Genomic DNA, 457,258 nt, shown 5'->3' with positions numbered 1-457,258 from the left:
GCGGCGGCGGCCCTGCTGGAGGCACTCGCGCCGGCGGAGGCGCTACGGCCCCTCCTGTCCCCCACCCCTGCCGAGGCGGTCGGCGCATGACCCTGGAAGCTCTCGCATACCGACGGATTCCGCAGGCCCGCGTGCAGGTCTTCGACTGGCCCGTGGTGCGCGTGCCGGATGGCTTCCGCGGCGGCCCGGTGCTGACCGAGGAGGCCGATGCGCCCCTGCGCCACACCCGCCGCCGCCGCCCGATCGACCAGTTCCGGCCCGACGAGACCTATGAGGAGACACTGCCCGGCCAATACGTCTATGCAGGACCGGTCTATGGCCATTTCGGCCACTTCATGGCCGAGTTCGTCCATCGCATCATCCCCGCCCGGCTGCGCGGCCTCCGCTTTCCGCTGCTCTTCGTCTCGACCCAGGGGTTCAACCCGCATCCGACCTATGGCGAATTCCCCGAGGTGATGAAGGAAGCGCTCGCCTTCCTGGAGGTCCGGCCCCAGGACGTGACGGTGGTCAACCGCAACACGGTGGTCGAGGTGCTGCACGTCGTCGAGGCCGGCTCCGACCTCGTGGGCGGACCGAAGCCGGGCTATGTCGAAGCGCTCGCCGCCTTCTGCGGCCCGAAGCTCGATGCGCGCCACGGCGCCACGGCGCGGCCGCGCAAGCTCTACGTCTCCCGTTCGGCCCTGCCGCCGCAGGGCATCGTGCTCGGCGAGACCTGGTTCGAACAGCATCTGGAACGCGCGGGCTTCACCGTCTTCCGGCCTGAGGAATGGCGCTTCACGCCGCAGCTCGATCACTACCGCAAGGCCGAGGCCGTGGTGTTCCCCGAGGGGTCCGCCTGCCACGGCACCGAACTGCTCGGCGCGGGCGCGATGGGGCACAGCGTCATCCTGCCGCGCCGCACCGGGCCGGAAGCGGCCAACCTCCAGCGCGTCGTCGAGCCCCGATCACGGGCCTTCACCATGCTCGCCGGCTGCACGGACTACCTCGGCAGCGCGGCCGCGCAGAAGGGCACTGGCCTGCCGCTCGCCCATCTCGGCGTGTCCTGGCTCAACCTCGATGCGACCGTTGCCGCCTTCCGCGCCCACGGGCTGGCGGAGTTGACCGGCGTCACGCTGCGCGACTACACGGCCGCGGCCGAGGCCGACTTCCAGCGCTACCTGGCATTCCTGTCGCGTCCCGGCGGACCTTTCGACGCCGGACACGCCCGGACGCTGGCGGAAGCGTTCGAAGCGCGCATGGCGGCGGGTCTCGTGGCGGGATCATGAACCAGGGCACGAGCATCCGGGCCATCCGGCCGCGTCGCGTCGCGTCGCAGGGCGGTTCGCGTGCGCGCCAGGCCGCCGCGCCCCGGCCGCGACGCCACGGCGGGGCCTCATGGGCGATCGGTGGCCCTGCCCTCCCCGGGCGCGGGCGGGCTGGCACGATCGGGCGTTGCGCGGGAGCGTCGGCATGAAGGTCCGCATCGGCCAGGACGACGTCCTGGCACTGGACTGCGTCCAGCCGCTCGGGGGCGGACACGTCTTCGTCCAGGGCTGGCTGTCCTGGCCGCGCGGGACGGCGACACCGGTGCTCGGGCTCCGGGCCGGGGACCTGCCGCTCGAGAGCCTGGCGCATGTCCTGTACGACCGGTCCGATCTGACGGGCGCGATGGATGACGGCCGCAACTCACGCGGCTTCATCCTTGTGGCCGGCCCGCCTGCCGGCACGCGCCTCGCCGGAGAGTTCCACTTCACCGTAGGGACCGACGAGGTCGCCATGCCGGCCACCCGCCTCGGCGCGCCGGTGGCCGAGTTGCTCGCGCGCCAGCCCTGGGGTGCGGTGTTCGACCTGATTGCCGCCGCGGCGGCGGATTCGCGGCTGCGCACCCTGCTCGTCCCTGAGGGTGGCGGGGCCGGTGCCCTTGACCGGTGGATTGCCTCGGTCCCGCGCCTGGCCACGCCGGTCGAGAACCAGGGCGGCCTCGCGCATGTCGAAGCGGCCGCGACGGCCCTGGGGGAATGCGTGGTGGCAGTCACCCTGCCCCGCCCGCTCGGCCCGCAGGAGGAGTTGCGCGTCGTCGCCCTCGCCGAGGACAGGGATCGCCGGCTGCCGGTCCGGCTGGAAGGCCCGCCGCCCCTGCGCGCGGAGCACGGGGTGAGGCTCTATGGCCGGCTGCCGGCGGGTTCCGGCCTGCCCGTCGCATCCTTCGACCTGCTGGTCGGGCTGCAGCATCCCGGGGGCGGCGCCTGGTTCCGTACCGCGCCGAGGCTGATCCCGGCGCCGGCATTCCTCGCGGCGTTGCAGCATCCGCATGGCGATGGCAACGCCGCGGACGGCTTCGCCTGGCTGCACGGGGTGCTGGAGATGCGGCGCGCGGCATTCGACGTGGCCTTCCACGCCGCACTGGCGAGCTGTGCCCCCCGCGGCATGCCCGGCGAGGCGCCGGTGGTGGCCGTGCTGCACGATATGGACGATCGCTTCGCCGCGCGACTGGTCTTCCTGGCCGCGGCAGAGATCGAGCGCCGCGCCGCCGAAGTCGTGGTGGTCGGCGCGCCGGGGCCGGCGGCGGAGGTGGCCGACGTCTTCCTCCAGCGCGGCCGCATCCCGGTGCGCGTCGGGCTCGACCTCCCGGGCGCGGTGCGCCGCGGCACCTATGCGCGCGCCCGCCTCGTCCCGATCGAGCCGGCGGCCCTGGCCGAAGCCCTGGAAACAGGCGGGCTGGACGCGCTGTTCGCCCGCGGGATCGACGGCGCGGCGCTGGCGCCCGTGCTGCGCCTCGCCGGCGCGGCGGGCTCGCTCGATGGCGGGGACGCCATCGCGCGGCTGGCGCGCCTCCTCGCCGGCCTCGAAGGCGGATCGGGCCTGCGGCACCGCGGCATGCCCCTGGTCGGCGCGGCAGGCCATCTCGTCACCGAGCACCTCGCCGCGCTATGGCGCGACGCGGCGCCGGCATTGCGCGCACGGGCATCGCATGAACCGCGCTGAATCGTCCTGGTCCCTGCTGCCGGCATCGCCCGAGGAATCGCGTGCGCCGGTATGCATCGTTGTCCATGCCCATCCCGACCTGTCGAAGGGCGGCGGGGAGACCGCGGCCTACCGCGAATTCCTCGCGCTGCGCGCGGCGGGCCACGAGGTCAGCCTCGTCGCCGCGGCCGAGTTCGGCGGGCCGGACCACATCCTGCCCCACGCGCCAGGCGAGTTCCTGTTCTCGACCGCAGGGATGGCCGAAGACCGGCTGTTCTGGGCGGACATCGCCGACCGGCGAGAGCTTGTCCGCTTCCTCGCACGCCAGCGTGCGCGCATCTTCCATTTCCACCATCTGTGGCGGATCGGTCTCGACCTCGTCGCCGAGTTGATGGAAGCGCGCCCCGACGCGCGCTTCGTCATCACGCTGCATGAGATGCTCGCCATCTGCGCCCATCACGGCCAGATGATCCGCACCCGTGGGCGCGAGCTATGTCGCGCCGCCGCGCCGACGCGGTGCAGCGCCTGCTTCCCCGAATGGCAGCCGCGGCACTTCGTGCTGCGCCGCGCCGCCTTCCTCGAGACGCTGCGGCGCTTCGAGGCCGTGGTCTATCCCTCGGACTTCATCCGTCAGCGCTATCGCGACTGGGGCCTTGCCCCGGCGCGGGACGTGGTGCTGGAGAACTACCTCGGCGACGCGCTCGCCGATGTGCCGCGCCGGCAGGCGGCCGACCCGGCGCTGGCCGGCCACTTCGCCTTCTTCGGCCAGCCGACGCCCTTCAAGGGGCTGGACGTGCTGCTGCGCGGCTTCGCGCTCGCCGTCGCCGCCGCGCCGGGGCTCACCCTCTCGGTCTTCGGCTGCGAGCGCGAGGAGGTGCTCGGCATGTTCCCCACCCTCGCCCCGGCGCTCGACCAGGCGGGCCCGGCGCTGTCCTTCTTCGGGCGCTACGACCAGGCCGACGTGATCCACCTGATGCAGGGCGCGGGCTGGGTCGTGGTGCCCTCGATCTGGTGGGAGAACTCGCCGGTGGTGATCCAGGAGGCGATGCGCGCCGGCACGCCGCTCATCGTCTCGGACATCGGCGGCATGGCCGAGAAGGTGCGCCCCGGGCTCGATGGGCTGCATTTCCGGCGCGGGTCGCCGCCCAACCTCGCCAGCGTGCTGCGCCAGGCCGCCGATCCCGTGCGCCATGCCACAATCAGCGCGAGCCTGAACGACAGTATTGCACGCGCCGAGTTTCTCGTTGGTCTTGAACGCGCCTTTGGGTTGATGCCCGCAGAAGCGGAGTAGATCACAGAATCGCGAACTCTCTTGTATTCAGCCTGGCTGGCGCTGGAGCCGATGAAAGGGATTTTGTAACGCTTCGGCTATACTGCTAGGTCGTGCATCGTTTCTGTCGTCCTTGAACCGTCGGGATTCGCCAGCCCCCCGGAGCTGCGCATCAGGAGAGTCAAAAGATGTCCATGCGCCTCCTGCTGGACGGGAACTTCAATCACTACTTCGACCCGCAGCGGACCAAGGGCGCGCTCTGGCTGTTCCAGCACGTCCCCAAGACCGCAGGCAGTTCGCTGCGCGAGGAGATTGCCGGCGCTCTGCGCGAGAACCGGCCCGCGACGAACATCCATGTCGACGGGATGGATCTGGCGATCCCCTTCCATGACCGGCTGGACCGCGCAGTGGAGGACTTCGCCACGCGTTGTGCCGACAACAGCTATCGCTTCGCGTCGGGGCACATCTTCGCCCGCCACGTCGCGCGCATCCGCGCCGCGGCGCCGCAGACGCGCCTGTTCACCTATCTGCGCGACCCGGTGTCGCGCTTCATCTCCGATTATCGCTACCAGCGTTCGCCCATGCATCCGGGCCATGAGGCGTTCCGGCGCGAGGTGCCGACCATCGAAGCCTTCCTCGCGCGCGGCTGGACCGCGAACCAGATGACTCAGTACCTGCTGCCGCTGGACCATCTTCTCGATACCTTCGAGTTCGTGGGGCTGCAGGACGACTACGACACCAGCTTCCGCATCCTGACGCGCCTCATCGGCATCCAGCGCGAGCCCAGCCTGCGCGAGCGGACCAACCCGCCGACGCAGGACAATCCCGCTGACATCGACCCGACATTGGCGGCACGGATCGAGGCAGCCCACGCCTTCGACCGGTCGCTGTTCGAGGAGCTGCGCCGGCGCCTCGACATGGTGAAGGACGACCTGGCCGCCTGGATCCTGCAACGCGCAGCGTGATGCAGGCTGGCCGGGGCCGCGATTCCCCGCGGCGCCAGGACGCGGGGCAGCGGGGCCGCATCAGGCCACGAGCGGCGCGACAATCGCCTTCAGCAAGGCGGCCGCGTCGCGCGGGCTCAATCGCACCTGCAGTCCGCGCTGGCCGCCATTGACATAGACGAAGTCCTCGGCGAGCGCCTGTTCCTCGATCGCCGTGCGCACCGGGCGCATCTGGCCGAAGGGGCTGATGCCGCCGACCTTGTAGCCGGTGACGCGCTCGGCCTCCGCCGGCTTCATCATCTGCGCCGACTTGCCACCGAAAGCCGCGGCCAGGCGCTTCATCGACACCTCATGGTCCGAGGGCACGATGACGCAGGCCGGCTTGCCGTCCACCAGCGCCATCAGCGTCTTGAGCACGCGGGAGGGGGCCTCCCCGAGCGCCTCGGCCGCCTGCAACCCGATGCTGTCGGCGTCGGGGTCGTAGTCGTAGCTGTGGATGGTGAAGGCCGCGCCGGCCTTGGTCAGAGCCACCGTGGCCCGCGTTGCCTTGGACACGCTCTCCGTCCCGCCTGGTTCATCGCGGACCCTTCCGCGGCGTCGATGCCGCGCATCATAGGCTACGCGGCGCGACCGCCCAGCCCTTCAGCCGGCCCGGAGGTTGGAGAGGTGGAACCGGAGAGGGGCGCCGCCCCTCTCCGGGCCTCTCCCCGCCAAAGGCCGAAGGGCCTTTGGAAACCTCGGCCTGGCGCCGTGCGCCGCTGTCAGGATGCGGGCCGAAACCCGCCCCTGCGCACGACACGCCCACGATGGGAATTGGGGTGCCCGCAAGGCCAAGCACCAGGTGACGGTTTCCAAAGGCCCTGTGGCCTTTGGCGGGGTGGCTTGGAGGGGCAGAGCCCCTCCAATAGCCCAACCACGCCGCAGTCGCGGCCGCTGATATGCAGCGCGTCCGCCTTACGCCGCTGCCGGGACCGACAGGTAGTCGATCGCGCACATCACCTGGAGCTTCAGCACAGCGATCGCCTCATCGATCGTGACGTGCTCATTGTCCGTGCCCATGCTGAGCGGCGACGGTCCGACGATCACCGCCGGGATGCCGCGCCAGCGCCAGTAGCGCGTGTCGGTGCCACCCAGGCTGCACACCGGCGGCGCCTCGATGCCGAGCAGCGCGCGCGTGTTGTCGCGCAGGATCAGGGCCATCTCGCCATCGGGCTCGGTGCCGCTGGCGGGGTAGCTGTGGTCCTCGTTGATCGTCAGGGTGCAGCCGAACTCCGCGGCGAGGCCCGGCAGTTCCGCGCGCACGCGATCGAGATCCGGGCCGTAGGGCACGCGGATGTCCACATGCACGGCGCAGTCGGTCGGGATCTGCGTCGCCTTGCGGCCGCCCTGGATGACGCCGGCATTGACGGTCATGCGCAGCGCATTGTCGGCCGCGCCCTTGCCCAGCAGGGCGTCGGCGGCGGCGATGCTCGCCGGGTCGCGCAGAACGGCGACGATCTCCTCGGGCATGTCCGCGAGACGCAGATGGTAGCGGTCGTAGAGCGCCTGCGTCGCGGCAACGACCTGCTGGATCGGATTGTTCGAGCGGTGCGGATAGCCACCATGCCCGCCCGGCCCGTTGGCCGAGAGTGAGAAGCGCAATGTGCCCTTCTCAAGGAAGCGGATATTGCCGAGGCCGCTCGGTTCGCCGTTCAGGCAGCAATCGCCGCTGATTTCGTCGGCACAGGTGTCGAAGAGGAACTTCGTGCCGTAGCGGCCGCCGGATTGCTCATCCGACACCACGGTCAGCGTCAGCTTGCCAAACAGCCGGTCGCGATACGGGTAGAGCAGCCCATAGGTGAGGATCGAAGCGAGCGTGCCGGTCTTCATGTCCGACGCACCGCGCGCGACGATGCGGTCGCCCTCGATCTCCGCGGCCCAGAGACGGTCGTCGGAGACGGGAAAGACATCCATGTGCCCGTTCAGCACCAGGTGCCGCCCCACCACCGGCGCATGCCAGCAGGAGATGATGTTGGGCATATCCTCCCGCGCCGCGACGGTGCGGTGTTCCAGGCCGAAACGATCGAGGATGCCGCGCACGAAATCTGCCGCCTCCCGCGTGTCGCCCGGCGGGTTGACCGAGCGGATGCGCAGGAAGTCCTGCAGCAGGGCGACGACGTCGTCGCGTCTTGCGTCGATGTGGCGGCAGAGCGAGGCCTTCAGGTCGGCAGCCGTCATCACTCCCACTCGATCGTGCCCGGCGGCTTCGAGGTGATGTCGTAGGTCACGCGATTGATGCCGCGCACCTCGTTGACGATGCGGTTCGCCACGCGGCTCAGGAATTCCATGGTGAACGGATAGACATCCGCCGTCATGCCGTCGGTGGACGTCACCGCGCGGAGCGCGCAGGCCTGGTCGTAGGTCCGGCCATCCCCCATCACGCCCACGGTGCGCACCGGCAGCAGCACCGCGAAGGCCTGCCAGATCGCGTCATACAGGCCGGCCGCGCGGATCTCCTCCAGGTAGATCACATCCACCTTGCGCAGCAGGTCCGCCTTCTCTCGCGTCACCTCGCCGGGGATGCGGATGGCGAGGCCCGGCCCCGGGAAGGGATGGCGCCCGACGATCTCCTCCGGGATACCGAGTTCGCGGCCGAGCGCGCGCACCTCGTCCTTGAACAGGTCGCGCAGCGGCTCGACGAGCTTCATGCGCATGCCTTCGGGCAGGCCGCCGACATTGTGGTGCGACTTGATCGTCACCGACGGCCCGCCGGTCGCGGACACGCTCTCGATCACATCCGGATACAGCGTGCCCTGGGCGAGGAAATCCGCGCCGCCGATCTTGGTCTGCTCTTCCTCGAAGACCTCGATGAACAGGCGTCCGATGGTCTTGCGCTTCACCTCCGGGTCCGTAACGCCGGAGAGCTGGCCGAGGAACAGGTCGCTCGCGTCGCGATGGACGAGATGGATGTTGAAGCGGTCGCGGAAGGTGGAGACCACCTGCTCGGACTCGTTCGCCCGCATCAGCCCATGATCGACATAGATGCAGGTGAGCTGGTCGCCGATCGCCTCATGGATCAGCACGGCGGCGACCGAGGAATCCACACCGCCCGACAGCCCGCAGACCACGCGGCCCTTGCCGACCTGGGCGCGGATCTTCTCGACCATCTCGGCGCGGAAGGCACCCATGGTCCAATCGCCGGAACAGCCACAGACCAGATTGGTGAAGTTCTTCAGCAGCGCGGCGCCATGCGGCGTGTGCACCACCTCGGGGTGGAACATCGTGCCGTAGTAGTGGCGGGCATCATCCGCGATCACCGCGAAGGGCGCGCCCTCGCTGGATGCCACCACGCGGAAGCCCGGCGGCAGTTCGGTGATGCGGTCGCCATGCGACATCCAGACCTGCTCGCGCGCGCCCTTGGCCCAGATGCCCTGGGTGATGGCGCAGTCGCCGGTGACATCGATGAAGGCGCGGCCAAACTCGGCGGTATGCCCGCTCTCGACCGTGCCGCCGAGCTGCTGGGCCATGGTCTGCTGCCCGTAGCAGATGCCCAGGATCGGCAGCCCGGAGGCGAAGGCATAGTCCGGCGCCCGGGGGCTTTCGCCTTCGGTCACGGAAGCGGGACCGCCCGAGAAGATGATCCCCCTCGGCGCGAAGGCGCGGATGCGGTCTTCCGGGGCGTTGTTGAAGGGCCAGACCTCGCAATAGACCCCGGCTTCGCGGAGGCGGCGCGCGATGAGCTGCGTCACCTGGCTGCCGAAGTCGAGGATCAGGATCCGGTCGTGGCGGGGGGCGGAATCAGGAATCGGGTCGGCCATGGCGGCGTGAAGCACACCCATGCGCGCGGGGCAAGATGCCCTCGGTCAACGCTCCCCTGCGGGCGCAGTCGCGGCGAGCAGCACTTCGATCGGATCCCACAGAAAGGCCGCCTGGCGCACCGTCTGCCCGCCGACGCGGATTTCCTCGTGCGCGACCTCGCGCCCGCCCAGGTGGCGGTAGAACCAGCGCGTCGGATTGTCGTGCAGCACCCACAGCATGGCCGACCGGCAGCCCACGGCGCGAAGATGCGCCCCCATGGCGCGCATCAGCCGCCGCCCGGCCCCGCGCTCCCGCCAATCCTCCAGCAGATACAGCGTCTCGACCTCGCCATCGGCGATGCCCGTCCGCCGTGCCCGACCGCCCGAGGCGAAGCCGACGACGCCCTGGTCCCCCGCCGCGGCGACGAAGACCGCGTGCCCTTCCCGCCGGTCCAGCACGGCGCGCTGGTAGAACCCGGCGAGCCGATGCGGCGACAGCCCCGCCAGATAGGCATCGGGCAGGATGCCGGCATAGGTCGACCGCCACACCGCGGCATGGATCTCGCCGATCGCCTGGGCATCGCCCGGGCGCGCGCGCCGGATGCTGATCACGGCACGCGCTCCAGCACCGCGCAGAAGAAGCCGTCCGTGCCGTTCGCCCCGGGCGACAGGCTCATCCACGGCCCGGCGCAGGGGACCCCCACCCCGGGCAGCAGCGCCGTCCAGAGCCGTTCCAGCGGAACCGGAACAAAACCAGGGGCACGCGCCAGGAAGCGGTCCATCTGCTCTTCATTCTCCTGCGGCAGGAGTGAACAGGTAGCGTAGACCAGCCTTCCCCCCGGGCGCACCAGTTCCGAGGCCCTCGCGAGAATCTCATCCTGCACGGCAACAAGCTCGGCGAGGTCCTCGGGCCGCGTGCGCAGCCGCGCATCGGGGTTGCGCCGCCAGGTCCCGGTGCCGGTGCAGGGCGCATCGACCAGCACGCGGTCGAAGGACCCGGCGCGCCGCTTGGCCCAGCGGTCACCGGGTGCCAGCAGATGCCGTTCGGCATTGTCGACACCCGCCCGGCGGAGGCGCTTCGCCGCCCCCTCCAGCCGCGGCGCGGAGGTGTCGCAGGCGGTGATTCGCCCGCGATTGCCCATGGTCGCCGCCATGGCGAGGGTCTTGCCCGCCGCCCCGGCGCAGTAATCCGCCACCCGCATGCCGGGCCCGGCCTCCGCCAGCAGGGCGATGAGCTGGCTGCCCTCGTCCTGCACCTCGATCATCCCCTCGCGATAGGCGGCGGTGCCGGTCACCGGGCGGCGGGACGGCAGGCGCAGCCCCCAGGGGGACAGGGGCGTCGGCTCGGTCGGGACGCCCTCGGCCGCGAGGGTCCGTGCCGCCGTGGCACGGTCGGTCTTGAGCAGGTTCACGCGCAGGTCGAGCGGCGCCTCGGTCTCCAGCGCCGCCGCTTCCTCCGCCAGCCGCGGCCCGAACCGCGCGGACAGCGCCGGCAGCACCCAATCCGGCAGGTTCAGCCGGGGCCCGTCCGGCATGGCCGGGTCGATGAGCGGCCGCCCGTCCAGCGCCGCCGCCACCCGCCGTTCCCCGGCATCGAGCGCCGCCGGCCCGTAATGCGACCCGTCGAAGACGGCCTCGACCGCCTGGCGCCCGCGCCCATGGTCCTCGGCGCGGCCCAGCAGCATCTGGGCCAGCAGCAGCAGGCGCGGCGTCGGCGCCACCCCCAGCCGCGCCAGGTGCCAGTCGAGCCGCAGCCGCTGCCGGACCACGTCCCAGGCGCGTTCCGAGACCTCCCGCCGGTCGCCCCCGCCGATGAAGCGGCGGGCACGGAAGAAGTCGCTCGCCACGGCATCGGCCGGGCGACGGCGCGCCGCGGGCGCGAAGCATTGTTCCTCAAGCGCCGCGAGCAGGCTGATCGCGGCGGCAATCCGGGCAGAAGGGGTCACGATAGAAGGTCAGCCAGTCCTGAAAGGTTGGGCAGGGAGGGTACGCCGGCATCCGCCAGCCCGTATTCGTCCGGCGCGTCGCGGCGGTTCACGCGCACGACCCGCATGCCGAAGGCATAGGCCGCCTGCCCATCCCAGGCATTGCCCGACACGAAGACGAGCTGGTCCGAGGAACAGCCGAACTGCCGGGTCGCCAGGCGATAGACCCGCGGGTCGGGTTTGAAGATTCCAACGGATTCCACGCTCAGCACCTCATCCAGCAGCGGGGTGAGGCCGGCTGCCTCCACCGCATCCGCCAGCATGCTTGGCGTCCCGTTCGACAATATGGCGGTGGCGATGCCCTGCGCACGAAGTGCCCGCAGCATGTCCGGCACCTCGGGATAGGCCGGCAGGACGCGATAGGCCTCCATCAGGTCCCTTTCCAGCGCCGCATCCGCAATGCCATGCCGGGCACAGACGAAGGCGAGGGCATCGCGGGTGCAGAGCCAGAAATCCTCGTGATGCGACGGGCCGGTCAGGCTGCGGACCCAGCTGTATTCAAGCTGCTTGTTCCGCCATTCGGCCGACAGGGCCGCCCAGCGGTCGCCGAGCCGCGCGGCATGCGCCGCCATGGCACCATCGATGTCGAGCAGCGTGCCATAGGCGTCGAAAATGACGGCTTCAGGCTTGGACATGGCGTTCAGCTCCATTGGAGAGGCGAAACCTCCCCGCCAGGAGGCAGTATTGGCGCCGCGCGCACAGGTTGCACCAGCCCCGCGATGCGTATGGCCGCGGGTGGGCGGGCGATTCAGGCGTCCGGTCGCGCTTGTTCTTCCGATGCGGGAATTGGAGGGGCTTTGCCCCTCCAAACCACCCCACCAAAGGCCGAAAGGCCTTTGGAAACCGTCACTTGGCGCAGGGCAGCGCGGGCAGGACCAGTGCCGTAATCCGCATCGGCGCAGGGAAGGCGCCGAGAGGGCGAGGAATGGCCGACGGGCCGAACGCCAGGTGCCGGCGGTCCAGGCCATCCATGGCCTGGGTTCCCATTGACGTTGCCCTGCAACGTCAATGGGAACCCAGGCGGGGTGAGGTTTGGAGAGGGTCGGCGCCCCTCTCCAATGCTTGTCCCCGCATCAATGGGGCAAAGCCCCATCCCATTCTCACCCGCGCATCAGGGTCCCACCAAGGCTTTGCGACCTTGGCGCGCTCAGCGGCACGGTCCGTGAAGGTCAAAGTCCCCCGCGGCCCGGCCCTCAGCCCTCCGCCCGGTAGTTCGGCGCTTCCCGCGTGATTGCCACGTCATGCACATGGCTCTCGCGCAGCCCGGCCCCGGTGATCCGCCGGAAGCGGCCGTTCACCTGCAGGTCCGGAATGGTCGCGCAGCCCGTGTAGCCCATCGCCGCGCGCAGCCCGCCGACCATCTGGTGCACCACGGTGCCGACCGGGCCCTTGTAGCCGACGCGGCCCTCGATGCCTTCCGGCACCAGCTTCAGCGTGTCCTGCACCTCGGCCTGGAAGTAGCGGTCGGCCGATCCCCGCGCCATCGCACCCAGCGAGCCCATGCCGCGATACGACTTGTACGACCGGCCCTGGTAGAGGAAGACCTCGCCCGGGGCCTCGTCGGTGCCGGCGAAGACGCTGCCCATCATGGCGCAATCCGCCCCGCCGGCGATCGCCTTGGCCAGGTCGCCCGAGGTGCGAATGCCGCCATCGGCGATGGACGGCACGCCCTTCTCCCGCGCAGCGGCGGAACTTTCCATCACGGCGGTGAGCTGCGGCACGCCGACGCCGGCGACGATGCGGGTCGTGCAGATGGACCCCGGACCGATGCCGATCTTCACGGCGTCCGCCCCGGCCTCGATCAGCGCCAGCGCGCCCTCCGGCGTCGCGATGTTGCCGGCGACGACCTGGACGGAATTGGACAGGCGCTTGATGCGCTCCACCGCCTTCATCACGCCGCCCGAATGGCCATGGGCGGTGTCCACCACGATCACGTCCACCTCGGCCGCGACCAGCAGTTCGGCGCGATGATAGCCGTCCTCGCCCACCCCCGTCGCCGCGGCGACGCGCAGCCGGCCCATCGCGTCCTTCACCGCGTTCGGGTTCGCCTGCGCCTTGTCCATGTCCTTCACGGTGACGAGGCCGACGCAGCGATAGGCGTCGTCCACCACCAGCAGCTTCTCGATGCGGTGCTTGTGCAACAGGGTGCGGGCTTCGTCCGCGGTCACCTCGGGGGAGGCGGTGATCAGGTTCTCCCGCGTCATCAGCTCATAGACGCGCAGGTTCGGGTCGGTCGCGAAGCGGACGTCGCGGTTGGTGATGATGCCGACAAGGCGCCCCGACCCGCGCTCGACCACCGGAATGCCGCTGATGCGGTAGCGGTCCTGCAACGCGCGGACCTCGGCGAGCGTCTGATCGGGATGCACGGTGAGCGGATTCACCACCATGCCCGATTCGAACTTCTTCACCTGCCGGACCTGGGCAGCCTGCTCCTCGGGGGTGAGGTTCTTGTGGATGACGCCGATGCCGCCGGTCTGGGCCATGGCGATGGCCATGTTGCCCTCGGTGACCGTGTCCATCGCGGCGGAAATCAGCGGAATGTTGAGCGTGATCTCCCGCGTCATCCGCGTGCGCGTGTCGGTCTGCGACGGCAGCACGGTGGAATAGGAAGGCACCAGCAGCACGTCGTCGAAGGCATAGGCCTCCTCGATCATGCGGATGCCGCGACGGGGGAGCTGTTCAGGCGAGTTGTCGGGAGCCATGGGGGACCTTTCGCGATCCGAACCTTGGCGGCCCCACTTAGTGCGATGCGCGCGCGGGGGCAAGCACATGCCCGCGGCAGTTGCGTGTCAGACCCCGATCAGGGCCGGGTCGAGCGCCACCGGACGCGGCAGGATGCCAGGCATCGGGCCCCGCCGGCGCCGGATGCGGCTGCCCTGGCCGCGCATCAGCACCACGCCCATCGCATGCGCCACCAGACTGCCGGTCCTGCCGGATTCCGGCATCGCGACGCTCGGCACCGTGCCCACGCCCCGCTCCGGTCGGGGCCCCGGGGCATGCCGGGGGTGTGCTCGGCCGGCCGATGCGCGGGGGGCCGGTCCCCTCGCCGCGCTCCGCAATCGCAGCCCCGCGGTGTCCCGGGGCGGGATTTGCGTCGGCCCGGCCAGGAAGACCCGGGCGATGCGGCGAGGCGGCACGGCCTCCCGCCCCGCGGCATCCCGCAGCCGGCGCGCGTCCCGGGCCAGCGCCGGCGCGGCGTTCAGCCCCACCGGCGCCGCCCGGCGCGAGACCGACCCTGGCCTCAGGCTGTCTCTTCGGGGGTGAAATCCAGCGCCACGCCGTTGATGCAGTAGCGCAGGCCGGTCGGAGGCGGCCCGTCCTCGAAGACATGACCGAGATGGCTGCCGCAGCGGCTGCAATGCACCTCGGTCCGCACCATGCCGTAGCTGCGATCGGTGGTGGTCTCGACCGCGTCGGGCTCCGGCGTGTCGAAGCTCGGCCAGCCCGTGCCGCTCTCGAATTTGCGGCCGGACCGGAACAGCGCCTGGCCGCAGCCGGCGCAGGCGAAGACGCCGCGGCGCTTCTCCCGCAGCAGGGCGCAGCTTCCCGGGCGTTCGGTGCCGTGGGCCCGCATCACCTGGTACTGCTCGGGCGTCAGCAGCGCGCGCCATTCGGCCTCGCTGCGGGTGATGGGGAAGGTCTTCTCGGCTGTCGTCATTCTCGATCCCTTCGCGGCCCTGCCGCACCCGACGGTTACGGCGTCCATGTCCCGATGGTTACGGCGTCCATGTGGGGTGCCGGCGCCAGGATGACGACATCCGGGCCCCGATTGCCAGCCCGTCGCGCGCCTCGTTATAGTCCAAGAAATATATCGCGGCCATGCGGCCCGACACTAGGAGGAGAGCGAGATGCAGCATGAGACCGAGCACTATGTGAACGGCGCCTGGGTCGCCCCGCTGGAACCCCGGCTGATCGACGTGGTGAATCCCTCGACCGAGGAGGCCTTCACGCAGATCGCGGTGGGCGGCCCGAAGGACGTGGACCGTGCCGTGGCCGCCGCGCGCGCGGCCTTTCCCGCCTTCGCGCAGACCTCGCGCCAGGACCGGGTCGACCTGCTGCGCGCCATCCTGTCCGAATACCAGAAGCGCCGCGAGGACATCGCCGCCGCCCTGTCGCAGGAGATGGGCGCGCCGCTGAAATTCGCCCTGGAGCGCCAGGCGGCGACCGGCACCGCGCATCTGACGCGCATGATCCAGGTGCTGCAGGACTATGCCTTCGAGGAGGTGCAGGGCACGACGCTGATCGCGCGCGAACCGATCGGCGTGGTCGGCCTCATCACGCCGTGGAACTGGCCGATCAACCAGATCGTCTGCAAGGTCGCGCCGGGCATCGCCGCCGGCTGCACCATGGTGCTGAAGCCCTCGGAGGTCGCGCCGCTCAACGCCATCATCTGGTCCGAGGTGATGCATGCCGCCGGCGTGCCGGCCGGCGTCTACAACATGGTGCAGGGCGAAGGGGCGGTGGTCGGCAACGCCATGTCGGCGCATCCCGACATCGACATGATGTCCTTCACCGGATCGACGCGCGCCGGCATCCTGGTGGCGCAGACCGCGGCGACGACGGTCAAGCGCGTGGCGCAGGAGCTCGGCGGCAAGTCGGCGAACATCCTGCTGCCCGACGTGGATTTCCAGGTCGCGGTGACCAAGGGCGTGCTGGGCATGATGGGCAACAGCGGCCAGTCCTGCAACGCGCCGACCCGCATGTTCGTCCCCGCCGACCGGCAGGAGGAAGTGAAGGCCATCGCCAAGGCGGCGGCGGACAGCGTCGTCGTCGGCCCGGTGGACGATCCCCGCACCACCATCGGCCCGGTGGTCAGCGAGGTGCAGTTCGCCAAGATCCAGCGCCTGATCGAGGCCGGAATCAGGGAGGGCGCGGAACTCGTGGCTGGCGGCCCGGGCCGGCCGGAGAACCTCAACCGCGGCTATTTCGTGCGCCCGACCGTCTTCGCCAATGTCCGCAACGACATGACCATCGCGCGGGAGGAGATCTTCGGACCCGTCCTGTCCATCCTGCCCTATCGCGACGAGGCGCATGCCATCGAGATGGCCAATGACACGGTCTATGGCCTCGCCGCCTACGTGCAGTCGCCGGACATCGCGCGGGCGCGGCGCGTCTCGGCGCAGATGCGCGCGGGCAATGTCTTCATGAACTATCCGGTCGGCGACACGGCCGCGCCCTTCGGCGGCTACAAGCAGTCGGGCAACGGGCGCGAATACGGGAAGTGGGCGCTCGACGACTTCACCGAGATCAAGGCCGTCATCGGCTACGAGGCCGCCTGAGCATCGACGGCCTCATGCGCAGCCGCATATGACGGACCATCGCAACGGAAGGACCAACGCCATGAAGCTCTCGGCCCGCAACCAGTTCGCCGGCACGATCCTCGAGGTCCACAAGGGGGCCACCACCACCCATGTGCGCATCGAGATCGCGCCGGGGATCGTCTTCACCGCCTCCATCACCAACGAAGCCGCCGAGGAGCTCGGGCTGAAGCAGGGCGGCAAGGCCTATGCGGTGGTGAAGGCGTCGGATGTGATGGTCGGCGTGGAGTGACCTCGGCGGGGCCCCTGCCCCGCCGAACCTGCCCCGCCAGAGGCGGGCGGCCTGGTCCGGAAGGCCGGACCGGGCCACTACGCCCCGAAGCCGAGTTCCGTGAGCCGCCGGCGCAGTGCCGGGCTCTCCAGCGCCGCCAGGAAGGCCGCCACCGGCGGCCGCCCGGCCCGGGCCTCGGGCAGGAAGAAGTCGTAATGCTCATCGGCCAGCGGCAGGAAGCCGAGGCCATAGGCGCCCGCCACCGGCGCGATCGCGACGCCCCAATCCGCCCGTCCCTGCGCCACCGCCGCCGCCACCGCATTGTGCGATTTCGGCTGGTTCGCATACCCCGCCGGCCGCGCGCCGCCGAGCAGCCCATCCAGCAACATGCGCGTCCCCGACCCCGCATTGCGGTTCACCAGCAGCAGCGCGGGGTCTGCCGCGGCACGGCGCACCGCCTCGGGTCCGTCCAGTCCTTCGAAGCGCGCATCGCCGGGGCGGAACACCACGCCCTGCAAGCGCCGCCAGCCCGGCACCAGCCGCAGCCCGGGGGCCAGGAATGGCGCGTTGTAGGCCCCGCTCTTCGGATCGAGCAGATGCGCCGGCGCCAGGTCGCATTCCCCACGCTTCGCCGCCGCCAGCCCGCCGAGGCTGCCCACCGCCAGGCTGCGCGCCGCGATGCCCTGCGCCGCCAGCACGTCCAGTACGGCGTCGAGCCCCGTGCAGTGGCTGCCGATGATGACCAGGTCCGGCGGCCGCAGCGCGCCGCCGATCAGCCGCACGCGGACCGGCGCGCCGGCCTCGGCCCCGGCATCCAGCGCCGGGATGGCGAAGACGCCATCGGCCTGGGAGAAGGCGGTGACGCTGCCCGACCCCTTTCCGAGGGGGAAGGCCCGCAGCCCGCCCTCCGCCTCGGCCAGCGAGACCATGACGTATTCGGTGCGGCCGAGTTCGCTCGGCATCCGCACGGCAAGCGTCGCGGCGACTTCCGTCTCCTCGCGCGGTGGCAGGCCCGCCAGCGCGCGGATCACCGGCACGACGAATTCCTGGAAGGTGAAGACCGCGCTGGTCGGGAAGCCCGGCAGCACCACGACCGGCGTCGTCCCGACCGCGGCGAGGCAGAGCGGCTTGCCCGGCTTCAGCGCCACGCCATGCACCAGCACGCCGGGTTCGCCCATGCCGGCAAGGATGCGATGGGACACATCCCCCGCCCCCTTGCTGGTGCCGCCCGACATGACGACGAGATCGGCCCGCGCCAGGGCATCCCGCAACGCTGCGGCGAGCACCGCCTCATCATCCGGAAAGATGCCGAGCGGGACGGGCTCCCCGCCATGCTCCGCGACCGCGGCGCAGAGGATCGCAGCATTGCTGTCCGGGATGCCGCCGGGCGGCAGGGCCCTGCCGGGCGGGTGCAGCTCGTCGCCGGTCGACAACACGGCGACGCGCGGCCGCCGCACCACCGGAACACTGTCATGGCCGGCGGCGGCGAGCATGCCGATCTCGCGGCTGGTCACGATGGCGCCCGCGCGCAGCAGCGCCTCGCCGCGTGCGATGTCGCTGCCGGCAAAGCCAATGAATTGCCCCGCCGCGACGGCGCGGTTCAGCAGCATGGCGGGACCGTCCGGGGCATCATCCAGCGCCGTCCATTCGATCATCGCCACCGCATCGGCCCCGCGCGGGATCATCCCGCCCGTCGCGATCGCCGTGGCCGTGCCGGGTGCCAGCGCGATGCCCGGCGCGACGCCGCAGGCCAACACTTCCGCATTCAGCCGCAGCCTCCGCGGCGCGCCGTCCCGCGCGCCTTCGGTATCCGCCGCGCGCACCGCGAAACCATCCACCGAGGCCCGGTCGAAGGGCGGCGCATCCGCCGCCGCCGCGACGGGTTCGGCCACTACGCGCCCCAGCGCCGCAGCAAGCGTCACCCGCTCCGCCGGCAAGGGCCGCAAATCCAGCGCGGCGCGGAAGCGGGCCATCGCCTCCTCGGCCGACAGGATGGCGAGGAATTGTTCCTGCCGCGCCGCACGGCGGATGCGGTCGAGCAAGGGGTCGTCGGTCAGGGTCTCGGTCACAGCACTATGATGGGGACGGTGGTGCCGGCCTCGTAGCCCTCGGAGGAGGCGGGCACCACCAGCAGGGCATCGGCGGCGGCGAGCGCGGCCAGCGGCAACGCCCCGATGGCGAGCGGTTCCTCCCCGCCTTCCGCATCCCGCCGCAACGGAACGATCTCGGCGAGACCCACGACCGAGGCGACCTTCCGCGCCAGCCGCGCCGTCTCCGGCGGCGCCGTGCCGCGCCCGGCCAGGGCGGCGATGGCCGGCCGGGCCAACAGGAACCAGGCCGCCAGCGCCTCCTCGACCGGGTCGGGCAGCAGCAGCGCCGGCCGGCCGTCGACACGGCCGAAACCCACCGTCATGCCGGGCCGCGCTCCCAGGCCGCGCACCGACAGCCCGCCAGGGTCGTGTCGCAACAGCACGAGGTCCGCCGTCGCCGCGCATTCCTGCAACGCCGCACCTTCGGTGGTGGCCAGCGCGGCGAGCGCCGGCATCAGCGGGTCCGCCGCCATGGCGAGGCGCGGGATGCGCACCGCCACCTCCCGCACATCGAGCGCGGCCAGTGCCGGCAGGTCCTGCGGACGCAGCGCCTCGCCCACCGCCCGCAGCACGGTCCCGGCAGCGATGTCCGCGCCCGGCTGGCGCACGCCCTCCCCGGGCGCGACGGCGTCCAGCACCTGCGCGAAGGGACCGTCGCGATCCACCGCAAAGCCCGGCAGCACGGCGTCGGTACCCGGCGGCAAGGCCTCGCCCGGCCGGACCCAGGCGGGGACGGCGGCCAGGGGAACGGGCGCATAGGGGCCGGCACCCATCGTCTCGGCGGCGGCCACCGCCCAGCCGGCCGCGAGCGCCGTCACGACGGGCGGCACCGGCCCGGCGGCGATGACAGGTTCGGCCAGCACGCGGCCCACCGCCTCCCCCACCGGCAGCCGGCAGGGCGCGACCGGCCCTGGCAACAGGGCCAGCCAGGCCGCTCGGGCATCGTCCAACTCCGTCAGGCGCAGCGGGGCATCGTCCATCGCCCCAGCATCCCACAGCCGCGCCGACTTGGCGCGGGCCGGTCCCGCACCTTGACCTCGGTCTGCTTCGATATATTCAATGAAATACAACGAAGACCCAGGGGAACATCGCCATGGCGACCTATCCGACGCTGAAGCTCCGCATCGCCGGCGACTGGCGCCAGCGCCCCGGCGCCCCGGTGCACAACCCCCTGGACGACAGCGTGATCGGGGAGGTCCCCTACGCGACGCGTGCCGACCTTGACGACGCCCTCGCCGCCGCGGTGGAAGGCCAGCGCATCTGGCGCCGTACCGCCCCCGCCAGGCGTGCCGGGATCATGCGCGAGGCGACCCGCCTGCTGCGCGATCGCGCGGACGCCATCGCCGCCGCCGTCACCCTCGAACAGGGCAAGCCGCGCGCCCAGGCGAAGGTCGAGGTCCTGCGCGCCTGCGACATCATCGAATGGGACGCCGAGGAAGGCCGCCGCGCCTATGGCCGCGTCATCCCCGCCGAGCCCGGCATGCGCCACATCGTCCTGCGCGAGCCGATCGGTCTCGTCGCCGGCTTCGCGCCGTGGAACTTCCCGGTCAGCTCGCCGACGCGCAAGGTCGCCGGCGCGCTCGCCGCGGGCTGCGCCATCATCCTCAAGGCGTCGGAGGAAACGCCCGCCGGTGCCATGCACCTGGTCGAGGCCTTCATCGATGCCGGCGTGCCCAGGGGCGTGCTGCAGCTCGTCTTCGGCGTGCCGTCGGAGATCTCGGAATACCTGATCCCGCAGCCCGATGTGCGGCTGGTGACCTTCACGGGCTCGGTCCCGGTGGGCAAGCGCCTCTCCGCCCTGGCCGGCGCGCATATGAAGCCGGCTATCATGGAACTCGGCGGCCATGCGCCGGTGATCGTCTGCGACGATGTGGACGTGGAATCCGCCGCCGCGCTCTCCGCCACGGTGAAGTCCCGCAATGCCGGCCAGGTCTGCGTCGCGCCGACGCGCTTCTACGTCGACGACGCCGTGCATGACCGCTTCGCCGATGCCTTCGGCGAGACGGCCCGCGCCGTGCGGGTCGGCGACGGCCTCGACCCCGCGACGCAGATGGGCCCCGTCGCGAATCCGCGGCGGCTGGAGGCGATGCAGCGCCTGGTCGCCGATGCCGTCGCCCGCGGCGCGCGCGTGCTGGCGGGCGGCGAGCGCATCGGCAACCGCGGCTGCCTCTTCCCGCTGACCGTGCTCGCCGACGTGCCCGACGACGCGCTGGCGATGCATGAGGAACCCTTCGGCCCGCTCGCCCTCATCAGCCGCACGCGCGACCTTGGCGAGGCCATCGCCAAGGCCAATGCCCTGCCCTTCGGCCTCGCCGGCTACGCCTTCACCCATTCCGCCCCGCGCGTGGAACGGCTCAGCGAGGAGCTCGAAGTCGGCAACCTGTCGATCAACCACCTCGTCGCCTCGGTCCCCGAGACGCCCTTCGGCGGCGTCAAAGACAGCGGCTATGGACGCGAAGGCGGCAGCGAGGGCCTCGCCTGCTACACGGTGACGAAGAACGTCTCCCACCTGGTCGGCAGCGCATGATCACCGCCGCGCGGGCTTGAGGTCCACCAGCGGCGTGCCGTCCATGCAGTCGAGGCTGCGCACCGTCAGCGCATCCTCGGCGACGGCGGTGACGGTGACCTCGGACGTCGCGATCGGGTTCGGCCGGTTCGGCGAGCGCAGGGCAAAGGTGCCGAGCGGCGCCGGCCGCCCCTTCGGCGCCTGCACCAGCAGATCCCGCCGCGCCAGGTGCATCCAGTAGAGCACCTCGACGCGATCCCCCGGCGCGATGCCATGCAGCGCGGGCCGCCAGGGTTCGTCGATCTCGATGCGGCATTCCGGGCCATCCGGCGCGGCGCGATGCGGGCAATCCGCGCGGGTCGCATAGGGCGTGCGGATGCGGCCGATAAAGGTCAGCGTCGCATCGGCGCGGTCAGGGGTACCGCCTTCGACTTCACCGGGGCGGGTGGCGTGCCAGTCCATGGAATCCTCAGGGCGAAGGGGATGTCATGATAGGCGGGAGAGGAGCATCGCGCCTCTCCCCCCCCTCCTCCCGTCAGCGCCCTCCTGATGACTGGGGTGGAGGCGAGAGGCGGTGAGCATCGGAGACGCAAAGCGCCACGCGCGAAGATTGTGTGGATGGCGGATCGGGAAGGGCTCTGCCCTCCCCCGAACCCCCACCCGCCAAAGGCCATAGGGCCTTTGGATGCCGTCACTTGGCGCCATGCATCGAGGCAGACAGCCATGACGGATGGCGCGATCGGCACGGCGCGCGTGTGGGCGCCGAGAGAAGCTCCCGGCTCAGCACAGGGTATCGGCTTCCAAAGGCCCTGTGGCCTTTTGGGGGGGTGAGGCCGGAAGAGAGGCACAGAGCCCCCCTCCATTGTCCTCAGCGCTTCATCGTCGCGCGTATGGAGCCCTGCCCCTCCTCAATCCCAGCCGACCGCGCCCGGCATCTCCTTCACCGGCGCCGCCGCCTTCAAGGCAGCCAGGTCCGGCACCGGCCGGCGCAGCGTGGCGTCGCCCGCGAAGGCCTCCTCGATCGCCGCCGCCACGCGCAGCACCAGCGCGTCGCCGCCGCGCGGACCGACGATCTGCAGGCCGAAGGGCATGCCCAGCGCATCGACGCCCATGGGCAGCGAGATCGCCGGATGCCCGCACAGCGTCACGTAATAGGCGCAGGCGAGCCAGTGGAAGTAGGTCCGGGTGGGCTTTCCGTCGATCTCGGCCGGGTAGAGTTCCTTCCACGGACGGGGCGAGACGGCGATCGCCGGTGTAATCAGGATGTCGTGGCGGGCGAAGAAATGCTGCCAGGCACGGTAGATGCGCGTCTGCGCCGCCGCGGCGTTCGCCCCATCCTCGAGGCTGTAGCGCAGCCCTTCCTCGACATTGGCGCGGACATTGGGGCCGACCATGTCGGGCGTCTCGCGCACCTTCTGCGCATGGGCAGTGACGAACATCATGGAGCGCAGGACCTCGAAGGCCTCGTCGCCGCCGCGGCAATCCGGGTCGGCCTCCTCGGCCGCGCCGAACAGCGGTGCGATCGCCTTGGCCCGGATGGCGAAGGCGTCGCGGACCAGCTTCTCGACCGGCGCCTGGCCGAAATCGACGCTGACGGCGAGCCGCAGCGAGGCCAGATCCACGGGCTTCACCGGATGATACCGCCAGCCGAGGCCGCGCACCGGCTCGCCCGGCAGCGTATAGGCCAGCGGATCCCGCGCATCGTCGGAGGCCATGGCCGCGAACATCAGCGCCGTATCGGTCGCGGTACGCGCCATCGGCCCCAGCACCGGCAGGCCCGACCAGCCATGCGGGCGCCGTTCGGACGGCACCACGCCCGGCGAGGGCCGGAAGCCGACGATGCCGTTGAACGCTGCCGGGTTGCGGAGCGACCCCCCGGTATCCGACCCGGTGCAGATCGGCGCCATGCCGCAGGCGAGTGCCACGCCCGAACCGCCCGAGGAGCCGGCCGCGGATTTCGTCGGATCGAACGGATTGCCCGTCACGCCATGGACGGCGTTGCGGGTATTCGCCCCGGCGCCGAATTCCGGCGTGTTGGTCTTGCCCACCACCACCGCGCCGGCGGCGCGCAGGTTGCCGACTGCAATCGAATCAGCCTGGGCGACATTGTCCTTGAACAGCGGGCTGCCGAAGGTGGTCGGCAGGCCCTTCGCGTCGTCGAGGTCCTTCACGCCAAGCGGCAGGCCATGCAGCAGGCCAAGCTTCTCGCCCTTCATCACGGCGGCCTCGGCGGCCTTGGCGGTGGCGCGGGCGGCAGGCTCGTCCATTGCGACCATGGCGTTGACGGCGTGGTTCACCTCGCCGATGCGCTTCAGGCAGGACTCCAGCAGTTCCACCGGCGAGAGCGCCTTGCGCCCGATCAGGCGACGCGCCTCGAGGGCTGTCAGGTCGCAGGGTTCGGTCATGCGCCGAGTTCCTTCTCGTACAAGGCAAGCGTGTGCTCGTCGAAGCAGGCGAAGGTCACCGCGACCCCGCCATGGCGCGCACCATCCTCCCGCACGGTGGCGACGGCAATCCGCGTCGCCTGATCCACCGGGTAGCCGAAGATGCCGGTCGAGATGGCCGGGAAGGCGATGGACCGCCCGCCAGCCTGGCGCAGCAGGGCGAGGCTTGCGCGGTAGCAGCCGGCGAGCAGGTCCGGCTCCCCCGACCCGCCACCATGCCAGACGGGACCGACGGCATGAATGATGTGCCGCGCCGGCAGCGCGAAGCCCGGCGTGATGCGCGCCTCCCCGGTCGGGCAGGGCGCGACCTTGGCGCAGGCGGCGGCAAGGTCCTCTGCGCCGGCGGCACGGAAGATGGCGCCGCAGACGCCGCCGCCCATCAGCAGGCGGTCATTCGCGGCGTTGACGATGGCATCGACGGCGAGGGTGGTGATGTCGGCCTGGATGGCGTGCAGGGTCATGGCGGCTGCTGCACGCAAAGGTCAGGCGTGATGCCGAGTTCCATAGCCGTCTCCGGCGCTCCGTGACCCAACACCAGGATGCAACATATAGTCTGAAGCCGGCTCAGGATGTCTGGGTGCGTCCCACGGGGAAAGCCTATCCCTTCCCAGAATGCGATGAGCTTGGGGTGCATCTCCATCAGGACAGGATCGTCGTCTTCCTCGCGGGGCTCGAACGTCCGCGCGGCCAGTTCCCGCATGAGGTCGGGGCGCATCCCGGCCAATGCCTCGATCTTGCGAAGGGCGAGGTCATGATCCTCGGCGTATGGCGTCTTGCAGACCAGCGGCTTCGCTACAGGAATGCGTGGTGGCCGTTCCTCTAGGGTACGAAGAAGCTCGACATCCGACAAAGAGCTTCCTGTTGCGCGGATGCATTCTCGACGAAGGCCCGTGCCGACACCAGGATCTTCCATCGCGTCCACGAAGCGCCAGAAGGGTACGCGTCGCGCAAACAGGCCTTCCCAAGTGCGTGGGTGCGGCCTGGGATCAAGCAAGGCGGCCATTGCCTCGCGGCCGTGCTGCCGCAGATAGGCATCCACGACGCGTTCGATGACCGGGCCGAGCGGCTCGGCCGCGGTCATCGATTCCGGCGATGACGGATGCAGCGCCGCCCTCAATACCCCATCGCGCAGCCATCCTTGCGCGGGTCGGACCCGCCGACGAGGCAGCCCTTTTCCCGGTCGATGTAGATCGCCTGGCCGCCACCATGCGGCTTGTCGATCAGGGTGCAGTCATGGCCGAGGCGGTTCAGCCGATCGACCACCTGGCCCGGGATGCCGCGCTCGATCTGCACCTTGCCGTCCTGCGGCATCAGGCGCGGGAAGTCGATCGCCTCCTGCACATCCATGCCGAACTCGAAGTGGTTCGCCAGGAACAGCGTCTGGCCGGTCGGCTGGAAGCGTCCGCCCATCACGCCATACGGCATGATCGCCTGGCCATCCTTCATCACCATGCCGGGGATGATGGTGTGCAGCGGCCGCTTGCGGGGCGCGATGCAGTTCGGGTGCCCGTCCTCGATGCGGAAGCCGAAGCCGCGATTCTGCAGCATCACCCCCGCGCCCTCGGCGAGGATGCCCGAGCCGAAGCCTTCGAAGAGGGAGTTGATGAAGGAGACGGCGTTGCCATCCTTGTCGACGACGCAGAGGTAGACCGTGTCCTTGTGCTTCGCGAGGTCGCTCTCGCCGGCCGGCGGCAGTTCCGGCATGGCGCGCTCGTCGTCGATCAGCGCCGCGAGGCGGCCGAGATACTCATCCGACAGCAGCTTCTCGACCGGCACATCCACCATCGACGGATCGGCGAGGAAAGCATCGCGGTCGCGATAGGCCAGCCGCGCCGCCTCGATATGGCGATGGAAGCGCTCGGCGGAGAGCGGCCCCTGTTCCGGCGTCGGCAGCTTGCCGATCATGCCGAGGATCTGGAGAACATGCATGCCCGACCCGTTGGGCGGGCACTGGAAGACCTCGACATCGCGCCACTTGATCGAGATCGGGTCGACGAATTCCGCGACATCGGCGCCGAGGGCGAAATCCTCCTCGGTGTGCAGGCCCCCGGCGGCGCGCAGCGTCGCGACGATGTCGGCCGCGACCTCGCCTTCATAAAAGGCCTTCTTGCCGTGCGCGGCGATGGCGCGCAGCGTCTTCGCAAGTTCCGGCTGCACGAAGCGGGTGCCGAGCTTCGGCGCTTCCCCGTCGCGCAGGAAGCGCCGCGCCGAGGCTGGATTCTTCGACAGCTTGCCGACCGACCCTTCCCAGTCCCACGCCACACGGGGGGAGATGGCGAAGCCCTCCTCCGCATAGCGGATCGCGGCCTGGAGGATACGGTCGAGGCCGAGCTTGCCATGGGTCCGGTTCAGCAGGTCCCAGGCACTGACCGCGCCGGGGATGGTCACCGAATGGGCCGAGGTATTGACCATCTTCGTCAGGCCGGCGGCGCGCAGCGCCTCCGGCGTCGCGGCGATCGGCGCGCGGCCCGACCCGTTCAGCGCGATGACCTTGGACGATCCCGCCGGCACGTAGAGGCAGAAATTGTCGCCGCCGATGCCGGTCGAGGCCGGCTCGATCACGCATTGCACGGCGCAGGCGGCGATGGCGGCGTCCATCGCATTGCCCCCGGCGCGCAGGATGTCGAGTGCGACGAGCGTCGCCTGCGGCATGGAGGTCGCGGCCATGCCGTTGGTGCCATAGGCGGCGCTGCGGCCGGGCAGGTGGAAGTCGCGCATTCGGCAGGTCCGTTTCCGTGAGGTGCTATCCCCTTCCATGCAACGGGACGGGGAGCTTGGAAAGGCGGCGGGACGCATGGCCTGCCCCCATGCGGGGCATGACCGCGCCCCGGCCGTCCCGCGCCGCGCACGACAATGTGCCGGACGCGAAAGAGCGCGGCGCTCCAACAACCATTGCGTTCATGATACAGCATTGCTCCCGTGAGACGATCAAGGGGAGCGGAATGATGGTTCAGGGCGAACAGGACTCCGCCTTGGCCGGCAGCGCCGTGCCGAAGCATCTCCTGGTCTGGCGGGAAGACGACGTCGACCCGCGGCAGAGGTTGCGCGTGGCCTTGCGCCTGCACCCGGCGTGCGGGGATGACACGTTGCTGCAGGCCGCGATGCGGATCGGCGCGCAGCCCCTTGCCGCGCGGCGCCATCTCGCCCGCGCGGAGCTGGCGGAACACTACGGCCCGGCCCCAGGGGCGATGGCCGGCGTCACCGCCTTCTGCGCGCAGCACGGCCTCACGGTGGAAGGCACGGCTCTCGGCGGGCTGATCGTCACCCTCGCCGGCCAGGCGGGCGATTTCGCCGCGGCGTTCGGCGTCACGCTGGGCCGCTACACCATGGGCGGGCTGTCGCTGCGCGCCTATGACGGTGCGCTGACCCTGCCCGCCGGCCTCGCCCCCTTCGTCGCCGCGGTGCTCGGGGTCGATGAGGTGTCCCGCCTCGCCGCGACACGGTCCGCGGCAATGGAATACAGTGAACCGTCCTCGATCGAGGGCAACCTGCCGACCACCGTCGCCTTCGACTATTACCAATACCCGCGGGGCGCGACCGGCGCCGGCACGGTCGTCGCCTTCATCGAGAGCGACCTTGTCGTCGATCTCGATGACATCCAGGCCTTCTTCACCTCCCTCGGGCTGCCGGAGGTGTCGATCGTCCTGGAACTGCCGCAAGGCCCGCCAACAGGGGATCCGGAGATCAATGGCGAGGCGACGATGGACCTCAAGCTTGTCGGGGCCGTCGCGCCGGGCGCGACGCTGGTGGGCTATACGCAGGGGCAGTCCTATGGCTATTCAGACGATCCCTGGATCGACTCGCTGACGGCGGCGCTGGCCAACGAAACCTATGCGTGCAGCGTGATGTCGATCAGCCTCGGCATGCCGGAATCGAACTGGCCGCCGCAGACCGCCTTCACGGTGCATTTCCTCTTCGCCATCGCCGCCCTGCTCGGCGTGACCGTCTGCATCGCGTCGGGCGACTTCGGCGCCCCGGGCGATCCTGACGGCGCCTACAGGCAGAACTGCGCCTTCCCCGCCTCCTCCTCGTTCTGCCTTGCCTGCGGCGGGACCGAGCTGGTGCTCGAGCAGCAGGGCGATGCGCGCATCCTGATAAACGAGGTCGCGTGGAACGAGATGGAAGCGCCAGGTCAGAAACGTGCGACCGGCGGGGGCATCAGCACCTTCTTCGCCGTCCCGGACTACCAGCAGGACCTCATCCTGCCGGCGCCCTTCAATCCAGACCAGGGACCCGGCCGCGGACTGCCCGACGTTGCGAGCAACGCTGCCATAAAGAGCGGCTACGGGCTGCTGCCGGGCGGGCTGGGCGATTACTTCGGCACCAGCGCCGCCGCCCCCATGTGGGCCGGGCTCGCGGCGTTGCTGGTGGAATTGCACGCCGGGCAGCCGGTGGGATTCCTGACGCCCCTGCTCTACCGGTTGCAGCTCGGCGGCACCGCCTGCTGCACGCCCATCGTCGAGGGCAACAACGGGCCGCCGCCGGGCATCGACGGGCCCGTGATGCCGGAGGCGTGCTACCCGACCGGGGCTCCGTGGAATGCCTGCTGCGGGCTCGGTTCGCCGCTCGGCGGAAACATCGCCGCGGCGCTGGGCCTCGGGACGGGGACGCAAGCCGCGCCCGCGAACCGCGGATAGCGCCGCGGCCCAGGGGCCGGTTTCCACGAACACGCCGGCCAGGACGGGTGCGCACCGCGGATAGGGCCTCCGGCGGAACGGGGGCGACTGGCCTGCCTTGCAGTGCTGGAATGGCAGCGGGAACGTCGCAGGAGAGTCGCCCCCGTCATGCCGCTGCCTCGTCGTCTGGTGCTGACCGCTGCCCTCGCCTTCCCGGCCCTGGCCCGGGCGCGCGATACCATCCCCCCCGAAGCGCGACCCGTCCCGGCGCGGCTGCTGCCCGTGCCCGGCACGGTCAGCCCCGAGCTGCAACGGCTCATCGCCGCACCCTATCCGGTCGGCTGGAACGTGACGCCCACGGATGCCGCCGGCTGGCGGCAGGTGCAGGTCGCGAGCTCCGCCGCGATCGAGCCGCACATGGCCGCCCTGGCCGCCTCCCTGCGCGTGCGGGTGGAGCCGTCGAGCATCGCCGGCGTGCCGGTCTTCATCGTCACGCCCGAGACCCTGCCCGCCGCCAACCGAGACCGCCTGCTGCTGCATCTGCATGGCGGCGGCTACGTGCTCTATCCGGGCCTGGTCGGCGTCGGGGAGGCGATGCTGATGGCAAGCCATGGCGGCTTCAGCTGCGTCTCGGTCGATTACCGCATGCCCCCCGACCACCCCTTCCCCGCCGCGCTGAACGACGCCATCGCCGTCTGGCGTGCCCTGACCGCGGAGCGCGACCCACGCCGGATGGCGATCTTCGGCAGTTCGGCAGGGGGCGGGCTGACGCTCGCGACGCTGCTGCGCGCACGGCAGGACGACCTCCCCTTCCCCGCCGCCATCGCGCCCGGCACGCCCTGGTGCGACCTGACGGATGCGGGCGACAGTCTCCGTGCCAATGCCTATGTCGACAACGTGCTGGTCGCGCCCACGGGGTGGCTGGGCGGTGCGGCGAGGCTCTATGCGGCGGAGCGCGACCTGGCGGACCCGCTGATCTCCCCGATCTTCGGCGACTTCACGGGCTTTCCGCCGGCCATCCTGACCTCCGGCACGCGCGACCTGCTGCTGAGCGACACGGTCCGGGCGCATCGCAAGCTGCGCCGGGCGGGGGTGACGGCGGCACTCCAGGTCTTCGAAGGGCAGAGCCACGCGCAATTCATCAGCCCGGGCGTGCCGGAGACGGCGGAAGCGTTCGGGGAGATCGCGGGGTTCCTGGGGCGGCACCTGGCGTGAGGCCCGGGAGGGGCACCGGCCCATCGCACGAAGATGGGTCGCATCGGCGCCTCCGCAGCCTCGGCAAAGGCCGAGAGGTCTTCCTGATGGCTCCGATACTTCCGCCGTCGCTGTTGGAGGGGCGCCGCCCCTCCAAACCACCCCGCCAAGTGCTTGGAGCACTTGGAACGCACTCCTTTGGCACCGGGCAGGTTTGAGGGAAGACTCCCGCGAAAGCGCGCTTCGTGCGCAAAGGCGGGTCTCAGCGTCGTTCTGCCCGTGTTGCGGGGCGCCGGGTGACGGTTTCCAAAGATCCCGGGCCTCTGACGGGGAGAGTCCTGAGAGGGGGACGCCCCTCTCGACCCCACAGCGGAAATATCAGGATCATCAGAAGGGATAATTCGCCCTCCCCCGCGCCTTGGATGCCCTCACGCCTCCACGACGACATAGGCCTCCTCGACCCGCACCGGGATCGTCTCGGCCGTATAGGGGCCTTCCACCAGTTCGGACCCTTCCGCGACACCTGCCGGGAAGGGCCGCACCTTGGTCCGCCGCGGGTCGAACCAGGACTTGCCGGTACGGATGTCGAACTCCCACTGGTGCCAGGGGCAGCGGACGAATTCTCCGGCGCGGGAGAAGCGGTAGTGCCCCGGCTCGTCCGACTGCGTCAGGCCGCAGAGGATGCCCCCGGAAAGCTGGCTGCCCTGGTGCGGGCAGCGGTCGAGCAGCGCGAAGAACTCGCCATCGAGGTTGAAGACGACGATGCGCTTGCCCGCGGCTTCCACGACCTTGCGGCCACCGGGCGGGATTTCGCTGACCGGAGCGACGACGTGGCGGCTCATCGGAAGCGGTAGATCCTGTTCGCGTTGCCACCATAGATCGCCGCGCGCTTCTCCTCCGGGATGAAGGAGGGAATGGCCATGCGCGGATCGTCGAAATCCCAGTGCGGATAATCGGAGGCGAACAGGATCCGGTCCCACCCGATCCATTCCATGGCGTCGAGCAGATGCTCGGGCCGCTCCGGCTCCTCGATCGGCTGGGTCGAGACGAAGACGTGCTCGCGCATGATCTCGGACGGCGCGCGCGTCAGGTGCGGCACCTCATCCCGCAGCCGCTTCCAGGCACCGTCCAGTCGCCAGGCGAGCGAAGGCATCCAGCCGAAGCCGCATTCGATCATGACGACGTTCAGCCCCGGGAAGCGCTCGAAGACGCCCTCGACCACCATCGACGCCACCTGCGCCTGGGCCGAGGTGGCATGCTCCTGCACCTCCTCGACATAGAAGGAGGGCCAGCCCGTGCTGGTCATGGCATGGCCGGAATAGCCGAAGGCGTGGATGCCGACCGGCAGGCCGACCTCGGCCGCGGCCTCGTAGATCGGCCAATAGCGCCGGCGGCCGAGCGGCTCGCAGGTCCGGCTCAGCAGGAAGACCTGGCAGAAGCGCGGGTCGCCGGCGCGCTTGCGGATCTCGGCGGCCGCGGCGGGCCCGTCCTCATAGGGCACGACGATCGAACCGCGCAGGCGCGGTTCGTGACGCAGCCAGTGTTCGATCTGCCAGTCATTCACCGCCGAGGTCAGCGCGATGGACAGCCCGTCATTCACATCCCCCTGCCCCGAGGGCTGCAACGGGTTCAGCACCCCGACATCGAGCCCGTAGCGATCGAGCAACTGCTCCTGCAGGAAGGGCAGGTCCGAGGCAGGCGGCCCGCCGCCCGGCGGCCAGGCATCGCGCCGGCAGGCGAGCGGCGCCGCCTTCGGAAACGGATACCCCTTCGCGAAACCATGCCGCGCATGGATGCCGTAGGTCGTCAGGCGGTGCCAGTCGGCGTCCGAGACGAAGGGCCGGAACTCCGACAGGTCGCGCACCCGCGGATGGATATCGACATCCACCAGGCCGAGCGTCGCCGCGGCGGGCTTGCCATAGGAGGCGATGGGACGGACGAGGTTCATGCGCTCACTCCCTCCGCGAGGCGCGCATAGGTCGCGCGCGGATTGTCCACCATGATCTTCGTGAGCAGCCCTTCCGGCAGGCCGGGCGGAACGGTGTCGTCGCCATCGAAATGCGCGTGCGGCCAGTCGGTCGCCCAGAGCAGCAACTCATCGGACCGCAGATGATCGAGCAGCCGTTTCATCTGCTCCGCATCCTCCGGCCCGTCGAAGGGGCGCACGGTCAGGCGGACATGGTCGCGCACGATCTCGGCGGGCGGGCGGTCGATCCAGGGGATCTCGAAGCGCACGCCCTTCCAGGACTTGGTCAGCCGCCACAGGAAGGCCGGCAGCCAGGACACGCCGGATTCCACCAGCACGACCTTCAGGCCCGGGAATTTCGCGAAGACGCCCTCGGTGACCAGGGAGGCGAGGGTCGCCTGGAAGCCATAGATGTTCGAGGTGTATTCCTCGACATGCCAGGACGGCCAGCCGACCGAGGTCGGCGGGTGCCGCCAGGCGCTGCCGGCATGGATGGCGAGCGGCAGCCCGTGCTTCTCCAGCGCCGCGTGCAGCGGCCACCATTCCCGACGGCCGATCGGCGTCTCCCCCATGCAGAGCACCATCGCCTGCACGAAGCGGCGATCCGGGGCGAGACGCTCGATCTCGGCGAGCGCGTCCTCCAGCCCGTTGGGCAGCAGGATCGAGGCGCGCAACCGATCATCGCGGTCCAGCCACTCGGCGCGGATCCAGTCGTTCACCGCGCGGGCCATCGCCGCCGACATGTCGCGGCTGAAGGGAAGCTGCACGGGGAACAGCGGGTTGAGGATGCCGAAGGCCGCCCCCCAGCGATCCAGCGCCTGGGTCTGCAACTCGCCCACCGTCGAAGGCGCGCGCCCCTTCGGTCCGCGCCAGTCGGCGCGCACCGAGGTCGGCGCATTGGGCGGGTAGGAAGCGCTCTCCAGCACCTCGATGCCGCGCTCGACCAGGGTGTGGCGCCAGTATTCGTCCATGTAGGGCAGCAGCGTCGCCACGCTGGGCACGCCGGGATGCAGATCGCAATCGATGGCGGATGCAGTCACGTTCCCTCCGCGCCGTTTCCCGGCGTCAGGCGGACAGGTTCCACCCTTCGGGCAGGGAGGGCAATGGCCCGCGAAGCACTTCATCGCGCGCCGGACCGGTCAGGATGAGGCTTCTCCCGTCGCCCCGCTTGGACCCGCCCGATGGCTCAGCTCTTCATTGTCGACCGCCGCGCCCCGCGCGCCCAGTGGATGCTCGAGTTCATGACCATCCGCGGCTATCCGGTCGTCGATGTCCATGACATCGAGGATCTCGCCTCCGTCTCCGCCCGCGCCATCGCGCGGCTGCGCGGGGAACGGATCAACCGCCTGACCTTCGTCGCCCATGGCTATCCGGGGCAATTGCAACTCGGCCAGGGGCTGACGGAACACAGCGCTCACGACCTGGCGCCCCTGCGGCGCCACATGCGCGGCGGGCCGCTCGGCAGCGTCTGGTGCTTCGCCTGCATGGCCGGCGCGGGCGCCGGGCCGGACGCCGATCATCCGGATGCCGTGCTGCACAGCGGCTGGAACGCCGCGGGGTCGACGGCGAGCATCACCCTCGGACCCGGCTATCGCCTGTTGCGCGCGCTGGCCGGCACGCTGGACTGCCAGGCGCATGCACCGGTCCAGACGCAGTATCTGCGCCCGGTGCACGACTATGACCGGCTGCTGCTCGGCGAGGCCTTCCAGGGACCGCTGCTCGCGGTGGGGCCGACCGGCGCCTTCCATCTGGACTATCCGGACGGATCCACGCGGCTCTGGTGAGCGGAGGGCGCTTGCCGCCCCCGGATCACCGCGCGACGTCCCGTCAGTCGATGAACTGCGCCAGCCGCACCGCCGTATGTCCGCGATGGACGATCGGCGTCGGCATGATCAGCAGGCAGTTGTCATGCGGGGTGCGGATCTCCTCCTCCCCATCCATGGCGATCAGCGTGTTGCGCAGGGGGATCACCTCGCCGCCGCGGAAGTCGCGCAGGAAGGCGAAGGACCGGCTGCGCACCGTCACCGTGCGCGTGACCCGGGCCCGGCGCGGCCGCGGCAGATCACCATCCTCGACCAGCTCCTGGCCGGGCATCGCCATGCCCGCATGACGCAGCAGCCGGGCCGCGGCGAGTTCCATGCGCGCGACGGTGCTCGGCTCCCAATGCAGCCCGGCCTCGATCAGCACCGCCGCGCGTGCCGTGGCCCGATCGGAGAAGAGCTCATGGTCGATCATCCGGCGCCCGCCGACATGGCCGGCATCCGACACCACCAGCGGCGGCACGCCGACCGCCATGCCGAGCCGCGCCGCCTTCTCCGTCTCGCCCGCCAGGATCAGCGGATCGGAATCCCACAGCATGGAATGCAGGTCGCCGAGCAGATCCACCGTCTCAAGGAAGGGTAGCAGCTCCCGCGCCCGGCGCAGTTCCGAGGATCGCCGCTTGCCCTCCAGCGTATCGACGTCCCAGAGCCGGTTCATGTCCTCGTCCAGGAAGCGCGACGCCGTCGGATTCGCGGGATCGAACTGCGCAAAGGCATCAAGGTTCACGAAGACCAGGCTCAGTGTTCCGCGGGCCGGGCGGATGCCGGCGCGCAGCCAGCGGTCCAGCACGGTGGCCCCGGCGATCTCATTGCCATGCACGATGGCGCTGATCGCGAGATGCGGGCCGGGCTGCGCCGCCGCAAAGGTCCAGATGCCCGGGATCCCGCTATTGCCGGCGAGCCAGGGCGCGAGGTCCGGGACGGGGATGTTCACCGGGACGATCGGCGGCGTGATGGACCAGGGCCAGACGCCCGACCCGCCGCTCATGCGATGACCCTGCGCGACGCCGTCGCGCGGTGCAGCAGATGAGAGCAACGATCAAACATGTGCGCCACGGTTGCAGTCTATACGGCTGCTGCCCCGCGTCCAATCCGACGTCCTGCACCGGTTTCGATACCGCTCGGTCAATCCTCCCCCGCGCGGCTTGGCGGGTGGCCAGGATCCCGCCGCGCCGCGGCACGCCCCGCCACGCCGGTCACGGCGCGAGCGGCGCCGGCCCGGTCACCGCGGCGACGTAGCGCGCGACGCTCGCACGCATCGCCGCCTTGCCGCCGGTCGCCATCACGCGGTCCCACCAGCCGCCATAGATGGCATCGAATGCCAGCGCATCGAGCCGCGCGCCCATGCGCGTCACTTCGGCGGCCGGCAGCGGCACCCAGTTGGGAAAGGACCACATGAAGGAGACGTGCTTGCGGTCCGGCGCGACCGAAGCGATGTCGCCGGTCAGGATCGCGCCCGCGCCCTCGGCACGATGCAGGATGGTGCCGCCGGCGAAATGCCCGCCCAGGCGATGCAGCGTGATGCCGGGCAGGACGTCATGCGTCTCGCCCTCCCAGAATCGGATCGCGGGGTCGGGCCGCATCACCCAGCGCCGGTCGTCGGCATGCAGCAGCACGGGGCAGTCGAAGGCCCGCGCCCAGTCGACCATGCTGGTGTAGAAATGCGGGTGGCTGATCGCGATCGCCGTCAGCCCGCCCAGCGCCTTGACCAGCGTGACCGTCGCGGGGTCGAGCAGCGCGACGCAATCCCACAGCACATTGCCCGCCGGCGTGCGGACCAGCAGCGCGCGCTGCCCGATCGCGAAATCGGGGAAGACGCCGAGGCCGAGCAGCCCCGGCGCGACCTCCCGCCAGCCGATGGCGTGGCGGCGCGCCAAGGCCTCCATTGTCGTCCAGGCCTGGCCCGCGGCCGGCACCCATTGCCGCGGATCCTCGCAGATCAGGCAGGCGGCGGGCGGTGCCGCCGAGGGCGCGTGCTGCGTGCCGCAGGTGGCGCAGATGAAGGCCGTTCCGCTCATCCCCGGCGTTGCCGTTCCTCCGCGATGATCTGTTCGAGCTGCGCGACCGGCACAGCACCCGGTATCAGCGTATCACCGACGACGAGCGCCGGCGTGCCCTCGATGCGCAATGTGCGGGCCAGCGCAATGTTGGCATCGAGCCGGCGCTGGATCTCCGGGTCGTCCTTCTCGCGCCACATGCGGTCCACATCGATGCCGACCCGCCCCGCCTCGGCGCGGATCACGGCATCGGTCGGCTCGCCGCGCAGGCTCATCAGCGCGTCATAGAGCTCGGGATACTTGCCCTGGCGCTGCGCCGCGAGCAGCGCGCGGGAGGCGACGACGCTCTGCGGCCCCAGGATGGGCAGGTCCTTCATCACGACACGGATGTTCCGGTCGCGCTGGAGCAGCGGCTTCATCTCGGCATGCAGCCGCTTGCAGTAGGGGCAGCGCGCGTCGAAGAACTCGACGATGGTCACATCTCCGCGCGGATTGCCGCGGACGGGGTCGGTGGCGACGCCGAACAGCTCCTGCCGGTGGGCGGCGATGGCGCCGCGCTGAGCGTCCTCGCGGTCGCGCTCCTCGGCAGCCTGCAGGGCGCCGAAGGCCTCGCGCAGGATGGTCGGGTCGCGGCGCAGGGCATCGCGCAGGATCTCGACGATCTCGGCACGCTGGGCCTCGGTGAAGGCCTGGGCCATGGCGCGGCCCGCGAACAGGGTGCCGGCCGCGGCCAGCAGGAAGGAACGACGCATGCAGCACTCCCGGCGCGAAACCGCCGCCGCGCCACCATGCGCGCGGCCGGGGCCCGGCTCAACATTCGCCGCAGCAGATGGACCCGGTTACGCCCGGGGTCGAGCCCCATGCGCGTGAGGACCAGGGCCCTGAAGGGAATGCGGATCCGCCCGCAGGCGCCAGGATATGGCGGATGGCGGGAATGGAGAGGGGCCCTGCCCCCCTCCAAACCTCACCCCGCCAAAGGCCACAGGGCCTTTGGAAACCGTCACCTGCCGCCCTGCGCGGGGGTCCGGCCGCCGTGAAACGCCCGCTTCGTGCCCGGCGTCGCGAATCATGCCGGCACCATGCGCTGCGCGCCCTTCGATATCCCGAAACGAACGCCGCGCCCGGCGCCAGGTATCGGCTTCCAAAGGCCCTGTGGCCTTTGGCGGGTGGGGGTCCGGGGGAGGGCAGAGCCCTTCCCCGCTCCGCGCGCGCCATAATCGCGCCCCCTGGCGTCCCGACCCGCCATTCCGGCCATGATGCGGTTGCCGGCCGTGGCGAAGGCGTCTATGGCCCCGCCCTTGGGATGCGTGATGCGGAATGCGGTCCCTGTGGCCGCGGAGCAGAGGATGTGAGCGACACCGGCATGAAGACCAGCACTCCGAGGACCGTCAGCGCCCCTTGCCAGCCCGCAGCGGGCCGGCCGCGCCGCCGCGCCGCCTGGCTGCTGGCCGCCACGGCGATGTTGTCCGGCTGCTCCTGGTTCGGCGGCAGCCGGACCCCGACGGTGCCGATCGGCACGCCGGGCTATGTCACCGGCTTCCTCGGCGGCGCCGTAGCCGACGAGCCCCGCGCCGCGCTGGTGGCGCGCGAGATCCTGTCCTCCGGCGGCACGGCGGTCGATGCGGCCGTGGCCGGGGCCTTCGCCATGTCGGTCACCCTGCCCTCCCGTGCCGGGATCGGTGGTGGTGGAGCCTGCCTCGTCTACAACCAGAGGCTGCGGCAGGTCGTCGCCGTCTCCTTCCCCGCCGGCGGACGCAGCGCGGCGCTGCCCCCAGGCACCGACCGGCCGGCGGCGATTCCGCTCATGGCGCGCGGGCTGTTCCTGCTGCACACCCGCGGGGGCCGGCTGCGCTTCGAACAGCTCATCCGCCCCGCCGAGGATCTCGCGCGCTTCGGCACCGAGGTCAGCGCCGCGCTGGCCGAGGACCTCGCCGTCGTTGCCGCCCCGCTGCTGAACGACCCGCAGGCGCGCCGCGTCTTCGGCGCCCCGGGCGGCGGGCCGCTGCGCGGCGGCGAGCGGCTGACGCAACTCGACCTCGGCGCGACGCTCGCGCAGATGCGCTCGGGCGGAGTCGGCGAACTCTATCAGGGCGGGCTGTCCCAGCGGCTCGAGGAAGCGTCCCTTCTGGCCGGCGGCGGGTTGACCGACGCCGAGATGCGCGCCGCGCTGGCCGAGGTCCAGGACCCGGTGCGCGTGCCGGTCGGCACCGACATCGCCTTCTTCCTGCCCGCGGGCGCCGATGGGTCCGCGGGCACCGCAGCCGCCTTCCAGGCCATCCAGGCGGGCGGCGCGCCAGGCGGCGGCGCCATGATGTCGGGTGCGAGCGCCGGGCTGCTGACGATGGATTCCGCGGGCGATGCGGTGGCCTGCACCTTCTCGATGAACAACCTGTTCGGCACGGGCCGGGTGGTCGAGGGCACCGGCGTGCTGCTCGCCGCCGCGCCGAACATGGGCACGGTGCCGCCGGCGCCGCTCGCCGTGGGCATGGTGACGAATCGCGACCTGCGCAGCTTCCGCATGGCCTCGGCGGGCACGGGGCAGCAGGCGGCGGGCATTGCCGCGGCGACGATGCTGGCGACGGCGCTGCGCCGGCAGCCCTTTGACAGCGGCTTCGCCGCCATCCCCGAACCGGGCCGCGGCCTGGTGCTGTCCTGCCCCGCCTACATGCCCGGCGGGAACCAGAGCTGCGTCGCGGCCGCCGATCCGCGCGGCGGCGGCGTCGCCGCGGGTTCCTTCGCGCCATGAAGGTCGGCCGGGCGGGCGACGCCCCGCCCTTCCTGGTGATGGACGTGATCGCGGCTGCCAATGCGCGCGCCGCGTCCCTGCCGCAGGGCGCGCCCGGCATCCTGCGCATGGAGGTCGGCCAGCCCGGTACCGGCGCTCCGCGCGGCGCGGCCGAGGCTGCGATCCGCGCCCTGCAGGCCGGTGCGCCGATGGGCTACACGGAGGCCTTCGGCCTGCGGTCGCTGCGCGGACGCATCGCCCGGCACTATCGCGAACGCTACGGCGTGACGGTGGACGAAGCGCGCATCGCCGTGACGGTCGGCGCCTCCGGGGCCTTCCCGCTGGCCTTCCTCGCTGCCTTCGATCCGGGCGACCGGGTCGCAATGGCCGCGCCCTTCTACCCGCCCTACGCCAATATCCTGACCGCGCTCGGCATGCAGCCGGTGCTGCTGCCCTGCGATGCCACGACGCGCTTCCAGCCCACCATCGCGATGCTGGAGAAGATGGACCCGCGCCCGCAGGGCCTGATCGTCGCGAGCCCCTGCAACCCGGCGGGCACCATGCTCTCGCCGGAGGAACTTGCCGCCATCGCGCGCTGGTGCCACGCCAACGACGTGCGCCTGATCAGCGACGAGATCTATCACGGCCTGACCTGGGGCAGCGTCGCGGAGAGTTCCGCCGCCGGCTTCAGCGACAGCGCGGTGGTGGTGAATTCCTTCTCGAAATACTGGTCCATGACGGGCTGGCGCATCGGCTGGCTGCTGCTGCCCGAGGATATGGTCCGCCCGGTCGAATGCCTGGCGCAGAACATGTTCATCAGCGCCCCGCACATCGCCCAGGTCGCCGCCGAGGCCGCGATGGACTGCGTGGAGGAGCTGGAAGCCAACAAGGCCGCCTATGCCCGCAGCCGCGCCGCGCTCCTCGAAGGGCTGCCCAAGGCGGGCTTCACCAACATCGCCGCGGCGGATGGTGCTTTCTATTTGTGGTGCGATGTCGGCCACCTGACCAACGACAGCGCCGCCTTCTGCGCCGAGATGCTCGACAAGGCCGGCATCGCCGCAACGACGGGCCTCGACTTCGACCGGGATCGCGGCACGCGGTTCCTGCGCTTCTCCTATTGCGGGCCGGAAGCGCAGATGGTCGCGGCGCCGGAGCGACTGCGGCGCTGGCTGGCGCGGTGACGCCGGGGAGGAGCGCCGCCCCTCCCGCCCCGCTTTATGCCGGCAGACCGGTCGGCTGACCGGTCCAAGGCCGCGGTGGGTTCCCCGTCAATTTTCTCCTCAATCTGACTGGTGCCCCGGAATGCGGCCTGCCAGCAGTCCGGCGTCACGCCGGAGGCGTGCCTGCGGCAGGACGGCAAGCAAGCTGGAGGTTTGCGCCCCGCGTCCGAGGGCATGAAAAAGCGGATACCGGCGGCCCGGATCGGGCCGTTGGTATCACGGCGCGGCAGCCGGCATCCGGTCCGCTCGGAAATGCGGGGCTCACGCGCCGGCGCTGCGGCCAATCTCCGTGGCCGATCGCGCCTCCCTGCCTGCCTTGCATGCAGGGCTTGCGCATAACATAAGACTTAGATTATATAGAAAGTCCTTATCCAAGGGAACGCAACGCATGGACCCGGTCATGTCCCCAGAGGCCGTTGCGGCCTTGCGGGACAAGGCGGCGGATGCGGCGCGGCTGCTTGCGCTGCTCGGCAACGAAAACCGCCTCGTCCTGCTCTGCCACCTCGTCCAGGCGGGGGAGATGGGCGTGGGCGCACTGGCCGAGGCAGTCGGCCTCTCCCAGCCCGCCCTGTCCCAGCACCTCGCCAGACTGCGCGAGGATGGCCTCGTCGCGACCCGGCGCAAGGCGCAGACGGTGCATTACCGCCTGGCCGATCCCCGCGTCGCCGCGGTCATGCTCCTGCTCCGCGACCTGTTCTGCTCCCTGCCGGGCGATACGACGCCATCAAGGACCAACGCATGCTGAAGACCGTCACCCCCGAACACGCTGCCCGACTGATCCGCGACGAAGGCGCGCTGCTCGTCGATGTCCGCGAGGCCGACGAGTTCGCCCGCGAACGCATTCCCGGCGCGCAGAACCTGCCGCTGTCGCGTCTCGATCCGGCGGAGCTGGCGCAGCACGAAGGCGGCAAGCTGCTGTTCCATTGCCGGTCGGGGGCGCGCACCACGGGTCACGTCGCGCGGCTCGCCGCCTGCGCCGGACCGATCGAGGCCTATGTCGTGGCGGGCGGGCTCGACGCGTGGAAGCGCGCCGGTCTGCCCACCGCCGAGAACCGCCGGCAGCCGCTCGAACTGATGCGCCAGGTGCAGATCACCGCGGGGTCGATGATCGCGCTGGGCGTGGTACTCGGGGCGACCGTCTCGCCATTGTTCTACGCGGTGTCGGGATTCATGGGGGCCGGGCTCGTCTTCGCTGGCCTGACCGGCCTCTGCCCCCTGGCGCGACTGCTGCGCGCCATGCCGTGGAACCGGGCGGCATCACTGAACGCGGCGGCATAGGGCGCGCCCGGGGTCTCCGCCCCGCACATGTCGACCGGGGAAGGGCCCTGGCCCTCCCCGCCAAAGACCACGCCCCGCCCCGGGCGGGAGATCCCTTGCCATGCATACCCTGTCCGCCTTGCAGATGATCCTCGGCGCCGGTTCCGGCGGCCTGGTCGGCTTCACTCTCGGCCTGGTGGGCGGGGGCGGGTCGATCCTGGCGGTGCCGTTGCTCGTCTATCTCGTCGGCGTGCCGCTGCCGCATGTCGCGATCGGTACCAGCGCCGTGGCGGTGGCGGCGAATGCCGCGGCGGGGCTCGCCACCCATGCGCGAGTGGGCAATGTGCGCTGGCCCTGCGCCGCGGCCTTTTCGGCAGCCGGGCTGCTGGGGGCGCTGGTGGGCGCGCAGCTCGGCAAGATGGCGGATGGACAGGCGCTGCTGACCGCCTTCGCCGTGATGATGGCGGTGGTCGCAGTGCTGATGCTGCGCCGGCGTGAACCGGGCGAGGATCGCCAGGTGCGCCTGAACCGGCAGAACGCGCCGCGGCTCATCGCCACCGGCCTCGCCGTCGGTGGAATGTCCGGCTTCTTCGGCATCGGCGGCGGCTTCCTGATCGTGCCGGGGCTGATCCTGGCCACGGGCATGCCGATGCTCCAGGCGGTGGGCACCTCGCTGGTGGCGGTGACGACCTTCGGCCTGGCGACGGCGGGCAGCTACGCCTCGGCGGGGCTGGTGGACTGGTCGCTCGCGGCGATGTTCATCGTGGGCGGCGTGGCGGGCAGCCTGCTCGGCACGCGGGCCGGGCGGGCGCTGGCCGCGCGGCGCGGCGCGCTGACCAAGGTGTTCGGCGGGCTGATCCTGGCCGTCGCGGCCTATGTGCTGGTGCGCAGCCTCGGCGTGATCGGCTGACCCGTCACAGGCCCCAGGCCGCGTTACTGTCCGCGGGCGCCTGGTCGCGCCGTTCGGTCATGCCGTAGTCGCGCAACACGCCGGCGACGCGCAGGCGATAGGCGGCGAAGACCCCTCCCCGCCCCGCCTTCTGCGCCCCGCGATGGGCTTCCTGGCAGCGCCAGCCCCGCACCGCTTCCTCACTTTCCCAGAAGGACAGCGACAGCAGCTTCGCCGGCTGGGTGATGCTGCGGAAGCGCTCGACCGAGACGAAGCCCGGTTGGCGCTCCAGTTCTGAGCGCAGCGCCCCGGCGATGGCGAGGTAGTCGCCCTCATGCCCTTCCGCCGGCTCGACTTCGAAGATGACGGCGATCATCGGTGCCTCCCCTGTCGCGGGCCTTGTCGCAGCTTGCGGGCCGGCGCGCTTCGCCGGTGACCGAAGCATCGCCGCGCGCCCTGCGCTACTATCCTTCGCCATGACCGACCCGACCGCGCCCGGACCGCTCGCCGCCACCGCCGCGCTCATGGCCGACCCGGCCCGCGCGCGGATGCTCGCCGCGCTGATGGGCGGCGAGGCCATGACCGCCGGGGAGCTCGCCCGCATCGCCGGCGTGGTGCCGGCGACGGCGAGCGGCCATCTCGCCCGCCTGGCCGAGGGTGGCCTCATCATCGTCCACGCCCAGGGCCGACACCGCTACCACCGCCTGGCGTCCGAGGAAGTCGCCGCGGTGATCGAGACGCTGGGTGGCCTGTCTGCCCGTATCGCCCCGCCGCGCCCCTGGAAGCATGGCGAGACGGCCCGCCAGGCGCGGCTGTGCTGGAACCACCTGGCCGGGCGGCTGGGCGTCGCCCTGCATGAACGACTGACCGGCGTGGGGTGGCTGACCCCGAGCCCTGGCGGATGGGACGCGTCGATGGAAGGCCGGACGCGGCTCGCGGCGACGGGCGTGGACCTCGACCGTGCCGGAAAGGCGCCGCGCTTCGCCTGCGACTGCATGGATTGGTCGGAACGCCGGCCGCACCTCGCCGGGGGCCTGGGGAAGGAGATCGCGCGCGCCTGGTTCGACCGCGGCTGGCTACGGCGCGTGCCGGCGGAATGCGAGAGCGACGTGCTGGCGAAGCGGCGCGTGTCGGTGACGCCGGAGGGCGCCCGGGGAATGAAGGACGCGCTGGGGTTCGACGCATGACCCGGCGGCGTCCTGCCCCACAGGCGCGATGATGGATCGGCCCGCTGATCAGCTCGTCCAGAATCTCCGGACCCGCCCCGCGCGCATGACGATGGGGCCATGACGGAACCGGAGCACGGCTGCCCCGGTTCGCCGGCCCGACGCCGGGGCACATCGTTCCAGGACAGGCTCGATCATCCCGCCGGGCTTCCTTCTCCCCTGCGCCATCGCGCCTGACATACCACCGGCGCCGGACGCCGCTGGCTAGGCGTGCAAGGGGGACAGAGCCCCTTCGCTTTCCCCCGGCCCCGGGGCTTGCGCATCTCCCCATCCCGCGCTTGCGTGGCGCCGAAGCATGTCTTCTTGGGGGAACGTCATGGCCGGCCTGAAACTCATCACCTTCGCCGATGCGGCGGGCAGTCGCGTGGGCGTGCTGCTGGATGGCGCGCGGGTGCTCGACCTGGGCGCGGCCATGCCGCCGGCGCGCGGCATGATCGCGCTGATCGAGGCCGGATCGGCTGCGCTCGCCACGGTGCGGGCGCTCGCGGCGAATCCGCCGGCCGCCGCGGTGCTCCCGCTGTCCTCGGTGGCGCTGCAGGCGCCGATTCCCCAGCCGCGTCGCAATGTGTTCTGCGTCGGGCGCAACTACATGGACCATGTCGCGGAGGGCGACCGCACCCGCGGCATCACCAATTCCGAGGTGCCCAAGTATCCGCAGTTCTTCACCAAGGCGGCGGATACGGTGATCGCGCCCGGCGCGTCCGTGCCCTCCCATGCCGGCGTGACGCAGTGGCTGGACTATGAGGTCGAGCTGGTCGCGGTGATCGGCACCGCCGGGCGCGACATCCCGAAGGAGAAGGCGCTCGACCACGTCTTCGGCTGGACCATCGGCAATGACGTGACGGGGCGCGATCTGCAGCGGCGCCATGGGCAGTGGTTCAAGGGCAAGTCGCTCGACCGGTCCTGCCCGATGGGGCCGGTGATCGTCCCGCGCGAGGATCTCGATGCCTCCGATCTCGCGATCGGCCTGAAGATCAACGGCGAGCAGCGGCAATCCTCGCGCACCAGCAAGATGATCTTCGACGTGACGGAGATCATCCACCAGCTTTCCGCCGGCTTCACCCTGCTGCCGGGCGACGTGATCATGACCGGCACGCCGGAAGGCGTGGGCTATGCCATGCAGCCGCCGCAGACGATGAAGACCGGCGACGTGATGGAGTTGGAGATCGAGGGCATCGGCACGCTGACCAACGCGATCGGCGATTGACCGCGCCATGGTCGGGGTCTGCCTGACCTTCGACAACGGGCCGGAGCCAGGGGTGACGCCCGGCGTGCTGGATGTCCTGGCACGCCGGCGCATCGCCGCGACCTTCTTCCTCGTCGGCGAGAAGCTGCGTGACCCCGCCGCGCGCGCCTGCGCCGAGCGCGCGAAGGCCGAGGGCCATGCGATCGGCAACCACACGCTGACGCATGGCGAACCGCTCGGGCGACGCGGCGCGGAGGAGGCTGTGGCGGAGATCGCGGAGACCGATGCGCTGCTCGGTGCCCTGCACGGGCCGGACCGGCTGTTCCGGCCGAATGGCGGGGGTGGGCGGCTCGGGCCGCATCTGCTGAACCGTGCGGCGGCCGATCACCTGGTCGCGCACCGGCATACGGTGTGGCTGTGGAACGCCGTGCCGGGCGACTTCCGTGACCCGGAAGGCTGGGTGGCGACGGCGCTCGCCATGCTGCGCGCACAGCGGGAGACGACGCTGCTGGTGCTGCACGACCTCCCGAACGGGGCGATGCGGCACCTCGACCGCTTCCTCGGCGAAGCGGCGGATGCCGGCGCCGTGTTCGGCGCGCCGCCGCCGGAGGATTGCGTGCCTCTGCGTCGCGGCGTGCCGCAGCCCGGCTTCGAGAGGTTCGTCAGCGAAGCCTGACCGGGTCAGGCGCGGAAGGGCACCAGGCCATATTCCAGGCTGCGCGCGATCCGGCGCGCGCGGTCCAGCATGTGCTCCGCGCCGGCAGGGGTGAAATGGTCGCGTGCCGTCGCCTCGAACAGCGACAGCCAGCGGGTGAAATGCGCCGGGGTCAGCGTCAGATGCGCGTGCGCACGCATCGGCTGGCCGTGATACTCGCCCGTCATCAGGGCCACCGAGCCCCAGAAACGCTTCAGCGTGGCGATATGCGCCTCCCAATCCTTCACCGTGGCGAAGGCCGGGGCGAGCAGCGCATCGACGCGCATCGCGCCGTAGAAGGCACGCAGGAAACGCTCGATGGCCTCGGGGGACAGGCCGGTGCGGTCCATCACCTCGGCCGTCAGGGCGGCGCGGCGCTCGGGGCCTTCGGGGATGGGCGGGGAGGGCTGCATTGTGGTATCTCCAATACCAATTTCCTGCGCCGGCCCGCCGGCGCCGTCAAGACCCCGGCCGTGGAGCCCCTGCCTTGCGCCTTCTCGCCGCCACCGATGCCGCGCTGCGCGTGCTGATGCGCCTGGGCACCGACCCCGATCGCCGGCGCAGCACGGAAGACCTCGCCCAGTCGGTCGGCGTGCCGCGCAACCATGTGCAGAAGATCGTGCAGGACCTGGCCGAGGCCGGGTTGGTGCACACGCAGCGCGGGGCCGGCGGCGGCGTCGTGCTGGCCGTGCCGCCGGCCGCGATCCGCCTGGGCGCGGTGGTGCGCCGCTTCGAGGCCGGCCAGGCGTTGGTCGAATGCTTCCGCGCGGATGGCGGCGCCTGCTGCCTGTCGCCCGATTGCCGCCTACGCGGCGTGCTGGCGGCAGCGCGGGAGGCGTTCCTCGCGCGGCTCGACGCGACCACGCTCGCCGATTGCCTGGCCCCGTCTGCCGCCTGATCCCACACCGTGCTATCGCGGCTGCCGAGGATGGAGGAACGCATGGCCGGAGTGCTGACAGGCAAGGTCGCCCTGGTGACGGGCGCAGGAAAGAACATCGGGCGCGCCATTGCGCTGACCCTCGCGCGGGATGGCGCGACGGTGGTGGTGAACGGGCGGTCCGACGCCGCCGCGATCGAGGCCGTCGCATCCGAGATCCGCGCCGCCGGCGGGACCGCGACGGCACTGCTCGGCGACGTGTCGGTCGAGGAGGAGGTGACCGGCCTCGCGAACCGCATCGCGGAGCGGCATGGCGGCGTCGACATCCTGGTCTGCAATGCCGGCCTGCGGCGGCAGACGGCCTTCCTCGACATGCCCTATGCCGAGTGGCGGGAGATCCTGTCGGTGGCACTCGATGGCGCCTTCCTGCTGTCGCGCGCCTTCGCGCCGCAGATGATCGCGCGCGGCGGCGGGTCGATCGTCGCGCTGTCGGGCATTTCCACCCATGTCGGCACGCCGAACCGCGCGCATGTCTCGGCGTCGAAATCGGGATTGGAAGGGCTGATGCGGGCGCTGGCGGTGGAACTCGCCCCGCAGGGCATCCGCGCGAATTGCGTCGCACCCGGCGCGGTGGATACGCAGCGCGGCGCGAGCGCGGGGGCCATGCCGCAGACGCTCGGCCGCGACGACGGCATCCCGCTGCGCCGCAAGGCGAGCGTGCGGGAGATCGCGGATGTCGTGCGCATGCTGGCCGGACCGGAGGGCGGCTACGTCACCGGCCAGACGATCCATGTGAATGGCGGGGCATTCCTGACCTGAAGCATCGGTCGCAGGACGGCTGCCGGACCGGGAGGGGCGCTGCCCGTCTCAGGCTCGCCCCGCCCAAAGGGCCTGCCTGATGACAGGCCCGCTTCCGCCGCTGACGTTGGAGGGGCGCTGCCCCTCCAAACCACCCCGCCAAGTGCTTGGAGCACTTGGAACGCAATCTTCTGGTGCGGTGCACGGCACCCTTGCTGCCCCCTCCAACCGCCCTTCGTGCGCGAGAGCGGCTTTCGGCGCCATTCCGGCAGCGGCGCAAAGTGCCACGCTGAGGTCTGCAATGGCCTTCGATGGGGAGAGGCCGAGAAGGACGCAGCCCTTTCGATCCCCCAGCAGAAGGCGGCATGTCATCGGAAGGCCTTCGAAAATGCCAGGCATCAGTGGCCGAAACATGGAGCGGCGCGCTCTCTGCGCCGCGCCGGAAGGCATACCGATCCACAGGGCACCGGGCAGGCGCCGGCATTGCGCCATGACCGTCCCGCTCGGCGCCAAGTGACGGTTTCCAAAGGCCTTTCGGCCTTTGGTGGGGTGAGGCTTGGAGAGGGGCAAAGCCCCTCTCCAATCCACCGCCCGGCCAGGACTGCCGGCCGTCCGCGGGCGCGGCTCAACGTGACGCGGCCTTTGGCCACCGCAGCCGCCGCGCTATCCGTGCTCGTCCCCTCCCCCGTCATCGCGAGTCCCATGCCGCCCACCGCCGCCATGCGCCGTCCCCGCCCCGACCTGGCGCTGGAAGCCGGCGCCGGACGCGTCGCCGGCGTGGACGAGGCCGGGCGCGGACCGCTTGCGGGACCGGTGGTGGCGGGCGCGGTGATCTTCCTGTGCCCCCCCTCGCCCGCGCTCGCGGCGCTGATCGACGATTCGAAGAAGCTGAAGGAGGCCCAGCGCGCTGCCGCCTTCGCCGCCCTGCGGCAGGCGGCCCGCGAGGGCGTCCTCGAATTCGGCATCGGCGCCGCCTCGGCGGCGGAGATCGGCACGGTGAACATCCTGCGCGCGACGCATCTCGCCATGGCGCGCGCGGTGTCGCGGCTGCGCGCGCCGCCCGACCTCGCGCTGGTGGACGGCAACCAGCCGCCGCGCCTGCCCTGCCCGGTGCGCTGCGTCATCGGCGGCGATGCGCTGTCGCTGTCGATCGCCGCGGCGTCGATCCTCGCCAAGGTCGTGCGCGACCGCGCCATGACGCGGCTCGACCCGCGCTGGCCGGGATATGGCTTCGCGCGCCATGCCGGATACCCCACGGCGGCGCATCTCGCCGCGCTCGAACGGCTCGGACCGAGCCCGCATCACCGCCGCGGTTTTCGTCCCGTCGACCAGGCCGCCTTCCGCTTCGCTTGACCTGCCGAGTCGCACAAGCGATTCTGCGCGCTTCGCGTCGGGGGACGAGGTTCACGAGTGGGTACGCAGATTGACACGCCGCTCGACCAGGTGCTGGTCGGGGACTGCATCGCGTGGCTGCGGCATCTGCCGCCGGCCTCGGTCCATGCCATCTTTGCGGACCCGCCCTACAATCTGCAGCTCAAGGGCACGCTGCGCCGGCCGGATGATTCGCTGGTCGATGGCGTCGATGACGAATGGGACCGCTTCGCCGATCTCGGCGCCTACGATTCCTTCACGCGCGAATGGCTGACCGAATGCCGTCGCGTGCTGCGCAAGGACGGCACCATCTGGGTCATGGGCGCCTACCACAACGTCTTCCGGCTCGGCTCGGCGTTGCAGGACCTCGGTTACTGGATCCTGAACGACGTGATCTGGCGGAAGTCGAACCCAATGCCGAACTTCCGTGGCCGCCGCTTCACCAATGCGCATGAGACGCTGGTCTGGGCGTCACGTGGCCCCGAATCGCGCTACCGCTTCAACTACGCGGCCATGAAATCGCTCAACGACGACCTGCAGATGCGCAGCGACTGGTTCATCCCGCTCTGCACGGGCGGCGAACGCCTGCGCGACGACAAGGGCGACAAGCTGCACCCGACCCAGAAGCCCGAGGCGCTGCTGCATCGCGTCATCCTGTCGTGCACGAATCCGGGCGAGGTGATCCTCGATCCCTTCTTCGGCTCGGGCACCACCGGGGCGGTCGCGAAGCGGCTCGGCCGCCGCTTCATCGGCATCGAGCGCGAGCAGGCCTATGCCGACGCCGCCCGCGCCCGCATCGAGGCGATCGAGCCCGCCCCGGAGGACGCCGCCGCCGCCCTGCCCTCGAAGAAGGAACAGAAGCGCATTCCCTTCGGCACGCTGGTCGAACGCGGCCTGGTGCCGCCCGGGACGAAGCTGTTCGACCGCCAGAAGCGATTCGAGGCGGTGGTCGGCGTCGACGGCACGCTGCGCTGCGGCCTCGCCACGGGGTCGATCCACAAGGTCGGCTCGGCGGTGCAGGAAGCGCCGTCCTGCAATGGCTGGCTGTTCTGGCACATCGAAAGCCGCGACGGCCGCCTGCACGTGCTCGACGAGCTGCGCGAGACCATCGCGCGCGAGAACGGATAAGGTCGCGTCCATGAGCGAGACCATCCCCCCGACCGTGCCCCCCGCCCCCGTCGCCCCGCCGCCTGCCGCCGTGCCCGAGGGCCGGTCCTGGCTGCGCGTGGTGCTCGAGGAATCGCCCTACCTCATCATGCTCTTCGCCGGCTTCTTCGGCGTCTCGGTGTCGGGCGGCGACATGCCGAACCTGCTCTATTGGCAGGTGCTGACGCCGATCTTCGGGGTTCTGTGCATCGCCGCCGGATGGAAGTCCGCGTCGAACCGCGGCATGCGGATGCGCCTGATCTGGACGCAGGCAGCACATTGGGCAGCCTTCCTCGCCGCCATGCTGCTGATGTTCCTGCCCTCGGTGCGCGGCGTGGTGAACGACAACGGCACGGAGATCGCGCTGCTGCTGCTGCTCGGCCTCGGCACTTTCGTGGCCGGCGTGCATGCGGGGTCGTGGCGGATCGTGCTGGTGGGGGCCGTGCTCGGGGCGTCGGTGCCGACGGTGGCGACGCTGCAGCAATCCGCGCTGCTACTGACCGTGGCGGCGCTGATCGTGGCGGGCATCGCGGCGGCCTTCGTCTTCGCCCGCGCCCGCGGCAGCTCCGCAGCGGCCTGATCGCGCCGACGATCCGGTATCCACCAGCCTGGGGCGCCACCGTCGTCGGGCGCGCTCGCTTGCGCGGCCGCACATGACGCCCCGTCCCTGCAGCCGACCCGCGCGGCGATCAGGCCATCGTCACCAAGCCGATGACGATGCAGAGGAGACCGAAGACAACAAGGCCGACTGCGAGGACCAGGCCGCCGCGCGGCCGCGAATCCTCCCGTTCCGCGCCGGACGGCGCCCGGCGGCGCGGCCGGAGGTCAGGCGCTGGCGCCATGGCTCAGACAGGGGAACGGGGGCACGGCTTCAGCTCCTCGCGACAGTCCAGGGTCGCGGCAAGCCGTAGGGGAAGGCCCCGCAAAGGCGCCATGTGAAATTGCCGCCCGCCGCGTATCGCGCGCGCAAAGGCCCTGCCTCCTGCATTTTTGCGTTCTGTTTACGGGCGGCCGCCACATTCGGCATGGAGCCTTTTCGCCCCGCCGTCGCACCTTCCGCGCCATCCGCACACCGCGGAAAGGCGAAGGAGGGAGCGACCGTCCCGTCGGCCGCATGCCAGCATGAGAGTCCACGGACTGACATTCCACCGCCCTGGAGGCCTGGCCCCCACCGGGGCCGAGGCCCTGCCAGGCAGGGCGGGCCTGCGCCCCGGCAGCATGTCACCGGCCCTCATCGTCGGAAGCGGCTTCTGCGCGGCGCTCCTCTGGGCCCTCGTCGGATCTCTCCTGTTCGGTCTGGGCCTTCGTCCGATCCCCCGGGGCATGGCGCTCGCCTGGCTCGCCGGTGAACTTGCGATCGGCGCCGCGGTGTTCATCGCCCTGATGCTTGGGGCGCCTTCGGGACCGCCGGCCGACGAGGCGCCTCACCCCTGCCGCACCGGTCCGCCACGGGCAGGCGCGTGGCCCGCCCCGCAGCCTGTCCCAACACACTCTCAGGAGGCGAGCCGCAGGCTTGCCGCATCGACATGACCTCCCTCCCCATCCTCATCGCCGATCTCGGCCCGGTCTGGCACACGGTGCTGGCCGCCCTTGTCATCGGGTCCTGGCTCGTGGCCCTGCGCCGCGTCGTCCGCGACTTTCGCCGGGATGCGCGCGCATCGCATCGCCCTGCCGGCCACGGGCCGGCCCGGGCGGTCGCGTGCGCGGCCCTGCCGATGGCGCCGGCATCACGCAGGGCACCGCGGCGTGCGCCCCGGATGCCACCAGCCCCGTCAGTCGCCGTCGCGCAGCGCGGCGATCACGCCACCGCCTCCATCAATTCCAACAAGCGCCGCATCACGGTGGGCACCGCGGCGCGCGCGGCGGCCGGGGCCAGCCATTCGCCCTCCGGTGCCACGGCCGGGCCCACGGCCGCCGCATAGAGCACCATCTCCAGCTGGAAATGCGTGAAGCCGTGCCGCGCGATGCCCGGCACACGCTGCCACCGCGCGATGGCCGGCGCGTGCGCCATCGCCTCGCCTTCCCAGGGCGCATCGCGCCAGGGCGTGCCCGGCACTTCCAGCATGCCGCCAAGCAACCCCTTCGCCGGCCGCCGGCGCAGCAGGATGCGGCCCTCGTGGTCGGTCAGCAGGAAATGCACGCCATGGCGCAGCGGGCGCGCCGCCTTCGGCGTCTTGCGCGGCAGGTCCGCCGCAATGCCGGCCCGCTGCGCCGCGCAACCGCCGCGCCAGGGGCACAGCCCGCAGGCCGGGCTGCGCGGCGTGCAGATGGTGGCGCCGAGATCGAACAGCGCCTGCGCGAAGTCGCCGGGCCGGGCGCGCGCGGCGGGGTCGTGCATGAACCCTTCGGCCAGCGCCACCAGCCGCGGCTTGGACCCCGGCAGCGGCTCCTCAACCGCCTTCAGCCGGGCGATGACGCGCTCGACATTACCATCCACCGGCAGCACCGGCTCGTCGAAGGCGATCGCCCCGACCGCCGCGGCCGTATAGCGCCCGATCCCCGGCAGGTCCTGCAGTCCCGCAGCGTCGCGCGGAAAGCTGCCGCGCATCGCCACAGCCTTGGCGCAGGCATGCAGGTTCCGCGCCCTCGCATAGTAGCCGAGCCCCGCCCATTCCTCCGCCACCTCGGCCCAATCCGCGGCCGCCAGGGCCGTCACGGTCGGGAAGCGCGCCAGGAACCGGGCATAGCGCGGCCCTACCGTTGCCACCGTGGTCTGCTGCAACATCACCTCGGACAGCCAGACGCGGTATGGATCGCGCGCCTCGCCCGGCCCGGCGCGCCAGGGCAGGATGCGCCGGTGCCGGTCGTACCAGGCGAGGAGTTCGGCAGCGGAGGGCAGCGCGGATGTCACGGGATGACGAGCATAGAAGGTTCCTGGGCGGGCCGAGGCCGGTCGGTGCCCTGGTCCCAGCGCTCACACGCCCGGCCTTCAAGCGCAAGAGTCCCGCGGGCGCCCAGATCATGGCCGACTGGCCCGCCCTGGTCGGCCCGGCCATCGCGGCCGTCACGCAACCCATGCGCCTGACCCAGGGCACGCTGACGCTGGCCTGTTCCGGCCCCGTGGCGATGGAAATGCAGCACCTCGCCCCCCAATTGGCGGGGCGGATCAATGCGGCTCTGGGCCGGGTGGCGGTGGAGCGGTTCCGATTCGTGCAACGCGCCCCCGCCGGTGCTCCGGTGCGGAAGCCGCGCGAATCGGCCCCGAAACCCCTCCCGGAGCGGGTCGAATCGGCGCTGGAAGGGGTCTCCTCCCCCGAACTGCGCGAGGCGCTGGCAAGATTGGCCCGCGGCGTCTATCGGGGTCGCTGATCCGTCGATCAACCTTGGCCTCCCCCGGGGCTTCGCACCGGCCGGGTGGCCCGATACCGAAACGGGAACCATCGATGCCCATCGACCGTCGCGTCGTCCTCGCCGCCGCCTCCGGCCTTCTCGCCGCCGGGGGGCTGGTGCGCCCCGCCGCCGCCCAGGCCGACAACCCGAAGCTGTCCGAGCGCTCGATGGGCGACGGCCCGCTGGTGGTGCAGGAATTCTTCTCCCTCACCTGTTCCCATTGCGGCGATTTCGGCCGCAGCACCTGGCCGCAGGTGAAGGCGGAGCTGGTGCAGACCGGCAAGATCCGCTTCGTCTGGCGCGACTTCCCGCTCGACCAGATCGCGCTGCGCGCCGCCGTCGTGGCCCGCTACCTGCCGATCCCGGCCTATGAGCCCTTCATCGAGACGCTGTTCCAGACCCAGGACCGCTGGGCCTTCGCCCGCGGCGTCGATCACAAGACCGAGATCGGCAAGATCGCGGTGCTCGCCGGCATGCCCCAGGCGATGTTCGAGACGGCCTGGGCCGACGACGCCACCGCCCGCGGCATCCTCGAACTGCGCCAGCAGGGCGAGCGCCAGTACAATATCCAGGCCACGCCGACCTTCGTCTTCGGCAGCCGCACCGTCTCCGGCGCCATCCCCTTCGACCGCTTCGCCCAGGAAGTGGCGCGGGGCTGAGTGATGGATGACGGGCAGGCGAATCCTCCGACCCCGCCGGAGGAGGAGGATGACGGCACGCCGCGCAGCGAGGCCCAGCGCCTTGCCGCCGTGCGCGCCACGCTTGCCCGCATCCGCATCGCCGGCTTCAAATCCTTCGCCGAGGCCACGACGGTCGAGGTCCTGCCCGGCCTGACCGGCATCGTCGGCCCCAATGGCTGCGGCAAGTCCAACGTCGTCGAGGCGCTGCGCTGGGCGATGGGCGAGACCTCGGCCAAGGCCATGCGCGGCGGGGAGATGGACGACGTCATCTTCGCCGGCACGGCCACCCGGGCGGGCCGCAACCTCGCGGAAGTGACGCTGCAACTGGAAGAGGCAGAGGGCCTCGCCCCGCCGCCCAACCAGGACCAGGCGGAACTCGAGATCATCCGCCGCATCACCCGCGGCCAGGGCAGCGCCTTTCGGGTGAACGGCAAGGAGGTCCGCGCGCGCGACGTGCAGACCATGTTCGCCGATATCGGCTCCGGCGCCCGGGCCTCGGCCATGGTCAGCCAGGGCCGGGTCTCGACCATGATCCAGGCCAAGCCCGAGGATCGCCGCCAGGTGCTGGAGGAGGCCGCCGGCATCGCCGGCCTGCGCGCCCGCCGCCATGAGGCGGAACTGAAGCTGCGACAGGCTGAGACCAACCTGACGCGGGCCGAGGACACGCTCGGCCAGCTCGATTCCCAGCGCCAGAATTTGCAGCGCCAGGCGCGGCAGGCGAACCGCTACCGGAACCTGTCCGGGCTGGTGCGGCAGGCGGAAGGCGAATGGCTGGCGATCCTCGCCGCCCGCGCCGAGACCGCCGCGCGCGTGGCCAAGACCCAGTTCGATGAGGCCCGCGCCGCCGTCCGCGCCGCCGAGGCCGAGGCCGAGCGCGCCACCATCGCCGCCTTCGAGGCCGACAAGGCCATCCCCGGTCCGCGCGAGGCCGAGGCCATCGCCCGTACCGCGCTGGAACGCCGCCGCGTCGAATCCGAAGGCCTGGAAGCCGAGGAACGCCGCGCCCGCGAGGCACTGGACGCCGCCGAGGCCCGGCTGTCGCAGTTGCAGCGCGACCTGACGCATGCGGAAGGCGTGCTGCGCGACGCCGACGCCGCGCGCGAACGCCTCGCCCAGGAGGCCGAGGCGCTACGCGCCGTCGAAACCTCGCTACCGGCGCGCCAGCAGGCCGCCGAGGCCGCGCTGGCCGAGGCTGAGCAGGCCGCCCAGGCCGCCGAACAGGCCACCCAGGCCGCCACCGAACAGGCCGCCGAGGCCGCCGCCCGCGTCCAATCCGCCGCCGAGGCCCGCGCCGCCGCCGAGGCCCGGTTGAAGCGTGCGCAGGACGGCCATGCCCGCCTCGCTGCCGAGCGCGAGACCGCCGCCCGTGCCCGCGTCCCGCAGGAAGCCCGCGCCGAGGCCGCCGCCGAGGTCGCCGCCGCCGATGCGGCGTTGGAAGCGGCGCGCGTCGCGCTGGAAGAGGCCGAAGCCGCCCGCGCCGCCGCCGCCGCCCGCCACGCCGAGGCGCGGCGTGCGGCATCCGAGGCCGCCGCCATTGCGCAGCGCGTCGGTTCCGAACGCACCGCCGCGCAGGACCGGCTGGCCCGCATCACCGCCCAGCATGCGGCGATGCAGAAGGACCGCGACGCTGCCGCGGCCGAACACATCCCGCCCGCCGAGCGCGAGGCCGCCGCCGCCGCGCTCGCCGCCGCCGACGCCGCCGTCGCCGAGGCCCGCGCCGCGCTGGAGAAGGCCGAGGGCCTGCGGAGCTGGGCCGCCGCCGCCCATGCCGAGGCAGGCCGCGCCGCCACCGCCGCCGGCGGCGAACGCGCCCGCGCCGCTGCCGAAGTCGATGCGTTGAAGGCCGTCCTGGCCTCGCGCGAACCCGGCGCTGCGGCGCCGATCCTGGACCAGGTTGGCGTTCCGGCCGGCCTGGAAGCCGCGCTCGGCGCCGCGCTGGGCGAAGCGCTGGAAAGCCCCTCCGACGAAGCCGCCCCGCGCCACTGGCGCACCCTGCCGCCACTCGACGTCAACGCGCCGCTGCCGGACGGCGCGGTGCCGCTGTCGCGACTGGTGGAAGCCCCGGCTGCCCTGTCACGCGCTTTGGCCCAGATCGGCTTGCTGCCGCGCGGCATCGATGGCGCCGCCTTGCAGGCCGCGCTGAAGCCCGGCCAGTCGCTGGTGACGGAAGAAGGCGCGCTGTGGCGTTGGGACGGCCATACCACCCGCGCCGGTGCGCCGACGCCGGGCGCGGTGCGCCTCGCCCAGCGCAACGCCCTGCGTGCGGCGGAAGCCCGGCTCGACAAGGCCGAGGCCGAGGCCGCCACCACCGATGCCGCCCGCGCCGAGGCCGCGAAGCAGGAAGAAGACGCCCGCCGCGCCGAATCCGCCGCCCGCGACGCCCGCGCCCGCGCCGAGGCCGCGCTGGGCGAGGCGCGCCAGGCCGAGGCCGCACTGGCCGCCCGCCATGCCCGCGCGGAAAGCCGCCTGGCCGCGATCGAGCCTCAGTTGGCCCGCCTCGCCGCGGACCGCGCCGAGGCGGAGACGCTGCTGGACGCCGCCGCCCAGGCCTTCGCCGCCCTGCCCGACCTGCCCGGCCTGCGCGCCCAGGCCGAGGAAGCCGGCCGCGCCGAGACCCGCGCCCAGGCCGCCGAACACGCCGCCCGCGAGGCCCGCCGCACCGCCGAGGCCAACGCCAAGGGCGCGCGGCAGCATGAATCGACCCTCGCCGCCCGCGCGGCCGAGGCGGAAAGCCGGCTGGCAGCGCTGGAACCGCAAGTGGCACGTCTCGCGGCCGAACTGGCCGAGGCAGAGGCCGCCCATGCGGAGACCCTTGCCGCCGAGGCCGCCCTGCCCGACCTGGAGGCGATGCGCGCCGCCGTGGCGCAAGCCCGCGATGCGTTGACCGCCGCGCGCGCGGCGGAAGTCCAGGCGCGCAGCGATATCGGCGCTCTGGCGAATGAAGGCGCGCGCGTCACCGCACGCCTCGGCGCGGTCGCCGAGGAAGCCGCGCTGTGGACCACCCGCGGCAGCGATGCCGAGGCGCGGGTGGTCGAACTGCGGCGCCGGGGCGCCGAGGCGCAGACCGAACGGGACGCCCTGTCCGAGGCGCCCGACGATGCGGCGGGACGCCGCCAGCAGGCCGGCCGCCTGCTCGCCGAATGCGAGGCGACTCACCAAGCCGCAGCCGCCGCCCTGACCGCGGCGGAAACCGCCCTGCGCGACACCGCCGAGGCCCGCCGCCGCGCCGACGCCGCCTTCGCCGCCGCGCGCGAAGGCCAGGTCCGCGCCGAAGCCGCCGCCGAGGCCGCCGCCACCGCCGAGGACGCCGTCGCCGCCCGCATCGCCGAGCGTCTCGGCGAGGATGCCGACCTGCCCCCGCCGCCCGAGGAACTCTCCGACGCCGCCGAGGAGAAGGCCCGCCGCAAGGTCGAGCGCCTGTCGCGCGAACGCGAGGAGATGGGCCCGGTCAACCTCCGCGCCGAGATCGAGGTCGCCGAGATCGAGGAACGCATCGGCCAGATCGGCACCGACCGCGACGAGGTGACGGCGGCGATCGCCAAGCTGCGCGGGTCGATCGGCCACCTCAACCGCGAGGGCCGCGAGCGCCTGCGCGAGGTCTTCGACCGCGTCGATGCGGAATTCCGCAACCTGTTCTCCCGCCTGTTCGGCGGCGGGCGGGCGCATCTCGCCCTGGTCGGCTCCGACGATCCGCTGGAAGCCGGGCTGGAGATCTACGCCGAGCCGCCGGGCAAGAAGCTGGCGACCCTGTCGCTGCTCTCGGGCGGCGAGCAGGCGCTGACCGCGCTGTCTCTGATCTTCGCCGTCTTCCGCTGCCAGCCCGCCCCGGTCTGCGTGCTGGACGAGGTGGACGCGCCGCTGGACGACGCGAATGTGGAACGGCTCTGCGACCTGCTGGCGGCCATGGCGGCGGAAGCCGGCACGCGCTTCCTCGTCGTCACCCACCACCCGCTGACCATGGCGCGGATGCATCGGCTCTATGGCGTGACCATGCAGGAACGCGGCGTGTCACGGCTGCTGAGCGTGGATCTGGGCCAGGCTGTGGAAATGGCGGAAGGGCCGGTCGCGGCCTGACGGCCCCAGGATCGGAGCCGGGAGAGCGGCCTCGCCACTGTCGGGCTCTCCCCGGCGGGCGTTGCCGATGGCACGCTTGCGGTCGCCGGAAAGGACCGGAGGGGCTCTGCCCCTCCGAACCACCCCACCAGGGGCTTGGAGCCCCTGGACCGCAAACTTCTGGTGTCGGGCGGCCGGGTCATTCCATGCCCTCCCGGTGCGTTTCGGGCGCAAGGGCGGGCGCCGGGATCCCCGTCCACCAGTGGCGCAGGGCGCCAAATGGAGGTTTCCAAAGGCCTTCCGGCACCTGGCAGGTCCAGGGCAGAGCCCTGGTGGGGTCCGGGGCGAGGCCCCGGGTCGCTCCTACAGTTCGAGAATCCGCTCCGGCGTAGCGCGCCCGCGGATCAGGTCCCACACCCCGATCATGTTCCCGCGGAACCGCCCCCAGCGATCCGCCCAGGGTTCCGGCTTCAGCGACCGCACGAGGTTCGCCAGGCAATGCCGTGCCGCGGAGGGAATGGCGTGGTTCCAGGGGAACGACCCCTTCCGCGCCAGGTAGATGGGATTCACCACCTGGGAATAGCCCAGGCGCAATTGCTTCACGCGGCCCGACTTCGCCCCCAGATGCACGCCCCGCGCGCCGAGCAGGCGCAGGATGGTGCCGTGCTCGCCGAGGCGTCGCGTGACGTCGATGTCCTCGTACCAGGCATACAGCGGCAGGCGCTCGTCCACGCGGATGCCGTGGGCGCGCACCGTCGCCATGCGGAAGGCCATGTTGCAGCCATAGCCGTTGAAGGCGGGCTCGACGGCGGCTTTGTCGGCGGGCGGCGTGTCGGCGGCGAGAAATCCGAAGCCCTCGTCCAGCGAATAGCCGGGGCCCTTTGCGCCGTCGGCAATGACGAGGCCGGTGGCCACCACCATGTCCGGATGCGCGAGGAAGGCGGCCTCGACCACGGCGAGGAAATCCGGCGCGCAGAGGAAGTCATCGTCCAGGAACAGCACCACGTCGCAATCCACCGCCGCGTCCAGGATGGCATTGCGCTGGCGCGGCAGCCCGGCGGCGGCGGTGAGGAACTCGGCGCCGGCGCAGTCCGTGATGTCGTCGGGGGTGACGTGGCAGACGATGGTGCGGTCGGCGCGGCGAGTCTGGCGTTGCAGGTCCGCCAACACACCGGCGAGGATCGCGGGTCGTCCACGCGTGGCGATGCCGATGGCGATGCGCATCACCCGGCCTCCGTCAGCGCGGGCACCGTCGAGGGCTGGCGGGCCTCGCGCGCCAGCATGCCGGCCAGACGGCCACGGAAGGTCATGAAGTAGTAGCCGGCGTCATGCAGCCGGCCGCGCAGCAGGCTGGCCGCCACGCCACCGAGCGGTCGGACCAGGAAGGTCCCGCGCACGGATAGCGGCGCGCCGTTGCGCCTCAGCGCGAAGCCCAGGCCGCGGCCGTAGCGTTCGGCGCGTTCGACGGCGACGTCGGACAGGCGCTTGTCGGGATGGATGATGCGCAGATCGGCGTCGTAGCGGGCGGCAAGACCCTTCGCCATGGCGCGGCAGACCAGGTCGTTGCCTTCGGCGGAGCCGAACGGGCTGCCGGGCCCCATGGATTCGTCGAAGCCGCCGAGCGCCAGCGCGGTCTGGCGGCGCAGGAACAGGTTGAACTCGATGACGCTGGTCCAGACGTTGGACAGGTCGATCGGGCCGCTGTCCAGGCGCCAGCGCCCCGATCCCAGCCCGCCTTCGGGCGAGGCTGCGGGGCCGGTCAGCACATGCAGCGCCGGCGCTGCACGGAAGGCTTGATCGACTTGATCCAGCACGCCGGGCGGATAGAGGCAGTCATCGTCGGGGAAGGTGATGATCTCTCCGCGCGCGTGGCGCAGGCCGAGGTTGCGCGCGTGGTTGGCGCTGCGCACGGACGACCGCAGGCGCTTCAGCGTCATGCGCGGGGCATAGCTTGCCTCGATGGGGCCAAGCCGGTCGTCGTCGTTCTGATCGACGATGATGACCTCGACATCGCTGCGGCCCTGGGCCAGCAGGCTGTCGAGCAGCGCGCCGACGTCCGTATCGCGGCCGAGCGTCGCGACGACGAGGGTGAACCTCATCGCATCGCCTCCTCGACGACACGACGCATGGCGGCGCGGAAGGCGCCGTGGCTGAAGCGTTCGGCATTGGCACGGCAGGCGGCAGGGGCGATGGACAGCGTGTCGAAGGATTCGACCGCGGCGATGATCGCGTCGGCCGATTGCGTGTCGAAGAAGCTGCCGGTCTGGCCGGGGATGACGATGTCGCGCGCGCCGCCCTTGCCGAAGGCGATGACGGGGGTGCCGCAGGCCTGGGCCTCGACGGTCGCGATGCCGAAATCCTCCTCGGCGGCGAAGACGCAGGCGCAGGCATCCTGGGTCAGCCGCACCAGCTCCGCCGTGCCGACGCGGCCGCGGAACTCGATATTGGGAGCGCCGGCGGCGGCCTCACGCACCATGGGTGCGTTGGTGCCGTCGCCCACCACCACCAGGCGGCGGCCGGGCATGCGGCGGAAGGCCTCGGCGATCAGCTCGATGCGCTTGTAGGGCACCATGCGGGAGGCGACGAGGAAGAAGTCCTGCTTGTCTTCCTTCAGCGCGAAGCGGTCGACATCGACCGGCGGATGCACGGTGATGCTGTCGCGCCGCCACGCCTTGCGGATGCGCTCGCCGATATAGGTGGAGTTCGCGACCACCACGTCGGGGTTCATCGCGCTGGCGCGGTCCCAGATGCGCAGCTTGTGCAGCAGGTGGCGGGTGTAGGCGCCCTTCAGCCCGTGCTCCATCTTGGCTTCGCGCAGATACTGGTGCTGCAGGTCCCAGGCATAGCGCATCGGGCTGTGCACGTAGCTGACATGGAGCTGGCCCGGGCCGGTCAGCACGCCCTTGGCGACGGCGTGCGAGGAGGACAGCACGAGGTCGTAGCCCGACATGTCGAACTGCTCGATCGCGATCGGCATCAGGCCGAGATACTTGCGGAAGTGCTTTCGCGCGAAGGGCAGGCGCTGGATGAAGCTGGTCTTCACGGGCTTGCCGCGCAGGAAGCCGCGCTCGGCCTCCGGCATGAAGTCGCAGATCACGAAGAGATCCGCCTCGGGCCATTCGGCGAGGAGCTGTTCCACGACGCGCTCGGACCCCGCATAGGAATCGAGCCATTCATGGACGATGGCGACCTTCATGCGCGGCGGCCCTCGATCAGGGAGAGGAGCGTCCGCGCGGCGCGCTCCCAGGTGAAGCTCCGCGCGCGGTCGAGCCCGGCGCGGATCATGCCCTCGCGCAGGCCGTCCTCCTCGACGAGGCGGGAGACGGTGTCCTGCAACGTCGCCGGCTGCGCGGGGTCGAACCACAGCGCGGCCTCGCCGCAGACTTCCGGCACCGCGCCGGCATGGGCGGCGAGCACCGGGCAGCCGCAGACCATGGCTTCGAGTGGCGGCAGGCCGAAGCCCTCGTAGCGGGAGGGGAAGATGAGGCAGAGCGCGTTCTCGTACAGCGCGCGCAGCTCGGCATCCGACACGCGACCGAGCAGCTTCGCGCTGTCCGCCGCGACGCCGCCGCCGGCGCGGAACACCGCCGGATCGGCGGCGCCGGCCACGGCAAGCGTCAGCCCATGGGCACCGAGCGTCTCGGCAGCCGCGGTCAGCGCGGCGAGGTTCTTGTGCGCGGCGGGATTGCCCACCACCAGCGCGAAGCGGCCGCGTTCCAGGCCATGCTTCGCGATGATCGCGGTGTCGGCCGGCGTGCGCAGCACATGCTCCCCGCCTTCGGGAATGACGCCGGCATCGACGCCGAGCGCGGCCTGGATCCGCGCGCGGGAGAATTCCGAGACCGTCAGGATCATCGCCCCGCTGCGCGCGAGGCGTTTCTGCATCAGCCGATACCAGGTCCGGAAGGCGAAGGAATAGGATTCGGGCGTGTCGAAGGCGCCGGCGTCGTGGATCACCACCGCCTGGCGCGCGCCCAGCATCAGCGGGGCGGTATTGCCCAGGCTGACCAGCATGTCGCCGCGCAGCGCGCGCGGCAGGTCGATCTGCTCCCAGGCCTGGCCGGACCGCGATCCGACGGATTCGGCACGGAAGCTGCGCAGCCCGGCATCCCGCGCGCCGGCCGGATGCAACACCCGCGCGACCGGCCATTCGGACCGCGCGGCCAGCGCATCGGCGGCCGCGACGATCTCGGTCGCGAAGCGCTGCACGCCGGTCATGCCCTGGGTGAGATAACGCCCATTGATCGCGATGCCGGTCATGCCCGCGCCATCCCCACCCGCCGCAGCAGCGCCGCGCGATCGTCCTGCGGCGCGATGCGCCAGCCCATCGCCACGGCCAGGCCCAGCGTGACCGCGCCCAGCAGCATCGGCACGACGACGCCCGGGATCGCCGCCATCAGCACCAGCCCGGCGCCGCAGGCAGCCAGCAGAGGCAACAGCGCACGGCCGGCCTCCGCCGCCGGCGGATAGAAGCGCGCGGCCAGCAGGAAGCGCCCGGCGCAATCCGTCGCCGTGCGGGCGGCCCAGGCGATGGCCGCACCCTCGATACCGATCAGCAGCAGGAGGGCCGCGCCCAGCGGCAGGAAGATCGCGGCCTGGATCAGGGAAAAGGTCGCCGTCACTTCCGGCCGCCCGATCGCATCCAGCAGCGTCCCCGGGACGAAGGCGAGGCAGGAGAAGAAGATCCCGACCCCCAGGATGCGCAGCACCACCCCGCCGCCATCCGCGAAGGCCGCACCGAGCCACAGCCACAGCAGCCAATGGGCCAGCGCCACCAGCACGAGGCAGGCCGGCAGCACCATCCCGGCGACGATCAGCGCGCCGCGCCGCAGCAGCAGCGCCGTGCGCTCGGGCGCGGAGCGAAAGGAGGAGGCGATGGCCGGCAGCAAGGTCTGCGCCACCGCCACGGGCAGGATCCACATGCGCATGACGAGGTCGAGGGGTGTGGCATAGAAGGCCACCGCCGTCAGCCCGATCAGCGCGCCGATGATGAAGCGGTCGGCATAGAGCAGCATCTGGGTCAGCGCGCCGGACAGGCTCATCCACCCGCCCTGGCGCAACAGGGGCCGCAGCAGCGCGAATCGCGCACGGTCCAGGCCGAGCCGCGGCACGTCGCGCCAGGCGAGTGCCGCATAGGCGAGGCCGCTCGCCAGCCGCACCGCGACCAAAGCGAGCATCACGCCGACCAGGCTGTTCCACAGCCACAGGGCGATCACCGGACCCAGGTAGTAGAAGACGCTCACCGGCATGTTGACCAAATTGGCCGCCCGGAAGCGCTGCCACGCCGCCAGCACCCCCCACAGCGCCGCATTCAGCACCACCAGCGGCGCGGCCAGGGCCAGTACGCGGAAGGCGGCCAGCGCCTCGGCCTCGAGCCCCGGCGGGACGATCAGCACGCGCCCGATCAGCACCGGCATGAAGGCATAGGCGAGCCCCGCCATGATCGAGGACAGGCCGAGCAGCGCCCAGATCGTCGCCCCCACCAGCGCCGGGGCGTCGCGTCCGCGGCCCTCGCCGATCGCCTCGGAGACGGCGCGCGTCAGCGCCATGCCGAGCCCGAGGTCGAACACCCCGAAGATGCCGACCATGGCGAGGGCGAGGGTGAACAGCCCCCAGCGGTCGGTGCCCAGCAGATGGACCAGCACCGGGGTGATCCCCAGCGCGATGATCAGCGGGATTCCGCGCCCCAGCGCGTTCCACACCACCCCGGACACGAGCCGGCGTCCGCCGGCCCGGTCTTCGGGGCCCTCGGACGCCGTACCAGTCATCGAATGGGACCCTTGTTTCGCCCGCTGCTCAGTGCGCGCCGCGGCGGGAGAGTACCGCAACCGGGGTCTTCAGCAGAATGCGCAGATCGGCCAGCAGCGAGGGCTGCGAGACATAGGCCACGTCGAGCGCGACGCGCTGGTCGTAGGAGGTCTCGGACCGGCCCGACACCTGCCACAGGCCGGTGATGCCCGGGCGGACCGTCAGATAGTGGGCGGAGGCCGCACCATAGAAGCTGTCGAGCTCCGAGGCGGTGACCGGGCGGGGGCCGACGATCGCCATGTCGCCGCGCAGCACGTTGATGAGCTGCGGCAGCTCGTCCAGCGAGGTCGCGCGCAGGAAGCGGCCGATGCGGGTGATGCGCGGGTCGTTGCGCAGCTTGCGGGTGGTCTCCCACTCCTCGCGCGCCTCGGGGTCCGAGGCGAGCAGGGCTTCTAGCCGCGCCTGGCTGTCCACCACCATGGAGCGGAACTTCAGGCAGCCGAAGATGCGCCCGCCGCGGCCGACGCGATTGTGCGCGTAGAAGGCCGGGCCGCCATCGGCGCGCACCAGCAGCGACACCACCAGGAAGAAAGGCGCGGCCGCCACCAGCGCGGCGGCAGCGATGGCGATGTCCATCGCCCGCTTCGCCAGCGGGGTGAAACCGACCGTACGAATGCCGGTGACAACGCCGGCAACGGCGCTGTGCGGGGGGAGAGGACCAACCGGAACGCTGGACATCGGCGTCAGCAACCTTCTGGATGTCACCATCGCCGGCGGGGGCCGGCGACGGCCAAAGGGGTTCCTCGGACCCGGAGCCGGACCCGCCTGGGGCGGAACGGCGAACCAGTCCTTGGGTTGACCCGGAAGTTGATCCTTGGCGCTGTCGGATTTGGGACCTGCTTGCGGCGCAAATGTGGCGGCGCAGTATTCCGTGAGCGGATTTTTTCGTGGGGGATCAGGGGCTTCGGGGGTGCTGCGTCACTCCCGGACCCCGTTGCGGTTCACCCAGTTTCGCGGCATCCGGTTCGGAGCCATTGTTTTCCCAGGCAATCCTGATCCGACGTTCTCGCGGATTCGGGAGGTCGGACGAAACCGGAGTGCGCCCCCTGTCGCCCAGATCTGAAACTCTTCTGTCTTATGGCGTGGCGTTGCTGCTCGGCGTCGCATTGGTGCTGGCGATCTTCCCGGTCGATTTCCTGCTGCCTCATGCCGGCGGGCCCTGGGCACCGCAGGGCGATGCCGCGCAACACGCCATCGCGCAGCGCTACTTCATCGGCGATGCCTGGCGCTGGCCGCCACTGCTGGCCTTGAACCTGCTGCCGCCTGACGGGCTGAACATCGCCTTCGCCGACGGCATTCCGCTGCTTGCCCTGCCGCTGAAGGCGCTGCGCGCCGTCCTGCCCGAGGGCTTCCACGGCATCGGCCTGTGGTATGCCATCGCCTGGACGATGCAGCCGGTCGCCGCCGTCTGGTGCTTGCGCGGGACGGGTGAGCGGCGCCTGCTGCCGGCCGTGGCGATCGCGCTCGCGGCCTCGGCCATGCCGGCCTTCATCAACCGCTATGGCCACGCCGCGCTGACCGGGCATTTCACGCTGCTGGTCGCGCTGGGCCTCTATCTGCGGCTGGCGCGCGGGCAGTCGGCGGCGTTGTGGGGCGCGGCGGTGCTGGTCGCGGTCGCGACGCTGCTGGTGCATCCCTATCTCGCGGCGATGGTGCTCGCGCTGCTCGCCGCCGTGCCGGCGACGCTGCTGCTGCGCGGGGATCGCGGATGGTTCGCCGCCGGGCTGGGTCTGCTGGCCTGCGTCGTCGCGGTGGGCGCGGTGATGGCAGCCTTCGGCTATCTCGGCGCGCAGGGCGATGGAGGCTATGGCGATTTCGCGCTGAACCTGCTCTCGCCCGTCTGGCCCTGGCGATCCTGGTTCATCGGCGGGCTGGTGAACGCCGAGGTCGACGCGACCGGCCATGGCGGGTGGGAGGGCTACAACTGGCTCGGCCTCGGCCTGCTGGCCGGGCTGCTTGCCGTCGCGGTGCTGGCGCCGCGCGATTTGCTGCGCGCGCTGCGGCACCACGCCGGGCTGGCTCTGGTGCTGCTGGGGCTGACGCTGCTGGCCGTGTCCTTCCGCGTCGGGCTCGGGCGCGGCGTCGTGCTGGACCTCGGGGCGCCGCCTGGCTTCCTCGAGCAGTTCCGCGCCTCGGGCCGCTTCTTCTGGCCGGTCGGTGCGGCGCTTCTGGTGGGTTGCATCGCGCTGCTGGCGCGCCTGCCGCGCATCGGTCCCGTCGCGGTCCTGCTGCTCGGCGCGGTGCAGTTCCTCGACGCCGCGCCGAATCGCGCCGCGATTCACGCCTGGGCGGCGACGCGCATGCCCTGGAGCGTTGATGCGCCGACGCTGCGGCACCTGCTTGCCGGGGCGGACTCCGTCGCGGTCTTTCCCACCTGGCCCTGCGTGCCGAAGCCGGACACCTTCGGCGACCACACGCGACAGTTGCAGGTGTTGAGCCTCGCCGCCGAACGGCCAGTACCGGCGAACACCATGTATGTCGCACGCTGGCGCGGCGAGCGGCCGCGTTGCGACGATGAAGCGGCGATGGCGCGTCCGCTCGCGCCGGGGGAACTGCGCATCATCCTGCCGGGGGCGCGCAGCGGCCCGCCGCCCGCGGCGTGCCAGGAGGTCGGCGCACTCCTGGCCTGCCGCGGGCCGTAGCGGAGAGGCCCGACGCCTGCGCGCCACGCGGGAAGCGTGGAACGGAGAGGGGCTCCACCCCGGATACCGGATCCCTCCTCGAACCGCCGGAGAAGATAAGAATTCGGTTACTCGCGAACGGCTATCCAATCTGCCATCGGGTTGGAGCCGTTCCGTCATGTCGATTGCGCGCCGCGTGCTGCTCTCCGGCTTCGGCTTTCCTCTCGCCGCCGCCGCCGGGGACCTCGCCGTGCTTCAGGTCGCGGGCAGCATCGCACCGCCCTCACCCCGCCTGCTGGACCTCGCCGCGCTCGACGCAATCGGGCTGGAACCGCTCGTCACGCGCACGCCCTGGACGCAGGGGCCGCAACATTTCTCGGGTGTGACGCTGGCGCGCCTTCTCGCCTCGCTCGGTGCCTTCGGCGACACGCTGCGCGTCGTGGCGCTGAATGACTACGCGGCCGCCATGCCGATCGCCGAGGTGTTGGCGAGCGACGGCTTCCTCGCCACCCGCCAGGATGGCGAGCCGATCCCCATCCGGAATCGCGGGCCGTTCTGGATCCTCTTCCCCTGGTCGGAGCGCCCCGAATTGTTCACCCGGATCCACCGCCAGCGCGCAGTCTGGCAGGTCAAACGATTGGAGATCGCGTGAGCGGCCGCGGCCGGGCAATGGCCAGCTCCGGCCGTTGGTCGCGCTCCACCGTCCCTCTGCTGGCGATCACCGCGGCGGTGGTCGTCTTCATCGCCTCGCTGGCGACCTCGGGCCGGCAATTGGCACGCATGGCCGAGCTGCAGACGGAAGGCCACCGCATCGGCGTGTGGGAAAGCAGCCAAGCGCTGCTCGAGCTCTCGCGGCTGCACACCGATGTCGAGCGCCTGGCGGCCGGCCAGCCCGATGCGCCCCAGGACGTCGTGCTGCGCTTCGAGATCGTCTGGAGCCGCCTGGTCGCCTTGCAGGAAGGCGACGGCGAGACCCGGGTGCCGGTCGTCCTGCGGGAGATCCGCACCGGCCTGCCGGACCTCTTCGCCACCCTCGCCCCGATCGAGCGCCTGCCCGCGCGCTACGCGACCGGTGACGCGCAGGCGATCCCGGAGGCGCGCGACGCGCTGACGACTCTCGTCGCACGGCTCGGCGAGGCGAACCGCAATCTCTATTTCGAACAGCAGGTCGCCAAGGACGCCGCGGCCGCCGGCCTGCTCCGGCTGCACCACGCCTTCGCCGTCAGCGCCATCGGCCTGGTGGTCAGCGCGACGCTGCTCTCGGCTCTTCTCTATGTGTTGTGGCGCCGTACCACCGGCCTGCTGGAGCAGACCGAGGCGGCGAGCGCGCGCGCCGAGGATTCGGAACGCATGCTGCGCGTGGTGGTCGATGCGCTGCCGGTCATGGTCTCGGCCCATGATCCGCAGGGGCGATTCGTGCTGGCGAACGCCGCCCTCGCGGCCTTCCACGGCACCAGCGAGGCCGCGCTGCTCGGGCGCAACATCGCCGAGATCTCCGCCTCGGCCGAGGATGCCGCCGATCTCGCCGCGGCCCTGGCCGGCGGCCGCCAGCTTCCGTTCCGGGAGGTGACCGCGACCGGCCCGGATGGCACGGAACATACGTTGCTCAGCACCGCGGCCCCGGTGATGGCCCCGGGTGCCGCGCCCTCCTTCGTGGTGCGCATCGGCATCGACATCACCGCACGGAAAGCCGCCGAGGAACAGATCCGCTACATGGCGGAGCACGATTCCCTGACCGGCCTCGCCAACCGGCTGCTCTTCACCCGCCACCTCGACCGCTTGCTCGCCGAGGGCGGGATGGTGGCCCTGCACCTGATCGACCTCGACGACTTCAAGGATGTGAACGACACCATGGGCCATGCGGCGGGCGATGCGCTGCTGATGGCCGCGACCAGCCGCATGCGCTCCTGCCTCAGGCCCGCGGACATGCTGGCGCGGCTGGGGGGTGACGAATTCGCCGTGGTGCAGGCAGGCATCGCCGGACCGAAGGAGGCCGATGCGGCGGCCTCGCGCCTCATCCGCGCGCTGCGCGCGCCCTACGCGATCGACGGCACCAGCGTGACCGTGGGTGCGAGCATCGGCGTCGCCATCGGCCCGGTCGATGGCGTCGATGGGCCCGCCCTGCTGCAACGCGCCGACATTGCCCTGTACCGCGCCAAGGGGTCGGGGCGCGGCCAGGTACGGCGATTCTCGGCGGCCATGGCCGCCGCGCTGATCGACCAGCGGCGGCTCGAAGCCGATGTGCAGCGGGCGCTCGCGAAGCGGGAACTCCATTTCGCTTTCCAGCCCAAATTCCACCTCTCCGATCTGTCCTTCGCGGGCTGCGAGGCGCTGCTGCGCTGGAACCACCCGACGCGCGGTGCCATCCCGCCAAGCCTCTTCATCCCCGCCGCAGAACGCGCGGGGCTTTCGGTCGCGCTGGCCCGGGTGACGCTCGAACAGGCGCTGGTGCAGCAGCAGGAATGGCGCAAGGCCGGGCTCGACATCGCGATCGCGGTGAACCTCTCGGCACGCCATATCGTGACCGGCCAGGCCCCCGACCTGCTGCGGGAGGCGCTGGACGCCGTCGGCGGCCAGCCCGACCGGCTCGAGATCGAAGTGACCGAGGATGTCTTCATCCGCGACCCGGATGCCGCGGCGGCGACCCTCGCGCGGCTGAGGGAGACCGGGGTGCGGCTTGCGCTGGATGATTTCGGGACCGGATACGCCTCGCTCGGCTATCTGCAGCAACTGCCCTTCGACGTCATCAAGCTGGACCGGTCCTTCGTGGCCGGGCTCGGCACCAGCACCCGCACCGAGCGGATCGTGGACGCGGTGACGCGCATCGCCCATGGGCTCGGCGCCAGGCTGGTGGCGGAAGGGGTGGAAAGCGCCGTGCAGCTCGCCCGGCTGCGGGATTTCGGCTGCGACGAGGGCCAGGGATACCTGCTCGGCCGGCCCATGCCGCCCGAGGCGCTGGCCCGCCTGGTGCCGCCCTCGGCACGGAGCGCGACCAAGGCCCCGCTCATGCCGGTCGAGTAACCGCCCGCGGCCCGCGCGGCCAGCCTTACCAAACCCTTGCTGCGCCGCCACATCCGCTTGACAGCCGGGGGGCCTCACCCTAAAGCCCGGCTGCCTTCCGGCGGGGGCCCGCCAGGGAGCAAAGGTGAACGAGCGCGACGGTTTCGAGGAACGCTTGCGGCAGGCCAGATCCAAGCAGGGTCTGGATACGCCACCCGCCGGGCGCGGGAAGGCACCGCAGAGCCCCTGGGGGTTCGGCTTGCGCGCGGGGGTCGAGGTCGTCTCGGCCCTGGTTGTCGGCATCGGTCTCGGCTTCTGGCTGGACCGCTGGCTCGGCACCTGGCCTTGGCTCTTCCTGGTGTTCTTCGTCATGGGCAGTGCGGCCGGGGTCTTGAACGTCTATCGCCTGTTCAATCCGCGACCGCGCTCGCGCACACGCAGTGACTGATGGACGGGGGATCAGCCGTTGGCGACCGAAGGCAAGACGATCGACGCTCTCAGCCAGTTCGAGCTGTCGCCGATTCTCGGCGTGGTCGGCAAGGCGGTGTCCTTCAGCCAGTCCAACGTCTTCATGCTGGTGGCGCTACTGCTGTCGGCCGGGCTGATGCTGGGCTCCGCGCGCCGCGGCGCGCTGATCCCGGGGCGCTTCCAGGCGCTCGGTGAATCGGCCTACGAATTCATCGCCGGCATGGTCCGCGACCAGGTGGGCGACGAGGGCAAGAAGTACTTCCCCTTCGTCTTCTCGGTCTTCATGTTCGTGCTGTTCGGCAACCTGCTCGGCATGCTGCCCTACGCTTTCACCTTCACCTCCCACATCGCGGTGACGCTCGCCTTGGCGGTGGTGGTGTTCCTGACGGTGACGGTGATCGCGATCGCCCGCCACGGCTGGCACTTCTTCTCCTACTTCTTCCCCGAAGGCGCGCCGGTCTGGCTGGCGCCGATCATCATCCCGGTCGAAGTGATCTCCTACTTCTCCCGCGTGGTGTCCCTCTCGGTGCGTCTTTTCGCGAACATGGTCGCCGGCCACGTCATGCTGAAGGTCTTCGCCACCTTCGTCGTGCTGCTGGGTGGCCTTGGCGTGGTGGGCCCCTTCGTGGCCGCCCTGCCGCTCGCGGTGAACATTGCCCTGGTCGGCTTCGAATTCCTGGTCGCGTTCCTGCAGGCCTATGTCTTCGCCATCCTGACCAGCATCTACCTGCACGACGCGGTGCACCTGCACTGACCCGCCATGTGACCGGGGTGCCGGTGCACACGCGTACGTACAGAACCTCCATGGATTGACGGAAGGACGAGTAACATGGAAGTCGCCGCTGCGAAGGCCCTTGGGGCCGGTATCGCCGTGATCGCGCTGTTCGGCGTGGGTCTCGGCATCGGCAACATCTTCTCCTCGCTGATCACCAGCGTGGCGCGCAACCCGGGTGCCCGCGACGCGGTCTTCCCGATCGGCATTCTGGGCTTCGCCCTCACGGAAGCCGTCGCGCTCTTCGCGCTGCTGATCGCCTTCCTCATCCTGTTCGCCTGATTCCGCTGCCCCGCGCCCGGCAACGGGCCGCGGGGCACGGCGTCCGCCCGGGTTCGCCCCGGGATGTTGAGGTGATGGAGAGGATGGCGATGCGCCGAGTGACGATGCTGGCGGTCCTGGCCGCCACCCTGCCGGCGATGGCGTTCGCGGCCGAGACGGGCGTCGTGCCTGTCGATGGCATGCCGCAGCTCGCCTTCGGCCACCCCGAACAGGGCCCACTGCTGATCGGCCAGGTGGTCTGGCAGCTGATCATCTTCGGTGCGCTGGTCTACATCATGGCCCATGTCGCCCTGCCCAAGGTGGGCGCGGTGATCGAGGGCCGCCACAGCCGGATTGCGGCAGACCTCGAGGCAGCGCAGGCCGCCAAGACCGAGGCCGACGCCGCCATGGCCGCGCATCGCGCGGCGACCGAGCAGGCGCGCGCCGCGGCCCGCACCCAGGTCGCCACCGCCATGCAGGCCGCCCAGGCCGAGAGCGATGCCAAGGCCGCGGCGCTGGCTACGCGCCTGAACGCCCAGATCGCCGAGGCCGAAGCCAGCATCGAGGCCTCCCGCACCGCTGCCATGGGCGCGCTGCGCGGGGTCGCGACCGATACCACTGCGGCGCTGCTGACCAAGCTGGTCGGCCGGGCCGATGCCGCGGCGGTCGATGCCGCCGTGTCGCGCGAACTCGCCGCGCGCGGGAGGGCGTGATGCACCACTACGAACACTTCTGGCTCGACCCGAAGTTCTGGGTCGCGGTTTCCTTCGTCCTGTTCTTCCTGCTGCTCGGCAGGAAGCTGTGGGGCGCGATCGGCGGGGCGCTCGACGCCAAGGCCGCCGGGATCAAGCGTCAGCTCGATGAGGCGTCGCGCTTGCGCGCCGAGGCCGAACAGATGCTGAAGGATGCCGAGGCCGAGCGCGCCGCCGCCGCGAAGGAGGCGGAGGACCTGCTGGCCCGCGCCGCCGCCGAGGCGGACCGCGTCGCCGCCGCCGCGGCCGCCGAGGCCGAGGCCGCCGCGAAGCGCCGCGAGCGCATGGCGCTCGACCGCATCGCCGCCGCCGAGGCCAGCGCCGTCGCGGACGTCCGCAACGCCGCCGCCGAGATCGCCGGCGCGGCCGCCCGTTCGGTGCTGTCGGAGACGCTGGACGCCGCCGCCGACGCCGCCCTGGTGGACCAGAGCCTGAACGACCTGCCCAAGGCGTTGCGCGCGGCCTGATCGGTCGCCATCGCCCGATACCGGGGCGTCGGCCTTCGCGGCCGGCGCCCTTTTTTTATGCTTTTTCGGCAAGCACGCCGCCTTCCCCTCGGGCGCGTGATGGCGCAAGCATGCTGCCACTGACACGCTCGGGATGCATTGCCATGTCCTTACGCTTCACCCTTGCCGCCGCGCTGCTGGCCGGCAGCGCCATGACGGCGCAGGCAAACAATTTCCGTTGGGCCAATGACGGCGACGTCAACTCGATGGATCCCTACACGCGGCAGGAGACCTTCCTGCTGTCCTTCAACGCCAATATCTACGAGCCGCTGGTCCGCCGCGACGCGCAGATGCGCGTCGAACCCGCGCTGGCCGAGCGCTGGGAGAACCCCTCCCCCACCGTCTGGCGCTTCCATCTGCGCCAGGGCGTCCGCTTTTCGGATGGCACGCCATTCACCGCCGACGACGTGATCTTCAGCGCGGAACGCGCACGCGGGCCGGGGTCGAACATCCAGGGCGTGCTCGCCTCGGTGAAGGAGATCCGCAAGATCGACGACCATACGGTCGAATTCGAGACCACCGTCCCGAACCCGATCCTGCTGCAGGAAATCACCAACTGGGGCATGATGTCCCGCGCCTGGGCTGCGCAGCACAACGCGGAACGCCCCGTCGACCTGACCACCACGGGTGAGAACTTCGCCACCCGCAACGCGATGGGCACGGGCCCCTTCCTGCTGCAGTCGCGCGAGCCCGACCGCCGCACCGTGCTGGTGCCGAACCCGACCTGGTGGGACACCCCGCGCCATAACCTCACCCGCGCGGAGTTCAACGTCATCTCCAACGACGCGACGCGCGTCGCGGCCCTGCTCTCGGGCGAGATGGACTTCGTCTACACCGTGCCGCCGCAGGACGTGGAACGCATCCGCCGCTCGCCGGGCGTGTCCATCCTCCAGGGACCTGAGCTGCGCACCATCTACCTCGGCATGGACCAGATGCGGCCGCAGCTTCTGAAGTCCGACGTTCAGGGGAAGAACCCGTTCCAGGACGTGCGCGTGCGCCGGGCCATGCTGCTGGCCATCGACGTGAACGCCATCCAGCGCACCGTGATGCGCGGCCAGTCGCGGCCGACCAACCTGCTCTACGGGCCGGGCGTGAACGGCTTCCTTGAGGCCGACGACGTCCGCCCCGCGGTGAACGTCGCCGAGGGCCGCCGCCTCCTGACGGAAGCCGGCTACCCGAACGGCTTCGGCGTCACCCTCGACTGCCCGAACGACCGCTACGTCAATGACGAGGCCGTCTGCACCGCCATCACGGCCATGCTGGCGCGGGTCGGCATCCGCGTGACGCTCAACGCGCAGACCCGCGCGCGCTACTTCTCCGAGATCAACGGGCCGCGCTTCAACACCTCCTTCTACATGCTGGGTTGGACGCCCTCGACCGGTGATGCGCACAACGCCTTCTACAACCTCGCGGCGACGCGTACCGGCTCGCGCGGCGTGTTCAACAGCGCGGGCTATTCCAACCCGGCCTTCGACACGCTGGTGGACCGCATCGCGGTGGAAACCGACCCAGCGCAGCGTCAGCGGCTGATCTCGGAAGCCAGCCAGGTGCTGCGCGACGACGTCGCCTTCATCCCGCTCCACCAGCAGCAGATCGTCTGGGCGGTGCGCAATGGCTGGACCGTCGTGCAGACGGCGGACAACTACTTCCAGCTCCGGCATGTGCGGCACGGCCAGTAAGGCGCGCCGGAGAGGGGCTTGCCCCTCTCCGGACCTCACCTGGGCACGGGTACCCCTTCACGTTGCCTCGCAACGCGAATGGGAGCCCGCATCGGCCGAAAGACCTTTCTAGACCTCACCCCGGCGCCGGGCGCGACCGCCAGGATCAGTGCCGAGACCCGCATCGGCGCACCAAATGCGCTGTGAGGGCATCGCATGGCGTTGCTGCGCGGCGCCAGCTATCCGGCATTCCAAATGCTCTCAGCATTTGGCGGGGTGGTCCGGAGGGGCAGAGCCCCTCCGGTTCCTTTCTCCGGCCGGGCCTTTCCTCCCCTACCGCTGCACGACTGCCAGCGAGTTCGCGAAGCTGTCCTCGACCACCCGGAACCAGGTCTGCTGTTCCACGCGGTAGCGGTCCCACTGCGCGTGGATCTCCTTGAACCGCGCATTGCGGTTGCCGAGTTCGGCGTAGAGCTCCTGCGTCGTGCGGAAGCAGGCCGCGATGACGTCGCGCGGAAAGGCCTTGAGCTGCGTGCCGGACGCGATCAGCCGCCGCAGCGCCGGCGGATTCAGCGCGTCGTAGCGCCCCGTCATGTAGACATAGCCATCGCCGCAGGCCGTCTCGAGCGCCGCCTTGTAGGTCGGCGGCAGGCCCTCCCAGGCGGCCTTGTTCACCAGCATGGTGATGGACGGGCCGGGCTCCCACCAGCCGGGGTAGTAGTAGTATTGGGCGACGCGCTGGAAGCCGAGCTTCTCGTCGTCATAGGGCCCGACCCATTCGGCGCCGTCGATCACGCCGCGCTCCAGCGCGGGGTAGATGTCCGCCCCGCCAAGCTGCTGCGACACGGCGCCGAGCTTGTTCAGCACCTCGCCCGCATAGCCCGCGATGCGGAACTTCAGGCCGCGCAGGTCCTCGACGCTCTTGATCTCCTTGCGGAACCAGCCGCCCATCTGCGCACCGGTATTGCCGCCGAGCAGGCAGACCACGCCCTGGTCCGCGAAGACCGGCGCCATGAGGTCCTTGCCGCCGCCGTCATGCCACCAGGAATATTGCTGCCGGGCGTTCAGCCCGAAGGGCACGCAGGACCCGAAGGCGAGCGATGGGTCCTTGCCGGTGTAGTAGTAGGGGGCCGACCAGCCGATCTCGACCGACCCCTGCCCTGCGGCATCGAGCACCTGCAGCGCCGGGACCAGTTCGCCGGGTGCGAAAGGCTGGATCTGGAACGCCCCCTCGGTGATCTCGTTCACCCGGCGGCAGATGTGTTCCTGCGTGCCGTAGAGCGTATCGAGCGATTTCGGGAAGCTGCCCGGGCAGCGCCAGCGGATGCGGGGCTGGGCATTGGCGACATGCGGTGCGGCGACGGTCGCGACAGCTGCGCCCGCCGCCCCGCTCGCGATGAAGCGGCGACGATCCATTCTTGGCTTTCCTCCAATGCCGGAAACGCTCCGGCAGGGCCTCAGAATGGGCGGCACCGCCACCGCATGCAACGTGATGCTCTACCGTTCCGCAGGCGGCGCGAGTGCGGCACGGAAGAAGGCAATCGCATCCGCCCGGAAGGCCCGATGGAAGGCGGCGCGGTCGAAACCCGGGGGGTCGGCGCAGAGCCATGGCTCGGCCGCGCGGCGCTCGGGCCCGCAGGGCGGCGTGAAGACCCAGTGGTCGGCACCGGGCACCACGCTCGGCACGGGATGGCCCGGCAGCAGCGGGGCGATGGCCTCGGCGTGATTAGGCTCGGCGAGCAGCGAGTCGGCCTCGGCCCGCCACAGCCGCACCGCGGTCCCCGGCGGCACGCCGCGCATCCCGTCCCCGGCGAAGAGGAAGCCAAGCGCCGGCGCGGCCAGCATCGCGGCACGGAAGCGCGAATCGGGGGCCGTGAAGGCCGGCGCATCCGCTGCCGCCAAGGCGCTCTGCCCGAACGGCGAAAGGCAGAGCCGTTCCTGCGGCGCGACCTCGCACAGTGCCCGCCAGCGCGCCGGATCCGCGCGGCCGCCGATCAGCAGCATGGCCGCCGTCGCCCCGGCGGAATAGCCGAACACGCCCAGCCGCCCCGGATCGACGCGATCGCCCGCGCGCACCAGGACGGCGTCCAGCACCCGCGACGCCGTGCGCGCACGCGCCGCCATGCGCGCGAAAGCGTTCGGCGCGCTGCGATCGGCAACCTGCGTGAAGCCCGCCGCCGCGATGCCTGCCCCAGCCAGCGCGGCACCGAGCGGCGCGAGTTCCGACCAGCGACCTCCGGCGCCATGCAGCAGCAGGACCAGCGGCGCGCGGGTGGCACCGTCCGGCAGCCACAGCGCGGCTTCGAGAGGCGGCGTCCCGGAGACCTCGAACACCGTCTGCGCCACAGCGCCGCGGGCGAGCAGCGCCACCGAGACCAGAACCAGCGCGGCGACGCGGCGGATCACCCCTCCCCGCCCTCGGGCCCATAGAAGATCACCCAGGTCGCGAAGTCGGGCGAAAAATCCTCGAAACGATGCTCGGCATGAGCCGGGACCCAAAGCAGGTCGCCCGGCCCGAAGGGCGTCCGCATGCCGGCGCAGAAGAAGGTGCCGGTGCCGCGCACGACGACATAGGCCTCGTCACGCGTGTGAGGGGTTTGCGGGTCGGTGCCCTGGGGGGCGTACCAGCGGGCCTCGAAGGTCCCATGGCCGAAGATGCGCGCGGACAGGCGGCCGGGTTCGTTCGGCGCCGTGGCAGCCTCTGCGGCGGGGAAGGCATGGCGTGGCATGCGCGGATGCTGCGCGCGGCAGCGCGCCGGACGCAAGGGTGCAGCATCGATGCGGGCGCCGGCTCGGATGTCCGGGTTGCACCTGTCCGCTTGCAGAGGAGATTGGAGGGGCTTTGCCCCTCCAAACCACCCCGCCAAGTGCTTGGAGCACTTGGAACGCAGTCTGTTGGCGTTGGGCAGGATAGTCACCCTCCCTCCATCAAACGCCCGTCATGCGCGGGAGCGGGTGTGGGCTCCATTCCCCGGCGGGACATTTCCAAGGGCCCTGCCGATGCTCCCGATACTGCCGCAAAGGGGCCGAAACGGGCGCCGTGCGAACAATGCCGAGATCCGCCTCCGCGCACGAACGGCGCGTGGAGGGTACGGCATGCCTGTCCTGCCCAACGCCAACGGATTGCGGTCCAGGGGCTCCAAGCCCTTGGCGGGGTGAGGTTTGGAAGGGGCAGAGCCCCTCTCCAATCGCCATCTCACAAGATCAGAATGCGATCCGCCCCGCCGCCGCCAGCGCCAACAGCAGCGACGCGACATGCGTCGATTGCTGCACCGCCCCTTCGCGGATGATCCGCAGCACCTCGGGGACCGGGATCAGCTCGACGGCGATTTCCTCGCCATTGTCGAAGGACTGCACCCCGTCCGGCCGCGCCCCCAGCGCGAGTACCGTATGCACGCGGTTGGTATGCGTCGCCGGGTTGGGCCGCAGGCTCACCACGTGCCGCCACTCCGCGGCGGAATGCCCGGTCTCCTCGCGGAACTCGCGCTTCCCGGCCTCGACCGCATCGGCGTCAGCGGCATCCATCACGCCGCCAGGCAGTTCCAGATGCACCTCCTGCGCGCCGTGCCGGTACTGCCGGTTCATCACCAGGCGATCGTCATCGGTCAGCGCGACGACATGCACCCAATCCGCATATTCGAGCACGTAGAAGGGATCGACCACGTCGCCCGAGGGGGCGACGCAGCTATCGGCGCGCACGCGGATCCAGCGATCCGCGAGCACGATGCGGCTGGCCGTGACCTGCCAAGGCTTGAGCTGGCTCATTCCGCCGCGATCTGATGCGCCTGCGCATAGGCCTCGAGCGGCGCGCAGGAGCAGACCAGGTTGCGGTCGCCATAGACGTTGTCCACCCGCTTCACCGGCGGCCAGTATTTGCGCGCCTTCACGAAGGGCAGCGGGAAGGCCGCCTGTTCGCGGGTATAGGCGTGCGACCAGTCTTCCGCGGCGATCTCGGCCGCGGTGTGCGGCGCGTTCTTCAGCGGATTGTCGGCCTTGTCCATGCGGCCCTGCTCGACCGCACGGATCTCGGCGCGGATGGCGACCATCGCGTCGATGAAGCGATCCAGCTCGCCCTTGGGCTCGCTCTCGGTGGGTTCCACCATCAGCGTGCCGGCGACGGGCCAGGACATGGTCGGCGCATGGAAGCCGAAATCCTGCAGCCGCTTGGCGATGTCCTCGACCAGCACGCCGCCGCCCTGCTGGAAGCCGCGGCAGTCGAGGATGCATTCATGCGCGACCATGCCGTTCATGCCGCGATAGAGCACCGGGAAATGCGCTTCGAGCCGCTTCGCGATGTAGTTCGCGTTGAGGATCGCGACCTGCGTCGCGCGCTTCAGCGCCTCGGCCCCCATCATGCGGATATAGGCGTAGGAGATCGGCAGGATCGACGCCGACCCCCAGGGCGCGGCGGACACCACGATGTCCTTCGACCCGCCGCAATCCACCACCGGATGCCCGGGCAGGAAGGGGGCGAGTTCCCGCGTGACGCCGATCGGCCCCACGCCCGGCCCGCCGCCGCCATGCGGGATGCAGAAGGTCTTGTGCAGGTTCAGGTGGCAGACATCCGCGCCGATCGTCGCCGGCGAGGTCAGCCCCACCTGCGCGTTCATGTTGGCGCCGTCCATGTAGACCTTGCCGCCATGGGCGTGGATCAGGGCGCAGATCTCGCGGATCGTGCCCTCGAAGACGCCGTGCGTGGACGGATAGGTGATCATCAGCGCGGCGAGGTTCGCCGCGTGCTGTTCCGCCTTGGCCTTCAGGTCGGCGATGTCGACGGACCCGTCGCGATCCGTGCCGACCACCACCACGCGCATCCCCGCCATCGCGGCGGAAGCGGGATTGGTGCCATGCGCCGAGGCCGGGATCAGGCAGATGTCGCGATGCGTATCGCCGCGCGACAGGTGCCAGCCGCGGATCGCCAGCAGCCCCGCATATTCGCCCTGGCTGCCCGCGTTGGGCTGCAAGGACACCGCCGCGAAGCCGGTGATGCGGCACAGCCAGTCGGACAGGCGGTCGGTCAGCTCGCGATAGCCCTTCGCCTGGTCGACCGGCGCGAAGGGATGGATGACGCTGAAGCCCGGCAGGGTGACGGGCACCATCTCGGCCGTCGCGTTCAGCTTCATCGTGCAGGACCCCAGCGGGATCATGCTGCGGTTCAGCGCGACGTCCTTGTCCTCCAGCATCTTCAGGTAGCGGAGCATCGCGTGCTCCGAATGATGCGTGTTGAAGACGGACGCGGTCAGATAGGCGGAACGGCGTTCCAGCGCGGCCGGCAGGCCGCCTGCCGTCTCGCCCACCGCGACCGGCTTGCCGCCGGCCTCGGCCAGGACACCGACCAGCGCGTCGAGATCCTCGCGCGTCACCGTCTCGTCGAGCGCGATGCCGACGGTCGTCGCGTCGATACGCGCGAAGTTGAAGCCGCGCTTCAGCGCGGTCGCCATCAGCGCATCGGCCTTGGCGCCCGCGTCGAGCGCCACGGTGTCGAAGAAGGCATCATGCTTCAGCGCGAAGCCGGCCGCCTGCGCCGCGCCGGCGACGAGGCGCGCCAGCAGGTTCACCCGCGTCGCGATGCGCTTCAGCCCCTCCGGCCCGTGCCAGACGGCATAGAAACCGGCCATGACGGCCAGCAGCACCTGCGCGGTGCAGATGTTGGATGTCGCCTTCTCGCGGCGGATATGCTGCTCGCGCGTCTGCAGGGCGAGGCGCATCGCCGGCGCGCCCGCCGCATCCACCGACACGCCCACCAGGCGCCCCGGCATCAGCCGCTTATGCGCATCCTTCACAGCCATGTAGCCGGCATGCGGCCCGCCATAGCCCATCGGCACGCCGAAGCGCTGGGCCGAGCCCACCACGACATCGGCCCCCATCTCGCCCGGCGGCGTCAGCACGCAGAGCGACAGCGGATCGGCCGCGACGATGGCAAGCCCGCCGCCGGCCTGCACCGCCGCGATCTCGGGGGTCAGGTCGCGCACTTCGCCGGTCGTGCCCGGATACTGCACCACCAGGGCGAAGGGCTTCTCGGCCGTGACCTCGGCGACGATGGCCGCGACCGGCACGAACTTCACGCTGATGCCGAGCGGCGCGGCGCGCGTCGTCAGCACCGCCTTCGACTGCGGATGCAGGTCGTCGGCGGCGATCAGCAGATGCGACTTGCCGCGCGCGGCACCATGGGCGAGGTGCATCGCCTCGGCGATCGCCGTCGCCTCATCCAGCAGCGAGGCATTCGCCACCGGCAGGCCGGTCAGGTCGCTGATCATGGTCTGGAAGTTCACCAGGGCTTCCAGCCGCCCCTGCGCGATCTCGGCCTGGTATGGCGTATAGGCCGTGTACCAGCCGGGGCTCTCCAGCACGTTGCGCCGGATGACCAGCGGCGTATGCGTGCCGTGATACCCCATGCCGATCAGCGACTTGATGTCGGCGCGGTTGCGCAGCGCCATGGCGCGCAGCTCGGCGAGCAGTTCCAGCTCCGTCGCCGGTTCCGGCAGCCCCGCCATGTCCATGCCGAGGATCGCCGCCGGCACGGTCTTGGCGGCCAGGTCATCGAGGCTCGACGCGCCGACGACCTTCAGCATGGCCGCGATCTCGGACTCCGACGGTCCGATGTGGCGCGGGGCGAAGGCGTCGCCCGCCTCCAATGCCGCCAGCGTGTCGAGCGCCGTCATCAGAGCGTGTCCACATAGGCCGCATAGGCGGCTTCATCGAGCAGGGCAGCGATCTCGCCGGCATCGGCGGGTTCGATCTTGAAAAACCAGCCATCGGTGGTCGGCGCCGAATTGATGGTGCCGGGGTTGTCGGACAGCGCGCCGTTGACCTCGACGATCTTGCCCGCGATCGGGGCATAGACATCGGAGGCCGCCTTCACGCTCTCCACCACCGCGATGGCCTCGCCCGCGGTCACCTCGCGGCCGATTTCGGGCAGGTCCACGAAGACCACGTCGCCCAGCGCGTTCTGCGCATGGTCGGTGATGCCGACGGTGGCGATGCCACCATCCAGGCGCACCCATTCATGGTCCTTGGTGAATTTCGTCTCGGACATCGGGGCCGATCCTTCAGCGGGCGTAGCGGTGGGGAACGAAGGGCATGGGCGCGACGCGGGCGGGGATCGCCTTGCCGCGCACCATGAGGTCGAGGGCGGTGCCATCCGCGGCGTGGTCGCGCGCGACATAGCCCATGGCCATGGGGCCGTTCAGGGACGGGCCGAAGCCGCCCGAGGTGATCTCGCCGATGGCGGCACCGCCGGGCGCGTGGATGGGCGTGTGGCCGCGCGCGGGCTGGCGGCCGTCGGGCTTGATGCCGACGCGCAGGCGCTTCGTGCCGTTCGCGAGTTCCTCGCGCACGCGCTCCGCGCCCGGGAAGTTCCATTCGGTGCGGCGGCGCTTGCCGAGGGTCCAGGTCAGCGCGGCCTCGACCGGGCTCGTCGTCTCGTCGATGTCGTTGCCATAAAGGCAAAGCCCCGCTTCGAGCCGCAGCGAATCACGCGCCCCGAGGCCCGCCGGATGCACGCCCGGCAGTGCGAGCAGTGTGCGGGCGAAGCCCTCGGCAAGGTCCGCCGGGACCGAGATTTCGACCCCGTCCTCGCCCGTGTAGCCGGACCGCGAGACGAGCACGGGCACGCCCGCGATGTTGAACGATCCCACGCCCATGAAGCCGAGTTCCGCGATGCCCGGCGCCAGCGTCGCAATCGACGCGACCGCCTGCGGCCCCTGCAGCGCGATCAGCGCGCGGTCCGGCAGCGGCTTCAGCGTCACGCCGGCCGGCAGTACCGATTCGATGTAGGGCAGGTCGACATGCTTGCGGCTGGCATTGACCACCAGGAACAGCCGGTCGCCCAGGTTCGCGACCATGAAGTCGTCGAGGATGCCGCCGTCCGCCATGGTCAGCAGGCCGTACTTCTGGCGCCCGGGCTTGAGGATCTGCACATCGGCCGGCGTCACGCGCTCCAGCGCCGCGGCCGCCCCTTCGCCGACCAGTTCCGCCTGGCCCATATGGGAGACATCGAACAGCGCGGCCGTCTCGCGGCATTGCAGGTGCTCGGTCAGGATGCCGGCCGGGTACTGGACCGGCATGGCATAGCCCGCGAAGGGCACCATCCGTCCGCCCAGTTCGCGGTGCAGCGCCGCCAACGGCGTTTCGAGAAGCGTCTCGGTCGAATCGGCCACGGGTCCTCCCGCCGCATCGCGGCGTTCCGGGTTGAAAACCGTGGCCCCCCTCTGTCCATGGACCTGAGAGATTCGGCGGGGGCGCTTGCCTCGCCTTACTCCGTCGGTGCCGTGACCTTGCGGCCACGGGCTTTCCAGAGGCCCCTTCCCCGCGCGGCCCTCGATACCTGAGCGTTTCCGGGGGCCGGTTGCGCCTTCGGCGGGGACTCGCGTCCCTCTCTCCCGCGCGGGATCTGCGGGGTGGCCCTTCCTGACAGATCAGCCGGATCGGCGCAACGGCGTCGGGTGGGTGCGCCTACTCCGCCGCAGCCCGGCTGCGTGCGCGCGCCCGCGACCGGCACCAGAAATGCCGCACCACGAAGAAGGCCAGCGCCACGCCCGCCAGGACGCAGATCGACCAGAACAGCCGCTCCACCCCCAGCCAGGACCCGAGGAACCACCCCGCCGCGACGAAGCTCCCCGCCCAGATCCCGGCCGCGATGAAGTTCAGCACCACGAAGCGCGCCCAGTTGTATCCGGCCAGGCCGCAGACGAGCGACGCCACGTTGCGGATGCCATAGAGGAACCGGAAGGTCAGGATGAACAGCGTGCCGTATTGCTCGAGCAGCCGCGTCGCCGCCTCCACCCTCGGCTGGGATTTGGGAAACCGGCTCAGGATTCCCGGGCCGTAGCGGCGCCCCACATAGAACCAGGTCTGGTCGCCCAGATAGGAGCCGAGCCAGACGGAACCCAACAGGATCCACGGATCGACCATGCCGACCGTCGCCCCGATGGCGGCGGCAGCAAGGACGAAGGTTTCCCCTTCGAAAAATGCCCAGAGCGCGGCGCCCACATAGGCAAGCGCGCCCCATTCGGCCCAGAACTCGGCCAAGAGGAAGCCCCCGTGTTTCTTGCGGGACACAATGCCCGGTCGCGCCGTCCAAGGGAATGCCGAAGCATCACACCTCCGTCATCGGCCGGTCAAAACGTTGGATTTCCAGCGTATAGCCGGCCGGGTCCCGAAAGAATACGGATGTGACGCCATAGGCCGCGGCATGGAACGGCGGCCCCTGCACCGCCACGCCTGCCGCCAGCAGCCGCGCATGCCAGCCCTCGACGTCCGGATGCACCAGGCTGACCACGACACCGCCCTCCCGGCGGGGATCCTCGGTCGCGCGCGGCCCGCGCGCCCGGCAGACGCCCAGATACCCCTGCCCGCCCGCCACGGTCGCATAGATGCGGCAACTCCCCTGGTCGCGGACCAGCGTCAGGCCAAGCACCTCCTCATAGAAGCGCCAGCACGCCTCCGGCGCCTCGGCATAGAGGAAGGTCACCTGCTGGGCGAAGGGCACGGTCATGGCACGGACCATGGCGGCCCCGGCCCGCGCGCGCCAGCGCCAGATCCCCGCGCTGGCCACCCCATCCGAAAACCGGGATGATCCGCCCCTGCGGTCCGCCGAGGGCCGCGGAAATGCGCAGCGCAGGAGGGCCAGACCGCATGAGCGACCTCGCGAACAAGATCACCAGCCAGATCCCGCTGAAGGAGCCGGCCTGGCTCAAGGAATTCAAGGCCTTCATCATGCGCGGCAACGTCATCGACCTCGCCGTCGGCGTGGTCATCGGCGCCGCCTTCACCGCCATCGTCTCCTCGGTCGTCGAGGATCTGATCAACCCGATCGTCGGCATCCTGATGGGCGGGATCGACTTCTCGAACCTCTTCATCGTGCTGTTCGGCGAACGCCGCGCCTCGCTGGAAGCGACACGCCAGGGCGGCGCCTCGGTGATCGCGATCGGCTCCTTCCTCAACGCGGTGATCAAGTTCCTGATCGTCGGCTTCGCGGTGTTCTGGCTGGTGAAGATCCTGTCCAAGCTGCAGGCGTCGCAGGCGGTGGAAAAGGCGACAGCCAAGCCGGGACCGACGGCGACCGAGACGCTGCTGACGGAAATCCGCGACGAGCTGAAGGCGCAGCGCGGCGCGACACCGCCGGCGGGGTGAGAGACCGCGCCAACCCGGCTGCCGGCGCTGCCGGGAGGGGCTTCCCGATACTCTGAGGCCGGAGCCGGAGGGGCGCCGCCCCTCCGGACCACCCCGCCAGGCCACAGTGTGGCCTGGACCGCCGGTACCTGGCGCCGGGCGCGGCGTGCATGCTGCTCCTTCGCGGCACCCTTTGTGCGCACGGGCGTGTTTCGCCCCCAAACCTGACCGCAGGGCAAGGTTCTCGGCCGCCGATAGCGGGGTGACTTGGAGGGGGTCTCCGCCCCTCCAAGCGACGGCGGGGGCTACCGGGTCGTCAGGAAGGCCCTTGGCGCCCCTGACCGGACGCCGCGCGACTGCTCCGCGGAGCGCCAACAGGGTGCAGGCCCGGATGCCCGGCCCCCAAAGCCTCTCTGCGTCACGCGCCGAGGCGCAGTGCCCCTGACCCGACCAGCGCCGCGAGCCGCGCCGCCACCGCAACCTCCGCCGCCGCATCCAGGCCGAGCGCCGCCAGGATCGCCCGCGCCAGTTCCGCCTCCGTCAGCGCGCCGCGCCGCGCCAGCAGAGCCTCTGCCGTCGCCGCGATCTCGGCCGGCGGCACGGCGGCCGCGCGGCGCAAATGCGGCGCCGCGGCGCGCCGGTCGCGCGGCGTGACCTTGGTGTCGGCGGTCATCAGAAGGCCGGCGGCTTCAGCCACGCCATGCTGCGCCCTGGCGATGCCGATGGCTTGGCGGATCGCGTCCTTCTCCTTCGTCGTCAGGGAATCCCGCCCGGCGCAAAGCCGCAGCCGCTCGGCCAGGCTGTCCCCGGTGATCGGCGCCTCGACGCGCACCACCTCGGCAATGGCGGCGGCCAGTGTCGCGGCGGTCAGCGAATCAAGCGGTCCCTGCGCCAGGTCCGGCGCCGCCTCGCGATAAGGTTCGGCGAGACCGGGCTCCGACACCGGCGGCGGCGCGGCGGCTTCCGGTGCGACCACGGGCGCGGCGCCCAGTGCCGTCCGCACCTTCGCCGCCTCGGCCTCGGGCCGCGCATACCAGGCAAGCGACCACGCCCGGGCGAGCTTCCAGCCCATCATCTCCAGCGCCGCGGGCCGGCCGCGCTCGCGGTCGCGGGCGCAGCGCAGTGCCGCCCAATCGCCGGCATCGGCCTCGATGCCGAGTTCGTAGCCCTGCTCCCCCTTGGCCGCGACGTCCAGGAACAGCCCGGCCAGACCGACATGCGGCACGGCGTCCTTGCCGGCCGCGCGCACGGCTTCCGCGATCGCCTCGGTGATCGGGCTGCCCATGCGGTCGCTCCCGCCGCGCGGCGCCGCAGCCGGTCCGGCAGCGAAGGCGAGGAAGGTCTTGAGCGCCGCCACGCCGCGCCCCGAGGCGCGTTCGAGGTCGATGTCATCCGCCCCGATGCCGGAGAAGACGATGCAGCGCTTCTTCGCCCGCGTGATCAGCACGTTCAGCCGCCGCTCGCCGCCCTCGGCAGACAAGGGTCCGAAGCGCATGGCCAGCTTACCATCCTTGCCGCGCCCATAGCCGACCGAGATCAGGATCGCGTCGCGCTCATCGCCCTGCACGTTCTCGAGGTTCTTCACGAAGAAGGGCTCGTCGGCATGGTTGGCGAAGAAGGCATCGGCGGAGGGGTCCGCGCGTCGAGCCGCCTCGACCGCATCCGTGATCGCATCGCGCTGGCGGATGGAGAACGCCGCGACGCCGAGCGTATCCCCCGGCGTTTCCTTCGCATGCCGCATCACGGCCTGCGCGACCGCCTCGGCCTCGGCGCGGTTGACCCCCTCGCCCGTCTCCCAGGCGCCATCCACCCGCACCAGCGACAGGCCGAGCAGCGCCGAACGCGGGCGGGGGCTCGGCAGCACCAGCAGCCGGTTCTCGTAGAATTCAGCATTGCTGGTGGCGATCAGGCTCTCGTGCCGCGACCGGTAATGCCAGCGCAGCATCGCCGACGGCACGCCGCGCGCATTGCACAGGCCAAGGACGGATTCCACGTCGCGCGCCGCCACCGCCTCGGGCGCGTCTTCCGGGGCGACATCATCCTCCTCGCCCGTCATGCGCTGGAAGAACCGGGTCGGGGGCATCTGCTTGTCGTCGCCCACCACCACCACCTGGCGGCAGCGCGCGATCGCACCCAGCGCATCGACGGGTTCGACCTGCGATGCCTCGTCCATCACCATCAGGTCGAAGGTCAGGCCCGGCCGCAGCCCGTGCGGCGGGGCGAGGAACTGCGCGACCGAGAGCGGGCTCATCATGAAGATCGGCTTCGCCGCCTGCACGGCGGGGGAAGCGCGCAGCAGCAATTCGCGCACCGGCAGGTGACCGCGCTTCTTCTCCATCTCGCCGCGGATGACGGTCATGCCCGGCATGCCGTCGCGCACCTGCTTCACCCGGTCGGCATGGGCGCGCGCGGCCTCGGCGCGGGTCAGGGCGATGCGGGCGCGGTCGGCCTCGCGGAACTCCGCGACCAGCCGGTCGTATCCGGCGGCGTCGAAGGCGGCGAGGTCGGGATGCGTCGCCGTCGCCGCCCGCAGCAGCGATTCGTGCAGCGCATAGGCGAAGGCGTCCTCGGCCGCGTCCGGCGCCAGGCGGCCATCCTGCAACCGCTCCACCACCGCCCCCAGCCCCTGGGCCTGCGCCAGCGCCCGGCGCCAGCCCTGCCACAGCGGCAGCGCCTCCGGCCGCATCGCCCACTCGCCCAGGCGATCGGCCAGCGCCGCGAAGGGCGGATCGGCACTGCCGAAGGCCGCGACGGGATCGAGGCCGGTCGCCTGCTGCACCTCGGTCCAGGCCATGGCCGCGGCTTCAAGCAGCGCCGCATCGCCGGTCGGCGCATCAGCGGCCAGCGCCATCGCGGCCTCCGGCCCATGCTTCTGCCGCCACAGGATCAGGGCGGACATGGCGGAGGGATCGGTGTCCTCCCCCTTCCACAGGCTGCCGAAGGCCGCCGCGCCCAGTGCATTGCCGCCGCGCACCCGCGCCCGCGCCGCCTGTCCGGCGATGGCCGCGCTCAGCGCCGCGACCGGGTCGGCGCCATCCCGCGCGACGCGCGCGCCGACCTCCTGCGCCGACCGCCGCGCCGAATTCAGGAAGCCGAAGAAGCCGCCGGAGGAAGCCAGCGCCGCCCGCGCCTCCTCCAGACCCGGCACATCCAGCGCCCCGGGCCGCAGGCGCGGATCACGCTTCGCGATGGCGAGTTGCGCCACCGCCTCGGTCAGAGAGATCAGCGGCGCCGGATCGGCCCGCCAGGCCGCGCTGGCCATGGCGTGCTTGTCATGCGGCGGCGCCTCCCGCAGCGCCGCCGCCGCGCGCAGACGCGCAGCCACCGCCGCCGGTCCCGCCGTCCCGCCTGCCGAGGCCCCGGCGGCCGCGAAGGCGCGAATCCAGCCCGGCAGGCGCTGCATCAAGCGGTCAGCATCGGCCGGCCCCAGATCCGCCGTCACGCCGCGCCACGGATTGTGCGCGCCATCCGCTTCGGTCGCGCGGGCAGCAAGATCGCGCAGCGCATCGCGCTTCGTCGCGATCGTCGCACCGTCCCAACTTCCGGCTTCGAGCGTGAAGTCGGGCACCGCGACGCCGCGCCGACGCAGCCCGACCAGCGTGCCGATCACCTGGTGCAGCGGCATCCCCGATGCCCCCGCCGTGCCGCGCATCGCCGCCGCATGGCGGTTCAGCCTTCCGCGCAGCGTGGCCAGCCGTTCGATCACCGCGTCGCGGTTCGGCTTCGGCGGCGGCGGCAGGGCGAGCGTCGCACGCAGCTCATCCATCACGGCGCGCTTCGACTGCTTCTCCGAATGCAGTTCCAGGCAGGCGGCGCCGAGGCCGATCTGCTCCAGCCTTCGCTTCACCACTTCCAGCGCCGCGAGCTTCTCCGCGACGAACAGCACGGACCGACCATCCAGCACCGCCTGCGCGAGGATCGTCGCGATGGTCTGCGACTTGCCCGTCCCCGGCGGCCCCTGGATCACCACATGCCCGCCGCGCCGGACGGATTCCGCGGCCAATGCCTGCGACCCGTCCATGTCCATCACATGGTCCAGGCGCTCGACCGGGATCGCCTCATCCACATCGGCGTCGTCGGGAAAAGTCGGCGGCGCCGAAAGCGGTTCCCCACCCACCAGCGTTCGCACCAACGGATGGTCGCCGAGGCCGGGATTCTCCTCCGGCCCCAGGTCGCGCCACATCAGGAACTTGGCGAAGCTGAACAGCCCCAACGCCAGCGCATCCGGATCGACCGACCATTCCGCGCGATCCTTCACCGCGCCGGCCACGGCCTCCGCCCAGGCGGTCGGGTTGTAGGCCTCGGCGTCGAACTCCGGCAGGGCGGTGCCGAAATTGACCTTCAGCATTTCGCGCAGGGACAGGTTCTCGGCGACCTCGGTCGTGCCAGCGCGCAGCCGGAAGGTCTGCGACACACCCTCCCGTTCCAGCGTCACCGGCAGCAGGGCGAGCGGCGCGCGGCGTTCCGTCTCCGGTGTGCCGGGATCGCGCCAGGTCAGCGTGCCGAGGGCGAGGTTGAGCGTCGGCACGCCCGTCTCCTCCCGCGCCGTGCGCGCATCCGTCATCAGGTCGCGCAGGCGGCGGGCGAGGTCGGACGGCGGAAGCTGGACGCGCAGCTTGTCGTCGCGCTGGTGTTCCTCCCGCGTCGCGGTGCCGTCCGCGCGCGACACGCCCTCGGCCTTGGCCGCGGATTTCGAGCTGCGCCGCCGCCGTGGCTTCGCGCCCTCGGCGGACGGCGCGTCGGGCGCTTCCTCGCCGGCTGCCTCGAAGCCGAAGGCGCGGCCGGACCCAAGCGCGCCGATCACGAAATCCGCATCCTCATCGTCGAGGATCAGCACGCCGCGCGACCGCCCCGGCCGCGGCAGCGACAGCAGCCGGTTGCGCGTGGACAGGTCGAGCAGCGCGCGGCGCGCCTCCTCGAGGGCCTGACGAAGATCGGTCATGGCGTCCCTATACTCCGCTCAATGATCGGCGGCGCCCAGCAACCGCCGCAGGCGCAGCTCCTCGAGGTCCAGCTCCTCGGTCAGGCGACCCATCAGCTCCTCGTCCAGCCCGTCTTCCTCGCGATGGCGCAGCAGCCGGTCGCGGCCGGCGCGCAGCGCGTGCAGCCGGTGCTCCAGCCGCGCCGCCCGCTCGGCCGCGATCGCGCCCTGGTTCACCCCATCCAGCAGGCGCACCCGGTCGCGGTATTCGGGCAGCAGGTCCTGGGCGATGGCGCCGGCAAGCAGATCCTCCGCCCGCCGCTCCATCTCCCGCAGCGAGGCATGGGCGACGAGCGTCCGCGCGGCCGCTTCCTCGACCGACATGCCGGTGCGCCGGGTCTCCTCGACGCCGAGGCGCCGGATCACCCATTCCAGCGTGGTCCCCTGCAACACCAGCGTCGCGAGAATGGCGCAGAAGGACAGGAAGACCAGCAGGTCGCGCTCGGGGAAGGTCACCGGCAGCGACAGGGCTGCGGCCAGCGACACCACGCCCCGCATCCCCGCCCAGCACAGCACGGTGATGTGCCCCCAGGGCGGCATCGGATCGTGCCGGCGGATCGAGGGGAATTGCCGCGGCAGCCAGCTCGCCGGAAACACCCAGACGAAGCGCGAGACGATCAGCACCGCCGAGACCGTCCCCGCCAGCAGCGCCAGGTGCCACCCGTGATAGTCGTGCAGCCGGTCAAGGATGCCGTTGAGCTGCAAGCCGATCAGGATGAAGACCATGCTGTTCAGCACGAATTCGATGAAGGTCCAGACCGCGCGCGATTCGCTGCGGGTGCGGGCGGTGAAGCTGTGCTGCGCCCGCCCCAGCACCAGCCCTGCCGTCACCACGGCGATGACGCCGGACAAATGGAAGGCTTCCGCCGCGAAGAAGGCGGCGAAGCAGGCGATGAAGGAGGCCGCGGTCTCCAGCAGCGAGTCCTGCAACCGCCGACCCGCCAGGATGACGAGCCGCCCGATCGCCCAGCCCACCGCCACCCCGCCGACCGAGACGGTGATGAAGGTGATCCCGGCCTCGGACCAGGAGAAAGTGCCCGCCATCATGGCCACCACCGCGAAGCGGTAGAGCACCAGCGCCGTGGCGTCGTTGATCAGGCTTTCGCCTTCCAGCACGGTGACGAGCCGCCGCGGCAGGCGCAGCTTCTGCAACACGGCGCTCGCCGCCACGGCATCGGGCGGTGCGACGATGGCGCCGAGCGCGATCGCCGCCGCCCACGGAAAGCCCGGGATCAGCAGCTTCACCGCCGCGGCGATGCAGAAGGCGGTGAACAGCACCGCGCCGACCGCCAGCAGCAGGATGGGCCGGATGCTGGTCTTGAAGGCCGCCCAGTCGGTGCGGATCGCGCTGACCTGCAACAGCGGCGGCAGGAAGAAGGCGAGCGCGAATTGCGGGTCGAGCTCCACCTCCGGCATGCCCGGAATGAAGGCGATCGCCATCCCCCCCAGCACGAGCACCACCGGATAGGGCAGCCGGATGCGGCGCGCGAGCAGCGCGAAGCCGACGCAGGCCGCCATCAACGCCAGAAGAACCTGAAGGATCGCCATCGCGGCGAAACTGCCAAGACCGGGGACGCCTGGGAAGCGGGGCTTGGGAGTCGGGGCGAGGCTTCCCATTTTGGGAAGCATGCTCGACGCCCCCCTTCCCCCCACTGACGATCCCCTGCTGGACGCCTATTCCCGCGCCGTCACCTCGGCCGTGTCGCGGGTCGGCCCCGCCGTGGTGCATGTCGCCGCGCGCCACGAGGCCCGCGGCGGCACCGGCTCCGGCGTCGTCATCTCCCCTGATGGGCTGGTCCTGACCAATGCCCATGTCGTCGCCGGCGCCACGGCCCTCGAGGCCATGGCGCCGGATGGCCGCCGCTTCCCGGTCCGGCTGCTCGGCCAGGACCGCGCCACCGACATCGCCGTCCTCCGCGCCGAGGCGCAGGGCCCGTTGCCCGTCGCCGAGCTCGGCAGTTCGGCTGGGCTGCGGCCTGGCCAGGTGGCGATCGCCATCGGCAACCCGCTCGGCTTCGCCAATACGGTGACGGCCGGCATCGTCAGCGCCGTGGGCCGTGCCCTGCCCTCCCGTGGCGGTTGGCCGGTCGAGGATCTGATCCAGACCGACGCCGCGCTGAACCCGGGCAATTCGGGCGGGGCGCTCGCCGATTCCGCCGGCCGCGTGATCGGCATCGCGACGGCGGTGATCGCCGGCGCGCAGGGCCTCTGCTTCGCCGTCGCCGCGGACACCGCCCGGCTGGTGCTGAGCCAGGTGCTGCGCTTCGGGCGGGTGCGCCGTGCCGTGCTCGGCATCGCCGTGGAACGCGTCCCCGTGCCGCGTCGCCTTGCCCGCGCGGCGGGGCTGGAGGAGCAGACCTTCGGTGCCCGCATCGCCAAGCTGGTCCCGAACGGCCCCGCCGCGGCGGCCGGACTGCGCGAGGGCGACGTGATCCTCGCCATCGACGGCCTCGCCGCGACCGGCGCGGATGCGCTGCTGCGCGCGCTGCATGGCGAGCGCGTCGGCGTCCCGGCGGAGATCCTTGCCCTGCGCGGCGCCGAGGTGCTGCGCGTCACGGCAACGCCGGCGGAGCGTGAGACGACGGGCTGAAAGGCAAAGGAGTCCCGGGGAGAGTTCGTGCCCTCATGCGCGCAGAGATTGACGCTCGACTGATGCGGCGGAGAGGGGCTTCAGCCTCCCCACGAAAGGCCGAATGGCCTTCCTGACAGCCCCGGCACGCTCACTGTGGACGTTGGAGGGGCTTTGCCCCTCCAAACCACCCCAGCAAAGGCCGAAAGGCCTTTGCAAACCTCGACCTGGCGCCGCGCGCCACGGCCGGAAATGCTGCCGGAACCCGCCTTCGCGCACCAAACCCGCTGACCGCATGAGGCATCCCCGTTCCGCCCCGCCCCAGGTGTTGGTTTCCAAAGGCCCCGTGGCCTTTGGCGGGTGGGGGTGCGGGGGAGGGCAGAGCCCTTCCCCGCTCCGACCGCAGCATCCTCGGCCCTCGCGCGGCGCGGCGCCGTTCGATCCCTTGGCCGCCCTGCGCACCCAGCCGCGCTGCGGACCCTGCCTCGATCAACCTAGAGGCCTCACCGATACCCCATCCTGTCGAGATACGGCCCGAACGCCGCATCCAGCATGGCCCGCTCCGCCCCCTCCAATTCCCTCACATGCCGTTCGGGCAGCGCCTTGTTGCGGTGGGTGAAGGCGATGTGCCCGGCATAGAAGCGCACCAACCAGTTCGGTGTCCCCAGCCCCAGATGGGCCTTGATGGCGTCGATCGCCGCATCCATCCGGAAGGCGCAGGTCTCGTAGCGGACTTCGAGTACCCCCGGCAGCCCATGCCAGGCATCGAGGTCCGACAGGTATCCGCGCACGCGCGCGGCCGCGTCCTCAAGGGTCACGAACTCCGCGAAGGCCGCCTGCCCTTCCGCCCGCGCGGCACGCCCCGCGTCGCAGAGCGACAGGCAGATGTCGCGCGGATCGCGATGGTTCACGATGGCCTTCGCCGCCCCGCGCGTCGCCAGCGCGGCATACGCCGCGATCCACTCCGCACCTGGCCGGTCATGCGTCTTGATCACCAGGATGCGGTCGCCGGCCCGTCGCGCCGCGGCGTCCAGCAGCGCCGGATCCAGCACCTGGTGGAAATTCACCTTGTGGCCCGGCGAGGAGAGCGGCGCCGGCAGCAGCCGCTGCGAATGCCCGGCGAAGCGCGCCGCGGCGCGCGCGATCTGGAAGGCAAGGGTGCTGCCCGACTTCGGAATGCCGTAGCTGAAGACGAGCATCGCCCGGCGCTCAGCCGTCGGCGCGCGGAACCCAGGGGATGCGGCCGACCTCGATGCCCTCGTCCTTCAGCGCCTCGGCCTCGGCGTCGGAGGCCTCGCCGAAGATGCCCCGGGCATCGGCCTCGCCGCGATGGATGCGGCGCGCCTCCTCGGCGAAATCCTTGCCGACATAGTCGCAGTTCTTCTCGACCTCGGCCCGCAGCTTCTGGAGCATGGCGCGAAGCTGCGCCGGCATCGGCCCGGCGGCGGCCTGTGGCGCCTCGGCCGGCGCGGCGGCGGGGGGCGCTTCGGGAGCAGGCGCCGGCACCACGGCGTTGCGCGCCGGGCGGCCCTTCTTCGGGATGGCGGGCGCCATCAGGGCGCGTTCGACCTTGGTACCGCCGCAGACGGGACAGTCCACCAGACCAGCCTTGCTCAATGCCTCGAAGGCGCCGCTGTCCTTGTACCAGCCATCGAAGGCGTGTTCCTCGCCCGTGCTGGTGCAGCGCAACTGGTAGTGGATCATCGCTCCATCGTTCCCGGCGGGCCGTCCATCATGCCCTTGAACCTCATGTGGCACTCCGATGACGAGAGTGCCAGAGGCCGCGTCAGGCCGCCAGCAGAGGATCGAGCTTGCCCGCCCGGTCCAGCGCCGCGAGGTCATCCGACCCGCCGACCGCCTGCCCGTCGATGAAGATCTGCGGCACGGTGGTGCGCCCGCCGGACCGCTTCACCGCATCGGCCCGCGCGGCGGACCCGTTCGGAGCGTAGATCTCCTCGTAAGCGACGCCCTTGCGATCCAGCAGCGCCTTGGCGCGCGCGCAATAGGGGCAGAAGTCCTGAACGTAGATCTCGATCTTGGCCATGCCGCCAGAATTGGCGCAGCGCAGCAGGAGATCAAGCCGTCCCGAGACGCGGATCAGGCACGCGTGCCGCGGCGAGCACATCGACCCCCGCGGCCCCGGCGCCGAGCAGCGCGACCGCACAGGCCTCCGCAGTGGCGCCCGAGGTCATGACATCGTCCACCAGCAGCACCTGCCGACCCGCCAGCCGCCGCGCCCCGCTGCGGGACACGGCGAAGGCGCCCTCGACCGTCGCGGCGCGTTCGGCCGCGCTCTTGCCGCCCAGCGCCTCCGTGGCGCGGATCCGGCGCAGCATGTCCGGCACCACGGGGATGGCCGCGATGCGCCCGACCGCCTGGGCCAGCAGCGCCGCCTGGTCGTAGCGCCGCGCGACCAGCCGCCGCCAATGCACCGGGACCGGGACGATGATCTCGGCGCGCGCCAGCAGGGCCGCCCCGGCGCGTGCCATGTGCCGCGCCAGCGGCCGGGCGAGGTCCGTCCGGTCGCCATGCTTGAAGGGCAGAATCAGACGCCGGGCACCCTCCCCGTAGCGAAAGGCCGCCCGCGCCGTCCGGAAGGCCGGCGTCCGGTTCCGGCAGGCGCCGCAGAGCAACCCGCCTTCCCCTGCCTCGCCCTGCCCCTCATGGGCGAAGGGCACGCCGCAACGGGCGCAGAAGGGTGCCGTGACGGGCGTCAGCGCCGTGAAGCACGCGGCACAGAGCGTGCCGTGCTCCGCCACCTCCGCCTCGCAGGACAGGCAGCGCGGTGGCAGCAGCGCGTCGAGCAGCGCCGCCGAGGCCCGTCGCGCCCCATGGGCCAGGCGATGCAGCCCGGCCGGCACCTCAGGCCCAGGCGCCGAAGGGCGCGTCGCCGTCCTTCGCCACCTCATGCACCAGGTCGATCTCCCAGGAGAGGTATTCGCGCATCGCTTCCTCCACCCCGGAATTCCGGTCGTAGGGACGGAGGTAGAAGTCGGCGCAGTCCTCATCCGCCGGGTCGCGGCGGTCGGCGGCGAGCGGGAACCCCGCCGCGGCCCAGGCCTTGGTCCCGCCGGCGAGGATCTTCACCGGCGCCTTCGCGAACCCCTGCAATTCCGCGGCGGCGAGCCGCGCCTGCGCCTCCACCGGGGCAGCGACGACGATCTGCCGGTCCCCGGTGAGCCGGTCCGCCAGCCGCGCGAGCCGCGTGCGGATGCCCCACAGCGCGCCCGGCACATGCCCGTCGCGGAAATCGATCGACCGGGCGAGGTCCACCACCTGCGCCGCCCCCTCGGCCGCCAGCGCCGCCAGCTCGGCGGGCGCGACGTGCGGCACGCGGACCGCCTCGGCCTCGGGCACCTCCGGGACCGCGCCGCCCTGTTCCAGCCGCCCCTCCAGCCCGTCGGTCAGGACGTACACCTCCCAGCCCCCGAGCTCCCGTAGCCAGCCGCCGGTCATGCGCGCGCGCACGCCGGTATCGTCCACCAGCACGATCCGCGCCCCACGCACCGCGACCCATTGGTCGGTCGCCTGCACCAACTGCCCGCCCGGCGCCGAGCGGCTGCCCAGCAGATGCCCCGCCGCGAATTCCGCCGGATCGCGGACATCGAGCAGATAGGTCGTCCGGTGCCCCTCCAGCCGGTCCAGTTCCGCCCGGGTGATGAACCGCACGCCGTTCTTGCGCGCGAATCGGTCGGCGCGCGTGAAGGCCTGCTCCGACCCGGCAGGGAGGCGTTCCGGATACCGGTCCGAGCGCCCCCGGTCACAGGTGAAGCCCGCCAGTTCCCATCCCATCGTGCCGTTGCGCAGCGCCACCACCTTGTTCGGCACCCCCGCGCTGCGCAGCGATTCCGCCCCCAGGATCGACCGCGTCCGCCCCGCGCAATTCACCACGATGGTCGTGTCCGGCCGGGTGACAAACTCGCCGATGCGATAGACCAGCTCCCCGCCCGGCACGTTCACCGCGGTCGGGATGGTCATGCGGTGGAATTCGTCCATCGGCCGGCTGTCCAGCACCACCATGTCGGTGCCGCTGTCCATCATGGCCTTCAGCTCCGCCGGGTCGACCGACGGCGTCCCGTAGTGATGCTCCACCCATTCCCCGAAGGCCTTGGACGGCACGTTCACCCCGGAAAACGCCGTGTATCCCGCCGCGATCCAGCCCGGTGTGCCGCCGGCGAGCACCGACACATCGGTGCAGCCCATCCCGGCCAGATAATCCGCGAGACGCCCGGCATATCCTTCCCCGCCATCGACGCAGACCACGCGCACATCACGCCGCGGCAGCAGGCTGCGCGCCCGCATCTCCATCTTCGACAGGCCGCAGGGCACCGCCCAGAACAGGTGGGACCGGCCGAACTCCCCATCCTCCCGCGCATCCAGGATGGCGAGTTCGCCCCCATCCCGGATCCAGCCCTTCAGCGTGGCGGCGTCGATCGACTTCGGCATGCGGTCCCACTCCCTGGTCGAGGCGGACGCTACGGCGGAATCACCGCGCCGGGAACCTCTCGGGACCCGCTTGCCGCCGCGCCGCGCCGGGCGCATCTGTCCGCCATGGCCGACCCGACCGCCGTCTTCGACCGCCGCCTGGTGCGGCTCCGCCGCGACCGATCGGCCGCGACCCAGCACCGCGTCGCGCCGATCCTCGAGGAAGCGGCCGATCGCCTGCTGGACCGGCTGGACGACACGACGCGGCGCTTCACCCGCGCGCTCGAGATCGGCGGCCGCGGCCTGATCGCCCCGCGCCTCGCCGCGCGCGGGATCGGACACATCATCTCCGCCGACCTCTCTCCCGCGCTCGCCGCGCGCGGCGGCGGCGTCCCCGTCGCGTTGGACGAGGAATGGCTCCCCTTCGCCCCGGCCAGCTTCGATCTGGTCGTCGCCTTCCTCGACCTGCATTGGGTGAACGACCTGCCCGGCGCGCTGGTCCAGCTCCGTCGCGCCATGGTCCCCGACGGGCTGTTCCTCGCCCTGTTGCCCGGCCTGCCCACCCTGCAGGAGCTCCGCACCGCGACCATCTCGGCCGAGACGGAACTGCGCGGCGGCCTGTCCCCTCGCGTCTCCCCCTTTCCCGAACTGCGCGACGGCGCCGGCCTGCTGCAACGCGCCGGCTTCACCATGCCCGTCGCGGATGCCGAGGAGTTGCCCCTCCTCTACCGCGACCCCTTCGCCCTGTTCGCCGACCTGCGCGCCGCCGGCGAGACCAACGCGGTACTGACCCGCGACGGGCGCATACCGCCCCGCGCGCTGTTCCCGCTCGCCGCCGCGCACATGCCCCGCGATGCGCAGGGCACGCCCGCCACGCTGCGCCTGATCGCGCTGACCGGCTGGTCGCCCGGCGAAGGCCAACCCCAGCCCGCCCGGCCCGGCAGCGCGACGACGCGCCTCGCCGACGCCCTTGGTGCCAAGGAACACGGCACCGGAGAGAAGACCGGCCGCTGACGGGCCGTGTCCCGGCTGCTTCCGGGCTGAGGCGTTGGAGGGGCGCCGCCCCTCCAAACCACCCCGCCAAGTGCTTGGAGCACTTGGAACGCAATCCGTTTGGCACCGGGCGCGACGGGCATGCTGCCCCCGCAAGACGCGCTTGGTGCGCGAGAGCGGGTTTCGGCATCCATGCCGCCCGCGGTGCACGATGCCAAAGCGAGGTTTCCAAGGGCCCTCCGGCCTTTGGCGGGGTCAGGCGGAGCGAGGGCAGCGCCTCTCTCGGTTCCACGGCGGACGCATCGCGGTCATGAGGACGGCCTTCGCAAACCGTAGCTTGGCATCGTGCGCCGCCGACAGAATGGTTGCCGAAACCCGCTCTCGCGCACCAAGCGCGCTGGGAGGGTGCAGCATGAGTTCTCCGCCCGGCGCCAACAGATTGCGGTCCAGGGGCTCCAAGCCCCTGGCGGGGTGGTCCGGAGGGGCGGAGCCCCTCCGGCTTCTTCCCGCGGACCCAGCCGGATCATCGGAACACCCACTGGACGATCACCGTCCGGCGCATGCCTGCACCCGGCACCGGGCGCTGAGCCTCTCCTTGCAACCGGGGGTGCGCGGGAGCATCTTCGGCGCTCACGTCACGCAAGGTTTCTGGACAGTTTTGATGGAGCAGCACGGCGGCGAACCGCGTCGGATCATCATCCACCGCCCCGAGGATTTCGAGGGCATGCGCAAGGCCGGCCGCCTGGCCGCCGAGACGCTCGACATGATCGCGCCCCACATCCGCCCTGGCATCACGACGGGCGAGATCGACCGGCTGTGCCACGACTTCATGATCGCGCACCACGCCATCCCGGCGACGCTCGGCTATCGCGGCTACACCAAGTCGACCTGCACCTCGGTCAACCATGTGGTCTGCCACGGCATCCCGGGCGACCGCGTCCTGGCCGATGGCGACATCGTCAACATCGACGTCACCGTCATCCTCGATGGCTGGTATGGCGACAGCAGCCGCATGTACGTTGCGGGCACGCCGTCGACCAAGGCACGGCTGCTGATGGACGTGACCTATGAATCGATGATGCGCGGCATCGCAGCGGTGAAGCCGGGGGCGACGCTCGGCGATGTCGGCCACGCCATCCAGACCTATGTCGAGAAGCAGCGCTTCTCGGTGGTGCGCGACTTCTGCGGCCACGGCATTGGCCGCCACTTCCACGCGCCGCCCAACGTGCTGCATTTCGGCCGGCCCGGCGAAGGCCCCAAGCTGCGCCCGGGCATGTTCTTCACCATCGAACCCATGGTGAATGCCGGCCGGCCCGAGGTGAAGATCCTCGACGATGGCTGGACCGCCGTGACGCGCGATCGTTCGCTCTCGGCGCAGTACGAGCACATGGTCGGCGTGACCGAGACCGGGGTGGAGATCTTCACCCTCTCCCCCGCCGGCCTGCACAAGCCGCACCTGGCCGGCTGATCCCACGGGGCGTCAGTCGAGCGGTTTGATTTTCGGCGCCGATAATCTACCTTGGGTTGGGTATCCGCCGGGCGGTCCGGCGGCGCCCGCGGAGCCGGCATGGCGCGACCCAAGCATTTCGCCGAGGCCAGCCCCGGCCTGCTCGCCGACCTGGTCCCAGCCTCGACCGGCGACGCCGATCCCCCCGGCCATCTCGGCCATCGCGCCCGCATGCGCGGCAAGCTGCTGACCGCCGGCCCCGACGCGCTGCTCGACCACGAATTGCTGGAAATGGTGCTCTTCCTCGCCCTGCCGCGGCGGGACACCAAGCCGATCGCCCGCGCGCTGCTCGCCCGCTTCGGCTCCTTCGCCAATGCCCTCTCCGCCCCGCTGCAGGACCTGCGCGAGATCGAGGGCCTGGGCGAGGCCGGCGCCGCCGCCCTACGCACCGTCCAGGCCGCCGCCCTGCGTCTCGCCCGCGCGGAAGTCCTCGACCGCCCCGTCCTCAACAACTGGGACCGCCTGCTCGCCTACCTCACCGCCGCCCTGTCGCGCGAAAGGGTCGAGCAGTTCCGCGTCCTCTTTCTCGACACCCGCAACCGCCTGATCGCCGACGAGGCCCAGGCCCGCGGCACCGTGAACCACACCCCCGTCTATCCGCGCGAGGTCGTCCGCCGCGCCCTCGAACTCCAGGCGACGGCGCTGATCCTGGTCCACAACCACCCCTCGGGCGACCCCTCCCCCTCCCGCGCCGATCTCGACATGACGCAGGAAGTGAAGGCCGCCGCGGCGAGCCTTGGCATCGTGCTGCACGACCACCTGATCATCGGCAACGGACACCACCTCTCCTTCCGTCGCGAAGGCTTCCTCTGATCGGGGCATGCGCCGTCCGGCGCATGTTCGCCTCCGGCGCCGGCCCGCGTGCGATGACAGCATCCAAAATGGGCGGGCGCGCGCCGGTGCCGGACTGTCCGAACGATCACTGAAGGATTTCGCGCGGCGTGCGTCCGGTCACGCCGGACCCGTTGACCACCCAGGGGCCAACCCGGCACGCTCCGGTCCATGCGCTCCATCCTGCCGCTCGTCGCGTTCGCCGCCGCCTGCGCCGCGCTGCCGGCCCTCGCCCAGAAGCCGGGCCAGGGCTGGGGCGGCGGGTCACTCGGCAACCTCCCGCCCCCGCCCACGCAGCAGGGGCCGCAATTCACCCCACAGCCGCAACGCCCGCAGGCACGGCCGCAGATGGCGCTGCCGCGCGACAAGCCCCCGCCGCTCGGCGGCCAGCAGGCCTTCCCGCGGCCCCCGCAGCCCGGAGCTGGGCCCCGTCCCCCCAGCCAGATGGCCGCGCTGCCGCGCGACAAGCCGCCGCCGCTCGGTGGCGGCCGCGCACCCGGTCCGCAGGCAGGCCTCGGCCCCAGTCCAGGGCCACAGGCGGGGGGCCGACAGCCGCCGCGCCCGGTCTCCTCCGGCACCGGCTTCGTCGTGGCACCGCGCCAGGTCATGACGAACCACCATGTCGCCGCCGGCTGCACGGCCATGACCGCGCGTACCCAGGGCGGGCAGGACATCGCGGCCACCGTCATCGCCGTCGACGAGGAACGCGACCTCGCCCTGCTGCGCACCGACGCCGATGCCGGCCCGGTCCTGTCCTTCCGCCGCAGCACCGCCGTCCGCCGCGGCGAGAACGTCGTGACCTACGGCTTCCCGCTCGCCGGGCTGCTCTCCTCCGGTCCCACCCTGACCACGGGCGACGTATCCGCCCTCGCCGGGCTGGGTGACAACCCGCGCCAGATCCAGATCAGCGCGCCGGTGCAGCAGGGCAATTCCGGCGGGCCGCTGCTGGATCTGCACGGCCAGATCGTCGGCGTCATCGTCTCCAAGCTGAATGCCCAGCGCATCGCCCAGGCGACCGGCGACATCCCGCAGAACGTGAACTTCGCGGTGAAGCACACCGAGGCCATCGACTTCCTGCGCGAACACGGCGTGCAGCCGCAGATGGAAGAGCCGACCGGCGCGCTGCGCACCGCCGCCGAGATCGGCGAGGTCGCGCACGCCTCGACGCTGTTCCTGCGCTGCCTGCGCTGAAATCCGGCGGAGAATCGCGCGACGAAGGCCAGAGAGGGGCTTTGCCCCTCCCCGGAAATCGGAGGGGCGCTGCCCCTCCGAACCACCCTGCCGGTGCCTGGAGCACCTGGACCGTAATCTGCTGGCGCCAGGCAGGACGGACATGCTCGACCCGCTCAGCTTGCGTCCTGCGCAAATGCGGGTTTCGGCATCCATTTTAGCAGCGATGCCTGGCGCCACATGGAGGTTTGCAGAGGCCTTTCGGCCGATGCGGGCTCTCATTCGGGTCGCGAAGCACTGTGAATGAGTTCGCGTGCTGGGCTGGTCCGGAGGGGCAAAGCCCTCCAGCTTGCGCAACGGAAGTATCGGGGTAGTCAGGACGGCCTTTGCCGGGCTTGGCGGCACGGCCTCCAAGGTGCGGAGAAGGAGAGAACCCCCTCTCCAATCGAGCCCTACGACGCCCCGGCGCCCCGCACCGCCTGCAGCGCCGCCGCGGCAAACGCCGTCGGGTCAGCCTGTGCCGGCCGGCGTTCGGCCATCGTCACCTGGACCTTCACGAAGCGTCCCTGCGCCCCGCCGATGCAAACATGGCGGACCACGGGGGCGCGTCCGAAGGCGCCGGTCAACACCGCGCAGCGCAGGCCGGCCTCGGCCAGGGTCACCCGCTCCTGCTCGGCCAGCCGGCGTCCCGTCCTGCCCTGCGGCGCTTCCGACAATTCGGCGACCGCGGCGGTCAGCTCGCGATCAATGCCAGGCGCGGCCGGATCGCTCGGCGCCGGCGTCGCCCCGCCGAAGATCAGCACCGATCCCACGGCGCCACGGTTCGGCGTCGCATAGTCCAGCGACAGGGACGGCCCGGGCCGCCGCGCCGTCTCACCGAGCGTGAAGCCCGCGAGTTGCTGCGGCATGGCCTGGGCGATGGTGTCGAGGCTCGGCGCCTGGGCCTGGTTCAGCGCGGCACAACCGGCCGTGGCGAGGATGAGGCAGGGCACAAGACCGCTGATTCGCCGCCGCCCCCGGACCGCCCTATCTCGCCGTTGCGTCATCGCCTGCCCCCCAACTGCATCCGGCGCGCGGATGCGCGCCGGGCGGGGCGAAGAAACGCAGGCAATTTCGGCCAAAGCAAGACCGCCCCCGCCGCATTGCCGGCACGGGCCGGCCATGGGCGCGATCAGGCCGTCGCCCGCCGCCGGGTCGCGTCGCGCACGACCCCGGCCACCACGGTGATGATCGAGGAATAGATGATCATCTGCATCACCGTCGCCCCCACCCACAGCCAGACCGGGAAGACCCCCGAAATGGCCGGGACCAGGAAGCCTAGCGGCAGGAACAGGTAGGCATAGGCCTCCGGCACCGCCTCGGTGACCTGGTGGGTGCCCTCGTAGATCATGTTGCCGGCGACATAGAGGATGACGAGCAGGCCGACCCAGGCGATCCAGCGATGCTTGTTCAGCAGGTTCGCGATCAGCGAGGCCGCCACGCCCATCAGCACGACCGACACGGCCAGGCCGACGATCAGGACGTAAGGGTGGTCCTTCGACGCACCGGCCACGGCCAGCACGTTGTCGAGGCTCATGGAGATGTCGGCGACCAGGATCTGGGTGATGGCCTGGCGCAGCGTCTTGGTGGGCGCCCCGGGGGTCGCCGCGCCCTGGAGCGCCGCCGCCCCCTCATGCTGCTCGGTCGTGTCGGGATGGTCATGCCCGCCGTCGCGCAGTTCGCGATACATCTTCCAGCAGACCCAGAGCAGCAGCACGCCGCCCGCCAGCACGATGCCGACGATATTGAGCAGCTGCACCGTGATCGAGGCGAAGGCGATGCGCATGATCGTCGCCGCGATGATGCCCCAGAAGATCGCCTTCTTGCGCTGATCGGCCGGCAGGCCGGCGGCCGCCATGCCCACGACGATGGCGTTGTCGCCGGCGAGGACGACGTCGATGAACAGAACCGTGGCCAGTGGCTGAAGCCACACGGGCAGCATTTCCAGCATGTCAGTCGCCCCAGAACGCGTTGCAAGAAATTAATGCGCAGCGCAATACCGGGGGGCCGGCGGCGCCGCAAGCCCGCTTACCGTGGGCCGGCTTGCGCTGCGGCCCCGCACGGGCCAAACCGCGCCGGCATTTGATCCGGAGCCGCCAGCCATGGTCCCGCGCTATTCCCGTCCGCAGATGGAAGCCATCTGGTCGCCCGCCGAGCGTTACCGGATCTGGTTCGAGATCGAGGCGCTCGCCGCCGAGGCCATGGCGCAGTTCGGCACCATCCCGGCCGAGGCCGCCCGCGCCATCCGCGACAAGGGCGCCCCGCGGGCCGCCGCGATCGGCGAGGCCGAGGTCGCCCGCATCGACGAGATCGAGCGCGTCACCCGCCACGACGTCATCGCCTTCCTGACCTTCATGGCGGAGGGAATCGGCCCCGAGGCGCGCTTCATGCACCAGGGCATGACCTCGTCGGACGTGCTCGACACCTGCCTCGCCGTGCAGATGACCCGCGCGGCGGACCTGCTGATCGCGGACATGGACGCGCTGCTCGCCGCGCTGAAAACCCGCGCGCTCGAGCACAAGATGACGCCCACCATCGGGCGCAGCCACGGCATCCATGCCGAGCCCTCGACCTTCGGCCTGAAGCTCGCCGGCCACTACGCCGAATTCACCCGCGGGCGCGAACGCCTGGTCGCCGCGCGGCGCGAGATCGCGACCTGCGCCATCTCCGGCCCCGTCGGCACCTTCGCCTCGGTCGACCCCCGCGTGGAGGCCTTCGTCGCGGAGAAGCTCGGCCTGGCGGTCGAGCCGGTCAGCACCCAGGTCATCCCCCGAGACCGCCACGCCGCCTTCTTCTGCGCGCTGGCCGTGGTCGCCTCGGGCATCGAGCGCCTGGCGACCGAGGTCCGCCACCTGCAGCGGTCCGAGGTGCGCGAGGCGGAGGAGTATTTCCACCCCGGGCAGAAGGGCAGCTCCTCCATGCCCCACAAGCGCAACCCGGTGCTGAGCGAGAACATCACCGGCCTGGCGCGGCTGATCCGCGGCTATGCCGTGCCGGCGCTCGAGAACGTCGCGCTGTGGCATGAGCGCGACATCAGCCATTCGTCGGTGGAGCGGGTGATCGGCCCGGATGCGACCATCGCGCTCGACTTCGCGCTCGGCCGGCTGACCGGGATGATCGAGAAGCTCACCGTCTATCCGCAGCGCATGGCCGCGAACCTCGAATCGCTGGGCGGCGTGGTGCACAGCCAGAAGGTGCTGTTGGCCCTGACCCAGGCGGGGATGAGCCGCGAGGACGCCTATGCCGCCGTGCAGCGCGCGGCCATGGCGACCTGGACCGCGCTCGGCACGCCCGCGGCCCGCAACTTCCGCGCCAATCTCGAAGCCGATCCGGCGGTCTCCGCGCTGATGAGCCCGGCCGCGCTGGAAGCGGCGATGGATCCGAAGCGCGACTTCGTCCATGTCGACACGGTGTTCCGCCGGGTCTTCGGGGAAGCCTGAGAGCCTGTTGGAAGGTCCGGCACCGGCCTGCATGGACGTTCGAAAGACCGTCCTCATGCCCCCGGATGGTTCCGTTGGACGCGGGAGAAAGCCGAAGGGCTCCGTCACAACAGGCGGTCGATGCCGGCCGGCGGGCAAGGCTGCACCCCTCGAAGCGCCTTGCAGGCACAGGAGCGGGCTTCGGCACGCATGCCGTCCGTGGCGCCCGGCGCCAGGTTGAGGTTTCCAAAGGCCGTTCGGGCTTTGGCGGGGCGGTCTGGAGGGGCGAAGCCCGTGCAGCGCCACAGCGGGATGCGCAGGAAGGGCCCATCAACCCTTCCGCGGCGCGCGCTCCGAGGCGGGCCAAGGCCCTTCCGCGCGCGTCCCGAATGCCCCCATGCCCTCCGTAACGAACTGTCACAGCTTCGCGAGACCTGCGGAAAAATCATGGCAACGGCGCCGTTGTTCGGCCGTTCTGTGCGTTCAGAGTGCTGTCGTGAACAGGAGGGATCAGATGAAGCGTCTGTCCAGAATTCTGGCGGTGTTCGCCGTGGCGGGCGCTGCTGTTGCCGCCCTTCCCGCCCCGGCCCAGGCCGGTGGCGACCATTGGCGGGGCCATCCCGGCCGCGGCTGGGGTCCGCCCCCGGGCCGGGGCTGGGGTCCGCCGCCGCGGTACTATGCGCCGCGCCCGGTCTATGTGGCGCCGCGGCCGGTCTACGTAGCCCCGCGCTACTATGCGCCGCCGCCGGTCTACTACGCTCCGCCGCCGCGCGCTTATTACGCTCCGCCGCCGCCCGTCTACTACGCGCCGCCGGCCTATTACGCGCCGCCGGCCTATTACGTGCCGCCGCCGGGGATATCGCTGAACTTCCGGTTTTGAGTGTCGGTGCGCGGATCCCCGCCATGGCGCGACCGGCCGAAGTGCCGGCCGCGCCGCCTGACTTGGCTTGGCGGGTAGCCGCCGGGCGCGACGGGATCAGCGGCGCTTGGGGGCGGCATCGCCCCTTCGGCTTGTCCGTCGGCTCGCGACGTGCCGCCTGCGACTCCGGACCGGACATGATTCCGGCCACGCGATGCCCCGGCGGGTGAGAGCGCATGGCGATGCGCTACGTCGCCCGCGATGCGGCATGATCTTTGCGGGATCGCTGGTAGCGGGATCGTTGTAAACAGCCGCGAGAGCCAGCCTGCCGGAAGGGTTTCAACGATGTTCAGGCCCAAGATTCCGACGGCGCGTCAGAATTCCCGCTCACTCCCATGCGCGCAAAGGCGCCTGTCAACACGTACTGAAGGTTCCGCGGATGAAGGGCTCTGTGCCGCCTGACGAGGAAGCGAGGCTTGCCGCCCTGCATGGCCTTGGCGTGCTGGATAAAACACCCGAACCTGAGTTCGACCGCATCACGCGGTTGGCCGCGCACCTGCTGAATGCTCCCATAGCCCTGATGACGCTGGTCGGTCGCGATCAGCAATGGATCAAGTCGCATTTCGGGCTGGAGCCAAAGGAGGCCGCGCCTGGGCACGCCTTCTACCGCCACGCGATGCGGGACGACGATATCCTCGTCGTCAACGATGCGGCAGGCGATCCCCGCTTCGCGAACAATCCCCTTGTCACGGGCGAGCCCTCGATCCGCTTCTATGCGGGTGCCCCCCTCCGAACACCCGAGGGTGATGCCATCGGTGTCCTGTGCATCATCGATCGCTCGGCACGCGCGACATTCTCGCCCGAACAGCAGCAGATCCTGCGCTCCCTGGCCGGCGTGGTCATGGCGCAGATCGAGGCTCGCCGAGCGATGGGATATGTCGATCGCGTCACCGGCCTGCCGAACCGCTTCCGCCTGCTGCACGATGTCGGGCAACTTGCGACCGAGGCGGAGGCTTCAGGCCGCACCTTTGCCGTGGTCGTCATCAAGACAGCCTCGCCAGGCCAGTATGCCGAGCTTGTCAGGACGCTCGGGCACACCATCGCGGACTCGTTCGACATCGGCGCGGCGCAGACGGTCCGTGGCGTGCTTCCTGCGGAAATCGAGCCATACCATCTGATCGGCTCGCGATTTGCGTGCGTGGTCCGGGATGGCGACGAGGCCAAGGCAGAGGATCTGGCCCGGCATTTGGCGGCCGATCTGGCCAAGCCGATCCTGCTCGACGGCATTCCCTTCACCACCTCGAAGGGCATCGGCATCGCCGAATTCCCGAAACACGGCAGGAGCGCCGAGGAAATCGTGCGCGCCGCCACCAGCGCGGCACACCAGGCGCTGGAGGAGCGCGAGGCCTATCGCATTCACGGGCCGGCCTGGGACGAAGCGCGCAACAGGACCTTCACCCTGCTGAGGGACCTGACCGTTGCCACGGGCGAAGGCCGGCAACTCCGGGTCGAGTACCAGCCGAAGATTGATCTGCGCACGAACCGGTGCATCGGAGCGGAAGCGCTTCTCCGCTGGGACCACCCCCAGTTGGGACCGATTTCTCCCGGCGAATTCGTACCGCTGTTTGAACGGACGTCCAATATCCACAGGCTGACCCAGTACGCGATCGAAGACGTCCTGACTCAAGTCAGGAGATGGCGGACCGATGGGTTGGAGGTCTGCATATCCATCAACATTTCCGGTCTTGATCTGCTGGATGATGATTTTGACAATCGCCTGTCTTCTGCCCTGAAAAAACATAAAGTACAGCCAGATTGGATAGATATTGAATTAACCGAGACGGCCCGCATGGACGATCCCGCCAGTATCGGCATGAAAATCCAGAAATTGCGGGATATTGGCATTGATATCGGTATCGATGATTTTGGAACGGGGCAAAGCGCCCTCTCATATCTCAAATATATACCAGCATCATTCGTCAAGATTGACAGCATGTTCATACGAAGCCTGGAACAGGACGAAAACGACCGCATCATGGTCCGCTCGACCATCGACATGGCCCACGCCCTGCAGCGCCGCGTCGTCGCCGAAGGCATAGAAAGCCAGGTCATCCTCGACTGGCTGCGCGGCAATGGCTGCGACCACGGACAGGGCTTCGCGATATCCGCCCCTCTCCGGCCCGAGGCCTTCGCGCGATGGGTCCGGGACAGGACGTGACAGCCGCGACGCGGCACAGGCCCGAAACACTGCACCCTGCCGGGAGGCCGCCCTGAAACGGCCCGCACCCATCGTCCCGGGCGGGCTCTGAGAGCCCGTTCGGAAATGCGCCGATCGGCGCATGTCCAGGTCCGGTGCCGGAAATTTCAAACGATCTCTGAACGCAAGCGCCGGCCGGCCGACGACCATACGCTGAATGGCATAGCCGGGTTGGAGAGCGAGTCGGCGCCGGCCTCGGCATTACGCCATGCGACGCCTTTCCGGGCAGGCCGCCCGGACTGCACAACGGCCCCGACCCTTGGCAGGATACGCCGGTGTGCACCGTCATCGTCCTGAACCGCCCCGGCCATGCCTGGCCCCTGATCCTGGCCGCGAATCGCGACGAGAGGCTGGACCGCGCCTGGGACGCTCCGGCCGCCTGGTGGCCGGACCATCCGGGCCTCATCGGCGGCCGCGATCGCACGGCCGGCGGAAGCTGGATGGCCCTGGGGCCCGAAGGCGTCATCGCTGCCGTCCTGAACCGCCCCGGCAGCCTGGGCCCCGAGGCCGGCAAGCGGTCCCGCGGCGAGCTTCCGATCCTCGCCGCCGCCGCCCCTTCGGCCGAGGACGCCACCCGGCGCATCACCGCCCTGGAGGCGCGCAACTGGCGCCCCTTCAACATGGTCATCGCCGATTCGCAGCGGGCGTTCTTCCTGCGTGGCCTCGGCTCCGGCCAGGCCGATCTGCTGCCGCTGCCGGAGGGCCTGACCATGGTCACCGCCCACGACCCGAACGACCTGGCGAGTCCCCGCACCCGACGCCACCTGCCGCGTTTCCGCGCCGCCCCGGCACCCAACCCCGCCACGGGCGACTGGTCCGCCTGGGAAGCGCTGCTGTCCGACAGCGGCTTCGACCCGGCCATCGGCCGGGCCGAAACACTCAATGTCCCGCCGACCGGGGGTTTCGGCACGGTCTGCGCCAGCCTCCTCGCCCTTGGGGCCGATGGCAGCCGGGCATGGCGCTTCTGCCCGGGCCCGCCGGGTTCCGCCCCCTTCGCGCCCCTCGCCCTGCCCCTCCCTGCCTGACGCGCATCAGAACCCGCCCGAGGGCAATGGCCCTCCGGGGAATCGCTTGCTATACCGCGCCCCTCGACCGCCGGCCGCCCCCAGGCTGCGCGGCTGCAAGGATTCTGAAGCGATGGCGCGACGCCGACAACTCTACGAGGGCAAAGCCAAGATCCTGTTCGAGGGTCCCGAGCCCGGCACCCTGGTCCAGTACTTCAAGGACGACGCCACCGCCTTCAACGCGAAGAAGAAGGGCACCATCACCGGCAAGGGTGTCCTCAACAACCGCATCAGCGAATACCTGATGACGCGGCTCGCCGAGATCGGCGTGCCCACGCACTTCATCCGTCGCCTGAACATGCGCGAACAGCTGATCCGCGAAGTCGAGATCATCCCGCTCGAAGTGGTGGTCCGCAATGTCGCGGCCGGCTCGCTGTCGCAGCGCCTCGGCATCACCGAGGGCCAGCGCCTGCCCCGCTCGATCATCGAGTACTACTACAAGAACGACGCGCTGAATGACCCGATGGTGGCCGAGGAGCACATCACCTGCTTCGGCTGGGCCTCCACCCAGGACCTCGACGACATCGTCGCCCTGACCCTGCGCGTGAACGACTTCCTCAGCGGCCTGCTGCTCGGCGTCGGCATCACCCTCGTCGACTTCAAGCTGGAATTCGGCCGGCTGTGGGAAAATGACGAGATGCGCATCGTCCTCGCCGACGAGATCTCCCCCGACAATTGTCGCCTGTGGGATTCCAAGACCGGCGAGAAGATGGACAAGGACCGCTTCCGCCGCGACCTCGGCAAGGTCGAGGAAGGCTACCAGGAAGTCGCCCGCCGCCTCGGCATCCTGCCCGAGGCCGGCCCGCGCGACATGTCGGGCCCCGAGGTGATGCAGTGACATCCGGTCGTCGGGGTGCGTCGCGCGGAATGCGCGCCGGGCTGAAGGTGCGCGGAACGCGCGCCGGGCTCAAGGTGCGCGGAACGCGCGCCCGGCCCGGGATGGCGAGCAGCGGAGACGTGAATCGGATGTCCCGTCCATGAAGGCCCGTGTCTACGTGATGCCGAAGACCGGCGTCCTCGACCCCCAGGGCAAGGCCATCGGCCACGCCCTGGAAGGCCTCGGCTTCGCCGGCGTGAACGACGTCCGTGCCGGCAAGGTCATCGAGCTCGACCTCGCCGAGACCGACCCCGCCAAGGCCAAGGCCGCCGCCGAGGACATGGCCCGCAAGCTCCTCGCCAACACGGTCATCGAATCCTTCAGGGTCGAGATCCCCTGACATGATCCGCCTCAGCCTCTTCGCGATGGTGGCCCTGACCATCCTCATCGCGATGGGGCTGCGCTGGCGGGACGACCGCCTTGCCGCCCAGCGCCAGGCCGCGCGCCTCACCATGGTCGCCCGCGGCAAGCGCACCGTCCACCGCTGGGTCACTGCCGCGGCCTTCGCCGTGCTGACCACCATGATCGTCCTGGGCGGCCTGCACTGGCTGCGCATCTCCCTCGGCTGACCGGAGACCCCTGATGAAATCCGCCATCATCACCTTCCCCGGCACCAACCGCGAACGCGACATGCGCCTCGCGCTGAAGCGCGCCACCGGCCGCGAGCCGCTGATGCTCTTCCACCGGGATGAACTGCCGAAGGACCTCGACCTCGTCGTCCTCCCCGGCGGCTTCTCCTATGGCGACTACCTCCGCTGCGGCGCCATGGCCGCCCAATCGCCCATCATGAAGGACGTGAAGGCCTTCGCGGAAAAGGGCGGCCACATCCTCGGCGTCTGCAACGGCTTCCAGATCCTGATCGAGACCGGCCTTCTCCCCGGCGGCCTCCTCCGCAACGCCTCGCTCCGCTTCCTCTCCATGGACTGCCACATGCGCGTCGAGCGCGCCGGCACCGCCTTCACCTCCCGCTGGCAGAAGGGCGCGGTCTTCCGCAGCCCGATGGCCCATGGCGACGGCAACTACTTCGCCGATGACGCGACGCTCGACCGCCTGGAAGGCGAAGGCCTCGTCGCCTTCCGCTACACCAACGAGAACGGCGACGTCACCGAAGCCGCCAACCGCAACGGCAGCGCGCGCAACATCGCGGGCATCCTCTCCCCCAACCTGCGCATCTGCGGCCTGATGCCGCACCCCGAGGACTTGGTGGACCCGCTCATGGGCGGCACCGACGGCCTCCCCATGTTCGAAAGCCTCGCGGAAAGCCTCGTCTCCGCCTGACGCGCCTAGAGCAGATCCCGATCAGGTGGAATCGCCTGATCGGGTGAAGATGCCCGTGAAAACAAAGCTCTGGAGACATTGCCGTGCGCCAGGGCGAACGGGAACACCTTTAAAGCCGCGCGGACACACCCCGCCGCGGCACCGACAGCACCACCCCGTCCGGAGCGGACTCGACCGCATACCCGCGCCGCTCCGCGACAAGCCCCAGCCGCCCCGCCAACGTCCGGGCCAGCCCCTCGGCCGCATCCCGCCGCGCCGCCGGCTCGCCCGGGGGCAACAGCCACTCCAGCCGCACCCGCCGCCGCCCTTCCAGGCTGAGCCCGTAATGCGCATGGACCTGATCCCCGCGCAGCGACAAGTCGCTCACGCTCCGCCGCGGCCGGATGATTTCCATCCGCACCACCACGGCCCCGAATCGATCAAGCGGCACCCGCCGCGCCACCGCCAGCCCCAACACCCGCCGCGACACGACCACCTCGCCCCGCGACGGGTCGATCCGCACCTGCCGCGTCACCGCACAGCCCAGCGCGAACATGCCCAGCACCGGCCCCACGGCCAGCATCACCACCGGCGACCCGATCGCCGCCTGCACCGCGGCGACCACAACGAACGCCGCCCCCGCAATCCCGATCCCGATCCATCCGGCCCCGATGCGATCGCGCCCGAACACGAGCGACCCATCGCCGCCCCTGCCCTGCACCCTGCCCGTCGCCCGCGCCATGAGCGCCCCCGGCCGCCATCCCGGCACCAGGAACGGGCCTGGGGCCCCAACGACTACCGCGCGGCGACCGCGCCGCAAAGCACCGGGGTCACCGCACGGAACCCCTCAGGGCCGGTATGAGAACGGCCCGCACCCACACCCCGCCCCCCAACGACAGCATCCTGGTTGGGCAGCCGGGTGGCGGTGCGGGCCGGCATCGAGAACGCGCCGCAAGGCGCATTCTCAAACGGTCTCTCAGGCCGCCAGCTTCTTCGCGATCTCCGCGACATGCTTGCCCTGGAACCGCACCCCCGCCAGCTCATTTTCGCTCGGCTGCCGCGACCCGTCCCCATTCGCGATCGTGCTCGCGCCATAGGGTGACCCGCCCGTGATCTCGTCGTTCCGCATCTGCCCCTGGAAGGCATAGGGCAGCCCCACGATCACCATCCCATGATGCAGCAGCACCGTATGCGTCGACAGGATCGTGCTCTCCTGCCCGCCATGCTGCGTCGCGGTCGAGGTGAACACGCTGCCCACCTTCCCCACCAGCTTCCCGTTGAACCAAAGCCCCCCGGTCTGATCGAGGAAGTTCTTCATCTGCGCCGGCATGTTCCCGAACCGCGTCGGCACGCCCAGGATGATCGCGTCATACTCCGGCAGTTCCTCCACCGTCGCGATCGGCGCCGCCTGGTCGACCTTGAAATGGCTGGCCTTCGCGACCGCCTCCGGCACCAGCTCCGGCACCCGCTTCACCACGACCTCGGCGCCAGCCTCCCGCACACCCTCGGCGGCGGCATAGGCCATCTGCTCGACATGGCCGTAGCTGGAATAATACAGAACGAGAACCTTCGTCATCGGACCCAACCCTCTTGCATCAGGAGGTGAAAACCAGACCCGCACCCCACGGCGCGGCGTGAGAGGGTCTATGCGCCTTCACGAGCCCGTCTTTCCAAACCCGATGCCTGATGGCCGCCATCACGGTTCCCAATTGGCGCGGCCTCGGCGCGTGGAACGGGAGGGGCCCTGCCCCTCCCGAACCCTCCCCGCCAAAGGCCGAAGGGCCCTTGTAAACCTCGACTCCGCCCTCGCAGCCAGACAGCGCCCTACCGCGCCGGAGCCTCCATATTGTTCGGATTCAGCCCCAGCGCCTGCGCGGTCACAGGATTGATCTGCCCCGTCGCCTCGATGCCCCGGCCCCGCTGGAAGCGCTCCAGCGCCTCCTGCGTCCCGGCCCCCCACATCCCATCCACGCCACCGCGATAGAACCCCAGCGCCCGCAACCGCTGCTGCACATTCCGCACCGCTTGCGGGCTGAGCGCCGCCGCCGCCGGCACCACCGCTACCGGTTCCGCCGGCGGCAACAGCCGCGGCATCCCGACCCCAAGCGCCTGCGCCGTCGCCAGGTTCAGCGCCCCGGTCACCGCCAGCCCCCGCGCCTGCTGGAACCGGTCGAGCGCCTGCTGGCTCTCCGGCCCCCACACCCCATCCGCCACCCCGTCATAGACCCCAGCAGCCTTCAGCCTCTCCTGCACCACCGTCGTCGCCGACGGCGACAAGGGCTGCACGAAGGACAGAGGCGGCGCAGACTGCGCCACCGCAGCCCCGACACCCACCACCGCGGACAGCACGGCACCGGCAACCACGCGCGACAGGGTTCGCATGACCTGTAACTCCTCCAATGTTCGGAAAAGCAACGGGGCCAGGCACCCGCCAGTTTCACCAAACCCCTCCGCCCCGCCCCCTCCCGCCGCAACAAGCCGAATTTGGCCACTCATTTCGCTGGACGACCAAGCACTCCGCCTGGATGGTGCGCCGCCCTCGACCAGACGAGGCGCCGCACACGCAGCCGCCGCGCGCCACAGACTGCAGGAGACCTCGCGTGACCCTTTCCCGCCGCAACGCCATGACGGCCAGCCTCGCGCTGCTCGGCGCGGCCCCCACCGCCGCCCACGCCCAATTCGACGGCCCCGTCGCCCACCTCCTGGACGGCGCCGCCGACTTCGCCACCGCCATCGAGGCCTACACCTACGGCTACCCCCTCGTGACGATGGAAATGACCCGCCGCGTCATGACCAACGTCGCCGGCCCGGAAGCCATGCGCGCCCCCATGGGCAACTTCATCAAGGCGCGGAACTACCCCACCGCCGCCTTCCGCGATGTCACGGCGCCCAACGCCGACACGCTCTACACCGCGGCCTGGATCGACCTGTCGGCGGAACCCTGGATCCTCAGCCTGCCCGACTTCGCCGGCCGCTACTTCCTCTTCCCGATGCTCGACGCCTGGACCAACGTCTTCCAGGTGCCCGGCAGCCGTACCACCGGCACCGGCGCGCAGACCTACGCCATCACCGGCCCAGGCTGGCGCGGCACCCTTCCCGCCGGCGTCACCGAATACAAGGCGCCGACCAACATGGTCTGGATCCTCGGCCGCATCTATTGCACCGGCACGCCCGAGGACTACGCCGCCGTCCACGCCCTGCAGGACGCCTGCAAGCTCACCCCGCTCAGCGCCTACGGCCGCGCCTTCACCCCGCCGCCCGGCCGCGTCGACCCCGCGATCGACATGCGCATGGCCGTGCGCGACCAGGTCAACGCCCTGTCCCTGCCCGACTACTTCGCCCTGATGGCGGAGCTGATGAAGGCCAACCCCCCATCCGCCGCCGACGCCCCGATGGTCGCGAAAATGGCCGCCCTCGGCCTGGTCCCCGGGCAGAGCTTCGACCGCTCCAAGCTCAACGTCGACTTCGCCTCCCGCGTGCCGCGCCTGGCCTTCGACCGCATCATGCTGCACTTCCGCTTCAGCGGCGGCGACATCCAGCACATCAACGGCTGGGCCTTCACCACCAAGACCGGCATCTACGGCACCAACTACCTCCAGCGCGCCCTGATCACCGCCATCGGCCTCGGCGCCAACCGCCCGCAGGACGCGGTCTACCCGACCTCGACCGCCGACGCGGCCGGCGCGACCTATTCCGGCGCCAACCGCTACACCATCCGCTTCCCGGCCGGCCACCTGCCGCCCACCCGCGGCTTCTGGTCCGTCACCATGTATGACGAGAACTACTTCTTCGTCGCCAACCCGCTGAACCGCTACTCCATCAGCGCGCGCCAGGACCTCAAGCGCAACGCGGACGGATCGGTCGACCTGATCATCCAGAAGGACTCCCCCGGCGCCGAGCGCGAAAGCAACTGGCTGCCCGCCCCGGCCGGGAAGTTCGTGCTGATGCTGCGCATGTACTGGCCGGACGAAAGCGACCCGTCGATCCTCAACGGGTCCTGGACCATGCCGGGGGTGACGAAGGTCGGCTGAGGCCCACGGCTTCCTGCCGGGGAAGGTCGACGCAGGGGCTCTGCCCCTGCACCCCGGCAGGAAACTCAGTTTCCTGCACCTTCGATCGGTCTGTCTGTCGCGCGGGCAGACAGGCCGCGACCATCCGGCGGCGCGATCGGCCGCCAATCCCGACACAGGCGCAACAAACACATCAACGGCGTGAGTTCACACGCCGCGCTGTTCGATGCCACCATGCCGCGGCACCACGCCACCGCCGCCGACGACCCGATCCCGGTCAGCCAGCGGCCATCGTCGGACGACGGAAAGGACACCCATGGACAGCCTCACCCCCACCGCGCCTGACCTGCTGGAAGCCCAGCGCCGCCAGGCCCGCATCGACCTCGCGGCCGCCCACCGCCTCGCCGTCCTCGACGACTATCACGAGGCCATCGACAACCACTTCACCCTGCTCGTCCCCGGCCGCCCGGGCCGCTTCTACCTCAACGAATTCGGCCTGCACTGGAACGAGGTCACCGCCAGCAACCTCATCGAGGTCGCCTTCGACGGCACTGTCGTCGAAGGCACCGGCCCCGCCGACCGCAGCGCCATCTGCATCCACGCCCCCATCCACGAAGCCACCGGCGCCGCCTGCGTGCTCCATACCCACATGCCCTACGCGACGGCGCTGTCGCAGCTCGAGGACATGACCCTGGAGATGACCGGCCAGGGCGCCCTGCAATTCGAAGGCCGCATCGCCTACGACTACGACTACAACGGCTTCGCCCACGAACACGCCGAAGGCGAACGCATGGCCGCCCTGATGGGCGACAACATCGTGCTGATGATGGCCAACCACGGCGTCGTCGTGATCGGCGACACCGTGGCCCAGGCCTACCGCCGCCTCTACTTCCTCGAACGCTCCTGCCGCACGCAGCTCTTCGGCATGTGGACCGGCCAGCGCCGCCGCTTCGTCGCACCCGACGTGCTGGAGAAGATGCGCGAACAGGCCAGCTGGAAAGACCCGACCATGGCGATGAGCGGGTCCGACTACTACTTCGCCGCGATGAAGCGGATGCTGGACCGGACCCAGCCGGACTACGCGGAGTAGGGTGCTGTCGGACGGCGCTCGGCGGAGCGCACTGCCTCGCCGGGCGGCTTCGCAGGGGCTGTTCCCCTGCATCCCGGCAGGAAACGAAGGTTACTGCACCTTCGGTCTGCCGGACCCTCGCGCGCGCAGGATTGCATCGGTCTGCGACGTCAGTGGCCGCGCCTGTAAGATCGCTTCATCTGTGTCGAACTGGCGCGACTGGAAACAAGGCCCGTCGACGACCCGCCGTGCGTGGTTCACGTAGGCGGTGCTGACCCCGGGACGAAGCTGAGACCGATTCAGCCAAAGGGTATGGTCTCGGCGTACAAGGCTCTCCATCGATTCCGATCGATCACAAGCTGCGCGAACCATGTTCGACGGCAGTTTGGCCGGCGGAGGAGACCGGCGACCGAGGCGGCGCGGCCACGGCGCCGGCATCGGAGGTGGTGGTCGCGACCGCTGTCGTTCTGTTGTTCAGCGCCTCCTCGGCCGCGCGCCAGCCCCGGTTGAATCCGCGTTCCTCTGCTTCATCGAGCAACCTGGCCAGCGCCGCGCGTTCAGCCTCGGTTCGGTCACTGCCTGAATTGAACCACCACAAGGCGCCGCGCCAAACGGCGCGCGGCAGCGTCCACACGACAATCACCATCAACAGCGCACCGCCGGTCTGCAGGGCCTGCGAAACGACGCCGGGCCAGTTGATCCCGTCCAACATCCGGTGCTCCATCCAAATCAAGGCCAACCCGCCGCGCAACGACAACGGCCGGCGACGCGCATTCAGCTTGCGCTTGAGCCAATCCAGACAAACCTCTCGCGCACGTCAATCGGCCACCGCGCCCTCGGCATGCGCGCCCCGCCCCGAAAGACAGGACGGGCGCGCCGCGGAGCCGGGCGAGGGCGCGTGCAAATGCCGCGTTGGGCTGAGCCGAAGGCGAACGCATGGCCGCCCTCATGGACGACAACATCGTGCTGATGATGGCCAACCACGGCGTCGTCGTGATCGGCGACACCGTGGCCCAGGCCTACCGCCGGCTCTACTTCCTCGAACGCTCCTGCCGCACGCAGCTCTTCGGCATGTGGACCGGCCAGCGCCGCCGGTTCGTCGCACCCGGAGTGCTGGAGAAGATGCGCGAACAGGCCGGCTGGAAAGACCCGACCATGGCGATGAGCGGGTCCGACTACTACTTCGCCGCGATGAAGCGGATGCTGGACCGGACCCAGCCGGACTACGCGGAGTAGGGCGCTGTCGGACGACGCTCGGCGGGGGCACTTTCTCGCCGGGCGGCTTTGCAGGGGCTGTTCCCCTGCACCCCGGCAGGAAACGAAGGTTACTGCACCTTCGAGTCTTCTAATATCTCGGAGAAAATCCCTCGACTCGAATCATATTTGAATGCGATATGGATTGCATTTCCATTTCACGATCCTGAAATTTGATTAGATAAATCGTTGCTGGAACTGAAAGAAATATTATAAGTATGGCGATGTATTTCATCAAAACAAAAATATGCTCTCCACGCTTCACTCTTTTCCATTCAAATTTCAATAATTCTTGAGATTCGTCCAGAAATCTATCTTCTATCAATTTGATATTTTCTGGAGTCATCTTCTTATTGTCTGAAGCTAGACCCTCAAAGTCGCCCATAGTCTTCAATAATTTTGAAGCTGTTTTCTCCTTGTTATTTATTCTCAGCTTTATCCCATTACTTGCTTCGTTTAATGCCCTGTATCCCTCTAAAAGGCCATCTTTATCGTCATGAACACCAGCACTACGGAGCCTTATATTATCAGATACTGCGTTAATATTTACTAGGTAGTCCACAAAACATTTCCGCAATGCGTCAATCCACGCTTGACGGAACTCGGATACCTTCTGTTCTTTAGCGATAATTAGGCCTAGCAAAGATGCAAAACCTGCTATCGCTGCCGCGCCAACCGCCCCAACGCTGATATCGCCCATGCTTCTCGCTTCTTCCTAGCGCGTCGTGCTGCACTCAGCCTTGGTTGCAAGTTCACGTAAATTTGGTTCTATATTCAAATCATGCAAAGGTTGTAACGCCTTTGCAAGCTGGCGATTCGGTCAGGGGAGTGTGCGCACAGGTGCAAGAAACGCTAACTTTTCGCTTTGAAGGCGGTTTGGCCGACTCTCACAGAATGAATTTCTACGAGTCTGCGCGATTCCAATATGCCGCCGCAAGGTTGCTGGTAAAGTTAACACAGTTTCGCGATAGAGGTAGATTTACTCAGAAAATTACGGATGGCGTGAATTTTGATATCGAATTGACCGCTCATTCCGAAGGCTCCTTCAATATAAACATAGAAAACACAGAGCCGACTACTGAGAAAAAGCCATTTATGAACGCTGAATTAGGCGATATTTTGGCTTTTTTAGGTGAACGACTCGTTGAGAAAATCGACCAAGACGCTCTCACAGAAGCACAAAATCCTGGTCAGGACGTCCACCCTATCCGCAGCTCGGGGGGCACGGTATCTACTAAGAGATTAGATGAATTAACGCGGGAATATGTAAAATCGGGAGATCTAAATACTGCTTTGCCTGCTCCCATTGAGGATATGGTTAAGCGTCGTGCCGCCGAGCTCTATCGGGAAAGGAGGCTCAACGCCAAAAAAGCGGAGATTATGAAAATCGACAAGGAAAGTGCGCAAAAATTAATATCGATGTCCGCGCCCCTCCTCAAGGAAATGTCTGTCCCCTTGCGGAGGAGCGCCACCTCGCTCCAGGTTTTACCCAACGAAACAGCCCAAACTCAGCCAATTCTTTTTCTCGATCAGAAGTTAGCTCAATCCATCGAAACGGCGATCGTTGATGATTATACGGATATTATCCTCGGTAATATTACGCAGTTCAACAAGGATAATGGTTGGGGAAAAGTAAAAATTGAAAACAATACTAAAATATTGAGTTTCAATATACCTTCAGATATATTGCCCGTTATTAAGCAGAAATTAATAGACAAGATGAAGGTGGATCAGGTTTATCTTGAAGGGTACTTTGTAAGGGATCGCGGCGGCGAAGCGATTCGACTTATGGTGATTGGAATCCGCCACACACCGAAGTGATATTGTCGAGGTAGCAGTTCGTGTCGAGACGGGCATGTGCCAGATTATCGTTGCACTTTGCTCGGGAATATGTTCCTATTTCCCGATGCGCGCTCACCCCCTCACCCCCCTCCAATTTCACGCCCTCCTCCCCTTCATCCTCCCCCGTTCCCCCGCCGGCCGCCAGATCAGCGATCTCAAGGCCCGCATGAACGCCATATTCCACCTCGCCTGCACCACCGACCCCTGGCGCGCCCTCCCCCCGGAACACGGCAAGCCCGACACCGTCTCCCGCTACTTCCGCCGCCTGACCCATGCCGGCCTGTGGGAACGCCTCCTCGAAGCCATCAAGGAAAACGATCCCAAACACCCGCTGAATGAGATCGCCCCCCTCATCTTCCGCGCCTGCCGCCGCGCCATCCGCCTCCGCGGTCTCCGCTTCATCGTCCTCATCCGCCGCCTCGGCTTCCTCACCGCCCTGAACGGCCCGCCCTCCAAGCTCCCCAACCCCGATTTGTCCGAAAAGCTGAAGGCCATGCGCCTCCCGGCCATGCCCTCCACCCGCAAGCAGATCGCCGCCTATCTCGGCTACCTGAAGGCCCTCAAACACCTCCACCGCATGGCCGGCGGCATCAAGCACCTCACCCGAAAACAGCGCCTCGGCTGGTCATGACCAGCCCCGCGCACGCACCCACTGGACAGCGGCACGCGCGCTACCCACAACGCGCCCATGACCGCCGCCGCGCCCACGCCCCTCGACCCCGCCCGTGCCGCCCAGCTTGCCGCCGAATTCGGCCTCAAGCCGGACGAATACGACCGCGCCCTCGCCATCCTCGGCCGCACCCCCTCGCTGACCGAACTCGGCGTCTTCTCGGTGATGTGGTCGGAACACTGCTCCTACAAATCCAGCCGCGTCTGGCTGAAGGAACTCCCCACCAAGGCCCCCTGGGTCATCCAGGGCCCGGGGGAGAATGCCGGCGTCATTGCCATCGGGGATGGCCTGGCCGCCGTCTTCAAGATGGAATCCCACAACCACCCCAGTTGGATCGAGCCCTACAACGGCGCGGCCACCGGGGTCGGTGGCATCCTGCGCGATGTCTTCACCATGGGTGCCCGCCCCATCGCCAACCTCAACGCCCTGCGCTTCGGCGCCCCGGACGCGCCGCGGATGAAGCAGGTGATCGACGGCGTGGTCCGCGGCATCGGCGGCTACGGCAACTGCGTCGGCGTCCCGACGGTGGGCGGGGAGGTCAACTTCCACCCCGCCTACAACGGCAACCCGCTGGTCAACGCCATGACGGTCGGCATCGCCAAGGCCGACCGCATCTTCACCGCCGCCGCCACCGGCATCGGCAACCCCGTGGTCTATGTCGGTTCCAAGACCGGCCGCGACGGCATCCACGGTGCCACCATGTCCTCCGCGGAATTCTCCGCGGACTCCGAAGAAAAGCGCCCCACCGTCCAGATCGGCGACCCCTTCGCGGAAAAACTCCTCATCGAGGCCTGCCTGGAACTCATGGCCACCGACGCCATCGTCGCCATCCAGGACATGGGCGCCGCGGGCCTGACCAGCAGCGGTGTCGAGATGGCCGGCAAAGGTGGCATGGGCATCGACCTCACCCTCGACAACGTCCCCCAGCGCGAGGAGGGGATGACCGCCTACGAGATGATGCTCTCCGAGAGCCAGGAGCGCATGCTCATGGTCCTCAAGCCCGGCCGCGAGGCGATGGCCGAGGCCATCTTCACCAAGTGGGAGCTGGACTTCGCGGTGATCGGCCACCTCACCGACACCGGCCGCATCGTCATCCGCCACAAGGGGGAAATCGAGGCCGACATCCCCCTCGCCCCGCTGGAATCGGAATCCCCCCTCTACCGCCGCCCCACCGAGGACACCCCGAAGCAGCCTCTCCTGGCCCCGGCCTCGATCCCCGACCCGGTCGGCATCGAACAGGCCCTGCTGACCCTGGTCGCGACCCCGGACCTCTGCTCCCGCCGCTGGATCTGGGACCAGTACGACGCCCTGGTGAACGGCCAGACCGTCCACCGCCCCGGCGGCGCCGACGCGGCCATCGTGAAGATCGAGGATCACGACCGCGCCCTGGCCATGACCACCGACTGCACGCCCCGCTACGTCCTCGCGGACCCCGAGGCGGGCGGCGCCCAGGCGGTCGCCGAGGCCTGGCGCAACATCACCGCCACCGGCGCCCTGCCGCTCGCCATCACCGACAACATGAACTTCGGCAACCCCGAGAAGCCGCGGATCATGGGCCAGTTCGCCTCCGCGGTGCGCGGCATGGCCGCCGCCTGCACCGCACTCGACTTCCCGGTCGTGAGCGGCAACGTCTCCCTCTACAACGAGACCGAGGGCCGGGCGATCCTCCCCACCCCCGCCATCGGCGGCGTCGGTGTGATCGACGACGCGGCCGACGCCATCGGCCTCGGCATGCCGGCGAACGCGGAGCTGGTCCTGGTCGGCACCACCGCCGGCCACCTCGGCCAATCCCTCTGGCTGCGGGACATCGCCGGCCGCGAGGAAGGCGCCCCGCCCCCGGTGGACCTGGCCGCGGAGCGCCGCAACGGCGACTTCGTCCGCACCCAGATCCTCGCCGGCGATGTGCTGGCCTGCCACGACTGCGCCGATGGCGGCCTGCTGGTCGCCATCGCCGAGATGGCCATGGCGACCAACACCGGCGCGACCCTCGCCCCCGCCTGGGATGCCCTGCCCGCCCACGCCTTCTGGTTCGGCGAGGACCAGGCCCGTTACGTCCTTGCAGTCTCCGACGCCGCTGCCATCCTGGCCGAGGCCAAGCTGGCGGGTGTGCCCGCCTACCGGCTCGGCCGTTCCGGCGGGTCTGCCCTGGATTTGGGCGGCGGCCGGTCCATATCGGTGTCGACCCTGCGGGAGGCGAACGAAGCGACGCTCCCCGCCCTGATGGAAGGACGTGCCTGATGGCGATGCAACCGGCAGAGATCGAGGCGCTGATCAAATCCGCCCTCCCCGATGCCGAGGTCACCATCGAGGACCTGGCCGGTGACGGCGACCACTACGCCGCCAAGGTCGTCTCGGCGTCCTTCCGCGGCATCTCCCGCGTGAAGCAGCACCAGATCGTCTACGCCGCGCTGCAGGGCCGCATGGGCGGTGTCCTGCACGCGCTGGCCCTTCAGACCTCCGCTCCGGAATAGGACCCAGACCCGATGTCGAACCCCACCTTCGACCGCATCCAGGCCACCATCGACGAGACCCCCGTGGTGCTCTTCATGAAGGGCACGCCGGTCTTCCCGCAGTGCGGCTTCTCCGCGCGCGTCGTTCAGATCCTGACCCACATGGGCGTGCCCTTCTCGGGCGTGAACGTGCTCGAGGACATGGAGATCCGTGAGGGCATCAAGGCCTTCACCAACTGGCCGACCATCCCCCAGCTCTATGTGAAGGGCGAGTTCGTCGGCGGCTGCGACATCGTCATGGAGATGTTCCAGTCCGGCGAGCTGGCGACCCTGCTCGCCGAGAAGGAAGTCCCCCACAAGGCCGAGGCCTGATTGGCCCCGCCGGGGACCCGCCAAGCGGCGCGGTCCCCGGCGATCACCACCGCCCTGCCGGAACCCTCGTCGGCAACCCCTTCCGGCTGCGTTCAGGCGGCGACGGGGTGCCCATCTTGCGCCGCGCCGCTGGGCGGCACGGCCTCGTCCGGCGCCTCAGCGCCCCGCCAGCCGCGCCACGTTGATCGCACGGGCGTAGGCGAGCTTCGCGTCCGCCGGCGCGTCGCCCTGGACCTGCACCAGGATGCGGTTGTCCACCAGCATGCTGACATTGCCGTCATTGGCCTGGATGGCGCGCAGCTCGCCAACCCGCACGAGCCGCCCCATCGCCCCGGCCAGCATCGGATTGGCCAGCACCGCGGCAAGCTGAGCGATCATCGGGTTGTCGCTCATCACCTGGATCTCGACCGTCTGGTCCTGCGCGTTGCGATAGGTGCGCGACGCCATCGACCCACCGAACAGTCCGGCAGCCCCGGCAGCGTTCGACGTCGCCTCCTCGGCGGTCCAACCCGGCAGCGCATCGGGCAGCGCCGCGGCCAGGTTCGCCGCGCCGCGCTGCTGCAGCAGTTGCAGCGCCTCCTGCAACGCGGTCTGCGCCGCCTGGAACTGCCCGCCCTGATAGGCGCGCTGCGCCTCCCCGATCGCGTCGGAGATGTCGTCGGCCCGCGCCGGCGCGACGGCGATCATCGCCATCAGGGCAGCGGTCATCAGCATCGAACGGCGCATGTCGTGGTCCCCCTTCAATAAGCGGCGGCACCCTAGCGACGAACTTTCGCTTCGCCCATGCAATGCATCACAACGCATGCAGGCGCGGCGCGTTCAGCCTTCCTCGCGAATGATGCGGAGGATGTCGTCACCATAGCGCTCCACGCGCGACCGCCCCATCCCCGGCACCTCCAGCAGCGCATCGATGTTCCCGGGCCTCGCCGCCGCAATGCCGCCCAGCGTCCGGTCATCGGCCACGACATAGGCCGGCACCCCCTGCGCCTGCGCCACACCACGCCGCCACAGCCGCAGCGCATCGAACAGCGGATCGCCCGAGGAGACCGGCGGCGGGCCATGACCGGCCGACCGCCTCGGCGCCGACTGCACCGTGTCCTCGCGCAGCATCACCGGCTCCGCGCCGCGCAGGACGGGACGCGCCGCTTCGGTCGCGACCAGCTCGCCATGGTTCTCGACAACCACGTCGAGCGCTCCGCGCGCGACGAGCTGCCGCGCCACGCCACGCCAGGCGCTGTCGGAGAAATCCTTGCCCACCCCGAAGGTCGGCAGCTTGTCATGGGCGAATTGCGCCACCTTGTCGGTCAGCCGCCCGCGCAGCACGTCCACCACATGGCCAAGCCCGAAGCGCTGCCCGGTCCGCACCACGGCCGAGAGCATCTTCTGCGCCGCCACCGTCCCGTCGAACAGACGCGGCGGCGTCTTGCAGATGTCGCAGGCGCCGCATTCGGGAGTGGCAGGCTCCTCGCCAAAGCAGCGCAGCAGCAGGGCGCGACGGCAGGTCGCCGCCTCGGCGATGGCGATCATGGCATCGAGCCGGGAGCGTTCGACGCGCTTCTGCTCGTCGCTCGCCGGGCTCTCGGCGATGCGGTGCCGCGCGATCGCCATGTCGCCGGCACCGAACAGCAGCAGCGCGCGGGCGGGGTCGCCGTCGCGGCCGGCACGGCCGATCTCCTGGTACCAGCTCTCCGGGCTGCGCGGCAGGTCGAGATGCGCCACCCAGCGCACATCCGGGCGGTCGATGCCCATGCCGAAGGCGATCGTCGCCGCCATGATGACATCGTCGCCGCGGGCGAAGCGGCGATGGGCGTCGCGCTTGTCCGCCGCATCCATCCCGGCATGGAAGGCGAGCGCGTCGTGCCCGTCCGTGCGCAGCCACTCGGCGGTCGATTCCGCCTTGGCGCGGCTGCCGCAATAGACGATGCCGCAGCCGCCCACCTCGCGGATCAGGGCGCGAAGCTGGCCGCGCTCGCTCTCGCGCGGCGCCGCCGTGATGAATATGTTCGGCCGGTCGAAGGAGGCGCGGAAGACCGGCGCCTCGGTCAGGTCGAGCTGGACGCGAATGTCCTCGACCGTGCGCGGGTCGGCGGTCGCGGTCAGCGCAAGGCGAGGCACGCCCGGGAAGTTCCGCCCCAGCACGCCGAGGCCACGGTATTCCGGCCGGAAGTGATGCCCCCACTGGCTGACGCAATGCGCCTCATCCACGGCAAAGAGGGCGATGGGCAGTTCATCGAGACGCTGGAGCATGCCGTCCAGCGTCAGGCGCTCCGGCGAGACGTAAAGCAGCTTCAGCCGGCCCTGGTGCAGGTCGCGCAGCACGGTGCGCGCTTCCTCCGGCGGCAGGTCGGAATGCAGCGCGGCGGCGGCAACACCCTGCTGGCGCAGGGCGGCGACCTGGTCCTCCATCAGCGCGATCAGCGGCGAGACGACGATGCCGACGCCGTTGCGGCACAGGGCCGGCACCTGGAAGCAGAGGCTCTTGCCGCCGCCCGTCGGCATCAGCACCAGCCCGGAACCGCCCTCCGTCGCGTGGCGGACGATCTCCTCCTGCCGCCCGCGGAAATTCTCATAACCGAAGACGCGGCGGAGGACCTCGCTCGGGTCCTCCGGGGTGCGCATCAGGCGCCGATGCGGATCTCGACGCGCCGGCTCTCGGTCGCCACCGCCTCGAAGGGCACCGGGCCGCGCGGCACGATGCGGATGCGGTCCCGCGCGACGCCGAACTGCACCAGCAGGTCGGCGACATGCTGAGCGCGCGCCTCGGACAATGCGCGGTTATAGGCGACGCCGCCCGCCGGGCCGGCAAAGCCGAGCACCGACACGGGGCCCTGCATGGTCTTGGCGCGCTCGGCGACGCCCTTCACCACATCCTGTGCCTCGGGGCCGAGCTGCGCGCTGTCCTCGGTGAAGAAGACGGTGATCGCACGGCCCTGCGGTTCCTGGGTCGCACAGGCAGCGGCCAGCAGGACGGGAGCGGCGGCGAAGAAGGTGCGGCGGCGCATCTTGGAACGACTCCGGGTTGGAATGCCCCCTTGGTCGCGCGAAGCCGGCATGGCCGTCAACTGGCGCGCGATCAGCGCGAGCAGGCCGCGCCGCCGAGCACGCAGAATGTCGCGCAATGCGGGTGGTTCAGGGCCACCGGCCGCGCGGCCTCGGCCAGGGATTCGCCGAGTTCGAATTGCGGGTCGTAGGGCAGCAGCGTGCAGGCGACGACCGATGGCCGCGCGGCACCGCGGCGCTTCACCACCATCCGTGCCGAGGCACACATCAGGCTGTCGGGCGATTTGCGCAGGATGCCCCAGCAGGCGGTGGTGATCTCCGGCACGTCGGCGCCGGCATTCATCTCGGGGAAGAGCATCAGCGCCACGGGGTCGGCGGCATCGACCGGGATGCCAAGGGCGGCGAAGAGCGCGGCGTATCCGGCCCGCATCGCCGCCTCGGCCCCGACGCCGAAGCCGGCGCGGCCGGCGACATGGATGTGGAAGCCGTGGCGGGCGAGCCAGACCAGCCCATCAAGGGTCTTCGCAAAGCTGCCGTCCCCGCGTTCGGCGTCGTGCAGCACCGGATCGTGGTGGTCGAGGGAGACCCGCAGGGTCAGCCGATCGCCGAAGGCCTCGCGCAGGGCGAGCAGCGCCGACGCATGGTTCATCATCGGCTTCATGGCATTGGTCAGCACCAGGGCCGACAGCCCGCGCCCGAGCACGTCGCGCAGCATCGCCGGCAGGTCGCGGTTCAGGAAGGGCTCGCCGCCGGTGAAGCCGATCTCGGTGAGCGGCATGCCGAGGGCCGCAGCCTCGTCGAGATAGGCCGCCAGTTCGGCGGCGCCGAGATAGACGAGCGCATCGTTGGTCGGGCTGCTCTCGATGTAGCAATGCCGGCAGGTGATGTTGCACAGCGTGCCGGTATTCACCCAGAGGGTGCGCAGGCCGGTCAGCGGCACGCTCGCCCGGGGCTCGCCCTTGGCGGTGACGGCAGGATCGCGGAACTTCGCCGGGTCGAGCGGGCGGGGCAGTGTCTGCAACGACATGGTCACCAATGGCGCCCCACAGAGGTTGATCCAGGGCAAAGCACCTTCGGTGCCAGTGGCGCTACCCAGATCCCACTGGCCTGTGGGCCCTTCGACCGGCCCTGCCAGCGTGCAAGGAGGGAGAAAGCCATGAGTGCCCGTCTTCCAATGCCGCGCCCGGAAAACCCGTCCGACCTGTTCGGAACGTTACAGCGGGAGGTGAACCGGGTCTTCGATCAAATGTTCGGAGGCAGCCCTGCCTCGGTTACGGGCTTCGCACCCAAGATCGAGGTGAAGGAGACCGCCGAGGGCCTGACCGTCACCGCCGAGCTGCCGGGGATCGAGGAGAAGGATGTCGAGGTATCGCTGGACGGCGACATGCTGACCCTGTCCGGCGAGAAGCGCGCGGAGAAGACCGAGGATAAGGAGGGCCTTCACCTCGCCGAGCGGTCCTATGGCAGCTTCCGGCGCAGCCTCGCCCTGCCCTGGTCGCCCAACCCGGCCGATGCGACGGCCGCCTTCGACAAGGGCGTGCTGACCGTCACCCTGAAGCGGCCGCCCGAGGCCGAGGCGAAGGCCAACCGCATTCCGATCGGCAAGCCCGCCGCGGCCGGCTGATCCCGTCGAGAGGCCGCGTGGAAATGCGCCAATCGGCGCATTTGCTGTCCGGCACCGGCCCGCATCCCCAGCCGGCCATCCAACGTCAGTATGCTGAATGGGGTGGCCCGGCGGGGATGAGGGCTGGTGCCGGATTTTTCAAACGGTCTCTCAACCGGTGGCCGGGATCGCCCGGCCGCCGACCAGGCGCAGGATGCGCGTTGGCCGCTCGACGCCGATCAGCCGGTGCAGGATCAGGATGACGCTGCGGCCCGCCATCGCCTCGTCCAGCGTGGCGAGGAAGGCGCGCTCGGTATCGGCATCGAGACCGGCGGCCGGTTCATCCAGGATGAGCACCGAGGCGGGGGAGAGCAGCGTGCGGGCCAAGGCGAGGCGCCGGCCCTGGCCGCCGGAGAAGCGCGTGCCGCCTTCGCCGCACTGGGTTTCCAGCCCTTCGGGCAGACTGCGGATGAGGTCCCCGATCTGCGCGCGGTCGAGCGCCCGCCAGAGTTCGGCCTCGGTCGCCTCCGGCGCGGCGAGGCGCAGATTGGCGGCGATGCTGTCGTCGAACAGCCGCGCATCCTGGGTGAGCCAGGCGACCCGCCGGCGCAGATCGGCCGCGGCCAGCGTCGCGATGTCGATCCCGCCCAGCGTGATGCTGCCGGATTGCGGCGCCGCGAATTTCAGCAGCAGGGCGGCGAGCGTCGATTTGCCGGCGCCCGAGGGGCCCAGCAACGCGATGCGCGCGCCCTCGGGCACGTCCAGGTCGAGCCCGTCGAAGACGGCCGGGCGGTCGGGGGCCCAGGCAAAGGTGACGCCCGACAGGCGCAGCGCATGGCCCTTCGGCAGCGGCGCCGGCGCGGAAGGGTCGGGCACGGGTTCGGGGGTGTCGGCGGCTTCGAACAGCCGATGCGCGGCGGCGCCGGCCGCGGCGAGCGCGGCGCCGGCACGCGGCATCAGGCTGAGCGCCTCGGCGGCGGCGAAGGCAAGGAAGACCGCGAGCAGCCCGGTCGCGACAGCATGGTCCCGCGACGCCAGCGCCCAGGCGAGGCACCCGAGCAGCGCCACCTGGGTCAGCAGGGAGCCCATCGCGCCGCCCCAGGCCGCGCGGCGCGCGAGGCGCGTCTGCGCGGCGGCGAGGGTCGCGCCCTCGGCCGCCACGCGCGCGGCGGCGCGGGCCTCGCCATTGGCGGCGAGGGTGTCCTCGAGTCCCGTCAGCGGTTCGACGACGGCGCTGCGCAGCGCACCCTGGGCCTCGGCGACCTCGGCCCCGGCCCGCGCCGCGGCGGGGGCGAGCAGCATCGGCAGGACCAGCGCGGCGGCGAGCGGCAGGGCCAGGATGGCCGCGAGGCCTGGCGAGGCGGCGCCGACGACGAGCGCCATGGTGACCACCACGGCGAGCGCCGCCGCGGCGGGGACGATGACGCGCAGATAGAGCCCGTCCAGCGCCTCGACATCCGCGACCAGGCGGCCGAGCAGGTCGCCGGCGCGGCGCAGGCCGAGCCCGGCCGGCAGGCGCTGGGCCAGGCGGCCGAAGAACCACACCCGGGTCTGGGCCAGGGCGCGGAAGGTCGCCTCATGCGTCACCAGCCGTTCGAGGTACCGGGCGACGGGACGGAACAGCATCACCGGCCGCAGCCAGAGCAGGGCCGTGATCCCGAAGCCCACCACCAGCACGGGCGCGCCGCTGCCCTGCGCCACGGCGCCCGAGATGACGCGCGCGGCGAGCACCAGCAGCGCAACGCCCGACAGGGCGGAGAGCACCGCCATGGCAACGCCCGCCGTCAGCCATCCGGCATGGCCGCGCCACAGGCGGAGAACCCGGAAGACGTCGTGTCGCATCACTCACCTGCCATGCGGGGGGCGCCGGCGCGGCCCGCCTGCATCTCCAGCACGCGGCCGAAGGCGTTGCGCGCCACCCGCGCATGGGTGGCGACGATGGCGGTGCGGCCGATGCAGAGCCTGCGCAGCGCGTCGAGCACCACCGCCTCCGTGCCCGGGTCGAGATGCGCGGTCGGCTCGTCGAGCAGCACCAGCGGCGTGTCGCGCAGGAAGGCGCGGGCGACCGCGACGCGCTGGGCCTGGCCGCCGGACAGGCCGAAGCCGCCCTCGCCGACCGGCGTGTCGAGGCCCTGGGGCAGGTCGGCGGCGAATTCCATCACCTGGGCGGCGCGCGCTGCGGCCTCGACGGCGGCGTCATCGGCCTCGGGGCGGGCGAAGCGGATGTTCTCGCGGATCGTGTCGTGGAAGATGAAGGCGCGCTGGCCGACATAGGAGGAGAGGCGACGGAGCTCCGCCGGCCTCAGCAGCATCGCGTCGCGGCCGTTGATGGCGACGCGCCCGGCATCCGGGCGGCGGAAGCCCATGAGGATGCGCAGCACGCTGGTCTTGCCGGCGCCGGAGGGGCCGGTCAGCAGCACGGTTTCCCCCGGCATGGCGCGCAGGGACAGGCCGTCGAGCGCCGGCGGGCGATCGGGGGCGTAGGACAGCGTCACATCCTGGAAGGTGATGGTGACCTTGGGCGGGACTTCCTCGAGCAACAGGCCCTCGGGGTCCGGAGCGTCGAGCAGTGGGGCGAGGTCGGCGGCCGCGCCGCGCGCCGAGAGCTGTTCGTGATAGGCGGCGGAAAAGGCCCGCAGCGGCGCGAAGAAGGCCGGGACGAGCAGCAGGGTGAACAGCGCCGCGACGGGCTCCGGATGGCCGCCTCGGACCAGTGCGCCATGGTGGTAGGCAAGCGAGGCCAACGCGACGGCGATGAGCAGTTCCATCGCGCCGGCCGAGACGAAGGCGACGCGCAGCACCCGCATGGTGCGGCGGCGGAGCTCATCGGCCGCGGCGCCGAGGCGCGTCGCCTCGGCCTGCTGCTGGTTGAACAGCACCAGCACCGGCAGGCCGCGCATGCGGTCGAGGAAGCGGCCGGACAGGCGCTGCAGGGCGGCGAATTGCCGGCGGCTGGCCTGGGCGGCGCCGATGCCGGTGATGGCCTGGATGACCGGTACCAGCAGGCCGCAGCCGAGCAGGATCAGGCCGCTGCGCAGATCCATCACGGAGGTCGCGGCCGCGACCAGCAGCGGCCCGAGCAGCGCCAGCATCGCCGCGGGCAGGTAGCGCGCGAAGTAGCCTTCCATCGCCTCGATGCGTTCGACGACGAGGGCGCTCTTCTGGCCCACGGCGCGGTCATCGGCGGGGCCGGCGGCGAGCAGCCGGGCGAAGGCGGTGGCGCGCAGGCGGGACTTGGCGGCCTCGCCGGCCGCGAGCTGCGCGCGTTCCTGGGCGATGCCGAGGCCCGCCATGAGCAGGGCCAGCACCGCCGCGGCGGCGAGTTCCGCCCAGCCGGCATCGGCGCGGCCGAGCAGCGTCGCCAGAAGCCGCGCCAGAAGAAATGCCTGTGCGATGCCACAGGCGACGATCCCGAGTCCGATGAGGACAGGCGGGAGGAGGCGCGACCGCTCGGCCCGGGCCTCTCGCTTCAGCAGGGCAGCGGCGGCGTGCTCTGCTCGCGGTTCGGGGGATGCCATGGCGGCGTTCTAGCCGAGATGCGACGGGTCCGAAATCGGGATGCCACGACTTGCCGGCGCCGTGGCCCGGCGGCATCAGGACGGGCCAGGAGGTGCCCGATGCTGCCCACCCATGACCGCTACGACTACCATCCCTGGCCGGAGCGGAAGGCCTATGAGTGGCCGGGCGGGGCGAAGCTCGCGGTCTATCTCGGCGTGAACCTGGAGCATTTCGCGTTTGGCGAGGGGCTGGGAGCGGAGCTCGCGCCGGGCGGGCCGCAGCCGGACATCCTGAACTTCGCCTGGCGGGACTACGGCAACCGGGTGGGCGCCTGGCGGCTGATCGAATTGCTGGACGAGGTCGGCTTCCCCGCGACGGTGCTGCTCAACAGCGCGATGTATGCCTATGCGCCGTCGCTGGTCGCGGCGCATCGCCGGCGGGGGGACGAGATCGCCGGGCATGGGCGGACCAATTCCGAACGCCAGTCCGTGCTGCCGGAGGCCGAGGAACGCACACTGATCGCGGAGAGCACCGCGGCGATCGTCGCGCATGAAGGCAAGGCACCGCGCGGCTGGCTGTCCCCCTGGATCGCCGAGTCGCGGGTCACGCCCGACCTGCTGGCCGAGGCGGGCTATGCCTATTCGCTGAACTGGGCGGCGGATGACGCGCCGATCTGGAAGCGAACGCGGGCGGGCAGGCTGCTTGCCATCCCCTACCCGCAGGAGATCAACGACATCCCCTCCATCGTCGGGCGGAAGGATGGCGCGGCGCAGTTCGCCGACATGATCATCGACGATTTCGAGGAGCGGCTGCTCCAGACGCGGGACGGGTTGCCGCAGGTGATGGGGATCGCGCTGCATCCGTATCTCGTGGGCCAGCCCTATCGGCTGCGGCAATTGCGGCGGGCGCTGATGCATCTCGCGGCGCGGCGCGGCGTTGTCTGGGTCACGACCGCGGTCGGCATCCTCGACCATGTGACGGGGCTGCCGCCAGGCACCATTCCGGGAGAGTGAGATGCGCCGATTGCTGCCTGCCCTGGCCCTGCTGGCCGCCTGTTCGACGGAACCCGGTCCGGGCACGCCACGCACGGTGGGACAGGTCGACCTCGCCCGCTACGCAGGGCAGTGGTACGAAATCGCGCGCTTCCCGACCTCCTTCCAGGACAGCGCGCGCATCCGCTGCGAATACACGACCGCGACCTACACCCCGCGGCCTGACGGCAAGGTCAGCGTGGTGAACCGATGCCGCAACGGGCTGGCGGGCGGGGCGGAAAGCGTTGCGGAGGGCACGGCCTACAGCGCGTCACCCGGCAATGACCGGCTGCGCGTGACCTTCTTCTGGCCCTTCTACGGGGATTACTGGGTGATCGGGCTCGATCCCGACTATCGCTGGGCCGTGGTGGGGGCGCCGGGGCGCGACTACCTGTGGATCCTGTCGCGCACGCCGCAGATGGCGCCGGCCGACCGTGATGCGGCCATCGCCATCGCGCGGCGGGAGGGCTTCGACACCGCGAAGCTCCAGCCCACCCCGCAATAGCGCCGCCTCAGCGCCCGAGCAGCATGATCGTGCTGCGTGGCGGTTCATCCGCGCGGAAGGCCGGCCAGCGGGTCGCGGGATTGGCCCAGTTCGCGCCGGGCGTCGCACCGGGATGGGCCACGGCGGCGAGCAGCGTGCCATCCGCCGTCACGGCCGCGCCGGAGGCTGCCGCCCCGACCGGGACGGCCATGAGCAGGGAGGGCTGGCCGCGATCGGCGCCCTCGGTCGGGACGCGGTAGAAGGCCTCGGGCAGCGCACCCGGCCGGGCGCCGCGATCGGTGCCGACCAGCAGGGCGCCTGCGCCATCGAAGGCCAGCGAGGCCGGCGCCCAGGGCCAGGCCGGGACCGGCGTGGGCGCCTCGCCGCGCCGCGCAGGCGGCTGGGCCGGGGCCTCGCGGCCTTGCAGCAGCGTTTCGGCGATACCGGTCTCGGAGGCCAGGTCGCCCGCGGCGGCGCGAAGGGCGAACGCCTGGCCGGCGCCGCCGCGCGTTGCGACGCATAGCCTCTGCCGCTGCGCATCGAGGGCAACCGCCCAGGGCTGATCGAGCGCCGTCGCGCCCACCCCGCGCGCGGCGGCGAGGGGATCGCCTTCGGGCAGGGGCAGCCAGCGCAGGGACCCGCCCTCGAAGCGCGCGGCGGCCATGCGGCCGGCGTCGAGCGCCCGCGCTCCCGCCGTGTCGTTCGACAGGAAGCGATAGAGGTAGCCGCCCGGCCGGCCATCAACCATCCAGACCACGGCGCGGCCATCGGCCGCGAGGCCCGCCGCCGCGTCCACGGCGCCGAAGCGGCCCGGCGCGGCACGCTTCACGGGGACGGAAACGGGATCGGAGGGATCGACCTCCACCAGCATGCCGGTGGTGCTCGATTCGAGCCCGGGCAAGCGGCCGACCCAGGCGGCGGCACCGCCCTCGGCGAGCAGCACGCTGCCCCAGGGGGTGACGCAGCCGCCGGTGACGCCGACGATGCCGGCCGCCGGGCCGCCATCCGTGCCGATGCGGCACAGCGTCGCCGCCGTCAGGCGGCGGTTCTGGAAGCCGCCATCCACGACCACCCAGGTGCCGCCACGCCGCGCGACATTGACCAGGGTCGCACCCTGCATGGCGCCGGCGACGGCCGGGATGTCGCGGCCGCCGGGGAAGGCCATCGCCGCATCCACGGTCGGATGCGCGACCACCAGCACCGCGCGCGGCACGCCGTCGGAGGCCTCCGGCGAAGGGATCAGCGCCACGATGCGGGCATCCCACCCGAATTGCGCGGCGGCGGCCTCGGCGGTGGGGCGGGCAGGCGTCCAGTCCGGCGCGTCGAAGGTCACGCGGTCGCCCCAGCGGATCAGCACGCCCTCCCGCAGACCCGGCGCGACGAAGAGGTCCTGGCGCAGGGTGAACGACTGCGCGCGCAGCGCCGGCGCGGCGAGCAGCAGCGGTGCGGCGAGCAATCCCCGGCGGGCAATCATGCGGCGGTGTCCTCGATGCGCGGCGGCAGGTGGACGCGGACCGGGGGCAGGGCCTCGGTCCATTTCTCCACCTGCACCAGGCAGGATTGCGCGGAAGGCCCCTGCCCCAGGCGCGAGGTGCCGATATCCGGCGTCAGCACGTTCGGATTGCCATGCACGCAGAGGCTGCCCGGCACGCCGGGTTCCAGCGGGTCGAACCAGGCGCCGGTCGCCATCATGGCGACGCCGCGCATCAGCCCTGGATCGGTGCGCAGGCCACCCAGGCAGGCGCCGCGGTCGTTGAAGACGCGCACGATGTCGCCCGGATTCAGGCCGCGTTCGGCGGCGTCGTCGGGGTTCAGGGTGATGGGCTCGCGACCCGCGATCTTGTTGGTCGCGGCGACACGGCCAGGGTCGAGCTGGCCATGCAGCCGCGTGGCCGGCTGGTAGGACAGCAGGTGCAGCGGGAAGCGTTCCGCCTGCTTCGCGCCGAGCCATTCACGCGGTTCGATCCAGACCGGGTGGCCCGGCGCGTCGTCATAGCCGAAGGATGCGATGGTGGGGCTGAACAGCTCGACCTTGCCGGTCGCGGTGTCGAGCGGGTGTTCCTCGGGGTCCGCCGCGAAATCGGCGAATTGCGTGTATTCCTCGCCGCGCGCGGGGGCGTCCGCTTCCCAATAGCCCTTGGCCCAGAAGCTGTCGAAGTCGGGCGTGTCGACGCCGGTGCGGGCGCAATTCTGGCGCCACTGCTCGAAGAGGTGACGCAGCCAGGCCTCCTCGTTGCGCTGCTCGGTGAAGCGGTCGCGGAAGCCGAGTTCCTCGGCGATGTCGGCGAGCATGTCGTGGTCGTTGCGCGCCTGGCCGACCGGGTCGATCGCCTTGTGCATGGCGCGCAGGAAGCGGTCGCGGCCGGACGACGCGATGTCGTTGCGTTCCAGCGTCGTCGTCGCCGGCAGCACGATGTCGGCGTGGCGGGCGAGCGCGTTCCAGTGCTGGTCCTGCGCGATGATCGTCTCGGCATTCGCCCAGGCGCGCAGCATGCGGTTGAGGTCCTGGTGGTGGTGGAATGGGTTGCCGCCGGCCCACCAGATGATGCGCGTGTCGGGGTAGCGCTGTTCGCGGCCGTTGAAGTCGTAGGTCTCGCCGGGCTTTTCCAGCATGTCGGTGACGCGCGCGACGGGAATGAAGGCACCGGTCGGGTTGCGCGTGCCGGGCATGGAGAAGGAGGGGATTTCGCGGCGCGGATGACCCATGCCGCCGACGCTGCCATAGCCATAGGCCACGCCCTCGCCTGGCCTGCCGATCTTGCCGAGGATCGCGGCGAGGGCGGCCAGCATCCAATAGGGCTGCTCGCCATAGTCGGCGCGCTGGAGCGACCAGGTCGCGGTCAGCATGGCGGGCTGGTCGGCCAGTTCCGTCGCGAGGCGCCGGATGGTCGCGGCGGGAATGGTTGTGATGGGCTCGGCCCATTCGGGCGTCTTCGCGATACCGTCGGACTCGCCGGTGACGTAGGCCCGCAGGCGGTCCCAGCCGGTGCAGCGCGTGGCGAGGAAGTCGCGATCCTCGCGCCCGGCCGCGACGATAGCCTGCGCCATGGCGAGCAGCAGCGCGGTATCGGTGCCCGGACGGATCGGAATCCACTCGGCGTTGCACCAGTCGGGCACATCGGCGCGGTTGGGCGAGACCTGGACGAAGCGCAGCCCGGCTGCTGCCGCGGCGCGCAGGTTCATCTCATTGGCGTGGGCGCCCGAGGCGCCCGAGGTAACCAGCCCGTTGCGTAGCGGCAGCCCGCCCAGGCACAGCATCACCTTCGAATAGCGGATGATCGCCGCCCAATCGGTGGTGCGGCCCAACAGCACTTCGTTGGTGCCGAGGACATGCGGCAGCAGCGCCTGCGCCGCCGCGTAGGAATAGGCGTTGATCTGTCCCGTATAGCCGCCGCCGAGGCCCAGGAAGCGCTGCAACTGCGACCGCGCATGGTGGAAGCGGCCCGCCGAGGACCAGCCATAGGACCCGCCGAAGATGCTGGTCGGGCCGTGCTCGGCGCGGACGCGGCGGGTTTCCTCCGCCACCAGGCGCACGGCGCGATCCCAGGATACGGGAACGAAGGCATCCCCACCGCGCAGCGCGCCGCGCCGACGACCTTCGAGCCAGCCCTTGCGAACATAGGGGCGATCCACCCGAGAGGGGGCGTGGACGATGTCGGGCATCGCCTCGATCAGGCTTCCCGGGAAGGGGTCGCGATCGAAAGGCTGCACGCCCACCACGCGGCCGTCGCGCACAACGGCCTCGAAACTGCCCCAATGGGCGGCATGCGGCTTGATCTCGGTCATGTGCGGCTCCTTCGCCCGGGAAAGTGGCGTGGGCATGGCCGAAGGGCAACCGCAGCCCCTTGGGCGGCGCGACGTCCGGGCCTAATGTGCGGCCTTCTTTCGCCTGGAGAAGGCCTCTGCCATGACCCCGCCGCGCAATTCCAATGCCGCTCGCGACATCGCGAACGTGCTGCACCCCTATACGGACGCCAAGGCGTTCCAGCAGACGGGCCCGCTGGTCATCACCCGCGGCAAGGGCGTGAAGATCTACGACGAGCAGGGCAAGGAATACATCGAGGCGCTGGCCGGGCTGTGGTGCGCCTCGCTCGGCTTCGACAACGAACGCCTGGTGCAGGCCGCGACCAACCAGATGCGGAAGCTGCCCTTCTACCACTCGTTCACGTCGAAGTCGCACGAGCCGATGATCGACCTGGCCGAGATGCTGATCGAGCGCGCGCCGTCGCCGATGAGCAAGGTCTTCTTCGGCAACTCCGGCTCCGAGGCGAATGACTCGGCGCTGAAGATGGTCTGGTACATGAACAACGCCATCGGCAAGCCGAAGAAGAAGAAGGTCTTCGCCCGCATCAAGGCGTATCACGGCATCACGCTCGCCGCCGCCTCGCTGACCGGCCTGCCGGCGAACCACAAGCTGTTCGACGCGCCGATCGCCAATGGCCGCTTCATCCATGTCGGCACGCCGCACCACTACCATGAGGCGAAGCCGGGCGAGTCCGAGGAGGATTTCGCGACGCGCCTCGCCGAGGAGCTGGAAGCGAAGATCATCGCCGAGGGCGGCGCCGAGGAATGCGCGGCGTTCTGGGCCGAGCCGGTGATGGGTGCGGGCGGCGTGATCGTGCCGCCGAAGACCTACTTCGAGAAGGTGCAGGCCGTGCTGAAGAAGTACGACATGCTCTTCGTCGTCGATGAGGTCATCTGCGGCTTCGGGCGCACCGGCAGCTACTGGGGCAGCCAGACCTTCAACATCCAGCCGGACATCCTGGTCTGCGCGAAGGCGCTGTCGTCGTCCTACCTGCCGATCTCGGCGGTGATGGTGAACGAGGCGGTGTTCCAGGGCATCGCCGAGGGCTCCTCGGCCGTCGGCACCTGGGGCCATGGCTTCACCTATTCGGGCCACCCGGTCAGCGCCGCCGTCGCGATCGAGACGCTGAAGATCTACGACGAGACCAAGCTGGTCGATCACGCGGCGGAAGTCGGCGCGCATATGCAGGCGGAACTCCGCAAGCGCTTCGCCGACCATCCGATCGTCGGCGAAGTCCGCGGCGTCGGCCTGATCGGCGCGATCGAGCTGTCCGCCGACAAGGCGGCAAAGAAGCCCTTCGACCCGGCGAAGAAGGCCGGCCCGCGCCTGTGCAAGCTCGGCGAGGAGAATGGCGTGATCCTGCGCGCCATGGCCAATGACAGCATGGGCTTCTCCCCGCCGCTGGTCATCACCAAGGACGAGGTGACCGAGATGCTGAGCCGCGTGGAGAAGTCGCTGGACGCGCTGGCAGTGGAGCTGCGGCGGGAAAGCATCGCCGCGGTGTGAGTCGTCTTGGAGAGGGGCTTTGCCCCTCTCCAAACCTTTCCCCACCAAAGGCCACAGGGCCTTTGGAAACCGATACCTGGCGTCGGGCCATCAGGGCACGCCACGCTGTTGATGCCGCGTCGGGCCCGACGCAAGTTTCTCGTTCTATGCACCCTCCCCGCCCAGCACCAAGTTGAGGTGTCCAGAGGCCTTTCGGCCTTTGGCGGGGTGGTCCGGAGGGGCAGAGCCCCTCCGGTGACCGCGACATTCGGAACCGACCGTGACCGCGACATCCCCTGCCCTGCCCATTGCTGTCGCGCTCGCCATCGCGCCGCTGGCTGTGGTGCTGCAATCCAAGGCCATGGCGCCCATCGCGCTGATCGCGTTGGCGTTCAGCGTCGTCGCGGCATGGCGGCGCGACCACGCATTGCCTTGGGGCCCGTCTGCGGCGCTGCTCGCCGCGCTGGCCCTCGGCCTGTGGGGCACGGTCAGCGCCGCCTGGGCGATCGAGCCGGCACGCGCCTTCACGACCGGCCTGTCGATGGTCGGCATGGTGCTCCTTGCCGGCGGATCGGCGCAGGCGTTGAACGGCAGCGACGATGCGACGCGCGCGCACCTGGTGCTGGTGCTGGCCATCGGGCTCGCGGTCGGACTGGTCGCCGCGACGATCGACACGCTGACGGGCAATGCCATCCGCGCGGCGGTTCGCGGCCTGCGGGAGGTGCCGGTCACGCTGGCCTTCGGGCTGAAGCCGGCGGGGTCGGTGATGGCGCTGCTGCTGCCTCTGGCCGCCGCCCTGCCCTGGCCGGTGGTGCCGCGGATCGGTGCGCTGGTCGTGGGTGCGCTTGTGCTGATCCTGCTGCCCGGTGACACGGCGAAGATCGCCGCGGTGCTCGGTCTGGTTGCGGCGGGGGCGGCACAGCTTGCGCCGCGCGCGGTGCCGCGGCTGATCGGCGCGGCGCTCGGCGTTACCATCTTGGTCATGCCGCTGCTGGTCGCGCTGATCCCCGGCTTGCCGCTGGAGCGCTTTCCGCAATCCGCGCTGCACCGGATGCTGATCTGGGACTTCGCGGCCGAACGCATCGCGGAACGGCCGATCCTCGGCTGGGGCATGGAAGCGAGCCGCGAGATTCCGGGCGGCCGCAATCAGCCCTCCGCAGCAGCGCTGGACCGGATGCGCATCACCGATCCCGCCATGCGGCGCTGGTTCGGCGAACCGCATGTGAACATCCTGCCCCTGCATCCGCATAACGGCGCGTTGCAGTTGTGGCTGGAGCTCGGGGCGGTGGGCGCGGCGATGGCGGCGCTGCTGGCCTGGTTCCTCGGTGTGGCGGCGGCGCGAGCGCCCTCGCCGGCCGCGGCGACGGGGGCGCTGACCTCCGCCGCGATCACGGCCATGCTGTCCTTCGGGGCCTGGCAGGCCTGGTGGGTCGCGGCGATGCTGCTGGCCGCCGCAGCCTGCGCCGGGCTCCCCCGCGCCGGGGCCAGGGTTCGAGGCGTTCAGGAAACGCCGTAGGTCGTCTCTCGCGACATGGCCGCGAGGTGTTCGGAGACCGGCCCCGGGACCGTCCTACCGTGCGCGTTCGATGACGAAGGTGACGACGTCCGCGAGGGCGGTCTTCTCGGCGCTGTCGGGAAAGGACGCGAGCGCCGCGATCGCCTGTTCGCCATAGAGGCGCGCGCGTTCGATGGTGTCGTCGAGCGCGCCGTGCCGGCGCATCAGCGTCAGCGCGTGGGCGAGGTCTTCCTCGCCCTGGTCGCGCTCTTCCTGGGTGCGGCGCCAGAAGTCACGCTCCGCGTCGTCGCCGCGCTGGAAGGCGAGCAGCACGGGCAGGGTGATCTTGCCTTCTCGGAAATCGTCGCCGACCGTCTTGCCGAGCGCGGCCTGATCCGCGCTGTAGTCGAGCGCATCGTCGACGAGTTGGAAGGCGATGCCGAGCGTCATGCCGAAATCGCGCATGGCGGCCTGACGGGCAGAGGGCTGATCCGCGACGACGGCGCCGACCTCCGTCGCCGCGGCGAAGAGCGCGGCGGTCTTGCCCTCGATGACCTTGAGATACTGCGCCTCGGTCGTCGTGGTGTCGTTCTGGGTGATGAGTTGCAGAACCTCGCCTTCCGCAATGGTCGCGGACGCGGCGGAGAGGATGCGCAGCACTTCGAGGTTGCCGTCCTCGACCATCAGTTCGAAGGCGCGGGAAAAGAGGAAGTCGCCGACCAGCACCGACGCCTTGTTACCGAACAGCGCATTGGCCGAGGCCTGGCCACGGCGCAGCGCGCTCTCATCCACCACGTCGTCATGCAGCAGCGTGGCGGTGTGGATGAACTCGACGCAGGCGGCAAGCTTCACATGGCGCGCGCCGCGATAGCCGCAGAGCCGCGCGGCGGAGAGCGTCAGCAGCGGGCGCAGGCGCTTGCCGCCGGCCGCGATGAGATGAGCGGCAAGCTGCGGGATCAGCGAGACCTCGCTCTGCATGCGGTCGACGATGAGGCGGTTGCACGCCTCGAGGTCGTCGCGCACGAGCATGGTCAACGCGGTGAGCGCATCCTCACCCCGCTTCGCGGCTGCGGCATCCTGGCCCGCCGGACCGGCGTCGAGCGGCTTTGCGATGGCGCTCACCCTTGCACTTCTCCTGCTGCGGCGCGCACCATAGTCATGCCCCGCCCAGGCGGCAAGCAGCGGAAAAACAAGGGAAATGGACTTGCGATGCGCATCGTCGCCACCACCACGGACCCGGTGCGGCTGTCCTTCCTGCGCGCCCTGCTGGCCGATGCGGGGATCGATACGGTCGTGCTCGACGCGCATATCAGCGCCATGGAAGGGGGCATCGGAGCCTTCCCCCGTCGCTTGGCCGTGGCAACCGACGATGAGCGCCGTGCCCGTGCCGTGCTGACGGAGGCCGGCGAGGCCACGGCGTGACCGATACGACCGAGGATGCGTTGCTCGACGGCCGCGTGCGGCTGCGCCAGCCGGCGAAGGGATTCCGCGCCGGGCTGGATGCGGTGCTGCTGGCGGCCTTCGTGCCGGCACGGCCCGGCGAACATGTGCTGGAAGCGGGCTGCGGCAGCGGCGCGGCCTTCCTCTGCCTTGCGGCACGCGTGCCCGGCTTGCGCGTCGCAGCGGTGGAACGCGACCCGGCAATGGCGGCGCTTGCCGCCACGAATGCCAGGGCGAATGCCGTCGATGCACGGGTGACCGAGGGCGATGTCGTGGATCGGGTCCTCGCCCGCCGGCTGGCGCCCTGCGACCATGCCTTCGCCAACCCGCCCTACTGGCCGGACGGCACGCCGCCGCCGCAGGCGCTGCGCAGCGCGGCGACACATGAAGCCGGTACGGACCTGGACGCCTGGGCGGCCTTTTTGGCGGCCGCGCTGCGCGATCGCGGCACGGCGAGCCTGGTGCTGCCAGCCGCGCGCTTCGATGCCGGGGTCGCGGCCCTGCGAAGCGCGGGCTGCGGGTCGGTCACGCTACTGCCGATCGCGCCACGGGCAGGCGATGCCGCGAAGCGGGTGCTGATCCGGGCCCGCAAGGCCGGGCGCGCGCCGGCGCGGCTGTTGCCGCCCTTCGTGCTGCATGAGGCTGACGGCGCCTTCACCCCCGCCGCGGAGGCCGTGCTGCGCCTGGCCGCCCCGCTGGCCGCGGAATAGGACCTACTGGTCCTTCACTTCCGGGTGGCGCAGCAGCCAGAGACGCTCATGCGCCGCGACCAGGCTCTCGAGATTCTTGCGTCGGTTCGAATCCGGAGAGGCCGGGCGCCGCGTGAGCATCATTTCCAGAATGCGCAGCAGTTCCTCAGCAACCTCGAAATCGCCCTGATCGCAGGCGTGGTGAAAGGCAATCAGGATCTTGTCGGACAGGCGTCGCGTATGTCGCGGTGCTCCCGCGCCACCCCGCCCGCCATCGGCGCTCATCGCGCCGTCGTTGTCATCCAGCGACATGATGCCCCTCCACCGCCGTGCCCGCCCTGTTGATCGGGCCAGCCACCGTGGCTGCTGTAACATACCGCCGGAGGCGGCCTTGCGAAACCCTGTGTCTCACAGCGCGCGAAGCTGTGCGTTGACGGCGGCGGCGATCGCCTCCGGCGTGGTTTCTGGACGGAACAGGCTGCGCACGCGCCCATCCGGTCCGACGAAATAAATGAAGGAGGAATGGTCCATCAGGTAATCCGTGGAATCGCGCGGCTGGACCTTCGCGTAATAGACGCGATAGGCGCGCGCGGCCTGGGCCACCTGCTCGGCGCTGCCGGTCAGCCCGACCATGCGCGGATGGAAACGCGAGACGTAGTCGGCCATCGCCGCCGGCGTATCGCGTTCGGGATCGATGGAGATGAAGACCGGCGTCACGCGCTCCCCGGCCGGGCCCATGGCATCGAGCGCCGCGGCGATGGTGCCGAGCTCGGTCGGGCAGACATCGGGGCAATAGGTGAAGCCGAAATAGACCAGCAGCGGCTTGCCGGCGAAGTCGCGCTCGGTGACCGTACGGCCGGTCTGATCGACCAGCGTGAATGGCCCGCCCAGCGCGACGCCCTGCGCGAGCTGCACCCCACCGGGCGAGGGCGCCGGCATGTCGGCCCCCGTCATCTTGGCAAGATGCCGCAGGAAGGAATCCGCGACGGATTCGTCCGGGGCCCGGCCGAACCAGGCCGTGGCCCAGACACCTCCGAGCAGGACGACGAGAAGCAGGGCGAGTATGCGAATGGCGCGCAACATGATGCGGCGCAGTTAGGCCGCACCGAGGGGGGCACGCAAGGCCACCTCCGCGCGGTCCTGCTCTGCTCGCAGCCCGGTTGAGAATCCTCGCAGAAATCCGCGCACTCATCCGGCACGACGCGTGGCCGGATGCGGTGCGGGCCGATGCCGACAACGAGGGTGCGCCGGATGACGGATGCCCGGCGGCGCTCAGTGACGGACGCCCTCGATCGCGCCGTCCGGCTGCGGTGAGGTGAAGACGGAATCCGCGAAGGCTTCTTCCCAGGTGCCGGCGGTGCTGGCCTTGGAGTATTCCGTCGCGCGGTTCTCGAAGAAATTGGTGTGCTCGACCGCGTTCAGCATCTCATCGAGCCAGGGCAGCGGATTCTTCTCGATGTTGTAGAGCGGCTCGAGGCCGAGCTGCTGCAGGCGGCGATCGGCGATGAAGCGGATATACTCCTTAGTCTGCGCCGCATCGAGGCCCTGCACGCCGCCCAACTCGAAAGCGAGATCGATGAAGGCGTCCTCGTGCTCCACGATGGTGGCGCAGATCAGGGTGATGTCGCGCCGCAGCTCGGCGGTCCAGATCTCCGGGTTCTCCTGCACGAAGGTGCGGAACAACCGGATGACGGACAGGCAGTGCAGCGTCTCGTCGCGCACCGACCAGGTCACGATCTGGCCCATGCCCTTCATCTTGTTGAAGCGCGGGAAGTTCATGAGGATCGCGAAGGAAGCGAAGAGCTGCAGACCTTCCGTGAAGGCGCCGAAGGCGGCGAGCGTCTTGGCGATCTCGATCTTCGAATCGACCGAGAAGGTCTGCATGTAGTCGTACTTGTCCTTCATCTCCTTGTATTTGAGGAAGGCGGTGTACTCGATCTCGGGCATGCCGATGGTGTCGAGCAGGTGGCTGTAGGCCGCCACGTGGATGGTCTCGATGTTGCTGAAGGCGGACAGCATCATGAGCACTTCCGTCGGCTTGAACACCTGGGAGTAGTGCTTCATGTAGCAGTTGTTCACCTCGACATCGGCCTGGGTGAAGAAGCGGAAGATCTGGGTGAGCAGGTTGCGCTCGCCATCCGTCAGATTCTTCTGCCAGTCCTTGACGTCATCGGCCATCGGCACTTCTTCGGGCAGCCAATGCACGCGCTGCTGCATCAGCCAGGCATCATAGGCCCACGGGTAGCGGAACGGCTTGTAGACCGGATTCGAGGTGAGAAGATCGAACTTCACAGGAAGTTCGTCGGTCGAGACTCCGTCGGCCATGGGCCATCCCCCAGCAAGACTGCGCTGCGCTGATTCCTACCACGCTTTGTGGGAGCATCAAGAACACACCACAACATATTGTGGTGCCGCGAGTCGTGGCCGCGACTCGCGGCGGGCAGGTCACTCTACGCGGATGTTGGCGTCGCGCGCGATCACGGCGTTCTCGGCCACTTCGCGGCGGATGCGGGCGTCGAAGGCCTCCGGTCCCTCGGCGAGGATGACGCCGCCCGCATCGACGATGCGCCGCGCGATCGTCACGTCGCGCAGCAGGCCGAGCGTGTCATTCGCGATGCGGTCGACGATCGGGCGGGGGACGCTCTTCGGCCCGAGGAAGCCGTACCAGGGGCTCGTGTCGGGAATATCGAAGCCGACCTCCGCCAGGGTAGGAATGCCGGGCAGCACTTCCACGCGCACCGGTCCGCCGATCGCGAGCGCGCGCAACCCGCCATCCCGCACCAGGCCGATCGCGCCCGACAGGGTGCTGAAGGTGGCCGGCACGCGGCCGGACATTACCTCCTGAAGGGCCGGAGCACCGCCGCGGAAGGCAACATGCGTCACCTCGATGCCCGCCTTGCGACGGAAAATCTCCAGCGCGAAATGCCCGGAGGAGCCGTTGCCCGAGGAGGCGAAGGCCATGCCCGGGTCACGCTTCGCCGCCTCGACCAGCGCGCCGACGGTCCTGTAGGGTGAATCCTTCCCCACGAAGAGCACGGTCGGCGAGGCGTAGATGTTCACGATCGGGGTGAAGTCCGCGAGCGTGTCATAGGGCAGCCGCGCATAGACCGCGGCGTTGGACGCATGCGTGCTGGCGGCGAGGAAGATCGTGTAGCCATCGCCAGGGGAGCGGGCGACGGCCTCGCTCGCGATCACCTGGCTGGCGCCTGGCCGGTTCTCGATGACGATGGGCTGGCCCCAGAGGCGGCCGAGCGGATCCTGCAACAGGCGCCCGCCGAAATCGGTGGGACCACCTGCCGGATAGCCGATGATCATGCGGACAGGCTTGTCGGGCCAGGAACCCTGGGCGCGGGCCGGAGAGACAAGAGGTATCGCCGCGAGCGCAAGGCTCCGCCGGGTGAGCATGGTCGTTTCTCCCAAAGTGGTTTTGCGGAAGGCTAGCCACAGATGTGTCGCTTGGGAAAGCCGGGACCGCGGTTCGGGAAAGCCGGAGGGAAGATTGGAGAGTGGCGCCACCTCACAGGCGCGAAGATCGTGGTGATGGCGAACCGGGGAAGGGCTCTGCCCTCCCCCGAACCCCCACCCGCCAAAGGCCCGAGGCCTTTGGAAACCATGACCTGGCGCTCGGCATGAATGGGCTTCACACTCATTGAACGCGTGCCGTGCGCTGCTGCCCGAGAGATGCCGAGACCCGCCTTCGCGCATCGCGGGCGTTTGGAGTGGGCGGTGAGGGCGTTGTGTCCGGCACCAGAAGATTGCGTTCCGCGTGCTCCAGGCACGAGGAGCGCCCATTGGCGTCGCAAAGCAACGTCAATCGGGACCCTGGTGGTGGCGTGGTTTTGGAGGGGCTGCGCGCCCCAAGGAGCAGACCAACCCTCAGGAAGACCTTCCGGCCGGTCTTTGCTGCCTCCCCACGCTACCGCCGATCCGGATAGTCCCGCCCCGGCCTGGCCCGGTAGGTCGGCAGTGACCAGCCTGCCGTGATCGCCGCTGCCCGCGCTCCGAACCCGAGGGCAATGCCGCAGGAAATCGCCGCCGTGCGCCCCACCCCGAGATCGAGCAGCAGCACGAACCCCGCCGCGCCGAGTGCCGCCGCGGTGACGTAAATCTCCCGCCGCAGCACGAGCGGCACCTCGGCACAGATGATGTCGCGCAGCATGCCGCCGGCAGTCGCCGTGATGGTGCCCATCAGCACGGCCACCCAGGCGGTTGCGCCCGCGCGCTGCGCAGCCTCGGCACCCAGCACGGCGAAGAGACCGAGCCCGACCGCATCGGCCCAGAGCAGCAACACGAAGCGCCGTTCGACCAGATGCGCCATGAAGAAGACGACCAGCGCGAGGCTGGCGGCCAGCGCCACCATCCCCGGTACGCGCAGCCAGAAGACCGGCTGGTTGAGGATCACATCGCGCACCGTGCCCCCGCCGAAGGCACAGAGGCACGCGATCAGCATGAAGCCCACCGGATCGAGCTGCTTACGCGAGGCGCTGAGCGCCCCCGCAACGGCAAGCACCCCCACCGCCGCCCAGGTGAGCACGTCCAGCAGGTCATCGAAGACGATCACACGGGCGTGCCCCGGCCACGCGCCCCGGTCACTCGGCGGGGACGGCCGCCGCGGGCTTCCGACTGCGCGCCCCGGCTTGCGCTGAACCGGCGCAGAGCAACGACAGCCCGAGCAGCACAGCCACCACCGGCAGAACCAGAACCGGATATCCCATGTCGATCAGGAAGCCGAGCGGCACCGGCGTGATCGCGTTGCCGAGCGGCAGGCCGGAGGAGACGAAGCCAAAGACCTTGCCGATCTCGCCGGGTGGCGAGGCATCCTTCAACATCACGTCGCGCGGCGTGCGCGACGCGCCCATGGCGAGGCCACCGAGGAAGCCCACGATCGGCAGCAGGAGTTCCGGCATGGGCACCAGGCCGAGCGTCACGATCATCGCCATGGCGAAAACGGTCAGCACCACGACGAAGCCGATCAGGTTGCGCTTGGAGGTATCCGCGACCCAGCCGCCCACAAGCGTGCCCCCGGTCGCGCCGACCATGTAGCCGGTCAGCACCGTGGAGGCGACGGCGACCGGCGTGCCCCACAGCTTGCCGAGCACGGTGATGATCCAGGACTGGATGCCCGACCCGGCCATGGAGGAGAGCATGAAGAAGGCGAAGAACAACAGGATGGGACGCGAGAGCAGCAGCTCCCGGCCACTTGGCCCGCCCTCGGCCTTCCGCAGCTTGGGCTGGTCCTGCAGGATGCGGCTCTGCACCAGGATGGCGAGGACCACCGGCACCCCGAGCAGCCCGACCACCAGCAGCGACCAGCGCCAGCCCACGATGGCCGCGAGCAGCGCGATCACCGGCGGCGCCAGGGCAAAGCCGAGATTGCCGGTGAAGGTGTGCAGCGCGAAGGCGCGCCCCATGCGCGCCTTGTCGATCGACCCGGCGAGGATCGCGTAGTCCGCCGGGTGGATCACCGAATTGCCGATGCCCGACAGAATGGCGAGCAGCCAGATCGCCCAGATCCCCGGCGCGGCCGCCATAGCCGAGACGGACAGGGCCATCAGCAGCGTCCCACCGACCAGGAAGGGCCGCGCGCCGCGCCGATCCACCAAGAAGCCTACGGGGGTCTGGAGCAACGCCGTGGTACCGGACATCAGCGCGACGGCCAGGCCGAGCTCGGCGAAGGAGACGCCGAACTCCGCCCGCCAGAACAGGAAGAGCGGCGGCAGGGTCAGCATGTAGAAATGTGACAGGAAGTGCCCGGTGCCGATCAGCGTGATGATGCGCGCTTCCCGGCCGATGCCGGCGGGCTTGGACGTTTCGGCGGGCATGTCTGCACCCTGGCCTGTGACTATTGCCGTAACGCTGGGCGCGGTGCGGTCCCCCGTCAACGGGCGATTTTCCCGACATTCCATCCATGTCGGCGAGCCTGGCGGCCCGCCGCCGTTTGCGAGCCATTCGCAAGTACTTGAGCTGCACCGCAAAAGTCCCGCCGCGGATTTGACGCTGTCCCGCGCCGCACCATACAAGTGCCGGCACAAGGCCGTCCCCCGGCTCGGGGATCGGGGCAGGCGGCGCTTTGGAGTTTACGGACCATGTCCAAGATCACCGACGCGCGGGAGGCCCTGATGGTCGGCCGCCGGTCGGATGGCAGCCTCGTCCGCCGTCCGCTGTCGCCCCATCTGCAGGTCTACGACATGTTGCAGATGTCCTCCGCACTCTCCATCACCCACCGCATCACCGGCGCGCTCTGGTCGATCGGCATGGTCTTCCTGGTGTGGTGGCTGGTCGCCGCCGCCGCCGGCGAATCCGCCTATAATGGCGCGATGTGGTTCTTCGGGTCCTTCATCGGCGTGCTCGGCCTGATGGGCCTGACGGCGGTGGCCTGGTACCACACGCTGGCCGGCATCCGGCACCTCTACTGGGACAGCGGCCGTGGCTTCGAGATCCCGACCATGTACCTCACCGGCCGGGCGGTGCTGATCGGCACCGCGGCGCTCACCGCGCTGACCTGGCTCATCATGCTCATCACCTGGATCTGACGCCGATGGCCGCGCCGACAATCCGCTCCCTTCGCTCCCCGCTCGGCCGCGTGCGCGGCCTGGGCGCCGCCAAGGGCGGCACGCATCACTGGTGGATGCAGCGCGTCACCTCCATGGCGTTGCTGCCGCTGACCATCTGGCTGGTCTTCGCCCTGGCCCGCATGCCGGATGCCACCTGGCAGGAGGCGACGGCCTGGATCGGCCGCCCCTTCAACGCCGTGCTGCTGCTCGCCTTCCTCGCCGCCGCCTTCCACCACATGGCCTATGGCCTGCAGGAGTGGATCGAGGATTATGTGCGCGGCGAGCTCTGCAAGGTCGGCGCGCTGCTCGTGATCAAGGGCGCCTGCTTCCTGCTGTGGCTGTCGGCGACGCTCGCCGTGCTGCGCATCGCGGTCTGACCGAAGACGGTCAGGCCGCCCGATTTGACAAGCATCGCCCCCTGGCGGGCGCGAACGAGACGGATGCGATGAACGCGATCAGCAAGCCTTCGAACGGCGCCTACCGCATCGTCGATCACACCTATGACGTGGTGGTGGTCGGCGCGGGCGGCGCGGGTCTGCGCGCGACCTTCGGCATGGGTGCGGCGGGCCTCAGCACCGCCTGCATCACCAAGGTCTTCCCCACGCGCTCCCACACCGTGGCCGCGCAGGGGGGCGTCGGCGCCTCGCTCGGCAACATGGGCGAGGATGACTGGCGCTGGCACATGTACGACACCGTGAAGGGGTCGGACTGGCTCGGCGACCAGGACGCGATCGAATACATGTGCCGCGAGGCGGTGCCGGCGATCTACGAGCTGGAACACTTCGGCGTGCCGTTCAGCCGCACCGAGGACGGCAAGATCTACCAGCGCCCCTTCGGCGGCCACATGAAGTACTACGGCAAGGAGCCCGCGATGCGGGCCTGCGCCGCGGCCGACCGCACGGGCCATGCGATCCTGCACACGCTCTATCAGCAGTCGCTCAAGCATAACTGCGAGTTCTTCGTCGAGTATTTCGCCCTCGACCTCATCATGGAGGACGGCGCCTGCCGCGGCGTCATCGCCTGGTGCCTCGAGGATGGCTCGATCCATCGCTTCCGCGCCCAGACCACGGTGCTGGCGACCGGCGGCTATGGCCGCGCCTATTTCTCCTGCACCTCGGCGCATACCTGCACGGGTGACGGCGGCGGCATGGTGCTGCGCGCCGGCCTGCCGCTGCAGGATAATGAGTTCGTGCAGTTCCACCCGACCGGCATCTACGGCTCGGGCTGCCTCGTCACCGAGGGCGCCCGCGGCGAAGGCGGCTACCTGACGAACTCCGAGGGCGAGCGCTTCATGGAGCGCTACGCGCCGACGGCGAAGGACCTCGCCTCGCGCGACGTCGTCTCCCGTGCCATGTCGATGGAGATCCGCGAGGGCCGCGGCGTCGGTCCGCTGAAGGACCACATCTACCTGCACCTCGAGCACCTGGGCGCGGACATCCTGCATGAACGCCTCCCCGGCATTTCCGAGACGGCGAAGATCTTCGCCGGCGTGGATGTGACGAAGGAGCCGATCCCGATGCTGCCGACCGTCCACTACAACATGGGCGGCATCCCCACGAACATTCACTGCGAGGTGCTGGACGCGACTAGCGCCGACCAGGACAAGGTGGTCCCCGGCCTGATGGCCGTGGGCGAGGCCGCCTGCGTGTCGGTGCATGGCGCGAACCGGCTCGGCACCAATTCGCTGCTCGACCTGGTGGTGTTCGGCCGCGCCGCCGCGCATCGCGCGGCGGAGACGATCAAGGCTGGCGCGACGCAGGCCCCGCTGCCGCCCAAGGCCGGCGAGGCCTCGCTCGACCGCTTCGACCGCGTGCGCAATGCGAAGGGCTCGACCTCGGTCGCCGAGCTGCGCCTGACCATGCAGCGCACCATGCAGGCGCATGCCGCGGTGTTCCGCACCTCCGAACTGCTGAAGGAAGGTGTGGAGAAGATGGACAAGGTCGCCGCCACCTTCGGCGACATCAAGATCGCCGACCGCTCCCTGATCTGGAACAGCGACCTGATGGAGGCGCTGGAGCTGGACAACCTGATCGGCAATGCGCTGACGACGATCCATGGCGCCGATGCGCGCAAGGAATCGCGCGGCGCCCACGCCCAGGAAGACTTCCCCGAGCGCGACGACGTGAACTGGATGAAGCACACCCTGGCGCGCGTGGACGACAAATACGCCGTCAGCCTCGACTACCGCGACGTGAAGATGCGCACGCTGACGAATGAAGTGCAGGTCTTCCCGCCGAAGCCGCGCGTGTACTGAGGAACCCGACCGATGGCCACCTTCACGCTTCCGAAGAACTCCACGGTCGGCGAAGGCCGTACCTATCCGGCGCCCGCCGGCGCGAAGAACGTCAAGGCGTTCAAGATCTACCGTTGGGATCCGGATGGCGGTGCCAACCCGCGCACCGACACCTATGAGATCGATCTCGACCAGTGCGGGCCGATGGTCCTCGACGCGCTGATCAAGATCAAGAACGAGGTCGACACCACCCTCACCTTCCGCCGTTCCTGCCGCGAAGGCATCTGCGGCTCCTGTGCGATGAACATCGACGGGCTGAACACGCTCGCGTGCCTCAAGCCCATCGAGGAAGTGACGGGCGACGTCCGCATCTCCCCGCTGCCGCACATGCCGGTGGTGAAGGACCTGGTGCCGGACCTCAACCAGATCTACGCGCAGCTCCGTTCGGTCGAGCCCTGGCTGAAGTCCGACACGCCGCCGCCACCCGATGGCGAGCGCCTGCAGTCGAAGGAAGAGCGCGCGAAGCTCGATGGGCTGTGGGAGTGCATCCTGTGCTTCTGCTGCTCGACCGCCTGCCCGTCCTATTGGTGGAATGGCGACCGCTACCTCGGCCCCGCGGTGCTGCTGCAGGCCTATCGCTGGATCGCGGACAGCCGCGATGAGGCGACGGGCGAGCGTCTCGACGCGCTCGAGGATCCGTTCAAGCTGTATCGCTGCCACACCATCATGAACTGCACCCGGACCTGCCCGAAGGGGCTGAACCCGGCGCAGGCGATCGGCGAGATCAAGAAGCTGATGGTCGAACGCCAGGGGTAAGGCCGGCTGGAGGGGCTCTGCCCCTCCAGACCCACCCCGCCAAAGGCCGAAAGGCCTTTGCAAGCCAATACCTGGCGCCGTGCGCCCCCGACAGAATGAATGCCGAAGCCCGCTCCTGCGCACAAAGCGCGGCGAGCGGGCTTTTCGCGACAGCGGCGCCCGGCGCCAAGTCGCGGTTTCCAAAGGCCTTTCGGCCTTTGGCGGGGTGGTTCGGAGGGGCAGCGCCCCTCCGACCTTCATCGCATCACGGCGCCGGCCGCACCCCCATCGCCACCGTCCGTTCATCCATCCGCGGATCGTGTTCCAGCCCGCGCTTCAGCGCCCAGGTATTCACGTACTGCATGAGCTGGATGTAGGGCTCGTCTTCCCCGTACAGCGCCACCGCCTGGTGCCAGATCGCCTCGCGCGCCGTGTCGTCCAACGTCGCCGATCCCTGCGCGGCGAACTGGTCAAAGCGCGGGTCGGAGTAGCGCGCATTGTTGTTCGACCCGGTCAGCCGCGTGCGGTCGCGCGTGCCGATCGTATTGATCAGGAAGTTCGAGGCCTCGCCGCTCGAGGACCCCCAGGCGCCGAGCTGCATGGCGAATTCGAAGCGCGAACGCCGCGCGACGAAGGCCGTCCAGGGCAGTGCCTCGACCTGGGTGCGCACGCCGACGCGCGTCCACATCTGCGCGACGGCCTGGGCGATGCGCGCATCGTTCGGCCAGCGATCATTCGGCGCCGACAGCGTGACGCGGAAGCCGTCCGGATAGCCGGCCTCGGCCAACAGGCGCCGCGCCGCGGCGGGGTCATAGGCACGCGGGGGCACATGCGTGTTGAAGCCAAAGGCACCTTCCGGCAGCCATTGCGCCGTCGCGGTCGCCGCGCCTTCCATCACGCGTTCGACCAGCGCGTCCCGGTTGATCGCCATCGACAGCGCGCGACGGACGCGCACGTCCTTGAAGGGATTCACCGCGAGCGGCCGGCCCGCATTGTCGGTGATCTGCGCATTGCCGCCCTCGATGCCGTAGTCGGGGGCGAGGAAGACGGTGCGCAGGCTCGGAACCGACGTCACGGTCAGCCGCTGGTCGTGGCGCAGCCGCGCGATGTCGGTGGTCGGGATCTGTTCGATCAGGTCGACATCGCCGGCGAGAAGTGCGGCGGTGCGCGCGCCGTCATTGCCGATGATGCGATAGGACACGCGCGCCCAGGGCTGGGCCGGGCCGAACCAGGATGGGTTGCGTTCGAACTCCACGCGATCGCCCAGGCGATAGGAAACCTGGCGATACGGCCCGGTGCCGATCGCCGCGCGACCCGAATTGAAATCCTCGCTGCTCGGGTTCTCGCCGATGGCCCGGGAGATGATCGACACGGAGGACAGGTCGAGCGGCATCAGCGGATGCGGCGTGCGGGTGTGGATGCGGATCGTCTCGGCATCCACGATCTCGACGCGGGTGATGGCGCGCAGGAAGCCGCCGAAACCGCCCGGGCTGTTCGGCACGTTCGGCACGCGCGCGAAGGTGAAGACGACGTCGTCCGCGGTGAAGGGCTTGCCGTCGTGCCAGGTCACGCCCTGGCGCAGCTTGAACTCCCACACCGTGTCCGACACCGTGCGCCAGGAGGTGGCGAGCGATGGGAAGGGCCGCGCCTGCGCATCGCGTTCGACCAGCCGGTCAAAGACGTGCATCGTCGCCGCGTTGTTCGGCCCAAAGTTGTGATAGTGCGGGTCCATCGAAGTGACCGGCGCCGCGGCGCCGATGGTGAGCGTCTGGGCTCCGGCCGTGGTGCCAGCCAGCATCGCGGCCAAACCCGCGACGCGAGCCGCGGCCTTCATGCAGTTCATCAAATTATCTCCCGGTCTGGTCGCGGACCAGCGTTCTTCCCAATCCCTGCCGCATCGTCGCAGCCAGGGCAGATGGGGGAAAGGGGCAATCGCCCACTGTTATGTGGCCGGGTTGCGACAAGACCGCCCCTTCGTGCCAGCATGGCGGCCGACCCGGCCAAAGATGCCGGGATAGGGAAACGGAGAAAGACGCATGCCCCGCCGGACCCGCTCCGCTGCCATAGGCCTTGCCGTGTTCATGACCGCGACCACCGTCTCGGCCCAGACGCTGAATGTCGGATCTGCCGCGCCCGTGACCACGGTGGACCCGCATTTCCACAATGTCGGTCCGAACAACGCGCTGACGATGCACATCTTCGACCGGCTGGTCGAACGCGATGCGCGCGCGCGGCCGCATCCCTCGCTCGCCACCTCCTGGCGCGCGGTGTCGGACACGGTGTGGGAGTTCAAGCTGCGCGAGGGCGTGACCTGGCACGACGGCAAGCCCTTCACCGCGGACGACGTCGTCTTCACCTTTTCCCGCGTGCCCAACGTGCCGAACAGTCCCGGCGGGTTCCAGGGCTTCCTGCGCGCCATCACCCGCGTCGAGGTGGTCGATCCGCTGACGCTGCGCCTGCATACCGCCGCACCGCATCCGCTCATGCCGCTCGACCTCGCCTCGGTGTCCATCATCGCGCGCCACGCGGCGGAAGGCGCGGCGACCGAGGACTTCAACACCGGCCGCGCCGCCATCGGCACCGGCCCCTATCGCCTGGCCAGCTACCGCTCCGGCGACCGCGTCGAGATGACGCGCAACGATGCCTATTTCGGCGGCGCGCAGCCCTGGGCGCAGGTGAACTACCGTATCGTCAACAATGACGCGGCGCGTACCGCCGCGCTGCTCGCGGGCGATCTCGACCTGATCGAGCAGGTGCCCACCTCGGACCTCGCGCGGCTGCGCCGGGACAGCCGCGTGACCATCACCGAGATCCCCTCGCTCCGCACTGTCTACATGGCGCCGGACTACACGCGCGACGGCGGCACGCCGTTGATCACCGACAATGCGGGCCATCCCCTGCCGGTGAACCCCTTCAAGGACGCGCGCGTGCGCCGCGCCCTGTCCATGGCCATCAATCGCCAGGCACTGGTCGATCGCGTGATGGAAGGCGCGGCGACCGCGACCGCGCAATGGCTGCCCGAAGGCGCCTTTGGCTACAATCCGCGCATTCGGCCCCGCGCTTTCGATCCGGATGGGGCGAAGCGCCTGCTCGCCGAAGCCGGCTACCCGGATGGCTTCCGCATCACCATGCACACGCCGAACGACCGCTGGCCGAACGATGCGCGGCTGGCCCAGGCGGTCGCGCAGATGTGGACCCGCATCGGCGTGCGGGTGCAGGTCGACGCCCTGCCCTGGACCGCCTTCGTGCCCCGGCGCGCGCGCATCGAATATGCGATGCAGATGGCCGCCTGGGGCAGTTCGACGGGCGAGGGTTCGAACTTCCTGATCAACACTCTCGCGACCAATGACCGCCAGCGCCTGACCGGGGCGAACAACAATGCGCGCTTCTCCGGCCCGGTCTTCGACGAGCTCGCTGCGCGCGGCTCGGCGACGCTGGACGATGAGCGGCGCGAGGTGATCTGGCACGAGGCCGTGGCGCTCTACGCCGAGGAGGAACCGCTGATCCAGCTCATCCAGTACGTGAACACCTGGGCCGTGCGCCGCGGCCTGACGCATGAGCCGCGCATGGATGAGCGCACGGTGGCAATGGGCGTGCGCCCGGCGCCGTAAGATGCCTTGCCCGTCTCGGGGCAAGGCCGGCCGGCCTCCGTTGCGGAGGGGCGGTGCCGCGCTCCGTGCTGCCGAAGTCGCTGAACTCTGGCATCCTCGCGAGGCGCCTTGCGCGCTGATGCGGGGTCCGGCACGCGATCAATCAGCAGTGCCTGGCGGGATCCGAGCGCCGCCCGATGGCCCGCATGCCTCCGAGGGCGAAGATCGGAGGGGCTCTGCCCCTCCGAGCCACCCCGCCAGGGGATTGGATCCCCTGGACCGCATTCTGCTGGTGCCGGGCCGGGGGGTCATTTTGAGCCCTCCCGGCGCGTTTCGGGCTCAAGGGCGGGCTTCGGCATTCCGTTCCACGTGGGCGCACGGCGCCAAAGGGAGGTTTGCAAGGACCCTTCGGCCCTTGCCGGGGTGGTTTCCTCCAACCCCACAGCGGACATATCGAGCTAATCAGGAGGGCCTTTGGCAGGATGGCTTGGAGGGGCAAGGCTCGCCCGATACATCCTATCCCGCGAGGACCCGCAGTTCCGCCGCGATTGCCTCCAGCTCCGCCAGCGCCGCGCGCAGCGCCGCCGTTTCCTGCTCCTCCGCGGCGGGCGGCGGCGGCGGGTCGCCGAGCGGCAATTCGCCGGTCACGGCCTGGGGTCCTTCGTCGGTCCCGTCACGCAGCAGCCGCTGCACACCCTTGATCGTATAGCCCTGGGTGTAGAGCAGGTCGGAGATGCGCCGCAGCAGCGCAATGTCCTCCGGCCGGTAGTAGCGCCGCCCGCCACCGCGCTTCAGCGGCTTGAGCTGCGGGAACTTCGATTCCCAGAAACGCAGAACGTGCTGGGGAATATGCAGGTCGTCGGCGACCTCGCTGATGGTCCGGAAGGCGGTCGGGGCCTTGCGCGGCCTGGTCCGCGTGTCCGACTCGACCTCCGGCGGCAGGTCGTCGCTCATTCCTCGTCGCCTTCGGGCTCGTTGTTGATCCGGGCCTTGAGCACCTGGGACGGACGGAAGGACAGGACCTTGCGCGGCAGGATCGGCACCTCGACGCCGGTCTTCGGGTTGCGCCCCACCCTCTGGCCCTTCTGACGCACCAGAAATGTACCGAAGGCGGAGATCTTCACTGGCTCACCGGCCTCCAGCGCCGCGGAGATCCGCTCGAGCACGGTCTCCAGCAGGGCCGCACTCTCGTTCCGCGACAGCCCGACATTGGCGTAGATCGCCTCGGCAAGCTGCGCGCGCGTGACCGTATCCATGCCCAGCGGGCCCCCATAAACCCCTCAGCCCAAAAGAAAGCCGGGATGCGGGTCGCCCGTCAACCGGAACCGGCCGACGCGGTCACCGCACCCCATAGACCAGGTCGGGCAGAAAGGTCGCGACCGCCGGCACATAGGTCACGAGGATCAGCAGGGCCGTCATGATGGCGATGAAGGGCCAGACCCCACGTACCACCTCCGACAGCGGGCAACGCAGGATGCCCGCCAGCACGAAGAGATTGAGCCCCACCGGCGGCGTCAGCAGCGCCAGTTCCATGTTCATCGTCACCACCACGCCGAAATGGACGGTGTCGATGTCGAAGGGCTTCAGCAGCGGCAGGATCACCGGCATCGCCAGCAGCAGCACGGAGAAGACCTCGAGGAACATGCCGAGGATCATCAGCAGCACGTTGATGCCGATGAGGAACTGCCACCAGGTCAGGCCGAGCGAGGTGGTCCATGCGACGACGCGCGCGGCGACGCCCGCCTCGGTCACCCAATGCCCGAAGATCAGCGCGAGCGCGATGATGATCATGATCGCCGCGGCGTTGCGCACCGCCTCGGCCATCACGGTCAGCAGCTGGGACGGGGCGATGCCCTTGTAGACGAAGACCGACAGGGCGAGCGCCACGACCGCCGAGAGCGCGGCGCACTCGGTCAGCGTCACGACGCCGCCGTAGAGCCCGCCCAGCACGATCACCGGGACCGAGAGCGCCGGCAGCGCATAGACCGTGCGCCGCCATTTCTCCCGCGTCTCCAGCGAGGTCTCCCGCGCATAGCCCTTGCGGCGCGCGTAGTAGACGACCCAGGCAGCGATCGCGCCGGCCTGCAGCAGGCCGGGAATGACGCCGGCGAGGAAGAGGCGCGTGATCGCCTCATCCGCCAGCACGCCATAGACCACGAAGGCGAGCGAGGGCGGGATCAGGATGCCGAGCGTGCCCGAGGCCGCGACGATGCCCGCCGCGAAATGCCGCTCATACCCCGCGCGCAGCATGGCCGGCACCAGCACCGTGCCCATCGCCATGGCGGTGGCGACCGAGGACCCGCACATCGCCGCGAAGATGGTGCAGGAGGCGACGCAGACCAGGCCGAGCCCGCCCGGGATGCCGCCAACCCAGGCTTCGGCCGCGCCGATCAGCGCCTTCGCCACATTGCCGCGTTCCATGAAGACCGCGGCGGCGACGAAATAGGGCACGGCGAGCAGCGTCGTCGAATTGAACTCGTCGACGATCTTCTGCGCCATGGGCAGCAGCGGCTGGCCTTCGCCGAGGAAGGCGAGGAAGGCCGTCGAGCCCATCACGAGCCAGATGGGCACGCCGAGGATCAGCAGCCCGCCGAACAGGACCCAGATCATGGCCCGGCCCGCCCGCGCAGGCCCGCATGATCCAGCAGCTTCAGGACATAGGCCACCGCCATCAGCGCCATGCCGACCGGCAGCGAGGCCTGGTAGATCCACAGCGGGAAACGCAGCGTCGTGGTCGAGACGTCGCCGAAATCCCAGCTTTCATAGGTGACGAGGTAGCCGAGCCAGCACAGCGCGATCGACATGGCGAGGCCGAGCAGGTCGCCCAGCACCGCCAGCGCGCGCTGCACCGGCAGCGGCATCGCGCCGACCACCAGATCTGCCCGGATGTGCCGGTCCGCCGCCGTCACCGCGGCGAAGGACACGCACACCGCCCAGACGATGAGGTAGACCTGCACCTCGTCGCCCCACTCGATCGCATGCTGCGGGGCCACCGCCCGCAGCAGCACGTTCACCACGGCAAGCAGCAGCGCGCTCATGCCGAACAGGCCCACGACGAAGGAGTCGATGCGGGCCAACACGCCGCGGCGCTCGGCCGCGGCGGGAGGGGCGAGTTCCATCGGGGCCTGCGAAGGTCAGACGCGAACGCCGGACGCGCGGATCTCCCGCAGCACGCCCGCGACCAGTTCGCGATCCATGCCGATCTCCCCGACCACCTGGTCCTGCGTCGTCATCAGGCGCTGGCGGGCCTCGGCCACCTCGTCGGGCGCCGCAGTCTTGATGGTGATGCCGTTGCGCAACAGGACGTCGCGCGCGGCGATCTGCGCGGCGGCCGCCTCCGTGCGCTCCTTGTCCACCGTCGCTTCCCAGGCGGTGACCAGCTTGCGCTGTTCTTCCGCGTTCAGCTTCGCCCAGAAGGCCTGGCTGACCATCGGGATGTACTGGTTGAAGGTCTGGTTGTCCTCGAAGCAGTACTTCACCCCGGCATCCCAGAGCTTCGCGGTGTTGGAGCTCTCATGCGTCGTGATGAGGCCGTCCACCGTGTTCTGGCTGAGCGCGAGCGGCACGTCCGGCCAGGGCACCAGCACCGGATTGGCGCCGAGCGTGCGGATACGCGCGGCGTTCGCCGACCCGCCCGGATGGCGGATGCGCAGCCCCTGCAGGTCCGCATAGCCGTTGAGCGGCTTGCTGGTGCTGTAGAAATGCTGCCCGCCCAGGTCGAACCAGCGGCCCAGCACCTTCACCCGCAACCGTTCCTCCAGCTTGCGGTTGATCTGCTGGCCGGCCGGCCCGTCCATGATCTTGTAGAGCAGCTCGGCGCTCAGCCCGTAGAACATCGGCAGCGACGGCAGTGCGGCATCCGAGGCAATGCCGTCGAGCTGCCACCACCCCGGAATGCCCATCTCAACGGCGCCCTGGCGCAGCGCGCGCGGCACGTCCCGGTCGCGGAAGAGCTGTGCCGAGGGGAAGATCTGCGGCGCCACACGCGGAATGTCCGCGTGCACGCGCGTCGCAAAGGTCTCGGTATTCGTGTTGCGCACATGGGTAGGGTTGGTGTCGAGCGATATGCGCATCTGGTCCGCCGCCCAGGACGGACGCACTCCGAGCGCGAAAACGGAACCGACGACACCGAAGACGAATGGACGACGAAGCATGTCCTCAACCTCCCACATTGCCCCGCTGTTCCGCGGGTGCATAGAACCATCGCATAACAGGGCGCGGACCAGCCACGCCCCTCGGCCCTATAGGTGGTGATAGACGCCCGAAGTCAATGCGCGGACGGTCCGAGGATCAGAAGCGGATGAGCGCAGCACCCCAGGTCAGCCCGCCGCCGATCGCTTCCAGCACCGCGAGGTCGCCGCGCCGGATGCGCCCGTCGCCGCAGGCTTCGGCGATGGCGAGCGGAATGGACGCGGCCGAAGTGTTGGCATGCCTGTCGACGGTAACGACCACGCGCTCGGACGGCAGGTGCAGCTTCTTGCCCATGGCGTCGATGATGCGGCGATTCGCTTGGTGCGGGATCAGCCAGCGCACATCCTCGTGGCCGAGACCGTTCGCCGTCAACGCTTCATCCACCACGGCGGCGAGCTTCGTCACGGCATGGCGGAACACCTCTCGCCCGGCCATGCGCAGCAGGCCGGTGCCGCCCGTCGATCCGGCTCCACCCTCGATATGCAGGATGTCGCCGAAATTCCCGTCCGAATGGAGGTGGGTCGAGAGAACGCCGCGATCGGCGGTGGTGCCCTCGCCTTCCCCCGCGCGCAGCAGCACCGCGCCGGCGCCGTCGCCGAACAGCACGCAAGTGCCGCGATCGGTCCAGTCGAGGATGCGCGAATAGACCTCGGTGCCAATCACCAGCACACAGTGCGCCTGGCCGGTGCGGATCAGCGCGTCCGCGACGCCCATCGCATAAATGAAGCCGGTGCAGGCCGCGGCCATGTCGAAGGCGAAGCCCCTCGTCGCGCCGATCTTCGCCTGGATACGCACCGCCGTCGCCGGAAATGCGGAATCGGGCGTGGAAGTCGCGACGAGCACGGCATCGACCTCGGACGCCTCAACACCGGCACGTTGCAGCGCCTGGCGCGCCGCGGCCGCGCCCATGTCGGACGCGGTCTCGCCCTCGGCGGCGACGTGGCGATAGCCGATGCCGGTGCGCTCGCGGATCCAGGCGTCGGAGGTCTCGATACCCTTCAGCGCCGCGAGTTCGTCGTTCGACAGTCGGGTCGCGGGCAGATAGCCGCCGCAACCGGCGATGGTGGCGCGCAGGACCATGGAAGGCAGGCTACCTCAGTGGGGATCGGCCGCGATTCGCGGTCCGCTTGTGGACAGGCGTGACAGGCCCTCACGGATACGCTCGTTGAAGCCGTGCGTCACCATGTCCATCGCAACATCGACCGCATGGGCGAAGCCGAGCGCGTCGGTGCCGCCATGCGACTTCACGACCACGCCATTCAGCCCGATCAGGATCGCGCCGTTGTAGCGGCGCGGATCCATCCATTCACGCAGGCGGTCGAGCGCGGGGCGCGCCAGCAGATAGCCGAGACGGGCCGGCACGCTGCTCGTAAAGACCTGGCGCAGGAGGTCGCGCATGAGCTTCAGGGCGCCCTCGCCGGTCTTGAGCGCGACATTGCCGGTGAAGCCGTCGGTGACGATCACGTCCGTGGTGCCGGCCGTGATGTCATGGCCTTCGACAAAGCCACGGAAATTGCCGCCGATATGCGAATCGCGCAGCGTCTCGGCGGCCGCGCGCACGCGATCATCGCCCTTCAGCTCCTCGGAGCCGACATTGAGCAGGCCGATCGACGGGTTGGTCAGGCCAAGCACGGCGCGCGCAAAGGCGTCGCCCATGACGGCGAATTCGACGAGATTGCGCGCATCGCACTGCACATTGGCGCCGAGGTCGAGCAGCACGACGTCGCCGCGCGCGGATGGCCCGATGGCGGCGAGCGCCGGCCGGTCGATCTCGCGCATCGTCTTGATGACGATCTTCGACAGCGCCATGAGCGCGCCGGTATTGCCGGCCGAGACGATGCCCGACGCTTCCCCCTGCGCCACCGCGTCAATGGCGACGCGCATGGAGGAGGCGCGCACCCGCAGCGCCGCCGTCGGCTTCATGTCGCCGGGGATGTAGTCCGGGGCGTGCCGCAGGCTGCAGGCGCGCGCGGCACGCTTGCGCCGCGCCAGAGCGCCGCCCACGCGGGCCTCGTCGCCGACCAGCAGGAAACGCGCGTCGGGATGCCGTTCGGCTGCCAGTTCCAGGCCGTCGAGAACGACTTCCGGCGCCGCATCGCCACCCATGGCGTCGATCGCCAGGGCGAAGGGCGGGCTCGGCTGAGGCACCTCAGGCTTCCATCGGCGCGGACGTCACCACCGCGCGTCAGGAACGGATCGTCTGGCCCACACGCTCGGCCGCCACCACCTCACGGCCGTCATAGTGGCCGCAATGGGAGCAGACGTGATGCGGTCGCTTCAGCTCACCGCAGTTCGAGCACTCCTGGTAGGAGGGGGCGCTCAGTGCCTCGTGGCTGCGACGCATGCCGCGGCGGGAGGGCGAAACCTTTTTCTTCGGAACGGCCATGGTGCCGAGCCTCTTTCGTCAATTAGCGTTCAGGATAGCGGGAGGGCGGGGCATTAGCACCCCCCCCCTCCCTATGCAAGCCGCGGTGGGTCCAGGGCTGCTATTTCCGCCCCTTCAGGGCCGCCAGCGCCGCGAAAGGGTTCTTCGGTGCCGCCTCGGGGGCTGGTTCACCCCCCTCCTCCGGCAGGGCCGCGCCCGGCGCACGGGGATAGGGATCGAGGGCCAGAGAGAGCTGCTCGGCCAGTGCATCGCCCAACTCGGCAACGCCGCCCGGGGCCTCGATCTCGTCCGGCGCCTCGGGGTCGTCGGACCAGGTCTCGCCGGGCCCGAGGATGCGCAGGTGCACATGCTCCTCCACCTGCTGGGTCACGGGTTCCAGCGTGACGACGCAATCCTGCACCACCTCGGCCGACAACCGGCCGGTGATGGCGACCCCGCCGCCCGGTTCGGGCGCCAGGCGCAGATCGGCGGCAAAACGGTTCACCGCAGGAATGCCGAAACGCAGCGCAAGCGCGGCACGCTCGGCCGGGGTCGCGGTCAGGTGTTCCTCCCGCCCCTCGGGCGGGACGCGGGCCAGGGCCAGGGGCCGGGAGAATTCAGGCGTCATGGAGCAGGGCCTCCGCATCCAGGAAGGTGACCCGGCCGGCCACGAGATCGCCGATTCCCTGCCCGGCCAGATGGGCCGCCTGGGCCCGGGTGATGGCGGCCAGGCGCGCGGGCGCGGCCGCGGCGGGCGGCTCGGCGCTGCGCCAGACATTGCGGGCGAGCGCCTCGGCCAGCGCCGTATCATCAACCGAATCGATCGCCGCCTCATAGGCCAGGGCGCGGCCATGGAAGGCTTCCCAGGCCTGGCGCACCTTCTTGCCGACCGACAGGTCGCCGACGCCCATTTCCCGCAGGTTCTGGTCCATGTCGGCGAACATGGCGTCAAACACCGCCTGGGCCAGGGCCGGGCCGCGCGCATCGCCATCCCGGCGCAGCCGGTTGATCAGCAGCCCGACATGCAGGGCGATCAGGTCGAAGCGGCCCTCCACGGTGTCGGGTGCGCCCAGCACGGCGAATAGCGCCGGCGTCCGTGCCGCGCCGACCGCCGCGCCGTAGAGTTCGAAGCCGGCCCGCTCATGGGGCCGGCGCCGGAACATCGCGAGGATGCCCATGATATGAAGGTGCTCCTGCCCCGCGCCTGTTGACCGGGGGGTGTCATGCTGTCTATCGGTTCCGCGACATGGCCCGCCATCCCCGATCGGTCAACGCATTCCGCCTCGCGACCTGCCTGGTCCTGGTCACGGTCCTTTCGGGCTGCACCTGGATCACCAATACGCTTGGCCCCGCCCCCGTCCAGCGCGGCAACCGCGTGGATCCCGAGCGCCTCGCCCAGATCACGCCGGGCGTGCAGACGCGCTCGGATGTCGAGGCGCTGCTCGGCTCGCCCTCGGCCCGCGGCACCTTCGACGAGAACCACTGGTACTACATCAGCGCCCAGTCCCGCCTGTCGCCGGGCCGGACCCTGCTGATCGAGGATCAGCGCGTCGTCGCCATCGCCTTCAACCAGCAGGGCGTGGTCAGCGAGGTCCGCGAGCTGACCGATGCGGACGGCCGGCCGGTGACAATGGTGTCGCGCGAGACGCCGGTGCCGGGCAGCGAGCGCTCCCTGCTGCAGGCGCTGTTCGGCAATCTCGGCCGGCCCGGAATGGGCGGCACGCCCGGCGTCGGCAATCCGGCAAGCCTCGGCGGCGGAGCGCGGTAGCGATCACGGCTGACGCCGTGGTCAGAAATGGCTCCAGCCGCCGCGCGTGAGGGTCAGGACACGGCCATCGGCGCCTCGTACTTGGACCTCCGGCGCGCCTTCCACCATCCTGCCGATGCGGGTCACGGGCACCGCGGCCGCACGGGATGCGCCCTGGACGGCCGCGGCCGCGGTGGGCGCGGCCGTGAACAGAAGCTCATAGTCGTCGCCGCCGGTCAGGATGGCCGGCAGCAGCGCCGCATCGCCCGCAATCAGCGCGGCAGCCGCGGGGGAAAGCGGCACCGCGGCAGCGTCGAGTTCCGCCCCGCAACCTGCCGCGCGGCACAGATGGCCGAGGTCCTGCACCAGCCCGTCCGAGACATCCATCCCGGCGTGAATGACGCCCGCGATGGCCTGGCCCAGCGCCAGCCGCGGTTCCGGCAGGCGGTAGCGGCGCGCGAGGTGCCCCGCCGCATCGTCCGGCAATTCCCCGCGCAGCACCCGAAGCCCGAGCGCCCCATCGCCGATCGTGCCTGAAACCCAGATGTCGTCCCCCGGCCTGGCGCCGACACGCCGGATCGCCCGGCCGGGAGCCACGCTGCCGAGGATGGTCAGCGACAGGCAGGTCGGCCCGGGCGTCGTCACCGTGTCCCCGCCCAGCGCGGCGAGGCCGAAGCTGCGCTGATCCTCCGCCAGGCCGGCGACGAAGCCGGCGATCCAGTCATCGGTCGTGCCGCGCCGGAACGCCGTGGTCATCAGGTAGCCGAGCGGAACCGCCCCCATGGCTGCGAGGTCGGAGAGATTCACCCGCAGCAGCTTGCGCCCGATCGTGTTGGGCGGGTCATCGGGAAGGAAGTGGACGCCAGCGATCATGGCATCGGCCGCCAGGACGAGCTGTCGGCCAGGCGGGACGTCCAGAAGCGCGGCGTCGTCGGACAGGCCGAGGGCGCCCTCCCCCGCCAAAGGCAGGAAGTGGCGGGCAATGAGGGCGAATTCCGGCGGGAGCGTCATGCAACGATGCCCACACTCACGTCGGACCGACCGGAAATGGGCTCTGCCCCTTTCCGGACCTCACCCCGCCAAAGGCCAAAAAGCCTCTGGACACCAATTTTCGGTTCCGGGCACGCCAGCCATGCGGCCCCCGCGAAGCACCCTTTGTGCTCAAGAACCAGTTTCGACATGCTGCGGACCATGGCGCACGGCGCCAAATGGAGGTTTCCAAAGGCCTTTCGGCCTTTGGTGGGGGTGGCTTGGAGGGGGCAAGGCCCCCTCCAACGCAACCTCACCGCGCGAACTCCGCCGGCCGCAGCGCATGCGCCATGGCATCCAGCACGCCATTCGCGAAGCGGGACGTCTCCTCGTCCAGGAACCCGCGCGCGACGTCCAGATACTCGTTGATCACCACCCGCGCCGGCGGTTCCTTGCCGCTCAGCAGCTCAGCCGCGGCGGCCCGCAGCAGGGCGCGCAGCACGGGGTCGAGCCGTTCCAGCGTCCAGTCCTTGGACAGGCGCGCGCGGATCTCGGCGTCGGCATCCTCGGACCGGGTGGCGGCGGCCTTCAGGATCGTTTCGAACAGGGGAATGTGGGCCAATGGAACCTGGCCGTCCTCGAAGGCTTCCGCGCCCTCGCCCGCACCGATGCGGTGGCGGATGAACTGGGCGGCGACGGTCTCGGCGCTCTCGCCGGTCTGCTCGGATTGGAACAGCGCCTGCACGGCGGCGACCCGCGCGCCCGTGCGCGGCCGGCCGGCCGGCTTGGGGGGCTTGCTCATCCGGCGAGGCCCCAGCCGCGGGCGATGCCGATCTGGGCGATCAGGGCATGCGCCGCCTCGGCGCCCTTGTTCATGCGGTCGTCGCGCGACCGCGCGATCGCCTGGTCGAGCGTGTCCACCGTCAGCAGGCCGAAGCCGATCGCGGCGGCCGAACGGGTCGAGAGGTCCATCACGCCGTGGCAGATCGCGTCGCAGATGAAGGTGTAATGGTCGGTCTCTCCCTTCACCACGCAGCCGAGCAGCAGGAAGCCGTCCCAGCGCCCGGGCAGCTTCAGGGCCATGGCAAGGGCGGCAGGCAGCTCGTAGCCGCCGGCGACCTCGGTCACGTCGACCGTGGCCGAGACATCGGCGAAGACGTCGCGCGCGCCGCGCAGCATCCCGTCGACCACATCCCGGTAATAGGGTGCCGAGAGGACCAGGATGCGCGGCGCCGGGCCGGCGAGCACGGCCTTGCCGCGCTCGGGGGAATCAAGGGTGCTCAATTGGCGTTGTCCGTGGTGATGGGCCGGATCTCGACATCTTCGATGCCGTAGCCCTCGAGGCCGACGATCGGCCGCGGATGGTTGGAAAGGCGGATCATGCGCGTCACGCCGAGGTCGGCAAGGATCTGCGCGCCGATGCCGTAATCGCGCAGCTCGGGCGGTGTGGCCTTGCCGCGGCCGCGGCGGATCGTGTCGGACAGGCCATCGGTGCGCCAGTCGCGCAGCAGCACGACGACGCCGCGGCCGGCCGCGGCGATCTCGCGCATCGCGCCGTGCAGCTCGCCGATGGTGCGGCCGGAGACCAGGTCGTTCAGGACGGACGCCGCATGCATGCGCACCAGCACGGGGTCATCGCCACCGATGTCGCCCTTCACCAGCGCAAGGTGCTCGCCGGCCGTGACCGTGCTGGCATAGACCACGGCGCGCCATTCGCCGCCGATCGCCTGGGGCAGGATCGAATCCTCGACCCGGCGGACCAGGCGCTCGGTGCGGCGGCGATGGGCGATCAGGTCGGCGATGGTGCCGAGCTTCAGCCCGTGATGCTGGGCGAACGCCACCAGGTCCGGCATGCGGGCCATGGTGCCGTCGTCGTTCATGATTTCGCAGATCACCCCGGCCGGGTTCAGCCCGGCGAGGCGCGCGAAGTCGACCGCCGCCTCGGTATGGCCCGCGCGGACCAGCGTGCCGCCTTCGCGGGCGACCAGCGGGAAGACATGGCCGGGGGTGACGATGTGCTCGCGCCCCAGGTCGGGGTTGATGGCGACGGCGACGGTGCGCGCGCGGTCGGCGGCGGAGATGCCGGTGGTCACCCCGTCCCGCGCCTCGATGGACACGGTGAAGGCGGTGGCGTGGCGCGTGCCGTTCGACTGCGCCATCAGCGGCAGACCGAGCTGTTCGACCCGCTGGCGCGTCATGGCCAAGCAGATCAGGCCGCGCGCATAGCGGGCCATGAAATTGATGGCATCCGGCGTGGCGAACTGCGCGGGGATGACGAGGTCGCCCTCATTCTCGCGGTCCTCGTCATCCACCAGGATGAACATCCGCCCGCTCCGCGCTTCCTCGAGCAGTTCCTCGGTCGGCGACAGGAACTCCGTGAAGGAGGTGCGGACGGTCTCGGTCATCGCGCTCAACGGTTCGACTCCTGGAGGCGCGCGACATAGCGCGCCATCATGTCCGCCTCGATGTTCACGCGGTCGCCGGGCTGCAGCGTGCCGAAGGTGGTGACCGAGGCGGTGTGCGGGATGATGTTGACCCCGAACACGTCACCGTCAACCTCGTTCACGGTCAGCGAAACGCCGTCGATCGCAATCGATCCCTTGGCCGCGACGAAGCGCGACAGGGCTTTCGGCACGCGGAAGCGCCAGCGGACGGAGGCGTTCTCGGGGGTGGCGGACACCACCTCGGCCACGCCATCGACGTGGCCGGAGACGATGTGGCCCCCGAGTTCGTCGCCCATGCGCAAGGCGCGTTCCAGGTTGATGCGCCGGCCTGGGGTCCAGGACCCGACGGTGGTCATGGCGACCGTCTCGGCCGAGCAATCGACGGAAAAGGCATCGGCCGCGAGGTGCACCACAGTCAGGCAGACGCCCGAACAGGCGATGGAGGCACCCAGCGCAGCCGGAGCCGGCGTGGCGAGGAAGCCCGGCGAGGTTCCGATGACGAGGCGCAGGTCATGCCCGCCGCCGATCGGCTGGACTTCCCGCACGGTGCCAAGGTCCGTGACGATCCCGGTGAACATCAGCCGACCTCCGCGATGGGTTCGAATTCGGTGAGCATATCCGCCCCGAGGGGCCGGACGGCGACCCTGCGGAAACGTGGCATGGCGGCGAGCGCGGCGAGGTGCAAGTCCCCCGTCGCGGGATGGCCCTCCCCGCCCATGATTCCGGGCGCGTGGAACCAGGCGAGGCGATCGACCAACCCGCCGCGCAGCAGCCCGGCGGCCAGCCCCGCCCCGCCCTCGGCCAGCACCCGCGTCACGCCGCGCCCGGCCAGCGCGCCGAGCAGGGCGCGGAGGTCGAGGCCGGTTTCAGCCCCCGCCGGGACGGTCAGGACGGACACGCCTGCGGAGATGTAGCGCGCCAGGGCGCTGGGTGGGTGGCCGGGGACGGTGACGATGGTGGTCGGCGTGGTCGCGGCGGTGGTGACCAGCCGCGCGGTGACCGGCGTGCGCAGCCGGGCATCGGCGACGACGCGCAGCAGGGGCACGCGCTCCATGCCCGGGATGCGGACGGTGAGGTCCGGGTCGTCGGCCAGCACCGTGCCGGACCCGACCAGGATGGCATCGTGGCGCGCGCGCAGGGCATGGGCCTCGCGGCGCGCCTCGGGGCCGGTGATCCAGCGGGATTCCCCGGTCGCCGTCGCGATGCGCCCGTCCAGCGTGCTGGCGAGCTTCAAGGTGACGATGGGCAGGCCCTGTTCGATGCGGCGGAAGAAGCCGGCGTTCAGCGCGCGGGCCTCGGCTTCCAGCAGGCCTTCCTCGACCACGATGCAGGCGTCGCGCAGCAGGGTGACGCCGCGGCCGTTCACGCGGGGGTCGGGGTCGCGCATGGCCATGACGACGCGAGCGACGCCGGCGGCGGTCAGCGCGTCGCAGCAGGGCGGCGTACGGCCGTGATGGGAGCAGGGCTCCAGGGTGACATAGGCCGTCGCGCCCCGGGCCTTGGACCCGGCGCGGCGCAGCGCCTCGGTTTCCGCATGGGGGCGGCCGCCCGGCTGGGTCCAGCCGCGGCCGATGACCGTGCCGTGCTTGACCAGCACGCAGCCGACCGCCGGGTTCGGCCAGGTATTGCCGAGCCCACGGCGGGCCAGCGCCAGGGCGGCGCGCATATGGGCGGTGTCATCGGACATGCGGGACCGGGTTTGTCCCGCAGGCGCGAAGGCGGGGCAAGGTGGCTTGCAACATGGCGGCCCCGTCACGCGCAGGGGTCTATGCCCTCGTCATGCCCCTGGAACGCTGAAATCGCTGGCCGCCCTGCGGGCCGGCGCAACAGCGCTCCAGACGGTTTCCACAGGCCTCGGGCCTTTGGCGGGGCGGGGTCCGGGGAAGGGCGGCGCCCCTCCCCCGGCGTCACTCCTTGCGCCCGAGCTCCCCGAGGAAGGCCTGGAAATCCTTCGCCTCGCCGAAATTGCGATAGACGCTGGCGAAGCGGACATAGGCGACCTGGTCGAGTTCCCGCAGCGCGTCCATCACGATCTCGCCGATCTTGCGGGACGGGATCTCGGTCTCGCCCTCGGTCTCCAGGCGGCGCTGGATGGCGTTGACCAGGCGTTCGATGCGGTCCTCGTCGACCGGGCGCTTGCGCAGGGCAATGCGGATGGACCGGGCCAGCTTCTCCCGGTCGAAGGGCACGCGGCGATTGTCGGATTTCAGCACCGTGATCTCGCGGAGCTGCACCCGCTCGAAGGTGGTGAAGCGCGCCCCGCAGGCGGCGCAGGCGCGCCGGCGACGGATCGCCGCGGCGTCCTCGGCCGGGCGGCTGTCCTTCACCTGCGTGTCCTCGGCGCCGCAGAAGGGGCACTTCATCGCGTGGCGTCCTTCGTTCGTATTCCGGGGTGTCCTCTACATATGGTGGCTCATGTGGCGCAAGAGCGCCATCGGTAGCCTTCGCGCCGCAGGGGCGCGCCGGTCTGCCTTGCCCTGTCCGGCCCCCGAGGGCATCCCTGCGGCATGGAGATCCGCCCCGCCATCGCCGCCGATGCCGAAGCCGCCAGCGCGCTGCTGCGGCAGTCGATCCGGGAGTTGTGCGTCGCCGACCACGGCCATGATCCGGCGATCCTGGACCGCTGGCTCGCCAACAAGACGCCGGAACAGTTCCGCGCCTGGCTCAAGTCGCCGGGGCTTCATGTGCTGGTGGCGACCGAGGGCGAGGCGCGGCTCGCGGTCGGCTCGGTGAGTTCCGAAGGGCGGATCGGATTGAACTACGTCGCGCCCGCGGCGCGCTTCCGTGGGGTGAGCAAGGCCATGCTGGCGGCGCTGGAGGACCAGGCGCGGCGGGCGGGCGCGACGCGCTGCACGCTGGAGAGCACCGTCACGGCCCAACGCTTCTACCGGGCGGCGGGCTATGTCGAAACCGGCCCGACGATCAGCCAGTTCGGCACCGCGAGCATCCCGATGGCACGGGCGCTCGCGGGGTAGGCACCGGCCTCAGTAGACCGGGAAGCGGCGGCAGAGGTCGAGAACCTTGGCCTTCACCGCGGCCTCGACCGCGGCGTTGCCGTCCTCGGCATTGGCGCGGGCGGCGCCGTCGAGGACCTCGCCGATCAGCTTGCCGATCTCGCGGAACTCGGCGGTGCCGAAGCCGCGGGTCGTGCCGGCCGGGGTGCCCAGGCGCACGCCCGAGGTCACCATCGGCTTTTCCGGATCGAAGGGGATCGCGTTCTTGTTGCAGGTGAGGTGCGCGCGGTTCAGCGAGGCCTCGCCCACCTTGCCGGTCAGCTTCTTGGGCCGCAGGTCGACCAGCAGCAGGTGGTTGTCGGTCCCACCCGTCACCAGATCGAGGCCCTGCGCCAGCAGCTCCTCGGCGAGCGTCTTGGCGTTGGCGACGACCTGCTGGGCGTAGTTGCGGAATTCGGGCTTCAGCGCCTCGCCGAAGGCCACGGCCTTGCCGGCAATGACATGCATCAGCGGGCCGCCCTGAAGCCCCGGGAAGACCGCGGAGTTGATCTTCTTCCCCAGCGCCTCGTCGTTGGAGAGGATCATGCCCCCGCGCGGGCCGCGCAGCGTCTTGTGGGTGGTCGTGGTCACCACATGGGCGTGCGGGATCGGGCTGTCATGCGCCCCGCCCGCCACCAGGCCCGCGAAATGGGCCATGTCCACCATGAAGTACGCGCCCACCTCGTCGGCGATGGCGCGGAAGCGGGCGAAGTCCCAGGCGCGGGCATAGGCCGACCCGCCGGCGACGATCACTTTCGGCTTGGACTCACGGGCGATGCGCGCGACCTCATCCATGTCGATGCGCTGGTCCTCGCGCCGCACCGTGTAGGGGGCGACCTTGAACCACTTGCCCGACTGGTTGGCCGGCGAGCCATGGGTCAGGTGCCCGCCGGCGGCGAGATCGAGGCCCATGAAGGTATCGCCCGGCTGCATCAGGGCGAAGAAGACGGCCTGGTTGGCCTGGGCGCCGGAATGCGGCTGGACGTTCGCAAAGGAGCAGCCGAAGAGCTGGCAGGCGCGCTCGATGGCGATGCGCTCGGCGATATCAACTGCCTCGCAGCCGCCATAGTAGCGGCGGCCGGGATAGCCCTCGGCATATTTGTTGGTCAGGACGCTGCCCTGGGCTTCGAGCACGGCCTTCGAGACGATGTTCTCGGAGGCGATGAGCTCGATGCCATCCTGCTGGCGCGTCAGTTCCTGGGCGACGGCGGCGGCGATGTCCGGGTCGGCTTCGGCGAGGGTGGCCTTGAAGAAGGCTGCGGCGGGCGCGGCGCCGGCGGCGGGGCCGTCGGGCGCGCGCAGAGGGACAGGGGCAGGGCGCATCATGGGGCGGGTTTTGCGCTTCCCACGGCGCTGTTGGCAAGGCGGAGTTGCGGAGGCGAGCCAAAGCCGCCCGGATCAGCGAGGGGACGACATCGGACGAATCCGCGGGCCCCGCGGTGGAGGCTCTGTACCGCCACAGGCCGGCGCCATGCGGTCGCGCGACACCCGATGTGCCGATCGCGAAATCCGCCGGCCGTCCTTAACGGGCGTCTCCGCCATGTTGCCCGCAATCCACGCCGTCGACCGGAAATCCCACGGACTTCACGGACAGGACCCTAGGAGCGCGCCACCTCGCCGACATCGTCGATCTTGGTGACCCGCCTCTGATGCCGGCCGCCTTCGAAGGCCGTGGCGAGAAAGACGCGCAGCGCATCCAGCGCCGTCTCGACCCCAATGGTCCGGGCGCCGAAGCAGGCGATGTTGGCATCGTTATGCGCGCGGGTCAGGCGGGCTTCTGTCGTGTCGTGCAGCACCGCGGCCCGGATGCCCTTGTGGCGGTTGGCAGCCATGGACATGCCGATGCCGCTGCCGCAGACGAGGATTCCGAAGCCCGCATCGCCGCGCGCCACAGCATCGGCCACCAAGCGGGCATAGTCAGGGTAGTCGACCGAATCCGCGGCATTCGTCCCGAAATCCGTGACGGCGTGACCCTCCGCTTCGAGGGCCGCTTTCAGCGCCTCCTTCAGCGGCAGTCCGGCATGGTCGCTGGCGATGACAATCATCGGCGGCTCCTTGGGTTCGTGGCTAGGCAGGATGGATGCCGGGCGCTCAAGAAGCTTGCGCGGGGAGCTCGACTTCGAGGAGATCGGCGATCTCGCCATGGTTCTCGATGATCTCCTCGTAAGCCGGCGTCGTCTTGAGGAAATCCGAAGCGATCCGGTCCAGCGGATGACCGAGGAAGCCCCGCAATGCGCGCCAGCTTGGCGACAGGCCGTCGAGCAGGTCCTCGTAATGGATCTCGCAATGACGGCAGGGCTTCACCCAGCCCCGGAACAGGTCGATCACGCGCGTCATCCGCCCGATGTCAGCCTCAAGCCGGCGCCGCGCGACCTGCATGGGCATGACCGCGAGCTCGGTGGGATTTCGGGTGCGCCAGACCCCGGTATGCTGTGCATAGAGATTGGATATGCAAGTCTGCGCAACGTTCCGCCGCACCAAGTGGATGATGCCGACATCGGACTGCCGCGCCCATTCCAGCAGGTAGGGCGCGGAGATCATGTCCCACCACCCGCCCGAGAAATTGATGACATGGCCGTACTTGATGTCGCAAACGGCCGCAGAGCGCCCGAGCGATGCGGCGCGTGCCCGGAAATGCCCGAAATAGGCATCGAGCAATTGCCGGGTATGGGGCTGCGACGGCACGAAGAGCCGCGGCTCGTCCAGCAGGCGCTCACGGCAGAAGGCAAAGAAGTTGGTGTCGGATTCGGCGTCGCCGGAGGCTGCGGCGTTCGCCACCTCCCCAGGCGCGAACGCCGCGCGGTTGGCTGTCAGGATGGATCGGAAGAGATGCGTGCCGGACCGCTCGGCGGCGAGGAGAAGGAACAGCCGCGCCGGGGGATGCGCGGATCCCGCGGGCCCCACGTCGCACTGCGCGTCCTGCCTCTGCAAAGTCATCGCCAGACCAAATCTCCTGCCATCGCCGCCCATGCCAGGCCCGTTAGCGACGTCCGTGAACCATATGGCACCGGGTGGAGCACCATGATAGCCTTTGCCCGTGCACCGGTTGGCCCCATCAAACGATGCGTCAGACCAGGGCGCAATGGGCCCCGACATGACCGAACGCGCGCTGCCCGGCACCTCGTATCCCATTCGCTATGCCGGAATCATCGACGCCAGCGGGCCCTGCGCTGCCATCGAACAATCCTTCCGCCAGCGCCAACGCTATGACGCGGCACCGCAGACGATCGCCTTCCATCCGGGCCGCTGGATCCTCGACCTCCGCTTCGGGTCCTTGCTCGAGAAGCGCGATGGCTCCTGGCAGCCGCGATCCGGCACGCTGTACCACCCCTATCGGCCCGGCGAGAGCGCCTATGTCGCCGAGGTGAACGGCATCCTGCCGCGAGCCCTCGAGCGCGGACGCGTGGCCGAGCTCGGTGCGGAGCAGGGCCGCTGGAACGTGCCGCTTCTGGGTCGCTGGTCAGGGGTCTATTTCCATCTCCTCGCGGAGACGCTGACGCAGATCGACCTGCTGGAGGAAGCCTTCGGCTCGGCGGCCCTGCGCGGCATCGCGCCAGCGGAGGCCAGCACTGTCCAGCGCATCGGCATCGACGACGCCGCTCGGCGCGGCATCGCCAAGGCAACCGCGCCGGGGCGTTTCGCCGCCATCGATGGGGCACTGCTTTATTCCGGCCTACATCGGCACGCCGCGATCAACGCGGCCTTCGCCGCGATGGCCAGACGGCTACGGGCCCGCTATGCGACCGGGACCGCGACCACCGACCGCCCGATATACATCGCACGACTGGCGGCCACGGCACGCCCGCTGGGCAATGAGGCCGCTGTGACCGCGCTCGCGGAGTCGCTGGGCTACGAGATCCTGGACCCCGGCACCTTGAGCTTCGCCGACCAGGTGCGACGCTTCGCGGCAGCGCGCGTCGTGGTCGGGCCGCACGGATCGGGCCTCAGCAGCGCCGCCTTCTGCGAGGCCGGGTCGCTGCTGCTGGAACTGCGTCCGCTCAATCGTGCCGGCCAGTCGCCGACATTGGAGGACAGCTATCGTCGCATCGCCGCGGTCGGGAGCCTCTTCTATGATTGCGCGATCTTCCCGAATCCGCCGGATACCGAGGCCTGGGACGTGGATCTCGACCGCGCGGCGCGGATCCTCGAACGCGCGGCAGCTTGGCGGGTGCCGGCCGGCGAGGCGGCCTGACGGGCGCATCGGGACCGTCGTCGGAAGTGGAAGATCGACGGCCGCCTTGGGCCGGCATGTCATGACGGGTGGGCCAGGAACGGGTCACGCCGCGATGCGACGGCTGCGATCGTCCCGACTGGCCTGGGCAGCAGACCGATGCCCGCATGCATCACAGGGCTCACAAACGGGAGACCACGACCGCCGTGACGATACAGCCTCTCTCCTCCTTCCGTCATGCCTGCGTGGATCACATCGTCTCGCTGGGGACGGCCTGTGAGACCGCCTACAACCTCCGTCGTCACTACGACTTCGCAACAGCTTATCCATTCGACTGGTGGATCAGCGGAACCGGCGGCGTCGCACACCTGATCCGGGACGGTGCCGCGGCGGATCTCTATCGCGTGGAGGATCTGGAAGCCTGGAACGGCGGTGCCGCCATCCGCAATACCCGCTACGACATTCGCCTCCATCATGAGTTCCCGCGCGACTGGCGCGCACCTGGCCAGCCCGTGGCGGCGGGCTGGACGGAGCATGTCGCAACGCCACGGCGGCGCACCGCGCATCTGACGCGGCGGTTCTTCGGGTTGGCAGGAACTGCACGGAGCGTTGTCTTCTTCCGCATGTTCGGCCAAGCCGACAGCAGCGAGGCCGATACCCTTGCGCTGCTCAATGCGCTCCAGCATCGCTTTGCGGCGGTCCCGACCGGCGTGGTGTTCGTCAATCATCGCGGCCCGTCACCCGGCAACTGGCCAATCGAACACATTACGGTAGGCCGCCGAGGCGACTGGCGCGGCGATTCCGGGGCGTGGGACGCCGCGCTCAGCAGTCTGCGCCTGCGGCTGACGCCTGGCCTGCATCGGGCGCTCGGTCCGCAGGATCTGCGCGTTCAGGCCGCAGCGACCATGATCCCGGAGGTGGAGCACGCCATCGATCCTCCGGCCGAATCCGTCGGGGGCCATTCCCATCCGCCCGAGCGGCCGATATCAATCGAGGGATGAACGCGCGCCGACATTCTTCCATCCAAGCATCGGGGACCTCGCCGTGAGCGATGCGGAGAACATCATTGGCACCCTGCGTGCCGAGGTCGCCGAGTTGCGGGCGCGGATCGACGCCTTCGAGCGCATCCTGCAGCTGCGTGACGCGGCAATCGCCCAGGCAGCGCCCGCGCCGCCGCCGGCGCCAGCCGCGGCCCTGCCGACGACCCATACGATCGAAGCCGACCAGCTTCTGCCGGTACAGGATGGCTTCTATCAGCTCGAATGGGGCCCCGAGGGCGCCTTCCGCTGGACCGGCCCGCGGGAGGAGGTGCATTTCGAGGCCTGGATCGACCGTTCCGCCCCGCTCGTCGCCACCGTGCAGCTTTTTCATCTCGGCACGCCCGCCAATGGCAAGGACATGGCGGTGGTGGTGGACGGTGCGGCCTATCCGCTGCTGCGCGAAGGCACCAGCAAGGTGCTGAAATCGGAACCCATCGCGCCGCGCGCCGGCGATGGGCCGACCCGCTTCACGCTCCGCGTGCCGCACATGCATTCCCCTTCCGCCCGGGGCGCTGCCGACAAGCGCCAGCTCGGCGTCGCCTTCCAGCGGCTGATCATCGCCCGTGGCTGAGGCGACCGCGCCTGCCTGCCGTATCACCGCGGCGATCTGCACCTATGACCGCTACGACCTGCTCCCCGGTGCCATCGGCTCCGTGCTGGGGCAGTCGCTTCCGGCCGGCAGCTTCGAGCTGCTCGTCATCGACAACTCGCCCGACGCCGCACGGTCGGCGCGCGAGGCGGCGGCCTTCGCCGGTAGCCCCGGCCTGACCTGGCTGCACGAGGCGCGGCCCGGCCTGTCCAATGCCCGCAACGTCGCGGCGCGCCGGGCCCGTTCCCCACTGATCGCCTTTCTCGACGACGACGCCCGCGCCGACCCGGTCTGGCTCGAGAATATCGCCGGCTGCTTCGATGCCTTCGGCGCATCCGTCGGCGTGGTCGGCGGGCGCATCCGGCCCTGGTGGGGTGCCCCGCGCCCGGACTGGCTGCCGGAGACCATGCTGGGCGCGCTCACCGTGGTCGATCTCGGTCCCAAGCGCCGATTGCTGGAAGACGGCGAGTGGGTCGCCGGCGCCAATATCGCCTTCCGCATCGACGCGCTGCGGCAGGCCGGGTGGTTCGACGCTTCGCTCGGCCGCACCGGAGGCGGGGCAAGCCTGCTCTCCGCCGAGGAGACGGCGCTGACCGACCGCATCAAGGCGCAGGGCGGCCGCGTCGCCTATGACCCGCTCGCCGCGGTCGAGCACTGGGTGGATCCGGAGCGCCTGACCCAGCGCTGGTTCCGCCGCCGCGCGGCCTGGCAGGCGGTCTCGGACTATCTGCGCGCGCCGAACGCCCAGATGGAGCGGCGGGAGGACGCCTGGGCGGCGGTGAAAGGCTTCCTGCTCAGCCGCAATCCGGCCGACCGCACGTTGCGCGGCCTCGCGCTGGAACAAACGACGCCGGGCGATTTCCGCTGGCAGAATGCGGCCGTCTACAACGCCGTCATCGCCCTGCTCGCCGGGCTGGACGAGCAGGATGACGTCTGAGGCGTCCCCGCGCGGCGCCTGGGCGGGGCTGCGCGTCCTCGTCCTTTCTCCGGTCCCCACCTGGCCGGTAACCTTCGGCAACCGCAACCGCATCGTCCAGGTGAACCGCGCCCTGCAGCGCGAGGGCGCGCAGGTGACGCTGCTGCACTACCCATCGGACGAGGAGTGGCGAACCCGCCTGCCACGCGATGCCATGGCCGCCATGGCCGGGCAGTGGGAGGCGGTCTTCCATGGCGCCGTCACCCGCCCGCTGCACACGCGCCCCGCCGAGGGCCCGGATCACAGCATCGACGAATGGTGGGACCCGGCGATCGGACAGATGCTCGACTGGCTCTTCAAGGTCGGGCGCTACGATGCGCTGCTGGTGAACTACACATGGCTGTCGAAGGCGCTGGAGCACGCCCCCCCGGGCGTGCTGCGCATCCTCGACACGCATGACCGCTTCTCCGGCCGGCGGGAACTGCTCGCCGCGCATGGGCTGTCCGCCGAGTACTTCCACACGACGGAAGACCAGGAACGCATCGCCCTCGACCGCGCCGACCTCGTCTGGGCGATCAAGGAGCAGGAGGCCGGGTTCTTCCGCACCATCACGACGCGGCCCGTGCGCACCCTGCTGCACATGGAACCGCCGGCGCCGGACGCGCCGCCACGCCGTCGGGACGATGTGCTGCGCCTCGGCATCGTGGGCGGGCGGAACAACATCAACGCGACGAATATCCGCCGCTTCCTCACCGTGGCCGACGCCTATCTCCGCCGCACCCTGCTGCCGGTCGAGATCGTCGTTGCCGGTTCCGTCTGCGACCTGCTGGAAGGGCTGCGCCTGCCCTATCTGCGCCAGCTCGGCACCGTCGAGAGCATGGACGCGCTCTACGACCAGGTGGATGCGGTACTGGCGCCGCTGGCGTTCTCCACAGGCTTGAAGATCAAGGTCGGCGAGGCGCTGTCGCGCGGCAAGCCGCTGATCAGCCACGTCCATGCCTTCGAGGGCTACGTCCCCACCCACCCCTGCCACGAATGCGCGGATTTCGAGGAGATGATGCGCGCCGTGCACCGGCTGCTGCGCGATCCCGCGCGCCTCGCCACGCTGGCGGAGGCGTCGCGCCGCTCGGTCGCCGCCGCAGCGGAGAGCATCGCGGCGACGATCGCCGATGCGGGGGCGCGGGCCACGGAGCTGCCGGCCTCCATTGTCTTCGTCCTGCGCTTCGACCAGGCGCGCAACGGCAGCCTGCTCCTCGACCACGTGCTGGATGCCGCGCGCTATGCGAGCTATCGGGCGCCGGTCGCGCTGCATCTCTCCGGCGACCCGGCGACGGCCGATGTCGCCGCGCTGCGGCTGCTCGCCGCGCGCGGCCGGATCGTGGTCGATCCGGCGAGTCCCGCCCTGCCCGCCCCGGTGGCGCAGGCCCTGTTCGACGACACCGAGCCGCGCCGGGCAAGGCTGTCCGATCTGCTTGCAGCGCCGCACCTGGCCGCCTGGTTCGCTGCCCCGCCCGACGCGGCGCCGGACCGGCCGGTGCGGACGCAGATCGGCCTGGCCCATGCAGGTGCGCTCGCGCTGGATGGGCGGCTGGATGGCCGGCTCGCCGCGCTTGCCCGGGCCTTTCCACGCTTCCTGCTGCTGGAGGAAGCGCCGTCCCGCGACGCGGCGGCGCTTGCGCTCGCCGCAGGGGCCGAGCGGGTGGCGGTGCCGCTGTTGTGGCGCGGCGAGGAGAGCCGGCTGCTCGCGGCGCTGCGCACGGCTCCGCCGGGTGGGCCGGCGGCCGTGCTGGCGGCCGATGCCTCGGCGCCGGCGCTGCTGCCCGTGCTGGCCTTTCTGACGACCGCCCTGGGGCGCCAGGTGGCGTTGTTCGTCGCCAACCCGGAGGCTGGCCTGCCCAATTGGCCGCAGGATGGTCCGCTTACCGTGCGCGGGGAAATGATCGCGCTGGCCGGACTTGACGCCGCCTTTGATCCACATCGCTGGCGGGGCCGCCGCCCGGCCTTCTTCGTCGAGCATGGCCGCACCTCCGCCGCGCGCCCGGCCCGCGAGGTGGCCCTGCGCAGCGGCATCGCGCATCTGCGCTTTGGCGAGGCGACGGCGCCGGAGGTGGTCTCCACCGCGCCCGCCCTGTCCTATCGCGCCGGCGGCGTCGTCTCGACCGCGCTGGTACTCGCGACCCTGGACCGCCAGGCGGAGGAGGCGGCCGCGACCGGCGATGCCGCCGAGGAACTCGGCCGCGATGCGGGTTGGGCGCGGCTCTGGAGCGAGTTCGGACGACTCCTCGCGCCATAGGCGCTGGCCCAAGGCAGAAATTTTCTCTCCAGACAGGGCGACGCGGCGAAGGATTTCATCCCGGCGCAGGACCGCATGCGACGGCTGCATTTCTCTTTCGCATTGCCGCAACACGTGGCAGTTGAGGGCCGGGAAAACGCCGCACCGGAAGGGATGCCATGTCCGATACCACCTGGACGAACCCCGAGACCATCGCCCTGCATGCCGGCTGGCGCGCGGATCCCTCGACGGGTTCGGTCGCGGTGCCGATCCACCAGACGACCTCCTTCCAGTTCCAGGATACCGGCCATGCCGCGCGCCTGTTTGCGCTGCAGGAGCTGGGCATGATCTACACGCGGATCATGAACCCGACCGTCGACGTGCTGGAAAAGCGCGTTGCGGCGTTGGAGGGCGGCGTGGCCGCCCTCGCGGTCGGGTCGGGCCAGGCGGCGACCACCTTCACAGTGATGAACCTGTGCGAGGCGGGCGACAACATCGTGTCGTCCACCGACCTCTACGGCGGCACCTGGAACCTGTTCGCGAACACGCTGAAGCAGTTCGGCATCGAGGTCCGCTTCGTCGATCCCGCCGATCCCCAGAACTTCGTGAAGGCGACCGACGACCGCACCCGCGCCTGGTATGCCGAGACCCTGCCCAACCCGAAGCTGCAGGTCTTCCCGATCGCGGAAGTCGCGGCGCTCGGCCGCAAGATCGGCATCCCGCTGATCATGGACAACACCGCGGCCCCGGTGATCTGCCAGCCGCTGAAGCTCGGTGCCGCGATCGTCATGCATTCGACGACGAAGTGGATCGGCGGGCATGGCACCGCGATCGGCGGCGTGGTGGTCGATGGCGGCAATTTCGACTGGGAGGCCCATGGCGACCGCTTCCCGACGCTGAACAAGCCCGACCCGTCCTATCACGGCGCGGTGTGGACGCAGGCGGTGAAGCCGCTCGGCCCGATCGCCTACATCATCCGCATGCGCACCTGCCTGCTGCGCGACATCGGCGCGCCGCTCGCGCCCATGAACGCCTTCCTGGCCATCCAGGGACTCGAGACGCTGCCGCTCCGCATGGAACGCCATAATGCCAATGCGCTGAAGGCGGCCGCCTTCCTGGCCGGACATCCGGGGGTGGAAAAGGTGATCCATCCTTCGCTCATGGAGGGAGAACCGAAGCGCCGCGCCGATGCGACGCTGAAGGGCGGCTATGGCAGCCTGATCGGCATCGAGCTGAAAGGCGGAAAAGACGCCGGTCAGCGCTTCATCGAGGCGCTGAAGATGTTCTACCATGTCGCCAATATCGGTGATGCCCGCAGCCTCGCCATCCATCCGGCCACGACGACGCACAGCCAGCTCGACGAGCAGGAGCAGGCCGCATCCGGCGTCACGCCGGGCTATGTGCGGCTGTCGATCGGCATCGAGCATATCGACGACATCCTGGCCGATCTCGACCAGGCGCTTGCCGCCGCTACAGGACCAGGGTTGAAGGCCGCCGCCGAATGAACGCAGACCGCCGCCGCTCCACGCCTTTCGAAGCCGAGGCCCCCGCGGCCCTCGGCTCCTATCCGACGGTGCGCCTGCGCCGCAACCGGCGCGATGCCTGGACGCGGCGGCTGGTCGCCGAGAACACCCTTTCGGTCGACGACCTGATCTGGCCGATCTTCATCATCGAGGGGACGAACGACGAACGCGCCGTCGCCTCGATGCCCGGCCAGACGCGGGTGACGGTGGATCGGCTCGCGAAGCATGTGGAGCGCGCGGCGACGCTGGGCATTCCGGCCCTCGCCCTCTTCCCCGTCACCCCGCCCGAGGCGAAGGATGCCGAAGGGACCGAGGCGCTGAACGCGAACAACCTGATCTGCCGCGCGGCGCGGGAGCTGAAGAAGCATTTCCCGGAGATCGGGCTGGTCGGCGACGTGGCGCTCGACCCCTATACCGACCACGGGCATGACGGGGTGATCCGCCAGACCCGCACGGGCGACTACGTGCACAACGACGATTCCGTCGCGGTGCTGGTCCAGCAGGCGCTGAACCAGGCCGAGGCGGGCATCGACGTCATCGCGCCGTCCGACATGATGGATGGGCGCATCGGCGCCATCCGCAGCGCGCTGGACACGCAGGGGCTGATCGACACGCGCATCATGTCCTATGCGGCGAAGTACGCCTCGGCCTTCTACGGGCCGTTCCGCGATGCGCTCGGGTCGGGCAAGGCACTGCGCGGGGACAAGAAGACCTACCAGATGGACCCGGCCAATTCGGACGAGGCGCTGCGCGAAGTCGCCCTCGACCTCGCCGAGGGCGCGGACATGGTCATGGTCAAGCCGGGAATGCCCTATCTCGACATCGTCCGCCGTGTGAAGGACCGCTTCGCGGTGCCCACCTTCGCCTATCAGGTGTCGGGCGAATACGCGATGATCATGGCCGCGGTGCAGAATGGCTGGATCGAACATGAACGCGCGATGATGGAAAGCCTGATGGGCTTCAAGCGCGCCGGGGCCAGCGGGGTTCTGACGTATTTCGCAGTGGAGGCGGCGGAGGTGCTCCGCCATGGCTGAGGCCCGGCTGCCCACCGATATCCTGCGCCGTCCCTGGCACGGGGCCTCCGACCGCGTGGAGGACCCCGCCATCGTCGCCATCCGCCTGCACCGGGCGGAGGTCGAAGCCGTGATGATCTACCGCCGCATGCCGCCCGGCAGCCCCGAGCAGGCGCGCGCCTGGCGCCGCGTGGCAAGCCTGCGGGAACGGCGCTGCGCGCTGATGCCGGAGACGTCCGCCGCGCGCCTGCCGCCGCTGCCCACCGCGCCGGCGGGCGCGATGTCGGCGTGGCAGAAGCTGCGCCGGCGGCTCGGCCTGGGGCGGAACTGATAGCGGCCAGCCTGACGGCTGACTCGGCATCAGAGTCCTGGTTTCACGGGCGGCCGCCGACCAAGCCAGCGCGCCATGCCGCCGGGCCAGACCGCCGAAAAGACCAGCGACAAGGCCCGGCGGCATGACCCCGGATTTGCGTTGCTGACCTACCCGCGCGAGGCTTCGCCTGGGAGGACAACACCATGGCTCAGGATTGGCTCGGACTTGCGGGACACGTCGCGATCGTCACGGGCGCGGCCGGCGGCATCGGCAGCGCCATCGCCGTCGAACTGGCGGCAGCCGGGGCGGCAGTCGGGGTGCTCGACCTCGACGGCGCGGCGGCGGAGATGGTCGCGGCGGGCTTGCGGACCAAGGGCGCGCGGGCCGTCGCCGCCGCCTGCAACACCACCGACGAGGCCAGCGTCCACGCGGCGCTGGAGGCGACGCGCGCCACGCTCGGCGATGCCGCCATCCTGGTGAACAATGCCGGCATCCTGCGGCCGGGGGCGCTCGCGGACCTGCCGATCGCGCAGTGGAATGCGCTGATGGCAGTGAACCTGACCGGCTATCTGGCCTGCGCCCAGGCGGTGCGGCCGCAGATGCTGGCCCGTGGCGGCGGGGCGATCGTACACATCGCCTCCATCGCCGCGACCAACCCGCAGCCGCGCAGCGGGGCCTACAGCCCGTCCAAGGCGGGGGTAGCGATGCTGTCGCGACAGCTCGCGCTGGAATGGGGGCCGGACGGCATCCGGAGCAACATCGTCAGCCCCGGCTTCATCCGCACGCCGATGTCGGAGAGCTTCTATCAGGCGCCAGGCATCCTCGAACGGCGAGAAGCCATCGTGCCACGCCGGCGGGTGGGGAAGCCGCAGGATATCGCGGATGCGGTGACGTTCCTCGCCAGCCCGCGCGCGTCCTATGTGAATGGGGCGGAACTGCTGGTGGATGGGGGGCTCGACCAGGTGATGATGGAGCTTACGCCGCGACCGGGGTTCTGACGGCAGAGGGGTTTGCCTTCAGCAAAGGTCGAAAGGCGCCTCCGATCACCCTGACGCTTCGGCTGTCGCGGCTGGAGAAGCTGCTGGCGGCAGCATCCACGCTCGATGTCTCGACGCTGCGGGAGATGCTGGCAAAGGGCGTCTGACGCACGGCTCGCGGAGGAAAGCCGTGACCCGGGCGATCGAGGAGAAGGACTACTCGCAGCACGGCGCCTGCCACCTCGTCGGTGTGGCGCCGAAGACGTACCGCTACGTCTCGCGGCGTCCTGATGATGGCGAGGTCCGCGTCAGGCCGCGGACGCTGGCGGATGAACGCCGGCGCTTCGACGTGCTGGCGGTGGTGGACGACTTCAGCCGCGAGTGCCTGGCGTTGGTGGCGGATACATCGCTGTCGCGGCTGTGCGTCGGGCGTGAGCTCGACCGGATCGTGGCGCTGCGTGGCCGCCCGGCGATGATCGTCAGCGACAACGGCAGCGAGCTGTCCTCGCACGCGATGCTGCGCTGGCAGCAGGAACGGGCCCCGGCACTACATCGCGCCGGGCAAGCCGCAGCAGAGCAGGTTCGTCGAGAGCTTCAACGGCCGGTTCCGCGACGAACGCCTCAACGCGCCCCTGTTCGGCAGCCTGCCCGCGGCGCGCCGGATCCTCGAAGCCTGGACGACTACAACACGACCCGCCCGCACACGAGCCTGAATGGGCTCACCTCAGCAGCCTTTGCAACCCGCCCCGCGTCGGGGCACATGGAGAACAGGCTCTGCCCACGAATGAGGGTTCTTTGGGGGCAGGGTCACCATCCCTGGCGTTAGCTCGAAGCCATCCGCTCCACGTCGACCCGGCACATTCACAGCCCATGCCCGAAGACGGTCCTCGTCGAACGCTTACCCTCCATCCGGTGATGGTTCAGGTTGGTCCGCGCGCTAGGAGCGTGACATCTGGGCAATGGCTCTGGCGTCGAGGGCAGCGCGAACAATCTCTGACTTCTCGCGTACCCTGGCCTCCCAGGAATGGGGTCGGACCGCTAAGAGCCGAGCCGCGCGAAGCGCTGGCGGCTCGGCAAGTGCCGCCTCAATCGCCCGCGCGAAGTCGTCGGCGGCATCGGCGATGCGGACGACATCGGCGAGGCGGCACGCGGCCGGCACACGCGTGCTGACCACGGGGCGGCCGCCTGCGAGGTACTCATACAGCTTAAGAGCGTCTCCCCTCAGCGTGACGTCGTTCAGCGGGAAGGGCATGATCGCTACATCAATGCCTTTGAGAAAGCCGGGGAAGTCTTCGTAGCGCTGCTTGCCGAGCAGGTGGATGTTCGGGCAGTCAGCGAACACCGAGGCATCGAAGCCGAACCATATGTACCCCACAAGCGCAATGCTCCATTCCGGATGTTGCTGCGCGATGTGGCGGAGCAATGCGATGTCGATCTTCCAGGGATCCACGCCTCCGAGGTAGCCGATCACCGGTCGCGACAGCCTTGCAATCGCCGGCGGCAGCGGCGTTGCCGGATCCAGGGCGCGGCCGAAGAACTCAAGATCGGCTGCGCAATTCACCACATGAACCGACGTGTTGTACGCACGAAGTGGCTGCGCCAGTTCCTCGGTTACCGCCATCACAAGGTCGGCGGACCGGCACGCATCTGCTTCAAGTGCGAGTACGAGCGCACGGTGACTGTCGTCACGCGCAAGAGCAGCATCATAGTCCACGGATTCGAATATCCGGAGCGGCGAGGCAAAATGCCGCAGCACCGAGCCGCTCTCGTAGAGAGTCGACCAAAGGATTGGATCGCGAAGTCCCATCTGCCGGGACACCCGCCGCAGCAAGCGTGCGAGGACAATGCCGTTCGCCTCGGACACGAAGCGCCAACGTGTCAGCCCCGGCAGCGCGATTGGCGGGGGACGGAAAACCCAGAGATTGTCAGTGATGTGCTCGAGCGCCGGCTTACTTTCCTTCCCCCGGCGTTGCCATCGCAACGTGCGCCGGAGCGTTGCCCAGGAGCGGAGCGGCTCGACGTAGAGAACCCGGTTGTGCTTCGCGAGGCCGAGCGCCGAATGGGAGGTGACACTGTTGATCACGCCCCACTCGACGGGGCCAAGGCAGATGATGTCCTGTCCCTGCAGCGGGACGGTGCGAGCGTATCCCGTCGATCCTTCAGGCATCATGGCACCTCCAGCCGCGCCAGGGTCTCCACTCAAGATTCATGGAGGCATCACTGGATCGGCGCAAGCAACAAGCACTTGTGTTGCGATGCGCAGCTCAGCATCGGACGACCGGGGCACTGAAACGAAGCCTCGCCGCCCACACGCCTGCCGAGACCCGGCCACCGGATCCTCCGGACGCCTGCGCGACCTGGACGCGCCAGGCAAGATCGGCGTCGAGCGCTTACGGGGCAGGCGCCCATTGCGAGGTTGGGCGCTGCCAGGTGCATGCGCATATCAGCGATCCGGACGAACGATGTGGAACGGGTTGGAAATGCCCGCCAGCCTCAATCTTAGCGCCGAGGGCCCGTCAGCAGGCCCCATGCCGTGCCGCGGCCAGGCATGCCGCGCTTCAGCGTGTCGCCGATCAAGATTGCCGCGTACGGTCGTCACAGCGGTGCGGAAGCCAAGCGCAGCTGCGATTTGCGCCTCGCGCGCACCCGTCGTGCCGGGCGAACCATACGGAAATGCGAGATGGCGGACAGCGCGCGCGGTCTCGTGCTCAAGCCGCTCGCGGCTGCCGGCCATCTCCTCCGCCGCAGCATGCTCGGTCAGGGTGGCAAGCGGTGGATGGCTCAAGGTGTGGGCGCCGATCTCGATCATCGGCGAAGCGGCAAGGCGCCGGATCATGGTCCAATCCATCATGTGCCGTGCGGCGAGGACCTTGGGGTCGACGCCATAGCGCTCGATGAGCGCCGTCATCAGACCGGCGCGCACATCGGCGGGGGCGGTCGTCATCACATGTGCCGTGGTTGCAAAAGCACGCTGCTTGCCAGTGCGATCGCCGGTGGCAATCGTGGTCTCCGCAGGCAACGGCAAGCGTAGTCGAGGCTCGCGCGCTATGGCCTCGTCCAGAGCATACCACCACAGCGGCGATGTGCCATCGACCAGCCCAGGCGCAACGTAGACCGTTGCAGGCACACGCCGAGCCTCGAGTATCGGCAGCAGCAGGTCGTGATTGTCGCGGTACCCGTCGTCGAACGTGAGGCAGACGAAACGCCGGGCGCGCGGATCGGCAAGCCGCTGCTGTGCCTCGTCGAGCGTCACCACGTCGACGCCATCTTCGGCGAGCGCATCGAGCAGCAGCCCGAAGGTCGATGCCGAGACAATATTGCGCTGATTGGCCTCGAAGATGAGGTCCGCTTGCGGAGGGCCAAGGCGATGAAAGACCAAGACGGCGCCCCTCCCGCCCAGGATGGGGAGGGCAATGTGCGCGAAGCCGACGCGAATGAGGAGTTCCTTCAACATGCACCGCACAAGGCGCGGCGCGCGTCGCTGGGACGGTCTTGTGGAACGCACAGCGAAGGAGCCGGCACGATACGAGACCACGTTGCCTGCATGATCGTCGCGTTCATGTTCGCCAGCCTCAGATCCCGCCAGCTTTGCAGGAGCACTATGGAACGGCCGCGGGACACAGGCATCCGAGCGCCCTCGGCGTGCGTCGCGGCATCGGGTAGTGCGACGTTCTCCGTCATGGCCCGCCGTCCCCATTGTCGGGCGGTTCCATCAGAGGGGGAGGCGCGTGTCCCACACGAGGAGCGAAGTAGCGCAAGGCGCTACCGACATGCCAACACCACGCGCGACTGAATGGACGTCTTGCGCTTGCGCGCTGGTGCACATGGAGGAAGCGGATCGCCGGGAAGATCCAAGTCGCGAGCCCGGCGCGTCGCAGCCGCCAGGCGAGATCGACGTCCTCGTAGTAGAGGCGGTAGCGTTCGTCCATGCCTCCGACTCGCTCGAAATCGGCTCGGCGCATCAGCAGAAAGGCGCCGAAGATCCAATCAACGGCGAACGGCGTCGCGCGCCTCCCCATGGGCATGGTGGCGCGCGTGTACCAGGCTGGACGCCAAGGCCAATGCTCGGCGCCGAAACCGCGGGCTATCGGTACCGCGGGAGAGGGAAAGCGCCGGAAATTCTGCTGCAGCGTGCCGTTCTCCGAGACCAGGGTGCAACCGAGAAGTCCGATCCGGGGATGCTCATCCAGAAAGCGGATCGCGTCGATCAAGCGCCCTTCGCGATGCTCCGTGTCGGGATTGAGAAACAACAGGAAGGGTGCTGTGGTCGCCGCGGCACCACGATTCACATTGGCTGCGAAGCCAACCGAGCGATCGTTGCGCAGGACGTGCACGTCAAACCCGGCGACCGCCTTCGCAGCGGCTCCATCCGGCAGGTTGTCGATCACGACGATCTCGCTCGAGAGTTCCGTGAGCGCGGGTTGGAGCGATGCGATGCAGGCTGGAAGCATCGCGTCATGCCCATGGCTGATGATGACGATTGCGAGGTCAGGGTCCTGACAATGCCCCCCCGACTCATGTGCCACGCTCCGCCTCCCTTGCGAGTTCCTCACAGAAGCCTTCGAGTTGACGCATCATCGCATTCGGAGAGTAGTGCTGGATCAAGCGCCTGCGCCCTGCCTGGCCGAACCGCACTCTCTCCTCGGGGGAGCCGGCGAGGCGTCCGATCGCGGCGACGAGCGAGGGCACGGACCCAACCTCGACGATCAACCCTGAGACGCCATGCTCGATCGCAACGGGGAGTTCGCCGACCCGCGATGCGATGACGGGGACCGCGATGCTCATCGCCTCCATTGCCGTCATCGGCATGCTGTCCTTGAGAGACGGGATACAGAGCATGTCCATCGCCGCGAGCCACGGTCGGACCTCCGGCACGAGGCCGGCAAAGTGCACGTGCTCGGCCATGCCGAGGTTTGCCGCGAGTTCGCGATACTGTGCATCGGCCGGGCCGTCGCCAACGACCAGCGCTGTGACATCCAGCCCCTGGGCACGCAGCCGGGCGACTGCTTCGATCAGCAAAGCCTGCCCTTTGCCCGGGTGCAGCCTGCCGAGCACGCCGACCACCAGGCCTCCCGAGGGCGCCACGGCGTCGCGGATGGTGGCGCCCTGTTCAGCATACGCAGCGGGATCATCCGCCGCGACGCCGTTGGTGACGATGCCGACCCGTCGTGCACCTGCGCGAGATACCTCCTCGGCCATTGCGTTCGAACCAACCAGCACGAGGTCGGCCCCAGGAACAAGTCGGCGGTCGACTTCCTCGTAGAGCCGGTGTCGTCCGGAATGCGTGTTGCCCAGCCAGCCATGCACATGGGCAATCCAGGGCACGCGTCGAACGCGCCGGATCATCCATCCCAGGAGATTCGACCGCATGTCGTTCGTATGAAGAATCGCGCCGGGGCGATCGGCCAGCAGTGCCGCAAGGTACTTGGCGGTGAGTGGCGCGGCTGCGAGGCCGTGCCAGTCGAGCCGCTCGGAAGGCATCTGCTCGGCAAGATCCGCGAGGATGCGGGGCAGGGTTTCCCGGGGACGGGCAAGCAGTGCGAGCAACGGTGGAAAGCGATTGCGGTCGATGGATTCCGCGATCACGTGCAGGAGGGATTCAGGGCCTCCGACGCTGTCATAAGCGCCCTTGACCATCACAAGGGGAATCTGCGGTCTCATGCGCGCCGCCGGAATGCGCGACGATAGCCGATTGCGAAAAGAAGAGTGCCCCCGACGCTGATCACGGCCGCGACTGCCGGGTGCACGGTCGGATAGTCGGGCACAGACGGCGAGGCGCGCATGTAGACCGCCGTCGCGGCGAGGGGCATCGCGGCAAGGGCGATGAAGTTCCATATGCGGAGCGGAGGGCGGAACGCGATGAGCAGACTGCTGTCAGGGGAGCTCGCGCGGAGGCGTCGCAACGCAACGTAGAGAGCGCCGAGAAGAACCGGCAGGACGAGGGCGGAGATCGGCACCGTCGGCACGGTTACCGCACCGAAAAATGCGAGGACCGGCAAGGCAGCGAGCGCAATGCCCCAGCGCGATGGCGCGAAGGTCTCAGGACGTCCGATCGCGACCAGAACATGTGCCGAGGCGAGGCAAATGGTCGCAGCGGTGGCGTGCAGCAGGAACTCATCGGGCTCGACGGAGACCGGCGGCGTTTCGCCCCGCCAACCGAGCGCCCACAGACCCCAAAACGCACCCAAACCCAGGGACAGCAAGAGGCTCGGGCCGGGGCTCCGTTCCCGCAGGGCAACGCCGAGCATGTACCAGCCAAGCACGACCGAGAGCGGCCCGTGCCATGCAAGCGCTGTCCAGGCGATCGTCAAAGGAAACGGCATGGAGCTATCGCCGTATACGGTCATCGCGTAGACGCCTTCGCAGGTCCAGCCGAAGAACGCGCCCGCCAGCATCAGCCCCCAAATGTCTGCGATCCGGAAAAGTCGAATGACGACGAGCGTGAGATAGGCGAAGAGACAATACAGCAGCAGACCAAAGAGCCGGCCGGACAATTCGTCCCCCGGCCGCCATACCGACCAGAAGACGGTCTCCGAAAAGAAGTGCAGGATGTAGCCTGTGCCGAGCACGAGAAGCGTACTGCGTCCGAGGCGGGCGAAGGCATTCATGGCGAGATCCCACGCACGCCAAGCCCTGCGTCTGCCGTGAAGGCGACGCGCCGGAGCGCTGCTGCAAAGCCAGCCAGAATCCACGGCATCTTGATCAGCATCACCGCCCCGAACGCGCCACAAGCCAGGAAGCCGACGGTCGAGGCGAACAGGCAGTCCGCCAATAGCCTGTGGGGCGGGGCGCCGTAACGGCGCACCAGTGCGAGATCGCGGAGGAGCAAAGCGCAAAGCGCCGCGAAGGTCAGCAGCCCAAGGAGGCCGAACTCGACCCAGACCTGCACCACCATGTTGTGGGCGTTGATGAGTGCCAGGCTGTCTTCCCCGATCGCCGCGCGCCGCAAAGTTTCGCTTTCATAGGCCGCGACGTCTGGCGGCAGCCGCGGCTGCCTTCGGAACCAGTCGAAGAGGTTCGGCCCGAACTGACTGTAGCCGTAGCCGAACAAGGGTCGCTCTTGGATCAGCGAGATGCCGCCCCAAAGGTAGTAGGAGCGGATCGGTGTGCTGCCGCCTGTCTCAGCATAGCTGATGGAGTAGATGCGTTCGAGCCCGGCGGGATTCCAGGCGGCGATCCCAATCCCGCCGAGAATTGCCGCGGCGACCAGGGGACCGAGCGGAAGTCGGCGTCGGATCACAAGCCAGATGAGTGCGACGGCAAACCCGATCAGAGCCGATCGCGTGAGCGAGAGCACTATGCCCATGCTCTGCAGGCCTGCCATGGCGAGGATGACGAGACGCGCCCCCGTCGTAGCAAACCGGTGGAAGAGATAGAGATTGATCGGAAGAACGCCGACGAGAGTGTAGCCGAACCAATTCGCATCCTCGAGGCCGCCCGTGACCCGCTTGATCTCGACGCCCTCGAGAGAGCCGCTATCGATCTGGGCGCCGATGCTGACGCCGCTCGCCCCAGCATCCTCGTATTCGATCGCCAGTGAAGGCAGCAAGAACTCAGCGAATGCGAGCAGTGTCGACGCGGTCATCGCCGTGGAAAGCGTGACGCATGTGACATTAAGTGCGTGATCATTCTCCCCGCCAATGTTCGCGACCATGATCGTCAGCGCCGCGAGCTGAATGTACAGCGTCATCCCCTGCACATATTCCGTCGTATTCGCCGTAACGAAACCTGAGAGCACTACGACCGCCACGAAGGAAAGCAGGGCTGGCATCACTGGCGACCAGGTGATGGGCACGCGATTCACGACGCTGCGCGCGCCCCACGCGGCGAGGGTCACGATGCCGGCGATCTTGTTCAGGCTCAGCGGCAGGCCGGTCACCTGCTCGCTACCCGGCACCTGCAGGACGGTGCTCGTGAACAGCATGAAAGCGAGGCCGATTGCGGGCACCACGTAGATGAGTGCCATGAGCCCCACGGCGAGAATGCCCCCGGCTGCGACGGTGGGACCGGCCACTGCGGCAGCCACGAAGAGGCCGCCACCGACCGCGGCGGGGATCAGTGACCCAATTCGCCGCATGAGACTTCCCTGGGGCCGAGTCTGATTTCAACTTTCCCGCGCGCCAGCCTTTGCGCATGTGCGAGCAGGAGGAGCGCCACTCCGACGCGCGCGACGCAGACACCTTGGGCCATGCCAACGATTCCAAACACGTTGAGCAAGGCAAAGCCGACGAGCGTGACCAGCACCGTCTGGCAAAGCGCAATCACGACCGTGAGGGACGGTGCGTGAACCGCGACCATGGCGAGCGGCAGCGGCGCGATCGCGAGCCAAAATAGCGTTCCCGCCAGGAGCCACAGGAATGCCGGCACGCCGGGTACGTATCCAGCCCCCAGCACGATCTCCACGACCGGCGCAGCGAGCAGAAGCGCCGCGAGCAGAGCGAGCGTCGTCGCTGGAATGGAGAAGACGAGGAACATGCGGAGGTTCGAGGTATAGCTGCTGTCGCTCCTCATGCGCGCGATGCGCGGCTGGATGACCGAGGAGAGGCTGCCGGCGACGATATCCGCCGTCATCGCAAGCGCTGCCATCGCCCCGTAGCGGCCGGCAGCGTCAGCACCTTCCGACGCGAAGACGAGCATCACGTCCAGCCGCTCATTGACAGCGCCGATCATCATCGCCGGCACCATCCACCGAAGAAAGACGAGCAGCTCTAGGATGTCGCCTCGGCGGAACTCGAGCGAACGCAGCAGTCCCGCGGGAAGCAGCAGGGCCGCGCCTGTTACTGCGGCAGCCAAGGTGATGGCCCCGTAGGCGGCCAGCACGCGCTCCACTGTGATCCACGCCCCCGCCCAGAGCATCAGCACAGCAACAAGGCGGGCTATCTGGAGCATACCCTCGAGCAGAACAAGGGCCGTGAAGCGTTCGCTCGCCTGCAGCACCACCATGACGGACCGAAAGAGCGCGTCCGCCAGGATCGCCACAACGATCCAACCCATCAGGGGTGCGATGGATGCCGCAGTGCTTTCACCTGCCAACGCAGCAAAGGCCAACAACGCTACGGCGACGACAGCCGCCATAGCCATGCGCAGGGCGAAGGCACCGCGAAAGAGCGCATAGGCGGCGGCCGGATCTTCGTGGAGCAAAGTCGGCACGCGTCGCATGAGCGCGAGATCGCCTGGATCGACGATGAAGCCCGAGGCGATCTTCACGCAGGCGATGGCGACTGCGAAGAGTCCCGCCTGTACCAGGCCGGCTTCGTCCCGGCCGAGGCCGCGATAGACGAGCATGATCCCGATGAACCAGAGACAGACGAAGCCGATACGGCCACCGATCACCAGCAGACCGTCCCGTGCTGCACCTCGTCTCACGTCCTGCTCCGTTGGGGCAGGTTGTCGGTTGGGATGGCGCTGGTCCGTCCTCTCATCCGCGCGAGCGCGCGAATGGCCGGGACAGGCAGCAGGCCGAAGCCGATCCGTGCCCAGCTTTCCGGATGCAGGAGCACGTCAGGCACGGCACGGACGATCTCGGAGAGGTTCGAGAGATAGCGGCCGTAACCATCGGCACGGCTTACGTGCAGGATCTCTATCGCGTTGCGCGCGACCAGGCGTTGGGCCAAAGCGCGCATGTCGGCGCTGCCGCCGTCGACGACCTCCGGCCATGCGAAACACTCACGGACGGCGCTCATTTGCCTGTGGAACATCGAGTTCGTCCGATACATCGGAACGGAGATTGAATTGCTGTGCACGCGATAGTCCACAAGTCGCTTGTCGATGTATCCGACGTTACCGGCGAGACAGAGGCGACAGAACAGCCAGAGATCGGTGATCTCGCCCCAGCCTTCGTGGAAAGGACCGCTCGCACGGATCAGGTTCGTGCGCATCAGCATGGTGGTGAAGCAGAACCCATGACGGAAGACGTCCACCAGCGCCTGCCGACCGGGGGTCACTCGCGGCCAACCGTCTCCGGTGCCGCCGAACCGCGTGCCGTTCTCATCGATCCAGAACGCTGCCCCATGGACCATGCTGCAGTCGGTATGGGCGTCCAGGAAGCCTACCGCCTCGGTCAGGAAGTCTGCCGCAAGGATGTCGTCCGCACCGAGGAAGAGGATGCAATCCCCCCGCGCGAGCCGGCAGCCGAGATGCACGTTGCCGGCAAAGCCGATATTCGTGTCGTTGATCCGATAGATGAGGCGAGGATCGGAGAAGCGGGCGACGGCGACGGCCGTATCATCGGTTGACGCATTGTCGAGCACGAGCAACTCGAAATCCGTAAAGCGCTGGGCAAGCGCACTTCCAATCGAACTCGGCAACCATTGCGCCGCATTGTAGGTAGGGATCACGATGCTGACGCGCGGGGTGGCGGTCATGTCGGTTGCACCTACCACCTTCTGGCGCATTGGGGTGCACGCGGCGACTTCGCATCTGTCCACGTCATGACATGTCTGTCTCGTGCGACGCGCCCCGGACCGCGGCCCCGCTCGCGCGATATTCGCGCAGCAGTACGAGTGCGGCGGCGATAGCAAGCCCGGAGACAAGCCCGAGCAGTGCCGTCCGCCGCAGCGAGGGCGATGAGGGCAGGATTTCGGCGGTCGGCGGCATGATGACCCGCAGCCCGGTGAGTTGCACGCTCTCCATGGCCTCGGCGATCCGCGCGTCCTCGTAGCCGCGCGCATAGACATCAACCGCGCGGCGCAGCCGCGCAATTTCGCGCTCCAGATCGGCGATCGCGACATCGGCGGTCTCGATGTCGCGCAGTTCGGCGCGAAGATGGTCGAGTTCGCCCTGGAGCTCGCGTGCGCGATTGCGCTGCCCCTCAAGGTCAACGCGTCGCGTCAGCAGGTCGCGCTCGAGCGCCTGGTGCAGCTGGTTGACGCCCGTGGTCACCTGGTCGATGCGGTAGGTGTCTTCCGACGCGAGCAACGCGATCAGTGCGTCGGCCTGCCGTCGGATATCGCGTATCTCCTCGCTTGCCTCGCCATAGCGGGATTGTTGTGTGATCAGCTGAAGGCGGAGTTCCGTCAGCCGTGCCCGGAGTTGATCGGTCGTCGTATTCCGTGAACGCACGGCACTCAGCTCGATCTCCTCAGGCAGGCGGGCGAGCGCAGCCTCGGCCTGTCGGATCTCGGCCTCCACGGCGACGATGTTCGCGTTGAGTTGTTGTAAACGCGTTTGAGCCTGGGCCTCGGCATGAATCAACACGGTGCGTTGCTCGGACGCAGACCATACGGGGTTGCGGCCTGCCGTGCGTAGGCTGAGGAGGCGATCCTCTGCGCTTCGGAGTTCTGCGCGGCGTTCGGAAAGGGCACTCCGAAAGAAACCGGTCGCCCCCGGCATTCGGTAGGCGTCCGCATGGCCCGCGAGGGCCAAGTTGACGAAGCGGCCGAGCAGAACCTCGCCGGCGTGTGGATCCGGGTAGTTCAAAGTGACGGAAATCACGTCCGTGCGACGGATCGGCTCGATCCTCAGTGCCGATCCGATCGCGAGCGTCACCCGATCGAGTTCTGTTGTGCGTGGGCGAAGCCCGACGAACTCCATTGCCTCGCGGATGGCATCTCGTGCCCCACGCATGGCCTCCGAGGCGGTGTGTTTCAGGCGTTGAAGAAAGGTCTGCGGCGGTGCGCCGCGAAAGAATTCAAGCCCGAGTTCTGATACGGCATCACGAATCAATCTTGGGTTGGAGAAGATCTCGACGCCGGTCGCGGAATCCTCCGGACGTCGCATGGCAGGCGCGGCAGGTGCGCCTTCCCGCGCTGCAAGGAGCGGCGAGCCTGTCATTTCCGGTCCCAGATTGACCATGATCTTCGCCGTGACGGCGTAGCTTGGCCCGCGGATGAAGACGGCAGCGGCAATCATCGCCAGCATACCCATCACGGCGCACGCAAAGACCAGCTTCCATTGGCGGCGCAGCAGCGCGACCCAGCCGAGAAGATCTGTGGGCAGACCGGTTACCCGGGGCGCTGCCCCGAATGCCGAGCTCCCGATCGGACGACCACCTTCCATCCGGTCCTCTCGTCTGGACAGTGCCAAGCTGCCATGTTCGGGCCCCGCAGCGTCGCAACAGTTGCGGTCTCGGTGGTGTCATTCACCGGCTGGTTGCGCCTTACGATGCAGCTAGAGCCAAACCATTCTGGCGACGTTTTTTTTATTGCATGCCGACACCCGCCCGCGCAACGTTCCGCCGCAGCGATGATGTTGGTTTCGATGGAGTTGGAGCCAGCAAGCGGACGATGACATGACGCTACGACGGGTTCGTTCCCGTGCCTGTTCGACGGTTGATGATCCCCGGACAGGCCAGCCCTTCTCGTGAGGGCGGACCCTGTATCGGTTGCTTGAGTGGCACGCGCCGCTCCTCCTCTTCGGTTTCCCCCACCGTCAGATGAGGCGAATTGTGAGCCATCCGATGCCTCGAGCGAAGCGCCGCTTTGATCTCTTGGTGGGGACGGCCATGCTCGTCACGTTCTTGCCCATGCTTCTTCTAACCTGTCTCGGAATCCTGATCCTGGAGGGGCGTCCGGTATTCTACGTCTCCCGCCGGCGTCTCGATGCGGGACCGCCGAAGCCGGTATTGAAGTTCCGCACGATGCGCCGGGATGCGGAGCGCATCGCAAACCGCAACACGGTTCCGATCGCGAACACGCGCTTCCTCAACCTTCCTCCCGATTCACCGCTTTACACGCCGATCGGCCGATCGATCGAACGCCTGATGCTCACTGAAATGCCGCAGCTCATCCACGTCATTAGCGGCCGCATGAGCGTCGTGGGCAACCGGCCGCTACCCGAGAATGTCGTTGCCGCCCTGTCCAAGGAGTTTCCTGGCGTTGAAGCTCGGTTTCTCGTCCGCGGCGGGCTGACCGGGCCGGTCCAGCTCATTGGGCGCGACCGGATCAGCGACGCTGATCGGCTCGAGTTGGAGATCGCGTATTGCCGTGCGGTGCTCGCGGCCTATTCGCCGCTGCTGGATCTCAAGATTCTCGTATACACGGTGCTCAGCGGCATCTCGGCACACTTCCGGTTCACGCCGGAGGAGCTCGGCGCGCTGCTCGCGAGCCACACGGAGCAAAAGGCATCGATGCAGCCGCGCATGCATCAACCCCTTCTCGGGAGTGCCGAGAAGGAACGGCCAGCTGAAGCGGCGGTACCAATCCCTGAACGGAGACGCGCCCGATCATGATTCGCCTTGCACGGCTGTGTCTGACCACGCTTCTTCTCGCGTTGGGTTCATCATATGAAATCGCTGCCGCGGAGCCTTTCATCCTGGGGCCCGGCGACCGCGTCTCCGTTATCGTTCATCGTCGGGCGGATCTGTCCGGCGAGTTTCGCGTCTTGCCAGGCGGTGCTCTTTCATTGCCATTCATCGGCACCGTGCCGGCGGCGGGACAATCCATCGAGGAGGTACGCGAGACGCTGATGCGCCGGATGCGCGACGATGCCTCGCTGCTTGATCCGCGCGTCTCGGTCGAGGTCGTGGAGCTGCAACCCGTGCTGGTTGCCGGCAATGTCCGCCGTCCAGGCCAGGTCCCGTTCCAGTACGGCATGACGGTGGCACATGCACTCGCGGCCGCTGGTGGGCCCAGGCGGATCGAACTTGAGGAGGTCGGTGCTCGCGTGGAGGTATTCCGGCTCCGAGAGCGGTTCCGTCAAAGCCAGGATGCCATGGGGCTCATGTTGATCCGACAGGCGCGCCTTGCGGCTGAAGCCTCCGGCGCCGAGGAATTCGCCCCGCCCGTAGCGGCCGCGCGCTTCCTGCCGGGTGAGCGCCTGGAGCAGACCGTTGCTGCCGAACGCGACATCATGCGCCGTCGAAATGCCGGCTTCACCAGCCTGATTTCCATGCTCGATGCGCAAGCTGCGGCCTTCAATGACGAAATTCGCGCGCTGCGAGAGCAGAATGAGTCGAAGGACCGCGAGGCCGCACTACTGGAGCAGGAAAGGGCCTATGTCGCGGACCTGATGCGACAAGGCTTAACCGCGCGCGATTCCCGGGTCGTGCAATTGGCCCGCGCCGCGGTCCAGGTGGAAGGCGAGCGACGGCAGATTCTCGCATTCATCGCGCGTGCACGACAGGAACTGGCGCGCGTCGAGCAGACACGCTCACACACCGAGGTTCAGCGCCAACTCGAGATCACGACGGGCCTCAAGGAGGCCGAGGACAGTCTGACCGGCCTGCGCGTCGCGCTCGAGGAGGTGCGTGCGAGTCTCGCTCAGCTTCACGAAACGCTCCCCCCCGATGATGTTCCCCTCGGCAGCCGTGCGGCGCCCATGATCACCATCATGCGTGTCCGTTCTTCGCCTCCCCAGCGGATCATGGCGCATTCCGATACGCCGCTGATGCCCGGGGATTTGGTCGAGGTGCCGTTGGATGGGTCGGAACCCGGGCGTCGCCTTGCGTCGGGGGCACAGCCAGCGGCACCGGCGCAGTGAACATGACGACGGGCTGCTCGCAGCTACCCGAATGGAAGCCGTGATGCACCGTCGGAAGCGCGCCGCGTCCGCATCCTCGGGAGCCACCGCACTGGGATGTGCTCGCGGCCGACGCGGCCCAGGACCTCACGCCGGAGGAGTTGCGGCTCGACCGCAGGGACGGCGCTTGCGTGTAACATCAGCCCGCCATGCGGTTCAGTCGCTGCGACGCAGGCAGACGAGGCCGAAGTAACTCGTCCGCCCCATTCCAGGCACCTTGCCAAGGCCTCGATCGGCTGTTCGCAGCACAGCCGAGGCGAGCCGTCCACGCATGAAGGGCAAGTAGCAGAGCATTCGCGCGCACACGACGGTCGGCCACTCGACCGCGACGCTGCCCTGGAAGACCTCGCCAAAGCCCCGGACGGCGGAGGGAGAAAGCGGTGCCTCGTCGTCGGTCGAAGCCTTCTCGATCCCAAAGCGCCCGGGCAGGATCCGCCGGGCGGCTGAGAGCAGCGGGTTGAAGCCCATGGTTTCGACGAAGGCCGCCGGCGCGCCGGGCCGCAATACGCGAGACAACTCCGCGGCCGACGACGCGAGCTGCGTGTGATGCAGCACGAAGAGACCACAGGCGGCATCGCAGGACGCATCTGGCAGCCCGGTGCTTTCAGCGCTCGCCAGGTGAAAGGTGATGCGGTCGAGGACGCCACTTCGTTCCGCCCGCTGACGCGCCAAGGCGAGCGAGGCGCGAGAGACGTCCACTGCTATGACCTCCGCGCCGCGATGCGCGAGCGCCGTCGCGAGGAAGCCATTCCCCGTGCCAAGGTCCAGGATGCGACGGCCAGAGAGGTCGCCCAACCGCTCGAACAGGCAGGCGGTGAGCACCGGCAGATCGAGGAAAGGCAACCACGGCTTTGCGCGATCGTGCAGGTCGGCGGGCAGGACGGCGAGCGCCTCACCGTATTCCGCGATCTCGGCTGCAGCCACTGCATCCCAGTGGCTGCTTTCGCGGTCGATGCGGTCCGCACCAGAGGTGGGTTCTTCGGTCCGTGTCACGGGGTACTCCAACCTGTGCTCGGTGGGCGCCAGGACACCCACGCTGCGACGGCAACGGCAACGGCATCGCGTCCATGAGGGACGACGAAGCCTTGCCCTCTGTCGACGCAGGCCATGGTTTGCGCTGGATCCATGGCTGGCCCTAGGTCGCCAGCGCGTCGCGATAGGCGTTGAGCGTCCGGCGCGCGCATTCCTGCCAGGTGTAGAATTCCGCACGCCGTCGCCCCCGGGCGACGAAGTCCTGACGCATTGCAGGATCCTCCGCGAGCAGCCGCAGCTTCGCCGCGATGTCCTCGACCGACATCGGATTGCAGAGCAATGCGGCGTCACCTGCCACTTCCCGCAGCGACGAATTATCGGAGGTGAGGACCGCGACACCCGCCGCCATCGCCTCGACCACGGGGAGGCCAAAGCCTTCGTAGAGCGACGGATAGGCGAAGACGTCGCAGGCCGCATAGAGGCCGACGAGGTCGGAATCCGCGATGAAGCCCGTGAAGAGCACTTGCCCGGCAAGATCCGGTGCCTGTGCGCGCTTGTAGACGTCGCTGTTTGCCCAGCCGGGCTCGCCGCAGAGGACCAGGCGATGCGGGATTGATCCCTCGCGCTTCAGCAACGCGAAAGCCTCGAGCAAGCGGGGCAGGTTCTTGCGTGGCTGCAAAGTGCCGACTGAAAGAAGAAATGGCCCGTCGATCCCGAACCGCCGGAGCACCGTCTGCGTCGCTTCCTCGCTGGGGCGCCTGAAGAAGTGTGGCCCGACGCCACCCGGCGTCGTCACCACACGCGCGCCGGCTGCGGGAAACAACGCGCGGATATCGGCGGCGGTGCTTTCCGAAATCGCGAGGATGTGGTCTGCCTGCTGCAGCGCACGCGGGATCAGGGTTCGAAAATAGGCAGTCTTGACGCGTTCATGGGTCTGGCCGTGGCTGAACCACGTCATGTCATAGATTGTAACGACCTGCCGGCTGGTCTTGCGCAGCGGGAGTGTGAAGCCCTGACCGTGCAGCAGTTCCGCGCCATGGCGACGCACCAAGCTCGGCAGAACCAATTGCTCCCAGACCAGTCGCACGGGCCGCGAGAGCCTCGGTGCGTGCACCGTGAAGTTTGGACCGAGCTGGAGCTCCCGCCGGCCGAGTTCGGTTGTGTAGACGTTGTACTCGTTGTCGCCGTCGATCCCCGAGAGTGCGGTCAGGAGCTCATCGATGAAGCGCCCGACTCCGGTCTTCACGGCGCCCATCGCCATGGCGTTGATCAGAATGCGAGCCATCGCGAGGTCCCGTTGGAATTTCCCGCCGACACTCAAGAACTATAGCGAAGGCCGCTTCGAATGTGAAACATTTGGCGCTGACGTTGCGGCAAGGAGGCTCCGATTGGCCGCCGGCCGGAATGGACCGTCTGGACGCGTTCGCGCCGCGGATGCGCCGGCGGACGTGGCGCATCGGCGATCGTGTGATTGCTCGTGGGGAGGCTGGCATCGATACTCTGGCAGGCACATCTGTCTTTCTGACCGGGGCTTCGGGCTTCGTCGGCCGCGCGCTGTTGCCGCTGCTGGTTGATGTTGGTTGCCGAGTGACGTGCTTTGGCAGAAGTGCGCCGGTCACCGAGATGGGCGCCCCAGTGCGCCATGCCGCGGGCGACGTCCGAGATGCCGCGGTTCTTGACGCGGCCCTGGCGGCGGCGCGCCCCGATCTGGTGTTCCATCTCGCCGGCGTCTCGGCCCCGCCGCGTGACCTGCCGGCACGTCGGGCCATGCTCGAGCTCAATGTGCTCGCAACAGAGATGCTCCTGCAGGCGGCGCTGAACGCCGGCGTGCGGAAAGTGCTCGTTGTCGGGTCCGCGGCCCAGTACGGTCCGCTCGCAAGGATCGGTCGTGGCCTGCGGGAGGACGATGCCTGCAGGCCCACGGGCCTTTACGGAATCTCCAAGGCGGCTGCGGGGAGCGTCGCACTCGACTTCGCGCAAGCGACGGGCTTGTCGGTCACGCTCGCGGTTCCATTCAATGTCATCGGCCCGGGGCAAGCCGAGCACTTGGTGCCGGCGACCTTCATCAGCCAGATTCTCGCCGCGCCAGGTGATGGGCCGGTCCGGATCCGCGTCGGCGACATCACCGCCGAGCGCGACTGGGTTGACGTGCGCGACGTTGCGCGTGCGCTGCTCAGCCTGGCATCGCGGGGCCTTGGCGGCGCCTACAATATCTGCAGCGGGCGTCCACGACCGGTATCGGCGTTGCTTCAGGCGCTTCGCGCAGCAAGTCCCCGTCACTTCGATTGGGTCGTCGATGAGGCGCGGCTTCGCGCCGACCAGCCTTCGATCCACTACGGCGATCCCGCGCGGATCGCCGCGGATACCGGTTGGAGTGCAGAGATCGCGCTACCGGACTCGCTGGCGGCGATGTTCACGGCGGCGGGTGGGCAACATGCGCACCATGCGACGTGATCGGGACCCGCGGCCTACGAGGCCGTGCGCACCACGCCCGTGCCGCCGGCGGGGCGCTGCCGTCATCGCTTCGGCATTCCCGGCGGGTTCCCGCGGAGATCTCCGCACCGGACAAGGTTTCACAGGAGGGCTATCGATCTCATGAGCTTCTGGCGCGGCAAGAAGGTTCTGGTTACGGGCGGCGCCGGCTTCATCGGTTCGCACCTCTGTGAGGCGCTCCTCGCACGCGGGGCGGAGGTCACCATCTTCACGCGCTACAGTTCCCGCGGCGTCGCCGGCGCGGTGGACGACATGCCGAAGACGACACGCGCGGCGCTGCGCATCATCATGGGCGACCTCAAGGATCCGGCGGGCGTGGATGGTGCGGTGGCGTCGCAGGAGGTCGTGTTCCACCTCGCCGCACATATCGGCATCCCCTACTCGTACGTGCATCCACTCGACGTGATGCAGACCAACGCCATCGGTACTGCCCATGTCCTGGAGGCGTGCCGGCGTCACAGCGTGTCGAAGCTCGTCGCCTTCTCGACGAGCGAGGTCTATGGCTCGGCGATCTATGCCCCGATCGATGAGGCGCATCCCTTGCAGCCGCAATCGCCCTATGCGGCAAGCAAGGTCGCGGCGGATGCGCTCGCGTTGAGCTACTGGCGGTCGTTCGGCACGCCAGTTGCGCTGTGCCGGCCGTTCAACACGTTTGGTCCGCGCCAGCCGGCGCGCGCAGTGCTGCCGACGATTATCGCACAGGCACTCTCACGCGACCGCATCAGCCTGGGTGCGCTCACGCCCACGCGCGACTTCCTCTTCGTCGTCGACACGGTGGAAGGCGCGATCCGCGTGGCGGAATCCCCGGACACACTCGGCGAGGTGGTCAACCTCGGGACCGGCATCGAGATCACGATTGGCGAGGCGGCGGCGGCAATCCTGCGTGTTATTGGGCGCGATTTGCCGATTGAAACCGACGAGATGCGCATACGCCCGGAAAAGAGCGAAGTAGTGCGTTTGATCGCCGATGCGCGCAAAGGCGAGCGACTGCTCGGCTGGCGTCCGACGACGAGCTTCGAGCATGGGATCGCGGCGACTGTGGACTGGGTACGGCGTCACCCCGGCTTTCTGGTCCAGGGCTCGTACCATGTCTGATCGAGGGAGGCGCACATGAAGGCTGTCATCATGGCTGGAGGCAAGGGCTTGCGCCTCAGGCCGTTCACGACGGTGTTGCCGAAGCCGTTGATGCCGGTAGGCGAGTTGCCGATCCTTGAGATCCTGCTCCGCCAACTCGCACGGGCTGGCGTGGACGAAGCGATCATCTCGATCGGTTACCTTGGCCCGCTGATAAGGAGTTACCTCGACCACAGCGCCATCTCGAAACGTGTCAGGATCCGCTACCACACGGAACAGGAGCCCCTTGGCACTGCTGGGGCCGTTGGAAGCATCGAAGGCCTCGACGCCCCGTTCTTCGTGCTGAATGGCGACATTCTGACCACGATGGATTTCGCCGCCATGTATCGCAGCCATCTCGAGACGCAGGCTGAACTGACGGTTGGCGTCGTGCATCACCGGACACGGATCGAACTGGGCGTGCTGGACCTTACGGAGGAGGGGCGCGTCGCTGGTTACGACGAAAAGCCGACACACATCTATGCGGCAAGCATGGGTGTCTATGTATACTCGCCTAGCGTCCAGCAGTTCATTCCACCGGGAAAATATCTCGACGCCCCTACACTCGTGTTGAAACTCATCGAGCAGAACCGAAAGGTTCAGGCCTATACACCAGATGCGCTGTGGCTGGACCTTGGGAACCAAGGCGAGCTTGAGCGTGCGCAGACGATTTTTTCCGAAAACTTGACGAGGTTCCTGCCCGACGGCGTTTGAGCCCCGAGTACAACCAAATTACTGCCGAGGACGCTCGCCTATTCCGCAAAGCACGGGCGGCGCTGGGAATCCAAAAATTTCCCCAATTTTATCAAATGTAAAAATATAAAATTTCATTATTGCCTTTTCAAATCATATTCCTGTTCAAGTAATTTCTTTTTTGTACATATATGGTTGTGCAGTGGTCACCGCTGGTTGTATCGACCTTATCTTTCGAACTTCTAGCGGGATTGCTGGGCGTGAAACCACAAACATTGAGTGAGTCCGATGGGTCTGATGCATGCTGGGCCGGTCACGCCCGGCGGGTCCCGGCATGGCGCTGACGTCGCTCGCCTCCACCTCGTGGTCCACCGTCGCGGGGGGAACCTTCAATGGCAATGTCGCTGCCGGCGACCCCACAATTCTGAACGACGGCACAATTTGGCGCCTATTTTACACCGACGGGATCGAGCTTGCCGATGGCACACACCCGGTCATCGCCGGGGCGGTGTCGACGGATGGACTCACATGGACGCAGATCGGCGGTAACCTGAGCGCCGGGACAGTCGTCAGCGGCAACAGCGCAGGCACAGCCAACGTTGAGGGGGCCTCCATATTCAAGGCCGGCAGCACCTACGTCCTGCTCTATTCCGGCTACGCGAACACCGCGGGGGCAATGAGTGGCTTCCCCGCAGCGCTCTACGCCGCCGTTTCTACCGATGGTGCGAATTTCACGGTCGTGGACGGCGGGCCTGTCCTGGCGCCCACACCTGGCTGGTACGACAATGACGCCGTCTACAGTCCGACCGTCATCGCCTTCGATGCCGGCTATCTCATGCTCTACTGCGGACACGCCTACACCGACGCGACGATGATCGGCGGGGAATTCGGCGTCCGACTGCTCGCGGCGACATCCGACGATGGCATGACATGGACGAAGCGTGACGAACCGGTCCTCGTCGCGGATTCGTCACGGTCTTGGATGGCCGACGGCGTTGCCGAGCCATCTCTGATCCAGGGGCCGGACGGAAAGTGGTACCTCTTTTTCACCGGCCTTCATGGCGACGATCGAGTGATCGGGATCGCAGTCGCGGACAATCCACTCGGCCCATGGGACGTGGCACCGGAGCCCATCGTCTCCGCGGCCAGCCTTGGCCTGCCATCTGGCAGCCGCGTGGTGGGCCCCGAGGCCGAATTCTCCGGCGGCGTGCTCCGTCTCTGGTTCACCACAGTTTCACAGGACGGACTCCATAGCATCGTTTATGCGGAAGCCGACTGGGGCGCCGCAACGGGTACGGTGGGGACATTCGTCCCGCACTGGTTGGGCACAGAACTGAATGACAGCATCCAGGGCACGGCTGCCGCCGACAGCATCACGGCGGGGGCAGGCAATGACTGGATGGCCGCCGAGGGCGGCGACGACACTGTCGACGCCGGCGATGGTGCGGATCTGATCAACGGACAGTCCGGCAATGACCTCCTTCTCGGCGGCTCGGGCGTTGACACCATCGATGCTGGTGACGGCGCCGATACGGTCCGTGCGGGGAACCACGGCGACTACGTCTGGGGCGGATTGGGCAGCGACAGCCTGCTTGGCGAGGCTGGCGACGACAGCCTGTTCGGCGGCGCGGGGCTCGATACTCTCGATGGTGGGGCAGGCGCGGATTTCCTGGCCGGCGACAGCGGCGCCGATATCCTCCGAGGCGATATCGGGGACGACGTCCTGCTCGGCGCCGAGGGGGCCGACCTGCTCCTCGGCGCAAATGGCTTCGACGTCCTGGATGGCGGTGCCGACGACGATACGCTCGACGGTGGGGCGGACGACGATCAACTCGGAGGCGGGAGCGGCAATGATCTGCTTCGTGCAGGGACGGGAAATGACGTTGCCGATGCCGGTGACGGCAACGACACGGTCGACGGCGGCACCGGCAATGATGTGATCTGGGGGGGAGACGGCGCGGACCGCCTTCTAGGGAACGCGGGCAACGACATTCTGCATGGCGGCGCCGGGGCCAATACGCTCTATGGGGACGACGGTGACGACGTCCTGTCCGGTGGCAGCGACGCCGACATCCTGTTGGGCGGAGCCGGCGCCGACTATTTGGTGGGGGGCGCTGACGCGGATCGGCTGGATGGTGGCGGGGACGCCGATATTCTCCAAGGAGACGACGGCAACGACACGCTGGCCGGTGGAGCGGGTGCCGATGTCCTTGTCGGTGGGACCGGCGTCGATGTGGCCGATTACCTTTGGTCCAAGGGCGTCACCATTGCGCTGGACGGATCCGTCACGGCAACCGGTGATGCGGCGGGAGACATCCTGGATGGTGTCGAGAATCTTATCGGTTCGGCCACTGGCTCCGATCGACTGGTCGGTGATGCCGGCGCAAACCGCCTTGAGGGACGTGGAGGCAACGACACGCTGATCGGCGGTGCCGGCAGTGACACTATGTTGGGCGGGTTCGGCGATGATCTGTACATCGTTGACTCGGCGACCGACCGGATCGTCGAGGGGGTGAACGCCGGGACGGACTTGGTGCGAACGAGCGTGTCCTTTGCCCTCGGCGCGAACCTCGAGAAGATCGCGGTCGCCGCGGGAACGGTCGCAGGGCTCACGCTGACAGGCAACGCGCTCGACAACGTGCTCTATGGCGGGACAGGTTCCGACAGGCAGAACGGCGGGCTCGGCAACGATACGTTGAGCGGCGGTGCCGGCAACGACACGCTCGCCGGCGGAGCAGGAAGCGATGTCCTTATGGGTGGCGCCGGCAATGATGCCTTCGTCTTCAATACCACCCCGAATGGGGCGACGAATCTCGACCGCATCAGCGGCTTCTCTACAACGGATGACATCATCCACCTTGAGAACGCCGTCTTCTTGGGTCTTTCGCCTGGCACCGGCAGCCTATCCAGCGCCGCGTTCCACGCGGGCGCTGGAGTGACGGCAGCCCATGATGCCGACGACCGCATCGTCTACAACGCGACGACGGGCGAGCTCTTTTATGACGCCGACGGAGCGGGCGGTGTCGCATCGATCCGGTTCGCCGTGATCGAGGATCGGGCCGTGTTGACCGCATCCGATTTCCTGATCGTCTGACGGGCATCCCCCCAGCGACGGGTATTAATACGGCGACAGGCGACGCATCTGGGCGACCGAGAGCAGGAACGGCGGCGTGGGCATGGCGGCACCTCCAACATGCCACGAATCACACCCCGCCGCGTTGACAGAAGCGACTGGGAGGTCCTGAGCCTGGAGCAGATCCTGTCCAGATAGACCCATCTGGACAGGTGAAGACGCTCACAGAAACAAACATCCCGAGCGTTGCAGGTGAACGGAAGTTCTCCAGAGCCTCACATGGTACCGCCTCGGAACGAAGCGCCTTCGCCTGATACGATACTTGCGATGGGATGCAGCTACTGAGCGTCTCAGGTGCTCCTGACCGCGTCCGAACTCAGCGTATTCACCATTCTCGCGGAAGGCGGTCCGCTGGAACTCGGGGCGCCGCAAGGGCGGCTTGGAATTCGCCACCGCGGTGCCCTGAACGTCCTCGACGCGCTGGGGATGCTCGAACTCGTCCTGAACCTGAAAACTGATCCGGCGGGACGGCAACGCTCTCATTCCCGCTGGATTCCGTTCAGGGGGGAAGATTAGGGCCTAAGAGGGGGCAAAGCCCCTCCAACCGCAGCAGCAGAAGGAGCAGGCCGAAAAGACTGTTGGTGATGCGAGGTTTGAAGAAGGGCAACCCCCTCTCCAAGTCACCCTGCGAGGAACCGCGCCACCAGCCCGATCTGCGTTGCATCCATCAGCGCCGGCGCGTGCCCGGTGCCCGGGATCTCGGTACATTCCACATGCGGCGTCGCGGCCATGTCCTGGGCCGTCTCGGCCGGCAGGATGTCGCTGTCCGCCCCGCGGATCACCAGCACCGGCATCGTAATCAGCGCCCAGAGCCCACGCATGTCCACGGCCTGGGCCTCCTGCGCGCGGATCGGGTCGGCGATGGCGGGGTCGTAGTGCAGCATGATGCCGCCCTCGACCTTGCGGGCGGAGGTCTCGGCCAGGTGCCGCCACTGCGCATCCGTCAGCGGCCCGAAGGGGGCGTGGACGCGGCGCAGATGGGATTCCAGCGCGGCGACATCGGGAAAGACCTCGGGCGGCAGGGCCATGTAGTCGCGGATGCGCGCCATGGCGTCCTGCGGGATGAAGGCGCCGACATCGTTCAGCACCATGCGGCGGATCGGATTGCCGCGCGTTGCCGCGATCGCCATGCCGCAGATGCCACCGAGCGACGTGCCGACCCAGTCCACTGGCTGGTCGAAGCGCGCCAGCAGATGCGACAGCGCGCCGACATAGGTCATCGGCTGGTAGAGCGCGGGGTCGGGCAGCCAGTCCGAGGCCCCGCGTCCCGGCAGGTCGGGGCAAATGACGCGGCGACCGGCGGCGGCCAGGACTTCGGCCAGGGCGTCGAAGTCGCGGCCGGACCGGGTCAGACCATGGACGCAGATGACCGGGGCGCCATCCTCCGGCCCCCATTCCCACCAATGCATCGTGAAGAAGCCGGCAGGCGAAAGCCAACGCACCGCGCCGTCGCGCATCATGTCCTTCCCCTTCCCGCCGGCGCGGCCGGCTACAGGATGCCTTTGGCGCGCAATTCCTCGATCTCGGTCGCGCCCATGCCGAGAATGCCCGACAGCACGGCCTCGGTGTGCTCGCCCAGCATAGGCGGCGCCGAGCGGTAGGTGGGCGGCGTCGCGCTGAGCTTCACGGGGTTGGCAATAACTTTCACGGTGGCGCCGCTGCCATGAGCCATCTCAAGGGTCATGTTGCGCGCCTGCACATGCGGGTCGGCGAAGACGTCCTTCAGCGTGTTGATCGGGCCGCAGCCGATCTTCAGCGCCTCCAGCGCCTCCACCCATTCCGCCGTGGTCTTCGTCTTCATCACCGGCGTCAGGGTCTGCGTCACCAGGTCGCGGTTCGCGACGCGCTTCGGGTTGGTCGCGAAGCGCTCGTCGGCGAGCAGGTGTTCCTGACCGAAATTCTTGCAGAAACGCTCGAAGGTCGGGTCGTTGCCGACGGCGAGGATCAGGTAGCCGTCCTTGGTCGGGTATTCCTGATAGGGGCTGATGTTCGGGTGCTGGTTGCCCAGGCGCGGCGGGTTCTCGCCGGTCGACAGGTAGTTCATGCCCTGGTTGGCGAGCCAGGCGACGTGCGTATCCAGCATGCCGATGTCGATCTGCTGCCCCTGCCCCGTCGCGTTGCGGTGGTTCAGCGCGGCGAGGATGCCGATGCAGCCGTACAGCCCGGCAAACAGATCCGCGACCGGCACGCCGGCCTTTTGCGGGGAACCGTTCGGTTCGCCGGTCAGCGACATGATGCCGCCCATCGCCTGGATCAGCGCGTCATAGCCGGGACGCGGCGCATAGGGGCCGGTCTGGCCGAAGCCGGTGATCGAGCAGTAGATCAGGCGGGGGAAGCGGTCCTTGAGCTGGTCATAGCCCAGCCCGTATTTGGCGAGCGCACCGACCTTGAAGTTCTCGGCGAGGATGTCGCAGCTTTCGAGGAGCTTGAGGATCAGCGCCTGACCCTCGGGCTTGGCGATGTCCACCGTGACCGACTTCTTGTTGCGGTTCACGCCGAGGAAATAGGCGGATTCCTTGGTTTCAGGCCAGAAGGGCGGGGCGAAGCCGCGGGTGTCGTCGCCGGCTTCGGGGCGCTCGATCTTGATCACCTCGGCGCCGAGGTCGCCCAGCATCTGCGTGCAGGTCGGCCCGGCCAGGACGCGGGTGAGGTCGAGAACGCGAAGACCGGCGAGCGGTCCCGGGGCGGCGGTGGTCATGCGACAATTCCCTCTCGGCAGTCCTGTCGCTTATAGGCGGCGGGACTGGCGGGACAAGACGCGGCGGGCGGAACGGGAGGGGCGCCGCCCCTCGCTGACCCTTCCCGCCAAATGACCGTGTCATTGGGAAAGCCGTCTTCCGGCGCAGGGCATGGGGGGCTCGCCAGCCACGTCACGGAACTCGTGGCGCACGGATGCGGGGCTAGGCGCCGTGGCTCATGGCGGCACGGCGCGGCATTCCGGTCCCGCCGGGCCGCCCACCCAGGCATAGCGGCCGGCGCTGGTACGGAAGTTCCGCAGACCCTCGCTGCGCGTGTCGAGCAGGGTGACGCCGCCGGCTGCACCCCGATCCCCGGCATCGGCGATGGTGCAGGCGATGCGCCAGCGCGCCTCCGGCTCCGACCACCACATCACCACGCCGGGCAGGGGCTCGCCCTCCCGGCGCAGCATCGGCCAGTCGAACAGCAGGAACGCGATCTCCGCGCCTCTCCGGCCAAGGTCGCTCGTCGCATAGAGCAGGTCGAACGCCGGGTCGAAGTTGCGCGGTCGGCCCGACGTGCGGTCCACGCCGATCCGCGCGCCTTCGTGATTGATCGCCATGGCATCGGCGATCGGGTGATTCATGTTGCGGAAGGCACGCAGGGCGGAGGCCGCCAACGGGCTGATGGATCGCCAGCGCACGAGACGCTCCCCGCGCCGGACAGCGCTGCCCTGAATCGGCCCGGCCACCGGCAGGCATTCCATCCGGCCCGAACCGCCGTGCATGCGTCGCCAGCCATAAGGACCTTCGAGCGTGCGAAAGGGGCGCCAGCCGTGGCTGGCCCCGCCGATGAAGACGCCAGGGCCAGGGCCGAGACCCACCACGCGTTCCTCAATCTCACAAGCGACTCGCCAAGGCCCGGCGTCGTCCCGCAGCATGACGACGCCGGCCGTGCGCGCAGTACTGCCCGATGAACCGGGGCCCATCGGCAGCAGAAATACCATGTGGTGACCATCGCCGTTGAGATCCTGGACAACGTAAAAGAGATCTGTCGGATCGAAGTTCAGCGACCGCCCTTCCGCCTGCTCGCGGCCCTGGCGGTCATCCGCATCCATGTTGAGTGTCAGCGGCTCGGCGAAGGGATCACCGCTGCGGCGAAGGCCGTCGAACGCCGATGCTGCCGTGCGGTCCATGAAGCGCCACGGGAGCATGCCCTCCGCCGCCATCACCCTGGGGACGACGATAAGGACCGCCGCCAGGATCAGAGGCAGTACCTTCATCACCGCATCCGTTCGTAGGATTCACCCGAAAACGCACGCAGGCGCCGTTCGATTTCGTTGTACGATGACCGATAGCCTCGTTGTCCTGGTCTCGAGGCAGGAAGAGCCCCGTTGGCTGCCCTCACTTCAAGATATTGGATCACTCTTGGAGCACCTTCCCGATGCGCGGCGGCCGCCAAGCCCGCCGGTGTCAACGGTACGGGTTGTCCGTCAAAGCCCTGTATGATTTCACGACGCTCGCCTCGCGCCCAAACACCAGCCCTTTCCAGTTGGCGTTCGTTATCATTCATGTAGCGGTTGAGAGCCGCCTCCTGCGCAGCGGGATTGGCCAGAAAGGCGGCATCGCCTGTGACGCTCAAAAATCCTGGCTGCGGCGTCCAAACGCCATGGCTGTTTCGCCAACCCGCCGCCTCAAGCGCGATACCCGTCATCTGGTACCGCCCCAGCGCCCCGCTCGCATTCCGCGCCCCATACCCATGGTCCCGCGCTGCGCTCCCGCGCGACTCCTCCTCCGCAATCCGCTCCCGCCACGCCTGGTTCGGCTGCCCCACCCAGGCCCGCGGCGGGATCGCGGCCGGCGCGGCGGCGCGCCGCTGGGCCGGCTGGGCGAGTACCGCGCGCGCGCCTGCCCTCATGGCGTCACCCGAAGGCATTCAGGCCGGTCTGGCGCGTCCGGCACGGCACGCCAATCATAGACCCCCGCGCTGGTGCGGAAGTTCCGCAACCCCTCGCTGCGCGCATCGAGCAAGGTGACGCCGCCGGCCGCGCCCCGATCCCCGGCATCGGCGATGGTGCAGGCGATGCGCCAGCGCCGGCGGGGCTCCTCGATCGGGCGGTTCTCGACCATCACCACGCCAGGCAGGGGCTCACCCTCCCGGCGCAGCATCGGCCAGTCGAACAGCAGGAAGACCAGCGGGCCGCGATCGCCGCCCATCGGGTGCACCGCGTAGAGCAGGTCGAAGGCCGGGTCGAAGTTGCGCGGCCGTCCGGGCGTGCGGTCCACGCCGATCCGCGCGCCTTCGTGGTTGATCGCCATCGCGTCGGCGATCGGGTGGGACGAAACGCGGAATTCATGCAGGGCCGACGCTGCATCGGGGTCAATGGAACGCCAGGGCAGCCAAGCCGCGCGCCGCCGCAGCCCGCGGATGGCCGGGGACGGCTCGGCCGCCAGCCCAACGCATTCCATGCGGCCCGATCCGTCTGCCATCGGCCGCCATCCATAGGGCGCGTCATCGGTACGAAAGCCGCGCCACCCCATCGAGGATGTGGCGAGACGCCGGATCGCGCCGGGCGGGTAGGATGCGTACCCATGCGAGAACTGGCATGCCTCGCGCCATTGGCCAGGACGGTCCTCCACCATCGCAACGCCGCTGAGCCAGCCTGTGTTGCCGGAGATGGTCGATGTCGTGAACACCATAAGGACCTCTGGCCGGCCATCGCCGTTGAAGTCCTCGACGATCGTCAGCAAATCCTCGACAGGATTGAAGTTGAGCGAGCTCCAGTCGTCGTTGCCACGACCCTGCCGGTCGTCGTCATCGATATTCAGGGTGACAGAGTCGCTCAACCCGCTCCGCTCGGGGTCGCCCTGCCGCAGCCCCTGCAAGGCCGCAGCGGCGACAGGATCCATGAAGCGCCAAGCCAGGTGCGTTTCGTGCGCAATGGCCGTGTGACTGGCCAGCATCGTGATTAGCACCAGTGATGCCAACCTCATGGCGGAACGGCGTGGCATTCGGGCCCCGCCGGGCCGCCCGCCCAGGCATAGCGGCCGGCACTGGTACGGAAGTCGCGCAGCCCCTCGCTGCGCGTGTCGAGCAAGGTGACGCCGCCGGCCGCACCCCGATCCCCGGCATCGGCGATGGTGCAGGCGATGCGCCAGCGCGCCTCCGGCGCCGACCACCACATCACCACGCCAGGCAGGGGCTCCCCGTCCCGGCGCAGCATCGGCCAGTCGAACAGCAGGAACGCGATCTCCGCGCCTCTGCGGCCAAGGTCGCTCGTCGCATAGAGCAGGTCGAAGGCCGGGTCGAAGTTGCGTGGCCGGCCCGGCGTGCGGTTCACGCCGATGCGGGCACCTTCGTGGTTGATCGCCATGGCGTCGGCGATGGGATGGGTCGACAGGCGGAACTCACGCAGTGCATCAGACGCCATCGGGTCGATAGGACGCTGCCAGTGCACCCAGCGCGCCCGTCGCCGCGGCCCGCGAACGGGCCGGACCGCCGTGATCTCCGGTGGGGTGCATTCCATGCGCCCCGATCCGTCGGCCATTGGCCGCCAGCCATAGATGCCCTCATCGGTCCGGAAGTTCCGCCATCCCCGCAAAGGCGCCGCCGGAAGACGGATCGCGCCGACGGGCGGCGCGGAACGATGCGCGATGGAACACGCCTCGCGCCACCGGCCAGGCGCGTCTTCGACCATGACGACTCCCCACAGACCACCCCAATTGCCGGAAATGGCGGCCGTGTTGAACAACAGCAAGACCTCCGGCCGGCCGTCGCCGCCGAGGTCCTCCACGATGGTCAGCAGATCGCGGGCCGGGTCGAAGTTCATCGCTCTACGGCCGTCTTCTCCGCGGCCTTGCCGATCGTCCGGATCTTCGTTGAGGGCTAGGTCAAAGGCGACATTGAGCGGGTCTCGCGCGCTTTCCTCGCGCAGGCCCTGAAATCCGGCAGCGGCAACGGGGTCCATGAAACGCCAGGATAGGTGAACGTCGTGCGCTAGCGCAGCCGGTGCCCCCAGCAGCGCGGCCGCCAACAGAAGAGCGCGCTTCACGGCCGCAGCCGCTGATAGGACGTCATATCCTCGAAGCGGCGCAGACGCCCTTCGATGACCCTGAACATATACCTTTGGCTATCGTTCCGCGCCGCTGACAGCGATGCACCACGATCGCGATGCTCTAGATAGGCCTTCACGCCGCCAGCGCCGTAGCGATGGCCGGCCGCAGCGAGGTTTGCTTCACGGAGAGTGATCGGCGTGCCATCGAATGCTCGCACCTGCTGGCCCAGCCGGGCCATCACGCCGTTATTCACCATGCGTTGCTCTATCCCACGCAAATAGTCGGTGAGGGCCGCCTCCTGCGCCGCCGGGTTTGCGAGGAAGGCCGCGTCGCTTCGCACGTTCGGAAAATTTGCGGGTGGGTGCCATGCACCCGGGCCGTCTTGCCAGCCTGCCTCTCGCAGCGCGATTGGCGTCATCTGATACCGCCCCAGCGCCCCGCTCGCATTCCGCACACCATAGCCATGGTCGCGCGCAGCGCCCTCCCGCGACTCCTCCTCCGCGATCCTCTCCCGCCATTCCTGGTTCGGCTGCCCCACCCAGGCTCGCGGCGGCATCGCGGCCGGCGCGGCGGCGCGGGGCTGGGCCGGCTGCGCGGGTGCGGCGCGCGGGGTCGCCCGCGATGCCGCCTGCCCCGCCCCCGCCGGCCGGCCCGATCCCGCGGGTGGCGCCGAGCGCTCATAGGCGCGGACCCCATGCGGCCGCCCATCCTCGCCCCGGCGCTGATGGGCGCGCACATGGACCATCGCCTCGCCCTGCTGCGCCGCCATCGCGCGCGGGCCGGGCCCCGGATAGCGCGCGGCATAGGCCGCCGCCACCTCCCGCCGCAGCCCCTCGCCGGCCGCGCCGGGCTGCCGGTAGGCCGGCTGCCGGATCATCGCGCGGAGATCCGCATCCTTCGAAGCCGCATCCGCCATCGTCTCACGCCTTCATGCCGCACGAGACGAATATGTTCCTATTTTGTTCTCAAAGTCAAGCCCGCACCCGCTTGCCCCGCCGGCCCTCGCGGCGCATGGTCCGCCGCCATCGCAGGCCCCGAAAACCATCCCGGGAGGATCAGAATGCTCGACCGTCCGCACCCCACCCCTGCCCAGCCCTCCACCGATCCCTTCGCGCTCGCCAAGGCGCTCTCCGGCGTCCATTTCATCGGCGGCGCCTATGTCCCCGCGCGGTCGGGCAAGACCTTCGCCGTGGTGAATCCGGCGACGGGTGCGGAAGTCGCCCGCGCCGCCGAAGGCGATGCGGCGGATGTCGATGCCGCCGTGCAGGATGCCGCGAAGGCGCAGAAGGACTGGGCGAAGGTTCCTGCCCGCAAGCGTGGCGCGCTGGTCCATCAATGCGCGCAGCTCCTCAAGGAGCATGTCGATGAGCTCGGCCGCCTGATCGCGCTGGAAACGGGCAAGGCGCTGCGCACCGAATCCCGCGTCGAGGCCGGCGTCGTCGCCGATGTCTTCGAATTCTTCGGCGGCCTCGGCTCCGAGCTGAAGGGCGAATCCGTCCCCTTCGACCCCAAGGTGCTGTCGGTGACGGTGCGCGAGCCGCTCGGCGTGGTGGGCGCCATCATCCCGTGGAACGTGCCGATGCTGCTGATGGCGCTGAAGGTCGCGCCGGCGCTGGTGGCCGGCAATGCCGTGGTGGTGAAGTCGGCCGAGGAAGCCCCCCTCGCGGTGCTGCGCATCTGCGAGATCATGAACCGCATCCTGCCGCCCGGCGTGTTCAACATGGTCTCGGGTTTCGGCCCCGAATGCGGCGCGCCGCTGGTCGAGCACAAGCTGGTGCGCAAGGTGACCTTCACCGGCTCGGTCGAGACCGGCAAGATCGTCGCCCGCGCCGCGGCCGAGAAGCTGATCCCGGTCACGCTCGAACTCGGCGGCAAGTCGCCGATGATCGTCTTCGCCGATTGCGACTTCGACAAGACGGTCTCCGGCGCGCTGACCTCGATGCGCTTCACGCGGCAGGGCCAGTCCTGCACGGCCGCATCGCGCATCTATGTCGAACGCCCGATCTTCGATCGCTTCGTCAAGGCGATGACCGATGCGGTGAACGGCATGGTCATGGGCGATCCGCTGGATGAGAAGACCGACATCGGCACCATCGTCAGCGAAGGCCAGCTCGAGAAGGTCAAGGGCTTCATCGCCGAGGGCAAGGCCACACCCGGTGCGACCGCCCATGTCTGCTCCGCCATGCCGACCGACCCGGCGCTGAAGAAGGGCCTGTTCATCCAGCCCGTGATCTTCACCGGCCTGACCGGCGACAGCCGCCTGGTGCGCGAGGAGATCTTCGGACCCGTCACCGTCATCCAGCCCTTCGACAGCCCCGAGGCCGTGCTCGCCGAGGCGAATGACAGCGACTACGGCCTCGCCGCGTCGCTGTGGACGAACAACCTCAAGGTCGGGCTCGACCTCGCGCACCGGCTGGAGGCGGGGCTGGTGCAGATCAACCAGAACCTCGTCGTGCAGGCGAACCTGTCCTATGGCGGGGTGAAGTCCTCGGGCCTCGGCAAGGAAGCAAGCCTGGAGGCGATGCTCGAGCACTTCACGCACAAGAAGACCATCATGGTGAACATGGCGTGAGGGTGCTCCGGCGCGGGCTGGTCCTGGCCCTGATCCTCGCGGGCTGCGCGGCGGAACCCCCGCCCGCGCCGCCCGCCGCGCCTCCCCCGCCCCCGCCTCCGGTGGGCTGGGAACCGATCCCCTCGCTCAGCACCGGCGGCGACATCGTCAGCGGCTATGTGCAGGAGCGGGGCCTGGTGGCGCGCGGTGCGGTCCGCCGCGCCTGGATCCTGCTGAACCTGCGCGAGCCCATCCCGATCCCCGAGACGGGCGGGCGGGCGCAATCGGTGCGTTTCATGGCCGAGTACCGCTGTGCCGAGCGGCAGTGGCGGCCGCTCGAAGGCGCCTGGTTCGCCCGGCAGAACGCGCAGGAGCCGGTCCATGCCGAACGGCCGCGCGGCCGGACCTTCCAGCCCGCGCCGGCGGGCTCGCTTGGCGGGTCCTTCCTGGATGCGGCCTGCGGGCTGTAGCCTCCGGGGCAGCCGCTCCCCCCGGGACCGGATCGCGCCTGACGGGACATGGCCGGGCGCGTGACGGCGCCCGGCGACGCCGGACGACCGGAAGACGCGGGCGTCAGCCGTCGTATTCGCCGAATAGCCGGTAGCGCAGGGCCCGCAGGGTCTGCGGATCAACCCCGGCCGCCATGGCCGCACGATAGGCGGCCAGCGCCGGCTTGATCCGCTTGCGCAGACGTTCGGCATCCGACAGGCCGACCCAGGCGATGGCCAAGCCGGGGTCGGCCTCGGTCAGGCGCGTGAAGAGTTCCCCCGCTTCCGGCACGCGCCCCGCTTCGAGCATGAGCTGGCCGAGCCGCACCAGGGTCGGCACATGGTCGGGGGCCGCGGCCGCCGTCGCTTCCAGCAGCGCCAGCGCCTCCCGCTTGCGGCCCTGGCGCAGTAACGCCTCGGCCATGGCGAAGTTCACCGCAGAGGATTCCGCATCCTCGTCGATCGCCTGGGCCAGGGCCGAGCGCACCGCCTCGGCCTCGCCGCGGCTCAGCAGCATCTGGCCCAGCATCCCGCGCAGGTCCTGCGCAGCCGGATCGGCCTCCAGCCCGCGCCGGACCGCGGCCTCGGCCTCCTCGGGCCGGCCCGCCGCCTGCAGCACCTCGGCCAGGCCCACCCAGACCGCCTGGGGAGGGTGCGCCATCATGGCGATCAGGCGCTCATAGATCTCGGCCGCACCGGCGTAGTCCTCACGTTCCGCCAGCATGCGGGCCAGGCGCTGGGCGATGCTCACCGCCTCCGGCAGGGCTTCGAGCCCGGCCCTCGCCACGGCCAGGGCATCGCGGCGCCGTTCCTGGCGACGCAGCACGTCCATCAGGGCCAGGTAGCCACCCTCGGAGGAGGGATCGAGCGCGATCGCCCGGCGTGCCTCGCGTTCCGCCGCGGCGCCCTGGTCCAGGGCAAGGAGGAAGTTCGCATGGCGGACAGCCAGCGCGGCATCCGTCGGATGCAGGGCCAGCGCCTCGGCCGCGACCGCCCGCCCCTGCTCGTGCCGCCTGAGTTGCGACAGCGCATCGAGCATGCCCGTCCACGACGCCGCCTGCTGCGGCTGCGCGTCGATGAGGCGACGATGATGCAGGATCGCCTCCTCGCCCCGCCCGACGGCGACCAGGGCGCGGGCCATCCGCCGGACCAGCCGGGCGCCGCCCGGATGCTGGTCCAGCGCCGCCTGCCCGACCAGGACGGCCGCCTGCAGGCGCCCACCCTGCGACAGCCGGTCGATCACGGCGTGCCACTCCGTCTCCGTCGCCGGATGCTCGGCGAGACCGGACAGCAATGCGGCCAGATACGGACCGGCCGCCTGGTCCGGTGCCGGGTCCGGTTCCAGCATGGCGAGACCCAGCGCCGCGCCGCGCTGCGCGGGCTCCTGCGCCAGAGCGGCCAGGAAGCGCCGCTCCGCATCGGCGGGCTGGCCGGCCCACAGCGCGATCTCGCCCGACAGGGCCAGCATCGCGGCGTCGGCCGGGGCCGCGGCCAGCGCCGAGGCCGCTGCCGCGGACATCGCCTCCGTGCACTCCAGCCGGGGCAGAAGGCCGATCAGCGCCGCGCCGATCGCCTCGTCGCGCACGCCGTCACGGATGGCATCGAACAGGGCCAGTGCGGCCGCCGGCACCTGGCCGAGGCGCTGCAGGCACTGGGCAAGCGCGACCCGCGGCCGGGCCGCGGCAGGGATGGCGGCGATCCAGCGGCGCAGCAGGGCCGCCTCCGCATCGTACCGCCGTTGGGCGCGCAGGGTATTGGCCTGGACGGCAAAGTGCCGGTCCGCGACAACGGGCGGGGGAGCCGGCGGCGGCCCCGACGGCGCTGGCTTCACCGGCGCCTTGCCGCGCAGGGCGGCCGCCCATCCGGCATGCCCGCGCGCCTCGGCGGCCATGGCGACCGCCCGGCGCAGGCCCGGCGACCGAAGGCGTGCCTCGCGCAGCACCGCGACCACGCCGGGCCCATCCTCCGCCAGGGCGGCATGCAACAACGGCCCGAGGCGGCCGGTCTCCGCGAGGACCGACGCGACGCCGCTCCCCCCGCGGCGCAGCGGCACCGCCAGGATCCTGGGCATGGCCGCAAGCCGCCGCGCCTGGGCACGGTCATGCGGCACCAGCGGGTCGTAGACGATGACCGGCAGGCGGGCGAGGTCGGCCCGGCGCACCGTCATGTCGGCGTTCCGTTCCGCGTCGAACTGGCGCGCGGTGCGCGGGTCGCGCGGCACGGCCACGGGATCGAGGGAAAAGACGGGCGCGAAGGCGATGCTCGCCTTCGCGCTCATGGCGCGGCCGTATTTCAGGGCGGCATAGCCGCCCATCCCGGCGCCGAAGGTGATGCGCGGGCCCCGCGGCAGGGCGGCGAGCGCCTGGGGCAGCAGCGCCGCCATCTCGGCGCCCGGGTACCAGGTCGGGCGGTGCGCCGCGAAGACCAGCGTGCTCCAGCCGAGCGGCGCCACCTGGCCGCGGAACCACCACCCCTCCGGCTCCACCGGCGCGGCACTGGCGGGGGTGAAGACAACCAGGCTCGCCGGCCCCTCGCCCGGCCAGAACCAGAGGCGAAGGCTGTCGCTCTCGCCCAGCAGGCGCGGCGCCGGGCGCTCCTCGCGGGCAGGCGCCGCCGTCAGCGCGCCCCCCGTTTCTTCGAGCATGCCGGGCAGCCGGTCGTCGGCGATGCCGGCGGCGAGGGCGTCGCGCGCCGCCGCCACCGCCTCGGCCAGGAGATTGATCCGCCCCAGCCGCTCGACGAGGCGCAGGCGGGGCTCGGGGTCCTGGGGCGCTGCCTCGATCCAGCCGCGCAGCGCAGCGATCTCGGCTTCCGGCCGCGCGGTGCGGGCGAGCGCATCTGCGCGGGCCCTCAGCGCGCGGACCGGATCGACGCGGCGGGCCAGGGCACGCTGCTGCGTTGCCGCGGCCCAGTGCGGATGGCCATGGGCCTCCAGCATCGCGGCGGCGGCGAGCAGCACGGTGGGCGACTGCCGGCGGGCCAGACGGATCGCTGCCACGGCCTCCTCCGTCCTTCCGGCGATCAGATGCTCGCAGACGGGGAGGAGTTGCCGAGCCTCGGGGAGCAGCAGCGCCGTCATATGGCCCGCCAGGCGCAGCTTCACCGCCCGGATGCCGGGCAGCGCCGCGATGGCGCGCGCCTGCCGGTCGTCTGCGCCGACGCCCGGATCCCACAGCACCAGCGCACCGTCGGGATAGTCGCCGGGCGCGATGCGCATGCCGGCATGGCGCCGGGGATCGAAATGCGCCGCGCCGATCTCCCCCGTCGTCCCGTCGGCGGGATCGATGGAGAAATGCGGCGAGAACCCGAGCGCACCCCGCGCCCCGAGGCCGGCAGCGTATTTCAGCGCCCCATAGCCGCCCATGTCGAAGCCATAGGTCACCAGATCGGGCCGGGCAGCGGCCCGGATGGCGGGCAGCACGGTTTCCATCAGGTCGCGCGGGAACCAGTCCGGATCGGTCGTGGCGACGCCGATGAGGTCCACCCCCTCCTGCCGTCCCAGCGACGATCCCCACCAGCGATCCTCCGTGACGATCGGCTGCCGCGGACCGAAGACGACCAGGGTCCAGGGTGTCGTGCCGGGGCGATGGAAGACATGGATGCCGCCGGCGCGGTGCAGGGCTCGCGTCTGGGGGGTCGTCGTCATGCCCCTTGGGGTAGCGCAGGACGCCGCCGTGCGGAACCGTCCCGGCCTTCCGTTTCGGACCATCCGCACCCATTCTGCCCGCCATGTCCTTCATCCTGCGCTGGTCGGGCCGCGCGGCCGCGGGCCTGATCCTGCTGGCCCTGGCCGCCACATTGCTGCTGACGGCCGCCGTCTGGTGGAGCCTGCCGGCCCGCCAGGGACGGCTGGTGCTGCCCGGGCTGGCTTCGGCGGTCGAGGTCGGCTTCGACGATCGCGGCATTCCGCACGTCGCCGCGGCCAACGAGACGGATGCCTGGACCGCGCTCGGCTGGCTGCATGCCCGCGACCGCCTGTTCCAGATGGAGATGATGCGCCGCGGTGCGGCGGGGCGGCTCGCCGAGGTCACCGGGTCGGCCGCACTGCGCATCGACCGCTACATGCGCATCCTGGGGCTGGTGCCGCGGGCCGAGGCCGACCTCGCCGCGCTGCCCGCCGCGACACGCCAGGCTCTGGCGGCCTATGCGACCGGGGTGAATGCCTGGATCTCCGCCCATGGGCGCTTCGCGGGACCGGAATTCGTGATGCTCGGCGCGCCGGAGCCCTGGCGGCCAGTGGATAGCCTGCTCTGGGGCAAGGTCATGGGGCTGTGGCTGTCAGGCAACTGGCGAACCGAGCTGGAACGCGCCCGGCTGGAGGCCATCCTGTCGCCGGACCGGATCGAGGACCTCTGGCCCGCCGACACGACGCCGGGCCGGCCGGACCAGCCCCTGCTGCGGCAGGGCGCGGCGGCCGGGCCGGCGGCGACCAACGCGCACGCCGGGGCCTCGTCCTTCGCCGCGCTGGATGGGCTGCTGGCGCAGATTCCGCACTTTCCGGTCGATGCGCCGCTGCCCTCCATGGCCTCCAACGCCTGGACGGTGGCGTCGGCACGGGCGGCGCGAGGGGCGCCGCTGCTCGCCTCGGACCCCCATCTCGGCTATTCGGCGCCGATCCTGTGGTACCTCGCGCGCATCGAACTGCCCGGCGGGCGAGTGCTCGCCGGGGCCACCGCGCCGGGCGTGCCCGGCATCATCATCGGGCGGAACGAACGCCTCGCCTGGGGGTTCACCACCACCACCTCCGACACCCAGGACGTCTTCGTCGAGCGGCTTGTCGGGTCCGACGCTTATGAGACCCCCGACGGCCCCCGCCCCTTCATGGTGCGGGAGGAGGTGATCCGCGTGCGCGGTGGCGACCCGGTGACGCTGCGGGTGCGCGAGACGCGGCATGGGCCGGTGATCTCGGATCTCGATGCGCCGCAGGGACGCACGGACGGGACGGTGCTCGCCGTCGCCATGGCCAATCTCGCGCCGGGGGATACCGCGGCGGCGGGGCTGCTGGCGCTGAACGACGCCGGCAGCATCGGCGCGGCGCGGGAGGCCGCTCGGCTGATCACCAGCCCCGCCCAGAACATGATGGTCGCGGATGCCGAGGGAAACATCGCACTCTACCTCACCGGCCGGGTGCCGCTGCGCCGGTCGGGGGACGGGTCACAGCCGATGCCGGGCTGGGACGGGCGCGCCGACTGGACTGGCTTCGCGCCCTTCGACACCCTGCCCCGTGTCGAGAACCCGGCGAGCGGCATGCTCGCCAACGCCAACAACCGCGTCGCGCCGGCCGGTGGCGGCGTGTTCCTCGCCCGCGACTGGCCGGGCGATTGGCGGTTCCGCCGGGTGGGCGAGATGCTTGCCGCCCGCCCGCAGTTTCAGGCGGCGGATTTCGCGGCCATGCAGGCGGATGTCGTCTCGGTCTTCGCGCGGGAGATGCTGCCCGTGCTGCGCGCCGCCCCGCGGCCCGATGGCGCGGGCGGGGCTGCCTTCGACCTGCTCGCCGCCTGGGATGGGGAGATGGAAGGCCCGCGTCCCCAGCCGCTGATCTTCCACGCGACCATGGGCCGCTTCGCGCGCACGGTGCTGACCCGCGCCGGCGTGCCCGAGGACGCGCAGCGCGCCAGCGCCGAATTCCTCCATCGCATCCTGACCGACCCGGCGCGCGGCCGCGCCTGGTGCGGGGAGGCCGGCTGCAGGCCCGTCCTATCCGCGGCCCTGGCGCAGGCCGTGGCGGAGCTCGGCCCGATCCACGGGCCCGATCCCTCCACCTGGCGCTGGGGATCGGCCCATCAGGCGCGCTTCGAGCATCCGATGCTGCGCTACGTCCCCGGCCTCGACAGCCTGACCCGCATCACCACCCCCTCCGCCGGGGATGGCGAGACGGTCAGCCGCGCCGGGTTGCGCGCCGAGCTCGAGGGCCGATTCGGCAATATCCATGGCGCGGGTTTCCGCGGGGTCTTCGATCTCTCGGACCCGGCCGGCGCCTGGGTGGTGATCGCCACCGGCCAGTCCGGCCATCCGATGAGCCCGCATTGGGCGGACCAGCTCGATGCCTGGCGTGACGGGGCGCTGCTGCGCCTCGGTCCCATCGCCGGCGAGCCCGCCGGACGCATCCGTCTGCTGCCGTGATCCGGACGGATGGTTGATTCCGACCGCGCAGACGCCGACACTAGGCGCAATCCGATGCTCCAACGCTCTGCCCGTCGCCCGCACTTCTTCTACACGACCGCGCCCCTGCCCTGCCCCTACCTGGCCGGGCGGACGGAACGAAAGGTCGTGACCGAACTCTCCGGCACCGATGCCGAGGCGCTGCACGACCGGCTGTCGCGCGCCGGGTTCCGCCGCAGCCACAACATCGCCTATTCGCCTGTCTGCCCGGGCTGCCAGGCTTGCATCCCGATCCGCATCGTCGTTTCGGCCTTCGAGCCGGACCGCACCCAGCGCCGCATCGCCCGCGCCAATGCCGACATCACCGCGGCCGAGATGCCCGCCCGTGCCACCGCGGAACAATTCGCGCTGTTCAACCGCTACCAGAAGGCGCGGCACGCGGATGGCGACATGGCGGCGATGGGCTTCTACGACTACCGCGCGATGATCGAGGACACGCCGATCACCACGACCGTGGTCGAGCTGCGCGACCCGACCGACAGGCTGGTCGGCGCCTGCCTGACGGACCGACTCTCGGACGGGCTCTCGGCAGTCTATTCCTTCTACGAGCCGGGCGAGGACAAGCGCTCGACCGGCACCTTCATCGTGCTGTGGCTGGTGCAACGGGCGCGCGAGCTCGGCCTGCCCTACGTCTATCTCGGCTATTGGGTGCCGGAGAGCCGGAAGATGGCCTACAAGGCGCGCTTCCGGCCGAGCGAGGTGCTGATGGGCGGAAGCTGGCGGGTGCTGAACGAAGGCGCCGAAAGGCCCGCGACGGCACCGGTGATGACCAGCGCCGATCTGTGAGGGCGGCACGGGCCGCCCGTTTCGCACACTGATGGGCCAGCGGGGTCGGGGCGGGGCACTTCGCTCGTCGTCAGATGCCAGCGCGCCCATGTCCTGACCTGCGGAACCGAGAGGGGCGGAGCCTCATGGAGACGAAGGTGAGGCACGCGACGCGACGGGGGGCTTTGCCCCTCTCCATCTCCGTCAGTGCCGCATCTTCGCGCGCATGGCGCAGCGCGCCTCCGATCATCGGACCGGGATGGCCCGTGACGGACGCCATCGGCCGATGCCCGCCGTGCCATCGGGGAAGCGACGGAAGAGTGTAACGGTCGGCCTTGTGGCGCCCTCCTGTGACGATTATGGTGCATCGCCCCGGCGGCAAACGCTGCGGGCGGATATCCGGGCAGGATCGCCCGGCGCGTGACCCCGGGGCTCAAGGCCAGGGCGTGCGACCGGCGCGACTGATCGGGAACCTGGCCTGGAGCCGGGATGGCGATCATGCCTCCCGCGCCTTTCCGTGGATCAGCCGGGTGCCCTCCTACCGGTTCCGCCAGCGCGGAGACGGGTGCGCGCATGATCCGGACCGCCCCCAGCCGGCAGCCGGACCTCCGCACCGCGTCGCCGGCCCGCCCGTGCCTGGGACCACCGCGCTTTGCGCGGCCGTTCAAGGGTTTCCGGGGCAGAGACCAGGCGCGCCCACCCCGGGCCCGTACCGCTATGCCTGCGGTATGCGGTCCACCGAGCGAGGATGTTCGCCGCCGCATGCCTGACGACGCAGCGCCGCGATTCCGTTCCAAGCCCGGGCCCCGCCATTCCGTTGCGCCGGCGGCCCAGCCGCGGCGCGGAGTTCCGACGCCCATGACCAAGCGCATGCTGATCGACGCATCCCACCCCGAGGAAACACGGGTGGTGGTGCTGGACGGCAACCGCGTCGAGGAATTCGACCTCGAGACCGCCACCCGCAAGCCGCTGAAGGGTAACATCTACCTGGCCAAGGTGGTGCGGGTCGAACCCAGCCTTCAGGCCGCCTTCGTCGAATATGGCGGCAATCGCCACGGCTTCCTCGCCTTCGGCGAAATCCACCCCGACTACTACCAGATCCCCATCGCCGACCGGCAGCGCCTGATCGAGATGCAGGCGGAGGATGCCCGCGCGGAGGAGGAGGACGACCTCCCGCCCGAATCCGCCATGGACCGCGCCGACTGGAACGGCGAGGGCAATGAGGGCTGGACGCCGGCCGAGGATGCCACCGAAGCCCCGGCGGAAGATGCGCCGGCGCCGGCCGCCCAGGCGCTCGACATGGCCGAGGAGCGCATCACCGGCACGCCGGATGCCGGCATGACCATCGAGGAGGCGCCGGCGGAGGGCGCGGCCGACACGGCGCCCGAGGCCGAACCCGTCGTCCTGGCGGATGCCGTCGCGCCCGCCGAGGTGCTGCCCGCCGCCGTCGAAGCCGCCACCGAGGCCGAGCCCGTCACCGCCGAGGGCGAGCCTGCCGTCGCCGAAAGCGAGGCCGAGGAGATCAGCCGCGTCGAGAGCCTTCCCGCCGAGGAAGCCCCGCCGCCCGAGACGATCGGCGGCGAGGACCTGCCGCCGGAAAGCGAGGAAGACCGCCGCGAGCGCCGCATCCCGCCCCGCTTCCTGCGCCACTACAAGATCCAGGAAGTCATCAAGCGCCGGCAGATCATGCTGGTGCAGGTCGTCAAGGAGGAGCGCGGCGGCAAGGGTGCGGCGCTGACCAGCTACATCTCGCTCGCCGGCCGCTTCTCCGTGCTGATGCCGAATTCCCCGCGCGGCGGCGGCGTCTCCCGAAAGATCACCTCCGCCGCCGACCGCAAGCGCCTGCGCGAGGTCGTCGAGGAGATGAGCCTGCCCGACGGCATGTCGCTGATCGTGCGCACCGCCGGCGCGCAGCGCCCCAAGCCCGAAATCAAGCGCGACTGCGAATACCTGCTGCGGCTGTGGGACAGCATCCGCGAACGGACGCTCGCCTCCACCGCCCCCGCGCTGATCTATGAGGAAGCGGACCTCATCAAGCGGTCGATCCGCGACGTCTACGGCCGCGACATCGAGGAAGTCGTCGTCGAGGGCGACGACGCCTACGGCCAGGCGCGCGAATTCATGCGCATGCTGATGCCGCAGAGCTCCGGCCGCATCCGCATGCATCGCGAGGCGGTGCCGCTGTTCGCCCGGCACAATGTCGATGCGCAGCTCGACGCGATGCATTCGCCGGTCGTGCAGCTCAAGTCGGGCGGCTACATCGTCATCAACCAGACCGAGGCGCTGGTCGCCATCGACGTGAATTCGGGCCGCGCGACGCGCGACCGGCACATCGAGGACACCGCGCTGCGCACCAACCTCGAAGCCTCGGACGAGATCGCCCGGCAGCTTCGCCTGCGCGACCTCGCCGGCCTGATCGTCATCGACTTCATCGACATGGAGTCGTCCAAGCATGACGGCATGGTCGAACGGCGCCTGAAGGAGGCGCTGAAGCACGACCGCGCGCGCATCCAGGTCGGCCGCATCAGCCATTTCGGCCTGCTGGAGATGTCGCGCCAGCGGCTGCGCCCGTCCATCGCCGAACAGACCTTCGTCACCTGCCCGCATTGCCAGGGCCGCGGCACCGTCCGCAGCGTCGAGAGCAGTGCCCTGCAGGTGCTGCGCGCGATCGAGGAGGAGGGCGCGAAGCGCCGCGCCGCCGAGATCTGCGTGCATGTCGCAAGCCCCGTCGCGCTGTGGCTGCTGAACCGCAAGCGCGACCGCCTGGCGGAGCTCGAAGCCCGCTTCGGCATGTCGGTGATGTTCGAACCCGACGATGCGCTGATCCCACCGGCGCTGAAGATCGAACGCCTGCGCGCCGCCGAGCCGGCCGCCATCCCTGCCGCGCCCTCCGCCCTGCGCATGGACTACGCGCCGGAGCCGGTCGAGGCCGAGGAAGACGTCGAGGAGGCCGAGGACAGCGAAGAGGCGGCCGAGGCCACTCCCCGCCGCGCCGGTGAGGAAACCGCCGAGGAGGGCGAGCGCCGCCGCCGCCGCCGCCGCCGTCGCCGTGGCGGTCGCCGCGAGGACGGCCGCGATGCGGCTGCGGGTGGCGAGGATGGCGAGGGCCCAGACGGCGACGCCGAGGGCGAGGGCGAGGTCGAGGCCGATGAGGGCACCGAGCAGGCCGAGGCCGGTGAACCCGTCGAGCCCATGGAGGCCGGCGAGGCATCCGAGGCGGCCGAGACGGCCGACGCTGCAGCGGCCGATACGGCTGAGGGCGAGGCCCGCCGCCGCCGCCGCGGCCGTCGTGGTGGTCGTCGTCGGCGCGATGACGGCACGACGCCCGACCTGATGGCGGGTGTCGAGGAGGAAGCCGAGGCCCCCGCCCCGGTGCCCGCCCCTGCCCCGTCGCGCTACAGCGGCCCGACGCCGGCCGACCCCTTCGCGGGCCAGATCGACGACATCTTCGAGGCGATGGAAGCGGCCGAGGCCGCTGCCGAGCGTGCCGCGACCGCGCCTCGCCCCGCGCGCGTCGCGCCCCCCGTGGCTGAAGCGCCGGCCGCCGAAGCTGCTCCGGTATCCGAGCCCGTGGCGGCCGAAGCCGTACCCGAAGTGCCGGTGGCCCGTCCCCCTGAGCCGGAACCCGAACCCGCCCCTATCGCTGCGGCCGAACCCGCCGCGCCGGAGCCGGAGCCGGAGCCTGCCAGCGTGCCGGAACCCGAGCCCGCCGCGGCCGAACCGGTCCCGGCTGCCACGGAGGCAGGCCCGGTGGAGCCGGTAGTCGGCGCGCCGATCCAGCCCGTGCTCCTCGACAGCGAAGCGACGCCGGACCGGCCGAAGCGGCAAGGCTGGTGGCGCCGCTGAGATCAACACGGCACCACGTGGCGATACGCCGCGTGGTGCCGGGGTAGAAGCCCGCGCCGCGCGCGACGGGGAGGGTTCCTGCCCATCTCCGGACCGACTGTCCCGGCACAGGCCGAAGGGCCTTGGTGGTGGTTGTTTGCCCGCTTCCGCTGCGGCAGCCATCGGAGGGGCGCCGCCCCTCCGAATCAGCCCGCCAGGGGATTGGATCCCCTGGAACGCATTCTGCTGGTGCCGGGCGGCGGGGTCATTCCATGCCCTCCCGGCGCGTTTCGGGTGCAGAAGCGGGCCTCGGCATTCCAGTCTGCCAGCGGCGCGCGACGCCAGGTGAAGGTTTCCAAGGGCCCTTCGGCCTTTGGCGGGGTGAGGTTTGGAGAGGGGCGGCGCCCCTCTCCATTCGCCATCGCCCGCCATGTCTTCGCGCCGATGGACCGGCGCCCCCGCAACGCGACGGCGGAGGTTTCGACGTGGTCAGGAACGCCGACCGGCCAAAGGTCCCGAGCGACGGCGCGCGTCCATGGTATGCGGCATCGGCATCACGCCCGGACAAGATCCCGGCACTGTCCCCCGCGGCCTTCGCCTGCCGCGGCTGCGTCCTTCCGGGGCGCCCCTCCCCACATCACGCCTTCGGCGCGCGCGGGAAGGCCTCGTGATGGCGGATCACCTCGCGGATGACGAAGGCGAGATACTTCTCGGCGAATTCCGGATCGAGGTCCGCGACCTTGGCCAGGTCCCGCAGCCGCGCGACCTGCTGTTCCTCGCGCTTCGGGTCGGCGGGCGGCATGGCGTGCTTCGCCTTCAGCGCGCCGACACGCTGGGTGCAGCGGAAGCGTTCCGCCAGCATGTGGATCATCGCCGCATCGATGTTGTCGATGGTCTTGCGCATCGCGAGCAGTTCCTGCCGCGCTTCGTCCTGGCTCTCGGCCATGCGTGTTTCCCCCTCCGGTCGCGTGGGACGGGCCTGCTGAGGCCAGCAGGCCCATCCGTCAAGCCTGTCAGGCGACTTTGCGGCTGGCCGGCAGGGACCGCATGGCGGCACGGAAGGCGTCGAGGGTCTGCGCCACATCCTCGGCCGTATGCGCGGTCGAGACGTAGTACTTGCTGTCGCCCTTCAGGATGCCGCGGCTGCGCAGCGTGGTGTTGACGTGCTTCTGCATCGCCGCGTCCTGGCGCAGCAGGGCGCGATAGTCGCGCAAGTCCCCATCGGCATAGACGACATCGAAGAGCACCGGCTCGCCCAGGCACTGCGCCGGGATGCCGGCTTCGGCGATCAGCGTCGTCAGCCCGTCCATCAGCGAGCGGCCGGTGGCGAAGACCGCGTCATAGGTACCGGGCTCGCGCAGCACCTCGATGGTCGCGAGGCCCGCCGCGGCGGCGACCGGATTGCCGGACAACGTGCCGACCTGGGTGAGGAAACGCTCCTCGCCGACCGCCGCCTTGTCGAACAGGGCCATGATCTCGGCCTTGCCGCCGATCGCGGACAGCGCGTAGCCGCCGCCGATGATCTTGCCCATCGTGCAGATATCCGGCGTCACGCCATAGAATTGCTGCGCGCCGCCCAGGGAGAAGCGGAAGCCGGTCACCACCTCGTCGAAGATCAGCGGAATGCCGAGCCGGGCGGTCACCTCGCGCACCGCGGCCAGGAAGCCGGGCTTGGGCGGGATCAGGCGCTGCAGCGGCTCCATGATGACGCCGCCGATCTCATCCTGATGCGCCTCGATCAGCTTCACGGCGGCGTCGATGTCGTTGAAGGGGGCGACCAGCACCTCGGAGCGGACCGATTCGGGAATGCCGGGGCTGTCGGGCACGGCGGCGGGGAAGTTCGCGAGGCGCTTCGGCGCCAGCGACATCAGCGCCCAGTCCGACATGCCGTGGTAGCCGCCCTCGAACTTCACGATCTTGGGCTTGCCGCGATACGCCCGGGCGAGGCGCATGGCATAGAAATCCGCCTCGGTGCCGGAGGAGAGGAAGCGCACCTTCTCCGCACAGGGCACCGCGTCGACGATCGCCTCGGCCAGGCGGATGCCGTGCTCATTGTCGGCGAAGAAGGTCGAGCCCTTCCCGACCTGCTCGATCACCGCCGCATCCACCTTGGGATGGCAATGGCCGATGAACATCGGGCCGGAGCCGAGCAGAAAGTCGATGTAGTCGTTGCCCGACACATCCTGCACATGCCCGCCCTTGCCCGAGCGCACCACGATGTCGGCGGGGAAATTGCCCAGCCCACCGCCGGGCAGGACGCGCTTCGCGGCCTCCATCAGCGCCAGTTCTTCCGCGCTCTTCGTGATGCCGCTCATGTCCTGCTCCTCATGCTGCGGCGCACAGCCTATCGAAGCGCCGTCGCGTCGACTACCGGCGGCCGGGCTGCGGCGGCGCGTCGGTCGCCGAATCCTGTCCGATGCCGAAGATCCCGCGCAGGAAACCCGGCGTCAGCGCCGCCAGCGGATTGACACTGACCGCCGGATCGGCGAGCGGCCCGCGGATACGATAGGTGGCGGCGAAGAGCCCGCCACCCTGCTCCGGGCTGAAGATCCGCCCCAGCAGCGGAATGCGCCCCAGCAGCGAGTTGAAGACATAGGCCGGCACGATGGTGCCCTCCATGTCGATCGCGTCGCGCCGCCGGTCGATCCGCCCGCGCGCCGTCAGCCCCAGCGACATGGAGAAGGCCCGCGCATCATCCAGCACCAGCGCCTCGGGCGTCAGGGTGAAGGGCGCGGTCAGGCTGGCGAAGGTGAGGCCCTGGCCGGACAATGCCTCGAAGACACCGAAGACCGACATGGCCTGCAGCAGCTTGCCCACGGCCGGCGCGTTCTCCACGGCGAATTCCTCGAGTTCCGCCGTTCCGGCCAGGGGCGCGCCCGACCGGTCATGGGCGTAGGTCGCATCGACCGACAGGCGCCCCCCCTGGATCGTGCGCAGCACGCCGAAGGCACGCAGCAGCGCGCCGCCATTGTCGCTGGTCAGCCGCAGGCGCCGCCTGCCAAGCTGCGGCGCGACGCTGAGATCGAGGCTTCCGCCGCCGACCACCCGGCCACGGACCTGCGCGGCGGCGAGCAGGCCCCGGCCATTCACACCGAGCGTCGCGGTAATGCCCGACAGCGCCGCATCCCCCTGCAGAAGCACGCGATCGAAATGGGCCTCGAGCGAAACACCAGCGCCGTCATCCCCGCCCGCCTCGCCTTCGGCCGCGCTGCCGCTGCGCGCCAACACCGGCGCGATGTCGAGCACCGGCCCACGCATGGCGATGGTCCAATCCCCGCCGGGGCCCTCCGGCGGGACGAGCTCCCCGCTGAATCGGCTGCGCCCGAGATGGGCCTGCTGGATCTCGATGCGCCGGGGCATGTTGCGGCGAAGCTGCGTGCCGCGGCCGCGCATCTGGGCATCGGCCGTCTCGACGCGGATGCCGTCGATGGCGGTGAGCTGCCCGTTCGCCAGCACGAAGGTCGCTTCACCCTGACCCGCCACACCTGGCGGCTTCGCCCATGCCAGGGCGTCGATGGACAGGCGGGCATCGCGCAGATCGGTGCGGAGCTGTACCCGCCCCTGGCCGTTCCGCCGCGTCTCATTGCGGATGTCGAGCCCGACCGCGCCGGTGACGAAGGGCCGCGGATCGAGGCCGAAGGCGGCGATCTGGCCCACCTCGGCGCGGCCCGTCACGGTTTCGCGCGACACCACCTGGTTCGCTGGGCCGTTGCGGAAATCGGCGGTCTGCTGGATGCGAACGGCGATGCCTTGCACCGTCGCCGTTCCGTTCACCCGCAGCCCCTGCGGATCGGCGGTGAAGTCGAAGGCACCGCGTTCGAGGTCCTTGCCCAGCACCAGGCGCGGGATGCGGATATCGGCGGCCCGGCCGGTCGCCGAAATCCGCATCGCCTCGATCGGCAGTTCCGCGATCATGGGGAAGCCGAGCGACAGTCGCCCTTCCCGCAGCGTGCCCGTCACGGAATCGACCGGCGGCGGGCGCGACCGGAACAGGCCGAGTCGCGGCTGGCGCAGCAGCGCCCAGACATCGGCGGCCGGCCCGCCGACAACGAGTTCGATTTCCGCGATCTCGGGGTCGGTGGTGAAGCCGATGCGCACCTTGCCCTCGCGCACCTCGATGGCCGTGCCGGACTGGTTGCCACCGGTCAGGTCGATCTCGATGGCATCGAGGCCGAAGCGCGCGCGGCCATTCGCATGGGCCGCCGGCGGAATGGGGCGCAGCCAGTGGACCTCGAGCCCCTCGGCGTCCAGCGTGCCGTCCAGGCTCGCAAGGGCAAAGGCTCCGGTGGCGGGGTCCACTGTTGCGGTCAGCCGCCAGTTGCCGTCGCGCGCGACACCGTCGGTCAGGTTCTCAGTCAGCCATTCCCGCGCCCCGCGGGCGATGCCGGCGGGCCAATAGAATCCGAGGTCGGCCGCAGCCACCTGATCGAGGCCGAACTGCGCTTCGATCCGCCATTGGGCCCCGGCGCGGCGCGCCTCGGCCTGGCCGGTGATGGTCGGCGCGGCGGCTGCGGCGCGCAGCACCGAGGGCTGGGCAGGATGCAGCACCGCGCGCTCGATGCGCAGCGTCTCCTCCTCCAGCGTCACGTCGGCCTCGAGCGAGGCCAGCGCGATGCGCCCCTTGGCCCCGAGGTCGATCGCCCCCGGGCCGATGCGCAGCCGCGCCAGTGCCATGCTGGGGATGCGCAGCCCGTCAAGCTGCACATCGACCGCAAGCGTCGCCGGCGCGTCGATCATGGCGAGCGGGGCAAGGCGCGGCGCATTGCGCGCCAGTGCTGCCGGCCGCACTGTCGGGACGGTAACGGTCGCCCGGCCGCGCCCCGTCGCGCCGTCGATCGTTCCGGCGACCCGCAGCCCCAGCCGCTCCGCACCCAGCGCCAGCCCCCCACTGCCGGCGAGGTCGATCCCCCCGCCGGCGCGGCGGGTCAGCGCCAGGGCGTCGATCTCCGCCGTCCAAGACCGGCCGAGTTGCCGATCCACCACGATCAGCCGCGTGTCGCTCAGCCGCACCGACCGCAAGGCCGACAGCGGCGCATCGTCGGAGGGCGGGCGCATGAGCTGGGCTGCGAGATCGAGCAACGGCGAGGCTTCGCCCGCCGGTGGCTCCTCCCCTGCTGCCGCGGCCTCGGTATCGCCTCGGCGCAGGTCGAGGCTGAGCGTCCCATCCTCCGACCGCGTCGCGCGCAACGTCAGCCCGCTCACCGTCAGCGCCCGCGGCGCCAGCACGCCGCGCAGCAGCCACGCCGGAGACAACGACAGAGTCGCATCGGGCAGGTCGGCATGCATCACGCCGTCGGCACCGATGGCTTCGACCTGTCGCATGGTCAGTTCGATCGGCGAACGCTGGCCCTCGCGCCAGCCCGCCCAGGCGATGGCGACCTCGCCGATCTGGAGCCGCGCGCCGTCGCGCCCCGTATCGAAGGCTTTCTCGAGTTCCCGCGCCAGCATGGGGAGCGGCAAAGGCCCTTCCTGGAGCCGCCAAGCCAGGGCGGCGAGGCCGATCCCCGCCAGCATCGCGACGGCAAGGACCATGCGCAGCAGGCGGCTCAGCCAGCGCCCGGCTTGACCTGCGGCCCGCCTCACCTGTTCCCTGCCCGGCCATGACGGCCTGTTTCGCGCCTGAGCGCCTGCCCCACCCCTTCGACCCCGACGCCGCCCGCCTGATGCGGGAGAATTTCGCCGAACGCGGCGAGGCGGAACGGGACTTCGCCGCGTCCGGCCCCGGCCGGGCGCTGCTCGATGCGCTCGGGGGGCACAGCCCCTATCTGGCGGATCTCGCCATCCGCGAATCCGCCGCGCTGCTGGCCATCGCCCAGGATGGGCCGGATGAGGCCTTCGCCCGAGCGCTCGATCCGCTGACCCGCATCGACCCCGAGACGCCGCGCGCGGCCGTTGCGACCGTGCTGCGCCAGGCCAAGCGCCAGGGCGCCCTGGCGGCTGCGGTGGGTGACATCACAGGGCTGTGGCCACTCGACCGTGTCACCGGGGCGCTGTCCGACCTGGCGGAGGCGTCGATCGACGCCGCCTGCGCGCATTTGCTGCGCGATGCCGCTGCCCGCGGCGAACTCCGCGTTACGGGCGCAGCCCGGACGGAACCGCGGCTCGTCGGTCGGAACTCGGGCCTCGTCGTGCTTGGGATGGGCAAGCTGGGCGGGCGCGAACTGAACTATTCGTCCGATGTGGACCTCATGGTGCTCTATGACCCTGCGGCAGCCTACCATGCCGATCGCGCGGGCGCCGTCTATGTCCGAATCGCCCGCGATCTCGTGAGGCTGCTCGAGGAACGCACGGCCGAGGGCTATGTTTTCCGCACGGATCTGCGATTGCGCCCGGATCCGGCGGCGACGCCGCTCGCGGTCTCGATCCCCGCCGCCATCACCTACTACGAGAGCATGGGCCAGAACTGGGAACGCGCCGCCATGATCAAGGCGCGGCCGGTCGCGGCTGACCGCGCGGCGGGCGAGGCCTTCCTGCGCGAGATCCGGCCCTTCGTCTGGCGCCGCCATCTCGACTTCGCCGCGGTCGCCGACATCCATTCCATCAAGCGCCAGATCCACGCCCACAAGGGTGCGAAGGGCGCGCACGACACGGTGCAGGTCGAAGGTCATGACGTGAAGCTCGGCCGCGGCGGCATCCGCGAGATCGAGTTCACCGTGCAGGTGCTGCAACTGATCTGGGGCGGGCGCGATCCAGGGCTGCGCGACCCGACGACGCTCGGCGCGCTGTCCTCGCTCGCCAGCGCGGGCAAGATCGACCGGCGCGCGGCGGCAGACCTCGCCGACGCCTACGTCTTCCTCCGCACCCTCGAACACCGGCTGCAGATGGTCGCCGACCGGCAGACCCATCGCATGCCGGAGGATGCGCAGGGCATCGCCAACATCGCCTCCTTCCTCGGCTTCCCGGATGTCGAGGCCTTCCGCCGCGTCTTCACCGAGCATCTGCGCAAGGTCGAACGCCATTACGGCCGGATGTTCGAGGCCGAGCCGACGCTCGCCGCCGAGGACGTCCGGGGCAGCCTGGTCTTCACCGGCGTCGAGGACGACCCGGCGACCATCGCGACGCTGCGAGCGATGGGCTACGCGAATCCCTCGGCCGTCGCGGCGCTGGTGCGCGGCTGGCACCATGGCCATACCCGCGCGACACGCAGCGAGCGCGCGCGCGAATTGCTGACGGCGCTGATGCCCGGCCTGCTCGCCGCCTTCGCAAAGCAGCGCGATCCGGATACGGCGCTGGCACGGCTCGACGGGGTGTTCGGGCGGCTCGCCGCCGGCGTGCAGGTGCTCTCGCTGCTGGCACGCAATCCGGCGCTGCTCGACCGGCTGGCCGCCATCCTCGGGGCGGCGCCGCAGCTTGCCGACCATCTCGCCAGCCATACCGCGGCGCTGGAAGGGCTGCTGGTCGGCGCCGGCGGCACGGTGGGCAACGCCGCGACCACCCTGCCCGCCCAGCTCAAGGACGCGCGCCACATCGAGGAAGCGATGGACGCCGCCCGCCGCCTGGTGCTGGAGGGCAAGTTCGAGATCGACGCGGCCGCGCTGGAAGGCCTGATCGACATCGACGCGGCGGGCGAGGCGCGCAGCGCCCTGGCCGATGCCGCCATCATCGGGCTGCTCCCGCACATCCAGGCGGAATTCGCCGAGCGATACGGCAAGGTGAAGGGTGGCGGCCTGGCCGTCGTCGCGCTGGGCAAGCTCGGCGGGCGCGAGATGCTGCCGGGATCGGATCTCGATCTGATCCTGATCTATGACCACGCCGCCGGCGTGGAGGCGAGTGAGGGCAGGCCACGGCGCGGCCATCCCGCACCGCGCCCGCTGCCGGTCAGCCAGTATTTCACCCGTCTCGCGCATCAGGTGATCGGCGGCATCACCGCGCCGGGGCCCGGCGGCAAGCTGTATGAGGTGGATATGCGGCTGCGGCCCTCCGGGTCGAAGGGGCCGGTCGCCGTCTCGCTGTCCGGCTTCCAGCGCTACCACGCGGAGGATGCCTGGACCTGGGAACGCATGGCGCTGACCCGCGCCCGCGTGGTGTCCGCGACGCCGGCGCTGAAACGCAAGGTGGAAGCCGCGATCCGCACCGCGCTGCTGCGGCCCGATGTGGCGGACAAGGCGATCCCCGACGCGGTCGCGATGCGGGCGCGCATGCTGCGCGACCTGCCGCCGGACGGCCCCTGGGATGTGAAGCTCGGCCGCGGCGGGCTGGTCGAGGTGGAGTTCATCGCCCAGGCGCTGCAACTCGCGCATGCGAAGCGGCATCCGGAGGCGCTCGCCACCACGACGCGCGTCGCGATCGCGCGGCTGGCCAAGGCCGGGCTGCTCGACCCCGCCGAGGCGGAGACCCTGATCGCGGCCGAACATCTGTGGCGCACCATCAGCGGTCTGCTGCGCCTGACCGTCGGCCGCTGGCGGGAGGAAGCCCTGCCCGAGAGTCTGGTTGCGCCGCTGCTGCATGCCTGTCGCGGGCTGAATCCCGCCACGCCCTTGGTTGACCTCGCCGGGCTCAAGGCACAGATGGCGAGCCGGGCGAAGGCGGTGCGCGCGGTGTTCGAGCGGCGCCTGGGACGGCCTGAAACCAACGGGGACGCGAAATGAGCGCACTGACCGAAGGCAGTACCGCACCCGCCTTCACCATGAAGGCAAGTGGCGGGCGGGAGGTCTCCTCCGCCGCGCTCAAGGGTAAGCCTTACCTGATCTACTTCTACCCGAAGGCCAATACGCCGGGCTGTACCACCCAGGCCTGCGGCGTGCAGGAGGCGCTGCCGCAACTCGGCAAGCTCGGCCTGACGGTGATCGGGGTCAGCCCCGACGCCATCCCGCCCATCGAGAAATTCGCGGCGAAGTACAATCTCGCCTTCCCGCTCGCCTCCGATGCCGACCACGCGGTCGCCGAGGCCTATGGCGTCTGGGTCGAGAAGTCGATGTATGGCCGGACCTATATGGGCATGGAGCGCAGCAGCTTCCTGGTCGGCGCGGACGGGAAGATCGTGAAGGTCTGGCGCAAGGTGAAGCCGGCCGAGCACGCCGCCCAGGTGCTGGAGGCCGCGAAGGCGCTATAGCTACTGCCCGGTGGCGATCTGCCGGAAGACGTCCTCCGCTTCCTTGAAGGTCTCCTCGGCCCGGGCCTTCATCAGCGGATCGGCGAAGCGGTCGGGGTGGAAGCGCAGGCGGAAGGCGCGACGGGCCGCATCGACGAGCCAGCCGGGCGCCGTGTCGGCCAGGTGCACGCGGCGCATCAGCGTGCCGCCGCGCGAGGGCAGCGGTTCGCACGCCAGCGCCCGTTCGGCGGTGGCGGCACGGGCCTCGGCCTCCCGCGCGCGGCGCTCGGCCTGGTCCAGCCGGGCCTTCAGGGCGGCGACTTCGGGCCCGCCATCGGCGGCGGGGCGTTCAGACAGCGCGCTGGTGCCGCCGATCAGCGCTGCCACGCGCTGCGCCGCGGCGACAGCCACATCCACGTCACGACGGCTCAACTCCGCCAGGATGTATTCCAGCAGTTCCTGGTCATGCGCGTTGGATTCGGCGAAATCCAGCAGCCGGGCGGAAGGCCAGTTCGCGATGCTGCGCCGATTGAGAGCCTGGACGGCTTCCGACATGGCCTGATTGTTACCCGGTCTGTCCCAAAAACGCAGCATGACAGACGAATTGAGCGATCTCCACGCACCAGCGGTAGCGAAATAGCGCCCATCGGTTGTGTCGTCCTCGCGATGATCGCGTCATGGTCCGCGCAGTCGCTCGATCGCGTCAAAGCAGGCCTCGGCGCGCTTGAAGATCTCCTCGGCACGCGGCCGGCGTTGGCGGTCCGCGACGGCATCCGGGTGGTAGCGGCGGCGGAAGGCGCGGCGGACCTCCGCCACCAGCCAGGCCGGCGCGTCGGGCGCCAGATGGACGCGGCGATGCAGGTCTCCCGCCTCCCCGGACGGGTCGAGCGGCGTCCGGGCCGCGTCCAGTGCCGCGATCCGCGCCCGCAGCGCGGTGATCTCCTGCGCCGCGGCGGCGAGGGTGCCGCGCAGCCGTCGGATCTCACCCTCCGCCGGCGGCGGCATCGCGGCGCAGGCGGCGAGCATTCCGCGCAACCGCTCTTCCAGCGCCTTGGCGCGCCGGCCACGTCGATGGGATGCTTCCTCCAGCAGGGTGGTCAGCACGGCGGTCTGCAACGGGTGCAGCGTGGCCTGCTCGGCCAGTTGCTCGAGCGGCCATTCGCGCAGCGGGCGTTCCGGGTGCCGATCCCCGTTCACGCGGCGTCCTCCTGTTCAGCCGTGCGTTTGTCGCAGGTCGGGGTTAACGACGCGCTGCGACAAGGCCCCTTTCGGACAGGGCGCGCGTGGAGGACACTGCGCCCGATAGCGCCGGGAGGATGACGATGCGCGATTTCCGTATAGGCCGAAGGGCCACCGTCGGGCTTGGCATGGCCCTGGCCAGCCCCGCCGTGCACGCACAGGGCGCCTGGCCGAACCGGCCCGTCCGCATCGTCGTGCCCTTCCCGCCGGGTGGTTCGAACGACGTGGTCGCGCGGCCGATCGCCGAGCGGCTGCAGCATCGCCTCGGCCAGCCCGTCGTCATCGAGAACCGGGCCGGCGCCGGCGGAGCGATCGGCGCGACCGCCGTGACGCAGTCGCCGGCCGACGGCTATACGCTGATGGTCTCCTCCTCCTCCTTCGCCACGACCTCCATCGCGCAGCGCGTGCCCTGGACGGTGCTGGACAATTTCACGCCCATCGCGCTGCTCGCGCGCTCGCCCTTCATCGTCATCGTGAACAACGATTTCCCGGCGCGCAGCGTGCAGGACCTGGTGCGCATCGCGAAGGAACGGCCGGGCACGATCGACTACGCGACCTCGGGGCCCGGCGGCATCAACCACTTCGTCACCGAGTACTTCTGCCAGGCCGCGGGCGTGCGGATGAACCACGTGCCCTATCGCGGCACGGGGCCGGCGGTGACGGATCTCGTCGCGGGGCATGTGCAGCTCATGATCACGACCATGCCGAGCGCAGCGGGCGTCGTGCGGGACAACCGCGTGCGGCTGCTCGCCTACACCGCGCCCGGCGCACCCGAAGGCGCGCCGCCGGCGCCCATCGTGAAGGATCTCGGCATCAACTACGAAACCGACATCTGGTGGGGCATGTTCGGCCCGAAGGACGTGCCGGCGCCGATCGTGGACAAGCTGAACACCGAGGTGAATGCCGCGCTGCGCGACCCCGACATGGTGCGGCTGTTCCAAGGTGAGGGCGCGCGCCCGTCCCCCGGCACGCCCGCGGACTTCATCGCGCTGCTGCGCAGCGAGATCGCGCGCTGGCGCGAGGTGGCGCGGGTGGCGGACATTCACTTGGACTGAGGCGCAGCATGCCGGAGATCCACCGCAAGCAATTCGACCCCGCTGCGCGCGGCGCCATGGACGGCGTGCGGGTGGTGGATCTCTCGCGCCTCGTCGCCGGGAACGTGCTGACCAAGGTCTTCTCCGACCACGGCGCGGAGGTGGTGAAGGTCGAGCCGCCCGAGGGCGACACGCTGCGCGCCTGGCGCGTCGGCGGCGTCGAGACCTCGTGGAAAACGATCTGCCGCAACAAGAAGTCGGTCTGTCTCAACCTGAAGACGCCCGATGGCATCGCGACGGTGAAGGCGCTGGTGAAGGACGCCGCGATGTTCGTGGAATCCTTCCGCCCCGGCGTGCTGGAGGCGATGGGGCTCGCGCCCGATGTGCTGCTCGCCATCAATCCGAAGCTGGTGATCGTCCGCATCTCCGGCTGGGGGCAGGATGGGCCCTACAGCCACAAGCCGGGCTTCGGCACGCTGGTCGAAGGGTATTCCGGCTTCGCGGCGATCAACGGCTTCGAGGATCGCGAGCCGGTTCTGCCGCCGATGTTCATGGGCGATGCCTATGCGGGGCTGTATGGCGCCTCGGTCGCGATGATCGCGCTGCGCCATGCGGAAACGGGAGGCGCCGGCCAGGTGCTGGACGTGTCGCTGTTCGAACCGCTGTTCAGCGTGCTGGAACCGCAGATCGCGAATTGGCGGCTGACGCAGAAGCGCAAGCCGCGCACGGGCAGCCGGTCCACCAATACCTCGCCGCGCAACGCGTATCGCACCAAGGATGGCGGCTGGGTCTGCCTGTCGGCCTCGACGCAGGGCATGACGGAGAAGCTGCTGCGGTCCATCGGGCGGGAGGATCTGATCACCGACCCGCGCTTCGTGAACAACCCCGCCCGGCTGCAGCATTGGGAAGAACTCGACGCCATCATCGGCGGCTGGATCGGGGAACGCGACCTCGCGGCGAATCTCGATCACTTCGACAAGGCCGGCGTGACCATCGGCCCGATCATGGACACGGCGATGCTGGAACGCGACCGCTACACCGTCGAGCGCGAGGCGCTGATCGAGGTCCCCGACGAGGACATGCCCGATGGCTGGCTGCCCATGCATGGCTTCGTCCCGCGCCTGTCCGGCACGCCCGGCATCCTGGCCCGCCCCGCCCCGCGCATCGGCGAGCACAATGACGAGATCCTGACCCCGGTGCTGGGGACCGCGGAACTCGCGCGGCTGCGCGCCGCGGGCGTGGTGCGGGAGGCCGCGCCGAAGCAAGCCGCCGAATAGGGCTTGCTATTGGAGCGATCGCTCCATTAAGTTCTGGATCATTCGATCCAGAACCTGTGGAGCCCTGCCCTGGCCCGTCCCCGCGCCTTCGACGAGAGCGCCGCGCTCGATGCGGCCATGACCCGCTTCTGGGAGCATGGCTATGCCGCGACCTCGGTGCGCGACCTCGGCGATTGCATGGGGCTGGGGGCGGCGAGCCTCTACAACGCCTTCGGCGACAAGCGGGCGCTGTTCACGCGCTGCCTCGACCGTTACCTCGACCGCAACATGCGCGAGCGCATCGCGCGGCATGAAGCGAGCAACCCGCCGCGCGAGGCGATCGAGGCGTTCCTGGCCGAGAGCGTCGAACGGTCCCTCGCCGACCGGCGCGGCTGCCTGCTGGTCAACACCGCGCTCGAAATCGCGCCGCATGACGAGGAGGTCGGCGAGGTCGTCGCCGCGCGGCTCGGCGAGCTCGAAGCCTTCTTCCGCCGCTGCATCCTGCGCGGTCAGCGCAGCGGGACCATCGCGCGGCGGCATCCCGCGCGCGATCTCGCACGGCTGTTCCTGACCACCGTGATGGGGCTGCGCGTCCTGGCGCGCGCGCGGCCCGAACCCGCGCTGCTGCGCGGTGCCGTGCGCCAGGCCCTGACCCTTCTCGATCCCCCCGCAACGGAGATCCCGTCGTGATCGACCTGCACTACTGGACGACGCCGAACGGCCACAAGGTAACGATGTTCCTGGAAGAAGCGGGCCTGCCCTACCGCATCATCCCGGTGAACATCTCCGCCGGCGATCAGTTCAAGCCGGACTTCCTGGCCATCGCGCCGAACAACCGTATCCCGGCCATCGTCGATCACGCGCCGGCGGATGGCTCCGCGCCGGTGTCGCTGTTCGAGAGCGGCGCGATCCTGCTGTATCTCGCCGACAAGATCGGCCGCTTCATCGCGCCCGCATCGCAGGTCCATGCGCGCGCCGAGGTGCTGCAATGGCTGTTCTGGCAGATGGGCGGGCTCGGCCCGATGGCCGGGCAGAACCACCACTTCTCCCAATACGCGCCGGAGAAGATCCCCTACGCGATCAATCGCTATGTCAACGAGACCAACCGGCTCTATGGCGTGCTGAACAAGCGCCTGGCCGATCGCGCCTTCATGGCGGGCGATGACTACTCCATCGCCGACATGGCCACCTACCCCTGGATCGTGCCGCATGAGCGCCAGGGCCAGAAGCTTGAGCACTTCCCGCACCTCAAGCGCTGGTTCGACGCCATCCGCGCGCGCCCGGCGACCGAGCGTGCCTATGCCCGCGCGCAGGAGGTAAACAGCACGCCGACGGTGAACGCCGCCTCCTCCTCCATCCTGTTCGGCCAGACGGCCAAGACCGTCGCGGCGGAGTGAGACCATGGGACTGAAACTGTTCGAACTCTGCGGCCAGGATCCCGTCCGCGTCTTCAGCCCCTTCTGCTGGCGATCGCGCATGGCGCTGACGCTGAAGGGCCTGCCCTTCGAAAGCGTGCCCTGGCGCTTCACCGAGACCGATCGCCTCGCCTTCGCGCAGCACGACAAGGTGCCTGTGCTGGTCGATGGCGATCGCGCCGTGCCGGATTCCTGGGCCATCGCGCAATATCTCGACGCGACCTATCCCGGGACGCCGTCGTTGCTGCACGGCAACCCCGAACCCTATCTGTTCGTCGCCGCCTGGAACGACACGGTGGTGCAGGCGGGCATCTCGCGGCTCATCGTCTCCGACATTCCGCCGCTGCTCGGCGAGAAGGAGCTGCCCTACTTCATGGAGAGCCGCGAGAAGCGCTTCGGCATGCCCCTCGCCGAGGTGACCGCGGATCGTGACGTGAAGCTTCCCGCCTATCGCGCCAGCCTGCAGCCGATGCGCCAGGCGCTGAAGGGCCGCGACTTCCTCGGCGGCGCGGCGCCCGACTACGCCGACTGCATCGTCTTCGGGACCTTCATGTGGGCGCGCGTGGTCAGCCCGCTCGCCGTGCTGGAAGCCGACGACCCCATTCATGCCTGGCGGGAGCGCATGCTCGACCTCGCCGGCGGCATGGCCCGCAACGCTCCCTGCTGCTGAGATCACCATGACCCAGGCCACGAAGCTCGCCGCCGGCGCGGTATTCCCCGACATCAGCGTGGCCCGCCTCGGCGGCGGAACCATCGCACCCGCGGCAATGGAAGGCTGGCGCCTGCTGGTCGTCTATCGCGGCAAGCACTGCCCGCTGTGCAAGCCCTACCTGACCACGCTGGACGGGCTGATCGACAGCTTCGCCGAGGCCGGCGTGCAGGTGATGGCCGTCTCCGCCGATCCGGAGGAGAAGGCCACCGCCGACGTCGCCGAATTCGGCTGGCGCTTTCCAGTCGGCTACGGGCTGACCGTCGCGCAGATGCAGGAACTCGGGCTCTACGTCTCGACGCCGCGCTCGGCGCAGGAGACGGACCGGCCCTTCGCGGAACCGGGGCTATTCCTGATCAACCCGGAAGGGCGTGTGCAGATCGTCGATATCTCCAACGCACCCTTCTCGCGGCCGGACCTCGCCGCGATCGCACGGGGGGCGAAGCGGATCCAGGAGATGAACTACCCGATCCGGGGGACGCTGGCGGCGTAAGGCGCTGTTGGAGGGGGCTTTGCCCCCTCCAAGCCTCCCCCACCAAAGGCCACAGGGCCTTTGGAAACCGTCACTTGGTGCTGTGCAGCACGGTCCGGCCGCGATCGGATGGGCGCTTCGTGCTCAGCGAGGAGCATGATCGGGCGCCGTGCAGGACAAGAGTTTCCCCATCCCGCACTGAACCATCTGCCCCACGCCAGGTATCGGTTTCCAAAGGCCCTGTGGCCTTTGGTGGGTGGGGGTCCGGGGGAGGGCAAAGCCCTCCTCCGTTGTCACGCCCTCAGAAGCTGATCTGCACTTTCATCGCCCGCGCCCTGTCCGCCGCCAATGCGAAGGCCTCTGCGGCGCGATCCACCGGAAAGCATGCCGTCAGCAACGGCGACACGTCGATCGCGCGCCGACCGAGCGTTTCCACCGCCAGCACGAATTCCGCGTGGAAGCGGAAGGTGCCGCGCCAGGTGATTTCCTTCGCGGCCAGCATCGACAGCGGCACGGACACATCCCCACCGATCCCGATCTGCACGATCGTCCCGCGCGGCCGCAGCACCGGCAGAATGCCGAGCAGGGCCGGCGCGCTGCCCGAGGCCTCGAAGGCCATGTCGAACCAGCCCTTGTTCGCGACGAAGGGCGCAAGCGCATCCGTCGCGCCCCCGACCGCGACGAAAGCGTCGGCGCCCATGGCGCGCACCGTCGCTTCGGGCGCGGTGGTCAAGTCCGTCGCCACGATCTCCCGCGCCCCCGCCAACCGCGCCGCGGCGACCGTCAGCGCCCCGATCGGCCCGCTGCCCGTGACCAGCACCCGCTTGCCCAGCAGCGGCCCGGCTTGGTTCACCGCATGCAGGCAGACGGCGAGCGGTTCCGCGAATGCCGCTGTCGTCACGTCCAGGCCATCGGGCAGCGGGACAGCCTGAGCGGCCTCGCAGACCAGCGCCTCGCGGAAGCCGCCATCGATATGCGGGTCGCGCATCGCGCTGCCGTAAAATCGCATGTCCAGGCAGTGCTGCTGCTCGCCTGCCTGGCAGAAGCGGCAGATGCCGCAGGGCAGCGAGGGATTCACCGCCACCGCCTGTCCCACGGCCAGGCCGGACACGCCTTGCCCCAGCGCATCGATCACGCCGGCGACCTCGTGCCCCAGCACCATCGGGTGCTTCACCCGTACCGTGCCGAAACCGCCATGCTGATAGTAGTGCAGGTCCGACCCGCAGATGCCGCCCGCGCCGATGCGCACGCGCACCTGGCCTGGGCCGGGCTCGGCGACCGCGCGATCCTCGACGCGCAGGTCGTGCGGCGGATGGATGACGACGGCGCGCATCACGCGACCGGCGTCGGCAGCGGACGCCCGGCGAAGTGGGCGTCGAGGTTCTCGCGCATCAGCGCCCCCATGGCCTTGCGCGTCTCCACCGTGCCGGAGGCCTGGTGCGGGGAGAGCACGACATTCGCGAAACCCTTGAACACCGGATCGATCCAGGGCTCGTTGTGGAACACATCGAGCCCCGCCGCGGCGATGCGCCCGGATTTCAGGGCCTCGATCAGCGCCGCCTCATCCACCACGGACCCGCGCGAGACGTTCACGAAGATCACGCCCCGCGGCAAGGCCTCGATCGCCGCGCGATCGACCAGGCCCGCCGTTGCCGCGCCCCCGGCCGCGGAGACGATCAGGATGTCGACATGCGGCGCCAGGGCGGCCGGCGATGCATAATGGGCATAGGGCACGTCCTTCTTCGTCCGGCCGGAATAGGCGATGTCCATGCGGAAACCCTCGGCCCGCCGCGCGATGGCGCGCCCGATCCGCCCCAGCCCGACGATGCCGAGCTTCTTGCCCCAGACCCGCGTCGCGAGCCGCATCGGCCCCTTCTGCGCCCAGGTGCCGGACCGCACATAGGCATCGCCTTCCGGGATCGCGCGCGCGGTGGCGAGCAGCAGGGCGAAGGCCATGTCCGCCACATCCTCGGTCAGCACATCCGGCGTGTTGGTCACGGCGATGCCGCGCGCCTTGGCCGCGGCGAGGTCGATCGCATCCACGCCGACGCCATAGCAGGCGATGATCCTCGCCTGCGGGCAGGCATCCATCATCGCCGCATCGGCGCCGAGTTCGCCTTTCGTCGCGATGGCACGGATCGCCGGGCCGTGCTGCGCGAGGAAATCCTCGCGGTTCGGCGCTTCGTAGAGCAGATGCAGCGAGAAGCGCTCGGCGAGCGCGACTAGGTCCCAATCCGGCAGAACGCCCACGACGAGCAGCCCTGGCTTGTCCATCCGCGGTTCCTCCCCCTAGCCTTTGCTTCCGATCTACCAGGGGGAGACCATCCATGTCGCGTGCGCTGTTCGACCTGACGGGGAAGCTGGCCCTGGTCACCGGGTCCAGCCAGGGCATCGGCTATGCACTGGCCAAGGGCCTCGCCGAGGCCGGCGCCCGCGTGGTGCTGAACGGCCGCGACGCTGGGAAGCTGAAGGCCGCGCAGGCTGCGCTGGCGGATCAGGACATCGCGACGGAACTCGCCCCCTTCGACGTCACCGATCCGGATGCCGTCGAGGCTGCCATCGCCGGCATCGAGGCCGCGCACGGCGCCATCGACATCCTAGTCGCCAATGCCGGCATCAATCTCCGCGCGCCCTCGACCGAAATGCCGCCCGAGACCTGGCGCAAGGTGCTCGGCGTCAATCTCGACGGCGTCTGGTACTGCTGCCAGGCGGCAGGCAAGCGCATGGTCGCGCGCAAGCGGGGCAAGATCATCACCATCTGTTCGGTGCAGAGCGAGCTCGGCCGCCCCACCATCGCGCCCTATGCGTCGAGCAAGGGGGCGCTGCGCATGCTCACCCGCACGCTCTGTGCCGAATGGGCGAAGCATGGGGTGAATGTGAACGGCGTGGCGCCGGGCTACTACGACACGGAGCTCACATCCGCGCTGGTGAATGATCCGGCATTCACCGACTGGCTGTGCCAGCGCGTCCCCGCCGGGCGCTGGGGCCGCGTCGAGGAACTGGTCGGCGCGACGGTATTCCTCGCCGCGCCGGCTTCGGACTTCGTCCATGGGCAACTGGTCTTCGTCGACGGCGGCATGACCGCCGTCGTCTGACACTACCGCGCCTGGGCGATCAGCCGTCGCGCGCGGTCGACGATCGGCTTGTCGATCATGTCGCCCTCGAAGGCGACGGCGCCCTTGCCTTCGGCCAACGCTGCCTCGAAGGCGGCGACGAGGCGTTTCGCGCGTTCCACCTCCTCGGGCCGCGCGCCATATTCCTCGTTGATGATCGGCACCTGGGAGGGATGCACGCAGGAGGCGCAGGCGAAGCCGATCGTCTTCGACCGCCGCAGCATGGCGCGATAGCCGTCGAGATCCTTGAGCCCCGCCACCGTGCCGATGAAGCCGAGCGGCAGCACCCCCGCCGCGCGCGCGGCGATGACGCCGAGCCGCTTTGGCAGATCCAGCGCATCGGGCGTCGGCTCGGCGCCGAGATCCGTCGCGAGATCCTCCCCACCGATGCCGAGTGCCACCACACGCGGATCGGCCGACGCGATAGCCTGGGCATGAGGCAGGGACGCCGCATCCTCGACCAGCGCGACGAAGCGCACGGACCCGATGGGGCGGCCGGCCTCGGCCTCCGATTCCGCCGTCAGCTCGGACAGCATGCGCACATGGTCGGCGCCCATCATCTTGGTGCAGACCAGCGCATCGGCGCCGGCGGAGACCGCGGCGGCGATGTCCTGCACCGTCATGCGCAGCGGGCGGTTGATGCGCACCAGCACATCGGCGCCGCCGCGCCGCACGCTCGCCACCGAGGCCGGCAGCCCGGCCCGCGCGGCCGCCTTGGCGTCCGGCGCGACGCCGTCCTCGAGGTCGAGGATCACCGCATCGGCGCCGCGCTCATGCGCCTTGGCGACGAATTTCTCGGCACTCGCCGGCACGTAGAGCAGGGAGCGCCACTGAGGCAGGAAGCGGGTCATGCCAGTGCCTCCGACCCCGGCACCACGCCGCGCGGCAGGCTGGTGGCATAGCGCGCGATCTCGCCCGGCCGCGTCACCCACAACCGGTCGCGATGCGACAGGATGTGGCGCAGCGCGTCGCGCAGTGCACGCAGGCGGAAGGGCTGGCCGACAATGAAGGGATGCAGCACGACCGAGCAGACCAGGGGCCGCTTCTTCGACTGCTCCAGCATCTCGTCGAACTGGTCGATGATCATCTGGGCGAACTGGCGGCCGGTGTGCTGGCGGAAGACCTGGGCGGGACTGTCGTTCAACTCGATGGAATAGGGCACGGAGAGCATCGCCCCGGCGCGCGTCGTCATCCAGAAGGGCTGGTCGTCGGCCGGCCAGTCCATGACGTAGGAGAAGCCTTCCTCCTTCAGCAGGTCGAGCGTCACCGCCGACTGCGCGATGTACGGGCCGAGCCAGCCCTGCGGCGCGCTGCCGGAATGGCGGATGATGGCGTCGCGGCTCTCGGCGATGAGGCGGCGCTCATCCTCCTCCCACAGGATGTCCTGGCGTTCGGCATTGGTGCGGCCATGGCCGATGAACTCGTCGCCGCGCGCCTTCAGCGCCGGGGCGATCTCCGGGCAGGCATCGAGCACCGCGCCGTTCACGTTGTGGGCCGCGGGGATCTCCAGCTCGTCCAGCATGTCGAGCATGTTCCAGAGCCCGACGCGGTTGCCGTAGTCGCGCCAGGCGTAGTTGCGCTGGTTCTGCACGGCGGGCGCGCCGGTGCTGTCGGACCCCATGCCAGCGCGATAGGCGAAGGCCTCGATGTTGTTGCACACGACGAGCGCGAGGCGCGTGCCGTTCGGCCATTCATAGGTCGGTCGTTGGGGAATGGCACTGTGGGCGTAGCGCCCGTGGCCAGGAAGTTTCATCGCGCGGCCCTCCATGCGTCGCGCGCACGCTGCGTCAGCGAAGGACGGAGGTCAACGCGGGTCAGGCGAAGGCGAGCGGAACGACGCAGTCCTCGCCGAAGCGCGCGATGTGGCGCTGCCCCGGCGCCGGTCGCAGCATGCCGGTGCAGGTGCCGGTGCTGACCAGGTCCCCCGCAGCCAGGCCCTCGCCGCGTCGGCGCAACGCCTCGGCCAGCCAGAGCAGGACGTGGAAGGGATGGCCCATGGCCTCGGCGCCGCTGCCGGTGCGGCGCACCACGGCGTCGACCTCCAGCGAGACCGGCAGCGCGGCCAGGTCGCGCGCCCGCCAATCCGGGATCGCCGGGCCGAGCACGTAGCGGCCATTGCCCGCGCCATCGGCAAGGATGCCGGGCGTGGGCGGCAGCGCATCCATCGGATAGCGGCATTCGGCGATTTCGATGCCGCCATGCGCGGCGCCGATCGCGGCTTCGACCTCGGCGGCCGTCCAGGGTGCGTCGCGCGGCGGCAGCGGATGATCGAGGCGCAGCACGATCTCGCATTCCACAATCGGATCAAGCAGCGCCGCATGATCGAGCGTGGCGGGTGCTGCCGTCACGAAGCGCGCATAGATCGGGCCGCGGATGGGTTCGGACGCGCGCAAGCGACGCTGCATCTCGGCGGTCGTGGCCGCGATCTTCCATCCGCGGCGGTCCCAGCCGAGCAGGGCTGCGACGTCGGCGCCGACGGCATAGCCTTCCTCGGCATCGGCCGGCAGTTCTGGCGGCGGCGCGATCTGCCGTCCCCCGCGGCGCGCGGCCGCGAGGGAGTCGGCAAGGCGGTGCCGCGCCTCGGGCGTCAAGGCGGTCAGCCGTTCGTAGAGATTCCCGCCGCGCGCACCACGGGCGCCCAGCGGTCGTATTCGCTTTTCACGAAGGCGTCGGTTTCCTGCGGCGTCATGATCATCGGCTCGCTCGCAATGGCGACCAGCCGCCCGTTGATCTGCGGCGAGGCCAAAGCCTCGCGCACCGCATCGCCGAGGCGGGTGACGATCGCCTCCGGCGTGCCCTTCGGCGCGAAGAGCCCGGTCCAGGACCGCACCGCGAAATCCGGCACGCCCTGTTCCATCACCGTCGGGAGGTCGGTGCGGATCGACACGCGCTGCGCCGTGCAGACCCCGAGGATCTTCAGCCGCCCATCCGACGCCGCCGGTGCCACGGTCGGCAGGTTCATGAAGGCGATGGGGATGGTGCCGGCGACGAGATCCGTCAGGGCCGGACCGCCGCCGCGATAGGGCACATGCGTCAGGTCGAGTTCCGTCCGCATCCTGAACAGCTCGCCCGCCAGGTGGTTCGAGGTCCCGACGCCCGAGGAACCGAAGGAGAAGCCGCCGCGCGTCGCGCGCACCTTGGCGATCAGTTCCTGGACGTTGGACACGCCGACGGCAGGATTGGCCGCGATCACATTCGGCACGTCGGTCAGCATGCCGACGCCGACCAGCGCCTCCCGTGGGTCATAGCCGAGATCGCCCGAGACCAGCGGATGGAAGACGTGGTTGGAGGCCGAGGAGATCAGCATGGTCTGCCCGTCCGGCCGCGCCCGCGCCACCATGCCCATGCCGAGCGATCCGCCACCGCCCGGGCGGTTGTCGATGATGAAGGGCTGGCCGAATTTCTGTTCCAGGGCGGGGGCGACCAGGCGCGCCACCACGTCGTTCGATCCGCCCGCTGCGAAGGGCACCAGCAGCGTCACCGGCCGGTTCGGCCAGCCATCCTGCGCGAATGCGAAACGGGGCGCGGCCAGCGTTGCGGCCGCGAGCGCCAATGCCTGCCGACGGTTCACCGTCACTCTCCCTTGGACCCGACCATTCGCCCCTACCGTGTCACGCGAGCGGGAGCAAGCGTCATGGCAGCGCCGCCAGGCGTTCCGTCAGCAGGGCGAAGAAGCGGCCGGCGTCGAGGGTTTCGAGCAGCCGGGCATTCGGCGCCTGCCCGCTGCGTTCCCAACGATCCACCACGGTGCGGCCGCGCGCGACGCCCGCGCATTCGACATGCACATGCACATCGCGATGGGTGAACAGCGTCGGATCGAGCAGCCAGGCGACGGCGCAGGGATCGTGCAGCGGATGCCCGCGATGGCCGAAGCGGCGGGAGGGCGGCACCGAGCCCATGATGCGCGCAGCGGCATCGAGGCAGGCACCCCCGCCCGCGGCGCGCAACGCCGCGATGCGGTCGGGCGTGACCAGCGCCTGGGCGGTGAGCTCCAGCGTCGCGAGCGTCACCGGCCGCCCGCATTCCAGCAGCATCGCGAGCGATTCCGGGTCGGACCAGGCGTTGAACTCGGCGGAAGGCGTGATGTTGCCCTCGGCCCAGGCGCCGGTCATCAGCGCGATCTCCTCCACCCGATCCACCAGCGCGGGTTCGGTGGCGAGGGCGAGGGCAAGGTTCGTCGCCGGGCCGATGCCGATCAGCGTCACGCGCTCCTCGGCGCGCAGCAGGGCGCGGATCGCATCCGCCGCGATGCCGGGGGTTGCTGGTGGGCCCTCGGGCAGCGCGACCCCGGCCAACCCATCCGCGCCATGCACCTGGGTCTCGGACCGGAAGGCGCCGAGCAGCGGGCCTTCGGCGCCCGCCACCACCGGCACGGCGCGCCCGGTCAGCCCGACTATGGCGCGCGCGTTGCGCAGCGTATGCGACAGCCCGACATTGCCGCCGGCCACGGTGACCAGGCGGACATCCAGTTCCGGGCTCGCCAGCGCGAGCCACAGCGCCACCGCGTCATCCGTGCCCGGATCGGTGTCGATGAGGCAGACGCGGCGTGTCATGCCAGTTCCTGTTCGACCAGGGAGCACCAGAAGGCCGCGCCATGCGTCAGGGCTTCGTCATTGAAGTCGAAGTGCGGGTTATGATGGACACCCTCGGGATGCGCGGGTGCGCCGGTGCCGAGCCAGACATAGGCGCCGGGGCGTTCGGCGAGGAATTCCGAGAAATCCTCGCCCGGTGTCAGCGGCGGATGGTCGTCCATCGCCAGGGCGCCTGCGGAAGCCTGTGCCGCGCCGAAGGCCACGGCCGCCTGCGCCGGATGGTTCACGGTTGGCGAGATGCGGCGGATGTAGCGCGGCTCGGCCCGCACGCGGCAGGTCGTCGCGACGCTGTGCGCGACTTCGACCAGGCGGGCTTCGAGATGGCTGCGCACCGCCTCGTTGAAGGCGCGGGCGGTGCCGCAGAGGAAGACCTCGGACGGAATGACGTTCGGCGCGTTGCGCGCGCCGGCCGCCATGTGCCCGACCGACAGCACCGCGGCCTGCAGCGGGTCGATCTCCCGCGCCACGATCATCGGCAGGGCGGCGATGAACTGCGCGGCGGCGAGTGGCGCATCCGTGCCGAGATGCGGCCGCGCCCCATGCACGCCCGCGCCGTGGAAGGTGACTTCCCAGGTATCGGAGGACGCCAGCACCGCGCCCTTCGGCACCGCGATCGTGCCCAGCGGCAGGTTCATCAGGTTGTGCATGCCGTAGACGGCATCAACGGGGAATCGGTCGAACAGCCCGTCCTTGACCATGCGCGCGGCGCCGCCGAGCGATTCCTCCGCCGGCTGGAAGACGAAATGCACCGTGCCGCCGAAGCGGTCGCGATTCTCCGACAGCCAGCGCGCGGCACCGAGCAGCATCGCCGTGTGCCCATCATGACCGCAGGCATGCATCTTCCCCGGAACAGTGCTGGCGTAGGCAGCGCCCGTCGCTTCCGGCATCGCCAGCGCATCCATGTCGGCGCGCAGCGCCACGGCGCGGTTGCCGCCCGCACCCCGCGTGCCGGTCAGCGTGCCGACCACGCCGGTCACGCCGATGCCGTCCTCGACCGCGATGCCCCATTGCTTCAGCAGGTCGGCGACGATGCCGGCGGTACGGGTCTCCTCGAAGCCCAGTTCCGGATGCGCATGGAAGTCGCGCCGCCAGGCCGTCATCTCGGCGGCCAGGGGCATCAGGTCGTCCGGGCTCGGCATGGTGGTCTCCGTTGCTGCGCTGCCGCGAATTTGCCATTTTGGCGGCTCTTCCACCACAGGCTGACCCATGGAGTTCTGGCAATCCTTCGATGCCTCCGGCGCCGAGGGACCGTTCACCGACCGCTACCCAGCGCCCATGCCCGATGGCTCGCGGCTGGTGCTGCCCTTGCGCGACTACGGGGACATCGCCGTCGCCGGGTTCATCGCCAACCAAGCCGCGATCGCGGTGGCGAAGCGCATCGGGCTGTGGATGGCCGATGTGGCGCGGGACCTGGGTGCGGAGGTCGTGGTCGGCCTGCCGACGCTCGGCCAGGTCTTCGCGCCGGTCGTCGCCGAGGCACTGGGCCACACGAACTGGGTCGCCCCCGGTTGGTCGCGCAAGCGCTGGTATGAGGAGGCACTGTCGGTGCCAGCCTCCTCCTCCACCGCGCCGAGCGAGCGGCGGCTGTGGCTCGACCCGCGCATCCTGCCGCGGCTTGCCGGGCGCCGTGCGCTGCTGGTGGATGACGTGATCTCGACCGGCTCCTCGGCGCTGGCTGGCGTCGCGCTGCTGGAACGCGCGGGGGTGCGGCCGGCGGCGCTGCTGGTCGCCATGGCCCAAGGCGATCGCTGGCGCGCCACCTGGCCCGCCGACATCCCCGTGCGCGCGGCCTTCGCCACGCCGCTGTTCACCCGCGTCCCCGGCGGCTGGATGCCCGCGCCGGAGACCGCGCCGACCGAACTCTGCCAGAGGACCGCCGCATGAAGCGCCTGCTGCTTGCCGCTTTCACCGCCCTCGCCTTCCCCGCCGCCGCGCAGGACCGCGCGGAGCTGCGCATCGGCGTGGAGGCCGGGCCCACCAGCCTCGACCCGCACTACGCCAGCCTGATCACCAACATCGCCTTCGCGCGGCACGTCTTCCAGCCGCTGGCGGAACAGGATGCGCGCCAGGTGCTGCGGCCGGCCATCGCGAAGTCCTGGCGCGTGGTGGATGACACCACCTGGGAGCTGGAGTTGAACCCGGCGGCGCGCTTCTCCGACGGCCGCCCGGTCACCGTGGACGACATCGCCTTCACCATCCAGCGCGCGGGCGATGTGCCGAACTCGCCGTCGTCCTTCCGCTATGCGACGCGGCCCGTCGCGGCGGTGGAGAGCGTCGGGCCGCACACCATCCGCATCCGCACCCATGGTCCCTTCCCGCTTCTGTTGAATCAGCTCGCCCTGGTGATGATCGTGCCGAAGCGCGATGGGCTGACCACCGCGATGTTCAATGATGGCTCGGCCATGATCGGCAGCGGGCCGTATCGGCTCGCCTCCTGGCAGCCCGGCCAGCCGGTGCGCTATGCGCGCAATGACGCCTTCGCCGGCACGCCGCCTGCCTTCGGCACGGTGGAATTCCGCCCGATCGGCAATGCTGGCGCGCGTGTCGCCGCCCTGCGCTCCGGCGATGTCGATCTGATCGAGATCGTCCCGCCCGACCAGTTCGCCCGTTTCAAGACGGACACGCATTTCGCCACCGCGGAAAGCCCGTCGAACCGGCTGATCTTCCTCACCCTCGATTCGGGGCGCGAGGAAAGTCCCTTCATCCGCGTCCCCGACGGCGCGCCTCTGCGCAATCCGCTGCGCGACGCGCGGGTGCGCCGCGCCCTGTCCATCGCCATCAATCGCGAGGCGCTGGTCACCCGCACCATGCAGGGCCAGGCTGTCGCCGCCGGCGATCTTGGCCCGCAGGGCTATTTCGGCACCTCGCCCGACCTGACGCCACCGCCCTACGACCCCGAGGCGGCGCGCCGCCTGCTCGCCGAGGCTGGCTTCCCGCGCGGCTTCGCGGTCCAGGTGAACGGCCCCAACGACCGCTACGTGAACGATGAGCAGGTGGTCCAGGCCATCGCCCAGTTCTGGACCCGCATCGGCCTGCAAGCCACCGTCGAGGTGAAGCCCCGCGGCGTCTGGCTGACCGAGGCGGCGCAGTTGCGCTACTCCGTGAACCTCGCCGGCTTCTCGCCCAACCCCGAGGTGCTCGGGATGCTCGAGACGCAGGTGCATAGCTGGGACACGGCGCTCGGCCTCGGAACCGCGAATCGCGGGCGGTTCAGCAACCCGGAGATCGACGCGCTGATCCAGCGCGCGCGCACCACCATGGACAACGCCGAACGCGAGCGCCTGACGCAGGAGGCGACACGCCGCGCGCTGCGCGACGAGACGTCGCTGATCCCACTCTATTTCCAGGTGAACAGCTGGGCGATGCGGCAGGGCGTGACCTATGAGGCGCGGACAGATGAGATGACGCTGGCCTTCTCGGCGGGGCGCGTACGCTGAGACTGGCGCATTGGAGGGGCGCCGCCCCTCCAAGCCACCCCGCCAAAGGCCCGAGGCCTTTGGAAACCATTACCTGGCGCCGCGCACCAATGGCGGAACGAGTGGCGAAACCCGCTCATGCGCCCTGTTCGCGCGACAAGGGCCCCGGCGCGGCAGTCGCGCCCCGCGCCAACAGATTGCGGTCCAGGGGCTCCAAGCCCCTGGCAGGGTGGTTCGGAGGGACGGCGTCCCTCCGACCTTCTTGTTGGAAGCCCCTGATCAGGCCCGAAAAATCCCAGTAGCCGGGATATACCCCACGCCCAATTGCGAACAGATCGCATCAGTGCCCCGGCCCCTTGGCATCACCGTCCGGAGCGTGTCCTACTCGCCCGCATTACGTGACGGGGAGCGACCATGCCAGCGGATGGCGGCGCGACAGACAGGATCATCACCTCCGCGCCCATCGGCGATGAGGTCAAGACTACCACTTGCTACATGTGCGCCTGCCGCTGCGGCATCCGCGTGCACCTGAAGGACGGCCGCGTCCGCTACATCGAAGGCAATCCCGACCACCCGGTGAACAAGGGCGTGCTCTGCGGCAAGGGCAGCGCCGGGATCATGACGCAGTATTCGCCGGCGCGGCTGCAAGCGCCGCTGAAGCGTGTCGGCCCGCGTGGGTCGGGTGAATACGCCGAGATCTCCTGGGACGAGGCGATGGAGATCGCCACCGGCTGGCTGAAGCATGTGCGGGAGACGGATCCGCGCAAGCTCGCCTTCTTCACCGGGCGCGACCAGTCGCAGTCGCTGACCGGCTTCTGGGCGGCGCAGTTCGGCACGCCGAATTTCGCGGCCCATGGCGGCTTCTGCTCGGTGAACATGGCGGCCGGCGGGCTCTACACCATCGGCGGATCCTTCTGGGAATTCGGCGAGCCCGACTGGGAGCACTCGAAGTACCTGATGATCTTCGGCGTCGCCGAGGATCATGATTCCAACCCCATCAAGACCGGCCTCGCCGCGCTGAAGAAGCGCGGGTCGAAGATCGTCTCGGTCAATCCGGTCCGCACCGGCTATTCGGCGATCGCCGATGAATGGGTGGGCATCCGTCCGGGCACGGACGGGCTGTTCATCATGGCGCTGATCCATGAGCTGATCCGCACCGACCGCGTCGATGGCGAGTTCCTGGTCCGCTACACCAACGCGCCTTGGCTGGTGGTGCGCAATCCGGGCGGGGCGGATGACGGGCTGTTCGCGCGCGACGCGGATGGCAAGCCGCTCGCCTGGGACCGCGCGCGTGGCGCGATCCTCGCCGAGACCGCCGATCTCTCGCCCGTTCTGGTCGGCGAGTTCACGCTGCCCGATGGCCGCCGCGTGCAGCCGGTCTTCCATCTGATGGCCGAGCGCTATCTCGGTGCCGAATACGCGCCCGAGGCGGTCGCCGAACGCTGCGGGCTGGATGCCGATCGCATCCGGCGCCTCGCCGCCGAGATCGCCGACATCGCCTTCAACCATCCGCTGACGCTCGACATTCCCTGGACCGATGTCTGGGGCCGCAAGCATGGCACGATGGTCGGGCGCCCCATCTCCTTCCACGCCATGCGCGGCATCAGCGCGCATTCCAACGGCTTTCACACCTGCCGCGCGCTGCATCTGCTGCAGATGATCCTGGGCGCCGTCGATACGCCGGGTTCCTGGCGCTACAAATCGCCCTTCCCGCGGCCGATCCCGCCGGGTCCCGGCCCGGCCGGCAAGGGTGCCAAGCCGAACACGCCACTCGCGGGTAACATCCTCTCCTTCACCCATGGGCCGGACGATCTGCTGGTCGAGGATGACGGCACGCCGCTGCGCATCGACCACTCCTTCTCCTGGGAAGCGCCGCTCGGCCTGCATGGGATGATGCACACCGTCATCGGCAATGCCGCGGCGGGCAACCCGTACAAGATCGACACGCTGTTCATGTTCATGGCGAACATGGCCTGGAACAGCGCGATGAACCCGCTGGAGACCATCGCCTGCCTGACGGCGCAGGAGGAGAATGGCGACTACGTCATCCCGCACGTCATCTACTCGGACGCGTATTTCAGCGAGACCGTCCCCTATGCGGATCTGATCCTGCCGGACACGACCTATCTGGAACGCTGGGATGCGATCTCCATCCTCGACCGTCCGATCGGGTCTTCCCACGGGCCGGGCGATGCCATCCGCCAGCCGGTGATCAGGCCCGACCGCGACGTGCGGCCCTTCCAGGATGTGCTGATCGCGCTCGGCGCGCGGCTTGGGCTGCCGGCCTTCACCAAGGAAGACGGCTCGCCGAAGTTCAAGGACTATCCCGACTACCTGACCAACCACCAGCGCACGCCCGGCGTGGGTCCGCTGGCCGGCTGGCGCGGCGAGGACGGGTCGAAGAAGGGTGTCGGCGAACCCAATCCCGACCAGCTCAAGCGCTATGTCGAGAATGGCTGCTTCTGGCGCCACCACCTCGCGCCTGAGGAATCCTACTTCAAGCACGCCAACGCGACCTATCTGGCGAACTCCAAGGCGATGGGCATGCAGGGCCAGTCGAACCAGATCGTGCTGCAGATCTGGTCGGAGCCGCTGCAGAAGTTCCGCCTCGCCGCCGAGGGTCATGGCGCGAAGCAGCCGCCCGAGCATCTGCGCGAACGCGTGCGCACCTACTGCGACCCGCTGCCCATCTGGTACACGCCGCTCGAACAGCAGCAGCACGACACCGAGCCCTTCCCGCTCTCGGCGGTCACGCAGCGGCCGATGGCGATGTACCATTCCTGGGGCTCGATGAATGCCTGGTTGCGGCAGATCCATGGCTCCAACAAGCTGTACATGTCGCGCGAACGCGCCACCGCCGAGGGCCTCGCCCAGGATGACTGGGTCTGGGTCGAAAGCCGCAGCGGACGCGTCAAGGCGCAGCTCAGCCTGATGGAAGGTGTGAACCGCGACACCGTCTGGACCTGGAACGCCATCGGCAAGCGCGCCGGCGCCTGGATGCTCTCCCCCGACGCGGCGGAGGCCCAGCGCGGCTTCCTGCTGAACCATGTGATCAGCGAATGGCTGCCCGCGCAGACCGGCCCGCGCCTGGCCAATGCCGACCCGGTCACCGGCCAGGCCGCCTGGTACGATCTGCGCGTGAAGGTGACCAAGGTCGCCCCCGGCGAGGAAGGCATCACCGATCCGCTGCCGACCATGCTGAAGCCCCCGCCGGACATGCCGGCCCCACCCGATATCCTGCGCTATGACGTGGCGGAGACGCGCCGATGACATCCCTGCCGCAACCCGGGGCGAAGAAGCTCGGCCTCGTCATCGACCTCGACACCTGCGTCGGCTGCCAGGCCTGCGCAACCAACTGCAAGGAATGGAACACCAGCGGGCATATGGGCCCGCTGCCGGACCAGCATCCCTATTCGGCCGGGCAGGAGGGCGTGTGGTTCAATCGCGTCCATTCCTATGAGGCCGGCGATGGCGAGGCCGGCCGCACGGTGCATTTCCCGCGGTCCTGCCTGCATTGCGAAACGCCCGCCTGCGTCACCGTCTGCCCCACCGGCGCGTCCTACAAGCGCGCCGAGGACGGCATCGTGCTGGTCAACACCGACATGTGCATCGGCTGCCAGCTCTGCGCCTGGGCCTGCCCCTATGGCGCGCGCGAATTCGACGAGGATCAGGGCGTGATGAAGAAGTGCACGCTCTGCATCGACCGCATCTACAACGAGGAAATCCCCGAGGCGCGGCGCGTCCCTGCCTGCGTCTCGACCTGCCCGGCCAATGCACGGCATTTCGGCGACCTGGGTGATCCCGACAGCGACGTGTCGAAGCTGGTCGCCGAGCGTGGCGGCTTCGAGCTGATGCCCGAGCTCGGCTACAAGCCGGTGAACCGGTATTTGCCGCCACGTCGCGCGCCCAAGGTCGACGCCGGTCCGCCCAAGGATGCCGGTCCCCTGCCCTCCCAGATCACCAACCCGCTGCTGCGCTGGGTGGACAAGGTTCTCTCGCGATGAATCCCGCGCCTTCGATCGTCTTCTTCACCGTCTGCTCCGGCGCCGGTTACGGGCTGCTGTTCTGGCTCGGGCTGCTGCGGTTCTTCGGGCTGGTGCCGGCCAACGCGGGCTTCGGCGTCGCGGCCTGCGGCCTCGCGCTCGTGCTGGTGATGTTCGGGCTGCTGTCCTCCACGGCGCATCTCGGCCGGCCAGAGCGCGCCTGGCGGGCGCTCAGCCAGTGGCGGTCCTCCTGGCTGTCGCGGGAGGGTGTTGCGGCCGTCGTGACCTTCGCGCCGGCCGGGCTGCTCTTCCTCGCGCTGGCCGCGGACAATGAGGCGCTGGCGCGGCCGATGGGGCTGCTGTCCGCGGCTGGCGCGGCGATCACCGTCTATTGCACGGGGATGATCTACGCGTCGCTGAAGACCATCCGGCAGTGGCACCATCCTCTCGTCGTGCCGTGCTATCTGCTGTTCGGCGCCTTCTCCGGGGCGGTGCTGCTGGCATTGATCGCGGCCTTCTGGGGCGCGGCGGCGGTACCGGCGGCGATCGCCGCGGTGCTGGGCGCCTGTGCCTTCCTGCTGAAGCGCCTCTACTGGTCGAGCGTGGATGGCGGCCGGCCGGTCGCGACGATGGAGAGCGCGACGGGGCTCGGCTTCATCGGCACGGTGCGGCCGCTCGACCCGCCGCACACCGAGACCAACTACCTGCTGCGCGAGATGGCCTTCCGCATCGCGCGGGTACATGCGGCGCGGCTGCGGCGCATTGCCGCGCTGGCAGGCTTCGCGGCGCCGGCCCTGCTGATGCTGCTGGTCTACCTGGCCGGTGGCGTGGTCGGCGGCGTGCTGGCCGTCGCCGCCGTGGCGCTGGCGACGGCCGGCCTGCTCGCCGAACGCTGGCTGATGTTCGCCGAGGCGACGCACACCGTCAGCGTCTATTACGGGGTGCCCGACCGGCGCTGACGCGCCGCGCTTGCATCGCCGCCCTGCCTCCCGGAGGATCGCCGCAACGATCACGGGAGGAAAAAACCATGAAGCGCTCGACCTTTCTGCGCGGCGGCGCCGCAGCATTGGCCGTCGCTGCCCTGCCGCGCGGCGCCGCGGCCCAGGCGGATGCCTCCGGGCTCCGGCTGGGCCTCAAGCTCAGCCCGACCTCGATGGACCCGCATTTCCGCCTGTCCGGCGAGCAGAACCTGCTGCGCGCGCTGCATGCCCGCCTGGTCGGCATGACGCCCGACGGCAAGCCCGAGCCCGGCGTCGCGGAATCCTGGCGCCCGATCAACGAAGGCGCGGCCTGGGAATTCCGCATACGCGCCGATGCGAAGTTCTCCGACGGCAGCCCGATCACCGCCGAGGACGTCGCCTATTCCCTCGCCCGCGTGCCGACCATCGAGGGCTCGGCCGGCGCCTACCAGATCTTCGTGCGCGCCATCGCGAGGACCGAGGTGAAGGATGCCCACACCATCCTGCTGCACACCACGGCGCCCTACCCCTTCATGGTCGAGGACATGACCGAGATCGCGGTGATCTCGAAGGCGCTTGGCCCCAATCTGCGCACGGCGGATTTCAACAGCCAGGCGGTGAAGATCTTCTCCGGCCCCTATGCGCTGACCGACTACCGCTTCGGCGAATTCGTCGCCATGCGGCGCAACCCGAACTGGTTCGGCACCCGCCCGGAATTCGAAAGCGCCCATTTCAAGGTCATCGCCGGGGATTCCAGCCGCATGGCGGCGCTGCTCGCCGGCGACGTGCAGGCGGCGGATGAGGTGGCGATCCAGGATCTCGGCCGCATGCGCGGCGATCCGGCGCTGAACGTCACGCAGACCGCGGGCATGCGCGTGATGTACATCGCGATGGACATGGACCGCGACGTCTCGCCGCAGATCCGTGACGCGAACGGCCAGCCGATGACGCGCAATCCGCTGAAGGACGTGCGGGTGCGCCAGGCGCTGTCCTTCGCCATCAACCGCCAGGCCATCGTGGATCGGGTGATGGAAGGGGCGGCGACCATCGCCTCGAACGTGCTGCCCGACGGCACGCCGGGGACCTCGTCCAACCTGCGCGTCACCCCCTACGACCCCGACCGCGCCCGGCGGCTGTTGGCCGAGGCGGGCTACCCGAACGGCTTCCAGATTACCCTGCACGCGACCAACGACCGCTATCCGAACGACGAGAAGGTGGCACAGGCCATCGCCCAGTTCTGGACGCGCATCGGCGTGCGCACCGACGTTGCGACGCTACCGAACGCCGCCTTCTTCCCCGCCGCGGCGCGCCAGCAATTCAGCGTCTTCGCGGCCCAGTACGGCGCGGACAACGTCTCCTACGCCTATCGCGCGCTGCTGCATGCCTATGACCGGGATCGCGGGCTCGGTACCGCGAACCGCACGCGGCATGCGAGCGCCCGCGCCGACGCGGTCGTGGCGGAAGCGCTGCGTGAAATGGAGGAGACCCGCCGCAACGCCCTGCTGGCCCAGGCCTCGGAGATTGCGATCGGCGAGGAGGCGATCATGCACATGATCTACCATCCGGCCTATGTCTACGCGGCGCGCAAGCCGTTGTCGGTCACGCCCTACTACAATGGGGCGTTCCTGCCGCAGGCGGTGCGCCGAAATTGACGTGAAGGGGGGCGGGATTGGTCGGAGCGGCGGGATTCGAACCCACGACCCCCAGTCCCCCAGACTGATGCGCTACCAGGCTGCGCTACGCTCCGACCGGGACGCGCCGTTTAGCACCGGCCGCAGCGGGATGCCACCCCCCGGTGGCGGAAGACGTTCAGCATCGGACATCCGGGCCTTCCGCCCTACAGGAACCCCACCGGATCGACATCCACCTGCACCCGGACATTCCCCGGCACCGTCACTTTCGCCAGCCAATCCTGCAGCAGTGGCTGCACGGCGATGTCCCGCCGCGTCTTCAGCAGCAGCCGCCGGCGGTGCCGGCCGCGCAGGATGGCGAGCGGAGCCGGGGCCGGGCCCAGCACCTCGACCCCCTCCCCGCCCGGCGCCGCCAGGCCCAGGTCGCGCGCCGTGCGCTCCGCCGCGCGTTCGTCCTCGGAACTGACGATCAGCGCGGCGAGGCGGCCGAAGGGCGGCCAATGGCCGGGGCGGCGGTCATTGGCCTCGGCCTCCATGAAGGCATCGAGGTCGCCGGAAACCAGCGCCTGCATCACCGGGTGCTCGGGCGCAAAGGATTGCAGGAGGACGCGGCCGCGATGCTCCTCACGCCCCGCCCGGCCGGCAACCTGGTGCAGGAGTTGGAACGTGCGTTCTGAGGCGCGCAGATCGCCCCCCGCCAGGCCGAGATCCGCATCGACCACGCCGACCAGGGTCAGATGCGGAAAATGCCAGCCCTTGGCGACGATCTGCGTGCCGATGATCAGGTCCACCTCCCGGTTCTGGATCGCCTGTGCCGCCGCCGCGGCCGCCGCGGGGCCGGGTATGGTGTCCGAGGCCATGACCAGGCGCCGCGCCTCGGGCCACAGAGCGGTCGCTTCTTCCAGAACGCGCTCGACGCCAGGGCCGATCGGCACGGTCGAATGCGGCGCGCCGCAATTCGGGCAGGCCTCCGGCGGAGCCTCGACATGGCCGCAGTGGTGGCATTGCAGCCGCCGCGCGGCGCGGTGCTCGACCAGCCAGGCCGTGCAGTTGGGGCAGCGCAGGCGATGGCCGCAGGCGCGGCACAGCGTCATCGGCGCATAGCCACGGCGGTTCAGGAACAGCATGGCCTGTTCCCCGCGCGCCAGCGTCTGCGTCACCGCCTCGACCAGGGGCGGAGACAGGAAATGTCCGCGTTCCGGCGGCGTCCGGCGGAGGTCGATCAGCGCGACATCGGGCATCTCCGCCCCACCATGGCGCGCCGGCAGATGCACAGAGGCATAGCGCCCGGTCGCCGCATTGGTGGTGCTTTCCAGCGACGGCGTCGCGCTCGCGAGCACACACGCCGCCGAGGACAGCCGCGCCCGCACCACCGCCATGTCCCGCGCGTGATAGACGACACCTTCCTCCTGCTTGAAGGCGGTCTCGTGCTCCTCATCCACCACGATCAGACCGAGATCGGGAAAGGGCAGGAACAGAGCGGACCGCGCGCCGACCAACACCGGCGCCTCGCCTTCCGCCACGGCGCGCCAGGTCTCGCGCCGGGTGCGGGGGGTCAGTTCGGAATGCCACAGCGCCGGCGCCACGCCGAAGCGGCCGCGGAAGCGGTCGAGCCACTGCGCGGAGAGCGCGATCTCCGGCAGCAGCACCAGGGCCTGCCGGCCCTCGCGCAGGGCCTGGGCCACGGCTTCGAAATAGACCTCGGTCTTGCCCGACCCCGTCACCCCGGTCAGCAGCGTGGTGGAGAAGGCGCGGCGTGACACGGCGGCGCGCAGGGCGTCAGCCGCGGTCGCCTGTTCGGGACCGAGGGACGGTCCGGGGTGGTCGGGGTCGGGCCGGGTGAAGGCCGCCTGGCGCGGCATCAGGGCGGGCTCGATCAGCCCGGCATCGGCCATGCCGCGCAGGATGGCGGGCGCCACGCTGGCCGCTTCCGCGATCTGCCCGCCCGCGCGCGGCGTGTCGTCGGCCAGCAGGTCGAGCACCCGGCGCCGCGGCGGCGTGATGCGCGCGCCGTCCGGCGGATGGGGCGCGCGGCGCCAGCCGGCCCTGGGGGCGGGCGCCTCCAATGCCGAGGGGGCGCTCATCGCCATGCGCAGCACGGCCCCCGGCGGGCTCAGCGTATAGGCGGCGACCCAGTCGACGAAGCGGCGCAGCGTCGCCGTCATGGGCGGGGCATCGAGCACCTGCTCGACGCTGCGCAGCCGCTTTTCGGACAACCCGGGGTTGGGATCACCATCCCATACCACACCAATGGATTGCCGTCTCCCCAGTGGCACAACCACGAAGGCGCCCACCGGGACCACCGCCCCTACCGGCGCGCGATAATCGTATGCATCGGCAAGTGGAAGGGGGAGCAGCACGCGAAGACGTGCCGCTAACGCAACAACAGATGCAACCTCATCGGCGTCTCCTGTATTGATTGTATGCATGAGCTAGACTGTGATCATCCGCACGGCGGTCGTTCCGCGCGCGCTGCAATCTACCCCTGGAAGGTTTCTGAGCATGAAGTTCTTCGTCGATACCGCCGAGGTCGCCGACATCCGGTCCCTGGCCGAGGCCGGCCTCGTGGACGGCGTCACTACCAATCCGTCTCTGATCGCGAAATCCGGTCGCGATATGAAGACCGTCATCGCGGAGATCTGCGCCATCACCCCCGGCCCCGTGAGCGCCGAAGTCACCGCCACCGACGCCGCCGGCATGATCGCCGAAGGCAAGGCGCTGCGGGCCATCGCCCCCAATGTGGCGGTCAAGGTGCCTCTGACGGAAGCGGGGCTGGTTGCATGCCGTACGCTCGCGAACGACGGCGCGATGGTCAATGTCACGCTCTGCTTCAGCGCCGCACAGGCACTGCTCGCCGCCAAGGCAGGGGCCACCTTTATCTCTCCATTTGTTGGGCGGCTGGATGATATTTCAAGTGATGGCATGCGTTTGATTGCAGACATTGTCCAGATCTACAAAAATTATACAAACCTTAAGACCGAAGTTCTGGTAGCGTCGGTCCGCCATCCGATCCACCTGGTCGAGTCAGCAAAGCTCGGCGCCCACGTCGCAACCCTTCCGCCGAACGTCATCCGGATGCTGCTGAAGCACCCCCTGACGGATCGCGGCCTGGAGGCCTTTCTGGCCGACTGGAAGAAGACGGGACAATCGATCCTATGAGCGCGCACCTCCCTGCCCAGGCTATCCCTGCACCGGATCTCCAGGCGGAGGAGGTGGAAGCGTACCTACGCGCCAACCCGGGCTTCCTGTCGGAACGCCCGGACATCTACCGGGTCCTCATGCCGCCGCGACGGCTGCATGGGGAGAACCTGGCCGACCACATGGCGGCGATGCTCGCCGCCGAACGTGGCCGCGCCCGCGCCCTGGAATCGGAGTTCGTCGCGGCGATCGAGGCCGGGCGTGCCGGCGCTGCCCTGTCCCTGAGGGTGCGCCTCGCCGTGCTCGCCCTGATGCGCGCCCCGGACGTGATGGAAGCGGTGACCCAGGAGGTGCCGGCACTGCTCGGGGTCGAGACCTGCACCCTCGCCGCCGAGCCGGGGATCGGTCCGGTGCCGCTGCCTGCCGGCATGCTGCGCCTGCCGCGCGGTGCGGTCGCGCGGCTGGTGGGTCATGGGCGCGACGCCGTGGTGCGTACCTCCCCGACCGATCTCGAGATGCTGCATGCCGAGGCTGCGCCCCTGGTGGAACGTGATGCCCTGGCCCGCGTGCCGCTGCCGCTCGGCCCGCCGGCGCTGATCGCGGTCGGCGCGCGCGAAGCCGCCTCGTTGCCGCTGCGCCAGACCGTCTCGGTCCTGGCCTTCCTCGGCCGCGCCGTGGCGGCCGCGCTGTCGCGATAGGGCATGACGGGCGAACAGGCGCGGCACGCCTGGCTGGACTGGCTGGCACGCGAACGCCGCGCCAGCGCAAACACGCTCGAAGCCTACGGCCAGGATGCAGCCGGATTTCTCGGCTTCCTGACGCGGCATCTGGGCGGGGAGCCGGATCTCGCCGCGCTCGGCGCGCTGCGACCGGCCGATCTGCGGGCCTTCCTCGCCGAACGGGCCAATGAAGGAGATTCCACCGCGACGCGCGCACGACGGCTGGCGGCGATCCGCGGCTTCCTGCGCTATCTCACCCGGCATCATGCCATGGCGGCGCTGCCGCTCGGCGCCATTCGCGGACCGCGGCCGAAAGCCCCCATCCCTCGGGCGCTGACGCCCGACCAGGCGCGCGCGGTGGCGCGGGAGGTCGGCGAGGTCCACAGCCTCGGCCGGCATGAACGGCCCGACATGCAGGCGGCACGCGACACCGCGTTGTTCGCGCTGCTCTATGGCGCCGGGCTGCGCATCGCCGAGGCGCTGTCCCTGGACCTGCGCGACGCCCCCCTGCCTGGCCGGGACACCGCGCTGCGCATCATCGGCAAGGGATCGAAGGAACGCCTGGTGCCGGTGCTGCCCGTGGTGCGGGAGGCGATCGCGACCTATCTGCGTCAGCGGGGCGCCGGTGATCCCGGCGATCCGCTGTTCCTCGGGGCGCGCGGCGGGCGGCTCGACCCCGCGGTGGCGCAGAAATCGCTGCGGGAGTTCCGCCGCCTCGCCGGCCTTCCCGAACACGCTACACCCCATGCGCTGCGCCATTCCTTCGCGACCCATCTGCTGGGCGCCGGGGCGGATCTGCGGTCGATCCAGGAACTGCTCGGCCATGCCAGCCTGTCGACGACGCAGCGCTACACCGCGGTGGACGCGGCCGGGCTGCTCGCGACGTGGAAGAAGGCGCATCCGCGGGCTGGGTGAATGGCCCATGCCGCGAAGGGCTTGGCGCGTGATGCGCGATCGCACGTCGCGTCGCCCGCGCCGCAGCCGGCTCGACCTCGTCGCCGGCGGCCGGCGCGACACGGCGGCTATCGTCGCGTTCGACCTCCCGATACGGGTCAGCTTGTCGTTCTCCGCCCCCGATTGCGCGCCTGCGCGCTGGTCAAGCGAGGGTCGGGCGCCCTCCGGCGCCCGGTAGCCGGGTGGCACCGCTGCCAGCGGTGATGCCGATCGAAGAGTTGCCCTTTCACCCGGTGGCGGGCCTGGAGAGGGGCCGCGCCCCTCTCCGATCCGACACCCGATGCGGTCGCCTGCCTATCGCGTCGTCTTCTCGACGTTCCAGAACAGCATCACGGGCGAGTTCAGCATGCCCATGACATTCGCCCGCCTCGCATAGGGTTGGTCCACCTGCCCCAGCACGCGATAGGGCTGCACCTCGGCGAGGCGCCGCTGCAGCGCCTCGGCCGCACGCTGGCGCTCCGCGCCCTCCGGCGCATCGAGCAGGGTGGCACGCAGGCGCTCGGCCTCCTCGTCGCAAGGCCAGCCTGCCCAATTGCGGCCATCGCAGGACATGTTGGCGCCGATATTCGTCAGCGGGTGCAGCATCGTCGCCCCCGAGGCGAAGGTGACGAACAGGTTCCACCCGCCCTGGTCCGGCGGATCGCGCCGCGGCTGGCGGGTGACCACCGTACCCCAGTCATTCACCTGAAGGTCGATGTTCATGCCGACGGCGCGCAGATTGGCGGCCACCACCTCCGCCATCCGCCCGATCGGCGCGATGTCGTTGCTGGTGATGAAGACGATGCGTTCGCCGCGATATCCCGCTTCCTGCAGCAGCGACCGCGCACGTTCGAGGTTGGGGCGGGCATAGCCCTCGGCGCCCGCCTCGCTCGCCATGGAAGTGCCGCAGACGAAATAGGCGTCGCAGCGCCGCCACCAGCGCTCATCGCCCCAACCGCCGGCCATCGCATCCGCCTGGTCCGTGGCGTAGGCGAGGGCGAGGCGCGCGCGCGGATCGTTGAAGGGCGGGAAGATGGTATTCGGCCGCAGCATCGCCTGGGTCGAGATGCCGTTCAGCCGGTCCACCACCACGTCACGGCGGCGCGTGATGGCGGGCACCAGGTCGAGTGCCGGCTGTTCCCAGATGTCGATCTCGCCGGTCTGGATGGCGGCGGCCGCAGTCGCGGCATCGGGCATGATGCGCCATTCGACGCGATCGACCTTCACCACGCGGCCGCCGGCCAGACCATCCGCCGGCTCGCTGCGCGGCACGTAGTCCGGATTGCGGTCATAGACGACGCGCTGGCCGGACAGCCACTGGTCGCGGTTGAAGCGGAAGGGGCCCGAGCCGATGGTCGTGGTGATCGGCACGCCCGGTTCGGCCTGGGCGTCGGCTTCCCGCATGATGACCGGCAGCGCGCCGACCGCCGAGCCCAGCGCATAGGTCACGAAGGCATGCGGGCGCGACAGGCGCATGACGATACCGCGGTCGCCATCCGTTTCCAGCGACGCGACGCGCGCGCCGAGATGGCTGCCCACCACGTCCCGCGCCATCCAGCGCCGCAGCGACGCCACCACGTCGCGCGACGTCACCGGCTGGCCATCGTGGAACTTCAGCCCCTCGCGCAGGGTGAAGCGCCAGACCAGGCCATCGGGGCTGGTGGTGACGTCCTGCACCATCTGCGGCCGCGGGTTGAGCTGGCTGTCCCACGCGAACAGCGTTTCATAGATCATTAGCCCGTGCATGCGGGTGATGGTCACCGACACCGCCATGGGGTCGAGCGTGCGCAGATCCGCATGCGGCACGACGCGCAGCACGCGCGCGTCGGGCGGCGTGGTTTGCGCCGTGGCGGCGATTGGCGCGAACATCGAGGCCGCCGCCAGCAGGGAACGGCGAAGCGAAGCGAGAAGAGGCATCCGGAAATCCCGAGGAATGAAGCCGTGTGCGTTGATTCAGGCGCGCGTGAAGTCGAGCACGCGGCTGCGGTTGGTGACAAGGCGCAGCATGTCCGGCGCATGCAGCCAGGCGCAGGCGCGGCCGGGCCAGGGCAGCGCGCCGACCGGCATCAGCGCGCGCGTGGCGTCGAGCGGCATGAGCGCCGCCCGACGGAACAGCGCGCCGCCGCCGGCTTCGACCATGCCATCGGGCGTGACGGTCAGCGTCGCGTGCTGCGCCGCGGCCCGCCAGGTACCGGCAAAGCCGGACGACAGCGCGGCATCCGTGCGCACGGGCAGGAAGCGGCGGGCGACATGGCCGATCTCGCCGGCAATGGCGTCGCCGTCGCGCTGCAGCCGAATCGGCAGGTAGGGCGACAGCGACACGGCCTCGCCCGGCGCATCGCCGGCGTAGAGCATCTCCCGCGCGCCAAGGAAGGTCAGTGCGCCGGCGCGATGTTCGATCCAGCACGGGCCGTCGGCCTCGACGAAGAAGCCTTCGGGCAGCAGATTGGGCGCCGGGTCGCGTAGCGTCGCACCGGTCAGCGCGGCAGCGACGCGCAGCGCCAGCAGGAAGGGGTCCGTTTCCTCCCGGTTCGACAGCGCGATGACGCCCCAGCCCGCCTCGCGATCGACCAGGAAATGGTTCTTGAACCCGGTCAGGTGCCCGCCATGGCCGAGCAGAGGGCGCCCGCCAAGCCGGCAATGCGCGAGGCCCAGCCCGTAATCGACGGCACGGCCATCGGTCAGCGTCACCGGCGTCGCCATCCGGTCCAGCAGCCCGCCCGCCGGGCCCTCGCCCCGCAATAGTGCCGCGAGCCAGACGGACAGGTCCCGCGCGCTGCCGGTCAGCGCGCCGGAGGCCGAGAGCGCCATGCCGTAGCCGCCGATGCGCCAGGGTCCGCCCGCCTCCCGCCAATAGCCGTCGGCGAGGCCCGGGACCACCGAATCCCAGCCCGCCGGGAAGACGAAGCGCGTGCCGAGCGCACTGTTCAGCGTGACCTCGACCCAGTCGCGAAACACCGCCCCGCGCGCCGCGAGCGCCTGTTCCATCACGCGATAGCCGGTGTTGGAGTAGGACATCTCGACCCCCGGCGGATTGTCGAGGCCGGGCAGGGTGAGCGTGAAGGCATCGAGCGCCGCGACGTCGAGCATCGCCGAGGACGGTGTGGCGCAGATCACGTAGGACTGCATCAGGTCCGGCAGGCCACCGGTCATAGACAGGGCGCGGAAGGCGGGCACGTCGGCGAAAGCGGCCGGCAGCCCCGGGTGCAGCGCGCCGAGCGGCGCCTGCATGTCCAGCCCCTGGTTCAGCGCAAAGGCGCAGAAGACATGCTTGGTGATGGAGGCGAACCGCGTCGGCGTATCCGGCGTGAAGGGCAGCCCGTGCACCAGCGACGCGCAGCCGCCTTGCGCAGTGCCGCGCATCCCGTTGCGATCGAAGATCAGGATGGTGCCGCCGGGCGTGTCATCGGGCCAGGCGGCACAGAGCGCATCGGCGGCGCGACACGCCGCCTTCCAGTCGAGTTCGGCCATGCCGCATGCTGCACCCGCGTGCCGCGCGTGGCCAGGGGCTCGCGGCCACGTCCCGACCGGGTCGCCGGCGTGGAGCCAGCCCTCAGAAATAGCGGCCCGCATCGTCCGGAGCGACCTTGCCGGCCGGAACCATCCGGTCGACATCCCCCACCGCATCGACGCACGGCGACACCTCCCGCACGCGGCCCGTGGCGCGCACCAATGGAGTGGTGGAGCGCACCACGCCGATCACCGGATTCGCCGGCAGAAGGCAGGGCAGAACCAGCGCGGTTCCGGAGGTGCCGGATACGTCGTGTCCTTGGCGGACAGTGCCGAGACCGCGCATGGCGTCCCCGCCGCCTGGGCACATGCCGGAGACCGGGACGCCGGGCACAGGCCGGAGACCGTGACCGCATTGTTGCGGCGGATCGCGCCCCCTAGCGTCGCCGGGGATACGTCGCCTGCGGGGAGGAACCAGCATGCATGGTGCGATGCCACCGCGGCGCATGGCGACCATGCGACGCATTCTGCGCGATCTCGGGCTCACCGCCGCCCTGGCCATGATCGCCTGTCCGCAGAGTGCGCTGGCGCAGGCCGGCGGCAACGACGCCGCGGTCATCGCCGAGCTCCGCCGCCAGCTCGAGGAGATGCGGCAGCGCCTCGAACAGCTCGAGGCGCGGGCTGCGGCTCGACCGGTAGCGACGCCAACGCCGACGCGGCGCGCCACGCCACGCGCGGCCCCGACACCCCCACCCGCCCCTCCCGCGGCCACAGCCCAGGCTGACGCACGCGCAGCCGCCGCGGAAGCACGCGCCGCCGCCGCCGAGGCGCGGGCAGCCCGGCAGGCTCTCGCCGCCGAGACGGCGCCGATCCCGGGCCTCGACCCGCCCGAACGCATGGGCGACTACTATGCGACCGAGGAAGCGCTGCGCCCCGACCTGCCGGGCGTCGCCTTCCGCGTGCCGGGCACCGAGACGCAGGTGCGGCTCTACGGCTTCGCCAAGCTGACCGGCTATTATGATTTCGGGCCGCGCAACCAGACCGATGCGCCGCCACCGCAGACCATCCCGCTGATCGGCAGCCCGGCCGACGAGCAGGGTGGCGACTTCGCCATGACGGCACGCTTCAGCCGCTTCGGCATCGACACGCGCACCCTGACCGCCTGGGGCACGCTCGAAACGAGGATCGAGGGCGATTTCGGCGGCGGCGCGCCGAACACCACGAATGCCGTCTTCCGTCTGCGCCAGGCCTGGGCCGAACTCGGCGACGACAGCTTCCGCGTGCTGGTCGGCCAGGCCAACAGCCTGTGGAACGAAGGCGTCTTCGAAACGCTGATCGACGCCACCAACCTCAACCAGTCCTTCGTGCGCCAGGCGCAGATCCGCGCGACCGGGCGGCTTGCGGACAACCTGACCGGCATGGTCTCGATCGAAGCGCCGGAGACCACCTACACCTCCGTCGCCGGCGTCTTCACCCCGACCACCAGCATGCAGGGCGGCGCGAGCCCGGCCTTCAACTCGGTGCCGGATCTGCTCGGCCGGCTGACCTGGCGGCAGAACGGGCTGGAATTCAACCTGCGCGGCCTGCTGCGCCAGATCGAGATCCGCACCGCCGGCACGTCGGCGTCGCCCTCGGTGTCCGAGACTGCGCCGGCCTGGGGATTCGCCGGCATGATGCGCTTCCCGATGCGCATGCTGTGGGAAGGGTTCGGGCCGGATGAGCTTGCCGTCATGGCCTATTACGGCGACGGCATCGGGCGGTATTTCGCGGGGCAGACCTTCGGGCAGGATGCCGTCACCAATCTCGGCCTGCCGGGGGTGACCAGCCCCAGCCTCGACACCATCGCGACCTACGGCGCGACAGCGGCCTACCGGCGGTTCTGGGCCCCGACGCTGCGCAGCAATGTCGCCTTCTCCTATTCGCGCAACGACTTCCCGTCCTATGCGCTGGGCTTCACCCCCGGCTCGCCCGCCGCGCTGGCGCTGAACCGGGAATACCAGCAGGTCTTCGCCAACCTGATCTGGAGCCCCTTCGGCGAGATCCGCGACGGCGTCTTCAACGCGGGCTGGCTCGACCTCGGCGTCGAGTATCTGTTCACGCGGCGCGACGTCTATGGCGGGTCGCTCGCCACCGGGGCTGCAGGCGACGGCTATGCCATCGCCAACCGCATCCTCTTCGCCGCCATTGCGCGCTTCTGACGCCTCCCCGCGGGACGGCCCGCCAAGGCACGGAACGGTAAGCTGCTGCCGCTCAACGCAAATGGCGCCTAGACTTCGCCAACAGGCACGCCATCGCGCGCCGCAGGACGACATCGGCCCGCGACGATACCGCGCGGACCGTGACGGGAAGGAACGCCGATGACCGGCACCCAGAGTCCGGTTGGCGCCCGCCGCGCGCGACCGACGACACGACACCGCCCAAACCAACCCTGAATCCCGGGACCCGCCATGGACACGCTCGACGCCGTCCTCGCCCGCATCGACGCCAATGCCGATGCCGCGCTCGACCGCCTTTTCGCGCTGCTGCGCATCAAGTCGATCTCGACCGACCCGGCCTATGCCGCGGAGTGCCAGGCCTGCGCGGATTGGCATGCGGCGGACCTCGCTTCGATCGGCTTCACCGCCGAGGCGCGGGCGACCCCCGGGCACCCGATCGTCGTCGCGCATGATCGTGGCGCGAGCGGCCCCTCAGCGCTGTTCTACGGCCATTACGACGTGCAGCCGGTCGATCCGCTGAACCTATGGGACCACGACCCCTTCGAGCCGAAACTCGAGACACGTCCGGACGGCAGCAAGATGATCCGCGCCCGCGGCGCCTCGGACGACAAGGGCCAGGTGATGACCTTCATCGAGGCCTGTCGCGCCTGGAAGGACGTCGCCGGCGCCCTGCCCATCCCGGTGACGGTGCTGCTGGAAGGGGAGGAGGAATCGGGCGGGGTGAACCTGCCATCCTTCCTGACGCAGCACGCCGCTGAGCTGAAGGCCGATATTGGCCTGATCTGCGATACCAACATGTGGGATGCCGCGACGCCGGCGATCCAGACCATGCTGCGCGGGTTGTGCGGGGAGGAGATCATCATCACCGCCGCCGACCGCGACCTGCATTCCGGCTTCTACGGCTCGGCCGCGGCGAACCCGAATCATATTCTGGCGCGCATCATCGCCGATCTGCGCGACGCGGATGGCCGTATCACCCTGCCCGGCTTCTATGACGGCGTGCCAGAACTGCCCGATGCGCTGAAGAAGCAGTGGGACAGCCTGAACTTCGATGCCGGCGCCTTCCTTGGCGCGATCGGCCTGTCGGTGCCGGCGGGGGAGAAGGGGCGCTCGGTGCTGGAAATGACCTGGTCGCGCCCGACCTGCGAGGTGAACGGCATGGGCGGTGGCTATCAGGGCGCCGGCTTCAAGACCGTGATCCCCTCGGTGGCCTCGGCAAAGATCTCCTTCCGTCTCGTCTTCGATCAGGATCCCCACAAGATCCGCGCTGCCTTCCGCGACTTCGTCCGCGCCCGCATCCCGGCCGATTGCAAGGTTGAATTCATCGAGCATGGTTCGGGCAGCGCGATCCGCTTCCCGATCGACGACGCCGCCTTCGGCAAGGCGCGCGACGCGCTGACGGCCGAATGGGGCAAGCCGGCTGTCTTCATCGGCGGCGGCGGATCGATCCCCGTGACGGCCGAGTTGAAGAAGGCGCTGGGCATGGACGTGATCCTTGCCGGTTTCGCGCTGGAGGACGACCGCATCCACAGCCCCAATGAGAAGTACGACCTGCAGTCCTTTCGCAAGGGCATGCGGTCCTGGGCCCGGATCCTCCACGCCCTGGCACAATGAGGAAGCGGCCATGACCGTGTTGGCGGAACCGTCCAAGACGACGATGCAGAAGATCCTGGATGCGGTGGAGCGCGCGGGCAACCGCGTGCCGCATCCGGTGATGATCTTCGTCTACCTGATCCTGGCGGTCATCGCACTGTCGGCCGTGTTTGGCGCGATGGGCGTGCATGTCACCTACCAGGCCTACAACCCCGCCACGGGAGACATCGAACCGGCCAGCACCCATGCCCGCAGCCTGCTGACGGCCGAGGGCATCCGCTTCATGTTCACCGGCGTCATCCAGAACTTCATGAATTTCAACGCGGTGGGCGTGATCATCGTCGCGATGGTCGGCGTCGGCGTCGCCGAGGAAGCGGGGCTGGTCAAGGCGCTGATCCGCAAGCTCGTGGTGGTCGCACCGCCCAAGGCGCTGACCTATATCCTCGTCTTCGTCGGCATCCTCTCCTCCATCGCGGCCGATGCGGGGTATCTGGTGCTGATCCCGCTGGCCGCAGCCGCCTTCATCAGTGTGGGGCGCCATCCCCTCGCCGGGCTTGCGGCGGCCTTCGCCGCGGTGGCCTCGGCCTTCCTGGTGAACATCCTGATCGTGCCGGTGGACGGCATCCTCACGGAAATCACCAACGACGCCATCCGCCTGGTGAACCCGACGCGGTCGATCGACCTCGCCGCGAATGTGTGGTTCTCGATCGGCTCCGTGGTGATGCTGACCGTTCTGATCGCGATCATCACCGAGAAGGTCGTGGAACCGCGTCTCGGCCCCTACACGGGCGACTATGTCGTGCCAGGGGAAACCGGGCTGTCGGACGACGAACAGCGCGGCCTGCGCTACGCGCTGTGGGGGATGCTGGCGTCTTTCGCCTTCATCGGGCTGCTGGTGCTGCCGCCGGGCGCGCCACTGCGCCATCCGGAAACCGGGGCGATCATCGGCAACTCGCCCTTCATGACCAGCCTGATCGTGTCCATCGCGCTGATCTTCCTGGTCAGCGGCGCGGCCTATGGCTTCGGCGCGCGGACGATGAAGCATACCAACGACGTGATCGCGGCTATGCAGAAGGCGATCACGGGCCTGGCCGGGCTGATCCTGCTGCTGCTGGTGATCAGCCAGTTCATCGCCTTCTTCAACTACACCAACATGGCGACGCTGGCCGCGGTTTCCCTCGGCCGCGTGCTGCAGGCGATGAACCTCGACGCGCTGTGGCTGCTGATCGGCTTTGTCTTCGTGGTCTTCCTGCTCGACCTGATCATCACCGCGGCCATCGCGAAATGGGCGATCTTCGCGCCCATCTTCGTGCCGCTGCTGATGCAGCTCGGCGTGGAGCCCGAGGCCGTGCTCGCGGCCTATCGCGTCGGCGACAGCCCGATGAACTCCATCACGCCGCTCAACGCCTATTTCGCGATGATCGTCACCTTCGCCATCAAGTACCAGAAGGATGCGGGCGTCGGGACGGTCATCGCGCTGATGCTGCCCTACGTCATCTGGATCTCGATCATCTGGACGGTGTTCCTGGCGGGTTGGCACCTGTTGGGCCTGCCCTGGGGCCTCTAGCGGGTGGCGGCCGGCAGGGGCGACGCCGCCGCCCGGATCGTGCATAAGAGGCCTTCGCGGAGGAAGGCCCCGAACAGGATGCGGGCCGGGGAAGTCTTGGATGATCGGTCGTCGCCTGATCGCAGCATGGACGGCGTGGGGCGCATTGGGCGCGGCCTGGCCGGCGCGCGCCCAGCGCAACCGTTCCGACCCGAACCCCGATGCCTCGATCGAGATCGAGCAGGTGCGCGTCGGCGTGCTGGCGGTCGGCGCCTCGGTGGGCGGTGGCCGGCTGCATTTCCGGGGAGAAGAATACCGCTTCTCCGTCCGCGGGATCGAGTTCGGCAGCGTGGGCGTCTCCTCGCTCTCGGCGCGCGGCGAGGTCTTCGGCCTGCGTCGCCTCGAGGATTTTCCAGGCCGCTACACCGAGCAGGTCGTCCCGCGGCAAAGGGCGGAAGGCCAGTCGGGACCGGAGACGCGCTGGCTGCGCAACCCAGCCGGGGTGGAGCTGCGCCTGCGGACGGAGCGCGCCGGCGGCCAGTTCCGCATCAACGACGCCGGGGTGACGATCGAGCTGCGGTGATGATGGCGACGCGGCGATGATCGACGGCTTCCTCATCGCCAAGCTCATCTCGCTGTGGCTGTTCGGATTCTCGACGATGCTGAGCATCATCAACCCCTTCGGCATCGCCTTCGTCTTCCACGACATGACGCGGTGGCTGACGACGAGCGAGCGCGCGCGGCTGGCGCGGCAGATCGGGATCAATTCCTTCATCGTGCTGGTCGTCGCGATGTTCCTCGGCTCGCGTGTGCTGTCCTTCTTCGGCATCTCGCTCGAAGCGCTGCGCATCGGCGGCGGCCTCGCGGTGGCAGCGGCGGGCTGGTCCATGCTGCGCGCCGAGCCGACGGAGGCGAAGTCGCCGCCCGCCGCCATGGACACCGCGCCTATCGAGCGCATGGCCTTTTTCCCCCTGACCCTGCCGCTGACGACCGGTCCCGGTTCCATTGCCGCGGCCATCGCGCTCGGCGCGGAACGCAGTGTTGGCGGGAATGACGTGCTGCTGATCAGCGCCCTGTCGGCGCTGATGATCGCCGCCTCGGTCGGCGCCTGCGTCTGGCTCGCCTATGCCTACGCCGAGCCGATCGCCCGGCGCATCGGCACGCAGGGCACGCTGATCGCGACCAAGCTGACCGCCTTCCTCCTCCTGTGCATCGGCGTGCAGATCATGCTGACCGGTGCCTCCGACGCGCTGCGCCCGCTCATCGCGGCGGCACGTTGAATCCGTCACCGATTCCCCGAAGGGTGCCGCGATGACCACGCAACTGCTTCTCGTCCTGGCGCTTCTTGCCACCGCCATCGTGATGTTCATCGCCAATCGGCCGCGGATGGACGCGGTCGGCCTGCTGATGATCGTGCTGCTGCCCTTCACGGGGGTGATGACGATCAACGAGGCGCTGGCCGGCTTCGCGGATTCCTCCATCATCCTGCTCGCCGCGCTGTTCGTGGTTGGCGAAGGCCTGGTGCGCAGCGGCGCCGCGCAGGGCATCGGTGATCTGCTGAGCCGGAAGGCCGGCAGCAGCGAGACGCGCATGCTCGTGCTCCTGATGGTCGCCGGCGCCGGGCTCGGCGCCTTCATGAGCTCGACGGCTGTGGTCGCCATCTTCATCCCCATCGTGCTGCGCATCTGCCGCAATGCCGGCAGCGCGCCGAGCCAGCTCATGATGCCGCTCTCCGTCGCGGCGCTGATCAGCGGCATGATGACGCTGGTGGCGACCGCGCCCAATCTCGTCGTCAGCGCGGAACTGGTGCGGCAGGGCCATGCCGGTTTCAGCTTCTTCGCCTTCACGCCCTTCGGTGTCCCGGTGCTCGCACTGGCCATCCTCTACATGCTCTATGCGCGCCGCCTGCTGCCGGGGCGGCGCGTGCCGGAGGCCGATGCCCGTCGCGCGCCGAGCCTCGCCGAGTGGATCAAGATCTATGGCCTTGCGGGACGGGCGTTCCGCGTGCGCGTCACGCCGGCCTCGCCGCTTGCCGGGCTGCGGCTCGAACAGCTCTCCCTGCGCAAGGAGGGGGTGAACATCCTCGCCATCGAGCGCCGCAGCCATTTCGGCACGGAGGTGATCCGCCCGGATGCGACGACGGAGCTGGGCGCCGGCGATGTCCTGCTGCTCGACGTCAGGAGCACGCCCGAGCGCATCGAATCCCTGCACGATGAATACAAGGTCGAGAACCTGCCGCTCGAGGAGGGGGGCTACTTCCTCGATCGCTCGCAGCAGATTGGCATGGTGGAGGCGATCATTCCGCCGGACTCGCCACTGGTCGGCAGCACGGTCCTGCAGGAACGCATCCGCGCCGAGCATCGCCTGACCGTCATCGGCCTGCGCCATCGCAAGGAAGTGGCCGGCGCCGATCTGCTCGAACAGACGCTGAAGGCCGGCGACACGCTGCTGCTGACCGGCTTCTGGTCCGATATCCGCAAGCTCCAGGCCGATGGCAGCATGCTGCTGGTGCTGAACCTGCCCGCCGAGCATGCCGAGCTACTGCCCGCCGCGGGGCGCATGCCGCAGGCCATCGGGGTGTTGGCGCTGACCGTGGGGCTGATGATCAGCGGCTGGATCCCCAACGTCCATGCGGCGCTGCTGGGCTGCCTGTTGATGGGCCTTTTTGGCTGCGTGGACATGAACAGCGCCTATCGGTCGATCTCCTGGAAGACGCTGGTGCTGATTGTCGGCATGCTGCCCTTCTCGATCGCGCTGCAGCGGACTGGTGGAGTGGATCTCGCCGCCGATGCGGTGGTGGCGCTGGCGGGGGCGGCGTCGACCCACATCCTGCTCGGCGTGATCTTCGTCATCACGGCGATGCTCGGCCTGTTCATCTCCAACACGGCGACGGCGGTACTGATGGCGCCTGTTGCGCTCGCCGTGGCGAAGGAGATCGGTGCCTCGCCCTATCCCTTCGCGATGATTGTCGCGCTGGCGGCCTCGGCAGCCTTCATGACGCCGGTCTCCTCCCCGGTGAATACGCTGGTGGTGGGGCCTGGCAACTACGGCTTCGGGGACTTCATGAAGGTCGGCGTGCCCTTCACGGTGATCGTCATGCTGGTCTGCGTGCTGCTGGTGCCGGCGGTGCTGCCGCCGTGATGGGCGCGGCGGGGCCATGGCCGCGATAGCCTCACCGATCGTGATCATCGGAGGAGGGTGAACGGCGCGCCGGCGGCAACTCACGCGCCATCTACCACGGCCAGGACATCGCGGCCCCAGACGAAAGCCATGTCCCTTTCGGCTGCCATGAGCCGCAGCGTTGCCGCATCGAGCCCCGATGGCGGCTGACTGACCGGGGCTTCGAACGGGTCACCGTCAGCATGAGCCGGCGGCGCCGCGCTCTCTGAAACAAATCAAGGACATTTCCATCGGCGTTCGGCGGCGTCTGGCGTTGACGGTCCGAAACCGCACCCCTGCAGCCTTCCGAGCCTGTGATATGTCCCGGACGCTTGGCAGCGGCGAGCGGACCTGAGCCGCTGACCCCGGCAACATGAGCGCCGGGTTCAGTTAACATGACCAAGGCCGGCACGGACATTTGCCTCGGCGGCTGACCCCGCCCCCAAAAGAGCCCTCGATCATGAGCAGAGCCTGTTCTCCCTGTGCGCCGATGCGCGGCGGGCTGCAAAGGCTGCCGGGGTGAGCCCATTCAGGCTCGTGGGCCGGCGGGTCGCGTTGCAGTCGCTCCTCCATGGCTTCAATGATCCGGCGCACCGCGGGCACTCGTCGCGAGAAGATCGGTCGCAGCCAGGTCCTGCTCGCCCGCTGCTTGCGTGGCAGGCCAGACGAATGGGGTGGCCGGTGACCCCTCAGCGCCGGCCGTGCGCGGGAGCCACCATGCCATAGGACGCCCTCGATGACATGGGCACAGTATGCGACGCCGAGTTGCTTCGGGATGGTCAGCAGCAGCGCCGTCTCGGGCTTCGGTGGCCTGGGGCGCGCTGATGCCATGCCGCTGGAACGCCTCCCGCGCAGCGTCAATCCACGGGCAGGAAGATGAACACCACGGCGCCGACCAGGCAGCCCATGGCGGCGAAATAGGTCCAGCGGAGCTGTTCGCCCAGGAAGGCGACGCTGAAGACGGCGAAGACGCCGAGAGTGATGACCTCCTGCAGGACCTTCAACTGCTGGCCGGTGAAGGTGCCATAGCCGATGCGGTTCGCGGGAACGGCCAGGCAATATTCGAAGAAGGCGATACCCCAGCTGACCAGCACGGCCAGCCACAGCGGCCAGCTCGGTGCCTTCAGGTGGCCATACCAGGCGAAGGTCATCAGGATGTTGCTGCCGACCAGCAGCAGCGGGGTCAGCCACGTGGCGTGGACGGTCATGGCGCTCTCGATTGGTGTGGTGGCACTCAGCCCGCAGCGGGCTGCGGCTGGGGCGGAACGGTGGTTGCGCGGGACGGGCCGGTCGTGTCGCGCGTCTCCGGCATCAGGATGAGGTAGCCGACGAAGCCCAGAGCGGCGATGGAGCCAAGCGTGGCGAAGGCGGCGCCGTATCCCGCGCCGACGACGACCCAGCCGGCGAGGCTCGCACTCATCGCCGCACCGATGCCCTGGGCGGTGGCGACAGCGCCCTGGCTGACATTGAACCGGCCGGTGCCGCGCGTGAGATCCGCGATGACGATGGGGAACAACGCGCCGAAGACGCCCGCGCCGACGCCGTCCAGCAATTGCACCGACAGCAGCCACCACGGGTTGTCGGAGAGGGTGTAGAGGACGCCACGCAGCGCAAGCACACCGAAGGCGAGCAGAAAGAGCGGCTTGCGTCCCCATGCGTCAGCTTTCGCGCCGGCCAGCATGGCGACCGGCACCATCACGCATTGGGCCGCGACGATGCAGGCCGCGATCAGCGATGTCGCGTGATCCTTGCCGACGATATGCGTCAGCTTCTGGCCTACGGTCGGCAGCATCGCCGCGTTCGCCAGATGGAAGCAGGCCATCAGCCCGGCGAAGACCAGCAGCGGGCCGGATGTCAGCAGCGTCTGCCAAGCGGAAGGCTCATCCTCCGCCTGACCGGCATCATGATGCGAAAGGCCGCGCGCCACATCGTCATCGATCGCCGCGGCGGGGATCAATAGCATCGCGCCGATGCTCGCCACCGCAAGCGCCGCCATGATCCAGAACACCACGATCGGCCCGAACAGGATGGCCGTGCCCGCCGCGAGCGCGGCAGAGGCCGCATTGCCGGCATGGTTGAAGGCCTCGTTGCGGCCAACCCGCCGGGCGAAGGCCTTCGGCCCGACGATGCCGAGGGTGATGGCGGCCAGCGCCGGCGGAAACACGGCGCCGGCGACGCCCGCCAGGGATTGCGTGGCAGCGATGACGTAGAAATTCCCGATGAAGGGCAGAGTGACGCAGGCGAGCGTCACGGCTACGGCCGCGGCGATGACCACGGCACGCTTGTGGCGGGTGCGGTCGATCAGTGCCCCCGCCGGGGTCTGCGCGAGCAGCCCCGTGCCGGCGGCCAGCGTGATGACCATGCCAATGGTCGCCTCGTTCCATCCCTGGTCCGGCCCGCGGACGGCAAGCAGGTAGATGGCGAGGTAGGGGCCAAGCCCATCCCGAACATCCGCCAGGAAGAAATTGAGCGTGTCGAGCGCGCGATCGTGACGACGCATCGGCCGGCCTCCTGCGTCAGCCTCGCGGCGGACGCGGCGGGTGGGGCGGCGACATGTCGCGCGGGCCAGGCCCGGCGATCTCGGTCAGCCGATCCATCGAGGGCCCCGCGAAGCGCGCTTCAATCACGCGGCCGAACACCGTCGTCCGGCCCTCGCCGCGCACCGCAAGGGTCGCGCCGGGGCGGAGCAGTTCGGCCATCTGCACCGCGGCGTGGGGAGGCACGCGAACCGTGGTGCCATCGACCAGGATCGCACCGTTCACCTCGCCGCGCCGGCCGCGCAGCACCGTCTGCACGGGGCCGCTCGCCCCCACCGTCACCTCCCCGCCATGCGGGCCGCCGCCGGCATCGACCACCTCGGCGCCGGTGGCGTCGTTACGCACCGAGACAGCGGCGACCAGCGGCACGCCGATCGCCAGTAGGCCGCGCACCGTCACTGCGTCGCCTGGGCGGGCGGCGAAGACCAGTTCGCTGCCGAGATGCGACGGCAGCTGCACCTGCGTGCCGTCCTGCAGGATCAACCCATCCACCTCACCGCGCGGACCGAGGCTATATCGGGCGACGACGCCGTGCGTTTGCGGCAGTTGCGCAGTGTCGAACATGATGCCGGGCGCTCGCGTGGGACCCGGTGGCACGGGCTGGCCGAAAGCTGTGACCTGCGTCAGCAGGGTCAGCGCGGCGATCGCCGCGGGGCCGACGGCGCGCCGGAAGGGAGGCGACATGGCGAGATCTCCTCTGCGGTCCGTGATGGACCTGCCCAGGGGAGAGCAGCCTCCGTGCCAGCACCGATGAAAAGGAATATCAATCGCTTACGGGGTAGGTATCACCGCTCGCCGTCGGGATTCCGGACATCCGGCGTCGTCTCCTCGGACGCCACCAGGCCATGCTGGCGCAGCTTCGCATAGAGCAGCTGGCGGTGGATCCCGAGCCGTCGGGCCGCCTCCGTCCGATTGCCCCCGCTGTCGCGCAGCGCGCGCTCGATCATCGCGCGTTCCAGCCGCGCCACGGCCTCCGCGAGGTCGCCGGAGAGCCAGTCGGCCGATGGCCCGGGCGCCGCCGGCCCGAACACCCCGAGTTCGGCGGCACCGATCACCGCTGCGCGACTCAGCGCCGCGGCCCGTTCCATCGCGTTGCGGAGTTCCCGTGCATTGCCCGGCCAGTCATGCGCCAGCAACCGGGCCGCCGCATCGGCGCCGAGCCGTTTGCCGCCCGGCAGCCGCGCGAGGAAATGCTCGGCCAGCGGCACCACATCGGCTGGCCGCTCGCGCAGCGGGGCCAAGTGGATCGGCACCACGGCCAGGCGGTAGTACAGGTCCTCGCGGAAGGCGCCCTCGCGCACCCGCGCGGGCAGGTCGCGATGGGTCGCGGCGACCAGGCGCACATCGACCCGCACCGGCCTGCCGCCCAGCGGCGTCACCTCCCTCTCCTGCACGACGCGCAGGATCTTCGCCTGGGTGACGAGGCCCATGTCGCCGATCTCATCGAGGAACAGGGTGCCACCTGCCGCGTCGCGGAAGGCGCCGCGCCGATCGGCGATGGCGCCGGTGAAGGCCCCGCGGGCATGGCCGAACAGCTCGCTCTCCAGCAGCTCGGACGGGATGGCGGCGCAGTTCACGGCGACGAAGGGGCCGGCCGCGCGCCGCCCGAAGCGGTGCAGCGCACGCGCCACCACTTCCTTGCCCGTGCCGGTCTCCCCGGTGATCAGCACTGTTGCGTCGCCATCGGCGATCAGGCCGATCGTCTTCTGCACGGCGCGCATCTCCGCGCTGGCGCCGACGAGGTCATCGGCATCGGCCGGGGCCGGCCCCGCCGCCGGCATCGCGGGTTTGGGCGCTCGCAGCATCCGGGCGACGAGTTCGGCGAGTTCGGCACGCCCGACCGGCTTGGTCAGATGGTCGAAGGCGCCACCGCGCATGGCCTCGATGGTGTTGGCGGCGGAGGCATAGGCCGTCAGGATCGCCACTGGCGGCGCGCCGGGCCGCGCGCGCAATTGGCGCAGCGCGCCCAGCCCGTCGAGCGCGCCCGGCATCCGCAGATCCAGCAGGATCGCGTCCGGACGCTCCCGCACCGCCGTCGCTACGGCCGTGGCGCCGTCCGCCGCCTCCAGCACGCGATGGCCGAGATCGGTGAGGGTCTCCACAAGACCGTCACGCACCGCGTCATCGTCATCGGCGATCAGGATGGTGGCCATGCCTACTCCGGCTGCGGCAAGTCGAGTTCGACGGTGGTGCCATCCGGGCGATGCACCAGGCGAGCCTCGCCGCCATGCGCCCTGGCTACCTCCCGCACCAGCGCCAGGCCAAGCCCCGTGCCGTCCGCGCGGCTGGTCACGAAAGGCTCGAAGACCTGGTCCCGAAGTTCGGCTGGAATGCCCTGTCCGGTGTCGGCGACGGCGAGCAGAAGCGAGTGGTCTTGCCGCACCGCCGACAGCGTCACGCGCCCCCCGCGGGGCGTCGCATCAAGGGCGTTGAGCACCAGATTGTTCAGCGCGCCCTCGATGCCGGAGGCGTCGAGCAGCGCCACGGCCGGCACGCCCGCTGCCACCTCCAGCGTGATGCCGGCCTCGGTCGCCTGTTCGTGGAACAGGGCGATGCGCCCGGCGAGCAGGAGCGGCAGGTCCACCGGTGTGCCGGTGGGCGGCGCAGCGCCCCGCGCCACGTCGAGCAGCCCGCGCGCCACGCGTTCCAGCCGCGCGACCTGACCGAGCACCGCCTCCAGCGCGCGGGCCATCCGCTCCGGGTCGCGCACGGCCAGCGCGTTTTCAGCCTTGAGACGCATGGCGGCCATGGGGTTGCGCACCTCATGCGCGACGCCGGCGGCGACACGGCCCAGCCCGGCCAGGCGCTCGGCCTCCGCAGCACGCTCAGCCGCGGCGACGGCGGCACGGTGCGCTTCGGCAGCACGCTCGGCAGCGCCGTTCACCGCCAGCAACATTCGGTCGAGATCACGTTGTCCGGTCATCTCCAGCTGCGGCAACGCGGTGCCGGCGGGATCTCCCAGGGCGGCCTCGATGCGCCGGAGTTGCCGGGACCAGTTCCACAGCAGCCAGCCGAGCCAACCCGCTGACCCCAGCAGGACGACGGTGAGCACCGCTACCGCCGCGGCGGCGCGCAGATACGCTGTCCCGCCGAACAGGATCACGCGCTGCATCACCCAGGCCGCCATGCCGGGTTCCGGCGCATCCAGGGGACAGGCGCGCAGCAGCAGCGTCTCCGATCGTCCGTCGAACCGTCGCGAGATCGGCCGATCGGCCTCGATGGCTGCTTCCGCCGCCTGTCGGATGCGCGGCAGTTCCGCGGCCGGCAGATCCGTCTTCGGTTCGGCTCCTTCATAGGACGGGAAGGCGTAGGCGAGCGCTCCGCTCCCGCTGCGCCAGAGCCCGCCCTCGACCCCGGGCAAGTCGCGCAGGGCCAGCATCGTCCCGGCGGCGAGCATCTGCGCAATCGCCGCATCCGCCCAGTCGAGCCGGCGGCCGCCGGCGGTGGCAAAGTCGAATCGCCCAGCGATGGCGTCGCAGCCTCGACTCAGTGCGAGTTCGGCGCGCCGCAGCCGTTCGCCGGTGCTGTCGCGATAGAGGGAGATCAGCGCCGCCCCGGCAACCAGCGCAGCCCCTAGGAACAGGCCCCAGCATATGGCGAACCAGCCTGCGAGCGACCGCGGCATCAGGCGGCGGAGCACTCCTCCCCAATCCTTGCTCGGATGCACGGCGCGAGACGGATCCGATCCTGGCATCATGGGTGTAACCTGCGTGACCCGCCGGGGTGCGGCAATCCAAATGCTAAGGCTAAGAACCCTTCGTGGCTTGCCCTCTACGGTGAACCGTTCGACTCGGGAGCAGGCGATATGCCCGCACCCCGGCCATCTTGATGTCGAAGCCCTGGCCCGGACCGTCGCCTACGAAACCTCAAGGCGACCAAGCCGCCAATCGCGCACCAGGGCCGCCGCCGCGCGTGCGGTAATTCGCGCGGCACGCAGCGTGTCAGCCACGATTTCGCATGTCGCCGCAACAGTCGGCGTGCCGCGGTGCTGGAAGGCTCGACCTGGCTCTGTCCAGAATGCCCTTCCCGCCGCCAGGGCGCGACATGCGGGATGGAATGCAAGATGGGCTATTGCCCGCTCCGCAAGCAGCATGTCGAACACTGTGCACCGCGCATGCGGCGGAAACGTATAGAGGGTGGGCAGAATGCTCGCGAGTCACGGACCCCTGCATAGCAGAGCAGGACCATCCGGCACGAGCAGGCGGTCATGCCGATCAGACCCGGATCGCGTGCAGCGCTGCAATGCCACAACCGGAGCCGGCAACGGAGCCTGGACTGCTGAGTGCGCCCCTGTTCGAACTGAAGCGAGGCACCCGGCCCCTACAGGACGCACCGCAGCCAGGACACGATGAAGTCGCAGGCCTTCTGGCCGGCGGCCTCCTGCATGATGTTGTGGCCCGTATCCGGCAGTACGAGCGCCGTGCCGCCATACAGCTTCGCCAATTGATGTGCGGACGGCACGTCAGTCGCATCCTCGGCCCCCGACAGGGCCAGCACCGGACATCCGATCAACGTCGCATCGACCACGGCGCGGCCACCCGACGTGTTCAACGCGCCCGGCGATTCCGGCACCAGCTTCGCCACGATGCCGGCCACGACCTCGGCTGGCGCGCTGTGGAAGTATCTCTGGCGGGCTTCCTCCGGCGTGCGGATCACCAGGCGATCCGCCGGCAGCAAGCCCCGTCGCGTGCCCAGCGCCGCCGGCCCGGCGCTCGAGACCAGCACCAGGGCAGCGCAATCGAGGGTTTGCGCGGCGAGCTGGGCGGCAATACCGCCCAAGCTGTGGCCGATCAGGACCGGCCGCACCACGCCAAGCGCCTCGCAGGCCCGGATGATGTCGTCCCGGTAATCGTCCACCGTCAGGGCGCAGAACTCTGCCGGTGGCATCGGCCAGGAATCGCCATGGCCCCGCAGCGACAGGGCATGCACGGCAAAGCCGCTCCTGGCGCAGGATTGCATCCAGGATTCGAAGGCCCACCAATCATGGCAGCCCCCATGAACCATGATCAGCGTGCCTTCGGCATCGGTGCCGGGGAAGACGCTCCTGACGCTGAGACGGTCGATCTTCCGGAGCGTCGGCGTCATGTCTTGGGAACCGGCCACGACGTCACTCGAAGGCGATGTTCGCCTGGCGGATGAACTCCGACCAGAACGTGTTCTGTGCCGCGACGTATTGCCTGAATGCGTCGCCGACCATGCACTCCGTCATGAAGCCGTTCTGCGCCAGCCTCTCGCCGAAGGCGGTCGACTTCTGCATGTCGGAGGCAGCCTGCACGAGCCGATCGCGGACCTCCGGCGGCAAGCCCGCCGGTGCGAACAGCCCCATCCAGGAGGAGATGTCGAAATCCGGAACGCCCTGTTCCTGGATGGTGGGAATGTCGGACACGCTCGGCCAGCGGCTGCTGGAGGTGACCCCAAGGGCGATCAGCCTGCGATCCGCCACATGGGGCAGCAGTTCGGGCAGGTTGCCGAAGGAGAGATGGATTTGCCCGCCGAGCAGGTCCGACAACATCGGAGCGCTACCCCGATAGGGGATGTGGACCATATCGGTGCCCGTGCGGAGCTTGAAGAGCTCGGCCGACAGATGCGGCGTCCCGCCCGAGCCCGAGGACCCGTAGCTCAGCTTGCCGGGGTTCGCCTTCGCATAGGCGATAAGCTCCTGAACCGAGTTCACCCGAAGCGACGGATGGACGACCAGCAGGTTCGTGAGCTTACCGGTGTGGGCAATCGGCTCGAAATCCGTGAGCGGCTTGTAGGGCAGGTTCGGCTGCAGCGCGGCCGCGATGGCGTGCGTCGAGATGTTGCCGAGCACGAGCGTGTAGCCATCGGGCCGGGCACGGGCGACCTGGCCTGACCCCAGCACGCCCGCGGCGCCCGAGACGTTCTCGACCACGATCGTACCCTTGAGCTGCTCGCCCAGAAGCTGCGACACGACGCGGCCGCTGATGTCGGTGGTGCCGCCGGGCGGAAACGGAACGACAAGCCGGATCGGCCGGTCGGGAAACGTGCCCGCGGCAAGGCCTCGCCTGGACCAGGCCACAGATGCGGATGCCATGGTCCCGATCAGGGTCCGTCGATTGATCCTCATGGATGTAGTCTCCCCAAGTCTATGTAAGCGGTCTGTTTTCAGCGGCTGAACGCGTCGGGTGTTCCCGCCCCTTCAGGAACGGTGCCGGAGCGACGTCGGCGTCACACACGGTCAGGCATCGGCGCGTACCGCCGCCGCGGCGGCCCGCACCACGCCGGACGCCTTGAGCCGCGCCAGTTCGGCTTCACCCAGCACGCCGCCGAGGATCTCGTCATTGTGCTCGCCAAGGCACGGTGCCGGGCGGGCCAGGACGCCCGGCGTCGCGGACAGACGCGGCACCATGCCGTGCATCGGCACGACGCCGCCGGGCATGTCCGCATCCGGCACCTCGATCAGCGCCTCGCGCTCGGCGACATAGTCGTCCTGCAGCAGATCGGCCGCGTCCATGATCGGCCCGATGGTGACGCCGGCGGCATCGAAATGCGCCAGCACCTCCGCCTTGTCGCGCGCGCCGATGAAGGCGCCGATGATCGCGTCCAGCTCCTGCCAATGCTGCAGCCGGTCGGGATTGGTGCGGAAGCGCGGGTCCTCGATCAATTCGGGTCGGTCGATCGCGCGCAGCAGCTTCTCCGTCATGCCCTGGGTCGAGGAGGACAGGCACACCCAGCTGTCGTCGCGGCAGCGATAGGCGTTGCGCGGCGCGGTGTTGGTGCTGCGGCTGCCGGTGCGGCGCTTGGTCTGGCCGGTCAGGCGGTAATTCGCCACCTGCGGGTCCATCACCGCGAGCATCGGATCAATCAGCGACAGATCAATGACCTGGCCCTGGCCGGTGGCCTCGGCATGGCGCAGGGCGATGGTGGCGGATGCCGCGCCGTAGATGCCGGCGTAGCAGTCGCCCATGAACATCGGCGGCAGCACCGGCTCGCGATCCGCGAAGCCGTTGACGGCGGCGAAGCCGGAATAGCCCTCGACCAGCGTGCCGAAGCCCGGCTTGTGGCGGTAGGGCCCGTCCTGCCCCCAGCCGCTGATGCGCACGATGACCAGCGCCGGATTGATCGCGAGCAGCACCTCCGGCGCCAGCCCCATCCGTTCCAGCACGCCGGGGCGGAAGCTCTCCACGAAGATGGCGGCCTCACCGGCGAGCCGGCGCACGACCGCCTGCGCCTCTGGGTTCCGCAGGTCGAGGCAGATGCTCTTCTTGTTGCGGCACCAGCTCTTCCAGGCGGTCTCGACGCCCTTCACCTTCCAGGCCCGCAGCGTGTCGCCCTCGGGCGGCTCGACCTTCACCACCTCGGCGCCATGGTCGGCCAGCACCATGCCGAGGGTATTGCCGGCGACCAGCCGCGCCAGGTCGAGCACACGCACGCCCTCAAGCGCGCCCCGTGCCGCAGGATCAAACTGCTTCAAGTGGAGACGGGATCGTTGCTGGTCCATCCTCATTGCCCCGGCGATGGATGGGTCAGGCGATACAGCGCGCGATTCAGATCCTGGGCAACCGCATGCGGTATGTCGGCCTGGAGCATCCTTCCCCTTCCAGGCGCTGGGCGCCCTTTCGTCCTTTGCAGGCAGAAGATGGCGCGATGGGCGATCTCTGTATAATGCAATGATCGTATCGATTAATGAGATCTGATCATGCATTTGCCCATGGATGATGTGCAGGCTTTCGTCCAGGTAGCAGAGCTTGGGAGCTTTACCCGGGCCGCCGAGCGATTGGTGCTGACGCAAACCGCGTTGACGAGGCGCATCCAGCGGTTGGAGAGCTTCGTTGGCCTGCCATTGCTCGACCGCACGACGCGCCGTACCGGTCTGACCGCCGCGGGGCGCGACTTCCTGCCGCTCGCAAAACGCGTCGTTGAGGATCTGACCCAAGGATTGGAGCGGCTTCGCACCACGGCCAGGCTCGCTGCCGGCGATGTGACCCTGGCGACGATGCCGGCCGTGGCCTATCAGCGCCTGCCCGCCGTCCTGGCGAACTACGCCCGCCGCTACCCGGAAAACCGGGTCATGCTGCTCGAACGTTCGGGCGTCCTGGTGACCGAGGCGGTGCGGCGTGGCGACGCCGAGTTCGGCATCCACATCGCCCGTGAACCGCAGGACGAATTGGCGGAGGATCTGCTCTCGGCGGATCCCCTGGTGCTCGTCTGTCATCCCGAGCACCCCCTGGCCTCGCTTCCCGCCGTGCGGTGGGCGGATCTGCGAGAGATGGACCTCATCACCCTGGGCGGCAGCAGCGGCAATCGCGCTATCATCGAGGCTCAACTCGACCAAGCGGGAGGCGCTGGGTCGAGCCTGCCCCGGCGCGGCCGCTTTGTGGTCGAAAACACGCCGAGCGCCCTGGCGCTGGCGGCAACAGGGGTCGCCGCAGCGATCCTTGCGGCGAATATCGGGCAAGAATTGCTGACAACCAAATTGGTAGAAGTGCCCCTTGTCGAGCCTGTGCTGTACCGGAAGCTCAGCTTGGTGCGCCGCCGACGTGAAGCGCTGACGCCCGCGGCTCAGGCGCTCTACGACATGTTGAAGGTCCATTGATGTCGCAACGACCCTGGTGACGACTGGGAACACGGCGATCGCGGCGCCTGACGGCAGCTCCCTGTTCGGCACCCGATAGCTCTGGATCGAGAGAACGGGGATCGGGTCGCGCTGCTCGGAGCGAACGGCGCCGGCAAGACGCGGGTGATCGAACGACTGCGGGCAGCCTTCGCCAAGGCGCTTGCACCACGCCCCCGCCATCCGGATACCCGGCAGGCATGGCCCGCACCAAGATCGACGTCGCCAATGCCGCGCTGACGCTGCCCACCGCAGGCGCAGCGTGCTGGATCCGAGCAAGCCGGCCTGTATCCGACGCGTCAGGCCGCGGACTTGCCTGGAACGCCGTCGATGGGTGTTGAAGCCGCCCTTGCAGCAACGGCTGTCCCCTACTGACCTCGCGCCTGCCGATCGTCGAAGGCCGCGGGGAATGCGCCGGCGGGGTTGAACACCCTCCGAGGCTCAGTGTAGCTCATTCCCGGGTATCAGAGTGATCGAGGGGCCATCGAACTGGATGTGCGTGAACACGTGCGGCTCGCGTCCCTGGTGGCCAAGGGCGCTATCGCGTCCCTTCCTGGCAGGGCTCACTGCAACCACGCTCGCCTTGCCGGGTTGCCAGGCCTCGCTCAGCCCCTCTGTCCCGCTCTTCGGTGCCTATTTCCCCTCCTGGCTGATCTGCCTGGCGGGGGGGATCATCGGAGCGGTTGTCCTGCGCGTCCTCTTCATCAGGATCGGCCTCGATGAGGTGCTGCCGCTGCGACTGCTCGTCTATGCCTGCCTCGCGGCCGCCATCGGTCTTCTCCTCGCGCTTACGCTCTATGGGCGATAGGCGATGGCATCCTCGGCCTATTCGCGCCGCCGCAGCGTCCTCGGTTCGGTCGTCGCGGCGCTGATCGTCATCGGCGCCGGCGCCGCGGCCTGGCTCTACCTGCATCATGCCGAAAGCAACCCGCTCTCCGAGGATGCGGTGCTGACGGCCAACATCGTCCACGTCGCCTCCAGCGTGCCCGGGCGCATCGTCACCATGACGGTGACGGAGAATCAAAAGGTCGCGAGGGGCGACCTGCTCTTCGCCATCGATCCCGAGCCCTTCCGCCTTGCCGTCGAACAGGCGCGCGCAGATCTGCGCATCGCCGAAGCCGCCCGCGACGCGCAGCAGCGCACCATCAGCGCGGAGCAATCCAACGCCGCCATCGCCGCCGAGCAGGTGACACGCGCCCGGACCAACCTCGCCCTCGCCGAACAGACCCTGACGCGGCTGCTGCCGCTGCTCCGCCCTGGCTATGTCACGGCACAGCAGGTCGATGATGCCCGCACGGCGCGCGACGATGCCCGGACCAGCCTTACCCAGGCGACGCGGCAGGCGGAGGCGGCCACGAGCCTCGTCAGCACGCTCGATGCCTCGCAGGCGCTGGTGGATGCGCGGCGCGCGGCACTCGCCATCGCCGAGCGCAGTCTCGCCAATACCGAGATCCGTGCGCCGCATGACGGCCGCGTCGTCGGCCTCGCCGTCACCACCGGGGAGATCGTCGCGCCGGGGCAATCGGTCTTCACGCTGATCGACACCGGCAGCTGGTTCGCCAGCGCCTCCTTCCGCGAAACCGAGCTGCCCTCGATCGCCGTCGGGGACTGCGCGCAGGTCCGCGCCCTCGCCGACCGGTCGGTGCGCATTGCCGGCCGCGTGACGGGCATCGGCTGGGGCGTGATCTCCGAGGATGTGGTGAACCTGCCGCGCGGCCTGCCCTATGTGCCGAAATCGCTTAACTGGGTGCGCATCATCCAGCGCTTCCCGGTGCGCATCCGCCTCATCGACCCGCCTGAGGACCTCATGCGCATCGGCGCATCGGCGGTCGCGGTGGTCCATCGCGACGGGCAGTGCTGACCGATGACCGATGTCGGCCGCTCCCTGATCGCGCAGACGGCCGCTGACCTCGCGCCCTTTCCGGGTCGCGCGGCGCTGACCTGGCGCATCGCCCTGCTCTGCGCGATCGTCGCCGCCGCCTCGATGATGTATGACATCCCCGAGGCCGGGATCAGCTGCTACCTCATCATCTTCCTGATGAAGCCCGATGCGGTGCAGAACATCGTCACCGCGCTCGGCCTCATCGTGCTGGTGACCATCGTCGTGATGGGCGTGGTGCCGCTGATCAATGCAACCGTCGACTCGCCGCTGCTGCGGATGCTGGCGATTGCCCTGGTCTCCTTCGCCTTCCTCTTCCTCGGCGCGGCGAGCCAGCTCGGGGAGATCGGCGGCGTCATCGCGCTCGTCATCGCCTTCGTCCTCACCCTGGTGAGCATGGCCCCGGTCGCCGATGCCGTGACCTTCGGACTGCGCTTCGCCTGGTATCTCGCGGCGATGCCGATGGCGCTGATGGCGGTGTTCAACCTCGTGCTCGGCCTGTCGCCGGTGCGGCTGCTGCGGGAGACGCTGCGCCTGCGTCTGGCCACCGCCGCCGCGGCCATCGCCACCGGCGCACCGGGGCGGGATGCAGCGCTCGGCGCGCTGCTGCGTGCGGACAATGCAGCTCTTGAACAACAGGCTCTCTTCGTCCGCGTGCTCGCCCTGGTCGGCAGGCCGGCTGCCGCCCAGATCGCGCGCGACGTGCGCGCCGGCTGGCGGCTGATGCTCGCTGCCTCGACCCTGCCCGATGACCTGCCGGCGCCGCGGCGCGACGCGCTGGTCGCGGCGATCCGCCGGGCGCTGGCCGCGCTCGAGGCCGGGGAGATGCCGCCGCGTCCGGCGGCGGACGACGCGGTGGGCGAGGCCGAAACCGGCGTGATCGCGGCGCTCGATGTCCTGGCGGGTGCCACGGAGCCCGAGGTCGTGACGGCCCCGAAGCCGCCTTTCCTCTTCCCCGATGCCTTCACCAACCCCGACTATCAGCGCTTCGCGCTCAAGACCACGGCGGCGGCGATCCTCTGCTACGTCATCTACACCGGCCTCGACTGGCAGGGCATCCATACGGCCATGATCACCTGCTACGTCGCCGCGCTGGGCACCACGGGGGAGACCGTCCACAAGCTCGGCCTGCGCATCCTGGGCTGCCTGATCGGCGCAGCCATGGGCATCGGCGCGGTGCTCTTCGTCATGCCGCAGCTCGACAGCATCGGCGGGCTGATGGCGCTGGTCTTCTGCGGCGTGCTGGTCGGCGCCTGGGTCTCGACCGGCAATGAGCGCATTTCCTATGGCGGCGTGCAGATCGCCCTCGCCTTCCTGCTGACCGTGCTGCAGGGCTTCGGGCCGACCACCAGTCTTTCGGCCGGCTGGGATCGCGTGGTTGGCATCCTGCTCGGCAACCTCGTCGTCTATCTCATCTTCACGCGCCTCTGGCCGGTCTCGGTGGAAGGGGCGGTGCGCGCGCATCTGCGCGGCGCACTGGCTGGACTCGGCCGGATTGCCGCGCTCGCCCCGGAACGCCGCGCCGGGGCGGTGCCCCATGCGGTGCTGGTGATGAAGGAGTCCGGCGCCGCGGAGGAACTGATCGACCTGATGCGCTTCGAACCTGCGGCGATCCGCCCGGCACCAGGCGTCGAGGCCGCGCTGCGATCGGCCAATGACGAGATCGCCGCCCTCGTGCGCGACATCGCCTTCAGCCGGGCGGCGCTGCCGGGGGTTGCGGCGCGGCTGGAAGCGCTCGCCGCGCGGGTGGCCGGCACGGGCGGCGGCGAGATCCCGAACACCGACGGGCCGGACGCGCTGCATCGCCGGCTCGACCGCCTGCAGGCGGCGGTGACCGGCTGATGGCGCTGCGCCTGATCGTCCCGTTCGCGATGGCCGTGGCCCTCGCCGCCTGCGCACCGAACGCGGCGAACATGACCTCGCCCAATGCCGAGACCCCGTGGCACCCGAACGGGCATGAGGACCGCATCTGGAGCGTTCAGGGCCGTTCCGAACCACCGCCGCCCGGCAGCCCGCGCAGCTTCGGCGTGCCGGCCGACCCCACGCTCGCCGTCCTGCCGCAGACACCCGACATCGATCCCCGCCGCCACTATCGGCTGGCGGAACTGATCGACGTCGCGCAGCGGAACAACCCCGCCACCCGCGCGGCGTGGCAGCGTGCGCGCGAAGCCGCGCTCGCCGTCGGCATGATCGAGGCGACCTTCCTGCCGGTGATCACCGCCAATGTCATCGCCGGCCGCCAGACCGTCTCGACGCCCCTGCCGGTGCCGATCGGGTCCCAGCGCTATTTCGAGACGACGACCGACGGCGTCTCGCCCTCGATCGCACTGCAATGGCTGCTGTTCGACTTCGGCCGCCGCGCGGCGCTTGCGGAAGCGGCACGGCACGGCGCCACCGCCGCCAATGTGCTGTTCAATGCCGAGCATCAGAAGCTGATCTTCGACGTCACACGCGCCTACTACGTGCATGGGGCCGCCATGGCCCGGGCGCGCATCGCAGGCGAGGCGCTGCGCAACAGCACCGCCATCCGCAGCGCCGTCGAGGCGAGGCAGGCGCGCGGCCTCGCGACGAGCGTCGAGGTCGCCCAGGCGCGCCAGCAGGTGGCGCAGGCCGAACTGCGCCGGGTCCAGGCCGAAGGCCAGCAGCGCGACACCTACCAGGCGCTTATCAGCGCCATGGGCGTCAATCCCACGCTGCGCCTGCAGGTCGAGGATGCAGGCCAGCGCCCCCTGCCCGATGCGCCTGACCTGCCAGTCGACGACATGATCGGGCTCGCCCTGGCCCGACGTCCCGATGTGATGGCGAGCTACCAGGCGTTGCGGGCCAGCAATGCCGGCATCGCCGCCGCGCGCGCCGAATTCCTGCCCAGCGTCTTCGTCGCGGGCGCCCTGGCCTCGGGCCAGGGCAGCTTCAACGCCAGCGGCCTGCCGACCATCGGTCAGCAGGCGACCGGGTCAGGCGTGCTGTTCGGCGCGACGGTGCCGCTCTATGATTCCGGCCTGCGGGCAGCGCGGCTGCGGCAGGCCGAAGCGCAGGCGGCCGCAGCCGAGAACACCTTCCGGCGCACGCAGAATGTTGCCGTGGGCGAGATCGTCGCTGCCGGCAATGCACTGCGGACCGCGCTTGAATCCCACAGGGCGGCAAGCGCCCTCGCCTCTGCTGCCTCGACCACCTATGACGCTGCCCTGGCGGCCTACCGGAACGGCGTGGGCACGGTGACCGCGGCGACCGCCGCCGATAGCGGCCTGCTCGATGCGCGCCAAGCCCAGGCCGAGGCGCACGCCGCCGCCCTGATCGGCGCGGCGAACCTCGCCTTCGTCGTCGGGACCCTGACCTCGCGCGATGCGGCGCCGTGATGCGGGGAGATCGCGATTTCGCCATGCAGCGCGACATGATCCCGGCTTCACGCGTGCGGACGCACGTGGGAGGAAGCACCGGCGGCCTATCGCAGGACAGGATGAGCACATGGCGGAGCCAACCGGTTCCGCCGCCAGAGGGAGATGACAGAACGTGACATCGGATCGCTCCACGACAACGGCGCGGGGTGCCGCACTCGATGACGTTTACGCGGCAACGGATCTGGCGTCGGCCCTGCCGAAATCCAGCTTTCCCGACGCCGAGCGCGATCCGCGCCACGTCTTCGCGGCGGTGCGCGACGAGCTGATGCTCGACGGCAATTCGCGCCAGAACCTCGCGACATTCTGCCAGACCTGGGTCGACGACGAGATCCACGACCTGATGAACCTGTCGATCGACAAGAACATGATCGACAAGGACGAGTATCCGCAGACGGCGGAGATCGAGGCGCGCTGCGTCGCCATGCTGGCCGATCTGTGGAACGCGCCCGATCCGGCGGCCACGCTCGGCTGCTCGACGGTGGGTTCCTCCGAAGCCGCGATGCTCGGCGGCCTCGCGATGAAGTGGCGCTGGCGCAAGGCGCGCGCCGCCGCCGGCAAGCCGACCGACAGGCCGAACATGATCTGCGGCCCGGTGCAGATCTGCTGGCACAAATTCGCCCGCTATTTCGATGTCGAGCTGCGCGAAATCCCGCTCGAAGGCGACCGCCTCATCATGACGGCGGAGGAGGTGCTCAAGCGCGTCGACGAGAACACGATCGGCGTCGTGCCGACGCTCGGCGTGACCTTCACCTGCCAGTACGAGCCGGTGAAGGCGGTGAGCGATGCGCTCGACAAGCTTCAGGCCGAAACCGGCCTCGACATCCCGATCCATGTGGATGGGGCGAGCGGCGGCTTCCTCGCCCCCTTCTGCGCGCCGGATCTGCCCTGGGATTTCCGCCTGCCGCGGGTGAAATCGATCAACACCTCGGGACACAAATTCGGCCTGGCACCCCTCGGCGTGGGCTGGGTGATCTGGCGGGAGGCGAAGGACCTGCCGGAGGAGCTGGTGTTCAACGTCAACTACCTCGGCGGCAATATGCCGACCTTCGCGCTGAACTTCTCGCGCCCCGGCGGGCAGGTCATCGCGCAATACTACAATTTCCTGCGCCTCGGGCGGGAGGGCTACGCCAGGGTCCACAATGCCTGCTACGCGACGGCGCAATACCTGGCGCGCGAGATCGCCGCTCTCGGGCCCTTCGAGATCCTGTTCGACGGCGACAGCCAGGCCGGCATTCCGGCGCTGTGCTGGAAGGTGAAGGATGGCTTCGATACCCGCGGCTACACGCTCTATGACCTCGCCGACCGCCTGCGCAGCCGCGGCTGGCAGGTGCCGGCCTATTCCATGCCCGCCAACCGGCAGGATCTGGTGATCCAGCGCATCCTGGTGCGCCATGGCGTGAGCTTCGACCTGGCGACACTGCTGATCAACGACATGAAGCGGGCCCTCGCCTTCTTCGCGCAGCACCCGGTCTCTCGGCCGTTGACGGCTGCCGAGGGAAGCGGGTTCAGCCACGGCTGAACCGACCGGCATCGCGCACCGCAGCTTCGAGGAACCGACAACGATGTGCACCTCGCTTGGATATTCGGATGCGGCCGGAAAGGCGTATTTCGGCCGCACCCTGGAACTCACTGTCGACCTGCCCTACCAGCTCCTCCATCTGCCGGTGGGTCTCGAGACCAGTTCCGACATTCCCGGCCACCCGGCACTGTCCTTCACCGCGCGCTACGGCCTTGTCGCCATCGCCATGCCGGCCCGCGTGCCGACGGCGACGGCGCCGCTGTCGATCGGCGATCTCAAGGTGCTGGAAGGCCTCAACGACCAGGGGCTGACCTTCAGCCTGCTCTCCTATCCGAGTGCGGCCGGCAAGCAGGCGGCGGTGGATGCCACGCGATCGGTTCTCTCGGCCTCCGATCTCGGCGCCTGGGCGCTCGGCCAGTTCGCCACCGTCGCCGAAGTCAAGGCGGCACTCGGCACGCAGCCGGTGATGCTGCAGCCCTTGCAGCTTCTCGGCGGCGTCGAATCGCCCTTTCACTACGTCGTGCATGACAGCACCGGCGCATCGGCGGTGATCGAGTTCGATCATGGCGTGATGACCGTCTACGACAATCCGGTCGGCGTCATGACCAACGGGCCGAAATTCGACTGGCACCTGACGAACCTCGATAACTACACGTTCCTGTCGAATGTCGACCGGTCGAGCGCCAGCTTCGGCGGCTACAAGGCCGTCCAGCCGGATTCCGGCATTGCCACGGCGGGGCTGCCGGCCTCCAACACGTCGGTCGGCCGCTTCGTGCGCGCCGCCTACTACGCGCAATTCGCGGAAAAGGCGGCGACGCCGGATCTCGCCGTGCTGACGCTTGCGCACATCATGAACAACTTCGACCGGCCGCGCGGCATCACCATCGACTACCCGGAGGCAGGCGGCGGGCATCTGGAAGTGAAGGGCTTGGCGCAGGGCGGGGCCGCGCCCTACGCGACGGAGTTCACCAGTTGGACCAGCCTGTCGGACCTCGACCGCAAGCTGTTCTTCGTGCGGGACTACCGCAGCCTGAACTTCACGCGGATCGACCTGACGGCCTTGGCCGGGGCAAAGCTACCTGGCGCGGTACCGCTGCAGAAACTCTCCGGCAGTCCGTCCGACGCGACGGAGGCCCTGAAGGGCAAGGCGATCGCGTGATCGCCGGCGCAGGTCATCGTCGCGCATGACTGATCGCACCGTCCAGGGCGGCGGGATGCATATGCGGATCGAGGGGCCCTGGCCCTTCATCACGCATCGCAGCTACGTGGTGGCAGGCCGGCACATCGAATGGCTTGCCCGGGAGCATCGCAAGGGGCTGCGCTTCGCGGCGCGGGCCCTCGATGCCGGCACGCCGCCCTTCTGGCAAGGCAGCCGGTACAATTGGAGCATCGGCGCGATCTTCGCCGTCGGCGCCTTCCTCTTCATGCTGGGCAGCGTGATGAGCCTGATCCCGGCAGGCCCATCGCAGCCTTCCGCCTTCTGGACCAACATCGTGTTCTTCCTCGGGTCGATCCCGTTCACGATCGCGGCCTATCTGCAGCACTTCCAGGCGGCCAATGCGCGCGCCTTCACCGTCGATCCCGTGACGCCGCATACGCGGCACCTGTCGCTGATCGGGTGGCATCCGCGCAGCGCCGGCTGGCTCAGCACCTTCACGCAGTTCGTCGGAACGGTGGCCTTCAACGCCAGCACCTTCAATGCCGTCGTCGCGCCGCCGACCTGGTACGTCCAGGATGTGACGGTCTGGGCACCCGATGTCGTCGGCTCAGTGCTGTTCCTGGTGTCGGGCTACCTGGCCTATCTCGAAGCCGGACACCGCTACTGGAGCTGGCGGCCCCGGGACCTGTCCTGGCAGATCGTCTTCGTGAACCTCATCGGCTGCATCGCCTTCATGACCGCCGCGATCCTCGCCTATGACCCGAACGGTTCGGAGCCGGCGTGGGTCATGCCGGTCTCGATCGTTCACCTGCTGATCGGCGCGGCATGTTTCTTCGTCGGCGCCCTCCTCAGCATGCAGGAAAGCGCCTGCGAAGGTGGCTAAGGCACGTCCGCGGAACATCGGTTCGCGATCTGAGTGACGGCCGCGAGCGGGTCCGCATCCGGCTTTCGGACCTCGATGGGCCGCGCCCGAGCTGCGCCGAAACGCCAAGTGCCGTTGAGTGCCGGAAACTGCCTTACAGGATGGCACGCCACTTGCTTGATCACTTACCATGCAAGACGCGCCCGAGGAATGCGCAGCGGTTGGCCGGTCGCGCCCACGCCGGCTTGGAGAACAATGGTCATCCCTGTTCGAGATCGAGCTCGACGCGGATTCCGCCCGTCCCATCTTTCAGCAGATTTATTTGGCGTTTCGGGAAGCGATCGTGACCCGCCGCCTCGCCGCCGGGTGCCGCCTGCCCTCGACCCGCCAGCTCGCAACGCGGATCGGCGTCTCCCGCACCTCCGTGCTCTCCGCCTATGAGCAGCTCCTGGCCGAAGGCTACGTCACCGGGCAGGCCGGGTCGGGCACCTTCGTCGCCGAGGACGCTGCGCCTTCCATGCAGCTGGCGCCGACCGCCCAGGCGGCCGCCCGGGCGAACCCCGCGCTGTCCCGCATCGGCCAGCGCTACGCGCGTTTCGCCTCGGGGCTGGAGCTGCCGCCCAACCTTCCCTTTGCAGCGGGTTGCTGCTCGATCGACGCCCAGTCCATCGAGGCGCTGCGCCGGACCGGCATGGAGGTGATGCAGAATTTCGACCCGGCTGCCCTGCATTACGGCGACCCGAGCGGACAGAGCGCGCTGCGCGATGAGGTCGCCAAGTATCTTCGCGTCGCCCGGGCGGTCCGCTGCGAGCCCGAGCAGGTGCTGATCCTCTCCGGCGCGCAGCAGGCGATCGACCTGACCATCCGCGTTCTGCTCGACCCCGGCGATGCCGTCTGGATCGAGGATCCGGGATACCTGCCGACGCGGGAGGCGCTCTCTACACTCGGCGCGCGGCTGGTGCCGGTGCCGGTCGACCGCGACGGGCTCGATGTGGAGGCCGGCCGCCGCGCCGCGCCGGGGGCCCGGGCGGTCTACATCACGCCATCCCACCAATATCCCACCGGCGCGGTGATGAGCATTCAGCGGCGGCTCGAATTGCTGGACTGGGCCAATGCCGCCGGCGCCTGGATCGTGGAGGACGATTACGACAGCGAGTTCCGCTACGTCGGCCGCCCCCTGGCGTCTCTGCAGGGCCTCGATCGCGGCGAGACGGTCATCTATGTCGGCACCCTCAGCAAGATGCTGTTCCCCGGCGCCCGGCTGGGCTTCGCCGTGGTGCCGCCATCGCTCGTCGATGTCTTCCGCGGCGCCCGCTTCCTCACCGACCGCCACCCCTCGACCTTGCAGCAGGCGGTGGTCAGCGGCTTCATGCGCCGCGGCTTCCTGACCAGTCATGTCCAGCGCATGCGTCAACGCTACCGCCTGGCCCGGAACGCGGTGGTCGAAGCGATCGAGCGCCAGATGGGCGACCTGGTGGAGGTGGAGGTTCCCGAGGTCGGCATCCAGCTCACCATGCATTTCCGTGGCGCGGTTGACGATGTCGCGGTGGCGGCGGAAGCGGCGCGCCGCGGCCTGGTGGTGAAGGCGGTCAGCCCGCACTACATCGCTGCGCCGCCGCGCAGCGGGTTGGTGCTCGGCTTCTCCGGCTTCGATGAACATCGGCTGCGTACCGCAGTGGCGGAACTCGCCCGCGCGACGCGGGCGGTCATCGCCCGCGCGGCGCCGCCTCAACTCTCGGCGTAGCGCGTGACATAGAGCTTCCGCATCGTCTCCAACACCCTCCAGGTGCCGGCGAAGCCGGGTTCGATCGCGAAGGCGGTACCCGGGCCCAGCAGCATCGTCTCGCCATCCGCCGGGGTGAGTTCCAGCCGGCCGGACAGCATGTGGAAGAACTCCTGATGGACGAAGCGGAAGCGCCAGGCGCCCGGCGTCGCCTCCCATAAGCCGGAGGCGAGCTGCACGCCGCCTTCCTCCCGATAGTGGTAGCGGAAGTTGCGCACCTCGGGCGGCCCGTCCAGCACGGTGAAGCCGCGCGGATGAGCCGTCAGGAACGCGCCCGTGGGCTCGGCCGGAAATCGGGTGAAGAAGGGCATCTGCATGCGGTGCGGAACTCCCGGCTGGTGGCGGGAGCTTAGCGGCGCCGCCCCGGGCGCCGGCAACCGCGAACGCAACTGGTCTTGTCGCGGACGGGCAAGTGGTCCTTCCGGCCTGGGGGCAGCGGCTGAGAGCATCCGGGGCTGTCCCGCCCTGGAGCCTCGTAGCATGATCCGACGCCGCCCCTTCCTGTCCGCCGTCGCCGCGTTGCCGGCCGCCGGCTTCGCCCGGCCGGGCCTGGCGCAGCCTGCGGCCGCCCGGACCCTGCGCCTGGTGCCGCAGGCGGGGCTGACGATCCTTGATCCCATCTTCACCACCGCCGCCGGCACGCAGAATCACGGCTATGCCGTGTTCGACACGCTCTACGGCCTGAATGCGAAATTCGAACCGCTGCCCCAGATGGCGGCCGGCCACACCGTGTCGCAGGATGGCCTGACCTGGGAGGTCACGCTGCGCGACGGGCTGAAGTTCCACGATGGAACCCCGGTGCGCGCGGTGGACTGCGTCGCCAGCCTCAAGCGCTGGGGCGCGCGGGATGCGTTGGGCCAGTTGCTGATGGCCGCGGTCAACGAATGGCAGGCGAAGGACGACAAGACCTTCGCCATCCGCCTGAAGCAACGCTTTCCGCTGATGCTCTACGCGCTGGCCAAGCCGGCGACCAACGTGCCCTTCATCATGCCGGAGCGGCTGGCGACCATCAGCCCGACCACGCAGATCACCGAGATGGTCGGTTCCGGCCCCTATCGCTTCGTCGCCGATGAGTTCATTGCCGGGCAGCGCGCCGTCTATGCGCGCTTCACCGATTACGTGCCGCGGCAGGAGGCGCCGGAACGCACCTCGGGCGGCAAGGTCGTGCATTTCGACCGCTTCGAATGGCAGGCGATCCCCGACAGCGCCACGGCCCTGGCTGCGTTGCGCCAGGGCGAGGTGGATTGGTGGGAGCAAGCGCTGGCCGACACCGTGCCGCTGCTGCGCCGGGCCAGCGGCATCACCATCGGCGGTGGCGACCCGAATGGCTATGTCGGGTTGATCCGCTTCAACAGCCTGCAGCCGCCGTTCAATAACGCCAAGCTGCGCCTCGCCGTGCTGACCGCGGTGCGGCAGCAGGACTACATGACGGCGATCACCAACGATGATCCGTCCTCCTACACGCTCTGCCATTCCTTCCTGCCTTGCGGCACGCCCTATGGCACGCCACCGGCGAACAACCGCTTCTCCGACAGCCCCTCGATCGAGGCGGCGCGGAAACTGGTGCAGGAGAGCGGCTACAACGGCGAGAAGGTCGTCATCATCAACCCGGCCGACTTCCCGACGATCCGGCCGATGGGCCAGATCACCGCGAACCTGCTCCAGCAACTCGGCATGAATGTGGAGTTGGCGGAGACCGACTGGGGCACGGTGCTGCAGCGCCGCGCCAGCCGCGAACCGGTCGATCGTGGCGGGTGGAGCATCTTCCACACCTGGTGGCAGGCGATCGGCATCACCACGCCGGCGACCAGCGGCTATGTCCGTGGCCAGGGCGCCGGCGGCTGGTTCGGCTGGTATGCCAGCGAACCGGTCGAGCGCCTGACAGCGCAATGGCTGTCCGCCGAGACGGAGGCCCAGCGCGTGCAACTGGCCGACCAGATCCAGCAGGTGGTGGCCATTGACGCGCCGGCCGTGCCGCTCGGCGTCTTCCGCATCCCGACCGCCTATCGCAGCAACCTGACCGGGCTGGTCGAAGGCTGCGCGCCCTTCGGCTGGAACATCCGGCGCGGCTGATCTGCCGGGGGTGGCGCGGTACGCGCCACCCTCTCCTCTTCCGACATGACCTCTCTGGAATCGACCGATGGAAACCGTCCGCGTCGTCTGCGCGCATGATTGCCCCGACATGTGTTCCCTGCTGGTGCAGGTGGAAGAAGGGCGCGTGCGCCGCGTCGCCGGCGATCCGGAACACCCCTACACGGCCGGTTTCGCCTGCGCGAAGGTCAACCGCGATGCCGAGCTGGTGCATGCGCCCGGCCGGCTCGCCACCCCGTTGCGCCGCACTGGCCCCAAGGGCAGCGGCCAGTTCGCACCCATCGGCTGGGATGCGGCGCTGGATGAGATCGAGACGCGCTGGAAGGCCATCATCGCCGAATCCGGACCGCTCGCGCTGCTCGGCTATGCCTATTCGGCGCATCAGGGGCAGATCAACCGGCACCTGCCGAACGGATTGTTCCATGCGCTCGGCAGCAGCCGCCTGCAGGCCGGCACGGTATGCGACAGCTGCTGCGAGACGGCCTGGGACATGACGCTGGGCCCGGTGGGCGGGGCTGATCCGGAATCGGTGATCGATTCCGACCTGATCATCGCCTGGGGCTGCGACCTGATGGCGGTGAACGTCCATTTCTTGGCGAAACTGGATGCGCCGCGCAAACGCGGGGTGAAGGTGATCGTCATCGACCCGCGCCGCAGCCGCACGGCGCAACAGGCGGATTGGCACCTGCCCATCCGCATCGGTACCGATGCCGCGCTGGCCATCGGCATCGCGCATATCCTCGCGCGCGACGGCCTGCTCGACCGCGACTATATCGACGCCAACACGCTCGGCTTCGATCGCTGGGCCACCGAGGTGCTGCCCCGCTTCCCACCGGAGCGGGTGGCCGAGATCACCGGTCTTGCCGTCGCGGATATCGAAAAGCTCGCCGCGCTGTACGGCGCCGCGAAGCGGTCCTTCATCCGCGTCGGCGAGGGAATGACGCGCATCATGCGCGGTGGGCAGGCGCTGCGCGCCGTGGTGACCTTGCCGGCGCTGACCGGCGCCTATGGCCGACCCGGCGGCGGCGCGCTGCTGCTGACCGCGGGGTCGATGGATTTCGACTTCTCCTTCGTCCGCAAGCCGATGGGCTCTGCAGCCACGCGGGCAGTGAATCAGAGCCTGCTCGGCCGCGCCCTGCTGGAGATGCGCGACCCGCCGATCCGTGCGCTGTTCGTCGCCGCGAACAACCCCGCGGTGACCTGCCCGGACGCCGCGCGCGTGCGGCAGGGCCTGGCGCGGGAGGATCTGTTCACCGTCGTCCACGACCCCTTCATGACCGACACGGCGCTCCATGCCGATATCGTGCTGCCGGCGACGACCTATCTGGAAACGGCGGACTTCTACCGCGGCTATGGCAGCTACTACATGCAATTCGCCTCTGCCGCCGTGCCGCCGCAGGGCGAGGCCTGGTCCAATGTCCGCCTGGCGCAGGAGCTGGCGCGCCGCATGGGCGTCGACCACCCGGTCTTCACCATGACGGAGCAGGCCATCATGAAGGAGTTCTTCCGCGGCGCCGCCGGCCCGGTTGCCGAAGTCGATCCGGATCGGCTGCTCGACCACCGGCCGGTCAAGGCCGCACCGCCACCCGGGCAGACCTTCCGCACCCCGTCCGGGCGGCTTGAGATCTTCTCCGCGACGCTGGAGGCCGAGGGCGTATCGCCCATGCCCGACTGGATGCCGGATGAGACCGAGGTGAAGGACGCCGCCACTTGGCCGCTGCGGCTGCTGACCGCTCCCTCCTATTTCCAGCCGCACACGGCCTTCGCCGGCGTCGGCTTCCTGCGCGAACGTGAGGGCCGGCCCCATTGCGTGCTGCATCCGCAGGACGCCGCGCGCCGCCAGTTGACCGACGGCCAGGTGGTGCGCCTGTTCAACGACCATGGTGCGATACGGCTGCATCTGCGTGTCAGCGAAGACGTCCGGCCCGGAATCTGCCTGGTGCCCGGCCAGCGGCCGGCGTCGGAGGCCGTGGAGGGCACGGTGAACATGCTCTGCTCTGACCGTCTCTCGGATATCGGGGCCGGGGCGACCTATCAGAGTACCTTCCTGGAAGTCGAAGCGGCCGCCTGAACGCCGGCCTGGGCACTACCGCGCCGGCGCAGGAAACACGCCGGCTCGCGTGCTTCCAGGGAACTTCCAGGCACCGCCGGGCTGGCGGATCCGCCAAAAGTGGCCTTGTCAGCCCCGCCTGAATGGTCGTTCCGTCGCGACCACTTTCATCACTCCATGGCGCCGTCCAACACAGGGTCGACGCCATGCCAGCCAACCGCTCTTTCCACCGCCCGCGCATCGACAGGGGCGCGTGATGGACGGCCTGTCCCCCCTGCCGCCGTCGCTGACCGAGGCCGAGATCCTTGGCGTCCATCACTGGACCGACCGGCTGTTCAGCTTCACCTGCACGCGCGAGCCTTCGCTGCGCTTCGACAGTGGCCAGTTCCTCATGCTCGGCCTGCGGGTTGGCGGCAAACCTCTGCTGCGCGCCTACAGCATCGCCAGCGCCGCCTGGGAGGAGCAGCTTGAGTTCTTCAGCATCAAGATGCCTGACGGGCCGCTGACCTCACGGCTCCAATCCATCCGGCCGGGCGAGCGCATCATCCTCGGGCGCAAGCCGACGGGGACGCTGCTGGCGGGCAACCTGCTGCCGGGACGACGGCTCTACCTGCTGTCCACCGGCACGGGCCTCGCGCCCTTCCTCAGCCTGGTGAAGGACCCGGCGGTGCTGGAACGCTTCGAGACCGTGGTGGTCACCCATGGCTGCCGCCATGAAGGCGACTTCGCCTATCGGGACTGGCTGTCGCGCGGGATCCTGGAGGACGAGTTCCTGGGTGAGTTCACTCAGGGCCGGCTGCGCTACCTGCCGCACGCCACCCGCGACGACACGCGCGTCCGCGGCCGCATCACCGACCTGATCCGCGATGGCGGCCTGGCCGCGCATCTCGGCCTGCCGGACCTCTCGCCGGCCGAAGACCGCGTCATGATCTGCGGCAGCGAGGCGATGCTCGCCGACCTCAAGGCCATGCTGGAGATGCGCGGCTTCACCGAGGGCAGCAACGCCGTCCCCGGACACTATGTGGTCGAGAAGGCCTTCGCCGAGCGCTGAGAGACGGTGTGCCAATGCGCCGTTCGGCGCATCCCCGTCTCCGGCACCGGCCGGCCCCTTTCAGCATCCTGTCGTCGGGTGGCCGCGTGGGGGTGCGGGCCGGTGCCGGACGCTTCAAGCGGTCTCCGAGGCCAACTGGTCCCCTCCGCCCCGCCCGAGTGGTTCTTCCATCGGACCGGCACCGTGACGGACTGTGTCGGGGGAGAAGATGCCGGCACCAGTCAGCAGGGGCTCAACAATGTCACTTCGCCACCTCCGGACCCATCTTCGGAAAGCAGCCAGCGGCGCCTTGCTTGCCGGGGCACTGCTCGGCGCGCCGGGCGCGATGGCCGAAACCGTGTTGCGGGTCGTGCCGCAGGCCGACCTCCGGGCGCTCGACCCGTTCTGGACGACCTCGCAGCTCACCCAGGCGCATGCGCTGATGGTCTATGACCAGCTCTACGCGCTCGATTCCAGCCTGACGCCGCAGCCCCAGATGATCGAGCGCCATGTCGTCACGCCCGACCGTCTCGGCTGGACCTTCACCCTGCGCGAAGGGCTCGCCTTCAGCGATGGTGCGCCGGTCACCGCGCGGGACGTGGTGCCCTCGATCCGCCGCTGGGGCGCCCGCGCCGCGGATGGCCGGCTGATGCTCTCCCGCGTCGCGGCGATCGAAGTGGTGGACGACCGGACCTTCCGCATCCAGCTCCGCCAGCCTTACGGCCAGCTCCTGCAGACGCTGGCCAATCCGACCACGCCGCTTTTCATCATGCGCGAGCGGGAGGCGGTGACCGACCCGTTCAAGGCGGTCACTGAGATCGTGGGGTCCGGTCCTTTCGCCTATGTCCCGTCCGAGCATGTTGCCGGCGTGCGGGTGATCTACCGGCGCAACCCGCATTACCGGCCACGCGAAGAAGCGGCGGACGGCATGGCCGGGGGCCGCGTGGCCAAGGTCGATGTCGTGGAATGGACCATGCTGCCCGACCCGGCCACGGCCGTGGCCGCCCTGTCGCGCGGCGAGGTCGATGTGCTGGAGAACGCCCCCTATGACCTGCTGCCGGTCCTCCAGCGCGAGGCCGGCGTCAGGCTCACGGTGATCGATCCGCTGGGCCAGCAGGGCATGCTGCGCTTCAACTCGCTGGTGCCGCCCTTCAACAACCCGGCGATCCGCCGCGCCGTGCTGCTGGCGGTCGACCGCACCGACCATCTGGCCGCCATGGTCGGCAACGCGACCTATGAGCGAAACTGCGCCTCCGTCTTCATCTGCGGCACGCCGTCCGAGAGCATGGCCGGGCTCGCGGCCTTTGCCCGCCCCAACCTCGCCGCCGCCCGCGCGGCGTTGCAGGCGGCGGGCTACCGGAACGAGCGCGTGGTGATGCTCGATCCGGCCGATTATCCGGTGATCCATGCCGAGACACTGGTCAGCGCCGAATTGCTGCGCAGCATCGGCTTCAATGTGGATCTGCAGACCATGGACTGGTCGGGCGTGGTCAGCCGCCGCTCCGTGCGCGACGACCCGGCGACGGCGCCGAATGGCTGGAACGTGTTCCACACCATCAACCCGTCCATCGTCATGGCGAACCCGATCACCAACTATGCGCTGGCCAGCGCCTGCGACGGCCGCAACTGGTTCGGCTGGCCCTGCGATGAGGAGCTTGAGCGCCGCCGCGTCGCCTTCGCCGACGCTGCCACGCCGGAGGAGCGCCGCCACGCCCTCGATGCCATCCAGGAGCGCTACCTCGAGGTCGTGCCCTTCGTCGCCCTGGGCCAGATCCTCAAGCCGGTGGCCCATCGCAGCAATGTCTCCGGCTTCGTCGCATCGCCCCTGCTCGCGTTCTGGAATGTGGAGAAGCGCTGATGAAAGCCATTTCAAACAAGTTCCGCGGCCTGTTCGCCTTTCTCGTCACGCCGACGGCGGAAGACGGGGAGGTCGTCGACGAAGGCCGTCTGCGGGAACTGATCGACCTGCATATCGAGGCCGGGATGCATGGGCTGACGGTGTTCGGTTCCACCGGCGCCATCGGCTCCTTCTCGGAGGAGGAGCGGCGCCGCGTCATCGCGGTCGCCGCGCGCCATGTGGCCGGTCGCGTGCCGCTGGTCGCCGGGACCGGCGCCATGACGACGGCCGAGACGATCCGCATGACCCGCTACGCCGCCGACCAGGGCGTGGATGCCGTGCTGGTGGTGCCGATCACCTATTGGCCACTGCGCGATTCGGAGATCATCGGCCATTATGAAGCGATCGCCCGGTCGAGCACGGTGCCCCTGGGCATCTACAACAACCCGACCACGACGGGCACCGACATCAAGCCCGAGGTGATCGCGCGGCTTGCCGAACTCGATAGCGTCGCATTCGTGAAGGAGAGTTCCGGCGATCCGGCCCGCATCAGCGCCGTGCGCCACCTGACGGGGCACAGCGTCTCGGTGTTCAACGGCAAGGATTCCATCGCGCCCGAGTGCTTCGCCGCCGGCGCCGACGGGTGGTTCTCCGGCGGCTGCAACGTGCTGATGCGCGAATGCGTCCGGCTCTTTGCGCTAGGCCATGAGGCACCGCGCGACTTCGGCGCGGTGCTCGCCTATTTCGAGACGCTATACCCCATCTTCGACATGCAATCGCGCTGCGGCACCATCCGGGTCGCGCATAGCGGGCTGGCGCTGCGCGGTCATGACATGGGCCCGCCACGCCGGCCGCTGCGGCCGCTCGAGGCGTCGGACCGGGCGATGCTGGAGCGGTTGCTGTCGGGGCTCGAGGCGACGATGCCGGCGCGGCCTCTCGCACCGGCAAAGTAATCGCAGCGGACAGCGGCGGATAGGGGTTTTGCGATTGCCGCGCTAGGTCTGCTGCATGAGGCGCCCATCTCCGCGAGCATTGCGGCAGCCATTGCCGACGTTCCCCGCGATAAGGCGGAAAGGCTTGCGGATCTCCTTCTGGTGCTGCTGCACCGGCGAGCAAATGAGAGCGCAACGACGCCAGGCCTTCCCGCAATGCAGGACGACGAGCCGATTCCGGCGAAGCCGGAGCTGGCGGACTGGCGTCCGTGGGTGAATTGGGGCGGGATCTACGACGAGGCAGGGCAGAGCGTGATCATGAAGGAGGCTGCTACGGCGGAAGCCGAGGAAGCGCCGACATGGGGCAAGCTGCCGTTCGGGCCGGCTCACCTAGGGATGACCGGTATTCCTACCGTTCTGCCAACCATATCCTCGCACTCCCACGGCTTCCGCATTGCTGGCACCGCAGGAGCCTGACGAGATCACGCAGCCTGCCGTGAGCATCGCCGTAGGTGTGGGGACCGATGGCGGTCTTGTGCCCGCAGCGGCAGGCAACCGATAGCCACTGCCCGGCCTCGGCCGCCTGCGGTGCCGGTGTGTCCATGGAGACCGCAGAGCCAGGTGGAATCCGTACAGCCATCATCACCCTCCCTCAGTGCAAAGCAGTGTCGCCGCCGCGAAATCTTCCAGCATCGGAAATGGCAGGCTGGGATGCAGGCCTATCGCCAGATCACGCACAGCCCGGCGAGTGGTGTGCGCGTCCCTGCCTGCGGCAACCTGCCGTTGGAACTCACCCCGCAGGGCGAGCACCGTCAGCTCATCCAGCCACGGCACCGCCGGAGCCGGGATGCTCTCCCCGCCATGATCTGACATGGGTGGACAATGCGGGATGAATGGGAACGAATCAAGAACACGATCGAGGCACGTCGGAATATGATCGAGGCGGATCACAAACCGCTCGCTCGCGCGCACGACCGATCACGATTGGAAGTTGGAGAGATAGTTGGAGAGGTTCCAACCCAATGCTGCCAACCCTTTAAAAAGGTTGGCGTCCCCTAGGGACGCCCCTAAGACGTTCGCCGCGGTTCGCCGCCGTACCCTGAAGAATTATAACACACGGAAATTGCTGGATTTGTAGTTCGCCGCCGTTTCCAGTCGTTCCCGGCTGGCGTTAAATGTTGAGGGGGTTTTCGAGAGCCTGACCCCTCTACGCCCCCTCACCTGCTCGCGCCAGAGGAAGCCGGAAATGCCGCGTCGTGCCGCCCAGCCGCTGACCCATCGCCGCTTGGAACTGCTGAAGCCCAAGTGGTCGGTTGAGAAACAGACGCAGGAGAAGGTGCGAAAATTCGACGGCGAGGGGCTGTTCATTGAGGTCAGGCCCCGGAGCGGCGCTCAGCACCTCCCCGAGCTTCCCAAGGACCAATACACAAAGGTCTGGTTCGTCCGCGTCCGCCTGGACGGCAAGACGAAGGACATGGGCCTGGGCACCTTCCCCGAGATCGGGCTTGCCGAAGCCCGTGAGAAGGCCCGCACTGCGGCGGCAACCGCGCGCAGCGGCATCAACCCGATTGATCAGCGAAAGAACGAGCGGAAGGCGGCCAGGGCCGCACGAGCGACCCAGTCCGAAGAGGCAGTCAGGACCTTCTCCGCGGTCGCCGAGGAATACGTCACCACGACCGCCCCCGGCTTCAAGCACGCTCGCACCGCCGCGCTCTGGCGCACCTCACTGAAGAACTACGCCTACCCCGTCCTGGGCAAGATGCAGGTCGCGCAGATCGATCGAAAGGCCGTGCTGGAGGCGATCCAACCCGTTTGGACTTCCCGCCCGGCGACAGCGCGGAAGGTGCTGCGGCGCATTGGCTCGGTGCTGCGCTATGCCGCCGCGCAGGGCTGGCGGCTCAATGACAACCCGGCCGACGCAAAGATGCTGCGCATGCTCGGGCTGCCGGCGCTGCCGGCCGGCACGTCCTTCCCTGCCCTGCCCCACGCGCGCATGGCCGACTTCATGAAGGCCCTGGCCGCGGCCGAGGGCATTGCGCCGCTGGCGCTCCGCTTCACCATTCTGACGGCCGTCCGGTCGGGCGAGGCCCGCGGCGCGCGCTGGTCGGAGATCGCCTTCCATGGCGACGTGCCGACATGGACCGTGCCGCCCGAACGCATGAAGGGGAAGAAGTCGGTCCAGCGGTCGCCGCACCGGGTGCCTTTGCCTTCCGGCGCCATCGAGGTGCTGCGACTCGCGGCGCAGGCTGCACTTCATGACGACGTGACGCGCGACGACTTGGCCGAGGTCGCGGCCAGCCTTGGCCGGACGCTGATCTTCCCCTCGGCGAAGGAGGACACCGCACTGTCTGACATGGCGCTGTCGGCCGTGATCCGTCGCATGAACGCCGCGCCGGCCGATGCCCCCGACACCCTGCCGACCTGGGTCGACGCGATGGGTCGGGCCGTGGTGCCGCACGGCTTCCGTGCCAGCTTCAGGACCTGGGTCGCCGACACCCGCCCCGCGGACGGTGAAGCGGCGGAGAAAGCCCTCGCGCATGAAGTCGGCACAGCCGTCACGCGCGCCTATCATCGGAGCGACCTGTTCGATCAGCGGCAAGGGCTGATGGAGGCTTGGTCCCGGCACTGCGCCGGCCGGGCGCAGTTGAAGGTGGTGGCGTGATGGGGCGGAAGAAGAAGAAATCCGAGCAGAAGCCAGTGCAGCGCACACTCTCAGCTGCACTCAACGGCGATCTGCCGGACGTGGACGGTTCCGCCATCCGCATCATGGCGCTGCATCGCTTCATTGAGCTGGGTGGGGGTCGGTGGGCGCCAAAGGCGTATCCGCACGGCGCACCGCCCGCCGACGACGATCCGCACATGACGACCGAGCAGATCCTCGAGACAGGCGGCACCGTGCCCATTCCGCACAACCTCAAGATCAAACGAGCCCAAGAAGCCAGCGTGACCTTCGAGCCACTCGGGCGGGGGCGCACCGATGGTGCCGTCACGGTCGGCTTGGCTTGGTCGCACCAGATACTCATCCTCGCGGCGTGCGGTGCCTGCTTGATGCACGATCTCCCGCCCCCGGTGCCCGCGGACTGCGAGGCGTTGGCCCGCGCTCTCGACAGAATGAAAGGCGAAGCAAGCACCCATGCGGCACTGACGGAATATCGGGACGGCCACGAGCATCGACGTCTGCGTGCCGCCGAGGAGGCCTTCGCCGAGCCTCAACCGCAGGTGGCCGGGAGCGATATTGACGGGATGTTCGCTGCGGCGCGCGACCTCGCTGCCGAGCGTGCGCTCGCGGTCGATGTGGCGCGATGGAACGAGGAAGCCCGTGACGCGCGCTCGAACGTCCGCGCAGCTTTGGCGGAAGATGGCCTGACGCACGAGATGCTTGCCGCGCCCGTGGCGCTGACCGAAGACGATGAAGAAGACGCCGCGTTCAAGGCGCTGTACAGGCTACTGTTCACCGCGAAGCGCGTGAAGCGCGGGAAGGACCAGCCCGGCGGGCAGCTGCGCGATGCGCTGCGGCGCCACATGAAAGCCATGCGTGAAGGCGTGGCGCCGCATCCGGTGCGCGGTTGGCGAGTGGGAGGTGGCGTTCCTGCGGGGTGAGGCGCAGCGGGAAGCGTAGTATCCCCGCCGCGCTGCGCGATCCTACTTGCCCGAGATTTCCGCGGAACGTGATAGTAGCGGCAGAGGCGCGATCACAGCACCACACGACCCGCCTGTACATTGAGGCTGCCCCCGTATTTGATCGCGCTCTTAGAATGGGGTCACATGACGCAGCGGGCATCCACCACCAGCCTGCGCCTTATACCATTCGAATCCGGCCTCCAACCGCTCCAGCAGAAGTCGCTCGGAGACAATTTCTATCTGTCTCATATATCGATCTATGATACGACTTTGAACTCGACCCGATCTATCGACGAAGACTATATTATTGTACCGAAATGCCTGATCATTCCCAAAGGAAACGCGAACGCGAACATCAGAAATAGGTTCTGAATCAAGATTATTTATATCAAAATCCCTGAAATCGAGAGCGCCCTCTAAATAATAACTAGAACCCATGACAATCCCCATTTCTCTCTGAAGTTCTTGGAATCCCGGATTTTCGGTATTTCTATACATATAGAATCTTACTATACACGGCTGGGAGGGATTTATTGTCCACATAAATTTTCCTTGCGGCAAAATGAGTCCTACATCAAAGAATAATATCGTTTGATTAGGGACATCCCTTCGAAATACATCTTGCCGACCGGCTATAAATAACCCAGCAAAGGCCTGTAGATTTCTCATTCTTTGATCTTGATTGTTTCTAGAAAATTGCGAAGATATATTCCTTTCGATTTCATTAATGCGCCTGTTCAGTGAATTCTGTGCATTCTGGTAGTCATCTGCCGTAGCATGGGGGGCAGATCCACGCGACTGAGCGCCTTGTCCTCCGGCAACATGAGCGGGTGGCGGGTTGAGAGCGAGAGCCGATGCCTGTGACATGAGGCCATCGGCTCTCAAATTATGCGCGGCCTGGAAACGAGATATGGCACTGCGAGTGGCCGGGCCGTAAACGCCATCAACGACAGCGTCTTGCGGCAGGAAGCCTCTGTCCTTGAGCAACCTCTGCAACGCGATATGGCCACTAATATCGCGCTCGGCTTCCTCGGTCGCAGATGAATTATCGGCCTGCCTAAGCTGCCGCAACCAGGATGCACGTTGGTTGCGGTAGTTTACGGTGATGCACGATCTAAGGCGTGGGAGGTCGGCAGCATCCACTGCTCCCTGTAAAGGAATACCGCAGGCTGTGATGACGGTCCGATGCAGTTGTACCGCTTGTTGTCTAAACTCCGAAGCGCGCTCCACTTGCAGGTGCCGCAAGACGTACAACGGCTGCACCATTTCCAGATCAAGACGGCGCAGCTCAAGGTCACCACAAATGATCTGCGCGAGCGGTTCGGTTGCCCGAGCACAGTCAAAACTTGGCCCCACCTCCTGTCGCCCTGAAATCCCCAAGACAGCTGGCCCCGAAGGAGGGGGAGCGGGCGGCACGGCCGATCTTGTCGGCGACAGGCGGAACGTCGCCTGTCGAACAGCAGCAAGTCTGTCGGCGGGCAGCGGCAATGGATTGCATCGGGGGTCGAGGAAAGCGCGCCGCCCGCTCTCGAAAACGGCTCGCCCTCTCGGATCCGTTGGAACGCCGCCTGATCTCTCGGCGGGCCGCACGGAGGTTACAACGCCACGCTCGTTGACATCGATGCGCACTTGCACAGCCGTGTCATCGGGCGAGCCGTCAGCGACCAATGTCGACCAGCAGCGCCCGACATGAGCGACAATCGCCCCCGCCTCTTCGGGGCTTAATGGCAGGATCAAAGCTGGGGTTTGATCTCTTGTCAGGGCAATTGGCTGTTGCGCTACGGCGTGGAACGCCACGAATCCAGACGCCAAAGCGCAACCAACCGCAATGACGCCCCGCATGCCAACTCCTCCGTTTCACGGTCAACCGACACTAGTGGCGCCAATGAATTTGATCAATCAATTGGCCCGACGGTTAAACCGACAACGTCAGTGGATACAACGTATTCGGTTCCAGCTTCACAGATCGACATCGGTCATGAAGAATATCTGGATGCTCGCGATGTTGCGAGCACCGAATTGGATCAGAGGCGCGCAGCAACAGAATGAGGAAAGAGAAATTGCCGGGGCGGCCGCTGCCCCTCCCGGAGCCGGTGGCGCGCATCTACGACGCGGTGCGCGAGCTTGAGGCGACGTATCCGGGCCGCCGCTTCACGCCGGACGGGCACATGGTGGGCTCCATCGGTGAAGTCATCGCGGCCGAGGCCTTCGGGCTCACACTGCTGCCGATGTCGGCGACGGCGCACGATGCCCGCGATGCGATGGGGCGTGACGTGCAGGTGAAGCTGACCGGGGGTAACTCCATCGCGATGTATGACACTTGCGACCGGCTGCTGGTGCTGCGCATCACCGCCGACAAGCGCCACGCCGAGGTGATCTATGATGGCGATGGGGCGCCCGTGTGGGGTGCCTGCCGCCCGATGCAGAAGAACGGTCAGCGCACCATCAGCGTGGCGCGGCTGCGGGCAATGGCATTAGTGGCTGCGGAGGGTGATTCGGCTGCCGGCTATGCACCATCCGCCTGATCATCGTCAAAATCGGCGATGTCTTCATCCGCAGCCGACTCATCGGATAGATTGAGCAGCGTATATGTGATCCGGGGCGATGCGCCTCGACGCTCGGTTTCGCGAACTAGCATGCGCGCGACACGCCTCTCGCCAATCTCGACGGGGCTTTCCGTCACGCGCCGCAGGAATGCTCCACTCAACTGGGAGTCGACGCGCCCGGTCAGGACATCTCCTGTGTCTTCTCGTCGGAACTCAAAGGTACGGCGTGTTGGGCCAATGCCGATCAGACGCCCCTCAATCTCGACTTCGCGCTCATCAACCCGGCTCTGAGAGGCGCGCTCCGCGGCACGCTCCACACTCTGGCGATCCAGACTTACCTCACGATCACCTTCAACGAGGCGCATCGTAGCTTCTGATTCATTCAGATCTTCAAGCAGGTCCTTGAGGCTCTTGAGCGTGCGCGGATCGAGATCATCGAATGCGCTAGCGAATGCAGCCTCCTCGGGTGAGGAGAACGCCTTCAACAACTCGGTCACCTGCTCCATCGCCTCCTTCACGGCAGTTGGAAACAGTGGCGATTGATCTGCGCCATCTTCCTCCAGGACAAACCCGAAGGACCCCGGCGCGGTGCCGGTGATGTTCAGGCGTGCTACCTCGCGTTCCTTGAGCGGCCCGCGTTGCGCGAGAGGCCCGCGCAAGCGGTGCAGGACTGTTTTCGATACAAGGTCCTGATAGTGACGAAGGCTGTTCGTCGCGAACTCAGCGTCGATGCCTCGCGATCCCTGCACTCTCTTGCCCGTGAAGAAGATAGCTACCTCACCCGTAAGCCGCATCTCGCGTTCGAGCGCAGACAGCTCCTCTTCGACACCGGCTAGCCGTGCCTTCAGTGATAACGCCGTGAGGGGCGCTGCGCCCTCAGCGCCGATGAGGAGTGCGCGCAGCGACTGAAGCTCCGCCATCAGCGTGTCGCGTTGAATCTTTCGGATCATGATCCGTTCATCCGCGCCAACTCCGCTAGGGCAGCGTCGTCATCGGCATTTGAGGCGCCCAGCGGAACTTCGACCAACCCCTTCCATTCCATCTTCCGGGAGTGCGAGAAAAGCCCGAACCAATAGTGCGTTGATGCAACTACCATCATCGGCGGCGCATACAGTTCCATGAAGTACGCGTCGCAGCCGTAGGTCGCCTTCGATGCCGGTGTGGTCAATGCCTGGAACGCCGGGGCGTTCGACGCGATGTGGGCGGCCCAAGCATCGGGCGTTAGAAATGCCGAAGGAGGTTCGATCAGCGTCAACACGTCGATGTCCTGCGGTGGGCGCCCCCGTTGGTGCTCGCAATCCTCCAAAAAGCTGCCTCCGATCCATTGGCTGCCCTGTGTGATGGCCAACGACCGAAGTGCCTGACGATAGTTGAGAAGACCTTGAAGCAGGCTTCGCCGATGCGGCGTAGTGCCAAATTGCGTCACGACCTGCGCCATCGAAGTGCGATATGGCGCCCGCCCGGCGGGTAGCGTCGGACTCTCGCCGATAAAGGGCGGCAATAGCCCCGACAACGCAAGTGGCGGAATCATGGCGTTTCCATTGATATTCAACCCACGATAGTGGCCACCTGCTGTTCCGCGCAACATTACGGAGTGCGATTATTGGAATTGGCTGACACCGTGGTTTGCGCATCGCGTCGGCCCACCGGCGATCCGAACCGGCGCAGCCAATGACGCCCGACCAGAGCCGCCCGCCCCCTGTCTGACCAACCTCGGAAAACTCGATTCGAGCATCGGCACCACCCCAATCGACGAAAACTCGATCGAGCAACGGCACCATGCAGATCGCGGTGGTCTGCCCCGGTTCGCGACGGGGCGCCGCAGCCTGCCGCCGAAGGCTGTTCGGCGTGTCGATGGAGGGGCCGGTGGAAGGGCGACGCGCCGCGCCGGGCGGCGCTGCCCAGGCGCGGCCTCGGCTCAGGGCAGACGGATGGCTTCCGGGGCAGGCTCTTTGTCCCTGCGGAGGGCGCGGCGGGGTCCGGGCTGGGCGGCCGGGGCCGGCGTCGGCGGGGCAGCGCGACCGGCCCCGGACCATGGGCATCTGCGCGGCTGGGCAGGGCTGGGGCGGGGCAGGCTCGCAGGGGTCGGGCCGGTACACCCCTAGCCGGAAAGGTGCTGAGGCCGACAGGCGGCCACGGGCGGCGCGGCGTGTGGGGTGGGGCGCCGAGGCTGGGTCGGTCAGCCGTGCGCCTCCCCTGTGCCCCTCCCTGTGTGACCCCTGTGTGACCCCTGTGCTCCCTCGCATCGACTGGCTCATAAGCCTTTGTTTTCACTGAGCCGGCCTCCTGTGACCCCTGTGTCCCCTGTGTGGTTCGCGACCGTAGCCCCGAGACGCGACGAAGGGCCGGGTGCCGAAGTGTAAGTCGTTATGTCCTCGCGCTAAGGTTAAGAAACACACAGGGGACACAGGGGACACAGGGCTCGTACTCAAGAAAAACAAAGACTTGCGAGGCAGGCAAAGCAGGGGAACGCCGGAACACACAGGGGGGGGGCACAGGGGCGCAGCAGGCGCGGCGCCGGCCATCACATCCTCCTCTCGCGCGGCGGGGGATCGCCGTCGCCCACCCATTGCAGCGAGTACCTGCTCTTGCCCCAGGTGCCGCCGCCCTTGCTGCGAACGAGCTTGAAGCCGCCAGCGATGGTGCCTTCCTTGCTGCCAAGCACCTTCACAAGATACTGCTGCCCCCGGCCAATCGGATCGACCACGGCTCGGACCGACTGGTGCGCCATGATGTCGGCCGCCAAGACAGGCCTGGGGCCAATTTCCATCCACCATTCTGCGAAGAACTCCTCGATCCTCTGCCGCTCGGGGTCTCTTGCCTTGGTCTCGGCCACGCGGTCCATCGCGTCACGGCACCCGAGCGCGAGCAGCGGATCACGGCACCACCTCTCCCATTGCACAAAGTTGCTGGCCGCTTTACCGCGAGGGAGACCTCGGCCCTGCGCGCGCCCCCACCGCCAGATGGTCAGCGCGTCGCGTAGCAGCACCTGCCTCGCGGCCATCGTCTCTGCCAGGAAGTCGCCCTCGAATTCCCGCGCCTCCGGGTTCTCAGTCTTTGCGTCGAGTTCGATCACAACGAACCGCCGCACAAGATCTTCCGAGAGCAGCACGCCATTGCCGGTGACAGATATGAAGGTGGTGGCGTTCAGCTTCAGCATTTCGCTCTTGCCAAGCACGCGCATTTCCGCCGGGCGCTCGGTCAAGGCTGATGCGAGGAGGTCGGACTTGAGCGCGGCACCGTTTACATTGTCGAGGATCACGGCCGACCGTGCTTCAACAAGTACCGCCGCGATGCGCTTTTCCATCTCCTCCACGGCACTACCGGCAGTTACCGCCGCCGGCTGCGCGCCGTAGGCCACCGCGCACATCGAGCGGATCAACAGCCCCTTGCCTGTAGCCGCGCCCGACATTTCCGCCGCGCGCACCAGTACCGCGACAGAGAGGCCAAGACTCGGTCGGCACACTGCCGTGAGCAGCGCGACTAGGAAGGTGCTCTCGTCCATGCCGGGCGGCTTGCTCGTGTCCACCACAGGTTCGCCGCCGCCCGGCACAGCGACACGCTCTGAGTCCGCGAACGGGAAGGTGCGCCAATGCTTCCGCAGCCGCAGCAAGGCTGCCTCTGCCTCCCCCCGCGTCGGCCTCTCCGGAACGTCCACGACCGGCACGTTGCGGCACCACATGCGCGTTGCCGGGTCATACCCCTCGACAGCATGGATCGTGCCATCGTCGCGGAGCAGGGGAGCCGAGGTTATGCCGTCGAGTGGGCGCAAACCCCATGCGTTACGGTCGTCGAGGTAGAGCGCAGCGACATCCTTGGGCAACGTCGAATAGACATCCTCCTCCGCGCCATTTCGCAGAACCTTGACCCGGTATGGCCGTGAAGCAGCGTGCGCTTCATTGATCACGCCAACTGGCGTTAGCCGTTCGACGATCATGGTCTCGGCGCTCGCGTCGCAGGCCACCCGCACCGGCCCTGCGCGGTCGAACAGGTGCGGTTGGGCCGAGAGCAGCTTTCCGAGCGCCTTCGCAGTCTCGGTTAGGTCGGCGCCGTTGATGAGAAGGTCGGGCTTAGCTTTGCTCTTGTTCGCAGCGTCATCGGCTGGGTGTATGCGATAGGTGATTTCTGTCCCGGCGTCGAAAAGCACCGGGCCATGGGCCGTCTGGCGCAGCACAGCCGCTTCCGAGCGAGACTCACGGAATGGCGTCTCGCAGCGCAGTTTGTCGCCCGGATTCATCTCTGCGACCCATTCGCGCAGGGTCTTCACCGCACCCCGACTCTCGATCTCTGTCTCCCAGGTCAAATCGCCTTCGTTCGTGGCCGTGATGCGGTCGCCGTCGCGCTCGATACGCAATCTGGCACCCGTACGCTTCCGATATTTGTCGAGCGCCTGGGCATCCGGCAGCTTGATGCCAGAGATGTCGAGCACGCCGCCGCCCCTGTTGACGATGCGCACATCAGCATCGGTTACCGACATTCCTTCGCCGCACGCCTCTGGCCGTGCGCAGAACACCAGACGGCCGGTGACCCACACCGAGAAATCGATCAGGCTCCGCCACCCGTGACCGATCTCGCGCCCAGGCTCGGTACGTGAACGGTGCGGTGACGGGAACGACAGTCCGGCGTTGACCGCCGCGACGTGCACAGAATTCCGCATCATCTCGATCTTGGATGCGTCGCTGACGTGCACCCAGGCATGAGTCGCCGGGCCGGGATTGCCAGAGCCGTTGACCACGCGCGAGGAAGAACCCCGCAGCTCGACCCGCTCGCACGTCGAGATGCCAGGCACGACAGCCTCCAACCGCTCCAGCCGATCGGCGAGAGGCATGGCTTGCCAATCCTCAGGCATGCCGGGAGGATTGTCCGCATCGATCAGCATCCACGAAGATGGGGCGATGCCGCGTTTGAGCCGGGCAGCGACACGCTCGCTATTCACGAACTGCACACCGCCCGGCACATCTCCCTTCTTGCCGAGCATCTCGAACAGACGCTTCTCGCTGACCATGCGGAACGGGTCTGCGCCGGCATACTCGAAGACGCCGGGGCAGATCACTTCGTCCTCACGCTCAGTGACCTGCCGCAGCAGCGCCACAAGCGCATCAGCATCAGGAACTACGACGGTTCGCGCCGTTCCTTCCGTGACGTGCGCAACAGCCGTCTTCGTCACACGGCCATCGGCGTCGAGCCGGTAGCTCTTGCAAACGCGCGGTGGCGACGCTGACTTGATGATGGTGATGAAATCGTCAGACACCAAGGTTCTCCCCGATGCCCGATGCAGCAGTGAAAGCATACCTCGCAGGAGCGATGGGCGATGAGGTCGCCTGCCTGTCTTTCGCTCGCGGTGCCCGGCCCGGTGTCGCTCTCGTGGCGGCGCCGGGTCTTAAATCAGTCGTTGGTTTTCAGGTTCAGACGAAGCGTAGCGGACGCTCGCTGGCCATCACAACGCGCACCGCCCGGCGCATCGCCCGCCGCCGCGTCCGGCGCAGCGCCTCCCGGCACGGTGTCCTCGCGATCATCGCCGCCACCATCAGTATCCGGCACGCTGCCGCCATCGCTGCCGATAACGCCATCCTGGCCCTGCGCATTGGGCTTGTTCTCCTCGGGTTCGCCACGAGTCATGTCGTGAGGTGTCCTTACGTTTGACAATTCGGTCATTTGCCAAATGAAGGAGAAACCAAGGAAAATGCGCTCGCGCTGATCTCCTCGGCGTACTCCTGGACTGGCAATTCGAGTTCCGCGCCGATCCCGCTTGCGACGGGGTCGGCGCAACTGCGTCAGGGTGACGCTTCCTGCGTGGTGCGCGGGCCGCTTTCAATTACGCGCCCGGCAGCCGCGCGGCACATGGCTGCCTCTTCCTCATCTTCACGAGCAGCACTCTCACGCCGCGCTTCGATCCACAGATCGCGCATCGACTCATCGAGGTATTTCAGAAACAGTTCTCTCTGCTGGTTGCTCGCGCCGATCCACGCGCCAAGCTCCTCAAGCTTGTCCAGCAGAGCATCAAGAGCTCGAAGATGTTTCCCGTCGATCAGAACACCTTTGAACTCGCCACCTTTGAAGTGTTGGACCTCAAGGCATGCCGACAGCATTGGCTCGCCCATATATCCTGACGCTCTGTGCACATAGATCTGCGAGCAGACGTGGATCGGAAGATCACTTGAGCTAGGGACTTGATAGAAGACTCCGTCCGACGTCATCACGAAGCCACGAGGCACCCCAGCACCGGTGTCTTTGTCCGCGAATTTGTCCGACATATATCCTTCTCGGCGCAACTCCTCGACCGCGCTGAGCAGGATCTTCTCGGTGCATCCGAGCCGTGCTCTTTGCTTCTCCAGCTCGATCAGGAATTCCGGCCCGTGCTTGCGCACGATCTCGTGCGCTGCATCGAACAAATACTTGCCGCCGGGCGGGATCTTCGGGAAATCATCATCGCTCATCTCTCGCCCTCCCTCACGCCGCCTGCTTGCGGCGCGCCGGCTTCGTCACCGGCTTCGCGCCGGGCTTCGGCGACGCCTTCTCACCGGGCTTCACGACGTCGGTGATGATGCGCTCGTCTCGCCAGACGCGGAGGCGGTGCGCACGCAACCCATCATCGCGATAGCTGCGGCTGGTCTCCTCTCCGCGAAAGAGCGGGATCGCGTGGATGCCACGCCGAACGAGCTCTGCTTCGCCTTGCGCGAGCAATCCCGAGAAGCGAACGGCCGATGGACCATTGACATGCGTGTCGGCGTCGCCGACTTCGGGCAGCAGCCCGCGCTCCAGCAGCATCTTGAGCAGCGCACCCGGCCCGATTTCGAGCGGGGCGTCCGCGCGATTGGGCAGTGTCTCCGCGAAGACGAGCATCGCTTCGACAATAAGAGACGCACAGCGTGGACTCTTGGCTAGCTTCACTTCAGCTCTCCGAACGGTCTTGGTTTCGACACGTCGAAGAAGCGCCAGTCACTGACAGCTGAGCAACTGTTGGAATTCGCCTGAGCATCGACTGCACAATTCGGATGGCTGCACTGTGCAGATGGCGCCACACATCGCGCTTCCGCCCGGGCGCAAATGATGCGGGCGGCCCTTCCGCCAGGAGGAGCCGCCCGTTCCGTCTTCCGTCAGCGCAGGCAGCTCAGTCGGCGGTGATCGCCCCCCGCGGGTGCTTCGGGCGCACAGGGTCGATGCCCATTGAGTCGATGGTGATGGGCGCCTGCGCCGGAGGCGCCGCGGTCCGCACCGAGCGGCTGCGCCACACGACATCCAGCAGGGCATCCTCGTCGCACCAAATGCTGAAGGCGCCCTCTTGCGACGAGCCTGATGCAGGCCTCACGCCCGGCACACGACGCGACTGCGCGACATGCACCCCGCGGCGCCGCAGCTCGTCCGTCACCCGTACCATCGCCGCCGACAACGCGCGCGCATTCACGCGTTGCGCGGGGCTGCTCCCCGGAGGGATCAAGCCCCCTTCCACCAAGAGCCCCTGCAGTTCGCCGGCCTTGGCAACGAGGGGGTTCGTCTGACGGCAGGGCACCGCCTTCATCAGATCGAGGATCGCGACCACGATCGCTTCATCGATCGCTGCATAGTGCATGGTGCTCACTGATTCATCTCCTCTGCATTCGGGTTTCGTGCGCCACCGGAGGGGTCGTTGGAGGGGTTCGCGATGCCAGCGATCCGCCATCTCCAGGACGCACCATCATCTCGACCAGCCCGATGGTTTCCGGCGCGGAATCCTGAACGTCAGGCCTCGGGCTCGACCTGCGCATCGGTCATCTGGGCCATGGCATCGCGTATGCGGGCCTGTTCGTGGCGCACGCGGCGCAGCGCGGCCAACAGGGCGACCTCCTGCGCAGCATCGGGCGGGCCCTCGCCGTACTGGGCCAGCGCGGCCTCGGCCATGCGGCGGCGAACGTCGCTGTCGAGCGCACGCGCCACGAACCACCCGCGGGACCGCCGCAGCTGCCGCGCCATGCCCGGCAGACCGAGCGCGAGGTAGTCGTCCAGCCACACTTGGACCCAGGCGCCGCCGTCCGCTGCGCCAGCCTCATCCGTGAAGCGGTAGCGCACCCCGCGCCGCCACATCTCGGCTTGCAGCTTCGCGAGCACGTCGGAATGAATGTGCGCGCAGCCGACCTTGTCGATGAAATCGTCGATGCGCATCATGAGCGGCTGGTGCGCGGCCGGTACCGGTCCATCACCCGGCTGCTGCGCCGCCCAGGTCAACAACGCCACGACCAACTCCTCTTCCAATGTCTGGAAGGTCATGTGGTCCTGGGCCAAGCACATCTGCCAAACCTCCTGCCCGCTCGGCGCGGCGCTCGGTCCCGCGTTGGTGGGGTGGCTATCAGCGGTCACGGTCACACTCCTCCGGCTCGATGCATGGGCGGCAGCAGGCGGGACACCATCACCTGGGCGAGGCGCGTGCCCACCCGCCCCGCCTGCTGCCCACCGAGCCGCGGGGCGGCGAGGCGCAGAGCCCTCGCCATTCCCACGGCCCGGCAACTGAAACGGCGCGCGCTCACTGGGCCGCGGGCTCCACACGGGAGTGCGCACCCGCCAAAGCGCGAGAGAACGCGCCCTGCCACGCCTCGACCGAGGCGCCCGAGGCCTGCCGCGTGCCCATGCCGGCCGCCGCGGCGATCTCGGCAGGGTTCGGCCCCGTCGCGTTCACGGTCTGGTTGATGTTCACGACGGCTTCCTGATGGACATTGTTCGTCGTGCCGGGCATCCGATCCGTCAGACCTGCGGACGGTGGGGTGGTCAGGCTTTGCAGGCTGATCGGCGGCCGGCCGGCGCGGTTGAGGCCCTGCCGCACGCGGCGCTGACCCGTGGCGGGGTCGGTCGTTATGCCCGTGCCGCCGCTGCCAGCCTCGCCGACCGAGCCCACGCCCGAGGGCGTTTGTGCCGCCGTGCTGCCAGGAGCGGACCCGGTCAGGCGCGACACAGCCCCCACCAGCCGTTCCACAAGCTCGACCAGGGGGCGGATCGCCTCCATCACTGCGTCGGCGCCGCGCTGAATGCTGTCCCAGAGGTCGACGAAGAACTGCTTCACCGGCCCCCAGGCATCGAGGATCAGCGCCGCCACGCCCGACAGGATGCGGCCCATCTCCGCGACCTGCTCGGAGTTGGTGAAGCGGGACCATTCCTGCGCGATGGTGCGCAGCGCGGCCAGGACGGTCCTTTCCATCCAGTTCCAGGCGTCGATGAAGGGCTGCGCGACGTTGGCGAAGTCGCCGAACATCTGCCCGAACAGCGTGTCGATGTCTTCGCCCGTGACCCAGGCGAAGAAGTCCTCCGCAATGGCCCAGCAGAAGAAGAAGGCTGCTCCCAGCGCGACGAACGCTGCGGCGACGGCTGCCGCCGTCACCCACAGCGGGGCCAGTGCCACAGCCAAGCCCGTGAGCCCGAACATGAGCGTGCGCGCCACCGCATCGGCCCCGCCTAGGCGTTCCACGAGGTCGCGGATGATCCGCCCGACCGGCGCCAGCTTCTGCCGCATCCACTCGATGCCCTGCCCCGCCCGGCGGAACATGTGCGCCAGGATTTGGGACAGCTGCGTGGCCCGGTCGATATCGGCGAGGAAGCGCGCCGTCGCGTTCCCAAGGGTCGCCCAGGCCCTCGCCATGGTGAGCGGCGCGCGGGACAGCTCCTGCCGGGCAGTGCGCGACGCATTCAGCATTGCCAGGATCAGGCGCGCCGGGGTGAGCAGGCCCTTCTCGGCCTGCTCCATCAGCTGCGCCATGGTGACGTTCAGCTCCCGCGCAACGTCCCGCAGGAAGGCCGGCATATTCTCCCGCAGGGTACGGAACTCGTCGCCTTGGAGCTTGCCCGAGGCCAGCGCCTGGCCCAGCTGGATCATGGCGCCGGTCAGCTCCTGCGTGCCGACGCCGGCATTGATGGCAGCGGCCTGCAACCCCTCAATCAGATCGACCGTGTCGCCAGCCGGGCGGCCCAGGTCGCGCATGGCGAGGTTGAATCGGGCGAAGGCGTCGGCGCTGTCGTTGGCCGAGACGCCGGTGCGGAGGCTGGCGTCGTACAACCGCGAATAGACGTCCTCGGCCTCGCCCGCGCTGGTGGCCGAGCGACCGATGGCGCTTTCGATCTTCGCCAGCGAGGCGGTCATGCGGTCGCCGGCCCGCGCGACGAGCGTGCCGATTGTCCCCACGGCTGCCGCGACCGCGGCGATGGCGGCGACGACGCCGGCAGCACGCGCCCGAAGCGCGTTGAAGCGGGCTTCGTAGTCGTGGGCGCCGCGGTCGTCGGTCTTGTAGGAAAGGCGGGTGATGAGTTCGCGAACAATCACGGGCCAGGGTCCTCCTCATTGGTCGGCTTGGTGCCCCCGAAGACACGCTGCATGGCCTCGTGCGTCGCGCGAGCGCGGCGGAGGGTGGCGCGCAGGTCACCCTGCATGGCGGCCGCATCGCCCCGATGCCGGAGCGCGCTTTCCATCAGGAACAGGAACATCTCTCCAAAGCCCGGCATGTTGGGGACCGGGCCACGCGGAGCGCATGGCGCACCTTCGTCTTGCGGGCTGGGGCGGTTCGTCACGCAGCAGCCCTCCTCAGACCATGTCCGAAGTCAGCAGCAGCGGCCCCGCCAGCGTGCGGGCGCAGATGCCGAGCAGGCGAATGTCCTCGCTTTCGTCGCTATCGAGATTCTGCTGCCAGCGCCGCTCACTGACCGGCCAACGCGAGGCGCGCATCGGGTCGGCCTTCCAGATCTGCGCGATCACGTTGGTCAGGGCATGCGCGAGGAACGCGAACGGATCGAAGCCCTCGATAGCGCCGGCCCGCTGTCGGCTCATGCGCTCCACGCGCAGATAGAGGAACGCGTCGTCCAGCATTGCGTCCTTCATCCGCTGACCGTCGAGCAGCACCGGCACGCGCGGGAATTCGAGCCGCGCCGGGCGCATCAGGAGCCGGCGCATCGCTCGCGCAGTGCGCGCGACTTCGGCCGCCTTCGCGGTGTCCGTCAGGCCGTACCAGAATTCCATCACGGCATCGGGCGAGCTGAAAATGTGCACATCTTCTCTGCGCTCCCAGCCAGGCGCGGCCCGTCGGTCGCCGACGCTGTCGCAGCGCCAAGCACCGATACGGCTGGTCAGTGGGCGAAGCCCCTCAACCGGGTCAACGAGGCCAGCGCACAGGCCGGCCTGGGGGTCGGTTGTCGATGAGGCAGGGTTGAACGAGTGCATCGTGCCGCCCCTCCTCAGACCGCCGCCGAAGTCAGCAACAGCGGCGCCGCCAGGGTACGGAAATGGATGCCGCAAGTGGCGATGTCGTCGGCGATGTCGAGGTCGAGGTTGGCCTTCCGGCTCGGGCGCCGATGGCCATTGCGCTGCGCCCGGTCGGGGTCCGCCCGCCATGCCTCGGCCACTGCGCCGCGCGTCAGCAGTTCCGTGAGCCGAGCAATCGGGTCGGCCTCCAGCCGCAAGAACGGCAGGCAGTCGTCGAGCATGTCGGCCGGCACCAGCTCGCCATCCAGCAGCACCGGCACTTCGGGGAATTCCAGCCGACGACGCTTCAGCAGCGCCCGCATGGCGGTCCGGGTGCGGGCTTCCTCGGCCGCCTTCGACCGAGCCTCGCGCTGCTGCGCCTCCGCGGCAGCAGCGGCAGCCTGCGCGGCTTCGCGGCGTGCGGCCTCGGCTTTCTCGGCATCGGCGCGAGCCTTCAGGTGGACAACGGCGCCCTCGCCGTAGGCAGCGACGATGGTCGCGACCGAGGCAGCCCGCGCCTGCTCAGCGGCCTGCGCAGCGGCTTGACGGTCTGCCTCCTGCTTGGCGGCTGCCGCCAGCCCCGCAGGTGACTGCGCGGCTGCGCGCGCTGCATTGTCCCGCGCCTCTGCGGCCTTCAGGCGTTCCCAATGCGCGAGAACCTTCTCGGGGCTCGGGAACACATCGCGCCCATCATGGACCTGAGGCGGATCAGGCCGCTTGGGCGGCTCGGGCGGACGCGTCGGCACATGGGGCCGGATCGGTTCGCCCTTCGCCCAAAGATCGATGCCGTCCTCGCGGAAGGCGCCCGCGCTGTCGTCTCGCAGCGCGCTGACCATCTGTCGCCGCGCGTCGCGGGCCGAGGTGCGGACGGGCACCCGGTCATAGGTGCGTGCCCGCAGGCCGCGCGCCGAGCTGGGCTCGGACTGCGCGTCGCCGCCATCGAGCCGCAGTCGCGCAATGCCGGCCCGGCCCCGCTCGACCACGGCGAGGTGGTTGATGCGGATGTTCCGCTGGATGGCGTCATAGGGCTGGCCATCGGGCGTGACGCCCGGCGTCATGTCCATCTCGACCGCATAGCCGAGCGATAGTTCCCGTTTTGTTCCCATGCGGTTCGGCGCGTGGATCACGACTTCAGCGACCACGGTATCACCGTCGCGCCGACCCTCGGACATGACCGTGCCAATGATGGCGGAGGTGTGCGCGTCTTTCGTCACCCGGCCACGATGACCGTCAGTGACCGGCGCGCCGCGCATCGAGCTCAGGGTCGCGGCGGCGAACACTTCCTCGGGCGGGCGATACTCGCGGCGAACGGTGCCGTCGCCCCGCGGGTACTCGAAGACGCCGGTCCGGCTCACGATGGGCGAGTCCATGATCCAGCCTTCGGGCGTCACCTGCGCGCTTTCCAGCGAGATGAAGTCGAACCGCTGGACGTCCGCGGCGTCGCCGCTGCGGTCCTCGCGCATCACGCGTGGCGGGGTGGCGCGGACAGGCGACGCACGCCAGCCAGAGCTGATGCTGCGGATCATCTCGGCGCGGGCATCGCGCGAGGAGGCGCTGTCGGTGCGGAAATGCTTGGTCACTGGTTCTTCTCCAGGCGGCGTAGGAGGTCCGGGGCGCTGCCGCCGAACAGATGAGGGGCGACGTGGCACATGCGGACGACTTCAGAGCCGTGGCACGTGACTTCGCGCATCGTCACCATCGCGTGTTCATCGAGCGAGCCGCCGGGCGGCGGGACGATCTCCAACTCAAAAAGGTCCGCTCCAATCCGTTTCGGCCGGATCAGCGCGATGTTGTTCACGATGGCAACGCCACCGAACGCATTCGCGATGTGCATCAGTGCGCCGCCACGCCACGGTGGCGAACATCTGGATCGACGACGCGCCCGACAGGATTGCGGTGCAGGTGCTCCTCGACCGAAGCAACTTCGACCAGCGTGCGGCGACCGGCCTTCAGCATGCGCACTCCGCCTTCCTTGCGGAGGCGGTAGAGCGTCTGCTTCGAGATGCTGAACATCTCGGTGGCCTGCGGCACGGTGACGTAGCGCTTTGTGATGTCGGTGCGGCTCACTGGTTCTCTCCGTCGTCGTGATCTGACGGAGCTGATCCTCGGCCAGCCCGGGGCCAGGCAGGGCCGCGATTAATTCGAGTGTTGGCCGCGGCGGACCATGCCCGTTCGCGGCCGGTGCCACGTCAGCAGGGAAGAGGAATTAATCGCGGCCCAAGGACAGGCCGCGCGGTGGCCTTCTCCGCGGTGTCGCCAAGCCGGCGACGCGCTTCAAGGAGACTGAATAGATGAGTGAGATAAAACTCAAAGCTGGCGATCCAGTGATCGATTCAGCTGCCGAAGGTGTGTCAATTCGTGACGCGATGAAGTTGCTTCAGGCAGTGGCGCTCGATCGTTTAGGCTATTTCGACTCAACTGACCTCCGCCTAGTTTGGCGTGAGGAGCATTGGGACGTTGACCCAAATTCCTTGGTCAACAACGCCCTTTGGATGATCGACATGCCATTGCGCGACGAATAGGCCGAGCACGTCACCGCGCTGTGTCCGCGCCCGTCTCGGTAACCGTACCCGCGTAGTCGGCGGGGTCGGCGGGCGGCGCCGAGCAGTCAATCCGCGCTGCTCGGCGCCCACCTCGCGGTGAGATCAGGACCGGCACCCCATCAAGCGCCACGGCGAACCATGGCGACCGTCGAAAAGCGGATAAGGGGGCCGGACGAGGGGCCGTTGAGCGCAAGGGCCATCTTCTTCAGCGATTACAACAGCTTCGCGAAGAAGATGGCGTCCCCTAGGGGATTCGAACCCCTGTTACCGCCGTGAGAGGGCGGTGTCCTAGGCCTCTAGACGAAGGGGACCCGTGCCGGAGGCCGGCTTCTAGCCCCCCCTTCCGGAGGGATCAAGCCGCCTTCTGCGCCGATCGGCAGGAAAAGCACGCGGGACCTCAATCGCGGAGCCGGATCTCCCCGATCCGCCGCGTCCCGTTGGGGTCCAGCAGGATCACGCGCTCCCCATCCGGCCGCGTCACCCACACCGCCAGGGCGCGATCGGTGGCCGCGACCCCGGCGATTCGCGCACCTTCCGGCTGCGCCAGGGACAGCACCGAAGCCGACCCGCCGCTCGGCGTCCCATTGCCAAGACGCTGGACGAGCAGCACCGCGAGCGCCACGGTGCCCGCCACGATCAGCACCCCCATTCCGATCACCAGAGCCTTGAGCGCAGCCACACCATCCCCCTCGCCTGCCGGATCCGCATCCGGCGATACAGACATCCTCGCACCGCCTGAAGCCGCCGGCACCCGCGCCGACCGCTTCCTGGCGGAGGCGATAGGTTCGCTCTCGCGCTCCCGCGTCAAGGCATTGATCGAAGCGGGGCACGGAACCCGCGACGGCGTGCCGATCAAGGACCCGGCCGAGCCGGTCCGCGCCGGCGCACTGTATCGCCTCCACGTCCCGCCGCCGGTGTCCGCCACGCCGCAAGCCCAGGCGATTCCCCTGACCATCCTCTTCGAGGACGCCGACCTCATCGTCATCGACAAGCCCGCGGGCCTGGTGGTGCACCCTGCCCCGGGCAACCCCGACGGCACGCTGGTCAACGCCCTGCTCGCCCATGCCGGCGACGACCTGCCGGGAATCGGTGGCGAGAAGCGCCCCGGCATCGTCCATCGCCTGGACAAGGACACCTCGGGCGTCATGGTTGCGGCCAAAACCGACCGCGCCCACCGCGCCCTGTCCGAGGCCTTCGCCGCCCGCGACCTCGACCGTGCCTATCTCGCCCTGGTCTGGGGCCTGCCCGAACCGCTGCAGGGAGAGGTCTCGGCCCCCATCGGCCGCCACCCGGTGGATCGCAAGCGCATGGCCGTCGTCGAACGCGGCGGCAAGCCGGCCACCACGCGCTATGCCGTGAAGCGCGGCTGGGGCACCGCCGTCAGCCAGGTCGAATGCCGCCTGCTGACCGGCCGGACCCACCAGATCCGCGTCCATATGGCCCATATCGGCCATCCCCTGGTCGGCGACCCGGTCTACCTCCGCCGTACCCCGGCGGCCGCCCGCACCCTGCCGGCGGTCCAGCGCGAGGCCCTGCTCGCCTTCCCCCGCCAAGCACTGCACGCCGCAACGCTGGGCTTCCGACACCCCGTAACCAAGCAGTCGCTCTCTTTCGAAAGCCCCTTACCGGCCGACTTCGCTAGATTGCTTGCGTTGCTGGACGGTAACACCGGGTAACCCGACTATTGCAGTCGGTTTTTCTTGCACCGCGAAACCGAAGGGGCTACAAGAGCGTTGTCGGAATCCGATGGGTGCCACGCACAGCGCCCCGTCCGGCTTGCCCCGTCGTGACAGGGGCCGGCGGCCCGGGTCGGGCCCGGAGGATAGCGACGAAACCGAGGCTATGGCCGTACCGCGCCCCGCCGTCACGGGGGGCCCGCCCGGCCCAGGAGGCAGATATCAATATGGCTTCCAGCATGGCCATTCCAATGGCGACCGAGGGAAATCTCTCCCGCTACCTGCAGGAGATCCGCAAGTTCCCGATGCTGTCGCCGGAAGAGGAACTTTCCCTCGCCCGGCGTTGGAAGGACGAAGGCGATGAGCGTGCCGCGCACAAGCTCGTCACCTCCCACCTGCGCCTGGTGGCGAAGATCGCCATGGGCTACCGCGGCTACGGCCTGCCGGTCGGGGAACTGATCTCCGAAGGCAATGTCGGCATGATGCAGGCGGTCAAGCGCTTCGACCCGGAACGCGGCTTCCGCCTCGCCACCTACGCGATGTGGTGGATCCGCGCCGCGATCCAGGAATACATCCTGCACTCCTGGTCGCTGGTGAAGATGGGCACCACCGCCGCGCAGAAGAAGCTGTTCTTCAACCTGCGCCGGCTGAAGGCCCAGATGTCCGCGCTCGAGGAAGGCGACCTGAAGGACGAGCAGGTGGCGAAGATCGCCCATACCCTGCAGGTGCCCGAACAGGACGTCGTCAGCATGAACCGCCGCCTGTCGAGCCCCGACCACAGCCTGAACGCGCCCGTCCGCGCCGACAGCGAAGGCGAGTGGCAGGACTGGCTGGTCGATGATGGCGAAAGCCAGGAAGAGGAACTGGCCGAGCGGGAGGACATGACCAACCGCCGCGACCTCCTCGCCGGGGCATTGAAGACGCTGAACGAGCGCGAGCGCCACATCCTGATCGAGCGCCGCCTGAAGGAAGAGCCGACCACGCTCGAGGAACTCTCGCAGCAGTACAACATCAGCCGCGAGCGCGTCCGCCAGATCGAGGTCCGCGCCTTCGAGAAGCTGCAGAAGTCGATGAAGCAGCAGGTCGCGGAGCGCCGCCTGACGGTCGGCTGACCGCCCGGTACTGGACGAATATGAAGGGGGCGGCGGGGAGACCTGCCGCCCCCTTTCGTCTTGGCGCGCTGTGACAATGATCGCTGGCGATCCTCACGGCGGCGCGGCAAGACTGCGCCCGCCGGGCCTTTGGCCGCTCAACGCCGCGGCCGCGCCCCATGGAGAAACACGCGCATGTCGCCCGTCACCCGTCGCCTCGCCCTGGCTCTGCCGGCGCTCGCCCTCGCCCTGCCCGTCGCGGCGCAGGAACCGGCGATCCTGCTGTTCCGCGTCGTCTCCCAGCGCGACGAGGTCATCATCGGCCTGACCCCGGCCGAACTTGCCGCCATGGGCAGCGGGCCGGAAGCCGAGCGCATCGCGCGCAAGCTCGCCTCGGACGGACAGGTCGGCGCCTGGCGCTATACGGTTGGCCGCGCGGCGGACGGGTCGACCCGCTATGGGGCGACGGGGCGCATCGCGATCCTCAAGCAGGATACCTATCGGATCGAGCCGTATCGCGCCGCCATTCCTGTGGCGCCGCCGCCGGGCTGATGGCGATTCGAGAGGGGCGCCACCCCTCTCCAAGCCTCTCCCCACCAGGCCATAGATGGCCTGGACCGCCGGACAGTTGGTGCCCTGCACGACGGCCATACTGTCCCCCAGCGCGCTTCGTGCGCAGGTGCGGGTCTCGGCATTGAGCCTGCTCCTGGCGCCCGGCGCCAAGTGACGGTTTCCAAAGGCCTTGCGGCGTTTGGTGGGCTTGGCGGCACTGCCGCCAAGGTCCGGAGAGGGGCAAAGCCTCTCTCCGGTTCCATCCGCCGCCTCAGCGGATCGGCGGCGCGTATTGCTGCCCGCCGTCACGCCACAGCCGGTTCACGCCGCGCGGAATGCCGATCGGGGTAATGTTGCGCTCGTACATCTCGCCGTAGTTCCCAACCTGGCGGATGATCTTCACCACCCAGTCGTTCGCCACGCCCATCGACTGGCCGAGATCGCCCGTGCGCCCCAGCAGCCGCTGGATGTCGGGGTTGGTGCTGGTGCGCGCCAGTTCCTCGACATTCGCGCTGGTCACGCCGAGTTCCTCGGCCGCGATCTGCGCGAACAGCGTCCAGCGGACGATGTCGAAGAAGCGCCAGTCGCCCTTGCGCACCACGGGCCCCAGCGGCTCCTTGGAGATCAGCTCCGGCAACAGCAGGAAGTCGTCCGGGTTCTGCTGGGTCGCGCGGAAGGAGGCGAGCGAGGAGGCGTCGTTGGTATAGGCGTCGCAGCGACCGGAGATGAAGGCCGAGCGGATCTCCTCGACATTCTCGATCACCACCGGGGTGAAGCGCATGTTGTTGGTGCGGAAGTAGTCGGTCAGGTTCAGTTCGGTCGTCGTGCCTGGCTGCACGCAGACCGTCGCGCCATCGAGCTGCCGGGCCGAGGTCACGCCGGAGGTCTTGCGCACCATGAAGCCCTGGCCGTCGTAGAAATTGATGCCGGCGAAAGCGAGGCCGAGCTGCGTCTCGCGCGCCATGGTCCAGGTCGTATTGCGCGCGAGCATGTCGATCTCGCCGGATTGCAGCATGGGGAAGCGCTGCACCGTCGTGTTCGGCAGGAAGCGCACCTTCGTCGCATCACCGAAGATCGCCGCGGCGACCGCCCGGCAGGTATCGGCATCGAGGCCGCGCATCTCGCCCCGGCTGTCCGGCAGAGCGAAGCCTGCGGAGTTGATCGCCACGCCGCAGATGAGCTGCCCACGGGCGCGGATCGCGCCGACCGTGTCAGGGCCAGCGGTCTGGGCCGAAGCCTGCCCGGCCACGGCCATGACCGCGGCCGCAGCCAGGCCCGCGACGCGGGCACGAATGCTTGTCATCAATGATTTCTCCCAGATTCAGAAGCACGGGCCGCCTTCGTTGCGGACGTCCCGCAGGAAGCATGCCCGTGCCCGGCGCCGGCCGCCAAGCGCTGTCTGCGCGGCGCGCCCCGGCGGCGCCTTAGCCGGGTCCAGCGAGGATGGCGTCGGCCATTTTCTCCGCCGTCATCAGGGTCGGGAAATTGGTGTTGGCGGACGGCACCACGGGGAAGACCGAGGCATCGACCACCCGCAGCCCGGCCACGCCGCGCACCCGGCCCGCATTGTCCACCACCGCCATCGGGTCGCCTTCCGCCCCCATGCGGCAGGAACAGGACGCATGCCAGACGCCGATCGTGCCCTTGCGGATGAACTCCTCCAACGCCTCGTCATCCTCCATCACCTGGCGGAAGGTGAAGCCCTCGACGACGTAGCGGTCGATGATCGCGCGCCGCAGCACGGCCGGCCCATCGAGGATTTTCGCGATGAGCGAGGTGAGGAAGCGGTTGCGCGGATTGACCACGCCGATCCTCCGCACGCGGTCGGAATAGAAGGCCGGGAAGGGATCCGTCGAAACAGCGGCGAGCGGCGCGCTGAGATTGAGCGCCGCCGCCAGCTTGAATCCGATCATCAGACGTTCGAGGTCACGCCGGTCGGACAGCAGGTTGAACTCGACATCCGGATGCTGGCGCCAATCGGTGGACAGCAGCCGCACCTGGCCGCGCTGCGAGTAGGTCTTGTTCACCCAGGTCAGCATGGAGCCGATCTGCTCGCCCACCGCATGCCAGGCGGATTTGCTGGCCGCCGCCATGAACATGTCGCCGGCCGGCGCTCCCTCGATACCCGAGGAGAAGCGCAGCCCGACATTGATGTGCCGCCGCAGGGGGGTGCGGTTCAGCCGTGCCTGGGGCTTGATGAAGCAGGACAGCGAGATCGCCGGATGGTCCATCAGCCCCTGCCCCACCCCGGGCAGGTCGGCGCGGACCTCGATGCCGAGGTCCTTCAGGTGCGCCGCCGGCCCGATCCCCGCCCGCATCAGATGCGCCGGCGAATGAATCGCGCCGGTGCAGAGAATGATCTCCCGACCGCGGAATTCCTGTTCCTGGCCCTTCACCAGCGCGCGGATGCCAACGCAGCGCGTGCCCTCGAAGATCAGGCCCATCACCTGCGTCTCGGTGGACATGGTGAGGTTCGGCCGCTTGCGCGTCTCCGCATCCAGGTAGCCGATCGCGGCCGAGACGCGCGAGGTCTCGGTCACGTTCACGGTCACCGGGAAATAGCCGTCCTCGAAGGCGCCGTTCTGGTCGGCGAGAGTCTTGTAGCCGGCCTGGCGGAAGGCCTCGGCCGCCGCGCGGGAATGCTCCGGCCACTGCGATTCCGGCACGCGGCGGACCGGGATGCGGCCCTGCTGCCCATGCCATTCATTGTCGAAATCGAGGTCGCGCTCGACCTTCTTGAAGTAGGGCAGCACGGCGTCCCAGTTCCACCCGGCGGCGCCGCGCTGTTCCCATTCGTCGTAGTCGTGCGGCGCGCCGCGATTGGCCATCTGGCCGTTGATCGAAGACCCGCCGCCCAGCACCCGCGCCTGTTCGTATTTCCGCAGCGGCGGACGGTCGGCCTGCGGGTTGTTGTGGGAGACGACCTGGGTGCGGACCTTCAGCTCGGTCCAGTGGAAACGCGGATCGAAATAGGCCGTGCCGGGATAGGTATCGAGGATGGTCGCCGGCTCCTGGCCTGGTGGCGTGTCGGGGCCGGCCTCGCAGAGCAGGACCTTGTTGGCGCCGGGTGTCGACAGCCGATGCGCCAGAACCGAGCCGGCGGAACCCCCGCCGACGATGATGAAGTCGTACAAGCCGCGCTTCCCCCGATGGATCGTCGTTCGCACCAGCAGATCACTGTCGGACGCGGTGCGGAAGGGGGCGTTGCTGGCTGGGCGTCTGCTTTCGTCCGAGGGCCGGAGGGGCAGAGCCCCTCCGGTCGCGCCGCTGTCCGACCGCGCGGCCCTTGCTGCCCCCGGGCTACGACGCGGCCCGCAGGCGCTGCATCACCTCGTCCGGCGCGTTCAGCGCTTCCCACAGCATGGCCCCGGCCGTAACCGTCGCCGTCCGCAACTGATCCATCGGCACGATGGCGCGCCGATCGGCAGCGGTCAGCAGGTAGCGCAACGCACTGCCCGGCTCGTCGAAGCCGGCGATCAGCCGCGCCGCGGGAATGCCGCAGGCGGCAAAGTTCGCGTGGTCTGAATTGGTCATCAGCGGCTGATGCGTGCGCAGCGTCCGCCCGATCTTCGCAGCCGCGTCCTGCATGAAGGGGCCGAGCATCGCGAAGCCGCTGGTCAGCGCCGTCAGCGAGGGGCCGCCGGCAATCGAATCGAGGTTGATGTTCACCGCCATCGCCGCCCTGCGCGATGGGGCAAGCTGCGCGAGCCAAGCCTTGGACCCGGCCAGCGCCCATTCCTCGGCACCGAAGATGCAGACCGTCAGCCCCCGCGCGCAGCCGGCGACGACCGGCGCCGCCGCACGCGCCAGGCACAGTGCGGCAGCGAGGCCCGTCGCGTTGTCGATGGCGCTCTCCCCCAGCGGATGGCCGTCCAGATGGGCGGAGAGCACGACGCGCTGCTCGCCGCGCCCCGGCAGGTCGAGCACCAGCGTCGGCGTCGTGGCCGGATGATCCTCGCCCAGCAGCGTCACCCGCACCTTGCGCCCCTCGGCGAGCAGCGCGCCCGCTTCGGCCGAGATGCCCATGGCGGGAATCCCCACCCCGCCCGCGCGGCCCGAGGAGCCGGAGACCGGCCCGATGCCGGGTTCCGGCTGCACGATCAGGAAGGCTGCCGCCCCGGCCTCCTGCGCTGCCGCCAGCTTCACCCGCCGATGCACCGTCCCGGCGGAGAAGGGATACTCATGCCGCGCCAGCACCGCGCGCCCGGCGGCGCCGGAGAAATCCCCCGGCACGCCGCGTCCGCAATCCATGCTGTCGAGCACCAGGCCCTCCGCCGGCGTGCTCGCTGCCCCCAGCAGCGGCGCGCAGGCGAGGTCGCGGCCTGTCGCGACATCGATCAACCGCGCGTCGCGACAGTGCCAGCCGGCATAGGCCACCGGCTCCTTTCGGACGGCGCCGAGCATGGCAAGGCGCTCCTCCATCAGCACGAAGCCACGCTCCGCGCTGGCCGTGCCCTGCAGGCGGCCGCCGGTGTCGCAGATCGCCGCGAAATCCGCGGCGATCCCATCGTCGGCGGCGATGCGATCGAGGAAATCCGCGAGCGTCACTGCGCGGTGATGCCCCGCGACCGCGCGATGTCGCGATAGCGCACCAGGTCCTCCCGGATGCGCTGCCCGAAGGCAGCGGGGCCGTCGGGCCGGGCGATCACCGCCAGGGCCTCCAGCCGCGGGGTCATGTCGGGTGCGGCGAGCACGGCCGGCATGGCCGCGGCAATCTTATCGATCACCGGCACCGGCGTGCCGGCGGGGGCCAGCAGCCCCCACCAATGCTCGGCGATCAGGTCGATGCCCTGTTCGCGGAAGGTCGGGATGTCGGGATGGCTGCGCATACGTTCCGCCGCCATGACGCCGAGGCCGCGGATCTGCCCGGAGGAAAGCTGCGGCGCGGCCGAGGCCACGGTGACGAACACCGTGTTGATGTTGCCCGCCGCGAGGTCCTGGATGGCCGGGCCGCCGCCACGATAGGGCACATGCGTCAACTGCGTGCCGGTGACCGCCTGGAACAGCTCGCCCATCATGTGGGAGGCAGCACCGACGCCGCCTGAGCCATAGGTGAAATGCCCCGGCTGCGCCTTGGCGAGCGCGGCGAATTCCGCCGCGTTCCGCACCGGCAGGGACGGATGCCCGAAGATCAGCAGCGGTGCGACGCCAACCATGGCGACGGGCACCAGGTCCTTCTCGACGTCATAGGGCATGCGTGCCTGAAGCGCCGGCACGATGGTGTAGGGCAGGTCCGCGAGCAGCAGCGTGTAGCCATCGGCCGGCGCGCGCGCGACCGCCTCGGTACCGAGCATGGAGCCGGCGCCCGAGCGGTTCTCGACCACGATAGGCTGCCCGAGTGCGGCGCCGAGGCCCGGCTGGATCAGCCGCGCCAGCACGTCGGAGGACCCGCCCGGCGCGAAGGGCACGATCAGGCGTATGGACCGCGTCGGCCAGTCCGTCTGCGCCAGTGCCGGCGCGGCGAGGGCAGCCCCCGCCGCGCCCAGCAGCGCGCGCCGCGTCAGGCCCTCGGGCGCAGCCCGCACCATTCGGTGATGAAGGTTGCGATGGTCTTCGTGCATGACCGGAGATCCTCGATGGAAGTGCGTTCATCGAAGCCGTGCGCAACTTCCCCCTTGGGACCGTAACAGAGTCCCGGGAAACCGAAATAGAGCCCGTAGTAGCGCGCGTCATTCACCGCCGTGGTGCGCCGCTCCGGCATTTCGCCCCCATGCACCGAGGCATGCGCGGCGGCGAGCACCTTCTCCGCCTCGCTGCCCGGTTCCAGCACGTAGGGATCGGTCTGGAACCCAGTCCAGATGATCTCGGGCGGGTTGTTCGCCATGAAGGCGTCGCCCTGCGCCGCGGTCTTCACGCAGGATTCGATGCGGGCCATCGCTTCCTCCGGCGTCATGCCGGGGATCAGGCCGATGCGGCAATCCACCTCGCACCAGGCGGGGGTCGAGGACGCCCAGTCGCCGCCGCGGATGATGCCCGGGTTGAACTTGATGGGGTCCTTGATGTCCGCATACCAGGGGCTGGCCTTGGCTTCCGCGTTCAGCACCTTGGTGTGCGCGTACAGGGCGTTGATCAGCGCATAGGCCGACATGATCGCGTTGGTGCCGTCCTGCGCGACGGCGACATGCACGGGCACGCCCCGCACGCGCAGGCGGAACCAGATGGTGCCGGTCTGGGTGCGGGTGATGGTGTGGCCGGTCGGCTCCGGCACCAGCGCGGCCTCGGCGCGATAGCCGCGCAGCAGGGCGGCGAGCGCGCCATTGCCGGTGCTCTCCTCCTCCGTCACCGTCTCGATGTACACATCCGCCGCCGGCTCGAAGCCCGCCGCGCGGATCGCATCCATGGCGAAGACCATGCAGGCCACGCCCGACTTCATGTCATGCGCGCCGCGGCCATACATCCAGCCGTCGCGGATGGTCGCGGAATAGGGCGGGTAGGTCCACATCTCGTGCGGGCCTTCCGGCACCACGTCGATATGGCCCTGCAGGATCAGGCTGCGGCCCGTCGGGTTCTTTGGACGATGGGCGGCCACGACCTGGATGGAGGCCGCCGGATCGGCATCGACCATCGGTGCCATCTTGGGATGCTCGGGCACGTCGGCGATGGAAAAGCGGTCGACCGCATAACCGCGCTCGGCCATCTGGCGCGCGAACCAGTCCTGCAAGGGCGCCTCACGCCCGCGTAGGGAGGGGAATCGCACCAGTTCCTGCAGGAACTCCACTTCCTTGTCGAAGCCCGCGTCGATCGCGGCGGCAATACGGGACAGGGCTTCGGCATCAGACATGGAACTGCGGATCCTTCGTGTTCTCGACATGGGCGCGTAGCGCGCGGGCTGGATCATAGACAACGCTTCGGGCGCGCCCAGCCCATCGCGTCGATCCTCCGCGCCATCCGGATCGCGCCCTGTCCGCGCGCAGGGCAGCCGGCGCCCACGGTATGAGCACCCGGCACCCCGAGCGTCTTCAGGCGGCGGGGGGAATGATGCGTCGTGCCAAGCCGCGCGCGGCCTGCCAGTGGCGACGGCGCGGCGGGGGAGCACAACGGCCTGCCGCGCAGCCAGTACCAGGAACAGATGCCGGGACGTCTCAATGACCCGTTCGATGCGGTCCCAGGCAATGCGGGAGCTGAAGCCGGTGACCGAGACGGTGATCTCCGCCGGATCGAGCGTCACCGCGATCGGTTCGCGCGAGAGGGCGGTCCGGCTGAAGAAGAGGCCCGCGACCATCGCCAGAATGTGATGCACGGCGAAGGGCAGCAGCACCGGCACGATGATGGCGGGGCAAGACCACCATGTCATCTCACCCGCGGCGACCGCCGTGGCGAAGCCACGCAGACCCTGCAGCGATCCCGCACTGAACCAGGCGACCACCACCATGATCGCGAGAATGACGACGGCTGCGGCGATGCGGCGCCGTCAGGGCCGCCGTTGAACCGCCGCCAGCATGGCGACAAAGTCCGACCGCGGCGTGTGGTGGGGGATGGTGATGCCGTCCGGCCCCGCCCCTGCGGAGGGCGGGGCGTCGCTCATGCGGCGACCTCGACCGCCGCTTCCAGCCCCAGCACCGCGCCCAGCGCCTCGACCCGGCGCATCACGCTCTCGCCGGCGAAGACGCCGCTGCCTTCGACGAGGCGCAGCACGAGCCGCCCCCCCTCGCGCTCCAGCGCGGTTCCGGCGAGCAATTCGGGCGTGCCGCCCGACAGCGTGTAGGCGAGCCGCAGCGCAGCGCCGAGGATCTCCGCCCGCCTTACCGCTGCGACATCCAGCAGCACGCGCGCCGCCTGGAGGAAGGCGGCATCCGGCAGCGCCTCGTAGCGCAGCGCGATGGCCAGCGCGAGGAAGGCGCGCGCATGGTGGTCCAGCCCCACGCCAGGCTGCCGCAGAATGCGGAAATAGGCGTGCTCGGCGCGGTAGTCCGGATGGTCGTGGCTGCCCACGTCGCTGACCCAGCAGGCGGCGACGCGCAGCGCGGCATCGCCGGTCGACTCGCGCTCGAACAGTCCGGCCGTCCATTGCGCGAGGGCCGGCAGCAGGCGCGGGTCGCGGCCGAAGCGGTCGGCCAGGTCGCGTGCCGCGGCGATCAGCGGATCGCGCTGACGTTCCTCGGATTCGAGGTGCCGCGCATACCAACCCTCGCGCAGCCCGTTCGCGCTGAACACGACGCGCCGCGCGCCGGAGGCCCGCAGCAGGCGCCGCATCACCATCGCCGCCCAGGGCAGGTCCTGCACGCGCTTGGTCGGCGCGCCGGGCATGCGGTCGAGCGTGCGGCGCGTCGCGGCCATCACCACGCCGGCCAGGTCGCGCGCTTCCTCCCGCGACAGCACGTAATGGTGCACGATCGACAGCGGATAGGCCGTCTGCGCGATGTGCATGCGCGCGAGCGCACGCCAGGCGCCGCCGACGAGATAGAGGTCGCGCCCCTGCGCCTCGGGCAGCCAAGGCACGCGGTTGAATTCCTCGGTCGCCATGGCGCGGCCGCGTGCGATCTCATTGTTCGCGCGCTCGGCGAGGCGTATGGCGCCGAGCGGCAGGCTCATTACCCGCCCGGCGCGGCCATGCGCCAGTTCCACCAGCTCCAGCGACCCGCCGCCGATATCGCCGAGCACGCCATCGGCGTCAGGGAAGCCCAGCAGCACGCCGTCGGCGGAGAGCAGCCCCTCCTCTTCCCCGGTCAGCACGCGGATGATGAGGTCCGGCAGGCGCTCGCGCAGCCGCGCGACGAAGCTCGGCCCGTTGGTCGCATCACGCACCGCGGCGGTGGCCAGCACCTCGACCGGCTCCGCGCCCATGGCGCGGGCGACAGTGTGGTAGCGCACCATCACCGTCAGCGCCTGCTCCACCGCGTCCTCGTTCAGCAGGCCGGTGGAGACCAGGCCGCGTCCGAGGCCGAGCACCGCCTTCTCGTTGAAGATGGCCTGCGGATTGCGCCCGCGCCCCTCGAAGACGACGAGGCGCACGGAATTGGAACCGAGATCGACGACGGCCGAGCGCGGCAACCGCCGCCCGTCCTCCATCCAGGCCGGGCCTTCTCGCATCGCGCTGTCCACTTGTGTCAGTCCTGCATCACGCGGTCCTGGCGGGGGCGGCGCGGCGTGCCTTTCAGCGCGCTGCCGCGGCCCGACAGGGACGGGTTGGTCATGAAGTACTCATGCGCCGAGACCGGCTTGTCGCCGGGCGCGAGGCGCGTCCATTCGCCATCCGGGCCCAGTTGCCAGGACTGCATCGTGTCCTTCAGGTTCACGACCATGATCTGGTCGAGCACCTGGGCGTGCACGGTGGGATTCTCGACCGGCACCATGGTCTCGACGCGCCAGTCCATGTTGCGCGCCATCCAGTCGGCACTGCTGATGAAGACCTTGGCGCGGCGCGAGGGCAGCCGGTGCCCGTTGCCGAAGACAGCGATGCGCGAATGTTCGAGGAAGCGGCCGACGATCGACTTCACGCGGATATTGTCGCTCATCCCCTTCACGCCCGGGCGCAGGCAACAGATGCCGCGCACCACGGCATCGACCTTCACCCCGGCGCGGGACGCGGCGTAGAGCGCATCGATCAGCGTCTCATCCACCATCGAGTTCATCTTGATCCAGATGGCGGCCGGGCGGCCTTCCCTGGCGAAGGCGATCTCCTGCTCGATCAGTGCGAGCAGCGAGGGGCGGATGGTCAGCGGCGAGAAGGCGAGCTTCTCCATGCTCTCCGGCCGCGCATAGCCGGTCATGAAGTTGAACAGCTTCGCCGCGTCGCGCGTCAGCGCCGGATCGGCGGTGAAGTAGGACAGGTCGGTGTAGATGCGCGCCGTGACTGGATGGTAGTTGCCCGTGCCGAAATGCGCGTAGGAGCGGAGCTGCGCACCCTCGCGGCGTACCACCAGCGACACCTTGGCGTGGGTCTTCAGTTCGACGAAGCCATAGACCACCTGCACGCCGGCGGCTTCCAGCTCGCGCGCGATGGCGATGTTGCGCTCCTCGTCGAAGCGGGCCTTGAGCTCGACGATGCCGGTGACGCTCTTGCCCTGCTCGGCCGCTTCGATCAGGGCCTTGGCGATCGTGCTGTCGCGGGTGGTGCGATAGAGCGTCTGCTTGATCGCGACGACATTCGGATCGCGCGCCGCCTGGCGCAGGAACTGCACCACCACGTCGAAGGATTCATAGGGGTGATGGACGACGATGTCCTTCGCCCGGATCGCCGCGAAGCAATCCCCGCCATAGTCGAGGATGCGTTCCGGGAACCGCGGCGTATAGGGCGTGAAGAGCAGGTCCGGCCGGTCCTCGACGATGAGCTGCGTGAGGTCCGACAGGCCGAGCAGGCCCTCCACGATGAACAGTTCCGATCGCGGCGCGCCCAATTCCTCGGCGACGAAATCGACCATGTCCGGCGGCGTCGCTGCGGTGACGGACAGCCGGATCGGCATGCCGCGCCGGCGCCGCTTCAGCGCGGTCTCATAGGACCGGACGAGATCCTCCGCCTCTTCCTCGAACTCCACATCGGTGTCACGGATCAGGCGGAACAGGCCGGTCTCGGCGGGGATGAAGCCGGGGAACAGCCGGCCGAGGAACATCACGATCAGGTCCTCGAGCATCACGAAGCGGATGCCGGGGGATCCCTCGCGCGGGGGCAGGCGGATGAAGCGCTGCACCTGCGGGGACAGCGGCAGCAGCGCCCGCATCGTCCCGCCATCCTCCTCCCGCACCAGCTTCAGCACCATGCAGAGCGACAGGTTGGCGATGAAGGGGAAGGGATGCGCCGGATCGACGGCGAGCGGCGTCAGGACGGGGAAGACGCGTTCCATGAACAGCTCTTCCAGCCAGGCGCGATCCGCGGCGTCGAGTTCCGCCTGGCCGCAGACGACCACCCCGGCCTCGCGGAGCAGCACCTCCAGCTCCTGCCAGGCCGCGCGCTGCCCGGTGATCAGCGCCAGCGCGCGTTCATGGATGGCGGCCAATTGCTGCGCCGGCGTCTTGCCGTCCGGGGAGACCTTGGCGATCCCCGCCCTCTCCTGCCCCACCAGTCCGGCGACGCGCACGGAATAGAACTCGTCGAGGTTGGAAGCGGAAATGGCGACAAAGCGCAGCCGCTCCAGCAGCGGATGGCGCGGATTGGTCGCTTCCTCCAGCACGCGCTGGTTGAAGGCAAGCCAGGACAGCTCCCGGTTCGCGAAGCGCTCGGGGCTCACCAGCAGCGCGGCAAGGTCCGGATCGACGGTTTCGACGACGTCGTTCATGACAACAGCCTACAGCAGGGCCGGCGTGGCGGGCGAGGGCACCGCGAAGCCTGTCTCGGAACCGTCATCTTCCGCGGCACCAAAGCCGTCCCAGCCGGCCAGGACAGCGCGCGCCAGGGCGCGGCTGACCGGGACCCGGGCGGCCAGCGCGGCGCGGTCGAGCCGGGCGGCCGCCTCGGCCAGGGTCGCTGCATCGCGGTTCAGGCGGGTCAGCAGCCAGGCCTGGACCTCCGGGGCCACGCGCAACTGGCGATCGGCGAAGTGCTTGGCCAGCAGCGCCCCAAGCAGTGCATCCCCGGGCGACCCGATGCCGATCGCCATGGTCGCGCGTAGCCGGCTGGCGAGGTCGGGCAGCGACACGCGCCAGCGGGCGGGCGGCTCGCGGCCGATCAGCAGCAGGTGTTCGCCGCGTTCGGCGCAGAGGTTGATGAGGTGCAGCAGGGCGCGTTCCTCCGCGACGGCATCGGCATCGTCCAGCACGGTCCCGGCCGCGGGCTCCGGCAGGCCGCGCAGGGTGGGGCCGGCGATGAGCCGCCAGCCGCGCTGCGCCGCCACGGCACGGGCGAGATGCGACTTGCCCACCCCTTGCGGGCCGAACAGGGCCAGCCGGCCGAGCGGCCAACGGTCCGGACGGTCGATCCAGGCCAGCGCCTCGGCGTTTGAGGCGTCCTCCAGGAAATCGGCGCGGTTGGAGGAGACGGGCAGCGACAGTGGCAGGACGAATTGCCGCGCGCCGCCGGAGGGCGCGGTCATGGCGCTGGCGGCAGCGGGAGGGGCTCTGTGCCTCCCCGCCCTACCCGGCCAAAGGCCGAAAGGCCTTTGCAAACCTCAACCTGGCGCCCCGCGCCCCGGCCGGAATGGTGCCGAGCCCCGCTCCTGCGCCCGAAGGGTGTTGGGAGGGGATGCTCCATCCGTTGCGCCCCGCGCCAGAAAACTGCGTTCCAAGTACTCCAAGCACTTGGCGGGGAGGTTTGGAGGGGCAGAGCCCCTCCAACTGCGCCAGCGGACATATCCTGGCCGCCAGGAAGGCCCTTCGGCCTTTGCCCGGGTGAGGTTTGGCGAGGGGCAAAGCCCCTCTCCAGGTTTCGCGCGCCCTTCACGTCCCCGTCCGCGGCGGATCGAGATACAGCGGGCTTTCGAGGTACCGCCGCAGCCAATACCGCGCGATCACTCCCAACGCCGCCGCCATCGGCACCGCCAGCAGCACGCCCAGGAACCCGAAGGCCACGCCGCCCGCAAACAGCGCGAAGATCACCCAGACCGCGTGCAGTTCCACCCGGTCGCCGAGCAGGTAGGGGTAGATGACGTATCCCTCGACCGTCTGGCCGACCAGGAAGATGCCGACGACGACCAGCACCTCGTTCCAGGTGCCGAACTGGCCCATGGCGAGCAGCACGGCGGCGGCGAAGCCGGTCAGCGACCCGACATAGGGGATGAAGGTCAGCACGCCGGCCAACAGGCCGATGGTCAGGCCGAGTTCCAGCCCCGCCAGTTGCAGCGCGACGGCATAGAAGATGCCGAGCGCCGCGCAGCACAGCAACTGCCCGCGCAGCCAGGCGGAGAGCACCCGGTCGGTGTCGCGCGCCAGTTGCCTCAACACCGCGGCGTTGCGGCGCGGCAACCAGGATTCGATGCGCGCCAGCATCCCGGGCCAGTCGCGCAGCAGGTAGAAGGCGACCACCGGCACGACGACCACCAGGGTGAAGACCTGGAACAGCGCGAAGCCGCCGCCGATCAGCCGCGTCGTCGCGGTGCCGAGCCAGGCCAGCATGCTCCCCGCCTGATTGATGGCAAGGTCGCGCAAGCGGCGGTCCACCATCTCGGGGCCGAAGGCCTCTTCCAGCCGCTGCAAGCCGTCCTGCAACAGCGCGCCGACGCCGGCGATGTAGCTTGGCAGGCGCTGCACCAGCACCCCGATCTGGGACAGGATCAGCGGGTAGAACAGCAGGGCGGCGATCAGCGCCGTCGCCATCAGCAGAAAGATCAGCAGGAAGGCGGCGAGCGGCCTCCGGATGCCGATGCGCGTCAGCCGCGTCGCCACCGGATCGAGGAAATAGGCCACCACGGCGGCCAGCACGAAGGGCGTCAGGATGCCCTGGAACAGCCACAGGCAGAACAGCAGCGCCGCGGCGAAACCCACCACCAGCGCGGTGCGCTGGGCGCGCGTCGCGGTGCGCGGCGCCGTGGGCGGCGGGAAGCGCGCCGGCGGCCCGCTGCGGGGTGCGAGGGGCGGAAGCGGCGGCTGCGTCACGAGGTCCCGTTTCCGGTCTGCCGTGCCGCCTGCCGCACATAGGCGACGCCCGAGGCGAGGGTGGTGAAGGCGACCAGCCAGGTCATCGCATCCAGCAGGTCAGGCGCGGCGAGATCGTAGCCCTTCAGCAGCAATGCCAGGGCCGCGAGCGCGATCTGCGCCGCCGTATTGGCCTTGGAGATCAGCAGCGGCCGGATGCGCCGCGAGATGCCGAGCAGCCACAGCACCACGAAACCGCCGACGATCAACAGGTCACGGAATACCACCAGGATGGCGAGCCAGTCCGGCAGGATCCCGATCGCGGCGAGGGTCACATAGACCGACACCAGCAGCGCCTTGTCCGCCACCGGGTCCATCAGCGCGCCCAGCGCCGAGCGCGCGTTGCGCACCCGCGCCAGCCAGCCGTCCAGGCCGTCCGAGATGCCGGCACCGACGAAGACCAGGAAGGCGATGTCCAATCTCTGATGCAGCATCAGCCACACCGCTGCCGGCACAGCGCAGAGCCGGGCCAGGGTGATGAGGTTGGGCAGGGTGAACAGCCCTGCCTCGCCATCGACGGCGGCATCAGCCGCCGGCCGCCGGTCGCGGCGGTCAGGACTGTCCGCCAAGGGCCACGCGCCAGGCATCGCCGGGCGCCCCGGAGCCGGGGGCGAAGGTGACTCCCTGGCGCGCCATCTCCTCCGCCGCCGCGCCGGGGGCGGTGCGCAGGCCCAGGCGCAGCCGCGCGCGGTCGGTCGAGATGGCGACGATGTCCAGCCGCGCCGTGGCGTCGCGCAGCCGGCGGCGCAGTTCCAGCCATTCGTTCAGCGAGCCGTAGAGCGCGATCGCCTCGACGGTGGTCGCGGCCGGGCCGGCGCTGGGCGGGCGGCGCGTGTCGGCCGTCGCGTCGGATGGCGTGCCGCTGCCGCCGCCGCTGTCGCCGCCCGATTCGGCGGCCGCGGTGCCGAGATAGCCCCGCGCGCGGGACGGGTTGAAATTCACCGTGATCCGCCCGGTGTAGCGGGTCGGGCTGGTGCGCTCCTCCTCGATGATGATGGAGGTGGTCATCGCCTCGATCTGCGAATCCGACAGCGACCGGGTGGAGCCGGCGGCCTCGGCGATGCGCTGCCAGGCGGCGCGGCGGCCATTGGCCAGCGCCCGTTCGCGGGCAATGACGCCATTCTCGGCGGTTGCCTCGGCGGTCACGCCGGTCTGGGTGAAGCTGATCGGTGCCGGCGCATCCTGCGCGCGCGGGGCTGCCATCGGGGCGAGCATCAGCATCGCGGTTGCGAACAGCGCCGCCGCATGGTTCTTTCCGCGCGCCCGCGCGGTGCGGGACCAGACCGGCATCGCGTCCCCGACCCTTTCCTCGTGGCCGGCCGCAGCGGCCGGCGCCTTGCGCCGCGTTGCGCGGCACTTCCTGCGCCCAGCCTTACCCGATCGGAGGCCGCCCTGACCAGTTCCCCGTCTTCCCCCCTCACCTATCGTGCGGCGGGCGTGGATATCGAAGCCGGCGACGCGCTGGTCGATGCGATCAAGCCGCTGGCCAAGGCGACCGACCGGCCGGGCACCATGGGGGGCCTGGGTGGCTTCGGCGCGCTGTTCGACTTGAAGGCCGCGGGGTTCACCGATCCGGTGCTGGTGTCGTCCACCGATGGCGTTGGCACCAAGCTGCGCGTCGCCATTGATGCCGGGCACCATGCAACGGTCGGCATCGACCTCGTCGCCATGTGCGTGAACGACCTGGTGGTGCAGGGCGCCGAGCCGCTGTTCTTCCTCGATTATTTCGCGACCGGAGCGCTGGACGTGGCCTCGGCGAAGCAGGTGGTCGCCGGCATCGCAGAGGGCTGCCGCATCGCCGGCTGCGCCCTGGTGGGCGGCGAGACGGCCGAGATGCCTGGCATGTATGCCAAGGGCGACTACGACCTCGCCGGCTTCTCGGTGGGTGCCGCCGAACGCGGCGCGCTGCTGCCGAAGGGCGATGTTGGTCCCGGCGACGTGGTGCTGGGGCTGCTCTCCTCCGGCGTGCATTCCAACGGCTATTCGCTGGTCCGGCGCATCGTCGAGCGCGGCAATGCCGGGCTCGATTCGCCCGCGCCCTTCGCCGCCGGCAAGACGCTGGGCGCGGCGTTGCTGGAACCGACGCGGATCTATGTGAAGCCGCTGCTCGCCGCGCATCGCGCCGGGCTGGTGAAGGCCGCCGCGCACATCACTGGCGGCGGCCTGCCCGGCAACCTGCCTCGCGTCCTGCCCGAAGGGACCATCGCGGTGATCGATGCGCGCGCCTGGTCGCCGCCGCCGGTCTTCGCCTGGCTCGCCCGCGTCGGCGAGGTCGCGGCGGAGGAAATGCTGCGCGTCTTCAACTGCGGCATCGGCATGGCGGTCGTGGTCGCGCCCGATTCGGTGGACGCCGCCACCGCCCTGCTGACCGAACAGGGCGAGACGGTCTGCCGCATCGGCACCATCGAGGCCGGATCCGGCGAGGCGCAGGTCCGCATCGACAACCTCGGCGCCGGCTGGCCGGGATGACCCGCCGCCGCGTCGCGGCGCTGATCTCGGGCCGCGGGTCGAACATGGCGGCGTTGCTCGCCGCCGCCGAGGACCCCGCCTACCCGGCCGAGATCGCGCTGGTGCTGTCCAACCGGGCCGATGCGGCGGGGCTCGCCCATGCCGCATCGCGCGGCGTGGCGACCGCCGTGGTGGAAAGCCGCGCCTTCCGCGGCGACCGCGCCGGCTTCGAAGCCGCGATGGAAGCCGAATTCGCGAAGCATGGCATCGAGCTGATCGCGCTGGCCGGCTTCATGCGCGTGCTGACCGAAGGCTTCGTCGCGCGCTGGGAGGGCCGGCTGATCAACATCCACCCGTCCTTGCTGCCCTGCTTCCCGGGGCTCGACACCCATGCGCGGGCGCTCGCCGCCGGGGTGCGGCTGCATGGCTGCACCGTGCATCTGGTGACGGCCGGCGTGGATGAGGGCCCGATCCTCGTCCAGGCCGCCGTGCCGGTGCTGCCAGAGGACGACGAGGCGGCCCTCGCCGCCCGGGTGCTGGCCGAGGAACACCGCCTCTATCGGGCCGCCCTCGCCTGGCTCGCCGCCGGCCAGGTGCGGGTCGAGGCCGGCCGGGCGGTGTTGTCGGGGGTGCCGGCGGCCTCGGGGTCGCTCGCGAACCCCTTGCCCTTGGCCCCGGCCCTTTCTAAACGCTGATCTCTCACGATTGGCAGGGGTGGACCGTGGCCGAACAGCAGACGCACTATGATTTCGTCGAGGTGAAGGCTGGCGACATCCTGGCCGAGCGCGAATCGAGCTGGAACGGCTTCACCCATTTCGTGACGTGGTCCGCCGGCGGGATCGCGATCATCCTGGTGCTGATGTACCTTTTCCTGGTCTGAGCATCGGGCGCCGCCGCCGCAGAGCGGCGGCTTGAGTCTTTGGTTTGTCCCTCAGACGGCGGGCGCCGCGCATCCGCACGGCTTGCCTTCGCGCCGTGCGCTGGCGCGCCGAGGGTCACTGTCGGTTTGGGCGCGGTCGCGCTTTGCGCTCCCGGATCGCGGTAGGCCCGCGATCCGAAGGTCTTTGGTTTGTCTCTCGGACGGCGGGCGGGCCGCATCCGCGGCCCTTGCCTCCGCGTCTTGCGCCGGCGCGCCGGGGGATCGCGGTCGGTCTGGGTGCGATCGCGCTTTGCGCTCCCGGATCGCGGCAGGGCGCGGGGCCGATGGGGCAGGCGCTGTTCCGTCGACGCAGGTCAGTTCGCCGGGCCGGCACCCGGGCGGCCAAGCAGCCAGCCCTGCAACGCATCGCAGCCGGCCTGGCGCAGGGCACGCATCTGCTCCGCGGTTTCCACCGCCTCGGCCACCGCGGTCGCGCCCAGCACGTGGATCATCTCAACCACAGCGGCCACGGCCGCCCGCGTACGGACCGGGTCGCCCGACGGGCCGTCGACACCCCGGGTCAGTTCCGGGTCCAACTTTACGGTCGCGAAGGGAATGTCGCGCAGCACCCGCGCCGAGCCCACCGCTCCACCGAAATCGTCGAGCGCCAGAGCGACGCCCTGCAGGCGGAGCGCGAGTGCCAGGTCGCGCGCCGCGTCCAATTCCCGCACCACCGCCGCCTCGGGCAATTCCAGGGACAAGCCGCGCGGGTCCACCCCGCTCGCCTCCATGGCCGCGCGGACCATCGGCGCCGCCTGGCCCGTCCGGATCGCCGTTTCCGAGATGTTCACCGCCAGGAACGGCCCGCCCGCCTTCCAGGCCGCACGGAGCCGGAAGGCCGACACCAGCACCCAGGCTTCGAGCCCCGTCTCGCAATCCGCGGCGGCCGCAGCGGACAGGATCTCCCGCGCCCCGATCGGGCCGCGCTCCGCATGCTCCCAGCGCAGCAGCGCCTCATAGCCCACGGGCAGCAGCGTGGCGGCGGCGCAGATCGGCTGCAGATCGAGCCGCAGCCCGGAACCGCCGAGGGCGAGCACCTCGACCAGTTCGGCACCGAGTAACTGCAGGTCCACTTCGGTTGCGGTCCCCGCCGTGATCCCGTCCATGCGTCCGCCCGCTCCTCGCCAAGGGCGCACATCAAGACTCAGAGAGTGTTAACGGCGGGTGAGGCAGGCCATGAAAACAAAACCGGCACCGCCCCGCCAAGCGGAGCGGTGCCGGATGTCGGCGGCAGGCGGGTCCTGGGAGAGATCCTGCCCAGGAGGAATCACCCGGACAGGTGAAGATGCCTGCCCGAGGGGAGCGAGGGCGGTTCCATCCTCGGAGGAACCGCTCTCGGCCGCCCGGCGCGATGTCAGCCGACGATCTCGGTGCCGGCGAAGAAATAGGCGATCTCGACCGCCGCGTTCTCCGGGCTGTCGGACCCGTGCACGGAATTCGCCTCGATGCTCTCGGCGAACAGCTTGCGGATGGTGCCCTCGGCGGCGTTGGCCGGGTTGGTCGCGCCCATCAGGTCACGGTTCTTGGCCACGGCGCCCTCGCCTTCCAGCACCTGCACCACCACCGGGCCGGAGACCATGAAGTCCACCAGGTCGTTGTAGAACGGGCGTTCAGCGTGGACCTTGTAGAATTCCTTGGCCTGGGCGCGGGACATCCAGAGGCGCTTCTGGGCGACGATCTTCAGGCCGTTCTTCTCGAACACCGCGTTGATCGCGCCGGTCAGGTTGCGGCGGGTGGCGTCCGGCTTGATGATGGAAAAGGTGCGCTCGATGGCCATGGTGGCAGTCCTCGGTCGTATTGGGTCGCCGGGCGCATAGACGGGGCGCGGCCGGACCGCAAGCCCAGCGGTGTGACCGGCATGGTTCACACCCCGTCGCGGAGATAGTCCGACAGACCCCGCACCAGCGCATCGAAGACCACCCGGCAGCGCGGATCGCGCGCCATGGCTTCGTGCATCGCCACCCAGCAGGGCAGCGGCAGCGCGAACTCCCCGCCCAGCACCCGCGCAAGCGACGGGTCGCGCGCGGCCAGCGGCACCTGGCAGACACCGATGCCGAAGCCCGCCCGGATCGCGGCGAGCTGGGCGAGATCGCTGTCGGCCCGCAGGGCGAACATCTCCCGGTCGAGGCCGCTGATGCGCCGACGCATGGCATTGACCGCCGCCGTCTCTCGGTCGAAGCCGATCAGCGTATGGCCATGCAATGCCGCAAGGCTGTCCGGCACGCCACACCGGTCCAGGTAGTCCCGCCTCGCATGCAGGCCAAGCATGACGTCGCCGATGCGGCGGGCCAGCAACGCCTCCTGCTTCGGGGCGACCATGCGCACGGCGATGTCGGCCTCACGGCGCAGCAGGTCCTCGACCGTGCTGGTCAGGGCGAGTTCCAGCACCAGGCCCGGATGCGTCCGCCGCAGCGCGGCGAGGATCGGTGGCAGGACCTCGACACCGATCACCTCGCTGGCCGTGATGCGCACCGTGCCCTGCACCACGCCGCGGCGGCCAGAAGCCTTGCGCAGCAGCGCCGCCGCCTCCGCGGCGATGGCCTCGGCATGGGGGCGCAGCGCCTGGGCCGCGTCGGTCGGTTCCAGCCCATGGGCGGAACGGGTGAACAACGCCTCGCCCAGCGCCGCCTCCAGCGCATCGACATGCCGCCCTACTGTGGGTTGGGTCAGGTCCAACGCCCGCGCGGCGCCGGACAGGGACCCTTCCTCCAGCACCGCGAGGAAGCTGCGGTAGAGGTCCCAGCCGGGTTCGCGCGATGCCATACGATTTCGTATATCATCTGCACGTCTTCACGCAATTCTGTTCAGGACCGCGCGGCGCGATGTCTCCCCCATCGGACAGGAGACAGACCGGATGAGTCAGGACAGGACGGCCCTGGTGCTCGGCGCCACGGGCGGCATCGGCGGGGCGGTGGCGCGGGGCCTGCTCGCCCGCGGTTGGCGCGTGAAGGCGCTGCACCGGCAGGCGGCCGGCCAGCCGGCGCGTGGCGGACTAGCCTGGGTGCAGGGCGACGCCACCCGACCGGCCGACGTCGCCGCCGCGGCCGAGGGCGTGGCCCTGATCGTCCACGCCGTGAACCCGCCCGGCTATCGCCACTGGCCCCGCCTGGTCCCGGCCATGCTGGAAGCGAGTATCGCCGCCGCCACCCGCCAGCGCGCCCGCATCCTGCTGCCCGGCACGGTCTACAATTACGGCCCCGATACCTTTCCTCGCATCGCCGAGAACGCCCCGCAGCATCCGCTGACCCGCAAGGGCGCAATCCGTGCGGCGATGGAACTGCGCCTGGCCGAATCCGGCCTGGACGTGCTCATCGTCCGCGCCGGGGATTATTTCGGGGCCGAGGCCGGCAACTCCTGGTTCTCCCAGGCCCTGGTGCAGCCGGGAAGCATTCCGCGGCGCATTGTCCATCCCGGCCGGCCGGGCATCGGCCATCAATGGGCCTATCTGCCGGACGTGGCCGAGACCATGCTGCGCCTGCTCCACCACCCTGCCCTGCCCGGCGGCTTCGCGCGCTTCCACATGGACGGCCATTGGGATGCCGGCGGCACGGATATGGTCGATTCCATCCGCCGCGCGCTCGACCAGCCCGACCTGCCGGTGCGCCGCCTGCCCTGGATGCTGTTCCGGCTCCTCGCGCCGGTCTGGCCCTTCGCGCGGGAGGTGGCGGAGATTGCCTATCTCTGGCGCAGCGCGATCCGGCTCGACAATGCGAAGCTGCGCGCCCTGCTCGGCGAGGAGCCGCATACCCCGCTGGACGACGCCGTGTCGGCGACGCTGCGCGGCCTCGGCTGCCTGCCCGCCCCGGTGCTGCGGAAGGCAGTGTCGTGACGGCCGCGCTCGGACGCGCCTTCGCGCTGGCGATCCCGGCCTTCGTGGTCGCGCAATTCCTCCTCGTCGGCCTCGGCGTCTTCGCGGATGGCGCCGCGTGGAACCTGCATCGTTCCGTCGGCGCGGCGATGGCGCTGCCGGTCCTGGGGCTGGCGATCCTGGCCTGCACGACACCCGCGCTGCTGCCGCTGCGCAGTCCTGCAAGTGCCCTCGCAGGACTCTATGCGATGCAGTTCGGCTGGCTCGGGCTGGGTGCAGCGCTCGACATCCCGGCGCTGCGGGCGGCGCATGCGGTGAACGGCCTTGCCATCGCCGCCACGGGCGATGTCCTGCTGCGGCGGCTGCGGCAGCCGGTCGCCGCCATCGGGTGATCGCTTTCGGCCCCGGGTTCAGGGTGGCGCGCTATCCCATACGCGCGACGACCACGGTGCGGGCAGAGCGGAAGAGGGCTCTGCCCTCCCCCGGCCCCCTACCCGCCGAGGGCCACAGGGCCTCTGGAAACCGTCACCTGGCACCGGGAATGACGGCGGGAAGGATGACCGAAACCCGCCCTTGCGCAGAACGGGCGCCGGGAGGGGGCGACGTGACCGTCCTACCCGATGCCGGATGCCGGCGGTCCAGGCCATCCATGGCCTGGCGGGGTAAGGTTTGGAGAGGAACGGCGCCCCCCTCCAACCCACCTTCGCGTAAATGGGCACGGCCCCTCCAACGCGACGCCGCCATCAACGCGCGTCCTCCACGCTGCCTGCACCAGGACGCCCGCGCAGCGTCAGGCCAGACGTCGGCGCCCCGGGGCGTCCATCAGCCCGGCCACGATCGCCTTGCGGACGGGCCCCAGCACCGCCCCGGCCCCGATCAGCGCCGCCCGAGCCAGCCGTGCTGGCGCGCGGTCATCCGAATACAGCCGCGCCACCGCATTGGTGGCGAGGAACAGCGGCAGCGTCGCCCGCCGATGCCCCCAGGCATAGCGCGCCAGCCCCGCCGCCGAGCCAGGATCGGCAGCACGGCGGATCTCCCCGGCCAGCAGTTCGGCACCGGACAGGCCGAAATTGAAGCCATGGGCCGTGACCGGGTGCATCCCGACGGCAGCATCGCCCAGCAGGGCAAAGCGCGGCCCGACGAAGCGGTGGGCGTAGGTCGCGACCAGCGGATAGGCATGCCGCGTCGCCGCCAGCCGCATCGGACCGAGGCGGGATTCGTAGCGGCGCGTCACCTCGGCGCCGAAGTCCTCCTCGGACATGGCCATCGCGGCCTCGGCCAGCGCCGGCGGCAGGGTCAGCACCACCGAGGACATCGCCCCGTTCAGCGGCAGCATGGCGATGGTCTGGCCATGACCGAACCACTCGGTCGCCACGCCGCCATGCGGCTTCTCGTGGGCGACGCGGGCGACGATCATCGTCCGCCCGAAATCGAGCATCGCCGCCCCGATCCCGGCGCGCCGCCGCGCCTCGGAAAAGCGGGAATCCGCAGCGACCACCAGCCGAGCCGTCAGTCTCTCGCCGCCATCCAGCATCACCGTCGCGGAGTCCGCACCGAGCGACAGGCCCACCACCTTGCAGCCGGCGCGCAGTTCGCCCGCATCGGCGGCCATCGCCTGCTCGAACAGCGCGCGACGGATCAGGTGGTTCGGCACCAGCCGGCCGAGCGGTTCCCCTTCGCCGCCTGGCGCGAAGCGCAGGGCCAGTGGCGAGGCGCCGTTGATGACCTTCGCCTCGCGCAGCGGCGCCGTCTCGGCGACCGGGATGCGGTCCCAGGCACCAAGGTCGCCCAGGATGGCCTGGGATCGGTGGGTCAGGGCGATCTCGCGCCCGTCGAAGGCCGGGTCGGCAATGCTCGCCTCGGGCGCGCGCTCCAGCAGGGTGACGCGCAGTCCGCTGCCCGACAGGGCGCAAGCCAGGGCAAGCCCAGCCGGCCCGGCTCCGATGATGGCGACATCCGTATTCATGGCCTCATCCTCCTGCCCGCAATCTGCGCCGTCCTTGATCCGGCACAAGGGCTGCGGCGTCAGAGCCTGTCTCGGACATCGCCTGACGGCGACCTCCGGCGCCCGGCACCGCGGCCCGCAGCCCCACCCGGCCACCCAACAGCGGTATCCCGGATGGGTGGTCGGGGGTGGGGGTGCAGTCCGGCCGGACTTCCAAGACAGGCCCTCAGTCCTCTTCCTCGATGGCGCGGCCCGCCTGGTGCCGGCGCAGCAGCGCCAGCCCGATCCCGGCCGAGACGACGAACAGCCCAACCCCAAGGCCGAGCTGCCAGGCCCCATCCACCCGGATGCCCTTGCCCAGCAGGGCGAAAACCACCGTCTGGGGCAGGTAGCCGATCGCCGAACCGGCCAGGAAGGGCAGGAAGGGAATGCTGGCCATGCCCGCGAGCAGGTTCAGCGCCAGGTTGTTCCCCACCGGCAGCAGCCGCAGGGCGAGCGTCGCGTTGAAGGGGCTGCCCGCCAGCACGTCACGCAGCGGCCGCAGCCGATGCCCGAACCGCCCGGCGAGCCGCCGTTCCGCCCAGCCCCGCCCGACCGCGCCCGCCCACAGATAGGACAGCGCGCAGCCCGCCACCTGCGCGGCCAGCGACAGCGCCGTGCCTTCCACGATCCCGAAGGCATAGCCGCCCAGGAAGGCGACCCCCTGCCGCGGCGCTCCGGCCGCCGTCGCCGCAGCCCCCATGCCGATGAAGACCAGGTCGCCGAGCAGCCCCTGCCCCAGCACCCAGCGATCCACCCAATCCGTCCCGGGGGCGAAGCCGACCTCACGCAGCAACAGCCCGGCCAGCACCAGCCCGGCCGCCATGATCGCCAGCTTGAGCAGCGCCGCGCGACGCCGCCCGGACGCCGCCGCCTCGGTCATGGGCCTTCGTCGCGCTCGATGACCGGCCGCCGGCCGCGTCGCTGCAGCCAGGCCACGCCGATCAGGTCGAAGATGCCCACCAGAAGACGGTCGAGCGTCCCGTAGTTGGAGGCGCCGCGCGTGCGCGGCCGGTGGTTCACGGGCTCGCTGACCACCGCCCCGCCCTGGCGCAGCACCAGCGCCGGCAGATAGCGGTGCATGTGGTCGAATTTCGGCAGATCGAGGAACAGGTCGCGCGGGAAGACCTTCAGCCCGCAGCCGGTATCGGGCGTCGCGTCCCGCAGCAACCAGGCGCGCACGCCGTTGGCGATGCGGCTGGTGTAGCGCTTCACCCCGCTGTCCTTGCGGTTCACCCGGTGCCCCGCGATCAGGGTCCGGCGGCCTTCCTGGGCCTCGGCCTCGGCCCGGGCAAGCAGGCGGGGGATGTCGGCCGGGTCGTTCTGCCCGTCCCCATCCAGGGTCGCGATCCAGCGCCCGCGCGCCGCCTTCACACCGGTGACGATGGCGGCCGACTGGCCGCAGGAGGCCTGATGGCGCAGCGCCCGCAGTGGCGCCCCGGCGGCGCGGGCCGCGCGCAGCGCCTCGGGCGTCGCGTCGGTCGACCCGTCATCGACATAGACGATCTCATGGGGAATGGCGGCGAGCGCGGCCTCGATCTCGGCCACCAGGGGCGCGATGTTCGGGGCCTCGTTCCGCACGGGGATGACGACGGACAGGACGGGTGTCGCGGCGGCATCCGGGCCCGGCTCGGGCGCGGACCCGGCGCGGGGGTCAGGGAGCATGGGGCGCGCGGTAGCAGCCCGGCCCCGCCCCGGCAAGCAGCCCCCGTGTGCTCGGCGCCACGCGGGCCTATATCGCCCGCCATGCCATTCGATTCCCGCGGCGCCGCCGCCCCGCCCGCCGAGCATGACGCCCATCGCCGCCGCGCCGTGGCGCGCTGGCTCCTTTTCATGGCCGGACTGGTCTGGGTGATGGTCGCCCTGGGCGGCGCGACGCGACTGACCGGATCGGGCCTGTCCATCATGGAATGGGCGCCGATCACCGGCATGCTGCCACCGGTGTCGGAAGCCGAATGGAACCGGCTCTACGACCTCTATCGCACCATCCCGCAATATCAGCTCGTGAATGCCGGCTTCGGGCTCGAGGGCTTCAAGCAGATCTTCTGGCTGGAATGGATCCACCGCTTCTGGGGCCGGATGATCGGCATTGCCTATGTGGCCGGGCTCGCCTGGTTCTGGCTGCGCGGGCAGGTGCCGGCCGGATACAAGCCGCGGCTGCTGCTGCTGCTCGTCCTGGGGGGGCTGCAGGGCGCGGTCGGCTGGTTCATGGTGGCCTCGGGCTTCGAGGCGGACCGGACCGCCGTATCGCCCTATCGCCTGGTGATTCACCTCGCCCTCGCCTTCCTGCTCTATGGCATGCTGGTCTGGACGGCGTTGACACTGCTGCGGCCGCGGCCCGATGAAACGCCCGTGCCCGCCGGCCTGCGCCGCCTGGTGCATGCCGTCGGCGGGCTCGCGGTGCTGACCATGCTGGCTGGCGGATTCGTGGCAGGACTTCGTGCGGGTTTGGACTATAATACTTTCCCTCTCATGGAGGGCCGCCTCGTGCCACCGGGCTACTGGGTGCTGGAACCTGGCTGGAGGAATCTCACCGCCAATATCGCGGCGGTGCAGTTCAACCATCGCCTGCTGGCCACCGTGACCCTGGTCCTCGTCGGTTGGGCCCTGGTCGCGGCGATGCGCAGCCTGCCACGCGGGCGGGTCCGCGGGGCGATCCATGGCCTCGCCATGGCCGTGCTGCTGCAATACGGGCTCGGTGTCGCCACGCTGCTCGCCGTGGTGCCGCCCTGGCTCGGCACGCTGCACCAGGCGGTGGCGGTGCTGGTCCTGACCGGGGCGCTGCTGGCGCTCCATGCCTTGCGCCGGTCCCCGGCGCCGGTCGGCGCCAGGTGAACGCTGAGGAGGCCGCCCTCCGGGCCATCGAGGCCCTGCACCACGCCATCCTTGTGATGGACGCGGACAACCGGCTGGTCCTCGCCAACGCCGCGCTGTGGAAGGAGGCCGGGGTCGATTCCGGACGCTTCCCGCCTGGCACGCCGCTGCGCGACATCGCGCGGCTGCTCGCCTATCGTGGCCTGCTCGGTCCCGGCGACCCGGCCGCGCTCGCCGACCAGATCCTCGCGATGGACCGCAGCCAGTTCCACCTGCGCCACCAGCGCAGCGCCGACGGTGCCAGGCTGTCCCAGATTTCGAGCCAGCCCTTGCCCGGCGGCGGCTTCGTGGTCTGCTCGGTCGACATCACCACCCTGCACCGTGCCGAGACGACCGCCCGCAACCGCGCCGCGCTGCTGGAGCGCATCCTGAACACCCAGCGCGGCGGCATCGCCCTGTTCGACGCGGCCAAACGCCTGGTGCTGCACAACCCGGCCTATCGCCGCCATTCCAACGCGACGGCCGAGATGCTGGACGGCCGCCCGACCCTGACGGAGATCATGCAGGCCCTCTCGGAGGCCGGCGAATTCCCGTCCAGCCGCGATCAGGACTACGTCCGCAAGGTGATCTCCGGCGAGCGGTCCCATCTGCGCTTCGGCGAGCGCGAGAAGATGGACGGCACGGTGGTGCGCTTCCACAGCACGCCGCAGCCCGATGGCGGCTTCCTGATCGAAAGCGACGACGTCACCGACCTGCGCCGCGCCGAGGACGAGGCGCGCCGCCGCGCCGCCATCCTCGACGGCGTGCTCGAAGCCTTGCCGCATGGCGTCTGTGTCTGGAGCGCCGACCGGCGCGTCGCCCTGTTCAACGACGCCTATGTGCGATTGATGGAAGGCGCCCCGCTGCAGGTGGGCGACACGCTGGAGGATGTGATCCGCCGCCGTGCCGCGGCGGGCGAATACGGCACCGGCGAGGCCGATGCGATGTACCGGCTGGAGATGGCGCGCGACCTGTCCCGCCCCCAGGAACGCCGCCGCCTGCGCGCCAACGGCACGGCGCTCGACGTCCGCACCGCGCCGCTGCCCGATGGCGGGCACATCTCCGTCGTCACCGAGATCACCGCCCTGTGGCGGGCCGAGGACGAGGCGCGCCGCCGGGCCGAGCTGCTCGAAACCGCGCTGGGGGCCATCCGGCACGGTATCGTCATCTGCGATCCGGACCACCGGGTTCTGGCCGCAAACCAGCTGGCGCGCTCGCTGGTCGGTCATGAACCCGGCACGGACCTGGTCGGCCACACCGCCGAGGAAGTCATCGAGCAACTGCACCGGGCCGGCAATTTCGGGCCCGAGCCGGCAGCTTCGGAGCTGCTGCGGATGGCTCTCGCGCTCGACCGGACGAAACCGCATGTCTACCAGCGCACCACGCCGGACGGCCGGGTCCTCGAGGTCGCCTCGGACCCCACGCCCGATGGCGGCTTCGTCATCACGCATTCGGACATCACGGCCCTCGCCAAGGCCGAGGACGAGGCGAGCCGCCGCGCGAAGGTCCTCGAAACCGCCATGGCCTCGATGCGCCACGGCCTCATCATCTATGGGCCGGATCGCCGGGTCATCGCGGCGAACGAACTCTCGGCCGAGCTCGGCGGACACGCCCCCGGCTCCATCCGCCCGGGGCGGCTGCTCGACGATCTGCTGGGCGACCTGCACGCCGCGGGTGCCTATGGCCCGGAACCCGGTGCGTCGAAGCGGCTGAAGGCCGGGCTCGCCATCGATCGCAGCAAGCCCTACCGCGCCGTCCGCGAGACCGCAGGCGGGCGGGTGCTCGAGATCTCTTCCGACCCCACGCCGGATGGCGGCTTCATCGTCACCCATTTCGACATCACCGCCCGCGCCCGCGCCGAACAGGCGGCGCAGGAGCGCGCGCGCATCCTGCAGGTGATGCTCGACAACACGCGGCACGGCATCTGTCTCTTCGACGCCAATGGCTATGTCGTCGCGGCGAATGCGCTCGCCGCGCGGATCTGTGGCCTGCGGCCCGAACAGATGGCCCCAGGGCGGCACATCCTCGAGATCCGCGACGAGCAGGCCGCCGCCGGCGAGTTCGGCGACCCCGAGGCCTTCGCCCGCTTCGTCGCCGGGCGCCCCGGCGATCCGTGGCGCGGCCCGCACCGTTACACCCGCCGCCGCCCCAACGGCATGGTGCTGGAGATCACCACCGATCCCACGCCCGATGGCGGCTTCGTGCGCACCTATAACGACGTGACCGAGGACCGGATCGTGCGCGACGAGCTGGAGCGCGCCCGGGCCGCGGCCGAAGCGGCGAGCGAGGCGAAATCCCGCTTCCTCGCCACCATGAGCCACGAGCTGCGCACCCCGCTCGCCTCGGTGATCGGCTATGCCGAGGCCCTGCTCGGCGAGACCGCACCCGAGACCATCGCCGAGTATGCTGGCGCGGTGCGCGAGTCCGGGCGGCAATTGCTCGCGCTGATCGACGACATCCTGGAAGTCGCCCGCGTCGGCGGGACCGAGGCGCCGGGCCCGGTCGTGCCGATCGATCCCGCCGCGCTGGTCGGGAGCCTGGCGGCCACGGCGGCGCCCGAGGCCGAGGTGGCGGGCCTGCGGTTCGAAACCGACGCCCCGCCGGGCCTGCCGCGCGCGCTGTGCGACGAGCGCCGGCTGCGCCGCGTCCTGCGCGCGCTGATCGCGAATGCCGTGAAGTTCACCCCCGCCGGCGGCAGCATCCGCGTCGCGGCCGCGGAGGATGACGACCAGGGCCTGGTCTTCCGCATCACCGACACCGGCATCGGCATGGCGGCGAAGGACATCCCCCGCGCCTTCGAACCCTTCACGCAGCTCGAATCCTCGCTGGCCCGGCGCTATGCCGGCTCGGGCCTCGGGCTGCACCTCGCGAAGCTGCTCACGGAGGCGATGGGGGCCAATCTGACCCTCGACAGCCGGCCGGGCGAAGGCACCACCGCAACCCTTCGCCTGCCGCGCGGCATCACCATCTCTCAGTCTGCCAGCGCCGCGCCCCAGGAGACACCATGACCGCCCTCGCCACCACCGACGCCCTGTTCTTCGGCCTGATCGACCGCGCCGCCGCCGAGGCGCGCCTGCGCCAGGCGACCGGGGGCTGCGAGGATGGCGAGTTGTTCCTGGAGTACCGGGAGAGCGAGGCGATTTCGATCGACGATGGCCGTATCCGCTCGGCCTCCTATGACGCGACGCGGGGCTTCGGACTGCGCTCCGTGCAAGGCGAGGCGGCGGGTTATGCCCATGCGGGCGAGCTGTCGGATGCCGCCCTGGCGCGGGCGGCGGAGACGGTGAAGGCGGTGCGGCAGGGCCGGTCGGGTGTGATGGAAGCCGGGCCGCGCGCGACCAATGCGCGGCTCTATTCCGATGCCAACCCGCTGACCCAGATGGATTTCGCCGCCAAGACCGCCCTGCTGCAGGAAATCGACGCTTTCGCCCGCGCGCGCGACCCGCGCGTGGTGCAGGTGATGGCGTCCATTTCCGGCGAATGGCAGGCGGTGCAGATCCTGCGCCCGGACGGGCAGCGCGTGGCGGATCTGCGGCCGCTGGTGCGGCTGAGCGTCTCGGTGGTGGTGGAGAAGGATGGGCGGCGCGAGACCGGGTCCTTCGGCACCGGCGGCCGCTTCGGCTACGACCGCATCCTGACCGAGGCGCAGTGGAAGGGCGCCGTGGACGAGGCGCTGCGCCAGGCGCTGGTGAACCTCGACAGCGTGCCCGCCCCGGCTGGCGAGATGGAGGTGGTGCTGGGATCCGGCTGGCCCGGCATCCTGCTGCACGAGGCCATCGGCCATGGGCTGGAGGGCGACTTCAACCGCAAGAAGACCTCGGCCTTCGCGGGGCTGATGGGGCAGCGCATCGCCTCCCCCGGCGTAACGGTGGTCGATGACGGCACCATTCCCGATCGCCGCGGGTCGCTCACCGTGGATGACGAGGGCACGCCGACCAACCGCACCGTGCTGATCGAGGACGGCATCCTGACCGGCTTCCTTCAGGACCGGCAGAATGCGCGGCTGATGGGTGTCGCCCCCACCGGCAACGGCCGCCGGCAGTCCTTCGCGCATATCCCGATGCCGCGCATGACCAACACGGTGATGCTGGGCGGCGTGCATGAGCCGGGCGAGGTGATCGCCTCGGTGAAGCGCGGGCTCTATGCGGTGAATTTCGGCGGTGGGCAGGTGGACATTACCTCCGGCAAGTTCGTGTTCAGCGCCTCCGAGGCCTATCTGATCGAGGACGGGAAGATCGGCGCGCCGGTGAAGGGCGCGACACTGATCGGCAACGGGCCGGATGCGCTGACCAAGGTCGCGATGGTGGCGAACGACATGGCGCTCGATCCGGGCATCGGGACCTGCGGGAAGCAGGGCCAGGGCGTGCCGGTCGGCGTGGGCCAGCCGACGCTGAAGATGGCAGGGCTGACCGTGGGCGGGACGGCCGTCTGAACGACGCGTCGGCAGCGTGCTGCGCCCATCCTGCGGGCATTCCCGCATGATGCGCGGCGGTCCGGTCCCGCTAGAACATTTCCGGCGAACTTCCGTTCACCTGCAATGCTCTAGGTGTTCGTTTCTGAAGAGCCTCTTCACCGGTCCGGATGAGTTCATCCGGACAGGATCTGCTCTAGGTCAGGAGAGCGCCGCCCCGGCCGCATAAGCCGGAGAGGCCACCTTCGTGATCATCGGCCGTAATGCGCGAATTGCGCGGCGGCTTCAGCGAGTTCCTTCTTCGTCAGCAGCACGGGCTTCAATCCCGCCGCACGCAGGTCGAGATACTGGCCGGCCAGGTTCTCGATCTCCAGGGCGAGCGTCACCGCTGCCTGCAACGTCGCACCGGCGGCGACCACGCCGTGGTTCGCCAGCAGCACGGCCCGCCGGTCGGCGAGCGCCGTCACGCATTCCCGCGCCAGCGCCGCCGTGCCGAAGGTCGCGTGCTTCGCGCAGCGCACCGGCCCGCCGGCGAGCAGCACCATGTAGTGGAAGGGCGGAATCCCGCGTCGCGCACAGGACAGCGCCGTCGCACGCGGGCTGTGGGTGTGGACCACCGCGCCGATCTCGGACCGCGCGGCATAGATCGCCGCATGCAGCCGCCATTCGGAGGATGGGCGATGCGGCGCGCCCTCGGCCGGGATGCCGTCCCTGTCGATGGAGACGATGTCCGCCGGCGTCATCTGCGCATAGGGCAGCGCGGCGGGCGTGATGAGGACATCCTCGCCATCCCGCACCGAGAGGTTGCCGGATTTCGACGGCATCATGCCCGCGGCATCGAGGCGCTGGGCGGCGGCGACGATGGCTTCCGCACTCATGACAGCACGCCCCCCAGGCCGAAGGCGATGCCGGCGAGCAGCAGGCAGCCCATCGCCCCGATCCAGCGTGACAGCGCGCGATGCAGATGCGGCCTGGCCGCCGGCGGCAGGTCGGCCGGCGGCACGATCCAGGCCATGCCGTTGAACAGCAGACGCTTGCCACCGATACGCACGGCGCGGATGCCGGCGGCGATGGCCGTAATCGCCAGGACGGCCATGCCGATCAGCGCCACGGCACCGAGCAGAATGAGCAGCGCCGTCACATCGTCGCGCCCAGCACCCAGGGCGCGAATTCCTGTGCGCCGAAGCCCATCGCCTCGCTCTTCGTCGGTTCGCCGGACGCCGTGCGCAGCATCAGCTCGAAGATACGCTGGCCGCATTGCTCGACCGTCTCCGCACCGCTGACGATGGTGCCGCAGTCGATGTCCATGTCCTCGGACAGGCGGGCGTACATCGCGCTGTTGGTGGCGAGCTTGATCGACGGCGCCGGCTTCATCCCGAAGACGCTGCCGCGCCCCGTGGTGAAGCAGACGAGGTTCGCGCCGCCGGCCACCTGCCCCGTCGCCGCCACCGGGTCGTAGCCCGGCGTGTCCATGAAGACGAAGCCCTTCGCCGTGACGGGCTCGGCATAGCGATAAACGTCGACGAGGTTCGTCGTCCCCGCCTTCGCCATGGCGCCGAGCGACTTCTCGAGGATCGTCGTCAACCCGCCCGCCTTGTTGCCCGGCGAGGGGTTGGCGTTCATCTCGGCGCCTTCGCGGGCGGTGTAGTCCTCCCACCATGTCATCACGTCGACGAGCTTCTGCCCGACCGCCTGCGACACGGCACGGCGCGTCAGCAGGTGTTCGGCGCCATAGGTCTCGGGGCTCTCGCTCAGGATCACCGTGCCGCCATGGCGCACGATCAGGTCCGATGCCGCGCCCAGCGCGGGGTTCGCGGTGATGCCGGAATAGCCGTCCGACCCGCCGCATTGCAGCGCGACGCACAGCTCGGATGCGGGCACCGGTTCGCGCGTCACGGTGTTGGCCTCGGCCAGCACCTCCTTCACGAAGTCCATGCCCTTCAGCACCGTGGCGCGCGACCCGCCGCTGTCCTGGATGTCCATGGACCGCAGCCTGCCGGTCAGCTTCTGCTCCTCCAGCATCGGGCCAAGCTGGTTCACCTCGCAGCCGAGGCCGATGGCGATGACATGCGAGAAATTGGCGTGCCGCGCGAAGCCGGCCAGCGTCCGGCGCAGCACGCGCAGCGGCTCATCCATCGTCATGCCGCAGCCGGTCTTGTGCGTCAGTGCGACCACGCCATCGACATTGCCCCACTCCGCCAGAGGATCATGGCCGGTGATCGGGTTGCGCTCGAACTGCCGCGCGATCAGCTCCGCCACATGGGCCGAGCAGTTCACGCTGGTCACGATGCCGATGTAGTTGCGCGTCGCCACGCGCCCGTCGGCACGGCGGATGCCCATGAAGGTCGCAGGCGTGTCCACATAGGCCGTCGGCACCGCATCCACGCCCCAGGCATAGTCGCGCGCGAAATCGCCCATTTCGCAATTGTGGGTGTGGACCCAGGCGCCCGGTTCGATGCTGTCCGTCGCGAAGCCGATGATCTGGCCGTAGCGGCGGATCGGCTCGCCCTTGGCGATCGGACGGATCGCCACCTTGTGGCCGGCCGGGATGCGGCGTGCGCCCACCGTGACGCCGGGCGCGACAAGCGTGCCCGGCTGCAGAACCATGCGCGCGATGACCACCCCGTCATCGGGGTGCAGACGGATCACGGGCGGCAGCGTCGTGGCGTCCATCGTTTCTCTCCCTGGTCGGAGAGAGAGGCTATCATCCCGCGACGGTCGTGCGGAACATCAGCCGCTGATACTTGGTGTGATCGAACAGCGCCGCCGTGTGCAGGGTGGCGAGGTTGTCCCACACGACCAGATCCCCTGCCCGCCATTGATGGCGATAGACGTAGCGATCCTGGGCGGCGTGCTCCATCACCTCGGCGATCAGGGCGTGGCCCTCGGCCGGCGGCAGGCCGTCCACATGGCTGATGACGGCCGGGCAGATGAACAGGGACGGGCGCCCGGTGATCGGGTGACGCCGTACCAGGGGCTGGGACACCGGCGGGAAGCGGCGGCGCGCCTCGTCGGACAGCGGCGGGCGACCGGGCGTGTGGCGGCGGTTCCATTCGGACAGGGTGTTGAGGTCATGCACCCCGTTCAGCCAGGTGATGCGCGCCCGCAGCGCCGCGGGCAGCTCGGCATAAGCGGTGACGGCATCGAGCAGCCAGGTCTCGCCGCCCTCGGGCGGGCAGGTCACGCCATAGAACAGGGAACAGAGGCTCGGCTTCTCCCGGAAGCTGCTGTCGGCATGCCATTGCTCGACCCCGGTCGCGAAATTCGCGCGCATGCGGTCGTCCGCGTAGTTGCCGACCAGGAAGATCTCCGGGAAATCCGGATGGGTGTGCGTCGAGGCGGAATGCATCTCGAGCGTTCCGAGCCGCTTGCTGAAGGCGACCAGCGCGGCGGGATCGTGCGGCACGTCGCGCAGCAGCAGGAAGCGGTGCTGGTGCAGGGCGTTGCGGAAGGCGGCGACCTCGGCCTCGGGCAGGTCGCCCTCCAGGCGAAAGCCGGTCAGCTCGGCGCCAAAGGTCGTCGCGACCGGGCGCAGATCGAGCATATCGGGAACAGGGGCAAGGCCGGCGCTCATGGCGGTCTCCAGGTAGTCTGCGCAGGCCGGGGACAGGCGATCTTGGGCGCCACAGGCGCCAAGCGCCCATCATGCCAAGCCGCGCCGCGGCTGGCCAGAGGCCGGGCCTTGCCTCGCCGCGGGAATCCGCTCAGTTTGCCGCCGGACACCTTGGGGAGCCCGATCGGGGGCTGAGAGGCGGGCTGCACCCGCGACCCATGGAACCTGATCCGGTTCGGACCGGCGAAGGGAACGGTGCCATCCGTTCGTCCGCGCGTTCTGCCCCCGATCCGGGGCGACGCGCGGCCGCGCGCGCACCCTCCCCCCATCGCCGGCATGGAGGAACGAGGCATGTATCGCCGTTCGCTGCTGGCCGCCGCCGCCGCCGCGCCCCTCGCGCGCCCCGCCTTCGGGCAGACCACCCGCGCGAAGACCCTGCGCTTCATGCCGCAGGCGGCGCTTGCGGTGCTCGACCCGATCTTCAACCCGACCACCATCGTCACGACGCATGGCTATTGCGTCTTCGACACGCTCTATGGTGCCGATCGGGCGCTGCGACCGCACCCGCAGATGGCCGAGGGGCATGAGACCTCCGCCGATGGCCTGACCTGGACCATCCGCCTGCGGGAGGGGCTGACGTTCCACGACGGCGAGCCGGTCCGCGCGAAGGACTGCGTCGCCTCGATCAAGCGCTGGGCGGTGCGCGACGGCTTCGGCCAGGTGATGATGGGCGCGGTGAACGAGATCGTCGCGACCGACGACCGCACCATCACCTTCCGCCTCAAGCGCCCCTTCCCGGCCCTGCTGGATGCGCTGGCGAAGCCCGCCGCTTCGCCCTGCTTCATGATGCCGGAGCGCACGGCGCTGACGCCGCCCGACCGCGCCATCACCGACATGACCGGCAGCGGGCCATGGAAGTGGGTGGGCGGCGAGTTCTCCGCCGGGGCGCGCGCGGTCTATGTGCGCAATGACGCCTATGTCTCGCGCAGCGAGCCCTCGGATGCGGCCTCCGGCGGCAAGCCCGTGCATTTCGACCGGTTGGAACTGGTGTGGATCCCCGATGGTGGCACCGCCGCCGCCGCGCTGCGCACCGGGGAGATCGACTGGATCGAATACCCGCTGCCCGACCTGGTGCCGGTGCTCCAGCGCGAGCGCGGCATCACCACGCAGATCTACGACCCGAACGGCTTCCTGGGTTTCCTGCGCTTCAACGCGCTCTACCCGCCCTTCAACGACGTGAAGGTCCGCCGGGCCATCCGCGACGTGCTGGTGCAGCCCGATTTCATGTCGGCCGTCGCGATGGATGGCGACTGGCGCGAATGCCACGCCGTCTTCCCCTGCGGCCTGCCCGGCGTGACTGAATTCACCCCCGCCCCGCGCGGCGAGGCCGCCATGGACCGCGCCCGCACCGCCCTGCGCGAGGCCGGCTACGCCGGCGAGCCCATCATCCACGTCAACCCGACCGACTTCCCCGCCGTGACCCAGCAGGGCCGCGTGACGGCGGATCTGATGCGGCGGATGGGCGTGAACATCCAACTGGTCGAAGCGGATTGGGCGACCACCATTGCCCGCCGCGCCAACAAGGGTCCGCCGGCGCAGGGCGGGTGGAACCTGCACAACACGAATTTCCCCGCGGCCGGCATCGCCAACCCGGCCCTGTCGCCGATCATCCGCATGAACGGCGACCGCGCCTGGTTCGGCTGGCCGACCGATGCCGGCGTCGAGGAACAGGTCGCCGCCTGGATCGAAGCGCCGAGCGCGCAGGCGCAGGCGGCGGCGATGCAGAAGCTGCAGGAACTGGCCTGGGAGGCGGTGCCCTTTGCACCGACCGGCCTGTTCCGGCTGCGCACGGCATTCCGGTCCGACCTGACCGGGGTGCTGCAGGGGCCGAACCCCTTCGTATGGAACCTGAAGCGGGGCTAGAGCAGTTCGCTATCGAACAGCAGCGGTCCGATGCCGTTCCCGCACAAGCGGAATTGCTTCAGTGCCCCGCGGTCTTCGAGAACATGTTCACCACCGCCACCCCGGCGATGATCAGCCCCATCCCGATCATCGCCGGCAGGTCGAGCGCCTGCCGGAACCACACCCAGCCTACGGCCGAGATGAGCACGATCCCGACGCCCGACCAGATGGCATAGGCGACGCCGGTGGGGATGACGCGCAGGGTGAGCGACAGGCAATAGAAGGCGATGGCATAGCCGACCATCGTCAGGAGACTCGGCCAGGGACGCGTGAAGCCCTCGGAAGCCTTCAACGCCGAGGTCGCGATGACCTCGGCGACGATGGCGATGCCCAGATAGACATAGATGATCATGGCCGGCTAAGGCGCCCCACCCCCTTCGATATCCGATCAGCACCCGCCCGGCATCAGTTCCAGCTTCACCATCCGCCCGTCCACCGCGAATTCGCGGAAGTCCATCAGCATCTGGTCGGCGACGCCGTTCTCCCAGTAGCGCAGCGAGACCTCATAGGACGGCGTCGTGGCACCCCCGCCCTGCTGCTGGGCCTCGCGGTCGAAGAAGGCGATGCGCATGCGCGCCGATCCCAGCGGCGACAGCAGCGGGAACTCCGCATTCGCCTGCGGCCCGTCCCAGGCCGAAAGCACCGTCGTCGTATCCTGCACGCCGTCCGAGGAGGTCCCGTCGAAAAGCGGCCGCACCACAAGGCGCTGGCCGGTGCGTGCCGCATTCAGCGTGATGATGGTGTGCTGGTTCGGCAGGATCGTGCCGACGGGCAGGCGTTCCTCCTTCACCTCAGGCTCGCTGTAGCGGGCGACGCCGGACCCGTCGGCGCTCAGTTCCGCCTCGCCGGCGATGCGCTGGGTCACCGCGCCCTGGGTCATCTGCGTCAGGGTGAAGCGCAGCCGGCGCCCATCCTTGCTTTCATAGGTGGAGTAATCCGAGGTCGTCTCGATCTCGGTCCCGTCCCGGTCGGTCAGGCGCAGGGTGAAGCGCTGGCGGGTGGTCCAGCCATCGCAGGCGTCGATCAGCTCATAGACCATGCCGCCTTCGGCCGAGGCGATGTTGCTCTGGTCCCGCTGCGGCGCGAGGGTCAGGCGATAGGCAGCGCGATGGGCCAGGAGATTCCGCGCTTCGATGGGCTGACCCGGCGGCACAGGGGTCGCGACGGGGGCGGCCGGGGCAGGCGCCTGGGCCCCGGCCGGCGCCACACTGATCACCGTGCCGAGGACGAAGGCAGAAAGAATGGCCAACCGCATGCAAGCGCTCCTGATCGGGACGTTCGGTGCAATCTAGGCCCTCTTTGCCGCGACCGCACCCTTTGCGCAGTCGATCCTGTCGCCGTGGACGGAAAGCGTTCATGTCGGCGGCAGCTTGTCCCGGAAAGGGGGGACCGGGAGGGGCTTGCCTCTCCCGACGCGAAGCCGTGCTTCACGCCCGGCCAAAGGCGACCGGCCAAAGGCGAAAGGTCTTCCTGATTGCCCCGATACATCCGCCGCCGGAGTTGGAGGGGCAGAGCCCCTCCAATACCGCCGCCCGCGCCGCCCCTCAGCCCTTCCGGTCCCGGCACGCCTTGCGCAGGCACTCCAGGAACCGCTTCGGATCGATACCGAGCGCTTCCAGCCGCTTCAGTGCCTCGGGACCGATCGCGCCGCTGTGCAGCAGGCAGCACAGCAGGTCCCCGATCGGGTCGCGCCCGGGTCCGCCGCCGGGGTCACCGCCGGCACCCGGATCGCCTGGCGTGTTCCCGCCGCGCCAGACCGCGCCGGTGACGATCTGCTCCCGCGTGAAGCGCTGGTCGCGGATGGTGCGCCCGACCGCGAGCACGCGGAAGCGATAGACCCCCTGCGTGGTGGTGGTCAGCAGAAGCTGCCAGCGCCCCTGCTCGACCATCGCCATCGGCACCGTGGCCATGCTGCCATCGGGGCGGGTGATCTCGGCGGTGACGGTCGCGGTGCCCTCGATGGGCAGCGAGGATTGCGTCAGCGTCGCCGTCACCGTCAGCACCGCGCCAGGTTCCAGGCCGTTCTGTTCGCAGCGCGCGACCAGCTTCACATTGGAATAGGCGAAGACCGAGGCGGAATAGCGCAGCCCGCCGGCGGCGGTCGTGAAGCCCGGCACGTTCGGCACATGCGTCAGCGACCCGCCGGCGACATACTGCCCGCGCTTGCCCATCGCGATCAGCAGGTTCCACCGGCCGGCATGGGATGGCCGCCCAGCCTTTTCCATCGGCAGGCTGGCGCGCAGATGCACCGTGCCCTGGCCATAGGCGTAGGTGATGGTGGGATCGGTCGCGGCATCGGGTTCGCCGAAGATATCGCCATTCGGCGATTCGAGCGCCATGAGCAGCCCGCGCGGGAAGGGCGTGACGACGACGGCGGTGATCTCGATGTCCTCCTCGATCACGTCGAAGGGGATGCGGATCACCTGGCCCGACAGCACCGAGCCCTCGGGGTCCAGCACGATGTCGTTGTTGGTCACGCCGGCCAGGATCTGCAGGTAGTATTTCGCGAGCTGGAAGGCGGTCTCCTCGGTGACCTGGCCGGTCATCAGCAGATAGCCGCCGGTATTGTTGGCGAGCGCGTCGAGTGTAGCCGGCTGGACACCATCGGCCGTGCCGAGGCCGATGCCGAAGACGCGCTGCCCGATCACACCGGCGGCGACCTCCGAGACGCGCTTCGACGCCGTCTCGATGCCGTCGGTCAGCACGATCATCGCCTTGGCGTCGTAAAAGCCCGCAGCATCGAGCTTCGCCTTGCCGAGCTCGATCCCGTCCCCGATCGCCGTCATGCCGGATGGGTTGGGCGCATAGGCGCCGATCTGCGCGCGCGCGGCGAGGCGGCCGGCGCCGATGCCGGCAGGCCCCGCTACCTGCACGTCCATCAGCGGATGCGGATCCTGGTCGAAGGCGTTCAGCCCAATGCCGCTGTCCGGATAGAGCAGGTCGACCAGCACATTCGCCGCGAAGCGCAGCAGGTTCGCCTTGTCGCCGATGCCCGGCACCGCATCGAGCATGCTGCCCGACCGGTCGAGCACGAGCTGCACCGCGACCGTTGGCCGCGCCACGGTGTTGCCGTTCAGCGCGACGACGAAATCCTGCGCCGTCTCGATGCAGCGGATCGTCGCGCTGTCCGTCGCCGAGGTACCGACCGCCCCCGCAGCATAGGAGAAGAACACCCGCGCCGTACGCAGCGGCCCGCCCGCCGGCAGCGAGGTGACGAGCAAGGCGCCATGCACCGCGAAGGGCGCGCCGGGTGCGGCTGTCACCTCGAAGGTGACGGGCACGCAGGATTCCACCTGGAAGCTCGCCGCGCGCAGCATGGTCGAGCCCACCGGCGTGTCGGTGAAGTCGAGCGTCGGCGTGGTGAGCGTGACGCCCGTCGCCGGCGAGGGCGCGGCGAAGGTCGCGTAGAAGTTCCGGATGGTCCGCCGGCACACCGCGCAGAAGGCGCTGCCCGTGGTGCGCATCATGCAGGCGTATTCGGGGCGATATGCGTCGCAGTGGAAGTAGCGGGCACCTTCGAAGGTACCGACCGTGCCGGCGGCGACCGGGCTCGGTGCATTGTTCGGATTGCCGCAATCGGCGTTGCTCATCGTCGGCACGGACGCGCCGGCCGTAACAAGGGCGGACCATTTCACCGTTGCCGGATCGTCCTCGGCCGTGACATTCGGCTCGGAGGGCTCGCCACCCGTGTAGTTGTCGTGTCCCTCCTCGTCGTCGGTCGAGTAGTAGTCGTATTCGTCGGCCAGGCCGAAGGCGGAATGGCCGAGTTCATGCACTGCCACCTCGCGCCAGTCGCCCGAGGAGGTGGACAGCCAGGCAACCGATCCGCCCGCGCCGCCGCGGATCGCGCCGTTCACCAGCACGATGATGGCGTCGTATTCCGGCAGGGCCGCCGCGACGGTGTCGCGCACCAAGTCGGAATCGCCGGCCAGCAGGCGCCGGATCGCGCCATCCGAGCAGTAGGTCGCGTCGAAATAGGTCGCCGCCGTCGTCCCGGCGCCGGCGCCATCGCCGCACATCGGATCGTCGGCGCCCGATTCATCTGAGGAGACGTCGAGCCGCCAGATGTTGATGCCGCAGGCGACGGCGGGTTCGTCGAAGGGCGGCTGGGTGAAGAGGTAGGTGACGAAATCCTGCACCGAGGCCTGGAAATCCAGGATCTGCGCGCTGGTATAGCCCTCGGCGACCAGGACCAGGTTCCAGCGGTCGGAGGCCGGACCTTCGTCATAGACCTTGGTCAGGCCGAGGACGGTGCCGTTGGACGTGCCCATGTCACTGCCTCCCCTGCCGGGGCGTGTCGTCACCGCCGATTGTCAGGGGCTCGTTGACGTGCACGATCTCGCGTGCCGCCACGGCTGCCCTGTCGCGCTGCTCGACCCGATGCTCGGTGAGGACGAGGCGGCGGGCCTTCGGCGGCACGGGCACGATCACCTCGACGGTATAGGGCTTCGATCGCGGGTGGCGCGCGAAGGGTCGCGCCGGGTCGCCGGTCTGCACCTCATGCGAATCAGGAAACAGGGTCCCGACCTGCCGGCGGTACAGCGTGCGCTCGTCGTCACGGAGTTCGAGCTCGATGCCAATGGGCGGCTTAGAGCGGTCGTCTCGCCGCGGCGGATCCCCGGCCGGGGCGCGCTTGTCGACCGGCCGCACCGATTTCAGGTGGATCGATCCATCCCGCCATTCGAATTGAAGGCGCAAGGCTTCGGCCATGACACGCTCCTGCTGACGCGAGGAAACGGTAACCGATGCAATCCATTGGCTGGCTCAGCCACGTTTTTATACCACCATCGAGACGATCATCGGGAGAAAAATCGCGCGGGGCGTGATGATGGCGCGGCCTGATGCCCGCGGCGCTTGTGAATGGGCGCCGCTGGCAGAAGATTGGAGAGGGGCGCGGGCCCATAGGCGCGAAAGCAAGGCTCGCGACGGGGTCGGGCTTTGCCTCTCCCCGAACCCCGCCCTACCAAAGGCCACAAGGCCCTTGGAAACCGTCACTTGGCGCTCGGCGGAGAGTCCCGTTCACAAGGCCGAAGCACGCGGGATGCACGGCGCTCGGTCATGCTTCCCGGCGTTGGGGACGGGACGCGTGTCCGATGATGGCCGGACCGCTGCGCCCGGCGCCAGGTCCAGGTTTCCAAAGGCCCCGTGGCCTTTGTTGGGAAGTGTCCGAGAGGGGCGACGCCCCTCTCGGTCCCACATCCCAAAGAAGCGCCGCCGCTATCAGGCCGGCTTCGCGCCGGCGGTCTTGGCGGGCGGCAGATCGAGCTTGATGTGCAGTTCCTTCAGCCGCGCGGCCGGAACCGGCGCGGGCGCCTGCATCATCAGATCCTCGCCCTGCTGGTTCAGCGGGAAGAGGATGACCTCACGGATATTGGGCTCGTCGGCCAGCAGCATCACGATGCGGTCGATGCCCGGCGCCGAGCCGCCATGCGGCGGCGCGCCGTAGCGGAAGGCATTGAGCATGCCGCCGAACCGGTCCTCGACATCCTGGGCGGTGTAGCCCGCGATCTCGAAGGCGCGGATCATGATGTCCGGGCGATGGTTGCGGATCGCGCCCGAGGACAGCTCCACCCCGTTGCACACGATGTCGTACTGGAAGGCCTTGATCTCCAGCGGGTCCATCGTGTTCAGCGCCTCCAGCCCACCCTGCGGCATGCTGAAGGGGTTGTGGCTGAAGTCGATCTGCTTGGTGTCCTCGTTCAGCTCGTACATCGGGAAGTCGACGATCCAGCAGAAGCGGAACTCGTCCTTCGCGATCAGGCCGAGCTCCTCGCCGAGGCGCGTGCGCACCTTGCCGGAGAACTTCGGCGCCTCGTCCTTCTTGCCGGCGGCGAAGAAGACGGCGTCACCCGGGTTGAGCCTGCAGGCGACGCGGATGGCCTCGACGCGGTCGGCCTCGAGGTTCTTCGCGATCGGGCCCTTTGGCCCGTCGACGGCGAACTGGATGTAACCCAGGCCGCCGGCGCCCTCCGCGCGCGCCCATTCGTTCAGCTTGTCGAAGAAGCCGCGCGGCTTGTCGGCCGCGCCCGGCGCCGGCACGGCGCGCACGATGCCGCCGGCGGCCGCGATCTTCGCGAACAGCCCAAAGCCGGAATTCGCGAAATGCTCAGTGACGTCGGTGATCTTGATCGGGTTGCGCAGGTCCGGCTTGTCCGAGCCGTATTCCAGCATCGCGGTGTCATAGGCGATGCGCGGGAACGGCGCGCCGTACACCTTCCGCGACCCCGCGAATTCCTCGAAGACGCCCGAGATCACCGGCTCAATGGCGGTGAAGACGTCTTCCTGGGTGACGAAGCTCATCTCGAAGTCGAGCTGGTAGAACTCGCCGGGCGAGCGGTCGGCGCGGGACGCCTCGTCGCGGAAGCAGGGCGCGATCTGGAAATAGCGGTCGAAGCCCGCGACCATGGCGAGCTGCTTGAACTGCTGCGGCGCCTGCGGCAGCGCGTAGAACTTGCCCGGATGGTTGCGCGCCGGCACAAGGAAGTCGCGCGCGCCCTCGGGGGACGACGCAGTCAGGATCGGCGTCTGGAACTCGGTGAAGCCCTGATCGATCATGCGGCGGCGGATCGAGGCGATCACGCCCGCGCGCAGCAGGATGTTGTTCTTCTGCTTCTCCCGCCGCAGGTCGAGGAAGCGGTAGCGCAGGCGCAGATCCTCGGGGAATTCCTGCTCGCCGGCGACCTGGATGGGCAGCACCTCGGCCTGGGACTGGACCGCGATCTCATGCACGCGGATCTCGATCTCGCCAGTCGGCAGCTTGTCGTTGATCGTGCCGGCCTCGCGCAGCACGACCTCGCCGGTCACGGTGATCACGCTCTCGGGGCGCACCGCCTCAGCCTGGTCGAAGACGATCGACCCCGAGGGGAACACGCACTGGGTCAGGCCGAAGCGGTCGCGCAGGTCGATGAACAGCAGGCCGCCATGGTCGCGCTTGCGATGCACCCAGCCGGACAGGCGGACGGTCTTGCCGGCGTCGGAAGCGCGCAGGGCCGCGCAGGTGTGGGTGCGATAGGCGTGCATGGCGGGTGCTCGGCTGCGATTGGAAGGCCGCGCAAAGGGACCGAGCGGGCGCGTGGTGTCAAGGTTGCGGCCTGTCGGTCTGTCCCGAAAGACCCTCGACAGGAGCCTTGGGGCTTTGGGGCGGAGCTTCCAGACAGACCCCCAGTGTCCGTAGATGGTGCTTTGAACCGCCACATCGCGCCACCCTGCGTGAGCGCGGCCGCCCCCGCCCGATTCTCCGTAGCCCGCCCGGGGTCCGTTTCGAAGGAGCGGGACCGGCGAGCAATGCCAGTGTCACAATTGTTCTTTACGCCAATTTTATGGATTGTCGCGCCGCAGCATCGAAATTAGCGTTGCACTGCTGGTCGCGATCAGGGGTCTTGTCATGCGTCGTTTTGCCTTCCTGGTCGGCCTTGCGCTCGCCTGCTCAGCACCATCCGCCCATGCCGAGAGCAGGCCGGCGGAGTGCGAACTCACGGTGCGCGGTCAAACCTACATCCGGGGTGTCTGCCAGTTCTCGCCACAGTCGGGGGGCAGTTTCGAGATCAGCGGCGGCGACTACTTCGCTTATGTCAACGTCACGGGGTCGGGCGTCGCTGACGCCAGCTGGAACGAGAACCCGGCCTCCACGCATGCCCAGGTGCCCCTCGGCACGGTGACGCGCAGCGGCGCCTGCTGGGTTGGGGCGCAGGTGCGGATCTGCGCCCGCGGCCTGTCGCCGGCCGCGCAGCGCGCCGCAGTGGCGGCGCAGCCGGACGGGTACGCGCTGTTCCCCGACATCGCGCTGCATTCCTGCCTTGGCGTCGAAGGTGCGTTGGAGGCAGGGGCGACGATCGTGCTGCGCAACTGCCACGTCCCTGCCGACCTGATCTTCGTACGGCGCGCGGATGGCACGCTTGGCCTCTCCAGGCGACCCGATCTCTGCCTCGGCCTGGAGGGGCCTGGCACATCGAGGCCGCCGCGCCTGATCCTTCAATCCTGCGAAGCAGCCCCGCCGAGCTGGACGACGAGCGCCACCGCCACCCAAGCGGCGCCAGTGCAGTCCGCGGCGGGGAAGTGCCTAGTCATTCCGCAGATGGCGGTGTCCGATGCGCGCTTCCCGTTCCACGTCGAGGCCCAACCGTGCAGCAGCGCGGGCGACCGGGCCGTTCGGTTTGTCCTGAGCAGAGGATAGTATCCCATGAAGTTCCGCATGACGCGGCCCCGGCACCTGCTGGCGGCGGCGCTGTTGACGCTGGCCGCCACGCTGCCCGCGCGCGCGGCGCAGGAACCCTATGGCGAGACGCTGTGGGGGTGGCGCTTCACCCAGGATGTCGTCCGCGGCACGACGATCTGCCGCGCCATATCCTCGAACCCCTCCACCCCGGGCTTCATCATCCAGCGCCTGGGCAATGGAAACTTCTTCCTCTCGTTGCTGGCGCCCGGCGTTCCGCGCGGCAATTATGAGGAAGGCCACCTCGGCTCCGGCAACTTCACCACGAAGGTCAATATCAGGTCCGATGGCAGCCGCATCTACATCCCCGCGGATGACCATGACATGACCCAGATCGGCAGGACCGGCGAGTTCGAATGGGGCGCGGGCCCGGTGCGGGGCCGGACCATCCGGGGCAATGCCAGGGGCATGGGCTTCAACGACGTTGTCCGGCGATTGCGCGACTGCACGCGCGCCAATGGTGGGCGCTGAAATCCCCTCATAACGCCGAACGCCGAAGGAATTCGGGTCTCCTCGTGTTTGGCGCGCGGCCACCACACCAGCCCCGCGCGCCCTATCATCGGCCGATGCCATAGTCCGCTGGTTTCGGCCTCTTCAGGCCCCCAAACGCCGGGCAAATCCCAGCGGCCCGGAAAGTGGCCGTTGAGTCGAACAGATCAATCAGCGCAGCATGCCCGCCCTTGGGAAGGCGCGGCCCAAGACGGGCTGAATGTGCCGCCGCCCGGGCTATTCGCGACCCGACCGGCGCCTGACCCTCACGCGCTGGCGTGGTCCAGTGCCGCCATATCCTCTGCGGACAGCGACACATCCGCCGCCACCGCCAGTTCCGCCAATTGCTCCGGGCTCGTCGCGCTGGCGATGGGCGCGGTGATTCCGGGCCGGGCGATCTGCCAGGCCAGCGCGATGGCCGCCGGGCTGACCTTGTGCTTCGCCGCCGCCGCGTCCACCGCCGCCAGCACCGCCATGCCCTTCTCGGTCATGTGCTTGGCCACGGACCGCTCGCCGCGCACGCTTTTCCCCAGATCCGCGCTGGTCCGGTACTTCCCGGTCAGGAAGCCCGACGCGAGGGAGGAGTAGGTGATGATCCCGACCTCCTCGGCGAGGCAGAGCGGCAGCAGGTCTGCCTCCAGCCCGCGATCCATCAGGTTGTAGACCGGCTGGTGGCTCTCGAAGCGCGGCAGGCCCTGCGCGGCCGACAGGTCCAGGGCTTCCTTCAGCCGTGCCGCGGTGTAGTTCGACGACCCGATCGCCCGGACCTTCCCGGCCTTGATCAGCGCCTGGAAGGCGCCGAGCGTGTCGGCCAGCGGCGTCGCCTCATCGTCGCGATGCGCCTGGTAGAGGTCGATGCACTCGATCCCGAGGCGCTTCAGCGAGGCCTCGCAGGCCGTCGCGATCCAGGCGGGGGACAGGCCCTTGCCCGGCATCTCCATCCCGCATTTGGTCAGGATCAGGACCTTGTCGCGCACGCCGGGGCGGGCCTTCAGCCATGCTCCGATGATGGTTTCCGATTCACCTCCCGAATGGCCGGGCGCCCAGGCGGAATAGACATCGGCTGTGTCGATCGCGATCAGCCCGCGGTCCACGCAGGCATCCAGCAGGCGGAAGGACATGGCCTGGTCGGCCGTCCAGCCGAAGACATTGCCGCCAAAGACCACGACCGGGACTTCGATCCCCGACCGGCCGAGCGCGCGCATCCGCATGGCAAATCCCTTCCCGAATTGCCCAGGAAGCATGCGCCGGCCGCGCCGGGTCGGCCAGCCCCGGCCTGGGTCGCCTTTTCCTTCCGGTCCCCGGGGTCTAAACCCTTCGTGATGACTCGTCGTTCCGCCAGCACCGCCACCTCCGGCGAGGCCCTGCCCGCCCTGATCACCGACACCGAAGCGCTCGCCGCCCTCTGCGCCCGGCTGCGCCAGGAACGCTTCGTCACGGTCGATACGGAATTCATGCGGGAACGGACCTATTGGCCCGAACTCTGCCTGGTCCAGCTCGCCGGCGAGACCGAGGTGGCCGAGGTCGATGCCCTGGCCCCGGACCTCGACCTGACGCCGCTCGGCGAACTCATGGCCGATGAGGCGGTGACCAAGGTCTTCCACGCCGCCCGGCAGGATGTGGAGATCTTCCTGCTGAAATTCGGCGCGGTGCCGAAGCCGCTGTTTGACACCCAGATCGCGGCCATGGTGGCCGGGTATGGCGACCAGGTCTCCTACGACGCGCTGTGCCGGTCGCTGGCCGGGGTGCAGATCGACAAGGCGCACCGCTTCTCCGACTGGTCGGCCCGGCCGCTTTCGTCCGCGCAGCTTGCCTACGCCGCAGCCGACGTGACCCATCTGCGCAAGATCTACACGGCACTCGACGCCAAGCTGCGGCGGGAGGGGCGGCTCGCCTGGGTGGCCGAGGAGATGGCGGCCCTCGCCGACCCCGCCACCTATCGCCAGGACCCCGAGACCGCCTGGGAACGCCTGCGCCCGCGGACCGGCAACCGCCGCTTCCTCGGCGTGCTGAAGGCGGTCACGGCTTGGCGGGAACGCGAGGCCCAGCGCATCAACATCCCCCGCCAGCGCCTGGTGAAGGACGAGACGCTACTGGAAATCGCGGCGACGACGCCTTCGACGGTGGCCGACCTCACCCGTGCCCGCGGGATTTCGGAGGGCTTCGCCAAGGGACGGTCGGGGACGGGGCTGCTCGCCGCGATCCAGGCCGGGCGCGAACTGCCGGACGACGCCCTGCCGGAGGCCCCCAAGGACCGCAATTTCCCCCCCGCCTCCCCCGCGCTGGTGGCGCTGCTGAAAGTGCTGCTCGCGGCGAAAAGCGAGGAACACCACGTCGCGCCGAAGCTGCTGGCGAGCGGGGACGACCTCGACCGCCTGGCCGGCGGGGACGGCGCGGATGTGCCCGCGCTGCATGGCTGGCGGCGGGATGTCTTCGGCGAGGCGGCGCTGGCGCTGAAAACGGGGCAGCTCGCCCTCGGCGTCGACGGAAAGCGGATCAAACTGATCCCGGCAGGGTGAGGCCGGCCCCAGTACGCGCAAGAGCAGGCTCTATCCGTCGAGAGGCCGAAATTTATTTGATCTGATTTCGAAATTAACTATTGCTCCTCCGGCGAGGAGATCGAATGCCATGGCAAAGACGCCGCGTGGTCGATCCGACAAGTCCAGGACCAGGGCGAAGTCATCGGCCAAGAAGACCAAGGCCAGGAAGGCACTCACGCAGCGGTCTGCACCGAAGCGCGTCGCCGTGCCCGAAACGGGGCCGGTCACACTGGCGGAGGCGCAAGCCATCGTGGCGGCCCGCCGACCGGCGCTGGCCCTGGCAAGAGCTGAAATCCTGGCCGACCCGACCCCCATCACACCGCGAGGCGTCGCCGAAGAGCGCAGGCGGCTGCGCCGGGCACGCGACACCGAGCTGGAACAGCGTCTGCGGGAATATACGGAGACGATGGCCGTCATGAGGGCGCGGGGCGCATTGTTGGTGCCGCGGACCAAGCAGCCGCCAGGAGGGGAAGGCGCCGCCGCCATCGCTGCCGGCGAGCCGCCCCTGAACATCCTGGCTGAAGGCGATTCCTGGTTCGACTACCCGCCGTTCTTTCCGAAGGGTGGCATCGTTCGGCGACTGCAGGACCTGATCGGGTTGCCGATCCTCAACCTGGCCAAGGCCGGCGACGAGGTCCGCTTCATGCTCGGCGTGGAGGAGCGGCGGGTCCTCACCAACTACTTCGCAAATGGCAGTCCTGCCGGCGGTCGTTGGGACGCGGTCCTCTTCTCCGGCGGCGGGAATGACATCGTCGACAATCCCATGGCGCTTTGGGTCAGGGATTTCGATCCCGCCGTGCCGCCGGCGCAGCTCGTGCACTCGACACGCTTCAATACCGCCCTGGATCTCGTGAGGGCCGGTTACGAGGATCTGATCGCCCTGCGGGATCGCTACAGCCCCGACACGCATCTCCTTTTTCATGGCTATGATTTTGCCATTCCCGATGGGCGGGGTGTTTGCTTCCTGGGGCCGTGGCTTCGGCCGACCTTCGCGCTGCGCGGCTTCCCCGCCACGCCCCTGACGGCAGCTCAAGCCGTGGTGCGGGAGATGCTTGAGAGGTTCGCGCGGATGCTGGGGGGCCTTGCGACAGCAAACCCTCGCGTCACCTTCGTCAACGGCCAGGGCACGCTGCCGGTGCAGACATCATCCTGGCACAATGAGCTGCATCCCTCCCGCCCTGGTTTCGACAGCTTCGCGGCGCTGTTCCGTCAGGCGCTCCTGGCCTTGTTCCCCGGCCGCGTGAGGTAAGGCGCGACGACCAAGGCCTTCGCGCAGCGGCGGAGGTCCTGGCCACAAGCCCGTTCACGCAGCCTCAGGCGCGCGCCCCTCACGCGATCGCGTATACGTCGTAGGTCGGCCCGCTCGGCGGCCGCTGCCCGATGCCCACAGCGATGACCTTGTTCATCCAGGCCAGTTCCGGCCCACCGGTCTCAAAGCGCACGGCGGTGCGGAAGTAGTATTCGGACGGGTCGACCGCCTGCCCGCCATTCAGCCGGGCGAGCACTTCGGGCGTCCCCGTCCGCACCCCCGTATAGTGCATGTAGACCACGGCGCCGGACGTCGCCTTCAGGGTCAGCCGCACATCCATATGCGCCGTGCCGTCGGGATCGACACGCAGCCAGTCCGCCGCCGCGCCGGGCAGCACCTCGCCGGTGAAGCGCGGGCCCTCGGCAGTACCGCCGGTGACCGGGACGATGCGCAGTTCCCCCCGCCCGGCCGAGCCGGCCATCTGCGGCGTACCCACGGTCAGGACCAGGCGGAACAGGAAATCGGTTTGCAGCGGCAGTGGCGTCACGAGCGTTCTCTCCCCGGGAAGGTGATGGGGCGGAGAATGCCCGCGCCTCAGCGTTGGCGCCAGGGCAGGCCCTCGGCCTTCCAGCCGGCCACGGTGCCGCGATGGCCCTCGGCGTCCACCGGGCCCTCGAAGCCGTCGGCGACGTTGAAGGCGTGCGGGAAGCCTGCCGCCTGGGCAGCCTGCCCGGCGGCCAGCGACCGCGCGCCGGACCGGCAGATGAAGTAGATCCGGTGCAGCGGCGTCAGCCCGGCCTTGTGGAGCTGATCGGCAAAATGCCCATTCACCTGCATGCTCGGGAAGATCTGCCACGGGATCAGCAGCGGCTGCTTGCCGATGGCGCTGAGGTCCGGCAGCCCGACGAAGTTCCACTCGGCATCGGTGCGCACATCGACCAATGCCGCATCGGAATCCTCGGACAGGAACTGCCACGTCGCCTTGGGACCAATATCCGGAACGCCTGGCACGATGTGACTCCTTGCCGATCCATGATGAAGCCGGAAAATGGTGCCGCGACGCGACCAGGGCAACCGCAAAGCGACCCGGCCGGCACCCCCCCCTTCCGGAATGGCCGCTGAATTGGTGTAGCCTGGACGCGGACCGAAGGCCCGCCGCCAAGGCCGGGCCGCACAGGGAAGGAACAACCATGCTTGGCCTGATGCAGGATTGGCCGCTGCTCATGCACACCGTGCTGGATCACGCCGCGGTCCAGCACCCGCACCGTGAGGTCGTCAGCCGCTCCGTCGAGGGGCCATTCCACCGCACCGACTACGCGACGCTCCGCGGCCGCGCGCTCCGCGTCGCGCAGCGTCTGGGGCGCGACGGGATCCGGCAGGGCGACCGCGTCGCCACCCTCGCCTGGAACACCTGGCGGCATCTCGAGGCCTGGTACGGCATCGCCGGTGTCGGCGCTGTCTATCACACGGTCAATCCGCGGCTGTTTCCCGACCAGATCGCCTGGATCATGAACCATGCCGGGTCGCGGGTGATGATGCTCGACCTGTCCTTCGTGAAGCTGGTCGAGGCCATCGGCGACAAGCTGCCGCTGGTCGAGCGCTTCATCATCCTCACCGACGCCGCGCACATGCCGGAGACCTCCCTGCGCAACGCCGTCGCCTATGAGGACTGGCTCACCGGGGCCGATGGCGACTTCGCCTGGGTGAAGGTGGAGGAGAACGCCGCCGCGGGCATCTGCTACACCTCCGGCACCACGGGCGACCCGAAGGGCGTGGTCTATTCGCACCGGTCCAACGTGATCCACGCGCTCGCCTGCAACCAGGTGGACTGCTTCGGCCTGGGCGCAGCCGATCGCGTCATGCCCGTGGTGCCGATGTTCCACGCCAATGGCTGGTCGCTCGCGCTCTGCGCGCCGATGGTCGGCGCGGCGATGGTCATGCCGGGGGCGAAGCTCGACGGCGCCTCGGTGCATGAGACCATCACCCAGGAGCGCGTCACCTTCTCCGCCGCGGTACCGACCGTCTGGATGATGCTGCTCCAGCACCTGGAGAGCACCGGCACCCGCATCGATTCGATGAATCGCGTCGCGATCGGCGGGTCCGCCTGCCCGCCCGCCATCACCAAGGCCTATCAGGAGAAATATGGCGTCCGCGTCATCCACGCCTGGGGCATGACCGAGATGTCCCCCGTCGGCACCCTGTTCGCCGTGAAGCCCGAGGTTGCGCAGGTGACCGGCGAGGCGATGCTGCGCCTCCAGGCCAAGCAGGGCACCCCGCCCTATACGGTCGAGATGAAGATCACCGATGACGAAGATCGCGACCTGCCCTGGGACGGCACCACCTTTGGCCGGCTGAAGGTGCGCGGCCCCGCCGTCGCCCGCCGCTACTTCCGGCGGGAGGAAGAGGACATCCTCGATGCCCAGGGCTACTTCGACACCGGCGATGTCGCGACCATGGACCCGAATGGCTACATGGAAATCACCGACCGCTCCAAGGACGTGATCAAGTCGGGCGGCGAATGGATCTCCTCCATCGCGCTGGAGAATGCCGCGGTCGGCTACCCTGGCGTCGCCGAGGCCGCAGTCGTGTCCATGAAGGATGCGAAATGGGACGAACGCCCGCTGCTGATCCTGGTGATGAAGCCAGGCGTGCTGTCGCCGAGCCTGCCGCAGATGCGCGACTTCCTCGCCGACAAGGTCGCGAAATGGTGGCTGCCCGACGACCTGGTCGTGCTGGACGACATCCCACACACGGCGACGGGGAAGATCCTGAAGACGAAGCTGCGGGAGATGTTCAAGGACCACCGGCCGGCTGCATAGAGACCGTTTGGCAAGTCCGGCACCGGCCCGCACCTCCACCCGGCCACGCCAGTATCCTGGAATACGTGGCGGGGTGGGGTACGGGCGGGTGCCGAACATGGAAACGTACCGCGAGGCATGTTTTCAGACAGACTCTCGGGACGCGGTCGATCGCCTTCCCAGGCTGCGGCACCGAGAAGGGTCTCTTCCCTGCCGGCACGACGGTATGCTTCGCGCTCCGCCAAGGCCTGAGAGGCCTCCGCAAACTGCGACCTGATGCCCGGCGCCGCGCTCACGCACGAAGCGCGCCGGGAGGGTGCCGAATGCCCGGCCGGTATCAGCCCGCCCACTTCGCGCGGGCATCGGGCAGGATCGCCCGGACCAGGGGAAAGCCCCATCACAACGCAAAGCGCCGGGACCCGAAGGCCCCGGCGCTGCCAGGCGACGTCCTCAGCCGCGGATCAGCGGCTGTAGAATTCGACGACCAGGTTCGGTTCCATCTGGACCGGATAGGGCACGTCGGTCAGCTTCGGCGCGCGGAGGAACTTCCCGCGCATCGCGCGGTGATCCACCTCGATGTATTCGGGGATATCGCGCTCGGCAGACTGCGCGGCGTCGAGCACCACGACGAGCTGCTTCGACTTCTCCTTCACCTCGACCTGATCGCCGTCCTTGACGAGGTAGGAGGGGATGTTCACGCGCTTGCCATTCACGGTGACGTGGCCGTGGTTGACGAACTGGCGGGCGGCGAACGGCGTCACCGCGAACTTCATGCGGTAGACGACGGCGTCCAGGCGACGCTCCAGCAGCTCGATCAGGTTCTCGGAGGTGTCGCCCTTCCGGCGCACGGCCTCCTCATAGTACTTGCGGAACTGCTTCTCGCCGATGTTGCCGTAGTAGCCCTTCAGCTTCTGCTTCGCCATCAGCTGCACGCCGAAGTCGGTCGGCTTCTGCTTGCGGCGCTGGCCGTGCTGGCCGGGGCCGTATTCACGCTTGGCGATGGGGGACTTGGCGCGGCCCCACAGATTGACGCCGAGGCGGCGATTGATCTTGTACTTGGATTCGGCGCGCTTGGTCATGCGCTGCTTGCCGCCGCGTCACCGCGACGGCCCTTCTTCGCTGTGCCCATCAGGGCTGTTGTCCCGGTAGGCCCCCAACCCAGTTCAGGGCGGCGGCGGGCGCGGACCCCGAAGGCCCGTCCACATTCCCGGAAGGAGGCGGCGACATAGGGGGCACGGCGGGGCTTGTCAAACCCGGCGTCCCAAGCCTACTCGCGCGGCATGGTGACGCGTTCGGACATCCTGGTGCTCGGCCTTACGGCGGGCGTGGTCGGCTCCCTGGTGGGCGGGCTGATGCTGTATGCGGGGCTGGCCCTCGTACTCAACGGGAATCACGCCGGCTGGATCATCGCCCTGCCCGCGGCGCCGGCGGGCGGCGGGCTGGGGTTGCTGCTGGCCCGGAAGCTCGCGAAACAGGTGTAGAGCCGCTATCGACGGCGGCCCGCAGGCCAGTCGCCGGTCAGATAGGCTGCGACCGAACGGTGGTAGTCACCCAGCGCGGGCCGGGAGCCTCCACCCCCAACCAGGCGGTTCATCGCCCGCCAGCGCCGCAGGATGGCGGCGACTGCATCGGCATGGTGTCCGAATCCCGCGCCATCAGCGGCGATCAGCGCCAGGGCCTCGGCGTATTCCGCGTCGAAGCGCCCGCCGGCCGTATCGGTCGCCTGGCCGGGGCGGAGCTGGTAGCGATAAACCAGCGCCTCGGCGACCGGCGCCTGCCCGCCCGCCGCCGCCAGCAGCGACAGGTCGAACAGGACGTCGTCGATCAGACGGAAGGGTTGAAAGGGTGGCGCGGCGTCGCGCGGCGCCATCACATGCAGTGAGGCGAAAGCCGAGGCCCAGTCGGCCAGGCCAAAGCGCGCCACACCCTCCGCCGGAATGCGCCGCACCGGTTCGCCGGTCGGATCCCGGACCAGGCTCGGCACCACGACCGCGCCGGCCTTACGAGCCAGAGCCAGGGCGCGGGCGATGGCGTCCTGCGGTCCCTCGAGCGCGTCGTCGCCATCGAGCATCAGCACATGCGCGCCGGTGGCGAACGCCAGCGCCCGGTTGCGCGCCGCATGCGCCCCCGAGGCCACCGCCCCCACCGGCGCGAAACGCAGCCGCGGATCGGCCGGCAGCACCTCGGCATAGTCGGTGCCATCATCGGACGCGACGACCACCTCGACAGCCGCGCCCTCGGCCCGGTCGAGCACCGAGGCGACCGCGACCGGCACCTCCATCCGCAGGCGATGGGCGGCGATCAGCACGGACAGGTCGGGGCGTGTCATGGCCTGGCTTCTGTGCCAGCCGGGGCCGTTCCTGGCCAGGGCGGGTGCCGGATTCGATCCACAGAGTCATCCACAGCCGAAACCGATTGACTGTGACTCCGGAACTTAAATAGAACGCGCTTGACGTTGCCGGTTTGTTCCGGCCGAGTCGCAGGGCCCGGCCGCCTGGAGGAGGAGCAGGAATGCTCACGCGCAAGCAGCACGAGCTGCTGATGTTCATCGACAAGCACCTGCGCGAGACAGGGTTCTCCCCCTCCTTCGAGGAAATGAAGGCGGCGCTGAACCTGAAGTCCAAATCAGGCATCCACAGGCTGATCACGGCGCTCGAGGAGCGTGGATTCCTGCGCCGCCGGGCCCATCGCGCCCGCGCGCTCGAGGTCATTCGCCTGCCCGAGGCCCTGTCGCCCAAGGCACCCCGCGCCCCGAAGACGCCCGATGCCCCGCTCGGCCCCAATGTCATCCGCGGACCCTTCGGCAGCCACGCCCCGGCCCGCGCGGCGGCCGAGATCCCGGAAAGCGCCCCGGTTACCCTGCCCCTCTACGGCCGCATCGCCGCCGGCCTGCCGATCGAGGCGCTGCGCGACAACGGCACGAGCGTCGACGTCCCCGCCACGATGCTCGGCAATGGCGACCACTACGCGCTGGAGGTTGCCGGCGATTCCATGATCGAAGCCGGCATCCTGGACGGCGACACGGTTATCATCAGCCGCGCCGACACGGCCGAGAATGGGTCCATCGTCGTCGCCCTGGTGGATGAGAACGAGGTGACGCTGAAGCGCATTCGCCGCCGCGGCAACTCGATCGCCCTGGAACCGGCCAATCCGCGCCACGAGACGCGGATCTTCGGGCCCGACCGCGTGCGGGTGCAGGGAAAGCTGGTGGGCCTGCTGCGTCGGTACTGACGCAGCCGGACACCCATTGCGTTAGATCGTTTTCGGGCTGTGCAACCACAGGGTGGTGGCGCGGGCGCACGCGTTGCGGCCATGCTCATGTCGATACCATAAGGTTCGGACATGGATTTGATTTTTGGCAGCGAGAGCGACGACACTATCACGAGTGCGATCAACTCCACTGGCGGCACCCCGGCAAGCAATCAGGACGACTATCTCCTCGGCCTCGGCGGCGCGGATCTCCTCGCGGGCGGCCTGGGCGCGGACATGCTCAATGGCGGCGACGGCGCTGATACGCTGCGTGGCGAAGCCGGCGGCGACTATCTCTACGGCGGCGCCGACGCCGATTCCCTGGCCGGCGGCGCCGGGGACGATGTCATCGAGGGCGACGCCGGTCAGGACACCTATCTCGGCGGCAGCGGCGCCGACACCTTCTACGTCACCTACGACAATATCGGGACCATCGTCTCGAGCCCCGATCTGATCCAGGACTTCAATCCTGGCGAGGGCGACCGGCTCGGCATCAACGACTATGACGGGCTGTACGCAGTCCCGACATCGCCGGACGCCTCCGTGCTCCTGCCGCTCTACTGGCGCGGGGCCACCGGCGCGGTGACGGCGCTCGCCCCCGGCCAAGTCCTGCCCGGGACTGCGCCTACCGACGGCATCGCAGCCTATTGGGTTCCGCGCGTCACCGGCGGCGGCTGGGTCGTCGCGGACATCGACCGGAACGGGATCCTCGACAGCGCCGATCTCGCCGTCCGCGTCATGACCGCCGGTGCCGCCAGCATCGGCATCTCGGACTTCGTTCCAGGAACCTTCGCACTGGAAGACGGAGCAACCATGGCGACGATCATTGGCACCTCTGGCAATGACACGATCCTGCCCGGAAATGTCTCCCCCGGCGTTACGGGGGGTACCCCCGGCACCGCGGGCGATTCGATCCTCGGGCTCGGGGGCAATGACATCCTCGATGGCGGGATCGGGAACGACCAGCTCTTCGGTGGCGAGGGCTTCGACCAGCTCACCGGCGGCCTGGGCGACGACACGCTGGTGGGCGGCATCGGGGAGGACTGGTTCCGCGGCGGCGCCGGAAACGACAGCATGGTGGGCGGCGGCGACCAGGGTGACGTCGCGATGTTCAATACGGATGGCCTGGGGGCGGTCACGATCGACCTCGGCACCGGCATCGCGACGGGCCAGGGCAATGACACCCTCGTCGGGATCAACAATCTGCACGGATCCAATTTCGGCGACTCGATCGTTGGATCCACCGCCAACCAATACGTGTTCGGCCGCGCGGGGGCCGACACCATCCGGGGGATGGACGGGTCCGACAACCTGATCGGAGGCAGCGGCAATGACCTCCTGGATGGCGGCGGCGGCAGCGACAACGTCTCCTACATGGCAGACGCCTTCGACGGCGGCGGCGCGCCCACACGGGGCGCCTTCATCAATCTCGGCACCACCAAGCTGACGATCATCGGTGGTGAATCGGTCGACGGACTGCGCGCCATCGACAATTGGGGCCACCTCGACACGCTTGCAGGTTTCGAGAATGCGACCGGGTCGAGCTTTGCCGATGTCATGGGTGGCAGCGATGTCGCGAACAGCCTGTACGGCGATGTCGGCGATGACAGCATATTCGCGTTCGGCGGTGACGATTTCCTCCGCGGCGGCTTCGGGAACGACCTCATCAACGGCGGTGCCGGGTTCGACAACGCATCCTACACCGGCGACGGATCGCCGATCACCGCCAGCGTCTACTACAACGGCGTCGGTGGCCACAACGCGACCGTCAGCTCCGCCGAAGGCGTCGATACGCTGCGCGAGATCGAGGCGATCAGCGGCACGAATGGCGGCGACTTCATCCAGATCTTCTCGGTCGACGGCCCGGCGAGCTTCCAGGCCCGCGGCTATGGCGGCAACGACACCATCGTCGGCATGCCCGACCGGAACTTCTCGATATTCGCGGACTACCGCGTGAGCGGCGTGACGAGTGGGATCGTCGTCGACCTTTCCACCGGCATCGTCGCCAATGACGGCTTCGGCGGGCAGGACAGCCTCGTGAACATCGCCGTGGTCCGCGGCACGGATCTCGGCGACAGCATCTTCGGCTCGGATGGCAATGAGCGTTTCCGGGGCCGCGGTGGCAACGACTGGCTTGACGGGCGCGGCGGCACCGGCGACCAGCTCGACTACACCCAGTCCGCGGCCGCGGTCAGCGTCAACCTCGCCACGCATCGCGCGCAGGATGGCGAGGGCGGCATCGACACCATCTACGGCTTCGAGGACATCCGCACCACGAACCTCAACGATACGCTCATCGGCAGCGCGTATTCGGACTACTTCGCACCCTTCGGCGGCAATGACACCATCGATGGCGGCGGTGGCCAGGACCGCGTCGGCTACGGCTTCGGCCAGGGCAACGTCGCAGCGCCAACCAAGGGTGTGACGGTCAACCTCGTCACCGGCGTCGCGAAGGATGGCTGGGGCGGCACCGACAAGCTCATCAGCATCGAACGGATCAATGGCACGAATTTCGCGGATTCGATCCTCGGCGGTGCGGAGAGCAACCGTTTCCGGGGCGATGCCGGCAACGACACGTTGAACGGCGGCCTCGGCGGCGACTACGCCGAATACAGCTCCGCCACGACGGGCGCGACGGTCGACCTCACCACAGGCATCGCCCAGGACGGGCTGGGCGGCACCGACAGGCTCATCTCCATCGAGAACGCCATCGGCGGCAACTACGCGGATCGCCTCACAGGCGTCGCGCAACTCGGCCGCACCACGTCGCTGCTGCGCGGGGGCGGCGGCAACGACACCCTGGTCGGCATCAACGGCGAATACGTGCTGGCGGACTATTCGGACCAGACCGCGGGCCTGCTGGTCCGGCTCGCCACCGGCAAGGTCGCCGACAGCCGGGGCGGCACCGACACTCTTATCAACATCCGCGGCGTCAGCCTGTTCGGCGACTTTGCCGACACGATCGTCGGCACCGCGGCGAATGAATGGATCGCCCCATCGGAGGGGGCGGACAGCATCAACGCGGGCGGCGGCTTCGACATCATCGCCTATGGCGGCCTCGACAGCGGTGGCGTGTCGGTGAACCTCGTCACGTCGCGCGCGCGCGACACCGGCGGGGACGTCGACACCATCATCGGCTTCGAGGGCGTCTCGACATCCTTTGGCGCCGATACCATCGTCGGCACTGCACTCGCCAACCTGATCGCGCCGGGGGCGGGTGCGGACAGCGTCAATGGCGGTGCCGGGCAGGATACCATTTCCTACAGCCACGGCTTTGCGCCGAACGGTGTGCAGTTCACGGCGAATGAGGCGGGCGACCGTGCCGCGGTGCTGGGCGTGACGATCAACCTCGGCACGCTGCGCGCCACGGATTACGGCGGCGCGATCGATACCATCATCGGCTTCGAGCATGCGATCGGCTCCACGGTCGCCGACAAGGTCACCGGCAACGGTGTCGCCAACTATCTCGGCGGCGCCGAGGGCAACGACACGCTCACAGGTCTCGCCGGCAACGACACGCTCGATGGCGGCGACGGCAATGACCGCATGATCGGCGGGCTCCACGACGACACCTACATCGTCAATGCCGCGCTCGACGTGGTGGTGGAGGCTGCGAACCAGGGGACCGACACCGTCCGCACCACGCTCGCCACCTACACACTCGCCGCGAACATCGAGAATCTCATTGCCACCAACACGGTCGCGCATAAATTCACCGGCAACGGCCTGAACAACGCCATCACCGGCGGTGCCGGCGCGGACACGATCAGCGGCCTCGCCGGGGCAGACACGCTCGACGGCGGGGCGGGCATCGACCGGCTGCTCGGCGGGCTCGGCGACGACTTCTACGTCCTGACCCCTGGCGATGTGGTGGTCGAGGTGGTGAACCAGGGCAGCGACACGGTGCAGACCAGCAGCGGCGCCTACACGCTTGTCGCCCATATCGAGACGCTGCTCCTCACCGGCAGCGCGACCAACGGCACCGGCAACGGCCTCGCCAATACCCTCATCGGCAATGCCGGCGCCAATATCCTCAATGGCGGTGCAGGCAACGACACCATCACGGGCGGCGACGGCGCCGACACCCTCGTCGGCAGCACGGGCCAGGACGTCCTGACCGGTGGCGTCGGGAATGATCGCTTCCGCTTCGCGGCAACCACCGACAGTGCCGTCGCCAATCCCGACGTGATCACGGACTTCACGCCGGCCGGGTCGCAACTGGACCGGATCGAGCTGAACCTGATCGACGCCAACACCACTCTCGCCGGCAACCAGGCCTTCGTCTATCGCGGCGCGGCTTTCACCGGCGCGGCGGGGGATCTGCGCGTGCAGCCCGCCGGAGGCGGCCTCTATACCGCCGCCGGCGACGTGAATGGCGACGGCACGGCGGATTTCGCCATCCTGATCCAATCGGCTGCGGCCCCGGCCGCGAGTTGGTTCATCCTGTGACCTGGACAGGGCCGGATGGCACACCCTTCCGGCCCACCCTCCCCTGCCCTAGGCTGCGCCCGCCAGGGGAGGGAAATCCGGCATGCAGGCACCGCGTCCGGTCGATCGGATCGAGATCACCATCCTTGTCGACAACCTGACGGACACGCTGTCCTCCACGCCGGCCTTCGTCACCCGCGAATGGCCGCGGCTGCAGCGCATGGGCATGACACGCAGCTCGGGCGGGGCGATCTGCTGCGCCAATCACGGCCTGTCGCTCGTCATTGCCGTGGAAGCGGATGGCGAACGCCGCACCATGCTCTTCGACGGGGGGCCGGTGGATTACGCGGTGGCGCGCAACGGGCCGCGCCTCGGCGTCGACTTCGCGGCGATCGAGGCGATGGTCCTCTCCCATGGCCATTGGGACCATGCGGGCGGCCTGCCCAAGGCAATCGAGATGGTGCGCGCCGCGAATGGCGGGCAGTCCGTGCCGCTCTACCTGCATCCCGGCATGTTCCGCGAGCGCGGCGGCCGCGCGCCCGATGGCGGCGTGCTGCCGATGGATCGCGTGCCCGAACCCGCCGCCTGGGCCGCAATGGGCGCCGAGCCGATCGTCACCGCCCAGCCCGCCGTCGTCGCCGGCCATGTGCTGGTCAGCGGCGAGATCCCGCGCGTCACGGACTACGAGGTCGGCCTGCCCGGCCAGGTCTCGCGCGCCGCGGAGACCGCACCCTGGGAAAGCGACGAATGGCTCGCCGATGAGCGCTTCATCGCCGTGCATCTGCGCGGCAAGGGGCTGATCGTCTTCTCCGCCTGCTCGCATTGCGGCATCGTCAACGTGCTGCACGAGGCGCGGCGGCTGATGCCCGACATTCCGCTCCTCGCAGCGATGGGCGGCTTCCATCTCTCCGGCACCAATGAGCGCATCATCCCGCAGACCGTCACCGATCTCGGCGGCTTCGGGCTGCGCTGGATGTTCCCTTCCCACTGCACGGGCTGGCGGGCGCTGAACGCGCTGGAACGCGCCTATGGCGAGCAGGTCGTCGTGCCGGGCGCGGTGGGGAAGACCTTCCTGCTCGAGGCGTGATCCTCCTCCTTCAATCCGCTCCGCTGCTGCTGCTGCCGGGGCTGCTGCTCTCGGGACGCGCGGGGCCGCTGCCGGCGGTGCTCGCCGCGCTCTGCGCCGCGCTGCCGGCGGCCTATGTCTCGCTGCCGGCAGGCGCGGAGTTCCTGGACTTCCTGGGCAGCGAGGCGTTGCGCGGTGGCTTCCTCGCCCTGCAGCCGGCGGGCGTGGTGGTCGGCGGGTTGCTGTTCCACGCCGCGGTGGAAAATCGCGACGCCGCCACCGCCCCACAGGACGCCACGCCGCGGGCCATCTTCACCGCGACGCTGCTGATGGGCGTCTTCATGGAGGCCGTGACCGGCTTCGCCGTGGGTGCCGTCTTCGCGCTCTCCGCGCTGCGCGGCATGGGGCTGCGCGGCGCGCCGGCGGGGGCTCTGGCCTTGCTCTCGCTCTGCCTGATCCCCTGGGGCGGGTTGGGGCCTGGCACCGCGCTCGGTGCGGCGCTGCTCGGCGTGCCGGCGCAGCGCATCGCAGCGGAGACCGCGCTGATGACCGCGCCCTGGCTGCTCGTGCTCGGCCCGGTCTGCTGGCGGCTCTGCGCCGCGGCCGGTGTCGTGGTGCCGGCGCGGGAGCGCGCCGCGCAGATGGCGATGCTGGCGGCGATGGCGACGATCCTGCTCGCCGGCCACTGGGCCCTGCCCTTCGAGATCCTGGGCATACTCGCCTCCGGCATTCCGCTGCTGGTCGCGCTGTATCTGTCCGATCCGCCGCGCGGGCCGGCAGCCTGGCGCCGTGCGGCGGGGGCGCTGTGGCCCTATGCGCTGCTGACGGTCGCGCTGCTCGGGGCGCGGGCGGTGCCGCATCCGCCGGCAGTGCAGCCCTATGCGTCCCTGCCCGCCTTCCCGGTCACGCATGTCGCCGTGGTGCTGGTCGCCGTCGCCACCGGGCTGTTGCTGGTGCGCCGCGACGGCGCCCGGCGCGCTTCCGGCGCCCTGAAGCGCGCGGCGCGGCCGGCGCTGGTGATGCTGCTCTATGTGCTGTTCGCCCGCATCATGGCGGGCAGTGGGGCGACGGGGGCGCTTGCCCAGGCGGCAGCGGGTGCCATGGGCGGGGCCGCGCCCTTCGCCGTGCCGCTGCTCGGCCTCGGCGCCGGCATCGTGACAGGCAGCAATGTCGGATCCAACGCGGCCATGATGCCGGTGCAGCAGGCCCTGGGACTCGCCGCCGGACTGCCGCCGCTGCTGGCGCCCTCCATCCACAATTTCACGGGTTCGGCCGGGGCCGGCATATCCTTCGCCGCCACCGCCCTGGTCTGCGGGCTGCTCGCCGACGGGACCCGGCCAGCACAGATCTGGCGGCTGCTTCTGCCCTCCACCGCCGCGGTGCTGGTGATCGGCTGGGTCGCCGTCCTGCTGCTGTCGTAACGGCACGCCGTCGCATCAGTCATCCGAAAGATGGACGTCACATTGCATCGTTGAAACTTGCCGAACGGCGCATGACGACTAGCGTCCGGCGCGTATTCACAGCCGCTGGAGATATGCCGCGGCGCCGGGAGTGACGTATGGACAGCCTGATTGCGGCGGCGCCGCGTTTTCTTGAAATCCTGTGGCTCAACATCGTGTTGTCGGGCGACAACGCGGTGGTCATCGGCATGGCGGCTGCAGGCCTGCCGGCGGCGATGCGCAGCAAGGCGGTGCTGTTCGGCATCGTCGCCGCGGCGGTGCTGCGCATCATCTTCTCGATCTTCGCGACCTATCTGCTCGGCCTGTGGTGGATCGCCTTCGTCGGCGGCCTCGCCCTGCTCTACATCGCCTGGTCGTTCCTGAAGGAGCTCCTCCATCACGGCGAGGAGGAGGGCGGCGAGGAAGGCGAGGTCAAGGAAAAGACCCTGATGGCGGCGCTCTGGCAGATCGTCGTCGCCGACGTGTCGATGAGCCTCGACAACGTGCTGGCCGTCGCCGCGGTCGCCCGCAACGACATTGTCATGCTGATCCTGGGCCTGACCATTTCCATCGTCCTGATGGGCCTGCTCGGCGGCTTCCTGGCCAGGCTGCTCGATCGCTTCAAGGTCATCGCCTATATCGGCGTCGCCCTGATCGCCTGGATCGGCCTTGAGCTGATGTGGGAAGGCACGATCAACGCCAATGCCGCGCTGCATATGGGCCTGCCCATCCCGGCCCCGCACGACGCGCCGCATTGATCACGGGCCCGGCCCGGGCGTAGTAGGTCCCCATTCGGGCGGCACCAGCCGCCGCCCGCATGGGAGAGACCCAAGGATGACCATCGCCCGCCGCGCGGCCGTCGCCGCGCTGTGCCTAGCCACCGCCGCCGTGACCGCCCCGGCGATGGCCCAGACCACCATCACCATCCAGCACCCGCTGCCTTCGAACAGCCATTACGGCGCCGGCGCCCAGGCGCTGAAGGAGAGCTTCGAGCGCGCCACCGGCGGCCGCTACCGGGTGAACATCCAGCGCAACGACAACGAGCGCGAGATCATCGAGAGCGTCCAGATCGGCACGGTCGAGTGCTACATCGGCTCCACCGGCCCGGTCGGCAACTTCGTCCCGGCCGTGCGCGTGGTCGACGTGCCTTTCCTGTTCCGCGACTACGCCCATGCCCGCGGCGTGCTGGACAGCGAGATCGGCCAGAACATCCTCCAGCAGTTCAACGCGCGCGGCTTGGTGGGCGTGATCTGGATGGAGAACGGCTTCCGCCACCTCACCAATTCGCGCCGCGAGGTCCATGACCCCGGCGATGTCCGCGGCCTGAAGGTGCGCACCATGGAAAACCAGGTGCATATGCGGGCCTTCACCACCCTTGGCGCGCTGCCGACGCCGATGGCCTTCTCCGAACTCGTCCCCGCCCTGCAGCAGGGCACGGTGGACGGGCAGGAGAACCCGATCCCGGTGATCGTGGCGAACAACCTGAACCAGGTGCAGCGCTACCTGACGCTTACCGGGCACGTCTATTCGCCGGGCCTGCTGATCTGCAACCCAGCCATGATGCAGGCCATGTCGCCCGCCGACCGCGCCGCCTTCATGGAAGCCGCCCGCGCCGGGCAGAAGGCCAATCGCGACCGCGTCAGCGCGGATGAGGCGTCCGGCATCGAGGAACTGCGCCGCCGCGGCATGCAGGTGGTGACCAGCGTGGACACGGCCGCCTTCCAGGCCGCCCTGGCCTCCGCCTTCGCGCAGTATGAGCGCGAACTGGACGCCGACACGCTGCGGCGGATCCGCGCCTGGCAGCCGAACTGAGGCGGCAGGGCTCAGCCGACCGCTGTGGCATTGGAGAGGGGCTCTGCCCCTCTCCAAACCTCTCCCCGCCAAAGGCCACAGGGCCTTGGGAAACCGTCACCTGGTGCGGTGCGCCGTTGGCGGGAAGAACGCCGAAACCCGCCTTTGCGCCCGCGAGGCGCTTGGAAGGGAACGGCATGACCCGCCTGCCCAGCACCAGGTTTCTGCGTTCCAAATGCTCCAAGCACGAGGGGTTCCATTGACGTTGCCCTGCAACGTCAATGGAACCCCGGTGGCGGGGTGGTTCGGAGGGGCGGAGCCCCTCCGATCTTGTCCGGCGGAGCCACCCCGGTAGTCTCGAAGGCCAGCCGGCCCTTTGGCAGGTCGGGGGCCCGGGCGAGCGCAGAGCCCCTCCCCGCTCCGCCACCGCCATGGTCCCGCACGCGCATGAGGATAGCGCCCCAATCTGGGCCTCGGGTCACGGGTGCCATTGCCAGCCCTGCCCGCCCCCGGCTAACTGCCGGCAACAACACCCAACATGGAGGATTCACAGGAATGTCCCTGACCAGACGTCTTGCGTTCGCGGTTGCCCTGGCGGCGCCGCTCGCTGCTGCGCCGGCCTTCGCGCAGACGCAGCTCACCGTGCAGCATGCCCTGCCGGCCAACAGCCATACCGGTGTCGGCGCCACCACCTTTGGGTCGGCCTTCGAGCGCCTGACGAATGGCCGCTACAAGGTTGTTGCCCAGCGCAATGACAATGAACGCGAGATGGTCGAGAGTGTGCAGATCGGCACCATCGACTGCACCTTCACCTCGACGGGCCCGGTCGGGAACTTCGTCCCCGAGGTGCGCATCTTCGACGTGCCCTTCCTGTTCCGCGACGCGACCCATGCCCGCGGCGTGCTGGATTCCGAGATCGGCCAGCAGGTGCTCGCCCGTTTCCCGGCCCGCGGGTTGGTCGGCGTCGTGTGGCTGGAGAACGGATTCCGCAACATGACCAATTCGCGGCGGGAGATTAACACTCCGGCCGATCTGCGCGGCCTGAAGATCCGCACCATGGAGAACCAGGTGCATATGCGGGCCTTCACCACCCTCGGCGCGCTTCCGACCCCGATGGCCTTCTCCGAGCTGATCCCGGCGCTTCAGCAGGGTACGGTGGACGGGCAGGAGAACCCGATCTCGGTCATCGTGGCGAACAACATTTTCCAGGTGCAGCGCTACTTCACCATGACGCGGCACGTCTATTCGCCGCAGGTCATGATCTGCAATCCGCAGACCGTCGCGCGGCTGAGCGCGGCCGACCGTACCCTGTTCTACCAGGCGGCGCGTGAGGCCCAGGCCGCAAACCGCGCCCGCGTCACGGCCGATGACGAGGCGGGCGTTGCGACGCTGCGCCAGAACGGCATGACCGTGGTGACCGAAGTGGACACCGCCGCCTTCCAGGCCGCGCTGGCGCCGGCCTTCGCGGAATGGGAACGGACGCTGGATGCGGGGACGCTGCGGCGCATCCGTGACTGGCAGCCGAACTGACCGACGGCGTCGCCTGAACCGGGGGCGCGGCCAGGTGCTGCGCCCCTTCGCCTGACTGGGGGGTATCGATGAATGCGATGAATGTGGTGCCCTTGCAGGTGACGGCGGCGGCGACGCTCGCCACCGTCATCCTTGCCTTGTGGGCCGGATCCGGCGGTGGGATGCGCGGCGCGGTGCGCAGCACGATCATGCAGGTCGACCGGGCGACCACGGGGCTGGCGGCGATGCTCGCCTGCCTGGCGCTGACCGTCGCAGCGGTTGCCGGCATGTGGCAGGTGATCGCCCGCTTCGCGACGGAAACCCCCTCCGTCTGGTCCGAGGCGCTGGTGCGCACCGCACTGATCTGGATGGCCTTCCTCGGCGTCGCGGTGGCTCTGCGCGCCGGCGCGCTGGTGTCGATCGACGTCGCGCACCGTTACACCGGCGGGGCAGTGCGGCGGGCTCTGGAATCGGCGGCGTTGGCCGCCTCGCTCACCATCCTCGGCATCATGTTCTGGTTCGGCTGGGACATGGCGCTGCGCGTGAAGTTCCAGGAGATGGCGGGCCTCGAAGTGTCGATGTCCTGGGGCTATGCGGCGATCCCGATCGGCGCGGTCTTCGCCATGGTGGGCGTCGTCGCCCAGTTCCTCGACCACCGCCATGAAGAGCTGGAGAACGCCGTATGACGCCCGCCACTCACAGGCGCGCCGACGGCGCGTCCGGAGCGCACGGCGCGACCGCGCCCGGCCTGCCCGCCGCCGCGACTGCGATAGCGCGGGGCGCGAAGGCAAGGGCCGCGGATGGGCCCCAACCGCATTGCTCCGCCATGCGATTGGGCGGCCCGGATGCGGCCCGCCGGCCGTCTGAGGGCTATCAAATATGAGCGGGACCATGCTCACCGTGATGCTGGTGCTTTTCGCCATCAGCATCCCGGTCGCCATCGCCATCGGCATCGCCGCGGTCGTCGGCATCGCCGGCTTCACCTCGTTCCCGCTCATCGTCGCGGCGCAGCAGCTCTTCGTCGCACTCGACAAGTTCCCACTCGCCGCCATTCCCTTCTTCATCCTGGCGGGCAACCTGATGGATGTCGGCGGCATCTCCCGCCGCCTGGTGGAATTCGCCCGCTCCATCGTGGGCGGCGTGCAGGGTGGCCTGCCCGCGACCTGCGTCGTCACCTGCATGATCTTCGCGGCAATCAGCGGATCTTCCGTCGCGACGACCTTCGCGATCGGCGCCATCATGATCCCGGCGCTGGTCAAGGCTGGCTATCCGGTGGCCTTCGCTGCGGCGCTGCAGGCGACCTCGGCGGAACTTGGCGTCATCATCCCGCCGTCGATCCCGATGATCCTCTATGGCGTGACCACCCAGACCTCGATCCCGGAGCTGTTCATCGCCGGCTTCGGGCCGGGCTTCCTGATCGGCGGCGCGCTGATCGTCACCGTGCTGATCTGGTGCCGCATCAAGGGCTGGGGGAAGGAGGACGGCGTTGGGCGCCTGCCCTTCCTGACCGCGACGCGCCAGGCGGCCTTCGCGCTGGTGATGCCGGTGATCGTGCTGGGCGGCATCTATGGCGGCGTGACCACGCCGACCGAGGCCTCGGTGATCGCGGTCTTCTACGCACTGATCGTGGGCATGTTCCTGCATCGCGAGATCGGTCTGCGCGACCTCTACCCGATCTTCCGCAAATCGGTGATCAGCAGCGCGGTGATCATGTTCATCATCGCCTGCGCGGCGCTGTTCTCCTGGCTGCTGAACAGGCAGAACGTGCCGGATGCGGCGGCGAACTGGCTAGCCACCTCCTTCGACAGCGCGGGCGCCTATCTGCTCGTGGTGAACCTGTTCCTCTTCGTCGTGGGCATGTTCGTCGAGACCTCGGCCTCGATCATCGTGCTCGCCCCGATCCTGCAGGAAGCCGCGCAGCGTGTCGGCGTGGACGGGGTGCATTTCGGCACGGTGATGGTGGTGAACCTCGCGCTGGGCATGATCACCCCGCCCTTCGGCGTGAACCTGTTCGCCGCGGCACAGGTGGCCGGGTGCAGCATCGACAAGATGATGAAGCCGCTCGGCGTCTTCATTGCGGTGATCTTCGCCTGCCTGATGGTCATCACCTACATCCCGGCCATCACGCTGGTGCTGCCGCATCTGGTGTTCCGGTGAGCATCGGCACGCCCGAAGCCCTGAAGCACCTGCGGCGGGACCCGATTCTGAAGGCGGTGATCCGCCAGGTCGGGCCCTGCACCCTGAAGCCGGCGCGGCGCCAGCCTTATGAGGCGCTGGTGCGGGCCATCGCGCACCAGCAGGTGCATGGGCGGGCGGCCGAGGCGATCCTCGGCCGCTTCATCGCCTGCTGCTGCCCCGCGGGCTTTCCCGCCCCCGAGGCGGTGCTGGCCGTGACGCCGGAACAGATGCGCGCCTGCGGCCTGTCGGCGAACAAGGCGCTCGCCATCCGCGACATCGCCGAGAAGGCCGCCGCCGGCATCGTGCCGACGCGCGCGGCCGCGCGGAAACTGACCGATGCGGAACTGATCGAGCGCCTGGTCGCGCTGCGCGGGGTCGGGCGCTGGACGGTGGAGATGCTGCTGATCTTCACCCTCGGCCGGCCCGATATCCTGCCGGTGGACGATTTCGGCGTGCGGGAGGGCTACCGCGTCGCCGCCGGGCTGGAGGCGCAGCCCAAGCCCAAGGAACTGGCCGCCATCGGCGAGGCCTGGGGCCCCTTCCGCACCACCGCCGCCTGGTATTTCTGGCGTGCGGCGGACATGGCCAAGGACGGCAGCTTCCGCCAGCCCAAGGCCATCTGAATCGACAGGGCCGTGGCGCGGCCCGCCCCACCGCCGCCATCTTCCGATGCAGACTGCGCCGCCATGATCGGGCGTCGCGGCATCATGACCGGTGTGGGTGGCCTGCTGGCCGCGGGTGCGGGCGTGGCCGCCTATGGCGGCGTGGTCGAGCCCTTCCTGCGCCTGACCGTCCAACATCATCGCATCCGGCCCCTGCGCTGGCCTGCCGGCCTGGCCCTGCGCGTCGCCGTGCTGTCCGACCTGCACGCCGGCGCGCCGCTGATGGATGAAGGCCGCATCGAGCACATCGTCGATCGCGCCAACGGGCTCGCGCCCGACCTGGTGCTGCTGCCGGGGGATTTCGGGCCGTCCTTTCGCTTCGTCACGCGCGTCATCCCGCATGCCGATGTGGCCCGCCGGCTCGCCGCGCTGCGCGCGCCCCTTGGCGTCTATGCCGTCAACGGCAATCACGACTGGTGGGAGGACCACGAGGCGATGCGGCGCGGCCGCGGCGCCGTGACCGCCATCGCCCGCGCCCTGGAAGCCGTCGGCATTCCCACCCTGCGCAACCAGGTGCTGCGCAGTGGCCCCGTGCTGGTCGGCGGACTCGAATCCCAATGGGTCTTCGGTCCGCGCCAGGGCGCCGACGACCTCCCGCGCCTGCTCGACCAGGTCGCCGGCGATGCCCCGCTGCTGTTGATGGCGCATGAACCGGACATCTTCGCGCGGATGCCGGCACGCGCGACCGTCACCTTCTCCGGCCACACCCATGGCGGGCAGGTGCGCCTCGCCGGCTGGTCGCCCATCACGCCCTCCCGCTACGGCAACCGCTACGCCTGGGGACATGTGCGGGAGGAGGGACGCGACCTGATCGTTTCGGGCGGACTCGGCATCAGCACCCTCCCGGTGCGGCTCGGCGTGCCGCCGGAAATCACGCTGGTGGAAATCACCGGCTGATACCGGCCAGCCTTCCGGCTGACTCGGTATCGGAGTCTTGGTATTGCGCGCGGCCGCCCCACCAAACCCGCGCGCCGTACCGTTCGCCTTGCCGATGACCAGGTCATCAGCAAGGCTCGGCGGTATGAGAGCGCCAGACGCGCCGGCCTGAAGGGCGCTGCCATGCCTGCCGGCGCCGATCACCCGATCGCGCCCGCCGACGCCGGAAGCGGAAGGCCGAACGGACACGCCGCGTCCACCGAACGCGCATCGTGCGCAGGGGCGGCTCTCGCCACCGTTCACCCCGTGGCGCGCAGCACCAAGTCGAGGGGTCCAAGGGCCATTCGGCCTTTGGTGGGTGAGGGTCCGGGAGAGGGCAAAGCCCTCACCCGCTTCCGACATCCGCCTCCGGCACGCCCCTCACCCGCCCTGCTCCAGAAATGGCTCCAGCGCCGCGAGGAAGCCTGACGGATTCTCGGCGTGGATCCAGTGTCCCGCCTTGGGGATGGTCACGAAGCGGGCGCGGGGAAACAGGCTCTCGAACAGGGGATGGTTGTCGGCGCGGATGTAGCCGGAGGTCTCGCCGCCCATCACCAGGGTCGGCCCGTCGTAGCGGGCGCCGGGAGGGGTGGAGAAACCCTCGATGCCCGGCATCGCCGCAGCGAGTTCGTCGAGCCCGAGGCGCCAGGCCGGCGGATCGAGGTCGAGGCGCAGGCTCTGGAGCAGGAAGGCACGGATGCCGGCTTCCGGGATTGCGGCGGCCAGGGCAGCATCGGCCTCCCGCCGCGTCAGGCCCGGGGCCAACGTCATGGCCTGCATGGCGGTGATGTAGCCGCGCAGGCCGGGCGGATAGCGGACCGGCGCGATATCCGCGACGATCAGGCGCGAGACGCGCGCGGGGTGGATCAGGGCCAGCATCATGGCGACCTTGCCGCCCATGGAGTGGCCGAGGATGGCAGCCTGGTCGATCCCGGTCGCGTCCATCAGGTCGATCACGTCCCCGGCCATCGCCGCATAGGACATGTCGGCGGCATGCGGCGACGCGCCGTGATTGCGCAGGTCCGGCGTCAGGACGCGGAAGTGCGGGGCCAGGGCCCTGCGGATGGCGCCCCAGTTCTGCCCGGCCCCGAAAAGGCCGTGCAGCAGGATCAGGGGCGGGCCGGAGCCCGCTTCGGTATTCGCCAGGATCATGATCGCGCTCCTTCGCACGATCTTCCACGCACTGTCATGCCGCAGGCTGTTCGCCGGACTCCCGTGCGGCCAGGACGACCGAGGCCACGATCAACCCGCCGCCCAGGATCATGTCCCAGCCGAGCGGTTCCCGCAGCCAGAGATGGCTGACCAGCACGCCGAAGGCCGGAACCAGCAGGAAGGCCACCGAGGCGACGGCACCAGGCAGGCGCCGGCCGACCTCGATGACGCACCAGGTGCCGATCGGGGCCACGACCAGCCCGATATAGAGCATGAAGGGCCAGGACGGGCCGAAGATGCCGCCATCGGGTTCCAGCACCAGGGCGAAGGGAAGGATGAAGACCGTGGCCAGGGTGAAGCACCAGGGCAGCAACTCGAAGACCGAGGAGGCCGGCGGGTATTTCCGCGTGGTGATGATGGCCAGCGTCCAGAACAGCGCGGCCGCCATCAGCATCAGATGGCCGAGAAGCTGCGCCATGTCCGTCCAGTCCACCGACCAGGGGCCGGCCAGCACCGCCACGCCGGCGAGCCCGAGCCCGGCCGCAACCCAGCGATGGGGCGGCACCTTCTCCCCCAGAACAAGGACGGAGAGCGGGATCAGCCAGTAGGTGACGACGGCCGAGATGATGGCCGTCCGCCCGGCCTGGACCATGGCAACCGCTGCATGGGCGAGGACGAAGAAGACACCGAGCTGCAGCAGCCCGAGCGCGAGCACCGAGGGCATGTCCCGCCGCCTGGGCCAGTGCAACCGGCCGAGTGCCGCGAGCAGCAGAGCCGAAACCACGGCCGCCAACCCCGCGCGCCCGACCGCAAACCACATCGGCGTCGCATGGGCGAGTGCGGCCTTGGTGACCGGCCAGGCACCCCCGAACAGAAGAATTGCAACGACCAGCAGATGGAACGCCGAACGCATGGGGCGACAAGATTTCCCGGTTGCAGTGGTGAACCGTGCACGCGCCCCGGTCCGTGTGACGATGTGAGCGCATGCGCGGCTTTTTGGAAAGCCGCCATGCGAGGATGCACGTGTTGCTTTCGTGTCAGGACGGGGAATGCCAGCGCCGCGGACCGTGCCCGGGAAGTGAGCCGGCCTGCAGGCGCATCAGCGCAGCACCCGCCAGCGCCAGCACCGCGCCGCCGGCGGCGAGCGCCCGCCCGCCCCCGCGCGGCAGCCGCCCGATCAGGACGGCCAGGATCAGCGCGAGGGCGAGGAGCGCAAGGAACATGCCCATTCAGTCCATGTAGAGGCCACCATTGATGTGGATCGTCTCGCCCGTGACGAAGGCGGCCGCGTCAGAAGCGAGAAAGGCGATGACCGAGGCGACTTCCTCCGGGCTGCCGAAGCGGCGCATCGGCGTGGCACCGACCAGCGCCGCGCCGTTGTCGCGCATGATCGCCTCGGTCATCGGCGTCGCAATGATGCCGGGAGAGACGCAATTGGCCCGCACGCCCCGGGGGCTCAGCTCATGCACCAGGGACCGGGTGAAGCCGAGCACGGCCGCCTTGCAGGCCGCGTAATGGGCATGGCGGACCGACCCGCGATGCCCGGCCATGGAGGCGATGTTCACGATCGCCCCGCCCTTGCGCAGCACCGGCATGGCGGCCCGGCAGGCATGGAAGACGCCATCAAGGTTGACCCCGATCGTCTGGTGCCAGTCGGCGTCCGACATGGCGGTGACCTCGCGCTCTACATACAGCCCCGCGCCGGTGACGAGGATATCGAGGCCGCCGAGCTCCGTCCCGGCCAGGGCGACCGCGGCCTCGACCTCGGCTGGGTCGGTGACGTCGACCCGTGTCGTAACCACACGCGGGCCGTCCTTGGGCAGGACGGTGGCGAGGTCCTCCAGCGCGCCGGGGTCGAGGTCGGTCAGCACGAGCGCCGCGCCGAGGCGGTGGAACAGCATGGCGGTGGCGCGCGGAATGCCGCCCGTCGCCCCTGTCAGCAGCGCCACCTTGCCGGTCAGGTCGAACATGGGCGGATCTCCCGTTACGGTGCGACAGTCAGCATGATCTTGCCGATATGCGCGCTGCTTTCCATCAGGCGATGCGCCTCGGCGGCCTCGGCGAGGGGGAAGCTGCGGTAGATCTCTGGGCCGAACTGGCCGGCGGCGAGCTTCGGCCAGACCTTCGCTTCCAGCCCGCGCGCCAGTTCCCCCTTCTGCGCCGTGGTGCGCGGGCGCATGGTCGACCCCGTCACCGTCAGGCGCTTCAGCATGATGGGGCGGAGATCGGCCTTCTCCACCTCGAACCCACCGAGGAAGGCGATCAGCACCAGCCGCCCGTCCCAGGCGAGGGAGCGCAGGTTGCGCTGGAAATAGGCGCCGCCGACCATGTCGAGGATGACGTCCACGCCCTTCTTGTCGGTCAGGCGGCGGACTTCCTCGGCGAAGTCCTGGGTGCGGTAGTTGATCGCGGCATCCGCACCGAAACGTAGACAAGCAGCACATTTGTCGTCACTGCCGGCGGTGGCGAAAACGCGCCCGCCGAAGGTTTTCGCAAGCTGGATCGCGGTAACGCCGATGCCGGAGGTGCCGCCATGCACCAGCACCGTCTCGCCCTGCTGCATCTGGCCGTGGCCGAACAGGTTCGCCCAGACGGTGAAGAAGGTCTCGGGCAGCGCGGCGGCGCGCAGCGCGTCGTAGCCGGCGGGCCAAGGCAGGGTCTGGGCCTCGGGTGCGGCGCAATATTCTGCATAGGCGCCGCCATTGGTCAGGGCACAGACCTTGTCGCCCACCTTGTAGCGGGTGACGGCCGAACCGGTGGCGACCACCTCCCCCGCGCATTCCAGGCCGAGGATCGGGCTCGCGCCCGGCGGCGGCGGGTAGGACCCGCTGCGCTGCTGCACATCGGGGCGGTTCACGCCGGCGACCATGACACGGATCAGCACCTCGTCCGGCCTGGGTGCGGGGACCGGCGCGCGGGCGGGGACCAGCACCTCGGGGCCGCCACCGGCGCCATGGTCGATGAAGGTCATCTCCTGCGGCAGGTTCGTCATCGGCGTCGTCTCCCCATGCTGGTGCGGGCGGACCATTCGCCGCGCACACCGCTGCGTCAAGGCAGGCGGGCTTGCCAGCGCGGCGCGGGACGTCGAAGATTCACATTGTTCCCGTCCCGCTGGAGGAAGCCCTTGGCCCCGATCCGTCGCCGCACCGTGCTGGGCGGCCTTGCCGCCACGCCCGCCGTGCCGCGCATCGTAGCCGCCCAGGGCAGCGAGTTGAAATTCGGCGCACTCTATCCCTTCTCAGGCGGACTCGCCCTGCTCGGCGATGAGAGTTTCCGCGGCGTCGAACTGGCGGTGGAGGAGCGCAACGCGGTGGGCGGCGTGCTCGGCCGCCAGATCCGCCTCGCCAAGGGCGACGCGGTCAGTGCCGAACAGGCGATCACGGAAGTCCGCCGGCTGATCGGCACGGAACGCGTCGCGGCGGTATTCGGGACCTATGCCTCGCCGCTGTCCTTCGCCGCGACGCAGGTCAGCGAATTGCAGGGCGTGCCTTATTTCGAGCTGGGCGCGATCAGCGATCCCATCACCGAGCGGGGCTTCCGCTACGTCTTCCGCACCTGCCCGCGCTCCTCGGATTTCGGCCTGGCCACCGTGACGGCGGTGCCCGATGTTCTGGCACCGATCTTCGCCGTGGAGGCCCCGGCGTTGAAGATCGCGATCCTCTTCGAGGATGCGCTCTATGGCCAGACTGTCAGCAGCTTCCAGGAACAGCAGGTCCGCGCCCGCGGCCTGACCCTGGTGGAGAAGATCGGCTATTCGCCGCGTTCGGCGGAACTCGCCTCCGCCATGCAGCGCCTGCGCGCCGCCGGCACCGATATCGTGCTGCACACCGGCTACCAGAACGACATCGTGCTGTTCTTCCGCGCCATGCAGGAAGTGAGCTGGAAGCCGCGCATGGTGATCGGGTCGGGCGCGGGATACTCGCTGGTGGATACGGCGCGCGCCGTTGGCCCCGCCTTCGAGGGCGTGATGAATGTCGATTTCACCCAGTTCGCGGTGAATGAGCGCTTCGCGCCTGGCGTCTCGGCCTTCGTCGAATTCTACAAGCGGCATTACGGCGCTGAGCCGCGATCGGGCCATTCCCTGGCGAACTACTTCGGTGCCCGGGTCTTCCTCGACGCCGTGCATCGCGCCGGCAGCACCGAGAAGGATCGCGTGCGCACCGCCGTGCTCGCCACCGACATCGCCGACGGCACCACCGCCACCGGTTGGGGCGTGCGCTTCGACGAGCGCGGGCAGAACACGCGGGCGAAGCCGTTTCTCCTCCAATGGCAGGGCGGGCGGCAGGTGACGGTGTTCCCCGCGGAAGCCGCGGTGGCGCCGGTCCGGGGGCAGATGGGGGAGACGTCAGGCTAGAGCAGGTCCTGTCCGGATGAACTCATCCGGACAGGTGAAGATGCTCGCAAGAACAAACACCTGGAGCATTGCAGGTGAATGGAGGTTCGCCGGAAATGCTCCGGGCGGGGCCGGGCGGGATCCTGGCCGATACGACGTCGGCTGAGAGGGCGGCGGGCAGGATGCCAGCGGCCCTTGGAAATGACTGGAGCGCGCGGAATCGGAAGGGCTCTGCCCCTTCCAAGCCGCCCCGCCATCGGGCTCCCATTGACGTTGCCGTGCCATGTCCATGGATGCCCCCAGCGCTTGAAGCACCTGGTCTCTTGCTGTTGGGCGTGACAGACATGCCATCCCACCCAGCGCGCTTGCTGCGCAGGTGCGGGTTTCGGCGCCGCTCCGGCAGGGGCGCACAATACCAGGCTGAGGTTTCCAAAGGCCTCTCGGCCTTTGTTGGGGCGTGAAGCACTGCTTCACGCCGAGAGGGGCAAAGCCCCTCTCGGTTCCACAGGTCAGGACATGGAGGCCGCGGGTATCAGTCCGCCTGGATGCCGGCTTCCCGGATGATGCCTTCCCACTTCGTCCGTTCCGCCTCGAGCCACGACTTGGCATAGGCCGGGGACTGGTCGTCGACGATGCGCATGGCGAGATCCGAGAGGCGGGTACGCACCGACGGCTCCTTCGCCACACGCCCGAAGACGGCGGCCACCGCATCGATGATGGGCTCCGGCGTGCCGGAGGGCGCCAGCACCATATGCCAAGTATAGGCTTCAAGGCCCGGGAAGCCCGCCTCGGCAGTGGTCGGCACGTTCGGGAGCTGCGGGAGACGCTGGTCGTCCATCACGGCCAGGGCGCGGGTTTCGCCACGCTGAACGAAGGGCAAGGCGCTGGTCGCGACATCGACGATGATGGGCACCGAGCCGTTCAGCACGTCCGGCATGGCCGCCGCCGTGCCGCGATACGGCACGTGGTTGGCCTGGACATTGGCCCGGCGCAGCAGCAGTTCCGCCGCAAGGTGGAGCGCGCCGCCATTGCCGCTGCTGGCGTAGTCCCACTTGCCGGGCTCGGCGCGCAGCTTGGCGATCAGCTCCTGCAGGGTGCGGGCGGGGAAGTCCTTGTTCACCGTGATCACCATCGGGATCACGCCGATCAGGGAGATGGGCGCGAAATCCGCCACAGGATCGAAGGGCAGGCGCGGGAAGAGCGGCCGCAGCACCGACTGGGCGACCGTGGTGTAGAGCAACGTCTGGCCGTCCTTCGGCGCCTTCGCCACCACGTCGGTGCCGACCACGACGCCGGCGCCGGTGCGGTTCTCGACGATCATGCGCTGGGGAAGGATCTTCGAGATCTCGTCCGCGAAGAGCCGCGCGGGAACGTCGGTGGGGCCGCCGGCAGCGAAGGGCACGACGAGGCGCACCGGCGCAGTCGGCCAGGCCGGGGCCTGGGCCCGGGTGGCGACAGGGGCGAGGGCCGCGGCGGCACCGAGGCCCAGCAGATGACGACGATCCATGACTGCATTCTCCCGAATGCAGGGACAGGTGGCCCATGCGCCGCCATGCGTCAACCGCCCTGAAGGGCGGCTTCCGGTCAACTTGGGCGGATGCCGGCGCCGCGGATTACCGGGGTCCATTTTGCCGTTTCGCTACGCAGGAAGTCCGCTGCACTTTCCGGCGTGCTGTTGGTGACGACGTTCATGGTCATCTGCGCCAGGCGGTCCTGTACTGCCGGAACGGCCAGGGCGCGGTTCACCGCGGCGTTGATCGCCAGGACCGTGCCACGCGGCGTGCCGGCCGGCACCATCACCATGTGCCAAGTATAGCATTCGAAGTTCGGCACGCCGCCTTCGATGAAGGTCGGGATGTCGGGCGCATAGGGCATGCGGGTGCGGGTGCTGATGGCAATCGGCCGGAGTTCGCCGCGCTGGATGTAGGGAAGCGCGCCGGCGGCGACGTCGAAGATCATCGGGATACGGCCGGCCAGCACCTCCGGCGTCGCGGCAGAGGACCCGCGGAAGGCGATGTGGTTCACCCGCAACCCGCCGGCCATGTAGAGAAATAGCTCGGTTCCGAGATGAACAGCCCCGCCATTGCCGCTGCTGGCATAGTCGTACTTGCCAGGATTGGCGCGCAGCAAGGCGATCAGCTCCGGCAGGGTCCGCGCCGGGAAATCCTTGTTCACCATCAGAATCATCGGGATCTGCCCGACGAAGGCGCAGGGAGTGAAGTCGGCCAGCGGATCGAAAGGCAGATGCTCGAACAGGCCTGGAAGATAGGCGTGGCCGACCGTGGTGTAGAGCACCGTCAGCCCGTCCTTCGGCGCCTTGGCGACCATGTCGGTGCCGATCAACACGCCCGATCCGGTGCGGTTCTCCACCACCACGCGGTTGGGCAGGAACTTCGACATCTCATCGGCGAGCAGCCGGGCCGGGATATCCGTAGGGCCGCCAGCCGCGAAGGGCACGATCATGCGAGCGGCCTGGCTGGGCCAAGGGGGCGTCTGCTGCGCCTGCGCGGCGAAGGGTGCGATGGCGCCCGCGGCGCCAAGACCGAGGATGTGGCGGCGGTTCATTCTTGGGTCCTCCCGGTTGCTTGAGGGCAATCTGGGAGGCCGCCGCGCACTACGTCAACGATTTCAGGCCGGATCGAGCCGCTTGCCGTCCGCAGCATCGAAAACGTGCAGCGCAGCAAGGTCGGGAGCGAGGATGAGCGGTTCCTGGGGAATGCCGCCCGGCAAGCGCGCGGTCAGCGCCGTACCGTCCCGGAGGCGCCCATGCACCACCGTCTCGGAGCCCAGCGGCTCGGCGAGGTCGATGGTCACGGCGAGGCCGGCCGCATCGGGCATCAGATGCTCGGGCCGGATGCCGAGGATGACCGCCCGCCCCTCCCCGCCTGGCCGGGCGCCATCGGTGAAGCGCCAGACCGTGCCATCGGCGAGGCGTGCGGCCGCGCCGCCCTCGGCCAGCGTCGCGGGCAGCATGTTCATCGCCGGGCTGCCGATGAAGCTCGCGACATAGGTGTCGGCCGGCCGCGACCAGACCTCCATCGGCGTACCGATCTGGGCGGCGCGGCCTTCATTCATCACCACCAGCCGGTCGCCGAGGGTCATCGCCTCAACCTGGTCATGCGTGACGAAGAGCGAGGTGACGGCGAGGCGTTTCTGCAGGCTGCGGATCTCCGCGCGCATCTGCACGCGCAGCTTGGCGTCGAGGTTGGACAGCGGCTCGTCGAACAGGAAGAGCTTCGGCTCGCGCACGATGGCGCGGCCCATGGCGACGCGCTGGCGCTGGCCGCCCGAAAGCTGGCGCGGCTTGCGGTCGAGCAACTGGCCGATCGACAGCAGGTCGGCGGCTTCCTGCACGCGCCGGCGGATCTCGGGCTTCGGCACGCGGCGGATCTTCAGGCCATAGGCCATGTTGTCGAAGACCGTCATGTGCGGATAGAGCGCATAAGTCTGGAAGACCATGGCGATGTCGCGATCCGCGGGTTCGAGCGGCGTGACATCCACCTTGTCGATCAGCACCGCGCCGGAGGTCGAGGTCTCGAGCCCCGCCACGATGCGCAGCAGGGTCGACTTGCCGCAGCCGGATGCGCCGACGATCACCACCATCTCGCCGTCATGGATGGCGAGGTCGATGCCGTGCAGCACGCGCGTGGCGCCGAAGGATTTCGTCACGCCCTGGATGTCGAGGCTCGCCACGCGGTCACTTCTCCGTCTCGGTCAGGCCCTTGATGAACCAGCGCTGCATCAGCACCACCACGGCCACCGGCGGCAGCAGGGCGAAGACCGCCGTGGTCATGATCAGGTTCCACTCGTTCTGCGCGTCGCCGATGCCGATCATCTTGGTCAGGCCGACGATGATCGTCTCCAGGTCGCGGTTGGTCACCATCAGCAGCGGCCAGAGATACTGGTTCCAGCCATAGATGAAGAGGATGACGAAGAGTGCCGCGATGTTCGTCGCCGACAGCGGCAGCACCACATCCTTGAAGAAGCGCAGCGGCCCCGCCCCGTCGATCTTCGCGGCCTCGACGTATTCGTCGGGAATGGTCAGGAAGAACTGCCGGAACAGCAGCGTCGCGGTGGCCGAGGCGATCAGCGGCAGGGTCAGCCCCGTCATGGTGTCGATCAGGGACAGGCTGGTCATCACCTGGAAGGTCGGGATGATGCGGACCTCGACCGGCAGCATCAGGGTGATGAAGATCATCCAGAAGAAGACCATGCGCAGCGGGAAGGCGAAGAACACCACCGCGAAAGCCGAGAGCAGCGAGATCGCGATCTTCCCCACCGCGATCAGCATCGCCATGATGAAGCTGTTCCACAGCATGGTGCTGGCCGGTACGGCGAAGGTGTTGCGCCCGCCCCCGCCCTGCGCCCAGGCGTGCATGTAGTTGTTCCAGGCCTCGCTGCCGGGCAGCAGCGGCACGTCGCCGCGGCCGATCGTGTCCGTGTCGTGGGTGGACCCCACCAGCGTGATCCAGATCGGCATGGCGAAGACGACGACGCCGAGGATCAGCGCGAGATGCGTCAGCACCCGTTCCCGCATCCGACGGCGGCGGGAGGCGGCGGCGAGGGCCTCGACGTCGATCGTGGCCGACATCAGTAGTGCACCCGGCGTTCGATATAGCGGAACTGGATGGCCGTGAGGCCGATGACGATGATCATCAGCACGACGGATTGCGCCGCGGAGGAACCGAAATTCAGGTTCTGCACGCCGTCGACATAGACCTTGTAGATCAGCGTCTCGGTCGCGTTGCCGGGGCCGCCGCGGGTCAGCGCGTGGATCACGCCGAAGGTGTCGAAAAAGGCGTAGACCAGGTTCACCACCAGCAGGAAGAACGCCGTGGGGGACAGAAGTGGGAAGACCACCGTCCAGAAACGGCGCATCGGCCGCGCCCCGTCGATCGCCGCGGCCTCCAGCACCGAGGCCGGGATCGACTGCAGCCCCGCGAGGAAGAAGATGAAGTTGTAGGAGACCTGCTTCCAGGCGGCCGCAATGATGACCATCGCCATCGCCTGCCCGCCATTCACCCGGTAGTCCCAATCGACGCCGATGGCCGCGAAGGCCCGCCCGACCAGGCCGATCGAGGGATGGAAGATGAACAGCCACAGCACGGCCGCAAGCGCGGGTGCGACGGCATAGGGCCAGATCAGCAGCGTCTTGTAGAGCCCCGATCCACGGATCTGCTTGTCCGCCTGCACGGCGAGGAACAGCGCCGCACCCAGCGCCAGCGCGGCGACCGAGGTCGAGAAGATGACCGTGTTCCACGCCGCGTTCAGGTAGATCGGGTCATGGAACAGGTCGCTGAAATTCTCGAACCAGACGAACTCGGTGGACAGGCCGAAGGCGTCCTCACGCTGGGCCGACTGCCAGACCGCCATGCCGGCGGGCCAGAAGAAGAAGACCAGCGTCACCGCCATCTGCGGCAGCAGCAGCAGATAGGGCAGCGCGGCGCCGCGGAAGATGACCTTTTTTCTCACGCCATCCTCCGCGACACCGGGCCCGTCATCAGCCGCGGTTGGCGCGCTGGAAGTTGCGCAGCACCTGGTTGCCGCGCGTGGTGGCCGCGGCCAGCGCCTGCTCGGCCGTCTGCTGGCCCTGGAAGGCGCGCTCCAGCTCCTCCTCCATGATGGTGCGGATCTCGACGAAGCCGCCGAGGCGGATGCCGCGGCTGTTGTCGGTCAGCACACCGCCGCCGCGGAGAAGCTGCTCGATCGGAATGTCGGCGCCGGGGTTGTCACGGTAGAAGCCCTTGTCGCGGGCGATGGCATAGGAGGCGCGGCGCACCGGGACATAGCCGGTGTCCATGTGCCACTGCGCATCGACCTCGGGCTGGCTGATGTACTTGAAGAACTCGGCCACGCCCTTGAATTCGTCTGCCGTGCGCCCGCCGCCAGCGGCCGGGCCCTTGTTCATCACCCAGAAGCTGGCGCCGCCGATGATGGAGTTGATCGGCGCGCGCGGCGTGCCCTGGTAGTAAGGCAGCATCGCAACGCCCCAGTTGAAGCGTGCCTCCCGCTGCACCCGCGCCCGGAAGCCCGAGGAGGTGAACATGATCGCCGCCTGCCCGCTCGGGAAGGCGGGCTCGCCGGCATTGTTGCGGCCGCCGTAGCGGAACAGCCCGTCCTTCTGCCACTGGACCAGATTCGCCATGTGGCGCTGGACCAGCGGGTTGTTGATCTGCAGCTCGGTCCCGAGGCCACCGAAGCCATTCGCCAGCGTCGCCAGCGGAATGTCGTGGATGGCCGAGAAATTCTCGATCTGCGCCCAGGTCAGCCAGGCGGTCGACATCGGCACCTCGGTGCCGGCTGCGCCTTTCAGCTTGGGCAGCAGTTCGGTGACGCCCTGCCAGGTCTCGGGGAACTTGTCGGGGTCCGCACCGGCGGCGCGGAAGGCGTCCTTGTTGTACCAGACGATGGTGGTCGAGCTGTTGAACGGCATCGACATCATCCGCCCGTCCGACAGGCTGTAATAGCCGCGCACGCCGGGCAGGTAGTCGTCGAAGTCGATGGTGGTGCCGGTCTCGGCCATCAGCTCGTGCACCGGCTTCACCGCGCGGCCGGCGGCCATCATGGTGCCGGTGCCGACCTCGAACATCTGCACGATGTGCGGGGCGCTGTTGGCGCGGAAGGCGGCGATCGCCGCGACCATCGTCTCCGGGTAGGAGCCGCGGAAGGTCGGGACGATCTTGTATTTCGTCTGCGTCGCGTTGAAGTCGGTGCAGCGCTTTTCCAGCAGGCCGCCCAGCGGCTGGGCCAGGCCATGCCAGAACTGGATCTCGACCGGCTGGGTCTGGCCCAGCGCGGGGGCAGCGACACCGAGGGACATCGCCCCGGTCATGAGCATGCGGCGACGGAGCATTGCGTCTCTCCCTGTTGCGGCGACGCGGCGGCTTAGCCGGGCGCCTTTTCAGAGAGATTACAGAACGATGTCACTCTGATGAAGGGGCATGACCGACCAGCCGGGCATAGATCTCGGGATCCGTCGCGCCCTCGGTGCCGAACAGCAGGATGCGGCTGGTGGAATCGAGCCCCAGCGCTGCACGTGCGAAGGGCTCGCCGGCGGCCAGGAGAAGCGCGGCAAGGCCCGCCACCGCGCTTTCCCCCGCCACCACCGGTGGGTTGCGGGCGGCGAGCGCCTTCATGCAATCGACCGCGGAATCGTCCGGCACGGCCATGAAGGCGAAGGCGGCGCGCTCCAGCTCCTGCCAGGCGAGCAGCGAGGGCTCGCCGCAGGCGAGGCCTGCCATCAAGGTATCGAGATCGCCCTCGATGGTGGTCGGCTGGCCGGCCTCGGCGCTGGCGAGGAGGCAGGCGGCCTTGTCGGGCTCAGCGACGATTACCTTCACCGCGGCGCCGAAGCGCATGCGCATCTGGGCCGAGACCGCCGCCGCGACCCCGCCGACGCCACCCTGCACGAAGACGTGTGTCGGCGTGATGCCGATCTGCGTCGCGGCCTCATCGGCCATGACGCGATAGCCCTGCATCACGTCGCGCGGGACCTCGGTATAGCCGGGATAGGAGGTGTCGGAGACGACGAACCAGGCATTCGCATCGGCCTGCTTCTGCGCCTCCCGCACCGCATCGTCGTAGTTGCCGGGCACGACGCGGATCTCGGCGCCATATTTCGCGATGGCGTCGCGGCGACCTTGGCTGACGTGTTCATGGACGAAGATGACGCAGGTGGCGCCAAACAGCTTCGCCCCCCAGGCGACGGACCGACCGTGATTGCCGTCCGTCGCACAGCAGACGGTGATGCCGCGCGTCGCCTCCCCGTGGGTGCCCTCCATCAGTTCGGCGGCGGTGGCGGCATTGGCGACGCCGCGCCTGGCGAGTTCCGCCTGGAGCAGGCGCATCACCGCATAGGCGCCGCCCAGCGCCTTGAAGGATCCCAGGCCGAAGCGCCCGCCTTCATGCTTGTAGTGCACCGATGCGACCTGGGCCGCGGCGGCGGCGTCCGGCAGGTCCACCAGTGGGGTCGCCTCATAGCCGGGCCAGGAGGCAATCTCCTCCCGCGCGCGCCGGAAGCCGGAATCGGGCAGGACCACCAAGCCCGGCGTGCCATGGCGGCGGTTCATCATGAAACGGAAGGGGCAGGTCGGGATCATGGCCCGGCCATGCGCCAGCCGAGGGCGCCCGGTCAACCCTTCGGTGGCAGTCGGCCGACTTCCGCCAAGGCCAGCACGACCCAGCGGCGCAGCGCCGCCTCGTCGCAGGATTCGGCAGGGATCTCGACATAGCCCGGCATGGTGCGCAGGCCGGCCCGCAGCGGCCGGGCGATGCCGCGCCGCAGCGCCTCCTCCGCCGCCACGCGACCGAGGCGGAACAAGAACAGGCCCTCGCCATCGCGCCGGGTCGCCGAGGCCAGCAGATGGCCATCCTTCATGGCGCAGTAGCCGCCCATCATCGGCTTCCATACCAGCGGGCCGGCCTCCACGAGGGCCGCGCGCAACCGATCTTCCAGGGAGGGGTCGCGGGCCATGGGCGGTCCTAGGAAGGGCTTGGCGCGGCGGCGAAGCCGGAGCACCTTGCCCCACGGGGAAGAGGAGCAGGCATGCGCATCACCATACTCGGCGGCGGTGGATTTCTGGGCAAGAAGCTGGCCGCGCGGCTGGCCAAGGACGGCACGCTGGGCGGCGAGCCCATCACCGGGCTGACCCTGTTCGACCTGCACGCCCCCACGGCGCCCGAGGCTCCCTTCCCCGTGCAGTGCCTGGGCGGCGACGTCGCGAATCCGGCCGACGTCGCCGCGGCGATCCCCGCGGGGACCGAGGTGGTTTTTCACCTGGCCGCCGTGGTCAGCGCGGCGGCCGAGGCGGATTTCGACCTCGGCATGAAGGTGAACCTGCATGGCACCCTCGCCGTGTTGGGCGCCTGCCGGGCGCTGGGGACCAAGCCGCGCGTGATCTTCACCTCCTCCGTCGCCTCCTTCGGCGGAGGCCAGGACGCGGTGGTGCCCGATGACGGGCGGCAGGTGCCGACCAATTCCTATGGCGCGCAGAAGGCGATCGGGGAGTTGCTGCTGCAGGATGCGTCGCGCAAGGGCTTCCTCGATGCGGTCTGCATCCGGCTGCCGACGGTGATGGTGCGGCCCGGGCGGCCGAACAAGGCGGCGTCCTCCTTCGTCTCGGCCATCATCCGCGAGCCGCTGCTGGGCCTGTCCACCGACTGCCCGGTGCCGCCGGAATTCGCCGTCTGGATCTGCTCCCCGCGCAGCACCATGGAATGGTTCCTGCACGCGGCGACGATGGATACAGCGCCGCTCGGCATCGATCGCGGCATCAACCCGCCGGGGCGCAGCGCGACGGTCGCGAAGCTGCTCGGCGCGCTGGAAATCGTGGCCGGCCATGCGGCACGCGAGAAGGTCGGCTTCGCCTTCGACCGGGAGGTCTTCGACATCGTCGTCGGCTGGCCCGCGGCCTTCGAGGCCGAGCGCGCGCGGCGCCTCGGCTTCCCCGAGCAGGAGCCGCTGGAAGACCTGGTGCGCGCCTTCATCGAGGATGATCTGGAGGCGACCAGGGCCGACCGGGGCCTCTAGAGATTGACGTCGCGTCCCGGCAGCCGCGGCAGGATCAATGCCATATCGGCCCGAAACTTGGCTTGCTGACCAACACCTGGAAAATGCGTGCATTCATATGCCGCGCCCGTGCCAGAGCGACGGACAGCTTCCAACACCTCGCGGCAGATCGATTTCTTGAACGCGATGACCATTTGCGGACGGTAGTTGCGGATGCGCTCTGAGAGCGGCGCAATTCCCGCCTCGCAGGCACTCTGTCGCTCAGCCCGGCCGGTGGTGTTGATAGGCGTCAGGACCAAATCATCCAGGTAAAAGCCTTGCGCTTTGAACCACGCGAGGAAGCCGTCGTCGCCATCGCGTCCAAACGCCTTCCTAATCTCTCGATAGGCGTTGGAATTCGCTCGGTAGAAAAAGGTTCCGCCCGCAGGCGCGGATTCCCCCACCATCAGCATCCTGACACGTTCCGGGCGGAAGCTCAGGCGCAGTGCTTCGGTATCGTTCAAGGCTATACCTCCATGACTGGGCTCAGCAGCCGAGCGGGTCAGACCTCCGCCACCGCGCCGTCGCGTTCGGCCATCAGGCGGCGCATCTCCTCGGGCAGTTCGGCCTTCGCGCCCGTGGCGTTGTCGATGACGACGCAGAGCGCGCGGGCCGAGCACAGCAGCCCGTCGCGCCACATCGCGTATTGATGCACGAACGACGTGCGGCGGAAGGACGCCGTGCGCGCCGTCAGCAGCACCTTGTCCTGGAAATGGCCGGGGCGGTGGTACTTCACCTCGAGCGAGCCGACCACCGGCCCGGGCGCGGTCGGCGAGAAGCCGCCGCCGGCGCCGAGCCACCAGTCGATGCGCATATCCTCGAACAGGGTCAGGTAGGCGGCGTGGTTCACATGGGCGTAGATGTCGCATTCCGCCCAGCGGATGGTGTGTTCCTTCCACAGCGCCCATTGGCCCTCGACGCCGTAGAGCTCGCGCATTGCCGCATCCATCCGGGTGTTCCCTCTCCGTGGCCGGCGGATTGTGGAGCGGGTCGGCGCGGTGGGAAAGCGCGGTTGCGCGTCAGGGCAGGGGCGCGGTGCGGAACAGCGTCACGCGCAGCCCGCCATGCGGCACCGGGGCGTCGGTCGGCAGGAACGGCAGCCCGGTGGCATGGGCAAGCCTGGCATCGGTCGCGATGATGCCGACCCGCCAGCCGTGGAAGCGCTCCATCAGCACGCGGCCCAGCGCCTGGTAGAGAGGCATCAGCTTCGGGCGATCGCCCAGGCGCGTGCCATAAGGCGGATTGACGATGACGAGGCCCGGCGGGCCCTCCGGCGGCACGATGTCGCTGATCGCGCAGCGCCGGAATTCGGTGATGTCGGCGACCCCGGCGCGTTCGGCATTGGCAAGGCTCATCGCGATCGCGCCGGCGTCGCGGTCGCTGCCCTGGAAGCGCGCCGGCGGCGTCCGGCCGCTGCGCACCGCGCGCATCGTCTCCCACGCCTCGGCATCGAAGGTGGCGAGCTTCTCGAAGGCGAAGTGTCGCGCACGGCCCGGGTTGAGGCGTGCGGCGATCTCCGCGGCCTCGATGACGAAGGTGCCGGACCCGCACATCGGGTCGAGCACCGGCTCGTTCCCATCATAGCCACATTGGCGCAGGAACAGCGACGCCATGGTCTCGCGCATCGGCGCGGCGTTCACGGCCTCCTTGTAGCCGCGCTTGTGCAGCGGCTCGCCGGAGGTGTCGATGCTGATGGTGCAGATATCGTGGTCGATCCGGGCCATGACAGTGACCTCGGCATCATCCGCGCTGGGCGCACCGAGGGTCTCACGGATGGCCGTCGCGATCCGCTCCGCCGCCGCGCCGCTGTGATAGATGCGCGATGCGCTGCACGAGGCCTCGACGCGGAATGGGATGTCGGGACGCAGGACGCTGGCCCAGGGGACGTGTCGCGCGCGGCGATCGAGTTGCGCGAGATGCTCGACGCGGAAACTGTCGATGCGGGCCAGGACACGGCTCGCGCCACGGACCCAGAGATTGGCGCGCCAGATTTCCGGCCAGCCGCCTTTCAGCACGACACCGCCGGGCACGGGTTTGGGCCGCTTGAAGCCCTTGTGGCGCACCTCGTCGCACAGCACGGGCTCAAGGCCCGGCAGGGTGGCGAGGAAAATGTCGAACTCCGCGGTCATGGCCGGGGCATGACACGGCGGGGCGGTTCAGGCCAGAGAAGGACGTCACTGCCGGAATTGGAGAGGGGCTTTGCCCCTCTCCAAACCTCACCCCACCAAGTGCTTGGAGCACTTGGAACGCAATCACTTGGCGCGGGCGCAACAGACATTTTGCTCCCTCAACACGCCTCCTTCGCGCAAAGGCGGGTTTCGGCACCATTCCGCCCGAAGCGCAGAGCGCCAGGTCGAGGTTTCCAAAGGCCTTTCGGCCTTTGGTGGGTGGGGGGTCCGGGGGAGGGCAAAGCCCTCCTCCGTCTTCAGCCCGGCGCCCCTCCCCCTTCAGATCCCGGCCTTCTCCAACCGGAAGATCGACCGCGCCATCGCCTGCGCGCGCGGAACGACGGTCTCGACCTCCAGATATTCCTCCGGGCTATGCGCCAGTCCGCCCACCGGCCCCACGCCGCACAGCGTCGGCACGCCGAGCGCCGCCGTGAAGCCCGAATCCGCGCAGCCGCCGGTGAATTCGGCCTCGACCTTCAGCCCCGATTCCGCGGCCGCCGCCTGATAGATCGAGAAGACGCGTTCCGATTCCGCGGATGGGTTCAGTGGTCGGAACTCGCCCTTCACCGCCAGCGTCGCCTTGGTGCCGGGGATGTAGGACTTCGCGACGATGTCGTGGATCTTGCCCATGATCTCGTCGCGCTCGGGCACTTCGACATAGCGCAGGTCGATCTGGAACTGGCAGCTCGGCGCGGTGGTGTTCACCGACTGGCCGCCCTGGATCAGCCCGACATTCAGCGTAATGCCGCGCTTGAGGTCAGTCAGTGCATGGATGGCGACAATCTTGTGTGCGGCCTCCCCGATCGCGCTGATGCCGGCCTCGAAATTGCCACCGGAATGCGCGGCCTTGCCGGTGATGTCCACGACGGAGAACACGCCGCCCTTGCGCGCCTTCACCACATTGCCCGAGGCACGGCCTGGTTCGCTGTTGAAGACGACGCGGGCGTTCTGCGCCTCGGCCTCGATGACCGGGCGGCCTTCAGGGCTGCCGATCTCCTCGTCGCCGGTGAACAGGCCGACGAGCGGCCCCGGCGCGCCGCCGAACTTCTTGAAGGCGGCGAGGACGAACATGTTCATCACGATGCCGGCCTTCATGTCGGCGACACCGGGGCCATAGGCGCGGCCATCCTTGATGGTGAAGGGGCGACGGTCGGGCTCGCCCTTCGGGAAGACGGTGTCGCGATGGCCCATCACCACGATGTTCGACCGCTGATTGCCGGTGCCGAGCTCATAGCCGCCATCGACGATGCCGCGGATGCAGTCGCCATGCTTGGCCTGGGGCAGCACCTCGACGGCGATGCCGTGCGATTCGAGGAAGCGCTTCACCTGCGCGCCGGTGCGATCGACCCCCGCCTTGTCGTAGGACCCGCCATCGGTGTTCACCATCTCGGCGAGTTCGGCGAGCATCGCGTCCTTCTGCGAGGCCAGCCAGGCGGTGATATCGGCTTCGGTACTCATGTGGTTCTCCTTTGCGGCGCAAGGCTGACACCGCGCAGGCCAGGCGCAAAGGGGGGGTGGACAAGTCCGGAATCGGTCCATGTGCATCCCGCAGCCTTCACGCAGCGGTCCCGCATCTGTCATGGGCCACGGCTTAGCGTCCCGCCCCTGATCCGAAGGGCAGAGGGGATTTCGCCATGATACTGAACCGTCGCGCGCTGCTGGGCGGGCTGGCCGCCGCCGGCACACTGCCGCGCTTCGCCGTCGCGCAGGCCGATACGCGGCCGTCCATTACCGTCGCGGTGCAGATCATCAGCACCTCCGGCACCATGGAGCCGATGCGCGAGCAGTCCAATGTCGGCTTCCGTATCATGCCCTCCTTCTCCGAGCCGCTGATCGGCATCGACTGGCAGGAGACGGAGCGCGCGGGCCCGGTGCTTGCCACGTCCTGGCGGCGGATCGATCCGAAGACGCTGGAACTGACGCTGCGCGAGGGCGTGGTGATGCATGACGGCCGCACCATGACGGCCGAGGACGTCGCCTTCACCTTCTCGCGCGAACGCATGTGGACGGGGCTTGCCGCCGACAGCCGCGGGCTGTTCGTGTCCACCACCGCGGGCCAGGGCGGCAAGACGCCACCGCCGGAGGCCGTCGCCATCTCCCGCGCCCACTTCCCGGGCTTCGAGCGGATGGAGATCGTCGACGCGAAGACCGTGCGCTTCGTGAACTCCGTGCCGGATGTGACCCTGGAAGGGCGGCTGACGCGGACCTCGGGCGCGATCTTCTCCCGCGCCGCCTTCGACGCCGCGGAATCCTGGCTGGACTGGGCGCGCAAGCCGGTCGGCACCGGGCCCTATCGCATCGTCGAGCATCGCCCGGGCCGCGACCTGCTGCTCGAGGCGCATGACGCCTATTGGGGCGGGCGCCCGCCGCTGAAGTCGATCCGCCTGGTCGAGGTGCCGGATGTCGCGGGCCGCGTGAACGGGCTGCTCGCCGGCGACTACGACTTCATCTGCGACCTGCCGCCCGACCAGATCGGCGGCGTCGAGCGCAGCGCGCGCCACGAAGTCCAGGGCGGCCCGATCAACAACATCCGCCTGATCGTGTGGGACAAGACGCATCCGGTGCTGGCGAACCCGCTGATCCGCCGCGCCATGTCCCACAGCATCGACCGCCAGGCGATCGTGGACAGCCTGTGGGCCGGCCGCACCCGCGTGCCGAAGGGCCTGCAATGGGAAGTCTATGGCGACATGTACCTGTCGGACTGGGAGGCCCCGCGCTTCGACCCGGCCGAGGCGCGCCGCCTGCTGCGCGAGGCGAACTACCGCGGCGAACCGATCCCGTACCAGTTGCTGAACAACTACTACACGGGCCAGGTCGCGTCCTCACAGATCCTGGTGGAAGGCTGGCGCCAGGTCGGGCTGAACGTGCCGATCGAGATGAAGGAGAATTGGGGCCAGATCCTCGGCCGCTTCCCGGGGCGCGGGCTGTGCGACAACTCCAACACAGCGGTGTTCAACGACCCGGTCGCGCCGATGTCGGTCTATGGGCCGGGCGGGCAAACCTGGGCCGCCGGGCAGTGGCAGAATGACGAGGCGCCGCGGCTGCTCGACGTGCTGCAGGTGGAAAGCGACCTCGCGAAGCGCCAGGCAGCCTTCCGGCGCATGCTGACGCTGACGGAACGCGAGGACCCCGCCTACACCGTGCTGTTCCAGACGGCGAACTTCACGGGCAAGCGGAAGGACCTGCCGTGGAAGGCGTCGAAGTCGTTCGTGATGGATTTCTCGGCGCGCAATTGGGGCGGGTAACACTACGGGGAGGGCTCTGCCCTCCCCAAACCCCACCCGCCAAGGGCCCACGGCCCTTGGATCCCATCGGTCTGTCTGTCGCGACGATGGGCAGACGCGTGCCCATCAAGGCCGACTGGCTGACAGACGGTTTCCAAAGGCCTCGGGCCTTTGGTGGGGAGAGGCTTGGAGAGGGGCAAAGCCCCTCTCCAAATCACAGCGCCGGCCAGCGATCCGCCCAGGGGTACGCCGCCTCGTACTGCCGCGCGAGCGCGATGAGCTTCCAGTCCGCCCCATAGGGCCCGACCAGCTGCACCCCGATCGGCAGCCCTTCGGGCGACGGATCCACCGGCACGTTCAGCCCCGGCAGCCCGCCCGCATTCACGATACCTGTGAAGGCGCGGTGATAGGGCGGGCCGAACTTCGTCGCATCCCAGGGCAGCGCGCCAGCCGAAGGCATCACGATCACGTCCCAGTCGCGGAAGGCGCGGGCGAATTGCGCCTGCACCTCACGGAAGGCGTTCAGCGCATCGACGTAGTCGGCCGCCGAGAGCGTTTCCGCCTTCGCCATCATCTCCTCATAGATCGCGCCGATGCGGCCTTTCCAATCCTTGCCGCGCAGGACCCAGGCAAGACCTGCGGCACCGATCGCCGGCCAGTGCTTCTCGAACAGCGCGATGTCGACGGGCAGCGCGCCCTCGGTGACGCTGTGGCCGAGCGCCGCAAGCTTGCGCGCCGCCTCGGCACAGGATGCGGCGACCGGCGCCTCGACCTGCCATTGCGCGACCTGCGGCACATAGAGGATGCGCAGCCCCGTCGGCGGCGGCGGCTCCTCATGCGGGCCGGGCACGCCGATCGACAGCCGGTCCTCGTCCAGCGGGCCCTGGATGATCGACAGCGTCGTCGCCAGGTCGTCGACCGTGCGCGCGATGGGGCCGATCACCTCGGCATCGTCGAGGATGATCGGCAAGCCGTTGCGGCGCGCGACGCGCCCCGTGCTGGGCTTCAGGCCCACCAGCCCGCAATGGCAGGCCGGGCGACGGATCGACCCGCCACCATCGGTGCCGAGCGTGACCGGCCCGAAGCCCGCGGCCACGGCCGCCGCGCCGCCACCGGTCGAGGCACCCGGCGTCAGCGCCGTGTTCCACGGGTTGCGCGTGGTCCCGAAGGATGCGGTGTCCACATTGCCGCGGCCGAGCGTGAACTCCGACACATTCGTCTTGCCGAGGATGACGGCGCCGCCGGCGCGCAGCCGCGCGACCGGAGTCTCGTCGGCCTCGGGCACGTAGTCCATCCACAATGCGCTGCCCCAGGCGCAGCGCAGGCCGGCGACGGTGATGTTGTCCTTGATCGAGACCGGCACGCCATCCATCGGGCCGAGCGGCTTGCCCGCGGCGAAGCGCGCATCCGCTTCCTGTGCGGCAGCGGTCGCGCCGGCCACGTCCAGGGTCGCGAAGGCGTTGAGCTGCGGATTGGCAGCGGCGATGCGTTCCAGCACGGCGGCCAGCGCCGCGCTCGGCGTCAGGCTCCCCTCGCGGAAACGCGCGGCGAGCACCGTCGCCGGAAGCCGCCAGATATCCTCGGTCATGCTGATGGTCTCCGCGTCACTGCGCCGGGGTGAAGAAGCGCGCCAGGGTGAATTCATCCGCGCGCGGCACATAGGTGATGCCGCCCCGCGTCGCCCAGATATTCACCTGATACAGGATGGGCGCCAATGCCTGGTCCGCCATCGCGACGTCCTGCGCCTGTTCCAGCAAGGCGCGGCGCGATCCGTCATCCACCGTGCCCAGTGCCTGGATGATGATCGCATCGAGCGCCGGGTTGGAATATCGCCCACGATTGGCGACGCCGAGTCCACGATCCCGATTCATCGTCGCCAGCAGCCCACGCAGCGGCGAGGAGGCTTCGCCCGTATTGCTGCCCCAGCCGAGCAGCATGGTCGAGAAGGCGAAATTCGGCGGCCCGCCCTGGGAGAGGATGATGTTGAAGGGCATCGCCTCGGCGCGCACCTCGATGCCCACGCGCGTCAGCATCTGCGCCACGGCCTGGAGGATCTGTTCGTCATTCGGGAATCGGTCGTTGGGGCCGTGGATGGTCAGGCGGAAACCGTCCGGGTAGCCCGCCTCCCGCAACAGGCGCCGTGCGCCGTCCGGGTCGAAGGCCGGCGGGGGAAGGTTCGGGCTGGCGCCGAAGAAGCCCTCGGCGAGCAGGCCGCCGGCGGCGATCGCCTCGTTGTGCATCAGCCGCTCGACGATGGCGGTGCGGTTGATGGCCATGGAGATGGCGCGGCGCACGCGCGCATCCTTCAGCGGGTTCGCCGCCAGCGGCTGGCCGTTGCGCGCGCTGACATGCGGCGTGACGTCTCGGAAGGTGTCGAAGCTGAGGAACATCACGCGGTTCGACACGGTGCGGAACAGCGCGATGCCCGGGCGCTGGCGCAGGGCGTCGAGCTGCGAGATCGGTGCTGCCTCGATCGCATCCACATCGCCGGCGAGCAGCCCAGCGACGCGCGCGCTGTCATTCGGCACGATGCGCAGCGTCGCGCGCTGCCAGGCCGGCGCACCGCCCCAATAGGCGTCGTTGCGGGCGAGCACGACGCGGTCGCCGGGGGTGAAGGATTCGAAGCGGAACGGCCCGCTGCCAATCATCGCCGCGCCCGAGCGGAACTCGGCGGTCGCGGCGGTTTCGAAGCGGCGGGGGATGATGGCGATCACCGACAGGTCGGTGGGCAGCAGCGGCTGCGGCCCGCGCGTTGTGATGCGCAGCGTGTGCGGGTCGACAATCCCGACCGAGGCGATGCCGCGCACGAACTGGGTGAAGGGGCCGGGGCTGTTGGGCACGGCGGGGACGCGGCGCAGGCTCGCCGCGACATCCTCGGCCTCGACCGGCGCGCCGTCGTGGAAGGTCGCGCCGGCGCGCAGGCGGAACTCCCATTCGGTCTCCGAGATCGCGCGCCAGGATTCGGCGAGGCCCGGCGTCAGCGCCTGGCGTTGGTCCTGGTGCACCAGCCGGTCGAAGACATGCGCCGCGATGGCATTGTTCGGCACCAGGTTGTGGAAGTGCGGGTCGATCGCCGTCGGTGTCGCCGCCAGCGCCACGGTCAGCGACTGCGCCACCGCTGCCTTCGCTCCGGCGACAAGCCACGCCGCCAACGCGGCTGCCCAATGCGTTCGCACCATCACGCTCCGATGCCTCATCTTCGTCCTCGGCGTTGCCGCCACGACCGACAAAGGCGCCGGCCGACGTCAGTCAGCATCTTTCGTGCCGCGGACTTCGTGCCCAGGATCGTGTCGCCCCGAACGGCCTGGAGAGCATGATGCTGCATTCACCCTCGCGCCGCGCCTTGCTGATGGCGGCGACGCTCACCGTGCCGGCCGTGGCACGCGCCCAATCGGGCAGCTACCCGAACCGGCCGCTGCGCGTCGTCGTGCCCTTCGCGCCCGGGGGCATCACCGACATCCTCGCCCGCGCGGCGGCGGAAGGCCTGTCACGGGAGATCGGCCAGCTCGTGGTGGTGGACAACCGTGCCGGCGCGGGTGGGAATGTGGGGTCGGAAGCGGTCGCGAAATCCGCGCCCGACGGATACACGATCCTGGCGGTGGGCCCCGCGGTGATGGGTATCGCGAAGCCGCTCTATGCCCGGTTGAACTACGATCCGGACACGGATTTCGCAGCTCTCGGCGTGTTGGGCGCGCAGCCGAACGTCATGCTCGTCAGCCCGCGCGCCCTGCCGGAACCGACGCTCGATGCGCTGGTCGCCAAGGCACGCGCGAAGCCGGGCGAAGTGGCCTTCGCGTCTTCGGGCAGCGGCTCGCTTACGCATCTGACGGCGGAACTCTTCGCCAAGGATGCCGGGCTGCAGATGGTCCATGTGCCCTATCGCGGCAGCCCGCCGGCACTGGCGGATCTCGTCTCGGGCCAGGTCGCGATGATGTGCGACGCGCTGACCACGGCGCTGCCACTGCACCAGTCGGGCCAGGCGCGCATCGTCGGCATCGCCACGCGCGAACGCGCCGCGGAACTGCCCGAGGTGCCCTCCCTGGTCGAGGCCGGCTACCCCAGCCTGGACGTCCCGAACTGGTTCGGCATGTTCGTCCCCGCAGCGACGCCGGCGCCGGTGGTCGATCAATTGCGCATGGCGGTGGCGGCCGTCACGGCCTCGGACAATTATCGCGCATTGATGCGGGCGCGCAGTGCGACCTTGGTCACGCTGGGCGAGGGCGGGCTTGACGGATTTCTGGCCCGGGAGCGCACGCGCTGGGCGGTGGCGGTGCAGGCCAGCGGGGCGCGCGTCGACTGACGGCGAAGGGGCCGGGCCCCTTCGCCTCCAGGGATCAGCGGAAGACCGGGACTGACGTCTCGTCCTCGGGCTCGGGCAGCGGTACCTCGATCCGCACGGTCGAGGGATCGACCCCGGTGCCCTGATGTAGCCAGTAGGTCACGGTCTGCGGCCACATGATGACGACGGCTACGATGATGAGCTGCAGGCACAGCCAGGGCAGCGCGCCCCAGTAGATATCCTTCGTCAGCACTTCCTTGGGCGCCACGCCGCGCAAGTAGAACAGCGCGAAGCCGAAGGGCGGGTGCATGAAGCTGGTCTGCAGGTTCACGCAGAGCAGCACGCCGAACCACACCAGGTTGATGTCGAGCTTCGCCGCCACCGGGGCGAGCAGCGGCACCACGATGAAGGCGATCTCGAAGAAGTCGAGGAAGAAGGCCAGGAAGAAGACGAAGACGTTGACGAAGATCAGGAACCCGGTCTGCCCGCCGGGGAGGTGCGACAGCAGGTGCTCGATCCAGATGCTGCCGTCCACGCCCTGGAAGACCAGGGAGAAGACCGTCGCGCCGATCAGGATGAAGATGACCATCGCGGTGATGCGCGCGGTGTTGGCCATCGCCTCGAAGAGCAGCTTGAAGGTGAAGCGGCCGTTCACGATGGCGATGACGATGGCGCCCATGGCGCCCATCGCACCGGCCTCGGTCGGCGTGGCGAGGCCGAGGAAGATGGTGCCGAGCACGAGGAACATCAGCACCAGCGAGGGCACCATGCCCTTCAGCACTTTCCAGTAGAGCGGCCAGCCGCGCACCCCACGCGCCTCGGGCGGCAGAGGCGGCACCTTCTTCGGCGAGACGATGCTGACGAAGGCGATGAACAGCAGGAACAGCGAGACCTGCAGGATCGACGGCCCGATCGCCCCTGCATACATGTCGCCCACCGACTTGCCGAGCTGGTCGCCCAGCACGATCAGCACCAGCGAGGGCGGGATGAGCTGCGCGATGGTCCCCGAGGCCGCGATGACGCCCGTCGCGATGCGCATGTCGTAGCCGTAGCGCATCATCACCGGCAGGGAGATCATGCCCATGGCGATGACCGAGGCCGCGACCGTGCCCGTGATGGCGCCCAGCACCGCGCCCACCAGCACCACGGCATAGGCAAGGCCGCCCGGCACCTTGCCGAACAATTGCCCGGTGCCTTCCAGCAGATCCTCGGCCAACCCGCAGCGTTCCAGCACCGCGCCCATCAGGGTGAAGAAGGGGATGGCGAGCAGCACCTCGTTCGACAGGATGCCGAAGACGCGCAGCGGCAGGTTTCCGAGATAGGCGGTGGTGAAGAAGCCCATCTCGATCGAGACGAACCCGAAGAACAGCCCGACCGCGGACAGCGAGAAGGCCACCGGGAAGCCGATGAGCAGGAAGATCACCAGGCCGCCGAACATCAGCGGCGGCATCATCTCGAGGCTGATCATCCGCTACTGCTCCAGGCGCTCGTATTCGGCCACCTGGGCAGCCTCGTCGGTCATGCCGCGCAGGGCGGCGATGCGCTTCACCAGCTCGGACAGGCCCTGCAGCGCGACCAGCGCGAAGCCGATCGGCATCAGGATCTTCACCGGCCAGCGGATCAGGCCGCCGGCATTGGGCGACCCTTCCTCCCGGATGAAGGCATCGAGGAAGAACGGCCAGGTCATCCAGGCCAGCAGCAGCATGCCCGGCAGCAGGAAGAAGATGATGCCGAGCAGGTCGATCCACAGCTTGGTGCGGTGCGAGACCGAGCCATAGACCAGGTCCACCCGGACATGCCCGTTGCGGCGCAGCGTATAGGCCGCACCCAGCAGCACCACGGCGGCGAAGAGGTACCACTGCACCTCAAGCCAGGCATTGGACGACCAGGAAAAGGCATAGCGCACGATGGCATTGCCGGCGGCGATCGCGCAGGCGGCCAGGACGCACCATTCGGCGACATACCCGAAGGCGGCGCTGATGGCGTCGACGCCCCGGCTGAACTGGAGTGCGGCACGCATGCTAAGGCGTGCTCCGGCCGAGTTCCGGCCGACCGTGGCGCATGGCGCCGTGCTCCCATGACTGGATCTTGCCCCTCCCGCGCGAGAGGGGCGCTTCCTCTAGCGCCGGCCGCCGGTCAATGCAAATCCGTGGGGTTTGTGCCCGCGGGGCCCGGCGGCCTATCCTGCCACGGTGACTCGGCGCCCATGCCCTGCATGCTGACGGCACTGGCTCTGCTGGTCGGCCTGCTCGCCGCGCTCGGCGTGGCCGCGCTGCCGCTTGCCCGCTTTCCGTCCGGAGCCAGAACGGTGCACGGGGCGGTAGCCGTGGCGGGTCTCGGGTTGGTGGCGGGCGGCATCGGCGGACTGCTGAACGGTCCGGCCGTGATGGAACTGCCCTTCGGGCCGCCCTGGGGGCCGGCGCGGCTGGCGCTCGATCCGCTGTCTTCCTGGTTTCTCCTGCCGCTGGGGCTGTCGGTGGCCTGTGCCGGGCTGTACGCCTTCGGGGGGGTGCATGGCCGGGTGGCGCCGCGGGAGCTCGTGCCCTGGCCGCTCTTCATCGCCGGCATGGCGCTGACGCTGCTCGCCGCGGATGGCTTCACCCTGCTGCTGGGCTTCGAGGCCATGTCCCTCGCCTCCTGGGCCCTGGTCGCCCATGACCACGCGCGAGCCGAGAACCGGGAGGCGGCGCGCATCTATCTGGGTTTCGCCGGTTATGGCGGGCTGGCGCTGGTCCTCGCCTTCGGGGTGCTGGCCGGGGGCGCGGGCGACGTCGCCTTCGCCGTGCTGCGGGAGGCCCCGCCGGAAGGCCTGCGGGCGCTGGCCGTGATGCTGCTGGTCCTGGCCGGGGCGGGGTCCAAGGCCGGGCTGGCGCCGCTGCATGTCTGGCTGCCGCTCGCCCATCCCGCCGCGCCGAGCCACGTCTCGGCGGTGATGTCGGGGGCGATGACCAAGGTCGCGCTCTATGTGCTGGCGCGCTTCCTGTTCGACCTGATGGGGCCGGCCCAGCCGATCTGGATGGGCGCGCCGTTGATCGCGCTCGGCGCAGCGTCGGCCGTGATCGGGGCGCTGCGGGCCAATCTGGAGGAGGACAGCAAGGTCCTGCTGGCCTGCTCCACCATCGAGAATGTCGGGCTGATCGCGATCGGAATGGGGCTCGCCGTGGCCTTCCGGGGGGCCGACCTGCCGGCGCTGGCGGCGCTGGCGGCCGGGGCGGCGCTGCTGCACACGTTGAACCATGCGGTGTTCAAGACGCTGCTGTTCCTGGCGGCCGGCGAGGTCCTGCACGGCGCACTGTCGCGGCAGCTCGACCGGCTGGGCGGGCTGATCCACCGCATGCCCTGGACCGCCTGGGCAGCGCTGACCGGCGCGATGGCCGCGGCCGCACTGCCGCCGCTGTCGGGCTTCGCCTCGGAATGGCTGCTGTTACAGGCGCTGCTGGCGGCCTGGCGGATCGGGGATATCGCCTTCCAGATGGGGGCGGCAGCGGTCACGGCGCTCGCCGCGCTGGCGGCGGCGCTGGCGGCCGCGGCCATGGTGCGCTTCTGGGGGCTGGTCTTCCTCGGCCGTCCGCGCACGCCGCGCGCGGCGGGGGCGGAGGAATCCGGCGGCGCGGTGCGCTGGGCGCTCGCCGTGCCGGCGGGCCTGTGCGTCGTGCTGGGGCTGGTGCCGGGGCTGCTGCTCGACCTCGCCGAGCCGGCGCTGCGGGTGATGGTCGGAACCTCGGCGCCGCGCGCCGGCTGGGATGCTATCGGTGCGGCCGAGGGCGGGGCGCGCTATTGGCCGCTGGCCGTGGCCCTGCTGCTGGCCGCCGCGGTCGGGCTCGCGGTCTGGGTCGTGCGGCGCCGCGCGCCGGCGGGCGTGATGCGCGGCCCGGCCTGGGATTGCGGCTTCATCGCCGCGCCGCCGCATTTTCCCTTCGGCGATCCCGCCGCCCAGCCGAGTGCGGCCGGCTTCGGCCAGCCACTGCGGCGCATGCTGGGCCAGGGGCTGCTCAGCGCCCGCGAACGGGTGACGATGCCCGCCCCCGGGGCGACGAGTCCCGCCGTGCTGGATTCGGGCTTCCGTGATCCGGCGCTGGCCTTCCTGGAAGGCGCCCTGCCCCGCTGGCGGGACGCCGCCGCGGCGCGCGCCGAACGGCTGCGCGACCTATCGATCCGGCAGTGCCTGGGCCTCGCCTTCGGCGCCGTCGTGCTGATGCTGGCCCTGCTCGCCTGGATGGGGGCGCGCTGAGATGGCGGTGGTCTGGTCCATCCTGGCGCAGGCGCTGCACATCGCGCTGATCCTGGCCGCCGCACCGCTGCTGACGGGCGTCGTGCGCTGGATGAAGGCGCGGATGATGGGCCGGCGCGGGCCGCATGTGCTGCAGCCCCTGCGCGACCTCCTGAAGCTGCTGCGCAAGAGGCCGGTGCTGGCGGAGAACGCCTCGGCGATCTCGCTTGCCGCCCCCTATCTCGCGGCCGGGGCGGCCGTCGCGGCCGCGGCGCTGGTGCCGTCCTTCGCGCGCGGCATGGCCTTCGCGCCGCTGGCGGACCTGATCCTGGTCGCGGGGTTGCTCGCCGTCGGGCGCGTGGCGATGGCGCTGGCGGGGATGGATGTCGGTACGCCCTTCGGTGGGCTGGGCGCGGCGCGGGAGATGTCCTTCGCGGCACTCGCCGAGCCGGCGCTGGTGGTGGCGGCGCTGTCGCTTGCGATCCTCGCCGGGACCACGAATCTCGACGCCATCGCCGGGTCCTTCCGGGACGGCGCGCTCGGCCTGCGCGTGTCGCTGGGCCTCGCACTGGTCGCGTTGCTCGCCGTGGCCATCGCGGAGAATGCGCGCATCCCCGTCGACAACCCGTCCACACACCTCGAACTGACCATGGTGCATGAGGCGATGATCCTTGAAGCCTCAGGCCGGCATCTCGCGCTGTGGGACTATGCGGCGCAGATGCGGCTGCTGCTGTGGCTGTCGCTGCTCGCGGCCGTCTTCCTGCCGCTCGGCCAGGCGCCGGCGGGGTCGGCGCCGCATTGGTGGGTGGTCGGGCTCGCCGCCTGGCTGGTGAAGATCGGCGGGCTCGCGCTGGGGCTTGCCGCCTTCGAGAGCGCCATCGCCAAGATGCGCGTCTTCCGCGTGCCGGAATTCCTCGGCGCGGCGCTACTGCTCGGGCTGCTCGGCGCGGTGCTGCTGTTCGTCTCGACGGGGCTCGCGTGAGGTTCGGGCAGCTCACCTACGATCTGTCGCATCTGCTCGGCGGGGCGGTGCTGCTGCTGTCCTTCGTGCTGCTGTATCAGCGGCGCATCGGGACGGTGATCAATGCCTTCGCGATGCAGGGCATGGTGCTGGCCGCGGCGGCGGCCTGGGCGGCGCATGCGCAGGGCGTGCCGGGGCTGTACCTGACCGCCCTGCTGGCCTTCGGCGTGAAGGGTCTGCTGATCCCCTTCGCGCTGCATCGCCTGGTGCGCGAGCTGAACCTGCACCGGACGGTCGAGACCGCGCTCGGCGTCGGGCTGTCGATGACCGCCGGCGTCGCGCTGGTCGGGCTGTGCATCCTCGTCACCCTGCCGGCCACCCAGGATGCCCGCCTGCTGTCGCGCGAGAGCCTGGCCTTCGCCATGTCCGTCGTGCTGCTCGGCATGCTGATGATGATCACGCGGCGCAACGCCATCAGCCAGGTGATCGGGCTGTTGTCGCTCGAGAACGGCCTGATCCTCGCGGCCATCGGCGTGACCGGCATGCCGCTGGTGGTGGAACTGTCCACCGCCGCGCTGGTGCTGATGCTGGCGCTGGTCGCCGGCGTCTTCGCCTTCCAGATCCGCGAACGCTTCGACACGCTCGACACCGGGTCGCTCGAAGAGCATCGCGGGGAACGCCGCTGATGCCGCTGCAATGGGTCATCGTCTTCTGGGCCTGGGCTGGGGCCGTCGCCCTCGCCGCCGTGCCGAATCTGCGGCAGGCGTCCTGGGGCAATGTCGCGGTCAGCGCCGTGTCCTTCCTGATGGCCGGCGTGCTGATGGCGCAGCCCTATGCGCAGCAGGGCTGGACGCATACGGATGCGGTGAACCTGCCTTTCATTCTGCTGTCCGCCTTCGTCGGGCTGACCACCGCGGTGTTCTCGGCGGCGACACTGGACCGCGAAGGCTTCGACCATTGGCGCATCCGCGCCTACCACGCCGCCTTCCAGATCTTCATGGGCGCGCAGACCCTGGCGCTGCTCGCCGACAATCTCGGCGTGATGTGGGTGGCGATCGAGATCGCGACCCTCGCCACCGTCTCCATGGTCGCGGTGCACCGCACCCCCGCGGCCTTCGAGGCGGCGTGGAAGTTCTTCATCCTCTGCGGTGTCGGCATCGCGCTCGCGCTGTTCGGGACCATCGTTCTGTATCTCGCCGCGCAGCCGCTGCTGGATGAGGAGACGGGGCTGTCCTGGACGGCGCTGATGGAGGTGGCGGCGCGCTGCGACCCGGCGACGCTGAACCTCGCCTTCGCCTTCCTGCTGCTGGGCTATGGGACCAAGGTCGGGCTGGTGCCGCTGCATTCCTGGCTGCCGGATGCGCATGCGGAAGGGCCGGTGCCGATCTCCGCCGTGCTGTCGGGGCTGCTGCTGAATGCGGCGATGCTCGCCGTGCTGCGCAACAAGGCGATCGTTGGCGCGAACCCGCAGGCCATCGCGGCCGGGCCCTTCCTGCTGGCGATGGGCCTCGCGACGGTGCTGCTCGCCGCGCTGGCGCTGTGGCGACGGCGTGATGCGCGGCGCTTCTTCGCGTGGTCGTCGATCGAGCATATGGGTATCGCGGCCTTCGCCTTCGGGCTGGGCGGGCCGCTCGCCAATCTCGCGGGGCTGCTGCATCTGCTCGGGCATTCGCTGGTGAAGAGCGCGATCTTCTTCGGCGTCGGCCGCGCGTCTCAGGCTAAGGGCAGCCAGAAGATCGTGGATATCGGCGGGCTGGTCGCGACGCATCCGGCGCTGGGCTGGGGGCTGGCCCTCGCCATCGCGGCCATCGGCGGGCTACCGCCGGCGCTGCTGTTCGTCTCCGAGTTCCGGCTGTTGGCCACCGCGGCGGCCGAGGCACCCTGGCTCGCCATCCCCCTCGCGATCGGCATGGTCACCGCGCTTGCTGCGTTGATCACAGTGCTGCAGGCCATGTGCTTCGGCGCGCCAACGCCCGACGTGCCGAACGGATCGCCGAAGGGCTGGCAGGAGATGGTGGCGGCGACGCCGCTCTGGCTGCATCTGGTGGTGGCGGCGGCACTCGGCCTCGCCATGCCGGCGGGGCTCGCGGCCATGCTCGGCGCCGCGGCAAGGGTGATCGGATGAGCGCGAAAGCCCTGATCCGCGGCGGCGCGCCGCAAGGGGCCGTGCCCCATGACCGCTTCCTGCTCAGCGCGGAAGCCTGGGCCCGCTTGCCCGGTGCGCTAGCGGAGGATCCGGCGATCGCCCTGCTCGGGCTCTGGGCCGAGCTCGGCACGGTCCACGCCGCCTTCCTGGACGAGACGACGAACGAAATCTTCCTGGCCTCCGCCGTGGCGGAGGGCGGGCGCTACGCCGCGCTCTCCCCCGCCCGTCCCGGTGCGATCCGCTTCGAGCGCATGATCCGCGACCTGTGGGGCCTGACCGCCGAGGGCGCGGTCGATCTGCGCCCCTGGCTCGATCATGGCCGCTGGCAGATCGCCGGCCCGATGTCGGCGAACCCCCTGTCCCTGGTCGGTGCAGAACCGCCCCAACCCGAATTCCTTCCCGTCGAGGGCGAGGGCATCCACCAGATCCCGGTCGGCCCCATCCATGCCGGCGTCATCGAGCCCGGCCATTTCCGCTTTCATATCCAGGGCGAGGTCGTGGTCCGGCTGGAAGCGCGGCTCGGCTACAAGCACAAGGGCGTGCTGTCGCTGATGCTCGGCAAGTCGCCGCGCGCGGCGGCGGTGTTCCCGGCGCGGCTGTCGGGGGATTCCACCGTCGCCTTCGGCTGGGCCTTCGCCGCCGCCGCGGAAGCCGCGCTCGGCGTCACCATCCCACCCCGCGCGATCGCGCTTCGCGCGGTGATGGGCGAGCTGGAACGCATCCATAACCACCTGAACGACTGGGGCTTCGTCTGCAACGACGCGGCCTTCGCCTTCCCCCATGCCCGCTGCGGTTTCCTGCGCGAGGGCGTGCTGCGCGCCTGCGCCGCCGCCTTCGGCCACCGGCTGATGATGGACGGGGTGCTGCCCGGCGGCATCGCGCCGGACATCGCACCGGGCGGGGCCGAACTCATCCTCGCCGCGCTGGCCGCGGTGGAGGCGGAAATCCCGGCCCTGCGCCGCATCTATGACAGCCACGCCAGCCTGCAGGACCGGGTGGTGGGCACCGGATTCCTGGACCCCGCGCATGCGCGGCGCTTCGCCGCCGGCGGCTTCGTCGGGCGCGGATCGGGGCGCGGCTTCGACGCGCGGCTGACGCCCGGCTACGCGCCTTATGACTGGTTGCTGCCGCCCATCGCAGTGGAGACCGGCGGCGACGTCGATGCCCGCGTGCGCGTACGCGTCGCGGAACTCGCAACGTCCATCGGTCTGGTGCGGCGGCTGCTCGCCGAGCTGCCGCCGGGCGAGACGCTGGTGCCCCTGCCCTCCCAGGCCGGCGAAGGTGTCGCCCTGATCGAAGGGTTCCGGGGCGAATGCCTCGCCTGGGTGCGGCTGGACGAGGGCGGGCTGATCCGCGGCTGCTTCCTGCGCGACCCATCCTGGCTGCAATGGCCACTGCTGGAAGCGGCGATCGAAGGCAACATCGTCGCGGACTTCCCGCTGTGCAACAAGTCGTTCAACTGCTCCTACAGCGGGGTGGACCTGTGACGGATGGGGTCACAAGTTTTGCCGGGCACGGGCCGAGGGGCCTTGCTGATGGCGCTCGTTCTTCCGCTGTCACCGTTGGAGGGGCTCTGCCCCTCCAAACCACCCCGCCAAGTGCTTGGAGCACTTGGAACGCAATCTTTTGGCACCCAGCGCGGCGCTCGCGCTGCGCCCTCCAAACGCCTTTCGTGCGCAAGGACGGGTCTCGGCGCCATTCTGGCAGCGGCGCACGGCACCAAGTCGAGGTTTCCAATGGCCCTTCGGCCTTTGGCGGGGTGAGCCCGAGAGGGGCAGAGCCCCTCTCGGTCCCCCTGCGAAAGCATCGGGGCTACCGTTGGGCCTGTGGCAGGGTGACGTTTGAAGAAGAGTCCGACCCCTCTCCAGTGCGTGGGGGCGCCTCATGACCATCCTCTTCGACGAGACCATCCCCGTCCTGCGCATCTTTGATGTCGCCAAGGCACGCGAGTTCTACGTCGATTTCCTCGGCATGAGCTGGGATTGGGAGCATCGCTTCGCACCCGACCTGCCGATCTTCGCGCAGGTCTCGCGCGGCGGGCTGTTGCTCTTCCTCAGCGAGCATTTCGGCGACGGCACGCCGGGGACCAAGCTGATCCTGCGCATGACAGGACTCGCGGATTTCCACGCCGAGTTGACGGCCAAGGCCTATCGCCACGCGCGGCCGGGCCTGCACGACCAGCCCTGGGGCTGGCGCGACATGGACATCGCCGATCCCTTCGGCAATCGCCTGGTCTTCTCCGAACGTATCGCGGAGTGCGCCTGATGCTCTGGCCCCGCCTCGCCCGCGCCCTGGTCGGCAAGCCCCTCACCGACGCCGCGCCGCCGGTGCCGCAACCGACTGTCGCGGCGCTGGCCGAACGGCTGGCCACCATGGCGCGGACGCGGCTCGGCCGCAGCCTGGCGATCCGCGAGGTGGACAGTGGGTCCTGCAATGGCTGCGAGCTGGAAATCAACGCGCTGCAGAACGTGGCCTATGACCTGGAACGCTTCGGGCTGCGCTTCGTCGCCTCCCCCAAGCATGCCGATGTGTTGTTGGTGACCGGCCCGGCCTGCGCGAACATGGCCGAGGCGATGGAACGCGCGCTGGCCTGCACGCCCGAACCGCGCTGGGTGGTTGCCGCCGGCGATTGCGCCGTCGATGGCGGTGTCTTCAAGGGCTGCTATGCGGTGCATGGCGGGGTCGGTGCCGTGCTGCCGGTCGATCTGCTGATCCCTGGCTGCCCGCCCTCGCCCGAGCAACTGCTCGAGGGCCTGCTATCGCTGCTGGAGGCGGAGACGCCGCCGATCCGGGCGGCCCGATAAAATCGGCCCGGCTGGATTGCTCCAGCCGGGCCTAAAGACTCCGCCGAAGCGGAGCCAGTCGAGCAGCGGCCTGCCGGGAATAAGCCGCCGCGACAGGTGTGAAACTGCCAGTGGCCAGCTCTCGGTCCGGTGGAAGAGACCTTAATTCGTTGCAACGAGGACGAGTGCCCCCACGCCGCCCGGGCGACCTGCGTCATTTCGGCGCCGTTCGTGATGTCAGGAGCCAAGTATCGGTTTCCAAAGGCCTTTCAGCCTTTGGTGGGGTGGGGTTTCAGGGAGGGGCGAAGCCCCTCTCCCGCGCCATCAGATGAGACACAACTCCGCGAGGTCGCGCCGCAGCTTCGGCGGCAGGCTCTCCAGACCGACCGCCGCAGGCCGATCCGTCGCCACATCCGGCGGCGCTTCCTCGGGCTTGAGATACCGCCACCCCTGGAATGCCTTCACCGGCCGCGCTTCCACCAGCACCAGGGTCGGGTCGAGCAGCAGGGCGGCGCAGGGCGTGTCGTCGTCCCACTGCTCCTCGCGCAGGCCCAGGATGCGCTGGCGCACACGGACGAAGCCGCCGACCACCCAGTAGATCGACCCACCATCCGTGATTTCGTCGATCCTCTTGGGGAACATGCGGGTCCAGGCGCGCAGCGGGGGATCGCTGCGCAGCCTCTCCTTCTGCAGCGCCGCGAGGGCGGCGACGTCCTTGGGGCCGACGGACAGCTTGATCAGGTGCAGCACAGCCCATCCATGTCGCCCCCGGGGACGAGTCGGCAAGAGGGAAGACACCACGCGTAACCGCTTCGTATCGGGGAACGAAGGGTGGGTAAGGAAGGCGGCCCTCCCGGCCGTCCCGGAGAGCAGACTACATGGCCCCCTCGACCGCGACGCGCGCCCTTGCCCGTCCCCCGCGCGACGTGCGCCTCGACGTCATCCGCGGCTGGCTGCAGGTGTCGATCTTCGGGGCGCATGCGGTGGGGTCGGCATTCGGGTCCTACGGAATCCATGCCGCCTGGGGGTTTTCAGACAGTTCGGAGCAGTTCCTCTTCCTCTCGGGCTTCGTGCTGGCCTCCGTGCATACGCTGAAATCCGAACGCGAGGGCGCCTGGGCCGCGGCGCGCGACATCTGGCGCCGGGCCTTCCGGCTGTGGCTGGTGCATCTGCTGCTGTTCCTGATGACCGGCGCGCTGATCCTGTGGTCGGAGATGGGCATTCCCCTGCCCGGGGAAGTGACCCGCCTGGGCTGGGGGCCGCTCGCGCACCATCCCTTCCTCGCGCTGCCGGCCGCCGCGCTGCTGCTCTACATGCCGGTCTTCATGGACATCCTGCCGGTCTTCATCCTGTCCATGCTGGCACTTCCCGGCTTCCTGTGGCTGACGCACCGGATCGGTGTCCCGGCATTGATCGTCCCGGCGCTGCTCTGGGGCGGGGTGCAGTTCGGGCTGTGGCACTGGCCAGCCCTGTCGGGGACGGGGCTGGAGCCGCTGGCCTGGCAGTTCGTCTTCATGCTCGGCGCCTGGTTCGGGCGGCGGGCGCTGCTGTGGGGCGGCGCGGTACGGCGCCATGGCTGGGCGATCGCGGCCTCGGTGATGCTGGTGCTGGCCGGCATGAGCTGGAGCATCATCCAGCGCATCGACCCCGCGATCGACAGCGAGACGCTCGCCATCCTCACCTCCAAGACGCATCTGGGCCCGCTCGCCCTGCTGCATGCGCTGGCGCTGGCCTATCTGGTCGCGGTGCTGGTGCCGAAGGATGCGCCCTGGATGCACCATCCGCTCGCACAGCTCATGGCGGCGGCGGGGCGGCATAGCCTCGACGTGTTCCGCACCGGGCTGTTCCTGGCCTGGGGCGTGACCGTCGCCTTCCGCCTCGCACCGGGCGCCTGGTGGCTCGATCCGGTGTTGACGCTGCTCGGGGTCGGCATCCTGCTCGCGCAGGGGGTGCTGACCGAACGGCGGCGCCTGCCCCCGGCGCTGGTGGCGCGATGAGCGCCACCGCCGATTGCTTCCTCGCCCCGCTGCGCTTCAACGCGACGCGCAGCCGGCCTAGTGTGCCGTCACGAAGCAAGGGACGCGCCGTGACGGGCGAGAGCGACGGGCGATGGGAATCCTGGATGGTCGCGGCGCAGGCGGGCGATGCGCGCGCCTATGACATGCTGCTGCGCGACTGCCTGCCGCTGCTGCGCGCCATCGCCCGCCGCCGCATCCGCGACAGCCACGAGGCCGAGGATGCCGTGCAGGACACGCTGCTGACGATGCACCGGATGATTGCCACCTACGACCCGTCCCGCCCGCTGCGCCCCTGGATCGTCGCCATCGCAGAGCGCCGCTGCATCGACCGGCTGCGCCGGCGCGGTCGCGGCGCCGGGCGCGAGACGCCGATCGACGACCATGCCGAAACCCTCGCCGCGCCCGATGCCGGGAATGGCGAGGACCGGGTTGCCGGGCGCGAATTGCGCGACGCCGTGGCCGAATTGCCGGAGAGCCAGCGCACCGCGCTGCGCCTCGCCAAGCTCGAGGACCTGCCGCTCGCCGAGGCGTCGCGGCGCTCGGGCCTGTCGGTCGGCGCGCTCAAAGTGGCGACGCATCGCGCGCTGCGGACGCTGCGCCGACGCCTCGGCGCGGAGGACAAGCCGTGAGCACCACCGAGGAGCTGATCACCCGCCTGTCCGCCGATCTGCGGCCGGTGCACCGGCTCGCGCCGCCGCTGCGCCGCGCCGCCGCCTGGCTCGCCTTCGCCTTCCTGCTGATCGCCGGTGCGGTGGCCTGGCATGGGCCGCGCCCGGACCTCGCCGCGCGCATGGTCGATGTGCAGGAGATGCTGCAATGGATCGCCTCGGGTGCGACCGGGGTGCTCGCGACCATCGCCGCCTTCCAGCTCGCCCTGCCGGACCGCTCGCCGCGCTGGGTGCTGTTGCCGCTGCCGGCGGCGGTGTTGTGGGTCGGCACGCTCGGCTTCGGCTGTCTCGCCGACCTGTTGCGCATCGGGCCGCAGGCGCTGGTGCCCGGTATGTCCTGGGGCTGCGTGGGTTTCATCCTCGGCGTCGGTATCCCGCTGTCGGGATCGCTGATCTGGGTGCTGCGCTATGCTGCCGGCATCCGGCCGCTGCCGGTCGCGGCGATGGGTGGGCTGGCCGGCGCGGCACTGTCGGCGGCGGGGCTGTGGCTGTTCCATGAACTCGACGGCGCGGCCGAGGCCCTGGTCTGGCATGTCGGCATGACGCTCATTGTAGTGGGGCTGTTCCTCGCCTTCGGGCGGTCCTGGGAGGACCGCGCAGCGGCTCGCTTCACCGCGGCTTAAGGGCCCGGCAGACATACTGGAGGCAACGTCCTTGCAACGAGGCCTCCATGCGCGCCTTCCTGAACCTGTCCGTCGGACTGAAACTGCTGACCTCGAGCCTGCTCGCCCTCGCCATGCTGGGTGGCATCGCCGGCACGGTGGCACTGACCGGACGGGACCTGTCCGCCACCGTCGCGCAGCAGGTCCGCCTCGGTGAGGCGACGAGCCTCCTGACCGCGGCCATCAGCGCGGCTTCGGAAGCCCCGACGCATATACGCACGATGCTCGCGGCCAATCGGGCGCCCGATGTCGAGGCCGCGCGCGAGCGCGCCGTGGCCTCGCTGACCGTCACCGGCGACCAGGCGCGGCGCGCGCGCGACGTCGTGCAGGACGCCGCGACGGACGCGCTGCTCGACCGGCTGATCGCGGCAGCGGGCGAGTATGCGCGGCTGATGGGCGAACAGGCGTCGCAGCGCATCGCCATCCTGAGCGCGCGCGATCAGGACTTCCTCGCGCGCGCAGCGGAATACGACCAGGCCTTCGAGGGCGCGAACGCCGCGATCGAGTTCGACCTGTCGGGTGACACGAGGGATGACGCGCGCACGCGCTTCATGGCGTCGCACCAAGGGGTGAACGACATGCGCGCCTCGACCCTACGCTACCTCGCCACCGGCGATGCCGCGCAGGCGCAGCGCGCGCGCCGGTCCGCAGCCCAGGCGCGGGTGCATCTGCGCGGCGCGGTGTCCACCGCCGCGGCCAATCCGCGGGTCAAGGAGGAGCTGGAGCGCATCGGGCGTATCGCGGAGCAGGCCTCGGCCGGCGCGCTGGCCACCATCGAGCGCGGCACCGAACTGGACAAGTTCACGCAGGAACAGGCCTCACCGGCGCGCGATGCGCTGATCGCCGCGGTCGCTGCCGCGAATGGCCGCCTGCGGGAGATGGACAAGGCAGCCGGCGAGGCCGTCGAGGCATCCCTCGCCCGGCAGACACGGCTGGTCTTCCTCGCCGCCGGCGCCATCGCGCTGGTGCTCCTGCTGTCGGCCTTCGCGCTGGCCCGCACCGTGGGCGCGCCGTTGCGCCGCATGGCGGCGACCATCGCGGGCATCGCCGGCGGCAATGCCGACGTGACCGTGACCGACCGCGGCCGCCGTGACGAGATCGGCCGCATCGCCGAGGCGGTGGAGGAACTGCGCGTCACTGTGGGCGAGGCCTTCAGCCGCGGCCAGATGATCGAGCAGATGCCGCTGGGCGTCGTAGTCGCCGATCCGCGCCGCGACTTCACCATCACCTATGCGAATGGCTTCGCGCAGGAACTGATGATGCCGCTGCGCGAGCATCTGGCGCATCAGCCGGACCAGATCGTCGGCAGCAAGGTCGACATCTTCGAGCAGAAGCCCGAGGAGATCCGCGCCGTGGTGGCCGATGCCGCGACGCTGCCGCATCGGGCGCGCGTGCCGATCGGCCCCGAAATGCTCGACCTCAGCATCACGGCGCTGCGCGACGCCACGGGCGAATATGTCGGCGCCATGCTGGCCTGGCAGCGGGTGACGGAACAGGCGCGTCTCGCCGACACCTTCGAGGCCGATATCGGCGCGGTGGTCGATTCCGTCGCGACCGCCGCCGGCCGCATGCAGGATGCCGCGCGCACCCTGACCGAGGCCGCGGCCGCCGGCGGGCGCGAGGCGGTCGCCGTCTCCGAGGCCGGCATGCAGGCCAATGCCGATGTGCAGGCGGTCGCCGCCGCCGCCGAGGAAATGGCCGCGTCGGTCGAGGAGATCACCCGCCGCGTCGCGGAGGCCGCCGAGGTCGCCCGCCGCGCCGTGGCCGAGGCCAAGGCGACCGATTCCACCGTGCGGGGCCTCGCCGAGGCGGCCGCGCGCATCGGCGACGTGGTGCGGCTGATCGGGGAGATCGCGGGGCAGACCAACCTGCTCGCCCTCAATGCCACGATCGAAGCGGCCCGCGCGGGCGAGGCCGGCAAGGGTTTCGCCGTCGTCGCCAGTGAGGTGAAGAACCTCGCCGGCCAGACCGCCAAGGCGACCGAGGAGATCGCCCGCCAGATCAGCGAGATGCAGGGTGCCACGAACCAGGCGGTCGAGGCGATCCGCGCCATCGGCGCCACGGTGGACCGCACCAGCGACATCGCCACCGCCATTGCCGCCGCGGTCGAGGAACAGGGCGCGACGACGCGCGAGATCGCCCGCAGCGCCGCCCAGGTCGCCGAGGCAACCGGCACCGTGGCGCAGCGCATGGAGGGCATTCGCGCCGCTTCCGAGGCGACCGGCGGGTCGGCGGGCGCGGTGCTGGAGGCCTCCGGCGCGCTGTCCGGCGATGCGGCAACGCTGCGGGAACGCTCGGCCGGCTTCCTGCGGGCCATCCGCGCCGCCTAGCCAAACCGGGCGGGCGCCGTTCCCAAGGGGCGGCGCCTGCCGTATGGGAGCGGTCTTTCCGCACAGAGGAGGCGCCCCCATGAGCTACAAGGTCGCGGTCGTCGGCGCCACCGGGGCGGTGGGGCGCGAGATCATCAAGACCCTTGCCGAACGCGAGTTCCCGGTGCGCGAGGTGGTGGCGCTGGCCTCGGGACGCTCAGCCGGGACCGAAATCTCCTTCGGGCCGAAGACGGTGCTGAAGGTGCGGGACCTGGATCGCTACGATTTCGCCGGGACGGATCTCGGGCTGTTCTCGCCGGGGGCCGCGATTTCGGCGGTGCATGCACCCCGCGCCGCGGCGGCGGGATGCCTCGTCATCGACAATACCTCCCAGTTCCGCATGGAACCCGGCGTGCCGCTGGTGGTGCCGGAGGTGAACCCGCAGGCCATCGCCAAGCGCCCGAAGAAAGGGATCATCGCGAACCCCAATTGCTCGACCATCCAGATGGTGGTGGCGCTGAAGCCGCTGCACGACATCGCGAAGGTGAAGCGGGTGGTGGTCGCGACCTATCAGTCCGTCTCGGGCGCGGGGAAGGAGGCGATGGACGAGCTGTGGTCCCAGACGCGCGGCATCTTCGTCAACGATCCGCCGACCCCCGAGCAGTTCACCAAGCCCATCGCCTTCAACGTCATTCCCCATATCGACCGCTTCATGGATGACGGCGCCACGAAGGAGGAATGGAAGATGATGGTCGAGACTCGGAAGATCCTCGACCCCGACATCCAGGTGATCGCCACCTGCGTGCGCGTGCCGGTGATGATCGGCCATGGCGAGGCGGTGCATGTGGAATTCGAGAAGCCCATCACCGAGCGCCAGGCACGCGAGGCGCTGCGAGAGGCGCCGGGTGTCACCGTGCTCGATACGCGCGACGATGGCGGCTATGCGACGCCGCTCGAAATCGCGGGCGAGGACGCGGTCTACATCTCCCGGCTGCGCAAGGACCCGACCGTGCCGCACGGGCTGGCCTTCTGGTGCGTCGCCGACAACCTCCGCAAGGGCGCGGCGCTGAACGCAGTGCAGATCGCCGAGGAACTGCACAGCAAGGGGCTCATCACCGGCGGCTGATGCGGTCGTCAGCCGATGGGCTGCCAGCCCTCGATCACGGCGGGCGGGTTCAGGCTGAACCGCCAGCGGCAGCCGGCCTTCGGCTGGTCGTGCCGGCGGGCGATCGGCAACCCCGCCCAGGCACACATCAGCAGCGTGCCGGTGCCGCCATGTCCGACCAGCGCCAGCGTGCCGCCGCCATGCCGCGCGACGATCCCGGTTGCCGCCGCGACCACGCGCCGCTGCGCATCCACCGCTCGCTCCCAGCCTTCGACGCTTTCCTCCGGCCGGGCGAAGAAGGCGTCAGCCAGACCTTCGAACGCCGCCCGCGGGCGATAGCCTGTGCTGGACCGATCCATCTCGGCCAGGCCGGGATGGACCTGCACCGGCAGGCCGAAACGTGCGGCGAGAAAGCCCGCGGCCTCGATCGCCTTCGCTTCATCGCTCGCCCAGACAGCGGAAAGCCCGGCCAGGTCCGGATCGGCGGCTAGGCGCCGCATGCGGGCGATGCCCTCATCCGCCAGCACCCAGCGCGGCACCGGGATCGCCGGATCGATCACCACCTCGGGGTGGGAGACGAAGATCCCCTGCCCGCTCACCGCGGCCCGCGGCGGCGGTTGGCCTCCAACTCCTCGCGGGTGACCTGGAAGGACAGGCGGACGTTGTGATTCTCGACCAGGCGCTCATCCGCCGGGAAGTTGAAGGAGACGGGGCGGCTCTGCACCCGGACGCGATTGGCATTACCCTCAAAGGTGATGGGCGTGACGAATTCGCGCCGGTCGATCAGTTGCGAGTCGTTGGCGTCGGTCACGGCGATGAACCAGGGCAATTCCACCGCCGCCTGACCCGTCGCGCCCGGGCCACGTTCGACCTCGAACACGGCGCTGATCGCCGCGACCACGGACCGCCGACGGTCGGTGTAGTCGCAACGCGCCTGGAACCCGATCAGCCGGGCATCCGCGGTCATGGAAGCAAGGTCAGGCACCGCACCGGGCCTGTAGCGCGTCAGGTCCGCACCATCGGCGAGGATGGTGATGCGCGGGCATGGCGCAGGCCGGGCCGTCTCGTAGCCCGTGGGGCCGCACCCCGCCAGCACCGTCGTCGCCATCACACAAGCCACCGCATTCAGCCGCATCACCGCCACCTTTCCTGCCCCCTTTGATCCCGGGCGCCCCATCTATAGTGTGCCGCCCGCCCGGGACAGGCCGCAACCTGCCCTTCCCCGATCCGGAACCGAGATGATCCCCGAGAAGCCTGCCCTCCATGTCCTGCTCGCCGGCCCGCGCGGCTTCTGCGCCGGGGTGGACCGCGCGGTGCGGATCGTGGAGGAGGCGCTGAAGCGCCACGGCGCCCCGGTCTATGTCCGGCACGAGATCGTGCACAACCGCTTCGTGGTCGAGGGGCTGGAACACCTCGGCGCCGTCTTCGTGGACGAGCTGTCGGAAGTGCCGGATGACGGGCAGCCGGTGGTCTTTTCCGCCCATGGCGTGCCGAAATCGGTGCCGGCGGAAGCGAAGCAGCGCGAGATGTACTTCCTCGACGCCACCTGCCCGCTGGTCAGCAAGGTGCATCGGGAGGCTGAACGCCACCACGCCCGCGGCCGCCACCTGTTCCTGATCGGCCATGAGGGCCATCCCGAGGTGGTCGGCACCATGGGCCAGCTGCCCGAAGGTGCCATGACGCTGATCGAGGATGCCGAAGCCGCGCGCCGCGTCCAGCCGCCCGAGGGCGTCGAACTGACCTATACGACGCAGACCACGCTGTCGGTGGACGACACGGCGGAGATCGTCGCCATCCTGCGCGACCGCTTCCCCGACATCACCGAGCCGGCGAAGGAAAGCATCTGCTACGCCACCACCAACCGCCAGGCGGCGGTGAAGGCGGTGGCGGCACGGTCCGACCTGGTCATCGTGGTGGGCGCGCCGAACTCGTCCAATTCCGTGCGGCTGCGGGAGGTCGCCGAACGCGCCGGCGCGCCGCGCGCGGTGATGGTGCAGCGGGGTGCGGAACTCGACCCCATGCTCGCCGATGGCTGCGTGACGGTGGGCATCACCGCCGGCGCCTCGGCCCCCGAGATTCTTGTGCAGGAAGTGCTGGACCGGCTGCGGGAACGCTTCGCCGTCAGCGTCGAGGATGTGACCGTGGCGACCGAGGACGTGATCTTCCGTATTCCCCCCATGCGCGCCCACGCCTGATGGCCGTCTATACCGAAGTGACGGATGAGGCGCTGCGCGCCTTCCTCTCCGACTATGCGCTCGGCGAACTGCTGGCCTTCCGCGGCATCGCCGAGGGGGTGGAGAATTCCAACTACGCGCTGAAGACCGAGGCGGGCGATTTCATCCTCACCCTCTACGAGAAGCGCGTGGACCGGATGGAACTGCCCTATTTCCTTGGGCTGATGGAGCACATGGCGGTGCACGGGCTGGCCTGCCCGACGCCGGTGCCGGCGCGTGACGGGGCGGCGCTGCGCGAGTTGTGCGGGCGGCCGGCGGCGATCGTGACCTTCTTGCCCGGCGTCTGGCCGCGCCGGGTGCGCCCGGAACATTGCGCGCCGCTGGGCGAGGCACTCGCGCGCATGCATCGCGCCGGCGAGGGCTTCCCCATCCAACGCCCGAATGCGCTGGGTCCCGCGGGTTGGGCCCCGCTGCTTGATGGCTGCCGCGCACGGGGGGACGAGGTGCAGCCGGGGCTGATCGCGGAGCTGGATGCGGCGCTGACCGGCATCCTCGCCGCCTGGCCGGCGCCGGACACGCTGCCGCGCGGGCATATCCATGCCGATCTGTTTCCCGACAATGTCTTCTTCCTGCCGGATCAGGACGGAAAGCCGCGGGTCTCGGGGCTGATCGACTTCTATTTCGCCTGCACCGATCTCTACGCCTATGACGTCGCGATCTGCCTGAACGCCTGGTGCTTCGAGTCGGACTACTCCTTCAACGTGACCAAGGCGCGGGCGCTGCTGTCCGCCTATGAGTCCGTGCGGCCGATGGCGCAGGCCGAACGCGCGGCGCTGCCGGTACTGGGCCGCGGCGCGGCGCTACGCTTCCTGCTGACGCGGCTGTACGACTGGACGCATACGCCCGACGGCGCGCTGGTCACCCGCAAGGATCCGCTGGAATACCTGCGCAAGCTGCGCTTCTTCGTGCAGGCCGAAAGCCCGGGCGCGCTCGGGCTGTGAGCGCCGATCCGCGTCCCCTCGTCGAGATCTGGACCGATGGCGGCTGCAAGCCCAATCCTGGGCCGGGCGGCTGGGCGGCCATCCTGCGTTTCGGGGAACACGAGCGTGAACTGTCCGGCGGCGAAGCGGAGACGACCAACAACCGCATGGAGCTGACCGCGGCGATCATGGCGCTGGAGGCGTTGAAGAAGCCCTGCCAGGTCGCGCTGCACACCGACAGCGAATATGTCCGCAACGGCATCAGCCGCTGGATTCACGGCTGGGTGCGCAGCAACTGGCGCAATGCGGCGAAAGAGCCTGTGAAGAACCTCGATCTTTGGCAGCGGCTGCTGGCCGCGGCCAAGCCGCACGAGGTCGAATGGCGCTGGGTGCGAGGCCATGCCGGGGACCCGATGAACGAACGCGCGGATGCCCTGGCCACGGCGGCACGGAAGGCCGCGGAACCGTAGGGCACTGCGGGCCAGGCCCGTACGGAGTTCCGCGTACCGATGGCGGGGCGCGCAACACCAGCCATATGCAGTATTCCGTCGGGGCGGGCCTGCGGTCGTCCCTCGGCGGTCCCGACTGACCACGGCGAGGCGTCGCGGTCCCGGGGAAGGATGGCGATCCCGCCATTCTGCGGCATCGGCGCCTACGAGGCGCGAATCTCGCTCCCCCCCGGATGGAAGCACCGGCAGTGCCGTCGAGCGGCCAGCACACGAATCATGCCGGTGCCGCGCGGAGCGTGCCGGGCGCAATTGGCCCGATGGTCGCCACCGTTCATCCCACATGGGCTGGCCTCGCCCTTGTTGCCCAGGTTCAGCCGGAATTCAGTGCCGCTGCGGGCCACGGGGCCGCCGCGGCAGATCGCCGCCAGGCGCAACGCCAATAGTCAGTTCAGGGGATGCCGGCCGGCGCGTGACGCGGCACCTGTGGGCCGTGGCGCGATGCAATTGCGACACCGCCTGCGACGCGACGACGAGGAGATGCAGCGCGTCAGCGAGTACCGCCATCATCCCGCCGAGCGACACCGCGAAGCGCCTCCTTCCGGCCATCCGCGCTGGCGCACTCCCCGCACTGCTCTTCGGGCCGCGCCTGCTCATGCGCCACGGAGCGCCCGGGCAATGGTGCGCCCGGCCAGCGGCACTGCTGGCGCAGAGCCAGGCGGCGGCCCGTGGCGCTCAGCCTGGCGACGGTCGCGGTCGCGGTGGGTGCCCCGGCTGGTTCGTCTGGGGTGCCTATATGGAAGGTCCCTGGACCCGTGACGGCACGGTGCGTGCCTATGTCGTCACGGTGGCGCCCGAAGTCGACGGCCGGATCGTCGCGCTGCCGGTGGTCGACAACCAGTTCGTGCGACCCGGCGCTCATCCGGCTGATGGGCGACGCACCGTTGCTCCGGGGGCATGTTGTCGGCATCGCGCGCGGCATCAGCATCGCCAAATGCACGGCCGAGCCTACAGGGGTTCGCGGCGGTCAACCCGATTTTCACCTGGGTGCGCCTGGCCCAGCGCATCCCCGTGCGCGTGCATATCGACCAAGTACCGGAAGGGCCGCGGCTCGTGGCCGGCATGACCGCGACCGTGCAGATCGAACCGCGCGGTTCGCGGCCGGTGCCCAACGCGACACCGGTGACGCCAACGACACGCTGAGCAAGAGGCCGCGAGACCGCGACGGCATTGGCGCGGCCCGGCATCATCGCGCAGAGCCGATGACGGCCGGCACGGAGGCGATACCAGCGGCCCTGTCTCGATGATCGGTGAGGTTGGGAGATTGGAGGGGCGCCGCCCCTCCAAATCACCCCGCCAAAGGCCACAGGGCCTTTGGAAACCGTCACTTGGCGCCGCGAAGTGCGGGCGCTCCGTTCCTCGTCCGGTGCGCGGCGCGTCTCGGCGCTAGTTCTGCCGGTGGAGCACGACGCAGCGTGAGATTTGCAATGGCCTTTCGGGCGATGCGGGCGCCGATGCGCGGTGCGAAGCTCTGTGAACCGGGTGCCCTGCTGCGATGCACCTGGGAAGTGCGAGGCCCTTCTCGGCTCCACAGCTCAGGAGACGAGACGGCCAGAAGGCGATGTCGGTCCTAGCGTTCGGCATCCACGGCACGCCATTCATGCGTCAGGTCGTCGAGCTTCGCCTTGAGATCGGGCGGAAGCGGGCCGTCCGTCGCCGCAGCGAGGCTGTCCGCCAGTTGCTCCGGCCGGCTCGCGCCGACGATCGGCGCCGTGATCGCCGGGTTCGACAGGACCCAGCGCATCGCCATGGTGGCCATGCTCATCCCCGCTTCCGCGGCGACGGGCTTCAGCGCCTCGATGGTCTCGAACTCGCGCTGGTTCCAGTAGCGCTCCTGGTATCGCGGGCCGGCATTGCCGAGCGTGAAGCGCGATCCTGCAGGCGGCGGCGCATCGCCCCTGTGCTTGCCGGTCAGCATGCCACCGGCAAGCGGATTGTAGGGAATGACGGCAATGCTCTCCTCGGCGCAGAGTGGCAGCATGTCGCGCTCATAGCCGCGGAAGAGGAGATTGTAGCGCGGCTGGCACGAGGCGATGCGCACCAGGTTGCGCGTCTCGCTGCGGCCGATGGCGCGGGCGAGCTTGTGGGCCGGCCAGTTCGACACGCCGACATAGCGCGCCTTGCCACTGCGCACGACGGTGTCGAGCGCTTCCAGCACCTCGTCGATCGGCGTGCGTGGATCGTAGCGATGGAGCTGGTAGAGATCGACATAGTCGGTGCCGAGCCGCTTCAGCGACTCATCGATCGCGTCGAGCACATGCTTGCGCGACATCCCCTGGTCCCACGGCTTCGGGCCCATCACGCCGGCGCATTTGGTCGCGAGGATGACGTCGTGGCGCTTGCCCTTGAGCCAGGCGCCGACGATCTCCTCGGTGCGCCCCCTGGTGTCCGCGCCGCCGCCGAGGGGATAGACATCCGCTGTGTCGAAGAAGTCGATGCCGCCTTCAGCCGCGCGATCCATGATGGCGTTGCTGCTGGCCTCGTCGCATTGCAGGCCGAAGGTCATGGTGCCAAGGCACAGCGCAGAGACGCGAAGGCCGGTTCCGCCGAAGGTCACGTGCTTCATTGTCGGGTGATCCCACGTTTTTGCTGGGGTGAGAGGCGAACAGCGACCAGGCCGCGCGTCACCGCACGCCATGAGGACCATGTCTGCCGGATGGGACACGGCAGGCGCGCATGCCGATGTCGGTCGATGATCGGCACGGCCGTGGCGTCGTGTCCAGTGTCAGGAAGGACAGGATCGGCGGCTCATCGGCACGACCGGCGCTCCACGGGGCTTCTCGCCGCTCACACGATGCCGTGTCGCGACACGGTGGCAAGAGTGACGCAGCGGAGGATCGGTGAACCGCAGCGCGATGCGCGCATCGTCTGCTCGCGATCAACCGGGTACGTGGCGTCGCGCGGCCGCTCTTCGGAGAGCGTGCCTCCCGCCCTATCGGCCGGCCCCGTTCAGCCACTCACCCCGCCACAGCGCCGCAACACGGCGCAGAGCCGCGAGAAGCCCAGCCAGAAGGTGCCATGCTCCGGCGCCCGGTCCGGCCGGGCGTCGAAGGCCGGCTCACCCCGCCGCAGCAGAGCCAGGCGCGCCTCGAAGCGGCCGCGCATGTTCTCCAGGAACCCCGCGCTCGCGCCCATGTATTGTTCGAGCATCTCGGTCGCGAGAGCGATCTCGATCCCGGCCTGCCCATCGGTGGTGAAGCGCTTCAAGGCCCGGCTCTCATCGGCCAGGGCGAGGTGCAGGCGATGGAGTTCCTGCAGATGGCGGGCGATGCGGGTGCGGGCCTCGCGCTCGGCCTCTCCGATCGCCTGGGTCGCGGTGTCCATGGACGGCCTCCGACGCGCATGATGCCGCCGCGCTGATGAAGGTCCCGTGAACACGGAGAGGCTGCCCGGTCCTCCGCCTACCCGGCCTGCGCCGGGCGGCCTATCGGGCGTCAGGCACTGGCAGCGGAGGACGCGCATGCGCATCGAGACGGTGGAGGCGCTGGAAGCGCTCTACGGCATCCCCAACCTCGCCTCGACAGCGAAGGTGGCGGATCGGCTCACCCCGGAATACCGGCGCCTGATCGAGGCCTCGCCCTTCCTCGTCCTCGCCACAGCGGGGCCGGAGGGGCTGGATGCCTCGCCCCGCGGCGACGCGCATGGGCTGGTCCGCATCGCCGATGACCGCACCCTGCTGATGCCCGACCGGCGCGGCAACAACCGCGTGGACAGCCTGCGCAATGTGGTGCGCGACCCGCGCGTGGGGCTGCTGTTCCTCATCCCCGGATCGGGCACCACGCTGCGGGTGAACGGGCGGGCGCATCTGTCGATCGACCCGGATCTCCTGGCCTCCTTCGCGGTCGAGGGCGCGGCACCGCGCTCGGTGATGGTGATCGCGATCGAGGAGCTGTTCTTCCAATGCGCCCGCGCCGTGGTGCGGTCGGCACTGTGGGATCCGTCGCGCCACGCCGCGCCGGGCAGCCTGCCGACACCGGGACAGATCCTCGCGACCATGAGCCAGGGCGAGACGGGCGGCGAAGCCTATGACCGCGAATGGCCGGCGCGCGCGGCCAAGACGATGTGGTGAGGGAGCGTCTGGACACGCGCCGCACGGCGGATGTCCGGACGGTCCGTGGGTACCAAGGCTCATCACCGGCGATCGGGGCGGGCGCCGCCGCATGAGTGCGAAGATGGGACACGCGGCACGACAGGGAGGGGCTTTGCCCCTCCCCGGCCCCCTCCCCACCAAAGGCCACAGGGCCTTTGGAAACCGATACTTGGCGTGGGGCGCGAAGCTCCTTTCGCGGTGTCGAAGCGAGCATGGTGCGCAGCGCTCGGTCACGCTTCCTGGCGTCGAGCACGAAACGCGCGTCTGATGATGGCCGGATCGTCGAGGCCGGCGCCAGGCCAAGGTTTCCAAAGGCCCTGCGGCCTTTGATGGGGAGAGCCCGAGAGGGGCAAAGCCCCTCTCGGTTCCACCGATCAGAAAAAGGGACTGCTGATCCGAGTCACAGCCGCGCGGCGACGCGGGCCACCAGCGCTTCCCGTTCCGCCCGCATCCCCGCCCCACGCGCCTTCGCCGCCGCCAGCACCGCCGGCGGCGCCGTCTCGGGCGAACCGGCCGCGAAGGGCGGCGACGGGGCGTATTCGATCTGCAACTGGATGGCCTGCGCTGCCTCGGGCGAGACCATCTCCGCCACCAGCGCCAGGGCGAAGTCGATCCCCGCCGTCACGCCGCCGCCGGTGACGACGCGGCCGTCGCGCACCCAGCGCGCATGCTCCGGCACCGCGCCCAGCGCGGCGAGGAAATCGTGGCTCGCCCAGTGCGTCGTCGCCCTCACGCCCTTGAGCAGGCCCGCCGCTCCCAGCACCAGCGCGCCGGTGCAGACCGAGGTGACGAAGCGCGCCCCGTCCGCCTGGCGGCGCAGGAAGGCGAGGACCTCCGCATCCTCCATCAACGCCGCGACCCCGGGGCCGCCCGGCACGCAGATCACGTCGAGCTGCGGGCAGGTCGCGAAATCCGTATCCGGCAGCATGGTCAGGCCGGTATCGGCCGCGACCGGATCGCGCGTCTTCCAGACCAGGTGGACCGTGCCGCCAGGGACGCGCGAGAGCACCTCGAAGGGTCCCGTCATGTCGAGCTGCGTCAGGCGCGGGAACAGCAGCAGGCCGAAGCGGAGCGGTGCGGTCATGGTGGTAATCCTCCCACGCCCAGGCTGGCATGCGGCGGCGGGCGCCGCCACCCTGCGGCACGGTGAAGGAGACCAGCCATGCGCCTCGCGGTGATATCCGACATCCATGGGAACCTGCTCGCGCTCGACGCGGTGCTGGCCGACATCGAGTTGCGCGGCGTCGATGCGGTGGTGAATCTCGGCGACTGCGTCACCAGCCCGCTCTGGCCGCGCGAGACCTTCGATCGTCTGGCTGGGCTCGACATCCCGACGGTGCGCGGCAATCACGACCGTCAGATCCTCGAATGGCCGGAGGAGAAGCTGTCCCCGGCCGGCCGATTCGCCCGCGATGCGCTGACCGAGGCCGAGCGCGCCATCCTGCACGCCCTCCCACCGACCATTGAGGTGACGCCCGAGATCCTCGCCGTGCATGGCACACCCATGGATGACAGCACCTATCTGCTGGAGGAGGTGGTGGATGGGCGCCTCGCTCCGGCGCAGCGCGCGACCGTCGCGGCGCGGCTCGGGGCCACGGCGCGGCCGGGCGGCGTGGTGCTGTGCGGGCACAGCCATCGCCAGGCGCTGGTGCAGGGGCCCGAGGGCTGCACCATCCTCAACCCCGGCAGCGTCGGCTGCCCGATCTTCGCCGACGCCGTCGCGGCGAAGGGTCTGGAGCACCGATCGCCCCATGCCCGCTACGCCATCCTGACGCTGCGGCGCGGGCGTTGGGGCGCGGAGCTGCTGGCGCTCGACTACGACTGGGACGCGGCGGCGCGCCGCGCGGCGGAGAATGGCCGCCCCGACTGGGCCGTCGCGATGGCGACCGGCACGGTCGCCTAGAGCAGATCCCGATCAGGTGGAAGCACCCGATCGGGCGAAGATGCCCTCAAGAACAATGGGCTGGAGACGGTGCCGTGAGCCATGGCGAACGGGAACGATTCCAGGGTCAGGTCTTGCGCGGCAGCCAGCGGACGAAGCGCGGCCAGGGACCGGCGCCCCAGGATCCGGGCAGGTTGTTCGCCACATAGGCGACCAGGAAGACGGTCGCGAGGCCCGGCAGCAGCGGCGTCGCCAGGAAGTGCCAGTTCGCGTCCTCGGCGAAGACCACCACCGGATTGGCGCCGGCCGGGGAATGGATGGTGCGCGTCACCGCCATCACCGCGAGCGCCGCGCCCACGGCGAAGGCGATCCAGGGTTCGACGCGCCCGCCGAGGAGGTGATAGCCCTCCCGACAGACGATGCCGACCAGCGTGGCGAGCAGATGCCCGCCGATGAAGGACCGCGGCTGCGCCATGATGCCGCGCGGCATGCCGAACAGGATGACGCAGGATCCGCCGAAGGAGGGCAGCAGCCAGGGATGCTCCGTGAAGGACAGGGCGGCGTTCGCCAGCATCAGCGCGACGGCGGTGCCGACGATCTGCACGAGGATGCGGCTCGGACGCGGCGGCTTCATGGGCGGGTCTTCAGCATGGCGAGGTCCTCGACAGTGTCCACATCCTGCAGCGTGCGGAGCAGCGCGACGCGCCGCCCGCGGAAATTCGCGAGAGTATCGGCCAGGGCATGCGGGCCGGACCAGCGCACGCGGGCGAAGGGCCGCGCCGGCCGCCGCGGCCCGAGGCCGACCAGCCAGTAGCCGCCGTCCCGCGCCGGGCCGAACACCGCGTCGGCACGGCCCAGCGCGCGGAAGGCGGCGGCGATGTCGTCGGGATGCAGATCCGGGATGTCGCTGCCCGCCAACACGGCACGCGGCGCGAGGCGCAGGCAGGCCTGCATGCGCGCGCCGAGATCGCCATGGATCTGATCCATGCGCCGCGTGCCGCGTGGCACGAAGCGCGCCCAGTCGGTGCGTGCCCCACGCGGCGTGGTGGCGAGCAGCGTCGTCCAGCGCCGGTCCCGCGCGATCGGCCGCGCGGTGGCGGCGAGCGTCGCGCAGTGGAAGCGCAGCGCCGCGCGATCCCCGATGCCGGCGGCGAGCCGCCGCTTCACCGCACCGAGGCGGGGCGCCCGGGCGAAGAGAATGACGATCGGCCGGTGCATGCTGCCGCACCCAAGCGCATCAGCGCCGCCGCGCATAGAGCCTGGCGATCCGTTCCGGCGGCACGCCGACGAACCAGAGCGACAGGCAGGCCAGGTTGCGCGCCGAACGCCGCCACCATCCCTCCGCCCGCCAGCGCGCTGCCGAGGTGATGAAGGGCACGCTGAGCCCGACCAGGCGGTCACGGCCGATGCGCCGGACCAGATCGACATCCTCCATGATCGGGGTGGGGCGGTAGCCGCCGACCGCGTCCAGCAGGGTGCGCGGGATCAGCAATCCCTGGTCGCCATAGGGCAGTGCCAGGGCCCGGCAGCGCCAGGCGACGGCGCGCTCCAGCCGCCGCGCCTGCGGGGAGGGATCATCGAGAGCGAAGCGGAAATAGGCAGCACGGGAGGCATTGGCGGGGTCGCCCATGAAGGCTTCGGCAGCCGCCTGCCAGCCGGTGCCGGGACGCGTATCGGCATGCAGCACCAGGACCCAGGGCGTGTGGACCGCTACCGCGCCAGCGGAGAGCTGGTTCCCCCGCCCCCGCGGCGCGGCGATCACCTGCGCGCCGGCTGCCTCGGCCACGGCGATGGTGCCGTCGGTGCTGCCGCCATCCGCCACCAGGATCGCGGCCACCTGCCCGCGCAGGGCCGCGAGCGTCCCGCCCAGGCCTTCCGCGGCGTTGAGTGTCGGCAGGAGGGCCGTGAGTTCCCTTGACGTTCTCATAATGCCGGCGGATGCGGTCCGCGCGCATTAACCTCTCGTTCCCAATATGTTCTTGACCCATCCGGCCGGTTTCGACAGGATGCCCAAGAACGAAAGGGGAACTTCATCTCCCCTCCCCCTGACAGGCAGGAGCCGCGCCATGCCGGACGGTACCCCCCATCTGTCGCCCGATCTGGGCCATGCCCTGCCGCCGCTCGCCCGCAAGGGCCGCGGCGCCGGCCTCAACCCGCCCGTGCGCTTCGAACGCAGCGCGCGGGAAGCCTTCGACGATGGCTGGGGCACGCTGGAAGCCGCCTTCGCCGAACTTCCGCCCCTGCCGACCACGCTCACCAAGGACAGCGCACGATCGGCGCTCGCCTGGAACGAGAGCCCCGACATCGGCTTCGACCGCGCCGTGAACCCCTATCGCGGCTGCGAGCATGGCTGCGTTTATTGCTACGCCCGACCGTCCCACGCCTATCTCGGCCTCTCCCCCGGCCTCGATTTCGAGACGCGGCTGCTCTTCAAGCCCGAGGTAGCGGCGCTGCTGGAAAAGGAGCTGCGCAAGCCCGGCTATGAGCCGAAGCCCATCGCCCTCGGGTCCAACACCGACCCCTACCAGCCGGTCGAGCGCACGCTCAAGCTGACCCGGGCGGTGCTGGAAGTGCTCGATCGCTTCAACCATCCCGTCACCATCGTCACGAAATCGGCCGGCGTGCTGCGCGACCTCGACATCCTCACCGGCATGGCCCAGCGCAACCTGGCCCGCGTCTGCCTGTCCGTCACCACCCTTGATCCCAAGCTCGCCCGCATCATGGAACCGCGCGCCGCCTCCCCCGAACGGCGCCTGGCCGCGGTGCGGGAGCTCACTGCCGCCGGCGTGCCGACTGCGGTCCTCGCCGCCCCCATGATCCCGAGCGTCAACGACGCCGAGCTGGAATCCATCCTGGAACGCGCCGCCGCCGCCGGCGCGACCCATGCCGGCTATGTGCTGCTGCGCCTGCCGCTCGAGATCAAGCAGCTCTTCGAGGAATGGCTCGCCCGCCACATGCCCGACCGGGCGGCGCGGGTGCTGGCCTTGATCCGCCAGACGCGCGGCGGCGCGCTCTACGACAGCCGTTTCGGCGTGCGGCAGAAGGGCACCGGCGTCTATGCCGAGATGCTGGCGCAGCGTTTCGCGGTGGCGGCGCGGCGGCTCGGGCTGGAACGGCGCGGCGGCGGGGTGGGGGCGCTGGATTGCTCGCAGTTCCGGGTTCCGCCCGTGGCGGGCGCCGCGGCAGCGCCGGCGCAGTTGGCGCTGTTCTGAGGTGCTGGGGGACACGCGCCCCGCGGCGCGTACCCGCCTCCGGCGCCCTCACGCCGCCTTCAGGTGTTCCTTCAGCCGCGGCATCAGCTCGACCAGGTTGCAGGGCCGGTGCCGGCTGTCGAGCTGGAACTTCAGGATGTCGTCCCACGCATCCTTGCAGGCCCCGGTCGACCCCGGCAGCGCAAACAGATAGGTCCCGTCCGCCACCCCACCCAGCGCCCGCGACTGCATGGTCGAAGTCCCGATCTTCGCGTAGCTCAACATGCGGAACAGCTCGCCGAAGCCCTCGATCTCCTTCTCCAGCACGCGCTTGAAGGCCTCGGGCGTCACGTCGCGGCCGGTGATGCCGGTGCCCCCGGTGGTGATCACGCAGTCCACGGCCGGGTCCGCGATCCAGCGGCGCAGCAGCGCCTCGATCAGATCCGCCTCATCCTTAACGATCTCCCGTGCCACGCAGCGATGCCCGCCGGCCTCGATGCGCTCCTGCAAGGTCTGGCCGGACCGGTCGGTGGACAGGTCACGCGTGTCGCTCACGGTCAGCACGGCGATGTTCACCGGCAGGAAGGTCAGGCTTTCGTCGATCGGCATGGCGTCCTCCGCGCGTCGGCCCCAACCATGGGCATGGGGCGGGCCGGCTGCAACCTACCGGCCGGACAACTCCCGCTGGACGGCACGGATCTGGACCACGGCCGCGGCGACGCGGATCGCCAGCAGCGCCTCGCCCCGAGTGGCCGAGGCGCGGGACGGATCGCCGGTCGCCCCCAGCGCGGGCAGCGCATCGGGGCGCGGCGGCAGGCGCGACAGGTCGACGCCCGGCGGATGCACGGCCATCAGCTCGGCCGTGTCCTCGATGCCGGCATGGCTGCCGATGGCGGCATCGGTCTCGCCCTGCCCGCGCAGCCAGGCATCCTGGTCGGCGATGGCCGCATAGTAGCGATCCACGGCCAGCACCCGCACGCCCGCCCGCCGCCATTCCGCGGTCAACCGTGCCGCCAGCCGCTCCTGCGGCCGCTGGCTCGGACCGTTGTCGGCCAGGAAGCAGATCAGCCGAAAGCCGCTCAGCCGCAGGCTGCGGGCGATGCCGTCCAGCATGGCGGCGAAGGCATCCTCGGTGACCCCGATCGTGCCGGGAAAGCGCAGATGCCCCTCCGGCGGATCGAAACGCCCCTGCGGCGAGAAGGACAGCACGGGCACCACCAGCGCATCGCCCAGCTCGGCCGCGATCCGCCGCGCTGCCGCCCGCACGATGTGGTCATGCTTGCCAAGGATCATGTGCGGGCCGTTCTGCTCGATCCCCCCGCTCGGCACGATCACGGTGCGGCGGCCGGCGGCGACGGCGTCGCGCACCTCGCTCCAGGTCATGTCTGCGATGTCGAGGCTGTCCGGCACGCGCTGCGCCCGCCCAACCGCCGGATGCAGCGCCGCAACCAGTGCGGCGGCGAGCCCGCGCCGCCGGAAGCCCGTTCCCTCGGGCGCCGCAGTATGGGATTCTGCGCCTTCATGACCTGGCACGATTACGACCCGCTGACTGCTGCCTGGAACTGGCTTCGCTCGCTCGCCGGCGTGCTGACCGAGCCGGGTTCGCCCTTCTGGTGGCCGACGATCATCGCCGCCGCGCTGGCCTTCCTGGCCATCGGCTTCTTCACGCGCGCCTCGTTCCGGGAGATGCGGCGGACCGTCGTGCCGCTGCCCGGCCGGTCCTTCCTGCGCCAGACCTGCCAGGATGCGATCCTCTTCGTGGTGAATGCGGCGCTCCCCTTCCTGCTTGCGCCGGTCTTCTTCCTGCTGAGCGCGGTGGGTGCGACACTCGCGGTCGCGCTGCTCACCCCGGTCTTCGGCGCACCGGAATACGGCGCGCGGCTCAACCATCCACTGGCCATGGTGGCCGCGGCGCTGATCCCCTTCGCGACGACCGACCTGTCGCTCTACTGGACCCATCGCTTCTTCCATCGCCTTCCGCTGCTGTGGCGGGCGCACCGGCTGCATCACGAACCGCCGATGCTGACGCCGCTCACCGCCTTCCGCTTCTGGCCGCAGGAGCAGGTCGTGCACATCGCCGGCGGCGTCTTCATGAACGGGGTGGGGCTCGGGGTCGTCGCCTCGCTGTTCGGCGCCCGCGTCGATCCGGCGACGCTGCTCGGCGTGAACGCCTTTGCCCTGCTGTGGAACGTCGCCTTCTCGCATCTGCGCCACAGCCATATCGCCCTGCCCTTTCCGCGCTGGCTGTCCTACGTCCTGGTCAGTCCGCACATGCACCAAGCGCACCATTCGGCGGATGTGGTGCACCACGACAAGAATTATGCCACCGTCTTCGCACTGTGGGACTGGATGTTCGGCACGCTCTACCTGCCGAAGAAGGGGGAACGCTTCCGCTTCGGCGTGGACGACGCGGCACCGGCGACCGCCGAAGCCCCGCTTCCGCCGGCGGAACCCAAGCCGGCGCGCTGACCGCGGCATGGCCCCGCGCCGGCCGCACGTGAGAGCGCGCCGGGATCACCCGGCCAGCAGCGCGGCGAGATGCCCGCCGATCCCCGGCGCCCCGACGCCGACCGGATTACCCGAGGCCAGCCAGTCCCCGCTATCGAAGGCGTTGGTCCAGCAACCGGCCTCGCGCGCGATGGCGATGGCCGCCGCCGCGTCCCAGGCATTGATGTGCCGTTCCAGATAGCCGTCGATCCGCCCCGCCGCGCTTTCCACCAGGCCGAGCGCCCCCGACCCGCCGCTGCGCACCCCGGCGCCGAGGGTCGTGACGCCCTGCGCCATGCGATGGAATTCGGCGATGGGCAAGCGCAGCGACCAGCCGCATTCAATGATCGCGCGGCTGATGTCGGTGGTGGGCGCGGCGCGGATCGGCGCTCCATTCAGCGTCGCGCCGAAGCCCTCGGCCGCAGCGAAGATCTCGGCGGGCGCATGGCGCGCGATCGCGCCGGCCACGGCGCGGCCATCCACCACCAGGCCGATCGACACGCACCAGCGATCGCTGCCGCGCGCGAAATTCGAGGTCCCGTCGATCGGATCGAGCACCCAGAGCGGGCCGGCGCGGTCGGGCGCACCGCCCATCTCCTCGCCAAGGATGGCCTCGCCCGGGAAATCCTGTTCGAGGCGGGCGCGGATGAAGCGCTCGGTCGCGGTGTCGGCCTCGGTGACGAAGTTCTGCGCACCCTTGAGGCTGGGCACACCCTGCCCGGCGGCGCGCATGCGCGCGGCGAGGGCGGCGGCCTCCACGGCAATGGCGGCGGCCGCGTCGCGGCGGCGGGCTAGGTCGGTCATGCCAGGGTCCTTCGCGGTCGCGGCATGTGACCTGCCAGGCCCTGCCAAGGCAAGACGCCCCGGATGCGCAACGCACGTTGGAGAGGGACTTCGCCCCTCTCCAAACCTCTCTCCGGCAAAGGCCGAAAGGCCCGTGCAAACCTCGACCTGGCGTTATGCGGCCATGGCCCGCAGAAACCCCTCCAGCGCGCGCCGCGCACAAGAGCGGGTCTCGGCGCTCATTCCGAACACCACTGCCCATTGCCGCCAGATTGCGGTCCAGGGGCTCCAAGCCCCTGGCGGGGTGAGGTCCGGAGAGGGGCGGCGTCCCTCTCCGGCGCCACTTATCGCCGGGACTTCGCGCCTATGGCGCAAACGCGGTCAGGCCGCCGCCTGCGCCACCCGGCGCTCCTGCGCCCAAAGCCAGGTCACCGCGCCGAGCGCGGCAATCAGCAGCACCACCGCGAAGGCATTGAGCGCAAGCCAGCCCATGCGCTCCAGCAGGAAGCCGGCGAGGAAGGACGCCGTCGCCGTCGTGCCGAAGACCAGGAAGTCGTTCAGCGCCTGGACCTTGCCGCGTTCATTGGCGCGGTAGCAGGTGGTCACCAGCGTCGTCGCCCCGACGAAGAGGAAATTCCACCCCACCCCGTTCAGCGTCAGCGCGATGCGGAAATTCCACGCATCCACCCCCTGCACGCCGGCAGCCACCCCGATGGCCAGGATCAAGACGCCTACGAACATCACCGGCGTGGTGCCGAAGCGCGTGATCAGGTTGCCGGTGAAGAAGGCCGGCACGAACATCCCCATGACGTGCATGAAGATGACCCAGTGGGCCTCGGCATGCGGCAGGCCGCAGCCGACGATGGCGAGCGGCGAGGCGCTCATCAGGAAGGACATGACGCCGAAGGCAACCATGGCCGAGATCACCGCGGCGACGAAGCGGGGCTGCGCCGCGATCAGGCGGAGATGGCGCGGCGCCAGCGCCTCGGCCGCCGTGCCGCCAGTGCCGACCGGCACGGGCGGAAAGCGGATGAAGGAGACCACGGTGAAGACGATGGCGTGCAGCGCGAACATCGCCGCATAGGTGGCGAGGTAGATCGGCACCCAGGCGTCATGCGTCAGCCGCACCAGGGACGGCCCGAGTATCCCCGCCACCACGCCACCCGCCGTGACCCAGGAAATGGCCCGCGCCCGCCAGAGGCCGGGCACCATCTCGACCGCGGCGAAGCGATACTGGTGCAGGCTGGCCACCGCATAGCCGAGCAGGAATCCGCCCAGGCACATGATCCAGAAATTCGCGAGGTAGAGCCCGCTGCCGATCACGGCCGCCCCGGCCATGCCGAAGCCCGACCCGACCCGGAAGCCGAGCCGCCGCCCCTGCCGTTGCATCAGCAGCGCCGCGGGGAAGACCGAGGCCATGACGCCGAGATGCGTCAGCGTTGCCGGAAGGGTCGCGAGGTCGCGGTTCGGATAGAAGGTGACGATCGACAGCGCGGTCGCCGCCACCATCATGGTGTTGCTCGCCTGCCCCAGCGCCTGGCAGCAGGCGAGCAGGAAAAGATTGGCCTTGGTGCCGCGATCCAGAGGCTGGATCTGCTGAGGGGGCGAGGTCATGGAGAAATGTTTCGCTTTCCATAAGCGAATGCGAAACCCCCCCGGGCGGGGGGCTGGCATGCATCAGCCGTGGGTCAGTACCGCCGGCGTGAGTCCCCGATACCAACGGACCGGTCCGAGGCCGCGAATGCGGCCCACCGGGAGTCTGGCGAAAGCCAAGCACACCGGAGGTTCGCGCCCGGCGTCTGAGGGCTGGAAAAGCCGATGCCAGCCGCCCGGGAATTCGGCCGTCGGCATCAGTGGAAGACCCGGCCGGCATCGATGACGATGGTCTGGCCGGTCATGGTCCCGGTCCGGCACATGGTCACGACCATATCGGCGCAGTCATCCTTGTCCGCCGCCTTGCGCAACAACGATGTGGCGGCGGAACGCTCGACCTGTTCGGGCCGCAGGTTCGCGGTCGCACGGGTGCCTTCCAGCAGGCCGGGGGCGACGCAGTTCACCAGCACCTCGGGCGCCAGGGCGACGGCCATGCATTTCGTCAGATGAATCAGCCCGGCCTTGGACACGGCATAGGCGATGGACGACCCCGTCGGCCCCAGCCCCGCCACCGAGGCGATATTGACGATCCGCCCCCGCCCCTGCGCCTTCATCACCGGAGCGACCGCCTTGGTCAGGCGCATCGGGCCGGTGAGGTTCACGGCCATGATCTTCTCCCAGACTTCCTCGGTCAGGGCATCGAGGTCCGGGAAGGGGATCGACTTGTTGAAGGCGGCGTCGTTGACAAGGATGTCGAGCCGGCCGAAGCGCGCCGTCACATCCGCCACGAGGCGTGACACGGCCGCCGCTTCGGTGATATCGCAGCCAAAGGCAGCGGCCTGCACGCCATGGGTCGCGACCAGGTCCCGCGCGACGGCTTCGGCCTGGTCGCGGCTCGCCGCGTACATCACCGCGACATGCGCGCCCTGTGCCGCCAGCGCGTGACAGATGCGCTGGCCGAGCCCGCCATTGCCACCCGTGACCAGGGCGACGGCGTCCTTGAGATCCATGGTGTTCCTCCGCGTCGCGCGAAGGGTGCGCCGGGGCGTGCGGGGCGGCAAGGGCCGCCCCGGGCCGCTTCAGGGATAGGCCTCGGCGTAGGACTCGCGCAGCGCTTCCTCGAGCAGCCGCCAGGGCTGATAGGCCTTGAGGTCCTCACCGCGCTCCACGCCCGGCAGCAGCCGGTCGCAGGGTTCCGGCACGCCGAGGACCGTGGTGACGGGGATGCGCTCGGCATAGACCGGCAGGGCGTAATCCTCATCGTCATCGGCAAGGCCCTTGGCGCGGATCTTCGCCGAGGCCTGCTCGATCTCCATCACCACCACGGCCGTCGCCTTGATCTCCTGCGCGGTGCTCTGGCGCAGGCCGGCGGTGCGGTTGGGGAAGAAGCGATCGACCATCATGGTCAAAGCGCGCTTCTTCTCCTCGATATCCGTGACCAGCCGCGCATGGCCGAAGCACATGGCGGAGCGGTAGTCGGCCGAATGGTTGAAGCCGCAGCGCGCCATGACCAGGCTGTCGAGATGCGTGACCGTCAGGCAGGCCGGCTGGCCCTTGTCGAGGTTGCGCAGCATCCGGCTGGCGCTGGACCCGTGCCAGTACAGATGCGTCCCCTCCCGCCAGAACAGTGTCGGCGTGCAGTAGGGCTGGCCGTCGATGACGTAGGAGACGTGGCACAGCATCGCGGAATCAAGGATCCGGTGCACCGTCTCGTGGTCATAGGCGCCGCGGTCGTGGCGGCGCTTCACCCGGTTCACCGGGGTGATCGGGTAGCTGGGCGGGATGGCGGTGTCGGGCATGGCTGCACCCAAGTGTTTGACAGCGCCAAGAATGCACGGCGAAATTGGTCGGAACGAGGGCCAATCAGGACCGCCCGATGCCGACCAATCGCGAAAGCCGCGCCGCCGTGCTCGACCTGCCGCTGCGCATCGATGCCGGGGATGGCAGCCAATCCGTCCGCGTCCATGCCGGGCTGCGCGCGGCGATCCTGGATGGGCGACTGGCGGCCGGGCTGCGGCTACCGTCCAGCCGGGCCCTGGCCGACCAGCTCGGCGTGCGGCGCAATGCCGTGGTCGTGGCCTATGAGCTGCTGCTGAGCGACGGCCTGGCCGAGGCGCGGGTCGGCGACGGCACCTATGTCGCCGCCCGGGTGCCGCGCGGGCCGGCGGCACCGGACCCGGTGCCCCTGCCGCCGGTCCCGACGGATCGCGGCCCCTTCGCGGTCGGCTGCACCACGCCCGATCCCATCCTGCTGCGCCAGCTCGGCCGGGCGCTGCGCGACCGTGTGGTGCGGGCGGACCCGGCCGATCTCGGCTATGGCGACCCGCGCGGGCATGCGGCGCTGCGCCGCGCGATCGCGGAGCACCTCGCAGCGACCCGCGGCGTGGAGTGCGACCCCAGCCGCATCCTGATCACCAGCGGCACGCAGCAGGGGCTGCGGCTCTGCGCCGAGGTGCTGCTCGCCCCCGGCGATGCGGTCTGGCTGGAAGACCCCGGCTATCCGACGGCGCAGCGCACGCTGCGCGCGCTCGGCGCGCGGCTGGTGCCGGTGCCGGTGGACGCGTCCGGCATCGACGTCGCCGCGGGTCGCGCGCGGGAACCCGGCGCGCGCATGGCCTATGTCACGCCCTCCCACCAATTCCCCACCGGCGTGACGATGACCATGGCACGCCGGCTCGCCTTGCTCGACTGGGCGCGGGCCGAGGATGCCTGGGTCATCGAGGACGACTACGACAGCGAATTCCGCTTCGCTGGCGCGCCGCTGACGGCGCTGGCCGGCATCGATGGGACGGGGCGGGTGATCTATCTCGGCACCTTCTCCAAGACGCTGTTCCCCGGCCTGCGCGTGGGCTTCGTGGTGGTGCCGGCGTCGCTGGTCGAACGCGTCGTCGCGGCCCGCGCGGTGTCGGACCGCTTCCCTTCCCCGCTGATCGGCGGCGCGCTGGCCGAGGTCATGGACAGCGGCGATTTCGCCGCGCATCTGCGGCGCATGCGCACGCTGTATCGCAGCGCGCGCGACCAGGTCGCCGAGACCCTGAGGCGCACGTCAGGGGGCCGTCTGCGGGTGGACGTGCCGGATCACGGGCTGCATCTGCTCGCCACCCTGCCTGATGCCGCGCCCTCTGGCATCGCACGCGAGATCCAGGCAGAAGCGAGTGTCGAGGGCTGGCTGCTGTCGGAGACGCGGCTGACGCCGGAGGGCCCGGATGGCTTCGTCATCGGCTATTCGGGCCATCAGGCCGCGGCGCTGAAGCGGGCCGCGGAGCGCCTTGGTCGAGCCGTGAGGCGCCGCTGCTGACCTCAGGGCCTGCCCAATGCCAGGTGACGGTTTCCAAAGGCCTCGGGCCGATGGTTCCCCATTGACGGTGCATGGCAACGTCAATCGGATCCCGTGGCGGATGGGGTTCGGGGAGGGCGGAGTCCTCCCTGATCCGTCAGTCGAGCACCGGTTCATACCCCAGCCCAGGTGCCTCCGGCACGGCGATCATGCCGGCCATCGGTGCCAACGCCTTGCCATAGGGCGCGCGTTGCAGGTCGGCGAAGTAGATCTCGATCGGCGCCGCGTCTTCCGTTGCAGCCAGGAAGTGCAGCGTGGCGAGCAGCCCGGGCCCGAAATACGGGCAATGCGGCACCAGCCGCACGCCCATCTCGCGGGCGAGTTCCGCGATTTCCAGCAGCGCCGACATCCCCCCGATCTTGGTGATGGAGGGCTGCGCGACATCGACCGCGCGCGTCTCGAACATGCGGCAGAAATCCTCGACCGTGCCGTTGCATTCCCCGGCCGAGATCGGCACGGGCGAGGCGGCGCGGATGCGGGCGATGGCGGGAATGTCCTCGGGCGGCCAGATCGGTTCCTCGACCCAGCCGATGTTCAGCCCCGCCACGTCCTCGCAGAAGGTCACGGCATCGGCCTCGGTGTCCCAGGCGCAGTTGATGTCGAGCATCAGCGGGATATCCGCCGGCGCGGCCGCGCGCGCGGCGCGGATGCAGGCGAGGTTCACCTCATGCAGCTTGATGTGGCGATAGCCGCGGGACAGTGCCTCGGTGACGTTGCGCGCGACATCCTCGGGCGCGCCGTAGCGCAGCAGGGACGCATAGGCGGGCACCGCGGGACGCGCGGCGTCGCCGAGCAGCGCGTGCAGCGGCTTGCCTTCCGCCTTGGCCCTGATGTCCCACAGGGCGATGTCGATGGCCGAGATGCCGAAGGTGACCGGTCCGTTGCGCCCGAAATTGTGGAAGCGGCGGGCGAGCATCCGCGTGACGCCGGCGATGTCGCGCGCATCCTGGCCGATGCAGGCGGGGGCGATCAGGCGATCGACGGCATCCTTCGTGGTCTCGACCAGGGTGAAGCCGAATCCCTCGCCCCAACCATGGATGCCGGCATCCGTCTCGACGCGCACCAGCAGCGTGTCCATGGCCTTGAGGTGCAGATTGCCCCCGACACCGCCACTGCTGGCGCCGTAGGTGAACTCGGTGCGGTGGTGATGCGTGGTGACGCGGGTGATCTTCATGCTGCTTCCTCGCCGGCGCCGCCCGAGGCCGCGCCGG

General features: G+C 69.6%; 409 protein-coding genes, 2 tRNA genes, 2 pseudogenes and 3 riboswitches (1 of these 416 running past the window's edge). Of the genes and pseudogenes, 191 read left to right on the top strand and 222 right to left on the bottom strand.

The window, feature by feature from the left end:
• The 5 genes from KPL78_RS30630 to KPL78_RS02310 form a co-directional block, all read left to right on the top strand.
• On the top strand, positions 1–90 hold the final stretch of the coding sequence (locus KPL78_RS30630; protein ID WP_219761107.1) for a glycosyltransferase. The gene continues 2,487 nt to the left of window position 1, outside the view; 90 of the gene's 2,577 nt are visible here — the last part of the coding sequence; its start codon lies beyond the left edge, outside the window; the stop codon is at positions 88–90.
• Complete coding sequence (locus KPL78_RS02325) at positions 87–1,265, top strand: glycosyltransferase 61 family protein (RefSeq protein WP_219761105.1); 1,179 nt, start codon at positions 87–89, stop codon at positions 1,263–1,265. The genes KPL78_RS30630 and KPL78_RS02325 overlap by 4 nt, the downstream gene beginning before the upstream one ends.
• A gap of 184 nt (positions 1,266–1,449) precedes the next feature.
• Positions 1,450–2,964 carry a hypothetical protein gene (locus KPL78_RS02320; protein ID WP_219761104.1) on the top strand — a complete coding sequence of 505 codons (1,515 nt, stop codon included), beginning with the start codon at positions 1,450–1,452 and terminating at the stop codon, positions 2,962–2,964.
• Complete coding sequence (locus KPL78_RS02315) at positions 2,951–4,234, top strand: glycosyltransferase (RefSeq protein WP_219761102.1); 1,284 nt, start codon at positions 2,951–2,953, stop codon at positions 4,232–4,234. Before KPL78_RS02320 ends, KPL78_RS02315 begins: the two co-directional genes overlap by 14 nt.
• Before the next feature lie 167 nt (positions 4,235–4,401).
• Positions 4,402–5,178, top strand: coding sequence for a sulfotransferase family 2 domain-containing protein (locus KPL78_RS02310; protein WP_219761100.1), 777 nt, complete (start codon positions 4,402–4,404; stop codon positions 5,176–5,178).
• A gap of 60 nt (positions 5,179–5,238) precedes the next feature.
• Here KPL78_RS02310 and ybaK read toward each other — a convergent pair whose 3' ends face one another.
• From ybaK to msrB, 9 genes are all read right to left on the bottom strand, one after another.
• A complete protein-coding gene (ybaK, locus tag KPL78_RS02305; RefSeq protein WP_219761098.1) occupies positions 5,239–5,712 on the bottom strand; it encodes a Cys-tRNA(Pro) deacylase in 474 nt (157 codons plus the stop codon).
• A 399-nt stretch (positions 5,713–6,111) separates the two neighbouring features.
• The gene (locus tag KPL78_RS02300) at positions 6,112–7,374 is read right to left on the bottom strand and encodes a M20/M25/M40 family metallo-hydrolase (RefSeq protein WP_219761096.1); all 1,263 of its coding nucleotides are present in this window, start codon (positions 7,372–7,374) and stop codon (positions 6,112–6,114) included.
• Positions 7,374–8,975 carry a glutamine-hydrolyzing GMP synthase gene (gene guaA / locus KPL78_RS02295; RefSeq protein WP_255568515.1) on the bottom strand — a complete coding sequence of 534 codons (1,602 nt, stop codon included), beginning with the start codon at positions 8,973–8,975 and terminating at the stop codon, positions 7,374–7,376. The genes KPL78_RS02300 and guaA overlap by 1 nt, the downstream gene beginning before the upstream one ends.
• A gap of 24 nt (positions 8,976–8,999) precedes the next feature.
• Positions 9,000–9,545, bottom strand: a complete 546-nt coding sequence (locus KPL78_RS02290; RefSeq protein WP_219761094.1) for a GNAT family N-acetyltransferase — start codon at positions 9,543–9,545, stop codon at positions 9,000–9,002.
• Entirely contained in the window at positions 9,542–10,879 is a 1,338-nt protein-coding gene (locus KPL78_RS02285) for an RsmB/NOP family class I SAM-dependent RNA methyltransferase (RefSeq protein ID WP_219761092.1), read from the bottom strand. Before KPL78_RS02285 ends, KPL78_RS02290 begins: the two co-directional genes overlap by 4 nt.
• Positions 10,876–11,553, bottom strand: a complete 678-nt coding sequence (locus KPL78_RS02280; protein WP_219761090.1) for a haloacid dehalogenase type II — start codon at positions 11,551–11,553, stop codon at positions 10,876–10,878. The genes KPL78_RS02285 and KPL78_RS02280 overlap by 4 nt, the downstream gene beginning before the upstream one ends.
• A gap of 558 nt (positions 11,554–12,111) precedes the next feature.
• Entirely contained in the window at positions 12,112–13,620 is a 1,509-nt protein-coding gene (gene guaB / locus KPL78_RS02275) for an IMP dehydrogenase (protein WP_219761088.1), read from the bottom strand.
• Between the two features lie 87 nt (positions 13,621–13,707).
• Positions 13,708–13,887 carry a hypothetical protein gene (locus KPL78_RS02270; protein ID WP_219761086.1) on the bottom strand — a complete coding sequence of 60 codons (180 nt, stop codon included), beginning with the start codon at positions 13,885–13,887 and terminating at the stop codon, positions 13,708–13,710.
• A 272-nt stretch (positions 13,888–14,159) separates the two neighbouring features.
• The gene (gene msrB / locus KPL78_RS02265) at positions 14,160–14,576 is read right to left on the bottom strand and encodes a peptide-methionine (R)-S-oxide reductase MsrB (protein WP_219761085.1); all 417 of its coding nucleotides are present in this window, start codon (positions 14,574–14,576) and stop codon (positions 14,160–14,162) included.
• Positions 14,577–14,766: 190 nt separating this feature from the next.
• Between msrB and KPL78_RS02260 the strand changes: the two genes are divergently transcribed.
• Positions 14,767–16,197, top strand: a complete 1,431-nt coding sequence (locus KPL78_RS02260) for an aldehyde dehydrogenase family protein (protein WP_219761084.1) — start codon at positions 14,767–14,769, stop codon at positions 16,195–16,197.
• 61 nt (positions 16,198–16,258) lie between these two features.
• Positions 16,259–16,468: a TOBE domain-containing protein gene (locus tag KPL78_RS02255; RefSeq protein WP_219761082.1), complete on the top strand. Its 210-nt coding sequence runs from the start codon at positions 16,259–16,261 to the stop codon at positions 16,466–16,468.
• A gap of 77 nt (positions 16,469–16,545) precedes the next feature.
• On the opposite strand, the gene KPL78_RS02250 is transcribed toward KPL78_RS02255, so the two are convergent.
• Positions 16,546–18,516: a molybdopterin biosynthesis protein gene (locus tag KPL78_RS02250; RefSeq protein WP_369412602.1), complete on the bottom strand. Its 1,971-nt coding sequence runs from the start codon at positions 18,514–18,516 to the stop codon at positions 16,546–16,548.
• Positions 18,513–19,517: a molybdopterin-binding domain-containing protein gene (locus KPL78_RS02245; protein WP_219761081.1), complete on the bottom strand. Its 1,005-nt coding sequence runs from the start codon at positions 19,515–19,517 to the stop codon at positions 18,513–18,515. Before KPL78_RS02245 ends, KPL78_RS02250 begins: the two co-directional genes overlap by 4 nt.
• A gap of 113 nt (positions 19,518–19,630) precedes the next feature.
• On the opposite strand from KPL78_RS02245, the gene KPL78_RS02240 reads away from it, so the two are divergent.
• Positions 19,631–21,064 carry an NAD-dependent succinate-semialdehyde dehydrogenase gene (locus tag KPL78_RS02240; protein ID WP_219761079.1) on the top strand — a complete coding sequence of 478 codons (1,434 nt, stop codon included), beginning with the start codon at positions 19,631–19,633 and terminating at the stop codon, positions 21,062–21,064.
• On the opposite strand, the gene KPL78_RS02235 is transcribed toward KPL78_RS02240, so the two are convergent.
• From KPL78_RS02235 to ggt, 5 genes are all read right to left on the bottom strand, one after another.
• Positions 21,065–21,505 (bottom strand): SAM-dependent methyltransferase, encoded by a 441-nt coding sequence (locus KPL78_RS02235; RefSeq protein ID WP_219761077.1) that lies wholly within the window; start codon positions 21,503–21,505, stop codon positions 21,065–21,067. It abuts the gene before it with no gap.
• Between the two features lie 446 nt (positions 21,506–21,951).
• Positions 21,952–23,448 (bottom strand): amidase, encoded by a 1,497-nt coding sequence (locus KPL78_RS02230; RefSeq protein WP_219761075.1) that lies wholly within the window; start codon positions 23,446–23,448, stop codon positions 21,952–21,954.
• A complete protein-coding gene (locus KPL78_RS02225) occupies positions 23,445–23,948 on the bottom strand; it encodes a macro domain-containing protein (RefSeq protein ID WP_219761074.1) in 504 nt (167 codons plus the stop codon). The genes KPL78_RS02230 and KPL78_RS02225 overlap by 4 nt, the downstream gene beginning before the upstream one ends.
• Positions 23,945–24,568: a hypothetical protein gene (locus tag KPL78_RS02220; RefSeq protein WP_219761072.1), complete on the bottom strand. Its 624-nt coding sequence runs from the start codon at positions 24,566–24,568 to the stop codon at positions 23,945–23,947. Before KPL78_RS02220 ends, KPL78_RS02225 begins: the two co-directional genes overlap by 4 nt.
• A 32-nt stretch (positions 24,569–24,600) precedes the next feature.
• Positions 24,601–26,205 (bottom strand): gamma-glutamyltransferase, encoded by a 1,605-nt coding sequence (gene ggt / locus KPL78_RS02215; RefSeq protein WP_219761070.1) that lies wholly within the window; start codon positions 26,203–26,205, stop codon positions 24,601–24,603.
• A 224-nt stretch (positions 26,206–26,429) separates the two neighbouring features.
• On the opposite strand from ggt, the gene KPL78_RS02210 reads away from it, so the two are divergent.
• Entirely contained in the window at positions 26,430–28,124 is a 1,695-nt protein-coding gene (locus tag KPL78_RS02210) for a S53 family peptidase (protein ID WP_219761069.1), read from the top strand.
• 147 nt (positions 28,125–28,271) lie between these two features.
• A complete protein-coding gene (locus KPL78_RS02205; protein ID WP_219761067.1) occupies positions 28,272–29,318 on the top strand; it encodes an alpha/beta hydrolase in 1,047 nt (348 codons plus the stop codon).
• A 407-nt stretch (positions 29,319–29,725) separates the two neighbouring features.
• Here the strand turns inward: KPL78_RS02205 and KPL78_RS02200 are convergent, their stop codons facing one another.
• From KPL78_RS02200 to KPL78_RS02190, 3 genes are read right to left on the bottom strand one after another with little or no spacing between them, the layout of a single operon-like run.
• Positions 29,726–30,139, bottom strand: a complete 414-nt coding sequence (locus KPL78_RS02200) for a Rieske (2Fe-2S) protein (protein WP_219761066.1) — start codon at positions 30,137–30,139, stop codon at positions 29,726–29,728.
• The gene (locus KPL78_RS02195) at positions 30,136–31,245 is read right to left on the bottom strand and encodes an amidohydrolase family protein (RefSeq protein WP_219761064.1); all 1,110 of its coding nucleotides are present in this window, start codon (positions 31,243–31,245) and stop codon (positions 30,136–30,138) included. Before KPL78_RS02195 ends, KPL78_RS02200 begins: the two co-directional genes overlap by 4 nt.
• Entirely contained in the window at positions 31,242–32,303 is a 1,062-nt protein-coding gene (locus KPL78_RS02190) for an amidohydrolase family protein (protein WP_219761062.1), read from the bottom strand. The genes KPL78_RS02195 and KPL78_RS02190 overlap by 4 nt, the downstream gene beginning before the upstream one ends.
• A gap of 141 nt (positions 32,304–32,444) precedes the next feature.
• Between KPL78_RS02190 and KPL78_RS02185 the strand changes: the two genes are divergently transcribed.
• Entirely contained in the window at positions 32,445–33,047 is a 603-nt protein-coding gene (locus KPL78_RS02185; protein WP_219761060.1) for a hypothetical protein, read from the top strand.
• Positions 33,048–33,090: 43 nt separating this feature from the next.
• Here KPL78_RS02185 and KPL78_RS02180 read toward each other — a convergent pair whose 3' ends face one another.
• The 3 genes from KPL78_RS02180 to KPL78_RS02170 all read right to left on the bottom strand — a co-directional run bounded on the left by KPL78_RS02180 (position 33,091) and on the right by KPL78_RS02170 (position 35,832).
• Positions 33,091–34,071 (bottom strand): M14 family metallopeptidase, encoded by a 981-nt coding sequence (locus tag KPL78_RS02180; protein ID WP_219761058.1) that lies wholly within the window; start codon positions 34,069–34,071, stop codon positions 33,091–33,093.
• 208 nt (positions 34,072–34,279) lie between these two features.
• Complete coding sequence (locus KPL78_RS02175) at positions 34,280–35,101, bottom strand: MBL fold metallo-hydrolase (RefSeq protein WP_219761057.1); 822 nt, start codon at positions 35,099–35,101, stop codon at positions 34,280–34,282.
• Entirely contained in the window at positions 35,098–35,832 is a 735-nt protein-coding gene (locus KPL78_RS02170; protein ID WP_219761055.1) for a DsbA family protein, read from the bottom strand. The genes KPL78_RS02175 and KPL78_RS02170 overlap by 4 nt, the downstream gene beginning before the upstream one ends.
• A gap of 596 nt (positions 35,833–36,428) precedes the next feature.
• On the opposite strand from KPL78_RS02170, the gene KPL78_RS02165 reads away from it, so the two are divergent.
• The 5 genes from KPL78_RS02165 to KPL78_RS02145 all read left to right on the top strand — a co-directional run bounded on the left by KPL78_RS02165 (position 36,429) and on the right by KPL78_RS02145 (position 41,192).
• The gene (locus tag KPL78_RS02165; protein WP_219761054.1) at positions 36,429–37,826 is read left to right on the top strand and encodes a gamma-glutamyltransferase; all 1,398 of its coding nucleotides are present in this window, start codon (positions 36,429–36,431) and stop codon (positions 37,824–37,826) included.
• Positions 37,823–38,986, top strand: coding sequence for a pyridoxal phosphate-dependent aminotransferase (locus tag KPL78_RS02160; RefSeq protein ID WP_219761053.1), 1,164 nt, complete (start codon positions 37,823–37,825; stop codon positions 38,984–38,986). The genes KPL78_RS02165 and KPL78_RS02160 overlap by 4 nt, the downstream gene beginning before the upstream one ends.
• A 427-nt stretch (positions 38,987–39,413) precedes the next feature.
• The gene (locus KPL78_RS02155; RefSeq protein ID WP_255568512.1) at positions 39,414–39,770 is read left to right on the top strand and encodes an ArsR/SmtB family transcription factor; all 357 of its coding nucleotides are present in this window, start codon (positions 39,414–39,416) and stop codon (positions 39,768–39,770) included.
• Positions 39,764–40,303: a rhodanese family protein gene (locus KPL78_RS02150; protein ID WP_219761051.1), complete on the top strand. Its 540-nt coding sequence runs from the start codon at positions 39,764–39,766 to the stop codon at positions 40,301–40,303. The genes KPL78_RS02155 and KPL78_RS02150 overlap by 7 nt, the downstream gene beginning before the upstream one ends.
• 100 nt (positions 40,304–40,403) lie before the next feature.
• Positions 40,404–41,192 (top strand): sulfite exporter TauE/SafE family protein, encoded by a 789-nt coding sequence (locus KPL78_RS02145; RefSeq protein WP_219761050.1) that lies wholly within the window; start codon positions 40,404–40,406, stop codon positions 41,190–41,192.
• A gap of 4 nt (positions 41,193–41,196) precedes the next feature.
• Here the strand turns inward: KPL78_RS02145 and KPL78_RS02140 are convergent, their stop codons facing one another.
• Positions 41,197–41,547 (bottom strand): antibiotic biosynthesis monooxygenase family protein, encoded by a 351-nt coding sequence (locus KPL78_RS02140; protein WP_219761049.1) that lies wholly within the window; start codon positions 41,545–41,547, stop codon positions 41,197–41,199.
• Positions 41,548–41,647: 100 nt separating this feature from the next.
• Between KPL78_RS02140 and KPL78_RS02135 the strand changes: the two genes are divergently transcribed.
• The 3 genes from KPL78_RS02135 to KPL78_RS02125 all read left to right on the top strand — a co-directional run bounded on the left by KPL78_RS02135 (position 41,648) and on the right by KPL78_RS02125 (position 44,259).
• Complete coding sequence (locus KPL78_RS02135) at positions 41,648–42,358, top strand: ArsR/SmtB family transcription factor (RefSeq protein WP_219761047.1); 711 nt, start codon at positions 41,648–41,650, stop codon at positions 42,356–42,358.
• 355 nt (positions 42,359–42,713) lie between these two features.
• The gene (locus KPL78_RS02130; protein ID WP_219761046.1) at positions 42,714–43,604 is read left to right on the top strand and encodes a fumarylacetoacetate hydrolase family protein; all 891 of its coding nucleotides are present in this window, start codon (positions 42,714–42,716) and stop codon (positions 43,602–43,604) included.
• A gap of 7 nt (positions 43,605–43,611) precedes the next feature.
• Positions 43,612–44,259, top strand: a complete 648-nt coding sequence (locus KPL78_RS02125; RefSeq protein ID WP_219761044.1) for a polysaccharide deacetylase family protein — start codon at positions 43,612–43,614, stop codon at positions 44,257–44,259.
• Positions 44,260–44,264: 5 nt separating this feature from the next.
• Here the strand turns inward: KPL78_RS02125 and KPL78_RS02120 are convergent, their stop codons facing one another.
• On the bottom strand, positions 44,265–44,690 hold the full coding sequence (locus tag KPL78_RS02120) for a group III truncated hemoglobin (RefSeq protein WP_219761043.1): 426 nt from the start codon (positions 44,688–44,690) through the stop codon (positions 44,265–44,267).
• A 74-nt stretch (positions 44,691–44,764) separates the two neighbouring features.
• On the opposite strand from KPL78_RS02120, the gene KPL78_RS02115 reads away from it, so the two are divergent.
• The 5 genes from KPL78_RS02115 (at position 44,765) to KPL78_RS02095 (ending at position 49,049) form a co-directional block, all read left to right on the top strand.
• Positions 44,765–45,175: an RrF2 family transcriptional regulator gene (locus KPL78_RS02115; RefSeq protein ID WP_255568511.1), complete on the top strand. Its 411-nt coding sequence runs from the start codon at positions 44,765–44,767 to the stop codon at positions 45,173–45,175.
• A gap of 42 nt (positions 45,176–45,217) precedes the next feature.
• Positions 45,218–45,973 carry an SDR family NAD(P)-dependent oxidoreductase gene (locus KPL78_RS02110; RefSeq protein ID WP_219761041.1) on the top strand — a complete coding sequence of 252 codons (756 nt, stop codon included), beginning with the start codon at positions 45,218–45,220 and terminating at the stop codon, positions 45,971–45,973.
• Positions 45,974–46,654: 681 nt separating this feature from the next.
• Positions 46,655–47,305 carry a ribonuclease HII gene (rnhB, locus tag KPL78_RS02105; RefSeq protein WP_255568510.1) on the top strand — a complete coding sequence of 217 codons (651 nt, stop codon included), beginning with the start codon at positions 46,655–46,657 and terminating at the stop codon, positions 47,303–47,305.
• Between the two features lie 57 nt (positions 47,306–47,362).
• Entirely contained in the window at positions 47,363–48,451 is a 1,089-nt protein-coding gene (locus KPL78_RS02100; RefSeq protein ID WP_219761039.1) for a site-specific DNA-methyltransferase, read from the top strand.
• A gap of 10 nt (positions 48,452–48,461) precedes the next feature.
• Positions 48,462–49,049 carry a hypothetical protein gene (locus KPL78_RS02095; RefSeq protein WP_219761038.1) on the top strand — a complete coding sequence of 196 codons (588 nt, stop codon included), beginning with the start codon at positions 48,462–48,464 and terminating at the stop codon, positions 49,047–49,049.
• Positions 49,050–50,267: 1,218 nt separating this feature from the next.
• On the opposite strand, the gene KPL78_RS02090 is transcribed toward KPL78_RS02095, so the two are convergent.
• Positions 50,268–51,320, bottom strand: coding sequence for an A/G-specific adenine glycosylase (locus KPL78_RS02090; RefSeq protein ID WP_369412599.1), 1,053 nt, complete (start codon positions 51,318–51,320; stop codon positions 50,268–50,270).
• On the opposite strand from KPL78_RS02090, the gene KPL78_RS02085 reads away from it, so the two are divergent.
• The 3 genes from KPL78_RS02085 (at position 51,314) to KPL78_RS02075 (ending at position 56,553) form a co-directional block, all read left to right on the top strand.
• The gene (locus tag KPL78_RS02085) at positions 51,314–51,778 is read left to right on the top strand and encodes a DUF721 domain-containing protein (protein ID WP_219761037.1); all 465 of its coding nucleotides are present in this window, start codon (positions 51,314–51,316) and stop codon (positions 51,776–51,778) included. The two genes, KPL78_RS02090 and KPL78_RS02085, sit on opposite strands and share 7 nt — an antisense overlap.
• A 74-nt stretch (positions 51,779–51,852) precedes the next feature.
• Positions 51,853–52,458, top strand: coding sequence for a DsbA family protein (locus KPL78_RS02080; protein WP_219761035.1), 606 nt, complete (start codon positions 51,853–51,855; stop codon positions 52,456–52,458).
• A gap of 3 nt (positions 52,459–52,461) precedes the next feature.
• Positions 52,462–56,553 (top strand): chromosome segregation SMC family protein, encoded by a 4,092-nt coding sequence (locus tag KPL78_RS02075; protein ID WP_219761033.1) that lies wholly within the window; start codon positions 52,462–52,464, stop codon positions 56,551–56,553.
• A gap of 342 nt (positions 56,554–56,895) precedes the next feature.
• On the opposite strand, the gene KPL78_RS02070 is transcribed toward KPL78_RS02075, so the two are convergent.
• From KPL78_RS02070 to KPL78_RS02045, 6 genes are read right to left on the bottom strand one after another with little or no spacing between them, the layout of a single operon-like run.
• The gene (locus KPL78_RS02070) at positions 56,896–57,756 is read right to left on the bottom strand and encodes a glycosyltransferase family 2 protein (RefSeq protein WP_219761032.1); all 861 of its coding nucleotides are present in this window, start codon (positions 57,754–57,756) and stop codon (positions 56,896–56,898) included.
• Positions 57,756–58,631: a glycosyltransferase family 2 protein gene (locus KPL78_RS02065; protein WP_219761030.1), complete on the bottom strand. Its 876-nt coding sequence runs from the start codon at positions 58,629–58,631 to the stop codon at positions 57,756–57,758. The genes KPL78_RS02070 and KPL78_RS02065 overlap by 1 nt, the downstream gene beginning before the upstream one ends.
• Positions 58,628–59,728, bottom strand: coding sequence for a glycosyltransferase (locus KPL78_RS02060; RefSeq protein WP_219761029.1), 1,101 nt, complete (start codon positions 59,726–59,728; stop codon positions 58,628–58,630). Before KPL78_RS02060 ends, KPL78_RS02065 begins: the two co-directional genes overlap by 4 nt.
• A complete protein-coding gene (locus tag KPL78_RS02055; RefSeq protein ID WP_219761027.1) occupies positions 59,725–60,792 on the bottom strand; it encodes a glycosyltransferase family 4 protein in 1,068 nt (355 codons plus the stop codon). The genes KPL78_RS02060 and KPL78_RS02055 overlap by 4 nt, the downstream gene beginning before the upstream one ends.
• The gene (locus tag KPL78_RS02050) at positions 60,789–62,300 is read right to left on the bottom strand and encodes a flippase (RefSeq protein WP_219761016.1); all 1,512 of its coding nucleotides are present in this window, start codon (positions 62,298–62,300) and stop codon (positions 60,789–60,791) included. Before KPL78_RS02050 ends, KPL78_RS02055 begins: the two co-directional genes overlap by 4 nt.
• Before the next feature lie 28 nt (positions 62,301–62,328).
• Positions 62,329–63,018 (bottom strand): sugar transferase, encoded by a 690-nt coding sequence (locus KPL78_RS02045; protein ID WP_219761015.1) that lies wholly within the window; start codon positions 63,016–63,018, stop codon positions 62,329–62,331.
• A 404-nt stretch (positions 63,019–63,422) separates the two neighbouring features.
• On the opposite strand from KPL78_RS02045, the gene KPL78_RS02040 reads away from it, so the two are divergent.
• The 9 genes from KPL78_RS02040 (at position 63,423) to KPL78_RS02000 (ending at position 72,399) form a co-directional block, all read left to right on the top strand.
• Positions 63,423–64,982, top strand: coding sequence for a DUF6311 domain-containing protein (locus KPL78_RS02040; protein ID WP_219761013.1), 1,560 nt, complete (start codon positions 63,423–63,425; stop codon positions 64,980–64,982).
• 157 nt (positions 64,983–65,139) lie between these two features.
• Complete coding sequence (locus KPL78_RS02035) at positions 65,140–65,613, top strand: putative pterin-binding protein (protein WP_219761011.1); 474 nt, start codon at positions 65,140–65,142, stop codon at positions 65,611–65,613.
• Complete coding sequence (locus tag KPL78_RS02030; RefSeq protein WP_219761009.1) at positions 65,610–67,982, top strand: putative bifunctional diguanylate cyclase/phosphodiesterase; 2,373 nt, start codon at positions 65,610–65,612, stop codon at positions 67,980–67,982. The genes KPL78_RS02035 and KPL78_RS02030 overlap by 4 nt, the downstream gene beginning before the upstream one ends.
• A gap of 124 nt (positions 67,983–68,106) precedes the next feature.
• A complete protein-coding gene (locus tag KPL78_RS02025) occupies positions 68,107–68,409 on the top strand; it encodes an AtpZ/AtpI family protein (protein ID WP_219761008.1) in 303 nt (100 codons plus the stop codon).
• 18 nt (positions 68,410–68,427) lie between these two features.
• Positions 68,428–69,183 carry a F0F1 ATP synthase subunit A gene (locus KPL78_RS02020; protein WP_219761006.1) on the top strand — a complete coding sequence of 252 codons (756 nt, stop codon included), beginning with the start codon at positions 68,428–68,430 and terminating at the stop codon, positions 69,181–69,183.
• Positions 69,184–69,258: 75 nt separating this feature from the next.
• Positions 69,259–69,483: an ATP synthase subunit C family protein gene (locus tag KPL78_RS02015; protein ID WP_133221840.1), complete on the top strand. Its 225-nt coding sequence runs from the start codon at positions 69,259–69,261 to the stop codon at positions 69,481–69,483.
• A gap of 83 nt (positions 69,484–69,566) precedes the next feature.
• On the top strand, positions 69,567–70,175 hold the full coding sequence (locus KPL78_RS02010; protein WP_219761005.1) for a F0F1 ATP synthase subunit B family protein: 609 nt from the start codon (positions 69,567–69,569) through the stop codon (positions 70,173–70,175).
• Positions 70,175–70,681, top strand: coding sequence for a F0F1 ATP synthase subunit B family protein (locus KPL78_RS02005; RefSeq protein WP_219761003.1), 507 nt, complete (start codon positions 70,175–70,177; stop codon positions 70,679–70,681). Before KPL78_RS02010 ends, KPL78_RS02005 begins: the two co-directional genes overlap by 1 nt.
• 143 nt (positions 70,682–70,824) lie before the next feature.
• Entirely contained in the window at positions 70,825–72,399 is a 1,575-nt protein-coding gene (locus tag KPL78_RS02000) for an ABC transporter substrate-binding protein (RefSeq protein ID WP_255568508.1), read from the top strand.
• A gap of 312 nt (positions 72,400–72,711) precedes the next feature.
• On the opposite strand, the gene KPL78_RS01995 is transcribed toward KPL78_RS02000, so the two are convergent.
• From KPL78_RS01995 to KPL78_RS01955, 9 genes are all read right to left on the bottom strand, one after another.
• Complete coding sequence (locus tag KPL78_RS01995; protein ID WP_219761002.1) at positions 72,712–73,794, bottom strand: TRAP transporter substrate-binding protein; 1,083 nt, start codon at positions 73,792–73,794, stop codon at positions 72,712–72,714.
• Positions 73,795–73,875: 81 nt separating this feature from the next.
• The gene (locus KPL78_RS01990) at positions 73,876–74,784 is read right to left on the bottom strand and encodes an alpha/beta hydrolase family protein (RefSeq protein WP_219761000.1); all 909 of its coding nucleotides are present in this window, start codon (positions 74,782–74,784) and stop codon (positions 73,876–73,878) included.
• Complete coding sequence (locus KPL78_RS01985) at positions 74,781–75,107, bottom strand: cupin domain-containing protein (protein WP_219760998.1); 327 nt, start codon at positions 75,105–75,107, stop codon at positions 74,781–74,783. Before KPL78_RS01985 ends, KPL78_RS01990 begins: the two co-directional genes overlap by 4 nt.
• Positions 75,108–75,582: 475 nt before the next feature.
• Positions 75,583–76,143, bottom strand: coding sequence for an NUDIX hydrolase (locus KPL78_RS01980; RefSeq protein WP_219760997.1), 561 nt, complete (start codon positions 76,141–76,143; stop codon positions 75,583–75,585).
• On the bottom strand, positions 76,140–79,040 hold the full coding sequence (gene gcvP / locus KPL78_RS01975) for an aminomethyl-transferring glycine dehydrogenase (protein WP_219760996.1): 2,901 nt from the start codon (positions 79,038–79,040) through the stop codon (positions 76,140–76,142). The genes KPL78_RS01980 and gcvP overlap by 4 nt, the downstream gene beginning before the upstream one ends.
• Positions 79,040–79,414, bottom strand: coding sequence for a glycine cleavage system protein GcvH (gcvH, locus tag KPL78_RS01970; protein WP_219760995.1), 375 nt, complete (start codon positions 79,412–79,414; stop codon positions 79,040–79,042). The genes gcvP and gcvH overlap by 1 nt, the downstream gene beginning before the upstream one ends.
• Positions 79,415–79,427: 13 nt before the next feature.
• Entirely contained in the window at positions 79,428–80,537 is a 1,110-nt protein-coding gene (gene gcvT, locus KPL78_RS01965) for a glycine cleavage system aminomethyltransferase GcvT (RefSeq protein WP_219760994.1), read from the bottom strand.
• Positions 80,538–80,585: 48 nt separating this feature from the next.
• A riboswitch (glycine riboswitch) is annotated at positions 80,586–80,678 on the bottom strand.
• Positions 80,679–80,681: 3 nt separating this feature from the next.
• Positions 80,682–80,772: riboswitch (glycine riboswitch) on the bottom strand.
• Between the two features lie 60 nt (positions 80,773–80,832).
• Positions 80,833–81,408: a DedA family protein gene (locus tag KPL78_RS01960; protein WP_219760992.1), complete on the bottom strand. Its 576-nt coding sequence runs from the start codon at positions 81,406–81,408 to the stop codon at positions 80,833–80,835.
• Positions 81,409–81,475: 67 nt separating this feature from the next.
• Positions 81,476–81,874: a VOC family protein gene (locus KPL78_RS01955; RefSeq protein ID WP_219760991.1), complete on the bottom strand. Its 399-nt coding sequence runs from the start codon at positions 81,872–81,874 to the stop codon at positions 81,476–81,478.
• Positions 81,875–82,014: 140 nt separating this feature from the next.
• Here KPL78_RS01955 and mscL point away from each other — a divergent pair, with 140 nt between their 5' ends.
• Positions 82,015–82,512: a large conductance mechanosensitive channel protein MscL gene (gene mscL / locus KPL78_RS01950; RefSeq protein ID WP_219760990.1), complete on the top strand. Its 498-nt coding sequence runs from the start codon at positions 82,015–82,017 to the stop codon at positions 82,510–82,512.
• A 397-nt stretch (positions 82,513–82,909) separates the two neighbouring features.
• Here mscL and KPL78_RS01945 read toward each other — a convergent pair whose 3' ends face one another.
• Together KPL78_RS01945 and KPL78_RS01940 are read right to left on the bottom strand one after the other, a co-directional pair.
• Positions 82,910–87,433, bottom strand: a complete 4,524-nt coding sequence (locus KPL78_RS01945; protein WP_219760988.1) for a DUF4011 domain-containing protein — start codon at positions 87,431–87,433, stop codon at positions 82,910–82,912.
• An 18-nt stretch (positions 87,434–87,451) separates the two neighbouring features.
• Entirely contained in the window at positions 87,452–89,020 is a 1,569-nt protein-coding gene (locus KPL78_RS01940; RefSeq protein WP_219760986.1) for a Na+/H+ antiporter, read from the bottom strand.
• 79 nt (positions 89,021–89,099) lie between these two features.
• On the opposite strand from KPL78_RS01940, the gene KPL78_RS01935 reads away from it, so the two are divergent.
• Positions 89,100–90,062 (top strand): S1C family serine protease, encoded by a 963-nt coding sequence (locus KPL78_RS01935; RefSeq protein ID WP_219760979.1) that lies wholly within the window; start codon positions 89,100–89,102, stop codon positions 90,060–90,062.
• 482 nt (positions 90,063–90,544) lie between these two features.
• Here the strand turns inward: KPL78_RS01935 and KPL78_RS01930 are convergent, their stop codons facing one another.
• The 5 genes from KPL78_RS01930 to KPL78_RS01910 all read right to left on the bottom strand — a co-directional run bounded on the left by KPL78_RS01930 (position 90,545) and on the right by KPL78_RS01910 (position 94,487).
• Complete coding sequence (locus tag KPL78_RS01930) at positions 90,545–91,240, bottom strand: hypothetical protein (protein WP_219760978.1); 696 nt, start codon at positions 91,238–91,240, stop codon at positions 90,545–90,547.
• 10 nt (positions 91,241–91,250) lie between these two features.
• Positions 91,251–91,745: a DUF1178 family protein gene (locus KPL78_RS01925; RefSeq protein WP_219760976.1), complete on the bottom strand. Its 495-nt coding sequence runs from the start codon at positions 91,743–91,745 to the stop codon at positions 91,251–91,253.
• Between the two features lie 82 nt (positions 91,746–91,827).
• The gene (gene grxC, locus KPL78_RS01920) at positions 91,828–92,085 is read right to left on the bottom strand and encodes a glutaredoxin 3 (RefSeq protein ID WP_219760974.1); all 258 of its coding nucleotides are present in this window, start codon (positions 92,083–92,085) and stop codon (positions 91,828–91,830) included.
• A gap of 31 nt (positions 92,086–92,116) precedes the next feature.
• Positions 92,117–92,902: a ComFC family protein gene (locus KPL78_RS01915; protein WP_369412596.1), complete on the bottom strand. Its 786-nt coding sequence runs from the start codon at positions 92,900–92,902 to the stop codon at positions 92,117–92,119.
• Position 92,903: 1 nt separating this feature from the next.
• A complete protein-coding gene (locus KPL78_RS01910; RefSeq protein ID WP_219760971.1) occupies positions 92,904–94,487 on the bottom strand; it encodes a rhodanese-like domain-containing protein in 1,584 nt (527 codons plus the stop codon).
• A gap of 105 nt (positions 94,488–94,592) precedes the next feature.
• Here KPL78_RS01910 and KPL78_RS01905 point away from each other — a divergent pair, with 105 nt between their 5' ends.
• The 4 genes from KPL78_RS01905 (at position 94,593) to KPL78_RS01890 (ending at position 98,988) form a co-directional block, all read left to right on the top strand.
• A complete protein-coding gene (locus tag KPL78_RS01905) occupies positions 94,593–95,480 on the top strand; it encodes a methyltransferase domain-containing protein (protein ID WP_219760969.1) in 888 nt (295 codons plus the stop codon).
• Between the two features lie 640 nt (positions 95,481–96,120).
• A complete protein-coding gene (gene map / locus KPL78_RS01900; protein WP_219760968.1) occupies positions 96,121–96,927 on the top strand; it encodes a type I methionyl aminopeptidase in 807 nt (268 codons plus the stop codon).
• Positions 96,928–97,026: 99 nt separating this feature from the next.
• On the top strand, positions 97,027–97,779 hold the full coding sequence (gene radC, locus KPL78_RS01895) for a RadC family protein (RefSeq protein WP_219760967.1): 753 nt from the start codon (positions 97,027–97,029) through the stop codon (positions 97,777–97,779).
• A gap of 189 nt (positions 97,780–97,968) precedes the next feature.
• The gene (locus tag KPL78_RS01890) at positions 97,969–98,988 is read left to right on the top strand and encodes a S1C family serine protease (RefSeq protein ID WP_219760965.1); all 1,020 of its coding nucleotides are present in this window, start codon (positions 97,969–97,971) and stop codon (positions 98,986–98,988) included.
• Between the two features lie 431 nt (positions 98,989–99,419).
• Here KPL78_RS01890 and KPL78_RS01885 read toward each other — a convergent pair whose 3' ends face one another.
• Both KPL78_RS01885 and KPL78_RS01880 read right to left on the bottom strand, forming a co-directional pair.
• Positions 99,420–99,959 carry a hypothetical protein gene (locus tag KPL78_RS01885; RefSeq protein WP_219760964.1) on the bottom strand — a complete coding sequence of 180 codons (540 nt, stop codon included), beginning with the start codon at positions 99,957–99,959 and terminating at the stop codon, positions 99,420–99,422.
• Between the two features lie 356 nt (positions 99,960–100,315).
• A pseudogene (locus tag KPL78_RS01880) lies at positions 100,316–100,957 on the bottom strand (TerC family protein); the annotation flags it as partial.
• A gap of 151 nt (positions 100,958–101,108) precedes the next feature.
• Between KPL78_RS01880 and purB the strand changes: the two are divergent.
• The 8 genes from purB to purQ all read left to right on the top strand — a co-directional run bounded on the left by purB (position 101,109) and on the right by purQ (position 108,760).
• Entirely contained in the window at positions 101,109–102,446 is a 1,338-nt protein-coding gene (gene purB / locus KPL78_RS01875) for an adenylosuccinate lyase (RefSeq protein WP_219760960.1), read from the top strand.
• A gap of 493 nt (positions 102,447–102,939) precedes the next feature.
• Positions 102,940–103,305: a hypothetical protein gene (locus tag KPL78_RS01870; RefSeq protein ID WP_219760959.1), complete on the top strand. Its 366-nt coding sequence runs from the start codon at positions 102,940–102,942 to the stop codon at positions 103,303–103,305.
• Between the two features lie 418 nt (positions 103,306–103,723).
• Positions 103,724–105,502 (top strand): putative bifunctional diguanylate cyclase/phosphodiesterase, encoded by a 1,779-nt coding sequence (locus KPL78_RS01865; protein ID WP_219760958.1) that lies wholly within the window; start codon positions 103,724–103,726, stop codon positions 105,500–105,502.
• Between the two features lie 314 nt (positions 105,503–105,816).
• Entirely contained in the window at positions 105,817–106,566 is a 750-nt protein-coding gene (locus tag KPL78_RS01860) for an NRDE family protein (RefSeq protein WP_219760957.1), read from the top strand.
• A gap of 112 nt (positions 106,567–106,678) precedes the next feature.
• Entirely contained in the window at positions 106,679–107,443 is a 765-nt protein-coding gene (gene purC / locus KPL78_RS01855) for a phosphoribosylaminoimidazolesuccinocarboxamide synthase (protein ID WP_219760956.1), read from the top strand.
• A 139-nt stretch (positions 107,444–107,582) separates the two neighbouring features.
• Complete coding sequence (gene purS, locus KPL78_RS01850; RefSeq protein ID WP_219760954.1) at positions 107,583–107,822, top strand: phosphoribosylformylglycinamidine synthase subunit PurS; 240 nt, start codon at positions 107,583–107,585, stop codon at positions 107,820–107,822.
• 1 nt (position 107,823) lies between these two features.
• The gene (locus KPL78_RS01845) at positions 107,824–108,051 is read left to right on the top strand and encodes a hypothetical protein (RefSeq protein ID WP_219760948.1); all 228 of its coding nucleotides are present in this window, start codon (positions 107,824–107,826) and stop codon (positions 108,049–108,051) included.
• 13 nt (positions 108,052–108,064) lie between these two features.
• A complete protein-coding gene (gene purQ / locus KPL78_RS01840; RefSeq protein ID WP_219760947.1) occupies positions 108,065–108,760 on the top strand; it encodes a phosphoribosylformylglycinamidine synthase subunit PurQ in 696 nt (231 codons plus the stop codon).
• 109 nt (positions 108,761–108,869) lie between these two features.
• Here the strand turns inward: purQ and KPL78_RS01835 are convergent, their stop codons facing one another.
• From KPL78_RS01835 to KPL78_RS01825, 3 genes are all read right to left on the bottom strand, one after another.
• On the bottom strand, positions 108,870–109,508 hold the full coding sequence (locus tag KPL78_RS01835; RefSeq protein ID WP_219760944.1) for a hypothetical protein: 639 nt from the start codon (positions 109,506–109,508) through the stop codon (positions 108,870–108,872).
• Between the two features lie 207 nt (positions 109,509–109,715).
• The gene (gene wrbA, locus KPL78_RS01830) at positions 109,716–110,315 is read right to left on the bottom strand and encodes an NAD(P)H:quinone oxidoreductase (RefSeq protein WP_219760943.1); all 600 of its coding nucleotides are present in this window, start codon (positions 110,313–110,315) and stop codon (positions 109,716–109,718) included.
• Positions 110,316–110,563: 248 nt separating this feature from the next.
• Positions 110,564–111,121, bottom strand: coding sequence for a peptidoglycan-binding domain-containing protein (locus KPL78_RS01825; protein ID WP_219760942.1), 558 nt, complete (start codon positions 111,119–111,121; stop codon positions 110,564–110,566).
• Between the two features lie 218 nt (positions 111,122–111,339).
• Between KPL78_RS01825 and KPL78_RS01820 the strand changes: the two genes are divergently transcribed.
• Both KPL78_RS01820 and KPL78_RS01815 read left to right on the top strand, forming a co-directional pair.
• Positions 111,340–112,770, top strand: coding sequence for a DUF1254 domain-containing protein (locus KPL78_RS01820; RefSeq protein WP_219760939.1), 1,431 nt, complete (start codon positions 111,340–111,342; stop codon positions 112,768–112,770).
• 295 nt (positions 112,771–113,065) lie between these two features.
• The gene (locus KPL78_RS01815; protein WP_219760938.1) at positions 113,066–113,839 is read left to right on the top strand and encodes a class II aldolase/adducin family protein; all 774 of its coding nucleotides are present in this window, start codon (positions 113,066–113,068) and stop codon (positions 113,837–113,839) included.
• A gap of 331 nt (positions 113,840–114,170) precedes the next feature.
• Here KPL78_RS01815 and KPL78_RS01810 read toward each other — a convergent pair whose 3' ends face one another.
• A complete protein-coding gene (locus tag KPL78_RS01810) occupies positions 114,171–114,530 on the bottom strand; it encodes a hypothetical protein (RefSeq protein ID WP_219760937.1) in 360 nt (119 codons plus the stop codon).
• Positions 114,531–114,754: 224 nt separating this feature from the next.
• On the opposite strand from KPL78_RS01810, the gene KPL78_RS01805 reads away from it, so the two are divergent.
• Complete coding sequence (locus KPL78_RS01805; protein WP_219760935.1) at positions 114,755–115,054, top strand: class II aldolase/adducin family protein; 300 nt, start codon at positions 114,755–114,757, stop codon at positions 115,052–115,054.
• A gap of 109 nt (positions 115,055–115,163) precedes the next feature.
• Here KPL78_RS01805 and KPL78_RS01800 read toward each other — a convergent pair whose 3' ends face one another.
• Positions 115,164–115,772 (bottom strand): hypothetical protein, encoded by a 609-nt coding sequence (locus tag KPL78_RS01800; RefSeq protein ID WP_219760933.1) that lies wholly within the window; start codon positions 115,770–115,772, stop codon positions 115,164–115,166.
• A gap of 194 nt (positions 115,773–115,966) precedes the next feature.
• On the opposite strand from KPL78_RS01800, the gene KPL78_RS01795 reads away from it, so the two are divergent.
• From KPL78_RS01795 to grxD, 5 genes are read left to right on the top strand one after another with little or no spacing between them, the layout of a single operon-like run.
• Positions 115,967–116,893: a hypothetical protein gene (locus KPL78_RS01795; RefSeq protein ID WP_219760932.1), complete on the top strand. Its 927-nt coding sequence runs from the start codon at positions 115,967–115,969 to the stop codon at positions 116,891–116,893.
• Between the two features lie 34 nt (positions 116,894–116,927).
• Positions 116,928–117,545, top strand: coding sequence for a transposase (locus KPL78_RS01790; protein WP_255568504.1), 618 nt, complete (start codon positions 116,928–116,930; stop codon positions 117,543–117,545).
• 57 nt (positions 117,546–117,602) lie between these two features.
• Positions 117,603–119,822: a phosphoribosylformylglycinamidine synthase subunit PurL gene (gene purL / locus KPL78_RS01785; protein ID WP_219760931.1), complete on the top strand. Its 2,220-nt coding sequence runs from the start codon at positions 117,603–117,605 to the stop codon at positions 119,820–119,822.
• Positions 119,822–120,055 (top strand): BolA family protein, encoded by a 234-nt coding sequence (locus KPL78_RS01780; RefSeq protein ID WP_219760929.1) that lies wholly within the window; start codon positions 119,822–119,824, stop codon positions 120,053–120,055. Before purL ends, KPL78_RS01780 begins: the two co-directional genes overlap by 1 nt.
• A gap of 12 nt (positions 120,056–120,067) precedes the next feature.
• The gene (gene grxD / locus KPL78_RS01775; protein WP_219760928.1) at positions 120,068–120,406 is read left to right on the top strand and encodes a Grx4 family monothiol glutaredoxin; all 339 of its coding nucleotides are present in this window, start codon (positions 120,068–120,070) and stop codon (positions 120,404–120,406) included.
• Positions 120,407–120,562: 156 nt separating this feature from the next.
• Here the strand turns inward: grxD and KPL78_RS01770 are convergent, their stop codons facing one another.
• The 4 genes from KPL78_RS01770 to KPL78_RS01755 form a co-directional block, all read right to left on the bottom strand.
• Positions 120,563–121,132, bottom strand: a complete 570-nt coding sequence (locus tag KPL78_RS01770) for a hypothetical protein (protein ID WP_219760927.1) — start codon at positions 121,130–121,132, stop codon at positions 120,563–120,565.
• Between the two features lie 93 nt (positions 121,133–121,225).
• A complete protein-coding gene (recQ, locus tag KPL78_RS01765; protein ID WP_219760926.1) occupies positions 121,226–123,025 on the bottom strand; it encodes a DNA helicase RecQ in 1,800 nt (599 codons plus the stop codon).
• A complete protein-coding gene (locus KPL78_RS01760; protein ID WP_219760925.1) occupies positions 123,025–123,408 on the bottom strand; it encodes an OmpA family protein in 384 nt (127 codons plus the stop codon). Before KPL78_RS01760 ends, recQ begins: the two co-directional genes overlap by 1 nt.
• Before the next feature lie 71 nt (positions 123,409–123,479).
• On the bottom strand, positions 123,480–124,433 hold the full coding sequence (locus KPL78_RS01755; RefSeq protein ID WP_219760924.1) for a radical SAM protein: 954 nt from the start codon (positions 124,431–124,433) through the stop codon (positions 123,480–123,482).
• Between the two features lie 129 nt (positions 124,434–124,562).
• On the opposite strand from KPL78_RS01755, the gene KPL78_RS01750 reads away from it, so the two are divergent.
• Positions 124,563–125,030: an Hsp20/alpha crystallin family protein gene (locus KPL78_RS01750; RefSeq protein ID WP_219760923.1), complete on the top strand. Its 468-nt coding sequence runs from the start codon at positions 124,563–124,565 to the stop codon at positions 125,028–125,030.
• Between the two features lie 150 nt (positions 125,031–125,180).
• Here KPL78_RS01750 and cydC read toward each other — a convergent pair whose 3' ends face one another.
• Both cydC and cydD read right to left on the bottom strand, forming a co-directional pair.
• Positions 125,181–126,851, bottom strand: a complete 1,671-nt coding sequence (cydC, locus tag KPL78_RS01745) for a thiol reductant ABC exporter subunit CydC (RefSeq protein WP_219760922.1) — start codon at positions 126,849–126,851, stop codon at positions 125,181–125,183.
• Positions 126,851–128,527 (bottom strand): thiol reductant ABC exporter subunit CydD, encoded by a 1,677-nt coding sequence (gene cydD / locus KPL78_RS01740; protein ID WP_219760921.1) that lies wholly within the window; start codon positions 128,525–128,527, stop codon positions 126,851–126,853. Before cydD ends, cydC begins: the two co-directional genes overlap by 1 nt.
• Before the next feature lie 99 nt (positions 128,528–128,626).
• On the opposite strand from cydD, the gene KPL78_RS01735 reads away from it, so the two are divergent.
• Positions 128,627–129,520: a polysaccharide deacetylase family protein gene (locus KPL78_RS01735; protein ID WP_219760919.1), complete on the top strand. Its 894-nt coding sequence runs from the start codon at positions 128,627–128,629 to the stop codon at positions 129,518–129,520.
• A 1-nt stretch (position 129,521) separates the two neighbouring features.
• Entirely contained in the window at positions 129,522–130,043 is a 522-nt protein-coding gene (locus KPL78_RS01730) for a lipocalin family protein (protein WP_219760918.1), read from the top strand.
• 7 nt (positions 130,044–130,050) lie between these two features.
• Here KPL78_RS01730 and KPL78_RS01725 read toward each other — a convergent pair whose 3' ends face one another.
• Together KPL78_RS01725 and KPL78_RS01720 are read right to left on the bottom strand one after the other, a co-directional pair.
• Entirely contained in the window at positions 130,051–131,496 is a 1,446-nt protein-coding gene (locus KPL78_RS01725) for a PhoX family protein (RefSeq protein ID WP_219760917.1), read from the bottom strand.
• A complete protein-coding gene (locus KPL78_RS01720; protein WP_219760915.1) occupies positions 131,493–133,808 on the bottom strand; it encodes a molybdopterin-dependent oxidoreductase in 2,316 nt (771 codons plus the stop codon). Before KPL78_RS01720 ends, KPL78_RS01725 begins: the two co-directional genes overlap by 4 nt.
• 121 nt (positions 133,809–133,929) lie before the next feature.
• Between KPL78_RS01720 and KPL78_RS01715 the strand changes: the two genes are divergently transcribed.
• Together KPL78_RS01715 and KPL78_RS30705 are read left to right on the top strand one after the other, a co-directional pair.
• Complete coding sequence (locus KPL78_RS01715; protein ID WP_219760914.1) at positions 133,930–135,333, top strand: aspartate aminotransferase family protein; 1,404 nt, start codon at positions 133,930–133,932, stop codon at positions 135,331–135,333.
• Positions 135,334–135,592: 259 nt separating this feature from the next.
• Positions 135,593–136,828: an O-antigen ligase family protein gene (locus KPL78_RS30705; RefSeq protein WP_219760913.1), complete on the top strand. Its 1,236-nt coding sequence runs from the start codon at positions 135,593–135,595 to the stop codon at positions 136,826–136,828.
• Between the two features lie 54 nt (positions 136,829–136,882).
• On the opposite strand, the gene KPL78_RS01705 is transcribed toward KPL78_RS30705, so the two are convergent.
• On the bottom strand, positions 136,883–137,836 hold the full coding sequence (locus KPL78_RS01705; protein ID WP_219761685.1) for a polyprenyl synthetase family protein: 954 nt from the start codon (positions 137,834–137,836) through the stop codon (positions 136,883–136,885).
• Positions 137,837–138,016: 180 nt separating this feature from the next.
• On the opposite strand from KPL78_RS01705, the gene KPL78_RS01700 reads away from it, so the two are divergent.
• Together KPL78_RS01700 and KPL78_RS01695 are read left to right on the top strand one after the other, a co-directional pair.
• Positions 138,017–138,229: a putative signal transducing protein gene (locus KPL78_RS01700; protein ID WP_219760912.1), complete on the top strand. Its 213-nt coding sequence runs from the start codon at positions 138,017–138,019 to the stop codon at positions 138,227–138,229.
• Positions 138,226–138,957: a tRNA1(Val) (adenine(37)-N6)-methyltransferase gene (locus KPL78_RS01695; protein ID WP_219760911.1), complete on the top strand. Its 732-nt coding sequence runs from the start codon at positions 138,226–138,228 to the stop codon at positions 138,955–138,957. The genes KPL78_RS01700 and KPL78_RS01695 overlap by 4 nt, the downstream gene beginning before the upstream one ends.
• Positions 138,958–138,960: 3 nt before the next feature.
• Here the strand turns inward: KPL78_RS01695 and KPL78_RS01690 are convergent, their stop codons facing one another.
• The 6 genes from KPL78_RS01690 to KPL78_RS01665 form a co-directional block, all read right to left on the bottom strand.
• Positions 138,961–139,248, bottom strand: coding sequence for a hypothetical protein (locus KPL78_RS01690; RefSeq protein ID WP_408904472.1), 288 nt, complete (start codon positions 139,246–139,248; stop codon positions 138,961–138,963).
• 96 nt (positions 139,249–139,344) lie between these two features.
• Entirely contained in the window at positions 139,345–140,019 is a 675-nt protein-coding gene (locus KPL78_RS01685) for an SCO family protein (protein WP_219760910.1), read from the bottom strand.
• Between the two features lie 189 nt (positions 140,020–140,208).
• Complete coding sequence (locus KPL78_RS01680; protein WP_219760908.1) at positions 140,209–141,261, bottom strand: ribonucleotide-diphosphate reductase subunit beta; 1,053 nt, start codon at positions 141,259–141,261, stop codon at positions 140,209–140,211.
• A 120-nt stretch (positions 141,262–141,381) separates the two neighbouring features.
• Positions 141,382–142,341: a Bug family tripartite tricarboxylate transporter substrate binding protein gene (locus tag KPL78_RS01675; RefSeq protein WP_219760906.1), complete on the bottom strand. Its 960-nt coding sequence runs from the start codon at positions 142,339–142,341 to the stop codon at positions 141,382–141,384.
• 511 nt (positions 142,342–142,852) lie between these two features.
• Positions 142,853–143,497, bottom strand: a complete 645-nt coding sequence (locus tag KPL78_RS01670; RefSeq protein WP_219760905.1) for a trimeric intracellular cation channel family protein — start codon at positions 143,495–143,497, stop codon at positions 142,853–142,855.
• A gap of 28 nt (positions 143,498–143,525) precedes the next feature.
• Positions 143,526–144,758: an MFS transporter gene (locus tag KPL78_RS01665; RefSeq protein WP_219760904.1), complete on the bottom strand. Its 1,233-nt coding sequence runs from the start codon at positions 144,756–144,758 to the stop codon at positions 143,526–143,528.
• A gap of 264 nt (positions 144,759–145,022) precedes the next feature.
• Between KPL78_RS01665 and sdhC the strand changes: the two genes are divergently transcribed.
• From sdhC to KPL78_RS01645, 4 genes are all read left to right on the top strand, one after another.
• Positions 145,023–145,469, top strand: coding sequence for a succinate dehydrogenase, cytochrome b556 subunit (sdhC, locus tag KPL78_RS01660; protein ID WP_219760903.1), 447 nt, complete (start codon positions 145,023–145,025; stop codon positions 145,467–145,469).
• 5 nt (positions 145,470–145,474) lie between these two features.
• The gene (gene sdhD, locus KPL78_RS01655; RefSeq protein WP_219760902.1) at positions 145,475–145,867 is read left to right on the top strand and encodes a succinate dehydrogenase, hydrophobic membrane anchor protein; all 393 of its coding nucleotides are present in this window, start codon (positions 145,475–145,477) and stop codon (positions 145,865–145,867) included.
• 68 nt (positions 145,868–145,935) lie between these two features.
• Positions 145,936–147,744, top strand: a complete 1,809-nt coding sequence (sdhA, locus tag KPL78_RS01650) for a succinate dehydrogenase flavoprotein subunit (RefSeq protein WP_219760901.1) — start codon at positions 145,936–145,938, stop codon at positions 147,742–147,744.
• 12 nt (positions 147,745–147,756) lie between these two features.
• Entirely contained in the window at positions 147,757–148,539 is a 783-nt protein-coding gene (locus tag KPL78_RS01645) for a succinate dehydrogenase iron-sulfur subunit (protein ID WP_219760900.1), read from the top strand.
• Between the two features lie 244 nt (positions 148,540–148,783).
• Here KPL78_RS01645 and KPL78_RS01640 read toward each other — a convergent pair whose 3' ends face one another.
• A complete protein-coding gene (locus KPL78_RS01640; RefSeq protein WP_219760899.1) occupies positions 148,784–150,361 on the bottom strand; it encodes an ABC transporter substrate-binding protein in 1,578 nt (525 codons plus the stop codon).
• Positions 150,362–150,554: 193 nt separating this feature from the next.
• Here KPL78_RS01640 and KPL78_RS01635 point away from each other — a divergent pair, with 193 nt between their 5' ends.
• Entirely contained in the window at positions 150,555–152,129 is a 1,575-nt protein-coding gene (locus KPL78_RS01635) for an ABC transporter substrate-binding protein (RefSeq protein ID WP_219760898.1), read from the top strand.
• A gap of 495 nt (positions 152,130–152,624) precedes the next feature.
• Here KPL78_RS01635 and KPL78_RS01630 read toward each other — a convergent pair whose 3' ends face one another.
• The 10 genes from KPL78_RS01630 to KPL78_RS01585 form a co-directional block, all read right to left on the bottom strand.
• A complete protein-coding gene (locus KPL78_RS01630) occupies positions 152,625–153,062 on the bottom strand; it encodes a MerR family transcriptional regulator (RefSeq protein WP_219760897.1) in 438 nt (145 codons plus the stop codon).
• A complete protein-coding gene (locus KPL78_RS01625) occupies positions 153,059–153,364 on the bottom strand; it encodes an integration host factor subunit alpha (RefSeq protein WP_219760896.1) in 306 nt (101 codons plus the stop codon). Before KPL78_RS01625 ends, KPL78_RS01630 begins: the two co-directional genes overlap by 4 nt.
• Positions 153,365–153,446: 82 nt before the next feature.
• The gene (locus KPL78_RS01620) at positions 153,447–154,718 is read right to left on the bottom strand and encodes a TRAP transporter large permease (RefSeq protein ID WP_219760895.1); all 1,272 of its coding nucleotides are present in this window, start codon (positions 154,716–154,718) and stop codon (positions 153,447–153,449) included.
• Positions 154,715–155,227: a TRAP transporter small permease gene (locus KPL78_RS01615; protein WP_219760894.1), complete on the bottom strand. Its 513-nt coding sequence runs from the start codon at positions 155,225–155,227 to the stop codon at positions 154,715–154,717. Before KPL78_RS01615 ends, KPL78_RS01620 begins: the two co-directional genes overlap by 4 nt.
• 15 nt (positions 155,228–155,242) lie before the next feature.
• The gene (dctP, locus tag KPL78_RS01610; protein ID WP_219760893.1) at positions 155,243–156,262 is read right to left on the bottom strand and encodes a TRAP transporter substrate-binding protein DctP; all 1,020 of its coding nucleotides are present in this window, start codon (positions 156,260–156,262) and stop codon (positions 155,243–155,245) included.
• A gap of 136 nt (positions 156,263–156,398) precedes the next feature.
• Positions 156,399–157,379, bottom strand: coding sequence for a beta-ketoacyl-ACP synthase III (locus tag KPL78_RS01605; protein ID WP_219760892.1), 981 nt, complete (start codon positions 157,377–157,379; stop codon positions 156,399–156,401).
• Positions 157,380–157,394: 15 nt separating this feature from the next.
• Positions 157,395–158,447 carry a phosphate acyltransferase PlsX gene (gene plsX, locus KPL78_RS01600; protein WP_369412594.1) on the bottom strand — a complete coding sequence of 351 codons (1,053 nt, stop codon included), beginning with the start codon at positions 158,445–158,447 and terminating at the stop codon, positions 157,395–157,397.
• 37 nt (positions 158,448–158,484) lie between these two features.
• Positions 158,485–158,685: a 50S ribosomal protein L32 gene (rpmF, locus tag KPL78_RS01595; protein ID WP_137123705.1), complete on the bottom strand. Its 201-nt coding sequence runs from the start codon at positions 158,683–158,685 to the stop codon at positions 158,485–158,487.
• A 100-nt stretch (positions 158,686–158,785) separates the two neighbouring features.
• On the bottom strand, positions 158,786–159,292 hold the full coding sequence (locus KPL78_RS01590; RefSeq protein ID WP_219760891.1) for a YceD family protein: 507 nt from the start codon (positions 159,290–159,292) through the stop codon (positions 158,786–158,788).
• Positions 159,282–159,842, bottom strand: a complete 561-nt coding sequence (locus KPL78_RS01585) for a ubiquinol-cytochrome C chaperone family protein (RefSeq protein ID WP_219760890.1) — start codon at positions 159,840–159,842, stop codon at positions 159,282–159,284. The genes KPL78_RS01590 and KPL78_RS01585 overlap by 11 nt, the downstream gene beginning before the upstream one ends.
• A 68-nt stretch (positions 159,843–159,910) precedes the next feature.
• Here KPL78_RS01585 and KPL78_RS01580 point away from each other — a divergent pair, with 68 nt between their 5' ends.
• Positions 159,911–160,432, top strand: coding sequence for an outer membrane protein assembly factor BamE (locus KPL78_RS01580; RefSeq protein WP_219760889.1), 522 nt, complete (start codon positions 159,911–159,913; stop codon positions 160,430–160,432).
• Between the two features lie 21 nt (positions 160,433–160,453).
• On the opposite strand, the gene thiL is transcribed toward KPL78_RS01580, so the two are convergent.
• From thiL to nrdR, 7 genes are all read right to left on the bottom strand, one after another.
• Positions 160,454–161,422, bottom strand: coding sequence for a thiamine-phosphate kinase (thiL, locus tag KPL78_RS01575; RefSeq protein WP_219760888.1), 969 nt, complete (start codon positions 161,420–161,422; stop codon positions 160,454–160,456).
• Between the two features lie 271 nt (positions 161,423–161,693).
• On the bottom strand, positions 161,694–162,182 hold the full coding sequence (gene nusB, locus KPL78_RS01570; RefSeq protein WP_219760887.1) for a transcription antitermination factor NusB: 489 nt from the start codon (positions 162,180–162,182) through the stop codon (positions 161,694–161,696).
• Positions 162,179–162,664 (bottom strand): 6,7-dimethyl-8-ribityllumazine synthase, encoded by a 486-nt coding sequence (ribH, locus tag KPL78_RS01565; protein WP_219760886.1) that lies wholly within the window; start codon positions 162,662–162,664, stop codon positions 162,179–162,181. The genes nusB and ribH overlap by 4 nt, the downstream gene beginning before the upstream one ends.
• Positions 162,661–163,785, bottom strand: a complete 1,125-nt coding sequence (gene ribB / locus KPL78_RS01560) for a 3,4-dihydroxy-2-butanone-4-phosphate synthase (RefSeq protein ID WP_219761682.1) — start codon at positions 163,783–163,785, stop codon at positions 162,661–162,663. The genes ribH and ribB overlap by 4 nt, the downstream gene beginning before the upstream one ends.
• A 5-nt stretch (positions 163,786–163,790) precedes the next feature.
• Complete coding sequence (locus KPL78_RS01555; RefSeq protein ID WP_219760885.1) at positions 163,791–164,402, bottom strand: riboflavin synthase; 612 nt, start codon at positions 164,400–164,402, stop codon at positions 163,791–163,793.
• Positions 164,402–165,511 (bottom strand): bifunctional diaminohydroxyphosphoribosylaminopyrimidine deaminase/5-amino-6-(5-phosphoribosylamino)uracil reductase RibD, encoded by a 1,110-nt coding sequence (gene ribD, locus KPL78_RS01550; protein ID WP_219760884.1) that lies wholly within the window; start codon positions 165,509–165,511, stop codon positions 164,402–164,404. Before ribD ends, KPL78_RS01555 begins: the two co-directional genes overlap by 1 nt.
• Before the next feature lie 220 nt (positions 165,512–165,731).
• Positions 165,732–166,187 (bottom strand): transcriptional regulator NrdR, encoded by a 456-nt coding sequence (gene nrdR / locus KPL78_RS01545; protein WP_219760883.1) that lies wholly within the window; start codon positions 166,185–166,187, stop codon positions 165,732–165,734.
• 144 nt (positions 166,188–166,331) lie between these two features.
• Here nrdR and KPL78_RS01540 point away from each other — a divergent pair, with 144 nt between their 5' ends.
• Positions 166,332–166,799: a GNAT family N-acetyltransferase gene (locus KPL78_RS01540; protein WP_219760882.1), complete on the top strand. Its 468-nt coding sequence runs from the start codon at positions 166,332–166,334 to the stop codon at positions 166,797–166,799.
• A gap of 9 nt (positions 166,800–166,808) precedes the next feature.
• Here the strand turns inward: KPL78_RS01540 and glyA are convergent, their stop codons facing one another.
• From glyA to KPL78_RS01525, 3 genes are all read right to left on the bottom strand, one after another.
• Entirely contained in the window at positions 166,809–168,140 is a 1,332-nt protein-coding gene (gene glyA, locus KPL78_RS01535; RefSeq protein ID WP_219761681.1) for a serine hydroxymethyltransferase, read from the bottom strand.
• Positions 168,141–168,415: 275 nt separating this feature from the next.
• On the bottom strand, positions 168,416–168,862 hold the full coding sequence (gene rpiB / locus KPL78_RS01530; protein WP_219760881.1) for a ribose 5-phosphate isomerase B: 447 nt from the start codon (positions 168,860–168,862) through the stop codon (positions 168,416–168,418).
• Positions 168,863–168,908: 46 nt separating this feature from the next.
• Positions 168,909–169,937: a sulfotransferase gene (locus tag KPL78_RS01525; RefSeq protein WP_219760880.1), complete on the bottom strand. Its 1,029-nt coding sequence runs from the start codon at positions 169,935–169,937 to the stop codon at positions 168,909–168,911.
• Here KPL78_RS01525 and KPL78_RS01520 point away from each other — a divergent pair.
• The 10 genes and pseudogenes from KPL78_RS01520 to KPL78_RS01475 form a co-directional block, all read left to right on the top strand.
• The gene (locus tag KPL78_RS01520; RefSeq protein WP_219760879.1) at positions 169,912–171,009 is read left to right on the top strand and encodes a glycosyltransferase family 61 protein; all 1,098 of its coding nucleotides are present in this window, start codon (positions 169,912–169,914) and stop codon (positions 171,007–171,009) included. The two genes, KPL78_RS01525 and KPL78_RS01520, sit on opposite strands and share 26 nt — an antisense overlap.
• 185 nt (positions 171,010–171,194) lie before the next feature.
• Positions 171,195–171,989, top strand: a complete 795-nt coding sequence (locus tag KPL78_RS01515) for a DUF1796 family putative cysteine peptidase (protein WP_219760878.1) — start codon at positions 171,195–171,197, stop codon at positions 171,987–171,989.
• 43 nt (positions 171,990–172,032) lie between these two features.
• On the top strand, positions 172,033–172,599 hold the full coding sequence (locus KPL78_RS01510; RefSeq protein ID WP_219760877.1) for a hypothetical protein: 567 nt from the start codon (positions 172,033–172,035) through the stop codon (positions 172,597–172,599).
• A complete protein-coding gene (locus tag KPL78_RS01505; protein ID WP_219760876.1) occupies positions 172,592–173,554 on the top strand; it encodes a glycosyltransferase family 2 protein in 963 nt (320 codons plus the stop codon). Before KPL78_RS01510 ends, KPL78_RS01505 begins: the two co-directional genes overlap by 8 nt.
• Entirely contained in the window at positions 173,544–175,826 is a 2,283-nt protein-coding gene (locus tag KPL78_RS01500; protein WP_219760875.1) for a glycosyltransferase, read from the top strand. Before KPL78_RS01505 ends, KPL78_RS01500 begins: the two co-directional genes overlap by 11 nt.
• Before the next feature lie 158 nt (positions 175,827–175,984).
• On the top strand, positions 175,985–177,310 hold the full coding sequence (locus KPL78_RS01495) for an O-acetylhomoserine aminocarboxypropyltransferase/cysteine synthase family protein (protein ID WP_219760874.1): 1,326 nt from the start codon (positions 175,985–175,987) through the stop codon (positions 177,308–177,310).
• The gene (gene hemB, locus KPL78_RS01490) at positions 177,307–178,362 is read left to right on the top strand and encodes a porphobilinogen synthase (protein ID WP_219760873.1); all 1,056 of its coding nucleotides are present in this window, start codon (positions 177,307–177,309) and stop codon (positions 178,360–178,362) included. Before KPL78_RS01495 ends, hemB begins: the two co-directional genes overlap by 4 nt.
• Positions 178,355–178,672 (top strand): hypothetical protein, encoded by a 318-nt coding sequence (locus KPL78_RS01485; protein ID WP_219760872.1) that lies wholly within the window; start codon positions 178,355–178,357, stop codon positions 178,670–178,672. The genes hemB and KPL78_RS01485 overlap by 8 nt, the downstream gene beginning before the upstream one ends.
• Before the next feature lie 185 nt (positions 178,673–178,857).
• Positions 178,858–179,652 (top strand): SDR family NAD(P)-dependent oxidoreductase, encoded by a 795-nt coding sequence (locus tag KPL78_RS01480; RefSeq protein WP_219760871.1) that lies wholly within the window; start codon positions 178,858–178,860, stop codon positions 179,650–179,652.
• Positions 179,653–179,741: 89 nt separating this feature from the next.
• Positions 179,742–180,457: pseudogene (locus KPL78_RS01475) on the top strand (integrase core domain-containing protein); the annotation flags it as partial.
• Positions 180,458–180,568: 111 nt separating this feature from the next.
• On the opposite strand, the gene KPL78_RS01470 reads toward KPL78_RS01475, so the two are convergent.
• The 9 genes from KPL78_RS01470 to KPL78_RS01430 all read right to left on the bottom strand — a co-directional run bounded on the left by KPL78_RS01470 (position 180,569) and on the right by KPL78_RS01430 (position 191,628).
• Positions 180,569–181,801: a glycosyltransferase gene (locus KPL78_RS01470; RefSeq protein ID WP_219760870.1), complete on the bottom strand. Its 1,233-nt coding sequence runs from the start codon at positions 181,799–181,801 to the stop codon at positions 180,569–180,571.
• A 273-nt stretch (positions 181,802–182,074) separates the two neighbouring features.
• The gene (locus KPL78_RS01465; RefSeq protein ID WP_219760869.1) at positions 182,075–183,085 is read right to left on the bottom strand and encodes a polysaccharide deacetylase family protein; all 1,011 of its coding nucleotides are present in this window, start codon (positions 183,083–183,085) and stop codon (positions 182,075–182,077) included.
• Positions 183,086–183,308: 223 nt separating this feature from the next.
• Entirely contained in the window at positions 183,309–184,157 is an 849-nt protein-coding gene (locus KPL78_RS01460; RefSeq protein ID WP_219760868.1) for a glycosyltransferase family 2 protein, read from the bottom strand.
• Positions 184,147–185,292, bottom strand: a complete 1,146-nt coding sequence (locus KPL78_RS01455; RefSeq protein ID WP_219760867.1) for a glycosyltransferase family 4 protein — start codon at positions 185,290–185,292, stop codon at positions 184,147–184,149. Before KPL78_RS01455 ends, KPL78_RS01460 begins: the two co-directional genes overlap by 11 nt.
• Positions 185,289–186,239: a hypothetical protein gene (locus KPL78_RS01450; protein ID WP_219760866.1), complete on the bottom strand. Its 951-nt coding sequence runs from the start codon at positions 186,237–186,239 to the stop codon at positions 185,289–185,291. The genes KPL78_RS01455 and KPL78_RS01450 overlap by 4 nt, the downstream gene beginning before the upstream one ends.
• Entirely contained in the window at positions 186,236–187,708 is a 1,473-nt protein-coding gene (locus KPL78_RS01445) for an O-antigen ligase family protein (protein ID WP_219760865.1), read from the bottom strand. Before KPL78_RS01445 ends, KPL78_RS01450 begins: the two co-directional genes overlap by 4 nt.
• Complete coding sequence (locus KPL78_RS01440) at positions 187,687–188,964, bottom strand: lipopolysaccharide biosynthesis protein (RefSeq protein WP_219760864.1); 1,278 nt, start codon at positions 188,962–188,964, stop codon at positions 187,687–187,689. The genes KPL78_RS01445 and KPL78_RS01440 overlap by 22 nt, the downstream gene beginning before the upstream one ends.
• A 29-nt stretch (positions 188,965–188,993) precedes the next feature.
• Positions 188,994–189,995, bottom strand: a complete 1,002-nt coding sequence (locus tag KPL78_RS01435; protein ID WP_219760863.1) for a glycosyltransferase family 2 protein — start codon at positions 189,993–189,995, stop codon at positions 188,994–188,996.
• Positions 189,996–190,059: 64 nt separating this feature from the next.
• A complete protein-coding gene (locus KPL78_RS01430) occupies positions 190,060–191,628 on the bottom strand; it encodes a GumC family protein (protein WP_219760862.1) in 1,569 nt (522 codons plus the stop codon).
• Between the two features lie 388 nt (positions 191,629–192,016).
• Here KPL78_RS01430 and KPL78_RS01425 point away from each other — a divergent pair, with 388 nt between their 5' ends.
• Complete coding sequence (locus tag KPL78_RS01425; protein ID WP_219760861.1) at positions 192,017–192,799, top strand: sugar transferase; 783 nt, start codon at positions 192,017–192,019, stop codon at positions 192,797–192,799.
• Positions 192,796–194,049, top strand: a complete 1,254-nt coding sequence (locus tag KPL78_RS01420) for a polysaccharide biosynthesis/export family protein (protein ID WP_219760860.1) — start codon at positions 192,796–192,798, stop codon at positions 194,047–194,049. Before KPL78_RS01425 ends, KPL78_RS01420 begins: the two co-directional genes overlap by 4 nt.
• A 195-nt stretch (positions 194,050–194,244) precedes the next feature.
• On the opposite strand, the gene KPL78_RS01415 is transcribed toward KPL78_RS01420, so the two are convergent.
• Together KPL78_RS01415 and KPL78_RS01410 are read right to left on the bottom strand one after the other, a co-directional pair.
• Positions 194,245–195,081, bottom strand: a complete 837-nt coding sequence (locus KPL78_RS01415; RefSeq protein WP_219760859.1) for a class I SAM-dependent methyltransferase — start codon at positions 195,079–195,081, stop codon at positions 194,245–194,247.
• A gap of 142 nt (positions 195,082–195,223) precedes the next feature.
• Positions 195,224–196,345, bottom strand: a complete 1,122-nt coding sequence (locus KPL78_RS01410; RefSeq protein ID WP_219760858.1) for a glycosyltransferase family 4 protein — start codon at positions 196,343–196,345, stop codon at positions 195,224–195,226.
• A gap of 119 nt (positions 196,346–196,464) precedes the next feature.
• Here KPL78_RS01410 and KPL78_RS01405 point away from each other — a divergent pair, with 119 nt between their 5' ends.
• The 5 genes from KPL78_RS01405 (at position 196,465) to KPL78_RS01385 (ending at position 203,008) form a co-directional block, all read left to right on the top strand.
• Entirely contained in the window at positions 196,465–197,514 is a 1,050-nt protein-coding gene (locus tag KPL78_RS01405; RefSeq protein ID WP_219760857.1) for an NAD-dependent epimerase/dehydratase family protein, read from the top strand.
• A gap of 141 nt (positions 197,515–197,655) precedes the next feature.
• Positions 197,656–198,648, top strand: coding sequence for a GDP-mannose 4,6-dehydratase (locus KPL78_RS01400; protein ID WP_219760856.1), 993 nt, complete (start codon positions 197,656–197,658; stop codon positions 198,646–198,648).
• Between the two features lie 15 nt (positions 198,649–198,663).
• Positions 198,664–199,380: a sugar phosphate nucleotidyltransferase gene (locus KPL78_RS01395; protein WP_219760855.1), complete on the top strand. Its 717-nt coding sequence runs from the start codon at positions 198,664–198,666 to the stop codon at positions 199,378–199,380.
• A 313-nt stretch (positions 199,381–199,693) separates the two neighbouring features.
• Positions 199,694–202,453, top strand: a complete 2,760-nt coding sequence (locus KPL78_RS30625) for a hypothetical protein (protein WP_219760854.1) — start codon at positions 199,694–199,696, stop codon at positions 202,451–202,453.
• A gap of 333 nt (positions 202,454–202,786) precedes the next feature.
• Positions 202,787–203,008 carry a dimerization domain-containing protein gene (locus KPL78_RS01385; RefSeq protein WP_219760853.1) on the top strand — a complete coding sequence of 74 codons (222 nt, stop codon included), beginning with the start codon at positions 202,787–202,789 and terminating at the stop codon, positions 203,006–203,008.
• A 104-nt stretch (positions 203,009–203,112) separates the two neighbouring features.
• On the opposite strand, the gene KPL78_RS01380 is transcribed toward KPL78_RS01385, so the two are convergent.
• The 7 genes from KPL78_RS01380 to KPL78_RS01350 all read right to left on the bottom strand — a co-directional run bounded on the left by KPL78_RS01380 (position 203,113) and on the right by KPL78_RS01350 (position 210,139).
• Positions 203,113–203,952 (bottom strand): alpha/beta fold hydrolase, encoded by an 840-nt coding sequence (locus KPL78_RS01380; protein ID WP_219760852.1) that lies wholly within the window; start codon positions 203,950–203,952, stop codon positions 203,113–203,115.
• A gap of 29 nt (positions 203,953–203,981) precedes the next feature.
• Complete coding sequence (locus KPL78_RS01375; protein WP_219760851.1) at positions 203,982–205,190, bottom strand: CaiB/BaiF CoA transferase family protein; 1,209 nt, start codon at positions 205,188–205,190, stop codon at positions 203,982–203,984.
• Between the two features lie 216 nt (positions 205,191–205,406).
• Positions 205,407–206,450, bottom strand: a complete 1,044-nt coding sequence (locus KPL78_RS01370) for a hypothetical protein (protein WP_219760850.1) — start codon at positions 206,448–206,450, stop codon at positions 205,407–205,409.
• Positions 206,450–206,881: a hypothetical protein gene (locus KPL78_RS01365; protein WP_219760849.1), complete on the bottom strand. Its 432-nt coding sequence runs from the start codon at positions 206,879–206,881 to the stop codon at positions 206,450–206,452. The genes KPL78_RS01370 and KPL78_RS01365 overlap by 1 nt, the downstream gene beginning before the upstream one ends.
• Before the next feature lie 200 nt (positions 206,882–207,081).
• Complete coding sequence (locus KPL78_RS01360) at positions 207,082–208,077, bottom strand: hypothetical protein (protein WP_219760848.1); 996 nt, start codon at positions 208,075–208,077, stop codon at positions 207,082–207,084.
• An 80-nt stretch (positions 208,078–208,157) separates the two neighbouring features.
• The gene (locus KPL78_RS01355; RefSeq protein WP_219760847.1) at positions 208,158–208,997 is read right to left on the bottom strand and encodes a hypothetical protein; all 840 of its coding nucleotides are present in this window, start codon (positions 208,995–208,997) and stop codon (positions 208,158–208,160) included.
• Between the two features lie 218 nt (positions 208,998–209,215).
• Positions 209,216–210,139, bottom strand: a complete 924-nt coding sequence (locus tag KPL78_RS01350; RefSeq protein ID WP_219760846.1) for a hypothetical protein — start codon at positions 210,137–210,139, stop codon at positions 209,216–209,218.
• Between the two features lie 144 nt (positions 210,140–210,283).
• Between KPL78_RS01350 and KPL78_RS01345 the strand changes: the two genes are divergently transcribed.
• Positions 210,284–211,795 carry an aldehyde dehydrogenase family protein gene (locus KPL78_RS01345; protein WP_219760845.1) on the top strand — a complete coding sequence of 504 codons (1,512 nt, stop codon included), beginning with the start codon at positions 210,284–210,286 and terminating at the stop codon, positions 211,793–211,795.
• Entirely contained in the window at positions 211,792–212,244 is a 453-nt protein-coding gene (locus KPL78_RS01340; RefSeq protein ID WP_219760844.1) for a surface-adhesin E family protein, read from the top strand. The genes KPL78_RS01345 and KPL78_RS01340 overlap by 4 nt, the downstream gene beginning before the upstream one ends.
• 103 nt (positions 212,245–212,347) lie before the next feature.
• Here KPL78_RS01340 and KPL78_RS01335 read toward each other — a convergent pair whose 3' ends face one another.
• Entirely contained in the window at positions 212,348–215,908 is a 3,561-nt protein-coding gene (locus KPL78_RS01335; protein WP_219760843.1) for a tetratricopeptide repeat protein, read from the bottom strand.
• An 83-nt stretch (positions 215,909–215,991) separates the two neighbouring features.
• Here KPL78_RS01335 and KPL78_RS01330 point away from each other — a divergent pair, with 83 nt between their 5' ends.
• The 3 genes from KPL78_RS01330 (at position 215,992) to KPL78_RS01320 (ending at position 223,035) form a co-directional block, all read left to right on the top strand.
• Positions 215,992–218,385: a penicillin acylase family protein gene (locus tag KPL78_RS01330; RefSeq protein ID WP_219760842.1), complete on the top strand. Its 2,394-nt coding sequence runs from the start codon at positions 215,992–215,994 to the stop codon at positions 218,383–218,385.
• Positions 218,386–218,439: 54 nt separating this feature from the next.
• Positions 218,440–219,210, top strand: a complete 771-nt coding sequence (locus KPL78_RS01325; RefSeq protein ID WP_219760841.1) for an arginyltransferase — start codon at positions 218,440–218,442, stop codon at positions 219,208–219,210.
• Between the two features lie 837 nt (positions 219,211–220,047).
• Complete coding sequence (locus KPL78_RS01320; protein ID WP_219760840.1) at positions 220,048–223,035, top strand: Rne/Rng family ribonuclease; 2,988 nt, start codon at positions 220,048–220,050, stop codon at positions 223,033–223,035.
• Between the two features lie 616 nt (positions 223,036–223,651).
• Here KPL78_RS01320 and KPL78_RS01315 read toward each other — a convergent pair.
• The 3 genes from KPL78_RS01315 to KPL78_RS01305 form a co-directional block, all read right to left on the bottom strand.
• A complete protein-coding gene (locus KPL78_RS01315; RefSeq protein ID WP_219760839.1) occupies positions 223,652–223,960 on the bottom strand; it encodes a chorismate mutase in 309 nt (102 codons plus the stop codon).
• A 67-nt stretch (positions 223,961–224,027) separates the two neighbouring features.
• Positions 224,028–225,329 carry an aspartate aminotransferase family protein gene (locus KPL78_RS01310; RefSeq protein WP_219760838.1) on the bottom strand — a complete coding sequence of 434 codons (1,302 nt, stop codon included), beginning with the start codon at positions 225,327–225,329 and terminating at the stop codon, positions 224,028–224,030.
• Positions 225,330–225,381: 52 nt separating this feature from the next.
• A complete protein-coding gene (locus tag KPL78_RS01305; protein WP_219760837.1) occupies positions 225,382–228,597 on the bottom strand; it encodes an AsmA-like C-terminal region-containing protein in 3,216 nt (1,071 codons plus the stop codon).
• A 17-nt stretch (positions 228,598–228,614) separates the two neighbouring features.
• Between KPL78_RS01305 and KPL78_RS01300 the strand changes: the two genes are divergently transcribed.
• Together KPL78_RS01300 and bcp are read left to right on the top strand one after the other, a co-directional pair.
• Complete coding sequence (locus KPL78_RS01300) at positions 228,615–231,602, top strand: bifunctional [glutamine synthetase] adenylyltransferase/[glutamine synthetase]-adenylyl-L-tyrosine phosphorylase (RefSeq protein WP_219760836.1); 2,988 nt, start codon at positions 228,615–228,617, stop codon at positions 231,600–231,602.
• Positions 231,599–232,066, top strand: coding sequence for a thioredoxin-dependent thiol peroxidase (gene bcp / locus KPL78_RS01295; RefSeq protein WP_219760835.1), 468 nt, complete (start codon positions 231,599–231,601; stop codon positions 232,064–232,066). Before KPL78_RS01300 ends, bcp begins: the two co-directional genes overlap by 4 nt.
• On the opposite strand, the gene KPL78_RS01290 is transcribed toward bcp, so the two are convergent.
• Positions 232,067–232,600 carry a hypothetical protein gene (locus KPL78_RS01290; RefSeq protein ID WP_219760834.1) on the bottom strand — a complete coding sequence of 178 codons (534 nt, stop codon included), beginning with the start codon at positions 232,598–232,600 and terminating at the stop codon, positions 232,067–232,069. It abuts the gene before it with no gap.
• Positions 232,601–232,720: 120 nt separating this feature from the next.
• Positions 232,721–233,242 (bottom strand): hypothetical protein, encoded by a 522-nt coding sequence (locus KPL78_RS01285; protein ID WP_219760833.1) that lies wholly within the window; start codon positions 233,240–233,242, stop codon positions 232,721–232,723.
• 125 nt (positions 233,243–233,367) lie between these two features.
• Between KPL78_RS01285 and KPL78_RS01280 the strand changes: the two genes are divergently transcribed.
• The 6 genes from KPL78_RS01280 (at position 233,368) to KPL78_RS01255 (ending at position 238,191) form a co-directional block, all read left to right on the top strand.
• Complete coding sequence (locus tag KPL78_RS01280; RefSeq protein ID WP_219760832.1) at positions 233,368–234,339, top strand: Bug family tripartite tricarboxylate transporter substrate binding protein; 972 nt, start codon at positions 233,368–233,370, stop codon at positions 234,337–234,339.
• 8 nt (positions 234,340–234,347) lie between these two features.
• Positions 234,348–235,595, top strand: coding sequence for a CaiB/BaiF CoA transferase family protein (locus KPL78_RS01275; RefSeq protein ID WP_219760831.1), 1,248 nt, complete (start codon positions 234,348–234,350; stop codon positions 235,593–235,595).
• Positions 235,596–235,712: 117 nt separating this feature from the next.
• Positions 235,713–236,264 (top strand): TetR/AcrR family transcriptional regulator, encoded by a 552-nt coding sequence (locus KPL78_RS01270; RefSeq protein WP_255568500.1) that lies wholly within the window; start codon positions 235,713–235,715, stop codon positions 236,262–236,264.
• Complete coding sequence (locus tag KPL78_RS01265; RefSeq protein ID WP_219760830.1) at positions 236,261–236,971, top strand: glutathione binding-like protein; 711 nt, start codon at positions 236,261–236,263, stop codon at positions 236,969–236,971. Before KPL78_RS01270 ends, KPL78_RS01265 begins: the two co-directional genes overlap by 4 nt.
• A 4-nt stretch (positions 236,972–236,975) precedes the next feature.
• On the top strand, positions 236,976–237,659 hold the full coding sequence (locus KPL78_RS01260; protein ID WP_219760829.1) for a glutathione S-transferase family protein: 684 nt from the start codon (positions 236,976–236,978) through the stop codon (positions 237,657–237,659).
• Between the two features lie 7 nt (positions 237,660–237,666).
• A complete protein-coding gene (locus KPL78_RS01255) occupies positions 237,667–238,191 on the top strand; it encodes a peroxiredoxin-like family protein (RefSeq protein WP_219760828.1) in 525 nt (174 codons plus the stop codon).
• 280 nt (positions 238,192–238,471) lie between these two features.
• Here the strand turns inward: KPL78_RS01255 and KPL78_RS01250 are convergent, their stop codons facing one another.
• A complete protein-coding gene (locus KPL78_RS01250; RefSeq protein WP_219760827.1) occupies positions 238,472–239,503 on the bottom strand; it encodes an L-idonate 5-dehydrogenase in 1,032 nt (343 codons plus the stop codon).
• Positions 239,503–240,444, bottom strand: coding sequence for a 2-hydroxyacid dehydrogenase (locus KPL78_RS01245; RefSeq protein ID WP_219760826.1), 942 nt, complete (start codon positions 240,442–240,444; stop codon positions 239,503–239,505). Before KPL78_RS01245 ends, KPL78_RS01250 begins: the two co-directional genes overlap by 1 nt.
• 53 nt (positions 240,445–240,497) lie before the next feature.
• On the opposite strand from KPL78_RS01245, the gene KPL78_RS01240 reads away from it, so the two are divergent.
• The gene (locus KPL78_RS01240; RefSeq protein WP_219760825.1) at positions 240,498–241,265 is read left to right on the top strand and encodes an SDR family oxidoreductase; all 768 of its coding nucleotides are present in this window, start codon (positions 240,498–240,500) and stop codon (positions 241,263–241,265) included.
• Positions 241,266–241,267: 2 nt separating this feature from the next.
• Here the strand turns inward: KPL78_RS01240 and KPL78_RS01235 are convergent, their stop codons facing one another.
• The 6 genes from KPL78_RS01235 to KPL78_RS01210 all read right to left on the bottom strand — a co-directional run bounded on the left by KPL78_RS01235 (position 241,268) and on the right by KPL78_RS01210 (position 247,014).
• Positions 241,268–242,134 (bottom strand): HpcH/HpaI aldolase/citrate lyase family protein, encoded by an 867-nt coding sequence (locus KPL78_RS01235; protein WP_219760824.1) that lies wholly within the window; start codon positions 242,132–242,134, stop codon positions 241,268–241,270.
• The gene (locus KPL78_RS01230) at positions 242,131–243,036 is read right to left on the bottom strand and encodes a polysaccharide deacetylase family protein (RefSeq protein WP_219760823.1); all 906 of its coding nucleotides are present in this window, start codon (positions 243,034–243,036) and stop codon (positions 242,131–242,133) included. Before KPL78_RS01230 ends, KPL78_RS01235 begins: the two co-directional genes overlap by 4 nt.
• Before the next feature lie 61 nt (positions 243,037–243,097).
• Positions 243,098–243,874, bottom strand: a complete 777-nt coding sequence (locus KPL78_RS01225) for a 2-keto-4-pentenoate hydratase (protein WP_219760822.1) — start codon at positions 243,872–243,874, stop codon at positions 243,098–243,100.
• Between the two features lie 5 nt (positions 243,875–243,879).
• A complete protein-coding gene (locus tag KPL78_RS01220) occupies positions 243,880–244,854 on the bottom strand; it encodes a Bug family tripartite tricarboxylate transporter substrate binding protein (protein ID WP_219760821.1) in 975 nt (324 codons plus the stop codon).
• Positions 244,855–244,915: 61 nt separating this feature from the next.
• The gene (locus KPL78_RS01215) at positions 244,916–245,836 is read right to left on the bottom strand and encodes a nucleoside hydrolase (RefSeq protein ID WP_219760820.1); all 921 of its coding nucleotides are present in this window, start codon (positions 245,834–245,836) and stop codon (positions 244,916–244,918) included.
• Positions 245,833–247,014, bottom strand: coding sequence for an amidohydrolase (locus KPL78_RS01210; RefSeq protein ID WP_255568499.1), 1,182 nt, complete (start codon positions 247,012–247,014; stop codon positions 245,833–245,835). The genes KPL78_RS01215 and KPL78_RS01210 overlap by 4 nt, the downstream gene beginning before the upstream one ends.
• Positions 247,015–247,081: 67 nt before the next feature.
• On the opposite strand from KPL78_RS01210, the gene KPL78_RS01205 reads away from it, so the two are divergent.
• The 6 genes from KPL78_RS01205 to KPL78_RS01180 all read left to right on the top strand — a co-directional run bounded on the left by KPL78_RS01205 (position 247,082) and on the right by KPL78_RS01180 (position 255,885).
• On the top strand, positions 247,082–247,759 hold the full coding sequence (locus tag KPL78_RS01205) for a phosphoribosyltransferase (protein WP_219760819.1): 678 nt from the start codon (positions 247,082–247,084) through the stop codon (positions 247,757–247,759).
• The gene (locus tag KPL78_RS01200) at positions 247,756–249,312 is read left to right on the top strand and encodes an ABC transporter substrate-binding protein (protein ID WP_219760818.1); all 1,557 of its coding nucleotides are present in this window, start codon (positions 247,756–247,758) and stop codon (positions 249,310–249,312) included. Before KPL78_RS01205 ends, KPL78_RS01200 begins: the two co-directional genes overlap by 4 nt.
• A gap of 393 nt (positions 249,313–249,705) precedes the next feature.
• Complete coding sequence (locus tag KPL78_RS01195) at positions 249,706–252,561, top strand: molybdopterin oxidoreductase family protein (protein WP_219760817.1); 2,856 nt, start codon at positions 249,706–249,708, stop codon at positions 252,559–252,561.
• Complete coding sequence (locus tag KPL78_RS01190) at positions 252,558–253,295, top strand: 4Fe-4S dicluster domain-containing protein (protein ID WP_219760816.1); 738 nt, start codon at positions 252,558–252,560, stop codon at positions 253,293–253,295. Before KPL78_RS01195 ends, KPL78_RS01190 begins: the two co-directional genes overlap by 4 nt.
• Complete coding sequence (locus tag KPL78_RS01185) at positions 253,292–254,233, top strand: dimethyl sulfoxide reductase anchor subunit family protein (RefSeq protein ID WP_219760815.1); 942 nt, start codon at positions 253,292–253,294, stop codon at positions 254,231–254,233. Before KPL78_RS01190 ends, KPL78_RS01185 begins: the two co-directional genes overlap by 4 nt.
• A gap of 68 nt (positions 254,234–254,301) precedes the next feature.
• Entirely contained in the window at positions 254,302–255,885 is a 1,584-nt protein-coding gene (locus tag KPL78_RS01180; protein ID WP_219760814.1) for an ABC transporter substrate-binding protein, read from the top strand.
• Between the two features lie 18 nt (positions 255,886–255,903).
• Here the strand turns inward: KPL78_RS01180 and KPL78_RS01175 are convergent.
• Positions 255,904–255,980: transfer RNA gene (locus KPL78_RS01175), tRNA-Pro, on the bottom strand.
• A 90-nt stretch (positions 255,981–256,070) separates the two neighbouring features.
• Positions 256,071–258,293 (bottom strand): primosomal protein N', encoded by a 2,223-nt coding sequence (locus tag KPL78_RS01170; RefSeq protein WP_219760813.1) that lies wholly within the window; start codon positions 258,291–258,293, stop codon positions 256,071–256,073.
• A 73-nt stretch (positions 258,294–258,366) separates the two neighbouring features.
• On the opposite strand from KPL78_RS01170, the gene fsa reads away from it, so the two are divergent.
• The 3 genes from fsa to KPL78_RS01155 are packed head-to-tail and all read left to right on the top strand — an operon-like array spanning position 258,367 to position 260,636.
• Positions 258,367–259,023: a fructose-6-phosphate aldolase gene (gene fsa, locus KPL78_RS01165; protein ID WP_219760812.1), complete on the top strand. Its 657-nt coding sequence runs from the start codon at positions 258,367–258,369 to the stop codon at positions 259,021–259,023.
• 53 nt (positions 259,024–259,076) lie between these two features.
• Positions 259,077–259,700, top strand: coding sequence for a hypothetical protein (locus KPL78_RS01160; RefSeq protein WP_219760811.1), 624 nt, complete (start codon positions 259,077–259,079; stop codon positions 259,698–259,700).
• Positions 259,701–259,703: 3 nt separating this feature from the next.
• Positions 259,704–260,636, top strand: a complete 933-nt coding sequence (locus KPL78_RS01155; RefSeq protein ID WP_219760810.1) for a tyrosine recombinase XerC — start codon at positions 259,704–259,706, stop codon at positions 260,634–260,636.
• 333 nt (positions 260,637–260,969) lie between these two features.
• On the opposite strand, the gene KPL78_RS01150 is transcribed toward KPL78_RS01155, so the two are convergent.
• The 3 genes from KPL78_RS01150 to KPL78_RS01140 form a co-directional block, all read right to left on the bottom strand.
• Positions 260,970–262,571, bottom strand: coding sequence for an ABC transporter substrate-binding protein (locus KPL78_RS01150; RefSeq protein ID WP_219760809.1), 1,602 nt, complete (start codon positions 262,569–262,571; stop codon positions 260,970–260,972).
• A gap of 36 nt (positions 262,572–262,607) precedes the next feature.
• The gene (locus KPL78_RS01145; protein ID WP_219760808.1) at positions 262,608–264,125 is read right to left on the bottom strand and encodes a serine hydrolase domain-containing protein; all 1,518 of its coding nucleotides are present in this window, start codon (positions 264,123–264,125) and stop codon (positions 262,608–262,610) included.
• 82 nt (positions 264,126–264,207) lie between these two features.
• A complete protein-coding gene (locus KPL78_RS01140) occupies positions 264,208–264,450 on the bottom strand; it encodes a hypothetical protein (RefSeq protein ID WP_219760807.1) in 243 nt (80 codons plus the stop codon).
• A gap of 169 nt (positions 264,451–264,619) precedes the next feature.
• Here KPL78_RS01140 and KPL78_RS01135 point away from each other — a divergent pair, with 169 nt between their 5' ends.
• The 6 genes from KPL78_RS01135 to KPL78_RS01110 all read left to right on the top strand — a co-directional run bounded on the left by KPL78_RS01135 (position 264,620) and on the right by KPL78_RS01110 (position 272,600).
• Positions 264,620–266,302 carry a DcaP family trimeric outer membrane transporter gene (locus tag KPL78_RS01135; protein ID WP_219760806.1) on the top strand — a complete coding sequence of 561 codons (1,683 nt, stop codon included), beginning with the start codon at positions 264,620–264,622 and terminating at the stop codon, positions 266,300–266,302.
• 249 nt (positions 266,303–266,551) lie between these two features.
• On the top strand, positions 266,552–267,934 hold the full coding sequence (locus tag KPL78_RS01130) for a M20/M25/M40 family metallo-hydrolase (protein ID WP_219760805.1): 1,383 nt from the start codon (positions 266,552–266,554) through the stop codon (positions 267,932–267,934).
• A 10-nt stretch (positions 267,935–267,944) separates the two neighbouring features.
• Positions 267,945–269,480, top strand: coding sequence for an AbgT family transporter (locus tag KPL78_RS01125; RefSeq protein ID WP_219760804.1), 1,536 nt, complete (start codon positions 267,945–267,947; stop codon positions 269,478–269,480).
• Between the two features lie 100 nt (positions 269,481–269,580).
• On the top strand, positions 269,581–270,042 hold the full coding sequence (locus tag KPL78_RS01120) for a hypothetical protein (RefSeq protein WP_219760803.1): 462 nt from the start codon (positions 269,581–269,583) through the stop codon (positions 270,040–270,042).
• Between the two features lie 16 nt (positions 270,043–270,058).
• Entirely contained in the window at positions 270,059–270,739 is a 681-nt protein-coding gene (locus tag KPL78_RS01115) for a MarC family protein (RefSeq protein ID WP_219760802.1), read from the top strand.
• Complete coding sequence (locus KPL78_RS01110) at positions 270,696–272,600, top strand: SLC13 family permease (RefSeq protein ID WP_369412588.1); 1,905 nt, start codon at positions 270,696–270,698, stop codon at positions 272,598–272,600. Before KPL78_RS01115 ends, KPL78_RS01110 begins: the two co-directional genes overlap by 44 nt.
• An 875-nt stretch (positions 272,601–273,475) precedes the next feature.
• Here KPL78_RS01110 and KPL78_RS01105 read toward each other — a convergent pair.
• From KPL78_RS01105 to KPL78_RS01070, 8 genes are all read right to left on the bottom strand, one after another.
• Complete coding sequence (locus KPL78_RS01105) at positions 273,476–273,826, bottom strand: DMT family protein (RefSeq protein ID WP_219760800.1); 351 nt, start codon at positions 273,824–273,826, stop codon at positions 273,476–273,478.
• A gap of 26 nt (positions 273,827–273,852) precedes the next feature.
• A complete protein-coding gene (locus KPL78_RS01100) occupies positions 273,853–275,118 on the bottom strand; it encodes an MFS transporter (protein WP_219760799.1) in 1,266 nt (421 codons plus the stop codon).
• A 16-nt stretch (positions 275,119–275,134) separates the two neighbouring features.
• Positions 275,135–275,839, bottom strand: a complete 705-nt coding sequence (locus KPL78_RS01095) for a hypothetical protein (protein WP_219760798.1) — start codon at positions 275,837–275,839, stop codon at positions 275,135–275,137.
• A gap of 101 nt (positions 275,840–275,940) precedes the next feature.
• The gene (locus KPL78_RS01090; RefSeq protein ID WP_219760797.1) at positions 275,941–277,308 is read right to left on the bottom strand and encodes a sigma-54-dependent transcriptional regulator; all 1,368 of its coding nucleotides are present in this window, start codon (positions 277,306–277,308) and stop codon (positions 275,941–275,943) included.
• Between the two features lie 2 nt (positions 277,309–277,310).
• A complete protein-coding gene (locus tag KPL78_RS30700) occupies positions 277,311–278,795 on the bottom strand; it encodes a sensor histidine kinase (RefSeq protein WP_219760796.1) in 1,485 nt (494 codons plus the stop codon).
• Between the two features lie 680 nt (positions 278,796–279,475).
• Positions 279,476–280,240, bottom strand: a complete 765-nt coding sequence (locus tag KPL78_RS01080; protein ID WP_219760795.1) for an alpha/beta hydrolase — start codon at positions 280,238–280,240, stop codon at positions 279,476–279,478.
• Between the two features lie 22 nt (positions 280,241–280,262).
• Complete coding sequence (locus KPL78_RS01075; RefSeq protein WP_219760794.1) at positions 280,263–281,210, bottom strand: Bug family tripartite tricarboxylate transporter substrate binding protein; 948 nt, start codon at positions 281,208–281,210, stop codon at positions 280,263–280,265.
• A gap of 144 nt (positions 281,211–281,354) precedes the next feature.
• A complete protein-coding gene (locus KPL78_RS01070) occupies positions 281,355–282,590 on the bottom strand; it encodes a CaiB/BaiF CoA transferase family protein (RefSeq protein WP_255568497.1) in 1,236 nt (411 codons plus the stop codon).
• A 225-nt stretch (positions 282,591–282,815) separates the two neighbouring features.
• Between KPL78_RS01070 and KPL78_RS01065 the strand changes: the two genes are divergently transcribed.
• The 9 genes from KPL78_RS01065 (at position 282,816) to pdxR (KPL78_RS01025) (ending at position 294,291) form a co-directional block, all read left to right on the top strand.
• A complete protein-coding gene (locus KPL78_RS01065) occupies positions 282,816–283,712 on the top strand; it encodes a LysR family transcriptional regulator (protein ID WP_219760792.1) in 897 nt (298 codons plus the stop codon).
• A gap of 517 nt (positions 283,713–284,229) precedes the next feature.
• Positions 284,230–284,538: a YtcA family lipoprotein gene (locus KPL78_RS01060; protein WP_219760791.1), complete on the top strand. Its 309-nt coding sequence runs from the start codon at positions 284,230–284,232 to the stop codon at positions 284,536–284,538.
• A 3-nt stretch (positions 284,539–284,541) separates the two neighbouring features.
• Positions 284,542–285,591, top strand: a complete 1,050-nt coding sequence (mdtN, locus tag KPL78_RS01055) for a multidrug transporter subunit MdtN (RefSeq protein ID WP_219760790.1) — start codon at positions 284,542–284,544, stop codon at positions 285,589–285,591.
• A gap of 3 nt (positions 285,592–285,594) precedes the next feature.
• Positions 285,595–287,451: an FUSC family protein gene (locus KPL78_RS01050; RefSeq protein ID WP_219760789.1), complete on the top strand. Its 1,857-nt coding sequence runs from the start codon at positions 285,595–285,597 to the stop codon at positions 287,449–287,451.
• The gene (locus KPL78_RS01045; protein WP_219760788.1) at positions 287,451–288,965 is read left to right on the top strand and encodes a TolC family protein; all 1,515 of its coding nucleotides are present in this window, start codon (positions 287,451–287,453) and stop codon (positions 288,963–288,965) included. Before KPL78_RS01050 ends, KPL78_RS01045 begins: the two co-directional genes overlap by 1 nt.
• 154 nt (positions 288,966–289,119) lie before the next feature.
• Complete coding sequence (gene gad / locus KPL78_RS01040) at positions 289,120–290,526, top strand: glutamate decarboxylase (protein ID WP_219760787.1); 1,407 nt, start codon at positions 289,120–289,122, stop codon at positions 290,524–290,526.
• 43 nt (positions 290,527–290,569) lie between these two features.
• Entirely contained in the window at positions 290,570–291,685 is a 1,116-nt protein-coding gene (locus KPL78_RS01035; RefSeq protein WP_219760786.1) for a linear amide C-N hydrolase, read from the top strand.
• A gap of 25 nt (positions 291,686–291,710) precedes the next feature.
• Positions 291,711–292,568: a hypothetical protein gene (locus KPL78_RS01030; protein ID WP_219760785.1), complete on the top strand. Its 858-nt coding sequence runs from the start codon at positions 291,711–291,713 to the stop codon at positions 292,566–292,568.
• Between the two features lie 169 nt (positions 292,569–292,737).
• Complete coding sequence (gene pdxR, locus KPL78_RS01025) at positions 292,738–294,291, top strand: MocR-like pyridoxine biosynthesis transcription factor PdxR (RefSeq protein WP_255568495.1); 1,554 nt, start codon at positions 292,738–292,740, stop codon at positions 294,289–294,291.
• Here pdxR (KPL78_RS01025) and KPL78_RS01020 read toward each other — a convergent pair.
• The gene (locus KPL78_RS01020) at positions 294,276–294,647 is read right to left on the bottom strand and encodes a cupin domain-containing protein (protein WP_219760783.1); all 372 of its coding nucleotides are present in this window, start codon (positions 294,645–294,647) and stop codon (positions 294,276–294,278) included. The genes pdxR (KPL78_RS01025) and KPL78_RS01020 overlap by 16 nt on opposite strands.
• A 163-nt stretch (positions 294,648–294,810) precedes the next feature.
• Between KPL78_RS01020 and KPL78_RS01015 the strand changes: the two genes are divergently transcribed.
• The 6 genes from KPL78_RS01015 to KPL78_RS00990 all read left to right on the top strand — a co-directional run bounded on the left by KPL78_RS01015 (position 294,811) and on the right by KPL78_RS00990 (position 302,747).
• Positions 294,811–296,403 (top strand): ABC transporter substrate-binding protein, encoded by a 1,593-nt coding sequence (locus tag KPL78_RS01015; protein ID WP_219760782.1) that lies wholly within the window; start codon positions 294,811–294,813, stop codon positions 296,401–296,403.
• Between the two features lie 67 nt (positions 296,404–296,470).
• Positions 296,471–298,492 (top strand): molybdopterin-containing oxidoreductase family protein, encoded by a 2,022-nt coding sequence (locus KPL78_RS01010; protein ID WP_219760781.1) that lies wholly within the window; start codon positions 296,471–296,473, stop codon positions 298,490–298,492.
• A gap of 235 nt (positions 298,493–298,727) precedes the next feature.
• Positions 298,728–299,522, top strand: coding sequence for a ferredoxin--NADP reductase (locus KPL78_RS01005; protein ID WP_219760780.1), 795 nt, complete (start codon positions 298,728–298,730; stop codon positions 299,520–299,522).
• A 289-nt stretch (positions 299,523–299,811) separates the two neighbouring features.
• Positions 299,812–301,359: an ABC transporter substrate-binding protein gene (locus KPL78_RS01000; RefSeq protein WP_219760779.1), complete on the top strand. Its 1,548-nt coding sequence runs from the start codon at positions 299,812–299,814 to the stop codon at positions 301,357–301,359.
• The gene (locus KPL78_RS00995; protein WP_219760778.1) at positions 301,359–302,291 is read left to right on the top strand and encodes a dihydrodipicolinate synthase family protein; all 933 of its coding nucleotides are present in this window, start codon (positions 301,359–301,361) and stop codon (positions 302,289–302,291) included. The genes KPL78_RS01000 and KPL78_RS00995 overlap by 1 nt, the downstream gene beginning before the upstream one ends.
• 195 nt (positions 302,292–302,486) lie before the next feature.
• Complete coding sequence (locus tag KPL78_RS00990) at positions 302,487–302,747, top strand: hypothetical protein (RefSeq protein WP_219760777.1); 261 nt, start codon at positions 302,487–302,489, stop codon at positions 302,745–302,747.
• 165 nt (positions 302,748–302,912) lie between these two features.
• Here the strand turns inward: KPL78_RS00990 and KPL78_RS00985 are convergent, their stop codons facing one another.
• On the bottom strand, positions 302,913–303,242 hold the full coding sequence (locus tag KPL78_RS00985; protein WP_219760776.1) for a hypothetical protein: 330 nt from the start codon (positions 303,240–303,242) through the stop codon (positions 302,913–302,915).
• Positions 303,243–303,555: 313 nt separating this feature from the next.
• On the opposite strand from KPL78_RS00985, the gene KPL78_RS00980 reads away from it, so the two are divergent.
• Both KPL78_RS00980 and KPL78_RS00975 read left to right on the top strand, forming a co-directional pair.
• Positions 303,556–304,932 carry a tyrosine-type recombinase/integrase gene (locus tag KPL78_RS00980; RefSeq protein WP_219760775.1) on the top strand — a complete coding sequence of 459 codons (1,377 nt, stop codon included), beginning with the start codon at positions 303,556–303,558 and terminating at the stop codon, positions 304,930–304,932.
• The gene (locus KPL78_RS00975) at positions 304,932–305,870 is read left to right on the top strand and encodes a hypothetical protein (protein ID WP_219760774.1); all 939 of its coding nucleotides are present in this window, start codon (positions 304,932–304,934) and stop codon (positions 305,868–305,870) included. The genes KPL78_RS00980 and KPL78_RS00975 overlap by 1 nt, the downstream gene beginning before the upstream one ends.
• A 150-nt stretch (positions 305,871–306,020) precedes the next feature.
• Here KPL78_RS00975 and KPL78_RS00970 read toward each other — a convergent pair whose 3' ends face one another.
• Positions 306,021–307,733, bottom strand: a complete 1,713-nt coding sequence (locus KPL78_RS00970) for a peptidoglycan-binding protein (RefSeq protein ID WP_219760773.1) — start codon at positions 307,731–307,733, stop codon at positions 306,021–306,023.
• Between the two features lie 251 nt (positions 307,734–307,984).
• Between KPL78_RS00970 and KPL78_RS00965 the strand changes: the two genes are divergently transcribed.
• Positions 307,985–308,416, top strand: a complete 432-nt coding sequence (locus tag KPL78_RS00965; RefSeq protein ID WP_219760772.1) for a DUF6998 domain-containing protein — start codon at positions 307,985–307,987, stop codon at positions 308,414–308,416.
• Here the strand turns inward: KPL78_RS00965 and KPL78_RS00960 are convergent.
• The 14 genes from KPL78_RS00960 to KPL78_RS00895 all read right to left on the bottom strand — a co-directional run bounded on the left by KPL78_RS00960 (position 308,398) and on the right by KPL78_RS00895 (position 321,698).
• On the bottom strand, positions 308,398–309,387 hold the full coding sequence (locus KPL78_RS00960) for a hypothetical protein (RefSeq protein WP_219760771.1): 990 nt from the start codon (positions 309,385–309,387) through the stop codon (positions 308,398–308,400). The genes KPL78_RS00965 and KPL78_RS00960 overlap by 19 nt on opposite strands.
• Positions 309,384–309,968, bottom strand: a complete 585-nt coding sequence (locus KPL78_RS00955; protein ID WP_219760770.1) for a DUF6932 family protein — start codon at positions 309,966–309,968, stop codon at positions 309,384–309,386. The genes KPL78_RS00960 and KPL78_RS00955 overlap by 4 nt, the downstream gene beginning before the upstream one ends.
• Positions 309,969–310,961: 993 nt before the next feature.
• Positions 310,962–313,688, bottom strand: a complete 2,727-nt coding sequence (locus KPL78_RS00950) for a hypothetical protein (RefSeq protein ID WP_219760769.1) — start codon at positions 313,686–313,688, stop codon at positions 310,962–310,964.
• A gap of 134 nt (positions 313,689–313,822) precedes the next feature.
• Positions 313,823–314,092, bottom strand: coding sequence for a hypothetical protein (locus KPL78_RS00945; RefSeq protein WP_219760768.1), 270 nt, complete (start codon positions 314,090–314,092; stop codon positions 313,823–313,825).
• A 119-nt stretch (positions 314,093–314,211) separates the two neighbouring features.
• Positions 314,212–314,874, bottom strand: a complete 663-nt coding sequence (locus KPL78_RS00940) for a hypothetical protein (protein WP_219760767.1) — start codon at positions 314,872–314,874, stop codon at positions 314,212–314,214.
• Between the two features lie 13 nt (positions 314,875–314,887).
• A complete protein-coding gene (locus KPL78_RS00935; RefSeq protein ID WP_219760766.1) occupies positions 314,888–315,280 on the bottom strand; it encodes a hypothetical protein in 393 nt (130 codons plus the stop codon).
• Positions 315,281–315,548: 268 nt separating this feature from the next.
• Complete coding sequence (locus KPL78_RS00930; RefSeq protein ID WP_219760765.1) at positions 315,549–316,016, bottom strand: hypothetical protein; 468 nt, start codon at positions 316,014–316,016, stop codon at positions 315,549–315,551.
• A 140-nt stretch (positions 316,017–316,156) separates the two neighbouring features.
• On the bottom strand, positions 316,157–316,771 hold the full coding sequence (locus tag KPL78_RS00925) for a hypothetical protein (protein ID WP_219760764.1): 615 nt from the start codon (positions 316,769–316,771) through the stop codon (positions 316,157–316,159).
• 163 nt (positions 316,772–316,934) lie between these two features.
• Entirely contained in the window at positions 316,935–318,719 is a 1,785-nt protein-coding gene (locus KPL78_RS00920) for a tape measure protein (protein ID WP_219760763.1), read from the bottom strand.
• Positions 318,716–318,898, bottom strand: coding sequence for a hypothetical protein (locus KPL78_RS00915; protein WP_219760762.1), 183 nt, complete (start codon positions 318,896–318,898; stop codon positions 318,716–318,718). The genes KPL78_RS00920 and KPL78_RS00915 overlap by 4 nt, the downstream gene beginning before the upstream one ends.
• Positions 318,899–318,977: 79 nt before the next feature.
• Positions 318,978–319,610: a hypothetical protein gene (locus KPL78_RS00910; protein ID WP_219760761.1), complete on the bottom strand. Its 633-nt coding sequence runs from the start codon at positions 319,608–319,610 to the stop codon at positions 318,978–318,980.
• A 14-nt stretch (positions 319,611–319,624) separates the two neighbouring features.
• Entirely contained in the window at positions 319,625–321,211 is a 1,587-nt protein-coding gene (locus KPL78_RS00905) for a DUF2213 domain-containing protein (protein WP_219760760.1), read from the bottom strand.
• Positions 321,208–321,465: a hypothetical protein gene (locus KPL78_RS00900; protein ID WP_219760759.1), complete on the bottom strand. Its 258-nt coding sequence runs from the start codon at positions 321,463–321,465 to the stop codon at positions 321,208–321,210. The genes KPL78_RS00905 and KPL78_RS00900 overlap by 4 nt, the downstream gene beginning before the upstream one ends.
• Positions 321,465–321,698, bottom strand: coding sequence for a helix-turn-helix domain-containing protein (locus KPL78_RS00895; RefSeq protein WP_219760758.1), 234 nt, complete (start codon positions 321,696–321,698; stop codon positions 321,465–321,467). The genes KPL78_RS00900 and KPL78_RS00895 overlap by 1 nt, the downstream gene beginning before the upstream one ends.
• Positions 321,699–321,922: 224 nt before the next feature.
• Here KPL78_RS00895 and KPL78_RS00890 point away from each other — a divergent pair, with 224 nt between their 5' ends.
• Positions 321,923–322,153 (top strand): hypothetical protein, encoded by a 231-nt coding sequence (locus KPL78_RS00890; RefSeq protein ID WP_219760757.1) that lies wholly within the window; start codon positions 321,923–321,925, stop codon positions 322,151–322,153.
• A 256-nt stretch (positions 322,154–322,409) separates the two neighbouring features.
• Here the strand turns inward: KPL78_RS00890 and KPL78_RS00885 are convergent.
• Positions 322,410–322,485, bottom strand: a tRNA-Glu gene (locus tag KPL78_RS00885).
• An 86-nt stretch (positions 322,486–322,571) separates the two neighbouring features.
• Positions 322,572–322,898: a DUF6476 family protein gene (locus KPL78_RS00880; protein ID WP_255568488.1), complete on the bottom strand. Its 327-nt coding sequence runs from the start codon at positions 322,896–322,898 to the stop codon at positions 322,572–322,574.
• On the opposite strand from KPL78_RS00880, the gene KPL78_RS00875 reads away from it, so the two are divergent.
• From KPL78_RS00875 to KPL78_RS00865, 3 genes are all read left to right on the top strand, one after another.
• Positions 322,840–323,850 carry an RluA family pseudouridine synthase gene (locus tag KPL78_RS00875; protein WP_219760755.1) on the top strand — a complete coding sequence of 337 codons (1,011 nt, stop codon included), beginning with the start codon at positions 322,840–322,842 and terminating at the stop codon, positions 323,848–323,850. The two genes, KPL78_RS00880 and KPL78_RS00875, sit on opposite strands and share 59 nt — an antisense overlap.
• 227 nt (positions 323,851–324,077) lie before the next feature.
• On the top strand, positions 324,078–324,962 hold the full coding sequence (gene rpoH, locus KPL78_RS00870) for an RNA polymerase sigma factor RpoH (RefSeq protein WP_255568487.1): 885 nt from the start codon (positions 324,078–324,080) through the stop codon (positions 324,960–324,962).
• Between the two features lie 174 nt (positions 324,963–325,136).
• Entirely contained in the window at positions 325,137–325,493 is a 357-nt protein-coding gene (locus KPL78_RS00865; RefSeq protein WP_219760754.1) for a hypothetical protein, read from the top strand.
• Positions 325,494–325,764: 271 nt separating this feature from the next.
• Here KPL78_RS00865 and KPL78_RS00860 read toward each other — a convergent pair whose 3' ends face one another.
• The 11 genes from KPL78_RS00860 to KPL78_RS00810 all read right to left on the bottom strand — a co-directional run bounded on the left by KPL78_RS00860 (position 325,765) and on the right by KPL78_RS00810 (position 340,286).
• Entirely contained in the window at positions 325,765–326,796 is a 1,032-nt protein-coding gene (locus KPL78_RS00860; RefSeq protein WP_219760753.1) for an amino acid ABC transporter substrate-binding protein, read from the bottom strand.
• A gap of 121 nt (positions 326,797–326,917) precedes the next feature.
• Positions 326,918–328,627: a GMC family oxidoreductase gene (locus KPL78_RS00855; RefSeq protein WP_219760752.1), complete on the bottom strand. Its 1,710-nt coding sequence runs from the start codon at positions 328,625–328,627 to the stop codon at positions 326,918–326,920.
• A gap of 166 nt (positions 328,628–328,793) precedes the next feature.
• The gene (locus KPL78_RS00850) at positions 328,794–330,041 is read right to left on the bottom strand and encodes a M28 family peptidase (RefSeq protein ID WP_219760751.1); all 1,248 of its coding nucleotides are present in this window, start codon (positions 330,039–330,041) and stop codon (positions 328,794–328,796) included.
• Positions 330,038–331,054, bottom strand: a complete 1,017-nt coding sequence (locus KPL78_RS00845) for a tripartite tricarboxylate transporter substrate binding protein (protein WP_219760750.1) — start codon at positions 331,052–331,054, stop codon at positions 330,038–330,040. Before KPL78_RS00845 ends, KPL78_RS00850 begins: the two co-directional genes overlap by 4 nt.
• The gene (locus KPL78_RS00840) at positions 330,994–332,865 is read right to left on the bottom strand and encodes an ArgE/DapE family deacylase (RefSeq protein ID WP_219760749.1); all 1,872 of its coding nucleotides are present in this window, start codon (positions 332,863–332,865) and stop codon (positions 330,994–330,996) included. The genes KPL78_RS00845 and KPL78_RS00840 overlap by 61 nt, the downstream gene beginning before the upstream one ends.
• Before the next feature lie 149 nt (positions 332,866–333,014).
• Positions 333,015–334,502 (bottom strand): Ppx/GppA family phosphatase, encoded by a 1,488-nt coding sequence (locus tag KPL78_RS00835; RefSeq protein WP_219761677.1) that lies wholly within the window; start codon positions 334,500–334,502, stop codon positions 333,015–333,017.
• A gap of 38 nt (positions 334,503–334,540) precedes the next feature.
• Complete coding sequence (locus tag KPL78_RS00830; protein ID WP_219760748.1) at positions 334,541–336,706, bottom strand: RNA degradosome polyphosphate kinase; 2,166 nt, start codon at positions 336,704–336,706, stop codon at positions 334,541–334,543.
• 9 nt (positions 336,707–336,715) lie between these two features.
• Positions 336,716–337,459, bottom strand: coding sequence for an HdaA/DnaA family protein (locus KPL78_RS00825; RefSeq protein ID WP_219760747.1), 744 nt, complete (start codon positions 337,457–337,459; stop codon positions 336,716–336,718).
• 343 nt (positions 337,460–337,802) lie between these two features.
• Positions 337,803–338,957 carry an AI-2E family transporter gene (locus KPL78_RS00820; protein WP_369412587.1) on the bottom strand — a complete coding sequence of 385 codons (1,155 nt, stop codon included), beginning with the start codon at positions 338,955–338,957 and terminating at the stop codon, positions 337,803–337,805.
• The gene (locus KPL78_RS00815; protein ID WP_255568486.1) at positions 338,954–339,565 is read right to left on the bottom strand and encodes a CDP-alcohol phosphatidyltransferase family protein; all 612 of its coding nucleotides are present in this window, start codon (positions 339,563–339,565) and stop codon (positions 338,954–338,956) included. Before KPL78_RS00815 ends, KPL78_RS00820 begins: the two co-directional genes overlap by 4 nt.
• On the bottom strand, positions 339,549–340,286 hold the full coding sequence (locus KPL78_RS00810) for a hypothetical protein (protein WP_219760745.1): 738 nt from the start codon (positions 340,284–340,286) through the stop codon (positions 339,549–339,551). The genes KPL78_RS00815 and KPL78_RS00810 overlap by 17 nt, the downstream gene beginning before the upstream one ends.
• Before the next feature lie 102 nt (positions 340,287–340,388).
• Between KPL78_RS00810 and purM the strand changes: the two genes are divergently transcribed.
• The 3 genes from purM to KPL78_RS00795 are packed head-to-tail and all read left to right on the top strand — an operon-like array spanning position 340,389 to position 342,324.
• On the top strand, positions 340,389–341,465 hold the full coding sequence (purM, locus tag KPL78_RS00805; protein ID WP_255568567.1) for a phosphoribosylformylglycinamidine cyclo-ligase: 1,077 nt from the start codon (positions 340,389–340,391) through the stop codon (positions 341,463–341,465).
• Complete coding sequence (gene purN / locus KPL78_RS00800) at positions 341,462–342,139, top strand: phosphoribosylglycinamide formyltransferase (RefSeq protein WP_219760743.1); 678 nt, start codon at positions 341,462–341,464, stop codon at positions 342,137–342,139. Before purM ends, purN begins: the two co-directional genes overlap by 4 nt.
• A gap of 26 nt (positions 342,140–342,165) precedes the next feature.
• Complete coding sequence (locus tag KPL78_RS00795; RefSeq protein WP_219760742.1) at positions 342,166–342,324, top strand: aa3-type cytochrome c oxidase subunit IV; 159 nt, start codon at positions 342,166–342,168, stop codon at positions 342,322–342,324.
• A 353-nt stretch (positions 342,325–342,677) separates the two neighbouring features.
• Here KPL78_RS00795 and KPL78_RS00790 read toward each other — a convergent pair whose 3' ends face one another.
• From KPL78_RS00790 to KPL78_RS00780, 3 genes are all read right to left on the bottom strand, one after another.
• Positions 342,678–343,469, bottom strand: coding sequence for an EAL domain-containing protein (locus tag KPL78_RS00790; protein WP_219760741.1), 792 nt, complete (start codon positions 343,467–343,469; stop codon positions 342,678–342,680).
• A 248-nt stretch (positions 343,470–343,717) separates the two neighbouring features.
• Entirely contained in the window at positions 343,718–344,140 is a 423-nt protein-coding gene (ndk, locus tag KPL78_RS00785; protein ID WP_219760740.1) for a nucleoside-diphosphate kinase, read from the bottom strand.
• Positions 344,141–344,226: 86 nt separating this feature from the next.
• A complete protein-coding gene (locus KPL78_RS00780; protein WP_219760739.1) occupies positions 344,227–345,126 on the bottom strand; it encodes a LysR family transcriptional regulator in 900 nt (299 codons plus the stop codon).
• A gap of 91 nt (positions 345,127–345,217) precedes the next feature.
• Here KPL78_RS00780 and KPL78_RS00775 point away from each other — a divergent pair, with 91 nt between their 5' ends.
• Together KPL78_RS00775 and KPL78_RS00770 are read left to right on the top strand one after the other, a co-directional pair.
• On the top strand, positions 345,218–346,192 hold the full coding sequence (locus KPL78_RS00775) for an NAD(P)H-binding protein (protein ID WP_219760738.1): 975 nt from the start codon (positions 345,218–345,220) through the stop codon (positions 346,190–346,192).
• The gene (locus tag KPL78_RS00770) at positions 346,189–346,563 is read left to right on the top strand and encodes a DUF6220 domain-containing protein (protein ID WP_219760737.1); all 375 of its coding nucleotides are present in this window, start codon (positions 346,189–346,191) and stop codon (positions 346,561–346,563) included. The genes KPL78_RS00775 and KPL78_RS00770 overlap by 4 nt, the downstream gene beginning before the upstream one ends.
• Before the next feature lie 398 nt (positions 346,564–346,961).
• On the opposite strand, the gene ubiM is transcribed toward KPL78_RS00770, so the two are convergent.
• From ubiM to KPL78_RS00755, 3 genes are all read right to left on the bottom strand, one after another.
• Positions 346,962–348,137 carry a 5-demethoxyubiquinol-8 5-hydroxylase UbiM gene (gene ubiM / locus KPL78_RS00765; RefSeq protein WP_219760736.1) on the bottom strand — a complete coding sequence of 392 codons (1,176 nt, stop codon included), beginning with the start codon at positions 348,135–348,137 and terminating at the stop codon, positions 346,962–346,964.
• Between the two features lie 205 nt (positions 348,138–348,342).
• Positions 348,343–349,038 carry a TVP38/TMEM64 family protein gene (locus KPL78_RS00760; RefSeq protein WP_219760735.1) on the bottom strand — a complete coding sequence of 232 codons (696 nt, stop codon included), beginning with the start codon at positions 349,036–349,038 and terminating at the stop codon, positions 348,343–348,345.
• Positions 349,035–349,820, bottom strand: a complete 786-nt coding sequence (locus tag KPL78_RS00755) for a glycosyltransferase family 2 protein (RefSeq protein WP_219760734.1) — start codon at positions 349,818–349,820, stop codon at positions 349,035–349,037. The genes KPL78_RS00760 and KPL78_RS00755 overlap by 4 nt, the downstream gene beginning before the upstream one ends.
• Positions 349,821–349,901: 81 nt before the next feature.
• Here KPL78_RS00755 and KPL78_RS00750 point away from each other — a divergent pair, with 81 nt between their 5' ends.
• The 3 genes from KPL78_RS00750 to tldD are packed head-to-tail and all read left to right on the top strand — an operon-like array spanning position 349,902 to position 355,440.
• On the top strand, positions 349,902–350,990 hold the full coding sequence (locus KPL78_RS00750; RefSeq protein ID WP_219760733.1) for a COX15/CtaA family protein: 1,089 nt from the start codon (positions 349,902–349,904) through the stop codon (positions 350,988–350,990).
• Positions 350,987–354,016 (top strand): PAS-domain containing protein, encoded by a 3,030-nt coding sequence (locus tag KPL78_RS00745; RefSeq protein WP_219760732.1) that lies wholly within the window; start codon positions 350,987–350,989, stop codon positions 354,014–354,016. Before KPL78_RS00750 ends, KPL78_RS00745 begins: the two co-directional genes overlap by 4 nt.
• Complete coding sequence (gene tldD / locus KPL78_RS00740) at positions 354,013–355,440, top strand: metalloprotease TldD (protein ID WP_219760731.1); 1,428 nt, start codon at positions 354,013–354,015, stop codon at positions 355,438–355,440. The genes KPL78_RS00745 and tldD overlap by 4 nt, the downstream gene beginning before the upstream one ends.
• A 230-nt stretch (positions 355,441–355,670) precedes the next feature.
• On the opposite strand, the gene KPL78_RS00735 is transcribed toward tldD, so the two are convergent.
• Genes KPL78_RS00735 through KPL78_RS00720 form a run of 4 tightly spaced genes read right to left on the bottom strand, consistent with a single transcriptional unit; the run spans position 355,671 to position 358,993 of the window.
• Entirely contained in the window at positions 355,671–356,297 is a 627-nt protein-coding gene (locus tag KPL78_RS00735) for a class II aldolase/adducin family protein (RefSeq protein ID WP_219760730.1), read from the bottom strand.
• A complete protein-coding gene (locus KPL78_RS00730) occupies positions 356,294–356,560 on the bottom strand; it encodes a hypothetical protein (RefSeq protein WP_219760729.1) in 267 nt (88 codons plus the stop codon). The genes KPL78_RS00735 and KPL78_RS00730 overlap by 4 nt, the downstream gene beginning before the upstream one ends.
• Positions 356,557–358,092 (bottom strand): UxaA family hydrolase, encoded by a 1,536-nt coding sequence (locus tag KPL78_RS00725; protein WP_219760728.1) that lies wholly within the window; start codon positions 358,090–358,092, stop codon positions 356,557–356,559. The genes KPL78_RS00730 and KPL78_RS00725 overlap by 4 nt, the downstream gene beginning before the upstream one ends.
• Before the next feature lie 31 nt (positions 358,093–358,123).
• Positions 358,124–358,993 (bottom strand): TauD/TfdA dioxygenase family protein, encoded by an 870-nt coding sequence (locus KPL78_RS00720; RefSeq protein ID WP_219760727.1) that lies wholly within the window; start codon positions 358,991–358,993, stop codon positions 358,124–358,126.
• A gap of 141 nt (positions 358,994–359,134) precedes the next feature.
• Positions 359,135–359,242: riboswitch (TPP riboswitch) on the top strand.
• A gap of 81 nt (positions 359,243–359,323) precedes the next feature.
• Between KPL78_RS00720 and KPL78_RS00715 the strand changes: the two genes are divergently transcribed.
• Positions 359,324–360,895: an ABC transporter substrate-binding protein gene (locus KPL78_RS00715; RefSeq protein ID WP_219760726.1), complete on the top strand. Its 1,572-nt coding sequence runs from the start codon at positions 359,324–359,326 to the stop codon at positions 360,893–360,895.
• A 58-nt stretch (positions 360,896–360,953) separates the two neighbouring features.
• Here the strand turns inward: KPL78_RS00715 and KPL78_RS00710 are convergent, their stop codons facing one another.
• The 5 genes from KPL78_RS00710 to aspS all read right to left on the bottom strand — a co-directional run bounded on the left by KPL78_RS00710 (position 360,954) and on the right by aspS (position 367,954).
• A complete protein-coding gene (locus KPL78_RS00710; protein ID WP_219760725.1) occupies positions 360,954–361,286 on the bottom strand; it encodes an SMR family transporter in 333 nt (110 codons plus the stop codon).
• A 36-nt stretch (positions 361,287–361,322) separates the two neighbouring features.
• Complete coding sequence (locus KPL78_RS00705; RefSeq protein ID WP_219760724.1) at positions 361,323–362,189, bottom strand: EipB family protein; 867 nt, start codon at positions 362,187–362,189, stop codon at positions 361,323–361,325.
• A 289-nt stretch (positions 362,190–362,478) separates the two neighbouring features.
• Entirely contained in the window at positions 362,479–365,205 is a 2,727-nt protein-coding gene (locus KPL78_RS00700; RefSeq protein ID WP_219760723.1) for a M64 family metallopeptidase, read from the bottom strand.
• Position 365,206: 1 nt separating this feature from the next.
• On the bottom strand, positions 365,207–365,644 hold the full coding sequence (locus KPL78_RS00695; protein WP_219760722.1) for a hypothetical protein: 438 nt from the start codon (positions 365,642–365,644) through the stop codon (positions 365,207–365,209).
• A gap of 510 nt (positions 365,645–366,154) precedes the next feature.
• The gene (aspS, locus tag KPL78_RS00690; RefSeq protein WP_219760721.1) at positions 366,155–367,954 is read right to left on the bottom strand and encodes an aspartate--tRNA ligase; all 1,800 of its coding nucleotides are present in this window, start codon (positions 367,952–367,954) and stop codon (positions 366,155–366,157) included.
• A gap of 304 nt (positions 367,955–368,258) precedes the next feature.
• Between aspS and KPL78_RS00685 the strand changes: the two genes are divergently transcribed.
• Positions 368,259–369,107, top strand: coding sequence for an RICIN domain-containing protein (locus tag KPL78_RS00685; protein ID WP_219760720.1), 849 nt, complete (start codon positions 368,259–368,261; stop codon positions 369,105–369,107).
• A 6-nt stretch (positions 369,108–369,113) separates the two neighbouring features.
• Positions 369,114–369,617 (top strand): hypothetical protein, encoded by a 504-nt coding sequence (locus tag KPL78_RS00680; protein ID WP_219760719.1) that lies wholly within the window; start codon positions 369,114–369,116, stop codon positions 369,615–369,617.
• Between the two features lie 284 nt (positions 369,618–369,901).
• Here the strand turns inward: KPL78_RS00680 and KPL78_RS00675 are convergent, their stop codons facing one another.
• Positions 369,902–370,846: an aldo/keto reductase gene (locus KPL78_RS00675; protein ID WP_219760718.1), complete on the bottom strand. Its 945-nt coding sequence runs from the start codon at positions 370,844–370,846 to the stop codon at positions 369,902–369,904.
• A 111-nt stretch (positions 370,847–370,957) separates the two neighbouring features.
• Here KPL78_RS00675 and rnd point away from each other — a divergent pair, with 111 nt between their 5' ends.
• Together rnd and KPL78_RS00665 are read left to right on the top strand one after the other, a co-directional pair.
• A complete protein-coding gene (rnd, locus tag KPL78_RS00670; RefSeq protein ID WP_219760717.1) occupies positions 370,958–372,154 on the top strand; it encodes a ribonuclease D in 1,197 nt (398 codons plus the stop codon).
• Positions 372,155–372,263: 109 nt separating this feature from the next.
• Entirely contained in the window at positions 372,264–373,424 is a 1,161-nt protein-coding gene (locus tag KPL78_RS00665; protein ID WP_219760716.1) for a hypothetical protein, read from the top strand.
• A 79-nt stretch (positions 373,425–373,503) separates the two neighbouring features.
• Here the strand turns inward: KPL78_RS00665 and KPL78_RS00660 are convergent, their stop codons facing one another.
• Both KPL78_RS00660 and KPL78_RS00655 read right to left on the bottom strand, forming a co-directional pair.
• Positions 373,504–373,971: a DUF3237 domain-containing protein gene (locus KPL78_RS00660; protein WP_219760715.1), complete on the bottom strand. Its 468-nt coding sequence runs from the start codon at positions 373,969–373,971 to the stop codon at positions 373,504–373,506.
• 47 nt (positions 373,972–374,018) lie between these two features.
• Positions 374,019–374,435 carry a rhodanese-like domain-containing protein gene (locus KPL78_RS00655; RefSeq protein ID WP_369412583.1) on the bottom strand — a complete coding sequence of 139 codons (417 nt, stop codon included), beginning with the start codon at positions 374,433–374,435 and terminating at the stop codon, positions 374,019–374,021.
• A 179-nt stretch (positions 374,436–374,614) separates the two neighbouring features.
• On the opposite strand from KPL78_RS00655, the gene KPL78_RS00650 reads away from it, so the two are divergent.
• Entirely contained in the window at positions 374,615–376,243 is a 1,629-nt protein-coding gene (locus KPL78_RS00650) for a long-chain-fatty-acid--CoA ligase (protein WP_219760714.1), read from the top strand.
• 440 nt (positions 376,244–376,683) lie between these two features.
• On the opposite strand, the gene rpsD is transcribed toward KPL78_RS00650, so the two are convergent.
• A complete protein-coding gene (gene rpsD, locus KPL78_RS00645) occupies positions 376,684–377,301 on the bottom strand; it encodes a 30S ribosomal protein S4 (RefSeq protein ID WP_219760713.1) in 618 nt (205 codons plus the stop codon).
• A 201-nt stretch (positions 377,302–377,502) separates the two neighbouring features.
• On the opposite strand from rpsD, the gene KPL78_RS00640 reads away from it, so the two are divergent.
• Complete coding sequence (locus KPL78_RS00640) at positions 377,503–377,703, top strand: hypothetical protein (protein ID WP_219760712.1); 201 nt, start codon at positions 377,503–377,505, stop codon at positions 377,701–377,703.
• Positions 377,704–377,708: 5 nt separating this feature from the next.
• On the opposite strand, the gene KPL78_RS00635 is transcribed toward KPL78_RS00640, so the two are convergent.
• Complete coding sequence (locus KPL78_RS00635) at positions 377,709–378,551, bottom strand: glycosyltransferase family 2 protein (protein WP_219760711.1); 843 nt, start codon at positions 378,549–378,551, stop codon at positions 377,709–377,711.
• A gap of 182 nt (positions 378,552–378,733) precedes the next feature.
• Between KPL78_RS00635 and lexA the strand changes: the two genes are divergently transcribed.
• The 11 genes from lexA (at position 378,734) to KPL78_RS00580 (ending at position 393,441) form a co-directional block, all read left to right on the top strand.
• Entirely contained in the window at positions 378,734–379,453 is a 720-nt protein-coding gene (gene lexA / locus KPL78_RS00630; RefSeq protein WP_219760710.1) for a transcriptional repressor LexA, read from the top strand.
• Between the two features lie 111 nt (positions 379,454–379,564).
• Positions 379,565–383,920: a beta strand repeat-containing protein gene (locus KPL78_RS00625; protein WP_219760709.1), complete on the top strand. Its 4,356-nt coding sequence runs from the start codon at positions 379,565–379,567 to the stop codon at positions 383,918–383,920.
• 82 nt (positions 383,921–384,002) lie between these two features.
• On the top strand, positions 384,003–384,986 hold the full coding sequence (locus tag KPL78_RS00620; protein WP_219760708.1) for an MBL fold metallo-hydrolase: 984 nt from the start codon (positions 384,003–384,005) through the stop codon (positions 384,984–384,986).
• Positions 384,983–386,386: an L-lactate permease gene (locus KPL78_RS30695; protein ID WP_219760707.1), complete on the top strand. Its 1,404-nt coding sequence runs from the start codon at positions 384,983–384,985 to the stop codon at positions 386,384–386,386. The genes KPL78_RS00620 and KPL78_RS30695 overlap by 4 nt, the downstream gene beginning before the upstream one ends.
• A gap of 137 nt (positions 386,387–386,523) precedes the next feature.
• Positions 386,524–387,162 (top strand): YjbE family putative metal transport protein, encoded by a 639-nt coding sequence (locus KPL78_RS00610; protein WP_219760706.1) that lies wholly within the window; start codon positions 386,524–386,526, stop codon positions 387,160–387,162.
• Between the two features lie 76 nt (positions 387,163–387,238).
• A complete protein-coding gene (gene dctP, locus KPL78_RS00605) occupies positions 387,239–388,216 on the top strand; it encodes a TRAP transporter substrate-binding protein DctP (RefSeq protein ID WP_219760705.1) in 978 nt (325 codons plus the stop codon).
• 534 nt (positions 388,217–388,750) lie between these two features.
• On the top strand, positions 388,751–389,725 hold the full coding sequence (locus KPL78_RS00600; protein ID WP_219760704.1) for a DctP family TRAP transporter solute-binding subunit: 975 nt from the start codon (positions 388,751–388,753) through the stop codon (positions 389,723–389,725).
• A 68-nt stretch (positions 389,726–389,793) separates the two neighbouring features.
• Positions 389,794–390,390, top strand: coding sequence for a TRAP transporter small permease (locus KPL78_RS00595; RefSeq protein WP_255568482.1), 597 nt, complete (start codon positions 389,794–389,796; stop codon positions 390,388–390,390).
• 193 nt (positions 390,391–390,583) lie between these two features.
• Entirely contained in the window at positions 390,584–391,861 is a 1,278-nt protein-coding gene (locus KPL78_RS00590; protein ID WP_219760703.1) for a TRAP transporter large permease, read from the top strand.
• Between the two features lie 2 nt (positions 391,862–391,863).
• Positions 391,864–392,505: a DNA-3-methyladenine glycosylase family protein gene (locus tag KPL78_RS00585; RefSeq protein WP_219761673.1), complete on the top strand. Its 642-nt coding sequence runs from the start codon at positions 391,864–391,866 to the stop codon at positions 392,503–392,505.
• Positions 392,506–392,568: 63 nt separating this feature from the next.
• Positions 392,569–393,441, top strand: a complete 873-nt coding sequence (locus KPL78_RS00580) for a metallophosphoesterase (RefSeq protein ID WP_219760702.1) — start codon at positions 392,569–392,571, stop codon at positions 393,439–393,441.
• 399 nt (positions 393,442–393,840) lie between these two features.
• On the opposite strand, the gene KPL78_RS00575 is transcribed toward KPL78_RS00580, so the two are convergent.
• The 5 genes from KPL78_RS00575 to KPL78_RS00555 all read right to left on the bottom strand — a co-directional run bounded on the left by KPL78_RS00575 (position 393,841) and on the right by KPL78_RS00555 (position 397,603).
• Positions 393,841–394,611, bottom strand: a complete 771-nt coding sequence (locus KPL78_RS00575) for an alpha/beta fold hydrolase (protein ID WP_219760701.1) — start codon at positions 394,609–394,611, stop codon at positions 393,841–393,843.
• Positions 394,612–394,645: 34 nt separating this feature from the next.
• Positions 394,646–395,524 carry a DMT family transporter gene (locus tag KPL78_RS00570; protein WP_219760700.1) on the bottom strand — a complete coding sequence of 293 codons (879 nt, stop codon included), beginning with the start codon at positions 395,522–395,524 and terminating at the stop codon, positions 394,646–394,648.
• 124 nt (positions 395,525–395,648) lie between these two features.
• Positions 395,649–395,834 carry a hypothetical protein gene (locus tag KPL78_RS00565; protein WP_219760699.1) on the bottom strand — a complete coding sequence of 62 codons (186 nt, stop codon included), beginning with the start codon at positions 395,832–395,834 and terminating at the stop codon, positions 395,649–395,651.
• 6 nt (positions 395,835–395,840) lie between these two features.
• Positions 395,841–396,581: an SDR family NAD(P)-dependent oxidoreductase gene (locus KPL78_RS00560; RefSeq protein ID WP_219760698.1), complete on the bottom strand. Its 741-nt coding sequence runs from the start codon at positions 396,579–396,581 to the stop codon at positions 395,841–395,843.
• A gap of 14 nt (positions 396,582–396,595) precedes the next feature.
• On the bottom strand, positions 396,596–397,603 hold the full coding sequence (locus KPL78_RS00555) for an NAD(P)H-quinone oxidoreductase (protein WP_219760697.1): 1,008 nt from the start codon (positions 397,601–397,603) through the stop codon (positions 396,596–396,598).
• Between the two features lie 132 nt (positions 397,604–397,735).
• On the opposite strand from KPL78_RS00555, the gene KPL78_RS00550 reads away from it, so the two are divergent.
• Positions 397,736–398,965: an ABC transporter substrate-binding protein gene (locus KPL78_RS00550; RefSeq protein WP_219760696.1), complete on the top strand. Its 1,230-nt coding sequence runs from the start codon at positions 397,736–397,738 to the stop codon at positions 398,963–398,965.
• Between the two features lie 511 nt (positions 398,966–399,476).
• Here the strand turns inward: KPL78_RS00550 and KPL78_RS00545 are convergent.
• The 8 genes from KPL78_RS00545 to KPL78_RS00510 form a co-directional block, all read right to left on the bottom strand.
• Positions 399,477–400,451, bottom strand: coding sequence for a Bug family tripartite tricarboxylate transporter substrate binding protein (locus KPL78_RS00545; RefSeq protein ID WP_219760695.1), 975 nt, complete (start codon positions 400,449–400,451; stop codon positions 399,477–399,479).
• A gap of 77 nt (positions 400,452–400,528) precedes the next feature.
• A complete protein-coding gene (locus KPL78_RS00540; RefSeq protein WP_219760694.1) occupies positions 400,529–401,509 on the bottom strand; it encodes a tripartite tricarboxylate transporter substrate binding protein in 981 nt (326 codons plus the stop codon).
• A gap of 63 nt (positions 401,510–401,572) precedes the next feature.
• Positions 401,573–402,637 (bottom strand): sn-glycerol-3-phosphate ABC transporter ATP-binding protein UgpC, encoded by a 1,065-nt coding sequence (ugpC, locus tag KPL78_RS00535; protein WP_219760693.1) that lies wholly within the window; start codon positions 402,635–402,637, stop codon positions 401,573–401,575.
• A 4-nt stretch (positions 402,638–402,641) separates the two neighbouring features.
• A complete protein-coding gene (gene ugpE, locus KPL78_RS00530; protein ID WP_432761269.1) occupies positions 402,642–403,535 on the bottom strand; it encodes a sn-glycerol-3-phosphate ABC transporter permease UgpE in 894 nt (297 codons plus the stop codon).
• The gene (gene ugpA, locus KPL78_RS00525) at positions 403,535–404,416 is read right to left on the bottom strand and encodes a sn-glycerol-3-phosphate ABC transporter permease UgpA (protein WP_219760692.1); all 882 of its coding nucleotides are present in this window, start codon (positions 404,414–404,416) and stop codon (positions 403,535–403,537) included. The genes ugpE and ugpA overlap by 1 nt, the downstream gene beginning before the upstream one ends.
• 28 nt (positions 404,417–404,444) lie before the next feature.
• Positions 404,445–405,797 carry a sn-glycerol-3-phosphate ABC transporter substrate-binding protein UgpB gene (gene ugpB, locus KPL78_RS00520; protein WP_219760691.1) on the bottom strand — a complete coding sequence of 451 codons (1,353 nt, stop codon included), beginning with the start codon at positions 405,795–405,797 and terminating at the stop codon, positions 404,445–404,447.
• Positions 405,798–405,867: 70 nt separating this feature from the next.
• Positions 405,868–407,043: a diaminopropionate ammonia-lyase gene (locus KPL78_RS00515; protein ID WP_219760690.1), complete on the bottom strand. Its 1,176-nt coding sequence runs from the start codon at positions 407,041–407,043 to the stop codon at positions 405,868–405,870.
• Positions 407,044–407,075: 32 nt separating this feature from the next.
• Positions 407,076–407,417: a TfoX/Sxy family protein gene (locus tag KPL78_RS00510; RefSeq protein ID WP_219760689.1), complete on the bottom strand. Its 342-nt coding sequence runs from the start codon at positions 407,415–407,417 to the stop codon at positions 407,076–407,078.
• Positions 407,418–407,489: 72 nt separating this feature from the next.
• Here KPL78_RS00510 and denD point away from each other — a divergent pair, with 72 nt between their 5' ends.
• Positions 407,490–408,473, top strand: coding sequence for a D-erythronate dehydrogenase (denD, locus tag KPL78_RS00505; protein WP_219760688.1), 984 nt, complete (start codon positions 407,490–407,492; stop codon positions 408,471–408,473).
• On the opposite strand, the gene KPL78_RS00500 is transcribed toward denD, so the two are convergent.
• The 4 genes from KPL78_RS00500 to KPL78_RS00485 form a co-directional block, all read right to left on the bottom strand.
• On the bottom strand, positions 408,470–408,955 hold the full coding sequence (locus KPL78_RS00500) for a hypothetical protein (RefSeq protein WP_219760687.1): 486 nt from the start codon (positions 408,953–408,955) through the stop codon (positions 408,470–408,472). The two genes, denD and KPL78_RS00500, sit on opposite strands and share 4 nt — an antisense overlap.
• Positions 408,956–408,993: 38 nt before the next feature.
• Complete coding sequence (locus KPL78_RS00495) at positions 408,994–409,428, bottom strand: acyl-CoA thioesterase (RefSeq protein WP_219760686.1); 435 nt, start codon at positions 409,426–409,428, stop codon at positions 408,994–408,996.
• 82 nt (positions 409,429–409,510) lie between these two features.
• The gene (locus tag KPL78_RS00490; RefSeq protein ID WP_219760685.1) at positions 409,511–410,620 is read right to left on the bottom strand and encodes a THUMP domain-containing class I SAM-dependent RNA methyltransferase; all 1,110 of its coding nucleotides are present in this window, start codon (positions 410,618–410,620) and stop codon (positions 409,511–409,513) included.
• 318 nt (positions 410,621–410,938) lie between these two features.
• Positions 410,939–412,117, bottom strand: a complete 1,179-nt coding sequence (locus KPL78_RS00485; RefSeq protein WP_219760684.1) for a M20 family metallopeptidase — start codon at positions 412,115–412,117, stop codon at positions 410,939–410,941.
• A gap of 176 nt (positions 412,118–412,293) precedes the next feature.
• Here KPL78_RS00485 and KPL78_RS00480 point away from each other — a divergent pair, with 176 nt between their 5' ends.
• Complete coding sequence (locus tag KPL78_RS00480; protein WP_219760683.1) at positions 412,294–413,904, top strand: ABC transporter substrate-binding protein; 1,611 nt, start codon at positions 412,294–412,296, stop codon at positions 413,902–413,904.
• 193 nt (positions 413,905–414,097) lie between these two features.
• Here KPL78_RS00480 and KPL78_RS00475 read toward each other — a convergent pair whose 3' ends face one another.
• Both KPL78_RS00475 and KPL78_RS00470 read right to left on the bottom strand, forming a co-directional pair.
• Positions 414,098–415,471: an amidase gene (locus tag KPL78_RS00475; RefSeq protein ID WP_219760682.1), complete on the bottom strand. Its 1,374-nt coding sequence runs from the start codon at positions 415,469–415,471 to the stop codon at positions 414,098–414,100.
• Between the two features lie 16 nt (positions 415,472–415,487).
• The gene (locus tag KPL78_RS00470) at positions 415,488–417,062 is read right to left on the bottom strand and encodes an ABC transporter substrate-binding protein (RefSeq protein ID WP_219761671.1); all 1,575 of its coding nucleotides are present in this window, start codon (positions 417,060–417,062) and stop codon (positions 415,488–415,490) included.
• Between the two features lie 137 nt (positions 417,063–417,199).
• Between KPL78_RS00470 and KPL78_RS00465 the strand changes: the two genes are divergently transcribed.
• Positions 417,200–418,183, top strand: coding sequence for a Bug family tripartite tricarboxylate transporter substrate binding protein (locus KPL78_RS00465; protein WP_219760681.1), 984 nt, complete (start codon positions 417,200–417,202; stop codon positions 418,181–418,183).
• Positions 418,184–418,217: 34 nt separating this feature from the next.
• Here KPL78_RS00465 and KPL78_RS00460 read toward each other — a convergent pair whose 3' ends face one another.
• Positions 418,218–419,630: a TRAP transporter large permease gene (locus KPL78_RS00460; protein WP_219760680.1), complete on the bottom strand. Its 1,413-nt coding sequence runs from the start codon at positions 419,628–419,630 to the stop codon at positions 418,218–418,220.
• Between the two features lie 3 nt (positions 419,631–419,633).
• Positions 419,634–420,182 (bottom strand): TRAP transporter small permease subunit, encoded by a 549-nt coding sequence (locus tag KPL78_RS00455; protein ID WP_219760679.1) that lies wholly within the window; start codon positions 420,180–420,182, stop codon positions 419,634–419,636.
• Between the two features lie 186 nt (positions 420,183–420,368).
• On the opposite strand from KPL78_RS00455, the gene KPL78_RS00450 reads away from it, so the two are divergent.
• From KPL78_RS00450 to KPL78_RS00420, 7 genes are all read left to right on the top strand, one after another.
• The gene (locus KPL78_RS00450) at positions 420,369–422,393 is read left to right on the top strand and encodes a proton-conducting transporter transmembrane domain-containing protein (protein ID WP_219760678.1); all 2,025 of its coding nucleotides are present in this window, start codon (positions 420,369–420,371) and stop codon (positions 422,391–422,393) included.
• A 1-nt stretch (position 422,394) separates the two neighbouring features.
• A complete protein-coding gene (locus KPL78_RS00445; RefSeq protein ID WP_219760677.1) occupies positions 422,395–423,354 on the top strand; it encodes a respiratory chain complex I subunit 1 family protein in 960 nt (319 codons plus the stop codon).
• On the top strand, positions 423,351–424,019 hold the full coding sequence (locus KPL78_RS00440; RefSeq protein ID WP_219760676.1) for a hydrogenase-4 component E: 669 nt from the start codon (positions 423,351–423,353) through the stop codon (positions 424,017–424,019). Before KPL78_RS00445 ends, KPL78_RS00440 begins: the two co-directional genes overlap by 4 nt.
• A complete protein-coding gene (locus KPL78_RS00435; protein WP_219760675.1) occupies positions 424,019–425,458 on the top strand; it encodes a hydrogenase 4 subunit F in 1,440 nt (479 codons plus the stop codon). Before KPL78_RS00440 ends, KPL78_RS00435 begins: the two co-directional genes overlap by 1 nt.
• A complete protein-coding gene (locus KPL78_RS00430) occupies positions 425,455–426,966 on the top strand; it encodes a hydrogenase large subunit (protein WP_219760674.1) in 1,512 nt (503 codons plus the stop codon). The genes KPL78_RS00435 and KPL78_RS00430 overlap by 4 nt, the downstream gene beginning before the upstream one ends.
• 397 nt (positions 426,967–427,363) lie before the next feature.
• Positions 427,364–427,744 (top strand): glyoxalase superfamily protein, encoded by a 381-nt coding sequence (locus tag KPL78_RS00425; protein ID WP_219760673.1) that lies wholly within the window; start codon positions 427,364–427,366, stop codon positions 427,742–427,744.
• On the top strand, positions 427,744–428,283 hold the full coding sequence (locus KPL78_RS00420) for an NADH-quinone oxidoreductase subunit B family protein (protein ID WP_219760672.1): 540 nt from the start codon (positions 427,744–427,746) through the stop codon (positions 428,281–428,283). Before KPL78_RS00425 ends, KPL78_RS00420 begins: the two co-directional genes overlap by 1 nt.
• Positions 428,284–428,586: 303 nt before the next feature.
• Here the strand turns inward: KPL78_RS00420 and KPL78_RS00415 are convergent, their stop codons facing one another.
• Entirely contained in the window at positions 428,587–429,012 is a 426-nt protein-coding gene (locus KPL78_RS00415) for a DUF1489 family protein (RefSeq protein WP_219760671.1), read from the bottom strand.
• A 128-nt stretch (positions 429,013–429,140) separates the two neighbouring features.
• On the opposite strand from KPL78_RS00415, the gene opgC reads away from it, so the two are divergent.
• The 5 genes from opgC (at position 429,141) to KPL78_RS00390 (ending at position 435,045) form a co-directional block, all read left to right on the top strand.
• On the top strand, positions 429,141–430,259 hold the full coding sequence (gene opgC, locus KPL78_RS00410; RefSeq protein ID WP_219760670.1) for an OpgC domain-containing protein: 1,119 nt from the start codon (positions 429,141–429,143) through the stop codon (positions 430,257–430,259).
• Complete coding sequence (locus KPL78_RS00405) at positions 430,256–430,909, top strand: sigma-70 family RNA polymerase sigma factor (protein ID WP_219760669.1); 654 nt, start codon at positions 430,256–430,258, stop codon at positions 430,907–430,909. Before opgC ends, KPL78_RS00405 begins: the two co-directional genes overlap by 4 nt.
• Positions 430,906–431,571, top strand: coding sequence for an NrsF family protein (locus tag KPL78_RS00400; RefSeq protein ID WP_219760668.1), 666 nt, complete (start codon positions 430,906–430,908; stop codon positions 431,569–431,571). The genes KPL78_RS00405 and KPL78_RS00400 overlap by 4 nt, the downstream gene beginning before the upstream one ends.
• A gap of 47 nt (positions 431,572–431,618) precedes the next feature.
• Positions 431,619–433,940 carry a methyl-accepting chemotaxis protein gene (locus KPL78_RS00395; RefSeq protein WP_219760667.1) on the top strand — a complete coding sequence of 774 codons (2,322 nt, stop codon included), beginning with the start codon at positions 431,619–431,621 and terminating at the stop codon, positions 433,938–433,940.
• 79 nt (positions 433,941–434,019) lie between these two features.
• A complete protein-coding gene (locus KPL78_RS00390; RefSeq protein ID WP_219760666.1) occupies positions 434,020–435,045 on the top strand; it encodes an aspartate-semialdehyde dehydrogenase in 1,026 nt (341 codons plus the stop codon).
• Positions 435,046–435,053: 8 nt separating this feature from the next.
• Here the strand turns inward: KPL78_RS00390 and KPL78_RS00385 are convergent, their stop codons facing one another.
• Complete coding sequence (locus KPL78_RS00385; protein WP_369412582.1) at positions 435,054–435,623, bottom strand: histidine phosphatase family protein; 570 nt, start codon at positions 435,621–435,623, stop codon at positions 435,054–435,056.
• Entirely contained in the window at positions 435,620–436,162 is a 543-nt protein-coding gene (locus KPL78_RS00380) for a hypothetical protein (RefSeq protein WP_219760665.1), read from the bottom strand. The genes KPL78_RS00385 and KPL78_RS00380 overlap by 4 nt, the downstream gene beginning before the upstream one ends.
• 100 nt (positions 436,163–436,262) lie before the next feature.
• Here KPL78_RS00380 and ispH point away from each other — a divergent pair, with 100 nt between their 5' ends.
• The 4 genes from ispH (at position 436,263) to KPL78_RS30015 (ending at position 439,827) form a co-directional block, all read left to right on the top strand.
• Complete coding sequence (ispH, locus tag KPL78_RS00375; RefSeq protein WP_219760664.1) at positions 436,263–437,219, top strand: 4-hydroxy-3-methylbut-2-enyl diphosphate reductase; 957 nt, start codon at positions 436,263–436,265, stop codon at positions 437,217–437,219.
• The gene (locus KPL78_RS00370; protein WP_219760663.1) at positions 437,219–438,199 is read left to right on the top strand and encodes a homoserine kinase; all 981 of its coding nucleotides are present in this window, start codon (positions 437,219–437,221) and stop codon (positions 438,197–438,199) included. The genes ispH and KPL78_RS00370 overlap by 1 nt, the downstream gene beginning before the upstream one ends.
• Positions 438,196–438,648, top strand: coding sequence for a ribonuclease HI (gene rnhA / locus KPL78_RS00365; protein ID WP_219760662.1), 453 nt, complete (start codon positions 438,196–438,198; stop codon positions 438,646–438,648). Before KPL78_RS00370 ends, rnhA begins: the two co-directional genes overlap by 4 nt.
• Before the next feature lie 933 nt (positions 438,649–439,581).
• Positions 439,582–439,827, top strand: a complete 246-nt coding sequence (locus KPL78_RS30015) for a hypothetical protein (RefSeq protein WP_408904471.1) — start codon at positions 439,582–439,584, stop codon at positions 439,825–439,827.
• Positions 439,828–440,254: 427 nt separating this feature from the next.
• Here the strand turns inward: KPL78_RS30015 and KPL78_RS00355 are convergent, their stop codons facing one another.
• Together KPL78_RS00355 and KPL78_RS00350 are read right to left on the bottom strand one after the other, a co-directional pair.
• Positions 440,255–441,250, bottom strand: a complete 996-nt coding sequence (locus KPL78_RS00355; RefSeq protein ID WP_219760661.1) for an aldo/keto reductase — start codon at positions 441,248–441,250, stop codon at positions 440,255–440,257.
• Positions 441,251–441,633: 383 nt separating this feature from the next.
• Positions 441,634–442,008 carry a hypothetical protein gene (locus KPL78_RS00350; RefSeq protein ID WP_219760660.1) on the bottom strand — a complete coding sequence of 125 codons (375 nt, stop codon included), beginning with the start codon at positions 442,006–442,008 and terminating at the stop codon, positions 441,634–441,636.
• Positions 442,009–442,144: 136 nt separating this feature from the next.
• Here KPL78_RS00350 and KPL78_RS00345 point away from each other — a divergent pair, with 136 nt between their 5' ends.
• The gene (locus KPL78_RS00345; RefSeq protein ID WP_219760659.1) at positions 442,145–442,753 is read left to right on the top strand and encodes a pyridoxamine 5'-phosphate oxidase family protein; all 609 of its coding nucleotides are present in this window, start codon (positions 442,145–442,147) and stop codon (positions 442,751–442,753) included.
• A 421-nt stretch (positions 442,754–443,174) separates the two neighbouring features.
• Here the strand turns inward: KPL78_RS00345 and KPL78_RS00340 are convergent, their stop codons facing one another.
• A complete protein-coding gene (locus KPL78_RS00340) occupies positions 443,175–443,858 on the bottom strand; it encodes a DJ-1/PfpI family protein (protein ID WP_219760658.1) in 684 nt (227 codons plus the stop codon).
• A 78-nt stretch (positions 443,859–443,936) separates the two neighbouring features.
• Here KPL78_RS00340 and KPL78_RS00335 point away from each other — a divergent pair, with 78 nt between their 5' ends.
• A complete protein-coding gene (locus KPL78_RS00335) occupies positions 443,937–444,677 on the top strand; it encodes a metallophosphoesterase family protein (protein ID WP_219760657.1) in 741 nt (246 codons plus the stop codon).
• A 106-nt stretch (positions 444,678–444,783) separates the two neighbouring features.
• Here the strand turns inward: KPL78_RS00335 and KPL78_RS00330 are convergent, their stop codons facing one another.
• Genes KPL78_RS00330 through KPL78_RS00320 form a run of 3 tightly spaced genes read right to left on the bottom strand, consistent with a single transcriptional unit; the run spans position 444,784 to position 446,583 of the window.
• Positions 444,784–445,290: an HPP family protein gene (locus tag KPL78_RS00330; RefSeq protein WP_219760656.1), complete on the bottom strand. Its 507-nt coding sequence runs from the start codon at positions 445,288–445,290 to the stop codon at positions 444,784–444,786.
• Positions 445,287–445,874: a TIGR04282 family arsenosugar biosynthesis glycosyltransferase gene (locus KPL78_RS00325; protein WP_219760655.1), complete on the bottom strand. Its 588-nt coding sequence runs from the start codon at positions 445,872–445,874 to the stop codon at positions 445,287–445,289. The genes KPL78_RS00330 and KPL78_RS00325 overlap by 4 nt, the downstream gene beginning before the upstream one ends.
• Before the next feature lie 19 nt (positions 445,875–445,893).
• The gene (locus KPL78_RS00320; protein ID WP_219760654.1) at positions 445,894–446,583 is read right to left on the bottom strand and encodes a TIGR04283 family arsenosugar biosynthesis glycosyltransferase; all 690 of its coding nucleotides are present in this window, start codon (positions 446,581–446,583) and stop codon (positions 445,894–445,896) included.
• A gap of 139 nt (positions 446,584–446,722) precedes the next feature.
• On the opposite strand from KPL78_RS00320, the gene KPL78_RS00315 reads away from it, so the two are divergent.
• Entirely contained in the window at positions 446,723–447,868 is a 1,146-nt protein-coding gene (locus KPL78_RS00315; protein ID WP_219760653.1) for a PA0069 family radical SAM protein, read from the top strand.
• Positions 447,869–447,916: 48 nt separating this feature from the next.
• Here KPL78_RS00315 and moaB read toward each other — a convergent pair whose 3' ends face one another.
• Together moaB and KPL78_RS00305 are read right to left on the bottom strand one after the other, a co-directional pair.
• Positions 447,917–448,456 (bottom strand): molybdenum cofactor biosynthesis protein B, encoded by a 540-nt coding sequence (gene moaB, locus KPL78_RS00310; protein WP_219760652.1) that lies wholly within the window; start codon positions 448,454–448,456, stop codon positions 447,917–447,919.
• Between the two features lie 54 nt (positions 448,457–448,510).
• Positions 448,511–449,380 carry a creatininase family protein gene (locus tag KPL78_RS00305; RefSeq protein ID WP_219760651.1) on the bottom strand — a complete coding sequence of 290 codons (870 nt, stop codon included), beginning with the start codon at positions 449,378–449,380 and terminating at the stop codon, positions 448,511–448,513.
• On the opposite strand from KPL78_RS00305, the gene KPL78_RS00300 reads away from it, so the two are divergent.
• The gene (locus tag KPL78_RS00300) at positions 449,369–450,316 is read left to right on the top strand and encodes a sterol desaturase family protein (RefSeq protein WP_219760650.1); all 948 of its coding nucleotides are present in this window, start codon (positions 449,369–449,371) and stop codon (positions 450,314–450,316) included. The genes KPL78_RS00305 and KPL78_RS00300 overlap by 12 nt on opposite strands.
• Before the next feature lie 45 nt (positions 450,317–450,361).
• Here the strand turns inward: KPL78_RS00300 and KPL78_RS00295 are convergent, their stop codons facing one another.
• The 4 genes from KPL78_RS00295 to KPL78_RS00280 all read right to left on the bottom strand — a co-directional run bounded on the left by KPL78_RS00295 (position 450,362) and on the right by KPL78_RS00280 (position 454,509).
• A complete protein-coding gene (locus KPL78_RS00295) occupies positions 450,362–451,138 on the bottom strand; it encodes an inositol monophosphatase family protein (RefSeq protein ID WP_219760649.1) in 777 nt (258 codons plus the stop codon).
• A gap of 360 nt (positions 451,139–451,498) precedes the next feature.
• On the bottom strand, positions 451,499–452,731 hold the full coding sequence (locus KPL78_RS00290) for an MFS transporter (protein WP_219760648.1): 1,233 nt from the start codon (positions 452,729–452,731) through the stop codon (positions 451,499–451,501).
• A 236-nt stretch (positions 452,732–452,967) separates the two neighbouring features.
• Positions 452,968–453,720, bottom strand: coding sequence for an SDR family NAD(P)-dependent oxidoreductase (locus KPL78_RS00285; protein WP_219760647.1), 753 nt, complete (start codon positions 453,718–453,720; stop codon positions 452,968–452,970).
• Between the two features lie 69 nt (positions 453,721–453,789).
• Positions 453,790–454,509 (bottom strand): pyridoxamine 5'-phosphate oxidase family protein, encoded by a 720-nt coding sequence (locus tag KPL78_RS00280; protein WP_219760646.1) that lies wholly within the window; start codon positions 454,507–454,509, stop codon positions 453,790–453,792.
• Positions 454,510–454,586: 77 nt separating this feature from the next.
• Here KPL78_RS00280 and pdxR (KPL78_RS00275) point away from each other — a divergent pair, with 77 nt between their 5' ends.
• Positions 454,587–456,008, top strand: coding sequence for a MocR-like pyridoxine biosynthesis transcription factor PdxR (pdxR, locus tag KPL78_RS00275; protein ID WP_219760645.1), 1,422 nt, complete (start codon positions 454,587–454,589; stop codon positions 456,006–456,008).
• A 136-nt stretch (positions 456,009–456,144) separates the two neighbouring features.
• Here the strand turns inward: pdxR (KPL78_RS00275) and KPL78_RS00270 are convergent, their stop codons facing one another.
• Complete coding sequence (locus tag KPL78_RS00270) at positions 456,145–457,221, bottom strand: mandelate racemase/muconate lactonizing enzyme family protein (protein ID WP_219760644.1); 1,077 nt, start codon at positions 457,219–457,221, stop codon at positions 456,145–456,147.
• Positions 457,222–457,258: the final 37 nt, after the last annotated feature.

The organism is Roseomonas alba, from assembly GCF_019430885.1.
In the GTDB taxonomy this organism is placed as follows: Bacteria; Pseudomonadota; Alphaproteobacteria; order Acetobacterales; family Acetobacteraceae; genus Neoroseomonas; species Neoroseomonas alba.
This window is presented reverse-complemented; position numbering and strand designations above follow the sequence as displayed.

Bases quoted from the DNA above. Each gene is read 5' to 3' on its own strand.
- KPL78_RS02325 (WP_219761105.1), top strand. From the start codon at position 87: ATGACCCTGGAAGCTCTCGCATACCGACGGATTCCGCAGGCCCGCGTG.
- KPL78_RS02320 (WP_219761104.1), top strand. From the start codon at position 1,450: ATGAAGGTCCGCATCGGCCAGGACGACGTCCTGGCACTGGACTGCGTC.
- KPL78_RS02315 (WP_219761102.1), top strand. From the start codon at position 2,951: ATGAACCGCGCTGAATCGTCCTGGTCCCTGCTGCCGGCATCGCCCGAG.
- KPL78_RS02310 (WP_219761100.1), top strand. From the start codon at position 4,402: ATGTCCATGCGCCTCCTGCTGGACGGGAACTTCAATCACTACTTCGAC.
- KPL78_RS02300 (WP_219761096.1), bottom strand. From the start codon at position 7,374: ATGACGGCTGCCGACCTGAAGGCCTCGCTCTGCCGCCACATCGACGCA.
- guaA (WP_255568515.1), bottom strand. From the start codon at position 8,975: ATGGGTGTGCTTCACGCCGCCATGGCCGACCCGATTCCTGATTCCGCC.
- KPL78_RS02280 (WP_219761090.1), bottom strand. From the start codon at position 11,553: ATGTCCAAGCCTGAAGCCGTCATTTTCGACGCCTATGGCACGCTGCTC.
- guaB (WP_219761088.1), bottom strand. From the start codon at position 13,620: ATGGCTCCCGACAACTCGCCTGAACAGCTCCCCCGTCGCGGCATCCGC.
- msrB (WP_219761085.1), bottom strand. From the start codon at position 14,576: ATGACGACAGCCGAGAAGACCTTCCCCATCACCCGCAGCGAGGCCGAA.
- KPL78_RS02260 (WP_219761084.1), top strand. From the start codon at position 14,767: ATGCAGCATGAGACCGAGCACTATGTGAACGGCGCCTGGGTCGCCCCG.
- KPL78_RS02255 (WP_219761082.1), top strand. From the start codon at position 16,259: ATGAAGCTCTCGGCCCGCAACCAGTTCGCCGGCACGATCCTCGAGGTC.
- KPL78_RS02245 (WP_219761081.1), bottom strand. From the start codon at position 19,517: ATGGACGATGCCCCGCTGCGCCTGACGGAGTTGGACGATGCCCGAGCG.
- KPL78_RS02240 (WP_219761079.1), top strand. From the start codon at position 19,631: ATGGCGACCTATCCGACGCTGAAGCTCCGCATCGCCGGCGACTGGCGC.
- KPL78_RS02235 (WP_219761077.1), bottom strand. From the start codon at position 21,505: ATGGACTGGCACGCCACCCGCCCCGGTGAAGTCGAAGGCGGTACCCCT.
- KPL78_RS02230 (WP_219761075.1), bottom strand. From the start codon at position 23,448: ATGACCGAACCCTGCGACCTGACAGCCCTCGAGGCGCGTCGCCTGATC.
- KPL78_RS02225 (WP_219761074.1), bottom strand. From the start codon at position 23,948: ATGACCCTGCACGCCATCCAGGCCGACATCACCACCCTCGCCGTCGAT.
- KPL78_RS02220 (WP_219761072.1), bottom strand. From the start codon at position 24,568: ATGACCGCGGCCGAGCCGCTCGGCCCGGTCATCGAACGCGTCGTGGAT.
- ggt (WP_219761070.1), bottom strand. From the start codon at position 26,205: ATGCGCGACTTCCACCTGCCCGGCCGCAGCGCCGCCTATGGCACCAAC.
- KPL78_RS02210 (WP_219761069.1), top strand. From the start codon at position 26,430: ATGATGGTTCAGGGCGAACAGGACTCCGCCTTGGCCGGCAGCGCCGTG.
- KPL78_RS02205 (WP_219761067.1), top strand. From the start codon at position 28,272: ATGCCGCTGCCTCGTCGTCTGGTGCTGACCGCTGCCCTCGCCTTCCCG.
- KPL78_RS02200 (WP_219761066.1), bottom strand. From the start codon at position 30,139: ATGAGCCGCCACGTCGTCGCTCCGGTCAGCGAAATCCCGCCCGGTGGC.
- KPL78_RS02195 (WP_219761064.1), bottom strand. From the start codon at position 31,245: ATGAACCTCGTCCGTCCCATCGCCTCCTATGGCAAGCCCGCCGCGGCG.
- KPL78_RS02185 (WP_219761060.1), top strand. From the start codon at position 32,445: ATGGCTCAGCTCTTCATTGTCGACCGCCGCGCCCCGCGCGCCCAGTGG.
- KPL78_RS02180 (WP_219761058.1), bottom strand. From the start codon at position 34,071: ATGAGCGGCGGGTCGGGCGTCTGGCCCTGGTCCATCACGCCGCCGATC.
- KPL78_RS02175 (WP_219761057.1), bottom strand. From the start codon at position 35,101: ATGAGCGGAACGGCCTTCATCTGCGCCACCTGCGGCACGCAGCACGCG.
- KPL78_RS02170 (WP_219761055.1), bottom strand. From the start codon at position 35,832: ATGCGTCGTTCCTTCCTGCTGGCCGCGGCCGGCACCCTGTTCGCGGGC.
- KPL78_RS02160 (WP_219761053.1), top strand. From the start codon at position 37,823: ATGAAGGTCGGCCGGGCGGGCGACGCCCCGCCCTTCCTGGTGATGGAC.
- KPL78_RS02155 (WP_255568512.1), top strand. From the start codon at position 39,414: ATGGACCCGGTCATGTCCCCAGAGGCCGTTGCGGCCTTGCGGGACAAG.
- KPL78_RS02150 (WP_219761051.1), top strand. From the start codon at position 39,764: ATGCTGAAGACCGTCACCCCCGAACACGCTGCCCGACTGATCCGCGAC.
- KPL78_RS02145 (WP_219761050.1), top strand. From the start codon at position 40,404: ATGCATACCCTGTCCGCCTTGCAGATGATCCTCGGCGCCGGTTCCGGC.
- KPL78_RS02140 (WP_219761049.1), bottom strand. From the start codon at position 41,547: ATGATCGCCGTCATCTTCGAAGTCGAGCCGGCGGAAGGGCATGAGGGC.
- KPL78_RS02135 (WP_219761047.1), top strand. From the start codon at position 41,648: ATGACCGACCCGACCGCGCCCGGACCGCTCGCCGCCACCGCCGCGCTC.
- KPL78_RS02130 (WP_219761046.1), top strand. From the start codon at position 42,714: ATGGCCGGCCTGAAACTCATCACCTTCGCCGATGCGGCGGGCAGTCGC.
- KPL78_RS02125 (WP_219761044.1), top strand. From the start codon at position 43,612: ATGGTCGGGGTCTGCCTGACCTTCGACAACGGGCCGGAGCCAGGGGTG.
- KPL78_RS02120 (WP_219761043.1), bottom strand. From the start codon at position 44,690: ATGCAGCCCTCCCCGCCCATCCCCGAAGGCCCCGAGCGCCGCGCCGCC.
- KPL78_RS02110 (WP_219761041.1), top strand. From the start codon at position 45,218: ATGGCCGGAGTGCTGACAGGCAAGGTCGCCCTGGTGACGGGCGCAGGA.
- rnhB (WP_255568510.1), top strand. From the start codon at position 46,655: ATGCCGCCCACCGCCGCCATGCGCCGTCCCCGCCCCGACCTGGCGCTG.
- KPL78_RS02095 (WP_219761038.1), top strand. From the start codon at position 48,462: ATGAGCGAGACCATCCCCCCGACCGTGCCCCCCGCCCCCGTCGCCCCG.
- KPL78_RS02085 (WP_219761037.1), top strand. From the start codon at position 51,314: ATGTCACGGGATGACGAGCATAGAAGGTTCCTGGGCGGGCCGAGGCCG.
- KPL78_RS02080 (WP_219761035.1), top strand. From the start codon at position 51,853: ATGCCCATCGACCGTCGCGTCGTCCTCGCCGCCGCCTCCGGCCTTCTC.
- KPL78_RS02075 (WP_219761033.1), top strand. From the start codon at position 52,462: ATGGATGACGGGCAGGCGAATCCTCCGACCCCGCCGGAGGAGGAGGAT.
- KPL78_RS02070 (WP_219761032.1), bottom strand. From the start codon at position 57,756: ATGCGCATCGCCATCGGCATCGCCACGCGTGGACGACCCGCGATCCTC.
- KPL78_RS02065 (WP_219761030.1), bottom strand. From the start codon at position 58,631: ATGAGGTTCACCCTCGTCGTCGCGACGCTCGGCCGCGATACGGACGTC.
- KPL78_RS02060 (WP_219761029.1), bottom strand. From the start codon at position 59,728: ATGAAGGTCGCCATCGTCCATGAATGGCTCGATTCCTATGCGGGGTCC.
- KPL78_RS02055 (WP_219761027.1), bottom strand. From the start codon at position 60,792: ATGACCGGCATCGCGATCAATGGGCGTTATCTCACCCAGGGCATGACC.
- KPL78_RS02050 (WP_219761016.1), bottom strand. From the start codon at position 62,300: ATGACTGGTACGGCGTCCGAGGGCCCCGAAGACCGGGCCGGCGGACGC.
- KPL78_RS02045 (WP_219761015.1), bottom strand. From the start codon at position 63,018: ATGTCCAGCGTTCCGGTTGGTCCTCTCCCCCCGCACAGCGCCGTTGCC.
- KPL78_RS02035 (WP_219761011.1), top strand. From the start codon at position 65,140: ATGTCGATTGCGCGCCGCGTGCTGCTCTCCGGCTTCGGCTTTCCTCTC.
- KPL78_RS02015 (WP_133221840.1), top strand. From the start codon at position 69,259: ATGGAAGTCGCCGCTGCGAAGGCCCTTGGGGCCGGTATCGCCGTGATC.
- KPL78_RS02010 (WP_219761005.1), top strand. From the start codon at position 69,567: ATGGCGATGCGCCGAGTGACGATGCTGGCGGTCCTGGCCGCCACCCTG.
- KPL78_RS02005 (WP_219761003.1), top strand. From the start codon at position 70,175: ATGCACCACTACGAACACTTCTGGCTCGACCCGAAGTTCTGGGTCGCG.
- KPL78_RS02000 (WP_255568508.1), top strand. From the start codon at position 70,825: ATGTCCTTACGCTTCACCCTTGCCGCCGCGCTGCTGGCCGGCAGCGCC.
- KPL78_RS01995 (WP_219761002.1), bottom strand. From the start codon at position 73,794: ATGGATCGTCGCCGCTTCATCGCGAGCGGGGCGGCGGGCGCAGCTGTC.
- KPL78_RS01985 (WP_219760998.1), bottom strand. From the start codon at position 75,107: ATGCCACGCCATGCCTTCCCCGCCGCAGAGGCTGCCACGGCGCCGAAC.
- KPL78_RS01980 (WP_219760997.1), bottom strand. From the start codon at position 76,143: ATGAGCCAGCTCAAGCCTTGGCAGGTCACGGCCAGCCGCATCGTGCTC.
- gcvP (WP_219760996.1), bottom strand. From the start codon at position 79,040: ATGACGGCGCTCGACACGCTGGCGGCATTGGAGGCGGGCGACGCCTTC.
- gcvH (WP_219760995.1), bottom strand. From the start codon at position 79,414: ATGTCCGAGACGAAATTCACCAAGGACCATGAATGGGTGCGCCTGGAT.
- KPL78_RS01955 (WP_219760991.1), bottom strand. From the start codon at position 81,874: ATGACCGTGCCCTTCGCCCAGCAGGTGACCTTCCTCTATGCCGAGGCG.
- mscL (WP_219760990.1), top strand. From the start codon at position 82,015: ATGAGCGACCTCGCGAACAAGATCACCAGCCAGATCCCGCTGAAGGAG.
- KPL78_RS01945 (WP_219760988.1), bottom strand. From the start codon at position 87,433: ATGACCGATCTTCGTCAGGCCCTCGAGGAGGCGCGCCGCGCGCTGCTC.
- KPL78_RS01940 (WP_219760986.1), bottom strand. From the start codon at position 89,020: ATGGCGATCCTTCAGGTTCTTCTGGCGTTGATGGCGGCCTGCGTCGGC.
- KPL78_RS01935 (WP_219760979.1), top strand. From the start codon at position 89,100: ATGCTCGACGCCCCCCTTCCCCCCACTGACGATCCCCTGCTGGACGCC.
- KPL78_RS01930 (WP_219760978.1), bottom strand. From the start codon at position 91,240: ATGCTCGTCTTCAGCTACGGCATTCCGAAGTCGGGCAGCACCCTTGCC.
- KPL78_RS01925 (WP_219760976.1), bottom strand. From the start codon at position 91,745: ATGATCCACTACCAGTTGCGCTGCACCAGCACGGGCGAGGAACACGCC.
- grxC (WP_219760974.1), bottom strand. From the start codon at position 92,085: ATGGCCAAGATCGAGATCTACGTTCAGGACTTCTGCCCCTATTGCGCG.
- KPL78_RS01910 (WP_219760971.1), bottom strand. From the start codon at position 94,487: ATGCCGAAGTCGATCGACGCCGCCACGCTGAAGGGCTGGATCCGGGAT.
- KPL78_RS01905 (WP_219760969.1), top strand. From the start codon at position 94,593: ATGGCCGACCCGACCGCCGTCTTCGACCGCCGCCTGGTGCGGCTCCGC.
- map (WP_219760968.1), top strand. From the start codon at position 96,121: ATGGAGCAGCACGGCGGCGAACCGCGTCGGATCATCATCCACCGCCCC.
- radC (WP_219760967.1), top strand. From the start codon at position 97,027: ATGGCGCGACCCAAGCATTTCGCCGAGGCCAGCCCCGGCCTGCTCGCC.
- KPL78_RS01890 (WP_219760965.1), top strand. From the start codon at position 97,969: ATGCGCTCCATCCTGCCGCTCGTCGCGTTCGCCGCCGCCTGCGCCGCG.
- purB (WP_219760960.1), top strand. From the start codon at position 101,109: ATGGTCCCGCGCTATTCCCGTCCGCAGATGGAAGCCATCTGGTCGCCC.
- KPL78_RS01870 (WP_219760959.1), top strand. From the start codon at position 102,940: ATGAAGCGTCTGTCCAGAATTCTGGCGGTGTTCGCCGTGGCGGGCGCT.
- KPL78_RS01865 (WP_219760958.1), top strand. From the start codon at position 103,724: ATGAAGGGCTCTGTGCCGCCTGACGAGGAAGCGAGGCTTGCCGCCCTG.
- purC (WP_219760956.1), top strand. From the start codon at position 106,679: ATGGCGCGACGCCGACAACTCTACGAGGGCAAAGCCAAGATCCTGTTC.
- purS (WP_219760954.1), top strand. From the start codon at position 107,583: ATGAAGGCCCGTGTCTACGTGATGCCGAAGACCGGCGTCCTCGACCCC.
- KPL78_RS01845 (WP_219760948.1), top strand. From the start codon at position 107,824: ATGATCCGCCTCAGCCTCTTCGCGATGGTGGCCCTGACCATCCTCATC.
- purQ (WP_219760947.1), top strand. From the start codon at position 108,065: ATGAAATCCGCCATCATCACCTTCCCCGGCACCAACCGCGAACGCGAC.
- wrbA (WP_219760943.1), bottom strand. From the start codon at position 110,315: ATGACGAAGGTTCTCGTTCTGTATTATTCCAGCTACGGCCATGTCGAG.
- KPL78_RS01825 (WP_219760942.1), bottom strand. From the start codon at position 111,121: ATGCGAACCCTGTCGCGCGTGGTTGCCGGTGCCGTGCTGTCCGCGGTG.
- KPL78_RS01815 (WP_219760938.1), top strand. From the start codon at position 113,066: ATGGACAGCCTCACCCCCACCGCGCCTGACCTGCTGGAAGCCCAGCGC.
- KPL78_RS01810 (WP_219760937.1), bottom strand. From the start codon at position 114,530: ATGTTGGACGGGATCAACTGGCCCGGCGTCGTTTCGCAGGCCCTGCAG.
- KPL78_RS01805 (WP_219760935.1), top strand. From the start codon at position 114,755: ATGGCCGCCCTCATGGACGACAACATCGTGCTGATGATGGCCAACCAC.
- KPL78_RS01800 (WP_219760933.1), bottom strand. From the start codon at position 115,772: ATGGGCGATATCAGCGTTGGGGCGGTTGGCGCGGCAGCGATAGCAGGT.
- KPL78_RS01795 (WP_219760932.1), top strand. From the start codon at position 115,967: ATGAATTTCTACGAGTCTGCGCGATTCCAATATGCCGCCGCAAGGTTG.
- KPL78_RS01790 (WP_255568504.1), top strand. From the start codon at position 116,928: ATGTGCCAGATTATCGTTGCACTTTGCTCGGGAATATGTTCCTATTTC.
- purL (WP_219760931.1), top strand. From the start codon at position 117,603: ATGACCGCCGCCGCGCCCACGCCCCTCGACCCCGCCCGTGCCGCCCAG.
- KPL78_RS01780 (WP_219760929.1), top strand. From the start codon at position 119,822: ATGGCGATGCAACCGGCAGAGATCGAGGCGCTGATCAAATCCGCCCTC.
- grxD (WP_219760928.1), top strand. From the start codon at position 120,068: ATGTCGAACCCCACCTTCGACCGCATCCAGGCCACCATCGACGAGACC.
- KPL78_RS01770 (WP_219760927.1), bottom strand. From the start codon at position 121,132: ATGCGCCGTTCGATGCTGATGACCGCTGCCCTGATGGCGATGATCGCC.
- recQ (WP_219760926.1), bottom strand. From the start codon at position 123,025: ATGCGCACCCCGGAGGACCCGAGCGAGGTCCTCCGCCGCGTCTTCGGT.
- KPL78_RS01760 (WP_219760925.1), bottom strand. From the start codon at position 123,408: ATGCGCCGCCGCACCTTCTTCGCCGCCGCTCCCGTCCTGCTGGCCGCT.
- KPL78_RS01755 (WP_219760924.1), bottom strand. From the start codon at position 124,433: ATGTCGTTGCAGACACTGCCCCGCCCGCTCGACCCGGCGAAGTTCCGC.
- KPL78_RS01750 (WP_219760923.1), top strand. From the start codon at position 124,563: ATGAGTGCCCGTCTTCCAATGCCGCGCCCGGAAAACCCGTCCGACCTG.
- cydC (WP_219760922.1), bottom strand. From the start codon at position 126,851: ATGCGACACGACGTCTTCCGGGTTCTCCGCCTGTGGCGCGGCCATGCC.
- cydD (WP_219760921.1), bottom strand. From the start codon at position 128,527: ATGGCATCCCCCGAACCGCGAGCAGAGCACGCCGCCGCTGCCCTGCTG.
- KPL78_RS01735 (WP_219760919.1), top strand. From the start codon at position 128,627: ATGCTGCCCACCCATGACCGCTACGACTACCATCCCTGGCCGGAGCGG.
- KPL78_RS01730 (WP_219760918.1), top strand. From the start codon at position 129,522: ATGCGCCGATTGCTGCCTGCCCTGGCCCTGCTGGCCGCCTGTTCGACG.
- KPL78_RS01725 (WP_219760917.1), bottom strand. From the start codon at position 131,496: ATGATTGCCCGCCGGGGATTGCTCGCCGCACCGCTGCTGCTCGCCGCG.
- KPL78_RS01720 (WP_219760915.1), bottom strand. From the start codon at position 133,808: ATGACCGAGATCAAGCCGCATGCCGCCCATTGGGGCAGTTTCGAGGCC.
- KPL78_RS01715 (WP_219760914.1), top strand. From the start codon at position 133,930: ATGACCCCGCCGCGCAATTCCAATGCCGCTCGCGACATCGCGAACGTG.
- KPL78_RS01705 (WP_219761685.1), bottom strand. From the start codon at position 137,836: ATGCTCGTGCGCGACGACCTCGAGGCGTGCAACCGCCTCATCGTCGAC.
- KPL78_RS01700 (WP_219760912.1), top strand. From the start codon at position 138,017: ATGCGCATCGTCGCCACCACCACGGACCCGGTGCGGCTGTCCTTCCTG.
- KPL78_RS01690 (WP_408904472.1), bottom strand. From the start codon at position 139,248: ATGTCGCTGGATGACAACGACGGCGCGATGAGCGCCGATGGCGGGCGG.
- KPL78_RS01685 (WP_219760910.1), bottom strand. From the start codon at position 140,019: ATGTTGCGCGCCATTCGCATACTCGCCCTGCTTCTCGTCGTCCTGCTC.
- KPL78_RS01680 (WP_219760908.1), bottom strand. From the start codon at position 141,261: ATGGCCGACGGAGTCTCGACCGACGAACTTCCTGTGAAGTTCGATCTT.
- KPL78_RS01675 (WP_219760906.1), bottom strand. From the start codon at position 142,341: ATGCTCACCCGGCGGAGCCTTGCGCTCGCGGCGATACCTCTTGTCTCT.
- KPL78_RS01665 (WP_219760904.1), bottom strand. From the start codon at position 144,758: ATGCCCGCCGAAACGTCCAAGCCCGCCGGCATCGGCCGGGAAGCGCGC.
- sdhC (WP_219760903.1), top strand. From the start codon at position 145,023: ATGTCCAAGATCACCGACGCGCGGGAGGCCCTGATGGTCGGCCGCCGG.
- sdhD (WP_219760902.1), top strand. From the start codon at position 145,475: ATGGCCGCGCCGACAATCCGCTCCCTTCGCTCCCCGCTCGGCCGCGTG.
- sdhA (WP_219760901.1), top strand. From the start codon at position 145,936: ATGAACGCGATCAGCAAGCCTTCGAACGGCGCCTACCGCATCGTCGAT.
- KPL78_RS01645 (WP_219760900.1), top strand. From the start codon at position 147,757: ATGGCCACCTTCACGCTTCCGAAGAACTCCACGGTCGGCGAAGGCCGT.
- KPL78_RS01640 (WP_219760899.1), bottom strand. From the start codon at position 150,361: ATGAACTGCATGAAGGCCGCGGCTCGCGTCGCGGGTTTGGCCGCGATG.
- KPL78_RS01635 (WP_219760898.1), top strand. From the start codon at position 150,555: ATGCCCCGCCGGACCCGCTCCGCTGCCATAGGCCTTGCCGTGTTCATG.
- KPL78_RS01630 (WP_219760897.1), bottom strand. From the start codon at position 153,062: ATGAGCGACGACCTGCCGCCGGAGGTCGAGTCGGACACGCGGACCAGG.
- KPL78_RS01625 (WP_219760896.1), bottom strand. From the start codon at position 153,364: ATGGATACGGTCACGCGCGCGCAGCTTGCCGAGGCGATCTACGCCAAT.
- KPL78_RS01620 (WP_219760895.1), bottom strand. From the start codon at position 154,718: ATGATCTGGGTCCTGTTCGGCGGGCTGCTGATCCTCGGCGTGCCCATC.
- KPL78_RS01615 (WP_219760894.1), bottom strand. From the start codon at position 155,227: ATGGAACTCGCCCCTCCCGCCGCGGCCGAGCGCCGCGGCGTGTTGGCC.
- dctP (WP_219760893.1), bottom strand. From the start codon at position 156,262: ATGCTTCGTCGTCCATTCGTCTTCGGTGTCGTCGGTTCCGTTTTCGCG.
- KPL78_RS01605 (WP_219760892.1), bottom strand. From the start codon at position 157,379: ATGGTCCTGCGCGCCACCATCGCCGGTTGCGGCGGCTATCTGCCCGCG.
- rpmF (WP_137123705.1), bottom strand. From the start codon at position 158,685: ATGGCCGTTCCGAAGAAAAAGGTTTCGCCCTCCCGCCGCGGCATGCGT.
- KPL78_RS01590 (WP_219760891.1), bottom strand. From the start codon at position 159,292: ATGACGCCTGAATTCTCCCGGCCCCTGGCCCTGGCCCGCGTCCCGCCC.
- KPL78_RS01585 (WP_219760890.1), bottom strand. From the start codon at position 159,842: ATGGGCATCCTCGCGATGTTCCGGCGCCGGCCCCATGAGCGGGCCGGC.
- KPL78_RS01580 (WP_219760889.1), top strand. From the start codon at position 159,911: ATGGCCCGCCATCCCCGATCGGTCAACGCATTCCGCCTCGCGACCTGC.
- thiL (WP_219760888.1), bottom strand. From the start codon at position 161,422: ATGACGCTCCCGCCGGAATTCGCCCTCATTGCCCGCCACTTCCTGCCT.
- nusB (WP_219760887.1), bottom strand. From the start codon at position 162,182: ATGAGCAAGCCCCCCAAGCCGGCCGGCCGGCCGCGCACGGGCGCGCGG.
- ribB (WP_219761682.1), bottom strand. From the start codon at position 163,785: ATGACCGAGACCGTCCGCACCTCCTTCACGGAGTTCCTGTCGCCGACC.
- KPL78_RS01555 (WP_219760885.1), bottom strand. From the start codon at position 164,402: ATGTTCACCGGGATCGTCACGGACCTTGGCACCGTGCGGGAAGTCCAG.
- ribD (WP_219760884.1), bottom strand. From the start codon at position 165,511: ATGTCCGATGACACCGCCCATATGCGCGCCGCCCTGGCGCTGGCCCGC.
- nrdR (WP_219760883.1), bottom strand. From the start codon at position 166,187: ATGAAGTGCCCCTTCTGCGGCGCCGAGGACACGCAGGTGAAGGACAGC.
- KPL78_RS01540 (WP_219760882.1), top strand. From the start codon at position 166,332: ATGGAGATCCGCCCCGCCATCGCCGCCGATGCCGAAGCCGCCAGCGCG.
- glyA (WP_219761681.1), bottom strand. From the start codon at position 168,140: ATGCGCCCTGCCCCTGTCCCTCTGCGCGCGCCCGACGGCCCCGCCGCC.
- rpiB (WP_219760881.1), bottom strand. From the start codon at position 168,862: ATGATTGTCATCGCCAGCGACCATGCCGGACTGCCGCTGAAGGAGGCG.
- KPL78_RS01520 (WP_219760879.1), top strand. From the start codon at position 169,912: ATGACCGAACGCGCGCTGCCCGGCACCTCGTATCCCATTCGCTATGCC.
- KPL78_RS01500 (WP_219760875.1), top strand. From the start codon at position 173,544: ATGACGTCTGAGGCGTCCCCGCGCGGCGCCTGGGCGGGGCTGCGCGTC.
- KPL78_RS01495 (WP_219760874.1), top strand. From the start codon at position 175,985: ATGTCCGATACCACCTGGACGAACCCCGAGACCATCGCCCTGCATGCC.
- hemB (WP_219760873.1), top strand. From the start codon at position 177,307: ATGAACGCAGACCGCCGCCGCTCCACGCCTTTCGAAGCCGAGGCCCCC.
- KPL78_RS01485 (WP_219760872.1), top strand. From the start codon at position 178,355: ATGGCTGAGGCCCGGCTGCCCACCGATATCCTGCGCCGTCCCTGGCAC.
- KPL78_RS01480 (WP_219760871.1), top strand. From the start codon at position 178,858: ATGGCTCAGGATTGGCTCGGACTTGCGGGACACGTCGCGATCGTCACG.
- KPL78_RS01470 (WP_219760870.1), bottom strand. From the start codon at position 181,801: ATGATGCCTGAAGGATCGACGGGATACGCTCGCACCGTCCCGCTGCAG.
- KPL78_RS01465 (WP_219760869.1), bottom strand. From the start codon at position 183,085: ATGTTGAAGGAACTCCTCATTCGCGTCGGCTTCGCGCACATTGCCCTC.
- KPL78_RS01455 (WP_219760867.1), bottom strand. From the start codon at position 185,292: ATGAGACCGCAGATTCCCCTTGTGATGGTCAAGGGCGCTTATGACAGC.
- KPL78_RS01450 (WP_219760866.1), bottom strand. From the start codon at position 186,239: ATGAATGCCTTCGCCCGCCTCGGACGCAGTACGCTTCTCGTGCTCGGC.
- KPL78_RS01445 (WP_219760865.1), bottom strand. From the start codon at position 187,708: ATGCGGCGAATTGGGTCACTGATCCCCGCCGCGGTCGGTGGCGGCCTC.
- KPL78_RS01435 (WP_219760863.1), bottom strand. From the start codon at position 189,995: ATGACCGCCACCCCGCGCGTCAGCATCGTGATCCCTACCTACAATGCG.
- KPL78_RS01430 (WP_219760862.1), bottom strand. From the start codon at position 191,628: ATGGAAGGTGGTCGTCCGATCGGGAGCTCGGCATTCGGGGCAGCGCCC.
- KPL78_RS01420 (WP_219760860.1), top strand. From the start codon at position 192,796: ATGATTCGCCTTGCACGGCTGTGTCTGACCACGCTTCTTCTCGCGTTG.
- KPL78_RS01410 (WP_219760858.1), bottom strand. From the start codon at position 196,345: ATGGCTCGCATTCTGATCAACGCCATGGCGATGGGCGCCGTGAAGACC.
- KPL78_RS01405 (WP_219760857.1), top strand. From the start codon at position 196,465: ATGGACCGTCTGGACGCGTTCGCGCCGCGGATGCGCCGGCGGACGTGG.
- KPL78_RS01400 (WP_219760856.1), top strand. From the start codon at position 197,656: ATGAGCTTCTGGCGCGGCAAGAAGGTTCTGGTTACGGGCGGCGCCGGC.
- KPL78_RS01395 (WP_219760855.1), top strand. From the start codon at position 198,664: ATGAAGGCTGTCATCATGGCTGGAGGCAAGGGCTTGCGCCTCAGGCCG.
- KPL78_RS30625 (WP_219760854.1), top strand. From the start codon at position 199,694: ATGGCGCTGACGTCGCTCGCCTCCACCTCGTGGTCCACCGTCGCGGGG.
- KPL78_RS01380 (WP_219760852.1), bottom strand. From the start codon at position 203,952: ATGATGCGCGACGGCGCGGTGCGTTGGCTTTCGCCTGCCGGCTTCTTC.
- KPL78_RS01375 (WP_219760851.1), bottom strand. From the start codon at position 205,190: ATGACCACCGCCGCCCCGGGACCGCTCGCCGGTCTTCGCGTTCTCGAC.
- KPL78_RS01370 (WP_219760850.1), bottom strand. From the start codon at position 206,450: ATGAAGGTACTGCCTCTGATCCTGGCGGCGGTCCTTATCGTCGTCCCC.
- KPL78_RS01365 (WP_219760849.1), bottom strand. From the start codon at position 206,881: ATGACGGGTATCGCGCTTGAGGCGGCGGGTTGGCGAAACAGCCATGGC.
- KPL78_RS01360 (WP_219760848.1), bottom strand. From the start codon at position 208,077: ATGGATCCTGTCGCCGCTGCGGCCTTGCAGGGGCTGCGGCAGGGCGAC.
- KPL78_RS01355 (WP_219760847.1), bottom strand. From the start codon at position 208,997: ATGAACTTCGACCCGGCCCGCGATCTGCTGACCATCGTGGAGGACCTC.
- KPL78_RS01350 (WP_219760846.1), bottom strand. From the start codon at position 210,139: ATGGCGGATGCGGCTTCGAAGGATGCGGATCTCCGCGCGATGATCCGG.
- KPL78_RS01345 (WP_219760845.1), top strand. From the start codon at position 210,284: ATGCTCGACCGTCCGCACCCCACCCCTGCCCAGCCCTCCACCGATCCC.
- KPL78_RS01335 (WP_219760843.1), bottom strand. From the start codon at position 215,908: ATGACGACGACCCCCCAGACGCGAGCCCTGCACCGCGCCGGCGGCATC.
- KPL78_RS01330 (WP_219760842.1), top strand. From the start codon at position 215,992: ATGTCCTTCATCCTGCGCTGGTCGGGCCGCGCGGCCGCGGGCCTGATC.
- KPL78_RS01325 (WP_219760841.1), top strand. From the start codon at position 218,440: ATGCTCCAACGCTCTGCCCGTCGCCCGCACTTCTTCTACACGACCGCG.
- KPL78_RS01320 (WP_219760840.1), top strand. From the start codon at position 220,048: ATGACCAAGCGCATGCTGATCGACGCATCCCACCCCGAGGAAACACGG.
- KPL78_RS01315 (WP_219760839.1), bottom strand. From the start codon at position 223,960: ATGGCCGAGAGCCAGGACGAAGCGCGGCAGGAACTGCTCGCGATGCGC.
- KPL78_RS01310 (WP_219760838.1), bottom strand. From the start codon at position 225,329: ATGAGCGGCATCACGAAGAGCGCGGAAGAACTGGCGCTGATGGAGGCC.
- KPL78_RS01300 (WP_219760836.1), top strand. From the start codon at position 228,615: ATGACGGCCTGTTTCGCGCCTGAGCGCCTGCCCCACCCCTTCGACCCC.
- bcp (WP_219760835.1), top strand. From the start codon at position 231,599: ATGAGCGCACTGACCGAAGGCAGTACCGCACCCGCCTTCACCATGAAG.
- KPL78_RS01290 (WP_219760834.1), bottom strand. From the start codon at position 232,600: ATGTCGGAAGCCGTCCAGGCTCTCAATCGGCGCAGCATCGCGAACTGG.
- KPL78_RS01280 (WP_219760832.1), top strand. From the start codon at position 233,368: ATGCGCGATTTCCGTATAGGCCGAAGGGCCACCGTCGGGCTTGGCATG.
- KPL78_RS01275 (WP_219760831.1), top strand. From the start codon at position 234,348: ATGCCGGAGATCCACCGCAAGCAATTCGACCCCGCTGCGCGCGGCGCC.
- KPL78_RS01270 (WP_255568500.1), top strand. From the start codon at position 235,713: ATGACCCGCTTCTGGGAGCATGGCTATGCCGCGACCTCGGTGCGCGAC.
- KPL78_RS01260 (WP_219760829.1), top strand. From the start codon at position 236,976: ATGGGACTGAAACTGTTCGAACTCTGCGGCCAGGATCCCGTCCGCGTC.
- KPL78_RS01255 (WP_219760828.1), top strand. From the start codon at position 237,667: ATGACCCAGGCCACGAAGCTCGCCGCCGGCGCGGTATTCCCCGACATC.
- KPL78_RS01250 (WP_219760827.1), bottom strand. From the start codon at position 239,503: ATGCGCGCCGTCGTCATCCATCCGCCGCACGACCTGCGCGTCGAGGAT.
- KPL78_RS01245 (WP_219760826.1), bottom strand. From the start codon at position 240,444: ATGGACAAGCCAGGGCTGCTCGTCGTGGGCGTTCTGCCGGATTGGGAC.
- KPL78_RS01240 (WP_219760825.1), top strand. From the start codon at position 240,498: ATGTCGCGTGCGCTGTTCGACCTGACGGGGAAGCTGGCCCTGGTCACC.
- KPL78_RS01235 (WP_219760824.1), bottom strand. From the start codon at position 242,134: ATGACCCGCTTCCTGCCTCAGTGGCGCTCCCTGCTCTACGTGCCGGCG.
- KPL78_RS01230 (WP_219760823.1), bottom strand. From the start codon at position 243,036: ATGAAACTTCCTGGCCACGGGCGCTACGCCCACAGTGCCATTCCCCAA.
- KPL78_RS01215 (WP_219760820.1), bottom strand. From the start codon at position 245,836: ATGACACGCCGCGTCTGCCTCATCGACACCGATCCGGGCACGGATGAC.
- KPL78_RS01210 (WP_255568499.1), bottom strand. From the start codon at position 247,014: ATGCCGAGCCCGGACGACCTGATGCCCCTGGCCGCCGAGATGACGGCC.
- KPL78_RS01205 (WP_219760819.1), top strand. From the start codon at position 247,082: ATGGAGTTCTGGCAATCCTTCGATGCCTCCGGCGCCGAGGGACCGTTC.
- KPL78_RS01200 (WP_219760818.1), top strand. From the start codon at position 247,756: ATGAAGCGCCTGCTGCTTGCCGCTTTCACCGCCCTCGCCTTCCCCGCC.
- KPL78_RS01195 (WP_219760817.1), top strand. From the start codon at position 249,706: ATGCCAGCGGATGGCGGCGCGACAGACAGGATCATCACCTCCGCGCCC.
- KPL78_RS01190 (WP_219760816.1), top strand. From the start codon at position 252,558: ATGACATCCCTGCCGCAACCCGGGGCGAAGAAGCTCGGCCTCGTCATC.
- KPL78_RS01185 (WP_219760815.1), top strand. From the start codon at position 253,292: ATGAATCCCGCGCCTTCGATCGTCTTCTTCACCGTCTGCTCCGGCGCC.
- KPL78_RS01180 (WP_219760814.1), top strand. From the start codon at position 254,302: ATGAAGCGCTCGACCTTTCTGCGCGGCGGCGCCGCAGCATTGGCCGTC.
- KPL78_RS01170 (WP_219760813.1), bottom strand. From the start codon at position 258,293: ATGCATACAATCAATACAGGAGACGCCGATGAGGTTGCATCTGTTGTT.
- fsa (WP_219760812.1), top strand. From the start codon at position 258,367: ATGAAGTTCTTCGTCGATACCGCCGAGGTCGCCGACATCCGGTCCCTG.
- KPL78_RS01155 (WP_219760810.1), top strand. From the start codon at position 259,704: ATGACGGGCGAACAGGCGCGGCACGCCTGGCTGGACTGGCTGGCACGC.
- KPL78_RS01150 (WP_219760809.1), bottom strand. From the start codon at position 262,571: ATGCCTCTTCTCGCTTCGCTTCGCCGTTCCCTGCTGGCGGCGGCCTCG.
- KPL78_RS01145 (WP_219760808.1), bottom strand. From the start codon at position 264,125: ATGGCCGAACTCGACTGGAAGGCGGCGTGTCGCGCCGCCGATGCGCTC.
- KPL78_RS01140 (WP_219760807.1), bottom strand. From the start codon at position 264,450: ATGCGCGGTCTCGGCACTGTCCGCCAAGGACACGACGTATCCGGCACC.
- KPL78_RS01135 (WP_219760806.1), top strand. From the start codon at position 264,620: ATGCGACGCATTCTGCGCGATCTCGGGCTCACCGCCGCCCTGGCCATG.
- KPL78_RS01130 (WP_219760805.1), top strand. From the start codon at position 266,552: ATGGACACGCTCGACGCCGTCCTCGCCCGCATCGACGCCAATGCCGAT.
- KPL78_RS01125 (WP_219760804.1), top strand. From the start codon at position 267,945: ATGACCGTGTTGGCGGAACCGTCCAAGACGACGATGCAGAAGATCCTG.
- KPL78_RS01120 (WP_219760803.1), top strand. From the start codon at position 269,581: ATGATCGGTCGTCGCCTGATCGCAGCATGGACGGCGTGGGGCGCATTG.
- KPL78_RS01115 (WP_219760802.1), top strand. From the start codon at position 270,059: ATGATCGACGGCTTCCTCATCGCCAAGCTCATCTCGCTGTGGCTGTTC.
- KPL78_RS01105 (WP_219760800.1), bottom strand. From the start codon at position 273,826: ATGACCGTCCACGCCACGTGGCTGACCCCGCTGCTGCTGGTCGGCAGC.
- KPL78_RS01100 (WP_219760799.1), bottom strand. From the start codon at position 275,118: ATGCGTCGTCACGATCGCGCGCTCGACACGCTCAATTTCTTCCTGGCG.
- KPL78_RS01095 (WP_219760798.1), bottom strand. From the start codon at position 275,839: ATGTCGCCTCCCTTCCGGCGCGCCGTCGGCCCCGCGGCGATCGCCGCG.
- KPL78_RS01090 (WP_219760797.1), bottom strand. From the start codon at position 277,308: ATGGCCACCATCCTGATCGCCGATGACGATGACGCGGTGCGTGACGGT.
- KPL78_RS01080 (WP_219760795.1), bottom strand. From the start codon at position 280,240: ATGACGCCGACGCTCCGGAAGATCGACCGTCTCAGCGTCAGGAGCGTC.
- KPL78_RS01075 (WP_219760794.1), bottom strand. From the start codon at position 281,210: ATGGCATCCGCATCTGTGGCCTGGTCCAGGCGAGGCCTTGCCGCGGGC.
- KPL78_RS01065 (WP_219760792.1), top strand. From the start codon at position 282,816: ATGCATTTGCCCATGGATGATGTGCAGGCTTTCGTCCAGGTAGCAGAG.
- mdtN (WP_219760790.1), top strand. From the start codon at position 284,542: ATGGCATCCTCGGCCTATTCGCGCCGCCGCAGCGTCCTCGGTTCGGTC.
- KPL78_RS01050 (WP_219760789.1), top strand. From the start codon at position 285,595: ATGACCGATGTCGGCCGCTCCCTGATCGCGCAGACGGCCGCTGACCTC.
- KPL78_RS01045 (WP_219760788.1), top strand. From the start codon at position 287,451: ATGGCGCTGCGCCTGATCGTCCCGTTCGCGATGGCCGTGGCCCTCGCC.
- KPL78_RS01035 (WP_219760786.1), top strand. From the start codon at position 290,570: ATGTGCACCTCGCTTGGATATTCGGATGCGGCCGGAAAGGCGTATTTC.
- KPL78_RS01030 (WP_219760785.1), top strand. From the start codon at position 291,711: ATGACTGATCGCACCGTCCAGGGCGGCGGGATGCATATGCGGATCGAG.
- pdxR (WP_255568495.1), top strand. From the start codon at position 292,738: ATGCAAGACGCGCCCGAGGAATGCGCAGCGGTTGGCCGGTCGCGCCCA.
- KPL78_RS01020 (WP_219760783.1), bottom strand. From the start codon at position 294,647: ATGCAGATGCCCTTCTTCACCCGATTTCCGGCCGAGCCCACGGGCGCG.
- KPL78_RS01015 (WP_219760782.1), top strand. From the start codon at position 294,811: ATGATCCGACGCCGCCCCTTCCTGTCCGCCGTCGCCGCGTTGCCGGCC.
- KPL78_RS01010 (WP_219760781.1), top strand. From the start codon at position 296,471: ATGGAAACCGTCCGCGTCGTCTGCGCGCATGATTGCCCCGACATGTGT.
- KPL78_RS01005 (WP_219760780.1), top strand. From the start codon at position 298,728: ATGGACGGCCTGTCCCCCCTGCCGCCGTCGCTGACCGAGGCCGAGATC.
- KPL78_RS00995 (WP_219760778.1), top strand. From the start codon at position 301,359: ATGAAAGCCATTTCAAACAAGTTCCGCGGCCTGTTCGCCTTTCTCGTC.
- KPL78_RS00990 (WP_219760777.1), top strand. From the start codon at position 302,487: ATGCAGGACGACGAGCCGATTCCGGCGAAGCCGGAGCTGGCGGACTGG.
- KPL78_RS00975 (WP_219760774.1), top strand. From the start codon at position 304,932: ATGGGGCGGAAGAAGAAGAAATCCGAGCAGAAGCCAGTGCAGCGCACA.
- KPL78_RS00970 (WP_219760773.1), bottom strand. From the start codon at position 307,733: ATGCGGGGCGTCATTGCGGTTGGTTGCGCTTTGGCGTCTGGATTCGTG.
- KPL78_RS00960 (WP_219760771.1), bottom strand. From the start codon at position 309,387: ATGATCCGAAAGATTCAACGCGACACGCTGATGGCGGAGCTTCAGTCG.
- KPL78_RS00955 (WP_219760770.1), bottom strand. From the start codon at position 309,968: ATGATTCCGCCACTTGCGTTGTCGGGGCTATTGCCGCCCTTTATCGGC.
- KPL78_RS00945 (WP_219760768.1), bottom strand. From the start codon at position 314,092: ATGACCGAATTGTCAAACGTAAGGACACCTCACGACATGACTCGTGGC.
- KPL78_RS00940 (WP_219760767.1), bottom strand. From the start codon at position 314,874: ATGAGCGATGATGATTTCCCGAAGATCCCGCCCGGCGGCAAGTATTTG.
- KPL78_RS00935 (WP_219760766.1), bottom strand. From the start codon at position 315,280: ATGCTCGTCTTCGCGGAGACACTGCCCAATCGCGCGGACGCCCCGCTC.
- KPL78_RS00915 (WP_219760762.1), bottom strand. From the start codon at position 318,898: ATGCCGGGCTTTGGAGAGATGTTCCTGTTCCTGATGGAAAGCGCGCTC.
- KPL78_RS00910 (WP_219760761.1), bottom strand. From the start codon at position 319,610: ATGCACTCGTTCAACCCTGCCTCATCGACAACCGACCCCCAGGCCGGC.
- KPL78_RS00900 (WP_219760759.1), bottom strand. From the start codon at position 321,465: ATGCACATCGCGAATGCGTTCGGTGGCGTTGCCATCGTGAACAACATC.
- KPL78_RS00890 (WP_219760757.1), top strand. From the start codon at position 321,923: ATGAGTGAGATAAAACTCAAAGCTGGCGATCCAGTGATCGATTCAGCT.
- KPL78_RS00880 (WP_255568488.1), bottom strand. From the start codon at position 322,898: ATGTCTGTATCGCCGGATGCGGATCCGGCAGGCGAGGGGGATGGTGTG.
- rpoH (WP_255568487.1), top strand. From the start codon at position 324,078: ATGGCTTCCAGCATGGCCATTCCAATGGCGACCGAGGGAAATCTCTCC.
- KPL78_RS00865 (WP_219760754.1), top strand. From the start codon at position 325,137: ATGTCGCCCGTCACCCGTCGCCTCGCCCTGGCTCTGCCGGCGCTCGCC.
- KPL78_RS00860 (WP_219760753.1), bottom strand. From the start codon at position 326,796: ATGACAAGCATTCGTGCCCGCGTCGCGGGCCTGGCTGCGGCCGCGGTC.
- KPL78_RS00845 (WP_219760750.1), bottom strand. From the start codon at position 331,054: ATGCACGAAGACCATCGCAACCTTCATCACCGAATGGTGCGGGCTGCG.
- KPL78_RS00840 (WP_219760749.1), bottom strand. From the start codon at position 332,865: ATGGTGGTGGTCGCCTGGTTCAGTGCGGGATCGCTGCAGGGTCTGCGT.
- KPL78_RS00835 (WP_219761677.1), bottom strand. From the start codon at position 334,502: ATGGAGGACGGGCGGCGGTTGCCGCGCTCGGCCGTCGTCGATCTCGGT.
- KPL78_RS00830 (WP_219760748.1), bottom strand. From the start codon at position 336,706: ATGAACGACGTCGTCGAAACCGTCGATCCGGACCTTGCCGCGCTGCTG.
- KPL78_RS00825 (WP_219760747.1), bottom strand. From the start codon at position 337,459: ATGACCGCGCCCTCCGGCGGCGCGCGGCAATTCGTCCTGCCACTGTCG.
- KPL78_RS00810 (WP_219760745.1), bottom strand. From the start codon at position 340,286: ATGCCGGTCTGGTCCCGCACCGCGCGGGCGCGCGGAAAGAACCATGCG.
- purN (WP_219760743.1), top strand. From the start codon at position 341,462: ATGACCCGCCGCCGCGTCGCGGCGCTGATCTCGGGCCGCGGGTCGAAC.
- KPL78_RS00790 (WP_219760741.1), bottom strand. From the start codon at position 343,469: ATGGACGGGATCACGGCGGGGACCGCAACCGAAGTGGACCTGCAGTTA.
- ndk (WP_219760740.1), bottom strand. From the start codon at position 344,140: ATGGCCATCGAGCGCACCTTTTCCATCATCAAGCCGGACGCCACCCGC.
- KPL78_RS00780 (WP_219760739.1), bottom strand. From the start codon at position 345,126: ATGGCATCGCGCGAACCCGGCTGGGACCTCTACCGCAGCTTCCTCGCG.
- KPL78_RS00775 (WP_219760738.1), top strand. From the start codon at position 345,218: ATGAGTCAGGACAGGACGGCCCTGGTGCTCGGCGCCACGGGCGGCATC.
- ubiM (WP_219760736.1), bottom strand. From the start codon at position 348,137: ATGAATACGGATGTCGCCATCATCGGAGCCGGGCCGGCTGGGCTTGCC.
- KPL78_RS00760 (WP_219760735.1), bottom strand. From the start codon at position 349,038: ATGACCGAGGCGGCGGCGTCCGGGCGGCGTCGCGCGGCGCTGCTCAAG.
- KPL78_RS00755 (WP_219760734.1), bottom strand. From the start codon at position 349,820: ATGCTCCCTGACCCCCGCGCCGGGTCCGCGCCCGAGCCGGGCCCGGAT.
- KPL78_RS00750 (WP_219760733.1), top strand. From the start codon at position 349,902: ATGCCATTCGATTCCCGCGGCGCCGCCGCCCCGCCCGCCGAGCATGAC.
- tldD (WP_219760731.1), top strand. From the start codon at position 354,013: ATGACCGCCCTCGCCACCACCGACGCCCTGTTCTTCGGCCTGATCGAC.
- KPL78_RS00735 (WP_219760730.1), bottom strand. From the start codon at position 356,297: ATGAGTGCGGAAGCCATCGTCGCCGCCGCCCAGCGCCTCGATGCCGCG.
- KPL78_RS00725 (WP_219760728.1), bottom strand. From the start codon at position 358,092: ATGGACGCCACGACGCTGCCGCCCGTGATCCGTCTGCACCCCGATGAC.
- KPL78_RS00720 (WP_219760727.1), bottom strand. From the start codon at position 358,993: ATGAGCGCCGGCCTTGCCCCTGTTCCCGATATGCTCGATCTGCGCCCG.
- KPL78_RS00715 (WP_219760726.1), top strand. From the start codon at position 359,324: ATGTATCGCCGTTCGCTGCTGGCCGCCGCCGCCGCCGCGCCCCTCGCG.
- KPL78_RS00710 (WP_219760725.1), bottom strand. From the start codon at position 361,286: ATGATCATCTATGTCTATCTGGGCATCGCCATCGTCGCCGAGGTCATC.
- KPL78_RS00705 (WP_219760724.1), bottom strand. From the start codon at position 362,189: ATGCGGTTGGCCATTCTTTCTGCCTTCGTCCTCGGCACGGTGATCAGT.
- KPL78_RS00700 (WP_219760723.1), bottom strand. From the start codon at position 365,205: ATGGGCACGTCCAACGGCACCGTCCTCGGCCTGACCAAGGTCTATGAC.
- KPL78_RS00695 (WP_219760722.1), bottom strand. From the start codon at position 365,644: ATGGCCGAAGCCTTGCGCCTTCAATTCGAATGGCGGGATGGATCGATC.
- aspS (WP_219760721.1), bottom strand. From the start codon at position 367,954: ATGCACGCCTATCGCACCCACACCTGCGCGGCCCTGCGCGCTTCCGAC.
- KPL78_RS00680 (WP_219760719.1), top strand. From the start codon at position 369,114: ATGAAGTTCCGCATGACGCGGCCCCGGCACCTGCTGGCGGCGGCGCTG.
- KPL78_RS00675 (WP_219760718.1), bottom strand. From the start codon at position 370,846: ATGCGGATGCGCGCGCTCGGCCGGTCGGGGATCGAAGTCCCGGTCGTG.
- rnd (WP_219760717.1), top strand. From the start codon at position 370,958: ATGACTCGTCGTTCCGCCAGCACCGCCACCTCCGGCGAGGCCCTGCCC.
- KPL78_RS00665 (WP_219760716.1), top strand. From the start codon at position 372,264: ATGGCAAAGACGCCGCGTGGTCGATCCGACAAGTCCAGGACCAGGGCG.
- KPL78_RS00650 (WP_219760714.1), top strand. From the start codon at position 374,615: ATGCTTGGCCTGATGCAGGATTGGCCGCTGCTCATGCACACCGTGCTG.
- rpsD (WP_219760713.1), bottom strand. From the start codon at position 377,301: ATGACCAAGCGCGCCGAATCCAAGTACAAGATCAATCGCCGCCTCGGC.
- KPL78_RS00640 (WP_219760712.1), top strand. From the start codon at position 377,503: ATGGTGACGCGTTCGGACATCCTGGTGCTCGGCCTTACGGCGGGCGTG.
- KPL78_RS00635 (WP_219760711.1), bottom strand. From the start codon at position 378,551: ATGACACGCCCCGACCTGTCCGTGCTGATCGCCGCCCATCGCCTGCGG.
- lexA (WP_219760710.1), top strand. From the start codon at position 378,734: ATGCTCACGCGCAAGCAGCACGAGCTGCTGATGTTCATCGACAAGCAC.
- KPL78_RS00625 (WP_219760709.1), top strand. From the start codon at position 379,565: ATGGATTTGATTTTTGGCAGCGAGAGCGACGACACTATCACGAGTGCG.
- KPL78_RS00620 (WP_219760708.1), top strand. From the start codon at position 384,003: ATGCAGGCACCGCGTCCGGTCGATCGGATCGAGATCACCATCCTTGTC.
- KPL78_RS00610 (WP_219760706.1), top strand. From the start codon at position 386,524: ATGGACAGCCTGATTGCGGCGGCGCCGCGTTTTCTTGAAATCCTGTGG.
- dctP (WP_219760705.1), top strand. From the start codon at position 387,239: ATGACCATCGCCCGCCGCGCGGCCGTCGCCGCGCTGTGCCTAGCCACC.
- KPL78_RS00600 (WP_219760704.1), top strand. From the start codon at position 388,751: ATGTCCCTGACCAGACGTCTTGCGTTCGCGGTTGCCCTGGCGGCGCCG.
- KPL78_RS00595 (WP_255568482.1), top strand. From the start codon at position 389,794: ATGAATGCGATGAATGTGGTGCCCTTGCAGGTGACGGCGGCGGCGACG.
- KPL78_RS00590 (WP_219760703.1), top strand. From the start codon at position 390,584: ATGAGCGGGACCATGCTCACCGTGATGCTGGTGCTTTTCGCCATCAGC.
- KPL78_RS00580 (WP_219760702.1), top strand. From the start codon at position 392,569: ATGATCGGGCGTCGCGGCATCATGACCGGTGTGGGTGGCCTGCTGGCC.
- KPL78_RS00575 (WP_219760701.1), bottom strand. From the start codon at position 394,611: ATGATCCTGGCGAATACCGAAGCGGGCTCCGGCCCGCCCCTGATCCTG.
- KPL78_RS00570 (WP_219760700.1), bottom strand. From the start codon at position 395,524: ATGCGTTCGGCGTTCCATCTGCTGGTCGTTGCAATTCTTCTGTTCGGG.
- KPL78_RS00565 (WP_219760699.1), bottom strand. From the start codon at position 395,834: ATGTTCCTTGCGCTCCTCGCCCTCGCGCTGATCCTGGCCGTCCTGATC.
- KPL78_RS00560 (WP_219760698.1), bottom strand. From the start codon at position 396,581: ATGTTCGACCTGACCGGCAAGGTGGCGCTGCTGACAGGGGCGACGGGC.
- KPL78_RS00555 (WP_219760697.1), bottom strand. From the start codon at position 397,603: ATGACGAACCTGCCGCAGGAGATGACCTTCATCGACCATGGCGCCGGT.
- KPL78_RS00545 (WP_219760695.1), bottom strand. From the start codon at position 400,451: ATGGATCGTCGTCATCTGCTGGGCCTCGGTGCCGCCGCGGCCCTCGCC.
- KPL78_RS00540 (WP_219760694.1), bottom strand. From the start codon at position 401,509: ATGAACCGCCGCCACATCCTCGGTCTTGGCGCCGCGGGCGCCATCGCA.
- ugpE (WP_432761269.1), bottom strand. From the start codon at position 403,535: ATGTCGGCCACGATCGACGTCGAGGCCCTCGCCGCCGCCTCCCGCCGC.
- ugpB (WP_219760691.1), bottom strand. From the start codon at position 405,797: ATGCTCCGTCGCCGCATGCTCATGACCGGGGCGATGTCCCTCGGTGTC.
- KPL78_RS00515 (WP_219760690.1), bottom strand. From the start codon at position 407,043: ATGATCCCGACCTGCCCCTTCCGTTTCATGATGAACCGCCGCCATGGC.
- KPL78_RS00510 (WP_219760689.1), bottom strand. From the start codon at position 407,417: ATGGCCCGCGACCCCTCCCTGGAAGATCGGTTGCGCGCGGCCCTCGTG.
- denD (WP_219760688.1), top strand. From the start codon at position 407,490: ATGCGCATCACCATACTCGGCGGCGGTGGATTTCTGGGCAAGAAGCTG.
- KPL78_RS00495 (WP_219760686.1), bottom strand. From the start codon at position 409,428: ATGCGCGAGCTCTACGGCGTCGAGGGCCAATGGGCGCTGTGGAAGGAA.
- KPL78_RS00490 (WP_219760685.1), bottom strand. From the start codon at position 410,620: ATGACCGCGGAGTTCGACATTTTCCTCGCCACCCTGCCGGGCCTTGAG.
- KPL78_RS00485 (WP_219760684.1), bottom strand. From the start codon at position 412,117: ATGAGTACCGAAGCCGATATCACCGCCTGGCTGGCCTCGCAGAAGGAC.
- KPL78_RS00480 (WP_219760683.1), top strand. From the start codon at position 412,294: ATGATACTGAACCGTCGCGCGCTGCTGGGCGGGCTGGCCGCCGCCGGC.
- KPL78_RS00475 (WP_219760682.1), bottom strand. From the start codon at position 415,471: ATGACCGAGGATATCTGGCGGCTTCCGGCGACGGTGCTCGCCGCGCGT.
- KPL78_RS00470 (WP_219761671.1), bottom strand. From the start codon at position 417,062: ATGGTGCGAACGCATTGGGCAGCCGCGTTGGCGGCGTGGCTTGTCGCC.
- KPL78_RS00465 (WP_219760681.1), top strand. From the start codon at position 417,200: ATGCTGCATTCACCCTCGCGCCGCGCCTTGCTGATGGCGGCGACGCTC.
- KPL78_RS00460 (WP_219760680.1), bottom strand. From the start codon at position 419,630: ATGATCAGCCTCGAGATGATGCCGCCGCTGATGTTCGGCGGCCTGGTG.
- KPL78_RS00455 (WP_219760679.1), bottom strand. From the start codon at position 420,182: ATGCGTGCCGCACTCCAGTTCAGCCGGGGCGTCGACGCCATCAGCGCC.
- KPL78_RS00450 (WP_219760678.1), top strand. From the start codon at position 420,369: ATGCCCTGCATGCTGACGGCACTGGCTCTGCTGGTCGGCCTGCTCGCC.
- KPL78_RS00445 (WP_219760677.1), top strand. From the start codon at position 422,395: ATGGCGGTGGTCTGGTCCATCCTGGCGCAGGCGCTGCACATCGCGCTG.
- KPL78_RS00435 (WP_219760675.1), top strand. From the start codon at position 424,019: ATGCCGCTGCAATGGGTCATCGTCTTCTGGGCCTGGGCTGGGGCCGTC.
- KPL78_RS00430 (WP_219760674.1), top strand. From the start codon at position 425,455: ATGAGCGCGAAAGCCCTGATCCGCGGCGGCGCGCCGCAAGGGGCCGTG.
- KPL78_RS00425 (WP_219760673.1), top strand. From the start codon at position 427,364: ATGACCATCCTCTTCGACGAGACCATCCCCGTCCTGCGCATCTTTGAT.
- KPL78_RS00420 (WP_219760672.1), top strand. From the start codon at position 427,744: ATGCTCTGGCCCCGCCTCGCCCGCGCCCTGGTCGGCAAGCCCCTCACC.
- opgC (WP_219760670.1), top strand. From the start codon at position 429,141: ATGGCCCCCTCGACCGCGACGCGCGCCCTTGCCCGTCCCCCGCGCGAC.
- KPL78_RS00405 (WP_219760669.1), top strand. From the start codon at position 430,256: ATGAGCGCCACCGCCGATTGCTTCCTCGCCCCGCTGCGCTTCAACGCG.
- KPL78_RS00395 (WP_219760667.1), top strand. From the start codon at position 431,619: ATGCGCGCCTTCCTGAACCTGTCCGTCGGACTGAAACTGCTGACCTCG.
- KPL78_RS00390 (WP_219760666.1), top strand. From the start codon at position 434,020: ATGAGCTACAAGGTCGCGGTCGTCGGCGCCACCGGGGCGGTGGGGCGC.
- ispH (WP_219760664.1), top strand. From the start codon at position 436,263: ATGATCCCCGAGAAGCCTGCCCTCCATGTCCTGCTCGCCGGCCCGCGC.
- KPL78_RS00370 (WP_219760663.1), top strand. From the start codon at position 437,219: ATGGCCGTCTATACCGAAGTGACGGATGAGGCGCTGCGCGCCTTCCTC.
- KPL78_RS30015 (WP_408904471.1), top strand. From the start codon at position 439,582: ATGTTGTCGGCATCGCGCGCGGCATCAGCATCGCCAAATGCACGGCCG.
- KPL78_RS00355 (WP_219760661.1), bottom strand. From the start codon at position 441,250: ATGAAGCACGTGACCTTCGGCGGAACCGGCCTTCGCGTCTCTGCGCTG.
- KPL78_RS00350 (WP_219760660.1), bottom strand. From the start codon at position 442,008: ATGGACACCGCGACCCAGGCGATCGGAGAGGCCGAGCGCGAGGCCCGC.
- KPL78_RS00345 (WP_219760659.1), top strand. From the start codon at position 442,145: ATGCGCATCGAGACGGTGGAGGCGCTGGAAGCGCTCTACGGCATCCCC.
- KPL78_RS00340 (WP_219760658.1), bottom strand. From the start codon at position 443,858: ATGACCGCACCGCTCCGCTTCGGCCTGCTGCTGTTCCCGCGCCTGACG.
- KPL78_RS00335 (WP_219760657.1), top strand. From the start codon at position 443,937: ATGCGCCTCGCGGTGATATCCGACATCCATGGGAACCTGCTCGCGCTC.
- KPL78_RS00330 (WP_219760656.1), bottom strand. From the start codon at position 445,290: ATGAAGCCGCCGCGTCCGAGCCGCATCCTCGTGCAGATCGTCGGCACC.
- KPL78_RS00325 (WP_219760655.1), bottom strand. From the start codon at position 445,874: ATGCACCGGCCGATCGTCATTCTCTTCGCCCGGGCGCCCCGCCTCGGT.
- KPL78_RS00320 (WP_219760654.1), bottom strand. From the start codon at position 446,583: ATGAGAACGTCAAGGGAACTCACGGCCCTCCTGCCGACACTCAACGCC.
- KPL78_RS00315 (WP_219760653.1), top strand. From the start codon at position 446,723: ATGCCGGACGGTACCCCCCATCTGTCGCCCGATCTGGGCCATGCCCTG.
- moaB (WP_219760652.1), bottom strand. From the start codon at position 448,456: ATGCCGATCGACGAAAGCCTGACCTTCCTGCCGGTGAACATCGCCGTG.
- KPL78_RS00300 (WP_219760650.1), top strand. From the start codon at position 449,369: ATGACCTGGCACGATTACGACCCGCTGACTGCTGCCTGGAACTGGCTT.
- KPL78_RS00295 (WP_219760649.1), bottom strand. From the start codon at position 451,138: ATGACCGACCTAGCCCGCCGCCGCGACGCGGCCGCCGCCATTGCCGTG.
- KPL78_RS00290 (WP_219760648.1), bottom strand. From the start codon at position 452,731: ATGACCTCGCCCCCTCAGCAGATCCAGCCTCTGGATCGCGGCACCAAG.
- KPL78_RS00285 (WP_219760647.1), bottom strand. From the start codon at position 453,720: ATGGATCTCAAGGACGCCGTCGCCCTGGTCACGGGTGGCAATGGCGGG.
- KPL78_RS00280 (WP_219760646.1), bottom strand. From the start codon at position 454,509: ATGCCCGACACCGCCATCCCGCCCAGCTACCCGATCACCCCGGTGAAC.
- pdxR (WP_219760645.1), top strand. From the start codon at position 454,587: ATGCCGACCAATCGCGAAAGCCGCGCCGCCGTGCTCGACCTGCCGCTG.
- KPL78_RS00270 (WP_219760644.1), bottom strand. From the start codon at position 457,221: ATGAAGATCACCCGCGTCACCACGCATCACCACCGCACCGAGTTCACC.